At 57.8% G+C, this 461,373-nt stretch carries 428 protein-coding genes, 7 tRNA genes, 2 pseudogenes and 1 riboswitch (2 of these 438 only partly in view); of the genes and pseudogenes, 209 read left to right on the forward strand and 228 right to left on the reverse strand.

Features of this window, described 5'->3' with window-relative positions:
* The 3 genes in view from KGD89_RS17915 to KGD89_RS17925 are tightly spaced (at most 59 nt apart) and all read left to right on the forward strand, a layout consistent with a single transcriptional unit that may run on beyond the window.
* On the forward strand, window positions 1-681 hold the 3' portion of the coding sequence (locus KGD89_RS17915; protein ID WP_025261144.1) for an ABC transporter permease. 117 nt of this gene lie to the left of the window's left edge; the window shows 681 of its 798 coding nt (coding positions 118-798); the start codon falls outside the window, past its left edge; it ends in the stop codon at window positions 679-681.
* 1 nt (window position 682) lies between these two features.
* Window positions 683-1,672 (forward strand): ABC transporter ATP-binding protein, encoded by a 990-nt coding sequence (locus KGD89_RS17920; RefSeq protein WP_025261145.1) that lies wholly within the window; start codon window positions 683-685, stop codon window positions 1,670-1,672.
* Between the two features lie 59 nt (window positions 1,673-1,731).
* The gene (locus KGD89_RS17925; RefSeq protein WP_025261146.1) at window positions 1,732-2,385 is read left to right on the forward strand and encodes an HAD family hydrolase; all 654 of its coding nucleotides are present in this window, start codon (window positions 1,732-1,734) and stop codon (window positions 2,383-2,385) included.
* A gap of 117 nt (window positions 2,386-2,502) precedes the next feature.
* On the opposite strand, the gene KGD89_RS17930 is transcribed toward KGD89_RS17925, so the two are convergent.
* The gene (locus KGD89_RS17930) at window positions 2,503-3,465 is read right to left on the reverse strand and encodes an NAD(P)H-quinone oxidoreductase (protein WP_025261147.1); all 963 of its coding nucleotides are present in this window, start codon (window positions 3,463-3,465) and stop codon (window positions 2,503-2,505) included.
* A 349-nt stretch (window positions 3,466-3,814) separates the two neighbouring features.
* Here KGD89_RS17930 and KGD89_RS17935 point away from each other — a divergent pair, with 349 nt between their 5' ends.
* The 3 genes from KGD89_RS17935 (at window position 3,815) to KGD89_RS17945 (ending at window position 9,946) form a co-directional block, all read left to right on the forward strand.
* The gene (locus tag KGD89_RS17935) at window positions 3,815-5,659 is read left to right on the forward strand and encodes a hypothetical protein (protein WP_025261148.1); all 1,845 of its coding nucleotides are present in this window, start codon (window positions 3,815-3,817) and stop codon (window positions 5,657-5,659) included.
* A 315-nt stretch (window positions 5,660-5,974) separates the two neighbouring features.
* Window positions 5,975-8,056, forward strand: coding sequence for a carboxy terminal-processing peptidase (locus KGD89_RS17940; protein WP_176767537.1), 2,082 nt, complete (start codon window positions 5,975-5,977; stop codon window positions 8,054-8,056).
* A 117-nt stretch (window positions 8,057-8,173) separates the two neighbouring features.
* Window positions 8,174-9,946, forward strand: a complete 1,773-nt coding sequence (locus KGD89_RS17945; protein WP_025261150.1) for a bifunctional diguanylate cyclase/phosphodiesterase — start codon at window positions 8,174-8,176, stop codon at window positions 9,944-9,946.
* A 10-nt stretch (window positions 9,947-9,956) separates the two neighbouring features.
* Here KGD89_RS17945 and KGD89_RS17950 read toward each other — a convergent pair whose 3' ends face one another.
* The 15 genes from KGD89_RS17950 to KGD89_RS18020 all read right to left on the reverse strand — a co-directional run bounded on the left by KGD89_RS17950 (window position 9,957) and on the right by KGD89_RS18020 (window position 25,885).
* Window positions 9,957-10,322 (reverse strand): hypothetical protein, encoded by a 366-nt coding sequence (locus KGD89_RS17950; RefSeq protein WP_025261151.1) that lies wholly within the window; start codon window positions 10,320-10,322, stop codon window positions 9,957-9,959.
* Window positions 10,319-10,660 (reverse strand): helix-turn-helix domain-containing protein, encoded by a 342-nt coding sequence (locus KGD89_RS17955; protein ID WP_025261152.1) that lies wholly within the window; start codon window positions 10,658-10,660, stop codon window positions 10,319-10,321. Before KGD89_RS17955 ends, KGD89_RS17950 begins: the two co-directional genes overlap by 4 nt.
* Window positions 10,661-10,761: 101 nt before the next feature.
* Window positions 10,762-11,214 carry a YkvA family protein gene (locus KGD89_RS17960; RefSeq protein WP_025261153.1) on the reverse strand — a complete coding sequence of 151 codons (453 nt, stop codon included), beginning with the start codon at window positions 11,212-11,214 and terminating at the stop codon, window positions 10,762-10,764.
* Window positions 11,215-11,571: 357 nt separating this feature from the next.
* Window positions 11,572-12,321 carry an FKBP-type peptidyl-prolyl cis-trans isomerase gene (locus KGD89_RS17965; RefSeq protein ID WP_025261154.1) on the reverse strand — a complete coding sequence of 250 codons (750 nt, stop codon included), beginning with the start codon at window positions 12,319-12,321 and terminating at the stop codon, window positions 11,572-11,574.
* Between the two features lie 159 nt (window positions 12,322-12,480).
* Window positions 12,481-13,881, reverse strand: coding sequence for a DUF4329 domain-containing protein (locus tag KGD89_RS17970; protein WP_025261155.1), 1,401 nt, complete (start codon window positions 13,879-13,881; stop codon window positions 12,481-12,483).
* A gap of 97 nt (window positions 13,882-13,978) precedes the next feature.
* Window positions 13,979-15,217: a dipeptidase gene (locus tag KGD89_RS17975; RefSeq protein ID WP_025261156.1), complete on the reverse strand. Its 1,239-nt coding sequence runs from the start codon at window positions 15,215-15,217 to the stop codon at window positions 13,979-13,981.
* A 3-nt stretch (window positions 15,218-15,220) separates the two neighbouring features.
* The gene (locus KGD89_RS17980; protein ID WP_025261157.1) at window positions 15,221-17,557 is read right to left on the reverse strand and encodes a TonB-dependent receptor; all 2,337 of its coding nucleotides are present in this window, start codon (window positions 17,555-17,557) and stop codon (window positions 15,221-15,223) included.
* A 121-nt stretch (window positions 17,558-17,678) separates the two neighbouring features.
* Window positions 17,679-18,113, reverse strand: a complete 435-nt coding sequence (locus tag KGD89_RS17985) for a RidA family protein (protein ID WP_025261158.1) — start codon at window positions 18,111-18,113, stop codon at window positions 17,679-17,681.
* Between the two features lie 24 nt (window positions 18,114-18,137).
* The gene (locus tag KGD89_RS17990; RefSeq protein WP_025261159.1) at window positions 18,138-19,718 is read right to left on the reverse strand and encodes a flavin monoamine oxidase family protein; all 1,581 of its coding nucleotides are present in this window, start codon (window positions 19,716-19,718) and stop codon (window positions 18,138-18,140) included.
* A 22-nt stretch (window positions 19,719-19,740) separates the two neighbouring features.
* The gene (locus tag KGD89_RS17995; RefSeq protein ID WP_025261160.1) at window positions 19,741-20,688 is read right to left on the reverse strand and encodes an ABC transporter substrate-binding protein; all 948 of its coding nucleotides are present in this window, start codon (window positions 20,686-20,688) and stop codon (window positions 19,741-19,743) included.
* 30 nt (window positions 20,689-20,718) lie between these two features.
* Window positions 20,719-21,504 carry an amino acid ABC transporter ATP-binding protein gene (locus tag KGD89_RS18000; protein ID WP_025261161.1) on the reverse strand — a complete coding sequence of 262 codons (786 nt, stop codon included), beginning with the start codon at window positions 21,502-21,504 and terminating at the stop codon, window positions 20,719-20,721.
* The gene (locus KGD89_RS18005) at window positions 21,497-22,468 is read right to left on the reverse strand and encodes an amino acid ABC transporter permease (RefSeq protein WP_025261162.1); all 972 of its coding nucleotides are present in this window, start codon (window positions 22,466-22,468) and stop codon (window positions 21,497-21,499) included. The genes KGD89_RS18000 and KGD89_RS18005 overlap by 8 nt, the downstream gene beginning before the upstream one ends.
* A gap of 80 nt (window positions 22,469-22,548) precedes the next feature.
* The gene (locus KGD89_RS18010) at window positions 22,549-24,954 is read right to left on the reverse strand and encodes a TonB-dependent receptor plug domain-containing protein (protein ID WP_025261163.1); all 2,406 of its coding nucleotides are present in this window, start codon (window positions 24,952-24,954) and stop codon (window positions 22,549-22,551) included.
* Window positions 24,955-25,711: 757 nt separating this feature from the next.
* Window positions 25,712-25,788, reverse strand: a tRNA-Asp gene (locus KGD89_RS18015).
* A 21-nt stretch (window positions 25,789-25,809) separates the two neighbouring features.
* Window positions 25,810-25,885, reverse strand: a tRNA-Val gene (locus KGD89_RS18020).
* Between the two features lie 161 nt (window positions 25,886-26,046).
* Here KGD89_RS18020 and rdgC point away from each other — a divergent pair.
* The 3 genes from rdgC (at window position 26,047) to KGD89_RS18035 (ending at window position 30,239) form a co-directional block, all read left to right on the forward strand.
* Window positions 26,047-26,967, forward strand: coding sequence for a recombination-associated protein RdgC (rdgC, locus tag KGD89_RS18025; protein ID WP_025261164.1), 921 nt, complete (start codon window positions 26,047-26,049; stop codon window positions 26,965-26,967).
* An 81-nt stretch (window positions 26,968-27,048) separates the two neighbouring features.
* Window positions 27,049-28,014, forward strand: a complete 966-nt coding sequence (locus KGD89_RS18030; protein ID WP_025261165.1) for a bile acid:sodium symporter family protein — start codon at window positions 27,049-27,051, stop codon at window positions 28,012-28,014.
* Between the two features lie 263 nt (window positions 28,015-28,277).
* Window positions 28,278-30,239 (forward strand): methyl-accepting chemotaxis protein, encoded by a 1,962-nt coding sequence (locus KGD89_RS18035; protein ID WP_025261166.1) that lies wholly within the window; start codon window positions 28,278-28,280, stop codon window positions 30,237-30,239.
* Between the two features lie 39 nt (window positions 30,240-30,278).
* Here KGD89_RS18035 and KGD89_RS18040 read toward each other — a convergent pair whose 3' ends face one another.
* Window positions 30,279-32,153, reverse strand: coding sequence for an MFS transporter (locus KGD89_RS18040; RefSeq protein ID WP_025261167.1), 1,875 nt, complete (start codon window positions 32,151-32,153; stop codon window positions 30,279-30,281).
* A 125-nt stretch (window positions 32,154-32,278) separates the two neighbouring features.
* Window positions 32,279-34,135, reverse strand: coding sequence for a membrane-associated oxidoreductase (locus tag KGD89_RS18045; protein WP_236250074.1), 1,857 nt, complete (start codon window positions 34,133-34,135; stop codon window positions 32,279-32,281).
* A gap of 232 nt (window positions 34,136-34,367) precedes the next feature.
* On the opposite strand from KGD89_RS18045, the gene KGD89_RS18050 reads away from it, so the two are divergent.
* Window positions 34,368-37,841, forward strand: a complete 3,474-nt coding sequence (locus KGD89_RS18050; protein WP_025261169.1) for a hybrid sensor histidine kinase/response regulator — start codon at window positions 34,368-34,370, stop codon at window positions 37,839-37,841.
* Window positions 37,842-37,925: 84 nt separating this feature from the next.
* Here the strand turns inward: KGD89_RS18050 and aceK are convergent, their stop codons facing one another.
* Window positions 37,926-39,617, reverse strand: a complete 1,692-nt coding sequence (gene aceK, locus KGD89_RS18055) for a bifunctional isocitrate dehydrogenase kinase/phosphatase (RefSeq protein ID WP_025261170.1) — start codon at window positions 39,615-39,617, stop codon at window positions 37,926-37,928.
* 223 nt (window positions 39,618-39,840) lie between these two features.
* Here aceK and KGD89_RS18060 point away from each other — a divergent pair, with 223 nt between their 5' ends.
* Window positions 39,841-41,451 carry a methyl-accepting chemotaxis protein gene (locus KGD89_RS18060; RefSeq protein ID WP_371874225.1) on the forward strand — a complete coding sequence of 537 codons (1,611 nt, stop codon included), beginning with the start codon at window positions 39,841-39,843 and terminating at the stop codon, window positions 41,449-41,451.
* Window positions 41,452-41,554: 103 nt separating this feature from the next.
* On the opposite strand, the gene KGD89_RS18065 is transcribed toward KGD89_RS18060, so the two are convergent.
* The gene (locus KGD89_RS18065) at window positions 41,555-42,493 is read right to left on the reverse strand and encodes an aspartyl/asparaginyl beta-hydroxylase domain-containing protein (protein ID WP_025261172.1); all 939 of its coding nucleotides are present in this window, start codon (window positions 42,491-42,493) and stop codon (window positions 41,555-41,557) included.
* Between the two features lie 117 nt (window positions 42,494-42,610).
* Entirely contained in the window at window positions 42,611-43,585 is a 975-nt protein-coding gene (gene cysK / locus KGD89_RS18070; protein ID WP_025261173.1) for a cysteine synthase A, read from the reverse strand.
* 126 nt (window positions 43,586-43,711) lie between these two features.
* Between cysK and KGD89_RS18075 the strand changes: the two genes are divergently transcribed.
* From KGD89_RS18075 to KGD89_RS18090, 4 genes are all read left to right on the forward strand, one after another.
* A complete protein-coding gene (locus tag KGD89_RS18075; RefSeq protein ID WP_025261174.1) occupies window positions 43,712-44,782 on the forward strand; it encodes a DUF748 domain-containing protein in 1,071 nt (356 codons plus the stop codon).
* Between the two features lie 156 nt (window positions 44,783-44,938).
* Window positions 44,939-45,784: an AAA family ATPase gene (locus tag KGD89_RS18080; protein ID WP_025261175.1), complete on the forward strand. Its 846-nt coding sequence runs from the start codon at window positions 44,939-44,941 to the stop codon at window positions 45,782-45,784.
* Window positions 45,785-45,823: 39 nt separating this feature from the next.
* Window positions 45,824-47,002, forward strand: a complete 1,179-nt coding sequence (locus KGD89_RS18085) for a vWA domain-containing protein (RefSeq protein WP_025261176.1) — start codon at window positions 45,824-45,826, stop codon at window positions 47,000-47,002.
* 186 nt (window positions 47,003-47,188) lie between these two features.
* Complete coding sequence (locus KGD89_RS18090; protein WP_025261177.1) at window positions 47,189-47,908, forward strand: WbqC family protein; 720 nt, start codon at window positions 47,189-47,191, stop codon at window positions 47,906-47,908.
* A 631-nt stretch (window positions 47,909-48,539) separates the two neighbouring features.
* Here the strand turns inward: KGD89_RS18090 and KGD89_RS18095 are convergent.
* The 4 genes from KGD89_RS18095 to KGD89_RS18110 form a co-directional block, all read right to left on the reverse strand.
* Window positions 48,540-49,127 carry a hypothetical protein gene (locus KGD89_RS18095; protein WP_025261178.1) on the reverse strand — a complete coding sequence of 196 codons (588 nt, stop codon included), beginning with the start codon at window positions 49,125-49,127 and terminating at the stop codon, window positions 48,540-48,542.
* A gap of 328 nt (window positions 49,128-49,455) precedes the next feature.
* Entirely contained in the window at window positions 49,456-49,980 is a 525-nt protein-coding gene (locus KGD89_RS18100; RefSeq protein WP_025261179.1) for a DUF2937 family protein, read from the reverse strand.
* Window positions 49,981-50,008: 28 nt separating this feature from the next.
* Window positions 50,009-50,794, reverse strand: a complete 786-nt coding sequence (locus tag KGD89_RS18105) for a class II glutamine amidotransferase (protein WP_025261180.1) — start codon at window positions 50,792-50,794, stop codon at window positions 50,009-50,011.
* 52 nt (window positions 50,795-50,846) lie between these two features.
* A complete protein-coding gene (locus tag KGD89_RS18110) occupies window positions 50,847-51,317 on the reverse strand; it encodes a hypothetical protein (protein ID WP_025261181.1) in 471 nt (156 codons plus the stop codon).
* 141 nt (window positions 51,318-51,458) lie between these two features.
* Here KGD89_RS18110 and KGD89_RS18115 point away from each other — a divergent pair, with 141 nt between their 5' ends.
* The 7 genes from KGD89_RS18115 to KGD89_RS18145 all read left to right on the forward strand — a co-directional run bounded on the left by KGD89_RS18115 (window position 51,459) and on the right by KGD89_RS18145 (window position 58,223).
* Entirely contained in the window at window positions 51,459-53,507 is a 2,049-nt protein-coding gene (locus KGD89_RS18115) for a S9 family peptidase (RefSeq protein ID WP_025261182.1), read from the forward strand.
* A gap of 78 nt (window positions 53,508-53,585) precedes the next feature.
* Entirely contained in the window at window positions 53,586-54,062 is a 477-nt protein-coding gene (locus KGD89_RS18120) for a cyclic nucleotide-binding domain-containing protein (protein WP_025261183.1), read from the forward strand.
* A gap of 68 nt (window positions 54,063-54,130) precedes the next feature.
* On the forward strand, window positions 54,131-54,502 hold the full coding sequence (locus KGD89_RS18125) for a YajD family HNH nuclease (RefSeq protein WP_025261184.1): 372 nt from the start codon (window positions 54,131-54,133) through the stop codon (window positions 54,500-54,502).
* Window positions 54,503-54,622: 120 nt separating this feature from the next.
* Window positions 54,623-56,353, forward strand: a complete 1,731-nt coding sequence (locus KGD89_RS18130) for a copper resistance system multicopper oxidase (RefSeq protein WP_025261185.1) — start codon at window positions 54,623-54,625, stop codon at window positions 56,351-56,353.
* Between the two features lie 10 nt (window positions 56,354-56,363).
* The gene (locus KGD89_RS18135) at window positions 56,364-57,227 is read left to right on the forward strand and encodes a copper resistance protein B (RefSeq protein ID WP_025261186.1); all 864 of its coding nucleotides are present in this window, start codon (window positions 56,364-56,366) and stop codon (window positions 57,225-57,227) included.
* A 52-nt stretch (window positions 57,228-57,279) separates the two neighbouring features.
* Window positions 57,280-57,771 carry an RNA methyltransferase gene (locus KGD89_RS18140; protein ID WP_025261187.1) on the forward strand — a complete coding sequence of 164 codons (492 nt, stop codon included), beginning with the start codon at window positions 57,280-57,282 and terminating at the stop codon, window positions 57,769-57,771.
* Window positions 57,772-57,845: 74 nt separating this feature from the next.
* A complete protein-coding gene (locus KGD89_RS18145; protein WP_025261188.1) occupies window positions 57,846-58,223 on the forward strand; it encodes a YgaP family membrane protein in 378 nt (125 codons plus the stop codon).
* A 5-nt stretch (window positions 58,224-58,228) separates the two neighbouring features.
* Here the strand turns inward: KGD89_RS18145 and KGD89_RS18150 are convergent, their stop codons facing one another.
* A complete protein-coding gene (locus KGD89_RS18150) occupies window positions 58,229-58,678 on the reverse strand; it encodes a YcgN family cysteine cluster protein (RefSeq protein WP_025261189.1) in 450 nt (149 codons plus the stop codon).
* Window positions 58,679-58,893: 215 nt separating this feature from the next.
* Between KGD89_RS18150 and KGD89_RS18155 the strand changes: the two genes are divergently transcribed.
* Window positions 58,894-59,487 (forward strand): nitroreductase family protein, encoded by a 594-nt coding sequence (locus KGD89_RS18155; RefSeq protein ID WP_025261190.1) that lies wholly within the window; start codon window positions 58,894-58,896, stop codon window positions 59,485-59,487.
* 75 nt (window positions 59,488-59,562) lie between these two features.
* Here the strand turns inward: KGD89_RS18155 and KGD89_RS18160 are convergent, their stop codons facing one another.
* The 16 genes from KGD89_RS18160 to dapA all read right to left on the reverse strand — a co-directional run bounded on the left by KGD89_RS18160 (window position 59,563) and on the right by dapA (window position 77,210).
* Window positions 59,563-60,495: a D-2-hydroxyacid dehydrogenase gene (locus KGD89_RS18160; protein ID WP_025261191.1), complete on the reverse strand. Its 933-nt coding sequence runs from the start codon at window positions 60,493-60,495 to the stop codon at window positions 59,563-59,565.
* 107 nt (window positions 60,496-60,602) lie between these two features.
* Window positions 60,603-60,896, reverse strand: a complete 294-nt coding sequence (locus KGD89_RS18165; protein WP_025261192.1) for a YcgL domain-containing protein — start codon at window positions 60,894-60,896, stop codon at window positions 60,603-60,605.
* Window positions 60,893-62,026, reverse strand: a complete 1,134-nt coding sequence (rnd, locus tag KGD89_RS18170; protein WP_025261193.1) for a ribonuclease D — start codon at window positions 62,024-62,026, stop codon at window positions 60,893-60,895. Before rnd ends, KGD89_RS18165 begins: the two co-directional genes overlap by 4 nt.
* 185 nt (window positions 62,027-62,211) lie before the next feature.
* The gene (locus KGD89_RS18175) at window positions 62,212-63,861 is read right to left on the reverse strand and encodes a phosphoethanolamine transferase (protein WP_025261194.1); all 1,650 of its coding nucleotides are present in this window, start codon (window positions 63,859-63,861) and stop codon (window positions 62,212-62,214) included.
* A 238-nt stretch (window positions 63,862-64,099) separates the two neighbouring features.
* The gene (locus tag KGD89_RS18180; RefSeq protein WP_025261195.1) at window positions 64,100-65,791 is read right to left on the reverse strand and encodes an NAD-dependent malic enzyme; all 1,692 of its coding nucleotides are present in this window, start codon (window positions 65,789-65,791) and stop codon (window positions 64,100-64,102) included.
* A gap of 345 nt (window positions 65,792-66,136) precedes the next feature.
* The gene (gene gvpU, locus KGD89_RS18185; RefSeq protein WP_025261196.1) at window positions 66,137-66,604 is read right to left on the reverse strand and encodes a gas vesicle accessory protein GvpU; all 468 of its coding nucleotides are present in this window, start codon (window positions 66,602-66,604) and stop codon (window positions 66,137-66,139) included.
* 333 nt (window positions 66,605-66,937) lie between these two features.
* Entirely contained in the window at window positions 66,938-68,794 is a 1,857-nt protein-coding gene (locus KGD89_RS18190) for an AAA family ATPase (RefSeq protein ID WP_025261197.1), read from the reverse strand.
* Between the two features lie 166 nt (window positions 68,795-68,960).
* Complete coding sequence (locus tag KGD89_RS18195) at window positions 68,961-69,527, reverse strand: hypothetical protein (protein ID WP_025261198.1); 567 nt, start codon at window positions 69,525-69,527, stop codon at window positions 68,961-68,963.
* On the reverse strand, window positions 69,527-69,898 hold the full coding sequence (locus KGD89_RS18200; RefSeq protein WP_143008673.1) for a hypothetical protein: 372 nt from the start codon (window positions 69,896-69,898) through the stop codon (window positions 69,527-69,529). Before KGD89_RS18200 ends, KGD89_RS18195 begins: the two co-directional genes overlap by 1 nt.
* A gap of 44 nt (window positions 69,899-69,942) precedes the next feature.
* Window positions 69,943-70,353: a DUF7946 domain-containing protein gene (locus KGD89_RS18205; protein WP_143008672.1), complete on the reverse strand. Its 411-nt coding sequence runs from the start codon at window positions 70,351-70,353 to the stop codon at window positions 69,943-69,945.
* A gap of 87 nt (window positions 70,354-70,440) precedes the next feature.
* Window positions 70,441-72,759, reverse strand: a complete 2,319-nt coding sequence (locus KGD89_RS18210; RefSeq protein WP_025261200.1) for a P-loop ATPase, Sll1717 family — start codon at window positions 72,757-72,759, stop codon at window positions 70,441-70,443.
* Window positions 72,760-73,517: 758 nt separating this feature from the next.
* Window positions 73,518-73,607, reverse strand: a tRNA-Ser gene (locus KGD89_RS18215).
* Between the two features lie 92 nt (window positions 73,608-73,699).
* The gene (purC, locus tag KGD89_RS18220; protein ID WP_025261201.1) at window positions 73,700-74,410 is read right to left on the reverse strand and encodes a phosphoribosylaminoimidazolesuccinocarboxamide synthase; all 711 of its coding nucleotides are present in this window, start codon (window positions 74,408-74,410) and stop codon (window positions 73,700-73,702) included.
* A gap of 28 nt (window positions 74,411-74,438) precedes the next feature.
* Window positions 74,439-75,197: an MBL fold metallo-hydrolase gene (locus KGD89_RS18225; protein WP_025261202.1), complete on the reverse strand. Its 759-nt coding sequence runs from the start codon at window positions 75,195-75,197 to the stop codon at window positions 74,439-74,441.
* Window positions 75,198-76,313, reverse strand: coding sequence for an outer membrane protein assembly factor BamC (gene bamC / locus KGD89_RS18230; RefSeq protein WP_025261203.1), 1,116 nt, complete (start codon window positions 76,311-76,313; stop codon window positions 75,198-75,200). It lies immediately after the preceding gene.
* Between the two features lie 18 nt (window positions 76,314-76,331).
* The gene (dapA, locus tag KGD89_RS18235) at window positions 76,332-77,210 is read right to left on the reverse strand and encodes a 4-hydroxy-tetrahydrodipicolinate synthase (RefSeq protein WP_025261204.1); all 879 of its coding nucleotides are present in this window, start codon (window positions 77,208-77,210) and stop codon (window positions 76,332-76,334) included.
* A 326-nt stretch (window positions 77,211-77,536) separates the two neighbouring features.
* On the opposite strand from dapA, the gene KGD89_RS18240 reads away from it, so the two are divergent.
* Both KGD89_RS18240 and KGD89_RS18245 read left to right on the forward strand, forming a co-directional pair.
* Window positions 77,537-78,100: a glycine cleavage system protein R gene (locus KGD89_RS18240; RefSeq protein ID WP_025261205.1), complete on the forward strand. Its 564-nt coding sequence runs from the start codon at window positions 77,537-77,539 to the stop codon at window positions 78,098-78,100.
* Window positions 78,101-78,109: 9 nt separating this feature from the next.
* Window positions 78,110-78,583 carry a peroxiredoxin gene (locus KGD89_RS18245; protein WP_025261206.1) on the forward strand — a complete coding sequence of 158 codons (474 nt, stop codon included), beginning with the start codon at window positions 78,110-78,112 and terminating at the stop codon, window positions 78,581-78,583.
* A 45-nt stretch (window positions 78,584-78,628) separates the two neighbouring features.
* Here KGD89_RS18245 and KGD89_RS18250 read toward each other — a convergent pair whose 3' ends face one another.
* Together KGD89_RS18250 and KGD89_RS18255 are read right to left on the reverse strand one after the other, a co-directional pair.
* Window positions 78,629-79,699, reverse strand: a complete 1,071-nt coding sequence (locus KGD89_RS18250; RefSeq protein WP_025261207.1) for an AI-2E family transporter — start codon at window positions 79,697-79,699, stop codon at window positions 78,629-78,631.
* Window positions 79,700-79,732: 33 nt separating this feature from the next.
* Entirely contained in the window at window positions 79,733-79,984 is a 252-nt protein-coding gene (locus KGD89_RS18255) for a sulfurtransferase TusA family protein (RefSeq protein WP_025261208.1), read from the reverse strand.
* Window positions 79,985-80,132: 148 nt separating this feature from the next.
* On the opposite strand from KGD89_RS18255, the gene KGD89_RS18260 reads away from it, so the two are divergent.
* Window positions 80,133-81,566 carry a M48 family metalloprotease gene (locus KGD89_RS18260; RefSeq protein WP_025261209.1) on the forward strand — a complete coding sequence of 478 codons (1,434 nt, stop codon included), beginning with the start codon at window positions 80,133-80,135 and terminating at the stop codon, window positions 81,564-81,566.
* 70 nt (window positions 81,567-81,636) lie between these two features.
* Here KGD89_RS18260 and nadA read toward each other — a convergent pair whose 3' ends face one another.
* The 7 genes from nadA to KGD89_RS18295 all read right to left on the reverse strand — a co-directional run bounded on the left by nadA (window position 81,637) and on the right by KGD89_RS18295 (window position 87,762).
* On the reverse strand, window positions 81,637-82,695 hold the full coding sequence (gene nadA / locus KGD89_RS18265; RefSeq protein ID WP_025261210.1) for a quinolinate synthase NadA: 1,059 nt from the start codon (window positions 82,693-82,695) through the stop codon (window positions 81,637-81,639).
* Between the two features lie 319 nt (window positions 82,696-83,014).
* Entirely contained in the window at window positions 83,015-84,235 is a 1,221-nt protein-coding gene (rluB, locus tag KGD89_RS18270; RefSeq protein WP_025261211.1) for a 23S rRNA pseudouridine(2605) synthase RluB, read from the reverse strand.
* A gap of 185 nt (window positions 84,236-84,420) precedes the next feature.
* Window positions 84,421-84,612: a DUF1289 domain-containing protein gene (locus KGD89_RS18275; protein WP_025261212.1), complete on the reverse strand. Its 192-nt coding sequence runs from the start codon at window positions 84,610-84,612 to the stop codon at window positions 84,421-84,423.
* 48 nt (window positions 84,613-84,660) lie between these two features.
* Window positions 84,661-85,422 (reverse strand): SMC-Scp complex subunit ScpB, encoded by a 762-nt coding sequence (gene scpB / locus KGD89_RS18280; protein WP_025261213.1) that lies wholly within the window; start codon window positions 85,420-85,422, stop codon window positions 84,661-84,663.
* A 15-nt stretch (window positions 85,423-85,437) separates the two neighbouring features.
* The gene (locus KGD89_RS18285) at window positions 85,438-86,136 is read right to left on the reverse strand and encodes a segregation and condensation protein A (protein ID WP_176767540.1); all 699 of its coding nucleotides are present in this window, start codon (window positions 86,134-86,136) and stop codon (window positions 85,438-85,440) included.
* A gap of 119 nt (window positions 86,137-86,255) precedes the next feature.
* A complete protein-coding gene (locus KGD89_RS18290; protein WP_025261215.1) occupies window positions 86,256-86,885 on the reverse strand; it encodes an L-threonylcarbamoyladenylate synthase in 630 nt (209 codons plus the stop codon).
* Window positions 86,886-86,898: 13 nt separating this feature from the next.
* On the reverse strand, window positions 86,899-87,762 hold the full coding sequence (locus tag KGD89_RS18295; protein WP_025261216.1) for a PHP domain-containing protein: 864 nt from the start codon (window positions 87,760-87,762) through the stop codon (window positions 86,899-86,901).
* 67 nt (window positions 87,763-87,829) lie between these two features.
* Here KGD89_RS18295 and KGD89_RS18300 point away from each other — a divergent pair, with 67 nt between their 5' ends.
* The 6 genes from KGD89_RS18300 (at window position 87,830) to KGD89_RS18325 (ending at window position 91,988) form a co-directional block, all read left to right on the forward strand.
* Complete coding sequence (locus tag KGD89_RS18300; RefSeq protein ID WP_025261217.1) at window positions 87,830-88,429, forward strand: septation protein A; 600 nt, start codon at window positions 87,830-87,832, stop codon at window positions 88,427-88,429.
* A gap of 1 nt (window position 88,430) precedes the next feature.
* On the forward strand, window positions 88,431-88,730 hold the full coding sequence (locus tag KGD89_RS18305; RefSeq protein ID WP_025261218.1) for a YciI family protein: 300 nt from the start codon (window positions 88,431-88,433) through the stop codon (window positions 88,728-88,730).
* Window positions 88,731-88,867: 137 nt separating this feature from the next.
* On the forward strand, window positions 88,868-89,281 hold the full coding sequence (locus KGD89_RS18310; RefSeq protein ID WP_025261219.1) for a translation initiation factor 2: 414 nt from the start codon (window positions 88,868-88,870) through the stop codon (window positions 89,279-89,281).
* A 7-nt stretch (window positions 89,282-89,288) separates the two neighbouring features.
* Window positions 89,289-89,966: a response regulator transcription factor gene (locus tag KGD89_RS18315; RefSeq protein ID WP_025261220.1), complete on the forward strand. Its 678-nt coding sequence runs from the start codon at window positions 89,289-89,291 to the stop codon at window positions 89,964-89,966.
* 141 nt (window positions 89,967-90,107) lie between these two features.
* Entirely contained in the window at window positions 90,108-90,569 is a 462-nt protein-coding gene (locus KGD89_RS18320) for a Spy/CpxP family protein refolding chaperone (RefSeq protein WP_025261221.1), read from the forward strand.
* Window positions 90,570-90,647: 78 nt separating this feature from the next.
* On the forward strand, window positions 90,648-91,988 hold the full coding sequence (locus KGD89_RS18325; protein WP_025261222.1) for a sensor histidine kinase: 1,341 nt from the start codon (window positions 90,648-90,650) through the stop codon (window positions 91,986-91,988).
* A 33-nt stretch (window positions 91,989-92,021) separates the two neighbouring features.
* On the opposite strand, the gene KGD89_RS18330 is transcribed toward KGD89_RS18325, so the two are convergent.
* The gene (locus KGD89_RS18330; protein WP_025261223.1) at window positions 92,022-92,582 is read right to left on the reverse strand and encodes a nitroreductase family protein; all 561 of its coding nucleotides are present in this window, start codon (window positions 92,580-92,582) and stop codon (window positions 92,022-92,024) included.
* 162 nt (window positions 92,583-92,744) lie between these two features.
* Between KGD89_RS18330 and KGD89_RS18335 the strand changes: the two genes are divergently transcribed.
* Both KGD89_RS18335 and KGD89_RS18340 read left to right on the forward strand, forming a co-directional pair.
* Window positions 92,745-94,199 carry a TrkH family potassium uptake protein gene (locus KGD89_RS18335; RefSeq protein ID WP_025261224.1) on the forward strand — a complete coding sequence of 485 codons (1,455 nt, stop codon included), beginning with the start codon at window positions 92,745-92,747 and terminating at the stop codon, window positions 94,197-94,199.
* 58 nt (window positions 94,200-94,257) lie between these two features.
* Window positions 94,258-94,569, forward strand: coding sequence for a DUF962 domain-containing protein (locus KGD89_RS18340; RefSeq protein ID WP_025261225.1), 312 nt, complete (start codon window positions 94,258-94,260; stop codon window positions 94,567-94,569).
* Window positions 94,570-94,575: 6 nt separating this feature from the next.
* Here the strand turns inward: KGD89_RS18340 and KGD89_RS18345 are convergent, their stop codons facing one another.
* Complete coding sequence (locus tag KGD89_RS18345) at window positions 94,576-95,397, reverse strand: UDP-2,3-diacylglucosamine diphosphatase (protein ID WP_025261226.1); 822 nt, start codon at window positions 95,395-95,397, stop codon at window positions 94,576-94,578.
* A 132-nt stretch (window positions 95,398-95,529) separates the two neighbouring features.
* Here KGD89_RS18345 and KGD89_RS18350 point away from each other — a divergent pair, with 132 nt between their 5' ends.
* On the forward strand, window positions 95,530-96,417 hold the full coding sequence (locus KGD89_RS18350; RefSeq protein WP_025261227.1) for a DMT family transporter: 888 nt from the start codon (window positions 95,530-95,532) through the stop codon (window positions 96,415-96,417).
* On the opposite strand, the gene KGD89_RS18355 is transcribed toward KGD89_RS18350, so the two are convergent.
* Window positions 96,411-96,713, reverse strand: a complete 303-nt coding sequence (locus KGD89_RS18355; RefSeq protein ID WP_025261228.1) for a SelT/SelW/SelH family protein — start codon at window positions 96,711-96,713, stop codon at window positions 96,411-96,413. The two genes, KGD89_RS18350 and KGD89_RS18355, sit on opposite strands and share 7 nt — an antisense overlap.
* A 408-nt stretch (window positions 96,714-97,121) precedes the next feature.
* Between KGD89_RS18355 and KGD89_RS18360 the strand changes: the two genes are divergently transcribed.
* Window positions 97,122-98,003 (forward strand): DUF4123 domain-containing protein, encoded by an 882-nt coding sequence (locus KGD89_RS18360; RefSeq protein ID WP_025261229.1) that lies wholly within the window; start codon window positions 97,122-97,124, stop codon window positions 98,001-98,003.
* 161 nt (window positions 98,004-98,164) lie between these two features.
* Window positions 98,165-99,253 carry an LLM class flavin-dependent oxidoreductase gene (locus KGD89_RS18365; RefSeq protein WP_025261230.1) on the forward strand — a complete coding sequence of 363 codons (1,089 nt, stop codon included), beginning with the start codon at window positions 98,165-98,167 and terminating at the stop codon, window positions 99,251-99,253.
* 70 nt (window positions 99,254-99,323) lie between these two features.
* Here KGD89_RS18365 and KGD89_RS18370 read toward each other — a convergent pair whose 3' ends face one another.
* Window positions 99,324-100,229 (reverse strand): LysR family transcriptional regulator, encoded by a 906-nt coding sequence (locus KGD89_RS18370; protein WP_025261231.1) that lies wholly within the window; start codon window positions 100,227-100,229, stop codon window positions 99,324-99,326.
* A gap of 228 nt (window positions 100,230-100,457) precedes the next feature.
* Here KGD89_RS18370 and KGD89_RS18375 point away from each other — a divergent pair, with 228 nt between their 5' ends.
* The 14 genes from KGD89_RS18375 (at window position 100,458) to KGD89_RS18440 (ending at window position 115,182) form a co-directional block, all read left to right on the forward strand.
* The gene (locus KGD89_RS18375; RefSeq protein ID WP_025261232.1) at window positions 100,458-101,066 is read left to right on the forward strand and encodes a cysteine dioxygenase family protein; all 609 of its coding nucleotides are present in this window, start codon (window positions 100,458-100,460) and stop codon (window positions 101,064-101,066) included.
* A complete protein-coding gene (locus KGD89_RS18380; protein WP_025261233.1) occupies window positions 101,063-102,646 on the forward strand; it encodes a rhodanese-related sulfurtransferase in 1,584 nt (527 codons plus the stop codon). Before KGD89_RS18375 ends, KGD89_RS18380 begins: the two co-directional genes overlap by 4 nt.
* 219 nt (window positions 102,647-102,865) lie before the next feature.
* Complete coding sequence (locus KGD89_RS18385) at window positions 102,866-104,218, forward strand: LLM class flavin-dependent oxidoreductase (RefSeq protein WP_025261234.1); 1,353 nt, start codon at window positions 102,866-102,868, stop codon at window positions 104,216-104,218.
* The gene (locus KGD89_RS18390; protein ID WP_025261235.1) at window positions 104,215-105,393 is read left to right on the forward strand and encodes an acyl-CoA dehydrogenase family protein; all 1,179 of its coding nucleotides are present in this window, start codon (window positions 104,215-104,217) and stop codon (window positions 105,391-105,393) included. Before KGD89_RS18385 ends, KGD89_RS18390 begins: the two co-directional genes overlap by 4 nt.
* Window positions 105,394-105,898: 505 nt before the next feature.
* Window positions 105,899-106,990 (forward strand): methyl-accepting chemotaxis protein, encoded by a 1,092-nt coding sequence (locus KGD89_RS18395; RefSeq protein ID WP_025261236.1) that lies wholly within the window; start codon window positions 105,899-105,901, stop codon window positions 106,988-106,990.
* A gap of 33 nt (window positions 106,991-107,023) precedes the next feature.
* Window positions 107,024-107,389, forward strand: coding sequence for a response regulator (locus tag KGD89_RS18400; RefSeq protein WP_025261237.1), 366 nt, complete (start codon window positions 107,024-107,026; stop codon window positions 107,387-107,389).
* Between the two features lie 4 nt (window positions 107,390-107,393).
* Window positions 107,394-107,711 (forward strand): STAS domain-containing protein, encoded by a 318-nt coding sequence (locus KGD89_RS18405; RefSeq protein ID WP_025261238.1) that lies wholly within the window; start codon window positions 107,394-107,396, stop codon window positions 107,709-107,711.
* A gap of 3 nt (window positions 107,712-107,714) precedes the next feature.
* Window positions 107,715-109,787: a chemotaxis protein CheA gene (locus KGD89_RS18410; protein ID WP_025261239.1), complete on the forward strand. Its 2,073-nt coding sequence runs from the start codon at window positions 107,715-107,717 to the stop codon at window positions 109,785-109,787.
* Between the two features lie 27 nt (window positions 109,788-109,814).
* Window positions 109,815-111,443, forward strand: coding sequence for a methyl-accepting chemotaxis protein (locus KGD89_RS18415; protein WP_025261240.1), 1,629 nt, complete (start codon window positions 109,815-109,817; stop codon window positions 111,441-111,443).
* A 14-nt stretch (window positions 111,444-111,457) separates the two neighbouring features.
* Window positions 111,458-111,976 carry a chemotaxis protein CheW gene (locus KGD89_RS18420; protein WP_025261241.1) on the forward strand — a complete coding sequence of 173 codons (519 nt, stop codon included), beginning with the start codon at window positions 111,458-111,460 and terminating at the stop codon, window positions 111,974-111,976.
* 1 nt (window position 111,977) lies between these two features.
* Window positions 111,978-112,790: a CheR family methyltransferase gene (locus tag KGD89_RS18425; RefSeq protein WP_025261242.1), complete on the forward strand. Its 813-nt coding sequence runs from the start codon at window positions 111,978-111,980 to the stop codon at window positions 112,788-112,790.
* Window positions 112,781-113,299 carry a chemotaxis protein CheD gene (locus KGD89_RS18430; protein WP_236249387.1) on the forward strand — a complete coding sequence of 173 codons (519 nt, stop codon included), beginning with the start codon at window positions 112,781-112,783 and terminating at the stop codon, window positions 113,297-113,299. Before KGD89_RS18425 ends, KGD89_RS18430 begins: the two co-directional genes overlap by 10 nt.
* Window positions 113,296-114,351 carry a protein-glutamate methylesterase/protein-glutamine glutaminase gene (locus tag KGD89_RS18435; RefSeq protein ID WP_025261244.1) on the forward strand — a complete coding sequence of 352 codons (1,056 nt, stop codon included), beginning with the start codon at window positions 113,296-113,298 and terminating at the stop codon, window positions 114,349-114,351. The genes KGD89_RS18430 and KGD89_RS18435 overlap by 4 nt, the downstream gene beginning before the upstream one ends.
* Window positions 114,352-114,519: 168 nt before the next feature.
* On the forward strand, window positions 114,520-115,182 hold the full coding sequence (locus KGD89_RS18440; protein WP_025261245.1) for a response regulator: 663 nt from the start codon (window positions 114,520-114,522) through the stop codon (window positions 115,180-115,182).
* On the opposite strand, the gene KGD89_RS18445 is transcribed toward KGD89_RS18440, so the two are convergent.
* The 3 genes from KGD89_RS18445 to KGD89_RS18455 form a co-directional block, all read right to left on the reverse strand.
* On the reverse strand, window positions 115,179-117,455 hold the full coding sequence (locus tag KGD89_RS18445) for a molybdopterin guanine dinucleotide-containing S/N-oxide reductase (protein WP_025261246.1): 2,277 nt from the start codon (window positions 117,453-117,455) through the stop codon (window positions 115,179-115,181). The two genes, KGD89_RS18440 and KGD89_RS18445, sit on opposite strands and share 4 nt — an antisense overlap.
* Window positions 117,456-117,549: 94 nt before the next feature.
* Window positions 117,550-118,524, reverse strand: a complete 975-nt coding sequence (locus KGD89_RS18450; RefSeq protein WP_025261247.1) for an ABC transporter substrate-binding protein — start codon at window positions 118,522-118,524, stop codon at window positions 117,550-117,552.
* A gap of 178 nt (window positions 118,525-118,702) precedes the next feature.
* Window positions 118,703-119,596: a LysR family transcriptional regulator gene (locus KGD89_RS18455; RefSeq protein ID WP_025261248.1), complete on the reverse strand. Its 894-nt coding sequence runs from the start codon at window positions 119,594-119,596 to the stop codon at window positions 118,703-118,705.
* 149 nt (window positions 119,597-119,745) lie between these two features.
* On the opposite strand from KGD89_RS18455, the gene KGD89_RS18460 reads away from it, so the two are divergent.
* The 4 genes from KGD89_RS18460 to KGD89_RS18475 all read left to right on the forward strand — a co-directional run bounded on the left by KGD89_RS18460 (window position 119,746) and on the right by KGD89_RS18475 (window position 125,780).
* On the forward strand, window positions 119,746-120,768 hold the full coding sequence (locus KGD89_RS18460; protein WP_025261249.1) for an alpha/beta hydrolase: 1,023 nt from the start codon (window positions 119,746-119,748) through the stop codon (window positions 120,766-120,768).
* Window positions 120,769-120,832: 64 nt separating this feature from the next.
* Window positions 120,833-122,260 (forward strand): mechanosensitive ion channel family protein, encoded by a 1,428-nt coding sequence (locus tag KGD89_RS18465; RefSeq protein WP_025261250.1) that lies wholly within the window; start codon window positions 120,833-120,835, stop codon window positions 122,258-122,260.
* A 242-nt stretch (window positions 122,261-122,502) separates the two neighbouring features.
* Window positions 122,503-122,907, forward strand: a complete 405-nt coding sequence (locus tag KGD89_RS18470) for a helix-turn-helix domain-containing protein (protein WP_038400551.1) — start codon at window positions 122,503-122,505, stop codon at window positions 122,905-122,907.
* A 98-nt stretch (window positions 122,908-123,005) separates the two neighbouring features.
* Window positions 123,006-125,780 carry an ATP-binding protein gene (locus tag KGD89_RS18475; protein WP_025261252.1) on the forward strand — a complete coding sequence of 925 codons (2,775 nt, stop codon included), beginning with the start codon at window positions 123,006-123,008 and terminating at the stop codon, window positions 125,778-125,780.
* Here KGD89_RS18475 and KGD89_RS18480 read toward each other — a convergent pair.
* Window positions 125,760-127,229 (reverse strand): ATP-binding protein, encoded by a 1,470-nt coding sequence (locus KGD89_RS18480; RefSeq protein WP_025261253.1) that lies wholly within the window; start codon window positions 127,227-127,229, stop codon window positions 125,760-125,762. The two genes, KGD89_RS18475 and KGD89_RS18480, sit on opposite strands and share 21 nt — an antisense overlap.
* A gap of 154 nt (window positions 127,230-127,383) precedes the next feature.
* Window positions 127,384-128,334, reverse strand: coding sequence for a GlxA family transcriptional regulator (locus tag KGD89_RS18485; protein ID WP_025261254.1), 951 nt, complete (start codon window positions 128,332-128,334; stop codon window positions 127,384-127,386).
* Window positions 128,335-128,537: 203 nt separating this feature from the next.
* On the opposite strand from KGD89_RS18485, the gene KGD89_RS18490 reads away from it, so the two are divergent.
* Window positions 128,538-129,260, forward strand: a complete 723-nt coding sequence (locus KGD89_RS18490) for a pirin family protein (protein WP_025261255.1) — start codon at window positions 128,538-128,540, stop codon at window positions 129,258-129,260.
* A gap of 116 nt (window positions 129,261-129,376) precedes the next feature.
* Here KGD89_RS18490 and KGD89_RS18495 read toward each other — a convergent pair.
* The 4 genes from KGD89_RS18495 to KGD89_RS18510 form a co-directional block, all read right to left on the reverse strand.
* Window positions 129,377-129,452 (reverse strand) — tRNA-Gly (locus KGD89_RS18495).
* A 2-nt stretch (window positions 129,453-129,454) separates the two neighbouring features.
* A tRNA-Glu gene (locus KGD89_RS18500) sits at window positions 129,455-129,530 on the reverse strand.
* Window positions 129,531-129,634: 104 nt separating this feature from the next.
* Window positions 129,635-129,710, reverse strand: a tRNA-Gly gene (locus KGD89_RS18505).
* Window positions 129,711-129,714: 4 nt separating this feature from the next.
* Window positions 129,715-129,790 (reverse strand) — tRNA-Glu (locus KGD89_RS18510).
* Between the two features lie 285 nt (window positions 129,791-130,075).
* Between KGD89_RS18510 and KGD89_RS18515 the strand changes: the two genes are divergently transcribed.
* Entirely contained in the window at window positions 130,076-130,834 is a 759-nt protein-coding gene (locus tag KGD89_RS18515; protein WP_074568815.1) for a hypothetical protein, read from the forward strand.
* A gap of 51 nt (window positions 130,835-130,885) precedes the next feature.
* On the opposite strand, the gene KGD89_RS18520 is transcribed toward KGD89_RS18515, so the two are convergent.
* Together KGD89_RS18520 and KGD89_RS18525 are read right to left on the reverse strand one after the other, a co-directional pair.
* Window positions 130,886-131,368: a GAF domain-containing protein gene (locus KGD89_RS18520; protein WP_025261257.1), complete on the reverse strand. Its 483-nt coding sequence runs from the start codon at window positions 131,366-131,368 to the stop codon at window positions 130,886-130,888.
* The gene (locus tag KGD89_RS18525) at window positions 131,365-132,255 is read right to left on the reverse strand and encodes an ATP-binding protein (RefSeq protein ID WP_025261258.1); all 891 of its coding nucleotides are present in this window, start codon (window positions 132,253-132,255) and stop codon (window positions 131,365-131,367) included. The genes KGD89_RS18520 and KGD89_RS18525 overlap by 4 nt, the downstream gene beginning before the upstream one ends.
* A gap of 87 nt (window positions 132,256-132,342) precedes the next feature.
* On the opposite strand from KGD89_RS18525, the gene KGD89_RS18530 reads away from it, so the two are divergent.
* Window positions 132,343-134,703: a hybrid sensor histidine kinase/response regulator gene (locus KGD89_RS18530; RefSeq protein ID WP_025261259.1), complete on the forward strand. Its 2,361-nt coding sequence runs from the start codon at window positions 132,343-132,345 to the stop codon at window positions 134,701-134,703.
* Here KGD89_RS18530 and KGD89_RS18535 read toward each other — a convergent pair.
* Both KGD89_RS18535 and msrB read right to left on the reverse strand, forming a co-directional pair.
* A complete protein-coding gene (locus tag KGD89_RS18535; protein ID WP_025261260.1) occupies window positions 134,696-135,181 on the reverse strand; it encodes a glutathione peroxidase in 486 nt (161 codons plus the stop codon). The genes KGD89_RS18530 and KGD89_RS18535 overlap by 8 nt on opposite strands.
* Window positions 135,182-135,344: 163 nt before the next feature.
* Window positions 135,345-135,740, reverse strand: coding sequence for a peptide-methionine (R)-S-oxide reductase MsrB (msrB, locus tag KGD89_RS18540; RefSeq protein ID WP_025261261.1), 396 nt, complete (start codon window positions 135,738-135,740; stop codon window positions 135,345-135,347).
* 191 nt (window positions 135,741-135,931) lie between these two features.
* Here msrB and KGD89_RS18545 point away from each other — a divergent pair, with 191 nt between their 5' ends.
* From KGD89_RS18545 to KGD89_RS18555, 3 genes are all read left to right on the forward strand, one after another.
* On the forward strand, window positions 135,932-137,143 hold the full coding sequence (locus tag KGD89_RS18545) for a pyridoxal phosphate-dependent aminotransferase (protein ID WP_025261262.1): 1,212 nt from the start codon (window positions 135,932-135,934) through the stop codon (window positions 137,141-137,143).
* A gap of 250 nt (window positions 137,144-137,393) precedes the next feature.
* The gene (htpX, locus tag KGD89_RS18550; RefSeq protein WP_025261263.1) at window positions 137,394-138,281 is read left to right on the forward strand and encodes a protease HtpX; all 888 of its coding nucleotides are present in this window, start codon (window positions 137,394-137,396) and stop codon (window positions 138,279-138,281) included.
* A gap of 170 nt (window positions 138,282-138,451) precedes the next feature.
* The gene (locus KGD89_RS18555) at window positions 138,452-139,219 is read left to right on the forward strand and encodes a DODA-type extradiol aromatic ring-opening family dioxygenase (protein ID WP_025261264.1); all 768 of its coding nucleotides are present in this window, start codon (window positions 138,452-138,454) and stop codon (window positions 139,217-139,219) included.
* Between the two features lie 72 nt (window positions 139,220-139,291).
* Here the strand turns inward: KGD89_RS18555 and KGD89_RS18560 are convergent, their stop codons facing one another.
* Together KGD89_RS18560 and KGD89_RS18565 are read right to left on the reverse strand one after the other, a co-directional pair.
* Window positions 139,292-140,995: a DEAD/DEAH box helicase gene (locus KGD89_RS18560; RefSeq protein WP_176767536.1), complete on the reverse strand. Its 1,704-nt coding sequence runs from the start codon at window positions 140,993-140,995 to the stop codon at window positions 139,292-139,294.
* Between the two features lie 415 nt (window positions 140,996-141,410).
* Complete coding sequence (locus KGD89_RS18565) at window positions 141,411-142,172, reverse strand: spermidine synthase (protein ID WP_025261266.1); 762 nt, start codon at window positions 142,170-142,172, stop codon at window positions 141,411-141,413.
* Window positions 142,173-142,333: 161 nt separating this feature from the next.
* Here KGD89_RS18565 and KGD89_RS18570 point away from each other — a divergent pair, with 161 nt between their 5' ends.
* Window positions 142,334-143,680: a class II 3-deoxy-7-phosphoheptulonate synthase gene (locus KGD89_RS18570; protein ID WP_025261267.1), complete on the forward strand. Its 1,347-nt coding sequence runs from the start codon at window positions 142,334-142,336 to the stop codon at window positions 143,678-143,680.
* Window positions 143,681-143,884: 204 nt separating this feature from the next.
* Here the strand turns inward: KGD89_RS18570 and KGD89_RS18575 are convergent, their stop codons facing one another.
* Both KGD89_RS18575 and KGD89_RS18580 read right to left on the reverse strand, forming a co-directional pair.
* Window positions 143,885-145,051, reverse strand: coding sequence for a winged helix-turn-helix domain-containing protein (locus tag KGD89_RS18575; protein WP_038400553.1), 1,167 nt, complete (start codon window positions 145,049-145,051; stop codon window positions 143,885-143,887).
* A gap of 63 nt (window positions 145,052-145,114) precedes the next feature.
* Window positions 145,115-145,861 (reverse strand): sulfite exporter TauE/SafE family protein, encoded by a 747-nt coding sequence (locus tag KGD89_RS18580; protein ID WP_025261268.1) that lies wholly within the window; start codon window positions 145,859-145,861, stop codon window positions 145,115-145,117.
* 192 nt (window positions 145,862-146,053) lie between these two features.
* On the opposite strand from KGD89_RS18580, the gene KGD89_RS18585 reads away from it, so the two are divergent.
* The 3 genes from KGD89_RS18585 to KGD89_RS18595 all read left to right on the forward strand — a co-directional run bounded on the left by KGD89_RS18585 (window position 146,054) and on the right by KGD89_RS18595 (window position 148,233).
* Window positions 146,054-146,527: a MarR family winged helix-turn-helix transcriptional regulator gene (locus KGD89_RS18585; protein ID WP_025261269.1), complete on the forward strand. Its 474-nt coding sequence runs from the start codon at window positions 146,054-146,056 to the stop codon at window positions 146,525-146,527.
* Between the two features lie 241 nt (window positions 146,528-146,768).
* Window positions 146,769-147,188, forward strand: a complete 420-nt coding sequence (locus tag KGD89_RS18590; protein WP_025261270.1) for an organic hydroperoxide resistance protein — start codon at window positions 146,769-146,771, stop codon at window positions 147,186-147,188.
* A 25-nt stretch (window positions 147,189-147,213) separates the two neighbouring features.
* On the forward strand, window positions 147,214-148,233 hold the full coding sequence (locus tag KGD89_RS18595) for an alpha/beta hydrolase (RefSeq protein WP_025261271.1): 1,020 nt from the start codon (window positions 147,214-147,216) through the stop codon (window positions 148,231-148,233).
* 66 nt (window positions 148,234-148,299) lie between these two features.
* Here the strand turns inward: KGD89_RS18595 and KGD89_RS18600 are convergent, their stop codons facing one another.
* Together KGD89_RS18600 and earP are read right to left on the reverse strand one after the other, a co-directional pair.
* A complete protein-coding gene (locus KGD89_RS18600) occupies window positions 148,300-148,869 on the reverse strand; it encodes an elongation factor P (RefSeq protein WP_025261272.1) in 570 nt (189 codons plus the stop codon).
* A gap of 99 nt (window positions 148,870-148,968) precedes the next feature.
* Window positions 148,969-150,102 carry an elongation factor P maturation arginine rhamnosyltransferase EarP gene (earP, locus tag KGD89_RS18605; protein WP_025261273.1) on the reverse strand — a complete coding sequence of 378 codons (1,134 nt, stop codon included), beginning with the start codon at window positions 150,100-150,102 and terminating at the stop codon, window positions 148,969-148,971.
* A gap of 117 nt (window positions 150,103-150,219) precedes the next feature.
* Here earP and KGD89_RS18610 point away from each other — a divergent pair, with 117 nt between their 5' ends.
* The 4 genes from KGD89_RS18610 (at window position 150,220) to KGD89_RS18625 (ending at window position 152,205) form a co-directional block, all read left to right on the forward strand.
* A complete protein-coding gene (locus tag KGD89_RS18610) occupies window positions 150,220-150,606 on the forward strand; it encodes a hypothetical protein (RefSeq protein WP_025261274.1) in 387 nt (128 codons plus the stop codon).
* Between the two features lie 3 nt (window positions 150,607-150,609).
* Window positions 150,610-151,092, forward strand: coding sequence for a GreA/GreB family elongation factor (locus KGD89_RS18615; RefSeq protein WP_025261275.1), 483 nt, complete (start codon window positions 150,610-150,612; stop codon window positions 151,090-151,092).
* 110 nt (window positions 151,093-151,202) lie between these two features.
* The gene (locus tag KGD89_RS18620; protein ID WP_025261276.1) at window positions 151,203-151,409 is read left to right on the forward strand and encodes a hypothetical protein; all 207 of its coding nucleotides are present in this window, start codon (window positions 151,203-151,205) and stop codon (window positions 151,407-151,409) included.
* A gap of 256 nt (window positions 151,410-151,665) precedes the next feature.
* Window positions 151,666-152,205, forward strand: coding sequence for a PaaI family thioesterase (locus tag KGD89_RS18625; RefSeq protein WP_025261277.1), 540 nt, complete (start codon window positions 151,666-151,668; stop codon window positions 152,203-152,205).
* Window positions 152,206-152,285: 80 nt separating this feature from the next.
* Here KGD89_RS18625 and KGD89_RS18630 read toward each other — a convergent pair whose 3' ends face one another.
* Window positions 152,286-153,563 (reverse strand): aromatic amino acid transport family protein, encoded by a 1,278-nt coding sequence (locus tag KGD89_RS18630; protein ID WP_025261278.1) that lies wholly within the window; start codon window positions 153,561-153,563, stop codon window positions 152,286-152,288.
* Between the two features lie 205 nt (window positions 153,564-153,768).
* Window positions 153,769-155,259 (reverse strand): DASS family sodium-coupled anion symporter, encoded by a 1,491-nt coding sequence (locus KGD89_RS18635; protein ID WP_025261279.1) that lies wholly within the window; start codon window positions 155,257-155,259, stop codon window positions 153,769-153,771.
* A 256-nt stretch (window positions 155,260-155,515) separates the two neighbouring features.
* On the opposite strand from KGD89_RS18635, the gene KGD89_RS18640 reads away from it, so the two are divergent.
* On the forward strand, window positions 155,516-156,052 hold the full coding sequence (locus KGD89_RS18640) for an RNA polymerase factor sigma-70 (RefSeq protein ID WP_025261280.1): 537 nt from the start codon (window positions 155,516-155,518) through the stop codon (window positions 156,050-156,052).
* A 224-nt stretch (window positions 156,053-156,276) separates the two neighbouring features.
* Window positions 156,277-156,843, forward strand: a complete 567-nt coding sequence (locus tag KGD89_RS18645; protein ID WP_025261281.1) for a TetR/AcrR family transcriptional regulator — start codon at window positions 156,277-156,279, stop codon at window positions 156,841-156,843.
* Window positions 156,844-156,930: 87 nt separating this feature from the next.
* On the opposite strand, the gene KGD89_RS18650 is transcribed toward KGD89_RS18645, so the two are convergent.
* The 14 genes and pseudogenes from KGD89_RS18650 to mtnA all read right to left on the reverse strand — a co-directional run bounded on the left by KGD89_RS18650 (window position 156,931) and on the right by mtnA (window position 174,730).
* Window positions 156,931-157,263, reverse strand: coding sequence for a ComEA family DNA-binding protein (locus KGD89_RS18650; protein ID WP_025261282.1), 333 nt, complete (start codon window positions 157,261-157,263; stop codon window positions 156,931-156,933).
* 175 nt (window positions 157,264-157,438) lie between these two features.
* Window positions 157,439-159,442, reverse strand: coding sequence for a polysaccharide biosynthesis protein (locus KGD89_RS18655; protein WP_025261283.1), 2,004 nt, complete (start codon window positions 159,440-159,442; stop codon window positions 157,439-157,441).
* A 102-nt stretch (window positions 159,443-159,544) separates the two neighbouring features.
* Complete coding sequence (locus KGD89_RS18660) at window positions 159,545-160,561, reverse strand: MraY family glycosyltransferase (RefSeq protein WP_025261284.1); 1,017 nt, start codon at window positions 160,559-160,561, stop codon at window positions 159,545-159,547.
* A 55-nt stretch (window positions 160,562-160,616) separates the two neighbouring features.
* Window positions 160,617-160,703: pseudogene (locus KGD89_RS26065) on the reverse strand (NAD-dependent dehydratase); the annotation flags it as partial.
* A 50-nt stretch (window positions 160,704-160,753) separates the two neighbouring features.
* The gene (locus tag KGD89_RS18665) at window positions 160,754-162,184 is read right to left on the reverse strand and encodes an MBL fold metallo-hydrolase RNA specificity domain-containing protein (RefSeq protein WP_025261285.1); all 1,431 of its coding nucleotides are present in this window, start codon (window positions 162,182-162,184) and stop codon (window positions 160,754-160,756) included.
* 422 nt (window positions 162,185-162,606) lie between these two features.
* Window positions 162,607-162,849, reverse strand: a complete 243-nt coding sequence (locus tag KGD89_RS18670) for a lipopolysaccharide assembly protein LapA domain-containing protein (RefSeq protein WP_025261286.1) — start codon at window positions 162,847-162,849, stop codon at window positions 162,607-162,609.
* 24 nt (window positions 162,850-162,873) lie between these two features.
* Window positions 162,874-163,170: an integration host factor subunit beta gene (gene ihfB, locus KGD89_RS18675; RefSeq protein ID WP_003369729.1), complete on the reverse strand. Its 297-nt coding sequence runs from the start codon at window positions 163,168-163,170 to the stop codon at window positions 162,874-162,876.
* Window positions 163,171-163,491: 321 nt separating this feature from the next.
* On the reverse strand, window positions 163,492-165,177 hold the full coding sequence (rpsA, locus tag KGD89_RS18680; RefSeq protein WP_025261287.1) for a 30S ribosomal protein S1: 1,686 nt from the start codon (window positions 165,175-165,177) through the stop codon (window positions 163,492-163,494).
* 122 nt (window positions 165,178-165,299) lie between these two features.
* The gene (gene cmk / locus KGD89_RS18685; protein ID WP_025261288.1) at window positions 165,300-165,989 is read right to left on the reverse strand and encodes a (d)CMP kinase; all 690 of its coding nucleotides are present in this window, start codon (window positions 165,987-165,989) and stop codon (window positions 165,300-165,302) included.
* Window positions 165,986-168,226, reverse strand: coding sequence for a bifunctional prephenate dehydrogenase/3-phosphoshikimate 1-carboxyvinyltransferase (locus tag KGD89_RS18690; RefSeq protein ID WP_025261289.1), 2,241 nt, complete (start codon window positions 168,224-168,226; stop codon window positions 165,986-165,988). Before KGD89_RS18690 ends, cmk begins: the two co-directional genes overlap by 4 nt.
* Window positions 168,227-168,322: 96 nt before the next feature.
* On the reverse strand, window positions 168,323-169,417 hold the full coding sequence (gene pheA, locus KGD89_RS18695) for a prephenate dehydratase (protein ID WP_025261290.1): 1,095 nt from the start codon (window positions 169,415-169,417) through the stop codon (window positions 168,323-168,325).
* A complete protein-coding gene (serC, locus tag KGD89_RS18700) occupies window positions 169,417-170,502 on the reverse strand; it encodes a 3-phosphoserine/phosphohydroxythreonine transaminase (protein ID WP_025261291.1) in 1,086 nt (361 codons plus the stop codon). Before serC ends, pheA begins: the two co-directional genes overlap by 1 nt.
* 135 nt (window positions 170,503-170,637) lie before the next feature.
* The gene (gene gyrA, locus KGD89_RS18705) at window positions 170,638-173,418 is read right to left on the reverse strand and encodes a DNA gyrase subunit A (protein WP_025261292.1); all 2,781 of its coding nucleotides are present in this window, start codon (window positions 173,416-173,418) and stop codon (window positions 170,638-170,640) included.
* A 235-nt stretch (window positions 173,419-173,653) separates the two neighbouring features.
* The gene (mtnA, locus tag KGD89_RS18710; RefSeq protein WP_025261293.1) at window positions 173,654-174,730 is read right to left on the reverse strand and encodes an S-methyl-5-thioribose-1-phosphate isomerase; all 1,077 of its coding nucleotides are present in this window, start codon (window positions 174,728-174,730) and stop codon (window positions 173,654-173,656) included.
* Window positions 174,731-174,853: 123 nt separating this feature from the next.
* On the opposite strand from mtnA, the gene KGD89_RS18715 reads away from it, so the two are divergent.
* The 5 genes from KGD89_RS18715 to KGD89_RS18735 all read left to right on the forward strand — a co-directional run bounded on the left by KGD89_RS18715 (window position 174,854) and on the right by KGD89_RS18735 (window position 179,537).
* Complete coding sequence (locus KGD89_RS18715) at window positions 174,854-176,182, forward strand: TRZ/ATZ family hydrolase (RefSeq protein ID WP_025261294.1); 1,329 nt, start codon at window positions 174,854-174,856, stop codon at window positions 176,180-176,182.
* A gap of 69 nt (window positions 176,183-176,251) precedes the next feature.
* Complete coding sequence (gene ubiG / locus KGD89_RS18720) at window positions 176,252-176,950, forward strand: bifunctional 2-polyprenyl-6-hydroxyphenol methylase/3-demethylubiquinol 3-O-methyltransferase UbiG (RefSeq protein ID WP_025261295.1); 699 nt, start codon at window positions 176,252-176,254, stop codon at window positions 176,948-176,950.
* Window positions 176,951-176,953: 3 nt separating this feature from the next.
* Window positions 176,954-177,625 (forward strand): N-acetylmuramic acid 6-phosphate phosphatase MupP, encoded by a 672-nt coding sequence (gene mupP, locus KGD89_RS18725; RefSeq protein ID WP_025261296.1) that lies wholly within the window; start codon window positions 176,954-176,956, stop codon window positions 177,623-177,625.
* A gap of 29 nt (window positions 177,626-177,654) precedes the next feature.
* On the forward strand, window positions 177,655-178,395 hold the full coding sequence (locus tag KGD89_RS18730) for a YciK family oxidoreductase (RefSeq protein WP_025261297.1): 741 nt from the start codon (window positions 177,655-177,657) through the stop codon (window positions 178,393-178,395).
* Window positions 178,396-178,610: 215 nt separating this feature from the next.
* Complete coding sequence (locus tag KGD89_RS18735) at window positions 178,611-179,537, forward strand: GGDEF domain-containing protein (RefSeq protein WP_025261298.1); 927 nt, start codon at window positions 178,611-178,613, stop codon at window positions 179,535-179,537.
* A gap of 94 nt (window positions 179,538-179,631) precedes the next feature.
* On the opposite strand, the gene KGD89_RS18740 is transcribed toward KGD89_RS18735, so the two are convergent.
* From KGD89_RS18740 to KGD89_RS18770, 7 genes are all read right to left on the reverse strand, one after another.
* Window positions 179,632-180,417 carry a TenA family transcriptional regulator gene (locus KGD89_RS18740; RefSeq protein ID WP_025261299.1) on the reverse strand — a complete coding sequence of 262 codons (786 nt, stop codon included), beginning with the start codon at window positions 180,415-180,417 and terminating at the stop codon, window positions 179,632-179,634.
* On the reverse strand, window positions 180,414-182,912 hold the full coding sequence (locus KGD89_RS18745) for an EAL domain-containing protein (protein WP_025261300.1): 2,499 nt from the start codon (window positions 182,910-182,912) through the stop codon (window positions 180,414-180,416). Before KGD89_RS18745 ends, KGD89_RS18740 begins: the two co-directional genes overlap by 4 nt.
* 141 nt (window positions 182,913-183,053) lie before the next feature.
* Window positions 183,054-184,871 (reverse strand): ABC transporter ATP-binding protein, encoded by a 1,818-nt coding sequence (locus KGD89_RS18750; protein WP_025261301.1) that lies wholly within the window; start codon window positions 184,869-184,871, stop codon window positions 183,054-183,056.
* Window positions 184,864-185,496, reverse strand: coding sequence for a DsbA family protein (locus tag KGD89_RS18755; protein ID WP_025261302.1), 633 nt, complete (start codon window positions 185,494-185,496; stop codon window positions 184,864-184,866). Before KGD89_RS18755 ends, KGD89_RS18750 begins: the two co-directional genes overlap by 8 nt.
* A 3-nt stretch (window positions 185,497-185,499) precedes the next feature.
* Entirely contained in the window at window positions 185,500-186,438 is a 939-nt protein-coding gene (gene trhO / locus KGD89_RS18760; protein ID WP_038400556.1) for an oxygen-dependent tRNA uridine(34) hydroxylase TrhO, read from the reverse strand.
* Window positions 186,439-186,599: 161 nt separating this feature from the next.
* Window positions 186,600-186,893, reverse strand: coding sequence for a BolA family protein (locus tag KGD89_RS18765; protein ID WP_025261304.1), 294 nt, complete (start codon window positions 186,891-186,893; stop codon window positions 186,600-186,602).
* Window positions 186,894-186,908: 15 nt separating this feature from the next.
* On the reverse strand, window positions 186,909-187,436 hold the full coding sequence (locus KGD89_RS18770) for a DUF2059 domain-containing protein (protein WP_025261305.1): 528 nt from the start codon (window positions 187,434-187,436) through the stop codon (window positions 186,909-186,911).
* A 180-nt stretch (window positions 187,437-187,616) separates the two neighbouring features.
* On the opposite strand from KGD89_RS18770, the gene KGD89_RS18775 reads away from it, so the two are divergent.
* Window positions 187,617-189,011, forward strand: a complete 1,395-nt coding sequence (locus KGD89_RS18775) for a class II fumarate hydratase (protein ID WP_025261306.1) — start codon at window positions 187,617-187,619, stop codon at window positions 189,009-189,011.
* Complete coding sequence (locus KGD89_RS18780; RefSeq protein ID WP_025261307.1) at window positions 189,004-189,615, forward strand: NAD(P)H-dependent oxidoreductase; 612 nt, start codon at window positions 189,004-189,006, stop codon at window positions 189,613-189,615. The genes KGD89_RS18775 and KGD89_RS18780 overlap by 8 nt, the downstream gene beginning before the upstream one ends.
* A 9-nt stretch (window positions 189,616-189,624) precedes the next feature.
* Here the strand turns inward: KGD89_RS18780 and KGD89_RS18785 are convergent, their stop codons facing one another.
* Both KGD89_RS18785 and KGD89_RS18790 read right to left on the reverse strand, forming a co-directional pair.
* Window positions 189,625-190,581: a DMT family transporter gene (locus tag KGD89_RS18785; RefSeq protein WP_025261308.1), complete on the reverse strand. Its 957-nt coding sequence runs from the start codon at window positions 190,579-190,581 to the stop codon at window positions 189,625-189,627.
* A 97-nt stretch (window positions 190,582-190,678) separates the two neighbouring features.
* Window positions 190,679-191,275: a tRNA-uridine aminocarboxypropyltransferase gene (locus KGD89_RS18790; RefSeq protein ID WP_025261309.1), complete on the reverse strand. Its 597-nt coding sequence runs from the start codon at window positions 191,273-191,275 to the stop codon at window positions 190,679-190,681.
* A 180-nt stretch (window positions 191,276-191,455) separates the two neighbouring features.
* Between KGD89_RS18790 and KGD89_RS18795 the strand changes: the two genes are divergently transcribed.
* Entirely contained in the window at window positions 191,456-191,713 is a 258-nt protein-coding gene (locus KGD89_RS18795) for a hypothetical protein (protein ID WP_038399979.1), read from the forward strand.
* A 100-nt stretch (window positions 191,714-191,813) separates the two neighbouring features.
* On the opposite strand, the gene KGD89_RS26170 is transcribed toward KGD89_RS18795, so the two are convergent.
* Both KGD89_RS26170 and rmuC read right to left on the reverse strand, forming a co-directional pair.
* On the reverse strand, window positions 191,814-191,936 hold the full coding sequence (locus tag KGD89_RS26170; protein ID WP_256327101.1) for a PA1414 family protein: 123 nt from the start codon (window positions 191,934-191,936) through the stop codon (window positions 191,814-191,816).
* 184 nt (window positions 191,937-192,120) lie between these two features.
* Complete coding sequence (gene rmuC, locus KGD89_RS18800) at window positions 192,121-193,485, reverse strand: DNA recombination protein RmuC (protein ID WP_162883716.1); 1,365 nt, start codon at window positions 193,483-193,485, stop codon at window positions 192,121-192,123.
* 1,020 nt (window positions 193,486-194,505) lie between these two features.
* On the opposite strand from rmuC, the gene KGD89_RS18805 reads away from it, so the two are divergent.
* The 3 genes from KGD89_RS18805 to KGD89_RS18815 all read left to right on the forward strand — a co-directional run bounded on the left by KGD89_RS18805 (window position 194,506) and on the right by KGD89_RS18815 (window position 196,895).
* Window positions 194,506-194,730 carry a hypothetical protein gene (locus KGD89_RS18805; protein WP_025261311.1) on the forward strand — a complete coding sequence of 75 codons (225 nt, stop codon included), beginning with the start codon at window positions 194,506-194,508 and terminating at the stop codon, window positions 194,728-194,730.
* A 250-nt stretch (window positions 194,731-194,980) separates the two neighbouring features.
* The gene (locus KGD89_RS18810; protein WP_025261312.1) at window positions 194,981-195,466 is read left to right on the forward strand and encodes a hypothetical protein; all 486 of its coding nucleotides are present in this window, start codon (window positions 194,981-194,983) and stop codon (window positions 195,464-195,466) included.
* Between the two features lie 145 nt (window positions 195,467-195,611).
* The gene (locus KGD89_RS18815; RefSeq protein WP_025261313.1) at window positions 195,612-196,895 is read left to right on the forward strand and encodes an OmpP1/FadL family transporter; all 1,284 of its coding nucleotides are present in this window, start codon (window positions 195,612-195,614) and stop codon (window positions 196,893-196,895) included.
* Between the two features lie 88 nt (window positions 196,896-196,983).
* Here the strand turns inward: KGD89_RS18815 and KGD89_RS18820 are convergent, their stop codons facing one another.
* The 13 genes from KGD89_RS18820 to cobO all read right to left on the reverse strand — a co-directional run bounded on the left by KGD89_RS18820 (window position 196,984) and on the right by cobO (window position 207,856).
* Entirely contained in the window at window positions 196,984-197,535 is a 552-nt protein-coding gene (locus tag KGD89_RS18820; protein ID WP_025261314.1) for a glutathione peroxidase, read from the reverse strand.
* 57 nt (window positions 197,536-197,592) lie between these two features.
* On the reverse strand, window positions 197,593-197,715 hold the full coding sequence (locus tag KGD89_RS26175; RefSeq protein ID WP_038399981.1) for a hypothetical protein: 123 nt from the start codon (window positions 197,713-197,715) through the stop codon (window positions 197,593-197,595).
* A complete protein-coding gene (locus KGD89_RS18825; RefSeq protein ID WP_025261315.1) occupies window positions 197,712-198,920 on the reverse strand; it encodes an MFS transporter in 1,209 nt (402 codons plus the stop codon). The genes KGD89_RS26175 and KGD89_RS18825 overlap by 4 nt, the downstream gene beginning before the upstream one ends.
* A 135-nt stretch (window positions 198,921-199,055) precedes the next feature.
* Entirely contained in the window at window positions 199,056-199,793 is a 738-nt protein-coding gene (locus KGD89_RS18830) for an adenosylcobinamide-GDP ribazoletransferase (RefSeq protein ID WP_025261316.1), read from the reverse strand.
* 1 nt (window position 199,794) lies between these two features.
* The gene (gene cobC, locus KGD89_RS18835) at window positions 199,795-200,367 is read right to left on the reverse strand and encodes an alpha-ribazole phosphatase family protein (protein ID WP_025261317.1); all 573 of its coding nucleotides are present in this window, start codon (window positions 200,365-200,367) and stop codon (window positions 199,795-199,797) included.
* Window positions 200,364-201,416 (reverse strand): nicotinate-nucleotide--dimethylbenzimidazole phosphoribosyltransferase, encoded by a 1,053-nt coding sequence (cobT, locus tag KGD89_RS18840; RefSeq protein WP_025261318.1) that lies wholly within the window; start codon window positions 201,414-201,416, stop codon window positions 200,364-200,366. The genes cobC and cobT overlap by 4 nt, the downstream gene beginning before the upstream one ends.
* Complete coding sequence (gene cobU, locus KGD89_RS18845; protein ID WP_025261319.1) at window positions 201,413-201,934, reverse strand: bifunctional adenosylcobinamide kinase/adenosylcobinamide-phosphate guanylyltransferase; 522 nt, start codon at window positions 201,932-201,934, stop codon at window positions 201,413-201,415. Before cobU ends, cobT begins: the two co-directional genes overlap by 4 nt.
* Before the next feature lies 1 nt (window position 201,935).
* Window positions 201,936-203,396 (reverse strand): cobyric acid synthase, encoded by a 1,461-nt coding sequence (locus tag KGD89_RS18850; protein ID WP_025261320.1) that lies wholly within the window; start codon window positions 203,394-203,396, stop codon window positions 201,936-201,938.
* Window positions 203,393-204,394: a threonine-phosphate decarboxylase CobD gene (gene cobD / locus KGD89_RS18855; RefSeq protein ID WP_025261321.1), complete on the reverse strand. Its 1,002-nt coding sequence runs from the start codon at window positions 204,392-204,394 to the stop codon at window positions 203,393-203,395. The genes KGD89_RS18850 and cobD overlap by 4 nt, the downstream gene beginning before the upstream one ends.
* Complete coding sequence (cbiB, locus tag KGD89_RS18860) at window positions 204,387-205,295, reverse strand: adenosylcobinamide-phosphate synthase CbiB (RefSeq protein ID WP_025261322.1); 909 nt, start codon at window positions 205,293-205,295, stop codon at window positions 204,387-204,389. The genes cobD and cbiB overlap by 8 nt, the downstream gene beginning before the upstream one ends.
* Window positions 205,292-205,942 (reverse strand): 5,6-dimethylbenzimidazole synthase, encoded by a 651-nt coding sequence (bluB, locus tag KGD89_RS18865; RefSeq protein WP_025261323.1) that lies wholly within the window; start codon window positions 205,940-205,942, stop codon window positions 205,292-205,294. The genes cbiB and bluB overlap by 4 nt, the downstream gene beginning before the upstream one ends.
* On the reverse strand, window positions 205,939-207,234 hold the full coding sequence (locus tag KGD89_RS18870) for a cobyrinate a,c-diamide synthase (RefSeq protein WP_025261324.1): 1,296 nt from the start codon (window positions 207,232-207,234) through the stop codon (window positions 205,939-205,941). Before KGD89_RS18870 ends, bluB begins: the two co-directional genes overlap by 4 nt.
* 10 nt (window positions 207,235-207,244) lie before the next feature.
* Window positions 207,245-207,856 (reverse strand): cob(I)yrinic acid a,c-diamide adenosyltransferase, encoded by a 612-nt coding sequence (gene cobO, locus KGD89_RS18875; RefSeq protein ID WP_025261325.1) that lies wholly within the window; start codon window positions 207,854-207,856, stop codon window positions 207,245-207,247.
* Between the two features lie 92 nt (window positions 207,857-207,948).
* A riboswitch (cobalamin riboswitch) is annotated at window positions 207,949-208,170 on the reverse strand.
* Between the two features lie 104 nt (window positions 208,171-208,274).
* Here cobO and KGD89_RS18880 point away from each other — a divergent pair.
* Entirely contained in the window at window positions 208,275-209,594 is a 1,320-nt protein-coding gene (locus tag KGD89_RS18880; protein ID WP_025261326.1) for a PQQ-dependent sugar dehydrogenase, read from the forward strand.
* A 66-nt stretch (window positions 209,595-209,660) separates the two neighbouring features.
* Here the strand turns inward: KGD89_RS18880 and KGD89_RS18885 are convergent, their stop codons facing one another.
* The 6 genes from KGD89_RS18885 to KGD89_RS18910 form a co-directional block, all read right to left on the reverse strand.
* Entirely contained in the window at window positions 209,661-210,206 is a 546-nt protein-coding gene (locus tag KGD89_RS18885) for a C40 family peptidase (RefSeq protein WP_025261327.1), read from the reverse strand.
* 84 nt (window positions 210,207-210,290) lie between these two features.
* The gene (locus KGD89_RS18890; protein ID WP_025261328.1) at window positions 210,291-210,968 is read right to left on the reverse strand and encodes a C40 family peptidase; all 678 of its coding nucleotides are present in this window, start codon (window positions 210,966-210,968) and stop codon (window positions 210,291-210,293) included.
* A 75-nt stretch (window positions 210,969-211,043) separates the two neighbouring features.
* Complete coding sequence (locus KGD89_RS18895) at window positions 211,044-211,808, reverse strand: NAD-dependent deacylase (protein WP_025261329.1); 765 nt, start codon at window positions 211,806-211,808, stop codon at window positions 211,044-211,046.
* The gene (hda, locus tag KGD89_RS18900; RefSeq protein WP_025261330.1) at window positions 211,802-212,506 is read right to left on the reverse strand and encodes a DnaA regulatory inactivator Hda; all 705 of its coding nucleotides are present in this window, start codon (window positions 212,504-212,506) and stop codon (window positions 211,802-211,804) included. Before hda ends, KGD89_RS18895 begins: the two co-directional genes overlap by 7 nt.
* A 205-nt stretch (window positions 212,507-212,711) precedes the next feature.
* Window positions 212,712-213,785, reverse strand: a complete 1,074-nt coding sequence (locus KGD89_RS18905; protein WP_025261331.1) for an AI-2E family transporter — start codon at window positions 213,783-213,785, stop codon at window positions 212,712-212,714.
* A 49-nt stretch (window positions 213,786-213,834) separates the two neighbouring features.
* Window positions 213,835-214,911, reverse strand: a complete 1,077-nt coding sequence (locus KGD89_RS18910) for a DUF2066 domain-containing protein (RefSeq protein ID WP_025261332.1) — start codon at window positions 214,909-214,911, stop codon at window positions 213,835-213,837.
* Window positions 214,912-215,236: 325 nt separating this feature from the next.
* Here KGD89_RS18910 and purM point away from each other — a divergent pair, with 325 nt between their 5' ends.
* The 4 genes from purM to KGD89_RS18930 all read left to right on the forward strand — a co-directional run bounded on the left by purM (window position 215,237) and on the right by KGD89_RS18930 (window position 218,103).
* Entirely contained in the window at window positions 215,237-216,295 is a 1,059-nt protein-coding gene (gene purM / locus KGD89_RS18915) for a phosphoribosylformylglycinamidine cyclo-ligase (RefSeq protein WP_025261333.1), read from the forward strand.
* Entirely contained in the window at window positions 216,295-216,945 is a 651-nt protein-coding gene (gene purN, locus KGD89_RS18920; protein WP_025261334.1) for a phosphoribosylglycinamide formyltransferase, read from the forward strand. The genes purM and purN overlap by 1 nt, the downstream gene beginning before the upstream one ends.
* An 8-nt stretch (window positions 216,946-216,953) precedes the next feature.
* On the forward strand, window positions 216,954-217,667 hold the full coding sequence (locus KGD89_RS18925; RefSeq protein WP_025261335.1) for a DUF3108 domain-containing protein: 714 nt from the start codon (window positions 216,954-216,956) through the stop codon (window positions 217,665-217,667).
* 256 nt (window positions 217,668-217,923) lie between these two features.
* Window positions 217,924-218,103 carry a hypothetical protein gene (locus tag KGD89_RS18930; protein ID WP_025261336.1) on the forward strand — a complete coding sequence of 60 codons (180 nt, stop codon included), beginning with the start codon at window positions 217,924-217,926 and terminating at the stop codon, window positions 218,101-218,103.
* 58 nt (window positions 218,104-218,161) lie between these two features.
* Here the strand turns inward: KGD89_RS18930 and KGD89_RS18935 are convergent, their stop codons facing one another.
* The 5 genes from KGD89_RS18935 to cysM all read right to left on the reverse strand — a co-directional run bounded on the left by KGD89_RS18935 (window position 218,162) and on the right by cysM (window position 224,327).
* Complete coding sequence (locus KGD89_RS18935; RefSeq protein ID WP_025261337.1) at window positions 218,162-218,701, reverse strand: DUF2058 domain-containing protein; 540 nt, start codon at window positions 218,699-218,701, stop codon at window positions 218,162-218,164.
* A 30-nt stretch (window positions 218,702-218,731) separates the two neighbouring features.
* On the reverse strand, window positions 218,732-219,565 hold the full coding sequence (mazG, locus tag KGD89_RS18940) for a nucleoside triphosphate pyrophosphohydrolase (RefSeq protein WP_025261338.1): 834 nt from the start codon (window positions 219,563-219,565) through the stop codon (window positions 218,732-218,734).
* Between the two features lie 105 nt (window positions 219,566-219,670).
* Window positions 219,671-221,911, reverse strand: coding sequence for a GTP diphosphokinase (gene relA / locus KGD89_RS18945; protein ID WP_025261339.1), 2,241 nt, complete (start codon window positions 221,909-221,911; stop codon window positions 219,671-219,673).
* A gap of 158 nt (window positions 221,912-222,069) precedes the next feature.
* Entirely contained in the window at window positions 222,070-223,425 is a 1,356-nt protein-coding gene (gene rlmD, locus KGD89_RS18950; protein ID WP_025261340.1) for a 23S rRNA (uracil(1939)-C(5))-methyltransferase RlmD, read from the reverse strand.
* Window positions 223,425-224,327, reverse strand: a complete 903-nt coding sequence (gene cysM / locus KGD89_RS18955) for a cysteine synthase CysM (protein WP_025261341.1) — start codon at window positions 224,325-224,327, stop codon at window positions 223,425-223,427. The genes rlmD and cysM overlap by 1 nt, the downstream gene beginning before the upstream one ends.
* A 242-nt stretch (window positions 224,328-224,569) precedes the next feature.
* Here cysM and KGD89_RS18960 point away from each other — a divergent pair, with 242 nt between their 5' ends.
* The 4 genes from KGD89_RS18960 to KGD89_RS18975 all read left to right on the forward strand — a co-directional run bounded on the left by KGD89_RS18960 (window position 224,570) and on the right by KGD89_RS18975 (window position 229,281).
* On the forward strand, window positions 224,570-227,323 hold the full coding sequence (locus tag KGD89_RS18960) for a response regulator (RefSeq protein ID WP_025261342.1): 2,754 nt from the start codon (window positions 224,570-224,572) through the stop codon (window positions 227,321-227,323).
* A 97-nt stretch (window positions 227,324-227,420) separates the two neighbouring features.
* Window positions 227,421-228,416, forward strand: coding sequence for a 2-hydroxyacid dehydrogenase (locus tag KGD89_RS18965; protein WP_025261343.1), 996 nt, complete (start codon window positions 227,421-227,423; stop codon window positions 228,414-228,416).
* A 26-nt stretch (window positions 228,417-228,442) separates the two neighbouring features.
* Entirely contained in the window at window positions 228,443-228,880 is a 438-nt protein-coding gene (locus KGD89_RS18970) for a hypothetical protein (RefSeq protein WP_025261344.1), read from the forward strand.
* Window positions 228,877-229,281 (forward strand): META domain-containing protein, encoded by a 405-nt coding sequence (locus KGD89_RS18975; protein ID WP_025261345.1) that lies wholly within the window; start codon window positions 228,877-228,879, stop codon window positions 229,279-229,281. Before KGD89_RS18970 ends, KGD89_RS18975 begins: the two co-directional genes overlap by 4 nt.
* 48 nt (window positions 229,282-229,329) lie before the next feature.
* Here KGD89_RS18975 and KGD89_RS18980 read toward each other — a convergent pair whose 3' ends face one another.
* On the reverse strand, window positions 229,330-229,797 hold the full coding sequence (locus tag KGD89_RS18980) for a TlpA disulfide reductase family protein (protein ID WP_025261346.1): 468 nt from the start codon (window positions 229,795-229,797) through the stop codon (window positions 229,330-229,332).
* A gap of 118 nt (window positions 229,798-229,915) precedes the next feature.
* Here KGD89_RS18980 and arsC point away from each other — a divergent pair, with 118 nt between their 5' ends.
* The 4 genes from arsC (at window position 229,916) to KGD89_RS19000 (ending at window position 232,028) form a co-directional block, all read left to right on the forward strand.
* Window positions 229,916-230,269, forward strand: coding sequence for an arsenate reductase (glutaredoxin) (gene arsC, locus KGD89_RS18985; RefSeq protein ID WP_025261347.1), 354 nt, complete (start codon window positions 229,916-229,918; stop codon window positions 230,267-230,269).
* Window positions 230,266-230,871, forward strand: a complete 606-nt coding sequence (wrbA, locus tag KGD89_RS18990) for an NAD(P)H:quinone oxidoreductase (RefSeq protein WP_025261348.1) — start codon at window positions 230,266-230,268, stop codon at window positions 230,869-230,871. Before arsC ends, wrbA begins: the two co-directional genes overlap by 4 nt.
* On the forward strand, window positions 230,864-231,262 hold the full coding sequence (locus KGD89_RS18995; RefSeq protein WP_025261349.1) for a DUF2069 domain-containing protein: 399 nt from the start codon (window positions 230,864-230,866) through the stop codon (window positions 231,260-231,262). Before wrbA ends, KGD89_RS18995 begins: the two co-directional genes overlap by 8 nt.
* A gap of 94 nt (window positions 231,263-231,356) precedes the next feature.
* The gene (locus tag KGD89_RS19000) at window positions 231,357-232,028 is read left to right on the forward strand and encodes a DNA-3-methyladenine glycosylase I (RefSeq protein WP_025261350.1); all 672 of its coding nucleotides are present in this window, start codon (window positions 231,357-231,359) and stop codon (window positions 232,026-232,028) included.
* A 7-nt stretch (window positions 232,029-232,035) separates the two neighbouring features.
* Here KGD89_RS19000 and ttcA read toward each other — a convergent pair whose 3' ends face one another.
* Complete coding sequence (ttcA, locus tag KGD89_RS19005) at window positions 232,036-232,860, reverse strand: tRNA 2-thiocytidine(32) synthetase TtcA (protein ID WP_025261351.1); 825 nt, start codon at window positions 232,858-232,860, stop codon at window positions 232,036-232,038.
* Window positions 232,861-233,087: 227 nt separating this feature from the next.
* Between ttcA and KGD89_RS19010 the strand changes: the two genes are divergently transcribed.
* Window positions 233,088-233,687 carry a Yip1 family protein gene (locus KGD89_RS19010; RefSeq protein WP_025261352.1) on the forward strand — a complete coding sequence of 200 codons (600 nt, stop codon included), beginning with the start codon at window positions 233,088-233,090 and terminating at the stop codon, window positions 233,685-233,687.
* Window positions 233,688-233,809: 122 nt separating this feature from the next.
* A complete protein-coding gene (locus KGD89_RS19015) occupies window positions 233,810-234,304 on the forward strand; it encodes a SprT family zinc-dependent metalloprotease (protein ID WP_025261353.1) in 495 nt (164 codons plus the stop codon).
* 71 nt (window positions 234,305-234,375) lie between these two features.
* Here KGD89_RS19015 and KGD89_RS19020 read toward each other — a convergent pair whose 3' ends face one another.
* From KGD89_RS19020 to KGD89_RS19035, 4 genes are all read right to left on the reverse strand, one after another.
* A complete protein-coding gene (locus KGD89_RS19020; protein ID WP_025261354.1) occupies window positions 234,376-235,719 on the reverse strand; it encodes a dicarboxylate/amino acid:cation symporter in 1,344 nt (447 codons plus the stop codon).
* 413 nt (window positions 235,720-236,132) lie between these two features.
* A complete protein-coding gene (locus KGD89_RS19025) occupies window positions 236,133-237,476 on the reverse strand; it encodes an ATP-binding protein (RefSeq protein ID WP_025261355.1) in 1,344 nt (447 codons plus the stop codon).
* The gene (locus KGD89_RS19030) at window positions 237,473-238,150 is read right to left on the reverse strand and encodes a response regulator (RefSeq protein WP_025261356.1); all 678 of its coding nucleotides are present in this window, start codon (window positions 238,148-238,150) and stop codon (window positions 237,473-237,475) included. The genes KGD89_RS19025 and KGD89_RS19030 overlap by 4 nt, the downstream gene beginning before the upstream one ends.
* 10 nt (window positions 238,151-238,160) lie before the next feature.
* Window positions 238,161-238,511, reverse strand: a complete 351-nt coding sequence (locus KGD89_RS19035; RefSeq protein WP_025261357.1) for a hypothetical protein — start codon at window positions 238,509-238,511, stop codon at window positions 238,161-238,163.
* 172 nt (window positions 238,512-238,683) lie between these two features.
* On the opposite strand from KGD89_RS19035, the gene KGD89_RS19040 reads away from it, so the two are divergent.
* Window positions 238,684-239,472 (forward strand): dienelactone hydrolase family protein, encoded by a 789-nt coding sequence (locus KGD89_RS19040; protein ID WP_025261358.1) that lies wholly within the window; start codon window positions 238,684-238,686, stop codon window positions 239,470-239,472.
* An 80-nt stretch (window positions 239,473-239,552) separates the two neighbouring features.
* The gene (locus KGD89_RS19045) at window positions 239,553-240,278 is read left to right on the forward strand and encodes a 4'-phosphopantetheinyl transferase family protein (RefSeq protein WP_200986042.1); all 726 of its coding nucleotides are present in this window, start codon (window positions 239,553-239,555) and stop codon (window positions 240,276-240,278) included.
* A 1-nt stretch (window position 240,279) separates the two neighbouring features.
* Here the strand turns inward: KGD89_RS19045 and fhuF are convergent, their stop codons facing one another.
* The 3 genes from fhuF to KGD89_RS19060 are packed head-to-tail and all read right to left on the reverse strand — an operon-like array spanning window position 240,280 to window position 243,314.
* Window positions 240,280-241,005 carry a siderophore-iron reductase FhuF gene (fhuF, locus tag KGD89_RS19050; protein ID WP_038399986.1) on the reverse strand — a complete coding sequence of 242 codons (726 nt, stop codon included), beginning with the start codon at window positions 241,003-241,005 and terminating at the stop codon, window positions 240,280-240,282.
* Window positions 240,963-242,573 carry an ATP-binding protein gene (locus KGD89_RS19055; protein WP_025261361.1) on the reverse strand — a complete coding sequence of 537 codons (1,611 nt, stop codon included), beginning with the start codon at window positions 242,571-242,573 and terminating at the stop codon, window positions 240,963-240,965. The genes fhuF and KGD89_RS19055 overlap by 43 nt, the downstream gene beginning before the upstream one ends.
* Before the next feature lie 3 nt (window positions 242,574-242,576).
* Complete coding sequence (locus KGD89_RS19060) at window positions 242,577-243,314, reverse strand: response regulator (RefSeq protein WP_025261362.1); 738 nt, start codon at window positions 243,312-243,314, stop codon at window positions 242,577-242,579.
* 682 nt (window positions 243,315-243,996) lie between these two features.
* On the opposite strand from KGD89_RS19060, the gene KGD89_RS19065 reads away from it, so the two are divergent.
* Window positions 243,997-246,909 carry a ribonucleoside-diphosphate reductase subunit alpha gene (locus KGD89_RS19065; protein ID WP_025261363.1) on the forward strand — a complete coding sequence of 971 codons (2,913 nt, stop codon included), beginning with the start codon at window positions 243,997-243,999 and terminating at the stop codon, window positions 246,907-246,909.
* Between the two features lie 233 nt (window positions 246,910-247,142).
* On the opposite strand, the gene KGD89_RS19070 is transcribed toward KGD89_RS19065, so the two are convergent.
* Entirely contained in the window at window positions 247,143-248,021 is an 879-nt protein-coding gene (locus tag KGD89_RS19070) for a LysR family transcriptional regulator (protein WP_025261364.1), read from the reverse strand.
* A gap of 99 nt (window positions 248,022-248,120) precedes the next feature.
* Between KGD89_RS19070 and KGD89_RS19075 the strand changes: the two genes are divergently transcribed.
* Both KGD89_RS19075 and dctA read left to right on the forward strand, forming a co-directional pair.
* Entirely contained in the window at window positions 248,121-249,290 is a 1,170-nt protein-coding gene (locus KGD89_RS19075; protein WP_025261365.1) for a mandelate racemase/muconate lactonizing enzyme family protein, read from the forward strand.
* A 95-nt stretch (window positions 249,291-249,385) separates the two neighbouring features.
* Window positions 249,386-250,693: a C4-dicarboxylate transporter DctA gene (gene dctA, locus KGD89_RS19080; protein ID WP_025261366.1), complete on the forward strand. Its 1,308-nt coding sequence runs from the start codon at window positions 249,386-249,388 to the stop codon at window positions 250,691-250,693.
* Window positions 250,694-250,838: 145 nt separating this feature from the next.
* Here dctA and KGD89_RS19085 read toward each other — a convergent pair whose 3' ends face one another.
* Window positions 250,839-251,429 (reverse strand): TetR/AcrR family transcriptional regulator, encoded by a 591-nt coding sequence (locus KGD89_RS19085; RefSeq protein ID WP_025261367.1) that lies wholly within the window; start codon window positions 251,427-251,429, stop codon window positions 250,839-250,841.
* Window positions 251,430-251,529: 100 nt separating this feature from the next.
* On the opposite strand from KGD89_RS19085, the gene KGD89_RS19090 reads away from it, so the two are divergent.
* Complete coding sequence (locus tag KGD89_RS19090; RefSeq protein WP_025261368.1) at window positions 251,530-252,288, forward strand: SDR family oxidoreductase; 759 nt, start codon at window positions 251,530-251,532, stop codon at window positions 252,286-252,288.
* A gap of 695 nt (window positions 252,289-252,983) precedes the next feature.
* Window positions 252,984-254,231, forward strand: a complete 1,248-nt coding sequence (locus KGD89_RS19095; RefSeq protein ID WP_025261369.1) for a ribonucleotide-diphosphate reductase subunit beta — start codon at window positions 252,984-252,986, stop codon at window positions 254,229-254,231.
* Between the two features lie 162 nt (window positions 254,232-254,393).
* Here KGD89_RS19095 and KGD89_RS19100 read toward each other — a convergent pair whose 3' ends face one another.
* From KGD89_RS19100 to speB, 8 genes are all read right to left on the reverse strand, one after another.
* Window positions 254,394-255,701, reverse strand: a complete 1,308-nt coding sequence (locus tag KGD89_RS19100; RefSeq protein WP_095067505.1) for a type II toxin-antitoxin system HipA family toxin — start codon at window positions 255,699-255,701, stop codon at window positions 254,394-254,396.
* Complete coding sequence (locus KGD89_RS19105; RefSeq protein WP_025261371.1) at window positions 255,698-256,087, reverse strand: helix-turn-helix domain-containing protein; 390 nt, start codon at window positions 256,085-256,087, stop codon at window positions 255,698-255,700. The genes KGD89_RS19100 and KGD89_RS19105 overlap by 4 nt, the downstream gene beginning before the upstream one ends.
* A 403-nt stretch (window positions 256,088-256,490) precedes the next feature.
* Window positions 256,491-258,092: a 5-guanidino-2-oxopentanoate decarboxylase gene (locus KGD89_RS19110; protein ID WP_025261372.1), complete on the reverse strand. Its 1,602-nt coding sequence runs from the start codon at window positions 258,090-258,092 to the stop codon at window positions 256,491-256,493.
* Complete coding sequence (locus tag KGD89_RS19115) at window positions 258,089-259,606, reverse strand: amino acid ABC transporter permease/ATP-binding protein (RefSeq protein ID WP_025261373.1); 1,518 nt, start codon at window positions 259,604-259,606, stop codon at window positions 258,089-258,091. Before KGD89_RS19115 ends, KGD89_RS19110 begins: the two co-directional genes overlap by 4 nt.
* A gap of 169 nt (window positions 259,607-259,775) precedes the next feature.
* Window positions 259,776-260,573, reverse strand: coding sequence for a transporter substrate-binding domain-containing protein (locus tag KGD89_RS19120; protein WP_025261374.1), 798 nt, complete (start codon window positions 260,571-260,573; stop codon window positions 259,776-259,778).
* A gap of 32 nt (window positions 260,574-260,605) precedes the next feature.
* A complete protein-coding gene (locus tag KGD89_RS19125; RefSeq protein WP_025261375.1) occupies window positions 260,606-261,643 on the reverse strand; it encodes an isopenicillin N synthase family dioxygenase in 1,038 nt (345 codons plus the stop codon).
* On the reverse strand, window positions 261,640-262,500 hold the full coding sequence (locus KGD89_RS19130; RefSeq protein ID WP_025261376.1) for a sugar phosphate isomerase/epimerase family protein: 861 nt from the start codon (window positions 262,498-262,500) through the stop codon (window positions 261,640-261,642). Before KGD89_RS19130 ends, KGD89_RS19125 begins: the two co-directional genes overlap by 4 nt.
* Window positions 262,501-262,676: 176 nt before the next feature.
* Complete coding sequence (gene speB / locus KGD89_RS19135) at window positions 262,677-263,636, reverse strand: agmatinase (RefSeq protein WP_025261377.1); 960 nt, start codon at window positions 263,634-263,636, stop codon at window positions 262,677-262,679.
* 193 nt (window positions 263,637-263,829) lie between these two features.
* Here speB and KGD89_RS19140 point away from each other — a divergent pair, with 193 nt between their 5' ends.
* The 7 genes from KGD89_RS19140 to KGD89_RS19170 all read left to right on the forward strand — a co-directional run bounded on the left by KGD89_RS19140 (window position 263,830) and on the right by KGD89_RS19170 (window position 269,877).
* Window positions 263,830-264,720 (forward strand): LysR family transcriptional regulator, encoded by an 891-nt coding sequence (locus tag KGD89_RS19140; protein ID WP_025261378.1) that lies wholly within the window; start codon window positions 263,830-263,832, stop codon window positions 264,718-264,720.
* Between the two features lie 309 nt (window positions 264,721-265,029).
* Entirely contained in the window at window positions 265,030-265,545 is a 516-nt protein-coding gene (locus KGD89_RS19145) for a PAAR domain-containing protein (RefSeq protein WP_025261379.1), read from the forward strand.
* Window positions 265,542-266,243, forward strand: a complete 702-nt coding sequence (locus KGD89_RS19150) for a VRR-NUC domain-containing protein (protein ID WP_025261380.1) — start codon at window positions 265,542-265,544, stop codon at window positions 266,241-266,243. Before KGD89_RS19145 ends, KGD89_RS19150 begins: the two co-directional genes overlap by 4 nt.
* 15 nt (window positions 266,244-266,258) lie before the next feature.
* Window positions 266,259-267,347 (forward strand): DUF3396 domain-containing protein, encoded by a 1,089-nt coding sequence (locus tag KGD89_RS19155; RefSeq protein WP_025261381.1) that lies wholly within the window; start codon window positions 266,259-266,261, stop codon window positions 267,345-267,347.
* Window positions 267,348-267,443: 96 nt separating this feature from the next.
* Window positions 267,444-267,731, forward strand: coding sequence for a hypothetical protein (locus KGD89_RS19160; protein WP_025261382.1), 288 nt, complete (start codon window positions 267,444-267,446; stop codon window positions 267,729-267,731).
* Between the two features lie 291 nt (window positions 267,732-268,022).
* A complete protein-coding gene (locus KGD89_RS19165) occupies window positions 268,023-268,883 on the forward strand; it encodes a DUF5677 domain-containing protein (protein ID WP_074568810.1) in 861 nt (286 codons plus the stop codon).
* A 76-nt stretch (window positions 268,884-268,959) separates the two neighbouring features.
* A complete protein-coding gene (locus KGD89_RS19170; RefSeq protein WP_081741952.1) occupies window positions 268,960-269,877 on the forward strand; it encodes a DUF4238 domain-containing protein in 918 nt (305 codons plus the stop codon).
* Between the two features lie 96 nt (window positions 269,878-269,973).
* Here the strand turns inward: KGD89_RS19170 and KGD89_RS19175 are convergent, their stop codons facing one another.
* From KGD89_RS19175 to KGD89_RS19195, 5 genes are all read right to left on the reverse strand, one after another.
* On the reverse strand, window positions 269,974-270,699 hold the full coding sequence (locus KGD89_RS19175) for a hypothetical protein (protein WP_025261385.1): 726 nt from the start codon (window positions 270,697-270,699) through the stop codon (window positions 269,974-269,976).
* A 2-nt stretch (window positions 270,700-270,701) separates the two neighbouring features.
* Window positions 270,702-271,472, reverse strand: a complete 771-nt coding sequence (locus tag KGD89_RS19180) for an adenine nucleotide alpha hydrolase family protein (RefSeq protein WP_038399989.1) — start codon at window positions 271,470-271,472, stop codon at window positions 270,702-270,704.
* Complete coding sequence (locus tag KGD89_RS19185) at window positions 271,469-273,451, reverse strand: hypothetical protein (protein WP_143008671.1); 1,983 nt, start codon at window positions 273,449-273,451, stop codon at window positions 271,469-271,471. The genes KGD89_RS19180 and KGD89_RS19185 overlap by 4 nt, the downstream gene beginning before the upstream one ends.
* Window positions 273,452-273,487: 36 nt before the next feature.
* Window positions 273,488-273,709, reverse strand: a complete 222-nt coding sequence (locus tag KGD89_RS19190) for a hypothetical protein (RefSeq protein WP_025261387.1) — start codon at window positions 273,707-273,709, stop codon at window positions 273,488-273,490.
* Between the two features lie 504 nt (window positions 273,710-274,213).
* Window positions 274,214-274,672, reverse strand: coding sequence for a very short patch repair endonuclease (locus tag KGD89_RS19195; RefSeq protein WP_074568809.1), 459 nt, complete (start codon window positions 274,670-274,672; stop codon window positions 274,214-274,216).
* Here KGD89_RS19195 and KGD89_RS19200 point away from each other — a divergent pair.
* The 6 genes from KGD89_RS19200 (at window position 274,671) to KGD89_RS19225 (ending at window position 279,370) form a co-directional block, all read left to right on the forward strand.
* A complete protein-coding gene (locus KGD89_RS19200) occupies window positions 274,671-276,356 on the forward strand; it encodes a DNA cytosine methyltransferase (RefSeq protein ID WP_236250075.1) in 1,686 nt (561 codons plus the stop codon). The two genes, KGD89_RS19195 and KGD89_RS19200, sit on opposite strands and share 2 nt — an antisense overlap.
* Window positions 276,357-276,748: 392 nt before the next feature.
* Window positions 276,749-277,321, forward strand: a complete 573-nt coding sequence (locus KGD89_RS19205; RefSeq protein WP_025261389.1) for a BRO-N domain-containing protein — start codon at window positions 276,749-276,751, stop codon at window positions 277,319-277,321.
* Window positions 277,322-277,504: 183 nt separating this feature from the next.
* Window positions 277,505-277,987: an Hcp family type VI secretion system effector gene (locus KGD89_RS19210; protein ID WP_025261390.1), complete on the forward strand. Its 483-nt coding sequence runs from the start codon at window positions 277,505-277,507 to the stop codon at window positions 277,985-277,987.
* A 4-nt stretch (window positions 277,988-277,991) separates the two neighbouring features.
* Window positions 277,992-278,708 (forward strand): DUF4225 domain-containing protein, encoded by a 717-nt coding sequence (locus KGD89_RS19215; protein ID WP_025261391.1) that lies wholly within the window; start codon window positions 277,992-277,994, stop codon window positions 278,706-278,708.
* The gene (locus KGD89_RS19220) at window positions 278,701-279,015 is read left to right on the forward strand and encodes a hypothetical protein (protein ID WP_143008670.1); all 315 of its coding nucleotides are present in this window, start codon (window positions 278,701-278,703) and stop codon (window positions 279,013-279,015) included. The genes KGD89_RS19215 and KGD89_RS19220 overlap by 8 nt, the downstream gene beginning before the upstream one ends.
* Window positions 279,005-279,370 carry a hypothetical protein gene (locus KGD89_RS19225; RefSeq protein ID WP_025261392.1) on the forward strand — a complete coding sequence of 122 codons (366 nt, stop codon included), beginning with the start codon at window positions 279,005-279,007 and terminating at the stop codon, window positions 279,368-279,370. The genes KGD89_RS19220 and KGD89_RS19225 overlap by 11 nt, the downstream gene beginning before the upstream one ends.
* 141 nt (window positions 279,371-279,511) lie before the next feature.
* On the opposite strand, the gene KGD89_RS19230 is transcribed toward KGD89_RS19225, so the two are convergent.
* Both KGD89_RS19230 and KGD89_RS26480 read right to left on the reverse strand, forming a co-directional pair.
* Window positions 279,512-280,546: a methyl-accepting chemotaxis protein gene (locus KGD89_RS19230; RefSeq protein WP_371856563.1), complete on the reverse strand. Its 1,035-nt coding sequence runs from the start codon at window positions 280,544-280,546 to the stop codon at window positions 279,512-279,514.
* Between the two features lie 249 nt (window positions 280,547-280,795).
* Window positions 280,796-281,077 (reverse strand): annotated as a pseudogene (locus KGD89_RS26480) (PAS domain-containing protein); the annotation flags it as partial.
* A 360-nt stretch (window positions 281,078-281,437) separates the two neighbouring features.
* Between KGD89_RS26480 and KGD89_RS26485 the strand changes: the two are divergent.
* Entirely contained in the window at window positions 281,438-281,869 is a 432-nt protein-coding gene (locus KGD89_RS26485) for a topoisomerase (protein WP_371856560.1), read from the forward strand.
* Between the two features lie 78 nt (window positions 281,870-281,947).
* On the forward strand, window positions 281,948-282,535 hold the full coding sequence (locus KGD89_RS19240) for a DcrB/PsbP domain-containing protein (protein WP_025261394.1): 588 nt from the start codon (window positions 281,948-281,950) through the stop codon (window positions 282,533-282,535).
* Between the two features lie 60 nt (window positions 282,536-282,595).
* Here the strand turns inward: KGD89_RS19240 and KGD89_RS19245 are convergent, their stop codons facing one another.
* Entirely contained in the window at window positions 282,596-283,501 is a 906-nt protein-coding gene (locus KGD89_RS19245; protein ID WP_025261395.1) for a LysR family transcriptional regulator, read from the reverse strand.
* A gap of 111 nt (window positions 283,502-283,612) precedes the next feature.
* Here KGD89_RS19245 and KGD89_RS19250 point away from each other — a divergent pair, with 111 nt between their 5' ends.
* Both KGD89_RS19250 and KGD89_RS19255 read left to right on the forward strand, forming a co-directional pair.
* Window positions 283,613-284,818, forward strand: a complete 1,206-nt coding sequence (locus KGD89_RS19250) for an MFS transporter (RefSeq protein WP_025261396.1) — start codon at window positions 283,613-283,615, stop codon at window positions 284,816-284,818.
* Between the two features lie 222 nt (window positions 284,819-285,040).
* A complete protein-coding gene (locus KGD89_RS19255) occupies window positions 285,041-286,117 on the forward strand; it encodes a diguanylate cyclase (RefSeq protein WP_025261397.1) in 1,077 nt (358 codons plus the stop codon).
* Window positions 286,118-286,135: 18 nt separating this feature from the next.
* Here KGD89_RS19255 and KGD89_RS19260 read toward each other — a convergent pair whose 3' ends face one another.
* The 5 genes from KGD89_RS19260 to KGD89_RS19280 all read right to left on the reverse strand — a co-directional run bounded on the left by KGD89_RS19260 (window position 286,136) and on the right by KGD89_RS19280 (window position 292,226).
* Window positions 286,136-286,855 (reverse strand): hypothetical protein, encoded by a 720-nt coding sequence (locus tag KGD89_RS19260; RefSeq protein WP_025261398.1) that lies wholly within the window; start codon window positions 286,853-286,855, stop codon window positions 286,136-286,138.
* A 267-nt stretch (window positions 286,856-287,122) separates the two neighbouring features.
* On the reverse strand, window positions 287,123-287,371 hold the full coding sequence (locus tag KGD89_RS19265) for a helix-turn-helix domain-containing protein (RefSeq protein ID WP_038399994.1): 249 nt from the start codon (window positions 287,369-287,371) through the stop codon (window positions 287,123-287,125).
* A 496-nt stretch (window positions 287,372-287,867) separates the two neighbouring features.
* A complete protein-coding gene (locus tag KGD89_RS19270) occupies window positions 287,868-288,308 on the reverse strand; it encodes a YybH family protein (protein ID WP_025261400.1) in 441 nt (146 codons plus the stop codon).
* A gap of 289 nt (window positions 288,309-288,597) precedes the next feature.
* Window positions 288,598-289,911, reverse strand: coding sequence for an MFS transporter (locus tag KGD89_RS19275; RefSeq protein ID WP_025261401.1), 1,314 nt, complete (start codon window positions 289,909-289,911; stop codon window positions 288,598-288,600).
* A 143-nt stretch (window positions 289,912-290,054) separates the two neighbouring features.
* Window positions 290,055-292,226 carry a TonB-dependent siderophore receptor gene (locus KGD89_RS19280; RefSeq protein WP_025261402.1) on the reverse strand — a complete coding sequence of 724 codons (2,172 nt, stop codon included), beginning with the start codon at window positions 292,224-292,226 and terminating at the stop codon, window positions 290,055-290,057.
* A gap of 264 nt (window positions 292,227-292,490) precedes the next feature.
* Between KGD89_RS19280 and KGD89_RS19285 the strand changes: the two genes are divergently transcribed.
* A complete protein-coding gene (locus KGD89_RS19285; RefSeq protein ID WP_025261403.1) occupies window positions 292,491-292,796 on the forward strand; it encodes a PepSY domain-containing protein in 306 nt (101 codons plus the stop codon).
* 67 nt (window positions 292,797-292,863) lie between these two features.
* On the opposite strand, the gene KGD89_RS19290 is transcribed toward KGD89_RS19285, so the two are convergent.
* The 6 genes from KGD89_RS19290 to KGD89_RS19315 form a co-directional block, all read right to left on the reverse strand.
* Window positions 292,864-294,036, reverse strand: a complete 1,173-nt coding sequence (locus KGD89_RS19290; RefSeq protein WP_025261404.1) for a PQQ-dependent sugar dehydrogenase — start codon at window positions 294,034-294,036, stop codon at window positions 292,864-292,866.
* Between the two features lie 50 nt (window positions 294,037-294,086).
* Window positions 294,087-294,401, reverse strand: coding sequence for a hypothetical protein (locus KGD89_RS19295; RefSeq protein ID WP_025261405.1), 315 nt, complete (start codon window positions 294,399-294,401; stop codon window positions 294,087-294,089).
* Window positions 294,402-294,592: 191 nt separating this feature from the next.
* Complete coding sequence (locus tag KGD89_RS19300; RefSeq protein ID WP_025261406.1) at window positions 294,593-295,765, reverse strand: PAS domain-containing sensor histidine kinase; 1,173 nt, start codon at window positions 295,763-295,765, stop codon at window positions 294,593-294,595.
* Window positions 295,755-296,576, reverse strand: coding sequence for an alpha/beta fold hydrolase (locus tag KGD89_RS19305; RefSeq protein ID WP_025261407.1), 822 nt, complete (start codon window positions 296,574-296,576; stop codon window positions 295,755-295,757). The genes KGD89_RS19300 and KGD89_RS19305 overlap by 11 nt, the downstream gene beginning before the upstream one ends.
* A gap of 83 nt (window positions 296,577-296,659) precedes the next feature.
* Complete coding sequence (locus tag KGD89_RS19310; RefSeq protein ID WP_025261408.1) at window positions 296,660-297,097, reverse strand: nucleoside deaminase; 438 nt, start codon at window positions 297,095-297,097, stop codon at window positions 296,660-296,662.
* 35 nt (window positions 297,098-297,132) lie between these two features.
* On the reverse strand, window positions 297,133-297,594 hold the full coding sequence (locus KGD89_RS19315; protein WP_095067563.1) for a hypothetical protein: 462 nt from the start codon (window positions 297,592-297,594) through the stop codon (window positions 297,133-297,135).
* A gap of 207 nt (window positions 297,595-297,801) precedes the next feature.
* Between KGD89_RS19315 and KGD89_RS19320 the strand changes: the two genes are divergently transcribed.
* Window positions 297,802-298,215 (forward strand): GNAT family N-acetyltransferase, encoded by a 414-nt coding sequence (locus tag KGD89_RS19320; protein ID WP_025261410.1) that lies wholly within the window; start codon window positions 297,802-297,804, stop codon window positions 298,213-298,215.
* A gap of 1 nt (window position 298,216) precedes the next feature.
* On the opposite strand, the gene def is transcribed toward KGD89_RS19320, so the two are convergent.
* From def to KGD89_RS19335, 3 genes are all read right to left on the reverse strand, one after another.
* Complete coding sequence (gene def / locus KGD89_RS19325) at window positions 298,217-298,756, reverse strand: peptide deformylase (RefSeq protein WP_025261411.1); 540 nt, start codon at window positions 298,754-298,756, stop codon at window positions 298,217-298,219.
* A gap of 46 nt (window positions 298,757-298,802) precedes the next feature.
* A complete protein-coding gene (locus tag KGD89_RS19330; protein WP_025261412.1) occupies window positions 298,803-299,765 on the reverse strand; it encodes a YihY/virulence factor BrkB family protein in 963 nt (320 codons plus the stop codon).
* Window positions 299,766-299,954: 189 nt separating this feature from the next.
* Window positions 299,955-300,146, reverse strand: a complete 192-nt coding sequence (locus tag KGD89_RS19335) for a CsbD family protein (RefSeq protein ID WP_025261413.1) — start codon at window positions 300,144-300,146, stop codon at window positions 299,955-299,957.
* Between the two features lie 220 nt (window positions 300,147-300,366).
* On the opposite strand from KGD89_RS19335, the gene KGD89_RS19340 reads away from it, so the two are divergent.
* Complete coding sequence (locus tag KGD89_RS19340; RefSeq protein ID WP_025261414.1) at window positions 300,367-300,747, forward strand: hypothetical protein; 381 nt, start codon at window positions 300,367-300,369, stop codon at window positions 300,745-300,747.
* A gap of 5 nt (window positions 300,748-300,752) precedes the next feature.
* Here the strand turns inward: KGD89_RS19340 and KGD89_RS19345 are convergent, their stop codons facing one another.
* Together KGD89_RS19345 and KGD89_RS19350 are read right to left on the reverse strand one after the other, a co-directional pair.
* Window positions 300,753-301,154 (reverse strand): DUF2177 family protein, encoded by a 402-nt coding sequence (locus KGD89_RS19345; RefSeq protein WP_025261415.1) that lies wholly within the window; start codon window positions 301,152-301,154, stop codon window positions 300,753-300,755.
* A gap of 14 nt (window positions 301,155-301,168) precedes the next feature.
* Window positions 301,169-302,005 (reverse strand): CvfB family protein, encoded by an 837-nt coding sequence (locus KGD89_RS19350; protein WP_025261416.1) that lies wholly within the window; start codon window positions 302,003-302,005, stop codon window positions 301,169-301,171.
* 297 nt (window positions 302,006-302,302) lie between these two features.
* On the opposite strand from KGD89_RS19350, the gene KGD89_RS19355 reads away from it, so the two are divergent.
* The 4 genes from KGD89_RS19355 (at window position 302,303) to KGD89_RS19370 (ending at window position 305,025) form a co-directional block, all read left to right on the forward strand.
* Entirely contained in the window at window positions 302,303-302,491 is a 189-nt protein-coding gene (locus tag KGD89_RS19355) for a hypothetical protein (protein ID WP_025261417.1), read from the forward strand.
* Between the two features lie 152 nt (window positions 302,492-302,643).
* On the forward strand, window positions 302,644-303,159 hold the full coding sequence (locus tag KGD89_RS19360; RefSeq protein WP_025261418.1) for a hypothetical protein: 516 nt from the start codon (window positions 302,644-302,646) through the stop codon (window positions 303,157-303,159).
* A 145-nt stretch (window positions 303,160-303,304) separates the two neighbouring features.
* Window positions 303,305-304,033, forward strand: a complete 729-nt coding sequence (locus tag KGD89_RS19365) for a TorF family putative porin (RefSeq protein WP_025261419.1) — start codon at window positions 303,305-303,307, stop codon at window positions 304,031-304,033.
* A 107-nt stretch (window positions 304,034-304,140) separates the two neighbouring features.
* A complete protein-coding gene (locus KGD89_RS19370) occupies window positions 304,141-305,025 on the forward strand; it encodes a DUF6279 family lipoprotein (protein ID WP_025261420.1) in 885 nt (294 codons plus the stop codon).
* Here KGD89_RS19370 and KGD89_RS19375 read toward each other — a convergent pair.
* Together KGD89_RS19375 and KGD89_RS19380 are read right to left on the reverse strand one after the other, a co-directional pair.
* A complete protein-coding gene (locus KGD89_RS19375) occupies window positions 305,013-305,402 on the reverse strand; it encodes a hypothetical protein (protein WP_025261421.1) in 390 nt (129 codons plus the stop codon). The genes KGD89_RS19370 and KGD89_RS19375 overlap by 13 nt on opposite strands.
* A 172-nt stretch (window positions 305,403-305,574) precedes the next feature.
* The gene (locus KGD89_RS19380) at window positions 305,575-306,915 is read right to left on the reverse strand and encodes a DEAD/DEAH box helicase (RefSeq protein ID WP_025261422.1); all 1,341 of its coding nucleotides are present in this window, start codon (window positions 306,913-306,915) and stop codon (window positions 305,575-305,577) included.
* A 307-nt stretch (window positions 306,916-307,222) separates the two neighbouring features.
* On the opposite strand from KGD89_RS19380, the gene KGD89_RS19385 reads away from it, so the two are divergent.
* Window positions 307,223-308,620: an MATE family efflux transporter gene (locus tag KGD89_RS19385; protein WP_025261423.1), complete on the forward strand. Its 1,398-nt coding sequence runs from the start codon at window positions 307,223-307,225 to the stop codon at window positions 308,618-308,620.
* Between the two features lie 7 nt (window positions 308,621-308,627).
* On the opposite strand, the gene KGD89_RS19390 is transcribed toward KGD89_RS19385, so the two are convergent.
* Window positions 308,628-309,077, reverse strand: a complete 450-nt coding sequence (locus tag KGD89_RS19390) for a MarR family winged helix-turn-helix transcriptional regulator (protein ID WP_025261424.1) — start codon at window positions 309,075-309,077, stop codon at window positions 308,628-308,630.
* Window positions 309,078-309,204: 127 nt separating this feature from the next.
* Here KGD89_RS19390 and KGD89_RS19395 point away from each other — a divergent pair, with 127 nt between their 5' ends.
* The gene (locus KGD89_RS19395; protein ID WP_074568822.1) at window positions 309,205-309,348 is read left to right on the forward strand and encodes a DUF2256 domain-containing protein; all 144 of its coding nucleotides are present in this window, start codon (window positions 309,205-309,207) and stop codon (window positions 309,346-309,348) included.
* A gap of 62 nt (window positions 309,349-309,410) precedes the next feature.
* Here KGD89_RS19395 and KGD89_RS19400 read toward each other — a convergent pair whose 3' ends face one another.
* The 3 genes from KGD89_RS19400 to KGD89_RS19410 form a co-directional block, all read right to left on the reverse strand.
* Window positions 309,411-310,280, reverse strand: a complete 870-nt coding sequence (locus KGD89_RS19400; protein ID WP_025261425.1) for a carboxylate/amino acid/amine transporter — start codon at window positions 310,278-310,280, stop codon at window positions 309,411-309,413.
* Window positions 310,281-310,442: 162 nt separating this feature from the next.
* Window positions 310,443-311,042, reverse strand: a complete 600-nt coding sequence (locus KGD89_RS19405) for an FMN-dependent NADH-azoreductase (RefSeq protein WP_025261426.1) — start codon at window positions 311,040-311,042, stop codon at window positions 310,443-310,445.
* Window positions 311,043-311,181: 139 nt separating this feature from the next.
* Entirely contained in the window at window positions 311,182-311,496 is a 315-nt protein-coding gene (locus KGD89_RS19410) for a hypothetical protein (protein ID WP_025261427.1), read from the reverse strand.
* Between the two features lie 64 nt (window positions 311,497-311,560).
* On the opposite strand from KGD89_RS19410, the gene KGD89_RS19415 reads away from it, so the two are divergent.
* From KGD89_RS19415 to KGD89_RS19430, 4 genes are all read left to right on the forward strand, one after another.
* On the forward strand, window positions 311,561-312,484 hold the full coding sequence (locus KGD89_RS19415) for a LysR family transcriptional regulator (protein WP_025261428.1): 924 nt from the start codon (window positions 311,561-311,563) through the stop codon (window positions 312,482-312,484).
* Window positions 312,485-312,498: 14 nt separating this feature from the next.
* Window positions 312,499-313,287, forward strand: coding sequence for an alpha/beta fold hydrolase (locus KGD89_RS19420; protein ID WP_025261429.1), 789 nt, complete (start codon window positions 312,499-312,501; stop codon window positions 313,285-313,287).
* A 106-nt stretch (window positions 313,288-313,393) separates the two neighbouring features.
* A complete protein-coding gene (locus tag KGD89_RS19425) occupies window positions 313,394-313,963 on the forward strand; it encodes a peptidylprolyl isomerase (protein WP_025261430.1) in 570 nt (189 codons plus the stop codon).
* 108 nt (window positions 313,964-314,071) lie between these two features.
* Window positions 314,072-315,904: an ABC transporter ATP-binding protein gene (locus KGD89_RS19430; protein ID WP_025261431.1), complete on the forward strand. Its 1,833-nt coding sequence runs from the start codon at window positions 314,072-314,074 to the stop codon at window positions 315,902-315,904.
* 82 nt (window positions 315,905-315,986) lie between these two features.
* Here KGD89_RS19430 and KGD89_RS19435 read toward each other — a convergent pair whose 3' ends face one another.
* The gene (locus KGD89_RS19435; protein WP_025261432.1) at window positions 315,987-317,108 is read right to left on the reverse strand and encodes a GNAT family N-acetyltransferase; all 1,122 of its coding nucleotides are present in this window, start codon (window positions 317,106-317,108) and stop codon (window positions 315,987-315,989) included.
* 271 nt (window positions 317,109-317,379) lie between these two features.
* On the opposite strand from KGD89_RS19435, the gene KGD89_RS19440 reads away from it, so the two are divergent.
* Window positions 317,380-318,645, forward strand: coding sequence for a putative porin (locus tag KGD89_RS19440; RefSeq protein WP_025261433.1), 1,266 nt, complete (start codon window positions 317,380-317,382; stop codon window positions 318,643-318,645).
* Window positions 318,646-318,792: 147 nt separating this feature from the next.
* Here the strand turns inward: KGD89_RS19440 and KGD89_RS19445 are convergent, their stop codons facing one another.
* The 3 genes from KGD89_RS19445 to fadD1 form a co-directional block, all read right to left on the reverse strand.
* Window positions 318,793-319,914: a beta-ketoacyl-ACP synthase III gene (locus KGD89_RS19445; RefSeq protein ID WP_025261434.1), complete on the reverse strand. Its 1,122-nt coding sequence runs from the start codon at window positions 319,912-319,914 to the stop codon at window positions 318,793-318,795.
* A gap of 228 nt (window positions 319,915-320,142) precedes the next feature.
* Window positions 320,143-324,054 (reverse strand): ATP-dependent RNA helicase HrpA, encoded by a 3,912-nt coding sequence (gene hrpA, locus KGD89_RS19450; RefSeq protein ID WP_025261435.1) that lies wholly within the window; start codon window positions 324,052-324,054, stop codon window positions 320,143-320,145.
* 120 nt (window positions 324,055-324,174) lie between these two features.
* Entirely contained in the window at window positions 324,175-325,866 is a 1,692-nt protein-coding gene (fadD1, locus tag KGD89_RS19455; RefSeq protein WP_025261436.1) for a long-chain-fatty-acid--CoA ligase FadD1, read from the reverse strand.
* A 446-nt stretch (window positions 325,867-326,312) separates the two neighbouring features.
* Between fadD1 and KGD89_RS19460 the strand changes: the two genes are divergently transcribed.
* Window positions 326,313-327,257 (forward strand): alpha/beta hydrolase, encoded by a 945-nt coding sequence (locus KGD89_RS19460; protein WP_025261437.1) that lies wholly within the window; start codon window positions 326,313-326,315, stop codon window positions 327,255-327,257.
* Between the two features lie 38 nt (window positions 327,258-327,295).
* A complete protein-coding gene (locus tag KGD89_RS19465; protein ID WP_025261438.1) occupies window positions 327,296-327,766 on the forward strand; it encodes a MaoC family dehydratase in 471 nt (156 codons plus the stop codon).
* A gap of 161 nt (window positions 327,767-327,927) precedes the next feature.
* Here KGD89_RS19465 and ccoM read toward each other — a convergent pair whose 3' ends face one another.
* From ccoM to KGD89_RS19480, 4 genes are all read right to left on the reverse strand, one after another.
* Window positions 327,928-328,038 carry a cytochrome c oxidase subunit CcoM gene (gene ccoM, locus KGD89_RS26240; protein ID WP_025261439.1) on the reverse strand — a complete coding sequence of 37 codons (111 nt, stop codon included), beginning with the start codon at window positions 328,036-328,038 and terminating at the stop codon, window positions 327,928-327,930.
* Window positions 328,039-328,196: 158 nt separating this feature from the next.
* Window positions 328,197-328,355 carry a hypothetical protein gene (locus tag KGD89_RS19470; RefSeq protein ID WP_038399997.1) on the reverse strand — a complete coding sequence of 53 codons (159 nt, stop codon included), beginning with the start codon at window positions 328,353-328,355 and terminating at the stop codon, window positions 328,197-328,199.
* A gap of 81 nt (window positions 328,356-328,436) precedes the next feature.
* Window positions 328,437-328,775 carry a hypothetical protein gene (locus KGD89_RS19475; protein WP_025261440.1) on the reverse strand — a complete coding sequence of 113 codons (339 nt, stop codon included), beginning with the start codon at window positions 328,773-328,775 and terminating at the stop codon, window positions 328,437-328,439.
* Entirely contained in the window at window positions 328,751-328,993 is a 243-nt protein-coding gene (locus tag KGD89_RS19480; protein ID WP_143008669.1) for a hypothetical protein, read from the reverse strand. Before KGD89_RS19480 ends, KGD89_RS19475 begins: the two co-directional genes overlap by 25 nt.
* Between KGD89_RS19480 and rapA the strand changes: the two genes are divergently transcribed.
* Window positions 328,992-331,838, forward strand: coding sequence for an RNA polymerase-associated protein RapA (gene rapA / locus KGD89_RS19485; protein WP_025261441.1), 2,847 nt, complete (start codon window positions 328,992-328,994; stop codon window positions 331,836-331,838). The genes KGD89_RS19480 and rapA overlap by 2 nt on opposite strands.
* A 66-nt stretch (window positions 331,839-331,904) precedes the next feature.
* Here the strand turns inward: rapA and KGD89_RS19490 are convergent, their stop codons facing one another.
* A complete protein-coding gene (locus KGD89_RS19490) occupies window positions 331,905-333,242 on the reverse strand; it encodes a spinster family MFS transporter (protein WP_025261442.1) in 1,338 nt (445 codons plus the stop codon).
* A 320-nt stretch (window positions 333,243-333,562) separates the two neighbouring features.
* Here KGD89_RS19490 and KGD89_RS19495 point away from each other — a divergent pair, with 320 nt between their 5' ends.
* The gene (locus tag KGD89_RS19495) at window positions 333,563-335,875 is read left to right on the forward strand and encodes a putative bifunctional diguanylate cyclase/phosphodiesterase (RefSeq protein ID WP_025261443.1); all 2,313 of its coding nucleotides are present in this window, start codon (window positions 333,563-333,565) and stop codon (window positions 335,873-335,875) included.
* A 56-nt stretch (window positions 335,876-335,931) separates the two neighbouring features.
* Here the strand turns inward: KGD89_RS19495 and KGD89_RS19500 are convergent, their stop codons facing one another.
* On the reverse strand, window positions 335,932-336,237 hold the full coding sequence (locus KGD89_RS19500) for a DUF2288 domain-containing protein (protein ID WP_025261444.1): 306 nt from the start codon (window positions 336,235-336,237) through the stop codon (window positions 335,932-335,934).
* Window positions 336,238-336,569: 332 nt separating this feature from the next.
* Between KGD89_RS19500 and KGD89_RS19505 the strand changes: the two genes are divergently transcribed.
* The 7 genes from KGD89_RS19505 (at window position 336,570) to KGD89_RS19535 (ending at window position 344,145) form a co-directional block, all read left to right on the forward strand.
* Window positions 336,570-337,697 carry a branched-chain amino acid ABC transporter substrate-binding protein gene (locus KGD89_RS19505; protein ID WP_025261445.1) on the forward strand — a complete coding sequence of 376 codons (1,128 nt, stop codon included), beginning with the start codon at window positions 336,570-336,572 and terminating at the stop codon, window positions 337,695-337,697.
* A gap of 263 nt (window positions 337,698-337,960) precedes the next feature.
* A complete protein-coding gene (livH, locus tag KGD89_RS19510; RefSeq protein WP_025261446.1) occupies window positions 337,961-338,890 on the forward strand; it encodes a high-affinity branched-chain amino acid ABC transporter permease LivH in 930 nt (309 codons plus the stop codon).
* Complete coding sequence (locus KGD89_RS19515; protein WP_025261447.1) at window positions 338,887-340,143, forward strand: high-affinity branched-chain amino acid ABC transporter permease LivM; 1,257 nt, start codon at window positions 338,887-338,889, stop codon at window positions 340,141-340,143. The genes livH and KGD89_RS19515 overlap by 4 nt, the downstream gene beginning before the upstream one ends.
* Window positions 340,140-340,907 carry a high-affinity branched-chain amino acid ABC transporter ATP-binding protein LivG gene (gene livG, locus KGD89_RS19520; protein WP_025261448.1) on the forward strand — a complete coding sequence of 256 codons (768 nt, stop codon included), beginning with the start codon at window positions 340,140-340,142 and terminating at the stop codon, window positions 340,905-340,907. The genes KGD89_RS19515 and livG overlap by 4 nt, the downstream gene beginning before the upstream one ends.
* Entirely contained in the window at window positions 340,908-341,609 is a 702-nt protein-coding gene (locus tag KGD89_RS19525; RefSeq protein ID WP_025261449.1) for an ABC transporter ATP-binding protein, read from the forward strand. It begins immediately after the preceding gene.
* A gap of 127 nt (window positions 341,610-341,736) precedes the next feature.
* Complete coding sequence (locus KGD89_RS19530; protein ID WP_025261450.1) at window positions 341,737-342,429, forward strand: COG3650 family protein; 693 nt, start codon at window positions 341,737-341,739, stop codon at window positions 342,427-342,429.
* Between the two features lie 108 nt (window positions 342,430-342,537).
* The gene (locus tag KGD89_RS19535) at window positions 342,538-344,145 is read left to right on the forward strand and encodes an NAD(P)/FAD-dependent oxidoreductase (protein WP_025261451.1); all 1,608 of its coding nucleotides are present in this window, start codon (window positions 342,538-342,540) and stop codon (window positions 344,143-344,145) included.
* 45 nt (window positions 344,146-344,190) lie between these two features.
* Here KGD89_RS19535 and KGD89_RS19540 read toward each other — a convergent pair whose 3' ends face one another.
* Window positions 344,191-345,285, reverse strand: a complete 1,095-nt coding sequence (locus KGD89_RS19540; protein WP_025261452.1) for a PLP-dependent cysteine synthase family protein — start codon at window positions 345,283-345,285, stop codon at window positions 344,191-344,193.
* A 252-nt stretch (window positions 345,286-345,537) separates the two neighbouring features.
* On the opposite strand from KGD89_RS19540, the gene nhaA reads away from it, so the two are divergent.
* Window positions 345,538-346,710: a Na+/H+ antiporter NhaA gene (gene nhaA / locus KGD89_RS19545; protein ID WP_038399999.1), complete on the forward strand. Its 1,173-nt coding sequence runs from the start codon at window positions 345,538-345,540 to the stop codon at window positions 346,708-346,710.
* Window positions 346,711-346,769: 59 nt separating this feature from the next.
* On the opposite strand, the gene KGD89_RS19550 is transcribed toward nhaA, so the two are convergent.
* The 5 genes from KGD89_RS19550 to dinG all read right to left on the reverse strand — a co-directional run bounded on the left by KGD89_RS19550 (window position 346,770) and on the right by dinG (window position 352,754).
* Window positions 346,770-347,234: an outer membrane lipoprotein gene (locus tag KGD89_RS19550; RefSeq protein WP_025261454.1), complete on the reverse strand. Its 465-nt coding sequence runs from the start codon at window positions 347,232-347,234 to the stop codon at window positions 346,770-346,772.
* Between the two features lie 190 nt (window positions 347,235-347,424).
* Window positions 347,425-348,072: a pyridoxamine 5'-phosphate oxidase gene (gene pdxH, locus KGD89_RS19555; RefSeq protein WP_025261455.1), complete on the reverse strand. Its 648-nt coding sequence runs from the start codon at window positions 348,070-348,072 to the stop codon at window positions 347,425-347,427.
* Window positions 348,073-348,150: 78 nt separating this feature from the next.
* Window positions 348,151-349,212 (reverse strand): OmpA family protein, encoded by a 1,062-nt coding sequence (locus tag KGD89_RS19560; RefSeq protein WP_025261456.1) that lies wholly within the window; start codon window positions 349,210-349,212, stop codon window positions 348,151-348,153.
* 158 nt (window positions 349,213-349,370) lie between these two features.
* Window positions 349,371-350,519, reverse strand: coding sequence for an EstA family serine hydrolase (locus KGD89_RS19565; RefSeq protein WP_025261457.1), 1,149 nt, complete (start codon window positions 350,517-350,519; stop codon window positions 349,371-349,373).
* A gap of 90 nt (window positions 350,520-350,609) precedes the next feature.
* Window positions 350,610-352,754, reverse strand: a complete 2,145-nt coding sequence (gene dinG / locus KGD89_RS19570) for an ATP-dependent DNA helicase DinG (protein ID WP_025261458.1) — start codon at window positions 352,752-352,754, stop codon at window positions 350,610-350,612.
* Window positions 352,755-352,861: 107 nt separating this feature from the next.
* Here dinG and KGD89_RS19575 point away from each other — a divergent pair, with 107 nt between their 5' ends.
* Window positions 352,862-353,326 carry a CopD family protein gene (locus KGD89_RS19575; protein WP_025261459.1) on the forward strand — a complete coding sequence of 155 codons (465 nt, stop codon included), beginning with the start codon at window positions 352,862-352,864 and terminating at the stop codon, window positions 353,324-353,326.
* Window positions 353,327-353,394: 68 nt separating this feature from the next.
* Here KGD89_RS19575 and KGD89_RS19580 read toward each other — a convergent pair whose 3' ends face one another.
* The 8 genes from KGD89_RS19580 to KGD89_RS19615 form a co-directional block, all read right to left on the reverse strand.
* Complete coding sequence (locus KGD89_RS19580) at window positions 353,395-354,153, reverse strand: hypothetical protein (RefSeq protein ID WP_025261460.1); 759 nt, start codon at window positions 354,151-354,153, stop codon at window positions 353,395-353,397.
* Window positions 354,146-354,421 carry a DUF1145 domain-containing protein gene (locus KGD89_RS19585; protein ID WP_025261461.1) on the reverse strand — a complete coding sequence of 92 codons (276 nt, stop codon included), beginning with the start codon at window positions 354,419-354,421 and terminating at the stop codon, window positions 354,146-354,148. The genes KGD89_RS19580 and KGD89_RS19585 overlap by 8 nt, the downstream gene beginning before the upstream one ends.
* A gap of 124 nt (window positions 354,422-354,545) precedes the next feature.
* Window positions 354,546-355,493: a DMT family transporter gene (locus KGD89_RS19590; RefSeq protein ID WP_025261462.1), complete on the reverse strand. Its 948-nt coding sequence runs from the start codon at window positions 355,491-355,493 to the stop codon at window positions 354,546-354,548.
* Window positions 355,494-355,520: 27 nt separating this feature from the next.
* A complete protein-coding gene (locus KGD89_RS19595) occupies window positions 355,521-356,618 on the reverse strand; it encodes an arginine deiminase family protein (RefSeq protein ID WP_025261463.1) in 1,098 nt (365 codons plus the stop codon).
* A complete protein-coding gene (locus tag KGD89_RS19600; protein WP_025261464.1) occupies window positions 356,618-357,799 on the reverse strand; it encodes an ATP-grasp domain-containing protein in 1,182 nt (393 codons plus the stop codon). The genes KGD89_RS19595 and KGD89_RS19600 overlap by 1 nt, the downstream gene beginning before the upstream one ends.
* Window positions 357,796-359,007, reverse strand: coding sequence for an ATP-grasp domain-containing protein (locus KGD89_RS19605; protein ID WP_025261465.1), 1,212 nt, complete (start codon window positions 359,005-359,007; stop codon window positions 357,796-357,798). Before KGD89_RS19605 ends, KGD89_RS19600 begins: the two co-directional genes overlap by 4 nt.
* 14 nt (window positions 359,008-359,021) lie before the next feature.
* Window positions 359,022-359,909, reverse strand: a complete 888-nt coding sequence (locus KGD89_RS19610) for an FAD-binding oxidoreductase (protein WP_025261466.1) — start codon at window positions 359,907-359,909, stop codon at window positions 359,022-359,024.
* 24 nt (window positions 359,910-359,933) lie between these two features.
* Entirely contained in the window at window positions 359,934-360,611 is a 678-nt protein-coding gene (locus KGD89_RS19615; protein ID WP_025261467.1) for a hypothetical protein, read from the reverse strand.
* A 727-nt stretch (window positions 360,612-361,338) separates the two neighbouring features.
* Here KGD89_RS19615 and KGD89_RS19620 point away from each other — a divergent pair.
* Both KGD89_RS19620 and KGD89_RS19625 read left to right on the forward strand, forming a co-directional pair.
* A complete protein-coding gene (locus KGD89_RS19620; RefSeq protein WP_025261468.1) occupies window positions 361,339-361,836 on the forward strand; it encodes a DUF6231 family protein in 498 nt (165 codons plus the stop codon).
* Between the two features lie 3 nt (window positions 361,837-361,839).
* The gene (locus tag KGD89_RS19625; RefSeq protein ID WP_025261469.1) at window positions 361,840-362,313 is read left to right on the forward strand and encodes a YchJ family protein; all 474 of its coding nucleotides are present in this window, start codon (window positions 361,840-361,842) and stop codon (window positions 362,311-362,313) included.
* A gap of 74 nt (window positions 362,314-362,387) precedes the next feature.
* Here the strand turns inward: KGD89_RS19625 and KGD89_RS19630 are convergent, their stop codons facing one another.
* Complete coding sequence (locus tag KGD89_RS19630; protein ID WP_025261470.1) at window positions 362,388-362,906, reverse strand: hypothetical protein; 519 nt, start codon at window positions 362,904-362,906, stop codon at window positions 362,388-362,390.
* Between the two features lie 101 nt (window positions 362,907-363,007).
* On the opposite strand from KGD89_RS19630, the gene KGD89_RS19635 reads away from it, so the two are divergent.
* From KGD89_RS19635 to KGD89_RS19675, 9 genes are all read left to right on the forward strand, one after another.
* Entirely contained in the window at window positions 363,008-363,505 is a 498-nt protein-coding gene (locus tag KGD89_RS19635) for an LEA type 2 family protein (RefSeq protein WP_025261471.1), read from the forward strand.
* Between the two features lie 62 nt (window positions 363,506-363,567).
* The gene (locus tag KGD89_RS19640; protein WP_074568806.1) at window positions 363,568-363,768 is read left to right on the forward strand and encodes an SEC-C metal-binding domain-containing protein; all 201 of its coding nucleotides are present in this window, start codon (window positions 363,568-363,570) and stop codon (window positions 363,766-363,768) included.
* A 108-nt stretch (window positions 363,769-363,876) separates the two neighbouring features.
* Window positions 363,877-364,521, forward strand: a complete 645-nt coding sequence (locus KGD89_RS19645; protein WP_025261473.1) for a glutathione binding-like protein — start codon at window positions 363,877-363,879, stop codon at window positions 364,519-364,521.
* 158 nt (window positions 364,522-364,679) lie between these two features.
* On the forward strand, window positions 364,680-367,157 hold the full coding sequence (locus KGD89_RS19650; RefSeq protein WP_025261474.1) for a penicillin acylase family protein: 2,478 nt from the start codon (window positions 364,680-364,682) through the stop codon (window positions 367,155-367,157).
* A 298-nt stretch (window positions 367,158-367,455) separates the two neighbouring features.
* A complete protein-coding gene (locus KGD89_RS19655; protein WP_025261475.1) occupies window positions 367,456-368,238 on the forward strand; it encodes a transporter substrate-binding domain-containing protein in 783 nt (260 codons plus the stop codon).
* Between the two features lie 86 nt (window positions 368,239-368,324).
* Window positions 368,325-369,053 carry an ABC transporter permease gene (locus KGD89_RS19660; RefSeq protein WP_025261476.1) on the forward strand — a complete coding sequence of 243 codons (729 nt, stop codon included), beginning with the start codon at window positions 368,325-368,327 and terminating at the stop codon, window positions 369,051-369,053.
* Entirely contained in the window at window positions 369,050-369,760 is a 711-nt protein-coding gene (locus KGD89_RS19665; protein WP_025261477.1) for an ABC transporter permease, read from the forward strand. Before KGD89_RS19660 ends, KGD89_RS19665 begins: the two co-directional genes overlap by 4 nt.
* A 15-nt stretch (window positions 369,761-369,775) precedes the next feature.
* The gene (locus tag KGD89_RS19670) at window positions 369,776-370,894 is read left to right on the forward strand and encodes a succinylglutamate desuccinylase/aspartoacylase family protein (protein WP_025261478.1); all 1,119 of its coding nucleotides are present in this window, start codon (window positions 369,776-369,778) and stop codon (window positions 370,892-370,894) included.
* Window positions 370,895-370,903: 9 nt separating this feature from the next.
* Window positions 370,904-371,668: an ABC transporter ATP-binding protein gene (locus KGD89_RS19675; protein WP_025261479.1), complete on the forward strand. Its 765-nt coding sequence runs from the start codon at window positions 370,904-370,906 to the stop codon at window positions 371,666-371,668.
* Between the two features lie 45 nt (window positions 371,669-371,713).
* Here KGD89_RS19675 and KGD89_RS19680 read toward each other — a convergent pair whose 3' ends face one another.
* Window positions 371,714-371,929: a hypothetical protein gene (locus KGD89_RS19680; RefSeq protein WP_038400001.1), complete on the reverse strand. Its 216-nt coding sequence runs from the start codon at window positions 371,927-371,929 to the stop codon at window positions 371,714-371,716.
* Window positions 371,930-372,042: 113 nt separating this feature from the next.
* Entirely contained in the window at window positions 372,043-372,609 is a 567-nt protein-coding gene (dcd, locus tag KGD89_RS19685) for a dCTP deaminase (RefSeq protein WP_025261480.1), read from the reverse strand.
* A 316-nt stretch (window positions 372,610-372,925) separates the two neighbouring features.
* Here dcd and KGD89_RS19690 point away from each other — a divergent pair, with 316 nt between their 5' ends.
* Entirely contained in the window at window positions 372,926-373,135 is a 210-nt protein-coding gene (locus KGD89_RS19690) for a cold-shock protein (protein ID WP_002554837.1), read from the forward strand.
* Between the two features lie 123 nt (window positions 373,136-373,258).
* Here KGD89_RS19690 and apbC read toward each other — a convergent pair whose 3' ends face one another.
* The gene (gene apbC, locus KGD89_RS19695) at window positions 373,259-374,353 is read right to left on the reverse strand and encodes an iron-sulfur cluster carrier protein ApbC (protein ID WP_025261481.1); all 1,095 of its coding nucleotides are present in this window, start codon (window positions 374,351-374,353) and stop codon (window positions 373,259-373,261) included.
* Window positions 374,354-374,513: 160 nt separating this feature from the next.
* Between apbC and metG the strand changes: the two genes are divergently transcribed.
* The 8 genes from metG to KGD89_RS19735 all read left to right on the forward strand — a co-directional run bounded on the left by metG (window position 374,514) and on the right by KGD89_RS19735 (window position 381,270).
* The gene (gene metG, locus KGD89_RS19700) at window positions 374,514-376,556 is read left to right on the forward strand and encodes a methionine--tRNA ligase (RefSeq protein WP_025261482.1); all 2,043 of its coding nucleotides are present in this window, start codon (window positions 374,514-374,516) and stop codon (window positions 376,554-376,556) included.
* A 123-nt stretch (window positions 376,557-376,679) separates the two neighbouring features.
* Window positions 376,680-377,258 carry an Rnf-Nqr domain containing protein gene (locus KGD89_RS19705; RefSeq protein WP_025261483.1) on the forward strand — a complete coding sequence of 193 codons (579 nt, stop codon included), beginning with the start codon at window positions 376,680-376,682 and terminating at the stop codon, window positions 377,256-377,258.
* A complete protein-coding gene (rsxB, locus tag KGD89_RS19710) occupies window positions 377,255-378,262 on the forward strand; it encodes an electron transport complex subunit RsxB (RefSeq protein ID WP_025261484.1) in 1,008 nt (335 codons plus the stop codon). The genes KGD89_RS19705 and rsxB overlap by 4 nt, the downstream gene beginning before the upstream one ends.
* Window positions 378,249-379,229, forward strand: a complete 981-nt coding sequence (locus KGD89_RS19715; protein ID WP_025261485.1) for an RnfABCDGE type electron transport complex subunit D — start codon at window positions 378,249-378,251, stop codon at window positions 379,227-379,229. The genes rsxB and KGD89_RS19715 overlap by 14 nt, the downstream gene beginning before the upstream one ends.
* Window positions 379,226-379,780 (forward strand): RnfABCDGE type electron transport complex subunit G, encoded by a 555-nt coding sequence (locus KGD89_RS19720; RefSeq protein ID WP_038400004.1) that lies wholly within the window; start codon window positions 379,226-379,228, stop codon window positions 379,778-379,780. Before KGD89_RS19715 ends, KGD89_RS19720 begins: the two co-directional genes overlap by 4 nt.
* Window positions 379,777-380,346: an Rnf-Nqr domain containing protein gene (locus KGD89_RS19725; protein ID WP_038400006.1), complete on the forward strand. Its 570-nt coding sequence runs from the start codon at window positions 379,777-379,779 to the stop codon at window positions 380,344-380,346. Before KGD89_RS19720 ends, KGD89_RS19725 begins: the two co-directional genes overlap by 4 nt.
* Complete coding sequence (gene nth, locus KGD89_RS19730) at window positions 380,343-380,981, forward strand: endonuclease III (protein WP_025261488.1); 639 nt, start codon at window positions 380,343-380,345, stop codon at window positions 380,979-380,981. Before KGD89_RS19725 ends, nth begins: the two co-directional genes overlap by 4 nt.
* A gap of 106 nt (window positions 380,982-381,087) precedes the next feature.
* Window positions 381,088-381,270, forward strand: a complete 183-nt coding sequence (locus KGD89_RS19735) for a PA3496 family putative envelope integrity protein (RefSeq protein WP_025261489.1) — start codon at window positions 381,088-381,090, stop codon at window positions 381,268-381,270.
* A 110-nt stretch (window positions 381,271-381,380) separates the two neighbouring features.
* Here KGD89_RS19735 and KGD89_RS19740 read toward each other — a convergent pair whose 3' ends face one another.
* A complete protein-coding gene (locus KGD89_RS19740; RefSeq protein ID WP_025261490.1) occupies window positions 381,381-382,007 on the reverse strand; it encodes a response regulator transcription factor in 627 nt (208 codons plus the stop codon).
* A gap of 1,281 nt (window positions 382,008-383,288) precedes the next feature.
* Here KGD89_RS19740 and KGD89_RS19745 point away from each other — a divergent pair.
* The gene (locus KGD89_RS19745) at window positions 383,289-383,816 is read left to right on the forward strand and encodes a hypothetical protein (RefSeq protein ID WP_074568821.1); all 528 of its coding nucleotides are present in this window, start codon (window positions 383,289-383,291) and stop codon (window positions 383,814-383,816) included.
* A 288-nt stretch (window positions 383,817-384,104) separates the two neighbouring features.
* On the opposite strand, the gene KGD89_RS19750 is transcribed toward KGD89_RS19745, so the two are convergent.
* The gene (locus tag KGD89_RS19750; protein ID WP_025261492.1) at window positions 384,105-385,322 is read right to left on the reverse strand and encodes an argininosuccinate synthase; all 1,218 of its coding nucleotides are present in this window, start codon (window positions 385,320-385,322) and stop codon (window positions 384,105-384,107) included.
* Window positions 385,323-385,451: 129 nt separating this feature from the next.
* Complete coding sequence (locus KGD89_RS19755; RefSeq protein WP_025261493.1) at window positions 385,452-386,360, reverse strand: flagellar protein MotY; 909 nt, start codon at window positions 386,358-386,360, stop codon at window positions 385,452-385,454.
* Window positions 386,361-386,507: 147 nt separating this feature from the next.
* Between KGD89_RS19755 and pyrC the strand changes: the two genes are divergently transcribed.
* From pyrC to bfr, 4 genes are all read left to right on the forward strand, one after another.
* Window positions 386,508-387,554, forward strand: a complete 1,047-nt coding sequence (pyrC, locus tag KGD89_RS19760; RefSeq protein WP_025261494.1) for a dihydroorotase — start codon at window positions 386,508-386,510, stop codon at window positions 387,552-387,554.
* Window positions 387,551-388,228: a ribonuclease T gene (rnt, locus tag KGD89_RS19765; protein WP_025261495.1), complete on the forward strand. Its 678-nt coding sequence runs from the start codon at window positions 387,551-387,553 to the stop codon at window positions 388,226-388,228. The genes pyrC and rnt overlap by 4 nt, the downstream gene beginning before the upstream one ends.
* Before the next feature lie 167 nt (window positions 388,229-388,395).
* On the forward strand, window positions 388,396-388,614 hold the full coding sequence (locus tag KGD89_RS19770) for a bacterioferritin-associated ferredoxin (protein WP_025261496.1): 219 nt from the start codon (window positions 388,396-388,398) through the stop codon (window positions 388,612-388,614).
* 201 nt (window positions 388,615-388,815) lie between these two features.
* Window positions 388,816-389,286, forward strand: coding sequence for a bacterioferritin (bfr, locus tag KGD89_RS19775; protein ID WP_025261497.1), 471 nt, complete (start codon window positions 388,816-388,818; stop codon window positions 389,284-389,286).
* 112 nt (window positions 389,287-389,398) lie between these two features.
* Here the strand turns inward: bfr and grxD are convergent, their stop codons facing one another.
* The 3 genes from grxD to KGD89_RS19790 form a co-directional block, all read right to left on the reverse strand.
* Window positions 389,399-389,725 carry a Grx4 family monothiol glutaredoxin gene (gene grxD / locus KGD89_RS19780; protein WP_025261498.1) on the reverse strand — a complete coding sequence of 109 codons (327 nt, stop codon included), beginning with the start codon at window positions 389,723-389,725 and terminating at the stop codon, window positions 389,399-389,401.
* Window positions 389,726-389,812: 87 nt separating this feature from the next.
* Window positions 389,813-391,921: a molybdopterin oxidoreductase family protein gene (locus KGD89_RS19785; protein ID WP_025261499.1), complete on the reverse strand. Its 2,109-nt coding sequence runs from the start codon at window positions 391,919-391,921 to the stop codon at window positions 389,813-389,815.
* Window positions 391,922-392,053: 132 nt separating this feature from the next.
* Window positions 392,054-392,347, reverse strand: a complete 294-nt coding sequence (locus KGD89_RS19790; RefSeq protein ID WP_025261500.1) for a hypothetical protein — start codon at window positions 392,345-392,347, stop codon at window positions 392,054-392,056.
* 414 nt (window positions 392,348-392,761) lie between these two features.
* Here KGD89_RS19790 and argF point away from each other — a divergent pair, with 414 nt between their 5' ends.
* Both argF and KGD89_RS19800 read left to right on the forward strand, forming a co-directional pair.
* Window positions 392,762-393,682 carry an ornithine carbamoyltransferase gene (gene argF, locus KGD89_RS19795; RefSeq protein WP_025261501.1) on the forward strand — a complete coding sequence of 307 codons (921 nt, stop codon included), beginning with the start codon at window positions 392,762-392,764 and terminating at the stop codon, window positions 393,680-393,682.
* A complete protein-coding gene (locus KGD89_RS19800) occupies window positions 393,679-394,752 on the forward strand; it encodes an ABC transporter ATP-binding protein (protein ID WP_025261502.1) in 1,074 nt (357 codons plus the stop codon). Before argF ends, KGD89_RS19800 begins: the two co-directional genes overlap by 4 nt.
* Before the next feature lie 17 nt (window positions 394,753-394,769).
* Here KGD89_RS19800 and ybaK read toward each other — a convergent pair whose 3' ends face one another.
* The gene (gene ybaK, locus KGD89_RS19805; RefSeq protein ID WP_025261503.1) at window positions 394,770-395,240 is read right to left on the reverse strand and encodes a Cys-tRNA(Pro) deacylase; all 471 of its coding nucleotides are present in this window, start codon (window positions 395,238-395,240) and stop codon (window positions 394,770-394,772) included.
* 349 nt (window positions 395,241-395,589) lie between these two features.
* Here ybaK and KGD89_RS19810 point away from each other — a divergent pair, with 349 nt between their 5' ends.
* From KGD89_RS19810 to glpD, 4 genes are all read left to right on the forward strand, one after another.
* A complete protein-coding gene (locus KGD89_RS19810; protein WP_025261504.1) occupies window positions 395,590-396,441 on the forward strand; it encodes an MIP/aquaporin family protein in 852 nt (283 codons plus the stop codon).
* A gap of 28 nt (window positions 396,442-396,469) precedes the next feature.
* Complete coding sequence (gene glpK, locus KGD89_RS19815) at window positions 396,470-397,975, forward strand: glycerol kinase GlpK (protein WP_025261505.1); 1,506 nt, start codon at window positions 396,470-396,472, stop codon at window positions 397,973-397,975.
* A 91-nt stretch (window positions 397,976-398,066) separates the two neighbouring features.
* Entirely contained in the window at window positions 398,067-398,822 is a 756-nt protein-coding gene (locus KGD89_RS19820; RefSeq protein ID WP_025261506.1) for a DeoR/GlpR family transcriptional regulator, read from the forward strand.
* Between the two features lie 295 nt (window positions 398,823-399,117).
* Window positions 399,118-400,656, forward strand: a complete 1,539-nt coding sequence (glpD, locus tag KGD89_RS19825) for a glycerol-3-phosphate dehydrogenase (protein WP_025261507.1) — start codon at window positions 399,118-399,120, stop codon at window positions 400,654-400,656.
* A gap of 62 nt (window positions 400,657-400,718) precedes the next feature.
* Here glpD and KGD89_RS19830 read toward each other — a convergent pair whose 3' ends face one another.
* Window positions 400,719-401,543 (reverse strand): ABC transporter ATP-binding protein, encoded by an 825-nt coding sequence (locus KGD89_RS19830; protein ID WP_025261508.1) that lies wholly within the window; start codon window positions 401,541-401,543, stop codon window positions 400,719-400,721.
* Complete coding sequence (locus tag KGD89_RS19835) at window positions 401,540-403,138, reverse strand: ABC transporter permease (RefSeq protein WP_025261509.1); 1,599 nt, start codon at window positions 403,136-403,138, stop codon at window positions 401,540-401,542. The genes KGD89_RS19830 and KGD89_RS19835 overlap by 4 nt, the downstream gene beginning before the upstream one ends.
* Before the next feature lie 292 nt (window positions 403,139-403,430).
* On the opposite strand from KGD89_RS19835, the gene KGD89_RS19840 reads away from it, so the two are divergent.
* A complete protein-coding gene (locus KGD89_RS19840) occupies window positions 403,431-404,408 on the forward strand; it encodes an ABC transporter substrate-binding protein (RefSeq protein ID WP_025261510.1) in 978 nt (325 codons plus the stop codon).
* A 60-nt stretch (window positions 404,409-404,468) separates the two neighbouring features.
* On the opposite strand, the gene KGD89_RS19845 is transcribed toward KGD89_RS19840, so the two are convergent.
* Window positions 404,469-405,377, reverse strand: a complete 909-nt coding sequence (locus tag KGD89_RS19845; RefSeq protein WP_025261511.1) for a LysR family transcriptional regulator — start codon at window positions 405,375-405,377, stop codon at window positions 404,469-404,471.
* Window positions 405,378-405,524: 147 nt separating this feature from the next.
* Here KGD89_RS19845 and KGD89_RS19850 point away from each other — a divergent pair, with 147 nt between their 5' ends.
* Complete coding sequence (locus tag KGD89_RS19850) at window positions 405,525-406,430, forward strand: TauD/TfdA dioxygenase family protein (protein WP_025261512.1); 906 nt, start codon at window positions 405,525-405,527, stop codon at window positions 406,428-406,430.
* 38 nt (window positions 406,431-406,468) lie between these two features.
* On the opposite strand, the gene KGD89_RS19855 is transcribed toward KGD89_RS19850, so the two are convergent.
* From KGD89_RS19855 to KGD89_RS19865, 3 genes are all read right to left on the reverse strand, one after another.
* On the reverse strand, window positions 406,469-408,073 hold the full coding sequence (locus tag KGD89_RS19855; RefSeq protein WP_025261513.1) for an alkaline phosphatase family protein: 1,605 nt from the start codon (window positions 408,071-408,073) through the stop codon (window positions 406,469-406,471).
* An 18-nt stretch (window positions 408,074-408,091) separates the two neighbouring features.
* Complete coding sequence (locus KGD89_RS19860) at window positions 408,092-409,156, reverse strand: ABC transporter substrate-binding protein (protein WP_025261514.1); 1,065 nt, start codon at window positions 409,154-409,156, stop codon at window positions 408,092-408,094.
* Between the two features lie 113 nt (window positions 409,157-409,269).
* A complete protein-coding gene (locus tag KGD89_RS19865; protein WP_025261515.1) occupies window positions 409,270-410,220 on the reverse strand; it encodes a LysR family transcriptional regulator in 951 nt (316 codons plus the stop codon).
* A 173-nt stretch (window positions 410,221-410,393) separates the two neighbouring features.
* On the opposite strand from KGD89_RS19865, the gene KGD89_RS19870 reads away from it, so the two are divergent.
* The 8 genes from KGD89_RS19870 to KGD89_RS19905 all read left to right on the forward strand — a co-directional run bounded on the left by KGD89_RS19870 (window position 410,394) and on the right by KGD89_RS19905 (window position 420,116).
* Window positions 410,394-412,760, forward strand: coding sequence for a TonB-dependent receptor (locus KGD89_RS19870; RefSeq protein WP_025261516.1), 2,367 nt, complete (start codon window positions 410,394-410,396; stop codon window positions 412,758-412,760).
* Window positions 412,761-413,100: 340 nt separating this feature from the next.
* Window positions 413,101-414,015 (forward strand): glutamate/aspartate ABC transporter substrate-binding protein, encoded by a 915-nt coding sequence (locus KGD89_RS19875; protein WP_025261517.1) that lies wholly within the window; start codon window positions 413,101-413,103, stop codon window positions 414,013-414,015.
* A 192-nt stretch (window positions 414,016-414,207) separates the two neighbouring features.
* On the forward strand, window positions 414,208-414,954 hold the full coding sequence (locus KGD89_RS19880; protein WP_025261518.1) for an amino acid ABC transporter permease: 747 nt from the start codon (window positions 414,208-414,210) through the stop codon (window positions 414,952-414,954).
* Window positions 414,951-415,619, forward strand: coding sequence for an amino acid ABC transporter permease (locus tag KGD89_RS19885; RefSeq protein ID WP_176767539.1), 669 nt, complete (start codon window positions 414,951-414,953; stop codon window positions 415,617-415,619). Before KGD89_RS19880 ends, KGD89_RS19885 begins: the two co-directional genes overlap by 4 nt.
* Window positions 415,616-416,350, forward strand: a complete 735-nt coding sequence (locus tag KGD89_RS19890; RefSeq protein WP_025261520.1) for an amino acid ABC transporter ATP-binding protein — start codon at window positions 415,616-415,618, stop codon at window positions 416,348-416,350. Before KGD89_RS19885 ends, KGD89_RS19890 begins: the two co-directional genes overlap by 4 nt.
* A gap of 68 nt (window positions 416,351-416,418) precedes the next feature.
* Window positions 416,419-418,314 carry a two-component sensor histidine kinase AauS gene (locus KGD89_RS19895; RefSeq protein ID WP_025261521.1) on the forward strand — a complete coding sequence of 632 codons (1,896 nt, stop codon included), beginning with the start codon at window positions 416,419-416,421 and terminating at the stop codon, window positions 418,312-418,314.
* A gap of 166 nt (window positions 418,315-418,480) precedes the next feature.
* Window positions 418,481-419,758 carry a two-component response regulator AauR gene (locus KGD89_RS19900; RefSeq protein ID WP_236249406.1) on the forward strand — a complete coding sequence of 426 codons (1,278 nt, stop codon included), beginning with the start codon at window positions 418,481-418,483 and terminating at the stop codon, window positions 419,756-419,758.
* A gap of 19 nt (window positions 419,759-419,777) precedes the next feature.
* Window positions 419,778-420,116, forward strand: a complete 339-nt coding sequence (locus KGD89_RS19905; RefSeq protein WP_025261523.1) for a GlpM family protein — start codon at window positions 419,778-419,780, stop codon at window positions 420,114-420,116.
* 110 nt (window positions 420,117-420,226) lie between these two features.
* Here the strand turns inward: KGD89_RS19905 and KGD89_RS19910 are convergent, their stop codons facing one another.
* The gene (locus KGD89_RS19910) at window positions 420,227-420,892 is read right to left on the reverse strand and encodes a GntR family transcriptional regulator (protein ID WP_074568805.1); all 666 of its coding nucleotides are present in this window, start codon (window positions 420,890-420,892) and stop codon (window positions 420,227-420,229) included.
* 252 nt (window positions 420,893-421,144) lie between these two features.
* Here KGD89_RS19910 and KGD89_RS19915 point away from each other — a divergent pair, with 252 nt between their 5' ends.
* From KGD89_RS19915 to KGD89_RS19940, 6 genes are all read left to right on the forward strand, one after another.
* The gene (locus tag KGD89_RS19915) at window positions 421,145-422,377 is read left to right on the forward strand and encodes an NRAMP family divalent metal transporter (protein ID WP_025261525.1); all 1,233 of its coding nucleotides are present in this window, start codon (window positions 421,145-421,147) and stop codon (window positions 422,375-422,377) included.
* A gap of 20 nt (window positions 422,378-422,397) precedes the next feature.
* Window positions 422,398-423,156: a LamB/YcsF family protein gene (locus KGD89_RS19920; protein WP_025261526.1), complete on the forward strand. Its 759-nt coding sequence runs from the start codon at window positions 422,398-422,400 to the stop codon at window positions 423,154-423,156.
* Between the two features lie 8 nt (window positions 423,157-423,164).
* Window positions 423,165-424,769, forward strand: a complete 1,605-nt coding sequence (locus KGD89_RS19925) for a 5-oxoprolinase subunit B/C family protein (RefSeq protein ID WP_025261527.1) — start codon at window positions 423,165-423,167, stop codon at window positions 424,767-424,769.
* A complete protein-coding gene (locus KGD89_RS19930) occupies window positions 424,766-426,505 on the forward strand; it encodes an acetyl/propionyl/methylcrotonyl-CoA carboxylase subunit alpha (RefSeq protein WP_025261528.1) in 1,740 nt (579 codons plus the stop codon). The genes KGD89_RS19925 and KGD89_RS19930 overlap by 4 nt, the downstream gene beginning before the upstream one ends.
* A 151-nt stretch (window positions 426,506-426,656) precedes the next feature.
* Window positions 426,657-427,898: an OprD family porin gene (locus KGD89_RS19935; RefSeq protein ID WP_025261529.1), complete on the forward strand. Its 1,242-nt coding sequence runs from the start codon at window positions 426,657-426,659 to the stop codon at window positions 427,896-427,898.
* A 183-nt stretch (window positions 427,899-428,081) separates the two neighbouring features.
* Window positions 428,082-429,965: a methyl-accepting chemotaxis protein gene (locus tag KGD89_RS19940; RefSeq protein ID WP_025261530.1), complete on the forward strand. Its 1,884-nt coding sequence runs from the start codon at window positions 428,082-428,084 to the stop codon at window positions 429,963-429,965.
* Window positions 429,966-430,163: 198 nt separating this feature from the next.
* Here the strand turns inward: KGD89_RS19940 and KGD89_RS19945 are convergent, their stop codons facing one another.
* The 3 genes from KGD89_RS19945 to metE form a co-directional block, all read right to left on the reverse strand.
* The gene (locus KGD89_RS19945) at window positions 430,164-430,811 is read right to left on the reverse strand and encodes a DsbA family oxidoreductase (protein ID WP_025261531.1); all 648 of its coding nucleotides are present in this window, start codon (window positions 430,809-430,811) and stop codon (window positions 430,164-430,166) included.
* A 46-nt stretch (window positions 430,812-430,857) separates the two neighbouring features.
* The gene (locus KGD89_RS19950; protein ID WP_038400564.1) at window positions 430,858-431,850 is read right to left on the reverse strand and encodes an alpha/beta fold hydrolase; all 993 of its coding nucleotides are present in this window, start codon (window positions 431,848-431,850) and stop codon (window positions 430,858-430,860) included.
* A gap of 125 nt (window positions 431,851-431,975) precedes the next feature.
* Complete coding sequence (gene metE / locus KGD89_RS19955) at window positions 431,976-434,285, reverse strand: 5-methyltetrahydropteroyltriglutamate--homocysteine S-methyltransferase (protein WP_025261533.1); 2,310 nt, start codon at window positions 434,283-434,285, stop codon at window positions 431,976-431,978.
* Between the two features lie 106 nt (window positions 434,286-434,391).
* Here metE and metR point away from each other — a divergent pair, with 106 nt between their 5' ends.
* Window positions 434,392-435,309, forward strand: a complete 918-nt coding sequence (gene metR, locus KGD89_RS19960; RefSeq protein WP_025261534.1) for a transcriptional regulator MetR — start codon at window positions 434,392-434,394, stop codon at window positions 435,307-435,309.
* Between the two features lie 62 nt (window positions 435,310-435,371).
* Here the strand turns inward: metR and KGD89_RS19965 are convergent, their stop codons facing one another.
* The 3 genes from KGD89_RS19965 to KGD89_RS19975 form a co-directional block, all read right to left on the reverse strand.
* Window positions 435,372-435,779: an NUDIX hydrolase gene (locus tag KGD89_RS19965; RefSeq protein ID WP_025261535.1), complete on the reverse strand. Its 408-nt coding sequence runs from the start codon at window positions 435,777-435,779 to the stop codon at window positions 435,372-435,374.
* Complete coding sequence (gene ddlA, locus KGD89_RS19970; protein WP_025261536.1) at window positions 435,776-436,867, reverse strand: D-alanine--D-alanine ligase; 1,092 nt, start codon at window positions 436,865-436,867, stop codon at window positions 435,776-435,778. Before ddlA ends, KGD89_RS19965 begins: the two co-directional genes overlap by 4 nt.
* A gap of 155 nt (window positions 436,868-437,022) precedes the next feature.
* The gene (locus KGD89_RS19975) at window positions 437,023-437,301 is read right to left on the reverse strand and encodes a type B 50S ribosomal protein L31 (protein ID WP_025261537.1); all 279 of its coding nucleotides are present in this window, start codon (window positions 437,299-437,301) and stop codon (window positions 437,023-437,025) included.
* 322 nt (window positions 437,302-437,623) lie between these two features.
* Here KGD89_RS19975 and KGD89_RS19980 point away from each other — a divergent pair, with 322 nt between their 5' ends.
* From KGD89_RS19980 to KGD89_RS20010, 7 genes are all read left to right on the forward strand, one after another.
* On the forward strand, window positions 437,624-437,989 hold the full coding sequence (locus tag KGD89_RS19980) for a hypothetical protein (RefSeq protein WP_025261538.1): 366 nt from the start codon (window positions 437,624-437,626) through the stop codon (window positions 437,987-437,989).
* Window positions 437,990-438,455: 466 nt separating this feature from the next.
* Window positions 438,456-439,202 carry an antibiotic biosynthesis monooxygenase gene (locus tag KGD89_RS19985; protein ID WP_025261539.1) on the forward strand — a complete coding sequence of 249 codons (747 nt, stop codon included), beginning with the start codon at window positions 438,456-438,458 and terminating at the stop codon, window positions 439,200-439,202.
* A gap of 71 nt (window positions 439,203-439,273) precedes the next feature.
* Window positions 439,274-441,196 carry a hypothetical protein gene (locus KGD89_RS19990; RefSeq protein ID WP_025261540.1) on the forward strand — a complete coding sequence of 641 codons (1,923 nt, stop codon included), beginning with the start codon at window positions 439,274-439,276 and terminating at the stop codon, window positions 441,194-441,196.
* A 4-nt stretch (window positions 441,197-441,200) separates the two neighbouring features.
* On the forward strand, window positions 441,201-442,241 hold the full coding sequence (locus tag KGD89_RS19995; protein WP_025261541.1) for a ferritin-like domain-containing protein: 1,041 nt from the start codon (window positions 441,201-441,203) through the stop codon (window positions 442,239-442,241).
* Between the two features lie 180 nt (window positions 442,242-442,421).
* Window positions 442,422-444,035 (forward strand): FMN-binding glutamate synthase family protein, encoded by a 1,614-nt coding sequence (locus tag KGD89_RS20000; RefSeq protein ID WP_025261542.1) that lies wholly within the window; start codon window positions 442,422-442,424, stop codon window positions 444,033-444,035.
* A gap of 162 nt (window positions 444,036-444,197) precedes the next feature.
* A complete protein-coding gene (locus KGD89_RS20005; RefSeq protein WP_025261543.1) occupies window positions 444,198-445,334 on the forward strand; it encodes an OpgC domain-containing protein in 1,137 nt (378 codons plus the stop codon).
* Between the two features lie 259 nt (window positions 445,335-445,593).
* A complete protein-coding gene (locus tag KGD89_RS20010) occupies window positions 445,594-446,307 on the forward strand; it encodes a hypothetical protein (protein WP_074568804.1) in 714 nt (237 codons plus the stop codon).
* 50 nt (window positions 446,308-446,357) lie between these two features.
* Here the strand turns inward: KGD89_RS20010 and KGD89_RS20015 are convergent, their stop codons facing one another.
* Window positions 446,358-447,266: a hypothetical protein gene (locus KGD89_RS20015; RefSeq protein WP_236249404.1), complete on the reverse strand. Its 909-nt coding sequence runs from the start codon at window positions 447,264-447,266 to the stop codon at window positions 446,358-446,360.
* A 278-nt stretch (window positions 447,267-447,544) separates the two neighbouring features.
* Here KGD89_RS20015 and KGD89_RS20020 point away from each other — a divergent pair, with 278 nt between their 5' ends.
* Complete coding sequence (locus tag KGD89_RS20020) at window positions 447,545-448,231, forward strand: hypothetical protein (protein WP_025261546.1); 687 nt, start codon at window positions 447,545-447,547, stop codon at window positions 448,229-448,231.
* Window positions 448,232-448,282: 51 nt separating this feature from the next.
* Here the strand turns inward: KGD89_RS20020 and KGD89_RS20025 are convergent, their stop codons facing one another.
* The gene (locus KGD89_RS20025; RefSeq protein ID WP_307726245.1) at window positions 448,283-449,062 is read right to left on the reverse strand and encodes a hypothetical protein; all 780 of its coding nucleotides are present in this window, start codon (window positions 449,060-449,062) and stop codon (window positions 448,283-448,285) included.
* A 452-nt stretch (window positions 449,063-449,514) separates the two neighbouring features.
* Here KGD89_RS20025 and KGD89_RS20030 point away from each other — a divergent pair, with 452 nt between their 5' ends.
* The 3 genes from KGD89_RS20030 to KGD89_RS20040 all read left to right on the forward strand — a co-directional run bounded on the left by KGD89_RS20030 (window position 449,515) and on the right by KGD89_RS20040 (window position 454,057).
* Window positions 449,515-452,622, forward strand: a complete 3,108-nt coding sequence (locus KGD89_RS20030; protein WP_025261547.1) for a biosynthetic peptidoglycan transglycosylase — start codon at window positions 449,515-449,517, stop codon at window positions 452,620-452,622.
* Between the two features lie 71 nt (window positions 452,623-452,693).
* Window positions 452,694-453,290 carry a PadR family transcriptional regulator gene (locus tag KGD89_RS20035; protein ID WP_074568803.1) on the forward strand — a complete coding sequence of 199 codons (597 nt, stop codon included), beginning with the start codon at window positions 452,694-452,696 and terminating at the stop codon, window positions 453,288-453,290.
* On the forward strand, window positions 453,287-454,057 hold the full coding sequence (locus tag KGD89_RS20040) for a siderophore-interacting protein (protein ID WP_025261549.1): 771 nt from the start codon (window positions 453,287-453,289) through the stop codon (window positions 454,055-454,057). Before KGD89_RS20035 ends, KGD89_RS20040 begins: the two co-directional genes overlap by 4 nt.
* Window positions 454,058-454,086: 29 nt before the next feature.
* On the opposite strand, the gene KGD89_RS20045 is transcribed toward KGD89_RS20040, so the two are convergent.
* Both KGD89_RS20045 and KGD89_RS20050 read right to left on the reverse strand, forming a co-directional pair.
* Complete coding sequence (locus KGD89_RS20045; protein ID WP_025261550.1) at window positions 454,087-454,749, reverse strand: Pr6Pr family membrane protein; 663 nt, start codon at window positions 454,747-454,749, stop codon at window positions 454,087-454,089.
* A gap of 38 nt (window positions 454,750-454,787) precedes the next feature.
* Window positions 454,788-455,015, reverse strand: a complete 228-nt coding sequence (locus tag KGD89_RS20050) for a VF530 family protein (RefSeq protein ID WP_025261551.1) — start codon at window positions 455,013-455,015, stop codon at window positions 454,788-454,790.
* Window positions 455,016-455,271: 256 nt separating this feature from the next.
* Here KGD89_RS20050 and KGD89_RS20055 point away from each other — a divergent pair, with 256 nt between their 5' ends.
* Both KGD89_RS20055 and KGD89_RS20060 read left to right on the forward strand, forming a co-directional pair.
* Window positions 455,272-457,302: a TonB-dependent receptor gene (locus KGD89_RS20055; protein WP_025261552.1), complete on the forward strand. Its 2,031-nt coding sequence runs from the start codon at window positions 455,272-455,274 to the stop codon at window positions 457,300-457,302.
* Window positions 457,303-457,648: 346 nt separating this feature from the next.
* Window positions 457,649-460,066: a glucose/quinate/shikimate family membrane-bound PQQ-dependent dehydrogenase gene (locus KGD89_RS20060; RefSeq protein WP_025261553.1), complete on the forward strand. Its 2,418-nt coding sequence runs from the start codon at window positions 457,649-457,651 to the stop codon at window positions 460,064-460,066.
* Window positions 460,067-460,137: 71 nt separating this feature from the next.
* Here KGD89_RS20060 and KGD89_RS20065 read toward each other — a convergent pair whose 3' ends face one another.
* Together KGD89_RS20065 and KGD89_RS20070 are read right to left on the reverse strand one after the other, a co-directional pair.
* Window positions 460,138-460,584, reverse strand: a complete 447-nt coding sequence (locus KGD89_RS20065; RefSeq protein ID WP_236249407.1) for a cupin domain-containing protein — start codon at window positions 460,582-460,584, stop codon at window positions 460,138-460,140.
* Window positions 460,585-461,173: 589 nt separating this feature from the next.
* Window positions 461,174-461,373, reverse strand: the end of a protein-coding gene (locus KGD89_RS20070) for a group I truncated hemoglobin (protein ID WP_025261555.1). 223 nt of this gene lie beyond the right edge of the window; 200 of the gene's 423 nt are visible here — the last part of the coding sequence; the start codon falls outside the window, past its right edge — the gene reads right to left on this strand; its stop codon occupies window positions 461,174-461,176.

Consider the following 461,373-nt stretch of genomic DNA (forward strand, 5'->3'; position numbering starts at 1 on the left):
TGGTCGGCGAGCATTCTGCCCAGCGGCCTGACCTTCAAGTGGTACATCGCACTGTGGAGCGACCCGCGCTTTCTCACTGCATTCGGTCAGTCGCTGCTGGTCTGTGTGGGCGCCCTGATTCTGTCGGTGGTGCTGATCCTGCCGCTGCTGTTCGTGGTGCATTACCACTTCCCGCGCCTGGATGCGCTGATGAACATCCTGATTCTGCTGCCCTTCGCCGTGCCACCCGTGGCCTCGGCCGTGGGCTTGCTGCAACTCTATGGCTCCGGGCCGTTTGCCATGGTCGGCACGCCCTGGATTCTGATTGGCTGCTACTTCACCGTCGCACTGCCGTTCATGTATCGGGCCATCAGCAACAACTTGCAGGCGATCAACCTCACCGACCTGATGGACGCCGCCCAGTTGCTGGGCGCCAATACCTGGCAGGCGGCTTTCATGGTGGTGCTGCCCAACCTGCGCAAAGGCCTGCTGGTCGCGTTGCTGCTGTCGTTCTCCTTCCTGTTCGGCGAGTTCGTATTCGCCAACCTGCTGGTCGGCACTCGCTATGAAACCCTGCAGGTGTACCTCAACAACATGCGCAACAGCAGCGGGCACTTCAACAGTGCGCTGGTGATCTCTTATTTCCTCTTCGTGCTGGTGCTGACCTGGGCCGCCAACCGACTGAACAAGGACAAAGACTGATATGAGTTTTGTCAGTATCGAAAACCTGCAGAAAAGCTACGCAAGCACAGCGGTGTTCAGTGACATCAACTGCACGATCGAACGCGGTGAATTCGTTACCCTGCTCGGCCCGTCGGGCTGCGGCAAGTCGACCCTGCTGCGTTGCATCGCCGGGCTGACGTCAGTGAACAGCGGTAGCATCCTGCTCGATGGTCAGGACCTGGTGCCGCTTACTCCGCAAAAGCGCAACATCGGCATGGTGTTCCAGAGCTATGCGCTGTTCCCCAACATGACTGTGGAGCAAAACGTAGCGTTCGGCCTGCGCATCCAGAAGGTCAACGCCGACGACACTCACAAGCGGGTCGCCGACGTGCTGAAGCTGGTCGAGCTGACCGACTTCGCCAGCCGCTACCCGCACCAGATGTCCGGCGGCCAGTGCCAGCGCGTCGCTCTGGCCCGCTCGCTGGTCACTCGCCCTCGCCTGCTGCTGCTCGACGAGCCGCTGTCGGCGCTGGATGCGCGGATTCGCAAACACCTGCGCGAACAGATCCGCGCCATCCAGCGCGAACTGGGCCTGACCACGATTTTCGTCACCCACGACCAGGAAGAAGCGCTGACCCTGTCAGACCGCATTTTCCTGATGAACCAGGGTCGAATCGTCCAGAGCGGCGATGCCGAAACCCTCTACACCGCGCCGGCAGACGTCTTTGCCGCGGGCTTCATCGGCAACTACAACCTGCTTGAACCCGATGACGCCTCCCGCCTGATGCAGCGCCCGATCAACAGCCGCGTCGCGATCCGCCCTGAAGCCATCCAGCTCAGCCTGACCGGCGCACTGGAAGGCGAAGTTCTCAGTCACAGCCTGCTGGGTAACGTGATCCGCTATCGTGTCCAGGCACGAGACGTGGAACTGGTGGTCGACGTACTCAACCGCAGTGCAGAAGATCTACACCCCGATGGGCGACGCGTGAGCCTCAAGATAGAGCTTTCGGCGTTATGTGAGGTGGCTTGAAGGCAGCGGCAAGCTGCAAGCCCCCCACTCACCCGAACAACAAACCTAAGGAGGCGTGCATGCCTTTAGCAATTTTCGATCTGGACGAAACCCTGATCGGCGGCGACTGCGCCAGTTTGTGGAGCGAACAGATGGGCCGCCTGGGCTGGGTCGATCCCGAGTCTTTCATGCAACGCAACAATGAACTGATGGCCGCCTATAGCGCGGGCAATCTGGCCATGGAAGATTACATGGCGTTCAGCTTGGAGCCTATGGCAGGCCGTACGCCAGAGGAAGTCGATCATCTGGTCGGCCCCTGGGTGGAAGACGTCATTGAACCGATCATCTACAGCGACGCCTGCAAATGCATCGCGCAGCATCGGGCCAAAGGCGACCGCATTCTGGTGATCTCTGCGTCTGGCGTACACCTGGTCAAACCCATTGCCGAGCGTCTGGGCATCGATGAAGTGCTGGGGATCGAGCTGGATGTGCAGAACGGCGTCTACAGCGGTGCAACCGTCGGCGTGCTGACCTACCGCGAAGGCAAGATCACCCGCCTGATGGACTGGCTGGACGCCGAAGGTGAAAACCTCGAAGGTGCCAGTTTCTACTCCGACTCACGCAACGACCTGCCATTGCTGCTCAAGGTTGACTATCCCAATGTGGTCAACCCTGATGCCGTGCTGCGTGAACATGCCGAAAAGGCTGGCTGGCCGGTGCATGACTGGAAGTAATCCCGTCATGCATTAAAACGCCGTGCAGGATTCATTCACGAATATATTCGCCCCTGCACACGATGAGTGAGGGCGCCGCAGAACGCGACGTGGGTGATCTCCTGCACGGCAATGGAGCTAAACGAGGCTCTCGTCGATCACCAGCACAATCTTGCCCGACACCTGATTGGTCGCCAGCTCCGCAAAGGCAGCTTCGGCGTCCTTGATCGGGAAGGTCCTGGCCAGTTGCGGCTTGAGGCGTCCTTCAGTGAATAACGGCCAGACGTGCTGGCCCAGGTCACTGAGCAGGTCCGCCTTGAACTGCTCGCCACGGCTGCGCAAGGTCGACCCGAGAACCTGGATACGCTTGCCCAACACTTGAGCCAGGTCTACCTGTGCCTCGCGCCCGCCCATCAGGCCGATCAGCACCCAGCGACCATCGAGCCCCAGCAGCTTGACGTTCAGGGCCGCGTAATTGGCGCCGACCGGGTCGAGGATTACATCGAAGGGGGCGAAGTCATTCAGGCTTTCCAGACTGTCGCTGCGCACGACACCACCCTGGGCACCCAGTTCGACACAATACGCCAGACGCTCGGTGGAGCCGACGCTGACCCATACCGGGCTGCCAAACGCCTTGCAGAGCTGAATGCCAGCAGAACCGACGCCACTTGCTCCGGCGTGCAGCAAGACTTTTTCACCAGGCTTCAGGCCTGCCAGTTGAAACAGATTCAGCCATGCCGTGGCATAGACTTCCGGGATCGCGGCGGCTTCATGCAGCGACAGCCCCTCGGGCACGGGCAGCACATGACGCGCGTCGACCACCACCTCTTCAGCCATGGCACCGCCCGCCAACAACGCGCAGACGCGGTCTCCGACCTGCCAGGAAGTGCCCGGCCCGACTTCGTCGATCACACCCGAGCACTCAAGCCCCAGAACCGAGCTAACGCCTGGGGGTGGCGGATACAGCCCGGCACGCTGCAACAAATCGGCCCGATTCAGGCCCGCAGCGGCCACTTTGATACGAACCTGCCCCACATCAAGAGCCGGACTTGGCTCTTCGACCCATTCCACACGTCCTTCAACGCCTTGTAATACCTTCACAGTGCCTCCGTCGTGAGTCAGAACTGAGCCCAAGGCAGCCACCCCGGGCTTTTGCATTATGCGACCGTGTCCACGAACGGGCGACCTTTAATCTGCCCGACTGTCCGGCACTGTCATTTCTGACAGTGACATGCAGATTCATCGGTTAAATACTCCCACGACACTGTCGCATCGCAGGACTCCGGAAAGGATTTTGGAGGATTCAAGCCATGGCCAGCACTCATCTGAAACACACGGCGTTCGATTGCATCGCCACGGCCTGCTCCCATCTCCAGCCCGCTACTCAATCGGCGGGTATCGCTGCGGTGTACCCACCTTCAAGGAAGTCATGACATAGCAGGAGCCATTCATGAATACATCCTTTACCTCACTCAGCCAACAACCCGGGCAATTGCCCGCTCTGCAGATCCCGTCAATCGACCTCGGCGGAAACGATGGGTTGGGCTGGGTCCAACTCAAGGATCCGCAAAAAGGCGTAGCGCTGTTTGCGTTCACGCCAGTCGGTACGGCCAAAGGCGACCTCATCGAATTGTGGTGGAACGGCAAGGTCATCCAGAGCCTGCTCGCAAACCCTGATCGGGCCTCCATCGACTTTTCGGCGCTGCCTCAGGACATTCCCGATGAGCCGGAAGTTTGCGAGGTGTTCTACCGGATCACACCTGCTGCAGGCGGTACACCCGAGGATTCTCCCGTGCGCCAGGTACGGGTCAAACGCAGCGTACCTGGTGGCCTTGATACGGATAACCACACGCCCTACATCAATGACACTCTGGCACCTGTAGAAAATCTGCCCTCGAATATCGAGGTGCCAACAGACCTGCCGCTGACCATCCCCGCCTGGGACAACATGCAGGAAGGCGACGTTCTCCGTCTCTTCTGGGCGAGCAACGAATTCTTCGTCGAAAACCCGCCGCTGCCTGCGGACCAGACAGGCAAACCGCAAACCATCATCGTGAGCGCCGCGCTGCAGAAGGCTGCTGGCAACGGTAGCAATCTGGCGGTCTATTACGAGATCCGCGACGGGGTCAGCAACTGGTCGGGCTATTCGCTGGCTACGTTCACCCATGTCGATATCCTGGTGCTGCCTGCACCCAGCGTGCGCGAAGCGCCTGAAGGGGTACTGGATCCACTCCAGGCCGTGGCAGGCGCAACCGTGGTGGTAGCGTACCGCGGCATGCTCGACACCGATGATATCCGCATACGCTGGGACGGCCACGAGGATGCTACCGACCCTGTTTCGCAGCCCGGCAATCCGACCGGGAGTGTCGAGTTTACTGTCACGCCGGCTGCCATTGCCCCCACCCTGGGGAGCACACTGGAACTCATCTATGTCGTGACCCGTGATGCGGCCGAACTGGAGTCAGATGCCTTGCCTCTGACAGTAGAGACATTACCCGAATCGTCTCTGCCGACACCGAAAATCACCCAAGCCACGTACCCCAGCAAGGTACTGAAGGTCTTCGAATTAAATGATGATGCCGATCTGACCGTCGCGGCCTGGCCGCTCATCGCATCAGGTCAGCGCATATGGCTGCGTTTTGAAGGCATCGCCCGCGATGGCTCGGACTATAAATGGAATCACCCGGTCTGGCAGGACTTCGCGATCACCCATGATGCGGAGCAGAGCACTCAGGTGGCGTTGAGTGAACTGCAAAAACTCAAGAACAATAGCTACTTGCGACTGATCATGGAGGTATCGTTCGACAGCGGACTTACCAGAACACCGTTTCCGATCAATAGCCTGACAATTGTCTCTTATTACCCGGTAAGCGGTTCGGAGAACTGGGAAAGTTTTAACTTCCAGGAATTGCCTGTTGGACAAATAGTGAGGTGTTCGGATGACATGACTCTTTTGATCCGTCTAAGCCCGATCCTGATTGCAGACCTCAGTGCAGCTCATCCTGCCTTCGGTAATCGCACCCTACAGGTCACAGGATATAACCAGTGCATACTCAACTTTTCCGGGTTGATCAAAACCCTGACGCTGTCTTACGTTGGCGCAGATCCAGTCACGGATCACATCACGTTCTACGACGCCAATAACAATTTTATCGTTGATGCACCACTGCAATCCGCCTCAGGCACCGCTACCCGGACAATTCACCTTAGCCAGCCATGCCTTCATTGCACGGTATATATAGGCCAGCACACAGTACTCCTGGACAACCTGAGCTGGACGGAATGGGCCCCTTGAGCCGGCGCCCGCCTCTGAAACGTTCGGAGGCGGGCCTCCACCAGAATCCGGCGGGACGTTGATGACATACATCTGTCCCGCCTCGTGCGCTGAGCCAAAGCTGAATGCTGGCTGAATCAACCCTGCCTGATGCGCTCAGCCCCGGCACATATGCTTCGACGCCTTGCAATGCCTTCACAGTGCCTCCATAGTGAGTCCAGACTGAGCCCGTAGCTGTTTAGCCGGGCTTTTGCATTATGCGGCCGGGTCCGAAGGAACCGGCGACCTCAAAGACGGCCTAATATGCGTTCTCACTTGTCACTGCGTCGAATCAGCATGAAGCACTTACTCCCAAGCACCGCCCTCGCACTGTCTATCGGCCTGAGCCTGTTGCCGATGTCAGCCAGCACTTTTGCCGCCAACAGCTGGGATAATCTTCAGCCGGACCGCGACGAAGTGGTTGCCAGTCTCAACGTGGTCGAGCTGCTCAAGCGGCATCACTACAGCAAACCGCCGCTGGATGACAAACGCTCGGTCATCATCTATCAGAGCTACCTGAAGCTTCTGGACCCGGCCCGCAGCTATTTCACGGCCAGCGATATCACAGAATTCGACAAGTGGCAGACCCAGTTCGACGACTTCCTCAAGAGCGGCGACCTGAACCCTGGCTTCATCATCTACAAGCGTTATCTGGATCGCGTCAAGGCGCGTATGGACTTCGTTCTGGCAGAGTTGAACAAGGGTGTCGACAAGCTCGACTTCAATGCCAAGGAAACCCTGCTGGTCGACCGCAAGGACGCCGCATGGCCCAAGAACGAAGCCGAACTCGACGAGCTGTGGCGCAAACGCGTCAAGGATGAAGTCCTGCGTCTGAAGATCGCTGGCAAGGATCCGTCGAAGATCCAGGAAACCCTGACCAAGCGTTACAAGAATCAACTGGCGCGCCTGGGCCAGACCCGCGCTGAAGATATCTTCCAGGCGTACATCAACACCTTCGCCATGTCCTACGATCCGCACACCAACTACCTGTCTCCCGACAGCGCGGAAAACTTCGACATCAACATGAGCCTGTCGCTGGAAGGCATCGGCGCCGTGTTGCAGAGCGACAGCGACAACGTGAAGATCGTGCGTCTGGTACCGGCAGGCCCGGCAGCCAAGACCAAGCAGGTCGCTCCGGCCGACAAGATCGTCGGTGTCGCCCAGGGCGACAAGGAAATGGTCGATGTGATCGGCTGGCGCCTGGACGAAGTGGTCAAACTGATTCGCGGGCCAAAAGGCTCGGTGGTACGCCTGGAAGTCATTCCTGCCAGCAATGCCCCGAACGACCAGACCAGCAAAATCGTTTCCATCACCCGCGAAGCGGTCAAGCTTGAAGAGCAGGCGGCGAAGAAGTCGATCCTGCACCTGAATCAGGATGGCAAGGACTACAAGCTCGGCGTCATCGAGATTCCAGCCTTCTATCTGGACTTCAAGGCCTACCGTGCTGGCGACCCGCAGTACAAGAGCACCACCCGCGACGTCAAGAAACTGCTGACCGAGCTCAAGGCAGAGAATGTCGATGGCGTCGTGCTGGACCTGCGTAACAACGGCGGCGGCTCCCTGCAGGAAGCCACCGAGCTGACCAGCCTGTTCATCGAACAAGGCCCGACCGTTCTGGTGCGTAATGCCGACGGCAAGGTCGATGTCCTCGAAGACGAAGCCAAAGGTGCCTTCTACAAAGGCCCGATGGCGTTGCTGGTCAACCGCTTGTCAGCATCGGCTTCGGAGATTTTCGCAGGCGCCATGCAGGACTATCACCGCGCACTGGTGATCGGCGGGCAGACCTTCGGTAAAGGCACCGTTCAAACCATTCAGCCGCTCAACCATGGCGAGCTGAAACTGACACTGGCCAAGTTCTACCGGGTATCCGGTCAGAGCACCCAGCATCAGGGCGTGGTGCCGGACATCACTTACCCGTCGCTGATCGACACCAAGGAAATCGGCGAAAGTGCCCTGCCCGAGGCCATGCCATGGGACAGCATCAAGCCGGCGATCAAGCCTGCCATCGATCCGTTCAAGCCATTTCTGGCGCAGTTGCAGTCGCGACATGAAGCCCGCACGGCCAAGAACGCCGAGTTTGTCTTCATCGAAGACCGCCTGGCCCTGGCCAAGAAGCTGATGAGCGAAAAAACCGTCAGCCTCAACGAAGCGGATCGTCGTGCCGAACACACCTCGATTGAAAACAAGCAGCTGGCTCTGGAAAACACCCGCCGCAAGGCCAAAGGTGAGGAACCGCTCAAGGAGCTGAAAAAAGAGGATGAGGATGCTCTGCCGGTAGAAAACGAGAAGACCAAACCCGAGGATGATGCCTACCTGGCGGAAACCGGGCGCATTCTGATCGACTACCTGGGTCTGAGCGGTTCGGTCGCCAGGAAATGACCACTTATCGTTAATGGCCAAATAATGGCATCTGTCATTAAACGGTCATTGATCTGTAGTGTAATAAGGGGCTGAGCGTAAGCGCGTTCAGCCCCTTTTTTATATCCAGAGACAGCCATGACGATGAATGAGCAGTTGAGTGCACTGAGTTCTATTCTGGCTCGTAGTGATTTGCACAGCTTGTTCCAACCCATCGTTTCGCTCTCGGGACGCAGCATCCTGGGCTATGAAGCCCTGACGCGAGGCCCGTCCAACAGCAAGCTGCACTCCCCCATCAATCTGTTTTCCGTGGCACGCAAGGCAGGTCGTCTCAGCGAGCTGGAACTGACCTGCCGCGACGGCGCCTGTCGTCGCTTCAGCCAGCAGAAGCTGCCGGGCAAGCTGTTTCTCAATGTCTCCCCCGAATCGCTGTTGGAAGCCTCCCATCCACCGGGTCGCACCCTTGAAATGCTGCAACGCTACGGTATCGCCCCGAAAGATGTGGTGATCGAACTGACCGAGCAGATGCCCACCGATGATTTCGAGCTGCTGTACAACGCGCTGCACCATTACCGCGACATGGGGTTTTCCATCGCACTGGATGATCTGGGTGCCGGTTACTCCAGCCTGAGGCTGTGGTCGGAACTGCGCCCCGATTACGTGAAGATCGACCGCCACTTCATCGACGGCATTCATCAGGATGCGGTCAAGCGCGAGTTTGTCGGCTCGATGCTGCAAATGGCCAAGGCTTCACGAGCCACAGTGATCGCCGAAGGCATCGAACTGCAGGAAGAACTCGCGGCGCTGACCGAAATGGGCGTGGACCTGGTGCAGGGGTATCTCCTGGCCCGCCCTCAGGAACGCCCATCGCGGGACGTGAGGGTCATGCTGCCCAAGACCGAAGTGGTCACCACATCCCTGAACGAAGAAGCCTCGGATCTGAGCGCCCTGCTCAACCCGCAACCCTCGGTCAATAAGGAAACCCCGACCGCCGACGTGCTCGAAGCCTTCCGCAAACAGGCAAACCTCAATTCACTGGCCGTGCTGGACGAGAACTTCCGGCCCTGCGGCATCGTCCATCGCCACTCATTGTCCGAAGTGCTGCTCAAGCCGTTCGGCACCGAGCTGTTTGCCCGCAAACCCATCAGCCGCCTGATGAGCGATGACTTCCTGGCCGTGGAAGTGAACCAGTCCCTGCAACAGGTCAGCCGCCTGCTGACCAGCCGCGCACGTCAGCGTATCGAAGAAGATTTCATCATCACCAGCAACGGCATCTACATTGGCCTGGGCCGGGTGATCGATGTTCTGAAACTGATTACCGAGTTGAAGATCCAGCAGGCCCGCTACGCCAACCCGCTGACCCTGCTGCCGGGCAATGTGCCGATTCAGCAATGCCTGACGCGCCTGTTGCAGCAAGGACGCGAATCGATGATCTGCTATGTCGATATCGACAGCTTCAAGCCTTTCAACGATATCTACGGCTACGCCCGTGGCGACGAGGTGTTGCTGTGTCTGGCCCAATGCCTGAACGATCGTATTGACCCGAGCCGTGATTTTGTCGGGCATATTGGCGGCGATGACTTTCTGATGGTGCTGGGCTTCGAGGAGTGGGAGAAACGCCTGCAGTCCCTGCTCGATGACTTCCAGAACCAGTGCCGACGTTTCTACAGGGCCGAACACCTGCAATCCGGCTGCTTCACGGCCCTGAACCGCCAGGGTCAGCGTCAGGAGTTTCCACTGCTGTCGCTATCCATTGGCGTCGTGCACCTGCGCGAAGAAAGCTGCTCGCAAGTGGACGCCAGCCAGTTGGCCGACCTGGCCTCCCAGGCAAAACACTTCGCCAAGGATGTCGCGGGTGCCAGCGTGCATGTGATCGATTCGTTGCGGCTGGATCTGTTGTCCAACGCCTGAGAATTCGCTCCTACAGTGGTTCGGGGTAGGAGAACTCGAACACTCGCACCACTTCCGAGGCATGCCAGGCGGCAGCGGCTACGCCGTCGGAGGGGCCGGAGAATCTGCCCAGCCGTTCTACACACTCGAAGAAGCCGGGACGCGGTAAACGACTCGCGCCCTGGCTGATGACCAGCGAGCTGCGCAACGGCTGTTCGGCGCGCACGTCCAGAGCGGCAAGATGCTCAAGGGCGGCGGTGAGGGTCTGCATGGCCGGGCTGGGTAATTTCAGACGCTCCAGCAAGGCCCTGTAGGTCACCAGATGACGCTGGCGGCGCGCATCGTCCAGTTCGCTCAACAGTCCATCCCAATGCTGACGACTGATGCGCACACTCATGACTCGCTTCTCCAGCCTGGAAGTCCCAGCTCCCATGCCAGGCTGCGCTTGATCGCGGCATCGGGTTCACGGGTTCCGTTTTCGATCAGCTCCAGATAGGACGGGCTGATACCCACTGCCCGTGCCAGCTTCGCGGCTTCAAGCCCCTTGGCTTCGCGCAGGGCAGCCAACTGGTCAAAAGCCGGGTAATCGGCACTGGAAGCTTCGCTGGATGCCTGAACAGGCTCCGTACGTGTCTTTTCCGCAAAGCCTGCGGCTTTCAGGAGCGCCTGATACTGAGCCCACGGCAGAACTGCATATTCCGGCTCTCCATCACGAGAAATCACTTGAAGATCCATACACCCCCCTGTAGGACAAAAACACATTTTGTATAGGCTTGCTCCAGATGCAGGCATAGTAACAGCGGATTGATACAGCTGGTGTAACAGTTCTGAAACGGTCAGAGCTTGCCGCCTTCCCTTTCCAGCGCTGCCTGAGTTTCGGGCAGCCGTTCAACCACAATGAGCTTCTCGGGTGACTGACGCTCGCGCCAGGCACGAAAGGCGTCCAGTTCGTCGGTCAGGTGTTTCATGATCCAGGCCAGAACCGCAATGTCATCGAACATCCCCAGGCCCGGGATCCAGTCGGGAATCGCGTCCAGGGGGCTCAGGAAGTACATCAGCCCCGCCACGATGGACAGAATGGCCTTGGGACTGATGTCACGGTATTCGCCGCGCCAGTAGGCCAGGCAGAGCGCCTGCAACAGACGCAGGTCTTCCTTGATACGTCCCAGCCGGCTGCCCTCGGTCGAACCTTTGCGCGCCACGGCAAACAACAGGCCCGGCAATCTGCCAGCGGCCAGCAGGCGGCGGGCTCCGGGCAGGTAACGAATGAAGTTCCAGGGTGCTTTCATGTTCACTCCCGCTCAATGAGGTGATGTCGGTAAACAAGCTCCAGCCTGCTGTCCGTTTACAAGGTTATCCACATAAGCTGTGGATAACCTTGTGAACAGCATCCGTTTTCATGCCTGAGCGCCCCGTTCTACGGGGGTCCAGCTTAAATCGGGCATTTTTTACTCACATAAAAAAGCCCATAAAATCGTTGACTTACAGGTTTAACGCGACTAATCCCGTGCAATCGTGACGTACTGTCAGACAATCTTCATCGCGCCATGATACTGGGACTGTACGGGTAGCGAAGCGTTCGGGAAATACGCCAGATACAAAAACGCCCTGTCGAGACAGGGCGTTTGGAAAAACCGGGCCAGATATTACTTCTTGGCCTTGGCCGGAGCCGGTTCTTCTTCAGCTTCAGGTGCCGCAGCAGCCGGGTCCTTGATGCCGAGCAGTTCCAGATCGAAGACCAGAACCGAGTTGGCAGGGATTGCCGGGCTCGGGCTCTGTGCGCCGTAGGCCAGGTCGCTAGGGATGAAGAGTTTGACTTTCTCGCCAACGTGCATCAGTTGCAGGCCTTCGACCCAGCCTGGAATCACGCCGCCGACAGGCAGATCGATCGGGCTGCCGCGCTCGACGGAGCTGTCGAACACCTTGCCGTCGGTCAGTTTGCCTTCGTAATGAACAGTTACAACATCAGTCGGCTTTGGCTGAGGGCCATCGGCTTTCTTGACGATTTCATACTGCAGGCCGGAAGCAGTGGTGACGACACCCGGTTTCTTGCCGTTTTCTTCGAGGAATTTCTTGCCGGCAGCCGCCGACTCTTCGCTCAGCTTGGCCATACGCTCTTCGGCACGCTTTTGCAGCGCAGCGAAGGCTTCAACCAGCTCTTCGTCTTTCAGTTTCTGATCTTTCTTGCCGACGGCATCTTCGATACCCAGGGCCACAGCCTTGGAATCCAGATCGTCCATACCTTCCTGAGCCAGGCTTTTGCCCATGTTCAGACCAATACCATACGACGCTTTTTGTGCCGGGGTTTTCAGCTCTACAGTGCTGGCTTGCTTGTCACAACCTGCGAGTACCAGACCGACCAGGGCAATCGCCGCTGCCAACCGATGCTGTTTCATGCTAATTCCTTGTTCATGCGCCAATAGGGCAAACGAGTAAAGCCGCGAGCTTATCAGGCCGCCGCGATCAATGGCTACCGGCATGAGAGGCGCGCAAGCTCGATAAGTTCAGGTAAATAAAGGTTTTCTCAGGTTTACACGGCACCGTTCAGTCGCAGTTCAGTTTCCCGGTTGCGATACAGGCGGGACAACCACACCCGCTGTCGGCCAGTTTTGGCTGCGGTTTATCACCCGCAGCCGCCCCGCCTGCGCCACCCGGCGTACAAAGTCAGTCCATCCAAGTGTGCCGGCAGCCAGTTGCGCCTGTATCGACTCGCTTCCCGAATAAACCCGCGAAAGCTGCCTGAGCAACTGATATTCAAGGGCCGAATGACTGGGCGTATAGCCCAGCAAGGCCCCATCGGGGGACGAGAAGTAAACCTCGGACATCGTGAAGCCATAGCGCACCGGCACCCATTTCGAGCGACGGGGCGGTATATAGCGATACTCAAACATGCGGTGCAGATCATCCGGCTGAAAGAAGTTGCGCCTTTCAAGCCGCTCGCCCTCGGCAATCACGGTATCGGGCGAAAAATACATGCCACAGATACGATAACCTTCAGGCAGCGGTGGTCGGTAGTAGGCGTCGGGATGGAATGCCGAACAAGGCGCGTAGACCATGCTCCCGTCTTCCAGCCGCGGGGCCGCCGCCCGGTACACGCCCCGCTGCGGATCGATCAGCAAAAAACCGATGGCCTGTGAATGAGCCCGGGGCCCGATCCGGCCATGCACATAGCGTGCAGCTTCATCGGCACTGGGGAATTCCGGGCTCAGGAGCAACGGCTTCAGCGGCCAGACCGTCTCGCAGACAGCAGGCGCAGGCATTGGCGGATAAGGCTGCCAGTCATGGGCTACCCTGCCCGGCTTGCCCCATAGGCGACTGGTCACTACCACGTGCAAATCTCCGGCCTGGGCCAGCATCCGGACCAGATCGCTGGGCATGAGAGTTTGCGCCTGCAATCCCCTGTGTACGTCGCTGAGCACGCATTGGTGAGGCCTGTCAGCCGGACCGGACACCCTCCTGAAAAGGGCCTGCTCCGCTTCGGAATGCGACAGGGTGTATTTGATCAGCGAGCCATCCGGCCCGGACAGATAGGTCACTGAACAGACTTCATGATCATCGATCACCGCATGGATATCGGCCACGGAAAGGCTGTTCGGGTAGGTGGCCTTTTCACTTTCAGACCACTCATTGAGGCCGGCAAACAGCGAAGGGTGAGAGTGATAGATCGCATAATCGGAATACCCCGCCGGATAAAGGACATACCCCTCCTGCCCAGCGCTTGGAAAGACCTCATTGGGATTGAACTCAAAGGTATTGCCGGCCATGGGTTCGGTGGCGACGTACTTGCCATCGTTACGCACAAGAATGAAACCGCCGTATTCCCGATCACGCCTGTTACCGATGACTTCATGGACATAGCGCGCCACATCATCGGGATGATCGAAGGGCTCGCTGAGCGCAGGCATGCGTGGATGAGAAGCAATAGACCGCCTGGTGCGTCGTAGTCTGGGTTGCATATGAAAGCTCCTTGATAGCCCGGGACTGAGTGAGTCCAAAGCGTAAGGAGCTCCTAAGGAAGAGATGACATATTCGGATATGACATCGAGCGCTTGTTTACAGCCCGGCCTGCTGCGGCTGGCCCGCATCCTGCGCCGCCTGAAGAACCCGCAGCAGGTTCTCGCCCCAGATATTGGCAAGGTCCTTCTCGGTATAACCCGCTCGCAGCAGGCGCTCACTGATTTTCGGCAACAGGCTGACATCTTCCAGCCCCACCACCCCGCCACCGCCATCCCAGTCAGCACCGATGCCCACATGTTCAGGCCCCACCACATCGAGGATATGCAGCAGGTGTTTCATGAACACGTCAAAGTCGGGCTTGGCCGGCCCGTAACGCTTTTTGATCGCAGCGACTTCGCTGTGCAATTCCTTGACCTGATCGGACGACAGGGCTGCCAGGTTCCGATAACGGGCATAGAGCGGTGCCAGTGCCTTCTGCCGCTCGGGATCGACCTTCTGGGGTATCAGATAATCGCCGTAGCTGTTGACCTGCACCACACCACCCTTGGCCGCCAGTTGTCGCAGCCTCTCATCGTCAAGGTTGCGTGGGTGCGCGTTGACCGCCTTGCTGCTGGTGTGGGAAGCGATGACGGGCGCCTTCGAGGTGGCCAATACCTGATCGAACACCGCGTCCGACGCATGGGAAACATCCAGCAGAATCCCCAGACGATTGGCCGCAGCGACCAGATCACGCCCTTTGGGGCTCAGGCCGTTCCACTCGGGCAAGGCCGTGGCCGAATCGGCAATCTCATTGGTGCTGAAATGCACCAGGCCCAGCATGCGCAGGCCTTGTCGGTAATAGGTCTGGATCAGTTGCGGGTCCGTCCCCAACGGGTCGGCGTTTTCCATGCTGATAAACACCACGCGCTTGCCTTGCGCAGCAATGCGTCGGGCATCGGCGGCGGTCAGGGCCAGCTCGAACGTGTCCGGGGAGCGATTGGCCAGGTCGCGAATCCGCGCCAGCATGGCAAGGCCGTAGTGGCTGGCATAGGCCCGGCCCTCTTCGGTGCGAGGGCCGGGTGCGGTGTAGATCACCCAGAAGCCACCATCCAGGCCACCATCGATCATGCGTGGCAGATCCACCTGGCTGCCATCTTCACGGTAAGTGTGCCGGGCCAGAATGTCCCAGCCGGGCCGCGAAAGCTGCATCGGTGTATCCAGATGGCTGTCGAGCACCAGCAGGCGTTTGTGCAGTTCCAGGGTGCTGGCGCGCACTTCATCGTCAGCAAAGGCGGCTTGAGACGCGATGACCAGCGCCAGAGGGGCCAGGCAAGACAGAAAACGTTTGCAGGTCATGGCTCAGAACTCCGCACTCAGGGTGGTCTGGAAGGTGCGGGGCGAGCCGGGTCGATAGAAAGCAGGCCCGCTGGTGCTGGTCAGGATGTAGCCCAGATAATCCTTGTCGAACAGGTTGTCGATGTTGAAGCGCAGCTTGACGCTCTTGAGCGGCCCGTAACGCAGGTTGTCGCCCCCCAGGTCCAGATAGGCGTTGTAGAGCGTGTAGCCCGGCACCGACTCGGTATTGGTGAAATTGCTGTAGCGCGAACCGATATGGCGGGCCGAAAAATTCAGCACGGCCCACGGCTGCAATTCGTAGGTTACACCCGCCTGCGCCAGCCAGCGAGGGCTGTCGGGGATGTCATTGTCACGCAGGGCAAAACCGGCGGCATCGTCCTTGAAGCGGGCAATGTTGTAGGTCAGGTTGCCGTTGAGCACGACCTTGTTCGCCAGAACCGGTGGCTTCCATTGCCCGCTGAGCTCCGTGCCATAGGCCTCTGCCTTGCCGACATTCTGGAAGAACGTTTCCACCGTGCTGCTGCCCGCCACCGGCGAGGCAAAGGCTTGCAGGCGGTTATCGAACTCGGTGCGATAAAAGGCCCAGGAAGCGTTGAAGGTCGGCCGGTTGAGGCGATAACCCACTTCGTAGTTTTTCGAGGTTTCGGCTTCAGGTGCCGGAGCGTTCGGGCTGGCAGCGCGAAATACATCATCGGCACCACGGGGTAGCGCCATGTTTTCCGAATAGGACGCAAACACCTGAGAGTTGGCCGTCACGTCATAGACAAACCCCACCTGCGGCAGGAAGTGATCGTTCCATGACGTGCTCAGGCGCGGTTGCCGGTTGGCGATGTAATCACCCGCATTGCGATAGCCTTCGATGCGGTAATCCAGTTCCAGGCGTTTGAAACCGTATTGCAACCTCAGCCGGTCATCGAGCAGGGTCCAGGTGTCCTTGAGGTGGAACTGCACAGAGTCACGGGTCGAACTGAAATCCCCTTGCAAGTGCACCGGCTCGTTGCGCAACACCGTACCTGCCGGGCTGCCATCCACCAGGTTGTAACGCGCCTGCAAGCGATTGAAGACATCCTTTTCAACCCAGACGCCGGTTTCGATGGCATGGTTGCCCACATGCCAGGTCAGGCTGCTGAGTGCGCCATAACGATGGCCACTGAGGGCGGAAAGCCCGTACTGCACGCCACGCGGCGCAACCAGTCCCGCCACGCTGCCGCTCTGGGCGTTATGCAGAGCCAGCGACGTGGCATAGGCTTCAGGTGAAACCCCATAACCTTTCTTGGCCTCGTAATAGACGCTGGTGCGGCTTTCCAGATCCGGGTTGAGCTGGAAATTGCCGGTCAGGCTGTAGAGCGTATCCCGGCGCTGGTTGATCGCCTGTTTGTAATACTGGTTGTAGCCGGCGTTGCTGTAAGGCACGCCCGCGGCCGTTTCCGGTAGATCGGGAAGCTCGCCCAGATAAGCGAAGTCGCGGCCGGATCGACCGAACTCGTCATTGGCGGTGCCGTTGTACTGCGCCAGATTCACATACGGCGAGTCGTAGTCGAAAAAGTCGTTATGCACAGCACGGAACAACAATTCATGCCCGTCGCCGAACTCATAGCGAACCTTGCCTTCAAGGTGTTCGCGGTCGATGGTGCCGGGGCCGCGCCATAAATCACCGTCGATTTTCGAGCGGCTGAAATAGGCTGAAAGCCCTTGGTACTCGCCGGTTTCCAGCTTGATGAAACTGCGTCGCAGGCTGTCGCTGCCCAGCGTGTAGGACGTGCTGATCCCGCTTTCGCGAGCCGGGTTGGACGAGACGTAATCAACGTAAGGCCCAAGCGAGGTATAGCCCGGCTGCGAGACATCGCCCGCGCCGGTGGAAGCGGTCACCCGTTGGGTATTTTCGTTATCCACATAGCGATAGATCGGGCTGCCGCCAAACTGGTCGCTGCGCCCCAGCGGCACGCCGTCGATGGAGAAACCGATCTGCTGAAAGTTGAAGGCCCTTACGAACACCGAGTTACCGAACTCGTACAAACCCAGCGCATCGTTGACCTGCACGTTGAAGCCCGGCAAGGCTTCGAGCATCTTCAGGCCGGAAGTTCCCGCTGGCGCCGACAGCAAGGCCTGATGGGAAATGGACAAGGTATTGCTGATCTGGTCGGTGCCGATGGCCTCGTCCGCCTGGGTCACTCGTGCGCCCACCACTTCGACCTTTTCCAGCCGGGCATCCTGTGATGCCTGGGTACTGGCTTCCTGCGCCAGAACCGATTCGCCCGCCAGCCCGATCATCAGCAAGCCACTCAACCATGACTGCCTTTGCACACTGCCACTCTGTAACGCTGCACGCTGATGAGTCATCGTTCATCCTTGTCGGCATTTCGCAGGCACGCAAAGCCCCGCCAGGGTTTGAGCGCTACGCGCCCGAACCCCGGTATCCGATGTGTTGGGTTTGAAAAAATCCGGGAAAAAGCGTGAAGCCTTACGCTGTTCTGGCAGCGATGGCCTCGATTTCCACCAGAGCGCCCGGCAATGGCAGGGCGACGACTTGCAGCGCAGTGCGCGCCGGTTTGTTGGGCTGTTCAGCCGTGCCGAAAAACTGCGTGTAGCCCGCCTGCAAACCGGCGAAATCCAGCTTGCCGCCGGTTTCCTCAGCGCCCACCAGAAACACCCGCAATTGCACGATATCGCCCAGATCCAGGTCCTGTTGCCGGAGGATATTGCGGATCTTGTTAAACACCGAAACGGTCTGGGTTTCGGTATTGCCGAACGCTGCCGGCGTGCCCTTGGGGGCTTGCGGGTCGGCGACATCCGGCAAGGTGCCGCTGACGAATATCAGGCTGGCCGATGCCGGAACGGTCACAGTCTGCGAGATGGGAAAGTCACCGACACTGGTGCGTTTGATCTGGTCGCTCATGGTTGTTGCTCCTTCAATGGATAGTCATGCGTCGATAGCGGCTTTCTGTCGCTGCTGGATAACCCGTTCGCCCAATTGCGCCACCACATGGCGTGCCGAGTTGGCTGCCGATTCCTGCCAGATGCCAACCCCGCTTTGCACAAGCCCGTCGCCTGCGAAATACACCCGGCCATGGGCCTCTTCCAGCAAGGCGCTGGCCCGGGCCGGAAACAGTTCGCGCTGCAACCACGGGCCTTCGCTGTAGGGGATCTGCTCCCAGGACACTGCCAGTGGATTGCGCAACTGCTGCGAATAACCGGGGTGAAGTAATTCCACCGCTTCACGGGAGGTCGCAAACTGGGTGTCGAGAGGCTGGGTGCCGAAAGTATCGGCCCCCTCGCCCGTGACGTAGCCGGCCACCAGCAGACCCTCGCGGGTATTGAGGTCATTGCTGGGATACCAGAGCAGTCGCGCTGGATGCTCGACCCAGGAAATCCCGCCATAGGTGCGGTACTCGCTTTCCCAGAAGCGCGGTGACTGCCAGGCCACCTTGGTTGCGTGGCCATTGTGAGTGCTGAGCAGCGCGGCCTTGACCGGATCACTGAAATCCGTGTCGAGCCTGGCTAGCAGTGGCAGCGGCAAGGTGGATACCAGATAGTCGGCACGTACTACTTGCTCACGGCCGCTGTGCTGATCGTGATAAGTGACCGCCACACCGTCCTCAAGCTGGCGGATGCGACGCACCTGTGCGCCCAGTTGCACCTGATCGGTCAGGCGACTGTAGAACGCGTCAGTGATGCGATCCATGCCGCCCACCGGCTGAAACATAGTGGCCGAGAACTCGGGAAACTCGGAATGCAGTAACGCGCCCCACAGCTCGGGATGCAGCAGTCGATCCAGCGTTACCGGTGCCAGACTCCCCGGCAAGGCACCCGGATGGCTGGGTGAGTCCTGATGGCCGGAGCGAATGCTGCCTTCGTAGGCCAGTTCCTGAGACAGGTCGCCATAGACCTGCAAAAACGCCAGCAGACGGGTTCGTTCTTCAGCGCTCAAGACATCGTCCAGTGCATCACGCTGCACCGCCTTGGCCAGCAATCCGGACAGATGCCCGCGAGCATCGTTGAGCGCCTGCCCTACCGTGAAAGCAGGCCGCTCCAGATCAGGACGCACTTGCGCGCCATGACTGGTGTTGACCAGCACTTCCAGAGGCACCCCCAGTTCGCTGCAATAGTCGAGCAAGGTCCGGTGCTGACTCGGAATCCGCGCAGGCCCGGCATTGAAATACAGCCCCTGATCGAACTGTGCGGTTTGCGTGCGGCCATCGAGGTAATCGACCTTATCGCCGTTGCGCAGGGTCCAGGTGCGGCCACCCACGCGGTTGCGGGCCTCCAGCACTTGCACCTTGAACCCGGCGCGAGTCAGTTCCAGCGCCGTGACCAGCCCGGCGATCCCGGCACCCAGTACCAGCACGCTTGCACCCTGCCCCGTATCGGCTTTCAGCTTCAAGGGTTGTGGCCGCCGATGCGACGAAGGCCCCAGCCCCAGCGCCGCCAGCGCACCCTTGACCGCTTGCTCGCCACCTACTGCCGCAATGCTCGAAAGCGCTTCACGTCGTGTCAGTCCCATGCTCATGTCCTCCCTGAATGACTCAATCCGGCAAACCTGGCGGGTTGATTTCCGATTGATCGATGCGCTCCACATCCAGCCCCCAGCGCTTGAGCACCTGATCGTATTGCCCACCGGCAATCACGCCCTGAAGCGCAGTGTGGATCGGCTTGACCAGGCCGTTGTCCTTGCGCGTGGTCACTGCGATATCGGCGCGACGCGGCCAGCCACCGTTGACGATGCCCACCAGACGGATGCCATTGGTCAAGGCCTGGGAATAGGCCGACAGCGCATTGGGACCAAAGGTGGCATCGACGCGCCCCGATTGAACGGCCAGTTGCGCAGCCGCCACGTCGTCGTAGTACTGCAACAAGGCGGGCTTGATCCCGGCCTTCTCGTTTTCTTCGTTCCAGGCCAGCAGGACTTTCTCCTGATTGGTGCCGGAGCCGACGATGATCTTCAGCCCGGCAATGTCGCTGGCCTGCTTGATGGAAGTAATCTTGCTGTTGGCCTTCACATAGAAGCCCAGCACGTCCTGCCGATAGGTTGCGAAATCAAAGCGCTTCTTGCGGGCCTCGGTCACGGTCACGTTGCTGATCACCGCATCGTATTTGCCCGAGCTGACGCCCAGCGGCCAGTCTTCCCAACTGGCCTGTACCACATTGAGTTGCAGGCCAAGGCTGTCGGCCACCAGTTGCGCGGTGTCGGCTTCGCTGCCGATGGTGGTCTTGTCGTCGGAGGCCAGCAGCGCCAGGGGCGGCCCGGCAGTTCCGGAGACGGCAACCGTGAATTTGCCCGGCTGGGCGAACTTGAAGCCCTGTGGAATCTGCGCAATGGCTTCCTCGTTGCGTGGCGCGCGGATGCGCTGCTGGTCAGGGCTCAGATTGATCTTTTGCACGGTCGGCGGCGTAGCACGTTCAGCGGCCAACACAGGTTGAGCCAGGCCGATGGCTATCGTCAGCAGCGCCAGGCGCGTGGTATGTGCAAGCATGCGAAGTCACTCCTTTAACACTCGAAATATTCACAACACCTTGCCCAGAAAGGCGATGGTGCGAGGATGGCGGGGTTGGCGAAATATCTGTTCGGGAGGTCCTTCTTCGATCAATTGGCCCTCGCAGAGAAACACCACATGGTCGGCCACTTCTTTGGCAAAGCCGATTTCGTGGGTCACGACCACCAGGGTCACGCCCAATCGGGTCAGGCCTTTGATAACGTCCAGCACTTCACCCACCAGCTCCGGGTCCAGCGCGGAAGTCGGCTCATCGAACAGCAGCACTTTGGGATCGAGCGCCAGGGCACGGGCGATGGCTACACGCTGCTGTTGACCACCGGAAAGCTGCCGTGGATAAGCGTCGGCCTTGTCTTGCAGGCCTACCTTGCCCAGCAGCTCCAGTGCCCGGTCGCGGGCCTCGGATTTGCTCCAGCGCTTGTGGGCCAGAGGGGCTTCGGCGATGTTTTCCCAGGCAGTGAGGTGCGGGAACAGATTGAAGTTCTGGAACACGAAACCCACGTCGATGCGACGCTTGAGAATCTCGCTTTCCTTGAGTTCATAGAGCAGATCGCCCTTGCGCCGATAGCCGACATACTCACCGTCGATGGTGATGTGCCCGCTGTCGATTTTCTCCAGATGATTGATGGTCCTGAGCAAGGTCGACTTGCCGGAACCGGAAGGCCCGAGAATCACCGTGACCTTGCCCGGCTCGATGGTCAGGTCGATATTCTTGAGCACTTCCTGATTGCCGAAACGCTTGCCCACGTTCTGTATCTGGATGCGACCGGCGCGTACCGCCATTGCAGACTCAGCCATGGGTCTTCTCCTTGAACCAGTGACGCAGGCGTTGCAAGGGAGTCGGCGGCAGGACACGCGCCGTACCCCGGGCAAAATGGCGCTCGATGTAGTACTGGGCGCAGGTCAGTAACGTGGTGATGATCAGGTACCAGACCGTGGCGACAATCAGCAGCGGAATCACGGCCTGTGTGCGGTTGTAGATCACCTGCACGGTGTAGAACAGGTCCGGCAGGGCCAGTACGTAAACGATGGAAGTCCCCTTGACCAAGCCGATGATTTCGTTGAAGCCCGAAGGCAGGATCGAACGCAGGGCCTGGGGCAGGATGATGCGGAAAATCCGACGCTGCGCTGGCAAGCCCAGTGCTGCGGCCGCTTCGTGCTGACCGTTATCGACGCTGATGATCCCGCCACGGATGATTTCCGCGGTATAGGCCGCCTGCATCAGGCTCAGACCCAGCACCGCCACGGTGAACTGGCTCAACACATCGACTGTGGACCACTCCGCCAGCACGATTTCGGTGAACGGCACGCGCAGTACGATGTGATCGTAGAGGTAGGCAAAGTTGTAGAGGATGATCAGCACCAGCAAGGCTGGCATCGAACGGAAAAACCAGATGTAGCCCCAGGCCAGTGACGCCAGCAGCGGCGACTTCGACAGGCGCGCCAGTGCCAGCGCAGTCCCGAGCAGGATACTGAACACCGTGCTCAGAACCGTGAGCAGCAAGGTCTGCCCCAGGCCGCGCAACACCGACGGCGAGAAGAACCACTTGGCAAACACATCCCATTCCCAGCGCGGGTTGGTGGCCAGCGAATGGACGATGCCAAACAACACCAGTGCAGCAAAGACAGAGCCTACCCAACGCCATGGATGACGGGCCGGGACAATCTGCAATGTTCTGGCAGGCGTCGCAGCCTGAGCCTCGGGCACCTTGTAGTGAGTCTCCTCGCTTCGGAGGTCGAACGGTTTGGCGACAATGGGCATCTCAGGTTCCTCGCACGCAATGACACGTGATCGCGTCTTGTTAATATCGAACAGCTTGGGCGCATGGACTGCGCGCTCACTTAAAAGGCATACGTCAGACGGGTGTAGTAATAGCCACCGGTAAATCCGAAGGGCGAGTAAGTGCCGTAGCTACTGGTCATGGTGTTGCTGGGGATGCCCTGCTTCTTGGGGTAGACGTCGAACAGGTTCTTGGCACCCACGGCGATGTTCAGGTCTTTGGTGAGGGTGTAGCCGACGTCCAGATCGGTGATCCATTTGGCGGCGTAGATGCGATCCAGGGATCGGTCGGTGGAATCGTTGACTTCCTTGTAGGAGCCATAGCGGGTCAGGGCCACATTGATGTTGAACTTGTCGATGCTCCAGTCGCCGCCCAGGATCAGCTTGGTCTTGGGCTGAATACCGGTCACATCGTTGCGGGCTTCACGGTCCATCAAGTCATAGGAAGTACCCAGAATGGTGGTGGAAGCCTTGTAGCTGAGGATTTCGGTCTGGTTCCAGTTGAACGCCGCGGTCCACTTCACCGAACCGAACGCGCCCAGGTCCTGGCGGTAGTTACCGACCACATCCACACCTTTGGTCCGGGTGTCGGCACCGTTGATGAAGTACTGGCCGCCGGAGGTCGAATTGATGCCGTTATCCAACAGCACTTGCGTGACTTCACTGCCCAGCAGCGTGCCGGTCAGGGTGATGCGGTCGCGAATGTTGATCACATAAGCATCGGTGGTGAGGCTCAGGCGATCGGTCGGCGTCAGGGTGAAGCCCAGGCTGAAGTTGGTGGAACGTTCAGGCTTGAGGTCTTCGGCCCCCAAGGCTCTGGCCGCGTCCGAGGCGACCGGCAGCACACCGAAGTTGATGGACTGATAGACGCCATTCACAACGCCATACGTGGTCGAGCGGGCACTGAACAGGCTATTGGCCAACGAAGGTGCCCGGAAACCGTTGCTCACCGTCGCACGCACGGCAAACTCGGGGGTGAAGTCATAACGGGTTGTCAGCTTGCCACTGCGGGTCGCGCCCACGCCCTGGTTGTAGTGCTCATAACGCAACGCCGTGCCCAGATACCACTGTGGTATCGGGTTGAAACCGACGTCGACATAACTGGCGACGCTGTTGCGGGTGGCGCTGCTGGCTTCGTCGGGAGAAATACCGTTGGTGACCTGCGCGCCGGAAGAGGCGCAATTACCCGGCGCAACGCAATAGCCACCGTTGGCATAGGAAGCCCAGTCACCTTCCTGGACCTCATACCCATCGCGTCGATGCTCGAAGCCGTAAGACAGATCCAGAGGTTTTTGCAGGCCGATATCAAAACCGCGCTTGAAATCCAGATTGGTGGTCAGTTCGGTGGCAATCCAGGTGCCGGACGTAAAGTTGTTGGGCGTTGCCTCGCCCAGGGACGGGTTCTGGTTACGCTCGGTGCCCTGCTCGGCCTCGTTGCGGCCATAAGTCGAAGACAAGTCCCAGTCCCACTCGCCGACCTGGCCCTTGGCACCAAATGCCGCCTGGAAGTCTTCTTCATCGATGTACCAGATCGGCACATACCCGCCGGGGTATCCGTTGGGGCCGGTGGTGATGGTGTTGGTGATGGTCGGTAAACGAAAGTTCTGGCCCTGCTCGGCCTTGCGACGCGAATAAGTAGTGAACGAATAAAGGCTGAGGTCATCACTGACCGGCAATTCGGCGTTATAGCCCAGGGTCAGCAGGTTGATCTTCGGTGTGCCGTAGCCGCCATAAGTGGACTTGCCTGCCAGATCCAGCGCCTGGTCGTAGGTGTAGCCGTTGGCACTGGCCTTGTTGTCATCGTTCTGGCTGCGCGCATCGAGCGCCAGTTGTACGATGCCGCCATCGCCGATCTCGAAACCCTTGTTGAGGCTCTGCTGAACCGTCTGCTTCTTGCCGTCATAACCGATACCGGCGTTGGTCACGAAAGTGCCGCTGGTATCAGCCTTGAGGATGATATTGATCACCCCCGCGATGGCGTCGGAACCATATTGAGCGGCAGCCCCGTCGCGCAGCACTTCGACATGATCGATGGCGCTGATGGGAATGAAATCCAGGTCGGCAGGTGCCGCGCCGGTATTGATACCGTTGATATTCAAGGTCGCACTGGTGTGGCGGCGCTTGCCATTGACCAGCACCAACACTTCGGCGGCACTCAGGCCGCGCAAATTCGGCGCACGGGCCATGCCGCTGGCGTCCCAGCCGGTTTTTTCCGGCAGGGTCAGGGATGGAATCACCGCACTCAAGGCTTCCATCAGGCCTGGCTTGCCGGTGCTTTGCAGTTGTCTGGCGCTGACCACATCGATCGGCACCGGGCTGCTGGTGACCGTGCGCTGCTCGGCACCACGGTTACCGGTCACCACAACGGTAGACAGGGTATCGCTGCTATTGGACGCCGTTTCCTGAGCCTGAACCGCTCCGGCCAACAACATACCGCCCACGGCCAGAGCCAATGGATTAAAACCCATGGCGCGCCTTGGCCCATGAACATCCTGTAAGACTCTCTGCACACCCACTCCAAAGGGCTGTCGTTGCAGCCCACTCATCCAGATTGCGCGGTCGGGCACTCACGCCGTCATCGAGACAGCGCGCCGTGCATTTATTGGTTGATGCCTGCATCCGGTCCCGACGCCTGAAAACAGCCGGGACAAAACGAAAGCTAACGGTGCGCAGCTGGACGAGCTGGTGGCTGGAATACTGCAGAGCGCCTGTCAGCGACAGGACGAGAGAAACCCGGATAACGGGATTGAGCTGGCAACATACATCGAACTCCCTTCCAACGATCCTGCAACAGGGGTCAGTGGTGGATCACCCTGGCATGCCTTGCAAACTCAGGCTCCTGGCCTGTTTGCGCGATAGCATGCACGCAGAACCTTGATCACGATTGGTACCATCCGAGGTGAGGGGTAGGCTGTCGAAACCAAACATAACGGAATCAATGGCGCAGAAAAACTTCTATTTCGCTATAAGCTAATATGATAAATATTGATTTTTTATTACGAACTTAATCCAAAAAATGAATATAAGCAGAACAGTATCGGCGTAGGAGCGAATTCATTCGCGAGACGACATTGAAGGCGATGTATTTTCGTGGGGTGTACCGGGCGGCATTAATGCAGGATTCTTCGCGAATGAATTCGCTTCCACACCGCAGAAAGCAAAAAAGCGACCCTAAGGTCGCTTTTCTGGTTGCTTCAAGGAGTTCAAGGGCCTTGAAGCTGAATATGGCGCAGCGGACGGGACTCGAACCCGCGACCCCCGGCGTGACAGGCCGGTATTCTAACCGACTGAACTACCGCTGCGCGTAACACTAAGAGAGAGATTGGTGGGTGATGACGGGATCGAACCGCCGACCCTCTGCTTGTAAGGCAGATGCTCTCCCAGCTGAGCTAATCACCCTTCACTCTCGGTGTGGCGCGCATTCTACGGAGCGACCCATACTCTGGCAAGCACTTTTTTAAATAATTTTTATAATCCTTCCAAAGGCTTAGCGCAGGGTTGGCCCGGACGTCCGAGGAGCGAATAATGCCCTCCTTTGTATGGAAGGAGAGATTCACCTCATGTGGTTCAAAAACCTGCTTATCTATCGCCTGACCCAGGATGTACCTTTTGATGCCGAGGCGCTGGAAACTGCATTGGCGACCAAGCCGGCCCGCGCCTGTGCCAGCCAGGAGTTGACCACTTACGGTTTCGTCGCGCCGTTCGGCAAGGGCGAGGACGCGCCATTGGTACACGTCAGCCAGGACTTCCTGCTGATTGCTGCGCGCAAGGAAGAACGCATTCTGCCCGGCAGCGTGGTGCGTGACGCATTGAAGGAAAAGGTCGACGAGATCGAAGCCGAACAGATGCGCAAGGTCTACAAGAAGGAACGCGACCAGATCAAGGATGAAATCATCCAGGCCTTCCTGCCCCGCGCCTTTATCCGCCGCTCGGCTACCTTTGCCGCCATCGCGCCGAAACAGGGCCTGATCCTGGTCAACGCTTCCAGCCCGAAACGCGCCGAAGACCTGCTGTCGACCCTGCGCGAAGTCATCGGCTCGCTGCCGGTTCGTCCGCTGACCGTCAAGACCGCGCCAAGCGCAATCATGACCGACTGGGTCAAGACCCAGAAAGCCGCCGACAACTTCTTTGTTCTGGACGAGTGCGAACTGCGCGACACCCACGAAGATGGCGGGATCGTGCGTTGCAAGCGTCAGGACCTGACCAGCGATGAAATCCAGCTGCACCTGAACACTGGCAAGGTCGTGACCCAGCTTTCCCTGGCCTGGCAGGACAAGCTGTCGTTCGTGCTGGACGACAAGCTGGTGGTCAAGCGCCTGAAGTTCGAGGACCTGCTGCAGGATCAGGCAGAACAGGACGGCGGCGACGAAGCCCTGGGCCAACTGGACGCCAGCTTCACCCTGATGATGCTGACCTTCGGCGAGTTCCTGCCCGAGCTGTTCGAGGCACTGGGCGGCGAAGAAATCCCGCAAGGGATCTGATTCGTCCGGCTGGACTGCAACAGGACCGCGCCGCCTCTATAGGCGGCGCCTCTTTTATGGATACAGGAAAAGGAGCGAGCCATGCGGGCACTGGTAGCCTTGAGCCGTTTTGTAGGGAATACGTTTGCGTACTGGGTGCTGTTATTCGCCATTCTGGCGTTCCTGTTCCCTCAGGTTTTCATTGGCCTGAAAGGCTGGATTGTCCCGTTGCTGGGGCTGGTCATGTTCGGCATGGGCCTGACCCTCAAGCTTGAAGATTTCTCTGAAGTGGTACGCAATCCCTGGCGCGTGGCGCTGGGTGTGGTCGCGCATTTCGTGATCATGCCGGGCGTTGCCTGGTTGCTGTGCCAGATATTCCATCTGCCACCGGAAATTGCCGTAGGCGTGATTCTGGTCGGTTGCTGCCCGAGCGGCACTTCGTCCAATGTCATGGCCTGGCTGGCCAAGGGCGATCTGGCGCTGGCCGTGGCCATCGCAGCCGTCACCACCCTGCTCGCCCCGTTGCTGACCCCGGCCCTGATCTGGTTCCTGGCCTCGGCCTGGCTGCCGGTGTCCTTCCTGGATATGTTCTGGTCGATCCTGCAACTGGTGATGCTGCCGATCTGCCTCGGCGTCGCCGCCCAGCGTCTGCTCGGTGCCCGGGTCAGCCATGCGGTCGACGTACTGCCGCTGATTTCGGTGGTCAGCATCGTGCTGATCGTCTGTGCCGTGGTAGCCGCCAGCCAGGCGAAGATCGCCGAGTCCGGTCTGCTGATCATGGCCGTGGTGATCCTGCATAACACCTTCGGCTTCCTGCTGGGTTACTTCACCGGCAAGGTATTCAAGCTGCCGCTGCCACAGCGAAAATCCCTGGCCCTGGAAGTCGGCATGCAGAACTCGGGGCTGGGCGCAGCACTGGCCAGTGCTCACTTCTCACCGCTGGCGGCGGTCCCCAGTGCGCTGTTCAGCGTCTGGCACAATATCTCGGGCGCCCTGCTCTCTACGTACTTTCGCAAGATGCCGGAAGAAAACGTTCAACAGCCGAACGACAAACCTGTCGCCAATTAAGACCTGACGCTCACCAATGCCTGGACTGTTTACATAACAGTTCGGGCAACTAAACCGTTTATAAAAACAGACCGCTTTCTTGACACGGATCAAGATGGCCTGAGCCGCGTTTGTCGGACAACCTATCCAGAGCAAAATAAAAACATAAAAAACAACCTCCCGCCTAAATCCCCAGTAACATGCGCCGACACCTATAACACTAACTATAACGCCCCCACTTTGTCCTGCGCCAAGTTCTCACACATCAAGGGAGTTTCACGGAAATGCTCAAGAATGCACCGCTAAGGATAAAACTCTTATTGATTTTGCTGCTTCCCTTATTGGGTTTCCTGATAGTGGGCGGCGTATTTGTTTCAAATAATTACAAAACTTTGAACGACATGAACAAGACAGTAACGGCCAGTGCTACCGCACAGAAACTGAGCCGTCTTATCACGACGCTGCAACGCGAACGGGGCGCCAGCGGCGTGTTCCTGGGCAGTCGCGGTACGGCCATGGGCGACCGCCTTATCGAACTGCGCAAGGATTCAAATCTCACGATAGAGGCCGTACGCGGATTGTCCGCACCTGGAGCCTCCGAACTTGACCCTGTCATGCGCGCACTCGACAGCGTGACGCAAACCCGTACTAACGTCGACAAGCAGGCCATTACCAGTACGGAGTCTGGAGCCCGTTATACGCAGGTCATTCAAACACTTATCGGTTATACCCACTCACTGGAAGCCAGTGTCAATAATGCGACTATCGTTCATGCACTCAGCGCGCTGAATCAATTCATCGAAATGAAAGAACGGGCTGGCCGTGAACGTGTACTACTTGGCCTTGTATTCAACCAGGATCGTTTCGACGAGAAACTGTTGTCGAGTTTCAGTCGTAACCTCGGAGAGTTCGTCGCTTACTCGGATGCTTTCAGCCGCAAGGCCCCCGCGGACTCGCTGAAAGAGTTCAACGAAAAGATGCAGACTCCGGCAGCGGTGGAAGTCGGCAAGTTGCAGCGACTGGCATTCGACGTCCCCATGGGTCAGGCATTGGGTATCAAGCCCCAGGCCTGGTTTGAAACCTCGACGAAGCGTATCGACATGATGAGTGAGGTCGAAGAAGACCTGGGCCAGAGTGTCAGCAAGCTCGCCATGCATGAGCGCAATGTCGCCAGCCGCGCCCTGTGGCTGACCATCGGCGGCGCCATCGCCGCCCTGCTTGCGGTATCGGCGCTGTCATACCTGATCATTCGCAATATCAACCTGGCTGTCAGTGATGTGAACAAAGCGCTGGACGACCTTGCCGGGCGGGATCTCACCGCAAGAGCAACCTACGAAAGCAAGGACGAATTCGGCCAGATCTCGCGCAACCTCAACCGCATGGCGCAAGAGATCCGAGATATCGTTCAGGAAATCGGCAATGCCACCGCACAGGTAGCGACCGCAGCCGAGGAGTGCTCCACCGTCACCTCAGAAACCAGCCGCAGCATCGAGCAGCAACGCCAGAGCACTGAGCTGGTAGCCACGGCGATCAACGAGATGAGCACAACCGTCAGGGAAGTGGCGCTCAGCACCAGCGATGCAGCGCAAATGTCCCAACAGGTCAACACCAGCACAACGCAAGGCCGGGGTGAAATCGAGAGCACCATCGAACTGATTCGCCAGTTGTCGGGGCAGGCCGAGCAGACAGCTTCCATTATTGGCGACCTGAAACACGAGAGTGACGCGATTTCTTCAGTGCTTGATGTCATTCGCGGGATTGCCGAGCAGACCAACCTGCTGGCCTTGAACGCCGCCATCGAAGCCGCGCGCGCCGGCGACCATGGCCGTGGCTTTGCAGTAGTGGCCTCAGAGGTGCGCACCCTGGCGCAGAAGACTCAGGAATCCACCGGCAACATCCAACAGATGATCAGCAACCTGCAGAACGGCTCGGACCGGGCAACCACGTCAATGCAGGAAACCCTGAGCAAGGCTCAGTCCGGAGCCACCAAAGTCGAGCGCGCAGGCGCACTGCTGACGGAGATCGCCGAGGGGGTGACCAGCATCAGCGACCGCAACATTCAGATCGCATCGGCGGCGGAAGAGCAGAGCGCGGTGTCCGAAGACATTAACCGCAACGTCAACGAGATCAATGACCTGGTCATACAGGTCAGTGCCGGTGCCGAACAGACGGCCATTACCAGCCAGGAACTGGCGCGCCTGGCCGAACACCAGCAGCGTCTGGTCAGCCGTTTCAAGGTAGCCTGACAACAGAACCTGAAGGGGCGCGAGCCCCTTCAGCGCTGTCTAACGCCCTGCCCCTCTCAATACCTTCACCTGCTCACGCACATCCGCAGGTTTCGCTGCATCGGCCGCAATCGCAGGTCCGGCTACCAGCACCACTCTGGACCACAGGCGACGAAAGAGTTTCTTGTCTGGCGCATAACTGAAGAAACTGCCCCACAACCCCTGCAACGCCAGCGGAATCACCGGCACCGGTGTCTCTTCGATCACACGACTCATGCCGCTCTTGAAACCACTGATCTCGCCATCGCGGGTCAGTTTGCCTTCGGGGAAGATGCAGACCAGCTCACCATCGGCCAGGTATCGGGCAATCCTTTGGAACGCCTGCTCGTAGATTTCCAGGTCCTCGTTGCGACCGGCAATCGGGATGGTGCCAGCAGTGCGGAAAATGAAGTTGAGCACTGGCAAGCGGTAGATCTTGTAATACATGACAAAACGGATAGGACGACGCACGGCCCCACCAATCAGCAGCGCATCGACAAAAGAGACATGGTTGCAGACCAGCAAGGCCGGGCCTTCTTCGGGGATCAGGTCCAGGTTGCGGTGCTCGACGCGGTACATGGAATGGCTGAGCAGCCAGATCATGAAGCGCATGGTGAACTCGGGGACGATCTTGAAGATGTAGGCGTTGACCGCAATGTTCATCAGCGAGATCACCAGGAACAACTGCGGGATCGACAGTTTGGCGAAGCTGAGCATCAGGATGGAAACGATGGCCGACACCACCATGAACAACGCATTGAGAATGTTGTTGGAAGCAATGACCCGCGAGCGCTCCTTCTCCGGGGTTCGGGACTGGATCAGCGCGTACAGCGGCACGATGTAAAAGCCACCGAAAACCCCGATCCCGAGAATATCCAGCAATACCCACCAGGCCTGTCCATAGGAAAGCACGGCCAGCCAGTCGTTGGCCTGCACGTTCTGCGGGAATCCGCCCGAATGCCACCACAGCAACAAGCCAAACACCGTCAGCCCCATGGAGCCGAACGGCACCAGACCAATCTCGACCTTGTGGCCGGACATCCGCTCACAAAGCAACGAGCCCAGAGCAATACCGATGGAGAACACCGTCAGGATCAGTGTGACAACGGTTTCGTCGCCGTACATCCACTCCTTGGCGTAGGCCGGGATCTGTGTCAGGTAAATAGCCCCCACGAACCAGAACCAGGAGTTGCCGACAATCGAGCGCGACACCGCAGGTGTTTGCCCAAGCCCCATGCGCAAGGTAGCCCAGGACTGGGTGAAGATATTCCAGTTCAGCTTCATTTCCGGGGAAGCCGCTGGCGCTTTCGGAATGCCGTAGCTGGCCACGAAACCCAGGCATGCCACCAGCACAATGGCGGCAGATACCACGAAGGCGTAATGACTGGAGGACATCATGATCCCGGCGCCGATGGTGCCCGCAAGGATCGCCAGGAAGGTGCCCATTTCCACCAGCCCGTTCCCGCCGACCAACTCGTTCTCACGCAGGTGCTGCGGCAGGATCGAATACTTGACCGGCCCGAACAGTGCCGAATGAGTGCCCATGGCAAACAGCGCCAGTAACATCATCCACAGATGATCAAACAGAAACCCGGCCGCACCGACCACCATGATGCCGATCTCTGCCAGCTTGATCAGCCGGATCAGCGCATCCTTGGGATACTTCTCACCGAACTGCCCGGCCAGTGCCGAAAACAGAAAGAACGGCAGGATGAACAGCAAGGCGCACAGGTTGACGTAAATCGAACGGTCGCCGTCGATGCTCAACTTGTAGAGGATGGCAAGAATCAGCGATTGCTTGAAGATGTTGTCATTGAATGCCCCAAGGGACTGGGTGATGAAAAACGGCAGAAAGCGCCGTTTTCCGAGCAGGCTGAATTGTGACTGTTGGCTCATCGTCCGTGGTCCTGAATGGCTATGGGGCTGGCGAATCGGTCGCCAGCCCGTGCGCTATTGAAGACGGATCCCCCACCGATGTCGATAGGCGGTGCAACGGAATCGTTATCAGAGCGCGATCCCTCTCACTCCTTGCGTCGTGCCAGCCCGGACACCACGGCGACGAACAGCAGGCTGAATCCCCAGCCGGCAAGAATTTCAAACCACATGACAAACCTGACCCAGCGCTTGGGGCTGGTGAAGAAACCGAGCATTTCGGCGAATACATTCGCCTTGGGTGTCTCGATCACTGGTGCCCAGTCGTCTTCCTGATGCAGGTTGACCAGCGGCAGCAGCAGGTCCAGCGAAAACGCAACAGGACTGAAAGCGGTGTACTCCTGCGGCAAGGCATCGCACAGATACCAGTTGGCGGTGCCAGAAGGTTCATTACCCGTCGGCGACAGCGGCGGCGAACACTCCTTATAGGCGGGGTTCTGGAAAACCAGTGGATCGCTGGGAGCGAAAATCGCCTGATGACTCGCCGCCCACCAATAGAAGGCAGCGCATGACAGCCAGACGCCCAGGAACCAGGGCAGCAGCAACATCGGACGATAGCCATAGCCACTGAGCGGTCCGTACAGGGCGTGCAGAGTGGTCATCAAACGCCGGTAGCAACGGCGCCAAAATCCAGGCCAGCGCTTGGGACTTTGACCGATCAGCCCTTTCTTGCGAAGCCGCCTTTCGAACTCGATACCCACCTGCCGGGCATCTTCGGCATGGCCCATTTCTTCCAGGACTTTTTGCAGTTGTCGCCAGGGTTGGGGGTAGAACTCGGGGAGTTGGCCTTCCGTTGGCTTGGGAATATGCTGTTTATCGAGCCAGGCTAAACGCTCCTCAATCCGCATTTGCTCGTTGACGTGAATGAAGCCGTAGACGAAGCCGTTAAGGTTAACCTTCTCGCCCCAGCTTTCCTTATCGTCATTCAGGGATCCCACGCGCCCGCCGAGGAATGAAACCCTTTCTGGAGGAGTCTCCATCTTTCGCAAAATCAGCGAGCCGCCAACGGTGACCCGAGGAGCACGGATTTCGGTGATGTACTTGGCGCCATCAATAACCATATCACCTTGAAGTTGCAGGCTATGCAAAACCACACTGCTTTTAGCGGTGAATCCCTCTCTCAGAAATAATGAGCCGCCGACAACGGCCCCATCCATACGGATAGAGTCACCTCCATTACCGTCAAAGCAACCATTAGCACAATCAAATTGCCTTGAAATTCTGGCACCTAAAAAGCGAACGCCACCAATCGCAGAAAAACCGTGGCGAAGAAAAACATCTCCCTGAACGTTAATCCGGTCAGCTCTTAATGCAGGGCCTTGGTCATTCTCGATACGTGCACCGTTACATGCCAAATCGCCACCGATCTGCATGGCGATCAAGTTGATACCGCCTTTGGCCTCGATCCTATCCAAGTACAGGCTGTTCCCGCAGGTCGCTCCATCGGTAGTCAAAGCCCAATCGCCTGCACCATCCAGTTTTGAATTTAATAGAGCTATCTGCCCCTGAACATGTGCATTCTGAAAGTTGACCGCTGCCGATGAAACGATTTCTATGAGTAGTAAAGCGCCTTCCGCTCTGAGGCGAGCACCTTGAACACCTTTCAGCCTGGAGCCACGAAGAAATAGTGTATTCATCAGCCTCGCGTCTTCCAGAATCAACGCAGCTTCAAAATCACACCATCGCAAACTCAAAGGCAATGACAGGTCCAGACTCCGGAGATCAAGCATTCCGGTAATACAACCCCCACACAGTTGAACGCCCTGCTCATGCACTATCGCCTGTTCATCACCTCCCAAGGCCAGAAAACGTATAAAACTGGCACGCACCTGATTGTCTGTCGTCTTCTCTTCAGGAACGCTGGCTCCCACTTCAGCTACGGTGCCATTCCTACAACACTTCAACAGCAATTGCTCGGCAGGCAGTAACGGCAAAAAATCACTCAACGAGCGCCCTGACGGCTTCATCTCACATCCCTTTTATGGTGACAGCAGCCAGAACTCCCCGGTCTGTCGAAAAAAGAGCAGATGGTAGGCATAAGGCCTGTTGCCATCAACGACTAACCATAACGCTCTGGTAATCCCCTGCGACGCCTTGCCACGCTCGACCTTGGTCGAGAAAGACGAATGGCATACATCGTGCGAGACTGCCGACTATCTGTGCATTCTGGAAATTCATATGTCGCTGTCCAGCGGGCTGATTGCTGCTGTTGCCCTGACCTACATGGCCATTATGTTTGCCATCGCCTTCTACGGTGACCGGTACAGCGCCTCGCTGCGCCCGACCATGCGCGCCTGGGTCTACAGCCTTTCGCTGGCGGTCTATTGCACCAGCTGGACCTTCTTCGGCGCCGTGGGCCAGGCGGCCGAGCAATTATGGTCGTTCCTGCCGATCTATCTGGGGCCTATCGTATTGATGCTGCTGGCACCCTGGGTGCTGCAGAAGATGGTGCTGATCAGCAAGCAGGAAAACATCACGTCGATTGCCGACTTCATTGCCGCACGCTACGGCAAGTCGCAACCGTTGGCGGTGATGGTGGCGTTGATCTGCCTGATCGGGATGCTGCCCTACATTGCCTTGCAGTTAAAAGGCATTGTGCTGGGGGTCAACATTCTGATCGGTGCGGGAGCCGACTCAACCGGGACCAGTGCCCAGGACACCGCGCTGGTGGTGTCGCTGATTCTCGCGCTGTTTACCATCGTGTTCGGCGCACGCAATCTGGACGTCACCGAGCACCATCGCGGCATGGTGCTGGCGATAGCCTTTGAAGCGCTGGTCAAGTTGCTGGCGTTCATGGCGGTCGGGGTGTTCGTCACTTTCGGTCTGTTCGATGGCTTCGACGATCTGTTCAATCAGGCCAGACTCGCACCGCGCCTTGAAGAATACTGGCAGGAAACCATCAACTGGCCTGCGATGATTGTGCAGACAGGCGTGGCGATGATGGCGATTATCTGCCTGCCCAGGCAGTTCCACGTCACAGTAGTAGAAAACATCGAGCCACAGGACCTGAACCTGGCCAAGTGGGTGTTCCCCGCCTATCTGGTCCTGGCCGGATTGTTCGTGGTGCCCATCGCTCTCGCCGGGCAGATGCTGCTGCCGGGTTCAATGCTCCCCGACTCCTTTGTCATCAGCCTGCCGCTGGCCCATGCGCATCCCTCACTGGCGCTGCTGGCATTTATCGGTGGCGCGTCGGCTGCCACCGGGATGGTGATCGTCGCCAGTGTCGCGCTGTCGACCATGATTTCCAACGACATGCTGCTGCCCTGGCTGTTGCGGCGCAAGAATACCGAGCGGCCGTTCGAGGCATTTCGTTACTGGATGCTTTCGGTACGCCGCATCAGCATTGTGATGATCCTGTTGCTGGCGTATGTGAGCTATCGCATGCTCGGCTCCACGGCGAGCCTGGCGACTATCGGTCAGATTGCCTTCGCCGCCATCACCCAACTGGCTCCCGCCATGTTTGGCGCGCTGTACTGGAAACAGGCCAACCGCCGTGGCGTATTCGCCGGGCTCGCAGCGGGGATCTTCATCTGGTTCTACACCCTGGTACTGCCGGTGGTGGCCCATGGCATGGACTGGTCGCTGGATAACTTCCCTTTACTGAGCTGGCTGCACAGCAACCCTCTGGACTTGCCGATCACGCCGATGACCCAGAGCGTCGTGCTGTCGATGGTGGGTAACTGCACGCTGTTCGTATGGGTGTCGATGCTGTCGCGCACCCGGGTTTCGGAGCACTGGCAGGCTGGCCGCTTCATCGGACAGGAAACCCATGTTCGCCCTGGCAGTCGCCCGTTGCTGGCCGTGCAGGTCGAGGATCTGCTGAGCCTGTCCTCACGGTTTGTCGGCGAAGAGCGCGCCCGGCAGAGCTTCCTCAGCTTCTCCTATCGCCAGGGCAAGGAGTTCAATCCGAACCAGAACGCCAATGGCGAATGGATCGCCCATACCGAACGGCTGCTGGCCGGGGTACTGGGCACGTCATCGGCCAGGGCCGTGGTCAAGGCGGCCATCGAAGGCCGGGACATGCAGCTCGAAGACGTGGTACGCATCGCCGACGAAGCCTCGGAGGTGCTGCAATTCAACCGCGCCCTGCTGCAGGGCGCCATCGAGAACATCACCCAGGGCATCAGTGTCGTCGATCAGTCCCTGAGGCTGGTGGCCTGGAACCATCGCTACCTGGAACTGTTCAATTACCCGGATGGCCTGATCAGCGTCGGACGGCCGATTGCCGATATCATTCGCTACAACGCCGAGCGTGGCCTGTGCGGGCCGGGCGAGGCCGAAGTCCACGTTGCGCGGCGCCTGCACTGGATGCGTCAGGGCCGGGCGCACACTTCCGAGCGACTGTTTCCCAATGGCCGTGTGATCGAACTGATCGGCAACCCGATGCCCGGCGGCGGCTTCGTAATGAGCTTCACCGACATTTCGGCGTTCCGCGATGCCGAACATGCGCTCAAGGGTGCCAATGAAAGCCTGGAGCAGCGAGTTGCCGAACGGACTCATGAACTGTCGCAACTGAACATTGCCCTGACCGAGGCCAAGGGCAACGCCGAAGCAGCCAACGAATCCAAGACCCGCTTTCTCGCGGCCGTCAGCCACGACCTGATGCAACCGCTGAACGCCGCCCGGCTGTTTTCCGCGGCGCTGTCCCATCAGGAAGAAGGCATTTCCAGCGAAGCCCAGCGCTTGATTCAGCATCTGGACAGTTCGCTGCGCTCTGCAGAAGACCTGATCAGCGACCTGCTGGATATCTCGCGCCTGGAAAACGGCAAGGTCACGCCGGATCGCCAGCCTTTCGTACTCAATACCCTGTTCGACACACTGGGCGCAGAGTTCAAGGCGCTGGCTCAGGAGCAAGGTCTGAAGTTTCGGGTCAAGGGCAGCGATTTGCGGGTCGACAGTGACATCAAGCTGCTGCGCCGCATCCTGCAGAACTTCCTGACCAATGCCTTTCGCTATGCCAAAGGCCCTATCCTGCTGGGCGTCAGACGCCGTGGAGGCAACCTGAGCCTGGAAGTCTGGGACCGTGGACCGGGCATTCCCGAAGACAAACAGAAAGTGATTTTCGAGGAATTCAAACGCCTGGACAGCCACCAGACTCATGCAGCCAAAGGCCTCGGGCTTGGTCTGGCGATTGCCGACGGCCTGTGCCGGGTGCTCGATCATCCGTTGCAGGTCAAGTCATGGCCGGGCAAGGGCAGCATGTTCAGCGTTACGGTTGCGCTGGCTCAACCGCTGACGCTGGCACCCAACACACCGACCGAACCCAGCCGCGTGGTGCTAAACGGCATTCAAGTGCTGTGCGTGGACAATGAAGACAGCATCCTGATCGGCATGAACAGCCTGCTGTCACGCTGGGGCTGCCAGGTCTGGACGGCGCGCAATCGGCAGGAATGCGAAACCCTGCTCAACAACGGGATTCGCCCGCAAGTGGCGCTGGTGGACTATCACCTGGACGAAGGTGAAATCGGTACCGAACTGATGGCCTGGCTGCGAACCCGACTGGGGCAACCGGTGCCGGGCGTGCTGATCAGCGCCGACGGTCGACCGGAACTGATTGCCCAGGTGCATGCGGCAGGCCTGGATTACCTGCCCAAACCGGTCAAGCCTGCGGCATTGCGCGCGCTGTTGAGCAGGCATGTGCAATTGAGTTGATTGTGCGCTGTCACGCAGTAAACAGCAGGTGGCTGGATCACCGTGAGAGCGAATTCATTCGCGAATAAATTCGCTCCCACCCCGCTAACGTCGATACGGAAACACATCGATCACCTTGCCGGCCCGGATCTCGGCCTGCAGACCCTTCCAGTATTCGGCGTCGTACAGTTCCCCATGCAAGCTGTCGAACAGGCGGCGCTGTTGCAGGTCGGCAAACAGAAAAGGCGGAAACTCCTCGGGGAATACATCCATCGGGCCAATGGAATACCAGGGCTCGCTGGCCATTTCATCTTCGGGCGTGCGCGGGGTCGGGATACGACGAAAGTTGACCTCGGTCAGAAAGCAGATTTCGTCGTAGTCATAAAACACCACACGACCATGGCGGGTGACGCCAAAGTTCTTGAGCAGCATATCCCCGGGGAAAATATTGGCAGCCGCCAGCTGCTTGATGGCCAGCCCGTAATCATCCAGCACCTCACGCATCTGCTCGAGGCTGGCCTGTTCCAGATAGAGATTCAACGGCGTCATGCGCCGCTCGGTCCAGCAGTGGCGGATCAGGACTCTGTCCCCATCCTCCACTTCGACGGTGGAAGATGCCACCTGCAACAGCTCGGCCAGGCATTCGGGCTCGAACTTGCTCAAGGGAAAGCGAAAGTCGGCAAACTCCTGGGTATCGGCCATGCGCCCTACCCGATCGACGCTTTTCACCAGCCGGTACTTGTCGATCACGGTCATGCGGTCGACGTTCTTGGACGGCGAAAAACGGTCCTTGATGACCTTGAACACGGTATTGAAACCCGGCAGCGTGAATACGCTCATGACCATGCCCCGCACGCCGGGAGCCATAATGAAACGGTCATCGGTACTGGCAAGATGATGAATCAGGGCGCGGTAGAACTCGGACTTGCCCTGCTTGTAGAAACCGATGGAGGTATACAGCTCGGCGATGTGCTTGCCGGGCATGATCCCCTTGAGAAAACCCACGAACGCTGCAGGCACCGGTACATCGACCATGAAATACGAGCGGGTGAAGGAAAAGATGATCGACACCTCGGCCTCATCGGTCATCAGCGTATCGATCTGGATTCCGGCGCCTTCGCTGTGCAGCAAGGCAATGACCAGCGGCCACTGTTCCTCGCGGGTATAGACACGTCCCACCAGATAAGCCCCCTTGTTGCGATAGAAGACCGATGAAAACAGCTCGACGCACAATGTCGGATCCTTGCACACCCAGTCAGGCAAGTTGCTCTGCAATTGCATCTGGACGCGGTTCATATCGGCAGCCAGATCCGCATAGGGCACTTTGAAACGGTAATCGGCGAATACACGCCCGAACATGGCCCCCATATCGCCAGACGGCCAGTAGCTGCGAACTTGCGCCACACACTCTTGAGCCTGCGCCGCTGGCCTCGTGCTGTGGATGAACATGCGTTCGTCACTGATCAAGTCATGGCTGAACAGGCCGAAGAAGATCGAATTGAACCAGGTTTCGGACAGCTCATCGTCCAGCCGCGGGTCGATCAGCCCGATATAGGCGCCCTTGACTCCAGGCCAGTCACGGGCTTCCAGAGCCTGTACGCCAGCTCGCTGCAGGCGCTCGATCACTTCGCTGACTTTCTGCTCATAGAGATTGATCCGGTCGGCCGAAGCACGCTGGATCAATTGCCATTGCGCCCCCTCGAAACGCTCCCGGGCCCCGGCGGTTATCTGCCGGAAGTGTTCACGGTAATCATCGAAACCGTCGAGGATCAGACGGGCGATAGCGTTGGCGGACATGGCACGGCCTCACGTCGAGACACCCAAAGCCTAGTTCAGGAATGCCAGGTATCGGGAACCACTTAACCGGGACAGGCCACTGAATGCACCCTTCATTTATAACCTGTTACAGGCACATGTCGATAACATGATGGCTCGAAGATATTACTCATACCTTCTCCCACTCAAAAAAGACAATCAGGGAGTTTTACGACACAAGGAGCGGTCAATGTTCATCAGAAATATGCGTATCGGGATCAGGGCCTGTCTGGGCTTTGGGTTAGTTGCTGTCTTATTGGCATTTGTAGGCATTTTCTGCCTGGGGAAAATGGCAGTGCTGCGCTCCAGCGCAGAGATCATCGAACAGTCCTGGATGCCGGATATCGAAAACATGCACGATGCAGGAGCAGCCATCGCATCCATCCGGATGGAATCACTCAGGCTGATCGCAATGCCGGAACCTGCCAGCCAGTTGCGCAGCAAGAAAGTCATCAGCGATGCCAGAAACGAACTGTTCACTCGTCTGCAAAAGCAGAAAGACAAAACCACCGACAGCCAGGAAACCAGACTGCTGGGCGACCTTGAAAGCAGTGCGGCCCGCTACCTGACACTGGTAGACAACATCATCGCGCAGATAGACAGCCAGCATTTCGATGACGCCAAGGCAATCCTCAGCGACGAACTCACGCCTCAGGGCCGCATCCTCGATGCCAATCTGGATGCCATGATCACGTTCAGCCAGAAAGGTGCCGACAATGCCGCCAACGAGGCCGCCGAACTGTACGACAGCACGAAAACCATCGTGACCCTGATCATTTTCGCTGCCTTGCTCGGTACAGTGTTGCTGGCATGGCTGCTGACCCGCAGCATCGTCAAACCGATCAGCGAAGCATTGACGGTCGCGCAGACCATCGCCCAGGGCAACCTGCGCACCGCCATCAGCAGTGAAGGCACAGATGAACCGGCACAACTGCTCAACGCATTGTCGATCATGCAGAACAACCTGCGTTCGACCATCCAGAGTATCAGCGAATCCTCATCGCAACTGGCCTCGGCCGCTGAAGAGATGAGTTCGGTCATGGAACAGAGCACCCGTGGCCTGCAGGCCCAGAATGACGAAATCGAGCTGGCGGCCACGGCAGTCAACCAGATGAGCGCTGCGGTGGATGAAGTCGCCACCAACGCCGTATCGACCTCGCAAGCTTCCAAGGCCTCGGACGCCGACAGCCAGCATGGCCATCGTCAGGTTGCCGAAACCATCGAGTCCATCGAAGGGCTGGTCAGCGAAGTGCTGGGCGCCTCGGAGCAGGCGCAGGAGCTGGCAACCCAGGCTCAGGACATCACCAAGGTGCTGGAGGTCATCAGGGGCATCGCCGACCAGACCAACCTGCTGGCGCTCAATGCCGCCATCGAAGCCGCACGGGCCGGTGAAGCGGGTCGCGGCTTTGCGGTCGTGGCCGATGAAGTGCGCTCACTGGCCAAACGCACGCAGGATTCGACTCAGGAAATCGAGCTGATGATCAGCACCATCCAGACCGGTACTCATCAGACCGTCGGCGCCATGCAGAACAGCGCGCAGCAGGCAGGCCAGACCCTCAAGCGCGCCAGCAGCGCGGGTGAGGCTCTGGAAAAGATCACGGCAGCCATTTCCGAAATCAACCAGCGCAATCTGGTCATCGCCAGCGCCGCCGAACAGCAGTCGCTGGTGGCCCGGGAAGTGGACCGCAGTCTGGTGAGCATTCGCGACCTGTCTACCCAGACCGCTGCAGGAGCCACCCAGACCTCGGCCGCCAGCCATGAGCTGTCACGTCTGGCCATCGGCCTGAATGGATTGGTGGCACGCTTCGCGTTGTGAGTGCAGGTGGCGAATTAATGCCGATCAGTTAAAGGCGCAACAAAACTTGTGGGAGGCAGCTTGCTGGCGACTTCAGCCTCCCACAAATGATTTTCCATTCGGCTTATCCGAACAGCCACTTCCACAGCAAGACCGCCACCACCACAGCCAGCACCGGGCGCAGGACGCGGTAGGCCTTGGGATTCTGACGCTTGAACTGCTTGACCTTGCCGCTGAAGCTGTCGCTGAAACGCTTACTGAAGGCATAGGCACGGTTGATGCCGCCCACACGCTCGTCATCCAGGTTCTGCGGTGCGGTAGCGCGCCCCAGGAAGGCGCTGACGCTGCGGTTGATGCGGGTCATGAAGCCGTTAGTGAGCGGGCGCTCCACGTCGCAGAACAGGATCACGCGCGTGGTCTGTGTTTCGTTCTTGACCCAGTGCACGTAGGTTTCATCGAACATCACGTCCTGGCCGTCACGCCAGGAATACTCTTCGCCATCGACGAAAATACGGCAGGCGTCGGAGTTGGGCGTGGACAGGCCCAAGTGATAGCGCAATGAACCGGCAAACGGGTCACGGTGCGGATTGAGATGGCTGTCGCCCGGCAGCAGGGCAAACATCGCACCTTTGACATTGGGAATACTGTTGACCAGAGCCACGGTTTTCGGACACAGGGTTTCGGCAGAAGGCAGCGCCTTGTCGTACCACTTCAGGTAGAAACGCTTCCAGCCCTTCTTGAAGAACGAACCGAAGCCCGCGTCGTTGTTCTTCTCGGCCGCACGGATATAGCCCTCATCGAACAGATGCATGGCTTCATCGCGAATGGTTTCCCAGTTATCCTTGAGCACATCGAGTTCGGGAAACTTGCTGCGGTCCAGATACGGCTTGGACGGCACCCGGGAAAACAGGTACATCAAGGCGTTATAAGGAGCAAAAAGCGCCGAATGGTTCACGAACTGACGCAACAGAGGCAGCCGCGCCTTGCCACGCAAATGCACATACAGCGTGCTGCACAGAAACAGCATCAGAATCGATGCCTTGGCAGCAAATGAAAGGGTCATGAAACTCTCCTTGCAACGGACAGATAGCCGGGCTGCCGTCATGTCAGGGGTATATCAGCAGCCGGCCATCATAAACACTTGTCGACTCCGGACAAAGCCGACAAGTCAAAGATACGCTTACTGTTGCAATTCCTGTTCGGTAAACAGATCGCTGAACAGCATGCTGGACAGATAGCGCTCGCCCGAGTCCGGCAGAATCACAACGATCGTCTTGCCCTGCATTTCGGGTTTTTCCGACAGACGCACAGCCGCCGCCATGGCTGCACCACAGGAAATACCGCACAGGATGCCCTCTTCCTGCATCAGACGCCGCGCCATGGCCTTGGCTTCGTCATCGCTGACCCGCTCGACCCGGTCAATCAGCGACAGGTCCAGATTGCCAGGAATGAAACCGGCGCCAATGCCCTGGATCTTGTGCGGGCTGGGTTTGATCTCTTCGCCAGCCAATGCCTGGGTGATGATCGGCGACACATCCGGCTCCACCGCCACTGACTGGATAGGCTTGCCCTGAGTGTTCTTGATATAGCGGGAAATACCAGTGATCGTGCCGCCCGTTCCCACACCCGCCACCAGCACATCGATTGCACCTTCGGTGTCTTCCCAGATTTCAGGACCGGTGGTCTTTTCATGAATGGCCGGGTTGGCCGGGTTATCGAACTGCGCCGGCATGAAGTATTTCTCGGGATCGCTGGCCAGAAGCTCTTCGGCCTTGGCGATAGCGCCTTTCATGCCCTTGGCCGGCTCGGTCAACACCAGTTCGGCCCCCAGGGCCTTGAGCACCTTGCGTCGCTCGATGCTCATGGAAGCCGGCATGGTCAGCGTCAGTTTGTAGCCACGGGCCGCGGCCACAAAGGCAAGGCCGATCCCGGTATTACCCGATGTCGGCTCGATGATGGTCATGCCGGGCTTGAGTCTGCCGCTGCTTTCAGCATCCCAGATCATGTTGGCGCCAATCCGGCACTTCACCGAATAGCCGGGATTGCGCCCTTCGATCTTGGCCAGAATAGTGACGCCCCGAGGTGCGATGCGATTGATCTGCACCAGGGGCGTATTGCCAATTGAATGGGCGTTATCAGCATAAATACGGCTCATGATCGTGTCCTTGTACGCATGCGTTAAAAACTCAAAGCCTATGCTTACCGCCAGTGCGCGTCCAGTTACACCGAACGGATGCGAGCCTTGGGAGTCAACCATTCAACACATCCAGAGGCCCAGGTCATGAAACCTCGCTACCGCTGGCCACTATGGATACTGGCCTCTCTTGTCATATTGCTGATTGCCATCAATGTCGCGCTGCCTTATCTGGTGCGCAACTACCTCAACGACAAACTCGCGGACATGGGCGATTACCGTGGTCAGATCACCGATGTGGACATCGCCCTGTGGCGCGGTGCCTACAGAATCAACGGGCTGAATATCGTCAAGGTGGATGGCAAGGTCCCGGTTCCCTTCGTCAAGGTGCCGGTCATCGACCTTGCGGTGAGCTGGCACGCCCTCTGGTACAACCATGCAGTCGTGGCCAGGGTGGTGTTCATCGAGCCGGAGCTTAACTTTGTCGATGGCGGCAATGACAAACAGGCCTCGCAGACGGGCCAGGGCACTGACTGGCGCACTCAGTTGAACAAACTGTTGCCCATCACCCTGGATGAAGCACGCATCGAGAATGCACGCGTCACCTTCAACAACTTCACCTCCACTCCGAAGGTCAGGATCGAGGCCGACCGGATCAATGCCAGCCTCTATAACCTGACCAACGTGGTGGACGTGGAAGGCAAGCGCGACGCCCGCTTCGAAGGCAAGGGACGACTGCTGGGCGGTGCCGCCGTAGAAGCTACTGCGACCTTCGACCCGCTCAGTGACTTCCAGGATTTCGACTTTCGCCTGCGCGCCACGGGCATCCACCTGCGACGCCTCAATGATTTTGCCTCGGCCTATGGCAAGTTTGACTTCAATGCTGGTAATGGCGACCTGGTCATCGAAGCCCAGGCCAACGACGGTCAGCTCAGCGGCTATATCAAGCCGCTGTTGCGCAATGTCGATGTGTTCAACTGGAAACAGGACGTGGAAAATCAGAACAAGGGATTCTTCCGTTCCATCTGGGAAGCGTTGGTGGGCGGCAGTGAAACCGTTCTGAAAAACCAGCGACAGAACCAGTTCGCCACTCGCGTCGATCTCAGTGGCAGCGTACGTCAGCAGGACATCAGCGGCTTCCAGGCTTTCCTGCAAGTGTTGCGCAATGCCTTCATCCAGGCGTTCAACACGCGCTACGAGAGCAATGAAAACTCCTGAGCCCGACACGACCCTGTGAGCGTAATCCCTCATTCAATGACTGAATGAGGCATCTGCGTTCACAGTCGGTCACCCTGCGCGCTATAGTCGTCACATTATTTGCGCCCATTGAGCCGCGCCAGCCACAGACTGCGCGTCACGTTAGAGGATTCACCGATGAAGTTTGAAGGCACCCACGCATACGTCGCCACCGACGACCTCAAGCTTGCGGTCAATGCCGCCATCACCCTGGAGCGGCCGCTGCTGGTCAAGGGTGAGCCCGGCACGGGCAAGACCATGCTGGCCGAACAACTGGCCGAATCCTTCGGCGCCCGGCTGATTACCTGGCACATCAAATCCACCACCAAGGCTCATCAGGGCCTGTACGAATACGATGCGGTCAGCCGCCTGCGGGACTCGCAACTGGGCGTCGATAAAGTCCACGACGTGCGCAACTACCTGAAGAAAGGCAAGCTCTGGGAAGCTTTCGAGTCCGAAGAACGGGTGATCCTGCTGATCGACGAAATCGACAAGGCCGATATCGAATTCCCCAACGACCTGCTGCAAGAACTCGACAAGATGGAGTTCTACGTTTACGAGATCGACGAAACCATCAAGGCCAAAAAACGCCCGATCATCATCATTACCTCCAATAACGAAAAAGAACTGCCGGACGCCTTCCTGCGCCGCTGCTTCTTCCACTACATCGCCTTTCCGGATCGCACCACCCTGCAGAAGATCGTCGACGTGCATTACCCCGACATCAAGAAGGATCTGGTCAGCGAAGCCCTGGATGTCTTTTTCGACGTGCGCAAGGTCCCGGGCCTGAAGAAAAAGCCCTCGACCTCTGAGCTGGTGGACTGGCTGAAGCTGCTGATGGCCGACAATATCGGCGAAGCGGTACTGCGCGAGCGCGACCCGACCAAGGCGATTCCGCCGCTGGCCGGTGCGCTGGTCAAGAACGAGCAGGACGTGCAGTTGCTTGAGCGCCTGGCCTTCATGAGCCGCCGCGGCAATCGCTGACCGCCCTTATCCACCCTGCCACGAAAAAGGGCGACAGCCATGCTGCTCAACCTGTTCAACGAAATGCGTGCGGCGAAAGTGCCGGTGTCATTGCGTGAATTGCTGGACCTGATCAACGCGCTGAAACAGCGGGTCATCTTCGCCGATATCGATGAGTTCTACTTTCTGGCGCGCACCATTCTGGTCAAGGACGAACGCCACTTCGACAAGTTCGACCGGGCTTTCGGCGCCTACTTCAACGGCCTGGAAAACCTCGACGATCACCTTCAGGCGTTGATCCCGGAGGACTGGCTGCGCAAGGAGTTCGAGCGCTCCCTGAGCGAGGAAGAACGCGCCCAGATCCAGTCTCTGGGCGGCCTGGACAAGCTGATCGAAGCGTTCAAGAAGCGCCTGGAAGAACAAAAGGAACGCCACGCCGGAGGCAACAAATGGATCGGCACCGGCGGCACCAGCCCGTTTGGCTCCGGCGGCTATAACCCCGAAGGCATCCGCGTGGGCGAAGCCGGTGAACGCAAGGGCAAGGCGGTCAAGGTCTGGGATCAGCGCGAGTACAAGAACCTCGACGACCAGGTGGAACTGGGCACCCGCAATATCAAGGTCGCCTTGCGCCGCCTGCGCAAGTTCGCCCGCCAGGGCGCTGCCGATGAGCTGGATATCGACGGCACCATCGACCATACCGCCCGCGATGCAGGGCTGTTGAATATCCAGATGCGCCCCGAACGGCGCAATACCATCAAGCTGCTGCTGTTATTCGATATCGGCGGCTCGATGGATGCCCATGTGAAAGTCTGCGAAGAACTGTTTTCGGCCTGCAAGACCGAGTTCAAGCACATGGAGTATTTCTACTTTCATAACTTCATTTATGAATCGGTCTGGAAGAACAACCTGCGCAGAGGCTCGGAACGCACCTCCACCCAGGACCTGCTGCACAAGTACGGTGCCGACTACAAAGTGATCTTCATCGGCGATGCCGCCATGGCACCCTATGAAATCACCCAGCCGGGAGGCAGCGTCGAACACTGGAACGAGGAAGCGGGCTATGTCTGGATGCAGCGTTTCATGGCCAAGTTCAAGAAGATCGTCTGGATCAACCCTTACCCCAGGAATGCATGGGACTACACCTCCTCCACCCACATCATCCGCGACCTGATCGAAGACCAGATGTACCCCCTGACCTTGCGCGGCCTGGAAGAAAGCATGCGCTACCTGGCCAAGTAGGCCTTCTTCACCTTTCGTCAAAGCCAGTCATCGACTGGCTTGTCGAAAGCGACCACTAACAGCTCTCTTTCACCCCGCCAGACTAGGCTTCCCAGTGCGACACCCACAGCAGTAATCACAACCCATCAGTTGTATTCCTGACTACTCCGCCGGCTAACCACCGTCGTCGAGACCTCGTGGGGTTCCATGATCAAAACCCTGGGCATCATGCAGCCCTATTTCTTTCCCTACCTCGGTTACTTCCAGCTTATCGCCTCGGTGGAGCAGGGAATTCTCTTCGATATCGTCAAGTACAAGCGCAAAAGCTGGATGAACCGCAATCGAATGCTCAATGACAAAGGTGGCTGGCACTATATAACCGTCCCCGTGAAAAGCAGCGACGGCATGCTGATCAAGGACGCGATGGTCGTCGATCATGCAGGCTCATTGAGGCACATCCGCGGCCAGCTTGAGCACTACCGCGGTAAGGCGCCCTTCTTCAAACAGACTCTGCAACTGATCGACCTGACCTTCAATTCCACCCGCTCGGCCAGCATTGGCGACCTGAGTGCCAGCTCTCTGAAAGTCGTCTGCGACTACCTCGGTATGGCGTTCAACTGGACAACCTGCTCCGACATGCAACTGGAGCTGCCGCCCATTGAACATGCCGGCCAGTGGGCACTGGAAATCAGCAGCCTGATGGGCGCCCGCCGCTACATCAACGCCCCCGGAGGCCGCGAAATACTCATCCCACGGGAATGGCACGAACGGGATATAGAACTGCGTTTCCTGCAACCCTCGGTATTCAGATACCCGACCGGACCCTACACCTTCGTGGAAAATCTCTCCATCCTGGATGTGCTGATGTGGAATGAACCGGGAGCCATCATGGAGTACATACGGTACAACACGGAGTGTGTGGTTTAGGCTTATGTTTATTTCGTAATAGCGTATTGACAACGATTCTTACCAGTGATTACGTCCTGACGTTCAGTTGATAAACAACTGTCTGTCAGACGCCCTCCGTGCTTCTGCCTTACCTCTTTTTGATATTTACCGCTTTATAGGCTGGGGACCTCGCCTTGCCGACACAGAGGTGACCGGTGATGTCGAGCACTTCAATACACAATTTGGCAAGCACAGGGCCTATCGAGTCTTGAACTGGCAAACGCGGGTTGTCGATTACAAGGGGCATCCACTTGAGGGAGTGCGGCTCACGCTTGAGCTAAATATAAACCAAGACCCGAATTCAAAACATAAATTATCTCAAGGCATTAGTAACAAGAGCGGCTTTTTCAGAACATCACTCTCACTACCCGAATGCCAGGGTAGAGATAGAACCGAGCCTTTCTGTCTATGGCAATACGGCTTCAGGACAAAATGGCAGTTGACCTATAACACAGGCTACTGGTTCGCGTATCCCGACAGCCATGAAGATGGCGGTGCAGGCAGTAAAACAGGAAGCAAGACTCCGTTCGTACATATCTGCACCCAAAAAATAATCCGCTGAGAGTGATGGGCTTAACCGCTAACGGGTCTGTAGCCCGTTAGCCTTAACTCAGCTACCCGCTTCCTCTGGCACAAGATATCGCGCGTAAGGTGCATCCCACCCTTCCACCGTAAAATCCACTAGACTGAAAACCATCCGAACATATTCGCGGGCCATTTTTCTCAGGTCCTCACTTTCATTCAATAGCTTTGTAAAAATACTTTCTTGTTCTTCATTAGGCTTTTCAGATGCAGAAACCGGTTTGAACTCTCCCTTTTCATTGATCGAAAATTTCAAGTCCTGTTCGTTAAAAGCTGCCCCCGAAGCTTTTAGCTTTTCCTTGATCCCCTCAACAGCATTATTGATGCTGTTCGATAGCGACTCAGCCGCATAGACCCTGGCGTTAATCTTTGCTTGCTCATAGCTGTCTCTAAGGGTCCAGCACTTGAAGTAAGTCCCCCCCGTATCCGATACCCTGTTGCTGCTGACCATACTTGACTCATGGTAAATTGCAGCCGGTAGTGGACTATTGAACTCCTTCTGGCAAGCCGCCTCTGTTATTTCATCCAGCGTGCCATCCTGCTTGGCTTCATCGTAGGCAATTTTCAACGCTTCCCTGTAGCTAAGGTGCTGCTGGACGGTCAAAGTAATATTCATGGATAAGGTCTCTTCTTGCTGTTGTCATCCCTCTCTATGGCGGCTGACAACAGAAAAACCCGACCTGACTTCAAAGCATGAAAAGTCTGAGTACGTTGAGTGAAATCAACTACAAGCCCGCATAAAAACCGGCTATTCAGCTTAACCTGGGCAACACACTCAACTGACTGGTATTACACAGTAGAAGCGACCGGAGTAATGCTGATCAGTTAAGGCACACACAAACTTGTGGGAGGCAGCTTGCTGGCGAAAAGGCCTGTGAAGCCGGCAGATATTCTGCGTCAACGCTCAAGTCGCCTCCCACAAAGTGATTTATGACCTTAATTGATCAGCGCCACTCCCTGTTCATCTTTGGCTTGCGTCGCCCGCCTGTCACCACCCAACCCAACAGCAGGAAGAAGCTTTCGATCAATAGCGCCAGCAACAGTGCCGAGATGATGCCCCAGGCAATGACTTCAGGTGCAAGCAGCACTTGCCAGGTGTAGCCATTGAAGGTTTCGCGGCGGATATCGGCATCGGCTGAAGTTGCGACATACCAGGCTCTGGAATACCACGCGCCCTGAAGGCCGAGCCATTGGCGTTCAAGCACGTGAGTGCGGGTCAGCAATGTGCTGATGTTGTCGGCATCGCTGCGAAACACCGGGTCTTCGCTGTTGCGATAGTGCTGGATCAGCGCCTGGATGTCGCCCTTGAAGAATTGCTGCGCGGTCGCGTTGTAACCCTTGATGGCCTGTTGAGCCTCGATCAGATGCGCTTCGACTCGCTTGCTGTAGTCACTGATGAAACCCGGAACCTGAACCCCTACCAGCAGGCCAGTCGTGAACAAGACCAATCGCAGATAACTTCGCAGCATTTAGATCCCTCTTGTCGGTTGGGCGAGCTTAAATCGGAGTATCGGTTGACCCTTGGGCCACACATTCGCCCTTGCGCCAAAGGCTCCACTGACCCGGCTCATAACGATTCCAGGTCTCGTTCTCGGTCAGCGGTTCGGTGGCAATGACAGTCACCACGTCATGGGGCGTGGTTTCTGCCTGAAAATCGACAATCACGTCGACATCCTTCAAGCGTGCCGGACCAAAGGGCGCACGGCGGGTGATCTGTACCAGTTTGGTACTGCAGAAACAGAACAGCCAGTCGCCATCACTGAGCAGGCCGTTGAACACGCCTTTGCCCCGGTATTCGGAGCACGCCTCAATCAGGTATGGCAGCAGTTGCTCGACTTCCACCGGCTCGGGAAAGGCTTCGCGCACCCGGTTGAGCAGATCACAGAACGCCGCTTCACTGTCGGTATCGCCTACAGGACGATAAAAGGTAGCACGGGGACTGAAATCGGCCAGTTGGCCGTTATGGGCAAAACACCAGTTGCGTCCCCACAGCTCGCGCACGAAAGGGTGGGTATTGGACAGGCAGACCTTGCCGACATTGGCCTGACGAATATGGCCGATGACCACTTCACTCTTGATGGGGTAGCGCTGCACCAGTTGCGCGACTTCCGATTCGCTGCTGGCTGCCGGGTCCTGAAACAGACGCAAACCGCGCCCCTCATAGAAGGCGATCCCCCAGCCATCGCGATGCGGGCCGGTGCGCCCGCCCCTCTGCATCAGCCCTGTGAAGCTGAAAACGATATCGGTCGGGACATTGGCGCTCATGCCCAGTAGTTCACACATGCTCAGGTTCTCGCTTCAATACGTGCTGCACGCTTGCCAACGAAGCGGGTTCTTACAAACGAGGCTCGACTCGCCCACGACTCGCACTGGCGGCCGGTGCAGCCGGGCTGCGGCCGTAGCGGTCGTCCCTGGCAAAAGGTTCGTCGTCGGTGTCGTCTGGCTCGGCTACAGGCTGTGGCTGACGGGCCTTGCGGTTTTTCTCCAGTGGCCAGCGCACCAGCACGAACACCAGATAGGCAATCAGGGCAAACATGCCATAGGTGGCCAGATCGATGATCGCGCTCCAGACATTGCTGCCCACCTTGAACAGCAGATCAAGGGCGGTAACGGCCACGGCAGGCGCCAGTAATTCCTTGGTAGGATCGACGATGGTCGGCGTGAACAGCAACACCGCGCCAATCACCCGAAGGGGCTCTTTCAGGTAGCGCCACATCCAGCGGGTCATCAAAAACCACACCAGCAGGCAGCCCAATGCTGCAAATGCATAGAGGCCCCAGGCGATCAGATAGTCGTTCTCGGTCATGACGTCCGTGGTAAGGCAGGTAAATAGGCGCTTATGATAACGACTTTTCACTGGCCCGGCTCGCCCGGCTTCAGTAATAGGTGCGCCATACTTGCAGCCACCGATATTTCAATGACCCGATGCCTTTAAAGAGAGCCCCGCATGTCCTTCTCGAATGCCACCTCCAGCGCCCCGATCGCTCGCAAGGCCGACGGCCCCGATCCCTATGCATGGTTGCAGAATCGCGACAGCGATGAAGTGCTCGACTATCTCAAGGCTGAAAACAGTTATCAGGAACAGCAACTGGCCGATCAGGCGCAATTGCGTGAAGCCCTGTTCCAGGAAATAAAAGGCCGCATTCTGGAAACCGACCTGTCGCTGCCCTCCCCCTGGGGCCCGTACCTGTATTACACCCGCACCACCGAGGGTGATGAATATGCCAGACACTATCGCTGCCCGCGCCCGGCAGATGACTCGAACACCGTCGATGAGAGCCATGAAGAGCTGTTGCTGGACCCCAACGTGCTGGCCGATGGCGGATTCTTCTCTCTGGGCGCGTTCAGTATCAGCCCCGACCATCAACGCCTGGCCTACAGCCTGGATACCACGGGCGAAGAGGTCTATCAGCTTTACGTCAAGGAGCTGGGCACAGGCCAGGTGAGCAGCCTGCCGTTTGAAGATTGCGACGGCAGCATGACCTGGGCCAATGACAGCCAGACGCTGTTCTTCGGCGAACTGGACGACACTCACCGCCCGCACAAACTCTACCGTCATCGTCTGGGCAGCGACTCGGCCGACCTGGTATTCAGCGAGCCGGACGGCCGTTTCTTCCTGCACTGTTTCCGTAGCAGCTCCGAGCGCCAACTGATTCTGCTGCTCAACAGCAAGACCACCAGCGAAGCCTGGCTGCTGGATGCCGAGCATCCCGAGCAAGCCTTCGTGTGCATGGCCGAGCGAGTCGAGGGTCATGAATACTTTCCGGATCACGGCCAGCTCGATGGTGCCTGGAGCTGGTTTATCCGCAGTAATCAGAGCGGTATCAACTTCGCGCTGTATCAGGCCTCGGAACAGCATGCGGGCCGCGATGGCTGGCAAGAGCTGGTCCCGCACAGCGATACAGTGATGCTGGAAGATATGAGCCTCAATGCCAGAAGCCTGACCCTGAGCCTGCGCGAAGGTGGCCTGCCGATCATCGAAGTTCGCCCACAAGGCCTGCCGGCCTATCGCGTGCAATTGCCCGACGCGGCCTACAGCCTGTATGTACAGGACTCACTGGAATTCGACAGCGACAGCATTCGCCTGCGCTATCAGTCCCTCAATCGTCCGGCGCAGGTCCGCCAGTTGGCTCTGGCCACCGGCGAGCAAGTGGTGCTCAAGGAAACGCCGGTACTCGGTGAGTTCGATGCCGATGCCTACGTCAGTCAGCGTCTCTGGGCGACCGCCAGCGATGGCACACAAGTCCCCATCAGTCTGGTGGTCAAACGCGAGTTGCTGGGCCAGGCGACGCCACTGTATCTCTATGGTTACGGCGCGTACGGCGAAAGCCTGGACCCATGGTTTTCCCACGCCCGTCTGAGCCTGCTGGATCGTGGAGTAGCCTTTGCCATTGCCCATGTACGCGGCGGTGGTGAACTGGGTGAAGCCTGGTATCGCAACGGCAAACAGGAACACAAACAGAACACCTTCGGTGATTTCATTGCCTGCGCCGAACACCTGATCGACAAGGGCCTGACCCGCGCCAATCAACTGGTCATCAGCGGTGGCAGCGCCGGAGGATTATTGATCGGTGCCGTACTCAACCAGCGTCCGGAGCTGTTCAAGGCGGCGATTGCCGAAGTGCCGTTCGTGGACGTGCTCAACACCATGCTCGACCCTGAACTGCCGCTGACCGTCACCGAATACGACGAATGGGGCAATCCGCAGGAGCCAGAGGTTCATGCCCGTATCAAGGCCTATGCGCCTTACGAAAATGTCAGCGCCCAGGCCTACCCCGCCACCCTGGTCATTGCCGGTTACAACGACAGCCGCGTGCAATATTGGGAAGCTGCCAAATGGGTCGCGAAACTGCGCGACATAAAGACTGACGACAACCTTCTGCTGCTCAAGACCGAACTGGGCGCCGGCCATGGCGGCATGAGCGGTCGCTATCAGGGGCTGCGCGATGTCGCCCTTGAGTACGGTTTTATCTTCAAGGTTTTGCAACTGGACTGAACTTGGCGCCAATAGTCTGTCTTAGTAGCATCGGGGAGCACGGAGTTGCTCCCCCTCTTACCTGAACAAGACCGAACCATGTCAGAACAACCGTCCCACCTGAACAATGCCATACGCGACATGCTGCTGGACTGCGGCCTGTTCGACACCCTGCTGCCTGCCGATTACCTGACCGTCGCGGGTTACTTCAGCATCAGCGATATCCAGGAAGGCCAGAGCATCTTCAATGAAGGCGATGCCGGAACCTTCATGTGCATCATCGACCGCGGCACGGTTTCGGTACAGAAACTCAACCCCGAAGGCCAGCAGGTAGAAATCGCCACGTTGCGTCGGGGCCGGGCCTTCGGCGAAATGGCGGTGCTCGACGGCGAACGCCGTTCGGCCAGTTGCATCGCTGCATCGGATTGCCAGTTGCTGAACCTGGGCCGGGACTCGCTGGACAAGATGCTCGACGAAGCGCCGAAAATCGCAGCCAAGATCATTCGTGCCCTGGCTATTTCCCTGTCAAAGCGTCTGCGTATGGTCGACGGCCAACTACTCTCCCAACAGGTGTGAGTTTCGTCATCTGGCGCTAAACTTGTGCGCATTCCCGCTATCAATGCGCACACGACACAGGTGACACCATGAGCACGGCCAACCCTCCTTCCAACACGTCCAAGCTGGACCGTATCCTGGCCGACGCCCAGCGCGACCGCGAAATGGGCTATCGGGACAAAGCCCTGCGCATGTATCCCCACGTCTGCGGGCGTTGCGCACGGGAGTTCGCGGGCAAGCGCCTGAGCGAACTGACCGTCCACCATCGTGACCACAACCACGACAACAATCCTCAGGACGGCTCCAACTGGGAACTGCTGTGCCTGTATTGCCATGACAACGAGCACTCGCGTTACACCGACCAGCAGTACTTCTCCGACAGCTCCCTCAGTACACCCAAAGCCGCCAAGGCCACCCACAACCCCTTCGCTGCGCTTGCGGGGCTGATGAAAAAGGAATGACACCCCGTCAATCCATGGGCGGCGTGATCTGCAACCTTACAGAAATGTAATCACCCGCCCGGCCTCGTTATGGCATCTTCCTTTCAGACAAGCACGCAACTGACTGGATACAACCTGGGCATGCACTCCAAGACCTCAAGACGAACCTTTGTAAAAGGGCTGACAGCCGGCAGCCTGCTGGGCGGCATCGGGCTTTGGCAAAGTCCTGTGTGGGCCATCAGCGGCGCGGATGAACCCAGGGTTCTGGCGGGCACCGAGTTCGACCTCTTCATCGGCGAAACTCCGGTCAATATCACTGGCACGCCGAAAACGGCCATGACTATCAACGGCGGTATACCCGGCCCTCTGCTGCGCTGGCGTGAAGGTGATACCGTCACCTTGCGGGTTAAAAACCGGCTCAAGGAAAACACGTCCATTCACTGGCACGGCATCCTGCTGCCCGCCAACATGGACGGCGTTCCGGGCCTGAGTTTTCAAGGCATCGAGCCGGACGGCATGTATGTCTATCGCTTCAAGGTCCGACAGAATGGCACTTACTGGTATCACAGCCATTCGGGCTTTCAGGAGCAATCGGGGGTGTATGGCCCGCTGGTGATCGATGCCAGAGAGCCTGAGCCCTTCCAGTACGAACGCGACTACGTGGTGATGCTCACAGACTGGACGGATGACGATCCGGTCAAACTGATGAAGAACCTCAAGAAACAGTCGGACTACTACAACTACAACAAACGCACGGTGGGTGATTTCATCCACGATGTCAGCGAAAAAGGCTGGGGCGAGACGGTTGCCGATCGCACGATGTGGGCCGGGATGAAGATGAACCCGACCGATCTGGCCGATGTGAGCGCTGCAACCTACACCTACCTCATGAACGGTAAGGCACCGGACATGAACTGGACCGGCGTATTCAAAGCGGGCGAACGGATTCGGCTGCGCTTTATCAACGGCTCGTCCATGACCTACTTCGACGTGCGGATTCCCGGCCTGAAAATGACCGTGGTCGCTGCCGATGGTCTGCACGTCAAGCCGGTCAGTGTCGATGAGTTGCGCATCGCCGTTGCCGAAACCTTCGATGTCATCGTCGAACCGACCGAAGAGGCCTATACCCTGTTCGCCCAGTCCATGGACCGCAGCGGCTTTGCCCGAGGCACGCTCACTCGAGAATCCGGTGCAACGGCGCCTGTGCCGCCTCTCGACCCCCGCCCGCTGCTGAGCATGGACGATATGGGAATGGATCATGGCGGCATGGACCACGGAAAGATGGCCGCGATGGATCACAGCAACATGGCAGGCATGAATCACCATGACATGTCAGGCATGGGCAACATGCAGTCGCACCCGGAAACCGAAAAGAACAATCCGCTGGTGGACATGCAGGCCATGAAGACCGCTCCCAGACTGGACGATCCTGGCATCGGCCTGAGAAATAACGGTCGCCGCGTCCTGACCTACAGGGACCTGCGCAGTACCTTCGAGGACCCGGACGGACGCGAGCCCGGCCGCACCATCGAACTGCACCTGACCGGTCACATGGAGAAATTCGCCTGGTCCTTCAACGGCGTGAAGTTCTCGGATGCCGAACCGCTGAAGCTCAAGTATGGCGAGCGCATCAGGATCGTGCTGGTCAACGACACCATGATGACTCACCCCATTCACCTGCATGGCATGTGGAGCGACCTCGAAGACGAGAACGGGCAATTCATGGTCCGCAAACACACCATCGACATGCCACCGGCCTCAAGGCGCAGCTATCGCGTCACCGCCGATGCCCTCGGGCGCTGGGCCTATCACTGCCATCTGCTCTACCACATGGAAATGGGCATGTTCCGTGAAGTGCGCGTGGAAGAATGAGAACCTCAGCATGAACAGAATCCTTCATCTTTCCCGTCTGTCCGGCCTGCTTGTGGCGTTGGGGCCATCAATGACAATGCCAGCCCTGGCAGCAGACATGAGCGACATGGATCACGGCAGCCATTCCATGCACCACGACCACGCTCCGTCCAGCGCCGGCCAGAGTCGTACGCCCATCCCGGAACTGACAGATGAAGACAGGGCTGCCGTCTACACCAGCCATACAGGCCATATGGTTCATGACAGCGCCATCAATACCTTCTTCATGGCCGACAAGCTGGAATGGCAGAACGCCGACCAGGGCAGCACGCTGGCGTGGGATCTCAAAGGCTGGGTCGGAGGTGATACCGATCGCCTGTGGATACGCTCCGAAGGCGAACGCACTGATGGCAAGACCGGGGACGCCGAAATCCAGGCGCTGTGGGGACACGCTATCAGCCCGTGGTGGGATCTGGTCGCGGGCGCACGCCAGGACTTCAAGCCGGGCGATCCGCAGACCTGGGCCGCTTTTGGCATTCAGGGCATGGCCCTTTCCAACTTCGAGGCTCAGGCCACAGCCTTCATCGGCGAAGCAGGCCAGAGCGCAGCACGCCTTGAAGGCGATTACGACCTGCTGCTGACCAACCGGCTCATTCTGCAGCCCACGGCCGAGTTCAACGTCTACAGCAAGAACGATGCGCAACGCGGCATTGGCTCCGGTCTGGCCAACACCGAAATCGGCCTGCGGCTTCGCTATGAAATCCGTCGGGAGTTCGCGCCTTATATTGGTGTGAGCTGGAACCGGACTTATGGCAAGACCGCCGATTATGCTCGCGAAGAAGGCGAAGATCGCAGCGAAGCGAAGTGGGTGCTGGGTATCAGGATGTGGTTCTAGAGACTTCGCGTTCTGCCGTATACTTGCGCGTTTTACCCAGAGCATCTCTAACGTGGCAAACAAACGGTACGCCTGCATCGGCCTTTACAACCCCAAATCCCCGGAAAACGTCGGATCGGTGATGCGGGCGGCGGGCTGTTATGGCGTGGCTTCGGTCTTCTACACCGGCAAACGCTACGAGCGCGCACGGGACTTCATCACCGATACCAAGAAGATCCATCAGGATATTCCGCTGATCGGCATCGAAGACCTCAAGAGTATCCTGCCCCTGGGCTGCATTCCGGTTGCGGTGGAACTGGTGGACGGCGCCCGCGCCCTGCCCGAATACACTCACCCGGATCGCGCCCTGTATATCTTCGGCCCGGAAGACGGTTCGCTGGATCAGGAAATCCGCGACTGGTGCGAAGACGTGGTCTACATCCCCACCGAGGGCTGCATGAACCTGGCGGCGACCGTCAACGTCGTGCTCTATGACCGAATGGCCAAAGGCATCAATACCCGCTCGGGTCCGCAATTCGGCCGGGAAAAGCCCGACCGCTCATGAAAATGCACTGAACAGTTTCACGGATGGGCAGTCAGTTTCGTTGAAGCTGATTTATCACATCATGGAGAACCATCATGAGCGACACCTCGATCATCGACAGAATCGACACCCCGCGACTGCACAACCATCCGCAGCAGAACGTCCAGGGCTGGGAGCGGATAGGCTCTCTGGCAGGCGGCGTGACAATGATGGGCAAGGGGCTGCGCCGTGGCGGCGTCCTGGGCCTTGTACAACTGGCCATTGGCGGTGCCGTACTGGCGCGCGGCATCACCGGGCACTGCTCGGCAAAAAGCCTGCTCGAAAAAAGCCGCAGCAACCTGCACAGTGCGCGCTCCGATATCGAACGCGCAGGCGCTGAGTTGAGACAGCTCAAGGATAATGCCGAACTGGCCGCCAGGACCTCGGTCATCAACGGCATCGATGCCTTGAAAGACCCGAAAAACGACGTCTGAAATCCTTAACCGGCGCGGAAAATCAGATAATCCTCCCAGTCGTCCTCGGGCACGCTGTTCTCACTGAGCATGCGTCCCGACTGGGAGATGCGCTCGTGATGCACAGCCTCGCGATCACCGCACACCAGATGGTGCCAGAGCGGTAGATCCTTCCCTTCGCTGACCAGACGATAACCACACGTGGGCGGCAGCCATTTGAACTCGTCGGCCTGCCCGGCCGTGAGTTGAATGCAGTCAGGCACAAAGGCTCGACGATTGCTGTAATCGGAGCACTGACAGGTTTTCAAGTCCAGCAACTTGCAGGCGATGCGCGTGTAGTAAACGCTGTTGTCGTCCTCATCTTCCAGCTTTTGCAGGCAGCACAGACCGCAGCCATCGCACAGCGATTCCCACTCGTCCCTGTCCAGTTGTTCGAGTGTTTTGCGTATCCAGAAGGGTTCAACTTTAGCGGCCATGGTTCGGACAACGGTATCGACAATGAAAAGGCCGCCAGTCTAGTGGCACATCGGATGCGGGCCAAGCATTTGCGACTGCCGGTATCCAACACTTCACTTGTCAGCGGCGTGGCAAAACAGTAGCGTTAGAAGGCTTTTGAGGGCACAGACAATGCCTGCCGACCACGGCCCATCATGTCAAGCTCACTTCAAACCTTCGCCACGACAGGATTCGCATGAGCACTAATCCCCGTATCGCCGACCACACCATCGACCCGCAATTCACCCATCGCTGGTCACCTCGCGCCTTCACCGGTGAAAACATTTCACAGGAGACCCTGCTGAGTTTCTTCGAGGCCGCACGCTGGGCACCTTCGGCCTATAACTCGCAGCCATGGCGCTTTCTTTATGCTCGTCGCGACACCCCGAACTGGGAGCGTTACCTGGGCCTGCTCAATGAGTTCAACCGCAGCTGGGCGCAGAGCGCTTCGGCACTGGTGATCGTCATCTCCAAGACCACCTTCGCCGCACCGGGCGCGACCGAAGAAAGCCCGGCAACCACACACGAATTCGATGCCGGTTCCGCGTGGGGATACCTTGCCTTGCAGGCGAGCCTGAGCGGCTGGTACACCCACGGCATGTCAGGCTTCGACAAGGAACTGACCCGCAAGGAGCTGAACATTCCAGAAGGCTATGCCCTGCATGCAGCCGTGGCCATCGGCAAACTGGGCGACAAATCGACGTTGCCCGACTACCTGCAAGGCCGCGAAGCCCCAAGCCCACGCAAGCCAGTAGCAGAGCTGGCGGTTGAGGGTGATTTTTCGTTGTAGGCTTCAGAGTTGCACGCTGCAAGCCTCAAGCTTTTGACTTGTCGCTTGCAGCTTTTAATTTGCAGCTAACGCTGCTCAATACCCCCGCGAAAAATCCACTTCTCCGCGCAGCGGCTCACCCGCCTGAAAGGCCTTGAGGTTATCGACGAACAATTCGGTCATGGCCACAGGCGATGTCGGGGCAGAACTGTGCCCGGTCAGCAGCAGGCCATAGGCGGTCCAGAACGGATGGCGCTGAGGCAGCGGCTCCTGACGGCAGACATCGATCACAGCGCCAGCCAGGTGCCCTTCCTTCAGGGCTTCCACCAGATCCGCATCGACCACCGCTACACCACGCCCGACGTTGATGAATAGCGCCGAGGGCTTGAATGCGGCGAACAGTCTTGCGTCATATAAATCGTGGGTTGCCGGTGTGTTGGGCAGCAGATTGATCACGTAATCCATGTCGCCAACCATCTGCTCCAGATCCGCCAGGGCACCGACTTCAATGAACGGTTCCTGGGCCCGCGCTTGCGAAGCGACGCCGTAGACCTGTACACCAAAAGGCACCAGGAACTGCGCGACACGCTGGCCGATATCTCCCGCGCCCACGATCAGAGCCTTGCGGCCATACAGACTCTGGCCGGGACGGTTATCCCATTTGCGTTCGACCTGGCTCATCAGGCGCGCCAGCACTTCACGTTCGTGGCCGAGCATGTAGGTCAACAGATACTCGGCCATGACCTGACCGAAGATACCGACCGCCCGCGTCAGTCGATAATCCCTGGATACGCCCTCGGCCAGCAACGGGGTAATCCCCGCCCAGGTCGATTGCAACCACTGCGGCTTGTGCCCCTGACGCAACAGATTGGCCAGCAGGTCAGGCTGTCCCAGCCAGACCTTGCATTCACCGGCCATGCGAGACAGCTCGGCAGAATCGCCGCTGCTCATGATTTCAACTTCGGGCGCTACCTTGCGCAACAGTTGGGTGTAGATGAGGTAATCGTGTTCGGCAATCAGAACGCGCATGTTTCAAAAACCTTAAAAACGGGACAAACAGCTGCAACAGCCATGGGCCAGTCAAGCCTGCGCGCCGCGAAAGCAGGCAGACCGGCACTACAGTGCGGCACAACGGATCAGACAGGATCGTTGCGGCGCAACAACTCTTCGGGCAAGTGCTGGATGTATTCCTCTTCGGCAGGCGGCATCTGCAAGTGATAGCCCTGGGTATCGAGGTTTTCCAGCACCTTGTTGATATCTTCACGAGCCAGCGCGCGCTCAGGACTGAGCACCAGGTCGAAAGCATGCTGAGGCGTGCCGAACGCAGCCAGTAACTCTACCGGTACACGCTTGAGCACATCGCTCTTGAGCACATACAGGTACATCTCGTTCTTTTTCGGGCTGCGATAAATGGAGCAAATACGTTTCAAGGCTGTTCTCCTGCATTGGCCAGGCTGTCGAGCAGCGCCTGGCCCATTAATTCGCGACGCCAGCCACGCAGCGAATCGGGCAATGTGTAAGGGCCATCGGGGTAGCCACTCTTGAGCAAGGCTTCGAGGGTCTTCTTGCGCAGCACGACCTCGGGGGCAATATTCAGTTGTTCAGCGTATTGCTGACCAATGGCCCGCAAGCCTTTGAGGATGCCGGAAGCCTCGATCGGCAAAGGCTCGGGCAACGCCTGCGGCCATTGATCCGGCGGCAGATTGCCGGACTTCTTGATCAGGTCCAGCAGGAACTCACCATCCTGGCGTACCGTACGCGGGTGCATGTCTTCGATTCGGGCCAGGGCACTCAGGTTGTCCGGCTGGGTCTTGGCAAGCGGCCACAACGAGTGCTCACGTACGATGCGATTGCGCGGCAGGTTACGCGAACGCGCCTGTATCTCGCGCCAGGCGCACAGCTCACGCAATACCGCCAACTGGGCACGAGACAGTTTCCAGGCCAGCTTGGCGTCGCGGTAAATTTCGTAGGGATCGGTTTCCCGGCGCAGGTTGGCGACCAACTCGGCACCATCCTCGAGAACCCAGAGGTATTTCTCGTCCGACAGGCGTGGCCGCAACAGACCGAAAAGCTCGGCCAGATGCACGGCATCTTCAGCGGCATAGCTGATCTGGGTTTCCGACAACGGGCGTTGCAGCCAGTCGGAACGGGTCTCGCCCTTGGGCAGGTCGATGTTCAGCACCTCCTGCACCAGACGCGAATAGCCCATGGAAAACCCGATGTTCAGGTAAGCGGCCGCCAGTTGGGTGTCGAACAGCGGAACCGGCAGGCTGCCCGTCAGGCGCAGCAGGACTTCCAGATCTTCGCTGCAAGCATGAACCACCTTGATGACGTCGGGGTTTTCAAGCAATGCGGACAGAGGCGTCCAGTCGCTGATGAGCAGCGGATCGATCAGCCAGGCGCTGGAACCGTCACCGATCTGTAGCAGCGCGGCAATAGGGTAAAAGGTGTCGACCCGCATGAACTCGGTGTCGAGCGCGACAAATGGCAGCGACTGCCACTGCGCGCACTGTCGGGCGAGGCTGTCGTCGTCGCGAATCCAATGAATATCGATGGCCACACGGCTCTCCCTTGATCAATGGCGCGCAGTATATATCGCCATAGGAGGTTTATCGCGCATCTGGCCTGAAACTCTTGGATATCTTCATGTGAATCGCCGGGAAACAGCAGGCTGGCGATCCATGAGCTGCGAGGTACCTGGGACAAGGCCTGTCCGGTCAAGCGCCTCACCCTCAGAATCATGAATTACCTGTTGATTGCCACGCCATTGCCGATCGAACTTCTGCAACCGGAAAACATGTCCAGACTCGGGTCATAAACCTTGGTGTCAACTCTCAACAAGCCCAGCATGGAATGAAAGAGATTGTCCTGACTCAACGGCGCATTACGCTCCCTGGCCAGACACTCCGGATTGACGGCAAAAGACTTCTGATAGTTATCGGACAACCATATCATCATCGGTACATGTTTCTGTTGATCCGGCGCCAACATATAAGGAGTGCCATGCAGGAAGAGATTATATTCGCCCAGAGACTCACCATGATCCGAGAGATACAACATAGCAGTGTCGACCTTGTCCTGACGACTGCGCAACATATCGATCAATGTGGACAGCACGTGATCGGTATATAAGAGGGTATTATCATAACCGTTGACAATACTCTCACGACTGCAGTTGTTCAGCGCATTGCTTTCACAGACAGGCGTAAACTTCTCGAACGCCTTTGGGTAACGCTTGAAATACTCCGGCCCGTGGCTGCCCATCTGGTGCAGTACCAGTACGGTGTCTTTATCCAGACTGTCGATAAACGTGTCGAGCCCTTGCAGCAGGATCTCGTCCCGGCATTCATTGTTGGCGCACAGTAACGGGTCCTTGAGGTTGCTGACATCCTGGAAAGCAACGCGATCACACGTGCCTTTACAGCCAGACTGGTTATCGCGCCATATCACTTCAAGACCTGCACGTTTCAGCACATCCAGCAGCCCTTCCTGATTGCGCGCCCTGGTCGCGTTGTAATCCTTGCGTCCCATATTGGAAAACATGCAAGGCACCGACACTGCCGTCTCGGTGCCGCACGAATACACATCGGTAAATGCCACCAGACCGCTCTGTTTATTGAGCTTTGGCGTGGTATTGCGGCCATAGCCCAGAATGCCGAAATTCTCCGCCCGGGCACTTTCACCCACCACCAGGACCGTCAGGGATTTGCGAGTATGCGTCGACCAGTCCGGCGAGCGCCTGGCATCTTCGCCAATTGCCAGAAACGGACGCCGGGACGAAATGATCTGCTCGCTCAGATAGCCAACCGAGGCACCAATATAGTTGCTCGGCACGACCATCAGGCGCAGCTCATGGTGATTGCGAAACAGCGACGACAGCCCCTGATAATTCGCCAGCGCGACTCCACCAATCGACACCGAGCAGATAAAACAGACCAGCACCTTGCTGAACAGCTCACGGTGCCAGCGGCGATAGTTGATCGGGGTTTGCCACAGCAATACTGACGGCAGAAGCCCCAGCAGGACGATGTAAATCACCAGTTTCAGGGACAGCAGGCCTTGAACTTCGGTAGGATTGGTTTCCGCAAAGTTACGAAACATGCCAGCATCAATCATGACGCCGTATTCGCTCATGAAATAAGAAACAGCAGCACTGGCAAAAAACAGAAAAACCAACACCGGCTTGAGTACACGTCTGAATGAAAACAGTGTCAGAAAAACATTGAACACGCAAAAGATCATCACACCAAAAGCAATGCGCATGGCAATACCTTTACTGCTCCCTCCCGTGATTTCAAAAAGATGCTGCCAAAGATTGGCGTTATAACCGAACAACAAAAAGGCACTGGCAATCAACGTAACAACTTCTGGACGTACAGCCTTGATTTTCAGCATTGACAGTCTGCTTATATAATTTTTTATCGAGTATAGATTGAACCAGACGGCCCATCCATGCGCAGACTTTAGGCGGCATCCTATCAATTTTTTGTGAAAAGAACGCGAATAACTGGTCGAATTAAACTTATTTCATTGTAGGAAAAAACCTTCAAGAAACCCGCACCATAATCCCGGCATAAAAAATGGCCCGTCACGAGCACGCTCGCGAAGGGCCATTCAGTAGTAACGCTTACTGTCAGACCGAGCGACGACGGTAGCCGCGATACTCAGGCACCCAGAAATTACGCTCGATGGCTGCCAGCAGCACCTCATCCGACGTCTCAAGCGCCAGCCCTTCAGCCTGAGCTTCCTTGGCCACAGCCAGGGCGATCTTGCGGCTGACCTGCTGGATTTCCTTGAGCGGCGGCAGAACCGCATCGCCAAGCCCGGACACCATCGGCGAGCATTCGGCCAATGCATTGGAAGCCGCCATCAGCATCCGGTCAGTGATACGCGAAGCCTTGCAAGCCACCACACCCAGACCGATGCCCGGGAAAATATAGGAGTTGTTGCACTGCGCGATATGCACGGTACGACCATTGATCTCCACAGGCGCAAACGGGCTGCCGGTGGCAACCAGCGCATTGCCATCGGTCCAGCGCAGGATCTCTTCAGGCGTGGCTTCGACCTTGGAGGTCGGGTTCGACAGCGGCATGACCAGCGGCTTGGCACAATGCTTGTGCAACTCACGGATCACTTGCTCAGTGAACAGACCACGCTGGCCCGAAACACCGATCAGCACCGTCGCACCGGCATGCGTCACCACATCGAGCAACTGCGGGAAAGCTTCACCGCCCGTAGCCCAACCCGCAACATCACCCGCCTTGTGGGCCAGGCGCTGCTGGAAGTCCAGCAGGTTATCCATGCCCTCGGTCAGCAAGCCGAAACGGTCGACCATGAAAATACGCTGACGCGCTTCGCTTTCGCTCAGGCCTTCGATCTTCATCGCGGCAATGATGTGCTCGGCAATCCCGCAGCCAGCAGAACCGGCGCCCAGGAACACGACCTTCTGCTGGCCCAGCGTTTCGTTCTTGGCCTTGCAGGCGGCAAGCAAGGTGCCAACGGCCACTGATGCAGTGCCCTGGATGTCATCGTTGAAGCAGCACAGCTCGTCGCGATACTTCTCCAGCAGCGGCATGGCGTTGGACTGGGCGAAATCCTCGAACTGCAGCAACACATCCGGCCAGCGACGCTGAACGGCCTCGATGAAGGTGGCGATGAAGTCGTCATATTCCTTGCCGGTCACACGCTCATGACGCCAGCCCATATACATCGGGTCGTCGAGCAGTTCGCGGTTATTGGTACCGACATCCAGCACGATCGGCAAGGTATAGGCCGGGCTGATGCCACCACAAGCGGTGTACAGCGACAGCTTGCCGATCGGAATGCCCATGCCGCCGATCCCCTGGTCGCCCAGGCCCAGAATGCGTTCGCTATCGGTGACAACGATGATTTTGATGCGGTCTTTGGTAGCGCTGCGCAAGATGTCGTCGATGCGGTCGCGTTCAGGGTAGGAAATGAACAGCCCGCGGTGCGTGCGGTAGATCTTGGAGAATTCCTGACACGCCTGACCGACCGTCGGGGTGTAGATAATCGGTAACATCTCGTCCAGATGCGAGTCCAGCAGGCGGAAGAACAGAGTCTCGTTGTTGTCCTGGATCGAACGCAGATAAATATGCTTGTCCAGGTCGCTGGCGCACTGCTTGTACTGGCTGTACACCCTGGTGACTTGCTCTTCGATCGTCTCTACGTTCTGCGGCAGCAGCCCGATCAAATTGAATTCGACCCGCTCTTGCGGGGTAAAAGCACTCCCCTTGTTCAGAAGGGGCATTTCCAGCAGCGAGGGGCCGGCATAGGAAATGTACAAAGGTCGCGAAGTGTTGGTCATTTTTTCTAATCGCCTTTTTTCGTCTACTCATTAATTCTGGGTATCGACCGGGGCGGGCAGCCTGGCTCTCTGTTTCTTGTTCTTCTTCTGGTTGCCAGTTTTCTATCAGGCCATTCCGGGCATAAAAATCGAATGGCCCATATTACCTGCGATAGAGCCGGTTGCGGCATTTTGTCGCGCAAAACATGGCCAAATGATGTCTCAATGTAAAAAACAGAACTCGCTTTCTGCCCTGTAAAGGGCATGATTCACAGAGGCACAAGAAGAAATAGCCCCCATGTTGATTCAGTCAGCTCCAAACAAAAAGCCCCGGAAATACCGGGGCCACTCTGCATTTCAGGGGGGTCACTTTCGCGCAATGAGCCCGATGGTGAAGCCATCGACAGCGGCAATCCTGCCGCGCCACAGCACACCCGCATCGCAGATAGGGCTTTCATCGGTCGAGTACGTTCTGCAGTCCTTCAGATGGATGAAGTGGAACGCTGGAGTATCTTCATTGGACTCACCCGGCTTGAACGACAGGATCATCTCCTTCATCGACTCGTCAGTACCATTATTGAACTGGGAGAAAGGTGCAGAGATATCTGCTGCCAGTTGCTCAAAGTAGGCATCATGGGAAATCAGATGGCCGGAAACGAGATTCCCGCCTACCGACAGGGTAATCCCCAGTTCCACCTTGGTGTTTGCAACGAATTTGACAAGCCACTGAAGCAGCCAGTCGATCTGCTTGCCCTGCCACTTGAACTGGGCGATTACATCATCATGACTTTGGCTGGGAGACGGTTGCGATTGTGCCTGGTTTACGTCCGACATCTGATAGCTCCTTGCATCACAAAACGTGAGATTTGGCTCTACCACACCTTAGCTGAAAAAAAGTAAAGGAGCGGGCGGAGGCGGGATTTCTTGAAGATCCGTGAAGCGCACCCCAGAAAACAGAAAAGCCCCGTAGACAGAATCTACGGGGCTTTTCAATGTATGGCGGAGAGATAGGGAGCAGTGGACAAATACTCTAAAAGCCCCGTAAACACTGTATATGCAGGGGTTTCCACAGATTTTGCTACATATTTTTGCTACAGAAATTCGCCACCAAGCGGATGATCCTCCCTAGGTCCTATTCTATTGAACATATCCGCTATCAAAGGTTGCTCAAACGCTGAACGCATCTATCCAATCAGCAGAACGAAGTGCGGATGAAGGAATCAAAAAATGTCCGGAAACGTCATGCGTATCGCCACCGATGTTGGTGTGCAATGCAACTAATACGCCTTTGAAAACAGTCTTCCCATGGCAAAATTCAAAAGCCACTGGCTCTTTACCGTTTGCCGGAAGAAATTTTTTGACATTAGGCGCTTTTTCAGGAATTCCAGCCTCGGCTCTTAGTTCCTTCTTCTGTTTCATCCTTTCGGGCTCATAAAGCGAGCGGCTGATCACAGCTCGTGCCTCACGTGCCTTGCCTGTGAGATCGTCACGACGATCAGCAACCACGTCCGCAACCAAATTTATCAATTCATCCGTCCCTAGGAAATCGATGACTTCGTCCAGATGGGCTGGCTGAATAAAGGAATGTTCTAGATCATTGAGAGGAGTAAATATCTCAGAGATACGGTCTATACCCTCAAACTCCATCCTTGATCTTGCAAGCGCCATTTCGAAAGCCATTTCCTCAAGAGTTCGGAAGTCTCTATCTCTGTGAATGACAACCTTTACATCAGGTCTTAATTCGCAGATCAAAGAGGCTAATTGACGCGCGCCACTAAGGTTTCCACATCCATTGTATGACAAGCAAGCGAAGTTATTCGCGCCGTTTGCACGTGCAAATATACAGGCAAATTCAGAATCTTTATCCTCCGTTAGCAATATAAATTTATTCTTTGCCATGAAAACTTCCGCACCAACGGTTAACGCACCTAGCTCCATCAATAATGGTATCGCAGGGCGCCCCCCTACAGCCACGTTTACTTTTGCGCCTTTATCAAGCCAAGTAACTGATGCGTCCTTATCACTTAATAGCAACTGTATAAGCTGCGGCGAATGCGTGGCAAGTAAAATTTTTGTGCCTGTCTCTTCTACTACATACCTCAAGGCTTCGTGCAATCTAGTTTGGCTGTCTGCATGTAAATGAGCATCCGGTTCATCAAGTAGCAACAAAGGTGGCTCATAAAAACATGCATAGGCTAATATCTGTATAATTTGCAGCATACCAGTTGATGCCATGTCTAACGGATAGGTCTGCTCTAGATAGCGAACATAAACCTCAACATACCTATCTTTCATGTGATCATGATTTATATAAATTCGACTCCCTGGGTAACACTTATCTAGCAAAATACAAAAAGTTTTCCAAGGAGTTTCCGGCAACTTATCAATTGAAAGTTCTTCCCACCACTCATCAACGAGTTCATCTGATAGATCTTGCGTGAACAGATGATCTAGCAGCGTACGCAAATAAAGATTAGCATCGCCATGCATGGCTGCTGCATCCAAGGCACCTCGGGTGCGCCACTCTTCACGAATGGGAATGCCCGATAATCCTGGAGTGAATATTGAAAACGGGTCATCTCTATCACCCAGTGTCGCTAACAACTCTTCATCGCCGGTGAAACTTAGAGCCAAATTGGCATTTTTACCACGAAGGATAGAGATACTTAAAGCCAACGGCAACTTATTGCCTTGTTCGTCATACTGTGTACATTCGTACCCAATGCTGTAGCTTTTACTTTGACTCGCTGGCTCCCCGTGACGCAATGAAAGAAGCATATCGGTAGGACGGTAGCTAACAGCTTCATTAGAGATCGTACCTAGTCGTTCGACAACCCCATTACGCTTGGTCCGCACAAAGCTCGCTTGAGCTAGCGCTACACCAAGTTGCGCAGCTTGAAGAACGCTGCTCTTCCCGCTAGTGTTACCACCCACAAGCGCGGTAATTGAACTAAGACTGATCTCAAGGGCTTTAATTCTTTTAAAATCTTTTACTATGACTTTATTCACTTCAATATATGACATAGAACCCAACTCACCAAAAATTACATAGATTACTGCCGAAAGCCTTTAAATTCAAAAACCAATATTATTCATCTAAGCTACTCGCGGGACTCAACCTGCTACTTAAATCCCATTTTTAAACCATCCCAAAAATCATAAAACGTCAATGATTTTTTAGACTTAAAAATCAGAGGGCTATTGCAGGTGGCATTCCGACAACACTGTCGTTATATTTTTTGGCTGTGGTCGCAAATTCAAAAAAAAGCCCCCAATATTCTTGGCAGACATTTATACCCTCTTTGAAGTTTTCTCCGTACATTGCACAATAGGAGTAATACCCAAACATATAATAGGCTACTTTCGGATCAATTTGATTTGATCGAACAAGCAAAGCAATTTCTTCAAAAAAGGCCATTAGCTTTCTTTTTTTGTCCCACATATCTTCATGGGCAAGACGAATGTCGTCAGCATCAACTAGACACAACACCTCATATAAGTCTTTATCATCAAATAACCGACGATGTTGAGCTAGAAAAAATTCAGTCCTTTTTAATCTTGCAGAAACCTCCTTATCCTGTAAATCCTTTAATCTCTGCTCATCCAATCTCCGTAATTCTTGGTAAATCTTATACAATCCGACAGTACCAAACACTACCATAGCAATGACACCGATCGCCTGCCAGCAAGATGCCCACTCTGCCATGGTCAAACAGACACCAATCATCTCCATGCAATATTGCGCGGGATCAGCCATTATAAAATCTCTAAAATATCTTCAACTATATATCGCTTTATCACGCCGTTAGCGCTTACCACTTTCTTCACTCTGAGGTTTACCTTTCCAGGCAAACCATCGTTATACTCTCCCATTGACTTTAGTGAGAGTCCTTTCAACCTATGGTCGTCAGGATGGGCCAAAGCAAAAGACACTACTTTTCTTTCTTCATCAGAGAATAATCGACCAAAGTGACTCAGCACGCTTAATTTAGTAACATTACCAACAATATTCACACTCTCAGCCTGAATATCTCTTATCGTTACATAGTCTAGAGTATCGGTGTCTAGAGCTAGAGCATCCCCCACGCGTGGACGATTAAAGAAAATCTTAACCTTGTCATCACTCATAATAGCCTTATGTATGAGGTACATAGGAGACTCGAGCGCATCAGCTACCTCATGGATAAATAGTTCTTTCTTTTTACTGGCAGCGATTTTTTTACGTAAGAGGTTTTAGGTTCGAAATAGACCCCGACTGAACTGGACAATGTCCAACTTAAATAATCCCAAAAAACACCTACCAAAACACTAGCGCCAACTTTTTTTATAATTTTTTCGCCAAACCTGATATCCACCTGCTCTTCAAAACATCCTTTTCTGGATGAATGGATAAAAGCTTGCGCACCTTTTGCGCCTTGATTTTTTGTCCTTACCTCTTCGTCATTCGCAAAAGCGTGAGCCACCAAATTAACAGTTCGAGCTAATCCTGTTATCGTACTCGCAGCATCATAGACATCTAACAACCCTTCATCAGCGACTCCACCTTCGACACGCAGAATCAAACTTACTTCCTTGACTTCCATGAAAAATTTACTCCCCAATCTATAGAGTGACACTCGATAAACAGATCAATAATGAGTTCTCACACTGAAGCTCATCATCACTCCTTGTCACGACCCAGAAATCATTAATGCAGGCCAAAATGCAGGATTAATACAGAAAACCGATTTGGTGTCTTTTTTTATGATTCCAGAGACCAACATCATGCTGTAATTGAAATCATAAATGTATTTCACTTCATCACTGATTTTTAACCCTATGAAACCGTACCACAACAACAAGTCGAAAATCTTGGCTGCATATTCAGCACCTACTCCAAACTGCTCCAGAGTTTGCAATATTTCGTCCTTGCTCAAATGGGGATCAGAACCGATAAAGGCGTAGAGAACATCATTCACTCCGTTCTCGATATCAGCGATCTCATACCCTATATCAGCTAGCAAATCTGTTGAGTAAGCAGTAAGCCCCTTCTCAATATCCTCTTCCAAAATCGTTTCGTGATTGAGGTTTATTGCAAAGCTTTTACATTGACTTATCAAACTGAGCAAAAATCTTGGCCGCATCAACGATCTATCAATTAGATACTGTGAACTTTCCTCACCTTTATAATGACTTACACAGACCTTTGGCCAGATAGCTGAAAATGGCTCATTACCCTTAAAATTATTCGACGCGATCCGTAGTCGTAAAAGCTCCCGTAACAAGTCAGCGTCCGTCCAATCGAGAAGAACTTTCGCTTCCTTGCCTCTATCCGAAGTCTCCTTGACCAGCAACTCATAAACGTCGTTCCGGAGAAAAACAATTGTATGAACTGTAACATGCGCCCGTTCAAACGTACGCTCAATCTTTCTCGTCGCATCTATCAAGGCACGAATAATAAGAAGATCTTCATGCTGCAAACCAGAAGTCGGCCAACCCTTATCGAGATTATCAAATAAGAGCCAGCAAACATCTTTAAGCTTCATATATGAAATAACTTGTAGAGTTAGTTTTTTCACATCATGACAGTAAAGTATTTCTGTGATCTGTTGCACCGACAACCTAACACTATGATCATCTCCATGCTTTGATCGGTACTCGGTCGTTATTTTCTCCATAAGACTGCCCATCCGCTCGGAGAAGTCCCCTTCTGAGGCGTATCCTTCAGCATGATATAAATCCGCTAAGGATCTGTACTGGTCATACAAATTATGGTCATGCACATGAAACTCTCTGTCTTTTTCGAGAATCTTATAGCAAATTTCAAGGAGAAGGACGTATTCCCAAAAAGCCATTATTGTATGCTGAAAAGTACCTTCTTCAAGAAACGAAAGAATCATCTCTTTAAACTTAATTAGCTTATATCCATCAGGCTTTAGATCCAGAACAATGTTTCCATTTTTATTTCTTTCTCTATCCCTAACCTGGAGAAAAATGGCTGACTTTCCAGATCCTTTGCGCCCAACAACTATGTTAGCCTCACCGCGCAATGAGCGTAGAAACTGATCTGTTTTAAGATAGTAACTTTCAAGAGTTCTCATCTCGTTTTCAGCCGATGTCGCCCCCAAATCCAACGATTGTAAAAAAGACTCTTTACCCGTCTTGGGAATTTCTACGCCCTGCTGAAATGCCTCAGCCACATCGCCCGCGAATTCAGCAATAAATTCATTTACATCATCAGGATGATTACAGGTATGGACAAAGTCTCGGTAATCTATCGGGACTGGGCCTTCCCCTCGTTGAAGAATACAGATTGCCTTGTTCATACCGCCCGCCAGCCCTGCGATAAAAGCTCCACGCATGTTGTGTGTGTCGAAACCGCTATTAGCGCTTGACAGTAAGGGAACCACAACCCCGTAAGACTGCGAAACTTGGGAGATAGCGTCATTAGCTGACAATCTAGGCTGTTCGTTAGGATCAAAAGAACGAAATAAATATTTTGCCTTCTTAATTCTAGAGACAATCCGGGTAGCCCATTCGGTTTTGTGAAGGCCTTCCAACAAATATACAGGTGACTTTATATTTATTTTTCCACCTATAACTAACGGTTCTAAATTTACAGCGTCCGATATAAACCTAACTAAATCATTAGAATTCTGGTAAGTTTTATAGCCTATAGTATCAAAAATCCCCACATCAGAAATACTGGGGGTCATTTCTCTGACGCTGGTATTTTTTGTCAGTAGTACTCGCTTTCCACGACCAATGGCATAACCTATTTCATAAGTCACATTGAAATTCAACACAGATATATCCGCTATCAATATATCTGCATTATCAATACCTTCGAGCACCCTACCGGAAATAAATTGCCCAACTATATCTAAAGCGGTCCACGAGCGAACTAGGATATTGCCCCGTTCGTTAACTAGTCCAACAGCGCGCTCTATAGCCTCGCCAATTTCACGAGGGTGCGCAGCATAAGCAAAAAAAGCTGTTAAGTTACTCACTCTTTGGCCCCGCAATATGTCTATATTTTGATAGTGACTCAGCCCCTATCAGGATTACTTCGCACTTTTGCGGGCAGGAACTAATCCGTACGATTCTCCAAAAGTTCATTACTTGAAATCTAAACTTTAAGACTGCGCACCTAGAAACTGCTTTTGACTTTTGGTTAGAACATACATTTCGCACAGCCAATTTCAAAAACGACTTAGCTTGACGAATGTTGACTCTTATAATACCGAGTACTGGAGCTTCAGCTTTTTCACACTGTCGAACCAGTTTAGTTGGCTGGGCAAAATGAACTGAAACCTCATTATTATGTAAGTCGCTACGGAGAAGTCCTTTGGCAGACCTCCCCACCCTGCCCAATGCGCTACTCAGCATCGTGCATAGTTGCGCTACGGCATCGCGCAAAAGAATTGCAGCCCTGCTAAGCACCAGGCGTTCGGAACGCCGTTGCGTAGCCTGAGGCGGCTTAGACGGCGCGTCCGCTGATAGGACGATTTCGATGAATAAGCGAAAATGCATTGTCCAACATCCTTGTAATCAGCCCCGATGCTATCCAATGGCCATTGCAAGGGCAAGATAAAGCTAAAATTGACGATGCGGCAACGCAATATATCCAGAAATCGCAGGCGAAAAAAAACGGTAATCTGTAGGCTTTTTCTGTTCCACCGCCTTCAAAGGCGTTGCTACAGAATTTTGCTACATAATTACCGTTTTTCCGCCTTGTAAATCATTGATTTACAAGGACTTTTAATAATGGCGGAGAGATAGGGATTCGAACCCTAGGTACCGGTGAAGGTACAACGGATTTCGAATCCGTCCCATTCGGCCACTCTGGCATCTCTCCAACGGCGCGCATGATAACAGCATCGGCGCGTAAGGCGAAGCCCTTTACGCTAATTTTTTTCGTGCTATCAAGCGCTTGCGTAACTTTTTGCCTTAAAGCGGGACGCCCAGGCGGTTTGCGACTTCTTCGTAGGCTTCGATGACGTCACCCAGGCCCTGGCGGAAGCGGTCCTTGTCCATCTTCTTGCGGGTGTCCTTGTCCCACAGGCGGCAGCCGTCAGGGCTGAATTCGTCGCCCAGGACGATCTGGCCGTGGAATACGCCGAACTCGAGCTTGAAGTCGACCAGCAGCAGGCCTGCGTCGTCGAACAGCTTGCTGAGGACTTCGTTGACCTTGAGCGACAGCTCTTTCATGCGGACCAGTTGCTCGGCAGTACCCCAGCCGAATGCCACAACGTGGGATTCGTTGATGAACGGGTCGCCCTTGGCGTCGTCCTTGAGGAACAGCTCAAAGGTGTACGGATCGAGTTTGGTGCCTTCTTCAATGCCCAGGCGCTTGACCAGGCTGCCAGCAGCGTAGTTACGCACGACGCATTCGACCGGGATCATGTCAAGCTTCTTGACCAGGCACTCGTTATCGCCCAGCAGCTTGTCGAATTGAGTCGGAACGCCCGCCTCTTCCAGCTTCTGCATGATGAAGGCGTTGAACTTGTTGTTCACCATGCCCTTACGGTCAAGTTGTTCGATGCGCTTGCCGTCGAACGCCGAGGTGTCGTTACGGAACAGCAGGATCAAGCGGTCAGCGTCGTCGGTCTTGTAAACCGACTTGGCTTTGCCGCGGTAGAGTTCTTCACGTTTTTCCATGATGGGCTCCGCTTGCTAAGTAGTTGGGCTAGGCGATATGTCGCCAGTCGAGCCCTGAATCTTGATCGGCCAGTTCCAGCCAGTCCGGGTCGCACCCCAGAGTGTCGGCAAAACATTGCCGGGCCAGATACGGCAGGTTGTTCTTGCTGCTGAGATGGGCCAGCACCAGGTGCTGCAGATCCCTCCATCCCAGTTCGCTCACCAGGTTTGCGGCCTGATGATTGTTCAAATGTCCTGTTTCGCCTCCCACACGCTGCTTGAGGAAGACCGGATAACGGCCTCGGGCAAGCATGTCGCGGCAATGGTTGGCCTCAATCATCAAGGCATCCAGGCCATGATAGCTTTGCAGCACATTGGGGCAGTAAGACCCAAGGTCGGTCAGCAGGCCAAAACGGCGGCGCCCGTCATTGAAGACGAACTGGGTGGGCTCCAGCGCATCATGGGCGACGGACACCACATCGATGCCCAGCGCTCCCACCTGCAACCTTTGCCCGCCTTCCACCACCCCGGCGGCTTCGACCGGCTTGCGCATCCCGCGCAAGGTCCCGCGACTGAGATAGACCGGCACATTGTACTGCCGAGACAGCAAACCCACGCCATGCACATGATCGGCATGTTCGTGGGTCACCAGAATGGCACTCAATTGTCTGGCGCTGACTCCCAGTCGCGCCAGACGCCGCTCGGTTTCCCGCAGGGAGAAACCGCAATCGACCAGCACGTACGTATCGTTGCTTGCGACCAGCGTGCCGTTGCCACGGCTGCCGCTGCCCAGAACAGCGAAACGCACTTAACCCAGGTTGTCTTGAATGATGCTCAAGACCCTGCGAGCGACGTCGGCCGGCGCAACGGTGTTGATGTTTTTCTCGACAGTGACCTGCACGCTGTCACCCACCTTGCTCAGGCGAACCTGATAGCGCTCGGCACGGGCTTCGATTTCTTCCTTGCTGGACTTGCTGCCAAACAGGCGACCGAAGAAACCTGGCTCGTTCGCAGGCGTGTTGGCCTTCTCTGCCAGGTTGATGTAGTACAGACCAAGGCTGCGGTTGATGTCCTCAACGCGCCATTCGCCCTGATCCAGCGCACGACCGACACTCGACCATGCACGGTCCAGATCGGCACCGACAGTCAGAACCGGGTTGCCGCTGCCGTCTTCGCTCAGCGCTACACGGCTCGGCGTATCGTAGTCACGCGCAGCCACCAGAGACACGGAACCACCCTTCTCGGCGTTACGGCTCATGCTGGCCAGCAGGTCGTCGGTCAGTGCGGCATCGAGGCCGATGTTGGTCGTGCGCGGCGGGAAGCCGACGTCAGCAGTGCTGCCAGCCGGACGCTCGACGCTGACCACGTAGACTTCACTGGTGTTGCGCTGTACGCCCGGCTCGATACGAACCCGCACACGGGTTTCGGAATCGGCCGATACGCCGCTGGCCGTCAGGCGCTTGGCAACCGAAGCGGACAGCTCGTCCAGACGCTGCCAGGTGGTGCTGAATTCGCCGGTCTGTGGACGCTCTTCAGCGATACGGAAACCGTTGTCTTCAAAATACTGATGCGCCACCGGCCAGACTTCGGCAGGCGGACGCTGAGCCAGAACCCAGTGGGCGTCGCCGCTCTTCTGCAAGCTGAAATCGCTCGACTCGGAGGCTACCGACAGAGGCAACGGACGAGGCACCTTGTACTCGCCCTTCACGGTGCTGTCAGCCACGTTGCGAGGGATCGGCAGCAGCGGATCCAGGCGCTTGGTGTTGGAGATGTCGGCAGGCACCTGCATCGGTGCGGTCTGGGTTGCTTCCAGATAGTCACTGCCGCGATCGCGGAAGTAACCATCTTGCCCCCACAGCCAACCGCAACCACTGGTGCTGGAGATAATCAAGGCTAGTGCGGAAAGTCCGGCCAGTCGCTTCATTGCGTAATGCTTCCTCAATTAAACCAATACGCCGGACTGGCGCATGGCCTGACGCAGCGGTTCGTGACAGGCTTCGCTGAGCCAGGTGAGCGGCAGACGGATACCGTCTGGCATCAGACCCATTTCATGCAGAGCCCATTTCACAGGAATGGGGTTGGATTCGATAAACAGGGTGTTATTGACCGGCATCAGCTTTTCATGGATGGCACGTGCCGTTTCGGCATCGCCACGCATGGCAGCAGCGCACAGCTCGCTCATGGCACGCGGCGCGATGTTGGCGGTCACGGAAATGTTGCCCTTGCCGCCCAGCAGCATGAGTTCGACGGCCGTGGCGTCATCGCCGGAATAGAGCAGGAAGTCGCTGCTCACGCCTGCCAGGATGTCCTTGGCGCGCTGCAGGTTACCCGTGGCTTCCTTGATACCGATGATGTTGTGCACCCTGGACAGGCGAACGACCGTCTCGGGCAGCATGTCGCAAGCAGTACGACCTGGCACGTTGTAGAGGATCTGCGGGATGTCGACGGCCTTGGCGATGTGGCTGAAATGCTGGAACAGCCCTTCCTGCGTCGGCTTGTTGTAGTAAGGCGTCACCAGCAGGCATGCATCGGCGCCTGCGGTCTTGGCGTTGGTCGTCAGTTCGACGGCTTCGCGCGTGGAGTTGGCGCCGGTACCTGCAATGACAGGGATACGCCCTGCAACCTGGGTAACCACACGACGAATGACTTCGATGTGTTCGTTCACATCGAGTGTCGCCGACTCACCTGTAGTGCCGACGGCAACAATGGCGTTGGTGCCCTCTTGCAAGTGGAAGTCCACCAGTTTGCTCAGGCTGTCCCAGTCCAGACGACCTTGTGCATCCATGGGTGTGACCAGTGCCACCATACTGCCCGCAATCATGCAACCGCTCCTGCCGGAAAAAGAGAGCCGTAATGGTACTGGCGCCATCAGCCTTGTACAAGCGAAGTACCGCACTGTGAGCATTCCCCTGAGCGATGGTTTTCGCTACCCTTCGTCCTTTGATCGTTACTGGTCATCTGCGCACCTCGTTCAATCGATCGTTTTTTGTCGCCAACCCCCTTGTGCCAGCGCGTTGCAGCCCTACCATGGCCGTGCCATGCAGGCGTTCAACGACGGGGCCCGGGTTGGTACCTTGCGCTCACGATCGTCGAAACAGCCCGGCAGAGCCCAAAAAGTACCGACCGCTCATCGCTTAGGAATGCTGCATGTCGTCCACCCCCACAGTTCGCGAACAATTCCTTGTTATCAGTGCCCTTGGCGCAAACCCTATGGAGCTGACCAACGTCCTGTGCCGCGCCAGCCATGAAAACCGCTGCTCGGTCGTCAGCTCCCGCCTGACCCGTCACGGTGAGTGCAGCGCGCTGATCCTCCAGGTCTCTGGTAGCTGGGATGCCCTGGCCCGTCTCGAGACAGGCCTGCCGGGGCTGTCGAAAAAGCACGCCTTCACCATCAGTGTCGTGCGCAGCGCCACGCTCGAAAGCCGTCCTGAAGCCCTGCCTTACGTGGCGTACGTCAGCTCGGCCTATCGTCCGGACATCATCAACGAACTGTGCCAGTTCTTCATCGACCACAACGTCGAGCTAGAAAACCTGATCTGCGATACCTACCTGGCTCCGCAGACCGGTGGCACCATGCTCAACGCGACGTTCACGGTCACGCTGCCGGCAGGCACCCAGATCAGCTGGTTGCGCGACCAGTTCCTGGACTTCGCCGACGCACTGAACCTCGATGCGCTGATCGAACCATGGCGCCCGCAAGCCCCCATGTAAGGAGTTCTCATGGCAGTAGCAGTAGATCAACCCGTTCCCGATTTCCAGGCCCCCGCCACCAGCGGGCAGGCTGTCAGCCTTGCCGGGCTCAAGGGCCAGCAGGTCGTCATTTATTTCTACCCCAAGGACAATACGCCGGGCTGCACCACCCAGGGCCAGAACTTCCGTGACAGCATCGCGCAGTTCCAGGCGGCCAATACTGTGGTTTTCGGCGTATCGCGCGACAGCCTCAAGGCCCACGAGAACTTCAAGGCCAAGCAGGAGTTTCCCTTCGAGCTGATTTCCGACAAGGACGAAGCCCTGTGCCAGTTGTTCGACGTCATCAAGCTCAAGAAGCTTTATGGCAAGGAATATCTGGGCGTTGATCGCAGCACCTTCCTGATCGACAAGAATGGCGTACTGCGCAAGGAATGGCGTGGCGTGAAAGTCCCGGGCCACGTGGACGAAGTACTGGCAGAAGCTCAGGCCCTGAACAAGGCCTGATCATCCGGCCACCTTGCTGCGGCGCGCAATACGCCGCAGCAATCGCTACAACATCGGCGCTACGCTCGGCTCATTGCGCGGCCAGGCGTCGAGAACGGCCTTGAACAGGGTCGCCAGCGGAATCGCAAAGAATATCCCCCAGAAGCCCCACAGCCCGCCAAACAGCAGCACGGCGCAGATGATCGCCACCGGATGCAAATTGACCGCCTCCGAGAACAGCAGCGGCACCAGCACGTTACCGTCCAGCGCCTGAATGATGCCGTGCACCATCATCAGATAGATGAACTGATCGCCCCAGCCCCATTGAAACAGACCGATCAGCGCCACCGGCACCGTGACCACCACCGCGCCCACATAAGGCACGACCACCGACACACCCACCAGCATCGCCAGCAGCGCGGCGTAGTTGAGGCCAAGCGCCACAAATGCCACGTAGGTCACGCCGCCACAGATGAAGATCTCGATGACCTTGCCACGAATGTAGTTAGCGATCTGGCGATTCATTTCCTCGGCGACACGGGTCAGCAAGGCACGCTCACGAGGCAGATAGCCACGTACCCAGCGGCCGATCATCTGGCGGTCCTTGAGGAAAAAGAACACCAGGATGGGCACCAGAACCAGATAGATCATGAGGTTGACCAGCAATGGCAGGCTGGACAGGGAAAACGTCAGCGCCAGTTGGCCGATCTTGCCGATTTCGCCACGAGCCGCTTCGATGGCTTGCAGCACTTGCACGTCCGAAACCAGGTGCGGGTAACGCTCCGGCAGCAACAGCAGGAGCGACTGCCATTTGGCGAGCATGCCCGGCAACTCGTTGAACAGGGTGATCAACTGATGCCAGAGCAACGGGACCAGCACCAGCAGGAAGACCAGCAACACGCCGATGAACAGGGCGAATACCAGACCGACCGCCCCCACTTCCGGCATGCGCAGGCGTTCCAGAAAGTTGACAACGCCCTGCATCAGAAACGCCAGAACCAGCCCGGCCAGAACAGGAGCCAGCATGCCTCCCAGTGTCAGGACCAGGGTGAATGCCAGAAACAGCAGGACTGCCAGTACAACCGCTTCCTCATCGGAGAAATACAGCTGCACCCAATTGCGAAGCACCTTGAACATCAAACATCCTTTCGAGAAAAAACGGGCTGTGATTTACGCCTTGCGCAACCAATAGCTGTAGATGCCTTCATTGGCCTCTTCATGCAGCAAGACATGGCCTGCCAGCCTGGCAAAGGTTCTGAAATCACGCTGCGATCCCGCGTCGGTCGCAATGACTTTCAGAACCGCACCACTGGGCAGGCGATTGAGTTCCATCTTGGCCTTGAGCAGCGGCAACGGGCAATTGAGGCCACAGGCATCGAGTTCGGCATCGCAGACCTCGGGGCGCGTTACAGCGTCAGACATCGTTTTTCTCCAGGCGGACACATCAAGTTAAAAAGTATTCGAAAAAATGCATGCAGACATTTCAGACAGAACGAGAAGAATACCTCACTCTGGTCAGCACGCCATTGAGCCAGCTACAGTAAGTGTTCTCCAGCCTAGAGCCTCGTGCATGAATTTCCTGCGTCCTACACTGCTCACGCTCGCCTGCCTGCTCGCCACACCGAGCATGGCTGATGATTTACCATCTCTTGGCGACGCCAGCTCTTCCATCGTTTCGCCCGAACAGGAGCACCAGCTGGGCCGTGCCTGGCTGGGCATGCTGCGTGCCCAGGTGGGTCAACTGTCCGACCCGCAGCTCAAGGACTTCGTCGAAACATCGGTCTATCGCCTCGCCGAAACCAGTCAGGTCCAGGACCGGCGCCTTGAGTTCATCCTCATCAACAGCCCACAGCTGAACGCCTTTGCGGCGCCCGGTGGGATCATCGGGGTCAACGGCGGACTGTTTCTAAACGCCCAGACCGAAGGCGAATATGCCTCGGTCATGGCCCACGAACTGGCTCACCTGTCACAGCGCCACTTTGCCCGTGGTGTCGAAGCCCAGCAGCGCATGCAGGTTCCCGTAATGGCCGCCATGCTGGCCGGTATCGTCATGGCCGCAGCAGGTGCGGGTGATGCCGGCATCGCAGCCATTGCCGGTTCACAGGCCGCTGCGATCCAGGAGCAGCGCCGCTTCTCGCGCCAGAACGAACAGGAAGCGGATCGCATCGGCATCATGAATCTGGAAAAGGCCGGGTATGACCCTCGCAACATGCCGACCATGTTCGAACGCCTCATGCGCCAGTATCGATTCGATGCCAGACCACCGGAATTCCTGCTGACTCACCCGGTCAGCGAATCGCGTATCGCCGACACCCGCAACCGCGCCGAGCAGGCCAAACCGGGCGGCAAGGAAGACAGCCTTCTCTATCAACTGATGCGGGCCAGGGTCGCGCTGATCTATGAGGAAACCCCGGGGATCTCCGCCAAGCGCTTCCGCGCCCAACTGGTTGAAAACCCCAACTCCGATTCGGCACGCTACGGGCTGGCAATCGCGCAGATCAAGGCCGGGCAGCTCAATGAAGCCCGTGAAGAGCTCAAGCCGCTCTTGGCCAAGGCGCCCAACGATATCACCTACAACCTGACCCAGATCGATCTGGACATCACCAACAATCGTCTGGCAGATGCCCAGCAACGGGTTGACCGGATGCTCACGCTGTATCCGAACAACTATCCCCTGAACGATGTGCGGATCGACGTGCTGCTCAAGCAGAACCGCACCGCAGAAGCCGAAAAAGCACTGGAAGCGCTGCTCAAGACCCGCTCAGACGATCCGGACATCTGGTACGTAGTGGCCGAAACAAGGGGCCTGAATGGCAACACCATCGGCCTGCATCAGGCCCGCGCCGAATACTTCGCCCTGGTCGGCGACTTCCGGCAGGCCATTCAGCAACTGGATTTCGCCAAGCGTCGTGCCAGCAACAACTTCCAGCTGGCTTCCCGGATCGATGCCCGGCAGAAAGACCTGATCGAACAGGAACGAATGGTCAAGGACATGATGAACTGATTGTTCACCCCTCTCTCCCCCGAAAAAAATCCCGGCACGATGGCCGGGATTTTTATTTCAGGCACATCTGTCAGGCATTGCCTGCCTGTTTCAGGCGAGCCGCCTGAGTGAAATCCAGCATCCGTTGCAGAGGACGCACGGCATGGGGGATTACCGCAGGCTCGACGAATATCTCGTTGCTACCCTCACGCAGGCACTGCAAGGTGCGCTCAAGGGTGTTCATCGCCATCCAGGGGCAATGAGCGCAACTGCGGCACGCCGCGCCATTACCGGCCGTTGGCGCCTCGATGAAGATCTTGTCGGGGCACAACTGCTGCATCTTGTAGAAGATGCCTCGGTCGGTGGCCACGATAAAGGTCTTGTTGGGCATGCGCTGGGCGGCGGCAATCATCTGGCTGGTGGAGCCCACCGCATCGGCCAGGGCAATGACCTCCTCAGGCGACTCGGGATGGACCAGCACGGCAGCTTCCGGATACAGCGCCTTCATGTCTTGCAACTGCTTGGACTTGAACTCTTCGTGAACGATACAGGCACCGTCCCAGAGCAGCATGTCGGCACCGGTTTCACGCTGGATATAGCGTCCCAGGTGCTTGTCCGGCGCCCAGATGATTTTCTCGCCGTTATCCATCAGGCTTTCGACGATCTCCAGGGCACAGCCTGACGTTACAACCCAGTCGGCACGGGCTTTGACTGCGGCCGATGTGTTGGCGTAGACCACCACGGTGCGGTCAGGATGCTGATCGCAGAAAGCGGAAAACTCATCGACAGGACAGCCGACATCCAGGGAACAGGTGGCTTCAAGCGTCGGCATGAATACCCGTTTTTCCGGATTGAGGATCTTGGCGGTTTCCCCCATGAAACGCACGCCGGCCACCAGCACGGTACTGGCTGAATGGTTATTGCTGAAGCGTGCCATTTCCAGAGAGTCGGCCACGCAACCGCCGGTTTCTTCGGCCAGGGCCTGAATGACCGGATCACAGTAATAGTGGGCGACGAGCACCGCATCCCGCGCCTTGAGTTCGGCAGCGATTTCGGCGCGGTAATAGGCCTGTTCTTCAATACTCAACGCTTTGGGCTGCTTGGCATCGAGGTGAGCCTGTACCAGAAAGCGTTCGGAAATCTGCGTCATTTTTAGCTGGACCTGAATGCACTTGAGCGCGAGCGGCAAGTTTACACTGGAAAGGCAGGTAAGAAAAAAGCCGAAAGAGCTGATTTTCAGGGGTTGTCCAACTTTTCAGGTATCAGCCTAAAAAACTGCAAGCAATTGATTTTCTGTCTGTTTAGCCGCACCTGGAGTAACAAGAATCATTTACCAGATTAATCTACTCCATGACGGGTAAATAACCTGACGCAATAACGTCAAACAAGGCCTGACCTCGCCTCTTTCATTAAATGAAAGCCATAAAAAAACGCCAGTCGAAACCGGCGTTTTTTATTTACATCAAGACTTACTGCGGCTTGCGACGGCCAAAGCCAGGACGCTGACCGGAACCGGCCGGTGGACCACGACGCTTGCCCGATGGAGCATCGTCATCGACCAGCTTGATACCGGCGCGCTTTGGCGAAGGCTTGGCTGGACGCTTGCTCACATCACTTGGACGCTCGGCAACCGGCGTACCACGGCTGTTCTCGGCAGGACGCGGCGAACGCGAACCTGGCTTGCCCGAATCCTTGCGCGGTGGACGCTGCGTGGAATCGCCACGCGGACGATCACGATCGCTGCCGGTGACCTGCGGCTGACGTGGTGCGCGCTCGCCGGTGGCCGGTGCGCCATTGGCAGGACGCAGGTTCCGTACGCGCTCGCCCTTGCCCAGTGGGCGGGACGACTGACGCTGCAAACGCTCCAGCTTGTCCTTGGTCTTGGCGTTCATCTGCGGCTGAGCCACAGGCGTAAGGCCGACTTCGGCAGCCAGGACGTCGACTTCGTACTGGCTCATTTCGCGCCAGCGGCCCATCGGCAGGTCCGAGTTGAGGAATACCGGCCCGTAACGAACGCGCTTGAGGCGGCTGACCACCAGGCCCTGGGACTCCCAGAGACGACGTACTTCACGGTTACGGCCTTCCATCACCACGCAGTGATACCAGTGGTTGAAACCTTCACCGCCCGGTGCCTGTTGAATATCGGTGAAACGTGCAGGACCGTCTTCGAGGATCACGCCGTTCTTGAGACGCAGCAGCATGTCGTCATCGACTTCGCCACGCACACGTACCGCATATTCGCGGTCCATCTCGAAGGACGGGTGCATCAGGCGGTTGGCCAGCTCACCATCGGTGGTGAACATCAGCAGACCGGTGGTGTTGATGTCCAGGCGACCGATATTGATCCAGCGGCCTTCTTTGGGACGCGGCAGACGGTCGAACACCGTTGGTCGGCCTTCAGGGTCGTCACGGGTGCAGATCTCGCCATCCGGCTTGTTGTACATGATGACGCGGCGTACCGTTTCGGCAGCCTCTTCGCGCTTGATGACGCGACCGTCAACGGTAATGGCGTCATGCATGTCGACGCGCTGACCAAGGGTGGCGTCGCGGCCATTGACCTTGATGCGGCCCTGGCTGATCCAGGCCTCGACGTCACGACGCGAACCGACGCCAATACGTGCCAGAACCTTCTGCAGTTTTTCACCTGCGGGTCCGATTTCCTGGCTGTCCTGCGTGTCTTTTTCACTCATCTGGGCACCTCCCGGTGTGTCGAATCAGGGCTTGCCGAGGACCGGCAAGACCTGCTGCCCTGCGCGCTGTGGATAGCCGCAAGGCGAAATACTTTGAGCCTGGGCGAAGCGGATTCGCCAAAGGGTCGCGAATCATACGCTCATGCAGCCGGTTGCGCATCCAGGCCCGGTTGAAAATCTGCCAGTCACTTCTTCTTTTTGCGACCGGTGGTCTTCAGCTTCGCCAGACGCATGACCGACTCGGCCAGAACGAGCCGCTTGTCGTCCTTGTCGAGTTTTTTCCAGGCCTTGATCTCCCGCTTGCTGCGACCGCATCCCAGACAGATGTCGTCGTCAAACTTGCAGAGGCTGATACAGGGGTTCCTGGTGCTGCTCATAGGGCCTTTTCGCGAATGAATTCGCACACAGTTTGTAGAACTCCACCGTCAAACATCGTCTTCAGGCTCTTTATCGGGCTCATCGACCAACAGATCATCAAAGTCAGTCTTCAGACCCTGCTCCATGGAGTCGAGTTCAAGCAGCAGGCTGCGGAAGCTGGTTTCATCCCGTGGCGATTCAGGCTCATCTTCATCGACATCCAGGCTGGCATCGGCCAGAGCCTGCAAATGCGCCGGGACTGGCGCATCGTCGAACTCAAGCACCGGTTCGGACTCCATCTCACGCAAATCGGCCAGCGGTGGCAGCTCTTCGAGACTCTTGAGGTTGAAGTGATCGAGAAAGCCCTTGGTGGTCGCAAACATCGCCGGCTTGCCGGGCACATCACGATAACCGACGACCCTGATCCACTCACGCTCCAGCAGCGTCTTGACGATATGGCTGTTGACCGCAACGCCACGTACGTCCTCGATCTCGCCACGGGTAATCGGCTGACGATAGGCAATCAGCGCCAGGGTTTCCAGCATGGCTCGGGAATAACGTTGCGGGCGCTCTTCCCACAAACGCCCGACCCAGGGTGAAAAACGCTCGCGAATCTGCAAGCGATAGCCCGAGGCCACTTCCTTGAGCTCGAAAGCACGGCCTTCACAGGACTTGCTCAGCACTTGCAAAGCCTTCTTGAAGACCGGCGGCTCCGGGCGCTCGCCTTCCTCGAACAGCTCGTACAAGCGCTCCAGCGTCTGCGGCTTTCCAGAAGCCAGCAGAAATGCTTCAAGCAAGGGTGCCAGTTCGCGAGGTTCATTGAGGTTCATGATTCAGTTCTTGCTCTACTCGGCTCGCGCCCGGACATGGATCGCCGCAAAGGGCTCGTTTTGGACCAACTCGACCAGAGACTCCTTGACCAGCTCAAGCACGGCCATGAACGTCACTACAACACCAAGCCGCCCTTCTTCAGCGGTGAACAATTCGGCAAAAGGCACAAAACCGCCGCCCTTGAGCCGCTCCAGCACATCACTCATGCGCTCGCGGGTCGATAATGCCTCACGGCTGACTTGATGGCTTTCGAACATGTCGCCCCGGTGCAGCACCTCGGCCATGGACATCAGCACTTCTTCCAGGCTGACGTCCGGCAACAGCTTGCGCGCCCTCGCTTCGGGGGCATCGAGTTTGGGCACGATCACATCGCGCCCGACCCGCAGCAGGCCATCGATCCCTTCAGCCGCTGCCTTGAAACGCTCGTACTCCTGAAGACGACGGATAAGCTCGGCACGAGGGTCCTCTTCATCCTCTTCCACTTCTGCCGAACGCGGCAGCAGCATGCGCGACTTGATCTCGGCCAGCATCGCGGCCATCACCAGGTATTCCGCGGCCAGTTCCAGACGCACGGTTTTCATCAGCTCGACATACCCCATGTACTGGCGGGTGATTTCCGCTACCGGGATGTCGAGGATATCGATGTTCTGTTTGCGGATCAGGTACAGCAGCAGGTCAAGCGGCCCCTCGAAGGCTTCGAGAAAAACTTCCAGAGCATCCGGCGGAATATAGAGATCCAGCGGCATTTGCGTGACCGCCTGCCCATAGACCAGTGCGAACGGCAGCTCCTGCTGGGCATCGGCCTGGCTGTCTACCGTTTCCAGGTTCGTCATTACGCTTCTTCACCGAACGGCGTCGGATCACCGCACCCCACACGGATGATCTGCGGCTCTCCGTCAGCCAGGCTGATGACGGTGGAAGCCGAAATGCCGCCCATGCCGCCATCGATGATCAGATCCACCTGATGTTCCAGTATCTGGCGCATCTCATAAGGATCGCTCAGCGGCACGCTGTCGCCGGGCATGATCAGGCTGACACTCATCAGCGGCTCACCCAGTTGCTCCAGCAAAGCCTGGGCAATGGGATGGCTGGGTACCCGCAGACCGATGGTGCGGCGCTTTGGGTGCAGGATCAGGCGCGGCACTTCACGGGTTGCATTCAGAATGAAGGTGTATGGCCCCGGCGTGTGGGTCTTGAGGGCCCGGAAAGCGCCAGTATCGACCTTGGCGAACAGCCCCAGTTGCGACAGGTCGCAGCACATCAGGGTGAAGTTGTGCTTGTCGTCCAGCTGGCGCAGACGACGAATGCGCTCGATGGCGCTCTTGTCGCCGATCTGGCAGCCCAGCGCATAAGACGAATCGGTCGGGTACACCACCAGCCCGCCGGCTTTGATGATTTCCGCGGCTTGCTTGATCAGACGCGGTTGCGGGTTCTCCGGGTGGACCTGGAAAAATTGACTCACGGTAACTTCCTGTTCAGACGGAGGCTGGAGGCTGTTCATGTTTGAATCTGCACCACAGTGGCGGCAGATCCTCGGGCAACGGCCGGTATATACCGATCTCGGACCATGCACCAGGGCCATGGAAATCGCTGCCGGCGGTAACCAGCAGACCGAACTCACGGGCCAGTATCGCCAGGGTTCCGACCTGATCGGCAGGTTGCATGCCATTGACCACTTCGATGGCGTGGCCACCAGCCTGGATGAAATCGGCGACCAGTTTACGCCGTTTACTGCGCGTGAAGTCATAATGCGATGGATGCGCGAGGCTGACCCAGGCACCTGAAGCCCGCAAAGTGGCGACGGTTTCGTCCAGAGTCGGCCAATGCTGCTTCACATCCCCCAGCTTGCCTGCCCCCAGCCATTTGCGAAAAGCTTCGGCACGATCCTTCACAAAACCGGCACGCACCAGATAGTCGGCAAAGTGCGGTCGGGCCGGAGCATTACCGCTGTCGCCCAGTTCCTGCTGGATCGCCCGGGCACCTTCCAGCGCCCCAGGCATACCTTTGATCGCCAATTTGCGACTGATTTCCTCGGCCCGCAACCAGCGGCCTTCGTGCAAACGCTCGATTGCTTCCACCAGCGCCGGGGCCTTCATGTCGAATCCGTAGCCCAGGATATGGATGGTTGCGCCTCCCCAGGTGCAGGACAACTCGACGCCATTGACCAGTTGCATCCCCAGAGAATGCGCGGCCGCACGGGCTTCTTCGAGGCCTTCGACCGTATCATGGTCGGTCAGCGACAGAACCCGCACACCGTTTTCATAGGCACGGGCCACCACGGCCGCTGGCGCAAGAGAGCCATCCGACGCGGTGCTGTGGCAGTGCAGGTCAACATTCATATTCGGGAGCTATCGCTGTCTTTGATGTTTGTTATTATGCCGTCACATCCTGCTTCTGGCTGCCATTGTGAAACAATTCATAGACTTCATCCCGCTGATCCTGTTTTTCATCGTCTACAAGACCGAACCTCGCGCCGTCGACATCCTGGGCCACAGTTACATGCTAGGCGGGATTTTCAGTGCGACCGCGATGCTGATCGCCAGCTCCCTGGTCGTCTACGGGATTCTGTACATCAAGCAGCGCAAACTGGAAAAAAGCCAATGGCTGACCCTGGTAGCCTGCCTGGTCTTCGGCAGCCTGACCCTGGCCTTTCACAGCGAAACCTTCCTCAAGTGGAAAGCTCCGGTGGTCAACTGGCTGTTTGCCCTGGCATTTGCCGGCAGCCACTTCATCGGTGATCGCCCGCTGATCCAGCGCGTCATGGGCCACGCCCTGACCCTGCCTGCTGCAGTCTGGGTCAAACTCAACATTGCCTGGGTCCTGTTTTTCATTTTCTGCGGTGCTGCCAATCTGTATGTGGCCTTTACCTATCAGGACTTCTGGGTCGACTTCAAAGTCTTCGGCAGTCTGGCCATGACCCTGATCTTCCTGGTGGCTCAAGGTATCTACCTGAGCCGTCACCTGAGTGACGCAGCCCCTTCTTCCACTACCAAAACCGAGGACTGACATGCTCTACGCCATCATTGCTACAGATGTTGCCGACTCGCTGGAAAAACGCCTGAGCGTACGTCCTGCTCACCTGGAGCGCATCATCGCCCTCAAGGATGCAGGCCGTCTGGTGCTGGCGGGTCCACATCCAGCCGTGGACAGCAATGATCCGGGCCCTGCGGGTTTCAGCGGCAGCCTGATCGTCGCCGAGTTCGAGTCCCTGAGCGCCGCGGAAACCTGGGCCAAGGCCGATCCGTTCGTTGCAGCAGGCGTCTATGGCAATGTTGTGGTCAAGCCGTTCAAGCAAGTCCTGCCATAAATGTAACACCCCCGATCCTGTTCGCCAGGGCAGGATCGTGCAACACCCTCCTGCCTCGCGATACTCATCATTCCCGCCTCCCTGCCGACAACCTCATCGATATTTCGAATAGAAACGGCTCTATCAAGGGAGTTCAGATGCGTCCAGGTGTGTTGTGTCTGTTGATGATGGTGTTAGCGGTAAACAGTGCGGTTCAGGCCGAGGAAACCAATGATTCCGGTAACGTGCAGGCATTGCATTTGCCCAGCCCTGCCAGCCGGATTGCCGAGCTTGAACAGCGACTCAGGGAAAGCGAGCGCCTGCGCGAAGAACAGCTCAGGCTGGCGCAGAATGCCGAGGCCGAGCGTGAAAGCGCGCAACTCGCACGTTTGCGTCAAGAGAACCAGAGACTCAAGCTGCAGCTCAAGGAAGCACAATCCATTGCGTCCTCACGCTTGCTGACCGAACAGCAGCAATGGTTCATTGCAGGCGGTGGCGTTGCGGTAATAGCCCTGGTGTGCGGTATATTTGTCGGCGGTCGACGTAAGCAACGTCAGCAATGGCTAAATTGAGTGAGTCATGAGCGAGCTGTTACTAATTGATGATGATCAGGAGCTGTGTGAGCTTCTGAGCAGTTGGCTGAGCCAGGAAGGTTTTCAGGTCCGCGCCTGTCACGACGGCCACAGTGCGCGTCGGGCACTGGCGGAAACCGCTCCGTCTGCCGTGGTGCTGGACGTGATGCTGCCCGATGGCAGCGGCCTTGAACTGCTCAAGCAACTGCGCACCGACCATCCCGAGCTTCCCGTGGTCATGCTCTCGGCCCGGGGCGAGCCTCTGGACCGCATCCTCGGCCTCGAACTGGGTGCCGACGACTATCTGGCCAAACCCTGCGACCCGCGGGAACTGACGGCCAGGCTGCGCGCCGTACTGCGCCGCAGCCATCCGGTCGCCACACCCAGCCAGCTTGAACTGGGCGACCTGTGCTTCAGCCCGGTGCGCGGCGTGGTGAGCATCGATGAAAAAGAACTGACCCTGACCATTTCCGAAAGCCGCCTGCTCGAAGCGCTGCTGCGTCAACCGGGCGAACCTCTGGACAAGCAGGAGCTGGCGCAACTGGCCCTGGGGCGCAAACTGACGTTGTATGACCGCAGCCTGGACATGCACGTCAGCAACCTGCGCAAGAAGATCGGCCCGCATGCCGATGGCCGGCCCCGTATCGTGGCGCTGCGTAGCCGCGGTTATTACTACAGCCTTTAAAGCAAAAGCCCCGGCGCTTGGTAAACCCGGGTGCCGGTTCGCTTTACACAAGCTTTACCGAGGGCTGACCGCCCTTGACCTTGATCTCCCTAAACTGGGCTCCAACGGCAACGAGCCGCACCAGAGACAAGGAGATTCACCATGCGCAAGACCCTGATCGCTTTGATGTTCGCAGCAGCACTGCCTACCGTCGCCATGGCCGTACCACCACCTGGCGGCCCGGAAGCCGACGCTCCGGGCATGCATCAGGATCGCGATCATCGCGGCCCTGGCCTGGAAATGAAACGTGGCCCCGGCCCTTTTGCAGACCTGGATCTGACTCGCGAACAACGCCGTGACATCGGTAAATTGATGGGCGAGCAGATGAAAGAGCGCCGCGACGTCACCGAGCGCTACCTGGCCAAACTGTCCCCGGCAGACCAGAAAGCCATGAAAGACGAACTGGACGCCAAACGGGCCAAGACCGACAGCGAGATCCGCGCCCTGCTCAAGCCGGATCAGCAGAAGGAGTTCGACGAGATTCGCAAGAAACAGGAAGAGCGCCGCGCCGAATGGGCTGAATTCAAAGCCTGGAAAGCGGAAAAGGCAAAAAAGGCGCAATAATCGCCAGACTGCAAGTTGCTACTTAACTCAAACCCGACAGGCTCCCTGCCTGTCGGGTTTCTCCATTGAGGTCATCCTGTGCGTTCATTGTTCTGGCGAATCCTGGCCAGCTTCTGGTTAGCCATAGCCCTGGTTGCAGGCCTGTCGATTCTGCTTGGGCACATGCTCAATCAGGATGCCTGGATTCTCAGCCGTCATCCGGTCCTGAACGAGCTGCCGAAAAAGTGGGTGCAGATCTATGAAGAGCAAGGCGCAGCCACGGCACAGGACTATCTGCAGAACGTAAAGCGCCGCAACCGCATCGATGTGCAGGTGCTCAATGACAATGGCGAACCTGTGGTGCTCGGCACCTTTCCTCCGCGGGCAGCAGCCTTTGAGGCCCGTCAGCAGGACGACTCGCGCCAGTTGCCATGGCGTCGCCTGACCACCGAATACACCAGCGACAGTACCGGCATCACTTACCTGCTGATCTTTCGCATCCCGCATCCCGAGATCGAAGACTGGCACCGCCAGAGCCTGATGTGGCCACTGAGCGCACTGGGCATCGCGCTGGTGGTACTGACACTGTTCAGCCTGCTTGTAACGCTCTCCATCACCCGGCCACTGAGTCGGCTGCGCGGTGCCGTGCACGATCTGGGGCAAACCAGCTATCAGCAACACAGCCTGGCACAACTGGCCAACCGCCGGGACGAGTTCGGTGTACTGGCGACCGACTTCAACCGCATGGGCGCACGCCTGCAAAGCCTGATCGGCAGCCAGCGTCAATTGCTTCGCGATGTGTCCCATGAACTGCGCTCGCCCCTGGCTCGACTGCGCATTGCCCTGGCACTGGCCGAGCGTGCGGAACCGGCAGAACGGGAAAAACTCTGGCCACGCCTGGGCCGCGAATGCGACCGCCTGGAAGCCCTGATCAGCGAGATTCTTGCACTGGCCCGTCTGGATGCCGACTTTGGCAGCCCGGAGCCAGTGGAACTGGGCAGCATGCTGCTGCGCCTGAAAAACGACACGCAACTGGACGACGAGCCTCAGAACATCAGGGTTCAGGTCCAGGACAACCTGCAACTGCAAGGCTGGCCGGACATGCTCGAACGAGCGGTGGACAACCTGCTGCGCAACGCCCTGCGCTTCAGTCCGCCGGGGCAGCCCATCGATGTGCAGGCCGTGCGCGTGGGTAATCATGTGCAATTGAGCGTGCGCGACCGCGGCCCCGGCGTCGCGGCAGAACATCTGTCACAACTGGGAGAACCGTTTTACCGCGCTCCCGGCCAGACAGCACCCGGCCACGGCCTGGGCCTGGCCATCGCCAAACGGGCGGCGGAACGTCATGGCGGCAGCCTGACACTGGGCAATCACCCGGAAGGCGGCTTCCTTGCCACACTGGAAATACCGCTGGAACCTGTCAACCCGCAGACAAACTGATCGATTCCGGTCGCTCGCCCGAGCGACCGGTCATCAGCCCTGCCACTCGCTGACAAAACCACCCACGTCCACTTTCGGCGCTTCACGTGGCGGGTTTTGTGGCGTGCCCAGATACAGGAAGGCAATGACCTCTTCGTCATCGGCCAGTCCGAAGCCCTTGGCAACATGGGGTGAGTACGACAGATCGCCCGTACGCCATACCGCTCCGACACCCTGGGCATAAGCGGCCAGCAGCACGGCATGCGCGGCGCAGCCAGCGGTAATCAGTTGCTCCTTGCGCGGCACCTTGAAGTGATCCTGCAAGCGCGCAACCACCACGACCACCAGCGGAGCACGCAACGGCCCCAGACGCGCCTTGTCCAGAGCCTGGGGCGTGATTTCACCACCACCCTGCTGCAGAGCCTCGACCAGCAACTCGCCCATGCGCTCGCGAGCCGGACCTTCGACCGTGATGAAACGATAAGGCCGCAGTTGACCATGATCGGGTGAGCGCAAGGCTGCGCCAAACAGGATTTCCCGCTGTGCAGCATCCGGAGCGGGATCGACCAATCGTGGTACAGAAACACGATTGAGCAAAACGTCGAGTGCCTCCATGGGTGACCTCCTTGAGAATTGATCGGGCATTCTAGAATGGGTTCAGAGTCAATAACGAGCACGTCGAACAATTACTTACCACCAATGACCTTTGCCAGTCGGTTTACATGCCCTCTGGCACAGGTAAAATGATCGCCCTTCCCTATTCAGTCCGAGCAGTTCATGGCGTTGCCGACCCTTCGCATTATCGGTTTCATCATCGGCATATTCCTGATCACTCTGGCAGTCGCCATGATCGTGCCCATGGCGACACTCGTCATCTACGAGCGTTTTGAAGACCTGCGCTCGTTTCTGTGGGCCAGCGCCATTACCTTTATCGCGGGTCTGGCCCTTGTGGTGCCGGGCCGGCCGGAACATGTGCATCTGCGCCCACGGGACATGTACATGCTCACGGTTTCCAGCTGGATCATCGTGTGCATCTTTGCCGCTCTTCCCTTCCTGCTGACCCAGCACATCAGCTACACCGACTCCTTCTTCGAGAGCATGTCGGGCATCACGGCCACCGGCTCGACCGTGCTCAGCAATCTGGACAGCATGTCACCGGGGATTCTGATCTGGCGTTCCATGCTGCACTGGCTGGGCGGCATTGGCTTCATCGGCATGGCCGTAGCGATCCTGCCGCTGCTGCGCATCGGTGGCATGCGTCTGTTCCAGACCGAGTCTTCCGACCGGTCCGAGAAGGTCATGCCACGCTCGCACATGGTGGCCAAGTTCATCGTCCTGGCCTATGTCGGCTTTACCGCCTTGGGCAGCCTGGCGTTCTGGGCAGCGGGCATGAGCCTGTTCGACGCAATCAACCATGCGATGTCAGCGATTTCCACTGGCGGTTTCTCCACGTCCGACCTTTCCCTGGCAAAGTGGCCGCAACCGGCGGTGCACTGGGTCGCAATCGTGGTGATGATCCTCGGCAGCCTGCCCTTTACGCTTTACGTGGCGACCCTGCGCGGCAATCGCAAGGCGCTGATCAAGGATGAACAGGTTCAGGGCCTGATCGGCCTGCTGCTGGTGACCTGGCTCATGATGACCCTCTGGTACGGCGCCACCACCGATCTGCCCTGGAGCGACGCACTGCGCCATGTGGCCCTGAACGTGACGTCGGTGGTCACCACCACCGGCTTCGCCCTGGGCGACTACAGCCTGTGGGGCAATTTCTCACTGATGCTGTTTTTCTATCTGGGCTTCATTGGCGGCTGTTCCGGCTCGACGGCTGGCGGCGTGAAGATCTTCCGCTTCCAGGTGGCCTACATCCTGCTCAAGGCCAACCTCAATCAGTTGATCCACCCGCGGGCCGTCATCAAGCAGAAGTACAACGGACACAGGCTGGACGACGAAATCGTTCGGTCGATCCTGACCTTTTCGTTCTTCTTCACCATCACCATTTGCGTCATCGCCCTGCTGCTCTCCCTGCTGGGCCTGGACTGGATGACAGCCCTGACCGGCGCCGCGAGCACGGTATCCGGCGTGGGGCCGGGCCTGGGTGAAATCATCGGTCCAGCAGGCAATTTCTCCACACTGCCGGATGCTGCGAAATGGATTCTGTCCGCCGGCATGCTGCTGGGGCGCCTGGAGATCATCACGGTGCTGGTGCTTTGCGTACCCGCGTTCTGGCGGCATTGATGCAAGGCTTGCCCTCACTCGGCTAGACTCAGCTCAGACCGACATGAGGGTGGGCATCATGGATCACGTCAAACCGTTCTCGAGCTTCGCCGAGTTCTATCCTTTCTATCTGCAGGAACACCGCAGCAGCACCAGCCGACGCCTGCACTTCATCGGCACCAGTCTGGTGATTTTCCTGCTGGCTTTCGGTGTCGGCAGTGGTCGATGGTGGTTGTTGTGGCTGCTGCCCGTTGCCGGTTACGGCTTTGCATGGGCCGGGCATTTCTTCTTCGAGAAGAACCGGCCAGCCACTTTCAAGCATCCGTTCTATAGCCTGCTCGGTGACTTCGTCATGTACCGGGACATGCTGCTGGGCAAGGTGCCGTTCTAGACAGCATCAGACGACGGATTCAACCACAGGCTCCTGCTGCGCAGCGGCCTTTTGCTGAAGATGGGCGTCGGCCAGACGAAACAGTTCGATGGTGCCGTCCAGATGCTCGATCAGGGCGGAACAGGACTCCACCCAGTCGCCGCAGTTGAGGTATTCCACCTCCCCGACCCTGCGGATTTCAGCATGGTGAATATGCCCGCACACCACGCCATCGAGGCCGCGCTTCACGCATTCGTGGGCAATGGCTTCCTCGAAGTCGCTGATGAAACTCACGGCTGTCTTGACCTTGTGTTTCAGGTACGCCGACAGCGACCAGTAACCGTAGCCGTACTTCGCCCGCCAGTGGTTGAGCCAGCGATTGAGAGTCAGCGTGAATTCGTAGGCCGAATCCCCCAGAAAGGCCAGCCAGCGGTGATAGCGCGTGATGACGTCGAACTGATCCCCATGAATCACCAGCAATCGACGACCGTCCGCCGTCACGTGCACGGCCTCGTCCAGCAACTGGATATTGCCCAGGATCAGCTTGGAGTAACGGCGCAGAAACTCATCATGATTGCCGGTGATGTAAATCACCTCGGTGCCACGCTTGCTCATGGTCAGCAAGCGACGTATCACGTTGGTATGCGCCTGGGGCCAGTACATGCCGCTGCGCATCTTCCAGCCGTCTATGATGTCGCCCACCAGATACACTTTGTCGGCCTGGTAACGCTTCAGGAAAGCCGACAGGTGTTCAGCCTGACAATCGCGAGTGCCCAGATGCACATCTGAAATCCACAAGGTCCGCACACGTTGCTTGGAGCTGGGTTTGGCAAGCTGAGCACTGCTCATGGGAAGACCTCCGGCAGGTTTTCCACGAGAGTGCGGCATATGGGTTAACTGGATGTGACACCGATATGACCGTGTAATGACATACTCCGCCCAACCATGAACCTGCACACTTCACTGCTTCCAGGGATCAGAATGAATCAGCGCTCCGCCCTCGGCGCCTTACATATCGGCGCACTGATGTTTGGCCTTGCCGGTGTACTCGGAAAGCTGGCCGCCGCCTCGCCTTCAGTCATTGTTTTCGGACGCGCAGCCTTTGCAGCCGCGGCCTTGTGGCTCTTCATCCGCTTCGCCCGCAATACCGCCTGGACATCTCTGCGCCTGAGGCATTGGGCACAACTGCTGCTCAGCGGTGTATTGCTCAGTGCCCATTGGGTCACGTTCTTCATGGCGGTGAAAATATCGGGCGTGGCGGTTGCGACTCTGGGTTTTGCCAGCTTTCCGGCCTTTACGGTCATTCTCGAAGGCCTGTTCTTTCGCGAACGGATTCGTCTCACGGAAATTCTTCTCGTGGTGCTGGTCAGTGCCGGGCTGATACTCGTGACACCGGATTTCGACCTTGCCAGCGAGGCAACCACTGGCTTGCTCTGGGCCATCGTTTCGGGGCTGACATTCTCGCTGCTGTCACTGATCAATCGCGCCAGCTCTGCGCATGTCCCGCCGGTGCAGGCTGCGTTGTGCCAGAACCTGATCGTAGCGGTCTGTCTGTTGCCTGCTGCGGCCGGCGAACTGGGTGATGTCTCAAGGCTGGACTGGCTGTGGATCGGGCTGCTTGGCGTATTTTGCACAGGAGTGGCACACAGCCTGTTCGTCGCCAGTCTGGCGGTGATAAAGGCGCGAATTGCAGCGATAGTGTTCGCCATGGAGCCGATCTATGGCATTGCTTTCGCCTGGCTGATATTTGCCGAAAGCCCCTCGCCGAGCATGCTGTTGGGGGGCACCTTGATCATTACCGCCATCATGGTTTCAGGGCTGATGAATCGATCGGACACCACGCCCTCGGCCACCGCCAGGACTCACTGAGTATCGGGTTGGCCCGACCTGTCGTTATGACCCAGATCGCGCAGCGGATCGATCTGATCACGCACCCGCTGCTTGAGCACCTTGGCTTCCGGAAAGCCCCCGTCAGCCTTGCGCTCCCAGATCTGCACGCCCGCGCAGGTGATGCGAAACACCCCGCCCGTCCCGGGCTCCAGAGAAACCTTGCCGAGATCGTCCGAAAACGTACTCAACAATTCCTGGGCCAGCCAGGCGGCGCGCAACAACCACTGGCATTGGGTGCAATACGTAATGACGACTTCAGCTTTTTCGAGTGACATGGACGAGCTCTTCAAAACAAATCAATTGATATACCCATGATAGGGCACATGATAAACGTTCCTTGTTTTCATGACGTATGTGGAACTCCATTTTTTAACTGTCCACCTATCAATAGTAGCCACAAGCCCTGATGCGCAATGTTTTGCGCACTCCCTCTGCAAAAAAGCACTCTGCAAACCGCTACAGCCCTTGCAGATAAAGCCCGTCACCCTACTGCGCACGATATTGCGCACATGCGCATTTTTTTGCGCAGTTCATCAGGAGAATTTGCTCAAAAAACAGGCAAAAATCGCTCATATAAAATTCAAGCTATTGATTTAAATAGGGAAATAATTTCAGGCATGACTCTTGATAGAGGCAATGCCATTCAGCGAGCAGCGTCGCTCGCAAGAACAAAGGAACAAGGGATGTTCACACCTGCTTACAAGGCCAATTACATGTTGATCGATGGTGCCCTGCACCCGAATGTCATTTGCCAACTGCAACAACGGAACGAGCCTCTGGAGATCCTGCCCCTTTACCTGTCGACATGCCTGGAGCCTGTCAAAGAGCAAGGACCGATTCTGGTACATGCGCCTGTCGGCACACCCCTGATGACCGAGTGGCAACAGACTCCAGCCCAGCATCTGTATGCCAGTGTCTTCGCTAGTCAGGCACCCTTGCGCACCGTCTCCAGCCATCTGCGCCACTTTCTCCAGCCACCGGACTATCTGGGCAATAACAGCTTGCTGCGCTTTGCCGACCCCGTCGTGATGTATTTCTGGTTATCGAGCTATCGTCAGGAACATCTGGACTCCTTGCTGGGGCCTGTCACCGACTTATGGGTCAAGACACCGATTCATCGCTGGCAACCTGAGCCCGAGTCCCCTTTCACACACGTTGCCCGCCATGGCCCGCCTCAAGCCTGGGACGCACGTTTTGCGCTACAGGGCGAACCGCAACTGGCCGCATTCGAGCAGTCTTATCGCTGGCTGTTCATCGAGCAGCTTCACGAATGGCTCACCGAGCACCACGCCTCGGCGTTCGCCAACCAGACGGACGAACAGGTCCTCAACTGGATGGAACACGTCCTGGAAAAGGGCCGTGCATGGGGGCTGGAAAGTGATTACGCCTTCGTGGCGTGGGCGGATGTCTGCCACACCTGGGGCCTGGACTTCATGGATCGGACTGACGGTCCCTATCAACGCTGGCTGACGCTGTTTCCCGACAAGGCACACTTGCCTCCCGAGCTTCGCGTCGAGGCAGTCGCAGCACACGCACGCAGCATCACCAGTGCGCCCCCAGATTGACAATCACGGCCATTCAGAAATTTACTGATCATAAACCATGAAAGTGATGCATATTTTTTATAATTAACTTAGACCAAAATCGAATTTCACAGGGGATGCTGCCGCACTTTAAGGTGCTCTGGACAAGGTCGAACGGACCTCAACCATTGGCAGGAGTTGTCATGAGCATCGAATTCATCGGCTATATCGCGACCCAACCCGGTTCTGAAATCCATCCCCGCAGCGGCCCGACCATCCAGCCCGATTACGTGGAGAAGGTCGCCAAGGCTCATGAAGAGGCAGGCTTCGACCGGGCGCTGGTGGCGTATCACTCCAATAGCCCTGACAGTGCTTTCGTCGCAGCTCATGCCGCCAGCGTCACGACCAGACTCAAGTTCCTGATTGCCCATCGTCCGGGTTTCATTTCCCCGACCGTGGCTGCACGTCAGTTCGCGACGCTGGATGTCTTCAATGGAGGACGCACTGCCGTGCATATCATCACCGGCGGGGATGACAAGGAACTGCGCGCCGATGGCAGCCATATCGGCAAGGACGAACGCTACGCCCGCAGCGATGAATACCTGAGCGTGGTACGCCAGGAGTGGACCAGCGACAAGCCGTTCGATCATCAAGGCACTTATTACCACTTTGAAGGCGCTCATTCGCAGGTCAAATCGCCACAGCAGCCGCATATCCCGCTGTACTTCGGCGGCTCGTCGGACGCCGCCATTGCCGTTGCAGGCAAGCATGCCGATGTCTATGCGCTGTGGGGCGAGACTTATGAGCAGGTGCGTGATGTCGTCAAACAGGTTCGCGCCGAAGCGGCAAAGCATGGCCGTACCATTCGCTTCAGCCTGTCATTGCGCCCGATCCTGGCAGAGACCGAAGAGAAAGCCTGGGCGCGGGCCGACAGTATTCTGGAAAGGGCCACGGCCCTGGCCCAGAGCAATGGCTTCGTGCGCCGCGAACCACCGAATGAAGGCTCACGTCGCCTGCTGGCTGCGGCGGCTCAGGGTGCTCGCCTGGACAAGCGTCTTTGGACCGGCATTGCAGGCCTTCTCGGGGCCCAGGGTAATTCCACTTCGCTGGTCGGGACACCGGAGCAGGTCGCTGAGGCGCTACTGGACTATTACGACCTTGGGATCACCACGTTCCTGATCCGGGGTTTCGACCCGCTGGACGATGCGATCGATTACGGCAAGAAACTGATCCCGCTGACCCGTGAGCTGGTTGCAGAGCGCGAGCGTCAGGCTCGGGAGCGGGTTGCCTGATAAGCTTTTTCGTGAATGACTTCACTCCCACAAGAGATCCGAGAGTGGGAGCGAATTCATTCGCGAACCCTCACGCCGCAACCGGCTCCTGCTTCAACGACCTTGCCACCAGACCACCGAACGACTCCACCGGCCCTTGCAGGTTGCCAAGGAAGCGCGGGTAGACCAGCCACAGGTCCATCACCGGCTTGAAGTCCTTGAGCGGCAGAACCGCCAGTTGCTCGCGATGCGCACTGCGCTCCAGCAACGGACGTGGCACCAGGCCAAGCCCCATGCCATCGGCAACCAGACCCAGTTGCAGTTCGGTGCCGAAGGTTTCCAGGTTGATCTTCAGGTTCAGCCCCTGATCGGACAAGGTCCGCTGTAGCCCTGCACGAAAGCCACAGCCGTCCGGGTTGAGCACCCATCCCTGCTCATAACAGTCAGCCAGCTTGCCGGGCTTCTTCATCACTGCGTTTTTGGCGCAAACCACCACCAGTTCCACCTTGCCGATGGACTGGCCGATGATGTTTTCCGGGAAGATCTTGCCTGCCGGAAACAGCGCTGCAGCAGCATCCAGCTCACCATTCTCGATCTTGCCGATCAGGTTGCTGCCCCAGCCGGTCACCACCTGGGCGCGCAGGTCCGGGAATTCGCCACGCAATTGTTTGAGGGCATCGAGCAGCACCACATCGCCGATAGTCTGGGGCACGCCCAGGCGCAACAAACCGCTGGGCGGAGTATCACTGGCGACAAGCTCACGAAGTGAATCCATTTCCCGCAGTATCGCCAGACACTTCTGATAAACCTGCATGCCTATGGGTGTGGGTTTGAGCGGCTTGGTATTACGGTCGAACAACTCGACACCCAGCGCCTGCTCGAAATTCTGTACCCGCCGGGTAATTGCGGGCTGAGTCAGATCCAGCGAATCCGCCGCATGGCTGATCGACTGGCAACGGATCACTGCAACGAAAGCATCGATATCATCAATTTTCATTCGGACCGCACATAAAAATATAAAAAGAACATAGGCAAAAAGCATAGTGGGATTTCAGGATTCTGAATAGCTGCCATCCAGCAACCGGAGCGATTTCATGAAGTAATCGCTTCACTCCCAAAAAGCATTAAAGAGCTTTTCGTTATAACCTAATCATAAAAAAATAGCATATTAAGATCCCACATTATGTTTACATCCATTCAGGCATCAACTCGCCCTGGAATGGATATGACACAGACTCGACACCCGGAACGACTCAGGGCCTTTATCGGTGCACTGGCCGAGCTCATCGACGGTAACCCCCGCGAAGGCGATCTCCTGCATCGCGGCGGCAAGCTACTTTCACAACTGGTGAGCCATGACGACTGGCTGCCTGACGAATTCGCGGTTCCCGATCCGACCCGCTATCAGCAATTCCTGCTGCATGCCGATTCCCGGCAGCGCTTCTCGATTGTCAGCTTCGTCTGGGGACCGGGCCAGAGCACGCCGATTCACGACCATCGGGTCTGGGGCCTGATCGGCATGTTGCGTGGCGCCGAATACTCACAGGGTTTTGTTCGCAGCCCCGATGGACGCCTGGAGCGCGAAGGCCAAGCGATTAGGCTGGAGCCAGGCCACGTGGAAGCCTTGTCGCCTCGCAGCAATGATGTCCATCAAGTCAGCAATGCCTTCAGCGATCAGGTGTCGATCAGCATTCATGTATACGGCGCCAACATCGGCGCGGTAAAGCGTGCCGTCTATGAGCCGGACGGCAGCGAAAAACTGTTCATTTCCGGTTATTCCAACGCCTTTCTCCCGAATATCTGGGACCTGTCAAAAGAGAGCAAAGCCCAATGACCACACAATCGACCCGAACCTTTGCCGACATTCGCCAAGCACTGCTGGAACGCCGGGAAACCGCGCTGGTGGATGTGCGCGAAGAAGCCCCGTTCGCTGAAGCGCACCCGCTGTTCGCAGCCAATATCCCGCTGTCGAAGCTGGAGCTGGAAGTGTTCTCGCGCATTCCGCGCCGCGATACCGCCATCACCTTGTATGACAATGGCGAAGGCCTGGCGCAGATTGCCCAGCAACGCTTGCTCGATCTTGGTTACAGCGATGTGAAGCTGCTTGAAGGCGGCCTGCAGGGCTGGCGCGATGCCGGTGGCGAACTGTTTATCGACGTCAATGTGCCCAGCAAGGCTTTTGGCGAACTGGTGGAACATCATCGCAACACGCCTTCGCTGTCGGCCGAAGAGGTCAAGGCACTGCTCGATAGCAAGGCGGACCTTGTAGTGCTCGACGCTCGGCGCTATGACGAATACCAGACCATGAGCATCCCCAGCGGGATCAGCGTGCCGGGTGCCGAACTGGTGCTGCGCGCACGGGAGCTGGCGCCGGACCCGAACACCCGGATCATCGTCAATTGCGCCGGACGCACCCGCAGCATCATTGGGACTCAGTCGCTGGTCAACGCGGGCCTTCCCAATCGGATCAACGCACTGCGCAACGGCACCATCGGCTGGCTGCTGGCCGGACAGACACTGGATCACGGTCAGGCACGTCGCTTCGCGGCAGTCAGCGAGGAAACTCGTGAAGTGGCCAGTGCCGATGCCCGCAAGGTTGCCGACAAGGCCGGCGTACAACGCGCCAGCCGCGCCGACCTGCAACGCTGGCAGGCCGACGCCACACGCACCACGTATCTGTTCGATGTACGCACCCCGGAAGAATTCGCCAAAGGCCATCTGCCTGCGGCTCGCTCCACGCCCGGCGGACAACTGGTGCAGGAAACCGATCACTTCGCCAGCGTGCGCGGTGCGCGTCTGGTGCTGGTGGACGATGACGGCGTACGGGCCAACATGTCGGCGTCCTGGCTGGCCCAGCTGGGTTGGGAAGTGTTTGTGATCGATGATCTGCAAGCGGCAGACTTCAGCGAAACGGGTGACTGGGATGCTCCCTTCCCTGCGCCGCCTCAGGTCGAGGAAATCAGCCCTGAAACCCTGGCTCAATGGCAAACCGACGGCAATGTCGCAGTACTCGACTTCACTGCCAGCGCCAACTACGTCAAGCAGCATATCCCCGGCGCCTGGTGGACATTGCGGGCGGATCTCGCACAGGCCCTGAACAAAGTGCCACACGCAGAACGCTATGTACTGACATGCGGCAGCAGCCGTCTGGCCCGCCTGGCGGTGGCCGAGGTAGAGGCCTTGACCGGCAGGCAGGTGTTCCTGCTCAACGGCGGGACCGCCAGCTGGATCAAGGCAGGCCTGCCACTGGAACACGGCGAAAGCCGACTGGCCTCGCCGCGCATCGATCGCTATCGCCGTCCCTATGAAGGCACCGATGCACCACGCGAGGCGATGCAGGCTTATCTGGACTGGGAGTTTGGTCTGGTGGAGCAATTGGGCCGCGACGGGACCCATGGTTTCAATGTGATCTGATTTTGCGTTGCTCTTCACTGGACTCTTCGCGGACGCACAACAAAATCAATATTATTTATATTTTAAATAATAAAGATCAGTTAATTACATAATTAGCATATAACCAAAAGATACTTCACATCGGTTTCTTATAGGAATAACTTCAATCTCATTCACCCAGGCAGGGACTGCTGACCGCCAGAGCCGTCAGCCCACGACACCCATTCAGGAGCACTCGACATGAGCACACAACGTCACTTGAAACTCGGAGCCATGGTTCATGGCGTGGGCCACGGTTGGGGTGAATGGCGCCATCCGGATGCGCTGGCGGATGCCAGTGTCAATTTCGGTTTCTACAAGCAGCAGACCGCCCTGGCCGAAGCGGCCAAATTCGATTTCGTTTTCATTGCCGACAGCCTGCATATCCACGAAAAATCCAGCCCGCATTATCTGAACCGCTTTGAACCGCTGACCATCCTCTCGGCACTGGCGGCCACCACACAGCACATCGGTCTGGTGGCGACGGTCACCGTCAGCTACACAGAACCCTTTCAGGTCGCTCGGCAGTTCGCTTCGCTGGACCATATCAGCGGTGGTCGCGCAGGCTGGAACGTGGTCACGTCATGGCTCAGCGGCACTGCCGACAACTTCAGCAAGGGCGAGCACCCTCCCCATGCGGTTCGCTATCGCATTGCCAAAGAACACGTCTCGGTGGTCAAGGGCCTGTGGGACTCCTGGGAAGACGACGCCTTCGCCCGCAACAAGCAGACAGGCGAATTCTTTACCCCGAGCAAGCTGCATGCGCTCAACCATCAAGGCGAGTTCTTTCAGGTCAAAGGTCCGCTGAATATTTCCCGCTCCCGCCAGGGCCATCCGGTACTGTTCCAGGCCGGCACTTCCGAGGACGGGCGCAATTTCGCAGCGGAGTATTCCGATGCCATCTTTGTACACGCCGAAACCCTGGAAGATGCCAAAGCCTATTCCCGAGACCTGAAAAAACGTGCAGCCGGATTCGGCCGTAATCCCGACGAACTGTCGATCCTGCCGGGTATTCGCCCGATCATCGGCCGCGACGAAGCCGAAGTCGAAGGTCGTTACCAGCAGGCGGTGGAACTGGTGTCCATCGAGGATGCCATCGTGGCGCTGGGCCGTCCGTTCAATGATCACGATTTCAGCCAGTACCCGCTGGATGAGCCGTTCCCCGAGCTGGGTGACCTGGGCTCCAACAGCCAGAAAGGCGGTTCGGACCGGATCAAGCAACTGGCCAGGGACGAAGGCCTGACCCTGCGTGAAGTTGCGCTGTATTTCTCGCGTCCGCGTCGCGATTTCGTCGGCACGCCCGAGCAGGTCGCCGATGCGGTGCAGACCTGGTTCGAACAAGGTGCAGCCGATGGTTTCATCATCAACTCATTGCTGCCCGACGGCCTGCAGTACTTCACCGAGCTGGTCGTACCGCTGTTGCAGCAACGCGGCCTGTTCCGCAGCGAATACACCGGTGCCACCCTGCGCGAGCACTTTGGTCTGTCGGTTCCGGTCAATCGCCATGCACCGGACGCCCAGGCCGTCAGCGCCAGAGAGGAAGCCGTGGCATGAGCCTTTCCCAGCTTCGCCCACAGCACACTGCCGAATCAGCCGAGGCCTTCACCGCCCGGCTCGCGCAGATCACCGCCCAACTGGCCGAAACCGCAGAGCACTACGATGTCAGCGGCGAATTTCCTCACGCCAACTTTCGTCTGCTGCATGAACACGGCCTGCTGGGCCTGACGGTGCCCACAGACCTGGGCGGCGGTGGCGCCGATCTGGTTCAGGCATTGCAAGCCGTCAGCGCCGTTGCCAAGGGTGAACCGTCCACAGCGCTGATTCTGGTCATGCAGTACATCCAGCATTCCCGTTTACAGGAAAGCAAAAGCTGGCCAAAGGATTTACGTGTGCTGGTCGCAAAACAGGCCGTGCAGGATGGGGCGCTGATCAATGCCCTGCGCGTGGAACCGGATCTCGGAACCCCGGCTCGCGGCGGTCTGCCAGCCACCATCGCCCGCCGCACCCCGCAAGGCTGGCGGATCAGCGGCAGCAAGATCTACTCCACCGGGAGCCATGGCCTGACCTGGCTCAGCGTCTGGGCTCGCAGTGACGATGAAGATCCCCTGGTCGGTGCCTGGCTGGTACACAAGGACACGCCCGGCATCAGGATAGTCGAGGACTGGGACCACCTGGGGATGCGTGCCACCAGCAGCCATGAAGTGATTTTCGAGGATGTGCTGGTGCCGCTGGAGCATGCGGTCAGCGTCAGCCGCTGGAGTGCGCCACAGCCGGAACTCGATGCCTCGGGCCTGCTGTGGATGTCGGTGCTGCTGTCATCGGTCTATGACGGTATCGCCCACTCGGCAAGGGATTGGCTGGTGCAATGGCTGGAACAGCGCAAGCCGTCCAACCTGGGTGCGGCACTGTCGACCCTGCCCCGCTTTCAGGAAGCCGTCGGGCATATCGATACCTTGCTGTTCGCCAATCAGAACCTGTTGCAGTCTGCCGCCCAAGGCTTGGTCCCGACGAAAAATGCCGCGCAGATCAAATACCTGGTAACCGGCAATGCCCTCCGCGCTGTAGAGCTGGCCATTGAAGCGACTGGCAATCCCGGCCTGTCGCGCAGCAATCCGCTGCAACGGCATTACCGCAACGTGCTGTGCGGGAGGGTCCATACGCCGCAAAACGACGCTGTCCTTCAGGGTGTGGGCAAGTCCGTTTTCGCGGCGCGCAGCACGCCTTTATAGAAACATCATCAAATCGTCTTTTCCGATGATGATCACTCTAAGTGAGAGGCGTTTTCACGACCAACTTCGTGAGGACGCCAACAAAAATAAAAATGCAACATTCAATATTAAAACCCTCTCCGATCAATCCTTTAGAAACTGATACTTTACTTCTCCCTCCTTTTAAATCCTCGTTGAAACTCGCCCTCCACTAGTTGCCGCATCGTGATAGTAAATCTATCTAAAACTCATATTAGTTTGTCCCCTGAAAACACTAAAACAGCCAAACCCTTAAGCCATTCACCTAGGAAACACACCACTCACTCACACCAGAGACAGCGCAACCCCGATCAAAAATCATTGGAAAAAGGACTTTTACCTGACGACTCGGTCAACTAAAAACCCATAAACTCTCATCGTAGAGCCTACCGCTCATGGAATAAGGATTAGGGGTTATCCCGATATTGACGTCAATTTACCATCGCTACTATCCGATTATCTTTAAGACAATCGAATGGATGCGAGCATGGCTATCTACATTGGTTTTTGGCTTGGGCTCGTACTCGGTGCCACTGGAATAATACTGGGACAAAACACAGTGTCAGCCATCGGCCTGGCCATTATCGGGGCCACTACCGTGGCGCTGCACTTGCGTTCCAGGTCCCCGGCCTCACAGATTGCACCTGAAAACGCCCATTCTGATTTGTCCCAACCCCAAGGCCAACCCGACGTACCGGCTCTGTTGCACACCATCGTCCCCAGCTGGAGCGATAGCATCAACCAGAGCCGTGACCTGCTGCAAACCAATATCAGCGAACTGTTCAACAGCTTCAGCAATATTGCGACCCGCCTGGAAAGCAGCCTCAACAACTCTGAAAACATTCTGGGCAATGGCGGTGTCGGTGCGAGCCTGCTTGAAGCCAACCAGCGGCTCGAGGAAGTGACTCGCTCCTTCAACGCCAGCAGTCAGCGCCAGCAGGAATTGACGACGACGATCAGCAAGCTCGACAGCTATGCCAGCCAGCTGCAATTCATGGCCAAGCGCGTGCAGGAAATCGCCAGCCAGACCAACCTTCTGGCCCTCAATGCCGCCATCGAGGCCGCTCGTGCCGGGGAACATGGTCGCGGTTTCTCGGTGGTAGCCGATGAAGTGCGCAAGCTTTCTTCGCTATCCGCCGAGACAGGCCAGGGCATGGACACGAAGGTCGAAGAGATCAACAAGGCCATCCAGTCCACCATCACCGCCGCAGCCGAACTGGGCGAAAGCGAGCGTAGCAATCTGGACTTCCTCAACGACTCGGTCACTCAGGTCATGGCACGCCTTGGAGAGAACCTCAACGAACTCTCCGACTCGTCCCATGCACTGCAACGCGATGCCCGCGATACCCAGCGCGACATCCACTCGATCATGGTCAACCTGCAGTTCCAGGACCGTGCCGACCAGATGCTCGATCACGTCCAGGCCGACCAGCAACAACTGCTCAGTGCCCTGCACAGCCAGGACGAGAGTCTCGATGACCCGCACGCATGGCTGGATCGCCTGCGTCAGCGCTTCACCACGGAAGAAGAGCGCCACGGGCGACCACAGGCCGCCGCCAGCGAAATCACTTTTTTCTGATTCCTGCTTTTTCCCTATACGAGAGTTACGAACATGGCCAAGACCGTACTGATCGTCGATGACTCTGCATCGATGCGCCAACTGGTGAAGATGAGCCTGAGCAGCGCAGGGCATCAAGTGATCGAGGCTGTAGACGGGCGCGACGCCCTCAACAAGCTCACCGGGCAGAAGGTCAACCTGATCATCAGTGACGTGAACATGCCCAATCTCGACGGCATCGGCCTGGTCAAGGAAGTCAAGGCGCGGCCCGAGTACCGCTTCACCCCCATCATCATGCTCACCACCGAAAGCGAACAGTCCAAGAAAGCCGAAGGCCAGGCTGCGGGTGCCAAAGCCTGGATCGTCAAACCTTTTCAGCCTCAGCAGTTGCTCGCTGCGGTCGAGAAATTGCTGGGGTAAGCCCATGTTCTCGATAACCGAAGGGACGCAAGACACCCCCACGCTGATGCATGTGAAGGGCGACCTGACCATCTACGAAGTCAGGCAGGCACACGAGTTGCTCATGCCCTTGATCTCAACACAGGCCCAGGCCTGGCAACTGGACCTCAGCGGTGTCGATGAAATCGACAGTGCCGGTGTTCAGCTATTGCTGGCATTGCAGCGCGAACTGTCACTGAGCGGGGCATCAGCCACTGTCAGTGCCGCTTCGCCCAGCGTGATGGAAATGACCGGGCTGCTGGCTCTGGATGTGCTCCAACCTGTGGCTCAGGCCGAGGATTGACCGATGCTCAGTGGTGAACAGTGGAATCAGTTATTGCAGGGCTTTCTGGATGAAGGCCGGGACCTGCTCAAGGATGCCGAAGACAGCCTGCTGCGTCTTGAAACCACCCCGGACGATCATGACGCGGTCAATGGTCTTTTCCGTGCCGTTCACACCCTCAAGGGCTCGGCCGGGATCTTCTCGCTGACGCCGCTGGTCACCCTCACTCATCACCTGGAAAGCCTGTTGATGTCGGTGCGCGACGGGCAGCGGGTGCTGACCTCGGACCTTACCTCACTCATGCTCAAGTGCATGGATGAGTTGAGCACCATGCTCGAAAGCGTAGACCCCGACAACGGCGTGATGGAAGCCAACGAAAGCCGTCAGGCGCCTCTGCTCGCGGCACTGGCCAAGGCTCAGGGGCATGAGGCCGTCGATACCGAAGATGCTACGTCAGACAGCAGCGAAGCGGTCATCAGCGATGCCGAACACGACTGGCAGGTTTCCATCGCATTTGCCAGGGAGCTGTTTCAGAACGGTTTCGACCCGGCAGCCTTCGTGCGCTATCTCAAGAAGCTCGGCACCATCACGAGCATGCAGACGCAGACACCGTCTTTGCCGGAGCTGGGAAAACTCGATCCTGAAGACTGCTATCTGGAACTGAACCTGACTCTGCGCAGCAGCGCTCAGGCCAGCGAGATCGAAGACGTTTTCGAGTTCATTCAGGATTTCTGCACCCTGCAGATCGAGCGACTGGCGACCCAGCCCGAATCCGACACAACGCTCGTCGAGCATTACCCGGTCGTCGATCAGGCTCCGGTTCTGCAGGTACAGGCCCTGGCCCCGATGGCTGTGGCCACGCCTGAAAGACCTTCGGCAGCTCCCAATCCCAACCGTGACCGTCGCCCCGTGGAAAACACGATGGTCAAGGTTGCAGCCAACAAGCTCGACGAGTTGATCAATCTGGTAGGCGAGCTGGTCATCAGCACGGCGGGCGCACAGATGCAGGCCCGCCTGGGCGGTCACAATGGCAGCATCGAAAGCACCCAGGCAGTGCTTCAGCACGTGGAGCAGATTCGCGAAATCGCGCTGAAACTGCGCATGGTCGAAGTGGGCGAAACCTTCAACCGCTTCCATCGCGTGGTGCGTGACGTCAGCCAGGAACTGGACAAGAAGATTCAGTTGACCATTCGTGGCGGCGAAACCGAACTGGACAAGTCGGTGATCGACAAGGTGGCCGATCCGCTGACGCACCTGGTGCGCAACGCCATCGACCACGGCATCGAGTCCGCCGCCGATCGTCTGGCGGTCGGCAAGCCGGCCGAGGGCAACCTGAGCCTCAATGCCTATCACGACTCCGGCATGATCGTGCTGGAAATCAGCGATGACGGTCGTGGCTTGAATACCGCACGCATCCTGGAAAAGGCCATCGCCAAAGGCATGGTCGAACCCGACGCGCAACTGAGCGACAGCGATATTCACCTGCTGATATTCGAGGCCGGTTTTTCCACTGCCGAGCAGGTTTCCAACCTCTCGGGACGCGGTGTCGGAATGGATGTCGTGCGCAGCGCCATCGATCAACTGCGCGGCACGATCGAAATCGATTCGGTTGCCGGTGAAGGCTGCACCTTCCGCATTCGTCTGCCACTGACCCTGGCCATCATCGATGGTTTTCTGGTCAGTGTGGGCCAGGACAGCTTTGTCATTCCGCTGGACGTGGTCACCGAATGCATGGAGGCCACCGCGCCGCCTCTGGAAAACGGCTATGGCTATCTGAACCTGCGCGGCAGACCTCTGCCGTGCATTGCACTGGACAGTCATTTCGGTATCAAGGCCGAGCCGTCCCGGCGTCGCAACATTGTCGTGGTCAGCCAGGGACGCCAGCAGGCCGGGCTGATCGTCGATCAGTTGCATGGCGAATTGCAAACCGTCATCAAGCCTCTGGGCAAGATGTTCCAGCACCTTCGCGGTATCAGCGGCTCCACCATCCTGGGATCTGGTCAGGTTGCACTGATTCTGGATATCCCCAGCCTGTTTCGCCATTTACAAGCCCAGGTCGAAAGCGCCAGTCAAACCAGTGTCGCCAGCGCCAACTAACTTTTGCAGCCTTCAGGAGATGTAAACATGCAGTTCATCCGAAATATGAAGATAGGGGTCAGGCTGACACTCGGTTTTCTGATAGTCGTGGCCTTGACCGCGACCATTGGCTTGCTCGGCATCCGCAACCTGGACGAGGTGAACCGACTTTCGGATCGCATGTACGATATCGACGTCGAGGGCATGAGCCAGTTGCAGGAAGCCAATATCCAGTTGATCACCGCAGGTCGCGCCATGCGCCAAAGTCTGCTCTCCACCACTCAGGAAGAGCGGGAAAGCGCGGCCAACATGACTCGCAGCACACTGGAAACCACTCGCGCCCTGATCATCAAATCCCGCGAGAGCTTCATCACCAAAGAGGGCCAGGCCAGAGTCGATGGCTTGCTGGCACCACTGACCGAATACGAAAACATAGCCAAGCAACTCTTGCTCGCCCATCAACAAAGCGGCCAGCTCCAGGAAGCCAGCGAGGCGACCAATCTGTTGCCAAAGGCCATATCGACGTCCGAGGTAGTCGATCGCATGCTGGGTGAAGTGGTCGATTACAAAAAAGAACGGGCCGGGCAGTCAAATCAGGAAATCACCAATATCTCCGAAAGCTCCCGCGTGCAGATGATTGTGCTGGTGGCCGTGGCTACCCTGCTGGGCATGCTGATCGGCGTGCTGGTCACCCGCAGCATCACCAAGCCGCTCAATGGCGCAGTGGAAGCTGCCAACCGCATGGCGGCGGGTGATCTGAGCAAGGACCTTGAAGTCAACAGCAAGGACGAAACCGGTCAACTGCTGTCAGCCATGCAGAACATGGCTGTGCGTCTGCGCAGCATTCTGGGCGATGTGCGCAGTGCCGCCGATTCGCTTTCCTCGGCTTCGGAGCAGGTCAGCTCGACCTCGCAATCCCTGAGCCAGGCCGCCAACGAACAGGCCGCCAGTGTCGAACAGACCAGTGCCTCGGTGGAGCAGATGTCCGCCTCGATTTCCCAGAACACAGAAAGCGCCAAGATCACCGACGGCATCGCCGGCAAGGCTGCCAATGACGCCGTTCAAGGCGGCGGCGCGGTAGGCGACACGGTTCTGGCCATGAAGCAGATTGCCGACAAGATCAGCATCATCGACGACATCGCCTACCAGACCAACCTGCTGGCCCTGAACGCCGCCATCGAAGCAGCTCGCGCAGGTGATCATGGCAAAGGCTTCGCTGTGGTCGCAGCCGAAGTGCGCAAGCTGGCCGAACGCAGCCAGGTGGCCGCTCAGGAAATCGGTCAGGTCGCCTCCAGCAGCGTACAACTGGCCGAACAGGCCGGGCGCCTGCTCAACGAGATCGTGCCCAATATCCAGAAGACCTCTGATCTGGTGCAGGAAATCACAGCAGCCTCCCAGGAGCAGAGCGGTGCAGCCGGGCAGATCAATATCGCCATGGGCCAGATGAACCAGATCACCCAACAGAACGCCTCGGCGTCTGAAGAGCTGGCAGCCACCGCAGAAGAAATGAATGCCCAGGCCGGCCAGTTGCAGGAGTTGATCGGCTTCTTCCGCTTCGAGGCACAGTCTTCATCGAAACCTCAGTCACGCGCCAATGACAACTACAGCAGCCCGACGCAGCCGTGGTCCAGAGGCAAGTCACAGGTCGATGAAGGCCAGTTCGTCAGCTTCAACTAACGGGAGGTACGATCATGAGTCTTCCCCAAACTGTCGAACGGTTATCCGACGCCGACACGATGAGCATCCAGCACCTGTCGTTTCGGGTGCGGGACGCCGCTTATGCGCTGCCTATCGATCTGGTGCGCGAGATCATCGAGTACGACGAAGTCACGTCCGTACCGATGATGCCGGCCTTTATCCATGGTGTGATCAACCTGCGCGGCAACGTGGTGCCGGTGCTCGATCTGGCAGCGCGCTTCGGCTTCGAGCTGACCACGCCCGGCAAGCGCACCTGCATCGTGATCATCGAGCTGACGCTGGAAGACCTCTACCAGCGCATCGGCCTGGTAGTGGATGCCGTGGACGCCGTGCTGGATATCGACCCGCAGCAGGTGGTGCCCGCACCGCCGTTCGGGGCCGGTATCCGTACGGATTTCATCGCGGGCATGGCACGTCGCGACCAGACCTTCACCATCATTCTGAACATTGCACAAGTGTTGTCCCTGGATGACATTCGCCAGCTCAGTCTTGCTGTGCTCAAGGGAAGTTGAAATGTCAGAAGCCTTGAAGATGCCGACACTCGGCGACGCCGAGTTTCTCCATCTGCAAAAGCTAATGGCTGATGCTTCGGGCATCCAGCTGGCGCAGAACAAGCGCCCGCTGGTTGCCGGGCGCCTGATGAAGCGTCTTCGCTATTACCAGTTGGACAGCTACACCGAATACCTGCACATGCTTGAACAGCCCCTGTACAAGCAGGAGCGCCGTCTGGTGGTCGATCTTCTGACCACAAACGAAACCTATTTTTTCCGCGAAAACCCGCATTTCGAGTTTCTGGGCCAGTGGCTGGCACGGCGACGGGGATCGTTACGACTATGGAGTGCAGCCTGCTCATCGGGCGAGGAACCTTACACTCTGGCCATGGTTCTGAGTGAAAGTGCCACTACACAGGACTGGTCCATCATGGCTAGCGATCTTAGCCTGAGCATGCTGCAAAAGGCCCACGAGGGTATCTATGATCTGACGCAGGCCAAGTACTTTCCAGAAGGCTGGATGCAGCGTTATTGCCTCAAGGGGATTGAAGACATGAGCGGACGCTTCAGGGTCAAGGCAGCCCTGCGCGACCGTATCACGCTACAGGAAGTCAACATCGTTCAACCCTTGTCAGAGGACGTGGGCCTGTTTGATGTGATTTTTCTGCGTAATGTATTGATTTACTTCGACAATGAAGAGAAAAAACGTATCGTGCAGCGCCTTGTCTGTCAGTTACGTCCAGGCGGCCTTTTATTCATAGGTCATGCTGAAAGCATTCACGGTTTTGATCTACCTGTACGGCTGGTAAGGCCTTCGGTGTACGAATGTCTATAAACCAACCCCTTTTCCTGCGACCCGGTGATTACTTCTTCGGTCGCCACGACGGACCGGTCACGACGCTGCTGGGCAGTTGCGTATCAGTCATTCTCTGGCATCCACGCTGGCGGTTACTGGGAGTGTCGCACTACCTGCTGCCCCGTGACCCGACCGCAAACTGCAATGATCACGACACTCGCTACGGTGAAGCCGTGTTCCAGCGCATGCATGCCGACATGGTGCGTCACGGCACCACCCCGAGCGAGTACCGCAAAGGCATTTTCGGCGGGGGCTGCATGACGCGCTTCGAGGGCAACGGCCTGCGCAAGATCGGCCACACCAACAGCGATTTCGCCCGCAAGGAATTCCACCTGCGCAAATGGTCGGTGGACTTGCACGATCTCAATGGCGACCATTACCGCCGCCTGCAGATCGATGGACTGAGCGGCAGGATCGAATGCCAGCGCAATGAAGTCACGTTGCCCGTCATCACACAGAACTCAAGGACAGGTGGACATATTCTGTGATCCGCGTATTCATCGTCGACGACTCGGCCCTGGTTCGCCAGGTACTGACCAATTGCCTGGCAAGCCACCCCGGTATCGAGGTGATCGGCCAGGCCAGCGACCCGATCTACGCCATCGACAAGATGCGGCGCGACTGGCCGGATGTCATCATTCTGGACGTGGAAATGCCGCGCATGGACGGCCTGACCTTTCTGCGCCAGATCATGAGCGAGCGCCCGACCCCGACCCTGATCTGCTCGACCCTGACCGAAGCCGGTGCCAGTGTTTCCGTCGAAGCCCTGGCGGCCGGTGCGGTGGGTGTTTTCACCAAGGCCCGGCTGGGCCTGAAACAGAGCCTTGAGCAGATCTCGGGGGATCTGATCCGCAAGATCGAAGAAGCCGCCCGCACCCGCCCAGGCGCTTTCCGGCCACCTGCACGTACCCAGGCCGCGGAGGCACCGCCGCCACCGGCAAACCCGCTGCTCAGAACCACCGACCGGGTCGTGGCTCTGGGCTGTTCGACCGGCGGCACCCAGGCACTGGAATTCATTCTTCGCCAACTGCCACGTGACTGTCCGGGCATTGTGATCGTTCAACACATGCCGGAGAAATTCACGGCCGATTTTGCCAGGCGTCTCGACAGCCTGTGTCAGATCGAAGTCCGCGAAGCCAAACACCTGGACCGCGTTCACAGCGGCCTGGCCTTGATCGCCCCCGGCGGTCTGCACATGCAGCTCAAGCGCAACGGAGCCCACTATCAGGTCGAGGTTCTCGACGGCCCACCGGTCAACCGGCACAAGCCATCGGTAGATGTGCTGTTCCGCTCCATGGCCAGACATGCAGGCGCCAATACCCTGGGCGTGATCATGACCGGCATGGGTGACGATGGCGCCCGCGGCCTGCTGGCCATGCGTGAAAGCGGAGCCCATACCGTCGCTCAGGATGAGGCCAGCTGCATTGTCTTCGGCATGCCCAAGGAAGCCATTCGCATGGGCGCTGCACAAGCGATAGAACCGCTGTCCAGAGTACCGATACTGATCCAACAGTTTGGTGACAGCGCACGGCATGGCTAACGCAATGCCAGCGCCACAATCAGGGATAGGGATGTCCTTTGAGTGGCCGTATTTCGCACGGATGCAGTCCGCTATCAGCGGGCTATCATCAACTCCCACGGGAGAACAGTAATCGTAGCTTTCACTCGTTGCCAGCTATACCCTTCCCATGCGACACAGGCCGGAAATATGCCTTGCCGAATTCTGCTCGCTGATAGCTACCCATTGTTTCGGGCGGGTATCCGGGCACTACTGGAAAAACAACACGAATACGAAATCGTCGGTGAAGCTGGCGATGGAGACAGCATCATCCAGCTGGCTTGCCTGCTGTCGCCGGACATCGTCCTGCTGGACATGTCCATGGAGCGATCATGCAGCGTGCATGCACTGGAAGAACTGTCGGTGCATGCGCCCTGCTCCAAGGTGCTGATGCTGTCGACACATACCGACTCAGGCTTTGTCATGAAGTGCCTGCAACTGGGTGCCCAGGGCTATCTGCTCAAGAGCGCCAGTTTTCTGGAGCTGGAACTGGCCCTGCAAGCATTGCAGCATGGCGATCAATACCTGTCTTCGGAGGTCGTGCCGCTGGTGGTCAGCGAGGCAGTCAAGAAAAGCCTCACGCCCCACTCGCCCACAAGATCCGGAAATTTTTCACTGACCGAACGACAGCTTGAAATCCTGCGCCTGATCGCCCGTGGCGAATCGACCCGTTCCATCGCACTGGGTCTTGGCCTGAGCGTCAAGACGGTGGAAGCCCATCGCTCCCAGGTCATGCATCGTCTGGGGATTCACGACCTTGCCAGTCTGGTGCTTTTCGCCGTTCGGGAAGGGATCATTCAGGTCAACGATTAGCATGACGTCAGAAGTGGCGGCTCAAAGGCCGTCACTTCAGGCAACGCCTGATCCCACCTCACAACCTCCACCGATGCGGTTTGTGCCGAGCAGCCCTGAGACAGGCTTGAAGACCCTGCATCGAGGGTGATCACGTTCGGGTTGCCATGTTTCTCAAGGCAGCCCTTCTGGCCATGTATCAGAGGGTCGAACCAGGCTCCCGTGGCGATCTGCACGACACCAGGACGAATGTCGTCCGAGACAATCACCCCGGCCAGAAAAGCACCGCGCTCATTGAAGACCTTGACCACATCGCCGTCACCAATACCGCGTGCCTGGGCATCGCGGCGATTGAGGGTCAATGGCTCGCGTTCGCGGATCTTCGAGGCGCGGCTATAGGCGCCATGATCGTACTGACTGTGCAGGCGGGTTCGCGGCTGGTTGGACAGCAGGTGCAAGGGAAATGAGGTCGCAGGCTTGTCCAGCCAGACCGGATGCCCCGGACAGTCCGCGTAACCGAACCCGGCAATGCGCTCGGAGAAAATTTCGATACGCCCTGAAGGTGTGGGCAAAGGGTTGGCCTGCGGATCATCGCGAAAAGGCTTGAGCAGAATCATGTCGGTTTCGGGGTATTGCACCTCGAACAGGCCGTCGCGCCAGAACCGGTCATAGTCCGGCAACTGTACGCCAAAGGTTTCAGCCCGCTCGCGAGACTGCTCATAGATATGACGCAGCCAGGCCGATGCATCACGCCCTTCGGTGAAGGTATCGATAAAGCCCAGGCGCTGCGCCAGGTCGGCAAAGATCGAATAGTCGTCGCGGGCTTCGCCCACCGGCTCGATGGCTTGCTCCATGGCGATCATGAAACGGTCGGAAGCCGAGCTGCCGATGTCATTGCGCTCCAGCGCCGTGGTCGCAGGCAGGACGATATCGGCGTACCTGGCCTGGGCGGTCCAGTACTGCTCGTGAACGATGATGGTTTCAGGCCGCTGCCAGGCATCCAGCAGGCGGTTGAGGTCCTGATGGTGGTGGAAGATATTACCGCCGGCCCAGTACACCAGCCGAATGTCGGGATAGTGCCGCTGCTGGCCGTTGTAATCGAAAGGCTCGCCGGGGTTGAGCAGCATGTCGGCGACACGCGCCACCGGGATAAAATCCTTGACCGGGTTGCTGCCCTGCTCGAAGCGTGGCCCCGAGAATGCCTTGCGACCGCTGCCCGTATTGTTCATGCAGCCATAGCCCAGACCAAAACCGCCTCCCGGCAAACCGATCTGCCCCAGCAACGCGGCCAGGGTCACGGTCATCCAGAACGGTTGTTCGCCATGAATGGAGCGCTGCAAGGAATAGGCGACATTGATCATGGTCCGCTTACTGGCCATGCGCTGCGCCAGTTCGGTGATCTGGCGGGCCGGGATTCCAGTCAGTTGCTCGGCCCATTGCGTGTCCTTTGGCTGCCCGTCGACATGCCCCAGCAGATACTCGCGAAAGCGCTTATAGCCCACGGTATAGCGCTGCACAAAGGCTTCGTCATACAACCCTTGAGTAATCAAGACCCAGGACAACGCCATCATCAGCGCCGTATCGCTGCCGGGACGAACCGCCAGCCATTCATTCTTTTCAGGGCCGACCAAGTCATCGCGCAACGGGCTGACATTGACGAACTCCACACCCGCTTTCGACATCGCCTGCAAGGCATCAGCCAGCAGGTGATCACTGGCACCGCCGGGGCTGGTCTGGGCGTTCTTGGCGGGCAAGCCACCGAAGGCCACGAACAGCTCGCAATGCTCGGCCAGGTTCTTCCAGGAGGTATGCGCCGCCAGCAGCCAGTCCATATTGCCGACGATATGCGGCATCAACACCCGACCTGCGCCGAGGCTGTAACTGTCGGTGCTGAACACATAACCACCCAGGCAGTTGAGGAAGCGATGCAACTGACTCTGGGCATGATGAAAACGCCCTGCACTGCCCCAGCCATAACTGCCGCCAAAGATGGCCTGATTGCCATGCTCGCCCCTGATGCGCTTCAGCTCTCGGGCGACCAGATCCAGTGCAACGTCCCAGGACACTTCGACGAAAGGCTCCTGGCCACGCAGTTCAGGCCGACCACCGGACTCCTGAAGGAAGCTGCGACGCACGGCGGGACGCTTGATACGGGTCGGCGACGTGATGGCGCCTGCCACCGAATCACCGATGGGCGAAGGGTCCTTGTCCCACTCGGCGGGCACCAGCGCTTCAAGCTTTCCGTCCACAACCTGTGGGCGGTAGACGCCCCAGTGCAATGAAGTGAACGTCATGGTGAAGGGCTCCTGAGTGGTTGGGGCGTGGGGTTTCGCGAATGAATTCGCTCCAACAGCCGGGTGTGGAATTCATTCGCGAATAAAGCATGAATCAACGTGAAACCTGCTCCTGCAATTTAAGCGCCGAATTGAACGACTCATCGAACACACTGGCCGCAGGATAGCTTTTGGTCAGCCCGGCACTGTTGAAAAAATCGATGGTCTGCTGCGCGCCCGCAATCACTTCAGGTGTAATCGGTACCACGACGATCTGCGAGCGGGAGAACCAGCGGCGGGCGACTTCAGCGTCGGCTCGGGTCAGGCCTGACCAGGCGTTGGCGTAGGTTTCGCTGTTTTTCGGATCACGCACCGACCAGTCGCGGGCCGCTTGCAAACGCTGAAGGAAATCGTTGATCCGGGCACGCTTGTTCTTGATGGCCTTGTCGTTGGCAACAATGAAACTCTGGGCCGGAATCAGCCCCTTGGCCGTGATGATGATCCTGGCGCCCTGGCGTTCCTGCTGGGTGACGTAGGGCTCCCAGGTCGCAATGGCATCCACCGAACCGCCGTCCAGAGCATGAGAGGAATCCAGCGCACTGAGGTAACGATACTCCACGGCATCACGGGGCACACCCGCCTTGTCCAGTGCAGTGAGCATCAATTGCTGGCTGAAAGAGCCTTTCCAGATCGCCACTTTCTTGCCTGCCAGATCCGCAACGCTCTTGATGGAAGAGTCCTTGCGTACCACGATGGCCACGCCATCCAGATTCTGCCGCGACACGCCGATGACCTTGATCGGTGCGCCCAGAGCGCCCATGAACAGCGCCGGCGAATCCCCCAGCAGGCCAATATCCAGACTGCCAACGTTCAAGGCTTCGGCCACTGGCGAGCCGGCGGTGAACTGCTTCCATTCCAGTTCGTAAGGCAGGTCGTTGAGCACCCCCGCAGCTTCCATCACGGTACGGGCGCTGTAGCTCTGGTCGCCCACCACCAGATCAGCGGCCTGAGCATTCAACGAAGCCGCAAGCGTCAGGAACAGACCGGACAGAACGCTTTTTTTCCATCGGGCAAGGGTGTTGTCGGACACGTGCAATCTCCACTGGATCGAAATGGGGTCTGGATCCGCAGGTGCGGTAGCCGATTTTTTGATAACGGTTTCAATGTTTGAAACGAATTCTTAGAACCCTATCATTCTAAAAAACATTATCTAAATTCATTTTCGATCTAGCCTAATATGCAAACAGCTCAGTTATCACCCAGTCAGCTCAAAGGGTATCGCTGGTTGCCAACCGTTCGCGCAAGAACTCGATCAGGGCCTGCACCGGCCTTGAAGCCTGACGATGCTGTGGATAAACCGCCGACAATGTGAGGGGCTCGGGACGCAGGTCATCCAGCACCCTGACCAGACTTCCACTGCTCAGCGCGGCCCCGACAATGAAGGTCGGCAAGTAGGTGATGCCAAGCCCGGCAATCGCCGCATCTCGCAACAACTCGCCGTTATTGGTACGCATCCGCCCGCTGACATTGAGGCTCACGGGTTTGCCGCTGCCCTGAAAACGCCACTGCACCTGACGGTTATGGCCATAGGGCAAGCAGTCGTGGGCGTGGAGGTCTTCAGGTTTTTCCGGACGTCCCCGTTCAGCCAGATATGCAGGGCTGGCGCAGTACACCCGGTCAATTGTTGCGATACGCCGGGCAATCAGGCTGGAGTCTTCCAGCACGCCAATACGCAGCACCAGATCATAGCCCTCGCTGAGCAGGTCCACCGGCCGATCACTCAGGTCCACCTCCACTGCCACATCCCGGTAGCGCTGCAGAAACAACGGAAGCAGGCAACCCAGATGCGCCACGGCAAATGATAGCGGCGCGCTCAGGCGCAAGGTCCCGCGTGGTTCGCTGTTCTGCCCCGAAATGCCTTGCTCGACCTGCTCGACGTCGCCCAGCAGGCGCAAGGCCGATTCGTAATAGCTCTGCCCCAGCGGGGTGACATCCAGGCGGCGAGTTGAGCGATTGAGCAAGCGCACGCCCAGCCGCTCTTCGAGCTGCATCAGGCGACGACTGACGAACTGCTTGGACAGGCCCAGTTTGTCGGAGGCCGCCGTGAAGCTGCCCGACTCCATGACCTGGCAAAAAATACGCATATCTTCAAAGGGGTTCATTGTCACAACCTGGTTGACAGTTAAACGCTTTATAGCCGCTTTTTCGCCTTTCAGCACCCTATTAATCTGTGTCCATGGTGCAGACAAGGCCCGAAGCCAGGACTGCCCTTATCCGCCAACCACTTTCGTTTTTCAAAAGGACTGACCCCATGAACACCCTGCAAAAAGCCCTGACCACGACCCTGCTCGCCCTGTCCGTCAATAGTGCCTTTGCCGCTGGCAGCCCTGGCGTCGAACACAACACTCAGGCCTTTCTCGAAGCCCTGGCCGCTGGCGGTGGCAAACCGCTTGAACAACTGAGCCCCAAGGATGCCCGCGCAGTCCTGGCCGGCGCGCAGACCTCGGTCAAGGTGGATCTGTCGGGCGTGGAGGTCAGCGAGCGTTCGATTGATGCCAACGGTCAGAAGATCACCCTCAAGATCGTCCGTCCTGCCAAGATCAAGGGTGACCTGCCGGTGTTCATGTTCTTCCACGGTGGCGGCTGGGTTTTGGGTGACTTCCCGACTCACCAGCGACTGATCCGTGATCTGGTGGTCGGCTCCGGTGCGGTAGCCGTGTATGTGGATTACACGCCATCGCCTGAAGCCCGGTACCCGACAGCAATCAATCAGGCCTATGCCGCAACCCGCTGGGTGGCCGAGCACGGCAAGCAGATCGGCGTCGATGGCAGCCGTCTGGCGGTGGCGGGCAACAGTGTCGGCGGCAATATGGCAGCAGTCGTTGCACTGATGGCGAAGGAACAGAAAACACCGGCGCTGCGCTTCCAGTTGCTGCTGTGGCCGGTCACCGATGCGAACTTCGATAACGGCTCCTACCAGCAGTTTGCCGAAGGTCATTTCCTGACCAAAGGCATGATGAAGTGGTTCTGGGACAACTACACCACCGATGCCGGCCAGCGCGCCCAGATCCATGCCTCGCCTCTGCAAGCCAGCAGCGAACAATTGCGCGGCCTGCCTGCGGCGCTGGTGCAGACCGCCGAGTTCGACGTGCTGCGTGATGAAGGCGAAGCCTATGCCCGCAAGCTGGATGCGGCAGGCGTACCGGTTACGGCGGTGCGCTACAACGGGATGATCCATGACTTCGGCCTGCTCAACCCGCTGAACCAGATCCCTGAAGTCCGCGCCGCGATGCGTCAGGCGGCGAACGAGCTGAAAACCCACCTCGGCAACTGATACCCAGCCCGCCATAACCTGCCCCCAACGGGCAGGTTTCAGCCTGTCATGCCGGAGTCGCACCATGTCCTTTCTGCTGAGCCATCCCCTGCTGTGGAGTGCCCTGTTGCTGCTGGCCGATGTGTCGATCTGGCATCTGTCACCCATCCAGCTTCGAGTGATTCGGGTCGGTATTCGCCTGGGTCTGTTTCTGGCCTTCAGTACGCTTATCATCAATGCCGGTATCAGCCCGTTGCAGGCACCGGCCTGGCCGGATGACAGCGTGCTGCAACTGGGCGCCACGGCACTGGCGATTCTCTGGTGGGTGTACGCAGCCCGTGTGCTGACAGTGTTGATTGGCCTGGCCCTGATGCATCGCATCGGTCATAGCGGACGCCTGCTGCAGGACGTGATTGGCGCACTGGTGTTTCTGATCGCTGTGGTCGCGGCAGCCGGTTATGTGCTGGATCTGCCCGTCAAAGGGCTTCTGGCAACTTCGGGTGCCGTGGCAATCATTGTCGGTCTGGCGCTGCAAAGCACCTTGAGCGATGTATTTTCCGGGATCGTGCTTAACACCACCAAGCCCTATCAGGTCGATGACTGGGTCGCGATCGACGGTATCGAAGGCAAGGTGACCGATATCGACTGGCGCGCCACACATTTGCTGACCGGCGCAGGCAGCACGGCCGTCGTGCCCAATTCCGTGGCGGCCAAGGCCAAGATCGTCAACCTGAGCAGGCCGACTCACATGCACGGTGTCTCGATCAGCATTCAGGTGCCGAATCATATCCGCCCGCGCCGTGTGCTTGATGCACTGGATCGTACCTTGCAGGGCAGCAGCAGCCTGTTGCTCTCCCCAGCCCCGAAAGCAGTGCTCAAGGAAGCCGGGGAAAGCATGTCCGAATATGTGGCCAGCGGTTTTATCGCGGACCTGAGCAAGAAAGGCGAAGTGCGTAATCAACTCTTCGACCTCGCGCACCGCCATCTGGAAGCCGCAGGCATCGTCCGTCAGCTCGACGGCAGCAGCGAACCGACGTCCCGTGCCCGCACTCTGCTGGAAGAGGTGAAAGTCTTCCGCTCATTGAGCGAGCCGGAACGCGACCGACTGGCACAACACATGACCGCGCAGCAGTACTCGGCGGGGCAAGTGGTGCTGGATTTCGACGAGGTTGCCGATTACCTGTTCGTGATTGCCACAGGGGTGGTCAGTGCCTCGGTGGCCAACGGCAACGAGCAAGTCGAGGCGGGCCGCATGGGGCCGAGCGAGGTCATGGGCGAGCAAAGCATTCTCGCGGATACACCGTCCGAAGCGCGATTCACGGCAATGACCTCCAGCATCATCTATCGAATCGACAAGAACGTCGCACGTGCCTGTATGGAGCAATCCGGCCAGGTCAATAACGCGCTGCACAAGTTGCAGGCGGTTCGGCAGAAGAACAGTCATTCGGCGCTGCTGGCAAGACCTGCCCAGGTCAAGAAAGGCGGCTTTCTCAGTTGGCTGAAAACTCGCTGAGCGAGTACTGGAAAGCGCAGGCCAGAGCGCTGCGCAAAACCGATAGCGGCTGATCGTCGCCTGCGAAATTAACAACGATTAACTCGTCAGCCCTGTTCCCTCACCCAAGAATGGCGCTCTCTGCGCAGACTTTTGCCCATCGAAAGGTGCTGACAAAACAGCCAACTCATTTGCACCTTCACGCGACAATGGACATTGCCATGACTCAGGTTCCGCAATACCCCTGCTCGATATGCAAAACCATGGACGGCATCAAGCAACAGACAGCCGTAAGCGGCGGCCTGACCCTCTGGCGCGAGCGTCTGGCCAAACAGTTGATCCTCGAAAAACTGGGTGAAAACATCGAAGTCTCCGAACTGGCCCGCGCCTGTGCCTTGTCCAGAAGCTATTTCTCCAGAGCCTTCAAACGCAGCACCGGCCTTTCGCCTCAGGAATGGATTCGCTGCCAGCGCATCGCTCGCGCAAAGTGCCTGATCCAGCACACGGACATGACCTTGACCCAGATAAGTCATGAGTGCGGATTCTGTGATCAATCGCACTTCTCGCATATTTTTTCCCGTACCGAAGGCATCAATCCCTTTACTTGGCGCGGTCATGCGCTAAAGAACACAGATAACAGCAAAGTGTTTGCCGCCAGCGGATTCTGAAATAAGGGCTAGATTGAAAGTCGCATCACGAGCAAGCTCGAGAGCGTACTTGTCTGCCCGAAAAACAGAATCCCAGGCGACACAACAGGAATGAACCCTTGACCCTTCTCACCGAGCCGGCCGTGCATTTCGGCCCTTATCGGATCTACCCGCAGCAACGTCTGGTGCTGGAAGCCGACCGTCCCGTGCGGCTGGGCAGTCGCGCCCTGGATATCCTGTTGATCCTTATCGAACATGCAGGGGATACGGTCAGCAAACAACAACTCATTGCCCATGTCTGGCCCAGGACTGTGGTCGAGGACAGCAATCTGCGCGTACATATGGCTGCGCTGCGCAAAGCGCTGGGCGATGGCCAGGCGGGACAGCGTTATATTGTTACGGTTGCACAACGTGGTTACAGCTTTGTTGCTCCCATCGCCCTGCAACGGGTCGAACACAGGCCAGATGCCCCTATGAAAATCTCGACCAGCCACAATCTGCCCACTCGTCAATCGCGCATCCTGGGACGTGATGCACTGGTAAGCAGGCTGGCAAGCCAACTGCAACAACACCGTTTCATTTCCCTGACCGGCCCCGGCGGCATCGGCAAGACCACGGTCGCCCTGCGGGTTGCGGAGCAGTTGATCGGCCAGTATCGCGATGGCATTCGTCTCATGGACCTGGCGCCCCTGACCGATCCGGCAATGGTCGCGACTCACCTGGCCCTGCTGCTCGACATCGCTATACACGATGACGACCCCATGAGCCATCTTGGCGCCTACCTGCACGATCGCAGGATGCTGCTGGTGATCGACAACTGCGAGCACATGGTCGATACCATTGCCCTGCTGAGCGAAAGCATTCTGCGCAGCGCCCCCGATGTACACATTCTGATCACCAGCCGCGAAAGCCTGCAGGTCGATGGCGAATGGGTCGAGCGCCTGGAACCTCTGGACTGCCCGCCCTTCGAGGGTACGAGCAGCGCCGAAGCCATGAATTTTGCGGCCCTGCAATTGTTCGTCGAACGCGCCATGGCCAGTCAGGAACACTTTGAACTGACCGAAGCCAACCTGCCCATGGCCATTGAGATATGCCAGCGCCTGGAGGGTATTCCCCTGGCCATCGAACTGGCCGCTGCTCAGGTGGGTAACCTGGGTTTCAGCAAACTGCTTGAACACCTGCAAACCAGTTTCCGTCTACACGGCCAAAGCCATCCGGATGGATTGGCTCGCCATCAGACCTTGCGCGCCACGCTGGACTGGAGCTTCCAGATGCTGAGCGCCAGCGAGCAGACGTGCCTGCAACGCCTGAGCATCTTCAAGGACCGCTTCACCCTGGAGTCCGTCATGGCGGTGGTGGTGGATCCGCAGATCAGCCCGCAGGAGGTCCTGGCCATCCTTCCCCAACTGGTCAGCAAGTCGCTGCTCAATGTCGAGTTCGTGGACGACGAGGTCCTCTATCACTTGCTGGATACCACCCGCAGCCATGCACTGGAAAAACTGCTCCAGCACGAACAACTGCCCGAGCTTCGCGAACGCCATGCACGGCGCTGCCTCGTGCTCATGCAACAGGCCCAGCAAGACTGGGAGCACATTCCCACTCAGCAGTGGATCGACCGCTATATCTACAGCCTGGAAGACATAAGGACAGCATTGGAGTGGGGATTCAACAGCGCTCACGCGCAGAGGCTGGCCATCGAGCTGGTTGCCAACAGCACACCTCTCTGGCAGGAATTATCGTTGCTCAAAGAACACGACTTCTATGTGCGCAAGGCACTGAGGCTGCTGGAAACCGATCCCCTTGCACCCGCGAAGCTGCTGATCCCCCTGAAGCTGGCACTGGGCAGCATTTCCTTTCATACCCGTAGCGACACGCCCGAAGCGCTGGACGCTTTCATGAGCGCACGGGTACTGGCCGAGCATCACAATGATCTGGCGGGCCAGTTGCAGGCCATTTCAGGAAAGATGATCGTTGACGTGTGTCGCGGTGATTACCTGCAAGCCCTTGAACAGAATCGCCAGTTCAATCGGCTGGGCATGAACACCGATACCTTTATCTGCATGAGCACCCATCGCTTACGGGTTCTGGCGCTGCACTTTTCCGGCGATCAGACCCTGGCACGGCTGAATGCCGAGCAGGTCATTCAGCGCATGGCTCAAAGCGGACATCCTCATCAATTCACGTATGTTTTCGGCGTGCAATACGATCAGAGCGTTGCGGCCCTGACCATTCTGGCGCGCATTCTATGGCTGCAAGGACGTCCCGAGCTTGCGTGGCAGACCGCCCGGCAGGCGCTGGACATTGCCCTGCAGATCAAACATGGAACGTCCATCTGCCACACCCTCTCCCTGGCCGGTTGCGTCATCGCCCTCTACAACGGCGATACCCAGACAGCCACCGAGTTGTTGAAGCTGCTGCGCGACCAGTCGCAAAGGCATTCGGCACTGCTGTTTTATGACTGGGGGCAGCGTTACGCGCAGTTGATGACGTCCCCAGCCACCGAGAACAATTTTGCGGACAGTACCGGGTTCATCAGAGACATCATGATCACCCTGCGTCCAGGCCCGGTCGACGATGCCCTCTTCGAGCGGGCGCAAAGCGGAGCAGCAGGCTGGTGTACATCGGAAATCCTGCGCGCCAGAGCCGACACTCTCCCACCTGAAGACGCCGACACCGCCGAAGCCATACTGCTCAAGGCATTGAGCGTGGCGCAGAAACAGGGTGCCCTGGCCTGGGAACTGCGCAGCGCCACTTCACTCGCCAGGCTCAAGCAGCGTCAGGGCTACAGGCAGCAGGCATACGCTTTGCTGGAGCCTGTGCATGCACGGTTCACCGAAGGCTTCACAACGCCGGACCTGATCGCGGCCCGGCAATTACTCGATCAGTTGCGGTGACGGAGCGCGCGCTACTGCGAAGCGCTCCATACCGAGATAACGTGCAAGACGAGCCTCGTATACTCGCCCGTCACCACTGGCTTGCAGTTTCTCCAGCGCATAAAAACGAGTGGTGCGCAGCAAGTCATAACGCAAGCTGCTACCGCCCTGGCTTATCGACAGCAGCGATTTGTCCACCAATTGCTCCAGCGCCTTGCCGATGCCTTCGGCGTGCAACGAAACACAGCTGCAGACTGCAGTGGCAGCCGACTTCGTGAAGGCCGAACCAAAGACCGCAATACGCTGCAGTACGATTTGCTCGTGCTGGCTCAGTCGCTCGAAACTCCAGTCCAGGGATGCCTTGAAGGTCTGGTGACGCAGGACAGAGGTACGCCGGCCAAAGCCTGGCAAATGAACCCCCTTGTCCAATTGAGCTTGCAAACCCGTCAATCCAAAGACGTCGATTCTCGCAGCCGCCAGCTCGATAGCCAAAGGAATGCCATCGAGCCGTCGACAGATATCAGCCACTGTCGCTACATCCTGTTTACGCAAGACAAAACCTTGCCTGGAAGCCTGAGCACGACGGACAAAAAGCTGCATGGCCGAACAGGCCATGGCGTCACGTGTACCTGAGGATGCAATGGTCAGCGCCGGCAGCCCCAACACGGATTCGCCTCTGGCCTGCAGCGCCTGACGGCTGGTCACCAGAATCGACAGATGGGCACAAGCCGGCAACAGGGTTTCGGCCCAGCGCCGACTGTTTTCAAGCTGATGTTCGCAACCGTCGAAGATCAACAGCGCACGCCGTCCGGCCAGCGTCGAGGCCAGATCAGCCAGAGACGAGTCTCTGCCAAGCCCCAGCGCCGAAGCCATTTGGCCGGCCACCTGCTGCGGGTCATCCAGAACTGAAAAGTCGATAAGCCAGGCACCATCCGGATAATGCCTGAGCAGTGATTCAGCGACCCGGCAGGCCACCGTTGTCTTGCCGATACCGCCAGGTCCGACCAGAGTCATGAGGCGTACTCCCGGCAACTGACGCACGATCCTGCCCACGACTTCATCGCGACCGATCACAGATGTCAGGCGCGCAGGCAGATTGTGCTTCGGCGCATTGATCTGCGGGTTCGCCTCCACCTGTTCGACCCTGGCCACGAAGCAATAACCTCGCAAGGGAACCGTCTCGATAAAGCGCTGCCCCTTCTGCCCGTCTTTCAAGGCTCGACGCAAGGCCGCGACCTGCACACGCAAATTGATATCTTCGACGATAGAGTCGGGCCAGACCTGAGCAATGAGGCTGCTCTTGCTGACAATGCTGCCCGCCTGCCCGATCAGCACCTGAAGGATCTCAAGCGCCCTGCTCCCCACACGCAATGTTTTGTCGCCCTGCATCACCTGACGCTGACGAACATCAAACACATAGGGACCGAAACGCAGCACCGAATCGTTGTGTATATTCTTGAGGCTGTCCATATCCGTTCACACGCCGATAAACCCGGCTATCCGGACCACCGCACGACCCTTGCAAAAGATTCGTGTTTATCTTGGCAGGCAGGAAAACCGGGACAACCGGCACAGGAGGCGCGATACGGTCATTGCGGTGCGCAATACGGACAATGGAGCGTGTTTAGCTGAACTGCTCGCGATACTGGGCTGGCGTCAACCCGATCTTGCCGCTGAACAGGAAGCGCATGTGCCGCACGCTGCCGAAGCCGCTTTTATAAGCCACGGTCTTGAGTGGCAGCTCTGTGGTTTCCAGCAGGTTCCGGGCGTGATCGATGCGGGCGCTCTGCAGGAAGTCCATGGGCGTCATCCCGACTTCACGGGCAAAGGTGCGAGCAAAGTGCCGGGCACTCATATTGGCGAGACTGGCCATGCGCTCGACGCTGAAGGCCTCATCCAGATGTTCCAGCACGTAGTTCTGTACGCGGGTAACGGGGGTTTCCTGCAAGGCAATGGCAGTCATCAAGGGGCTGAACTGCGCCTGGCCGCCCTGGCGCCTCATCAATACCAGCAGCACCTTGGCCACATCCTGGGCGACCTTCTTGCCATGATCCTGGGCAACTACCGCAAGCGAAAGGTCGATACCGGCAGTGACGCCACCGGAAGTCATGAGATTGCGATCACGGATATAAATCTGATCAGTTTCCACCTGCGCCTTGGGGAAGCGCTTGATGAGCCGGTCCGTGTAATGCCAGTGAGTGGTCACGCGATGTCCGTCGAGCAGACCGGCATCCCCCAGAATGAAGGCCCCGGTACAAATGGAGCCGTAGCAGGAAGACCGGGGCGCGACCTCATTCAGCCAGTTCAACAAAGGCTGATGTCTTTCGTTGTAGGCCCCCGGCCCTCCGGGTATCAACAGAAGGTCGTAATCCTCCACGGCCTGGTCCATATGCCGGTCAGCCACGATGTTGACGCCGCTGGACGCACGAAGCGCGCCCTGCTCGGTGCCAATGGTCGATATCCGGTAATGCTTGTCGGGCGCCAGATAGCGATTGGCAATGGAAAAAACCTCGATAGGCCCCGCCATATCGAGCAAGAGAAAGTCCGGGAACAGCACCATCGCCACGGTTTTCATAAGTCGCGCATCACTTGAATGAAGACAGACTGCGCATTATGAACAAGATGGCCCGGCTCTGCTGGCTGCCCGGCACTGTCAACCAGAGCAGGACAGTCATTCGTTTTTCAGCTACTTATTGCCACCCTCGATAACCAGTAACCTCTCTCTCACTTGGTCGATACCTGAATTTGCAGCCTCGACATCTGAATGGAGAAAGAATCATGCTGACTCTTCGCAAAGCTTCCGATCGTGGCGCAGCCAACCATGGCTGGCTGAAATCCTTTCACACCTTCTCGTTTGCCAGCTACTACAACCCGCTGGAACAGGGGTTTTCCGATCTGCTGGTGATCAATGACGATCGTGTCGCAGCAGGCAAAGGGTTCGGCCAGCACCCCCATCGCGACATGGAGATTTTCTCCTATGTGCTCGAAGGTGCCCTGGAGCACAAGGACACACTGGGGACCGGCTCGGTCATCCGACCTGGCGACGTACAACTGATGAGCGCTGGCAGCGGCGTTGCACACAGCGAGTTCAATCACTCGGCAAGCGAGCCGGTGCATTTCCTGCAGATCTGGATTGTGCCGAATGTGGCCGGTGCGCAACCGAGCTATCAGCAGGAACACTTCAGCCCGGAACAGAAACGCGGACGCCTGCAGTTGATCATTTCCCCCGAAGGGAACGATGGCTCTTTGAAAGTCCGTCAGGATGCCCGGGTCTATGCCGGCCTGTTCGACGGTAATGAAACGGCCAGCCTTGAACTGGCAGCCGATCGCCATGCCTACGTACATGTCGCCCGTGGCAGTGTCGTGCTCAATGGTGAGCGTCTCGGGGAAGGTGATGGTGTGCGTCTGCGTGACGAACAGCAGATTCACTTGAGTGAAGGCGTCGATGCCGAAGTACTGGTTTTCGATTTGCGGCCGAACGAACGGCCACAGATGCCTTGAAGACTCTTTCTATATATAGAAAGAAAAAAGCGCGCCTCCTGATGAATGGGAGGCTCGCGAAGGGAAAAAACGCAAAAACAAAAACGCCGCTCAATGAGCGGCGTTCTTGAAGAATATGGAGCGGGAAACGAGACTCGAACTCGCGACCCCGACCTTGGCAAGGTCGTGCTCTACCAACTGAGCTATTCCCGCAATGGCGTCCCCTAGGGGACTCGAACCCCTGTTACCGCCGTGAAAGGGCGGTGTCCTAGGCCACTAGACGAAGGGGACACGCTACCCGGAACACATGGTGTGTGTTCCAGTGTCCAGATCCGCATCCGAAGACTTGGTTCTGGTTTCACTCAACCCTGCCCGAGAGCAGAATTGTATAAAACTGGAGCGGGAAACGAGACTCGAACTCGCGACCCCGACCTTGGCAAGGTCGTGCTCTACCAACTGAGCTATTCCCGCAATATGGCGTCCCCTAGGGGACTCGAACCCCTGTTACCGCCGTGAAAGGGCGGTGTCCTAGGCCACTAGACGAAGGGGACACACGTACAACATTCACTACTTACTGCGCTTTGCTGTGTGCTTTACGCTGTAAGTGGCGCGCATTCTATGGATGGTTTGGCAGGTCGTCAACCCCCTTCTGAAAATTTATTTAAATCAATGACTTCGCCCCTCTTTAAGGTTCACACCGTTGGCCGGAAAACTCTTGTCCCAAGAGAAAATTTAGTTGCAATGTCCGACGGAGGCATCTATGCGCAATAGTGCTTAGCCACTACACTCGCACAATAATTTATGGAAAAAATGAGGTTTGCGCAGTGACACCACTCATGATCACGTTGATGGTAGTAGCTGGTATCGCGCTGCTTATAGCGATTGGCTACCTGAACCATGTCGCTGAAAACAGCAAACTGGACAAGGCTCGTGCAAAGGTAGAACTCAACGACCGACTACGTCGTTGCAGTGAAATCAGCGAGACCTTCCCCGGCCAGCTCATGTCGCCAGCCCTCAAGCTGTTGCTGACCCGCCTGGAGCTCAATGTCGTTCAGCGCATGCTTACGCTGGAAAAAGGCAACGCACAGCTCAAGACCCGTGTGACCGAACTGGAAGAACTGGTGGCACAGGGCGACCGTATCCAGGTCACCAACGCCGTCAGCCCGATCCAGACCGAAGCCAAGGCCAAGGACATTCGCTTTCTATTGGAAGCGCTGCATGGCCAGGTCACTCGCGCCGCTCATGACGGTTTCCTGCCAACCAGCGAAGCCAAACACTGGATTCGCGAAATCCGCACCATCCTGGTGAACCTGCATATCGAGTTCTTCAATAACCTCGGCCAGCTTGCACTCTCTCAAGATCAGCCAGGTCAAGCCCGCCTGGCATTCGAGCGCGGCGTGCAGTACCTGCGCAACCAGCCGGACCCTGTGACCTATCAACAACAGTTGCAGGCCATGGAAAAACAACTGGCACGCGCCAACTCCATGGTGCTGACCAATACAGCGCCTACCGATGATGATGACAACGCCCTGACCGAAGGCCTGAAGGCCGACGAAGTCGAATCGGAATGGAAGAAGAAGGTCATCTACGATTGATGACCGCACCGCCGTTGCGCTGCACTGCGCAACGGCGGACAGGCTCCCGGCTCAGCAGTCGGTGGACGCCAGAAAGATAGCCGCCAGACGCTCGATCCCCTCCTGATCCTCCTCCTTGAATCGCCCGACTTGCGGGCTGTCCAGATCCAGCACGCCGATCAGACGCCCTTCCTTTATCAACGGAATGACCAGCTCGCTATTGGAAGCGCTGTCGCAGGCGATGTGCCCGGCAAAGGTATGGACATCTTCCACCCGCTGGGTTTGCCGGCTTTGGGCGGCAGTACCGCACACACCACGCCCAAACGGGATACGCACACAGGCGACCTGCCCCTGAAACGGCCCGAGCACCAGCTCTTCGTTGCGATTCAGATAAAAGCCCGCCCAGTTCAAATCCGTTATCTGGGTATAGAGAAACGCAGAAAACTGCGCGGCGTTGGCAATGAAGTCACGCTCATCGGCCAGCAGCGCCTGTAACTGTGCCGCCAGCAGGTCATAACCTTCCTGGCCCGCACCCACGTCTTGCAAATCGATCATGCCTGTTGCTCCAACAATTTCAGGCCTACCCAGTAACGCGCAAACTGGTAGGCACAACGACCATTACGATTACCCCGCCCGGTCGCCCAACGGACAGCCGCCTTGTCCAGCTCTTCATCGCGCTGCCAGGTCAGGCCGGCCTTCTGCGCCAGCTGGGTAATCCAGTGTTCCACGACATTCAGGAAGTGCTCCTGAGTGAACGGATAGAAAGACAGCCACAAGCCGAAGCGGTCCGACAGCGCGATCTTGTCTTCCACCGCCTCGCTGGGGTGCAGCTCGCCTTCTACATGCTTCCAGTTTTCGTTATCGCTCTCCTTCTCCGGCACCAGATGGCGACGGTTGGAGGTTGCATAGAGCAGCACATTATCCGGTGCCTGCTCGAGCGAGCCATCGAGCACGCTCTTGAGTACGCGATAGTCACCTTCCCCCGACTCGAAGGAAAGATCGTCGCAGAACAACACAAAGCGCTGGGGAAGTTTCTGCAGTTGCTCGACCACTCGCGGCAGGTCACCCAGATGGTCGCGTTCGATTTCGATCAGGCGCAGGCCTGCACCGGCATACTCAGCCAGCAAGGCCCGAATCAGCGAAGACTTGCCGGTACCACGCGAGCCCCACAGCAACGCATGGTTGGCAGGCAGGCCATCGATGAACTGGCGAGTATTGCGTCCCAACTGGTCCCGCTGCCGATCGACACCGATCAGGTCCGACAGGCGCATGTCCAGGCTGACTTCAAGGGGCAGCAGATAACCGCTGCGCCCTTCTCGCACCCAACGCGCCGCCAGAGTCGCGGACCAGTCCAGCGGCTCGCGAACGGCAGGCAACAAGGGCTCCAGACGAGTCAGCACGGCATCGGCGCGCTCCAGAAAAGCCATCAACCGAGAATCCACGAAACCTCCTTATATTTAACTGATTAACCACAAGGCCCGATCGGCTATGCTTGCCCCGCAATGGGCATCAGAAGTGACTGAACTTCCATGGATATATCGTTCACCAACAGGCTGTCGTTCAAGCAAGCCAGAATGGCCGTCCTGATCGGTTTCATTCTTGGAACCCTGCTCAGTCTGCTCCAGATTGCCCTCGATTATGCCAGCGAAGATGCTTCCATCGATCGTGAAATTGGCTCTCTGATGGAAATCAGCCATAACCCGGCATCGCGCATGGCGTACAACATCGACGCCGAACTGGCTCAGGAGCTGACCCTGGGCCTGCTGCACTCCCCCGCCGTGGTCAGCGCCAGACTGACCGACAACAACAATATGGTGCTCTCCAGCGTCGAACGTCCCATGGCCACCGGACGCTATCGGGTACTCAGCGACTGGCTGTTCGGAGAAAGCCGGCATTTCGAAGAAGTCCTGCATCTGGACCATATGCCCACCGAGGTCATCGGCACCCTGAGCCTGACCGTCGACACCTTCGCCTTTGGCAGCCACTTCCTGCAGCGTGCCGAGATCACCCTGCTCAATGGCTTCGTGCGCAGTCTGGTGCTGGCCGGGATCCTGACCATGCTGTTCTACGCGACCCTGACCAAGCCGCTGGTGAACCTGATCCGGGATTTGAGCCGTCACGATCCGCGCAGCCCGATCCAGAAAAAAATGACCTGCCCGCCCAATCATGAAAACGATGAAATCGGCGTACTGGTCAAGACGTTCAACCTGCATATCGAAACCATGAGCACCGAGTTCGCCAGACGTCGCGAGGCAGAGGACCGGCTTACCAATCACCTGAACGAACTGGAAAACATCGTTTCGGCACGCACCAACGAACTCAAGGCCAGCAACATTCGCCTCAGCCAGTCCAACGAGGAATTGCAGATCGCCCGCAGCACTGCCCTGGACATGGCCAACGCCCGCACGGCCTTCCTGGCGAACATGAGCCATGAGATCCGCACACCGCTCAATGGATTGCTGGGCATGCTGGCCCTGTCACTGGACGGTCCACTCAGTGCCGAGCAACGCCAGCAACTGATGATTGCCCATGACTCGGGCAAAGTGCTGGTGGAACTGCTCAACGATATTCTCGACATGTCCAAGTTCAACGCAGGACAACTGGAAATCGAGCGCATCCCTTTCGATCTGGGCATGCTGGTCGAAGACACTGCCAACCTGCTCTCGCAGAACGCGGCCCCCAGCGTGGAACTGACCTGTCTGATTGCTCCGGACTTTCCACCACTGGTGATCGGCGACCCCACGCGGGTCCGGCAGATCGTCAGCAACCTGCTCTCCAATGCGCTCAAGTTCACCCGTTTCGGGCGCGTGGATGTGCGCCTTTCCTGCGCGCAGGATTCTGAAACCGGGGAAAACCGGGTGCGAATCGAAGTCCGGGACACTGGAATCGGCATCCCCAAGGAAGCCCAGGAGCGGATCTTCCAGCCTTTCACCCAAGCCGAAGCAGCGATCACCCGGCAATTTGGTGGCACGGGGCTGGGCCTTTCCCTGACTCACAACCTGTGCGAAGCCATGAATGGCCGCCTGAGCATCCAGTCCCAGTCAGGCCTGGGCAGCCTGTTCTGCGCCGAACTGCCGTTGCCGGTACATCTGAAAGCGGTGACACCACCCGCGCTCAAGGGGCGTGTGACCGTGATCAGCAAGGCGGGCAGCGGTCTGGTGGAACTGCTTGGCACCCTGCTGCCCAGTTGGGGAGTCGCCTTTACTCGCCGGGGCATCGATGACCGGACCTGCGAGCAGGAACTCGACCCCGATACCGACCTGGTGATTACCGATTGCCCGGAATGCCTGTTCTCGATTCGCCCGACCACACAAGTGCCCATCCTGCTGGTCACGGCCTATGGCAACTTCATGCCCGTCGAACAGGTCAGCGCCCTGGCCCCCTTGCAGCAGCAGGCTCGACCGCTGGCCCGTAACGCGCTCTACAACACCTTGCGCCGCGCCCTGCACATGGAAGAACCCGGGATAAGCGAAACCTCTCCCGAGGAACTGGCGACCCAGCGCCCGGCACGCATCCTTCTGGTGGAAGACAACCCGGTCAATCAACTGGTCGCCAAAGGCATGCTCAGCAAGCTGGGCTGTGAAGTGATTGTCAGCGCCCATGGCGCAGAGGCCATCGAGCAACTGGAGCACAGCAACTTCGATCTGGTCCTGATGGACTGCAACATGCCGGTCATGGACGGTTACGAGGCCAGCCGCCAGATCCGCAGCAGCGGACGCTGGCCCGGCCTGCCTATCGTCGCCCTGACCGCCAATGCCATGCCCGAAGAGCGCGAACGTTGCAGGGCGGCCGGCATGAACGACTATCTGGCCAAGCCGTTCCGCCGAGCAGAACTGGTCAGCATGCTGGACCAGTGGATTGCGCTCACACCGAGCAACCGCGCTATTTGAGCAAGGCCTCGATCTCGCCGGTCAGCTCTTCAGGCTTGGTGCGTGGGGAAAAACGTTTGACCAGTTTCCCCTCCTTGTCGACCAGAAACTTGGTGAAGTTCCACTTGATGCCCTGGGACCCCAGAATGCCCGGCGCCCGTTTCTTCAACTGCACGAACAGCGGATGGGCGTTACCGCCATTGACGTCGACTTTCTTGAACAACGGGAAGCTGACGCCGTAGTTCAATTCGCAGAACTCCGAGATAGCACCTTCATTGCCGGGTTCCTGCTTGCCGAACTGGTTGCAGGGAAAGCCCAAGACCACCAGCCCGCGATCGCGGTATTGCTGCCATAGCGCTTCCAGCCCCTTGTATTGCGGGGTGAAACCACACTTGCTTGCCGTATTGACCACCAGCACCGCCTTGCCGGCGAAATCGGCCAGGGTCTTCTGCTCGCCCTTGATCGTGGTGCAAGGAATGCTCAACAGGTTCTCGCTCATGACGATGCCTCAAAAATGAATATTGACGTCGGGGTCTGCTGCCACGTTCTCATGGCAGAGCCGGTAACAAAACAGCAACAGACCCTAGCGTGCAATTGAATGGCCTGCGCATTCAATTTCCTCTGTTGATAGAGGCCAATAAGCCAGACCACGCCAATGACGGCTAAACCCGTGGCACCAGATCCAGGCACACCGAATTGATGCAGTAACGCTGGCCGGTGGGTGGCGGACCATCGGGAAATACATGCCCCAGGTGGGCGTCGCACCTGGCGCACACCACTTCGGTGCGAATCATCCCGTGGCTGATGTCCCGCACTTCGACCACCGCACTGCCTTCTATCGGCGCGTAGAAACTCGGCCAGCCACAGCCGGAATCGAACTTGGTGGTGGAATCGAACAGCGCTTCGTTACAGCACACACAATGATAGACACCTTCGGTCTTCGTGCCGTTGTACTTGCCGGTAAAGGGGCGTTCGGTCGCTTTCAGGCGACAGACGTTGTACTGCTCTGGATCGAGCATTTGCTTCCACTCTTCGAGCGTCTTGTGCAACTTGTCCACAGGTACACCTCCGAATCCGAAAAAGCCCGATCTGTGTCTTTTCCACGGATCGGGTGGCACGTATGATTGCGCCTCATCAGATGTCAGTCTGTCACCCGCGTTTGTCGCATACAAACCCATTTTCATCGGGTCATGTCCAGCGACCTTCGTTGCAAGCCAGCAACAACTCGTCCATTTTCGGGATCAATCACATGCAGTTCAGCAAATCGAACAAGCTCGCAAACGTCTGTTATGACATTCGCGGGCCAGTGCTCAAGCACGCCAAACGCCTGGAAGAGGAAGGCCATCGCATCCTCAAGCTGAATATCGGCAACCCGGCACCGTTTGGTTTCGAGGCGCCGGACGAGATCCTGCAAGACGTGATCCGCAACCTGCCGACCGCTCAGGGCTACAGCGATTCCAAGGGCCTGTTCAGCGCCCGCAAGGCCGTGATGCAGTACTACCAGCAGAAGCAGGTCGACGGCATCGGCATCGAAGACATCTACCTGGGCAACGGCGTCTCCGAACTGATCGTGATGTCGATGCAGGCGCTGCTCAACAACGGCGACGAAGTCCTGATCCCGGCCCCGGACTATCCGCTCTGGACTGCCGCTGTCAGCCTGGCAGGCGGCAACCCGGTGCATTACCTGTGCGACGAGCAGGCCAACTGGTGGCCTGATCTGCAGGATATCAAGGCCAAGATCACGCCGAACACCAAGGCCATGGTGATCATCAACCCGAACAACCCCACCGGCGCCGTGTATTCGAAGGAAGTGCTGCTGGGCATGCTGGAACTGGCCCGCCAGCACAATCTGGTGGTGTTCTCGGACGAAATCTACGACAAGATCCTCTACGACGAAGCCGTACACATCAGCACCGCCTCCCTTGCGCCAGACCTGCTGTGCCTGACCTTCAACGGGCTGTCCAAGTCCTACCGCGTTGCGGGCTTCCGCTCCGGCTGGGTCGCCATTTCCGGCCCCAAGCACAATGCCCAGAGCTACATCGAAGGCATCGACATCCTGGCCAACATGCGCCTGTGCGCCAACGTACCCAGCCAGCACGCTATCCAGACCGCATTGGGCGGCTACCAGAGCATCAACGACCTGGTTCTGCCTCAGGGACGCCTGCTGGAGCAACGCAACCGTACCTGGGAACTGCTCAACGACATTCCCGGCGTAAGCTGCGTCAAGCCCATGGGTGCGCTGTACGCCTTCCCGCGTATCGACCCGAAGGTCTGCCCGATCCACAACGACGAAAAATTCGTCCTCGACCTGCTGCTTTCGGAAAAGCTGCTCGTTGTGCAAGGCACCGCATTCAACTGGCCATGGCCTGACCACTTCCGCGTGGTGACATTGCCGCGTGTCGACGACCTGGAACAGGCCATCGGACGCATCGGCAACTTCGTCAAAGGCTACAAGCAATAAACCCACAGAGCCCCCTGCCCCGACTCCGATTCGGGGCAGTTCCTGCAATACCTCCCCGCCTTCTCGCATCCCTCTCAAGCCCCCCAGGACGCCCGCAGCCATGGCTCAGGTGCCGTTCAGGTTGGGAGGATTAACATCGAATACGACAAGAGGACACAGTTTGAAATAGTCCCTCTGTTGAATAGCAGCGGGCATCACCTTATATACCCGGCATCACGTTGCATTTATTCCCCAGGAGAACGTTTCGACCATGATGCGCATTTTGCTGTTTTTGGCCACTAACCTTGCGGTCGTGCTGATTGCCAGCATTACCTTGAGCCTTTTTGGCTTCAATGGGTTCATGGCGGCCAATGGGGTTGATCTCAACCTCAATCAGCTGCTGGTCTTCTGCGCCGTGTTCGGTTTCGCCGGCTCGCTGTTCTCGCTGCTCATCTCCAAGTGGTCGGCAAAAATGAGCACCGGCACGCAGATCATTACCCAGCCTCGCACTCGCCATGAGCAATGGTTGCTGCAGACCGTGGAGCAACTGTCCAGGGAAGCCGGTATCAAAATGCCGGAAGTCGGTATTTTCCCGGCCTACGAGGCCAACGCCTTCGCCACGGGCTGGAACAAGAACGACGCTCTGGTTGCAGTGAGCCAGGGTTTGCTGGAGCGCTTCTCGCCCGACGAAGTCAAGGCAGTACTGGCCCACGAAATCGGTCACGTCGCCAATGGCGACATGGTGACACTGGCACTGGTACAGGGCGTGGTGAACACCTTCGTCATGTTCTTTGCGAGGATCATCGGCAACTTCGTCGACAAGGTGATCTTCAAGACTGAAAACGGTCAGGGTATCGCTTACTACATCACCACGATCTTCGCTGAACTGGTCCTGGGTTTCCTGGCCAGCGCCATCGTGATGTGGTTCTCGCGCAAACGCGAATACCGGGCTGACGAAGCCGGCGCCCGACTGGCCGGCACCAGCGCAATGATTGGCGCACTGCAACGCCTGCGCTCCGAACAAGGCGTACCGGTCAACATGCCGAGCACCATGAGCGCATTCGGCATCAACGGTGGCCTCAAGCACGGTCTGGCTGGCCTGTTCATGAGCCACCCGCCACTGGAAGAGCGTATCGAGGCGCTGCGCCGTCGCGGTTGATCCAGAGCTGTAACCGGAAGGGCGACGCGAGTCGCCCTTTTTTGTGCCTGCCTGATTGACGCCCCGGCAACGCTTCAGGAATTTCGATCAGAATACCTAAGAACTTATATTGGATTCCGATCAATGCCCTGCCCCAAGATAAGCGCATCCCAGACACTCAGGACCTCATCATGTTTCCCAGCCTGTTCATCTCCCACGGCTCGCCCATGCTGGCCCTGGAACCCGGCGAAAGCGGTCCGGCGCTGGCCCGCCTGGCGAGTGAAATGCCTGCCCCCAAGGCCATCGTGATTGTTTCAGCCCATTGGGAAAGCAACGAGCTGATCGTCAATGGCAACCCGCAACCGGAAACCTGGCATGACTTCGGCGGCTTCCCGGCCGCTCTGTTCGCCGTCCAATATCCTGCAAGGGGTTTGCCGAAGCTGACCGCTGAAGTGGTCGAACTGCTGGCCGCAAACGGATTGCCCGCCCGAACAGACAGCCGACGCCCTTTTGACCACGGCGTGTGGGTACCACTGTCGTTGATGTATCCACAAGCCGATATCCCGGTGGTGCAGGTTTCCCTGCCAAGCCGCCAGGGCCCTGCCCTGCAGACTCGCGTCGGCCAGGCACTCGCCAGCCTGCGCGAACAGGGCGTGCTGATCATAGGCTCCGGCAGTATTACCCATAACCTGCGCGAACTGGACTGGAATGCCGGCCCTGAAAGTATCGAGCCCTGGGCGAAAGCATTTCGAGACTGGATGATCGAACGGCTGGAAAGCAACGACGAGTCTGCACTGCACAATTACCGGACCCTGGCACCCCATGCCGTGCGCAGCCATCCGAGCGATGAGCACCTGTTGCCCCTGTATTTCGCTCGCGGAGCTGGCGGCAAATTCAGCATTGCGTATCAGGGCTTCACCATGGGCGCACTGGGCATGGATATCTACCGCTTCGACTGAGCAAATCCCGAGCAAAAAAAATCCCCGAACCAGTCGGGGATTTTTTTATCTGACGATCAACTCAAGAGTCGATCAGTCTTCGCGATAGCGACGCAGCTTCAACTGCTTGCCAGCAACGCGGGTGTCCTTGAGCTTGGTCAGCAGACGCTCAAGACCATCTTCCGGCAGCTCGACCAGGCTGAAGCTGTCACGAACCTGGATACGGCCGATCGCTTCGCGGGCCAGGCCGCCTTCGTTGAGGATTGCACCCAGCAGGTTCTTGGCAGCGATACCATCACGCGCACCCAGCGCGGTACGGCAACGAGCACGACCTTCGGCCAGAGGCATCGGAGCACGACGCTCGCGCTCTGGACGGTCACCGCGATCGCTACGCTCGCCACGATCAGCACGCGGAGCGTTGTTCGGAACCAGTGGACGCTCACGCTCGATGGCAGACAAGGTCAGAGCCTGACCATTGGTGGCCTTGCGCAGCAGGGCCGCAGCCAGGGCACGCGGCGTGCAACCGATATCGGCAGTCAGACGATCAAGCAGATCGCCATGGCTCGCTTCTGCATCGGCAACCAGCGGCGACAGGCTGTTGGTCAGTTTCTTGATGCGGGCATCCAGAACGGCCTGGGAATCCGGCAGGCGGACTTCCACGACTTTCTGGCCAGTCACACGCTCGATCACTTGCAGCATGCGGCGCTCACGTGGAGTCACCAGCAGCAGTGCACGACCTTCGCGACCGGCACGGCCGGTACGACCGATACGGTGAACGTAGGACTCAGGATCGTAAGGCATGTCAACGTTGAACACGTGAGTGATGCGCGGAACGTCGAGACCACGGGCAGCAACGTCGGTCGCCACAACGATGTCCAGACGGCCATCCTTGAGGGAGTCGATTACGCGCTCACGCTGGTTCTGGGCGATATCGCCGTTCAATGCAGCAGCCTTGTAGCCTTTGGCTTCCAGGGCGCTTGCCAGATCCAGGGTCGCCTGCTTGGTACGGACGAACATGATCAGGGCGTCGAAATCCTCGACTTCCAGCAGGCTCAGTACGGCAGACGTCTTCTGGTCAGCGTGAACCAGCAGGTGAGCCTGCTCGATCGCGGTAACGGTCTGGGTCTTGGTCTGGATCTTGACGTGCTTCGGATCGCGCAGATGGCGTTCGGCGATTGCACGGATCGACTGCGGCAGGGTAGCCGAGAACAGAACGGTCTGACGGCTTTCCGGCATGGCCTTGAAGATGACTTCCAGGTCATCCATGAAGCCCAGCTTGAGCATTTCGTCCGCTTCGTCGAGAACCAGGTGGTTCACGGTAGCCAGGACTTTTTCGTCACGGCGCAGGTGATCGCACAGACGACCCGGCGTGGCGACAACGATCTGCGCGCCATTGCGGATGGCCTTGAGCTGTGGGCCCATGGGTGCACCACCGTAAACGGCAACGACGGTAACGCCTGGCATCTGCTTGGCGTAAGTTTCAAACGCGGTGGCAACCTGCAGTGCCAGCTCGCGGGTTGGAGCGAGAATCAGTGCTTGCGGCTCACGCTTGCTCGGATCGATACGATGCAGGATTGGCAGGGCGAACGCGGCGGTTTTACCGGTACCGGTCTGCGCCTGGCCGATCATGTCGTGGCCGGCAAGAATAATCGGGATGGATTGATGCTGAATGGCCGAAGGCTCTTCGTAGCCGGTCGCGATGACGGCTGCAACAATACTCGGATGAAGGTCGAGAGCGGCGAAGCCGCCGATTTCCTGGGTCATGGGTCTGCCTCTGGTGCATCCGCAAAGACCCATGCTTCAAAGCTGCGCGTGCCGTGTACGACCTTGAGGTCACCCTGGCTGCTTTGTCGGCGGGGATTTGCGAAAACGTATTGATGAATGGATCGTCAAGAATAGTCCGCAATGCGGACAAGTTACCGAAGCAGGCTTCGGGTAACTGCAATACCTGACGAGGGCCTCTTAAGGCCGGCGCGCACTATACCGGAATTACGTTGGAAAGTGAGGGTTTTTTTACAAAATATTGGCGGTTGAAACGGAGTTTGCAGGCATCTCGCAAGCGGCCAAACCGGCCGCAATGCCTTGAGAGCCCGGTATTACGGGGGTAATCACTTAAACGTTTCACTCTTTCATGCATATGAATAGGGTTGCGCCCTGCACGGTGCGGCGAAATGTCTCACTCCACCCTCTCGCCACACCCTCTTGTCGCCCCTCAGGTCGCTGAACGAATATCCCTGATCAAAGGCAGCAAGGAGTAACCCAGTTGCGGCGCAAGCACTTCGGCACGCGAGGTCAGCGACTCCACATTCAGGGTCTGTTCCAGATCGGCCGGGACAATGAGGATGACATTGCCCTCCTTCACCGGCAGTTCCCAGTAATGCCTGTGATAAAGCCCGCGCAGCAACGCCGCCCCCAAAGGCTTGCCGTCATCGGTGGCCCACTGGTTGATGATCAGCCAGCCGCCAGGGTTGAGGCGCTGCTGGCAGCTCTGGAGAAAACTCCACGCCAGATGCCCAGCTCCCGGCCCGACATCGGTATAGAGGTCGACGAAAATCAGATCGGCCGTTTCGGCGCTGTCGAGCAGTTCGAGGGCATCGCCGATGCGTATATAAAGACGCGGATCATCATCGAGCCCCATGTACTCGATTGCCAGACGCGGAACATCCGGGCGCAACTCGATGACTTCCACGTCCTCCAGAGGCAGAAACTTCATGCAGGCCTGAGTCAGGGTTCCGGCACCCAATCCGAGAAACAGTGCGCTCTCGGGCGCTTCATGGCACAAGGCGCCGATCAACATGGCCCGGGTGTAGTCGTACTCCAGCCAACTGGGGTCGGCCGTGAAGGTACAACTCTGTTCGATGGCATCGCCAAATTCGAGGAAGCGATAATCATCCACCTCAAGGACGCGAATCATCCCGAAGTCATCATGGACTTCGGCAAGAATCCGTTCTTCGCGCTCACGCTCTTCAGTCATCACCTTTCCCGGTTGGCCATCGCGCCGAGCGCAAAGGGCGAATTGTCAGCCAAGCGAGAGCATTTGTCACAACTATCGAGCCAGCTTGTCCCCCACTCGCTCGCAGCTCGACAATGAACTGTTACCATGCGGATTCGATTGCACATCCCCAAGAGCCAACAATGAGCCAACCCTGGAGCCCCGACAGCTGGCGGGCATTACCTATTCAGCAACAACCCCGATACCCTGACGCTGCACATCTGGCAGAAGTCGAACAACGCCTGGCCAGCTATCCGCCACTGGTGTTCGCCGGTGAAGCCCGGGACCTGCGTCGCCAGTTTGCCGAAGTCTCCCAAGGCCGTGCCTTCCTGCTGCAAGGAGGCGATTGCGCCGAAAGCTTCATGGAGTTTTCGGCGGCGAAGATCCGCGACACCTTTAAAGTGCTGTTGCAGATGGCCGTGGTGATGACCTTTGCCGCCGGCTGCCCGGTGGTCAAGGTCGGGCGCATGGCCGGACAATTCGCCAAACCGCGTTCCTCCAACGACGAAACCATCGATGGCGTGACATTGCCGGCCTATCGTGGCGACATCGTCAACGCCATCGGTTTCGACGAAAAAAGCCGTGTGCCGGACCCGGAGCGTCTTCTGCAGGCGTATCACCAGTCCACGGCCACCCTGAACCTGTTGCGAGCTTTTGCCCAGGGCGGTTTTGCCGATCTGCATCAGGTCCATCAGTGGAACCTGGACTTCATTGCCAACTCGGCACTGGCGCAGAAGTACAGCCAACTGGCTGATCGCATCGACGAAACCCTGGCATTCATGCGTGCCTGCGGCATGGACAGCTCGCCACAACTGCGGGAAACGAGCTTCTTCACCGCACACGAAGCCTTGTTGCTGAACTACGAAGAAGCCTTCGTGCGCCGCGACAGCCTGACCAACGACTACTACGACTGCTCGGCCCACATGCTGTGGATCGGCGACCGCACCCGGCAACTGGATGGCGCCCACGTTGAATTCCTGCGCGGAGTCAATAACCCGATCGGGGTCAAGGTCGGCCCGAGCATGGACACCGATGACCTTATTCGCCTGATCGACATCCTCAACCCGGACAACGACCCGGGCCGCCTGAACCTCATCGCCCGCATGGGCGCGAACAAGGTCGGCGAGCACTTGCCACAACTGATCCGGGCCGTGGAGCGGGAAGGCCGCAAGGTGCTGTGGAGTTCCGACCCCATGCATGGCAATACCATCAAGGCCAGCAGCGGCTACAAGACCCGTGACTTTGCGCAGATTCTTGGGGAAGTGAAACAGTTCTTCCAGGTGCATCAGGCCGAAGGTACTTATGCAGGCGGTATCCATATCGAAATGACCGGCCAGAACGTCACCGAATGCATCGGCGGCGCACGTCCGATTACCGAAGACGGGTTATCGGACCGTTACCACACCCATTGCGACCCACGGATGAATGCCGATCAGTCCCTGGAGCTGGCGTTTCTGATTGCCGAGACGTTAAAGCAAGTGAAACGCTGAAAAACCGTAGGAGCGAATTCATTCGCGAATGACCGATGTTCGCGACTGTAGTCGCTCCTACCATTCAATGCCGATCAGTTAAGGTACGCGGAAGCAGCTTGCTGGCGAAAAGGCCTCTGATCCAGCAGGTATCCTGCGTCTGTGCGCTGAAATCGCCAGCAAGCTGCCTCCCACAAAGTAATTCATGGCCTTAACTGATCGGCATTACTCCATTCGTATATCTGGAAGCCCCAGCCAGTCGGCCAACTGGCGCAGGTTTCGGGTCAACGCTTCCCTGCCTTCCTCGTCCAGTCCGCGCTCCTCTTCATGCACGGCATGCACCGCCAGACAACCTGACGCCCGCTCGGAACGAAGGTCGACCCGCGCGGCGATACGCTCGTTGTGAAGGAACGGCAAGACGTAATAGCCGTAGACCCGTTTGTGCTGTGGGGTGTAGATCTCCAGGCGATAGCGGAAGTCGAACAGCCGCTCGGTGCGCGCACGCTCCCAGATCAGTGAGTCGAATGGCGACAGCAAGGCGCTGGCCGACACTTTCCGAGGCGGCGGGATATCCGGCAGACAGAACGCAGGCTGCTTCCAGCCTTCAACCCTGACCCGTTGCAACGCGCCCATCTCGACCAGTTCCGCCAGAGCCAGACGACTGGGTAGCGGATCCTGACGGAAATAATCCCGCAGGTCCTTTTCCGTACCGACGCCCAAGGCTTTTACCGCGTGCAGCAACAGACCACGCTGAGCCTGAGCTTCATCGATTTGCGCATGATTGAGAGTTGCTGCGGGAAGCACTCGCTCCGGCAAATCATACAAACGCTCGAAACCACGACGTCCTGCCACCGTCACCTCTCCAGCGGCAAACAACCATTCCAGCGCCAGCTTTTCCGCACTCCAGTCCCACCAGGGACCTGCGCGTTCCTGCCGAGAGCTGAGGCTGCCAGCCCCCAACGCGCCCCGGTCGCGAACAGCCTGCAAGACCCTTTCAATAACCGGTTGCTGCTCACGACCAAAGCGCGCCAGTTGCTGATAGATACCTTCGCCCTGGGCGGCACGCTGCATTCGCCAGCGCATCAGCGGGTAAAGTTCGATGGGCAGCAGCGACGCCTCGTGCCCCCAATACTCGAACAAGGTGCGATGTCGTCCCTGGCTCCAGGCAGCCTGATCCAGCAGCGTTTGCGAATAATTGCCCAGCCGTGAATACAGCGGCAGGTAGTGAGAACGCACGAGGGCATTGACCGAATCGATCTGCAATACGCCGAGCCGCCGGATCAATTGCGTGACATGGCTGGCCTTGATGATGGCTGGCGGCTGGCGCCCCGTGAAACCCTGAGCGGCCAGTGTCAGACGACGTGCTTGCTTGAGGGACAGTTCTGCAGACATTCGATACTCCCGAGCGAGCCTGCAACGCTAGCCGATAATGCGACGCTCTGTCAGCGATTAGCGCTAGAGCTTGAACATCAGGATCACGGCACAGAGCACCAGAAACAGGCAAAACAGGTAACGCAGCAGGCGCTCTGGCATCGAATGCGCGAGCCTTACGCCCCAACTCACACTGGCCAGGCCACCAATCGCAAGAGGAATCCCCATGGACCAGTTCACATGATCATGCAGCGCATAGGTGAACAAGGTAATCGCCGTGCTCGGCACCGCCAGAGTCAGTGCCAGGCCCTGGGCAACCACCTGAGTTGCACCAAATACGCTGGTGAGGATCGGCGTGGCAACCACTCCACCGCCAACCCCGAATAACCCGCCGGTGACGCCAGAGCCTGCACCCAGCAGCCATAGCCAGTTGACGTGACGCAACTGCCCACTGGCCTGGCCCTTGCGCGAGAACATCTGGGCGAGGTTGAAAATCGTCAGCAGGATCAGGAAAACCACAAACCCGAGACGCATGTGCTGTGGATCGACCCTGACCGCCAGCAAGGACGTGAGCCATGCCAGAAAGAAGCTTGGAACAATGAGCATCAACGCATTGCGCAACAACACACGGTTACGCTGGTTATAACGCCACAAGGCCAGCAGGACATTGGGCAACACCATCAGCAGTGCAGTCCCCTGCGCCAGTTGCTGATCGAGACCGAACAAAACCCCCAGTGCCGGGATCGCGACCAGACCACCACCAATCCCGAACAGCCCACCCAGGGTACCCATCGCGGCCCCCATCAGCACAAACATCACAACTTCAATCACACCACGTCCCCAGTCAGCCCACAGGAGTGAATGCTACGCAGTCTTGTCCCGCTGGCATACGGCCAGTAGCAACATATCGTGCATGGTCACTCAACGACTCGTATCCTGTACCCGTGAACGCCCGGATTTATCTGGCGCATTAAAGATCACGACACTAAATTAGATGAACGCCACCACTCACGAGGACCGCCCATGAATGCCGAAGACCGTCTTGAACCCGAGACTTCTGCCGATTGCGACTCGTTGCTGCTGGATAACCAACTGTGTTTCGCCCTCTACTCCACCTCGCTGATGATGACCAAGGTCTACAAACCTTTGCTCCAGGCGCTGGGACTCACCTATCCGCAGTATCTGGCCATGATGGTGCTGTGGGAAAAAGACGGTTTGACCGTCGGCGATGTCAGCACACGCCTGCTGACCGATCCCGGCTCATTGACGCCACTGCTCAAACGTCTGGAAGCCGAAGGTTTCATCAGCCGTACCCGCAGCAAGGAAGACGAGCGCGTGGTCCTGCTGCACCTGACAGAACAAGGCCGTGCCCTCCAACAAAAAGCCAGAGATGTTCCTGGCTGCATCCTCTCCTCAAGTGGCCTGACGCTGGACAAGCTGCGCGTGCTGCAGAGCGCGTTGCTGGACCTTCGTACCCATCTGCAGGACAGCCTGTAGGCTGACGGCAAGCGCTCTCATGCCCTGCAGGGCTCTTCCGACGAACGGTAAATCCTTTCAAGCCATTGTTTTAAATAGATTTAAATAGCTGAAAAAATCCGCACAGTCATTTCTCAAGGGGCGGGAATTTCAGATTCCCAACAATTAACTTGCGCGCTAAATATTTGCGTTATAAATTTACAACCACTTAGTTAGCGCACAAAATTATTGCGAACAATCAACCAACCTGCGAGGTAATGCCATGAACACTCTCTACACTGCTGTTGCAACCGCTACCGGTGGCCGTGACGGTCGTGCCGTTTCCAGCGACAAGATCCTCGACGTCAAACTGGCGACCCCCAAAGAGCTCGGCGGTGCAGGCGGCGAAGCCACCAACCCCGAGCAACTGTTTGCTGCCGGTTACTCGGCCTGCTTCATCGGCGCCCTGAAATTCGTCGCCGGCCAGAGCAAACGCAGCATTCCGGCTGACGCCTCGATCACCGCCCATGTCGGCATTGGTCAGATTCCGGGCGGCTTCGGTCTGGACATTGACCTGCACATCAGCCTGCCGGGCCTGGAACAAGCCGATGCCCAGCAACTGGTCGATGCCGCTCACCAGGTCTGCCCTTACTCCAACGCTACCCGCGGCAATGTCGACGTGCGCCTGCATGTAACCGTCTAAAAACCGCCCAGCACAGGAGTCGAACATGAAAACCTTCAGCAAGGTCTTGACCGGTACTCTTCTGGCACTGTCCGTTGGCAGCGCCTTTGCAACTGGCAGCACAGACATTGAGCACAACACCCAGGCCTTTCTGGATGCCTTGAACTCAGGCACCGGAAAGCCCATAGAACAGTTGTCGCCCAAAGAGGCCCGTGCGGTATTGGTCGGAGCTCAAGCCGGGGTCAAGCTGACACTGCCCAAGGCCGAAGTCAGCGAGAAAACCATCAAGGTGGACGGCCAGTCCATCAGCCTGAACATCGTGCGTCCTGCCGGTGTGAAGGGGACCTTGCCGGTTTTCATGTTCTTCCACGGTGGCGGCTGGGTACTGGGGGATTTTCCGACCCACGAACGCCTGGTTCGTGACCTGGTAGAGGGTTCGGGAGCTGTGGCCGTGTTCGTCAACTACACGCCATCGCCGGAGGCGCATTACCCGACTGCGATCAACCAGGCGTATGCGGCGACCAAGTGGGTCGCCGAGCATGGCAAGGAAATCAATGTCGATGGCAAGCGCCTGGCCGTTGCGGGTAACAGTGTCGGCGGTAACATGGCGGCAGTGGTTGCCCTGATGGCCAAGGACAAAGGCACTCCAGCGCTCAGGTATCAGGTGCTGCTGTGGCCTGTCACGGATGCGAAATTTGATACGGGTTCCTATGACCAGTACGCCGAAGGACACTTCCTGACCCGTAACATGATGAAGTGGTTCTGGGACAACTACACCACCGATGCCGCACAACGTAACGAGATCTATGCCTCGCCACTGCGTGCCTCCATCGATCAGTTGAAAGGCCTGCCACCAGCACTGGTGCAAACGGCAAGTGCCGACGTGCTACGCGACGAGGGTGAAGCCTATGCCCGCAAGCTGGATCAGGCAGGTGTGGCGGTCACGGCAGTACGTTACAACGGCATGATTCACGACTACGGCCTGCTCAACGTGGTCAGCCAGGTTCCTGCTGTCCGTTCAGCGATGTTGCAGGCATCTCAGGAGCTGAAAACGCATCTGAAGTAAAACTGGCAGACACAAAAAACCCGCATCGCTGCGGGTTTTTTGCGTATCGGGGTTACAAGACCATGCTTATTTGGCACGGCCTTTGTAGGAACCGCCGTCACGGGTATCGATCTCGATCATGTCGCCGATTTCGATGAAGTCAGCAACGCTCAGCTCGGTACCGTTTTTCAGTTTGGCAGGCTTCATGACCTTGCCCGAAGTGTCGCCACGAGCAGAACCTTCGGTGTAGTCGATCTGACGAACGATGGTGGTCGGCAGCTCTACGGAAACCAGACGCTCTTCAAAGAACACGGCTTCGCAGACGTCGGTCATGCCTTCTTCGACGAATGGCAGAACGGCTTCGATGTCTTCAGCGTTCAGCTCGTACATGGTGTAGTCAGTGGTGTCCATGAACGTGTAGGAGTCACCGCTGATGAAAGACAGGGTGGCTTCTTTACGATCCAGGATCACGTCGTCCAGCTTGTCGTCGGCGCTGTATACGGTTTCAGTCTTGTAACCGGTCAGCAGGTTCTTCAGCTTGGTCTTCATGATTGCGCTGTTACGACCGGACTTGGTGAACTCGGCCTTCTGGACCAGCCAAGGATCGTTGTCGATACGGATCACGGTACCGGGTTTCAGCTCTTTACCAGTTTTCATTGCATATATCCGAATTTGGATTGAAATAGCCAAAGGCTCTGTACGAGAAATAGCCTGCGCAGGCACTTTTCGTACAGAGCCTGATATCAAGGCCGCGTATCATAGCGAATTTCGACAAAACTGTACCAGCGCCGCGGCAAGATCGGTTTGCGAGGCCTGTTCCAGACACCAGCGACCGGCATGTTTTTCGAGCTCTGCCCAGTGAACGCCCAGCGCCTGCCAGCTTGCAGCGAGATCACGACCGGCATCCCAGCCCTGCCACAGCTCATTCAGTGCGTGCCCGGCCTCGGGCGAAAGCCCGGCGAGATAGAGCTCCAGAAAGGCATCAAGCTTGGGCAGATGGGCATCGCCCTCCTGCTGATAGATGTGCCACAGCATCGGACGCCCGGCCCATTGGGCCCGCACGAACGAATCCTCGCCCCGCACGACATTGAAATCACAGCACCAGAGCAACCGGTCATAGTCCTGCTGCCTGACGAACGGCAAGACCTGGATGCTGAGGGCGCCACGCTTTTGCAAGGCGCCCGCCTGCAAGGCATCGGTTTCAAGCCAGCGCTGGATGTCGCCCAGCACGCGACCTTCAGGCACCAGCAAATGAGTCGGCCGCTCATCCTTGGCCAACAGTTCGAGCCAGCTGCCAATACCGGGGTTCTCATAGGCGAACACCGAGATCAGGCGAGCACCGGCACAGGGCTCGATACCCAGTTGCTGCAGGAATCCTTGCTGCGCCGATCTGTCTTGCTGAAAAGCCTGGCGCTGTTCGATCAGCGCGTGCTCACGCAGCAGGCCGCCGGTCGTCTCGCGGAAGCCGGGAAAAAAAAAGACCTTCTTCAAACCACTGGACTGCAAAGAAGGCAGGCCGTGGCAGCCGGTGACCCACTCTTCGGCGCTGAGATAGTCCAGGTTCAACCACACAGGCCGTGGCGAGCGCGGCAACATCGCTTCGGTGTAAGCAGGCGGCAGGCGGCAGGCGAAGGCCTCGATCACCACATCCGCAACATCAGTGGCCACCCAGCATTCAGGCCAGTGACAGATGCTCACGCCCTCCTGCCACTGCTGCGCCGCTTCGGTACTTGCCTGGGGATGCAGGCGAACGAACGCCGACAGGTCATCGATCCACAGACGCACATTCAGATCATGCTCGGCCACCAGTTGGCGGGCCAGGCGCCAGGTCACGCCGACGTCACCATAGTTGTCGACGACGCTACAAAAAATGTCCCAAGAGGCTTTCATCCCGGCTCCCTGAGGCTGGATTTCGAAAAACGCTGATTGTCCTCCAGAACAACAGGTTTCCACCAGCGCCAGCCATGGCACAATTGCCACTGTCGCCCACGCCTGGAGTCCAGAGCCATGCCGTCCTATCCGAATCGTCGCGAACTGTATGTTTCCCTGAAACTGATTCTCTGCATCGCGCTGGGCATCTGGCTGGGAGCGATGGCAGTGGTTCTGACAGGCTTTGTGTTCTACAAGAACCTGCCCCCGGCACAGACACAAGTACTGGAAAAGGCCGCGGCCCAGTTGCGGGCACCCGCAGCGCCCCAGGTCGAGCCGGAAAACACGATGTTCCAGAAGTACGAGCAGAGCCTGCGTGAAAGCGAAGCCCGTCAGGCCCGCGAACAGGCGCAGGAACAGCAGCAGAAAAACTTCAGTCGCTCGAAATGCGACTTCTGGATGCAGCAAGACCGCACGGCCCCCAGCGAAAAAAGCCGTGCGGGCATCAATCAATACTGCGGATAACCCATGAACAAGGCAGATGTCCTGCAACAGATTATCGACAGATTGAAAATCGATCTGGATATCGCTCTGCGTGCCGCGCAGACGGCTTATGAAACCGCAACCCACGAAGAAAACATCGCAGAAAACAAATACGACACCTTGGGCCTGGAGGCCTCATACCTGGCAGCAGGCCAGGCACGACGTGTCGAGGAGATACGCCAGTCACTGACGCTTTACCAGAGCTGGACACTCAAGCCATTCGATGAAACACGCGGCATTCAGACGGGTGATCTGGTTGCCCTTGAAGCCTTGAATGGCCAGGAGCAATACCTGTTCATCGGTCCGGATGCGGCCGGCCTGAAGGTCAATTCAGACAATCAGCCGATTACCGTGATCACGGCTCGTGCTCCTCTGGGGCAGAATCTGTTGGGCAAATTCGAAGGCGACAGTGTCGAAATCATCATCAATGGCAACCGTCAATCCTTCGAAGTCACTCAGGCTGTGTGACACGCCCATCATTTTCAGGGTTCCCGCCCAGAGCTTTTGTGGGTAATGTAAACCGTTGTTACTCAGGGACTACATCGCAGCAAGCAAGGACTCAATCAAGGAGATATTTCATGACGAACGTCGTCGCCTTTCCTGACGCCCATGAACGTGATCGCCTGAAGTCCAGCGAAGAACCGGCGTTGAGGTATTTGAACAAGAAAGAGAGGCTGTTGATCGATCAATTGCGTTCGACCAGCCATGCAGGACGCCAGTATGTGTATGACTACGCGAGTATCATGCACCTGTCCAAACCTCTGTATCCGGAGCCGGTGGACTAAACCGCCAGCCCGTCCATGACTCTGCCTGACATCAGGCAGCACTGCACTGCGCATTTGGGGCATTCATCTTTCGTGAAGCCCCGATAGCGAACCTCTGTACGCGCGCGTTACAGCCCTCTCCTGCTGCTCCGTCTCCTGATGCCCTTGCCCAGACAGGCGCCATCCTTTTGCGCACTTTACATTACGATCGCAATCAACAAATATTATGACAATAATATTTTTTGCCAATCCCAGTGCCATCCAGGAGTAAAGCGCCATGCAAAACCTATCGCGTGATGAAAAACTTGCCTTGTGGCATGAGGAAGAAAGGTACATGCGGGCGCGCCTTGGCCCGGTGGGCACCACAAGCCTTGCCGAAGTGGCCGCACTGGAACCTGTCGATTTTCTGGAGGGTATCGGCCGGGGCGAATTCCCCTCCCCTCCGATTGGCGATCTGATGGACTTCATCCCGTTGCAGTGGCTGCCCGGGCTGTTCATCTTTCAAGGGACTCCCGACAGCCGACACTACAACCCGCTCGGCACTGTACATGGCGGATATGCCGCGACCCTGCTGGACTCATGCATGGGCTGCGCAATCCATACCCGGCTCAAGAAGGGCCAGGGTTATACCACCCTCGATTTACGGGTCAGCTATGTTCGTGCCTTGAGCGACAAGGTCGGGCCAGTGCGTGCCGAAGGCAAGGTCATTCATCTGGGGCGTTCGACGGCGCTGGCCGAAGGACGTTTGTATGACGTGGATGATCGCCTGTACGCAACCGCCAGCACGACCTGCATGATTCTGGACATGAACCGGTAGGTTCGTCGCATCCCGGGGATCGGGAAGAGAGAGGCGAGCCTTCCACAGAGTCAGGGCAGACTCTGTGGAAGGTCGATTGCTTACTGCATCAACGAGTAGACCAGCGCGGTAATCGCTACGATACCGGCCATCACCACAAACACGTTGGACAGCTTGCCCGAGTACTGGCGCATGGCAGGAACCTTGCGGATCGCATACATGGGCATCAGGAACAGCAACGCCGAGATGATCGGACCGCCCAGGGTTTCGATCATACCCAGGATGCTTGGGTTGAGTGTCGCCACCAGCCAGCACACCACCAGCATGAAACCGGCGGTCATGCGGTCCAGCGTGCGAGGCGCCGGACGACGACCGGTTTTCACGATCAGACCTTTCAGGCCTTCACTGGCACCGATGTAGTGACCCAGGAAGGATTTGGCGATGGCCACGAAAGCAATCAGCGGTGCAACAAAAGCAATGGTCGGGTTGCTGAAATGGTTGGCCAGGTAGGACAGGATCGAAATGTTCTGCGCCTTGGCTTCAGCCAGTTGTGCCGGCGACAGGGTCAGCACGCAACTGAACACGAAGAACAGCACCATCACCACCATCAGACCGTGAGCGCGGGCCAGGATCTGCGAACTGCGCACTTCTGCATTCTTGCCGTGCAGACGCTTCTGATCCACGGCAAAAGCCGAGATGATCGGGGTGTGGTTGAAGGAGAACACCATTACCGGAATCGCCAGCCACAGAGCTGGCAGGAACGCCGATGGCTCAGGCAAGGTGGTCGCCGTGCTCAGGATGCCGCCGGTCCAGTGCGGAATCAGGTACACCGACAGGAACAGCAGCGCCACGATGAACGGATACACCATCAGGCTCATGGCCTTGACGATCAGTCGCTCGCCACAACGCACGACCAGCAGCAGGCCCAGAATCATCACGAAGGCAAGCAGCGCTCGCGGCGGAGCCGGTACATGCAACTGGTGTTCGAGAAAACTGGTGACCGTATTGGTCAACGCCACGCTGTAGATCAGCAGGATCGGGAAGATCGCGAAGAAATACAGCAGCGTGATCATTGCCCCGGCGCTCTTGCCGAAATGCTGCTCGACCACCTCGGTGATATCCGCCCCGTCGCGTCCGGACAAGACGAAACGAGTCAGGCCACGGTGCGCATAAAACGTCATGGGGAAAGCCAGCAATGCCAGTGCCAGCAGCGGCCAGAAACCACCGATGCCTGCGTTGATCGGCAGAAACAGAGTGCCAGCACCGATAGCGGTACCAAACAGTCCCAGCATCCAGGTTGTATCGTGACGACTCCACGCAGCTACGCTCGCGTGTTCTGTATCCAGGCGTTCTACGACGCCGTTGGCCTGATCATTCATCCGGTCTGGTCTCCGTGGCCGGTTATTCAAATCGGGAGGGGCGTGTCGCAACTTGGCAGTCAAAGGCCCCTCCCGAAACAGGGGGCGCGATTGTCAGGGATCACGGAGAGAAATCAAAGAGTTATCAGACCGAACGCTCAATAGTCACGGGCAAATCCATAAAGATTTTCGAGACCACCCCGAGCTGTCCCGGATATGTACCGCACTACATCCAGCCCAGCCACTTCCAGTAGGTCATGCCGAACACCAGCATCAGGGCATAGCCAATCAGGGTCATCGGGATGCCTACCCTGGCGAATTGCCGGGCATCGAAGGTTTCCGTCCCCAGGCAGACCATGTTCTGCGGCGCATTGATAGGCAGGATGAAACCGTAACTGACCACAAACCCCAACAGCATGGTCATGCCCAGCCGGTTGAAGTCTCCGGGCAGGGTTTGCAGCACCGCGATCAGGATCGGCAACAAGGCCGAGGTCAAGGCCGTTGCGCTGGCAAACCCCAGGTGAATCAGAATCAGGAAAGCGCCCAGAATGGCGAAAATCCCCAGGGAGCCGAGTTGGTCGAGCCCGGTTCTGCTCACGACCTGGCCACCGAGCCATTGACCGGCCTGGGTCGTCAGCAAGGCAGTCCCCAGGCTGATACCGACGCCGAATACGATCACGGTTCCCCAGGGAATGCGGGACTGCACATCCTTCCAGGTCATGACGCCCCAACGCGGCAACAGCAGAATCACCAGACCCGCATAGGTGGTGGAGGTGGTATCGAAACTGTGCAGCTTGCCCTCGGTCGACCAGAACAGCAGCAACATTACGGAAACGCTCAGCAGCCGCTTCTGGGCTCCGGTCATCGGGCCTATGTCGGCCAACGACTGTGCAACCGCTTCCTTACCTCCGGGGATGCTGTCGCTTTCAGGCGGCAGCAGCTTGAGGACCAGCAGAACCAGAACGCCCGACATGATCAATGCCCAGGGCGCACCGGCGATCAGCCAGTCGATCCAGGAAACCCGTTCACCGAGCATCTTGTCCATGAAACCTGCGGTCAGGAGATTCTGTGCCGCCGCCGTCTGTATGCCGATGTTCCAGACACTGGTGCCCTGGGCAACGATGATCATGATCGCTGCCGCGATATTCGAGCGTTTGTCGACACCAAATGCTGCAATCACGCCCATCATGATGGGCACAACACAGGCACTGCGCGCCGTTGCGCTGGGCACCACAAGACTGAGCAGGATCGTCACGGCAATGGCGCCGATCATGATCCGGCGAGTGCTGGTACCGATTCGCGACAAGGTCACCAGCGCGATACGCCGATCCAGCCCGGTATGGGTCATGGCGGCGGCAAGAAAGAGCGCACCGGTCACCAGCGCCAGTGCCGAATTGGAAAACCCGCTCAGGGCCATCGTAATGGCGGTCGATGACCCATACAGCACCGAAGGGTCTTGCAAGGTAGGCGCCGAGCCAATCAGAAACGCAATCAGTGAAGTGATCATGATGGCACTGGCTTCGTAGGAAACAGCCTCGGTGATCCATACCACGACGGCAAAAGCCAGAATCGCCAGCATCCGGTGGCCCGCAACCGGCAAGTCATCGGGCATAGGCAAAAACAGCACGCCGACCATGACCAGAACACCGATCAACAGGCCCATGGGAATTTTCACCTTGCCCGGCGGTGTTTCAGGCGTCTCTACAGACAGGTTCATGCTGATTCCTGTGTCTCATTCCATCGAAATGCACGCTCGTACAGGCAAGCGCTACGGTCACGGCCATTCTGGGCACGGACCGGCCTCATGCCCTTGATATCGGTCAAGCCGCAATCAGATGGCCAGAGAAAACAACGAATGTCAGATATCTGAAATTAGTTACCACCTACAATTGACAATGATTATCATCCACACTAATTTGTTGCGCGATATGTCGGGGCTTCCCTGCAACCTCTATTGCTGCCAGGTGATTTACATGCCGGAACGACTAACCTGTGATACCCCCCTGCTCCAGGCCTTCGTCGACAACCGTACGATCCTGGTCAAAGTTGCCACCCGCATCACCGGCTGCACCTCCCGCGCAGAAGATGTCGTGCAGGATGCATTCTTCCGTCTGCAGTCAGCCCCTGAAATCTCTTCGTCGATCAAGGCCCAGCTCAGTTACCTGTTTCAGATCGTGCGCAACCTGGCCATTGATCACTATCGCAAGCAGGCGCTGGAGCAAAAGTACTCGGGTAGCGAAGAAGAGGGGTTGAATGTGGTTGTGCACGGTGCATCCCCCGAAATCTCACACATCAATTTTGTGACCCTGGAGCACATCGCAGACGCCTTGGCGCAGTTGCCCAGCCGCACCCGCTACGCATTCGAGATGTACCGTCTGCACGGCGTACCGCAAAAAGAGATCGCCCAGGAACTGGGTGTGTCGCCAACGCTGGTCAATTTCATGATTCGCGATGCATTGATCCATTGCCGCAAGGTTTCACGCCAGGACCCGCCAACCCCGTCCCCGTGATACCGCTCTGACGGGCGGTATCATCCTTTCGTAGTATGCCGATCGGCAGGTTCTACCTTGCGCAAAAAGACGTAGCATGAGCTCGTCTGGAACTTGCATTACGGAATGTGTCTAAGACCCGGATACTGTAAATGCGATTTAAGAAATCATCGCTGCATCGATTAACCTATCCATGTGAAAATACGCAGTAACAATTTACGAGCCATAGTCGGGAGGCTCACCGCATGCGTTATGCCCTGGATCACAAAGCCCAAACCCATGAGCGCATCATCAAGGAAGCGTCTGCGCGGTTTCGCCGTGACGGTATTGGTGCCACAGGCCTGCAGCCCTTGATGAAAGCGCTGGGCCTGACTCATGGCGGCTTCTATGCCCATTTCAAATCCAAGGATGACCTCGTAGAGCAGGCGCTGCGCTGCGCCGCGCAAGAAGCGGAAGAAACAATCAGCAAGTTCTTCGCCCTGGAAGACCCGATGTCGGGCCTCATTGACCTGTACCTCTCGGCTGAACACCGCGACACCCCCGAATCAGGCTGCCCCCTGCCAAACATTTGTGCAGAACTTGGGCAGACAGGTAAACCCAGCCTGATCACCGATGAAATCATTCTTCACCTGACGTCGGCCTTTGCCCAGGCATTGCCAGGGGAAAACACCCAGGAAAGAAGCATCAGCATGATTTCAACACTGGTTGGCGCTCTGATCCTGGCACGCAGCACCCAGAGCAGCGAATTGTCGGAGCAGATTCTCAGCAGCACCAACGCCAGACTCAAACAGGAAATAAAAGAACTTCGTTGATGGCAGCCCAAAGGCTTTGAAGCTGCACGAGAATATTCCCGTGCAGAGGATGAAAGCCCGGCACCGGGCCGAACTTTCAAGGCGATATCACTCGACCGTCAACTTGTCACGATTCTTGTCCAGAATCGCCTTGCCAATACCTTTTACTTCGATCAGTTCTTCAACTGATGCGAATGCCCCGTTGGTTTCCCGATAGGCAACTATTGCCATGGCTTTATTCTTGCCAATACCCGTAAGTGCTTTCTGCAATGTTTCTGCATCGGCCTGATTGATATTGACCCTATCGCTCTTCTGCTCCTTGGCAACAGAATGAGGGGCCATGTTGTCAGTCATCATCTGGCCAGTCGGTGCAGCCGTAACGGCAACCGAAAAACTGGTAAGCAAGGCAAAGAGTAACGTGGAAAAAAGATCAGTTCGCATAGATAACGCTCCATAAGATTCAAAGGCAGCATTCCAAATACTGCCCTCGCAATCTAAACCACTCGTTATCGATGTCAATGAAGTAGAAAGTTTCTACTTGTTTCCCATTTCGACTCTAAAACAATGAAACACTTTAATAACGAAACAGGCATTATGAATAGTATAAAAAACCCGATTAGTTGAAGTCCGGCTCACGACGGCGCGCCTGATAGATCCAGTCAACAATCTCACCTTCCGGGCTGTAGCCACTGACTGTTTCCCGCAGCAATTGGCGGACACTGTTGTAATCATCTTTATCCACGGCTTCAAGCAACGCCTTCAGTCGCCCCTTGAGCACATCCCATTGCAGATGATCTTCGTTGGCGCTCATGATCATCGGGTGCTCGGTGGCAACCACGTTTTCACCGATGAGCAATTCCTCGTAAAGCTTTTCACCCGGACGCAACCCGGTGAACTCGATGGAAATATCGCCTTGAGGGTTTTTCTCCGAACGAATGCTCAGGCCTGACAGGTGAATCATTTTTTCGGCCAGTTCGACGATCCTCACGGGCTCGCCCATATCCAGGACAAAGACATCCCCCCCCTGCCCCATGGAGCCCGCCTGAATGACCAGTTGAGCCGCCTCGGGAATGGTCATGAAGTAACGGGTGATCTTCGGGTGGGTCACTGTCAGCGGCCCGCCAGACTTGATCTGCTTGTGGAACAACGGGATCACCGACCCCGAAGAACCCAGCACATTACCAAAGCGAACCATGATGAAACGGGTCTTGTTGACCTGATGAACATTGGCGACATCGCCCAGGATCACCGGTGCGGTTTCACGGCTCAGGGCCTGCAGGATCAACTCGGCCAGGCGCTTGGTGCTCCCCATGATATTGGTGGGCCTGACAGCCTTGTCGGTGGAAATCAGGACGAAGTTGGAAACCCCTGCCTGCAACGCCGCCTGTGCGGTGTTGAGCGTGCCGATGACGTTATTGGCGATGCCTTCTGCAATATTGTGCTCGACCATGGGCACATGCTTGTAGGCGGCTGCGTGATAGACCGTGTCGACCTTCCAGGTTTTCATGATATCCAGCAGCTTAGGATGATTACGCACGGAGCCTAGGATAGGCAGCAACTTGACCCGCAAAGACTCTCGCGTCACACGCTGCTCAAGCTCGCTGAGGATTGAATAGAGATTGAACTCACTGTGATCGAGCAACAGCAGCTTGACGGGCCCCAGCTCCAGTATCTGCCGGCACAGCTCTGAACCTATCGAACCACCGGCACCTGTCACCAGAACCGTCTGCCCCTTGATGCAGTGTTCGAGCAGGTTTTCCCTGGCGGGTACGGAGTCGCGTCCCAGCAGATCCGCAATGTCGACCTCTTGCAGATCATCGACCTTGACCCGCCCCGCGGCCAGATCCATGAAGCCCGGAACGCTTCGCACATGCAGAGGAAAGCCTTCCAGAAAGCCGAGGATTTCCCGGCGGCGACCGCGCGATACGGACGGAATCGCCAACAGGATTTCCTGGGCGCCGGTGACCTCGATCATGCGCTGAATATGTTTGGGTCTGTAGACCTGCAGCCCGGAAATCACTCGATTGGAGATCGATTTGTCATCGTCGATAAAAGCGACGGGGCGCATGAGCCTGCTCATTCGCAAGGCGGCTACCAGTTGATTGCCGGCAGCGCCCGCGCCATATATCGCAACCTTGGGCAGGCCATCGTCGCGATTGCTGAAAGGTATGTGCTGCCCCGCCACGAACCAGTCACCAAGAAAGTATTGGCGCATCGCCAGACGCAGGCCTCCGATCATGACCATGCTCAACCACCAGTAGTTGAACATGACCGAACGGGGAACCACGTGTTGATGGTTACTGTACAGATAGACCACGCAACCAAGAATGAGCGCGGAGAGTGTGACGGCCTTGATGATGGCGATCAGCGCATCGTTGCCGAAGTAGCGCATGACAGCGCGGTACATCCCGAAGCGGATAAACAACGGGATGGCAACGATCGGGGCACTGATGAAAAGCCAGGTGTGCTTCTCCAGAGGGTTAATCAGGTCTTCAACACCCAGGCGAACGACAAATGCCATCCACAGTGCGAACCAGACCAGCATGAGGTCGGCAACAACCTGAACTATTCGCTTTTTCCGCCGCGGCAGCGCCAGCAGGAAAGTTCGCAATCTGTTCATGCCCTTGCTACCCCTCGATCTCTACAGAACGTTACACCTGATATTCAAAGCAAATGCCGACATACAATGACTCAATCTATAGGGAAAACGCGAATACTCAAATCAATTGGACTCAAGCTGTCCTGCGTCGAACTTGAGAGCCAAGAGTACCAGCGGGACATAAGCGATCAGCAACCCGGTCAAACCGTCGCCATCGAATACACCGACCCATAGCGCCACAGGCAGCAGCCAGAAGATATTGATGAAGCCAACGGCAAGGGTCACGGGCAGGTGCTTGCCATAGCGACGCGACGCGAACTGGTAGGCGTGGCTGCGATGAGCTTCGTACACCTTGTCGCCACGCAACAGGCGACAAGTAAGCGTCACGGTGGCATCGACAATAAATACTCCCAGCAGAATCAGCCAGGCCCAGAAAAGATGAGATGAAGCCCATGCTGCCTGCAAGGAGAGCACGCCCAGCGCGATTCCCAGAAATCCGCTGCCCGCGTCGCCCATGAATATCCGCGCCGGTGGAAAGTTCCAGTAGAGAAACCCCATGACCGCGGCGGCCAGCAATACAGGCCCCCACAGCAACTGACCAAAATCGCCCAGTACGTAAATGAGGCTGATCCCGGCGCAGACGGTCACCGCCTCGATACTGGCGATACCGTCGATACCGTCCATGAAGTTGTAGAGGTTGAGCATCCAGACGAGGTAAAAAGCGGCAAGGATATGGCCGATGATCCCAAGATCCAGAGTGAAGCCAAAGAAGTCGAGCGGTGCAAGCCCGCCCAGCCATGCCAGCGCCCATGCCGCCGCACTGAAATGCCCCAGCAACCGCCAGCGGGCTGCGATGTGCCCGTGATCGTCCATGAAACCGATCACGGCAACCAGTCCGCCCGCGCCGAGAATGGCAATCAGGGCCGAAGACGGAATCCGGTCCCCGAGCCCCAGCAGTACAATGGCAAGCAAAAAGGCTACAACAATGGAAACCCCACCGCCTCGCGGTGTAGGAATCTTGTGTGAGCTACGAGCATTTGGAACATCCATCAGGCTTCTGGACAGGGCGTACCTGCGAAGAACTGCCGTCAACCCCAAAGATAAGACCGCCACAGCGACTACAGAGAACCACTCAACCATTTTTGCGTTCCAGAAAAGACCGTACTGTTTCTTTCATCCTGTCATCCATCTTTCACGATGGTGCCCAATCGAGCATCGTACAGGTTTTGGAAATAACGGCCTGCAAAGAATCGCAAAGCTTTTGCGAAAAACACTTCTTGCCTGGGACTGAAGACATGTGAATAGGATCAGATAGCCTTCAAAAGACCAGGCTCAAGGTACTACCAGCTCAAGACGTTTATTGGCCAGCGAGTACTTCCTGTTCAGAAGATTGGCCAACGTCTTCTTCGCCCCAGCCTCGCCATGTACCAGCCTGATCTGGCCCGGCCACTCGGCCATCGAAGTTACAAACCTGACCAGCCCCTCCTGATCCGCATGGGCGGAATAACCGGCGACCGTCGAGACACCGGCACGAATATCAAAGCGTTCACGGTCAAGCTCGACATATCCGCCGACCGGACCATGCTTCTGGATCGCAGCGCCTGGCGTGCCCTTGGCCTGATAACCCACGAAAACCACATTGTGCCGCCGATCACCCAGCATGGCCTTCAGGTAATTGACAATGCGCCCGCCTGCGCACATACCATTGCCTGCGATGACGATAGCGGGTCGAGCGGTGCTGGTCAGATAGTTGACCGTCTGCAAATGCCGTTCATGAGTATCGATGGTAATCAATTGAGAGAACCCCAGAGGCTGTCTGCCGCTCTTGAGACGCGCTTGCGCCTCGTCGTCCCAATAGTCTTCAAATGCCTGATAAACGCCCGTGAAGCGGCTTGCCAGGGGAGAATCGAGAATGATCGGCAATTGCGGCCAGTTCACCGGCAAGGCGCTCCCGTCAGCCCCATCGGCAGGCTCGCCCAGCAAGGCCTTGCGTCGCAGGATATCTTCCAGCTCGTATAGCAGCTCCTGAGTACGCCCCATGCTGAAGGCGGGAATCAGAACCGTGCCATGATCTTCCAGCGCCTGATCGATGACTTGCTCAAGACGCAATTGCCGCGTGCTGCGGTCCTCATGAAGACGATCGCCATAAGTACTCTCAAGCACAAGAATGTCTGCACGCTCGGGGGATTTCGGAGCGGGAAGCATCGGCGCATCACCTGCCCCCAGATCGCCCGAAAACACCACACGCTCCGTACGCCCCTCCAGCAGATACTGAAGATCGCACTCGACATAGGCAGAACCCAGGATATGGCCGGCACGTTGCAGGCGGACCCGGCAGACAAGAGCATCGGTATTGACCAAGGTAAACCAGTGATCGAAGGGCAAGGCAATGATGCGCTTTTCAATCGCTGCAAGATTTCGGTCTATCTGTTTGCGGTCATGGTGAAACTCGAGTTTCAGTTGATCCTCCATGACCAGAGGCAATAAATGCGCAGAAGGCTCACTGCATAATACAGGCCCCTGATAGCCTGAAGCCAGCAACGCTGGAATACGCCCTACATGGTCGGCATGTACGTGAGTAACAATGAACGCCTTGATATCGGCAGCAGAGAAACTGAACTTACCGGCTTCAGTGCCCGGACCGTCATGTTGAATAGCACCACAATCAATCAACAGACTATGAGCCGCATCCATACATAACTGGTGACAGGAACCGGACACACTCCGGGTTGCGCCATGATGAATGATTTCAGGGAAAGACATACAGCCACCTATTTCAGCAAGTCCGGTTTTGCAAGAACACCGGAGCCTGACATCCGACTTTAAAAGAGATGGCCTATTTTGCGCTGCAAAGGTTTATCTTCAAGTCTTGACAGGTGAGCACAAGAGCAGCAACAGAAATACTAACGCAAAGAAAATTACAGCAAACGCCCTGAAATATGGGTAAGGCTCAAAGTATGACTAATAAGCCCACAAACAGAAGTAGTTATTCCCAATAAACAACAAGAAAGGTCCTACAAAAAAAATCAGATATACAACTTTATGAGCGAACGAAGGAAATAGTCGGAAACCAGAAAACAACAAGAATGCATCAAGCACAGATGCCTGAAGCCCTGAGGGGATACAAGGGGAAGCGGGACTGAACCTTTTCGTACCACAGCAGGCAAAAGTGCCTGCTTCAGGCTCTAGACTGAACGGGCTGAGCGTACGCGCTTTTTACGCAAGCTTGCCAGCCATGCCAGGACAGGGCCAACCAGCATACCCAGCAAAAGAGCAAGAACCACAGGAACAGCCTGGGAAAGCTCGGGGGCCGACCAGCCGAAAAAGACCAGCGTAACAGGCTGCCGGTTTTCAAGCATGAACACCGCCGTTGCCAGAACGACAAGCAACGCAACGACGAGCACGATGATTCGTTTGAAGATGTGCATCCACTGATCCTCTGGTTATCGGCCTCAGAGGCCCTCTTCTTCATCCTCGTTGACTCGATCCCGTAACTCCTTGCCTGGCTTGAAGTGAGGAACGAATTTTCCGTCGAGGCTGACAGACTGGCCCGTTTTTGGATTGCGCCCTACCCGCGGTGCGCGGTAATGCAGGGAAAAGCTGCCGAACCCGCGTATTTCTATGCGGTCGCCTGTCGCCAGGCACTGGGACATTTGTTCAAGCATGGTCTTGATGGCCAACTCGACATCCTTGGATGAGAGCAGCCCTTGATGGGTGACAATTCGTTCGATCAACTCCGACTTCGTCATATTTTTCCCTTCTTTTTCAAGCAGCTAGATCAGCGCTCCGAAGGTTTTAGCATGACCGGACGAATTTGAACAGCCCATGTATTGACTTATGTGAACCCATAACAACCAGCCATGAATCCATGACCGGAGCATGACAGCGGGAAGAGAAATGGACGGCAGGGACAGTGACACCAGGCAGGGTGCGGCCTGCAAGGCACCTGGAGACGTTTAAAACGTTTAAAGCACCGGGACAGCGGCACACTGAACGCTGCGCTATAAGCCCCGAATAGCGCCCACAAAAAAGGACGACCGAAGTCGCCCTTTTTAATGGTCAAGCAGAACTTAGTTCTGTTTTTCCATCTGCGCACGCAGCAGGTCACCAATAGTGGTAGGACCAGTGCTTTCAGCAGCTTCAGGCTTGCTACGCAGGCTCTGGATAGCTTCTTTCTCGTCTTCAACGTCTTTCGACTTGATGGACAGGCTGATTACGCGGCTCTTGCGGTCAACGCTGATGATCTTGGCTTCGATCTCTTCGCCTTCTTTCAGAACGTTACGCGCGTCTTCAACGCGGTCACGGCTGATTTCGGAGGCTTTGAGGGTAGCTTCGATGTCGTCGGCCAGAGTGATGATGGCGCCTTTGGCGTCAACTTCTTTAACGGTACCGCGAACGATAGCGCCTTTGTCATTGACAGTGACGTACTCGGAGAACGGATCGCTTTCCAGCTGCTTGATACCCAGGGAGATGCGCTCACGCTCTGGATCAACAGACAGGATGACTGTGTCGAGCTCGTCGCCCTTCTTGAAGCGACGTACGGCTTCTTCGCCCACTTCGTTCCAGGAGATGTCGGACAGGTGAACCAGACCGTCGATGCCGCCGTCCAGACCAATGAAGATACCGAAATCGGTGATCGACTTGATGGTGCCGGAGATTTTATCGCCCTTGTTGAACTGGCCAGAGAAATCTTCCCATGGGTTGGATTTGCACTGTTTGATGCCGAGGGAGATACGACGACGCTCTTCGTCGATGTCCAGAACCATGACTTCCACTTCGTCGCCAACCTGAACGACTTTGGATGGGTGGATGTTCTTGTTGGTCCAGTCCATTTCGGAAACGTGTACCAGGCCTTCCACGCCTTCTTCCAGCTCTGCGAAGCAGCCGTAGTCGGTCAGGTTGGTTACACGCGCGGTTACGCGGGTGCTTTCCGGGTAACGAGCCTTGATAGCAACCCATGGGTCTTCGCCCAGTTGCTTCAGGCCCAGGGAAACACGATTGCGCTCGCGATCGTACTTCAGGACTTTTACATCGATCTCATCGCCAACATTGACGATTTCCGATGGATGCTTGATACGCTTCCAGGCCATGTCGGTGATGTGCAGCAGGCCATCGACGCCACCCAGATCGACGAATGCGCCGTAATCGGTGAGGTTCTTGACGATACCTTTGACTTGCTGGCCTTCCTGCAGGGACTCGAGCAGTGCTTCACGCTCTGCACTGTTCTCGGCTTCCAGAACGCTGCGACGGGAAACGACAACGTTGTTGCGCTTCTGGTCCAGTTTGATGACCTTGAACTCGAGCTCTTTGCCTTCCAGGTGCGTGGTGTCGCGCACTGGACGGACGTCAACCAGAGAACCTGGCAGGAACGCACGGATGCCGTTAACGTCGACAGTGAAGCCGCCTTTAACCTTACCGTTGATAACGCCCTTGACCACTTCTTCAGCTGCGAAAGCCGCTTCCAGAACAATCCAGCACTCGGCGCGCTTGGCTTTTTCGCGGGACAGCTTGGTTTCGCCAAAGCCGTCTTCTACCGCGTCCAGCGCGACGTGAACTTCGTCACCGACCTTGATGGTCAGCTCGCCAGCATCGTTGTAGAACTGCTCGAGCGGGATGACGCCTTCGGACTTCAGACCAGCGTGTACAGTTACCCAATCGCCGTCGATGTCGACAACGATACCGGTAATGATAGCGCCCGGCTGAAGGTTCAGGGTTTTTAGGCTTTCTTCAAAAAGTTCTGCAAAGCTTTCGCTCATTTTAATTCCTGTTGATCAAGGGCGAAGAATACGCCCATCTGCCACGTCCCAGAAAACGTGGGTTTCGTTCATGTAAAAGGAAGCTGTCAGGACTGAATCTGGTCGCCTGTGCAGCTCCTTGATCACCCGGCGATATCGCGTAGCGCGACCTCACTCAGAATGCGTTCCAGCACCTGCTCGATGGATAATTCAGTGGAATCCAGCTGTATGGCGTCATGCGCCGGCTTGAGCGGGGCTACCGCTCGCTGGGTGTCACGCTCGTCGCGCGCACATATCTCATCTAGCAGACTCGACAGACTAACATCATCACCCTTTGCCTTCAACTGCAAGTAACGACGGCGTGCACGCTCCTCGGCACTGGCAGTGAGAAAAACCTTCAGGGGCGCGTCGGGAAATACCACCGTTCCCATGTCACGGCCATCGGCCACCAGCCCGGGTTCTTCCTGAAACGCACGCTGGCGCTGCAGCAAGGCATCGCGAACGGCAGGCAAGGAAGCAACCTGGGAAGCGCCGCTGCCGATCTGCTCGTTGCGGATGGCATGGGTAACGTCCTCGCCTTCGAGGATGATGCGCTGGCCCTGACCACCTGAAGCCGTCTCGAACTGCACATCGAGATGCGCAGCCAGCAGCTTCAGGGCTTCTTCATTGGTCAGGTCGACACCATGATTGCGCGCCGCAAAGGCAAGCAGACGGTAAAGAGCCCCGGAATCGAGCAGACACCAGCCCAGATGCCTGGCCAGCAAGCCTGCAACAGTGCCCTTTCCAGAACCGCTAGGGCCGTCGATGGTAATAACAGGTGCTTTGATTTTCACTTTTTATCCTCTTGCGCGACACGCATACCGACTTGAGCGCACAGCGCCAGAAAATTGGGAAACGATGTGGCGACGTTCGCACAATCGTGAATACGGATCGGTGCCGATGCCCGCAGTGATGCAACGCTGAATGCCATTGCAATGCGGTGATCGCCATGAGCATCGATCTCGGCACCGCCCATGGAACCGCCCTCAATAATAATGCCATCCGGCTTGGGCTCAACCTTGATACCCAACGCCAGCAGACCATCAGCCATGGCCTGAATCCGGTCCGACTCCTTGACACGCAACTCCTGCGCACCGCGCAGGACAGTACGTCCCTGAGCGCAGGCCGCTGCGATGAACAGCACAGGAAACTCGTCGATAGCCAACGGGACCAGTGCTTCGGGAATCTCGATCCCCTTCAGGGAGGCCGAACGGACCCGCAGATCCGCAACCGGCTCGCCACCGACTTCCCGGGGGTTTTCCAGAGTGATATCACCGCCCATAAGGCGAAGGATATCGATAACACCCGCACGTGTCGGATTGACACCCACATGCTCGAGCAACAACTCGGAACCTTCGGTAATGGATGCCGCCACCATGAAAAACGCGGCCGAGGAAATATCGGCAGGCACTTCTATACGGGTCGCCAGCAGCCTGTGCCCGGACTCCAGCGAAACGGTGTTGCCCTCGGCAGACACCGGGTAGCCGAAGCCACGCAGCATGCGCTCGGTATGATCACGAGTGAGCACCGGCTCGCTGACTATAGTCTCGCCATCGGCATATAGCCCGGCCAATAACAGACAGGATTTGACCTGAGCACTGGCCATCGGCGTGTCATAAGCCTGACCCGAAAGCTTGCCGACAGCATGAATGGTCAGCGGAGGACGACCATCGGCCGCCGTTTCGATGACCGCGCCCATGGCCCGCAAAGGATCGACCACACGACTCATGGGACGCCTTGACAACGAGGCATCACCCGTCAGGGTGCTGTTGAAATCCTGAGCCGCCAGCAGACCTGCCAGCAGGCGCATGGAGGTTCCGGAATTGCCCAGGTAGATCGGACCGGGCGCAGCCTTCAGGCCACGCAAACCGACACCATGAATGATCACGCGACCATGATGCGGCCCTTCGATCACGACCCCCATGTCACGGAAGGCCTGCAAGGTCGCCAGCGCGTCCTCCCCTTCTAGAAAGCCTTCGACCTCGGTAACGCCTTCAGCCAGAGAACCCAGCATGATAGAGCGATGGGAGATGGATTTGTCTCCCGGCACGCGAATACTGCCACTGACACTACCGCCAGGGTTGGCGACAAAAACCAGATCATCTGCGCTGACAGGCTCTACATAGGCACGGCGAGCCAGAATCTTGCCGAAGTGCTCCCGGGCAACCCGCGCACGGGTGAACACACCCAGCAGTTGATGCCCGTCGCCGGTATCTACCGCTTCACGCAAGGCATCCAGATCACTGCGGAATGTATCCAGAGTGCGTAGAACGGCTTCGCGGTTGGCGAGGAAGATGTCGTGCCACATCACCGGATCACTGCCCGCGATACGGGTGAAGTCACGGAAACCGCCCGCCGCGTACCTGAAGATCTCCAGGTTTTCGTTACGCTTGGCCAGGGAGTCCACCAGACCGAATGCCAACAGATGTGGCAGATGACTGGTTGCAGCCAACACCTCATCGTGACGCTCGACCTGCATGTGTTCGACATCGGCACCCAGCACCGACCAGAGACGATCAACCAGTGCCACGGCATCGGGATCCGTCTCGGCCAGCGGTGTCAGGATCACCTTGTGACGTCGGAACAAGTCGGCGTTGGACGCCTCGACGCCACTCTGCTCGGAACCGGCAATCGGATGCCCCGGCACGAAGCGGGTTGGCATATGACCGAAGGCAAATCGTGCAGCCCGCACCACATTGCCCTTGGCGCTACCGACATCAGTCAGGATAGCATCGCCAAGGTCCAGAGGCGCCAGCAGGCCAAGGAGCTTTTCCATGGCCAGAATCGGGACAGCAAGCTGAATGACATCTGCGCCCTGACAAGCGGTCGCCAGATCCGCCTCACAGCGGTCCACAACACCCAGTTCAACGGCCAATGCGCGGGATTTCGGGTCAAGATCGACCCCCACCACTTCACGGCACAGACCGCTTTCGCGAACACCTTTTGCAAAGGAGCCGCCGATCAAGCCCAGACCGACGACCACAAGCCGACCGATGACAGGTCGAGCGGATATCTGCGCGAAATCAACCACGCGCAGAAACCTTGTGGCTGACACCCGCGCAAGGCGAACCTGTTTGCACGCCCGGCAGCGCCGGGGTGAGGAAATCGCTGCTCATGTATCGTCCCTTCAAAGAACCGCTTTCGGGTAGGAACCCAGTACCTTCAAGGCAACGGCTTCATGACTGATCTTCTCCAGCACCGCCTTGACCAGCGGATCCTGGTGATGCCCTACGAAATCGATGAAGAACACGTAAGTCCACTTACCACTACGCGACGGACGGGTTTCGATGCGAGTCAGGTCCAGGCCATTCTCATGGAACGGCACCAGCAGCTCATGCAAGGCGCCCGGTTTGTTGCTCATCGACACAATGATCGAGGTCTTGTCGTCACCGGTCGGTGGCACTTCCTGACTGCCGATGATCAGGAACCGCGTGGAGTTGTCGGGACGATCTTCGATCTTCTCGGCCAGACGGGTCAGGCCATACAGGTCTGCAGCCATATCCCCGGCAATGGCTGCGGAGTTCCACTCGCTCTTGACCCGCTTGGCCGCTTCGGCGTTGCTGGCAACCGCCACGCGCTCGACATTCGGGTAATGAGCGTCCAGCCACTTGCGACACTGGGCCAGCGACTGGGCATGGGAATAGATGCGGCTGATGCTTTTGGTCTTGGTGCTTTCACCGACCAGCAAATGGTGGTGAATGCGCAGCTCGACTTCGCCACAGATGACCATGTCATGCTCGAGGAAGCTGTCGAGGGTATGGTTGACCGCACCTTCGGTGGAGTTCTCCACCGGCACGACGCCGAAATTCACGGCACCGGCAACCACTTCACGGAACACTTCATCGATAGCCGCCATGGGCAGGCTGATGACCGCATGCCCGAAGTGTTTCATGGCCGCAGCCTGGGTAAAGGTCCCTTCAGGCCCCAGATAAGCGACCTTCAGCGGCTGCTCCAGCGCCAGGCAGGAAGACATGATTTCGCGAAACAGACGCGCCATCTCTTCGTTGCTCAACGGACCGCGATTACGATCCATGACACGCTTGAGAACCTGAGCCTCACGCTCCGGGCGATAGAACACAGGCACTTCGCCTTCCGCCAGCGAGGACATTTTCACCCGCGCCACTTCCTGCGCGCAGCGTGCACGCTCGCTGATCAGTTCCAGAACCTTTTCGTCCAGGCTGTCGATGCGGACTCGCAGCGCCTTGAGTTCTTGCTCGGACATCAGCCGTGCTCCTTCTCGAAGTCTTTCATGTAGGTCACCAGCGCATTGACTGCATTGATGTCGACAGCATTGTAGATGGAAGCCCGCATGCCACCGACCGAGCGATGGCCCTTGAGGTTGAGCAGGCCATTGGCATCGGCACCCGCCAGAAACGGCTTGTCCAGACGGTCGTCGGCCAGACGGAACGGCACGTTCATCCAGGAGCGGTCAGGCTTGTTGATCGGGTTGCTGTACAACTCGCTGGCATCGATGAAGTCATACAGGGTGCGCTTCTTGACTTCATTGAGCTTGCCGATGGCTTCGACGCCACCCTGCTCCTTGAGCCACTCGAAAACCAGGCCGGACAGATACCAGGCCAGGGTCGGCGGCGTGTTGTACATCGAACCGTTGTCGGCGGCGACCTTGTAATCGAGCATGGTCGGGCAAAGCGCACGGGCACGACCCAACAGGTCTTCGCGAATGATCACGACGACGATGCCGCTCGGGCCGATATTCTTCTGGGCACCGGCATAGATCATGCCGAAGCGCGATACATCCACCGGCCGGGAAAGAATGTCGGAGGACATGTCGGCAACCAGCGGCACATCGCCCGTTTCCGGAATCCAGTCGAACTCCAGGCCACCGATGGTTTCGTTCGGCGCGTAGTGAACATAGGCAGCGTCCTTGGACAGCTTCCATTCGTTCTGACCAGGAATGGCGAAATAGTCGTATGGCTTGGCGCTGGCGGCGACATTGACCGTACCGTAGCGCGAGGCTTCTTCAATGGCCTTCTGCGACCAGATGCCGGTGTCGATGTAGTCGGCCTTGCCGTTTTCCGGCAGCAGGTTCAGGGCAATCTGGGCAAACTGCTGGCTGGCGCCGCCTTGCAGGAACAGCACCTTGTAGTTCGAGGGGATGGTCAGCAGGTCGCGAAGATCCTGCTCGGCCTTGGTGGCAATGGAGACGAACTCATCGCTGCGATGGCTCATTTCCATCACGGACAGGCCCTTGCCATGCCAGTCCAGAAGCTCCGCCTGGGCACGCAACAGAACCGCTTCGGGAAGCGCAGCGGGACCTGCGCAAAAGTTAAAGGCTCGCTTGCTCATATCCACTCTCGTCAAATGCGTTGGGTCTTACGCGCTGCTTTTCCGGTCTACTGACCGAATGTTGCAAGGGCCGACTCGCCTGCAATGCATACGCACTCACAGACGAGCCAGCCCTTGCCGGATTTACGTTACCGCTCAGCCTTGTGTTTCGTCATCGTCCGCTGCTGCATCGGCATCGACTTGCAGATCGTCGGCATCATCTGCCTCGACAACGACGCCATCCACGATTTCACCGTCAAGTTCGTCATCTTCGACTTCCGATGGCTCCTGGACACGCTCCAGACCCACCAGAGTTTCGTCGGTGGCCAGCTTGATCAGGGTGACACCCTGGGTGTTGCGATCCAGACGGGAGACTTCGTCGACCCGGGTGCGCACCAGCGTACCCTGATCGGAAATCAGCATGATTTCCTCGCCTTCCTGAACCTGCACAGCGCCGATCAACTTACCGTTACGCCCCTTGGTGACCATTGCGATAACGCCCTGACCACCACGACCGCGACGCGGGAACTTGCTCAACAGGGTACGCTTGCCGAAACCACGCTCGGAAGCGGTGAGAATCTGCGCGCCCGACTCGGGGATCAGCATGGAAATCAGTCGACCCTTGCCGATCTTCATCCCGCGCACACCGCGAGCGCCGCGGCCCATCTGACGAACATCGCTCTCGGCGAAACGGATGACCTTGCCGGCGTCGGAGAACAGCATGACTTCCTTGGCACCGTCGGTAATCGCAACAGCAATAAGGGTGTCGCCTTCCTTGAGCTTCAGGGCAATCAGGCCGCTGGAGCGAGGACGGGAGAACTGTGCCAGAGGCGTCTTCTTGACCGTACCGAAGGCTGTAGCCATGAAGATGTAGGCGCCGGTCGGCTCTGCAACCAGTTCCGGCGTATCGCCATCTTCTTCCTCGGCTTCCTCGGCCTCGACCACTTCACCTTCGATCACCGAGTCTTCGGCATCTTCCAGCTCGTCATCGGCCCCCGAACTCTGCTGCAGTGCCTCAAGATCGATCGGCAGCATGGCGGTGATGTATTCACCTTCGTCCAGCGGCAACAGGTTGACCAGCGGACGACCACGAGCGGCACGGGACGCTTCCGGAATCTCGTAGGTCTTGAGCCAGTAGACCTTGCCCTTGCTGGAGAACATCAGCAGCGTGGTGTGGCTGTTGGCGACCAGCAGGTGAGCAATGTAGTCCTCATCCTTGATGCCGGTAGCCGATTTGCCTTTACCGCCACGACGCTGAGCCTGATAGACCGCCAATGGCTGGGTCTTGGCATAGCCGCCGTGGGAAATGGTGACAACACGCTCTTCTTCGGTGATCAGGTCGCCCAGGGTCAGGTCAAGGCGCGCATCGAGAATCTCGGTGCGGCGCACGTCGCCATATTCGGAGCGAATCAGTTCCAGTTCTTCGCGGATCACTTCCATCAGGCGCGTGGCGCTGCCCAGGATGCGGATCAGCTCGCCGATCTGGCCGAGGATTTCCTGATACTCGGTGAGCAGTTTTTCATGCTCCAGACCGGTCAGACGATGCAGACGCAACTCAAGAATCGCCTGCGCCTGTTCCGGCGACAGGAAATACTTGCCATCACGCAGGCCGTACTGCGGATCGAGGTTCTCAGGACGGCAGGAATCGGCACCGGCACGCTCGACCATTTCAACCACAGCGCTGGATTCCCAGGGCGTGCTGATCAGTGCTTCCTTGGCTTCAGCCGAAGAAGGCGAAGCCTTGATGAGGGCGATGACCGGGTCGATGTTCGACAGCGCAACGGCCTGACCTTCGAGAATGTGCCCGCGCTCACGCGCCTTGCGCAGTTCAAAGACGGTACGGCGGGTAACCACTTCGCGGCGGTGACGCACGAATGCTTCCAGCAGATCCTTGAGGTTGAGGATTCGCGGACGACCGTCTATCAACGCAACGATGTTGATGCCGAATACGCTTTGCAGCTGGGTCTGGGCGTAGAGGTTGTTGAGGATGACCTCTGGAACCTCGCCACGACGCAGCTCGATGACCACGCGCATACCGTCCTTGTCGGACTCGTCGCGCAGCTCGGTGATACCTTCGAGTTTCTTCTCTTTTACCAGCTCGGCGATCTTCTCGATCAGGCGAGCCTTGTTCAACTGGTACGGCAGCTCGGTGATGACGATCTGCTGACGACCGCCCACCTTGTCGATGTCTTCGACGATGGAACGGGCACGCATATAAATGCGGCCACGGCCGGTGCGATAGGCTTCGATGATGCCGGCACGGCCGTTGATGATCCCCGCCGTCGGGAAGTCCGGGCCGGGAATGTATTGCATCAACTCATCGACAGTCACTTCGGGATTGTCGATCAGGGCCAGACAGCCGTCGATGACTTCACCGAGGTTGTGCGGCGGAATGTTGGTCGCCATGCCCACGGCAATACCGCTGGAACCGTTGACCAGCAGATTGGGAATACGGGTGGGCATGACCGCCGGGATAAGCTCGGTGCCGTCATAGTTGGGCACCCAGTCCACGGTTTCCTTGTGCAGGTCGGCCAGCAGCTCGTGAGCCAGCTTGGTCATGCGCACTTCGGTGTATCGCATGGCCGCGGCATTGTCGCCGTCGACCGAACCGAAGTTGCCCTGACCGTCTACCAGCAGGTAGCGCAGCGAGAAGGGCTGCGCCATACGAACGATGGTGTCGTAGACAGCGGTATCGCCATGCGGGTGGTACTTACCGATTACGTCACCAACCACACGAGCGGATTTCTTGTACGGCTTGTTCCAGTCGTTACCCAGCTCGCTCATTGCGTACAGCACACGCCGGTGCACGGGCTTCAAGCCATCGCGCGCATCCGGCAGTGCACGCCCGACGATTACGCTCATTGCGTAGTCGAGGTAGGACTGCTTCAGCTCGTCTTCGATATTGACCGGGAGGATTTCTTTGGCCAGTTCGCCCATGAGAAGCCTGATTCCTTTTTCTGGTGAAACCTCGTACATCCATACGGGATAGACGAAGCTCGCCGCTGCCGGCATTTGCCAGGCAACGACTTACGACAAATCAACGAGTTATGCCATGGATCTGCGCAGTAAGGGCGACTACTGATAGCGCCGTTGGAAACCGCCGGATATTACCACAATCGCTGTCACGCTCCTATCCTTTGAAAGCGCTGAAAACAGGCCACCCGCAAAACCATCAATGAAGGTGCTTGCGACTCATGAGCAGAGCCATCTTGGCGGTATCCGGCCGTTCGACGATGCCCTTTTCGGTCACGATGGCGTCGATCAGGTCCGCAGGCGTCACATCGAATACCGGATTGAAAGCCTCGACATCAGCGCCCACCCGATGACCGCCCACTTCCAGCAGCTCGCGACCGTCACGCTCTTCAATGACGATGTCTTCACCGCTGGCCGTGTCCATGTCGATCGTGGAACTGGGCGCCACCACCATGAAGCGCACACCATGGTGCATGGCCGCGACTGCCAGTTGATACGTGCCAATCTTGTTGGCCACGTCGCCATTGGCGGTAATGCGGTCGGCACCGACAATGACCCAGGTGATGCCTTTGGTGCGCATCAGGTGCGCAGCGGCAGAATCAGCATTGAGAGTGACCGGAATACCCTCGTTGGCCAGTTCCCAGGCCGTCAGGCGCGAGCCTTGCAACCATGGCCGGGTTTCATCGGCGTAGACGTGTTCGATCATGCCTTCCAGATGCGCAGCCCGGATCACGCCCAGCGCAGTGCCAAAGCCGCCCGTGGCCAGGGCGCCGGTATTGCAATGGGTCAGGACCGCCTGAAGATTGCCCTGATGCTTGCGAATCAGATCCGCACCCAGTTGCGCCATGGTCAGGTTGGCTTCACGGTCGCTCAGGTGAATCGCAACGGCTTCGGCCTCCAGAACAGTCAGAGGGTTATCCCCTTCCTTGAGCCGTTGCAGGCGGTCGCGCATCCGGTTCAGCGCCCAGAACAGATTGACCGCCGTAGGACGCGAGTCCGCGAGCAGCGAGAAATCCGCCTCCAGCGCCGTCAGCCAGTCGCCACCCGCCGCGAAACGGGCGCGAGCCCCCAGCACAACGCCATAAGCTGCCGCGATACCGATGGCAGGCGCACCGCGCACCACCATCGTGCGAATGGCCTCGGCCACTGCCGCAGCGCTGCTGTAAGCGTGCCAGGTTTCCTCGAACGGAAGCACACGCTGATCCAGGAGATACAGAGTGTCATCTCGCCAATCGATGGCCTTTACCTTCTCTGCAGCCAATAGCCGATCGCGCATTACCACCCACTCCATCTCGAAAACCCACAGCCCGGAATCAAAAGGGGACGATTATAGCGAGCCGACCGCGAAGGTGCTCGGGTATACTTCGCCATTACTGCAATAAGCCCTGGAAGCCTTGTCATGCCGAACGCCACCGCACCGCTCGACCTTCTGCTCCTGCCCACCTGGCTGGTGCCGGTCGAGCCCGCAGGCGTCGTACTCAAGGAGCACGGGCTGGGCATCCGTGACGGCTGCATCGCCTACATTGGCCCGAGGGCCGAAGCCTTGAAGCAGAATGCCCTGCAAATACAGGAACTGCCTGGCATGCTGCTCACTCCAGGGCTGATCAATGCCCACGGCCATGCGGCAATGACCCTTTTCCGCGGCCTGGCCGACGATCTGCCGCTGATGACCTGGCTGCAGGACCATATCTGGCCGGCCGAGGGCAAATGGGTCACCGAAGACTTCGTTCGTGATGGCACGGATGTGGCCATTGCCGAGCAGATCAAGGGCGGCATCACCTGTTTCTCGGACATGTACTTCTATCCCAAGGTCGCTGCCGATCGCGTCCATAACAGCGGGATCCGCGCCCAGATCACCGTGCCGGTGCTGGACTTCCCGATTCCTGGCGCCAGAACCACCGATGAATCCCTGCATATCGGCGTCGAGCTGTTCAACGACCTGATTCATCACCCGCGCATCAAGGTTGCCTTCGGCCCTCATGCGCCCTACACCGTCAGCGACGAAAACCTGGAAAAGGTCCGGGTCATTGCCGACGAACTCGACGCCATGATCCAGATGCATGTGCATGAAACCGCCTTCGAAGTGGAGCAGGCCCTCGAACAACGCCAGGAGCGGCCATTGGCGCGCCTGAACCGTCTCGGCCTGCTGGGCCCGCGTTTCCAGGCCGTACACATGACACAAATCAGCGACGACGACCTGGCATTACTGGTAGAAAGCAACTCCAGCGTGCTGCATTGCCCGGAATCCAACCTGAAACTGGCCAGTGGCTTCTGCCCGGTGGAGCGTCTGTGGCAAGCCGGTGTCAACGTAGCCGTGGGCACCGATGGCGCGGCCAGCAACAATGACCTGGACCTGCTGGGCGAAACCCGCACCGCCGCCCTGCTGGCCAAGGCTGTCGCAGGCTCGGCTACGGCGCTGGACGCCCACCGTGCCTTGCGCATGGCAACCCTGAACGGCGCACGCGCCCTGGGTATCCAGGCAGAAACCGGCTCACTGGAAATCGGCAAGGCGGCGGACATGGTCGCGTTCGATCTTTCCAGGCTGGAGCAGCAACCGATCTATGATCCAGTGTCACAGCTTATATATGCCACCGGTCGCGATTGCGTGAGCCATGTCTGGGTGGCAGGCAAGCAATTGCTCGACAACCGCCGCCTGACCCGCATGGATGAGCAGGCGCTGCGCGAAACCGCCATTGCCTGGGGCAAGCGCATCAGCGGCGCAAATTGAATACATGAAGGCCTGGCTTGTTGATCGCCGGGCTGCCGAAACGAATTTCAAGTTCAAGAGGTAACTCCCATGAGCAACGTCGACCGCGCAGAAATCGCCAAATTCGAGGCACTGGCACATCGCTGGTGGGATCGTGAAAGCGAGTTCAAGCCGCTGCACGATATCAATCCGCTTCGGGTCAACTGGATCGACGAACGGGTCAATCTGGCCGGCAAGAAAGTCCTGGATGTCGGTTGTGGCGGCGGCATTCTCAGCGAGGCCATGGCCTTGCGCGGCGCCACCGTGACCGGTATCGACATGGGCGAAGCGCCGTTGGCCGTGGCCCAGTTGCATCAGCTCGAATCCGGCGTGAGCGTCGAATACCGGCAGATCACCGCCGAAGACCTGGCTGAAGAAATGCCCGAGCAGTTCGATGTGGTGACTTGCCTGGAAATGCTCGAACACGTGCCGGATCCTTCCTCCGTGATCCGCGCCTGCTATCGCATGGTCAAGCCCGGTGGTCAGGTGTTCTTCTCCACCATCAACCGCAACCCCAAGGCCTACCTGTTCGCGATTGTCGGTGCCGAATACATCATGGGCCTGCTGCCACGCGGCACCCATGATTTCAAGAAATTCATCCGTCCGTCGGAACTGGGTGCCTGGAGCCGTGATGCAGGCCTGCAGGTCAAGGACATCATCGGCCTGACCTACAACCCGCTGACCAAGCACTACAAGCTGGCTTCGGACGTGGACGTCAACTACATGATCCAGACACTTCGGGAGGCATGAGGCATGCGCTTGAGAGCGGTTCTATTCGACATGGACGGCACATTGCTCGATACCGCACCGGACTTCATCGCCATTTCCCAGGCAATGCTGGCCGATCGCGGTTTGCCAGCAGTGGCGGACAAGCTGATTCGCGATGAAATCTCGGGCGGCGCCAAAGCCATGGTCGCAGCGACCTTTGCCATGTCCCCGCAGGACCCGGCCTTCGAGGCCCTGCGCCTGGAGTTCCTGGAGCGCTACCAGCGCGATTGCGCGGTGCACAGCAAACTCTTCGACGGCATGGCCCAATTGCTGGCCGATATCGAAAAGTCCGGCCTGATCTGGGGCGTCGTCACCAACAAGCCGGTGCGCTTCGCCCAGCCGATCATGGAACAGCTCGGGCTGGCCGAGCGCTCGGCACTGCTGATCTGCCCCGATCATGTCACCCACAGCAAACCTCACCCCGAGCCGCTGATCCTGGCCTGCAGCCAGCTTGATCTTGACCCGGCCAGCGTGCTGTTCGTGGGCGACGACCTGCGTGATATCGAGTCAGGTCGCGATGCTGGCACCAAGACAGCCGCCGTGCGTTACGGCTATATCCACCCCAACGACAACCCCGATCACTGGGGCGCCGATGTGGTCGTGGATCACCCGCTGGACCTGCGCAAGGTGCTGGACAACGCGCTGTGCAGTTGCTGAGCCTTACTGAATAGCTACAGAGGTTTCCCATGTTCGATTACTCCGCCCGCCCCGAACTGCTCAAGGACCGGGTGATTCTGGTCACTGGCGCAGGACGCGGCATCGGTGCTGCGGCAGCAAAGACCTATGCAGCCCATGGCGCCACGGTGCTGCTGCTGGGCAAGACCGAAGCCAACCTGACTCAGGTGTATGACGAGATCGAAGCGGCTGGTCATCCTCAGCCTGTGGTCATCCCGTTCAACCTGGAAACCGCCCTGCCCCATCAATACGATGAACTGGCAGCGATGATCGAAACCGAATTCGGCCATCTCGACGGCCTGCTGCACAACGCCTCGATCATCGGCCCGCGCACGCCCGTGGAGCAGTTATCCGGCGAGAACTTCATGCGGGTCATGCACATCAACGTCAATGCGACGTTCATGCTGACCAGCACGCTGCTGCCACTGCTCAAGCTGTCCGCCGATGCATCGGTGGTATTCACCTCAAGCAGTGTCGGCCGCAAGGGGCGCGCCTACTGGGGCGCCTATGGCGTGTCGAAGTTCGCTACCGAAGGACTGATGCAGACCCTGGCCGACGAACTGGACACTGTGGCGCCGGTGCGTTCCAACAGCATCAACCCCGGCGCAACCCGTACCAGCATGCGAGCCCAGGCCTACCCTGCGGAAAACCCTCTGGACAACCCGACGCCCGAGGAAATCATGCCGGTCTATCTGTACCTGATGGGCCCCGACAGCACCGGCATCAACGGCCAGGCTTTCAACGCGCAATAAAGCCGGCTGCACAAAAGCCTGTCCTGGCGGAAATCCGTCACGGCAGGCTTATTTCATGAATATGCCGAGTCAAGGAAACGTCGAACTGTCTTGCCCGGTCTCTTGATCGTCTTTATTAGTCGTTTAAATTCAAATAGTTAGATCAAAAAACCGTACATGGCACGACTTTCGCTCTGCCTCTCACAAGCCAGCAACGATATGAGAGGAGTAAAGCCATGAGTTCTCCGACCGGTCCCAAGACAATTGATTTCGATACTGCAAGATTGCAAAGGCTCGACTCTCGCACTCGACCGGCGGCCCCTCTTCCTCCTGCTGATCTGCCCACCCTCATTCAGCAACTGAGCCAGCAGTTACAGAGCAGTCTGGAAGCCGAAAAGATTCTTGGCATGTTCTTCCGTGGCATTCAACGCCTCATGCCATTGTCCGCGCTGATCTATGAACACTCCCGTAGCGACCTGAGCCTGCAACTGGGTGAAAGCGCGGAGCACCGTGCCCATTACACCTTGCGCCACATGAACGAATGCCTGGGGAATCTGGAATTCCAGCGCGACACGGCATTCAGCGAGCAGGAACTGGGCGAGCTTGAGTCACTGATCATCTGCCTGCTCTACCCCATGAAAAATGCGCTGCTGTATCGCATCGCCATGCAAAGCGCACTGCGCGACCCGCTGACCAATACCGGCAACCGGATCGCGATGGACCAGAACCTGATGCTGGAAATCGAAGTGTCGCACCGCCAGAAACAGCCGCTTTCAGTGCTGATGCTGGATATCGATTACTTCAAGAACGTCAACGACAACTTCGGCCACAAGACCGGCGATGAGGTGCTGCGCACCATTGCCCATACGCTCAAGACTCAGTTGCGCAGCGTCGACCGGATGTTCAGGTATGGCGGGGAAGAGTTTGTGGTCGTGCTTGCCAACACTGATCGCGAGTGTGCAGCCATGATCGGTGAACGCCTGCGCCAGGCAGTGCTGGAACTGAAGTTCCACGAAAGCAATACCGTGCTCAACACCACCATCAGCCTGGGCTGTTCGACGCTGCTGCCGGCAGAATCGGCCGACAGCCTGCTACGCCGCGCCGACAAGGCCTTGTATGTCGCCAAACGCGAGGGCCGCAACCGCCTGAACATGGCGGGTTAAGTGAGAGCTTCTTCGCGACTAAAGTCGCTCCCACACACAGCCCGCAGGAGCGAATTCATTCGCGAAAGACCGGACCAATGAATCCGCTGTTTTATCAGGCCCCGACCGCTGCTACACGCTCGCGCGAAGGCTTGACCTTGTCCAGCTGCATACAGCTTTCAAGGAACAGGTACATGTAGTCATAGCTCTTGGTGGTCGCCTGACGCAATTCGGTCTGTAGCTGCACGCTGGGGTTGTTGCCCGCCAGGGTGCAAATGATCTCCAGCGCTTCCCATGGGTGCGCATCGTCATACTGAGCGTGCATCTTCAGCCATTTCATGGCGCGCTTGCGGGTTTCGCTGGGGAAACCTTCGGCGTAGACATCACTGGAACAGACAACTGCCGCCCACTCACCTGTCGCACCCTCGATGGCATAGTTGGTGGCGGCCATGGCCACGGCCAGGGAATCCGAAGAGCTGGTCTGCCAGCACCAGTGGCTCAAGGCATGCAGCTCCGGCGCCACGCGCTGGGCGTGCAGGTCATCGACACTCACCCCATGGCCGGCACACCAGTTCACCCAATAATCTGCATGATTGAGTTCGACGCGGATATTACGCATCAGCCAGCGACGCGCCATATCCTCCCCAGGATGGCGGCCGAAACGGGTCTTGGTCAGGTTCTTGGCCATGTAGACGGCAAACTGCTCAACCACCGGCCAGCCGCCAATCAAGTAATGGCGCATGACCTGCGGGCTCAGGCGCCCATCACGCATTTTCTGATACAGCTCGTGTTCGACCACACGAGCCTTGGCGGCACTGCAATCCTTGATCAACTGTTGCGCCCATGCCGGATAACTGCTGGCTTCCATGAGCGGACCGGTTCTATTGAAAGTGTCGATCACTGTGCGGCTCCCTTTTTTGTTGGTTGTACCGAGTTGGCTTGATACCCATGAGCCTCGGCCATCACGGAGGCCGGGCGTGCAGGCTGGGTGTACAGGCTTTCACACGTCAATAACTCTGGACGAGCTATCAAGTACCCCTGTGCAAAATCCACACCTATTTCCTGCAGAGCAGACTCAATCTGCGGGGTTTCAACAAACTCGGCAATGGTTTTCTTGCCCATGACGTGACCAATATGATTGATGACATCGACCATGGCACGATTGATCGGATTGTCGAGCATATCCTTTACAAAGCTACCATCGATCTTCAGAAAATCGACGGGAAGATGTTTCAGGTAAGCAAAGGAGGACATCCCGGAGCAGAAGTCATCAAGGGAGAAGAGACAACCCAGTGCCTTGAGTTCATTCATGAAGCGGATGGCGCTGCCCAGGTCGGCAATCGCACTGGTTTCGGTCACCTCGAAACAGATCATGCTCGGGGAAACACCATACGTCCTGAACTGCAGCTTCAGGTAATCCAGAAAGGCCTCATCACCAATACTGGAGCCGGACAGATTGATGGCACAGATCGCCTGGGGCATCTGGTGCCGTGGATCGTTCATGCATTGCGCAATGACCTGAAAGACATTCTGCACAACCCAGCGATCAAGGGTTGTCATCAAGCCATAACGCTCTGCTGCCGGTATGAAGCTGTCCGGTGAAACCATTCGCCCCGATTCGTCGCGCAGGCGCAAAAGGATCTCGACATGCCTCACCCCGTCATCAGGCTGGTGAAGCGGTGCAATTTCCTGGGTGTACAGGCAGAAACGGTTCTCGCCCAAGGCCATGTGCAGGCGCTGGATCCAGGCCATTTCACCGGAGCGCGTGGAGAGTTGCGAATCGTCCGGATGGTAGACCTGAACACGGTTGCGGCCTTTTTCCTTGGCCATGTAGCACGCCATGTCTGCTGCTCGAAGCGACGCCTCCAGCGTGGTCGGCGCATCGCCTATATGCACCAGACCAATACTGATCGTCGTCACAAAGGGTCGGCCTTTCCAGACGAAATGCATGCTCTGCACCATCTTGCGCAGGCTCTCGGCGATTTCCAGGGCCGTCTGTGGCGCACAATTGCACAGCAGAATACCGAACTCATCGCCCCCTAAGCGGGCAAGGGTGTCACCTTCACGAATCCCCTGAGGCAACATCCGGCACAGATGCCGGAGCAGTTCGTCGCCCGCTGAGTGACCGTTGGTGTCATTGATCAGCTTGAACTGATCCAGATCCAGAAACATCAGGCAGTGACTTTCATTCGAGGATTCGGAATCTGCGAGCAACTGCTCCAGGCGATACTCGAACTCGCTCCGGTTGACCAACCCGGTCAGTGCATCATGGGCGGCCTGCCAGGAAAGGTTGGCCAGATGCTGGCTTTCCTGGGTCATGTCGTGCAGCACCAGCACAGCGCCACTGACAACCCCGTCGCTGTAGATCGGCGACCCGACCAGATTGACCATCACCGTGCTGCCATCCAGACGCTGGATCAGCTTGCAGTGCACGCTGCCACCCTTGAACTTGCCGCTGAGGATATGCTCCATCAGCGTCAGGCTGTCCTTGTGGTCGTTTTCGTCCAGCAGATTGAACAGCGCAGCCAGCGGCAGCCCGATCGCCTGGCTGTTACGCCAGTGAGTCAGCCCTTCTGCAGCTGCGTTCATGTAAACGATCGCACCGCTGACGTCCGTGGTGATAACTCCGTCGCCGATGGACTCCAGCGTGATCTGCGCCCGGTCCTTCTCCAGTTGCAGCGCATGGGCAAAGACGTGGCGCTGTTCGAGCAGCTTGCGCGAACGTAACAGTGCCAGAAGGATCAGCACCAGGGCTGTGACCGGATTGATGATCAGCAGCAGCCATAGAATGAATCTCGACCCCTCTCCCAGCGCATCGCTGAAAGCCTTGGCAACGGGGGTTACCGCCTCATTGATTGCATTGATCCGGGCGTGCCATTGCAAGGATTCATCCGGGCTCACCGCACCTTCGGCGACCCGGTTGCGGATCGTGCGGGCCAGCTCATCGAGCCGGGCAAGATAGTCATCGCCGATGTTCCACCAGTAGATGGCCTTTTCCATGTAACTGAAGTCATGGAAGTTGCGATACAGCCAGATGATGCCGCCGACATCATCGGGGTGGTTACCGCCTTGAAGAATGGCTTTCTGCGCATCAGCCAACGAGGGATCGGGCTGATTCAGTACCTGACGCAGGGCATGGCCGCCCTGGGGAATGGCAATTGCCTGCTGGTACCTGGCAAAGTCGCGCTCATCATGACTGTCGACATAAAGCCCCAGGTAATGAATGGCGTCCTTCTGGCCCTTTGACCAGAGGCTTTCGCCCACGACATAGCTGCGTACGGCAGACAAGGTGTAAAGGCTCACGCATCCGAGCAGCGCCTGAAAAAGCGCGACGGCAACAAAAGGCCACACAATGCCCAAAAGACGAGGCTTTGAGAGAGACCGCGGCTGCTTCATGGGTTCACTTCACCACATGACTGATTGAACGTCCTGATCAGAGACTAGGCTAAATCCAACAAGAGAGACGAGTGATTTTCTCGGTTTTTATACAAGGTGCAACATTGCGCACAAAGCTGGCGTGATCAGTCGGCCCTGCAATCAGACCTGCTGCAGATATCCATACAGCTTGGCGTAGAGCCCGCCCTCGGCGATCAGTTGCTGGTGATCCCCTTCCTCGGCAATACGCCCGCCGTCGAATACCAGGACCCGGTCGGCCTGTTTTACCGCAGACAGGCGATGAGCGATGATCAGGGTTGTGCGGCTGCGCAGAAAGAGTGCCAGCGCCTGATGCAGATTGTATTCGGTGGCCGCATCCAGCGCTGAAGTCGCCTCGTCCAGAATGACGACTTTGGGGTCTGACAGCACCATGCGCGCAATGGCCAGGCGCTGACGCTGCCCGCCGGACAAACGCACCCCGGAACGCCCAACAATGCTGTCCAGGCCCTCGGGCAGCAGACGGATGGTCGACTCAAGCTGAGCAACTTCCAGCGCCGCCCAGCAGGCTTCGTCCGTGCAATCGCGACCCATGGTCAGGTTGGCGCGTATGGAATCGTTGAACAGTGCCGGGTGTTGCAGCACCACCGCCACATGTTCCCGCACCCGCTCCAGACCGATCTCCTGCAGGGTGGAACCACCAAAACGAATGGTGCCGGTCTGCGCGCTGTACAACCCCAGCAGCAGTTGCACCAGGGTACTTTTACCCCCACCGCTGGCACCGACAATCGCGACCTTTTCACCGGGCGCAATCGACAGGTTCAACTGATCCAGCACCAAGTCTTCACCATAGCCGAAACTCAGACCACGCACCTCGATGCCAACGGTTGCCCGCCCCTTGAAAGGCTCGACAACACCGGGGTATTGCGGCTCGTCTTCACGGGCAAGCAATTCATTGATACGGGTCAGCGCCCCGCCCGCCGCGTAATAGGCGTATTGCAGGTTCAGCAATTGCTCCACCGGCGCGATCATGAACCACAGGTAACTGAATACCGCGAGCATCTGGCCAATGGAAAGATCCGAGAACAGCACCGTAAGCATCGCCGCAGCCCGGAAAATATCGATGCCGAACTGAAACAGCAGGCCACTGGCCCGGCCAGAGGCATCGCTTTTCCACTGGGAGTTCACGGCGTAATCGCGCACTTCCCGGGCACGCTGGCCCAGGCGCCCCAGGAAAAAGCCCTGCCGATTGCCTGCCCGCACTTCCTGAATGGCATCCAGGGTTTCGCTCAAGGCCTGGGTAAAGCGCGAAGTACTGTCGTTCTCGAGCTTTTTAAGGTGTTTGACTCGCTTGCCCAACCGCACGGTGGCAAAGATCACCAGCGGATTGAACAGCATGATCAGCAGCGCCAGCTTCCAGTGCATCCACATCAGGATGCCAGCGGTACCTGCCAGGGTCAGGGTCGCCACCAGAAAACGGCTGAGGGTTTCGCCGACGAACTTGTCCAGCGTGTCCAGATCAGTGACCAGATGCGTGGTCACCATGCCGCTGCCCAGGCTTTCATACTCGCGCAGGGAAATACGCTGGAGGCGCTCGATCAGGCGCAGGCGGATACGGTAGACAATGTCCTTGGCCAGACGCGCGAACAACCGCGCCTGCAGGACATTGAACAGCAAGGCGCCCAGCCGCAGGACCAGGGTCAACACCAGCATCAGACCGATGTAGCCCACCGCCTTCTGCAGGCTGTCGGGCAAGGCATGGTCCATGATTTTCAGCGCAGCATCACCACGCCCCAGCAGTACTTCGTCCACCAGTAATGGCAGGAGCAATGGAATCGGCACGCTGCACAGCGTCGCCAGCACGGCCACGCCGTTGGCGATCCAGAGGGCTTTCTTGTGACGTAATGCCAGCCGCCGGATCTCGGCCCAGCTCAATCTGTCGCCGGGAGACTCCGGCTGCCGGAAAGAAGGCTCTTCATGCACTGGCTGCACGCTCCAGCCATCGCCCGAGCAGTGGCGCCAGTTCACTCAGGGGCTGATAACCATTGGTCAGCAACGCGAACTGCCCGTTGTGCTCGGCGAGCAGGGTCGGAAAACCGGCAATGCCAAGCCCCTGCACCCAGGCAAAGTCGGACGTCGTGGCCGCTCGCTGCTCAACGCTGTCAAAAGCGTCCGCGAACGGCTGACGGGCCAGCCCCGCCTGCTCGGCCAGTTCGACCAGCAGCGGTGCATGAGTGACATCGCGCCCTTGCGTGTAAAACGCCTGCTGAATCAGTTTGACCAGCGCCCACGCCCCTTGGGGATCAAGATGGCGGGCAGCGGTCACGGCCCTGCAGGCGGGTGTGGTGTCGTAGACGAAACCCTCCGGCAAGGCACCTTCCAGACGAAATGGCTGCCCGGTGGCTTTCTCTACCGCATCCCAGTGTTCAAGGATATAGCGCCGCGTGGAAGCGTCCAGCGCCGTGGTGCCGGAGCGCAAACCACCCATGACCAGATGCAGCGGCACGCCGCCCGCCTGTGCCTGTCCTACCAATGCCTCGGCCACCGGAGCGAAACCCCAGCACCACGAACACATCGGGTCCATTACATAGATCAGGCGGGAGGACATGGCTCAGGCCTCGGATTGCGAACGGTAGTTGTGACCAATCGGGTGTGGCTGATTACGGGCTTTTGCCAGCTCGATCTGCTTCTGCCGGTCAATGGCGCTGCGGCGAGTCTTTTCGCTCAGGCTGTCCCAGCAGTGCGGGCAACTGACACCCGGCGAATAATGCTCGCTGGCGCGGTCTTCGGCACTGATCGGTGTGCGGCAGGCATGACATTGATCGTAGTCGCCTTCGCTCAGGTCGTGACGCACCGTGACACGGTTATCGAACACGAAGCAGTCGCCACTCCACTTGCTCTCTTCCTGAGGGACTTCTTCCAGGTATTTGAGAATCCCGCCCTTGAGGTGATAGACCTCCTCGAAACCCTCGCCCAGCATATAGCTCGACGCCTTTTCGCAACGAATGCCGCCGGTGCAGAACATGGCGACCTTCTTGTGGACGGCCGGATCGAAGTGCTCCTTGATGTATGCCGGAAACTCGCGGAAGGACGTGGTCTTGGGGTCGATAGCGCCTTCAAAGGTGCCAATGGACACTTCGTAGTCGTTACGGGTATCGATCAGCAGCACTTCAGGATCGGTAATCAGGGCGTTCCAGTCCTTGGGCTCGACATAAGTGCCGACGCTCTTGTTGGGGTCCACACCTTCGACGCCCAGAGTCACGATCTCTTTCTTGAGCTTGACCTTGGTGCGATAGAACGGCTGCTCGTCGCAGAACGATTCCTTGTGATCGATATCGACCATGCGCGGATCGTTTTTCAACCAGGCCAGCAGGCCATCGATGCCTTCACGGCTACCGGAAACCGTACCGTTGATGCCTTCCTCAGCGATCAGCAGAGTGCCCTTGACGCCATTGGCGATCATGGCCTGCAACAGAGGCTCACGCAGGGCAACGTAATCGCTGAGGGTCACGAATTTGTATAGCGCAGCTACGACGATCGGCTGAGTCATCGGCTCTTGTGTCATGTATCTCTCCAGGTGGTGACCCTCGTAAAGGGCCTACCGGGCAAAAAAATCAGAACGAAAAACGCACCGGCCTTGCGGCGCGGTGCGGATTCTAGCAAAACAGGCGTTATCAGGATATTGCTTCGGGGCGGCCCCCGAAGCTCAGGTCAGTGACCGCCGGCGCAGGTCGGCGAAGCGGGAGCCGCGCCGATCCTTGTCCATTCCTCAGGCGTGTAGGTGTGCAACGCCAGGGCGTGGAACTCGCCCATCAGGCTACCCAACGTGGCGTAGACCTTCTGATGCCGCTTGACCGAGTTCAGGCCCGCAAACTGGTCGCTGACCAGAATGGCCTTGTAATGCGTCTGCTGTCCACGGCTGTGCATATGGCTCTCATCGAGCACTTGCAGGTGCTGCGGCTCAAGCAGCGCAAGTGCCGACTCGATTTTTTGTTGCATGCTCATGACCAGGCTCGCCTGTCAGGGTTTCTTGGGCGCAGCCGGGGCTGCGGCTTTGGCAGGCTCCAGCTCGGCGGTCATGTCGGCGAGCAGCTTGTTGACCACCGGCACGGCGCTTTCCAGCTTACTCTGGGTCAGTTGAGCCGATTGCTGAGCCAGCTCAGGCATTTTGGACATGACTTTCTTGCCCAGTGGCGACTGGTAGAACACGACCAGATCCTTCAACTCGCTCTCGGTGAAGTTGGCGGTGTAGAGCTTGACCATGTCCGGCTTGAGCTTGTTCCAGCCGATTGCCTGATCGACAGCGGTGTTGGCCTTGGCCTGATAGGTTTCCAGCAAGGCCTTTTTCGATGCAGGGGCCTTGGTTTCAGCAAAACGCTGAGCAAACATCTGCTGGACCTGCGCGTATACCGGAGCACCCAGCTTGTCAGCGTTGGCAAGCTTGAGGAAGGTTTCGGCACTGGCGTTGTGGCTGGCGGTGTCGGCGAGAACCTGACCGCTGGCGCAAACCAGGGCTACCGCAGTACAGATGGCACGAAGACGGGTCATCGAATTTCCTTAATCTGACAAACGAGGCATGACCTCAAGGCCGACCATTCTGCGCTTATGTTCGCTTTTGGCTCAACCCCCGCTTAACTCAGTGGTTGAAAACCCGCTAACACAGACCGTATGGGAACCCTGAAGAATTAAAGGCACCTAACCCTTACGCACCTTAAAGGAGTAAGACCAGTGAGCCGTACAGAAACTGACAGCATTGGCCCGATAGAAGTCCCTGAAGACGCTTACTGGGGTGCACAGACCCAAAGGTCGCTGATCAACTTTGCGATTGGTGACCAGTCCATGCCGCTTGCCGTGCTGCATGCCCTGACCCTGATCAAGAAAGCCGCCGCCCGGGTCAATGATCGCAATGGCGACCTGCCCGCCGATATCGCCCGGCTCATCGAGCAGGCCGCCAACGAAGTGCTCGACGGTCAGCATGACGCCCAGTTTCCGCTGGTGGTCTGGCAGACCGGCAGCGGCACGCAAAGCAACATGAACGTCAACGAGGTGATTGCCGGACGCGCCAACGAACTGGCTGGCCAGGGCCGTGGCGGCAAGAGCCCGGTGCATCCCAACGATCACGTCAACCGCTCACAGAGTTCCAATGACTGCTTCCCGACTGCCATGCACATCGCAGCGGCACAAGCGGTCAAGGAGCACCTGCTGCCCGCCATCGCCGAGCTGTCCAATGGCCTTGCCGAGCAGTCGGCACGGCACATCAAACTGGTGAAAACCGGCCGCACCCACATGATGGATGCCACACCGATCACCTTCGGCCAGGAGCTTTCGGGCTTCGTGGCGCAACTGGATTACGCCCAGAAAGCCATTCGCGCCACCTTGCCTGCGGTCTTTGAACTGGCTCAGGGCGGCACCGCCGTGGGCACCGGGCTGAATGCTCCCAAAGGATTCGCCGAGGCCGTGGCTGCGGAACTGGCGGCCCTGTCAGGACTGCCGTTCGTCACGGCGCCCAACAAGTTCGCCGCGCTGGCGGGCCATGAACCGCTCACTGCCTTGTCCGGGGCGCTCAAGACACTGGCCGTGGCCTTGATGAAAATCGCCAACGACCTGCGCCTGCTGGGCTCCGGCCCACGCGCCGGGCTTGCAGAAGTCCGGCTGCCAGCCAACGAACCGGGAAGCTCGATCATGCCCGGCAAGGTCAACCCGACCCAATGCGAGGCGCTGTCGATGCTGGCCTGTCAGGTCATGGGCAACGACGTGACCATCGGTTTCGCCGCCAGCCAGGGGCATCTGCAACTGAACGTGTACAAACCGGTCATCATTCATAACCTGCTCCAGTCGATCCGGCTGCTGGCCGACGGATGCCGCAACTTCAACGAGCATTGCATCGCCGGCCTGGAACCCGATGCCGCAAAAATGGCCGAACACCTGGAGCGAGGCCTGATGCTGGTCACCGCTCTCAATCCCCATATCGGTTACGACAAATCGGCGCAGATCGCCAAGAAAGCCTACAGCGAAGGGCTGACCTTGCGGGAAGCCGCCCTTGCCCTGGGCTATCTCACCGACGAGCAGTTCGACGCTTGGGTCCGACCGGAAAAAATGCTGGAGGCGGGTAGCAATGGCTGACCCAAAGAGTGGTGCAACACCTCTGGAAGGCAGTGGGAAACGTATCCTGATGATTTACGGCACACCGAAGACCGTCAGTTTCTGCCACGCCCTGGGTGATGCCTACTCGCAGGGAGCACGCAGCAAAGGTCATGTAGTGAGGATGCTCAAGCTCAGCGAGCTGGACTTCGATCCGATCCTGCATAACGGCTACGAGCAGAGTCAGAATCTGGAACACGACCTGCTCGAAGCCCAGCGCCAGATCCACTGGGCCGAGCATCTTGTATTCGTCTACCCGGTTTCCTGGGGTGGTCTGCCAGCCTTGCTGAGTGGTTTCTTCGACCGGGTGTTCATGCCCGGTTTCGCCTTCAGGACCCACGGCCGCAGACACCCGTCCAACGAGCTGCTCAAGGGCAAGACCGCGGAGCTGCTGTCAACCATGGACACCCCGCCCCGCTACTTCCGCTGGATCTACGGCGCACCGGCACATCGTCAGATGATTCGTACGATCCTGGCCTTCTGCGGAATCAGAACGAAACGCCTGACCGAATTCGCCCCGATCCGCACTTCCACCGAAGAACAGCGCCAGCAATGGCTTCGGCAGGCAGAACAACTGGGTAAATAGCCGCTGGCGCTATACCGCCAGCCGCTGCTTCCTGGCCTTCCAGCCAGCAATCATCGACGGCCCCAACGCAGTCAGGGCCGAGCCCAGCACCACCAGCACTGCACCGCCATAACCCAGCGCATTGATTTCTTCGGCCTGCACGTAGTCGGGCCACAACCATGCGGCAACAGCCACCGCTGCCAGCGTCACCAGCGGCGTGAGGGCCAGGGTTGCGCTGACACGCGAAGCTTCCCAGTGCGCCAAAGCCTCGGCAAATGCGCCATAGGCCACCAGCGTGTTCAGGCAACACGCCAGCAATAACCAACCCTGCAACGGGCTCAACTGCAAAGCCTCCATCGGATGCGCCCAGGGCGTGATCAGCAGCGCGCAGAACAGGTAGATCACCATCATGACCTGCAACGAGTTCCACACTGTCAGCAATTGCTTCTGGCTCAGGCCATAGAGACTCCAGACCACAGCAGCCAGAAAGGCAATCAGCACGCCGACGGTGTAATCACTCAACGAGGTAAACAACTCCTGAAGACGCTCATTGAAGAACAAGCCAAAACCGACCAACAGAACAAGCAGACCAATGCCCTGCCCAAGACTGAATCGTTCCTTGAACATACAGATGCTGCCGAACAACAGAAGAATGGGGCCGACTTGAATAATCAATTGCGCAGTCCCCGGGCTCAGCAGTCGCAGCCCCACCAGATACAGCACATAGTTGCCCACCAGGCCAAACACTGCCAGCGCCACCAGAATCTTGCCTTTGCCCCCAAGCACCTTGAAGCTCGGCAAGCGCTTGACCGATGCCAGCCATATAAAGAGCAGGACGCCGGATACCAGCAGACGGAACCAGGTCACCGTCACCGGATCCATCACTTGCAGCACTTGTTTGAGCTTGACGGGCAGGATGCCCCAGAGAAAAGCGGTCAACAGGGCAAGACAAAGGCCATACACCCAGCGGCCAGAAGAAATGTGCATCGGTCATCCCGGATCAGACAAAGCAGAGTTGTCAGTCTAGGCACAGATTGGCGCTGCTCACAGATACAGCTGGAGACGCATAACGCCCCCAATTGTTTTAGTGTTCGCGGTGATTGCGCTGATAAGTCTCATGGCCCATGGCCTTGATCTGCCCTTCGATCAAGGCATCGAAAGGCCGCAGCAGCTCGGCGAACGAATGCCCGGGCTCAAGGATTTGCAAGGCGTGAGTAATCGCCTCAAGCGTCGACAAGGCATCTGGCCCCGGTGCCTTGCGCAGGCGATAACGTGAAATCGGAGCAGAGCCCAATGTCACTCTGGGCAACCCGACCAATAACGGGTTGAGGTGCAGCAGTTTTCTCGCCTTGCGCCAGGTGCCATCCGGAACCACCAGCAGCATCGGCTGATCCTGATCGGCATAGGCCTTCAACGCTTGCGCATCTTCGCCCGGAAACAACAGGCGCGCCTGATAACCGGGCTGATTCAGCAGCGCTTCCAGATCCTCGAACACCTCACCCACCACAAGTTGCGCATTGACCAGCCCAAGGGCAGCCAGACGTGCAGTATTCAAGGCGTGACTGACTTCACTGGGATGTTGCAGCACCAACACGCGGGTGCGGCTATCCAGTTGTGGAATCAAGGCGCAGAGACAGTGGTTGTCAGGCCGCAGGCAGCGCTCGCAGCGAGCACGGGACATGGTTTTCTCTTCAATTGCAGACAAGGCGCGCAGTCTAGCCGATCACCCGACCGGCCTGAACCCGCTATCGGGCACCCGTCGCCCTGCACAGGCCGTCAGCAAACTTCAGCTAGCCTGAAACCGAGGGCTGGTTTATCCGAAGTTCCCGTAATCCTGACATGATTAAAATCCGGGGCTTCCATGAATCGCGAGGACATCAACCAAAGGGTGCTCGACATTCTGGGAGTCATTCTGGTGGACAAATCCGCACTGCGCGACGATGTGCCCTTCGAGGATCTCGTGCTGGATGAGCAGGACATCAACGAGCTTTTCGGGCGTCTGGAAGAAGAGTTCGACTTCGCGTTCCCGGCCTCCATAAGAGAACGCGCCATCCATAAACCCGAGCATCTGTCGCTGCCCGTGGTGGTGGATCTGATCGTACTGATGCGCCAGGTATAGCGGCAGGAAAAAGACAATTGAAAACAGATAACGGGACACGGCCTTGCGTCCCGCTCGGATGGAGCGCCAATACAGGTGACCGGCAGCGGTCAACCAAGGCTTATCGACGTGGGCGGCGACGCTCGTCCTCGGCGCGCACAGGTATAGGTTGCAGTTTGGGCCGTTCAATCAAACCCAGCGCAACACCCAGATCATGGAGCCAGTCTTGCAATTTGCTATTCATAACGCCCCCTTGAGGGAAAACCGGGCAACAGGCAATGCACCGATTGCTAATACTGATCATAGAAGCAAGTTTTAATTTAGCAGAGCATCTCGGAAAACATTTTTCCCGATGGAATCAATGTGACACCTCTGCGCGTTTCCTTCTAGTCTTTACGACAGACGGCTTTGCACTGTCGCAACCTCGACTATTCCGGCAAACGCAGCACGCCATCTTCGTCCGTCATGGCCCGCTCAAGCAAATCAGGCGGCAGGTTTTTGCTGGCCCGCGCGCCCAGCAACTTGAGCTGTTCGCTGCGGCTGACCAGATTACCGCGACCATCCGTTAATTTGTTACGGGCAGCGGAATAAGCTTTATCAAGTTGTTGCAAGCGATTGCCGACCTCATCCAGATCCTGAATGAACAACACGAACTTGTCGTACAGCCACCCTGCCCGCTCCGCGATTTCCCGGGCGTTCTGGCTCTGGCGCTCCTGCTTCCACAGGCTGTCGATGACCCGCAAGGTGGCAAGCAGCGTCGTCGGGCTGACAATCACGATATTACGGTCGAACGCTTCCTGAAACAGATTGGGCTCAGCCTGCAAAGCCGCCGAAAACGCCGCTTCTATAGGTACGAACAGCAAAACGAAATCCAGGCTGTGCAGCCCTTCAAGACGCTTGTAATCCTTGCCGGACAAGCCTTTTACGTGATTGCGCAAGGACAGCACATGCTGCTTCAAGGCCGCCTGACCGATCACCTCGTCGGCCGCCGACACATATTGCTGGTAGGCCGTCAGACTGACCTTGGCGTCCACTACAACCTGCTTGTCCCCTGGCAGCATGATCAGAACATCAGGCTGGAAGCGTTCGCCGTCCGGCCCCTTGAGACTGACCTGGGTCTGGTATTCGCGGCCTTTCTCAAGCCCGGCATGCTCCAGCACCCGCTCCAGAATCAGCTCACCCCAGTTGCCCTGGGTTTTCTGGCCCTTGAGTGCGCGAGTCAGGTTGGTCGCTTCATCGCTCAGGCGCAGGTTCAATTGCTGCAGGCGCTCCAGCTCCTTGCCCAGGGAAAACCGTTCGCGGGCTTCGTTCTGGTAGCTCTCCTCCACGCGCTTCTCGAATGACTGGATGCGCTCCTTCAGAGGATTGAGCAGTTGCCCCAACTGTTGCTGACTGGTTTCAGCGAAACGCTGCTCACGCTCATCGAAAATCTTGCCTGCCAGTTCAGCAAACTGGGCGCGCAACTCATCACGCGAACCCTGGAGATCGTTCAAGCGTTGCTGATGGCTTTCCTGTTGTTCACGCAACTCGGCATTCAAGGCTGCGCACTGGGCATCCAGACGGCGCAGCTCGTTTTCCTTGCTGGCCCGCTCAAGGTTCCAGCCATGGGCGGCATCACGGCCGTTATCGCATTCCAGACGCAGCAGCTCGACTTCGCGGCGCACCGCAGCCAGATCGGCCTGACGGGCAGCGTTGGCCTGGCTCAGGTCGCTGATCTCGTCGCGGCTGGCGTCCAGTTGGGCGTTGAGGCCATCCTGAGCCATCTGCGCCATGCTCAAGCGCTCATCGAGCAATGCCGTGTCGGCCTGCTGACGCGCCAGACGCCGCTGCAACTGCCAGACCCACGCCAGCAAAGGCAGCGCCGCCACACCAAGCCCCAGCAACAGGCTGTTCAGGTCCAAAGCCATAACGACTCCCTACATGCCGGATCATTGCCTGCGGCATTGTGAACAAAAGAAGATTCAGAAACGTCTGCGCGACAGAGGCAGCGACTCAAGGCAGGCATGATAGGCATTGCGGGGAAAATCGGGGGACATAACTCTACTCTCTTTTAGTGCAAGGTAAACCCTGCATATAACCGCCTGATGTGACGGGACAATCCACAGAAGCTGTGGATAACTCAGTGGACAACCCCCCTTTAACCTCCGCAAACCCATACAGAACGGGGGTTGCGCTCAAACTGACGATTTTTTCACCAGTAAAAAAAAGCGATGTTTTTCATTGACTTAATAATTCACCACAGTAAATCAAACTCTTAGGGCCATATGTGACAGTGATGTGGCAGCTTGTGCCGCTAATGTGAACAAGTAGATTTTACGTCCCCCGGACAAGCCACCCGACAAGGAAAAATATTTGTAAATATCCCTTTCATTTTTCCGGATATTGCATTAGTGTTGTCGCCGTTAGTACCAAGCTGAAAATCAATTCCGGTCGATAAGTCCCCCGACAAGCGCCAATCCATGTGGAAGCGGTGTCGACAACAAGGGATCGACCACCTCGATGGTTTCCAGACATGTCCTGCGCAACATGACCCACAAAGGGCAAAGCGCAATCATGGCCTGCATTGACCAGCCTGCAATTGATCAGGATCTGCACCCCGAGCGTCGAACCTTTGCTCCTGTTGTGTTGCCTGCCCTCCTAAGTACCTACCTGTCAGCCAGGGCGCCATACGATAAAGCGCGCTTCAACTGACGGCCTTGTTCCAGTCAGGTTCTTCGCCAGGCCAGCTTCGACACTCAAGCCAGCCCGCGTTTACTGGAGCTCTTATTGATGCACGGTATTGTTCCGTGTCGTTTCAGGAAACACTTTCAATGATGACTACTCATATCCAGACTCAGGATGCCATCCGCACCCTCACCCACGCTTTCGCTCCAATGGACTGCCTGATCATGGCAGCCCGCAAAGGCTCCTTCAGCTTTACCATCGTCAATGAACACGGTATTGCCCGCCACAGCGAACGCCTTTACCCCGATCAGTACTCCAGCGCCGAGCCGCTGCAGGCCGTGATCGAGCGGACCCGCCAGGCCCTGACTGCCTGAAGCCAAAAGCCGCTCCAAAGCCCCGCCCTCAAAGCGGGGCTTTTTTGTTTCTGCGCGCCCCATCTAATCGCCAACCGATCTATAGCACCGAGTGCAAATCCTAAAACGATGTAAAACATAATTTTACATTCCAATTATGAGACTACACTTCAACTCAAGCGGCCTTGGGCTGCTTCCAGTGGGCCCTGTCCGATTCACCGCTGCCACGCATCAGGGTCCGCTGGTCATTATCTAGCGAGCTGACTGTATTATGGGTATTGCAGCCATAGAATTATGCCGCCACGTAATCCGCCCCACCCTGGTTTATCTGGATCGTCAAAACCCCTGCGCCGAATCGCTGCTCCTGGGCATTGCGGCCAGCCAGTCATCACTGGGCGATGCGCTGGGCAGCAGACGCGGACATGGCCTGTACCGCATTCCCGAGTTGCGGCACCGCCAACTCTGGGACAACTACCTCGCACACGACCCGGACCTCGCCAGCCGCGTGCGCGGCCTTGCCAGCCAGCATGCCTTCCTGAGCGGACCGAATCTGGAACTGGCCGTCAACCTACGCTACTCCACCGCCATTGCCTGGATGATGATCGAAGCCCAGACCGTCACCTTACCCACCGAAGACGATGCATTGGCCATGGCCAGAATCTGGCGACAGATCTTTCAGCCCCAGGGACGATTAAGGGACTTCGTGACAACTTGGCACTCGTGTGTAGCCCCTATTTATTTATCGCAACACGCATGATTGCGAAAAAACAAAGTTCTGGAAAATTCCCGCAGTATTATCGGATTGTCCTACAAAAATAGCTCTAAATCGGGCTCTTCAGCCTATAGCGCGTTCTCAAAAATGTTGGTAATTTCCGACCCGTGATCAACAAGGAGTTCTAATAATGAAAATAACGACAAAAGCAATTCACAGGACAACACTTGGTTTAGCCATTGGCCTGGCATCATCACAACTTCTCGCATCCGGTTTCGCAATCAACGAACAAAGCATCAGTGCAATGGGTACCGGCTTTGCCGGACGCTCCTCTTCCGCCGAGGACGCCAGTACGGTGTTCGGCAACCCGGCCGGCATGTCCCGCCTCAAGCGCGAACAAGTCAGCGTTGGCGCAGCGGCAATCATCGCCAAAACCGATATCAGCAATGCCAGCAGCACTTTCGGCGGCAGCAATGACGGCGACATGGTGCCGGTCGTTGGCGTCCCCATGGGCTACTACGTCAAACCACTGGACGATCAATGGGCCGTAGGCCTGGGTGTCTATGTGCCGTTTGGCCTGGTCACCGACTATGAAAACGGTTTCGCCGGCCGCTACTGGGCTGACAAGAGCCACGTACAGGTCATCACCTTCCAGCCGACTGTCAGCTACGCCTTCAACGACCGGGTTTCCATCGGTTTCGGCCCGACCATCAACCGCATCGAAGGCGAACTGACCTCCTCGACCATCAACGCCGCCTCCTTCGGCACCAACGACGGCAAGGTCAAGATCAAGGGTGACGATGTCGCTCTGGGCTTCAACGTCGGCATCCTGGTCCAGGCCACCGACACCACCCGCCTGGGCCTGACCTACCACTCCAAGGTCGACTACAAGCTCGAAGGCAAGACCAAGGTCGAAGGTGCCAGCTTCGGCCCCTTCAACGGCCAGAAGTACGACGCCTCTCTGGATATCAGCACACCTGAGTCGGTGGACTTCTCCATCACCCAGCAACTGGACGAAAACTGGACCGTGTATGCAGGCAGCACCTGGACACGCTGGAGCCGCCTGAAAGACATCACCGTCAACAACAGCGGTGTTCCGGCTGGTTTGGGTGGTGCCAACGGTGCAATCGGACGCATTTCCGAAGAGCAGGACTGGCATGACACCTGGGCCCATGCCATCGGCGCTTCGTACAAGGTCAACAACGAGTGGACCTTGCGCACCGGCTACTCCGTTGACCAATCGCCAACCAACAACGTGAACCGCTCTCCACGCATTCCGACCGGTGATCGTCAGATCGTCAGCTTCGGCGCTGGCTGGACCCCGAGCGATGCGATCACCATCGATGTCGCCTATTCGTACCTGTGGGAAGACGAAGCCAAGATTCGCAACGCCAGTACCTCCAAAGGTGCCTACAGCGCCGACTTCAAGAACAGCGCCCACGGTATCGGTACTTCGCTGACCTATCGCTTCTGATAACACCTGACCAGGGCAGGCCGAACAGCCTGTCAGCGGCCACAAAAAAGCCCGCGACCCTCACTGGTCGCGGGCTTTTTCGTATGGGTCACGGTTTTGAAGCGATCGCTTTCTCGATGGCCGCGATCAGATCAGGATCGTCCGGCTTGGTCATGCTGGAGAAACTGGCGACCACCTTGCCCTGGCGATCCACCACATATTTATAGAAGTTCCAGCGCGGCGCACTGCTCTGCTCGGCCAGCACCTTGAACAGGTGCGTCGCATCGTCGCCTCTGACCGGCTGCGGCTCGGTCATGGTGAAGGTCACGCCGTAATTGACGTAACAGACCTTGGCGGTTTCCTCGCCGTCCCCGGACTCTTGCTTGAAGTCATTGGAGGGCACGCCAAGCACTTCCAGCCCCTGGGCCTTGTAGCGCTGGTTCAAGGCTTCGAGCCCCTTGAACTGCGGGGCAAAACCGCAAAAGCTGGCAGTATTGACCACCACCAGAGGCTTACCGGCAAAACGCTCGCAGAGGTCGATATTTTCCTTGCTGCGCAGCTTCGGCAATTCGCCCTGCAGCAATGGCGGGCAATCGGCAGCCAATGCTGCGCCACTCATGGCGAGCAATAGAACAGGGACAGAAATCCAGCGTATTTTCATCAAGGCATCCCTACATTATTGTCTGGCCACACACGCTACTCCTTGAAGCGTCTGCACTCAACAGGCACCCAGCCCCAACTGCAAGGCCGCCAGCCCGACCTGTTGCCAGGCCCACCAGAGCAACCCCAGCACCACCACCCCGGCCAGGGCCGCAGCCAGAACAGGCCAGGACAGATTCACGCCACACCACCCTGAGGCTGCAACCGGGCCACCGGCCTCTCGCGCACGGGCCAGTTCAAGGCCGCCGCCATCAGGCTGAGCAGAATGGACACCTGCCAGATCAAATCGTAACTCCCGGTATGGTCATACACGAGCCCGCCCAGCCAGCCGCCGAGGAAGGAGCCCAACTGGTGGAACAGGAACACAATACCACCGAGCATCGACAGGTTGCGCACACCGAACAGCGTCGCCACGGTGCCATTGGTCAGCGGCACCGTCGACAGCCACAGCAAGCCCATTGCTATGCCAAACAGATAGGCCGTCGTTTCACTCAGCGGGATCCACAGGAACAGCGCGATCACCACCGCACGCAGCAGATAAAGCGTCGTCAGCAAGCGTGGCTTGGACATGCGTCCACCCAGCCAGCCTGCCGTGTAGGTCCCGAAAATATTGAACAGCCCGATCAAGGCCAGCACCGTGGTCCCGACCTTGGCAGGCAAATGTTGATCAACCAGATACGCAGGCAAGTGAATGCCGATAAACACGACCTGGAAACCACAGACGAAAAAACCCAGGGCCAGCAGCCAGAACCCTGAATGCGAACAGGCTTCACGTAATGCTTCACGCAGGGTCAGCTCACTGCCGACCGAAGCTGCCGGGCTATCCTTGAGCATGCTCACCAATGGCAGGATCAGCGCAACCATCACCCCCAGCACCAGCAAGGTGCTGGACCAACCCAGCCAGCCCAGCAGCCCCAGGGTTCCGGGCAGCATGGCGAACTGGCCGAAGGAACCCGCAGCACTGGCGATCCCCATGCCCATACTGCGTTTTTCGGGAGGCAAGGCGCGGCCGACAACACCCAGGATGACCGAGAAAGAGGTTCCGGACAGACCAATGCCGATCAGGATGCCGGCACTCAGGGAAAGGCTCGCAGGCGAATCGGCCATGCTCATGCAGATCAGGCCAGAGGCATAAAGCACACCGCCGATAAACACCACTTTCGCCGCACCGAAGCGATCCGCCAGGGCTCCGGCAAACGGCTGCGCCAGGCCCCACATGAGGTTCTGCAGGGCGATGGCAAAGGCAAAGACCTCGCGGCCCCAGCCAAAATCGGCACTCATGGGTGCCAGAAACAGCCCGAAGCCATGCCGGGTACCCAGGGACAGCGCGAGAATCAACGCACTGCCCAATAGAATCCAACCACTGGTACGCCAGACCGATGTCATTGTTTTTATGCTCCCCAAGGCTCGACGGACACTATTTACGTGGATATACCCGCAAATAATTACAGCGCGAAATTACGCCTCACGGGATGGTGGTGTCAATAGATTACAGGTGTCATCTTTTGCGAATGAATTCAATCACGAAGACCCCAACACAACCGCCAGCAATACCACCACCTCCAGCAACTCCAGCACAGCGCCCGCTGTATCACCGGTCGTCCCGCCCAGCCGGCGCAGCATCAACTGGCGCAGCCAGAAGAAACCCGCAGTTGCAGCAAGCACCGCAATCAGCCCGGCCCAACCGCCCAGCAGCACACAAGCGCCCGCACTGATCAGCAAGACCCACTGCCCGGTGCGCTTTGGCAGATGATCGGCCAGCGCCTGCCCCAGACCGCCCGCCCGAACATAAGGCGTGCTGAGAAACAGCCCGAGCATGGCGTTGCGCCCGATCAGCGGAGCCAGCAACAGCGCGATGCTGTTGTGGCTTTCGATCAAAGCCAGAATGGCGGTGAACTTGAGCAACAGGACCAGCACCAACGTTACCACGGCAATAGGCCCGCTGCGTGGGTCCTTCATGATGGTCAGGGTTCGTTCACGGTCGCCAAAGCCGCCCAGCCAGGCATCGGCGCTGTCTGCCAGCCCATCCAGATGCAGACCGCCGCTCAGCAACACCCAGGCCGTCAGCAGCAGCGCCGCATGCAACATCAAGGGAGTGCCGTCGAGCACCGCATTCAGCCCCATCAACAGCACGCCGAACAGCACGCCGACCAATGGATAGAACAACAGCGAGCGCCCCAGCTCCTGAGGCTGCGGCATCCCCGACAGGCGAATCGGCAAGCTGCTGAGAAATTGCAGGGCGATCCAGAACGGCAGCATCTCAGTTCTCCGTCAACACGCCGCCAGCGGCGACCTTGATGGACAGCAGCGCACCGTGACCGACCGTCACCTGCAACAACTGTTCGCGAGGCAAGCCTCGGGCCTTAGCCAGCAACAGGCGCATCACACCGCCGTGACTGACCAACAACACTCGCTCGTTGGCATGGCGTTGCTGCAAGCCTTGCACAGCGCCCAATACTCGCTCGGAGAAGTCCGCCACCCGCTCGCCATTGGGCGGCGTGAAAGCGTAAGGATCTTCCCAGAACAACCCCAACCCTTCGGCGTCGGTTTCCATCAATTGCGCGGCGCTGTGCCCTTCCCAGTCGCCGAAGTGCAGCTCCTGCAAGCCGGGCTCGACATGCAGCGGCAGCGTCAGCTTTGCGGCCAGTTCTTCGGAGAAACGCGCGCAACGCTGCAAGGGCGAGGTGTAAATCCGGTCCCACGGCCCTGCTTGCGCCACTGCCTCGCGCATCTGCTCCCAGCCTGTTGCGGTCAGGGCATCGTCCAGACTGCCGCGCAGGCCACCGCCCAGTTCGGTTTCGCCATGACGCAACAGATCCAGATGCAATGTCATGCCGGACGATCTGCCACTGCCGCTTCGGCGAACGTCGCCATCCCGTTGTGCAGTTCACAAGCCAGCCGCACCAGCGGCACCGCCAAGGCGGCACCACTGCCCTCGCCCAGACGCAGGCCCAGGTCCAGCAAAGGCTCAGCCTGCAAGGCTTCCAGCAGATGACGATGCCCAGGCTCCGCGCCCCGATGGCCGAACAGCAGCCAGTCGCGGCAGGACGGGTTCAGACGCACAGCCACCAGCGCGGCAACACTGCAAATGAACCCATCCACCAGCACCGCGATGCCCTCCTGGGCACAGGCCAGATAAGCGCCCACCAGTGCAGCAATCTCGAAACCGCCCAGGCAGAACAGACTTTGCAACGGGTCACCCGCCTGCTCGGCATGCAAGGCCAGGGCACGCTCGATGACTTCGCTCTTGTGTCGCACACCGTCGGCGTTCAGACCGGTGCCGGGGCCGACCAGCAATTGCGCCGCGCACTCCAGCAACGAACAGGCGACCGCACTGGCTGCCGTGGTGTTGCCGATCCCCATCTCGCCGCCGATAAACAGTTCAGCGCCCGCCGCCTTGGCGCGCAGCACGCTGTCACGTCCGGCCTGCATGGCCGCCAGTCCTTGCTCGGCGGTCATGGCCGGGCGCTGAGTGAAGTCGGCGGTGCCTGCTCCGATGCGCAGATGACGCACACCGGGAAAATCCACTGGCGACACGGTGCCCAGATCGACCACATCCAGCTTCGCCGACAACTGCCGGGCCAGCACGCTGATCGCGGCGCCGCCATTGACGAAGTTATGCAGCATCTGCCCGGTCACTTCCTGCGGGTAAGCCGAGACGCCTTGGGCAACGACGCCATGATCGCCAGCAAAAATCGCGATCCACAGCTGATCGGCCTTGGGTTTGACGCGCCCCTGCAAACCTGCGAGCTGAACCGCCAGCCGCTCCAGTTGCGCCAGCGAACCGGCCGGTTTGGTCAGTTGCTGCTGACGGGCCAGAGCGGCTTCGCGCATCGGCACATCGATGGCCTGAGCGGGCTTGAGCCACCAGGAGTTACTCATAATGCGGTTCCTTTCAAAGTCAGAGGCAAGCCGGCAACGGTCAGCACCACACGCTGACAACGCTCGGCAATGGCCTGATGCAACAGACCGGCTTCGTCGACATAGCGGCGGGTCAGCTCACCCAGCGGCACGACGCCCAGCCCGGTTTCGTTACTGACAAAAATGATGTCGCCCGGCAGTTCGCACAGGCATTCCAGCAGCGCCTCGCGCTCCTGAGCCAGACGCTCAGGGTCATCAAGCATCAGCAGGTTAGTCAGCCACAGCGTCATGCAATCCACTAGCAGGCAGTGCCCGATTGCAGCGTTTTCACGCAATACACGGGCCAGCTCTAGCGGCTCTTCAACCAGCCCCCAACTGTCAGGGCGACGCTGACGGTGACTGATCACGCGCTGATTCATCTCACCGTCCAGCGGCTGGCTGGTGGCGATATAAAGGACGCTCAGCCCCGACTCCGCCGCCAGCCTTTCAGCCAGGCGACTCTTGCCGGAGCGGGCACCGCCCAGGATCAATTGCAGCATTTCACTTCACCTCCAGGCCGCACAGCTCGCGCAACAGCGGGCCATCAAGGTGTTTTTCCACCAGGTCGGCCAGACGCTCGATATCCCGCTCCCGCAGCCCGTGATAATCCACCTGCTGCACATCCTGCAAACCCGCCCAGCGCAACAGCGCGCTACACGCGGCAGGCGACTCGAACAGGCCATGCAGATACGTCCCGAAAATCTGCCCGTCAGCACTGCGCGCGCCGTCACTGCGCCCATCGTCCAGGCGTACGGCTGCATTTTCCAATGCAGCGCCGCGGGTGACACCCGCGTGGATTTCATAGCCACAGACTTCGGCATCTTCCAGTGCCAGACGCCCGCGTACATTACGCAACTGTTTCTCGGCTTCCAGCACCGTGCTCATGTCCAGCAAGCCCAAACCGGGGCTGGAACCTGCCGCGCCCTCCAGGCCAAGGGGATCATGCAACTGCTGACCCAGCATCTGCAGGCCACCGCAAATCCCCAGCAGCTTGCCGCCATAGCGCAGATGCCGGTCAATGGCAGTATCCCAGCCGTTGGCGCGCAGGTAAGTCAGGTCACTGCGCACGCTTTTCGAGCCCGGCAGGATGATCAGATCGGCAGGCGGCACCGCCTGACCGGGGCCGATGAATTGCAGATTGACCTGCGGGTGCAGGCGCAGCGGATCGAAATCGGTGTGGTTGCTGATGCGCGGCAGCACCGGCACCACGACATTGAGCACCCGCTCGACCTTATCGGTCTGACGTCGATCCAGACCGTCTTCGGCCTCCAGATGCAGATCCATCACATACGGCAGCACACCCACCACCGGCTTGCCGGTACGGGCTTCAAGCCAGTCCAGACCCGGTTGCAGCAGCGCGATGTCGCCACGAAAGCGGTTGATGACAAACCCTTTGACTCGCGCCTGCTCGCTGGGCGACAGCAACTCCAGCGTGCCGACCAGATGCGCGAACACGCCACCTCGATTGATATCGGCCACCAGCAGCACCGGGCAATCCACCGCTTCGGCAAACCCCATGTTGGCGATGTCGTTGGCGCGCAGATTGATCTCCGCAGGCGAACCGGCACCCTCGACCATGATCACGGGGTACGTCTCGCCCAGGCGCCGATGGGACTCCAGCACCGCCTGCATGGCGATTTCCTTGTAGCCGTGATACGCCACGGCATTCATGGTGGTCACAGCGCGGCCATGGATGATGACCTGAGCACCGGTATCGCTATTGGGCTTGAGCAGCACCGGATTCATGTCGGTATGGGGCTCCAGCCCGCAGGCCTGAGCCTGCACGGCCTGGGCCCGACCGATTTCGCCGCCATCCGCTGTCACCGCACTGTTGAGCGCCATGTTCTGCGGCTTGAACGGCACCACCTTGACGCCCTGGCGGGTCAGCCAGCGGCATAGCGCGGTCACCAGCGTACTTTTGCCGGCATCGGACGTCGTGCCTTGCACCATCAACGTGGTCATGGGGTTTCCTTGCGGTATTTGAACAGTACATCTTCCAGACGCGACCAGTCGGCCTCTTCGCAAGGCAAGCCAAAGCGCAGGCTGCTGACCGCCCCCTGGCCCTCGAACAGACGCAGCAAGACTCCACGTCGAGCGCAGAAGTCATGCAGGGCCGGGGCCTGCTCGGTAACCACCCACTGAAACAGCGCGCAGCCGCCTTGGGGGGGCAGGCCGTGATTGCTCAGCAATGCCACCAGACGCTCACTGGCCTGATCGCAACGCTGGCGTTGACGGGCATGGCCTTCAAGGTCTGCAAGACACGCCTGACCCAGAATCCGTGTCGGCCCGCTGACCGCCCACGGGCCGATTTCTGCCGCCAGTGCCTTGAGCAGACCCGGCTCCGCCAGCACGAAGCCCAATCGCACGCCGGCCAGACCAAAGAACTTGCCGAACGAACGCAGCACGATCAGGCCGACGCGCCCCGTCTCGGCCGCCAGACTCGTGTCCGGCGTGTTGTCCATGAAAGCCTCATCAACCACCAGCCAGCCGCCGCGCTCGGCCAGACGGGCGTGCCATTCCAGCAAGCGCTCCGTGGTCAGGTGCAGCCCCGTGGGATTGTTGGGGTTGACCACCACCAGCACGTCGAGGCTGTCCAGGAAGTAATCCACTTCCTGTTCTTGCACTTCACGCACCAGAAATCCGCTTTTGCGCCATGCATGGGCGTGCTCTGCATAGCACGGCGACAGGACGCCGACGCGACAAGCGCTGCGCACGCGAGGCAAGGCCTGGATCGCGGCTTGCGAACCGGGCACCGGCAAGAGTTGAGGTACACCGTAATAGGCGCAGGCTGCGGCCTCCAGGCCATCGTCGGTTTCCGGCAGACGCGCCCAGGCCTGTGCAGAAATCTCCGGAATCGGCCACGCCCAGGGCGCAATGCCGGTGGACAGGTCCAGCCAGTCGGCACGGTCGATGCCGTAATGCTGCGCTGCCGCCCGCAGGCGACCACCGTGCTCAAGCATAGAACTCGGCCCCCACGCACAGGATCAGCAGCCACAGCCAGACGCCTCTTTGCACCAGTTGCCAGCCACGATCGATGGCATCCGCATCGGCGGGCACGCCTTCGCCCAGTGGCGGGCGCTGATGCAGTTCGCCGTGATAGATCGCTGCGCCACCCAGCTCGACACCCAGAGCACCCGCACCGGCGGCCATGACGGGACCGGCATTGGGGCTGTCCCAGGTCGGCCCTTGAGTGCGCCAGCAACGCAGAGCCAGGCGAGTCTTGCCCAGCAGCGCGTAGGTCAGGGCCACCAGGCGCGCAGGAATGTAGTTGAGCAGGTCGTCGATTTTCGCCGCCGCCCAGCCGAAGCGCTCGAAACGCTCGTTGCGATAACCCCACATGGCATCCAGCGTATTGCTCAGTCGATACAGCACCACGCCGGGCGCACCGGCCACCGCAAACCAGAACAGCGCGGCAAACACCGCATCGCTGCCGTTTTCCAGTACCGATTCAGTGGCTGCACGGGCGACTTCTGTCTCGTCCAGTTCGGTGGTCTGGCGGCTGACCAGATAACCGACCCGCCGACGCGCCTCATCCAGATTGCCCGAACGCAGGGCCTGGGCAACCGGCTCCACATGCTCGCCCAGGCTGCGCAGCCCCAGCGCGCAATACAGCGCCAGAATCTCCACCAGCCAGCCGACATAGGGCAGCCAGCTGAGGATGGTTGCCAGCAGCGTCAAAGGCACCACAGCCAGAAACCAGGCCGTGACGCCATGACTGCGCCAGCCACGTCCGCCGGAATTGAAACGCTGTTCGATACGGTCAGCCAGACGACCGAACGCCACCAGCGGATGTGAGCGTTTCGGCTCGCCGAGCAACGCATCCAGCGCTACCCCGGCAACGCTCAACAGCGCCACACTCATGGACTCACTCCCCATTGATTCTCATACAGCAATTCATTGAGTGGCCGCGCTTGCGCCCAGCCTTCCAGCACCAGCATCGGTGCCGGGTAAAATTCTTCTACCGGCCCCAGGCACAGAATCGCCAGGGGCTTTGCGCCTTCGGGCATGCCCAGCAGGCTGGCCAGCGCCTGAGGATCGAACAGCGACACCCAGCCCATGCCCAGCCCTTCGGCACGGGAGGCCAGCCACAGGTTCTGGATCGCACAGGACAAGGACGCCATGTCCATTTCCGGCAAGGTCCGACGACCGAAAATATGCTTCTCCCGATCGTCCATCAGCGCGGCCACCAACACTTCGGCACAATCGCTGATGCCCTCGACCTTGAGCTTCATGAACTCGTCGGCACGCTCGCCCAGGGCTTCGGCAGTACGTACCCGCTCTTCTTCCACCTGGGCCTGCATTTGCGCCCTCAATGCCGGGTCGCTGATACGAATGAAACGCCAAGGCTGCATCAGGCCGACACTGGGAGCCTGATGCGCAGCTTCAAGCAAACGCGCAAGTAACTCGGGAGCCACGCTGCCGCCACTGAAGTGACGCATGTCGCGGCGCTCGGCAATTGCCCGATAGACCGCGGCCCGCTCCTGGAGACTGAACGCCTGATCGGTCATGGTGTGAACAGCGCCGCAACCGCCTGAGGATTGGAAGGGAAATAGAAGTGCACGTAGGAAGCCGTCAGACGCCCGTCGCGGTACACCGCCTCTGCGCCTCGTCCGCCATTGGGGCTGACGCCACGGGCAATGGGCTGCAACTCGGTGCTGGTCAGGGAGTGGTGATAGGTGTGTCCGCGCAGCAAGCCTTCAGGCAACTCGACCGCTTGCAGGGCCAGAGCCGCCAGACGCTTTTGCATCACCGCCTCCCCCTTCAGCAGGCCCACCAGCTCTGCCCGCTGGCCTTCGACATCGGTCAGGGCATCGAGCAGATACAGCATGCCGCCGCACTCGGCCAGGATCGGCTTGCCCGCCTGATGATGAGCACGAATCGCCGCCAGCATCGGAGCGTTTTCGGCCAGCGCCGCATGATGAAGCTCAGGGTAACCACCGGGCAGATACAGGCTGTCAGCCTCAGGCAAGTGGCTATCGCGGATCGGCGAGAAGAACGACAGCTCCGCGCCCATGGCTCGCAGCAGTTCCAGGCTTGCCCCGTAGGCAAAAGCAAAGGCCTCGTCACGGGCGATGGCGATACGCACACCGGCCAGCAAGGGTTCGGCAGGTACAGGGTCCGGCGCATTGAAGGTCACGGCAGGCGGCAAGAGCACGTCGCAGGTGCTGGCCAGCGCATCGGCGGCAGCGTCCAGGCGCAGGTCCAGATCGTTGAGTTCACTGGCCTGCACCAAGCCCAGATGACGACTCGGCAATTCGATACCGGTTTCACGGGAAAGCGCGCCATACCAACGCAGGCCCTCCGTCAGGCTGCCTTCGAGCAACTGCGCATGACGCACGGTGCCTACCCGGTTGGCCAGCACTCCGGCGAACGGCAGGTCCGACTGATAACGCGCCAACCCCAGCGCCAGCGCTCCGAAGGTCTGGGCCATGGCCGTGCCGTCGATCACGCCCAGCACCGGCACGCCGAAGTGGCGGGCCAGATCGGCACTCGATGGCGTACCGTCGAACAGCCCCATGACGCCTTCGATCAGGATCAGGTCCGCCTCGGCGGCGGCTTCCCACAGCAGGCGTCGGCTTTCGTCGGCGCCCACCATCCACAGATCCAACTGGTAAACCGGCGCGCCGCTGGCCCGCTCCAGAATCATCGGGTCCAGAAAGTCAGGCCCGCACTTGAACACCCGGACCTTGCGGCCCTGGTTACGGTGCAGGCGTGCCAGCGCAGCGGTGACCGTGGTCTTGCCCTGCCCGGAGGCGGGCGCGGCAATCAATACTGCCGGGCAATGACGCGGCGCTCTCATACAGGGTTACTCACAACTCGATGCCTTTTTGCGCACGGATTCCGGCCTGGAACGCATGCTTGACCACGCCGATCTCGGAAACGGTATCGGACAGGTCGATCAATTCGGGTTTGGCGCCACGGCCGGTCACCACCACATGCTGCATCGGTGGCCGGGCCTGCAGGTCGCTCAGTACGTGTTCCAGATCCAGATAGCCATGCTTGAGGGCGATATTCAGCTCATCGAGGATCACCAGACCGATGCTCGGGTCACGAAGCATTTCACGGGAAACGTCCCAGGCGGCTTCGGCGGCGGCGATATCACGCTGGCGGTCCTGGGTTTCCCAGGTGAACCCCTCGCCCATCACGTGGTAGCGCACCTGCTCGGGGAAACGCCGGAAGAACAACTCTTCACCGGTGCTGTTGCGGCCCTTGATGAACTGCACCACGCCACACTGCATGTCGTGACCCATGGCCCGGGCGAGCATGCCGAATGCCGAACTGCTCTTGCCCTTGCCATTACCGGTCAGCACCAGCAGCAGGCCACACTCGTTTGGAGCGCTGGCAATGCGCTCGTCCATTACCGCCTTCTTGCGCTGCATGCGCGCCAGATGACGTTCGTCACGTTCGGGGGATTCGTTCATCTCAGCTCTCCGCTAGAGGGCACGCGAAAGCAGACGGAAGGACAGCATCAGGCAGCACGGCAAAGCCCTGCGCAGAGCATCGCCCGCCGTGATGCTGTTGAGTGGATCAGGCCGGTCTCCGGGCTCATGAGCAGGCATCTGCCTGGCCTGCGCGCCTTCCCGTGTCCTGGGACACAGTGGCATCGAGCGCAGTCTTGACTCATTTACCGTTGCGGGGGCAGCGCCGGGATCGGAGTTGCAAGGCGTCCTCACCGGCTTCCCTGTTTCACTCTGCCAATCGAGGATTGCAAAGCACCTGAAACAAGCCGCGAAGGGTAGAGGGTTGGGCTGGGAGCGTCAATCGACACAAGAGGATTGAACCTCGACAGTTCAGGTCCCTCCTATCTTTATCTGGCCACTGACCGTTATGGAGATCGGCATGTTCACACTCAGACCCCGGCTTGCCTTGCTGCTTCTGGTTGCAGGAGGCCTCACAGCCTGCGGCGAGTCTTCGACGCTGCAAGTCTCGGATGGCACCGGCCCCTCGCCCAGACTGCCCGAACCGAACAAGACCCTGATCCCCACCGTCAATATCGCCCCTGCCGTGGGCTGGGAAAAGAACGCCAAACCGGTCGCCGCGCCCGGCACCCAGGTCGCCGCCTTTGCCGAAGGCCTGGATCACCCGCGCTGGCTGTACGTGCTGCCCAATGGCGACGTGCTGGTCGCGGAAACCAATTCACCACCCAAGCCTGACGACTCCAAAGGCGTACGCGGCTGGGTCATGGAAAAAGTCATGGGCCGCGCCGGAGCCGGTGTGCCCAGCGCCAACCGCATCACCCTGCTGCGCGACAAGGACCACGACGGCGTGGCCGAAACCCGCACAGTCTTCCTGCAAAACCTCAACTCGCCGTTCGGCATGACGCTGGTGGGCAACAAGCTTTACGTGGCCGATACCGACCGCCTGATCAGCTTCCCTTATGAAACCGGCCAGACCTCCATCAGCGCCCAGGCCACCAAGGTCGTCGACTTGCCTGGCGGCACGCTGAATCACCACTGGACCAAGAACGTGATTGCCAGCAAGGACGGCAGCAAGCTGTACGTGACGGTCGGCTCCAACAGCAACGTCGGCGAAAACGGCATGGACCAGGAAGAAGGCCGCGCCGCGATCTGGGAAGTGGACGCTGCCACCGGCCAGCACCGGATTTTCGCCTCGGGCCTGCGCAACCCCAATGGCATGGACTGGGAGCCCAACACCGGCAAGTTGTGGACCGCCGTCAACGAACGTGACGAGATCGGCAGCGACCTGGTACCTGACTACGTGACCTCGGTGCAGGATGGCGGCTTCTATGGCTGGCCTTACAGCTACTACGGCCAGCATGTGGATGAGCGGGTCAAACCGCAGAAACCGGAACTGGTCGCCAAGGCCATATCGCCCGATTATGCAGTCGGCCCGCACACCGCATCGCTGGGGCTGGTGTTCGCCGACGGCAAGACGCTCGCAGCTCCGTTCAACGAAGGCCTGTTCATCGGCCAGCACGGCTCATGGAACCGCAAGCCACACAGCGGCTATAAAGTGGTGTTCATCCCCTTCAGCGGCGGCAAACCCAATGGCGCACCCGTGGATGTACTGACCGGCTTCCTGAGTGCAGACGAAAAAGCCCAGGGCCGTCCGGTGGGCGTGGTCAATGACCAGCATGGCGGATTGTTGGTGGCGGATGATGTGGGCAACAAGATCTGGCGGGTGACGTCAGCGAAATAAGCGCATCACCCTGCCCCGTGGGAGCGAATTCACTCACGAAAAAGAGCTTTGCGACTGAATTTGCTCCTAAGGGGCGGTGGTATTTTGCGCCAGGTTCGAGGGCTGGATCACGCGCTTGGCGTTGAGATAGGCCTTTTGCCAATACGGCTTGTCCAGGCTGTCCAGCTTCACGGTGCCACCGGTCGCCGGGGCATGTACGAAGCGGCCTTCTCCGACATAGATGCCCGCATGGGAAACCTGCGAGCCACCGGAAGTGGCGAAGAACACCAGATCACCGGATTGCAGCTGCTCACGCCCGACATTCGGCGCGCCCATCACAATCATGTCGCGAGTCGAGCGTGGCAACGAGATACCCGCCGCGTCACGATAGACATAACCGATCAGGCCACTGCAATCGAAACCCGAATCAGGCGTGTTGCCGCCCCAGCGATAAGGCGTGCCGACCAGCCCGAGCGCACGAAACAGTACGTCTTCGGCAGCCTGAGAGAGAATTTGCGGGGGAGCAGAAAGCACCGGGCGCTGAACGACACGGGGCTGAGGAGGTGGCGAGCTGGCACATGCACCCAGCAACGCTGCGATGGAAATGACCGCCAGACGTAACGTAATCGACATAACCACAACAACCTGATCTGGATGCGGCCAACACTGCCGAGAAGCTGAAAATGCAGACAGGCTCATGCCTGTCTGCGCACTGCATCATTTATGGCGCTTGAGTGTAGTCGATGTCATGGCAGTGGTCTGTACAGGCTCGCTGGAAGGAGCCATTGCCAGAGCACGCTTGGCCTCGATGAACGTCTTGCTCCAGTAGGCGTCATCGAGACTGTCGATGCGCACACCACCACTACGGCGGCTGCTGGAATGGATGAACTGATCGTCACCCAGGTAAATGGCTGCATGGCTCACACGACCGCGACCACGGGTGCTGAAGAACAGCAGGTCACCGGGCTTGAGGTCATTGCGCGACACCAGAGGCGCATTCACGTTGATCATTTCGCGAGTGGAACGCGGCAGGCTCATGCCAGCCTCTTCACGAAACAGATAACCGATGAAGCCGCTGCAATCGAAACCCGAAGTGGTCGAAGAACCACCGAAACGGTAGCGAGTACCGATCAGGGATTTGCCACGCTCCAAGATGCTGTCGGCCAGAACCGGCAACTGGTAAGGCTTGTTGTCAGCAAAACCGGCCAGTTCTTCTTCGGTGGCGAGTTCTTCCTGCAACATGGCTGCATCTGCACGGCGAGCCGGAGATTGCGAGCTGATCGAATTCTGGTACTGCGGTTGTTGCTCTTGAGAAACCGGTAAATTGGCAGAGCAACCAAACAAAAAAGTAACGAGTGCGAGGGGCACGAGGGGTGCGAAGCGTACTACTTGCATGGGCACGACCGTGGCTGAACTGTTAAGAAGGCGAGACTATGCCCGCTATCAAGATGATTTGCAAATTCAATCGAGTCAAATGTGACTTATGAGTTTTTCCATGACATGTGCTGCACGGCACTGCAGAAAAACGTCCATCTGGGCGCTGTGATCGGTGGGGGCCGGATTGATTTCTGCCGTGAATCCCCCGCAAATACGGGTGCGCAAGACAGGTTCGTGGATGTAGGGGAAGCTGGCAGTGGTGCCGATACTCAACACCGCATCAAAGCCTTTGGCCATTTCTTCATAGAGTGTTTCAAGAGCTTTCTCAGGCAACATCTCCTGAAACAGCACGACGGACGGTCGCAAAACGCCACTACACTTCTGGCACAAAGGCGGCAGCGGCCGCAGCAAGTGCTCACTCAGATGAGAGTCTTCTTCGCCACAGGACTGGCAAAACAGTGGAGCCATTTGCCCATGGATCTCGATCAGGCGTTCCGGCGGGCTGCCAGCGGCACGATGATAGCCATCGACGTTCTGGGTCAGCACCCAGCATTCGGGCTTCATCCGCTGCAATTGAGAAATGGCGTAATGCGCGGCATTGGGCTGGCCACCCAGACACGCCTTGCCCAGTTCGGCGATGTATTTCCAGCACAGCTCTGGATCACGGCGCAGCATCGGCCCGGACAACGCCACCTCAATGGGCAGGCCGTCATCGGTCTTGCCATTATAAAGACCGCCTACACCGCGATAGGTGGGCAGACCCGAATCCGCCGAAAGCCCCGCACCGGTAATCACCAGGATCCGCTGTGCATGGCGCAATGCTGCCGCCGTCTGCAGCAGCAAGGCCTGATCTACCAACCCAGGGTTTCCTTGAGGAAGGGAATGGTCAGCTTGCGCTTTTCCTGAAGAGAGGCCTGATCCAGACGCTCAAGCAACTCGAACAAAGCGTTCATGCTGCGGGTGCCACGGGTAAGAATGAAATGCCCGACTTCATCGGTCAGGTGCAGACCGCGACGGGAAGCGCGCAGTTGCAGGGCGCGCAGCTTGTCTTCATCGGACAGCGGACGCATCTGGAACACCAGCGCCATGGTCAGACGAGACTTGAGGTCCGGCAACTTGACCGGCAGTTCGCGAGGCGACTGAGAAGCCGCGATCAACAGGCGACGCCCGCTGTCACGCAGACGATTGAACAGATGAAACAGCGCCTCTTCCCATTCCGGCTTGCCCACGACCGCTTGCAGGTCATCCAGGCAGACCAGCTCGTACTGCTCAAGGTGATCGAACAGCTCGACGCCTTCATCGATGACTTCGGCCAGTGGCAGATAAACAGAAGGTTCACCCATCTGCTCGAAACGAAGGCAAGCTGCCTGCAGCAAGTGCGTGCGCCCTACCCCATCCTTGCCCCACAGATAAATCAGGCTTTCCGTCCACCCCGCGTCAGCCTCGCACAGGCGCTCGACATAGCCGAGAGCCGCAGCATTGGCGCCGGGATAGTAATTGATGAAAGTGGCGTCATCACGCAGACGGACACTCAGGGGCAGCTGAATCGGTTTCATGCTGACGGGCACGGTTCAGGCGAACCGTTAGGGACCTCTGGGAAAGTGCGCAAAGTTTATACCCGTGGCGTCGACGGCACAATGCGCCATACCCCAAGCAAAATCAAAGACTTGCGCTTTGACAGCGCAAACCTTCGCCAACAGGGCCCGGGCGGCCCTGCTGGCGAAAACGCCTGAACACCGAATTCAGACACGTTGAAAAGCCCTATAGATCAGGGTCTTCCATGCCGCTGTAGGCTTCAGAACCTTTATAGAGGTCATGAAGATGGCGCAACAAGACCATGATCACGGCCGCCACCGGCAACGCCAGCAGAATGCCGGTAAAACCGAACAGTTCGCCACCCGCCAGGATCGCAAAGATCACCGCCACCGGGTGCAGGCCGATGCGGTCGCCCACCAGCAACGGCGTCAGCACCATGCCTTCGAGCATCTGGCCGATCATGAACACGGCGACGATGCCCAGCAGCGGATACAACTCACCGCCGAACTGGAACAGACCGGCCACCAGCGCAGCGCCAATACCGATCACGAACCCCATATAAGGCACGATGGCAGCCAGCCCGGCGATCACGCCGATCAGCAGACCAAGCTCCAGGCCCACCAGCATCAGACCGGCGGCGTAGATCACGCCCAGACCGACCATCACCAGCAACTGGCCACGAATGAACGCGCCGAGCACTTCATGACATTCGCCAGCCAGTTTCACCACCTGGTCTTCACGATGGCGCGGCAGCAGGCCACGAACCTTACCCGTCATCAAGTCCCAGTCGCGCAGCAGGTAGAAACACACCACAGGGATCAGCACCAGATTGGTCAGCCAGCCGATCAGCGCGAGGCTCGACGCCGTGGCTTGGGACAGCACCACGCTGACGATATCCCCCGCCTGCCCCATATGCTCGGAAAGCGCGGTCTTGAGCTTGTCGAATTTCCAGAACCCTTCAGACAGGCCGAACTTGGCCTGCACCCACGGCAAGGCCGTATGTTGCAGCCAGTCGAGAATCTGCGGCGCCAGCTCATAAAGGCGGAACAACTGTTTGGCCAGCATCGGCACCAGCACCAGCAGCAAGGCCATCAGCACCAGCGTGAACAAACCGAATACCGCCACCACGCCCAGGGTTCTCGACATACCGAGCCTTTCCAGGCGATCCACCAGGGGATCACCCATGTAGGCCAGCAGCAGCGCTACCAGAAAAGGCATCAGGATCGGATGCAGCATGAATATGAACAAAGCCAGCAGGACAATCCCGACAGGCAAGTACCAACGCTTCGTATCAGTCATCAATGACCCCAACCCCAAGAGAAAACGTAGTCCGGCACGCTTTGCCGGACTACCAACGGAAATACAGTTGCGGTGCAGACACCGGGACAATCATTGGCGCATCCGCAGCAGGAGCCGGTGAGGCGGCGGCATCGACTGGCGCTGCTGGCGGCGGTGTAGCGGCTGCCGCTTCGCTGGCGGGCACTTCCTGCAATTTTGCCAGGGACAATTGCGAGCGTAGCTGCTCCGGGCTGCTCGTGACTTCAAATGTCACGCGATCAGCCTCGACCGACTTGAGGCGGGCGCCGAACGGTTCGAGCAGATTGAGCAATTGCGCGTAACGCTCCAGATTCATGCCCTGCACCTGGAAGACCAGACCGGTGGATGCGCCAGGCTTGGCTGCAAAACGCGGAGCCAGCCGCTGGCTCACCGCCAGGAGAATGGAATCGGCCAGCGCTTCAGGGTTGGCACCCGTGGCGCTGCCCTGCTCGCGCTGATCACCCAGCCACAAGCGCCATTTGCCCTGCCACTGCCCGGCTTCTTCCTTGGCGTGCACAGCGAGAATCGCGTCGGCACCATAGCGCTCGGAGACCTCTTTCAACGGCGTAGCATCGTTGCTTTCAAGGTTCTGCGCGGTACCGACACCCTGTTCGCTCAGGTCAGCCAGGGGCAGGCGCAAAGGCAGGCCACGGTGTTGAGCAGCGCGGCGCAGAGGCTCGGCGGCAGCCTGCCCGTCACCTACCAGGTTGGAGCCCTCAGTGGAATCCAGCAGCCACCAGCCCAGGATCGATGGACGATTACTGCCCCAGATCGCAAGACCGGCCTGACGCAGGGAGCGGTCAGTGGTGGCCGGATCGAAATCCACCAGCAGGGTTTCCGGCGGTCCGGCTTCATAACCGTACTGGCTGATGATCTGTTGCGGATCCTTGCGCAACCCGGACAAGGCCGCGCCCTGGGCAGCCTTGGCATCGCCGGTCAGGCGCACGACCAGGGTTTCCAGAGCCGCCTGAGTGGCGCGAGTACGCTCCTCGGGCGACTGGCCGCTGACGGTTTCACGGACTTGGTACAAATTGCTCACGGTCTCGGCAAGGCCGGGCAGGCTGAACAGGGACAGGCAGCCGACGAAAAGGAATCTAGAAAAACGCATGGACAGTTCCCGAACGGAAAAACGGTATTGAAAACCGTATGAAGGTGTTCAACATGCCTCAGACAGCAGGTCGTTGCCAATCATTCACATTAAATTACAGCTTATTAAGGAAGGCCTGCGTCGCCCGTGGGGATTTTATTTTTGCCTGATACCCCCTGCCCGTCGGCCCAAGGATGGCTCACGGGCAGCAAGCCTGATAAAATCGCGCGCCTTCGCAGACTGGCGATGGTGGCGGCCCGAACGGCACTGCGCGAAAGCGCAACCCTGAACCGGCCCCGCCGCAGCGGTCGATACCCCCGAATCCCCCCTAAAGGCCTGGATTTTTATGAGCAAGCAACCCTCCCTGAGCTACAAAGACGCCGGTGTAGACATCGACGCCGGTGAAGCATTGGTCGAACGCATCAAGAGCGTCGCCAAGCGCACCAAGCGTCCGGAAGTCATGGGCGGCCTGGGAGGTTTCGGCGCCCTCTGCGAAATCCCGGCCGGCTACAAGCAACCGGTTCTGGTTTCCGGCACCGACGGCGTCGGCACCAAGCTGCGTCTGGCCCTGAACCTGAACAAGCACGACAGCATCGGCATCGATCTGGTCGCCATGTGCGTCAACGATCTGGTGGTCTGTGGCGCAGAGCCGCTGTTCTTCCTCGACTACTACGCCACCGGCAAACTCAACGTCGACACCGCAGCCCAGGTAGTAACCGGCATCGGCGCTGGCTGTGAACTGGCCGGCTGCTCGCTGGTTGGCGGCGAAACCGCAGAAATGCCTGGCATGTACGAAGGCGAAGACTACGACCTGGCCGGTTTCTGCGTCGGCGTCGTGGAAAAGGCCGACATCATCGACGGCTCGAAAGTGGCTGCCGGTGACGCCCTGCTCGCCCTGCCATCGTCCGGCCCGCACTCCAATGGTTACTCGCTGATCCGCAAGATCATCGAAGTCGCCGGTGCCGATATCGAAAACATCCAGCTGGACGGCAAGCCCCTGACCGAACTGCTGATGGCCCCAACCCGCATCTACGTCAAGCCGCTGCTCAAGCTGATCAAGGAAACCGGCGCGGTCAAGGCCATGGCCCACATCACCGGTGGCGGCCTGCTGGACAACATCCCGCGTGTACTGCCAGCAGGCGCACAAGCCGTGGTCGACGTCGCCAGCTGGCAGCGTCCGGCAGTATTCGACTGGTTGCAGCAGCAAGGCAACGTTGAAGAAAACGAAATGCACCGCGTCCTGAACTGCGGCGTCGGCATGGTGATCTGCGTTGCCCAGGAGCACGTTGAAACCGCCCTGAACGTACTGCGCGAAGCAGGCGAGCAACCTTGGGTCATCGGCCAGATCGCTACCGCGGCCGAAGGTGCAGCACAAGTCGAGCTGAAAAACCTCAAGGCGCATTGATGTCTGCCACCTGTGATGTCGTGGTGCTGTTGTCCGGCACCGGTGGCAACCTGCAAGCCATGATCGACAGTTTCAAGGACGGGGCCAGCCCCGTCCGCATCCGCGCCGTCATTTCCAACCGGGAAGACGCATTCGGACTGCAACGCGCCAGAGACGCAGGTATCGAAGCCTGCGTTCTTGATCACAAGGCATACGAAGGCCGCGAGGCCTTCGATAGCGCCCTGATGGAACTGATCGACACCTTCGAGCCACAACTCGTGGTACTGGCCGGATTCATGCGCATCCTGACGGCGGACTTCGTTCGTCACTACCAGGGTCGCCTGCTCAATATCCACCCTTCCCTGCTGCCTCGCTACAAAGGCCTGCATACTCACCAGCGTGCGCTTGAAGCCGGAGATACCGAACACGGCTGCAGCGTGCATTTCGTCACCGAGGAACTCGATGGCGGGCCACTGGTCGTACAGGCTGTGATTTCAGTAGAGTTGCAGGACTCGCCAGCCACACTTGCGCAACGGGTCCATGTGCAAGAACACCGGATCTACCCGCTGGCCATACGCTGGTTCGCCGAAGGCCGATTGCGTCTTGGCGATGAGGGTTCATTACTGGATGGCAAGTTACTTCCGCCCACCGGACACTTGATTCAAGACTAGGAGATACCATGCGTCGTGCCTTGCTCTTCGCTTTCGCTCTGCTCGCACTGCCTGCGGCACATGCAGCAGATCTTCAACCCTTCTCCGCCAGCTATACCGCCGACTGGAAGCAGCTTCCTATGAGCGGTACGGCCGAACGCAGCCTGGAAGCCGGCCCCAACGGTACCTGGACCCTCAGCTTCAAGGCCTCGATGATGATCGCCAGCCTGACGGAAGTCAGCACGCTGAAAGTCGACAAAGAGGTGATGCTGCCCCAGACCTACAACTTCGAGCGCAGCGGCCTGGGCAAGTCCAAGAAGGTTGATCTGGCCTTCGACTGGAACGCCAAGTTCGTGACCGGCACCGACCGTGGTGACGCCATCAAGCTTGCGCTCAACCGTGGCGTTCTCGACAAGTCCACTTACCAGCTGGCCCTGCAGCATGACGTGGCAGCCGGCAAGAAGAGCATGAGCTATCAGGTCGTCGACGGTGACGAAATCGATACTTATGACTTCCGCGTGCTGGGTTCGGAAAAGGTCGCCACCAAAGCCGGCCAGGTCGATGCCATCAAGGTCGAACGCGTACGTGACCCGACACAAAGCAAGCGCACCACCGTGCTGTGGTTCGCCAAGGATTGGGATTACCTGCTGGTTCGCCTGCAACAGGTCGAAACCGACGGCAAGGAATACAACATCATGCTGTTGGACGGCACCGTCAACGGCAAGGCTGTAAAAGGTAGCTGATCCTTTTTCGCGAATGAGCGGAACGCCGCCCGATTCGCTCCCACCGGAGCGAATCCATTCGCGAAAAGACTTCATGAAGAATCCTTCATTTCCCCCTCGCAAAACCTGAAAGCCCCGCCAGTCAAAGCCTCCAGCCCTGCAAAAAGTTCAATAGGCCAGTACCGGAAAAATTGCCTGTTTACTTAGCAAGCTAACCGATTCTATAAAAGAGTCCTGCGACACATCGCCGCAGTTTCTAGAGTCAGGAGCTATCAATATGACCGTTAAAGTTACTGAGCGTGACGAAGCCCACCTCTCTCATGAAGCCGTTGCGGATGGCATTCAGATCTGGGACGTTTACCAACAGGACCAGTTGGTAGGGATGTTTCACGTAGAGTCAGACGCCTATAACTACAAGGCGGAGCTGGAAGAGCAGGAAAACCAGCGCACTCACTAATAATTCGAGCGCAAAACAAAACCCGCCTTGAGCGGGTTTTGTTTTGTTCGCAAGAGACTTACCACATCAGGTCATCAGGCACCTGATAGGCCGCATACGGATCATCTGCATCCGGCGCTTCGGTCGGAGTGTTGAGCAACACGACACGGCGTGGGTCGCGCTCCTGGATCTTCAACGCCGCTTCACGGGGAATGATTTCATAACCGCCGCCGTGATGCACGATGGCCAGCGAGCCACTGCTCAGCTTGTTGCGCATCAGGGCATTGACCGAGATGCGCTTGACCTTCTTGTCATCGACGAAGTTGTAGTAATCCTCGGTCGTGAGCTTGGGCAGGCGCGAGACTTCGATCAATTGCTTGATCTGCGCGGTGCGGGCCTTGGCCTCGGCCTTCTCCTGCTGCTGACGATTGAGTTCCTGATCGCGCCTGGCCTTTTCGGCCTGGGCCTCCTGGGCTGCACGCTTTTGCGAATCATCGATCTGGATCTGGCCCTTGTGCGCCAGACGCTGTTCTTTCTGCTTTTCTTTGCCGACCTGCTTGGCCTGCTTTTGGTTGACCAGACCTGCCTTGAGCAACTGGTCGCGAAGGGAAAGGCTCATTGTCTACTCGCTTATGCAGATACCACACGCTCAGCCGCAGCCGGGCGTGCTCTTTTCCTGACGTTTGGCTTCGCCCCACAGAGCGTCCATTTCATCGAGAGTGCAATCTTCGATGGGACGCCCGGCCTGGTGCAATGCCTGTTCAATAAATCGGAAGCGCCTGTCGAACTTGCCATTGGCCGAGCGTAGCGCAGTTTCCGGGTCAACTTTAAGATGCCGGGCCAGATTGACGACCACAAACAGCAAATCGCCCACTTCCTCGGCCATACCCTGAGCATCATTCTCGGCCATGGCTTCGAGTACTTCATCCAGTTCTTCACGAACCTTATCGACCACCGGCAAGGCCGCAGGCCAGTCGAAACCGACCTGAGCTGCACGCTTTTGCAGCTTGACCGCACGGGACAGCGCCGGCAGAGCCGTGGGCACGTCGTCGAGTAATGAAAGCTGCTCGGGCGCCCCCGCCTTCTCGGCGCGCTCCTGAGCCTTGATCTCGTCCCAGCGCCGATTGACCTCTTCGTCGGTCAGGCGCGGTGTTTCCAATGGTGCATACAGCTCACCGGTGGGGAACACATGGGGATGACGACGCAGCAACTTGCGAACGATGCCGTCTACGACACCCTCGAACTCGAAACGTCCCTCTTCTTTCGCCAACTGGGCATAGAACACCACCTGAAACAGCAGATCGCCCAACTCACCGGGAAGATGATCGAAATCGCCCTGCTCGATGGCATCGGCCACTTCATAAGCTTCTTCCAGCGTATGGGGCACGATACTGGCGTAAGTCTGCTTCAGATCCCACGGGCAACCGTATTGCGGATCGCGCAGACGGGACATGAGAGTGAGCAGATCGTTGATTGAGTACATGGGGCTCCTTTCAGTCGCAGCGGCAGGCTGAAAGCTACAAGTTTCAAGCTACAAGCTCGTTTTTGCCTTATAGCTTTCAGCTTGCAGCTTAAAACTTACAGCCGCCTACGGCGTTCTGTTCCGCCGTGTCTCGATGATGTTCGGCAACTGGGCAATACGCCCCAGCAACCGACCCAATGCATCCAGCCCCGGAATCTCGATGGTCAGCGACATGAGCGCGGTGTTGTCTTCCTTGTTCGAGCGGGTGTTGACCGCCAGAACGTTGATCCGCTCGTTGAGCAGGACCTGGGTGACGTCACGCAGCAGCCCGGAACGGTCGTAGGCGCGGATGATGATGTCCACCGGATAGGTGAGCACCGGCACCGGCCCCCAGCTGACCTGAATGATCCGCTCGGGTTCGCGCCCCCCCAATTGCAGCACAGAGGCACAATCCTGACGGTGGATGCTCACGCCACGGCCCTGGGTGATATAGCCGACAATGGCATCCCCCGGCAGCGGCTGGCAGCAGCCGGCCATTTGCGTCATCAGGTTGCCGACGCCCTGGATCTGGATATCGCCGCGCTTGCCCGGTTTGTAGCCGGTGGCCTTGCGTGGAATCAGTTCAACATCGTTGATACGTTCCGGCTCGACCTGCTGCTGGGCAAGGTTGACCAGTTGTGCCAGACGCAAGTCGCCTGCGCCCAGAGCGGCGAACATGTCTTCGGCGGTCTTGTAGTTGGCCTTGTCCGCCAGCTTCTCGAAATCCACCAGCGACAGTGCCAGCCGTGCCAGTTCGCGCTCAAGCAGGGTTTTACCTGCCGCCACGTTCTGGTCACGGGCCTGCAGCTTGAACCAGTGAACGATCTTGGCCCGCGCCCGGGATGTGGTGATATAACCCAGGTTCGAGTTCAGCCAGTCGCGGCTCGGCGTACCGTGCTTGCTGGTGATGATCTCGACCTGCTCGCCGGTCTGCAGACTGTAGTTGAGCGGCACGATCCGGCCATTGATCTTCGCGCCACGGCAGTTGTGGCCGATCTCGGTGTGTACCCGATAAGCGAAGTCCAGCGGTGTCGAGCCCTTGGGCAGGTCGATGGCATGACCGTCCGGGGTGAAGACGTAGACACGGTCCGGCTCGATATCGACCCGCAACTGCTCTGCCAGACCGCCGATATCACCCAACTCTTCATGCCACTCGAGCACCTGACGCAGCCAGGAGATTTTCTCTTCGTAGTGGTTGGAGCCGGATTTGACGTCAGTGCCCTTGTAGCGCCAGTGCGCACAGACGCCCAACTCGGCTTCTTCGTGCATGGAATGCGTGCGGATCTGGACTTCCAGCACCTTGCCTTCCGGCCCGATAACGGCGGTGTGCAACGAGCGATAACCGTTTTCCTTGGGGTTGGCGATGTAATCGTCGAACTCCTTGGGAATGTGTCGCCACAAGGTATGCACGATCCCCAGCGCGGTGTAGCAGTCGCGCATTTCCGGGACCAGTACCCGAACGGCACGCACGTCATAGATCTGGCTGAAAGCCAGGCCCTTGCGCTGCATTTTGCGCCAGATGGAATAGATGTGTTTGGCACGCCCACTGATGTCGGCCTTGACGCCGGTGGCCAGCAGTTCGTTTTCCAGTTGCGACATCACATCGCTGATGAAGCGCTCACGATCCAGACGCCGCTCATGGAGCAGCTTGGCGATCTGCTTGTATTGCTCAGGCTCAAGGTAGCGGAAAGACAGGTCTTCCAGCTCCCACTTGATATGACCGATACCCAGGCGATGGGCCAGAGGTGCGTAGATATCGAAGACTTCACGGGCCACGCGATTGCGTTTTTCGTCGTCGGCATTCTTTACCGCACGAATCGCACAGGTACGCTCGGCCAGCTTGATCAGGGCCACACGCACGTCATCGACCATCGCCACCAGCATCTTGCGCAGGTTTTCCACCTGCGCCTGACTGCCCAGCACCAGAGACTGGCGAGGGCTGAGGCTGGCACTGATCGCCGCCATGCGCAGTACGCCGTCGATCAGCTTGGCGACGGTTGAACCGAAGCGCTGCTCGACATCCTGCAAGGGGATCACGCCTTCGCGCACGCCCCGATAGATGACGGCTGCGATCAGGGAGTCCTGATCGAGCTTGAGGTCAGCCAGGATTTCCGCGATTTCCAGACCGGTCTGGAAACTGGAGGTACCGTCTGCCCAGTGATTCTTTAAAGCGTTGTCCTTCTGCTCGGCTTGCCGGGCAAATTCGCAGGCCTCTTTCATGGCCTCCCGATCGAGGACCATATCGACGCTGACAATGTGATCCAGCCATGCATCGAGATTGATACTGCCGTCTGTGTTTATCGGCTGGTGCGCTCTCACCTGTACCATGCTGCTTACCTTCCCTACGGCGCGATGAATAGCGCCTTCAGTCGCCAGCCTTCTTGAGCGAATGCCACTTGCCGGGCAAGCAAGGACCGGCATTCGCGGGCCAGTCGGATTAAACGAGATTCCCTGTCAGCAGCTGACTCGATCCAATGAACCGCTGCTCACTTACTCGCTTCAAATAAAGCCATCGCCTCGACATGGGCCGTCTGTGGAAACATATCGAGTATTCCGGCACGTTTTAATCGGTAGCCCTGATTGACCAATTCGACCGTGTCGCGAGCCAAAGTTGCCGGGTTGCATGAAACATAAACCAACCGTCTGGCGCCTGATTTCCTGATCTGACGCACCACTTCAAAAGCCCCGTCGCGCGGTGGGTCCAAGAGTACCGCAGAAAATCCGTCAGCGGCCCAGCTTGCTTGTGTCAGCGGCTGGGAAAGATCCGCCTGAAAAAACCTGACGTTATGCAGATCATTACTCATTGCATTGGCAGAGGCACGCTCGACCATGGTCGCAACCCCCTCGACCGCAACCACCTCCCGGGCCATCCCGGCCAGCGGCAGCGCAAAATTGCCCAGGCCACAGAACAGATCCATCACTCGCTCGTCAACCTTGGGCGCCAGCCACTGCAACGCCTGCTCGATCATCGCGGTATTCACCGCCGCGTTGACCTGAATGAAATCCCCCGGCCTCCAGGCCAACTGCAGATTCCATGGATCAAGATGATAGCCCAATGCCTGATCCGGGTCTGCCGGTTGAGGCTCGCCTTCGCCATGCAGCCAGAGTTGCGCGTCATGCTCCTTGCAGAACCCTTGCAGCATGGCCAGATCACCCTCAGCCAGAGGCGCGGTGTGACGCAGCAACACGGCAATGGAAGAGCCGCTGAACAATTCAACGTGACCCAGCGACTGAGGTTTGCTGAAGCTTTTCAACAAGGCAGGCAGTTGCGTCATGATCGGTTGCAAGGCCTGTACCAGCACCGGGCAATGCTCGATGCTGACGATGTCCTGACTGGCTGCCGCACGAAAGCCCACATCCAGCCGCTTGGCCTTGGCATCCCAGCGCACGGCGATGCGCGCACGTCGACGGTAGGCCAGTTCGGAACCCGCCAATGGCGCAGCCCATTCATCCGGCACGACATTCGCGACCCGCTGCAACTGCTCGGCCAGCATGCGCTGTTTCAGGGCAAGCTGTTCTTCATGGGGCACATGTTGCACGCTGCAACCGCCACAGCGACCAAAATGCTCACACGCAGCCGGGCGGCGCAGGGCACTGGCCTGCAACACTCGCTCGGTACGCGCTTCGACAATCTTGCCGTGGGCATTGAGCACCCGCGCCTCGACCTCCTCACCTTCAAGGCTGCCTGCTACAAACCAGGTCTTGCCGTCGAGAAAGGCGATGCCGCGTCCGTCACTGGACAGGCGATCAATGGTCAGCCGCTGTTTCTTGCCAGCAGGGATCTGCGCAGCCTTGACGCCTCCAGCGGGTTGGAAGCGCAGCCCTCTTTGTTGTTTGGCCATCAGTTGGGCGCGTCGTAGACGCCGGTCGACAGGTAACGGTCGCCGCGGTCACAGATGATTGCGACCATGACCGCATTTTCGACTTCACGGGACAGGCGCAGCATGCCGGCTACAGAACCACCGGACGACACGCCACAGAAGATGCCTTCCTCGCGTGCCAGCCGGCGCATGGTGTCTTCGGCTTCAAGCTGGGCCATGTCGATGATGCGATCGACACGATCGGCCTGATAGATGCGCGGCAGGTATTCGTGAGGCCAGCGGCGGATGCCGGGAATCGCAGCACCTTCCATCGGTTGCAGACCGACGATCTGCACGTTGGGGTTTTGCTCCTTGAGGTAGCGCGAGGTGCCCATGATGGTCCCCGTGGTGCCCATGGAACTGACGAAATGGGTGATGGTGCCGCCAGTCTGCTGCCAGATTTCCGGGCCGGTGCTGGTGTAGTGCGCTTCGGGATTGTCACCGTTGGCGAATTGATCGAGCACCTTGCCACGGCCTTCGGCCTGCATGCGCTCAGCCAGGTCACGTGCGCCTTCCATGCCCTCTTCCTTGCTGACCAGAATCAGTTCCGCGCCATAGGCGGTCATGGCAGCCTTGCGTTCGGCACTGGAGTTGTCCGGCATGATCAGAATCATGCGGTAACCCTTGATCGCCGCGGCCATGGCCAGGGCGATGCCGGTATTGCCGGACGTGGCTTCGATCAGAGTGTCGCCCGCGTGGATCTGGCCGCGCAGTTCGGCACGGGTAATCATCGACAGCGCCGGGCGGTCTTTTACCGAGCCAGCCGGGTTGTTACCTTCGAGCTTCAACAGGAGGGTATTGCTGGTATTACCCGCGATGCGTTGCAGGCGCACGAGCGGAGTGTTGCCGACGCAATCGGCAATGGTTTGATACTGCAAGGTCATGGCGTATTCGCGATCCAGACTGCGGGGGGCACTATCATAACGGCAAACGCCCAAAGCCCATATCACGCAAAGTGCGCTTCTTATCACCAAAAGGAATAAGCGATATTTTCGGCTCCAGCCTCACAAGCCTTGACTTCCCGCAACCCCAAGAGCGTATCGGCATGTAATATGCGTTTCAGGGTAAGCGGCTAGACTGCCCTGAAACGATATCGATGGACTGATTCCGACAGGTGGAGAAAGCTGTGCTGACCAAACTGGGTATAAAAGGCCGCGTATTACTGCTGACTATTCTGCCGGCCAGTTTGATCGCGCTGATGATGGGCACTTACTTCACGGTGATGCAGCTTCACGAGTTGCAGGGCCAGTTGCTGCAACGCGGTGAAATGATTGCCCAGGAACTGGCGCCACTGTCCGCCCCCGCACTGGGACGAAGAGACAAGACACTCCTGAGTCGCATCGCCTCGCAGACCCTCGAACAGGCCGATGTACGTTCGGTGTCCTTTCTGGACCCCGAGCGCAATGCCCTGGCACACGCCGGCCCGAGCATGATAGCGCCACCCCCCATCGGCAACAGCACCCAGTTGCTCAACACGTCTGCCAACGATGCGACCCGCTACCTGCTGCCGGTGTTTGGCAATCAGCGGCACCTGACCAGCGAAATCATCCCCGCCGAAGCCGACCGGCTGCTGGGCTGGGTGGAACTGGAAATTTCCCACAACGGCACCTTGCTGCGCGGCTATCGCAGCCTGTTCGTCAGCAGCCTGCTGATCGCCTTCGGCCTGGCGCTGACTGCCATTGTCGCGGTACGCATGAGCCGCACCATCAATGAACCCCTGAGCCAGATCAAGCAGGCGGTATCGCAACTCAAGGACGGCAACCTCGAGGCACGAGTACCGCCGCTGGGCAGCGCGGAGCTGGATGTGCTCGCCTCAGGCATCAACCGCATGGCTTCGACCTTGCAGAATGCTCAGGAAGAATTGCAGCACAGCGTCGATCAGGCCACCGAAGACGTCAGGCAGAACCTGGAAACCATCGAAATCCAGAACATCGAACTGGATCTGGCGCGCAAGGAAGCATTGGAAGCCAGCCGGATCAAATCCGAATTCCTGGCCAACATGAGCCATGAAATCCGCACGCCGCTCAACGGCATTCTGGGCTTCACCCACCTGTTGCAGAAAAGCGAGCTGACCCCGCGCCAGCGCGATTACATGAACACCATCGAGAAATCGGCCGACAGCCTGCTGAGCATCATCAACGAAATTCTCGACTTCTCCAAAATCGAGGCCGGCAAACTGGTTCTGGAAAACGTGCCGTTCAACCTGCGGGACCTGTTGCAGGACACCATGACTATTCTGGCGCCTGCGGCCCATGCCAAGCAGCTTGAACTGGTCAGCCTGGTTTACCGCGACACGCCTCTGTCCCTGTCGGGCGACCCGCTGCGCCTCAAGCAGATCCTGACCAATCTGGTCAGCAATGCGATCAAGTTCACCCGCGAAGGCACCATCGTCGCCCGGGCCATGGTCGAAGACGAAACCGAGGAACACGCGCAGTTGCGCATCAGCGTTCAGGACACCGGCATCGGCCTGTCCAGCCAGGATGTACGCGCCCTGTTCCAGGCCTTCAGTCAGGCGGACAATTCGTTGTCCCGCCAACCGGGCGGTACCGGCCTAGGGCTGGTGATTTCCAAGCGCCTGATCGAGCAGATGGGCTGCGAGATTGGCGTGGACAGCACGCCGGGCATCGGCTCGGAGTTCTGGATCACGCTGACGCTGCCCAAGGCCCGGGAAGAAGTCGAAGAGCTGCTGTACAAGCCTCTGGAAGGCATTCGCGCTGCCGTGCTTGAGCACCATGAACTGGCCCGTCAGGCTCTGGAACACCAACTGGAAGACTGCGGGCTTGAAACCCTGATCTTCAATAACCTGGAAAACCTGCTCAACGGGGTGACCGCCGCCCACCAGACCTCCACAGCCATCGATCTGGCGGTGCTGGGCGTCACGGCCCATGAAATCCCGCCGGAGCGCCTGCGTCAGCACATATGGGATCTGGAGAACCTGGGCTGCAAGGTGCTGGTGTTGTGCCCGACCACCGAGCAGGCGCTGTTCCAGTTGTCGGTACCGGATGTCTATAACCAGTTGCAGGCCAAACCTGCCTGCACCCGCAAACTGCAGAAAGCCCTGTCGGAACTGATTGCGCCCAAAGTGGTGCGCACCGACGTTGTCCAGCCATTGGCCAGTCGTCCGCCAAAAGTCCTGTGCGTGGACGACAACCCCGCCAACCTGTTGCTGGTCCAGACCCTGCTCGAAGACATGGGCGCGCTGGTCGTTGCGGTCGACAGTGGCTATGCGGCGCTGCATTGCGTGCAGACCGAAACCTTCGACCTGGTACTGATGGATGTGCAGATGCCCGGCATGGATGGACGTCAGGCTACTGAAGCGATTCGAGTCTGGGAACTGGAGCGCCAGTGTACGTCCCTGCCCATCGTCGCCCTCACCGCCCATGCCATGGCCAATGAAAAGCGCTCCCTGCTGCAAAGCGGCATGGACGATTACCTGACCAAGCCCATCAGCGAGCGACAACTGGCTCAGGTGGTACTCAAGTGGACAGGCCTGGCCTTGCGCACGCCGCTGCCGGAACGTCCGTCCGATACCCAGCAGAGCCATGCCGGCCCGCTGGTGCTCGATCACGAAGAAGGTTTGCGTCTGGCTGCCGGCAAACCCGATCTGGCGACCGACATGCTGGCCATGCTGCTGGCATCGCTGGATGCAGACCGCGAAGCCATCCGTCTGGCACGAGCCGCCGAAGACATTCAGGGCCTGATCGAACGCGTCCATCGCCTGCACGGCGCCACACGCTACTGCGGCGTACCGCAACTGCGCGCAGCCTGCCAACGTGCCGAAACCCTGCTCAAACAGGATTCGCCAGAGGCTATCGAGGCGCTGGACGATCTGGATAAAGCCATTACCCGGCTGGCCGTTGAGGCACGTGTCACGGCCTGAAGCCGAGCCTGTTCGCGGATGAATCCGCTCCTACGCCACACGCGGCAGGAGTGAATTCATTCGCGAAAAGCCCAACTCCTCAAGGAAGACCACACCCATGCGCACCCTGATTTTCAGCAGCCAGACCTACGACCGGGAAAGCTTCCTGGCAGCCCAGGCAACCGATGGCCTGGAACTGCATTTCCAGCCAGCTCGCCTGACCCTGGAAACCGCCACGCTGGCCCATGACTACCCGGTGGTCTGCGCCTTTATCAATGACGACCTCAGCGCCCCGGTACTGGAGCGTCTGGCAGCCGGTGGCACCAAGCTGATTGCGCTGCGCTCGGCGGGTTACAACCATGTGGACCTGCAAGCCGCTCAGCGACTGGGCATCGCCGTAGTCCGGGTTCCGGCGTATTCACCCCATGCCGTAGCCGAGCACGCCGTGGCCTTGATCCTGGCCCTCAACCGCCATCTGAATCGCGCCTACAACCGCACCCGCGAAGGCGACTTCAGCCTGCATGGCCTGACCGGTTTCGATCTGGTGGGCAAGACCGTAGGCGTGATCGGCACCGGGCAGATCGGCGCAACCTTCGCGAAGATCATGTCGGGGTTTGGCTGCAAGCTGCTGGCTTACGATCCCTACCCGAACCCGGAAGTCCAGGCCCTGGGCGCCGAATACCTGAGCCTGCCCGCCCTGCTTGAACAGGCGCAGATCATCAGCCTGCATTGCCCGCTCACCGAGCAGACCCGCCACATGATCAACCGGCAATCACTGGCCACCCTGCAACGCGGCGCCATGCTCATCAATACCGGCCGGGGCGCCCTGGTGGAAACACCTGCATTGATCGACGCCCTCAAGACCGGGCAACTGGGGTACCTGGGGCTGGATGTCTATGAAGAGGAAGCGCAACTGTTCTTCGCCGACCGCTCGGACCTGCCCTTGCAGGACGACGTGCTGGCGCGCCTGCTGACCTTCCCCAATGTCATCATCACCGCGCATCAGGCATTTCTGACTCAGGAAGCCCTGGGCGCCATTGCCCGTACAACCCTGGATAATATTGCAGCGTGGAATGCAGGTACTCCGCAAAACCGGGTAGAAGCCCAAGCGTGATAAGATACGCGCAATTTGGAGGACCCATGGTCGAACACGATTTCCGCTACAGCATGCTCAACCCGCAACACACTCTCACCGAGTGCCGTACGCTGGGCCCCGGGCGTTATCAAGTCACCGGTAACGGCGGCTCGATCCACAACAATGACCAGTTACTGGTGACCATCAAGGGCAGCAAAAGCCTTTATATGCGTCTGTCGGTGGAGAAAGTCCGGCACCTCATCAACCCGCCCGGCCAATGGGTCGCAGTGGCCAATGGCCCGGTGTTCGACGAGTTGGCGATCCACCAGTGGAAGGTCAATTGCGACAGTTGCTCTGCCGAGCTGGACTTCGAGTTCATGGTCGAGAGCAAGCTTGGCACCAAGGCCCAGAAACCCGCCGCCGTTGCACGCATTGCCGAGCTGGGCTGGAAGACCGAAGGTGAAAAACACACATGCAGAAAGTGTCAGGAGAAAGCGGCATGAAACACCTGGCTGTACTGAGCCTGATCGGTAGTGCCCTGCTGGCAGGCTGTGCGACTGAGCCCAAACCCATCGAACAGGATCAGAGCTATGTGCTGGAGTGGATCGGCGAACGTCCGCTGATCGACAGCAGCCGCCTGACCATGACCCTGGGCGCCGATGGCCGCGCCTACGGCAACGCAGGCTGCAACCACTGGTTCGCGCCCTACACCCTCAAGGGCCAGACCATCAGCTTCGGCCCCATCGGCAACACACGCAAAATGTGCGTACCGCCCTTGATGGAACAGGAGCAGCGTTTCTTGAAAGAACTGAGCAAGGTGCAGCGCTGGGATATTTCGCCCATCGAGCAATTGCGCCTGTGGCCAGCCGAAGGCAAGCCATTGCGGTTCTGGCCTGAAGACTGATCAAGCCACACCCTGTGGCCTGTGGGGGCGAATGAATTCGCTCCCACTTCAGCCCTCGCCGCGCAATGCCTTCAACTTGTCCGTCACGCCCTGTGCGCTCTGCTCACCGAGCAACTGCGCACGCATCTTGCCTTTGTCGTCGATGATGTAGGTCACCGGAAGTGCTTCGGAAGGTGGCAGGTTGTAGCGCTCGGCAGGGTCCTGGGCCAGGACGGTGAATTTGATGCCCAAGGCATTGGAAGCATTTTTCAGGTCGTCGCCCTGCAGGTTGTCGAAATTGACACCCAGCACGCTGACCTTCTTGTCCTTGAGTTCCTCGGACAAGTGATTGAACTCGGGAATCTCGGTACGGCACGGGCCACACCACTCCGCCCAGTAGTTAATCACCAGCCAATGGTTGTCGATGCGTTCGCTGGACACCTTCTGGCCGTTCTGGTCCACGCCCAGGTCCGCGCCACAACCGCTCAACAGCAAACTGCCAACAAACATCGCTACCGCTGCCAATCGCCTCGCCATCTGTGCTTCCTTCCTCGACTTTCTCTATAAACGGTTCACCGATATGCGCCTGATCATGTCGACCCGCGCCGTCGCGCAGGTAGAATACGCGCCACTCTAGGCAAGATGCGACCTGCAAATGACTGATCTGACGCTTTATCACAACCCGCGCTGCTCGAAATCCCGCGGCGCGCTGGAACTGCTGCAGGCCCGCGGCCTGACTCCGGACATCGTTCTGTATCTTGAAACCCCACCGGACGCCGCACAATTGCACGACCTGCTGGGCAAACTGGGCATTGGCCCACGGCAATTGCTGCGCAGTGGCGAAGATGACTACAAGGCCCTGAACCTGGCAGACCCGAGCCTGAGCGACGAGCAACTGATCGCTGCCATGGCTTCGCACCCCAAACTCATTGAGCGGCCGATCCTGGTCGCAGGTGACAAGGCGGTTATCGGTCGTCCTCCAGAAAACATACTGGAGCTATTGCCATGAGCGATGCCTACATTCTGGTTCTGTTCTACAGCCGCAACGGCTCCACCAGCGAGATGGCCCGCCAGATCGCTCGCGGCATCGAAATGGGCGGCATGGAAGCACGCTTGCGCACCGTGCCCGCCGTTTCCGCCGACTGCGAAGCCACCGCGCCGCAGATCCCGGAAAACGGTGCGCTGTACGCCACGCTGGACGACCTGAAGAACTGCTCAGGCCTGGCACTGGGCAGCCCGACCCGTTTCGGCAACATGGCCGCGCCACTCAAGTACTTTCTGGACGGCACCAGCAACCTCTGGCTGACCGGTGCTCTGGTGGGCAAACCGGCCAGTGTGTTCACTTCCACCGCCAGCCTGCATGGCGGCCAGGAAACCACACTGATGTCGATGCTGCTGCCATTGCTGCACCACGGCATGCTGGTGATGGGCCTGCCTTACAGCGAAGCCGCCTTGCTGGAAACCACCGGCGGCGGCACGCCGTATGGCGCCAGCCACCATGCCGGAGCTGACGGCAAACGGCCGCTGGATCGCCATGAAACCGAACTGTGCCGCGCCCTTGGCCAGCGTCTGGCAAAAACCGCGTCGCAACTGGAGACCCCGCGTGGCTAAAAAGCCCAAAGTGCTGCCGCCCAGGGAATGGCTGGAGCCACGGGTACGCATCAGCCGGGCCGCGAGCCTGATCTGCTTTCTGGGCATGATCGCCCTGCTGTCGGTGTATTACCTGTTCATCGCCGACCTGCATGGCGCACGCCCCGGCGTGATTCTGGCCATCGAGCTGTTGCCCTTGCTGTTGCTGGCACCCGGCATGCTGCTGGGTAAAACACGAGGGCACTCCTGGACCTGTTTTGTCATCAACCTGTATTTCATCAAAGGCGCCCTGGCGGCCTTCGACCCGAACCGCTGGCTGTTCGGCGTGCTGGAAATGCTGGCCAGTGTGGCGGTATTCATCAGTGCGTTGCTGTATGTTCGCTGGCGTTCACAGCTTGATCGAACCCCGTAGGAGAGAATCGGGCGGCGCTCCGCTTATTCGCGAAGGCTGATATTCGCGAATGAATTCGCTTCTACGATATGCCCACTTATTTAATGGAGAACCGATGCACGATTACAAATGGCTGAACGAATACTGCCTGAACCGTTTCGGCTCCGCCAAGGCTCTTGAGGCGCTGCTGCCGGTGCCGCATACGCCGAAGCAACTGATGGCTTTCGGCGATGATCGCTATCTGTCGACCATGGCCTTGCGGGTATTTCGTGCCGGCTTGAAACACAGTCTGGTGGATGCCAAGTGGCCTGCGTTCGAGGAGGTGTTCTTTGGTTTCGATCCGGAAAAGGTCGTGCTGATGGGGGCCGACCATCTGGAGCGGCTGATGCAGGACACCCGCATCATTCGTCACCTGGGCAAACTCAAGAGCGTGCCGCGCAATGCGCAACTGATTCTGGATATCGCCCAGGAACACGGCAGCTTCGCCAGTTTCATCGCCCAGTGGCCGGTCGATGACATCACCGGCCTGTGGCAATACCTGGCAAAGCACGGTAATCAGATGGGTGGGCTTTCAGCGCCGCGCTTCCTGCGCATGGTGGGCAAGGACACTTTTATCCCGAGCCAGGATGTAGTGGCTGCCCTGAACGCGCAGAACATCGTCGATAGAGTACCGACCAGCAAGCGCGATCAGGCCATCGTGCAGGATGTCTTCAATCAGTGGCATGCCCAGAGCGGGCGTCCGATGTGCCAGCTCTCGGCGATGCTGGCCTTCACCGTCAACCACTGATTGCCGGTCAGATATTCACCACATTGACAAACCGCGAAGCTGCGGTTTCGTCCATGCGCAGGCTGGTGAAGTCGAACAGGTTGCGGTCGGCCAGTTGCGACGGGTGAACGTTCTGCAAGGCGCGGAAGATGCTTTCGGTCCGGCCGGGCGTTTTGCGCTCCCACTCGATGAGCATTTCCTTGACCACCTGACGCTGCAGGTTTTCCTGGGAGCCGCACAGGTTGCAAGGAATGATCGGGAATTCCTTGAAGTCCGAATACGCCTGAATATCCTTCTCATGGCAGTAAGCCAATGGGCGGATCACCACGTTGCGACCATCGTCGGAACGCAGCTTGGGCGGCATGGCCTTGAGCGAACCGTTGAAGAACATGTTGAGAAAGAAGGTTTCGACGATGTCGTCGCGGTGATGCCCCAGCGCCATTTTGGTGGCACCGATTTCATCCGCAAAGGTGTACAAGGTGCCACGACGCAGGCGCGAGCACAGCGAGCAGGTGGTCTTGCCTTCCGGAACCAGCTCCTTGACCACCGAATAGGTGTCTTTTTCAACGATGTGGTATTCGATACCCAGGGTTGCCAGATAGGCTGGCAGCACATGTTCCGGGAAACCCGGCTGCTTCTGGTCCATGTTCACGGCAACGATCTCGAACTTGATCGGCGCGACCTTCTGCAGATGCATCAGCACGTCGAGCATGGTGTAGCTGTCCTTGCCGCCGGAGAGACAGACCATCACCTTGTCGCCATCTTCAATCATGTTGAAGTCGGTAACCGCTTCGCCGGCCAGCCGACGCAGGCGTTTCTGCAGTTTGTTCTGATTGACTGAAAGGGTGCCCATGATGCTGGTGGTATCCGCTGGTGACTTCGGGGGAAAGGGCGACCATTTTACGCACAACCTGCGGATCGTTAAACCACTGGCTTATGGAACACTGCTATTAACAGGCCATGGTAAATCGCCAAACACTCTAAGCCCGTCGCTCATGGCCAGACCATGCTTTCTATACTGCGTGATGAGGTCGCATTCAGGCTTGTGGCCTTCAATCCACAAGATGAAGGAGTCATCCTATGATCCATCACGTCTGGGGACTGTTCACGCATCCCGATCGGGAATGGAGACAGATACGTGGCGAAGAAGAAAGCATTGGCCACATGTACCTCACTCACACTCTGATCCTGGCCGCGATCCCGGCGGTTTCCGCTTATATAGGTACGACCCAGATCGGCTGGGCCATCGGTGACAGCCCGCCAGTGATGCTGACCCACGCCAGCGCGATAGGTATGACGCTCATGTCATACATTTCCATGTTGCTGGGTGTCGCGGTAATGGGTGGCTTCATTCACTGGATGGCCCGCACCTACGACGCCACACCCACCTTGGCGCAATGTGTTGCGTTTGCCACCTATACGGCCACGCCTCTGTTCATCGGCGGGCTGGCGGCGCTGTATCCCCATATGTGGCTGGGAATGCTGGTGGGGACTGCGGCCATTTGCTACACGGTTTACCTGCTCTATGTCGGGCTGCCGACTTTCATGGATATTCCCGAGGAAGAAGGCTTCATGTTTTCCAGCTCCATCCTGGCCGTAGGCCTGGTGGTGCTGGTAGCGATCATGGCCTTTACCGTGGTGCTGTGGGGCGTCGGAGTCGGCCCGGAATACACCAGTTGAATAACCGTGCGGCGGGCAGCGCGCTCATGCAGCCCGCCACGGCGACCGACCATCCGGCACTCGGGGTTGCCAGCACGCCCCCGCATTACGGCATACTTGGCGCATCTGGAGAGCCACACAGCATGCCCGAGCAACTCAATTCCCGTGTAGAAACCTGTTACCAGCAAGCCGAAGCCTTTTTCAAACGCACCTTCAAACGTCCGGTCGTCAGCCTCAAGCTGCGCGGCCAGAAAGCCGGTGTCGCCCACCTGCACGAGAACATGCTGCGCTTCAACCCGCAGCTGTATCGGGAAAACGCCGAAGATTTCCTGCGCCAGACCGTGCCCCACGAAGTCGCCCACATGATTGCCCATCAATTGTTCGGGGACCGTATCCAGCCTCATGGCGAAGAGTGGCAACTGATCATGCGCGGCGTATACGAGCTGCCGCCCAACCGCTGCCATACCTATGCCATCGAACGACGCAGCGTCACCCGCTACATCTATCGCTGCCCCTGTGCCGGCAGCGACTTCCCCTTCTCGGCCCAGCGCCACAACATGGTATCCAAAGGCCGCCGCTACCTGTGCCGCCGCTGCCGTCAGACGCTGGTTTTCAGTGGTGAAACCCGCGTGGAGTAATCCCCGCCGCACAAAAATCGCCCCCATAAAAAAACCCATCCGAAGATGGGTTTTTTGTCATTCAGCGCGTGTTACACGGTCTTGCCAGTGTTCACAGGAGCCGGGCCTTCAGCGACACCCAGGTCATCTTCATGACGGGTTTCGACGATTGCCGAACCACCGGAAGCCAGCTCAGCCTGCAGCTTGTCGTTGTCCAGCTCGCCAACCCACTTGGCAACAACCAGCGTCGCGACAGCGTTACCGACCAGGTTGGTCAGAGCGCGGGCTTCGGACATGAAGCGGTCGATACCCAGGATCAGCGCCAGACCGGCAACCGGCAGGTGGCCGACGGCCGACAGGGTTGCAGCCAGAACGATGAAGCCACTACCGGTCACGCCAGCAGCACCTTTGGAGGACAGCAGCAGCACCAGCAACAGGGTGATCTGGTGAGTGATGTCCATCTCGGTGTTGGTCGCCTGAGCGATGAACACGGCAGCCATGGTCAGGTAGATCGAGGTACCGTCCAGGTTGAAGGAGTAACCGGTCGGGATAACCAGACCAACCACCGACTTCTGTGCACCCAGACGCTCCATCTTGATCAGCATGCGTGGCAGTGCCGATTCCGAAGAGGAAGTACCCAGTACGATCAGCAGCTCTTCACGGATGTAGCGAATCACCTTGGAGATGGTGAAACCGTGCGCACGGCAGATGGCGCCCAGTACCAGCATCACGAACAGGAAGCAGGTGATGTAGAAGCAGATCATCAACTGACCGAGCTGCACCAGGGAACCCACACCGTAGGCGCCGATGGTGAAGGCCATGGCACCGAACGCACCGATAGGCGCCAGCTTCATGATCATGTTGATGATGTTGAACATCACGTGAGCGAAGCGATCGATGAAGTCCAGGACCGGACGACCGTAGGCACCCAGGCGATGCAGCGCGAAGCCGAAGATCACCGAGAACATCAGCACTTGCAGGATGTCGCCGTTGGCAAACGCGCCGACGATGGTGTTCGGAATCACGTTGAGGATAAAGCCGACGATGCTCTGGTCTTTACCGGCTGTGACGTAGGCAGCGATCTTGGAGGCATCCAGGGTGCTGACGTCGATGTTCATGCCAACACCTGGCTTGACGACGTTGACCACGACCAGACCGATGACCAGGGCCAGGGTCGAGACGATCTCGAAGTACAACAGTGCGTAGCCACCGGTCTTGCCGACCGACTTCATATTCTGCATGCCCGCGATACCGCTGACGACCGTACAGAAGATGATGGGGGCGATGACCATTTTGATCAGTTTGATGAACCCGTCACCCAGCGGCTTCAATGCCTTGCCGGTGTCAGGGTAGAAGTGACCGATCAGGATACCGATAACAATCGCTACGATTACCTGAAAGTACAGAGTTTTGTAGAAGGGCTGACGAGTCGTCATTGTTGTTATCCTCAAGGGCGCCGTCGGCATCTCACCTGATGCACGCGAGCCTATAAAGCACTAACCCTCCTGCACTGGAGGGATTTGTTGTGTCGAGTTTGCACAGGGCAGTTCTCTACGACGACAAGAAGCAAGCGGCGTGCCACTCCCGGAAAAACGCTCCATGAGCCCGACTTACAAGGCGTCGCTGTGTAAACAGTAGTAGGAAAAGGCCATGATGGTGGCGGTTTTCCGCCGATAGGGAATAAAAAAACCGAAAGGGTGGCGGGTATCCGCCTCCACCCAAATCTCGCAGGAGCGAATTCATTCGCGATGCGTCATTGACGGCGATGGATTTTCTTGGGATGTACGAGCCTTCGCGAATAAATTCGCTCTCACGGAAATAGGTGGGGTGGAAGCGAACTCAAACACCATCACGCCAGAAAATGAATCCTGAACACTGCCCCACCCAGCGGCGAGTCGCCCAGAGTCAGGCGGGCGCTGTAGCTTTCGATGATGTCCTTGACCACCGCCAGCCCGATGCCCTGCCCCGGGTTCTGGCGGTCCAGTCGCTCACCGCGCTCCAGAATGCGCGCTCGCTGGCGCAGCGGGATGCCGGGGCCATCGTCTTCGACGCACAATTCGTCACCCGTTGCAGATGACTGAAAACTGACTCTGACTTCCCCCAGACAAAGCCGGTAAGCGTTTTCCAGCAAATTGCCGAGCATTTCCAGCAACGCGCCCTCTTCCATCGGCACCTGGCAGTCCTCGGGCAGGTCCAGCGTGACCTTGACCTGCTTGTCGCGGTAAACCTTTTCCAGGGTGTTGCACAGGCTTTCGACCACCGGGCGCAGCTTCACGTGATGCCGGACCAGACCGCTCTTGCGCAGGCTGGCGCGCTGCAACTGGTAACCGATCTGCTGGCTCATGCGCTCGATCTGCGATTGCAGGACCCGCGCCTGCTCCACATCTTCAGGGCGCTTGGCGATGTTCTCGCTGACACCCTGCAACACCGCCAGCGGTGTTTTCAGACTATGGGCCAGATCATCCAGAGAATCGCGATAACGAGTGCGTTGCTCGCGCTCACTGCGCAGCAGACGGTTCAGGGAGTCGGTGAGGCGCAGCAGTTCGCTGGGATGTTCTTCACTCAGGCTGTCCCGCGCACCGGCTTCCACCTGATCCAGTTCCTGGCTCAAGCCCTTGAGCGCGCGCAGCCCCCAGGTCAGCCCAAGCCACAACAGCCCCAGCAACACCAGCAAGGCGCCGCCGAAGCCCAGATAAAGTTTTTTCCGTAAATCGGCAATGGTTTCCTGATAGTCGCGCAAGGGTTGCACGGCCACGATACTGAACGCCGCATTGCGGCCGCCCAGCAGACGGATCTCGGCGTCGTAGACGAAATACTCATCGCCATTGGCTTCCTTGATCTTGGAAAACAGACTGCCCTGCCCGTCATAGTGCGGGCGGTATTTGATGTTTTCGCCTTCAGTGCCCAGCGAACGCCAGACCAGTTGCCCCTGAAGGTTATAGATGTAGCCCAGCAAGCGACTGCCCGGCAGATTGAACTGCTCGCTGGGCAGGAGCGATGGCATCAGCAGGCGACCATCTTCGACACGCGCCGCAGAAATCATGGTCGTTACGTCCGCCGCCAGACGCTGCTCGATTGCGCCACGCAATGCCAGGCTGAATGCGCCCTGCAAGGCAGGCAGCATCAGCAGCATGAAAATCACCGCCAGGGTTGCGGCGGCCAGCATCAAACGCAGGCGCAGCGAACGAATCATGTACAGCGCTCAGTGAACAGATACCCCATGCCACGCACCGTATCGATAGGTTTGAACGCCACGGCGCCTTCCAGCTTGCGACGCAGGCGGCCGACCAGCACTTCGATCACATTCGGATCGCGCTCATCGTCGTCAGGGTACAACTGCTCCATCAGGCGCTCCTTGGGTACCACCTGCTGATGATGAAGCATCAGGTATTCGAGAATCCGGTATTCATAAGCTGTCAGTGCAAGGGGCTGTTCGGACAGCGCGGCCTGCTTGCGATTGAGGTCCAGCAGCAATGGGCCTGCGGTGATGGTGGACTGGATGAAACCGCTGGAGCGTCGCAACAAGGCATTGAGTCGCGCTTCCAGTTCCTCGAACTGGAATGGCTTGACCACATAGTCGTCCGCACCGGCAGCCAGCCCTTCGACCTTGTCCTGCCAGTTGCCACGGGCGGTGAGGATCAGAATCGGAAACGCCTTGCCCTGGGCACGCAACTGCCGAATGAGGTCCAGCCCGCCAATACCCGGCAAGCCGAGATCGATCACGGCCAGATCATGATTGAACTGGCCGACCTGATACAGCGCCTCCTCGGCATTGGCCACTGCTTCCACCACATGACCGGTTTCGGTCAAGCGGGTCCACAAGTGATGGCGCAGCAGCGCTTCATCCTCGACCACCAACAACTTCATGTAGCTCCCCCTAAGACAAATAATGAAACGACATCGCCGAATCGGTACTCGACAGCCTGGCGCTCAAGGGCAAACGCTGCGTTACATCATATCCGCCCAGCAGGACTTCCCGGCTGACAGACACACCATTGTAGGTGCCCGAGAGACTGCCATAAATAGCCGGTGAATAAAGCGTCCCCGTTGTACCGGCCAGAGAATCCTGCTGCCCCATGCCGTGACTCCAGCCGTTGGCATCATCGAGCCTTTCAGTGGTCTTGCCGAACTCGATACGTGCCGGCTCCAGTCGACCGTCACCGGCCTGTGCAGCAGCACTGCCACCCAGAAAAGCCAACGCCAGGAACAACTTGTTGATGTTCAGCATAAGGACTCCTTTTGCGTTCGGGGACGCTGTCAAAGTACGATTTCACAGTAGCCCCCGCGGCCTGAACTGTTACTGAACGCGCTCTGAACCTGCGCTGAACGGAAGTTCAGGATAAAAAGGCGGAATCGTCTAAGCTGTGCCCTTTATTCCCTCCCGCTAGAAGGAACTGAACATGCGTATGTGGATTGCGTTGATCATGGTTAGCCTGACCGGACTGGCCCAGGCGGCGATCAAGACCGAACAGATCAACTACCAGAGTGCCGACGGCACCAAACTGGTGGGCTACTACGCCTACGACGATGCCATCAAAGGCCAGCGCCCCGGCGTTCTGGTGGTTCACGAATGGTGGGGGCTGAACGACTACGCCAAGCGCCGCGCCCGTGATCTGGCAGCTCTGGGTTACAGCGCCATGGCCATCGACATGTACGGCGAAGGCAAGAACACCGAACACCCCAAAGATGCAATGGCCTTCATGCAGGCGGCACTCAAGGACAGCGACGCTGCCGACAAGCGTTTCGATGCAGGCCTTGAGCAATTGAAGAAGCAACCCCAGACCAACCCGGCCAAGATCGCTGCCATCGGCTACTGCTTCGGCGGCAAGATCGTGCTTGATGCGGCACGTCGCGGCGAACCACTGGCAGGCGTGGTGAGCTTCCATGGCGCGCTGGTCACCAACACACCGGCAAAACCGGGGATCAAGGTTCCGATGCTGGTCGAGCATGGTGCCAAGGACAGCATGGTCACGCCCGAAAACGTCGCTGCCTTCAAGAAGGAAATGGACGACGCCAAGGCCGACTACAAATTCGTCAGCATCGAAGGCGCGAAACACGGCTTCACCAACCCCGACGCCGACCGCTTGAGCCACGGCGACCATGGCGGCCCGGACATCGGCTACGACAAGGCTGCCGATCAGAGTTCGTGGGCAGACATGCAGGCGTTCTTCAAGAAAATATTTGGTTGATCAACCTTTTCGCGAATGAATTCGCTCCTACAGAACTGTGTGGGAGCGAACTCATTCGCGAAGCAAGCACAATGCCGCCCATGACTCGAATCCCGACATTCCCCACCTGTTGCTCCATCCCCACCCAACACTGGCCCCTGCCCCAGGCGGTGCCGGGGGCGGTCTTGGTCAGCAGCCATTTCGATCCGCAAAAACTGGCCGAAGGTGATTTTCAGCGTTGCGCCATCGCGCCGCCTGCCAGCATCCAACGCTCGGTCGCCAAGCGCCAGGCAGAATTCCTCGCCGGCCGGCTCTGTGCCCGGGAAGCCCTGTACCGACTCGACGAGCGTCTGTACGTCCCCGCCATTGGCGAAGATCGTGCGCCGATCTGGCCCGGCGATATCAGCGGCTCCATCACCCACAGCACCGGCTGGGCAGCCGCCATCGTTGCTTCCAGGCAGCAATGGCGAGGGTTGGGGCTGGATACCGAAAACCTGTTGAGCACCGATCGCGCCTCACGGCTGGCCGGGGAAATCCTCACCGCCGATGAACTGGCTGCCATGGCCGCAGGCCCGGAAGAAGACATCGCGCTAAGGGTCACCCTGACCTTCTCGATCAAGGAAGCGCTGTTCAAGGCCCTCTACCCTATCGTGCAAAAGCGCTTCTACTTTGAAGACGCGCAACTACTGGAATGGTCAGCCGATGGCAGCGTGCGCCTGCGCCTGTTGATGGACCTGTCCAGCGAATGGCACAGCGGCAAGGAACTGGAAGGCCAGTTCAGCCTGCACGATCAACACTTGTTGAGCCTGGTGAGCATCGCCGCCTGAATCAGCCCGGCAACGGACAATGCTCGCAGCGCCCGACCCATTCCACCTGATAACTCAGGCAGCAGGTGCGGCGCTGACGACGCTGGCCGACATGAGTGACAGCCTGAAACAACGGATTGCGTCTGCCGTCCGGGCGCACTTGCACAGCCAGCAAGGCCTGCCCGGCCTCCAGCGACGCCTCGCTGCACTCACCCAGTTGCACCAGACAACGCTCCAGATAATCCCCGGCACTGCACCACAACACGCTGCTGGCAAGGCCGCCATAAATGCTCAGTGCGTCAATGAACGGTTGCAGGTTATCGTCCAGCAGACCGGCGAAACGCTCGAAGGGATCGACCGGTAACACTTGATAAGCAGCGCCCTCGCCCAACAATTTCAACCCTGTCGGTACGCCCCGCTCATCCAGAGCCAACGCTACCTGCTCCAGATGCAAGGGCCAGTGCCAGCGATAAACAAGACTGCCCACCACCTGCGGCGCAATCACCTGCATGAAGTAATACTTGGCCCATTGCGACACCAGCACCGGCAAATGATCGGCCATCAATTGCGGCCCATAAAGCCCGGTCAGCAGCGCATCCAGGGATTCTTTCTGCAGCAGATCCGGCAACGTTCTTACCGGCCCGGGATGATCCACCGCCAGCAACGTCTGCCCGAATCGCTCCAGGGGGCCGGCGAACAATTCACTCATCGCGGTTCCTGAGTGCGCGGCCACACCAGAGTGAAACAGGCGCCGCCCAGGCTGGAGCTGCGATCAATGGAGGCTCGACCTTCGTGCCAGTTGATGATCCGCCGCACGATGGACAACCCCAGCCCGTGCCCGCCGGACGCCCGGGTGCGGCTGTCGTCCAGACGCATGAACGGTGTGAAGATCTGCTCCCAGGCACTTTCCGGCACACCGGGGCCATCGTCTTCCACATCGAGACGACAACAACCCGGTTCCAATCGATAGCTGATGCTGACCTGGGATTCGGCATGGCGCATGGCGTTGCTCACAAGATTCTGCACGGCACGGTGCAAGTAGCGCGGCTCGGCATCGACCCAGGCCGATTCGCCGTCACCGATAATCACGCACTCCCCACGCCCCACCCGGACATTGGCGCGCAAGGGCGCCAGCTCGGCAATCACCTGATTGATCAGCAGATCCAGATCGATACGCTGGAAGTTCAGGGTCGGCGCACCCTGCTCCAGTCGTGCATAGGTCAGCATCTCGTCCACCAGCTTGTCGAGGTCCTGGATGTCGCTGTCCATGCCGGTCATGTATTTGTTGCGTGCTTCGGGGGTCGTGGCGTCGCGGATCATCTCCAGGCCGAAACGCAGGCGCGATACCGGGGTGCGCAGTTCATGGGACACCGCACGCACCAGTTCCCGCTGGATCATCAGCGAACGCTGCAAGTGCTCGGCCATGCTGTTGAAAGCAATCGCCAGACGCCCGATGGAATCGGAGCCCTCGGTCGGCACCCGGGTTTGCAGGCTGCCTTTGGCGATCAGGGTAGCGGCGGCTTCCAGCGCCTGAACCCGTCGTTCAAGAGGCCGCACCAACAGGTAAACCACCACGCCGATAAAGCACAGCCCCAACAGCGCAATCAGCACCAGCAGTTGCGGCGGATAAGGATTCATCTGGTACAGCGGGCCGATTTCCAGCACCCAGTTGGTGTCGACGATCCCGGACAGTACACGGATGGAATCCCCGCCCTTGCCCAGCGCCATGACCGTGTCGCCTTCATAGACACGTCGCCGCTGATCGTCATCCAGATCAGCCTGATCCAGGGCAAGGAGTTTCAGGTCGAAACCGAAGCCCTTGCTCACCTGCAAGGCTTGCAGCCGGGCCGGTTGCTCATCCACCGGCAGGCGTACCAGTTCGTCGATCAATAAATAGATGGTCGCCCGCGCCAGTTGCTCGGTGATCTGCTGCACCTCGCCGGTCAGCAAAAGATGCTCGTTGTCACTGAGCTGACGATAGACTCTGGCCGCATGGGGGCCGATCTGCTCGACCACAACCTGCCCACGCTGCAAGCGACTGCGGGCGCTACTGTCCAGGTTCGCCTGCTCGACGCTCTGCAAGCTCAGCGGAATGCCCAGCAAGCGCTCCCATACCGCCAGCGCACGACGACGCTCGATGTCGTTCAGGGGGATCAGGTTATCGGCCATCACCGTAAAAGTACCGTGGGCCAGACGCTCGCGGTATTGCCCGCTGCGCTCCTGATTGAGCAGGTGCAGCGCCAGCACACCCAGCAGGGCCACCAGCACCAGCACGCCCAGCATGCCGCCATAGATGCGCAGGAAAATGGAGTTCATGGGTCAGCCGCTGAAGACAAAACTGTTCATGTCCTGCGCCGCTTCGGGCACGAACAGATAGCCCTTGCTGCGCACCGTCTTGATCAGGCGCGGGTGAATCGGGTCGTCACCAATGCGCGGGCGGATGCGGGAGATGCGCACATCGATGGAACGGTCCTGGCCGTCATAACCGACGCCACGCAAGGCCGTGAAGATTTCTTCCCGCGACAGGGTCCGCCCGGCATTGGCCACCAGCAGCCACAGCAGATCGAACTCGGCACCGGTCAACTCGATGCTCTGGCCCCGAAGCCAGGCCTCGCGCAAAGCGTTGTCCACCACCAGCGGGCCGAACACCAGACGGCGCAATTCGGCGGCCGGCACTTGCGGTGCTTCGCTGCGGCGCAGCAAGGCGTGAATACGCGCCAGCAACACCCTGGGATGAACCGGCTTGCAGACAAAATCGTCAGCGCCGGTGTCCAGGCCCTGGATCTGGTCGGAGTCGTCGGTACGTGCGGTGAGCATCAGGATCGGCCCCTCATAACGATCACGGACCTTGCGGCAGATGCTCAGGCCGTCTTCGCCGGGAAGCATCAGGTCGAGAATCACCAGATCAGGCTGCTCGTCGATAATGCGCGCTGCCGCCAGAGCGCCATTGCCCTCGATGGTGACGCTCAGGCCGTTACTCTGCAGATAATCGCAGGTCAGTTCGGCCAGTCGCTGGTCATCTTCGACGATCAGCACCTGCCAGTTTTCTTGCTCCACAAGCGGCCTCCTGATTGTTGTTATGCAAGGCGTTTTCATCACATCGTTGCGAGCGATTGTAGCAAGCGCGGGAACAAGCACACGACATGCCAAGGCGGCCTTGCATGATATGTTTTTTGTGATAGGGTTCGCGCCCGCAAAAATCCGCTTCGAGTCGCACATCAATGTAAAAAACGATGACAAACGGTCCGGCTCAGTAGTTATGCGGCCTACACGCGATATGGGCGATTCATACACAAACTACGCACAAGCTTATCCACAGGCTGTGCGTTGCAATTGATACCGCAAACGCATTATCTTGTAGCCCGATCCGAATCGACACCCTACATGTAGGGTTTTGTGGAGAAACACCAGCACGACTCAATCGAGAAATTCAAGCATTTTTCTTGAGCCTGCAAGGTTGAACTTTAAGACGTGTTCAATAGCCCAACCGACCGCGCCAGCCTCTGGCAAGCCGGTACACGTTTTGCAACATCAAACCAGCAATCTTCATCAGATTTTCAAGGGAGCGGAGCTATTGAACCGCTCCCCTTTCGACTTCAAAGCCCGGAAGTGCTGATCAGGCACTCCCAGCTCCGTTTTGAAGTCCTTTGCAGTCGCCCTATTTGGCGGCTGAATGCCTCAAGACGGATCGGTGGGTGGCCTGGCTGCCCGAACAAACTTAAAGAACGTGGAGACACCCATGCAAACAGACACAACTCGCGAGAACTCGCCGACCAATGCGCCGCAATCGGGCCAGGGCCAACAGGACCTGTCTGCGACCGCACCGGGTCAACTGCGCGTGATCAAGCGTAACGGCACTGTTGTTGCGTACACCGATGACAAGATCACCGTCGCTATCACCAAAGCGTTTCTTGCAGTTGAGGGCGGCAACGCTGCCGCCTCGTCGCGCATCCACGACACCGTTGCACGTCTGACCGAGCAGGTCACCGCGACCTTCAAGCGTCGCATGCCGTCGGGCGGCACCATCCACATCGAAGAAATCCAGGATCAGGTCGAACTGGCCCTGATGCGTGCCGGCGAGCAGAAAGTCGCTCGCGACTACGTCATCTATCGTGACTCCCGCGCCAAGGAACGTGCTGGCCGCGCTCCAGAAAGCGAAGTCCAGGCACACCCTTCGATCCGCATCACTCGCGCCGACGGCAGCCTGACGCCTCTGGACATGGGTCGTCTGAACACCATCGTCACCGAAGCCTGCGAAGGCCTGGCTGAAGTCGACGCCGGCCTGATCCAGACCGAAACCCTGAAAAACCTGTACGACGGCGTTGCCCTCAAAGACGTCAACACCGCACTGGTCATGACTGCCCGTACCCTGGTCGAGCGCGAGCCGAACTACTCGTTCGTTACCGCCCGCCTGCTGATGGACACCCTGCGCGCCGAAGCCCTGAGCTTCCTGGAAGTCGCCGACAGCGCCACTCACCACGAAATGGCCGACCTGTACGCCAAGGCCCTGCCTGCCTACATCGCCACCGGTATCCAGTACGAACTGCTCAACCCTGTGCTGGCCGACTTCGACCTGGTAAAACTGGGCAAGGCCATCAACCACGAGCGCGATCAGCAGTTCACCTACCTGGGCCTGCAGACCCTGTACGACCGTTACTTCATCCACAAGGATGGCGTGCGTTTCGAACTGCCGCAGATCTTCTTCATGCGCGTGGCCATGGGCCTGGCGATCGAAGAGAAAGCGAAAGAAGATCGCGCCATCGAGTTCTACAACCTGCTGTCGTCCTTCGACTACATGTCGTCGACCCCGACACTGTTCAACGCCGGTACCCTGCGTCCACAACTGTCCAGCTGCTACCTGACCACCGTGCCGGATGACCTGTCGGGCATCTACCACGCGATCCACGACAACGCCATGTTGTCCAAATTCGCAGGCGGCCTGGGCAACGACTGGACGCCGGTCCGTGCGCTGGGCTCTTACATCAAGGGCACCAACGGCAAGTCCCAGGGCGTCGTGCCTTTCCTGAAAGTGGTCAACGACACCGCCGTTGCGGTCAACCAGGGCGGCAAGCGCAAAGGCGCTGTCTGTGCCTACCTGGAAACCTGGCACATGGACATTGAAGAGTTCATCGAGCTGCGCAAGAACACCGGCGATGACCGTCGTCGTACCCACGACATGAACACCGCCAACTGGATCCCTGACCTGTTCATGAAGCGCGTCTTCGACGACGGCAAGTGGACCCTGTTCTCGCCATCGGAAGTGCCGGACCTGCACGACCTGACCGGCAAGGCCTTCGAAGAGCGTTACGAGTACTACGAAGCCCTGACCGAATACCCGGGCAAGGTCAAACTGTTCAAGACCATCCAGGCCAAGGATCTGTGGCGCAAGATGCTCTCGATGCTGTTCGAGACCGGCCACCCGTGGCTGACCTTCAAGGACCCGTGCAACCTGCGCAGCCCGCAGCAGCACGTGGGCGTGGTCCACAGCTCGAACCTGTGCACCGAGATCACCCTGAACACCAACAAGGACGAGATCGCGGTCTGCAACCTGGGCTCGATCAACCTGCCGAACCACATCGTCAACGGCAAGCTGGACACCGACAAGCTCAAGCGCACTGTCGACGTCGCGGTTCGCATGCTCGACAACGTGATCGACATCAACTACTACTCGGTACCGCAGGCCAAGAACTCCAACCTGCGCCACCGTCCGGTCGGCCTGGGTATCATGGGCTTCCAGGACGCGCTGTACCTGCAGCACATCCCGTACGGTTCCGATGCGGCTGTGCAGTTTGCCGACACGTCCATGGAAGCGGTCAGCTACTACGCCATCCAGGCTTCCTGTGACCTGGCGGACGAGCGCGGTGCCTACGAGACGTTCCAGGGTTCGCTGTGGTCCAAAGGCATCCTGCCGCTGGATTCGCAACAGATCCTGATCGAAGCCCGTGGCCAGAAGTACATTGATGTCGACCTGAAGGAAACCCTGGACTGGGCACCGGTACGTGCCCGCGTTCAGAAAGGTATCCGTAACTCGAACATCATGGCCATCGCACCGACCGCGACCATCGCCAACATCACCGGCGTATCGCAGTCGATCGAACCGACCTACCAGAACCTGTACGTGAAATCGAACCTGTCGGGCGAATTCACCGTGATCAACCCGTACCTGGTTCGCGACCTCAAGGCTCGTGATCTGTGGGACTCGGTCATGATCAACGACCTGAAGTACTACGACGGTTCCGTACAACAGATCGAGCGCATTCCGCAGGAGCTCAAAGAGCTTTACGCCACCGCGTTCGAAGTGGAAACCAAGTGGATCGTCGACGCCGCAAGCCGCCGTCAGAAGTGGATCGACCAGGCTCAGTCCCTGAACCTGTACATCGCGGGCGCTTCGGGCAAGAAACTGGACGTGACCTACCGCATGGCCTGGTACCGTGGTCTGAAAACCACCTACTACCTCCGTGCCCTGGCTGCGACCAGCACCGAGAAGTCGACCATCAACACAGGCAAGCTCAACGCAGTATCGAGCGGCGGCCACGGCCCGGACGACTCCGCGATCACCGCGCCGCGTCCAGCCGAAGCAGCCCCCGCCGGCCCGGCACCCGTGCCAAAGGCCTGCGCCATCGACGAGCCGGATTGCGAAGCTTGTCAGTAACACTCAGGTAACAAAGCCCTGAAATACCATCAACCCTCTGCTCATGCAGGGGGTTTTTGGTTTATGGCCGTCTGGAAAACGCGATCAGTCAGGGTCATCAATCACGTTGTGGGAGGCAGCTTGCTGGCGACGCTTCAGTGTACAGACGCAGAGTTTCTGTCGGTTCACAGGCCCTTTCGCCAGCAAGCTGCCTCCCACACGTTTTGTTTAGACCTTAAGTGATCGGTGTTAAATCAGTTGCTGCCGATCCGCGTCCAGAACTCTTCGGCAGATTGGCTGAGTGGCGCTGCCGGTCGGGTCAGATGAATTTCCAGAGGTATATCCCAGCTTTCGTCGAGGGCTCTGACCAGACGCCCATCGAGTATTTCCTGCTCGGTGAGGCTCTTGGGCAACCACGCCACGCCTTTGCTTTCCAGGGCCATGGACATCAGCACCGCTGCAAGGTGGGTGCTGAAAAGCGGTTTGAGGTGCAGGTAGTCTTCCTTGCCACGCAGGCGGTGAGCGACGATACGCCCCAGGCCAGACTCATGGGTGTAAGCGAGGTAAGGCAACGCCGCGGGAGACGTACCGAAGTGGGCAGAAGCGCTCGCCAGCGGCACAAGAACGTCCTCACCCACCTTCTTGCCGATGAACTGATCAGGTGCCAGCAAAGGCGGTACATCGGGGTGGCGGTGACAGAGCAGAAACTGAACCTGCCCATGTATCAGCATCTGTTCACAAACAGCCATGCTGTCGGAGTGCAGTTGCACCGACTCGATGGGGGCACCGTTTTCCGAGCTGCGAAGCCACTTGGGGAAAAATGTAAACGACAGGGAGTGAGTGGCCGCGAATTGCAGGGACCTGGCGGCCATGCCCGCGACCTCTTGAGCCTCGTTGCGTATCCGGTACAAACGTCTGGCAGCCTCCTGGGCAGCGGGCAGGATTTGCCTCCCCGCATCGGTCAGGATTGCTCCCTGAGGTGTACGCACAAACAACTCAACTCCCATCCAGTTTTCCAATGAACGAACTCTGCGGCTGAAGGCCGGCTGAGTGACATGGCGTGCTTCAGCGGCACGGACAAAGCTGCCGTACTCCGCAAGCGCTGAAAAGTCTTCGAGCCAGACGAGTTCCAAGGGCAATGCCTCCTGTGCATAGGGCGCGGCATTAATAGCATTGGGCGGGGGTCATCGCAAAGCATAACGTGGGGTCATCAACAACAAGAGGAACCCGCCATGCGTATCGTGGACATTCGTGAAAAAACTGTCTCTATCGCCTCCCCTATTGCCAACGCCTACATCGACTTCTCGAAAATGACCTGCTCGGTGGTCGCCGTCATCACGGATGTGATCCGCGATGGCAAGCCTGTCATTGGTTACGGTTTCAACTCCAATGGCCGTTATGGCCAGGGCGCCCTGATGCGCGACCGGTTCCTGGCGCGTATCACGGAAGCCGACCCAGACACCCTCATCGACCATGAAAACAACAACCTGGACCCGTTCGCCATCTGGAAAACCCTGATGACCAACGAAAAGCCAGGCGGTCACGGCGAGCGCTCGGTCGCCGTGGGCACCATCGACATGGCGGTATGGGATGCCGTCGCCAAGATTGAAGGCAAACCGCTGTATCGCCTCCTGGCCGACCGCTACCGTAACGGCGTGGCCGATGACAAGGTCTGGGTCTATGCAGCGGGCGGCTACTACTATCCCGGCAAAGACCAGACCAAGCTCAAGGCAGAAATGCAGAGTTATCTGGATCGTGGCTACGACGTCGTCAAGATGAAGATTGGTGCAGTGCCACTGGACGAAGATATCCGCCGTATCGAAGCGGTGCTTGAAGTGGTGGGGGACGGTCGTCGACTGGCGGTCGATGCCAATGGCCGCTTCGATCTGCAGACCGGTATTGCGTACGCCGAAGCCATCAAGAAGTACAACCTCTTCTGGTACGAAGAGATTGGCGATCCGCTGGACTACGCACTGCAGGCCGAGCTTGCCAATCACTACGAACTGCCCATGGCGACGGGGGAAAACCTCTTCTCCCACCAGGATGCCCGCAACCTTCTGCGCCACGGCGGCATGCGCCCGGATCGCGATTACCTCCAGTTCGACTGCGCCCTGTCGTACGGGCTGGTGGAATACATGCGTACCCTGAAAGTGATGGAAGACATGGGATGGTCGTCGCGCCGCGTGGTGCCCCACGGTGGTCACCAGATGTCCCTGAACATCGCAGCGGGCCTTCACCTGGGCGGTAACGAATCGTATCCGGACGTGTTCCAGCCTTTCGGCGGCTTCGCTGACGGAATCCGCGTGGAAAACAGCTTTGTAGGCCTGCCGGATATTCCAGGTGTCGGCTTCGAGGCGAAGTCCGCCTTGTATGCCGTCATGCGCGAGCTGGGCGAAGGCTGATCCCTCTTGATCTGCGGCCCCTGTCGAAGAGGCCGCGGATCAATCTCCCGACCTCAAGCCACACGCCCATCACAACAATAAAATGAGGTGCTTCCGTGGAAATTTCCAAGTCCCGCTGGTACAGCCAGCTGTATGTGCAGGTGCTGATCGGCATCGTGATCGGTGCCGCAATCGGTTACTTCGTGCCCGATATCGGAGCCAAGCTCCAACCCTTCGCCGATGGTTTCATCAAGCTGATCAAGATGCTGTTGGCGCCCATCATTTTCGGTACGGTCGTCGTGGGTATCGCAAAGATGGGCAGCATCAAGGAAGTCGGACGCATTGGCGTGAAAGCTCTGATCTACTTCGAGATTCTTTCGACCATTGCCCTTGTTCTCGGCCTTGTTGTAGTCAACATCGTGAAACCTGGCGTCGGAATGAACATCAACGCCAACGCGCTGGATGGAAGTGCGATCAGCAAGTACAGCCAGGCGGCAAGCGAGCAAGGCGGCACCATTGAGTTCTTCCTCAACATCATCCCCCATACCTTCCTGGGCGCATTCTCCAACGGGGTCATGCTTCAGGTCATTCTGCTCTCGGTCCTGATGGGGGTAGCTTTGGTTCAAATGGGCGAAACCAGCAAGCCGCTGATCAACACCATTGATCTGTTCCTGCAAGGCCTGTTCAGGATCGTTGCAATGGTCATGCGCCTGGCTCCGCTCGGTGCCGGTGCCGGCATGGCGTTCACCATTGGCAAGTACGGGATTGGTACCCTGCTTTCACTGGGCCAGTTGCTGGTCGCGCTCTACATCACGACCCTGATTTTCATCGTGGTCATACTGGGTGCGGTTGCACGGTGGTCGGGCATGCCCCTCATGCAGTTTCTGCGTTATTTCAAGGATGAAATCCTCATCACCCTCGGAACCTGCTCCACTGAAGCCGTGCTGCCGCGAATGATGGTGAAACTTGAAAAGCTCGGCTGCAAGAAATCCGTGGTGGGGATGGTGCTGCCAACGGGGTACACCTTCAATGCCGACGGCACCTGCATCTATCTCACCATGGCCGCCATCTTCATCGCCCAGGCGACCAACACGCCCCTGACCTTCATGGATCAGATGATTCTGCTGGGGGTATTCCTGCTGACCTCAAAAGGCTCGGCCGGCGTGGCGGGTGCGGGCTTCGTGACACTGGCGGCAACGCTCACCACCATCCACTCCATTCCTCTGGTAGGCCTGGTCTTGCTCCTGGGCATTGACCGGTTCCTCAACGAAGCCCGAGCCGTGACCAACCTGATCGGCAATGGCATCGGCACCCTCGCCATTGCCAAGTGGGACAACTCGTTCGACATCGAGGCCTGCGAACGTGAAATCGCCGCCATGAAGGATGAAAAGGCAGCCAGAAAGGCATTACTGACGCAAAAGTAATCGGCAAGGCACACACAACGTGTAGGAGGCAGCTTGCTGGCGAAAAAGACTTCAAAACCGACAGATATTCTGTGTCTGTACTGAAGTCGCCAGCAAGCTGCCTCCCACACAGTGACTTATGACCTTAACTGATCGGCATTAAAGGCTACGCATCGTCCTTTTTCAGGCTTTGAGGGCTGCCGGCGCATAGACCATCCATCACCAGATTCATCAATCTGGCCAGGCGTGGGCGCCATTCGCTCTGGGAATCTATCTGCCATATGCCGGCAATGGCCAGGAAGAAGTCGTCATTGGTCACCCCGCAACGAATCGTTCCGGCCTTTTCATTCGCCTTCAAAAGCAATTCGGCTGCTGACTGGATTGGCGCGTACCCCGACTTCCCCGGAAATTCATATGCAGAGGCGGCCTGTCGTATCGCGGTCGCAAGCCCGGCCTTTGTCATTGCGTATTCAGCGAGGCAGCCCATCCATTCCCGCAGGGCCTCCTCAGGTTTTTTTGTCGCGAGCAGCTGTTCTGCCAACGCGGCCACCTGCTGCATTTCGAATTGATAGACCTCGAATACCAGGCTCTCCCTGGTCGCGAAATGACGATAGAACGTGCCCTGCCCTACCCCGGCCTTTTTCGCAATCGCGCTCAGCGCAACTGCAGGATCGAGTGTCAGCTCGACCACCGCGACCTCCAGGATCCGCTCCCGGTTTTTCCGGGCGTCAGAACGCATCACCAATTCGTCACTCATGAACAAAGTTTTTCCTTCATCGCCTTGCAAAGCGGACAGCTGTCCGATAGCTTCCACAAGTGGACAATCGTCCGAATAAACACCATCACTGGATTTTACTATGAACAGCACTGGCAATACGATTCTGGTCACCGGCAGCACCTCAGGCATAGGCCTCGGCCTGGCGCTCGGGCTTCACAAGGCGGGCAACACCGTCATCATCGCGGGACGTCGCAAAGCGCTGCTCGACAAGATCGTATCGGAACATCCGGGCATCGAATCCGTAGTGCTGGACGTCTGCGATCCGCAGTCCATTCAGCGCACCAGCGAAGCGCTTGCGATCAGTCACCCGAACCTCAACGTCCTCATAAACAACGCTGGCATCATGCACTGGGAGGATCTGACCGCCCCGCAAGACCTGAGCACTGCCGAAGACATCGTGACGACAAACCTGCTGGGCACGATCCGCATGGTGTACGCATTCATCCCTCAACTGATCAAACAGCCCAAGGCAACGATCATCAATGTCAGTTCGGCTCTGGCATTCGTCCCGCTGCCTGCCACACCGACCTACAGCGCAACCAAAGCGGCCGTTCATTCGTTCACTCAAAGCCTGCGGGTTCAACTGGAAAGCTCGTCGGTCGAAGTGATTGAGCTTGCGCCGCCGGGTGTGCGCACCACGTTACTCGGCCAGGAAAACGACGAACACGCCATGCCCCTGGACGAGTTTCTGAATGAAATATTCGACCTGCTCAAGGTCACTCCGACCCCGAGCGAACTGGTCGTCGAGCGCGCCAAGCCGTTACGGTTTGCGGAAGCAAGCGGCTCACATGCTGATGTACTGAAAATGCTTTCGGGATACAAACCACCGGCAGAATGATACTGACCCGCACCTGATGCCATCGGTGGTCGGGCGACATCGCCTTGATGTAAACCGATGGCACTCACTACTCTGACTACTGGCCATTCGTCGATTTACCGACAGCAAAACCGCCAGCATTCAAGCGCATGAAATTTTCGCACTCCTCTGAGAGCCGCTGTCTACGGGCAGGTGCAACTCTTGACCCAGGTCATGCTCTAAACAAACGCTCGGAAAAGGTGGCCAATGAGCCATTGCCGGAAAAGCCGAGGCACTATATCCTGCGTTTCCAATTGTAAAAAACACTACATAAGGGATTTACGCTTCGTTTGTCGCCCATTTTCGGTGCAGTGAAAATGAACGTGCAAACCTGAAAAAAAGCGCGAAATCACACAGCAAATTCAATGACGGATGAACAAGCTGCGGAGAAAAATCTGTATACTCCCGCGCTTGCTCCAGGGCACTCAAATGACCATTTGCAAATGCAAAGCTGGCTCACCTGAAAGCAACCCCGAAAACCCGTATTGCTCGCGTGTGAGCCGACCTCACAAGCGCACTGAACGACCGACAATTTCATAGATCGGCGATCACTAAAGACTCCGAGTAAACCTCGAACATTCACTGCCAGCGTGCACCTGTCGCAACGCTGGCGATCCACACTTGAAAATCCAACCGCGGTTGCCGCAGGCACCCTCACGCACAGGAGCTTTACCACCATGCTGAGCTGGGACGAATTCGACAAAGACGAAGGCGAAGTAGCCTCCAAACCCAACCAGGCTGCACAGGCTCACGAAGCCACGATGGATCGCCTGGACAGCGCCGGTGGCGCTGCCGCACTGGAAGCCCGCGCAATTACCGCCAGCGACTCTGCCGCCCTGATCCGCGCCAAGAAAGCACTGGATGCTCTGGACGTTGCCGAAGGTCTGGCTGAACTGGAAGGTGCTTCGGCCCGTGTCGCTGTCGATGAAAAGCGCATGATCAACTGCCGCGCCGACCTCAACCAGCTCGTGCCTTTCAAATATGACTGGGCCTGGCAGAAGTACCTGGACGGTTGCGCAAACCACTGGATGCCGCAAGAAGTCAACATGACCGCCGACATCGCCCTCTGGAAAAACCCGGAAGGCCTGACCGACGACGAGCGCCGCATCGTGATGCGCAACCTGGGCTTCTTCTCCACCGCCGACTCGCTGGTTGCCAACAACCTCGTGCTGGCCGTGTACCGCCTGATCACCAACCCCGAGTGCCGCCAGTACATCCTGCGCCAGGCCTTCGAGGAAGCGATCCACACCCACGCTTACCAGTACTGCATCGAATCGCTGGCCATGGATGAAGGCGAGATCTTCAACATGTACCACGAGATTCCATCGGTCGCCAAAAAGGCAGCCTGGGGCCTGAAATACACCCGCTCGATCTCCGATCCGAAGTTCGAGACCGGCACCGTCGAAACCGACAAGGAACTGCTGCGTAACCTGATCGCCTACTACTGCGTTCTGGAAGGCATCTTCTTCTATTGCGGCTTCACCCAGATCCTCTCCATGGGTCGCCGCAACAAGATGACCGGCGTTGCCGAGCAGTTCCAGTACATCCTGCGCGACGAATCCATGCACCTGAACTTCGGTATCGACGTGATCAACCAGATCAAGATCGAAAACCCGCACCTGTGGGATGCCGAGATGAAGGAAGAAGCCACGCAGATGATCCTGCAAGGCACCCAGCTGGAAATCGAATATGCCCGCGACACCATGCCTCGCGGCGTACTGGGCATGAACGCTGCGATGATGGAGGACTACCTCAAATTCATCGCCAACCGTCGCCTGTCGCAGATCGGCCTGAAAGAAGAATACCCGGGCACCAACAACCCGTTCCCATGGATGAGCGAAATCATGGACTTGAAGAAAGAGAAAAACTTCTTCGAGACTCGGGTTATCGAGTATCAGACTGGCGGTGCGTTGAGCTGGGATTGATTGGTTCTTCTTCTCCCCCCTCTTCGCGAATGAATTCGCTCCCACGGTGCACAGTGAATGTGTGTGGGAGCGAATTCATTCGCGAAAGCCCAGGAACATCCATCACCCGCGGATAAATCCGCACCCCTCCCTGAATTTGATGTATGCCTTACCTGGCTGATATCAGGGCAGCTCTCCTACCAGATAACTGCGATGCGTTTTACCGATGCGCTCAATAGACGCTTGAGCGACCCCGGCTTGCGCCGCATACAAAGGCCATTGCATTACGGCATCGTGTACCTGCCGGATGACCTTACTAGCATCCATACCTCGAACCAGCCTTGCGACTGACAAAAGATCGTCGAGGGTGAAGGCATCGCGCTTCCCGTTAATGGTCATTTGGTGGGTTTCAACCCATTCGCTACCTGGCAGGTAAGACCATGAAACGTCATATGCAGGCGTCAGGTACCAGGTCCCGTCCGTATCCATCATGAAAGCGATGTTTTTTGTGTGATCATCCTGATTCCGAGCAATCACGTTAAAGACCATACGACGATAGAACTCTTCAGCCTCATCTCGCGAACATCCAAGCGTACGCAGCACAGTAAATGCTTCAGCATAGGAGTACTGGCCCGGCCTTCGAAAGTCCGCATGGTCCAGAGCGCACAAGGTTGCCATATGAATCTTCTCGCCTTGAGCCGTTCGATCAAAGCGCTTGGTCATGAAGTGCGCCCGACCACCTTCCTCAAGCAAGCGGCACTCAGTCATTGTTATACCAGCGGCCCTCGCCATGAGGTGATACGCAAACTCGATTCGTCCATAACCTTGACTGTCTGCCAGGACATTCGAGTTTTTGGCGACATCAAACTTCAGCAGCCAATATTCAAATCCTGCGGGTGCAGGCACCTGACCAGAGCGGATTTCAAGCTTGTCGTTTATCGCAATGATCGCCTTGGCCCGCGCACCGCCAGCACTTGTACCGATCTGAATCAGATTCTGCAGCGCAGCATCGTCAACCGAGGGATCCTTGGCGGTCAGCCGCTCGGCCAGAGACTCACGTCCGGAAAGGACCTCGCTGGCAATACGCACCAAAGCGTCAATCTGAATACTCTCGGCTTTATTTTGCTCACCAGCCAGTGCTGGCCGGTACTCAAGGGCACCCATCCCTCGTGAACCCTGGTATAGCAATCTTTCGACAGGGGTAAACGTCATCCTGCTGCGCCCTTGTTGCGCCAGCCACGCATCGATGAGTGCATTACCAAAGTCATCCGGAAGTGAATCGGCCAGTACTGAAGGCAGCCCCTTGAAGGTGTCACGGTTCAGACTCTGGAAAATATAGGTGTAGCCAGCACGCAGAGGCATATGGATAGGGGATATCTCAAGCCCTGTGCCTACGAACTCAGGAGCGTATTCGAATTCGCCAATCTGGGCTTCAGCGTTCCAGTTCAAAGCGCCAACATAGACGTCCCAGAGGTATATTCTTGCGATCACCAGCCAAGGTCCTTCTTCACGTCCGGATTGCCGATGAGCTTCGGCTTATCAATTGTTGTTTTACGCAGGGCAGCCGTCGGCTTTTCAGCTTTGGAGTAAGCCGCCCTCATCCGCTGTTTTCCCTGCATCTTTGCCATCTGGATCGGACTCGCCCGGACCTCAGCAATCATTGACGACAGGCGATCAAGCTCACCCAGCGCCCGAAGTACGGCGATCACATTCACCAGAGTCCCCTTACCGGAAGCGATTTTCCGATAGGTTTCTCGCGAGATGCCCGCTTCGTGCGCAACCACGTCCTGATGGATATTGCGCTTGAGTCGTATGGCTTCGATACGCTCGCCAATGACAGCCGCGATTGCATCATCGGTCATGGAAATGGTTTGCATAGTGCTCTCATTCCTATGCGCAAAGCGTTAAATATATGTTTTTTGCCCAGAATTTTAGGCGTTGTGAATTGATATTAGGAGGAATCCATAAAAATGCATAGCGCCTTTATTTCTAGGCACAAATACCAAATAACGACTATAACGCCTATAAATCTATGCATTAAACACCGCAAACCCGAGACAGCAGGATTTACGATACCGACGCCCTGAAAGCTTGGGGATGAGTGACTGATTCACCTTTGAATACTCACCAGTCGTGGTGAGTGAAAGATTGCCCAACAGCTTCTCGCCGTCGAGAAAGCGGTGTGTCAGGCGAAGTGAGGCTGAAAATGTGTTGCCTGTCACTGGGTCGTCGCGGCCAAGGCCCCTCCCACAAGTGACAGTTATGACTTAACTGATCAGCTCACGGCACAAACGGTGGCGCCTCGTTGATTTCGATGATCAGCGGGCGGTCATTCGGGGCTTGACGTAGCAGGGTTTTCAGGTGGGCATGGTCGCGGGCGCGTTCGGCGGCGCAGCCGAAACCTCGGGCCAGCGTGATGAAGTCCGGGGTGTAGATGTCCACGCCCAGCGGCGTGATGTCCCGGCGTTCCATGTAGCGCTTGATCTCGCCATATCCCTGGTTGTTCCACAACAGCACGATGATCGCGATTCCCGCTTCCACGGCGCTGGCCAGTTCCGGCAGGGTGAACTGGATGCCGCCATCCCCCATCAAGCTGATGACTGTTCGTTCAGGCTCTGCCAGTTTGGCGCCCATAGCCGCAGGCAGGCCGTAGCCCAGCGTGCCGTAGCCGGTGGACGCGTTGAACCAGCGGCGCGGGCTGTCCAGTTCGACCAGATGATTGCCGCTGTAAACGGTCTGGGTCGAATCCCCGACAAAACGCGCATCGGGCAACACTTCCAGCACGCACTCGAACAGTCGCCGGTAATGCGCCCAGCCGCTGAAGTCTTCGCTCAATTGTTCGCGAACCGCTGCCGCACGTTTCGCCCCAGGGCTGTCGGCGCTTGCCGCACGAACGGGCAACTCGGCCAACAAGGCGCGCATCGCCTGACGGGCATCGCTGAGGATGGCCAGGCTCGGCGTGTGGTTGCGGGTCAGTTGTTCGGCGTCGATATCGATACGGATCAACTCGCCGCCAATCCGGAAATTACCGTCGAACACCACGTCGTAATCGGTTTCGCCCAATTCAGTGCCAATCGCCAATACCACATCAGCCTCCAGCGCCAGTTGCCGCACCGGCAACAGCGATTGGTTGCTGCCCAGCAATAACGGATGATCCCCCGGCAACAGGCCTTTGGCATTGATGGTCAGGGCCGTGGGTGCGTCGAGACGTGCAGCCAGCTCACGGGCCTCGTCCATGGCCGCAACGCAACCGCCGCCCAGCAGCAAGAGCGGGCGCTTGGCAGCGCGCAAGCGTTCTGCCGCTTCATGAATGGCCGCCAGATCCGGCGACGGACGAGCGATGACCTGACGAGGCAGCAGCGCCAAGTGGTCGGCAGGCGCGGTGATGATATCCAGCGGCAACTCGATGTGTACCGGTCTCGGGCGCTGGCTGTCGAACACTGCAAAAGCACGGAGCAGCACCGCAGGCAGTTCATCAACGCTCATCAGGGTATGACTGAAAGCACTGACCCCGGCGACCATCGCACGCTGGTTCGGCAGTTCATGCAGATAACCGTTGCCCTGCCCCAGCCGCGCCCGCTCGTTGACACTGGATATCACCAGCATCGGAATCGAGTCGGCGTAGGCCTGGCCCATGGCGGTGAGGATATTGGTTATTCCTGGCCCGGTGATGATGAAACAGACACCCGGCTTGCCGCTGACCCGCGCATAGCCGTCCGCCATGAAGCCCGCGCCCTGTTCATGACGCGGCGTGACATGGCGAATGCCGCTGCCCGGCAGGCCGCGATACAGCTCGATGGTGTGTACGCCAGGAATGCCGAACACGGTATCGACACCCCAGGCCTGCAATTGCTTTACGAGGAATTCACCACAGGTACTCATGCAGTCACCTCCTGCTCCAGACCAATGAAGCGGCGCACCCGTGGATCACCTTCACTGCGGATCGATGCAGGCGAAGCGTCGGTCACCACATGGCCGTTTTCCATGAACACGATACGGTCGGAAATCGACAGTGCAAAATCCATTTCATGGGTGACGATCAACATGGTCATGCCCTCCCCGGCCAGACCACGAATCACATTGAGTACCTCACCCACCAGTTCCGGGTCCAGCGCCGAGGTGGGTTCGTCGAACAGCATGATGTCCGGCTCCATGGCCAGAGCACGGGCAATCGCCACCCGTTGTTGCTGACCGCCAGACAACTGATGCGGGTATTTGTCGGCATGAGCCAGCAGCCCGACCCGATCCAGCAGTGCATGTCCCTTGCGGCGCAACTCGGCGGAATTGGCCAGCCCGTGATAACGCGGCGCGAGGATGACGTTGTCGAGGATCGTGCGATGCGGGAACAGGTTGAAGTTCTGGAACACCATGCCAATGCGCCGGATGCCCTGGCGGATGACCGGTGCATCGTCACGCTTGCCAGCCTTGATGAAGTCATTGCCGAACAGCACGATCTCGCCACGATCAATGCTTTCCAGGCTGTTGATGGTGCGGATCAGCGACGTCTTGCCCGAGCCGGACGGGCCGATGATGGAAATCACCTCACCGGGTTTGACCGCAAGGTCGATGCCCTTGAGGACTTCGTGATTGCCATAGCGCTTGTGAATGTCGCGCAACAACAAGGCATCGGGTTGTCCGGGCAACGGCTCGTTACGTTTCTTGCCGACACTCGCCGGTTGGCGCAGGGCCTGAGCCTGGGTGTCATCGAGGGTCCGGGCGTTCTTGCGGGACAGGTCCAGATGGCGCTCGGCCCATTGCAGCAGCCAGCCGAACAGCGTGACGATCAGCACGTAATAAATGGCCACGGCCGCCAGGGTTTCCAGCACCAGGAAGTTCTGTGCATAGAGACGCTGGCCGACCAGCAACAACTCGCTCAGGGAAATCACCGACACCAGCGAAGTGAGTTTGACGATGGTCACGTATTCGTTGGTCAGCGTCGGCAAGGAAATACGAATGGCCTGGGGAATGATCACCAGCCGCTGCGCGCCAACCCCGCGAATGCCCAGCGCCTTGGCGGCTTCACGCTGGCCCTTGAGCACCGACAGCAAGCCGCCGCGATGGATCTCGGCCATATAGGCGGTTTCGGTCAGCACCAAGGCGATAAGCCCGGAATAGAACGGCTGCGACAGCACGCTGCCGGTCACGGGAAACAGTTGCGGCAGGTTGTAGACGAACACCAGCAGCACCAGTAACGGGATGCTGCGAAACAGCCAGATATACAGACTCGCCGGCATGCGCAGCCAGGCATGAACGGACAGTTTGGCGCTGGCCAGCAGAAAGCCCAGCACCAGACCGATAAACCAGGACAGAGTGCTCAACTGAACCACGGTAAGGCAGGCTTTCCAGAAGGCGGAGACAGAAAACAGCGAGAAGAAATAGGCCCAATCGAATGCCATGATGACCTCGGTGAATCAGGTGAATACAAAGGCTCTGGAGCCATCGACGCAGAACGGGAGTGGGAGGCAGCTTGCTGGCGACTGCCGCTGAAGTCGCCAGCAAGCTGCCTCCCACAGGGCCAGTGAAGCCGACATATCGATGTCGTCTGGCCCGTTAGAAACAGGCGTGTTACGCCGGATCCAGGTTGTACTTCTTGAGCAACTGGGTGTACTCGTCGCTCTTCTTGTAGGTTTCAACCGCGCTGCGCATTTTTTCCAGCAGCTCGGTGTTGCCCTTCTTCACATAGACGCCCAAGGTCTGGGCATACAGTGACTTCTGCGAGCTGATGACGATGCGGCCACGGGCCTTGTCGATGATCATCTGCGCAGCGGCGGAGATTTCCAGATGGGCCTGGATGTTGCCGGACATCAGCGCCTGGGACGCCTCGGCCGTGGTCGGGAATTCGCTGATCAGGATCTCGCCCTTGTTCTGCTTGGCGCAGTAATCGCTGGACACCGCCTTGAGCTGGTTGATCCAGTTGGTACCCTGCTGCAGACCGACTTTCAGGCCGCACAAGTCCTCAGGCTGCTGCGGTTTGGCGGTGCTGTCGCTGCGCACCATGATCGCTGCGCCCACCTGCGCGTAAGGAATGGCTTCCGCCTGCTTGGTGCGCTCCTCGGTGATGTACATGCCCGAAATGATGGTGTCGAAGCGGTTGGCATTCAGGCCCAGAATCAGGTTCGGGAAGCGTGTGTCGACGAACTCGACCTTCAGGCCACCGATCTGCTTGGACAGGGCGGCGGACACTTCCGGGTCGAAACCCACAACCTTGTCGCCGTCGTAGGACTCGAACGGCGGATAGGAGATTTCCATACCGACCTTGAGCGTGCCCGGCGTGGCAGTCGGTGCCGCCTGGGCGCTGCCCGCGAACAACAGAGACAGGCCGAGCACAGAAGTGGCAAGGCGCGAAAGCGTGGAGTTTTGCATAGTCGTCATTCCAGGTTGAGGGAAAAGGCAGATCACAAAGTCACGCTCTGGTTTTTCAGATGCCCGAAGCTTGAAGGCTTTCTGGCGCGTTCCGGCAAGGCAATCTGCCCACTGGCCACGCGCTGGCGAAGGTATTGATACGTCTGCAAGGCCTGGGCCCACATGTGCTCGCCAATGGCGATGGGCTCGTAATTCTGTTCAGCCGCCGCGAACTGCGGCAACGGTTTGATAAGGGTGTGGTAGTCGCAGGCATAAAACAGCGGGAACGAATAGCGCTCCTGCCTGACCTTGCGCACTCGATGGGCCGTGGCGACAAAAGCACCGGCGGTCATCACTTCCAGCATGTCGCCGATGTTCACCACAAAGGCATCGCCCAACGGTGGTGCGTCGATCCACTCGCCCTGCTCGTTCATCACCTCCAGGCCCGGCTGATCAGCCTTGAGAATGGTGAAACACTCGTAATCGGTGTGCGCGCCAATGCCCGGAGCATCCTGCGCTTCGCCGTCGTAGGGGTAATGGATCAGGCGCAGCTTCGAGGGCGGGAAACAGGCCATGTCATCAAAGGCATGCTCATCCAGCCCAAGGGCCAGGGCAAAGCCGCGAAACAACTGATGCCCCAACGCGAACACGGCCTTGTAATACGCCTGCACCGACGCCTGAAAACCCGGCAGGCTCGGCCAGTCATTGGGCCCCAGCAGCGGCGTACCGGCGAGCACCAGCGGGTTGTCGGCGGGGACTTCAAAACCGATGTCGAACGCTTCCTTGTGATCCGGCTTGCCGGTGCCATACACCTCCTCGCCTTCAGGCACGAAACCCTTGTGGCTCTGGGACGTACCGATGTAATGACGCATCTTGGCGTCCAGCGGCTGGGCGAAATACTGCTCGGCGGCGCGGTGCAGGTTGTCGACCAACTCGGGGGCGATGCCATGGCCGGTGATGTATAGAAAACCCACATGCCGGGCCGCTTCGCCAAGGGCCTGAGCCACGGCCTGGCGGTCCTCCAGGCGTTCGCTGAACAGGCCGTGAATATCGACCACGGGAATCCGGGTGAAAGCAGAACGTTCACTCATGGCTGCTGGTTCTCTGGGCGGTTGGAAAAGGCATTGAAGTGGTCGCGCTCGGTGCGGCCCATCCAGGCATTGAGGCCCCACAGATCGGCCACCGGCACATCGGTGAAAGGCAGGTGATGCAGATAACCATCGGGGCCGAACTCGGGCGTCAGGGTGGTCCCGGTAAAACCGCGGGCCAGTTGCGAACGCCAGATCGCTTCCCAATGCTGCTGATGAAACGCCAGCGCCGCAGCGTATTCCGGAGCCGCCGGGTGCGGCACCTGCGGCCCCTGGTCGTAACCCACCCGCGCCTGAATGTGATGCACACGCTCGACAAAGGCACTCAAATCATCGGCCGGGTCGTCCAGCAGCCGCTCGCAGGTCACCACCCAATGGCTGATGTCGCTGGTGAAACGCAGGTCCGGCACTTGCTCGATCAGTTGCAGAGTCAGCCAAGGATTGAACAGCGAACGCGCCCGATGCGTTTCAAAACTGCACATCAAACCGCTGCGCGCCGCAATCTCCAGCGCCTCGCCAAAGAAGTCCACCTGCTGCGCCAGCGGCCAGCGGTCGTTACCGGCCAGCACATTGACAAAGCGCGGCTCAAGCTCGGCGGCCAGCTGCAACTTGTGCCTGAAATCCGCCAGATGCTCAGCCGGGGTAGCCGACTGCAACGGCAGCACCGGCGTGGAAGTGAACAGAATCGCGATATAGGGCACCCGGTTGTCACGCAAGAACGCCGCGAACGCCGCACGCTCGGCCTGCTGCTCAGGGATACGCGCCTCGAAGCCATCGAAACCGGCGACATGCGCCTCATCCAGCGCCTGCTGCCAGGTGCCGCAATAACCCCACAAGGTACGAAAGATTTCCAGCTTCATGGGCTGCTCCAGCGCCTGTCACGATTGGTCAGTAGAGTTAATGCCGATCAGCTGAGGTACACACAAACTTGTGGGAGGCAGCTTGCTGGCGAAAAGGCCTCAAAACCTGCAGATATGCTGCGTCTGTACGCTAAAGTCGCCAGCAAGCTGCCTCCCACAAAGTCATTCATGGGGCTTTATCGACGCACCACACCCGGCAACACACACAGCATTTCGTACAACAGGTTGGCCCCCAGCAACGAGGTATTGCCGGTGGTGTCATAAGGCGGCGACACCTCCACCAGATCACAGCCGATCAGATCCAGCCCCTGACAGCCGCGAATGATCTCCAGCGCCTGAATCGTGGTCAGCCCACCGACCTCCGGCGTGCCGGTGCCCGGAGCCCAGGCCGGATCGATGCCATCGATATCGAACGACAGATACACCGGCCCGCCACCGACTTTCTCGCGCACCTCGGCCATCAGCGGCGTCAGCGACTGGTGCCAGCACTCCTCAGCCTGCACCACACGAAAACCCTGCTTGCGGCTCCAGTTGAAATCCTCGGCGGTGTAACCCTGAGCGCGCAGGCCGATCTGCACCACGCGGTCGCTGTCCAGCAAGCCTTCTTCCTGAGCGCGGCGAAACGTGGTGCCGTGGGCGATCTTCTCGCCGAACATGTGATCGTTGACGTCGGCATGGGCATCGATATGCACCAGCCCGACCTTGCCATGCTTCTTGTGAATGGCCCGCAGGATCGGCAGCGTCAGGGTGTGGTCGCCGCCCAGGGTCAGCGGGACGATGCCGTGCCCCAGAATCCGGTCGTAGGCCTCTTCGATGATCCGCACCGCATCCAGCAGATTGAACGTATTGATTGCCACATCGCCAATGTCCGCCACGTTCAACGAGTCGAACGGCGCTGCGCCCGTGGCCATGTTGTAAGGACGGATCATCACCGACTCGGCCCGAATCTCTCGCGGCCCGAAACGAGTACCCGAGCGCAACGACGTCCCGATATCCAGCGGAATACCCACAAACGCGGCATCCAGACGCTCCAGCTCTTCGGGGGCCTGCACATGGGGCAAACGCATCATCGTGGCGATACCACCGAAACGGGGCATCTCATTGCCGCCCAGGGGCTGGTGGAAAGTCTTGTCCACGGGAGGCCTCACCTTGTTCTCATTGAAAGTAAGGCCATTCTGGAGAGCCGCGATAACCAGACACATCGCTGCCAGCAAATAATTAGTTCAGAGATTTCTAAACTATCGCCAGATACACTGCCACCTCGTACCAGCCCGACCAATCCCTGTGGGAGACAGCTTGCTGGCGACAGCCATATTCACAGGAGCGCCCATGTCCTCAGCCCTGCCCGACCTCAAACTGCTGCGCATCTTCGCCAGCGTGGTACGCCATCAGGGCTTTGCCGCCGCACAACAGGAACTCAACCTCTCCACCTCCGCCATCAGCACCTACATGAGCCAGCTCGAAACCCAGCTCGGCCTCGTACTCTGCCACCGAGGCCGCGGCGGCTTCAGCCTCACCAGCAAAGGCGAACTCTTCCACCAGGAAACCCTGCGCCTGCTGGCTGAACTCGAAGGCTTCGAGCGCTACAGCGCCGCCCTCAAAGGCGAACTGCGCGGCACCCTCAACCTCGGCGTGCTCGACAACACCGTCAGCGACCCGGCCCTGCCACTGGCCGACGTCATCGGCGCCTACAGCAAAGAACACCCCGCCGTACACCTGCACCTCTCGGTACTCAGCCCCGCGCAACTGCAACTGGGCTTACAGGAAAACCGCATCGACCTCGCCATCGGCGCCTTCTCCATCCGCATGAACGGCCTCATGTACCAAGGCCTGTACCGCGAACAGCACTGGCTGTATTGCAGCGACCGCCACGAACTCTTCGACCAGCGCCGCATCCCCGCCGAAGTCATCACCCAACAACGCATGGTCGGCCGCGGCTACTGGAGCCAGGCCGAACTCGCCCGCCACGGCTTCAAACACAGCGCCGCGACGGTCGAATCCATGGAAGCGCAACTGATACTCGTACTGTCCGGGGCCTACATCGGCTACTTGCCGGAACACTACGCGCAATTCTGGGTGGATCAGAAACGGCTGAAAGTGCTGCTGCCAACTACGTTCGGCTATCAGGCCCCGTTTTCACTGGCGTTGAGACGCGGGAGATCGAAGGAGCCACTGATAAAGAGCTTTCGGGATCGGTTGAAAGGATGCTTCGAGGAATAGGTGTGAACAGTAGCCTTCACGCAGCACTTGAGAACGAATGCGCACCCGTGGGAGGGGGCTTGCCCGCGACAGCGCAAAGAAGCCATCCAAATAAATTCAATATCTTACGACCAACCCGTAGGAGCGCGCTTGCCCGCGAAAACTGAAGTTCAGTCAACGAATTCCTCGCTCAAAATAATGCAGTGGCAAGTACACCGGGATTGATCTGCGCTCGATGCCAGTCAAACCGCAAGGCCCAGACCCGCTTCGTTTTCACAGAAGTTCTGATAAAGTCCCCCATTGCTAAAGTCTGCTGACATGGAGTCACATATGGCAAAGCCTGCCGCACGCATAAGCGATCCGATCAGTTGCCCAATGCCAGGGCATGGGGCCAAAGCAATATCCTCTGGATCACCTGACGTATTCTTCGATGGGCTCGCAGCAGCCCGACAAGGCGATACCTGTACGTGTGGCAGCGCCTTGGCTTCAGCTGTATCCGCTACCGTATTTATCAATGGTAAAAACGCTGCACTCGTCGGCACGACCGGCGCGCATGGGGACGTCGTGATCGGCGGGTCCGGGACAGTGATAATTGGTGATACACATACACCTGCGCCGTTTATCCCCATCACACCCTTGAACATCAACAAAGCCCCGTATTCCGGACGCTTCCTGCTTATAGACCAAGCAACCGGCAAACCCGTTGCCGGGCGCAAGGTCAAGGTATGGTCCAGTGATGGCTGGAGTGCCATCAGCATGACCGATGCACAAGGCATGACATCGTGGGTCAACCACGATACCCCTGCATCCATTCACATCGATCTGGTGCAGGAAGACGAAGCATGAGCGATCAGCCCGGCATATCTCAGGGCGGCATGAGCCCTGAAGGCAAGACCAACCCGGTCGGTATTCTGAAACCTAGCCTCGACCCACAAGACAAAAAAATCCTGTGCTCGGCGATCTGCTACTGCAGCAGCACGCCCAACATCAGTCAGGATGGCAAAAACCTTAAACAGGCCTGCGTGGCTCAGCGTTTGGGAGAGCTGGACGAGCTTCTTCATAAACGCAGCCCATATAAGCCCGAGGTCAGCTACGACATGACCAAGAACCCACCACAACCTATCCTGGACAGCCAGACCGGACACAACCCACATGGCTGGATACCCGGCTGGATCGAAAAGTATTGGAATGACGACCCGGAACACCCGCCCTTCAAACCTGGCCGCGGCATGATTCGCCGGCCCGACGTGGTGATCGTCAAGGATGCAGGCAAGCCGCCCACGCAGGACAATATAAAGCAGGTGGTGGAAATGAAGTTCCCACCAGATCCCCCAAATAGTAGGCAGACAAATGCCTACCAGAAGATCGCCGGTGATCCGAACAAGGTCGTCGAAATGAAATCTACCGACTGCGACTGTAATCAGGAAGAACAGAAGTCCGAGGTGCCAGTTGAACAATTAGGATGGGCCGCGAGCGTCGCAAGTGCAGTGGTATATATCCTGAGCCGTGGTCGCACCCCTCGACCAACAATCCCCGCCTATTGATTCGGAGAAGACTTCATGAAACCAGAATTCAACATGGCTGAGGAACTTGCAAAGCAACCGCAACTACTTGAAATGCCCGGCAACCTGCTGATGAAAGGTGGCCCTGAAAACTATGTAGGTGCCGTACTTTGCCTGCGCGGCACACTCTATTTCAAGGGAGCCCATACGCCTTTGGTACGCGAGGCGGTGTGCCAATGTTTCGATGAGTTCAAGCATATTGCCGAGCCCCATCTCACCTGGCTATGGCGCGAAGAACCGCCAGAGGGAAAACCGCTAACGCCATACAGTAAAGCCAAACCCCTGCGCGAAATGCTGGCGGCCATGGACGAGGATTATCCTCTGAGCTTTTACTACACGAGCGGCAAGCAACCTGACGATGCCAGTGCCTGGTACTTCGAGTTTTTTGGCCAGCCTGCCTGGGAAGCCAAAATGGGAGACGACCTGAGCGTTCTGGAGTTCTCCGTTCCCCTGCTGTATCAGGAGCAGAACCCGCTCAAGTTTCTGCAACTGTTTATCGACTTCTCGAAACGCCTGAATCCAATACAGGGCTACGCAGGCCATGCCTATAACCTCTCGATAACCAAACGGGATGACAACCAACCCACAGAAGCCTCCATGGCCACACGCATGCCCGGACTGGATGTAGGCACTGCGGCGCTCTTGGCTAATCGCCCGCAATTCAAAGCCAGCAAGATCAAAACGGTCAGTTGGCTGACACTGCTTGATAAAGAACGGCTGGAGTTGGCAGGCGGACTGGAAGCATTGCGCACGCAACTACCACCGAGCCACTTCGCCCTCTACCGTTGCGAGGAAGCCTTGCTGATACAAGCCGGAGCCTATCCATACCTGAGCGGTGATGCCGAAGACCCGAAACCGGCAACGTATGTACTGCTGAATCATGCACTCAAAGGCATTCGCTATGAAACTGTAGGCTCCCTGCACGGCGGCTCGCATGATGGTGAATTGCGCCTGGTTGGCTGGTCGGCTGATCAATGGCTCAAGCGTCTGGATGTGGATGAGAGTGAATTGCCTGTGTGGCGTGCCAGATTGCTTGGCAATGAGCCGGGGCTGGATGGATCGAATACTTTATCGGAGCGTTTGTAGGGCAATTGTCATGATGTACTTATCGATGGACAGTATTCATCCATGGTTTGCAGGTCATTGCCAGCTAACGCCTCCGCGAGCTCTGGCTGCGTAATGATGAAAAAACTGATTGTCGTAGCAGCCTTGGCTGTGCTGGTTGTGCTGTATGTCGGGTATTACGAAGCACTTGAGGATGGGGATATTGAAACGGTTGTTTTTATCAAGAAGCATCCAACGTTTCAGGTAAAGTTTTACAATATTCATGCGAATGATGGGGAGGTTAGGAGGGTTGAGCGGCTTAGTGATGAGGAGCGGGAGCTGATTATTGATTACTGTTGGTATCGGTTGGGGATCAATACGGGATTGAAAGAGCAGGATGATATTGAAGCGTGCAGGGCAAAATAGCCCATGTCTTAGGGTTTTACCGAACAACCTATCTTTTATGCACTGGAGTAGGATATAAGCGTGGCAATGGCGGACAACTATCTTACCCAACTAAATTGGCGTTTAGCGTCCCCGCCAAAAAAACTCAAATCAGTTGATGAGCGAGCTCATTAATGATAAAACCCCATGTGCGAATTTTAAAAACTTACGAGACACCGAAATCAAATTATTTTCCTGAAAACTATAAAAGTCACACCCAACAAAATAGCCATACACTTCAGCGCTTTCAATAAGCAAACCAAGGGCAATCACATGTACAGCGACGAACTAATTACCGAACAAAGACTCCTATCAGAAAAAGCCTTATTCTTACTAAGGGACCTATTACCCCTAATGACACCGGTAGCAAAGTATGAGCACTGGACAAAAGAAGAGCAACAAACATTAGGAATGTTATTAACAGCATCCGCACGCTCTTCGGAAAGCACACTTCTACTGGCATCTTATGGACAACTTTGGGATGCTGAACTGACCTTGAGGTCTGTATGTGAAGCCTCCATAAAGTTTTGTTATATAGTTCAAAACCATGAAAATTTTAAAAGTCGGCACACAGAATATAGCAATGAGCAATTTTGGGCAGGTCTATTGAAAGATGAGAGAAAGATCAAAGACTTATTGGAGGTTTTAGACAACCCAAACGACCAACACTGGAAGCCTCTTACTGACAGGTTATTCACCGAGACAGAAAGAGAAGAAATAAAATCAAAATTTGACTACAAAAATCAGCGCGCCTTAGATGGGCGCTGGGGTTTTACAGGAATGATACGTGAATTCCAAAAAAACAGTGACCCCATTCTTAAAAACCTAATAGGTTTAGCGCATAGCTACTCCGTAGCAAGTCATATTCAGCACGCAGACTATCAAGGAGTATCCATTCCGATGGATCGCGACGCTCGAAGCGTTGAGAGAAAAATATCTGCTCATTCAGTGCATTTAAATCGATTAATATCAGACACACTACACTTATTCATAATACGATTGATCGGTGGCTATAGATTCATCAAACACCCACCGACTGATATAATCTATGCTCAGGAAAAAATCTCGAAACTTTTCAAATCATTCGGAAACACTTATGATAATTGGATCAACATTGAATATCAAAAAAACTGAAAACCTATTAATACAATCATTTAACAACCATTAACTCAATTTTAACCAGAACCTTTTTCACAACACGACCCTACAAATGAAAAAACAACCACCAAGAAATCATCATTTTGTCCCGCAGCACTTTTTGAAAGCTTGGCAGTCTTCCGAGGGGAGAATCATTCGATACAGAGAAATTCCTTCAACCGGAGTCTTTGAAGTTAAAGAGGTGGCGATCAAACATACAGCCTCAGTTGACGACCTCTATCGCATAGATTTTCCAGACGGTGGATTCGAGATTGAGTCAACTATTGTGACCCCCCTAATTGACGAGTCTGGATATAAAATTCTCGAAAAAGCACGAGCGGAGAGAATAGCATTATGGGATAAATCTGATAGACAAAAGCTTGCTAATTACCTGACATGTCTTGAAGCTAGGCATCCAGAAATTCTAGAAACGATGAATATCAAAGATGATTTGGAGAAGCTACGCTCCCAAATGAAGGCTACTAAAGCTGGGACTCACAAAGCTATTGATGATGTGATTGACTATTTCAAGAAAACGAAATCACTAGGCGGGTATATATTCGGACTATTAGCACAAAATGAGATCCAGCCACTTTTCCAACAAGCATTCTCGGACGGCCTGCTAGCTTCTGAAATGCAAGAGCATGAATGCAATATGGGAGATTTGATTTGTACGGATTATCCGACTTCACGCTGGGGACACTATTTAAGCAAACCACTTTTCGTTATAGCCATCAGCCCTAATAAAGCCTTGGTCTATTCGAGTAGTCCCATAGGCTTCGGAGAGCTTACACAACCGATTAGAACTCAGCTCATTAATTTATACTCACTGGCCAAAGCCAAAACTGCGTATTTTTCAGACTCTTCAAAATCAGACTTCATCTCAAAACACTTAGGCTGGTCGAAAAAGTTAAAAACACTAGATGAACAAAAGCGCTACATAATCGATTTTTTAACCCCCCTCCTACAAGCAGCCGAATATAGGAAGTAAATCTTCTGAAACCGCACCAAAAACCAAATTCAAGGACATTGAACTTGGTTTTTATAAATCTAAAAAACCATACAGAAAATACAAACCACTAGACAATCAAACAAACCTCTTGAAATCATTTGGTAACATTTCAGCAAGAGCATCCCAACTCAAATCCTCAATATCGTAAGTAAGCCTTAACTGATCAAGAACCGTAGAAAGTCGCCGAGCAGCACCTTCTCCTTTACCTCCACTACCTTTTTTCAATATCCCTTTTTGCTCCTCAAAATAAAGCTTAGTCACAAGAGTCATAATACCTGGACTGAGAACAATCCACTTTCTAGACATCATCTGTTCAAACACCTCACCTGTTTTATTGACAGGAATTGAAAGTACTGCTTGGAGACACTGGGGATTCTCTCGGTGAGAGCGGTAAACCAACCACAAAGGAGCCATTTTATGCCTATATACTTTTCTCCAATTACCATACTCATAGACCCATAGAGCATCTTCACCGAAACTCCCTTTAGTCGTAACAAACCTATCAGCAAACTGGATTGCCATCCAACTCCAAAAACCTTGGTCATTCTCCAAGGCTTTTTCGTCTAAACCAGAGGTCTTGATGGCCTTATCCAGAGCCTTTGCGAGAGAGAGCTTTGTATTGAACGCACCTGGACCAAAAATCTCTGCTGGAATCAAACTACCTGCTGGCTGGGTGAAGGTAGGACTGTCCAGAAGGCCTGGTGTTACTTTCCCGTTGAACGCTTTCCTAGCTTCACCTAACCAAACTCTTGCTTGGTCAATTCCCTCGGGCTTGAAGGATCGCATCTGTAACATTTCCATGTTTAACCCTCTTGAGTAATAAAACTAGCAAGTTGATGTCGCAATTTTTTTTCTCGACAAAAACCAGTGACAGCCTTTTGTGCCCAATTATCTATATCGCGATGATCTAGGTTGTCAGGAAGTGGGCAGCCTGCCCATTTCACTCCCAAAGACAGCCATCTATCAGAACTACAATCAGAGTATCCATCATCATCCCCACCTACACCTTCTTGATCATGAACCAAAGAAACTAAAATAGTTCTAATTACCCCAGGAAGAAGAGCAGATAGAACCGGACTCGATTTTATTTCCTGTTTAGTTCCAAGATTGATATCAAGAACAAGGGTAGGATTTTCCTCCATATCCTCCAACTCCCAAATCCCGCCCTGAAGATCGCGCATTACAATAGGAAGGAGTGAGCGTTGAGGAGTCTGATCCCCCATATCATCATTGGCACTTACACTCTCCGCGCTAGCCAATAAACGACGAGTTTCTGGTTCAACGACAAGTACTCGAAATGACAGTCCCTCTTGATCACCGAGAGAAGAAATATCAAACTCCGAGAACGCGCCATCAGCTGTTAACGCCTTACCAGCCAAGCCCCAACTGTGCCTGACGCGTAATACACGGCCGCGAGCAGCCTCAATCATGACTTGGGCATCTGCAGGAATTCTATAATTTGTAAGATTGAGAAATACGCGACATGTTAGCTGACTCTCACTAGCCACCACAAAAATCTGAAGATGCTCTCTAAGGATTTTAGCCCGGCCGGTGAAATTGAAACGACGACTCATATATCTATCTCCTCATCATCTCCCGATATCTGCTCAACAGCAACAGAGCCTACCTTCATAATCAAATCACGATTCAGGTCAGCGGGACAAAAAACCATTTCAAAGCTTGGGTCAGACACATGAACAATCAGAGTCCCGTACCCACCAGACTTTATTGTGGCATGCTTATTTATAGCCACTTGAAAATTACTTTTTTCATCAACTCCATTTTTAGCTGCTTTCAAAAGATCAAAATCAAATTTTGAGTGAGCTTTAAATGGATTCCTACCATGAAGATCGTAAGCTGCCGAGAGAGTAAGTATATAGCCTTTATCAGTAACGAAACCGTCAGGATTTCCCGCAAGTCGAATCTCACCCTTAGACTGTCGAAGTGTCCAACAGCGCGGAGCCGGCGTAGGAATATTTAAAAGGCCTACGTTATCCGTTTGAGATAAAATCTCTTTTTCTTTTCTACGTAAACCGTGACCTGCCCCTTGCAAATCTTGAAGAGAACCGCCATCAAACGGAAGCGGAAGTAGAGCCGCCAAAAGGTTATAGTCAGACTTCCCCTCTTGGACAAAAAGCTTTTCTAGCAATTTTAAAGCACTATCACGGACAAAAGGAATTAATTTATTGCTCAGACTATATTTTTGCTCTTGAAATTTATCCCTAGTATATTTCCAATCAGTATGAGCAGGACACTCAGAGCGTCGCAAAGCATCAGAAACTACACTATTAGAAGCATGGATCAATACAACACAATCAGGAGTACGTTTTCGGGTAGGCTGATTTGGGATAATCAGACCATCGCGAACATATACAGGATAGTGACGGCCAGATTTTCTTTTAACTAATACATCAAAGACTCCAGTATCAGCTATTCCTAAAGCAGGTTTAATCACTATCGGCACTCGAAAGTGCAAAATCCGGCCTTGTTCAAGAGCAGATTCAATATCTTGAGGTGGTAATGCTGTTTTATAGCTACCCCAATCATAGCATACATCATTTTCATTTAACTCTTTGACGACATCAACAACTAAAGGTTCTATTTTATCTAGCCGTAAAAGATTTCCTGCAAGTTGAACAGTGTCTTGAAATTGATCATCTTCAGATGCTAGAAGCTTTAAATCAGCAAAGCTACGAGCATCAAACCTTTGGCAAGCACCGGTTTCATGATCTCTCAACTCTATGACTAACTGCCCTCCCAAGATAGGAATGAAATACTCCCTAGCAATCACAGACCTAAGCCGCTCAAACGTCAAATATTTTTCATAGATCCACGGTATTACTAAACCCAAACCTGGCTCATCCATGCGAACTAAGCAGAAGTCATCAATCAGCCGAGAAGTGGTTTCATCATCCGTATAAGGAACCTGTAAACCTTCCTGATCACGGCTGAACCAACCATCCGGTGTATATCGAACGCCATCAACCTCGTGATGCCGGAGGATTGTCTGCCCCATTAAATGCATGCCCGGTCCAGAGGCTCGACGTGTAATTGCAAAAAATGATCGCACTCTACTGGAGCGCGGAATCACTATCTTACCTACCCCCCAACTACCTCGGTCACCCTCTTTTTTGTTTGAGACACCTTCCGCCCGAAAGAAATGGTAAAAATTTCCTCCCTCTACAGGATCAAACGAGTCGATCTTCCCTTCAAGTCCCTTGGTACCGAAGTCCTCAATAGTCAAATAAGCACAGTTCTCCTTCTCCCAATTTGGCAAGCTGGAAAACCGAATTTCCTTCGCAGAGAAATGAGCCTGGACATCCTCTGGGAACCAATAACTCGTACGCTCCGCAGAAAGCTTGCCCAAAGAAAAAACCACCTTGGCAGGCGCCCCATTGGCACGAGCATCCAAAGAGTTTTGTATGGTTTCCCGAACAAGAGCGTGATCAATGCCGTCAATGGATTGGTCTTGGAAAAACTCATCCTGCATAGGATCCCGTGCCTTAGCCCCTGTGGGTAAAGGTAAAAAACTCCACTTTGGTTGTCCGGCCATACTGCCTCCTCCCCGAAAAAAATCTGTTGAATGCTTCTAAAGCTTGAAATCGCCTGAGGATGCGCCCTCTGAGTCGGTGAAGCGCGATTTGGCTTGGTCCAATTCTTTCTGCAATGCCTTGAACATTTTTTTCACATCATCATCAGCAAAGCTATAGGCATTACGATTGGAAAGGTTTCCGATCAATCGAATGTCATTTAGCGCTCTGTTCACTCTTTGCTCAGCAAGGCGGACAAATTTTTCTCTTTTATCACTCATAATTCACGATCCAAACCTACAAAATTCAACAACATTTCCTACATATTTACGAAATGTTTAAGATCAGTCAAGCTTTAGCCATCACTATGCAATCATTTTTCTGCCTGGGAAGGGGCACGCTCTATGCATGTAAAATGTGAAGTTGGCTGAACGTACAGCCCATATCGGTTGCTTGGATACTTGTATTTCAGATCAAAATTATTTACTTAAACCATTGTTTTATATGAATTTTTCATAAAAAACCTCAGCGTTTGGTTTAGAAACGTCACAATTACAGCGGAGGTAGAGGGTTCGCATAGACAGACCGAGGGTCTACGAACTGGACGAAGATTTTTTTACGATGAGGCTTCAAGCTAAAAGCACAATAAAATTGCCTGACGAATCAAGATAGAATCTGAGCTCAGACATTGTTCTCATTCAACCCTTTTTTTGAGCTCTTTTTCTCAACAGGCTCACATACCTTACGGTCTAAAGCTCAATCGGGTTTGCGAAAGGCGCCCCCCATCAAATATTGGCTACAACAGGAAAGGCGGGCCATGAGAGAAATTTTTGATTACAATCACGCACAGCTTCAAAAATCCAGTTCATATCTGCCTCTGGCCCACGGATTCCGCATTCCCAAAGCTCAAAAACACGCCACCCCTTCAGTAGCAGCTCGTTTCTGTTCCTGGTATCGCGCATCACGTTCTGGTCAAATTTCAATCGCCAGAACTCTTCGCGAGTCTTAGGGCTTGTGGCATATCTACAACCAGGATGCCTGTGCCAAAAGCAGCCATGAACAAAGATGCAAACCCGATAGCGTGAAAGGACCAGATCAGGCCTTCCAGGAAGATCTTTTCTGTGAAGGCGGTATCTGAAGCCGTGACGATGCAGCAGACGCCGGACCTTCATTTCTGGCGAAGTGTTACTGCTGCGGATGCCCGCCATCATGCGAGACCTGACTTCCTGACTGACTATGTCCATGACCCAAGACCAGATGACATTCCTACAAGAGGATAGACCTGTTGATCCTACAGGTGAACTGAACCTCCCCATACAAGTGGTGGACCTCTTCGCTGGGCCGGGAGGACTCGGAGAAGGATTCACTTCATTTGGCGATGGCCAACGATTCGAGATAGTCGTTTCAGCCGAAAAAGACGTGGAGGCTTGGAAAACCCTCCGGTTGCGTGCTTTTTATCGTCTACTGAAAAAGTACAAATCAAGCCATTTGTCTGAATATTACGACTTTTGCAACAATGACTCATCTTTAGAATCTTTTTCGCCATCTAAAGAGACAGAGGAACTTTGGAAAGAGGCGGCAAAAGAAGCTCAATGTATAACCTTGGGAAGCGAAGATGGTAATCGCACTCTTGACAACGCTATCGATCGCAAATTAGATGAAAAACGCCCTTGGGTTCTTATTGGCGGACCTCCATGTCAAGCTTATTCACTGGCTGGTCGCTCACGCAACCAAGGGAATGTGAATTACAAGGCTGAAGAGGATCATCGCCATTTTCTTTACAAAGAATACTTGCGGATCATCCGAGAGCGTCAGCCTACAATTTTTGTTATGGAGAATGTGAAAGGTATTCTTTCTTCTAAAGTTAATAATGAACGAATTTTTTCCAACATCCTGAAAGATCTTTCAAACCCTCATCAAGCCTTACATGAGGGTGGCACTGGTAAGCGCTATCATATCTACTCTCTTGTAACTGGAGCTCACTTTGCGCCAGGAGACGATGTGGATCAGATTGATCCACGATCATTTATCATAAAAGCTGAGAAGTATGGAATTCCACAAGCTAGGCATAGAGTGATTTTGCTTGGAATTTCCGAGGACTCTATTCCAACAGAAACAACACAGGTTGTACTTTCCCCCGACCAACTAAGCGTATCTGTCGGCCAAGTCATAAAAAATCTTCCTAGGCTTCGTAGCGGCCTGACAAAAATGCCTGATAGCCAAGAAAACTGGGCCAATATTGTGCGGGAGCAAGCAAGATTTTTGCGTAACAAGATTGACCTTACTAATATAGAAATGTGGAAATTATTTGGACAAATCCAAAACAGCCTTGCTGTCCCACTTGGATTTGGTGGAGTGAGAGTAAAAAGAAACAGTAATAGTGATGGCTCCACGGGTAGCGAGCTATTAGATAATTGGTATCAAGATAAAAATCTTCTCTGCTGGCTAAATCACGAAACGCGTGGACACATGCCATTGGATTTGCGTAGGTATTTATATGCAGCAATCTATGCAAAAATCCACAATGCGTCACCAAAAGGCCATAAAGACTTCAATATTGATGGGCTGGCCCCAAACCACAAAAACTGGAAAAGCGGCGATTTCAGTGATCGGTTCCGTGTACAACTAGAAAATGCACCTGCAACAACGATAACAAGTCACATTTCAAAAGATGGACATTATTTTATTCACTATGATCCAACTCAATGTCGCAGCCTCTCCGTTCGAGAGGCCGCACGAATCCAAACTTTCCCAGACAACTACTTTTTTCAAGGTAGCCGGACTGCACAATTCCACCAAGTAGGAAACGCAGTCCCCCCACTTTTGGCGTCTAAAATTGCCCAAGTCGTTTTTCGACTTCTTTTCGATAAAGTTAAATCCATCGATGACATAAATGAAAAAATGGTTCAACCTGCTGATTGCCTGTGACTGAGACCTAGCCAAAAGCCCATATCTAATCGTCTCCGATTTCTTTTTAAGCAATATTGCTGAAATTGACATCAGGAGGCGATCACCGAGCTACCTTACCGACCAGCATCTACATTTCCAGAAACGTCCTACAACATTGAGCCTTGCTGCATCTTCCATCCCCTCCTAACCTATCGCCGCGCCTAAGAAACGCTAACCACACAGCGGCTGGACCGCTCCCGAGATATGCGGTTTTTTGTACCTGCGGCCAGCGGCTGCGCGTCTGAAAAATGTGTGATGTCGGGAGTGGACTAATAGAAGACCCGAAAGGGGAATACGTCCGGCCCTCTGTGTGGGGTTTCTTAACTCCCGGCGCCTTGCCCTAAGAAAGCTGAATCACACAAGGTATGAAAATGATGAATATGCAGAGCACGCAAGAATCCCGAAGGCAACCGTTACCCGAGCCGTTCACCCCCACCACCTTCCTCCGCTACAACCGCCAACTCCGCGCCCTCCTCCTTGAAACCCAGGCCTGGTTCTCTGCCCGTGACCTGAGCAAGCTCATTGCCTGGCCGCTCAACGAGCGCACCACGAGCAAGCTTGATGCGGACCAGCGCCGTACGCTCTGGCTGGAAACTCATGGGCGTACTGAGGAGGCGTTGATGATCAGTGAGTCGGGGCTATATGCGTTGCTGGTTCATCACTATCACCCCGAGCATCGCAGTTTGCGGCACTGGATTACCAATGAGGTGGTCGCGGCGTTGCGGGATGCGCAGGAGCCACCAGTGGAGAGCATGCCGAATCTGAGCCTGCTGCAATGGCCGGGGTTATCGTTGAGCATGTTGCATTGGCAGAACGAACCGTGGATCCGGTTGCGGGATGTACCGCAGGTGTTGCCATGGCCTGGGCAGGGACTTGAGGAGCAACAAAGCCGGTCGAATGGAACCTGGTTCCAGGGAGCGGCGAGGTTTTTCCAAGGAACGTGATGAGGCAACGCAGAGGGAGTTGATTGCGGGGCTACTCTGGCCCGTTCATTTCACAGATGAGCGGACCACCGCCCTCCTCGCGGCACCTTATATCCATGGATGAACTCAATCTCGGAATAGTCCTACATACTCATTAAAGTCTCGCCCATAAACTGATCAGCCATTTATCAGGATGATTTTTATATGGCTCATCACGGTTACATGACTATCAAGGGTGATACTCAAGGCCTCATGTCAGAAGGTTGCTCCGACGAGAAATCCATTGGTAATAAATGCCAGGAGGGGCATCTGAATGAAATCATGGTGCTGTCCTTTGCTCATCAAATGAGTAATGTCGGAAACATCAAGCACGCTACCCATCGTCCGATTATTATCGTCAAGAACGTTGATAAGTCTTCGCCTTTGCTGGCTCAGGCTCTGGCCAATCGTGAGCCTGTAGATTGCATGATCGATTTCTACCGCACATCGCCCAAGGTCCCTCAAGAGAAGTTTTATAGTATTGAAATAAAAGGTGGGCTTATTTCCGAGTTAATGCTGGATATACCGCACGCCATCTTGCAGAACGGTGCAGAAGCTCAAGAGCATATATCCATCCGTTACAGCGAAATCATCTGGACTCACCACTCGGCCCGAACACGCGGACACGCTTTCTGGGGCGGGGAATGAACCATTGAGCACAAAGGAAACCTCAAAGAGTCATGAGCTTTGGAAAGTAAGCGAGGCGGCGTCCCTGTTAGCAGGACAGGCCTGTACCGTAGCAGCTCGACATATCAACGATGGAATGCTCCGGCTTCAATTCAATCGGGAAGTGGCTTATTACGCGACGAGCATTGTCAGGGATGTTGGGCGGGGGGATAAGACTATCGAGCAAGGGATGAAGGCGATAAAGGACGAGCAGGAGAGTTTGCTTAGTCAGTCATACGCGATTTTTAAAAAAAGTGTTGGAACCATTGCAGGCTCACTTCAAGTTGCAGGAGGCGTGGGCGTATGCTACGGATCAATCGGTACACTATGCGTTGTATTTGGTTTGCCGCTGATAGCGCACGGAGCTAATAACGTCTATGAAAATGGACGAAACCTCATAACCGGGCGTACCGATACAGAGGGGCCGTTACGGAAAGGGTATCAGACACTTTCAAAGCGGGTAGGTAGCAGTGAGTTTGAGGGAAATATGGTATATGGATCAGTTGATTTGCTGCTGTCTGGATATGGCGCTGGCAGATTGATTTTAAAGCCAGATGCATGGCGTCTATTTCGGTATATTCGCACAGACCACATACGAGCTTATCAAAACACATCCTTGAAAGTATTCGCCACTGAAAGAGGTGGAGACGTACTAACAATAGAAAGCATGTACGACCAATGGAAAGCCCACGAAAATGAATAGCCTATTATTTATTGCATTATCCATACTTTTTTACCTGCCTTCACTTTGGGCGCGATCTGCATTCTCTGGAAAAAATTTCTCAACGGTAAAGTTTTGGTCAGTTATGGCATACAACATATTCTTTATTTATCTTCACATGCGCTTTATAGAAAAAGAAAAGCTTCCTTTTTATGGCACCCAAGACAGCTCGACACTGGGCTGGATTTCATTTGCACTTATTTTTGCTTACGCCTCGTCCTCTGCTGTACCTTGGGAAAGAAAGCCGTGGTTCGCACAAAAAAAAGATCCCCAACACCATGAGCGTTGAAAATCACTACTTCCGTGAAGTTCTTATTTTTTTGACGGCATTAACACTTACCATCTTGATTTATCTTCCAGCCCTGTGGGCAAGACATGCATTTTCCGGTAGAAATTTCTCCAATGCAAAATACTGGATAGCCCTTATATACAACTTACTTTGCATGCGTTTTCATAAACACATGATAAGAAGTAGTACATTGCCTTTCTGGGGAGAGATAGATAACTCGGTTACGGGATGGCTTTCATTTCTCATGTATTTCATCCATGGCTTTTCCATGCCTTCGAAAAAAGAGAAAAAGTATGGGCTCTTCCGAAAAAAGGAAAATATACCATTTGATATATGGAAGGATCGGAAAAAGTAGGTCAACCGTTCTGCGACAAGAGAGTAACCATAGGTTTTGATGCGATCGGTTTTTTTCGCGAATGAATTCGCTCCTACTTCAGTGTGCGGAGATTTAAAAATCCCCATAACTCCGTAGGAGCGAATTCATTCGCGAAGACATTTATCGATTAAACCGCTCCGCAAGGCTGTGCAGGTACTCAGCCATTTCTTCCAGCTCTTTGCTGATCTGTGAGCCTTGCTGCGCCTGGCCGGCGCTTTGGTCGCAGAGTTGGGCGATGCGGGTGATTTGCTGGCTGATGTTTTCCGCCACGTGGGTCTGTTCTTCCGAGGCGGAGGCCATTTGTTGGCTCATGCCGGTAATCCGGGTGACGGCCTGGCTGATGCCGTCGAGGGCCTTTTGGACGGCTTCGACGCTGGCGACGCTTTCCTGGGAGATCTGTTCGCCTTTGCTGGCGGTCTGCACGGCTCGGTCGGCACCGTCGCGCAATGAGGTGATGATCTGCTGGATCTGTTCAGTCGAGGACTGGGTGCGTGAGGCCAGCGAGCGGACTTCATCGGCTACCACGGCAAAACCACGACCTTGTTCACCCGCACGAGCGGCTTCGATGGCGGCGTTGAGGGCCAGCAGGTTGGTTTGCTGGGCAATGGCGGTAATCACGTCGACGACGCTGCCGATGGATTGGGTGGCGCTGGCCAGTTCTCCGACGGCGGTGCCGATCTCGGTCACTGAGTTGGCCATGTGACGAATCGCCAGCAGGCTGTCATCGGCAAGGTTGCGGCCTTGCTGTGCCAGTTTGTCGGCTTCTTCGGCGGCATGGGCGGTGCTTTGGACGTTGTGAGTGACTTCCTGAATGGTCGCCGCCATCTGGTTGATCGCGGTGGCGGACTGGTCGGTTTCACTGCGCTGTTGATCGAGGGAGCGCGCTTGTTGATGCGACAGTTGCGCCGATTGCCCGGCGTGCTTTCTGACGCTTTCGCCGGTATCCACCAAGCGGGTCAAGGCGGTTTGCAGGCGCGCTTCTTCGCTGAGCAAAGCCAGGTCGAGTTGCGCCTGAGGCCCGCGGTTGTCGCTGTAGGTCAGGGCAACCAGTGGGCTGGTAAACGCCTTGGGGTGGTCGTCGAGGGTTTTCTGGATGCTGCTTCGATGGCGGGCTTCCAGGTAGCCACCCAGGGCGACCAATACCACCAGGATCATGACGAAGGATGCATTGTCGTCCAGCAGGTACACGCCCACCATCAGGGCAAGGGCGCAGAGAACCATCGGCAACTGGCGCAGCAGGTGGTATTGCGCACTGCCGAGCTTGGAAACCGCAGACTTGCCTGCACGCAACCGCGCATAGAGCGCTTCGGCACGGCGTACCTGATCGCGGGTCGGGACCGAGCGCACCGATTCATAACCGACAATGCGGCCGTTTTCGTATACGGCGGTCACGTAGGCGCTCACCCAGTAGTAGTCGCCTTGCTTGGAGCGGTTCTTGACCACGCCCATCCAGGGTTTGCCCTGTTTGATGGTTTCCCACATGTGGGCGAAGACCGAAGGTGGCATGTCCGGATGGCGGACCAGGTTGTGTGGCTGGCCGATCAGCTCTTCACGTGTAAAACCGCTGAGCGCTACGAAGGCATCGTTGCAGTACGTGATGTGGCTATTGAGGTCGGTGGTGGAAATCAAACGTTCAGAAGCGGGAAAGGTTCTCTCGTTCTGGGTGACAGGCATGTTTACACGCATCTAGAAGACCTCTCCCTGATAAAATCTTCATCAAATACCGGGTACCTTGAAAGTTTAGCACAGTCTTTCAAAGTGACAACCGGAATCGCATTGGCATATTTATCGACCCTGTTGACAGGGCCTTTAATTATTGTTGTGCTGCATTTTCAAACGATTGAAGCGCCATTTATTTTTACGGCCGTTCACGCGTAAAGAGGTAGAAGCTTTGGCGGCCAAGAGAGTCACTGATTGCCCTGCTCTGTTTATTTAAACATCTGCTGCACGAGTGTTTAACCGCACTGAAAAGCCGCTGTTGGCGCTGGCTGTCCATGCGCTTGAAAAGCCATAAATCCTTTGCTTCATCCCGTTGTTCTCTGCACCATGAGCGTCCATTTCAAAGCGACTCGCCCCGGCAACGCCATGTCACGCAAACCCCCTTCACGCCTTGAAGCCCTTGTCCATATGGCTGCGAAGCTGCCCGGCTGGCTGAGCAAGCCCCTGATTTCGTGGCTGGTCAGACGCAGACCCCGCGACGTGCCAGAATCACCTGCGACTGCAAAACCTCATGTGCAGCAACCCGTTGAGCCGGTGGAAAAAACACCTGCTGCTCCGGTTATTGCAGTACGTGAATCGGTTAAAAAACCAGCGCCTCCCAAGCCGGTCATAAAGCCTGTAGCGCCCAATTGCCCGCACTGTAAAAAGACCATGATCATGAAAGTGGCTCGTACCGGTGGTAATGCCGGTGGCGACTTCTGGGGATGTAAGGATTATCCAAAGTGCCGGGGCATGCGGGGTATATTCAGGACGTCATGAACACGCTCCACCTTTAACTTTGTGTATGTTTTTAAACAACTTTTTAAACTGTCAGCCAGTGATCAACGAGGACATCCCATGCAGTCGTTCAGTCTTAAAGCCGTGATGCTGTGCGTTGCATTGACCAGTTGCCAAGGCATTGTGAGTGCCCAGGCGGCGACAAAGCCCGCTGCCGAGAAGCAGGCTGCTGCCAGCCAGAAAGCTTCGTTGCTCGACGGCAAGTTGACGTTCACGCTGCCGGCTGGTTACGTGAAGGGCGAGATGCCTGAAATCGATGCGAAGGCCATTGCGCAAGGCGTCAGTGGCGCGCTTTACACCAATCAGGCGCAGAAGCGGGTGTTGATCGTCACGGAAACCCCGATCCCGATGGATATGCAGGCCAGCGATAACGACCGCCTGGTGCTGGATGGTCTGGTGGCCGGGACATTGACCCAGCAGCGTTCCAGTTACAAGGATTTCAAGGAGCTGGGCGAGAAGACAATCGTCAAGAAGAACGGCCTGGGTGTCCGTCAGATTGATGCCTCAGCGACCATGAGCGGCGCGAAGGTGTTGAGCACGACCGTTGTGGCGGCTTCCGGGAGCCGGTCGGCGATTCTGAATGTGATTTCCAATGCGAAGAATGCGGTGGAGCATGAGCAGATGGTGAAGACGGTTATTGGAGAGTAGGAGTTATAAGCCTCAAGCGGCAAGTCAAAAGCTTGTAACTTGCAGCTCTTTCGCTCTTTCCTACACCCGCAGGGATTGGGCAAGCAGTTCGATCAAGGCCTGCACCTTGGGCAATGCTTCGCGGCTGCGGGGCCAGGCGAGGTGAAGGGGTAGGCCGTCGGTGCTGAGGTGCGGGAGGATTTCTACCAGTTCGCCGCGCTGTAGTTGTTCTTCGATCAGCCAGGTTGCCAGTTGGGCGATGCCGCATGCGGAGGTTGCGGCGGCCACCAGTGCTTCGCCGTTGCCCACCACGATGCGGCCTTCGATGGCACGGGTTTCGGGTTGGCCCTGGGCATCGACAAACAGCCATGGGCTGGTGCTGCCATCGCCTCTGCCGAACTGGATGCAGTCATGCCCGGCCAGTTCTTCGGCGCTGTGGGGGGTGCCGTGGCGTTTGAGGTAGGCCGGCGCGGCGCAGAAGATCACTCGCTCGGTGCCCAGACAACGATGCCCCACGCCCGCTGGCCAGACGTTCGGCCCGCCAATGCGTACTGCCAGGTCGATGCCCTCTTCCAGCAAGTCAACAAAGCGATCCGTGAACGTGACGCGAGGACGCAGCCTCGGGTGCTGCCCGGCAAATTTCAGAATCAGGGGCAGCACGTTTAGTCGCCCGAATGTGGCTGGCAGGTCGATGCGTAATTGCCCGACAGGTTCGGAGCGTTGCGCCAGCAATGCGGTTTCTGCTTCTTCCAGCTCAGCAAGAATGCGCAGGCAGACGCCGTGGTAGGCAACGCCTTCCTCCGTCAACGCCAGGGTGCGGGTGGTACGCTCGAACAGGCGCATGCCCAGGCGGCTCTCCAGTCGGGCCACGCTTTTGCTGACGGCAGAATTGGTCAGGTTCAGACGCTCGGCAGCGTAGGTAAAGCTGCCTGCATTGGCAACGGCGACAAAGGTGGTGATGCCCTTGAGTCGATCAGGAGAGAACACGCTGAGCCTCCAATTGTGGAAATAATTTCAATAGTGCCTCGAAAAACCGCCAAAGATAAGAACTCTTTTCCGTAATAAAATGACACACTCCTTAAGTTCCGGTTGGGTGTCATGTCGTATTCAGAATCTGCTTCCAGTGCCGCTGCCAGCGGCGAACGTTCCACGGGCACGGGTGTGTCCATTGCCATTCTGGCGCTTGCGGGCTTTGTGATTGTCACCACCGAGTTTCTGATTATCGGCCTGTTGCCTGCGCTGGCGCGGGATCTGGGTATTTCGATCTCGGTGGCAGGCTTGCTGGTCACGCTATTTGCCTTCACGGTGATGCTCTTCGGCCCGCCGCTGACGGCGATGCTTTCCCACCTGGACCGCAAACGCACGTTCATCGTGATTCTGCTGATCTTTGCCGCTTCCAATGCCCTGGCAGCGGTGTCGAGCAATATCTGGGTGCTGGCCGTCGCTCGTTTCATCCCGGCGCTGGCGTTGCCTGTGTTCTGGGGGACGGCCAGTGAAACCGCCAGTCTGCTGGCGGGCCCCAAAAATGCGGGCAAGGCCGTGGCGCAGGTTTATCTGGGGATTTCCGCCGCCATGCTGCTGGGTATTCCGTTGGGTACGGTGTTTGCCGATGCCGTGGGCTGGCGCGGTGCGTTCTGGGCGCTGACGGTGCTTTCCGGGTTGATGGCCTTGCTGCTGGCACTGTCGATGCCGCATCTGGCGCCTACCGAGAAAGTCGGCCTGGCCCAACAGGCCAGAATCCTGCGCGACCGGCATTTCATGATGAACCTGCTGCTGTCGATCCTGCTGTTCACGGCGATGTTCGCGGCCTACACCTATCTGGCCGACACGCTTGAGCGTATCGCCCACGTTGCGCCGGCTCAGGTCGGGTGGTGGTTGATGGGCTTTGGTGCCGTGGGTTTGATCGGTAATGGCCTGGGCGGACGTTATGTAGACCGCAGCCCGCTGGGCTCGACCATGGTGTTTGCCTTGCTGCTGGCGCTGGGCATGAGTGCCAGCGTGCCGATGGCCGGTTCATTGCCGTTGCTGGCGGTGGTGCTGATGGTGTGGGGCATCGCGCATACGGCGCTGTTCCCGATCTGCCAGATCCGGGTGATGAAGGCCGCCCCTCAGGCCCAGGCGCTGGCTGGCACCTTGAATGTGTCGGCGGCCAATGCCGGGATCGGGCTGGGCTCGATTATCGGCGGCGCGACCATCGAGCATCTCGGGCTTGAATCGGTGGGCCATGTGGCAGCCGGGGTTGCGGTGCTTGCCATTGCGGTGGCCTGGTTGACGCTGCTTCAGGGGCGTCGGGCGAAGGGCTGAGCCTGCTTGTTCGCGAATGAATTCGCTCCCACAGAAATTGGCTTACGGCCAGGCAGGAGTGAATTTATTCACGAAAAGGCGACAGCAAGATATCGTTTCGTCCCTAATTTGAGGATTACGGGCAAAAGGCTCTTCCCATGGTGCCGCCATCGGGGGAAACTCTTGCCTTTCGGTCAAACACAAGGGTTGCTGGCCGGGTCTTACAACAGTCCGGTAAGCGCTATGAGCACACGACAAGGCAAAGGTCTTTCATTTGCCAAGAGAATTTATGCGCCACGCACCCTCGGCGTGGGCATAGGTTTCTTCACTGTGGTCGTGTCGCTGTACCAATTGAACGCTGCGCAGTGGTTATGGTGGCTGGCACTGGCCAATGCTCTTATCTGGCCGCACATCGCGTATCAACTCGCAAAACGCTCACCTCAGCCCTACAAGACGGAATGGCGCAACCTGCTGACCGATTCCCTTGCGGGCGGTTTCTGGGTCGGGGCGATGGGGTTCAGTCTGCTGCCCAGCGTCACGGTGCTGGCGATGATGGCCATGCACAATATTTCAGCCTGTGGCCCGCGGCTGATGCTTCAGGGGTTTGTGGCGCAGTTACTGGGGGCGATACTTGCGCTGGTGCTGGTGTCACCGGTAATCAATACCGACAGCACCACGATGCAGATCTATGCCTGCCTGCCGGTGCTGTTGATTTACCCGATTTTCATTGGCTGGATGAGCCATCAGCTTGCACTCAAGCTGTGGGAACACCGCAATCTCCTGAGCGAGCTCAGCCGCACCGACAGCCTGACAGGCCTCATCAATCACGGCTCCTGGAAAGACCTGCTCGAAGCCCAGTTCATCAGGAGCCGCAAGCAAGAGCTGCCCTGCGCCATCGCGCTGATCGACATCGACCATTTCAAGTCCATCAATGACACCTATGGCCACATCATGGGCGACACGGTGCTCAAGAACATCAGCGAAGCACTGTCTGAAAACCTGCGCGATACCGACCTGGCAGGCCGTTATGGCGGCGATGAGTTCTGCATCATCCTGCCTGCCACCGGCGCCAGACAGGCCAGCGAGATCCTTGAGCGCCTGCGCAGTGTGGTCAAGGAAAACATCGACATCTTGCTTCCCGACCTCAATATCAGCCTGAGCATCGGTATTGCGGCCTATCAGCCGCATATCACGGATGCCGCCATGTGGCTGAACGAGGCGGACAAGGCGCTCTACATGGCCAAGGCCAATGGCCGCAACCGGGTGGTCAGCATTCAGGATCAGTCACCGGACCTGATGCGCTTGACAGCACAGAGCTGACACCCCGGCGTTGGCCGCTCAATGAGAATTCCCAGCCAGTACGCACAGGTTTTCCAGCAGCCATTCGGGGGTGCGGGTTTCCAGAATCACGCTCAGTGGCTGAGTCAGGTTGAGCTTGCCGTAAATGCCCTCTTCATGATCGAGATGACGTTGCTGGACTGCCCGATAGTTGATCGGGTAGATGCTCTGTTCGACGGGCAGCAGGCCATCGAAATGTTCCAGCAGACCGTGGAAGACAATCCGCCGCTCGACCGTGTCACGGGTGGTGGCAATGAGCTTGGCGAAGTACTCGCTGTCGCGCTGGCGCAGCGCCTCGCCTGCGGCATAGCGCTCGGCCTGGGTATAAGGCGCCGCTTCGTCATAGACGACACAACACAGAAACTCCCGGGACATGCCAGTGAAAGGGTTCTGCTCAACCTGTCGCCGACGGTAGCGCCCAAGGATGAAGCGTACGGTCTTTTCAGCCAGCAACTGGTGCTGGCGGTCATTGATCTCATAGAGGTCTTCAAAGACCGTTGCCTGCCTTCCCAGCAGCGGCACTTCCCGGGAAAACCTGGCGAACAGTCCTCTGGGGCCCAGCAAGTTGGACTGCTGCTCACTGAGTTGCGCCATGGACAGGGCTGACTGCCTGGCCGCAAGGTGTTGAAAGTCCATCAGGACAGTGATGCCTGACGCATGAGGGTCCAGCCGCATCGATGGGTGGGGCTGGTCCTCATTCTGAATAAAACAGACCGTCATGGAATAACTCCTTTTTATTGTTTGCTCTTTCGTTGTGCCCAAGTGTTCAAAGCCGGTGTTGGTCGTCTTTGCGCACACGTGAAGGAGCGCCGAAGTTCAGTTGCTGGTTCCGCGCTCAAGTTTCATCCGGCAAAGTAAAGCCACGACAGTCTCCCCAACTGTCATGCCCAGACTTCAAGGCCGCCGGACACTTTATTTTTGATTGAATAAACCGAACGCAGCCCGCTGCCTGATCACACTAACCCGCCACATTCCGTATAAAACGAATTATGTGCAGTCTGCCTCGTTGCACAACCCGACAGATGTAGGGGGTTGTGCGTTTCTTCTTGTCATCAGCCGGGCCACGTAACGTGCAATAAGCTCGGTACGGGTCTTCACCTGCCCTTTTCTGAGCAGCGAGGAAACGTGATCGCGTACGGTATAGCCGCTGATACAGAGCTGCTGCGCTATTTCCTTGTTGGTGCAGCCTTGCAATAGCAGCCCCAACACCTCCTGTTCTCTGATTGTCACCCACATGTTGTTTCTCCTTGTGATTAGCCTGCCCACACAAAAACTGTAGGAAGTGTCTTACGCGCGCCGTCCGTGGCATCAGTAACAAATCGGCACACTGGCAAATTTATCTGGAACTATTTCTAACACCGCGCGCCGTACAGAAAATAAATAAAACCCAAATAAAGGAAACCGCTCAAAAACTTTAACATCAAAGAAAATTCCTACACTACTGCCAGAACACTCCCAGCTAAATCATTTAAAACCCCCATAGAAAAGACGTTCCACCCCGCATTTCACTACTGGGTAAATAGAGTTAACGGCATGAGTAACGGATTGCATACAGGAAGCGAAAGATAAACTTGCCCAATGAGAATTACAATCAGTTGTTACAATTGGATCCAGTGATGGACACATATTCAAACACACGTCACAACAATGTATGTCACACCCATTCAACCCGTCTGCCAAGGGGACAAACGGGCTGATATTCAGGGTATCGACGCCGAGCCGGCGTGCCTGATCAGGGCTTGAGGTCGAACAGCGCCTTGCCGCTCTGCATGTCGAAAGGTGCGGAAAAGTGCTCATGGACGGCTTTCCAGCCTTCGGCAGTCAGCAGGTAGCCAGCGCTGGCCCTCATCCATGAGCCTTTCATCTCGCCGCTTTCATCGGCGGCGCCGCAATGATTCAGCCAGTGGGCAAAGGCCACATCACCATCGGCATGGATGGTGAGGTCCTGCATCTCAAACAGCATGGGGCCCTGGCACATGCCCAGGCAGTGTTGCCAGTGCTCGCGATAGGCTTCGATGCCTTTGAACTGCAACTGAATGATCGCATCGTAAGCGACCACTTGCGGGTGGTAATAAGCGGTGATTGCGTCCAGATCCTTGTTGCGCACAGCCATGGCCCATCTTTGCAGCGATGCCTGAATCTGCTCCCTGGCATTGTCGTCATAGGTGCTCATGAACACGCTCCTGGCCGTTGTCGGCCCGGTTTCGTCAGATGCGGCACGTGCAGGCTGTTGCAGGTTCAAGGTCTTGGCACAACCGACACATGCTGCAGGAATATGGGTCGCCGCCTGTAGGGCTTCTGGAGGAATGCCCGGTCTCTTCAGGTAGAAACCCGCCAGTTGCTCCCGCGCCTGTCACGCTGCTCCCGCAGACGGGTTGCGCAATGCCGGGAGGCATTAGCAAGCGTAGCTTCCCGGCAGAGAAAGAAAGGATCAGGCCACAAGCAGCCGACTGAATGCAGGCTCAAACGCGACAGGTCAGCCCGTCATCCACGGCCATGCCCTTGTGCAGGCCGAAGACCGCAGCGGTGAGCAAGCCGACACAGCCCATGACCACGCCATAGGCGACGCAGACCCACGGGCTCCAGGGCATCAGGGCGATCAGCATCAGCGGCGTGGTGCTGGCCCAGAGTGCGTAGGCGATGTTGTAGGTGAAGGAGATGCCCGATACCCGGATGCCGGGCGGGAACAGCCCCACCATGACCGACGGCACGACCCCGACAATACCGCTGGCCAGACCGGCCATGGCATAGGCGACCGTCAGCGGCAGCCATTGCAGGACAAGGCTGGCGTACAACACGCCGATGCCCAGCGGCAGCAACAGGCTGTAGACGATCACGCCCCGCCAGGCACCGATGCGATCCACCAGCATGCCGGCCAGCACACAGCCGATGTTGAGAAAGACAATGCCGATAGCGCTCAAGGCAAAGGTGTCGCTGGCGCTGATGCCAAAGCTTTTCTGCATGACGGTCGGGGTAATTACTACCAGCACCACCACGGCGGAGGTCAGCACGCAGGTGAGCAAGGCCGCGGGCAGCAGCGACTGGCGATGTTCGCGCAATACCTGGCCCAACGGCAGGCCCTGCCTGTTTTCGCGCTGTGCCTGCATGGCAACGAATACCGGGGTTTCGCTGAGCCAGCGACGCAGCCAGACACCCACCACGCCAAATACACCACCCAGCAGGAACGGGATGCGCCAGGCGTAATCCAGAACTTCCGCAGGAGTGAACACCCGGGCCAGCCAGGTCGCTGTCAGCGCGCCCAGCAGATACCCGAACGTCAGCCCGGCTTGCAGAACCCCGAGGGCATAGCCGCGATGCCCCGCAGGCGCATGTTCGGCGACGAACACCCAGGCGCTCGGCACTTCCCCACCCACGGCGGCACCTTGCAGGATGCGCAGCGCCAGCAGGATCAGCGGCGCCCAGTAACCGATCTGGGCGTAGGTGGGCATGATACCGATCAGCAGGCAGGGTAACGCCATCATCAGGATGCTCAGGCTGAACATCCGTTTGCGGCCCAGACGGTCGGCAAAATGCGCCATCAGGATGCCGCCCAGCGGACGTGCCAGATAGCCGGTGACGAAGATGCCGAAGCTTTGCAGCAGGCGCAGCCATTCGGGCATGTCTGGCGGGAAGAACAGCTGGCTGAGGGTCAGAGCGAAGAATACGAAGATGATGAAGTCGTAGATTTCAAGAGCGCCGCCCAGAGCGGCAAGGCTCAAGGTCTTGTAGTCGGCCCTGGAGAATGGCTGAGGGCGTGGTTTAACAATGGCTGTCATGAAGCCCCCGTAAACATGTCTGAAAAGAACGCCTGCGCGCGCAGGACGCGAAGGATAGCAAAGCTGGTGGTTGCGGACCTTGTTCGCGAATGAATTCGCTCCTACGCGCGCTGAAGGAGCGAATTCATTCGCGAAAGACCCATTCAGAAATTGACCGAAGCCGACAAGGTCGCCGTTCTCGGGGCGCCCATGAACAGGTAGTCGTCGCCCAGATATTCACCGGCATCACGCCAGTAGCGCTTGTCGAACAGGTTGTCCACGGTCAGGCGGAACACGGTGTCGTAGTCGCCCAGCCGAGTGCTGTAGCGGCTGCCGATATTGAACAGAGCGTAGTCGTTGACCTTCACCGTGCCTTCGCGGTTGGCGTATTTGCTGGCGCTGTATTGCATGCCGCCCAGTAACGCCAGGCCCCGGATCGGCAGGCTGTAGTCCGCCTGAAGGCTGGCGCGGTATTTCGGGACATTGAGCGCCTGATGGTCTTCATAAGCCTCAGTACCGCTGCCTTCAACCCGCGCCCGGATCGCCGCTGCACTGGCCGATATTTGCAGACGCTCGGTCACCCAGCCATTGGCGCCCAGTTCCAGACCCGTGTTCTTCTGCTCGCCCTGCTGAACGTAGGTGAAGGTGCCATCGTCGTTGGGTTTGGAGTACTGATAGGCCTGACGTGCCTGAAACAGAGCCGCTGTGAAGCTCATGCGCTGCCAGTCGTACTTGATGCCCGCTTCCAGTTGTCGCGAGACGGTGGGCGCAAGAATTTCACTGGCATTGGTGGTGAACCAGGCCGCCGTACCGCCCAGCGACAGGCCTTTGCTGTAGCTGGTGTAGAGCGAAATGTTTTCCACCGGTTTGTAGATCAGTGCCGCCTGGGGCAGGAAGATCGAACGCTGGGTATGACGCTGTTCGCTGCCATCTTCGGCGTAGGCGTGCTCGTCGAGACGCACCTGACGCCCGCCCAGAACGGTCTGCCAGTGTTCGTTGAAGCTGATCCGGTCTGTCACGAACAGCCCGTACTGGCGGCTGTCCAGGCGGCGTTCGCTATCAGGCAGCGGCAAGTTCGAAGGCGATACCGCATCAGGGGTTGAATCGATGTTGCCCGAGCCGACCATCTCGTTGAAGGTGCCACGGGTATCGACGGTACGCCGAAACGCGCTGGTGCCGAAGGTCAGCTCATGTTTGAGCGAGCCGGTGTCGAAGGTGCCGGTCATGGCCGCTTCGACTTCATCGTTGCGGCGGGTGTCGTCCGGGCTGCGGAAGTCGTAGATGTCGTAGCCGCCTTCGGCACTGAAGTGATTGGGAACCGCCTCGGCAGCACAACTGGGCGAGCCGTAGCAGCCCCAGGCGAAGGCGCTGTAGTCGTCGATCACCACGCGACTGCGTGAAGCACTGAGGCTGCCCTTCCAGGCGTCGTTGAACCGGTACTCGAAGCGACCATTCATGTTCAACGAGTCGATGCCCACCGGGTTCGACCAGCTCTGATAACCCAGCAGCCTGCGCGGCGAGGCGTTATGAGGCAAAGCCGTGCCGCCGAGCAATTGATAACCCGGCACCGAGCGCTGCTCTTTAGTCTGGTATTCGACGTCCAGTTGCAGCAAGGCGCGGTCACTGATGTTCCAGTCGAACGCCAGGGAAGCGAAATCACGCTGGCCATCGGCATGGTCGACGTAGGAGCGCAGGTCTTCATGGGCAAGGTTGGCGCGTAGACCGAACTGATTTTCGCTGCCGAACCAGCCACCAACGTCGGTCGCGATATAGCGCCCGCCGTGTTCATTGGTAGACACGGTCACAGAGCGCACATTCTGGGCACGTTTGGTCTGGTAGTTGATCACGCCGCCCGGCGAGGCGGCACCGCTTTGCAGACCGGACAAGCCTTTGAGCAGTTCCACCTGCTGTTTGTTTTCAAGCGCCACGTTCTGCTCGCCCGCGATGGTGCGTCCGTTGATGCGATAGCTGTTGGCGGCATTCAGGGAAAAGCCACGCACCACAAAGTTCTCGTAATAGCCCACCGGGGCATAGCCCTCGCCCACCGAAGCGTCATTGCGCAGGATTTCACTGAGCAATCTGGCCTGACGGTCCTTGATCAGGGCGTCGGTGAATACCGAAACCGATGCAGGGTTGTCGAGCAGGGCCGTCTCGCCAAAGCTGCCGACCGACGCTTCGCGGGCCTGATAATCCGGGCTGGACGCTTCGGCAGTACCCGACACGTTCACAGCCTCCAGACTCACCGCTTCTGCAGCCAGCAGTGGTGAAGTGACAGCCATGCCAAAAGGCAACAGACACGAAACCAGACGTGCAGCAGGTCGGCGTGACGTACTCATCGATGAACTCCAGGGTAACGGGAACCAGGACAGAGGCGAGCACCATCTGGCCGGGGGCAACCTTTTACGTTCACCGCTGTTTTTTTACAACCTCTGTCTGCACGCGCTGTGCAATTACCCGCAGGCCGTTTTCAGGAAAAACAAGCTGTTTCGCATATTTAAGGATGAATTAAGTAAGGCGCATTAATCTGGCTTCAACAAAACAGTTGAACGAACCAACTGGTAAAGCATCCATTTAAGCAGTCCCATCAGAAGGAATACACCATGAAACTTATGCCTGCTCTTTTCACCGCTTTTGCCCTGACCACTGCTGCCGGTATGGCACAGGCTGATATTGGTCCTGACGAAGTGATTCGTCTGCAAAAGTCCGGCGCGGTCGGAGACTTTGAACAGTTCAACAAACAGGCTCTGGCCAAACACCCAGGCTTCCAGATCCACGACACCGAGCTTGAAAGGCACGCCGGCCGTTACGTGTATCAGATCGAGCTGAAAGACGCCAAGGGCGTGGAGTGGGACTTCGAAGTCGACGCCAAGACAGGCGAAGTACTGCGCGACGCTCAAGACCGCTAAGCGTTGTACCCAAGCTTCCCTGGCTTGAAAAAACTCCCGCATGACACGTTCATGCGGGAGTTTTTATTTATTGTTGCAAACCGACTTTAAGCAACTTCCCTTTATCGTCATCGGTCAGCAGATACACGTAACCATCCGGCCCCTGACGAACATCGCGAATACGCTGTTTCATATCGCCCAGAAAGCGTTCTTCATGAACAATGCGGTCGCCTTCAAACTGCAAACGGATCAACTCTTCGGTGGCCAGTGCTCCGATAAACACGTTGTGGTCCCAGGCCTTGAAAAGACCATTGTTGTAAAACGCCATGCCGCTGATACCCGGCGATTTTTCCCACACATGGAAAGGCACTTTGGTGCCCTCGACAAACTTGCCCTTGGCTTCCGGGATCGGTTGACCGGAATAGTTGATGCCATGGGTAGCCAGTGGCCAGCCATAGTTCTGGGCACGTTCGATGATATTCAGCTCATCGCCACCCTTTGGACCATGCTCATTGGTCCACACGGTTCCGCTCCAGGGGTTGAGGGCCGCGCCCTGCTGGTTGCGATGGCCGTAAGACCAGATTTCCGGACGCACGTTGTTCTGCCCGACAAAGGGGTTGTCTTTGGGGACATTGCCATCGGGGTAGATGCGCACGACCTTGCCCTGCAGCTTGTCCAGGTCCTGGGACGTTGCACGGTTGTTGTTTTCGCCCAGGGCGATAAACAGGTAGCCGTCGCGGTCAAAGACCATCCGCGAGCCGAAGTGGTTACCCACCGACAGTTTTGGCTGCTGGCGGAAAATCACGGTGAAATCTTCCAGTTTGGTCAGGTCAGCCGACAGACGACCACGGCCGGCAGCGGTGCCTGCGGTTTCGCCTTCGGCGGCCGTCTTGCCGCTGCCTTCGGAGTAGGTCAGGTAGACCATGCGGTCCTTGGCGAAATCAGGGGACAGCACCACGTCCAGCAAGCCGCCCTGCCCTTTGGCCCAGACTTGCGGAACACCCGAGATCGGGCCGGAGAGTTTGCCGTCCGGCGAAACGACGCGCAGATTGCCTGAACGCTCGGTCACCAGAATGCCTTTCTTGTCCGGCAGGAACGCCAGCGCCCAAGGATGATCCAGCCCGTCTGCCACTTCGCTGACACTGACAGTGCCCAGTTCGCTCTTGTATTGCTTCACGGCCTCGTCGGCCGCGCTGGCAGTCAACGGCAAGCTCGACATCGCCGTGGCACACATTGCCGCGATCAGGGTTTTTCTAAACATGGGCGATTCCTTATGCATTGAGTAGAGGTCCCGACTACTGCGGGGATGGGTTATGGGCGTTTGGGAGTCGTATTCTGATTATTCTGGATGGTCGGGCTGGGCGGTGGCTGCCGGGTTGGATAGCCATTGCGGATCCCGCCGTTTTCCAGTGTAGGTTGGCGAGGTGCGGGGACGATGTTGGGCTGCACCTGCGGCGTGCTGGGCTGGGTGCCCTGGCGACTGTTGGGGTTGGCGCGGTGGATCGGGCTGTTATAGGGATTGCTGGTTGCCCCGTTGCGGCCCGGCTGATCCTGCGCCTGGGCAACGCCGATGCCTGACAGGCCAACCAGCAGCATCATTGCGAGGTTTCGCACAAAACTGTTCATCACTTGCCCTCAAGGGAAATGGTTAGGCTTTGATAGCGATTGGGTTGTCAGGTTCGGTCTTGCATGGCAGATGAGCAAGTTTATAACGAGGGAGTTTGTAACAAGGATGGTCTGAAGCCGTGTCAGAGAGCCTTCGCGAATGAATTCCCCACGCACGCACTGTAGGAGATTCATCCGCGAAAAGGTCGACCTCAGGCTCTCTGCGGAATACTCGCGGTGAAGGTCGTGCCATGTTCGGGGCTGGAGAGGACGATCACATCGCCCAGATGCGCCCGGACAATCTCCCGGACAATGAACAACCCCAGCCCGACACTGCGACTTTCATCGGTATCACTGGCGCTGCGCACGGCTGGCTCGAACAGGCTCTCGATCTGCTCGGGCGGTATCGGCTCACCGAAGTTATGCACCGACAGGCGCATCAAGTGCGGCTCCAGAGTCGAGGTCACCACGATTTCTCCATCTACCGAACCGTAGTTGATGGCATTGGCAACCAGGTTGCCGATGACCTGCCCCAGACGGTCGGCATCTGCATGGCATGGGCCCTCGCCTTCACGGCGATGAGTGATGACATGGCCAGGGAATGACTGACGCAACTCTTCGACACTGCGCTCCGTCACTGCATGCAGATCAATGGCCTGAGGCGTGACCGAAATGCCGCGCCCGACCCTGGCATCGGTGAAGTCCAGGAGGTCGACGATCATGCGCTGGGCTCGGTCAGTCGCATGATTGATATGGCCCAGCATGCGTTCCTGTCGAGGCTTCAAAGCGCTGCGACCCAGCAGACCGGAGGCCATCTTGATCGCCGCCAGCGGGTTGCGCAGGTCGTGACTGAAAATGCTCACCATCTGCTCGGCAAAGATCGCCCGGATTTCCGCTTCGACATGGGCCAGACGCAAGCGGTTGCGGGCCGACGTCAGCTCGGTCTGGACACTCATCTGTTGCAGCAGCAACTCTTCGGCAAGTTTTTGCGCCGCCAGCAGCTCACGTTCGTATTTGTTGCGTTCTTCGGCGATAAACAGCGCCAGCTCATTGAAAAAGACGCCGTCATGTTCCCGGCGTATGCCATTGAGCATCATCGGAATGGAGCGACCGTCCGCATGAATCAGCTCAAGTTTGACTTCGGCAACCGAGCCCCGGGCATGGAGCAACGGCGCCCAGTGAGTCTGATGGAAAATCTTGCCCGCCATGTTCAGCAGGTCTTGAAACCGCCGCCCCAGCAGCGCCTCGCGCTCCACACCCAGCCAGACGCAGAAGGTCTGGTTGACCCGCTCGATGGTGCCGTTTTCCCGAGTCAGCAACAAACCACAGGGAGCGCCCTCGAACAGGTCGTCGCCGTCAGGTACGGCAGGCGCATCAGATGACATGTTCTGCATATCCAAAAGGTTGCAAAAACTCACCCATTGCTGCGACACAGGCCTTGGGAGCACTCATATGAGGGTAATGACCCACGTTTTCGATCACACGCAATGTACTGTTCTCAATGACACGGTTGAGGTATTCGCCCACCTGGACGGGAACGATCATGTCATCACTGCATTGCAGAATCAGGGTCTGGCTGGAAAAACCCTCTACGTCCTTGCGGTGGTCAGACATGAAGGTCACGCGGGCAAACTGCTTGGCGATATCGGCGTTGGTGCTACAGAAACTGTCAGCCAGTTCCTCGCCCAGCTCAGGCCGGTCGGCAGACCCCATGAGCGTCGGCGCCATGGTGCTGGACCAGCCCAGGTAGTTGCTTTCCAGGGTATGCAGCAATGAGTCGATGTCCGTGCGGCTGAAACCGCCCACGTAGCCTTCATCATCAAGGTAGCGCGGCGACGGGCCGACCATGATGTGCGCGGCAAAACGGCCGGGCTCCTGGAGTTCGGCCAGTACGGCGATCATGGCGCTGACCGAGTGCCCGACATGAATCACCGGGCCGGGATTGGCGAAATCACGGACCACTTCCAGCAGATCGCTGGCATAGCCGCGCAGGGAGGCGTATTTGTGCGGGATGTAAGCCGACAGTTCGGACTTGCCACTGCCCACCAGGTCGAACAGCACGACCTTGAAATGCTTGGCAAATACAGGCGCAATAAAGCGCCACATGTTCTGGTTGCAACCAAAACCGTGAGCAAAAATCAATGTGGCCGGTCCATCGCCCATGACGTTTACGTTATTGCGTCGCTGAACCGGCATTACGGGCTCCGTGCTTCATGAAGTAACTGAGCCGAGATTATCACCCTTCAGAGAGCCCGCGAAGGCTTGCTAGCATAAAGCCTTTATTCGCCGATATCTTCACTCCACAGTTCGGGCTTGCTGGCGATAAAACCGTGCATCATGTGCTGGCATGTCGTGTCGTGAAGCACATCGACTTGCACCCCGCGAGAGCGCAACAGCTCTTCCTCGCCCATGAATGTCTCGTTTTCTCCCACGATGACCTTGCCGATGCCGTAGAGCAGAATAGCCCCGCTGCACATCGCACAAGGCGACAAGGTGGTGTAGAGCACCGAATCCCGGTAGACACTGGCAGGCTGGCGGCCGGCGTTTTCCAGTGCGTCCATCTCGCCATGCTTGATGGCGCTGCCCTCCTGAACCCGACGATTGTGTCCACGGCCAATGATCTTGCCATCGTGAACGATGACCGAACCGATAGGAATCCCGCCCTCAGCCAATCCCTGTTGCGCCTCGTCAATGGCGGCCTGCATGAATAGGTCCATGGTGTTTTCCTCGCTTTCGCTGTTTCTTTCAGTACCTAGCGGGCGAGCGACTTCTGCGCATTGCCCAGTGCTTGGGCAACGAAGGTCTTCAGCAGTTCGGATGAACGCTCTTTCATCCGGGCGCCGACTTCGTTGTTCCTGGCCTTGAGTTTGTTCATCAAGGGCAAGGAGCCGCTGCCTTCATTAAGGGACTGCAATTCCTGCGCCGAAAAGGACTGGGCATAGGCGGACGCAAGGTTGCGGTCCCATTGCACCTGGTAAGTGGGCTGCAGGCGTTGCAGTTCTTTCTGCACCAGATCCTGAGCCTGAATCTTGCCAATCGATTCCACGATGCTGCCAAAGGTGACGGTGCGTGAAGCGACCTGATAACCCAGCCAGCCCAGACTGTCGCCCAGGTGGCGCTCCTGAACGAACAGCAGCGCCGTATCGTCCGCCTCATCGGCATGAGCGTTCTGGGCCAGCGCCCAACTCAGCAGCAGGCTGCATCCCAGGAACATCAGGCGTGTCCTGGATACAACGGGCAGACCGCGATGGTCGTTCATGGCCTCCTCCTGAGATGAATTGACTGAACGTTTGAACTTAACAGTTAATCCGCGCTTTACCAGAGTCGGGGTCGTATCCCGGCGATTCATGCCGCTATCAGGAATATCTGTCTGCCAGGTCGATGATTTATGCTTGCCCGCCTCGAAGATCAGAGCCCGATCATGCCCGACATTCAGTTCAGCACCCTGCCCGACACCTGCCGCCCTTTGCTGGACAAGTTCTACCGCGAACACAAGTCCTCCATGCGCGCAGTGCCTCGCGGAACGCTGTGGGTGGCGAAGCAAACGCAGATCGTCGGCGCCCTTTGCCTGAGCGAAGTCGCTGACGGGCATTGGCTGACGGGGCTTTTCGTGGACCCGCAACTGCGTGGCCAGGCCATTGCCCGCCGTCTGATAGGCCATGCAGTGGAGCCATTGAACGGTCCGGTCTGGCTGTTCTGCCATCCGGACCTTCAGGCGTTCTATGCAGTGAGCGGTTTCGAGACGGCCCGGAGGCTGCCGCATTCACTGGGCGAAAAGTTCATGCGCTTCAGCCGCAGCAAGGCGCTGGTTGCCTTGTGCAGGACCGGCGCTTGAGTCACTCGTCGGCGTTGGGGTCCATGTCCGGGAACATGACCTCGATAAAGCCGAACTTGCTGAAATCCGTGATGCGCGAAGGGTACAGACGGCCGATCAGGTGATCGCATTCGTGCTGGACCACGCGGGCATGAAAACCCTGGGCGGTGCGCTGGATCGGCTGGCCGTCCGGGTCAAAGCCTTCGTAGCGAATGCTCTGGTAACGATCGACCATGCCCCGCAAGCCGGGCACCGACAGGCAACCTTCCCAGCCCGCTTCAAGGGTCGGGCTCAAAGGCGTGATCAGCGGGTTGAGCAGGATGGTCTGGGGCACGGCTTCGGCCTGGGGATAGCGCTCGCTGCGCTCGAAGCCGAATATCACCAGTTGCAGATCGACGCCGATCTGCGGTGCCGCAAGGCCGACGCCGCCGACACTTTCCATGGTCTCGAACATGTCGGCAATCAGCGTCTTGAGTTCGCTGCTGCCAAACATCTCACGGGGCACAGGCGGCGCAATGAGCAACAAGCGCTCGTCGCCCATCTTCAGAATGTTGCGGATCATGATGAGTGTCGGTCTCTCGAACGAAAAGGCGATTCTGGACCCTGATTCAGGATTCGTCAGCCTTTAATGTGCCATGTACCGAATGATCGCGCCCCAGCCCGGAAACATGCTGCTTGGTGGTTGAGTGTACGCCATTGTCGCCGGCCTCTTTCTCTCCGGCATCCTTGCCCTCTTGGGACATGTGCTCGATCACGGCATTCATCTCGGCACCGAGCAGCAGTACCGCCGCCGATATGTAGAAATACAGCAACAGCACAATGATCGCGCCGATGCTGCCGTACATGGCGTTGTAGTCGGCAAAAGTCTTCACATAGAAGCCAAAGCCCAGCGACGCGATGATCCACACCACCACGGCCAGTACGGAACCGGGAGTGATGAAGCGGAACTCCTGCTTCACGTCAGGCATGACGTAATAGATCAAGGCCACGGCAATCATCAGCAGCAGGATGATCATCGGCCAGCGCAGGACGGTCCAGAGCGTGACGATGAATTCCTCCATGCCGATCTGCGAAGCGAACCAGCTCATGACCTGCGGGCCGACCACCATGAACCCTGCAGCAGCCAGCAACATGCCAGCGATGCCCACGGTGTAGAGGATCGATAACGGAAAACGCTTCCAGATAGGCCGCCCTTCAACGACGTCGTAGGCCGCGTTCATGGCGCTCATCATCAGGCGCACGCCTGCCGACGCAGTCCATAACGCAACAACGATACCGATGGACAGCAAGCCGCCCTTGGATTGTTGCAACTGATCGATTACCGGGTTGACCTGCTCCAGCGCCTGAGGTGGCAGAACCAGCTCAGACTGAAGACGCAGCCAGGAGAAGAAGTCCGGCAGGTGCAGGAAACCGATCAGGGCAATCAGAAACAACAGGAACGGAAACAGCGAAAACAGCATCTGGTAGGCCAGTGCCGATGCGTAGGTAGACATCTCGTCATCGAGAAACTCAGTGACGGTACGAACCATCACTTTGCCCAGTGGCAACTGACGCATGTGAGGAAAGATCATGGCGTCTCCTTGCGCTAAAAACCCGAATACATTACATCGCCCGACCGACAAACGCTGCGATTATGCGGCTGCCCATATGCCAGTAGCATTGCACTGGCGTCAAATGGACTGGGCGAGTTGTAAAAGGTTTCAAGGCCATGATGGATAAAGGCCACCTAGGCGATGACCTTTATCCGTTCTCCTTCAGGGCTACGCCTTGTCTACACCCTTTTTCAGTACTTCCTTGGTTTTACCTTTGGCTTGCTGGGCTTCGCCCTTGAGTTCCTGCGCCTTGCCTTCGGCCTTCAACCTGTTGTTGTCGGTCGCCTTGCCGATGCCTTGCTTGACGTTACCAGCCACTTCATTAGCTTTGCCTTTGATTTTGTCGCCAGTACTGCTCATGACGTTTCTCCCGGGTCTTGAAGACCGTTCTGAAATCAAATGTCGTAACCTCGACAAGAAAATTGACCGGAGGCCGTCGCGCAGAGTTTCAATTATTTTCTGACCAAAGCATGCCGTTCGTCCGCTGATGGGCAGGCCTTGTTTACGGTGTTTGTGCGAGAATGCGCGTCGCAGTCAGTCTGTGCCCGGCACACTGAACAAACCGATTCACAGGAACGTTATGAAACTCGATAAAAAGCTGGCCATCGCACGCAGGAACCAGGATCTGGGCGGCGCAGTGCTGGGCATCAACAACACCCATTTCGCCATTCTGGACACCAAGCGCAACATCTGGTGGTTCGACCTGCCTGTGACACGCCTGCAAGTGGGCCAGTACGAGTGGCTGCACCTGCTGCTGCACACCCCGGCGACCGATCAGTTGCTGCACCTGAAGGTGACCACCGTCTTCATGCGTGATCACATGGAAGGCCTGGAAGTGCGCAACGCTGGCAAACGCAAGCCGACCGTGAGCCTGGAACTGAGCGCCGACAAGGACTCGTTCCTCAAAGACATGCGCCCCAAGGGCAGCAACCTGAGCTTTGCGGGTTTTCTGCAGAAGTAAGACGTTCAGGCCAGGCGGCGTGTCGCCAGATACCCCGCCGTTGCGGCCAGGGCTGAAACCACAGTCCCCCAGGCCAGATCGACAAGGGCCAACTGGGCAGGCCAGCCTTGCAAGGTCGCCCAGTTGGTCAGATCGTAAGTGCCATAGGCGATCAGCCCCAACAGCCCGCCATAGAGGGTTGCATGCCCCGTGCGCTGCACCTTGAGCGCGGGCAGGACCGCAAATATCACCAGCCCCGCCCCATACAGCAGATAGAACACCACTGCAGGCCCGAGCAGTGGCGTGGCCAGCATCAGCGACCCGAGCCAGTCACGATAGGTCGAGCCCATGAGCAATCCCAGCCAGACACCGTCCAGGATCAGAAAAGCCAGAAGCGTACCGAAGTAAGCCGTGAGGATTTTTTTCATGGGCGCACCCTGTATCAGGTCAGTTCGATACGGTCAGGGTGAATCACAATCTGACCTTGTTTATACAAGGCACCAATCGCTTTCTTGAAGTTCCCTTTGCTGACACCGAACAGACCGCTGATGACCTGTGGATCACTCTTGTCGCTGACCGGCAGCACGCCGTTGTTCTCACGCAATTTGGCGAGGATCTTGGCGTTCAGGCTGTCAGCGGCTTCGGCACCCACGGGCTGCAGGCTCAGGCTGATATTGCCATCGGAGCGAACTTCCTTGATGAAGCCTTTTTCCTGTTTGCCGGGGCGCAGGAACTTGAACACTTCGTTCTTGTGGATCAGGCCCCAGTGCTTGTTGTTGATGATCGCCTTGAAGCCCATGTCGGTGGCTTCGGCAACCAGCAGGTCGACTTCCTGACCAGCGCTGTAATGGGCAGGCGTCTTGTCCAGGTAGCGATCCAGGCGTGCAGTGGCGGTGATGCGCCGCGTTTTCTTGTCCAGATAGACATGAACCACGCAATAATCTCCAGCCTGCAGGGTGCGCTTTTCTTCGGAGTACGGCAGCAGCAGGTCCTTGGGCAGCCCCCAGTCCAGGAACACGCCGATGCTGTTGACCTCGACCACCTTGAGGCTGGCGAACTCACCGACCTGAACCTTGGGTTTTTCAGTGGTGGCGAGCAGCTTGTCTTCGCTGTCCAGATAGACGAAAACGTTGAGCCAGTCTTCATCTTCGCAAGGAATATCCTTGGGGATATACCGATTGGGCAGCAGGATTTCGCCATCAGGCCCACCGTCCAGGTACAGGCCGAAGTTAGTGTGCTTGACCACTTGCAAGCTGTTGTAACGCCCGATTAAAGCCATTTGCAGATACCCTCATTACGTGGGCGGCATTCTACCCGACTTTGCGTCTGCATTCGCGCTGCACACGGCATGCGCTGCATGGCCGGGCCCCGCTCGTCAGTTGCCATGGTCAGCAGAAACTTTCGGCATCCATCGCGCCCCACCCCAACTCTTCATTAAAAACAGCCAGTTAAGCGCGCCATGACACGTTTCGATGCTTGTCGAGCCCGTCCGCTCATGCCACTCAAGCCCCAGATAAGCCAGCAGGAACCCGCCATTTCCTGTACGATGGCTGGCCGTACGAAGTTTATGAAGGTTATGGCAGTCATGCGTATCAAGGCATCCCACACCAAAGCAAAACCAGCTCCAGCCGTTGAAACGAGCGATTCGATCAATGCGCAGATCGCAGCTTTCCTCAAGTCCGGCGGCGAAATCCAGCAAATCGCCAAAGGCGTGAGCGGCCAGACCTTTACCCCGTCCAAGCACATCAACCTCGGCAAGAAGTAATTCTCCCCGACTGCTTTGCGGTTTCTATGCGCCTTGCCAAAACAGGGCGCTAGCTACACCTCCCGTCTCACTGCTAATCTCCTTCAGTATCTCCAAACCAAGAGCAGGAAACGCTCTGGTAGCAGACCCCTTTTGCTTTGCGGAATGCTTGAATGAAGAACTGGATGCTTTTCGGCGCTCTGATCTACCTCGGTGGTTGTGCCTCGCAGCACTGCGAAAACGGCCCCAATGAAAATCCCCACACTGACAGCCAGTGCCGTGCAGGCCACTTGCTGTATCAGCACGACATGCTTCAGGCCAAGCTGCTGATCAGCGAAGCGGATCGTGAAAACTATGAACTGGCCGAAGCCATGCTGCGACGCGCCGCCATCGACGATGCTTCCGGCGAAGCCGAGTTCTATCAGGCGATCCTGCTGATTCGCGAACAGGCCGATCAGAAGCAGATCATCGATCTGTTGCAGACCGCAGCCGACAAATACAAGCATCCTCTGGCCATTGCCCTGCTCTCCCAGCAACTGAGCATGAGTGATCCGAAAAAGTCCGAACGTTATCGCGCCGAGTATGCCGAGCTCGATGTTGCCAAGAGCGGCTACCCCTCGTTCGAGCAGGCTCTGGTAGTGATTCGCGGGCTGATCATCCCGCCCGGCGAGACAACAGCCAGCAACTGACGCTCCTGCGGATCGACGAACGGTCCGCATCCCCGGCATTTCATCGGTATGCTTGCGAGGCTCTAGCTCGCGGCTTGTGTCGGGCCCCTGCGCCGATTTCGATACGCCATTATGACCACACTCCTCGACGCACAAGGAGTGAGCCATGCTCAACCCTCGATTACAGATACTCGCCCTCGGCACCGTTCTGATGTGCCAGCAGGCCTTTGCCCAGGTCCTGGAGCGCAGCCTTGGCGACTTCAATCTGAAACTGGCGACTACCCCAGCGCGCAGCATGGCCCAAGGGCTGGTAACACCCAGCGGCAGCTCCGGCTCATTCCACGGAGGCCTGGACCTGACCCATGACAGCGGCTTTTACTTCGGTCAGTGGTCACCGAATATGGGATTTACCGAAGATACGTCCCTTGAAGTCGACTCGTACATGGGCTTCAAGAAACCCTTCGATAACACCCTGGGTTACGAGCTGGGGGTGATTCGCTACAGCTATCCCGATACCAGCCAGATCGACAGCCATGAGTTCTATGCCGGGTTGCGCGTGCTCAACAGCCGCGTTGGCGCGGCCTTCAGCAATGACGTCGGTACTCGCAACAGCACGGTCTTCATCGATCTGGGCGGGATCGAGCAACTGGGCCTCGGGGTTCGCATGCAATACGCCAATCACCAGTTCGATACGCCACAGGCCGGCGATGACGGTTCATTGATCACGGGCTTCAACGACTGGTCCCTGAACCTGTCGCGGCCATGGCTGGGAATCGACATGAACCTGATCTACAGCGGATCGAGCCTCAGCGGCAGTGATTGCAGCGTCTACAGCGGCCACAACCCGTATTGCGAAGGGACGTTCACCATCAAGGCCGTTCGCTCATTCTTCTAGGCCCTGTACGACACTTCCCGTAACCGGTTTTCCTGAAACGTCGCGAGTAAGTTGAACTGCCAGCCCCTACACTCCTCTACAGTCACTCAGCCTGTCCAGGAGTTGTCATGCATCGCTTCAAAGCCTTCATTACGCTGTTGATGGCCTTGCCATTGCTTGTTGCATGCAACCAGGTGGGCCTGGCGTATCGCAATCTGGACGTGATCATTCCCTGGACGCTCAGCGACTATCTGGACATGAACAGCCCCCAGAAAAGCTGGCTCGACGAACGCCTCAAACAGCATTTGAGCTGGCATTGCAGCACGCAACTGCCCGACTACCTGACGTGGTTCGATCGCCTTGAAGAAATGGTAAAGACCGATAAAGTCACCCAGGCCGAACTTGAAGCCCGCACCGAAGAAGCCAAGGAAGCCCTCGCTAAAATCTCCCGCCAGGTCACGCCTTCGGCTGTCGAGCTGCTGGCCCGCTTCGACGATAAACAGGTTCAGGAGATGCAGAACGCCTTCGCCAAGGACCAGCGCAAACAGGAAAAGAAATACCTGGACGACTCTCTGGAAAGACAGATCGCCGAACGCGCCGCACGCATGGAAAAGCGCATGACACCCTGGCTGGGCAAATTGAATCCGGCGCAGAAGGCACGGGTACAGACCTGGTCGGCGTCACTGGGCGAGCAGAGCCGGGGCTGGGTAGAAAACCGCGCCCGCTGGCAGAACCTGTTCCTGGCGACAGTACAGCAGCGTCAGGCCAAGGACTTTCCAGAACGCATCGCCGCGCTGCTGCAGAATCGCGATACCTTCTGGACCCCGGAATACCGCGAGAACTACAACAGGGCCGAGCACGCCGCGATTACGCTCATCGTGGACGTGGTCGGCCAGAGCACACCCGACCAGCGCAAATTGCTGCTGGCCAGGATCGCTGACATGCGTGAGGACTTCGCGGATCTGGATTGCCTGAAGGCCTCACAAAAGCATGACGGGGGTCAGGCCACCTGAGCCTTGGAGGCAACCTCATCGAAGGTCGCAGGGTCCAGCGCATCGGCCTGCTCGTCCAGCACCTGGCGCGGATGATCGTTGCCCGGAATGCTGCTGTCGATCATGGACAGCAGGCTTGAGCCGCGAGCTGTCAGGATAAAGTTGGTGCCGGTACCACCCTCGTCTTCAGGGCGCGGCTCGATGTAGCCGTGCTTGAGCAACAGCGCTTCCAGATCGGCCGCCTCGGTCTTGAGGTGATCCAGATTACCGACAGACTCGCCTTCGGCAGCCTTGGCAACCGCATGATCCTCGGCGTATTTGCGCGGGGCAAAGGACTCGCCAGCGCTGTTCTGTACTTCATGAAGCAGACGTTCGATAAGGTCCCAGTTATAAGCCATTTTGTAAAACCTCCGTCCAGCATGGATGAATAGCCCATGACATCCCGCCACGGGCTTGCTACTCAGAGGTTGTGACCTGTTGCGAGGGTGGCCGTTCAGCCGGGGAGATCGAAGGCTTCGCGAATAAATTCGCTCCTACTCTGCAGGAGCGAATTTATTCGTGAATGGCAGATTACTCAGCCGCAGGTGCCGGTGTGCTGCGTTTCTTCAACGGCGCCATGCCGTCCTTGCTTACCAGCGAATCCGACTTGGGACGGTTGACGGACTTGCGCTTGGTCGGTCCCTTGGCGGCAACTTTTTTCTTGTCGCCCTTGGTATCGGTCTTTTTCTTCTTGGTGCCGACAGCCTTGCCCGACGCCTTGACCTTCTTCGGTCCGCCGTAAGTGCCTTTGACTTCCTTGATGGTCCGACGCTCGAAGCTTTGCTTGAGGTAGCGTTCGATGCTGGACATCAGGTTCCAGTCACCGTGGCAGATCAGCGAAACCGCCAGACCTTCACTGCCCGCACGCCCGGTACGGCCAACGCGGTGAACATAGTCATCGCCGCTGCGTGGCATGTCGAAGTTGATGACCAGATCCAGGCCATCCACATCCAGACCACGAGCAGCCACGTCCGTGGCCACCAGGATTTTGGCGCCGCCCTGCTTCAGACGGTCGATAGCCGCTTTGCGGTCTTTCTGGTCCTTGTCGCCGTGCAGCACGAACGCCTTGTATTCCTGAGCAACCAGACGCCCGTACAGGCGGTCAGCCATGGCCTTGGTGTTGGTGAACACAATGGCTTTCTGGTAAGTCTCGTTGGCCAGCAGCCAGTTGAGAATCTGCTCTTTATGGACGTTGTGGTCAGCGGTGATGATCTGCTGACGGGTGCCGCTGGCCAGCTCGCTGACGTTATTGAGCTGCAGGTGCTGTGGGTCTTTCAGCACCTTGCGGATCATGTCCCGCAGGCCAGAACCGCCCGTGGTGGCCGAGAACAGCATGGTCTGCTGACGGTCGGCACATTCGCCCGCCAGACGCTCGACGTCTTCGGAGAAGCCCATGTCCAGCATGCGGTCGGCTTCGTCGAGGACCAGCACTTCAACCAGTTTGAGGTCCAGGTTGCCAGCGTTGAGGTGTTCAAGCAGACGGCCCGGGGTGCCGATCAGAATGTCCGGCACCTTGCGCAGCATCGCGGCCTGAACCTTGAAGTCTTCGCCACCGGTGATCAGGCCGGCCTTGATGAAGGTGAACTGCGAGAAACGCTCGACTTCCTTGAGGGTCTGCTGAGCCAGCTCGCGGGTCGGCAGCAGGATCACGGCGCGGATATCGACACGCACCCGAGCCGGACCGATCAGGCGGTTGAGGATCGGCAATACAAAAGCCGCGGTCTTGCCGCTACCGGTTTGCGCAGTCACCCGCAGGTCACGCCCTTGCAATGCCAGCGGAATAGCGGCGGCCTGCACAGGTGTAGGCTCGACAAATTTAAGCTCGGCCACAGCTTTAAGCAGGCGTTCGTGCAGGGCGAATTCGGAAAACACGGGTGCTACCTCGACGAAAAACAAAAATACAGCTGCATAGCGTAACGGTTTCGAGCGCCGGGGCCGAGTTTCTTTACCACTGTGGGTGGATTTTGTTGCTCGACCGGGCATTTAGCCGCGCTCTGCGAGGCCGGAATGCGCGAATCGGAGGGCATCGCTGGATGACCGGTATTGAGCATGCATGACAGACGATCAGTACCGGAAGATTGCCGGCAGCCTAAAAAATGGTCATATTGTGGGCATATGCCCATTAAATCAGTGGCACTTGCCTTGCTGCTGATGCCCTTGCACTGATACCGGATCTGCCATGTCAAAACTCCCCCCGGTGGTTGCTCAGCAACCCGCAGCGACAGCATCGCCCCCCACCAACTCTGCCCGCGAAAGACTCCTCACCGGGCCGATTCTTTCGACGTTACTGCTGCTCGCCTGGCCAACGGTCGCCGTACTGCTGGCACAGACCGCCGTGACCATGGCCGAGGCCTATTACGTAGGGCTTTTGGGAACGGCTGCATTGGCAGGTGTCGCCCTGGTATTTCCGTTCTACATGCTGATGGTGACGATGTCCGGCGGCGGAATCGGAAGCGGCGTGGCCTCGGCGGTAGCCCGTGCTTTTGGAGCGGGAAACGAACACGATGCCGATTCGCTGCTGATGCACTCCATCATTCTCGCGGTTTTCATCGGCCTGGCATTTACAGTGGCCGCGCTCCTGCTGGGGCCTTTTCTCTACCACGCCATGGGCGGGCGCAGCGAAGCCCTGGATGCGGCCCTGAAGTATTCCAACTATCTGTTTCTGGGCGCGGTGCCCATGTGGATCGTCAACATGATCACCGCATCGCTTCGTGGCTCGGGAAACGTAAAGATCCCCGCGCTCATCACACTCATAGGCGCAATCATTCTGATCCCGGCTTCCCCGGCGCTGATCTTCGGGTTTGGCCCGATCCCGGCAATGGGGATTGCAGGCGCTGGGACTGCCTTTGCCATCTTTTACGTGACGGCAGCGTTCTTTCTCGTGCACTACATGATGTCGGGCAAGTCAAACCTCACTATCCGCAAGGTTGCATTCGAGTGGCGCCTGATCAGGGAAATATTGAAAGTCGGCCTTCCTGCTGCGCTCAGCACCGTCATGACCAACCTGATTGTCATCCTGATCACCGGCGCAGTCGGCCTGGCGGGCACAGACGCCCTGGCCGCCTTCGGGATTGCTTCGCGCCTGGATTACGTGATGATTCCGCTGCTGTTCGGTTTATCGGCCGCAGTCTTGACGATGGTGGGCATCAACATAGGCGCAGGCAACACCGAGCGGGCCAGAAAGATTGCCTGGACCGGAATACTGGTCGGCACCGCTTTTGTCGGGGTCATTGGCTTGATCGTCGCTGTCTTCCCGATGCTGTGGTTGCAGTTTTTCAGCACCGACCCCGCCGTGCTGGAGCCCGCAAAAACCTATCTGCACATTGTGGCGCCATTTTATGCCGCACTCGGATTCGGCTTCGTCTTCGGGTTCGCCGCCCAAGGGGCTGGCCATGCAGGTGCGCCTTTCATTGCGATGACCACCCGCATGCTTCTGGCCACATCGTTGAGCTGGCTGGCCGCCTGGTATCTGGAGCCCCAACTGTCGAACATCGCCATTGCCACGGCTTTTTCGCTGGTGGCATACGCTCTGATCAGTTACTTCGCGATGCTCAAAGGGGTCATTCGAGCGTCATGAGCGGTCCTCACTCTTCGGTGAGAAGGCGTTCGTCATAGGCAATGCTGAGCAACGCCTTGCACAGCTCACCCGCCGCGTCCTCGCCGAAGGTCTTGAGAAACCGCTCCTGAGCCTGTCGCCACAAGATCCGGGCGTCGTGGAATGCCTTTTCCCCTTCGACCGTCGCCATGATCAGTCGACGTCGGCGATCGGCAAGGCTGGTTTGCTGCGCAACGAGCCCGTCGCGCTCAAGGGGTTTCAGGTTATGGCCCAATGAGGAGCGATCCAGAACCAGCGCATCGGCCAGTTCCTGCAAGGTAGGGGGTGATTTGGCCCGAGGAACCAGCTCTGCAAGAATCGCAAACTGGGTCGAGCGAAGCCCCGAAGGGGCCAGAGCATCATCATAAAGCTGAGTCAGCCGCCTTGAGGCCTTGCGCATTGCCGTCGCGTAGCAGCGCACGGGCGGTTGAACAGCCATTTTTGAAACGCTCTATTGATGTGGGACCTGCCGGAGTATAGCGAGGTCGACAGCTCCACCACCAATAGCAACTTGAACGACAATGTTCGTTTCCAGAAACCAGGCCTCACTGCGCGGAGAAGTCGATGTGAAAAAAAGTGAGCTACCAGTCAAAACCTGTGCGACTTGCGGACTGCCTTTCACCTGGCGCAAGAAATGGGCGCGCTGCTGGGATGAGGTGCGTTACTGCTCGGAGCGTTGTCGGCGACATAAACGTGTTGCCTGTAATTGAGTCGTCGCGGCCAAGGCCCCTCCCACAAGTGACAGGTATGCCTCAATTGATCTGCATTAGCCCTACTGCCCCCTCACCAGCAAAGGCCTGGCCCCGAACCGGCTGATCCAGAGCGACACCACAATCAGCACCCCTCCAATGAACAGACGGCTCAGTGACTCGTGCTGGTTCCAGATCAACAGGTTGACCAAAAGGCCCACCGGCACATGCAGGACGTTGAACACGGCCAGGGTCGAACCTGATACCAGGCACGCGCCCTTGTTCCACCAGTACATACCCAATGCTGTGGAACACAGCCCCAGGAACAGCAGAACGCTCCATTGCTGGGCGTCGGTGGGAACGTTCTGCGGATTGCCGAACATCAGGAAGGCCGGCAGGACTACCGCCAGCGCACCGAGGTAGAAATAGCCGAAACGCCGATAATGCGGCAGGTCGCTCGGGTGGCGCGCCACCAGATGTTTGTAGAGCACCTGCCCGGCGGCGTAGGTGAAGTTGGCCAGTTGCAGCAGCAGGAAGCCACCGAGGAAGTCGCCGTCCAGCCCGTCATAGCGAATCACGCCTGCGCCCAGCACCGCGACGCCAGCAGCCAGCAAGGCCCATGGATTGAAACGCCGGTTGAGGGCATCTTCGATCAGGGTCACGTGCAGGGGCGTCAGGATGGTGAACAGCAGCACTTCCGGCACCGTCAGCACACGGAAGCTCAGGTACAGGCAGACATAAGTGATGCCAAACTGCAGCGCGCCGATCAGCAGCATGCCGCGCATGAACCTTGGCTCGACCTTGCGCCAATGGGTCAGCGGAATGAACACCAGCCCCGCCAGCACCACGCGAATCAGCACGGCCAGATAACTGTCGACATGACCCGCCAGATAGACACCGATCAGGCTGAAGGAAAACGCCTGGATCAGCGTCACGATAAGTAGATAACCCATGAGCGCCCCTTTTTTGAAGGTCGCGAACATAGCGGGTTGCTGGTTTGGGTGTCTAGTCGGAGATTGATATCGAACGGTTCTGTAGAGTGCCTTTTGAATGCCGCCTCGCGACTGAAGTCGTTCCTACACAGTCTGAAGGAAAGACTTCAGTCGCGAAAAAGGTCAGGCCACTTCAGCGAGCCTGGCAATCGCCTGGTTCAAACCTTTCTCGCTGAACTCGCCGCCCATGTTCAAGCCTTCGGCATGGATGAAGCTGACATCGTGGATCCCTACAAAACCCAGCACCTGACGCAGGTAGGGTTCCTGATGATCATTGTTGCTGCCGGCATAGATGCCGCCGCGGGCGGTCAGCACGTAAGCGTGCTTGTTGGTCAGCAAGCCTTGAGGGCCGGTTTCGCCGTATTTGAAGGTCACGCCGGCACGCAGCACATGGTCGAACCAGGCCTTGAGGGTGCTGGGGATGGTGAAGTTGTACATCGGTGCCGCCAGGACCAGTACGTCGGCAGCAATCAGTTCATCGGTCAGCAGGTTGGAACGCTCCAGCGCAGCTTGCTCGAGGCCAGTACGCTGCTCGGCAGGCTTCATCCAGCCGCCCAGCAGGGTTGCGTCCAGGTGAGGGACAGGATCGATGGCCAGGTCACGCACCGTGATTTCATCGCCAGGGTGCGAATTCTTCCACTGACTGATGAATTGCTGCGTCAGTTGACGTGAAACCGAATCCTGTTGGCGGGCGCTGCTTTCGATAACCAGTACACGGGACATGACCTGTGATCTCCATCCAAGAATGTGTTGAGTTGATGGAGAGAAGGCTAAACGTGAACCTATCGATGAAAAAGCGCAAAAACCTGCTCCTATATATCTAATTATTTGTCTTATCCGTAGGAGCGCTCTACCCTCATTGCTATTCAGGCTCACAAGTGAGCGTGATCCGCAGCTTGATAATGCTGCGATTGAACTTGGAAGAGACATCGACGCTTTTCCCGGCGGCTACCTGAACACGACGAGTGCGTGGCGCTTCGGGGCCGTTGCGGAACACCACCGAACACTTGGCATCGACACTGCCGTAGTTGTTCACGGTAATGGAGCCGGTGTCGTGGTAGGTGTCGTGGCTGTTGTAGTCGATCTGTACGCCCTCGTACTTCTTTTCCACCTCGATGGGATAGGCAAAAGCACTCAAGGGCAGCATCGCCAGCAGTACGCAGCACAATCTGTTCATCCGACAGTCTCCAGAGAAAGGACTGTCAGATTAGGACAATAGGGATGGAAAGAGGAATAACAGAATGAAAGCCCCTCGCGTGACCCTCGATCAATGGCGCACTTTGCAGGCCGTTGTCGATCACGGTGGTTTTGCCCAGGCCGCCGAAGCGCTGCACCGTTCACAGTCGTCGGTCAGCTACACCGTGGCGCGGATGCAGGATCAGCTCGGCGTGCCGCTGTTGCGTATCGATGGCCGCAAGGCTGTATTGACCGAAGCCGGTGGCGTGTTGCTGCGCCGTTCCCGGCAACTGGTCAAACAGGCCAGCCAACTGGAAGACCTTGCTCATCATATGGAGCAAGGCTGGGAAGCCGAGGTGCGTCTGGTCGTCGATGCGGCTTACCCCACGGCGCGATTGGTGCGGGCCTTGACCGCGTTCATGCCGCAAAGCCGTGGCTGTCGGGTGCGGTTACGCGAAGAAGTGCTGTCCGGTGTCGAGGAAGTGCTGCTTGAAGGCGTGGCCGACCTGGCTATCAGCGGCTACAACATTCCCGGTTATCTGGGCACGGAAATGAGCACCGTGGAGTTCACGGCAGTTGCCCATCCCGAACATCCCTTGCACCTGGCCAATCGCGAATTGACGTTCCAGGACCTGGAAAGCCAGTTGCAAGTGGTGATCCGTGACTCGGGCAGACAACAGCCTCGTGACGTCGGCTGGCTCGGCGCCGAACAGCGCTGGACGGTCGGCAGCCTTGGCACGGCGACCACCTTTGTCAGCAGCGGCCTGGGCTTTGCCTGGCTGCCGCGGCACATGATCGAACGGGAACTCAAGGAGGGTGTGCTCAAGATCCTGCCGCTGGACAAAGGTGGCAGTCGCAATCCGTCGTTCTATCTTTACTCAAGTAAAGACAAGCCGTTGGGGCCGGCAACACAGATCCTGATCGACTTGATCCGAACGTTCGACACGGCCCCGCTGACAGCGGCATTCGCGGCGCCTCAACAAGCCTGACGGGGAAGGACCCAATGACTTTTTTCGAACACGATGGCTGTTCACTGCACTACGAGGAATACGGCCAGGGCGAACCGGTATTGCTGCTGCATGGCCTGGGCTCCAGTTGCCAGGACTGGGAATACCAGATTCCGGTGCTGGCCGAGCACTATCGGGTCATCGTCATGGATGCACGGGGCCATGGTCGCTCGGACAAACCCCATGAGCGCTATAGCATCAAGGGCTTCAGCGCCGATGTCGAAGCCCTGATCGAGCATCTGCATCTGGGGCCGGTGCATATCGTTGGCCTGTCCATGGGCGGCATGATCGGCTTTCAGATAGCGGTCGATCAGCCTGGCCTGCTCAAGAGCCTGTGCATCGTCAACAGTGCGCCGCAGGTGAAGGTCCAAAGCTTCAGCGACTTGATGCAACTGATCAGGCGCTGGACGCTGTCGCGGGTGGTGAGCATGAACACGCTGGGGCATGCCCTGGGCAAACTGCTGTTCCCCAAACCGGAGCAGGCCGAACTGCGCCAGAAAATGGCCGAGCGCTGGAGCAGGAATGACAAGCGCGCCTACCTGGCCAGTTTCGATGCGATTGTCGGCTGGGGCGTGGAGAAAAAACTGTCACGGATCACCTGCCCGACGCTGATCATCAGTGCCGATCGCGACTACACGCCGGTGGCCCTCAAGGAGGCCTACGTCAAACAGTTACCCAACGCCCGGCTGGTGGTCATCAAGAACTCCCGCCACGCCACGCCGCTGGACCAGCCCGAGCAATTCAATCGCACCGTTCTGGAATTCATTGCGTCAACGAAGGTCTGAAAACCGCATGCGGGGTTTCAGGCTTTGTTCACACTGGGCAAAAAAAGCCAAACGTGGTTACCTTGCCAGCCACAGTCGACATCATCACTGAAGGACTCTCTGCCCCATGCTGAAAAAAATCGCCCTCGCCGCCTGCTCCGTGTTGTTCGCAGCCAACCTGATGGCGGCCCAGCCTCCAGCCAAGCCCACTCATGTGGTGCTCGACACCAGCTTCGGCCAGATCGAACTTGAACTCGCTGACGAAAAAGCGCCGATCAGCACCCAGAACTTCCTGGGCTATGTCGACAGCGGTTTCTACAACAACACCATTTTCCATCGCGTGATCCCGGGCTTCATGGTTCAGGGTGGCGGCTTCACCCAGTATCTGGTGCAGAAGAACACCAAGGACCCGATCAAGAACGAAGCTCAGAACGGTCTGCACAACGTACGCGGCACCATCGCCATGGCCCGCACGTCGAACGTGAACTCGGCAACCAGCCAGTTCTTCATCAACACCAATGACAACGCCATGCTCGACAACGGCGTACGTGACTACGGTTACGCGGTGTTCGGCAAAGTGGTCAAGGGCATGGACGTGGTGGACCAGATCGTCAACGCCCAGACCAGCAACCAGAAAGGTATGCAGAACGTGCCTGTCGACCCGATCCTGATCAAGTCGGCCAAGCGCGTCGAGTAAAGGGAATTCGGACGCATGCAGCCCAGGCTCAAGGCCGGCTGCATGCGCTCTGTCAGGGAGAGCCTCCAATCATCAAGGAGAACCCACATCGCGTGGGGATCATAGCCAATGCTTTATCGTCGTTTTGAAAAGCTGATCGATACCTTCCGAGACGCACCTACCGCCTCCCCGCCCAATACCGTTCTAGCGTTCTACGTCTATTACCTGCGCCAGGTATGGCCCGTTTTCACCGCGCTGCTGGTGGTCGGCCTGATCGGAGCGCTGATCGAAGTCGCGCTTTTCAGTTACCTGAGCCGCATCATCGACCTGGCCCAGACCACGCCCGCCAAGGATTTCTTCACGGTCCATGGCAGCGAACTGATCTGGATGGCGATCGTGACCCTGCTGCTACGCCCGGTCTTCGTCGGCCTGCATGACCTGCTGGTGCATCAGACCATCAGCCCCGGCATGACCAACATGATTCGCTGGCAGAACCACAGTTATGTGCTCAGGCAGAGCATCAACTTCTTCCAGAACGACTTCGCCGGACGCATCGCCCAGCGCATCATGCAGACCGGCAACTCCCTGCGCGACTCGGCCGTACAAGCCGTGGATGCCCTCTGGCATGTGCTGATCTACGCCATCAGCTCGCTGGTGCTATTCGCTGAAGCGGACTGGCGACTGATGATCCCGCTGATGCTCTGGATCGCGGCTTACATCCTGTCGCTGGTCTACTTCGTGCCAAGGGTCAAGGAACGCTCGGTGGTGTCCTCCGATGCGCGCTCGAAACTCATGGGCCGGATCGTCGATGGCTACACCAACATCACCACGCTCAAGCTGTTCGCCCACACCAATTTCGAGGAGCGCTATGCCCGCGAAGCCATCAGCGAACACACCCACAAGACCCAACTGGCTGCCCGGGTAGTCACCGCCATGGATACGGTCATCACCACCATGAACGGCCTGCTGATCGTGTCGACTACCGGTCTGGCCCTGTGGCTCTGGAGCCAGTCGCTGATCTCGATGGGCGCCATCGCTCTGGCGACAGGACTGGTGATCCGGATCGTCAACATGTCCGGCTGGATCATGTGGGTGGTCAACGGCATTTTCGAGAACATCGGCACCGTGCAGGACGGGCTGGAAAGCATCTCGCAACCGGTCACGGTCAACGACAAACCTGATGCGCCGCAATTGAAGATCGCCAAGGGCGGCGTGAAGTTCGAGGGTGTGGATTTCCACTACGGGAATGGCAACGGCATCATTCACAACCTCAACCTGGATATCCGGCCCGGTGAGAAAATCGGCCTGATCGGCCCTTCCGGTGCAGGCAAGTCGACGCTGGTGAACCTGCTGCTGCGCATGTACGACGTGCAGGCGGGACGGATTCTGATTGATGGCCAGGATATTTCCGAGGTCACCCAGGAAAGCCTGCGGGCACAGATAGGCATGATCACTCAGGACACGTCGCTGTTGCATCGTTCGATCCGCGACAATCTGTTGTATGGCAATCCTGGCGCGACCGACGAGCAACTGTGGGACGCCGTGCACAAGGCCAGCGCCGAAGAGTTCATCCCGCTGCTGTCCGACTCCGAAGGCCGCACCGGTTTCGATGCTCATGTGGGGGAGCGTGGTGTGAAGCTGTCCGGTGGCCAGCGCCAACGTATCGCGATCACCCGTGTTCTGCTCAAGGACGCGCCGATCCTGATCATGGACGAAGCCACATCAGCGCTGGACTCGGAAGTCGAAGCCGCGATTCAGGAAAGCCTGGAAACCCTGATGCAAGGCAAGACCGTCATCGCCATCGCTCACCGCCTGTCCACCATTGCCCGAATGGATCGTCTGGTGGTGCTGGAAAAAGGCCAGATCGCCGAAACCGGCACCCACGCCGAACTGCTTGCCCATGGCGGGCTGTATGCACGGCTGTGGCAGCACCAGACCGGCGGATTTGTAGGGGTGGATTGAGTTTCAGAGCTGTGGGAGCGAATTTATTCGCGAATGAATTCGCTCCCACCACAGACATATTTATTCACGAACAGCCCGTCAATCAAACCTGCCGATACGGCAAAGCCCCTCGGGCATCCTCGGCATATGCCAGGATGCCGACCCGCTCCTGCTCCAGAAAATCACTTACGGCGTCCTTCAAGCCTGGATGCAGCAGGTAATGCCAGGAGTGGGTGATCTGCGGCTCGAAACCCCGAACCAGTTTGTGCTCGCCCTGGGCACCGGCATCGAAGCGCTGTAGCCCTTTTTCGATGGCGTAATCCATGCCCTGATAGAAACAGGTCTCGAAATGCAGACGGTCGAACTCGGCCAGGCATCCCCAATAGCGGCCATAGAAACTGTCGCCCCCTGTCAGGCTGAAGGCCATGGCCACCGGTCGCTGGCCCTGGCGCGCCAGCACCACGCGAATCGCTTCGGGCATGCGTTCGGCCAGCAGGCTGAAGAACGCTCGCGTCAGATACGGCGCCTGCCCACGCACTTCATAAGTATTGGAATAGCAGGCATACACGAAGTCCCACAGCACTTCGCTCATCTGGGCGCCTTCGAGCCACTCGAACTCGATCCCCTGCCCCGCCACCTGTTCACGCTCCTTGCGCATCTGCTTGCGTTTGCGCGAACTCAAGGCGTCGAGGAAATCCTGAAAGTCTCGATAACCGCGGTTGTGCCAGTGAAACTGACAACCGTAGCGCTGCAACCAGCCAGGCTGAGCGGTCAGCAAGGCATCGGCGGCAGGGTCGGTGAAATTCACATGGGCGCTCGACAAGCCTTCGCCTTGCAGATAGCCCGGCAGCCCCGCGAGCAATTGCACACCCGCCTCAGGTGTTCGTGCCAAGACACGCGCACCGCTTACCGGGCTGAACGGCACAGCAGCAAGCAGCTTGGGGTAGTAGGCGATGCCCGCACGACGGCAGGCATCGGCCCAACCGTGATCGAACACGTACTCGCCGTAGGAATGCCATTTGCGATAAGCGGGCAATGCCGCAATCAGTTCGCCGTTCTCGTAATGCAGCAAATGCTCGGCTTTCCAGCCCGAACGAGGGCCAAGGCTGCCGCTGTCTTCCAGTGCACTGAGAAAGGCGTGTCGCAGAAAGGGCTGACCATCGGGAACCAGCGTATCCCATTGGGCGGGCACGACATCACTGAGGCTGGCGGTCGGGACGAACATGGGGACGTTCCAGGCTGATCGGAGAACGCAGCAGTATCCCCCATCGAAACGCAATGTTCACGAATTGTTGCTCCGAAGGCTCTAGCCCGCATGTTTCAGACTCTGAATCGTCACCAACATGCCATCGTATTGCCACCTTCCTGAAATAACCAGCCGCAATACTGGCGCCTGTTTTTAGAACAGAGGGTACTAACCCTCACCGCGCCCTGCCTGTTGGGTGGTTTTTACAAGGATGGTTTTCCCCATCCGCTATTCAGTTATGGAGATTGACATGCGTCTTGTTTCTACACGTACTGCGGCCGCCCTTTCCGGCAGCCTGGCACTGGCCATGAGTGTTGGCGCCAATGCCGCAGTCGACGCCAAACTGCTGGACATGCTCAGGGCCAATGGCTCGATCAACCAGGCTCAATACGCTGAACTGCAGACCGAACTGGCAAAAGACCAGCAGGCTCAGAAACAGGCTCTGGCCGATGTCCAGCAGAGCAAATCCGCCTCTCAGGCCGAGTTCGAGAAAAAGATCGCCTGGGCCACCAAGACTCAGTTCAAGGGCGATGTGCGGGTACGTCAGGAAACCATCAACATCGACGGCCAGACCAACGCTCAGGACAAAGACCGCCAGCGTATCCGTGCCCGTCTGGGTGCCTACACCGAAATCAACCCGCAGGTGAGCACCGGCATTCGTATCGCCACCGGTGGCAGCAGCGATGCACGCTCCACCAACCAGGATCTGGATGGCTACTTCGTCAAGAAAGACCTGTGGCTGGACCTGGGCTACATCGACTATGCCCCGACTGCGGTCAAGGATCTGCACGTGATCGGCGGCAAGATGAACCAGCCGTGGGTCAGCATGGGCGACGTCATCTGGGATAGCGACATCAACCCGGAAGGTCTGGCTGCCACCTACAAACTACCGCTGGGCGGCAAGACCGAGCTGTTCGGCAGTGCCGGTCATTACACCCTCAAGGACAACATCGACGGCGACGGCACCCAGTTCCGTCACGACCTGACCATGTACGCCGGCCAGTTGGGTGCTCGTTTCGCACCGACCGACGACCTGAAAGTCACCCTCGGCGGCAGCCTCTACGGTTTCCGTAACGACAAGGACAGTGCTGCCCTGCGCGTCAACGGCAACACCACCGACCAGTTCCGTCTGTATGAAGGTTTCGGCCAGATAGACATAAGCGGCCTGGGCTTGCCTCTGGCGCTGTATGGCCAGTACGTCGTCAACAATGACAGCACTGACGATCAGGACACTGCCTGGCTGACCGGTGTGAAAACCAAGGTGTTCGGCTTCAACCTAGACTACAACTACCGCGATACTCAGCGTAACGCAGTGGTCGGCGCCTTCACCGATTCGGACTTCGCCAACGGCACCACAGGTTCACGTGGCCACAAGCTGAAAGTTGGTTACGAAATCGACAAGAATTTCTCTGTCGGCGCGACTTACTTCCTGACACAAGCCGACTACGCTACTTCAACCAGCCCGCGTGATTCGGATGTGAAGACACTGCAGCTGGATGTAGAAGCCAAGTTCTAAAGAAAACTGACTGCGCGTCAAGTTTTCATAAAGCTGCACGCTCTCGTTTTTACAGGCTGGCCTTGGCATATCGATCCCCATCATCCGTCGATCTGCCAATGCCGGCCTGTCTTTCTTTTCAGGCTCTGTAACCGTTCCGAGCCTTGATCAGCGCTTGCGCAAGATCACGCTGCCAATCGAATACCCCGCCCCGAAAGAACTGAGCACACCCAGTGCGCCTTTGGGCAAGTCGTCCTGATAGGAGTGAAAGGCGATTACCGAGCCGGCCGAGCTGGTGTTGGCGTAGGTATCGAGAATCACCGGTGCTTCTTCAACGCTGGCTTCGCGCCCCAGCAGCTTCTTGACGATCAGGTGGTTCATGCTCAGGTTGGCCTGATGGAGCCAGAAGCGTTGCACGTCGCTGGCATTGAGCCCGTTCTCGTTCAGGTGAGTGCCCACCAGCTCCGCCACCATCGGGCAGACATCGCGGAATACCTTGCGGCCTTCCTGGACAAACAGTTTGTCCGGCGCGCCTTCGCCCTCATCCGAGGTGCGATTGAGAAAGCCGAAGTTGTTGCGGATGTTGTTGGAGAACGTGGTCAGCAGTTTGGTGCTGACGATATCGAACTGGTACGGGGAAGTGGCCAGATCGGCGCGCTCCACCACAACAGCCGTGGCACCGTCGCCAAAGATGAAATGGCTGTCGCGGTCGCGGAAATTCAGGTGCGCGGTGCAGATTTCCGGGCTGATGACCAGCAACGCACGAGCCTGGCCCAGTTGCACGCTGTTGCAGGCAGCCTGAATGCCAAAGGTGGCCGAGGAACAGGCGACGTTCATATCGAAGCCATAGCCCTGGATGCCAAGGGCCGACTGGATTTCGATGGAAATAGCCGGGTAAGCGCGTTGCAGATTGGAACAAGCGACGATCACGCCATCGATATCGGCAGCCGTCTTGCCTGCGCGCTGCATGGCCTGTTCGGCAGCCGCCACGCCCATCTGGCAAAGAATCGACCACTCGTCATTGGAGCGCTCCGGCAGGTTCGGCTTCATGCGTTGCGGATCGAGGATGCCTTGCTTGTCCATCACAAAACGACTTTTGATACCCGAGGCCTTTTCGATGAACGCAACGCTGGACTCGCTCAGCGCCTCGACTTCACCACGCTCGATGGCCGCAGCGTTATCGCTGTTGAATTGGGCGACATAGGTATTGAAAGACTGCACCAGCTCTTCGTTCGAGATGCTGTTGGCCGGGGTGTACAGGCCTGTGCCGCTGATGACGACGTTGTGCACGGTCGTTCCTCTCTTATGAATGTTGCGGGTAGTCGTACGGTAAGTGGCGGCCAACAACTTATTGGAACCAGCGTACCAACACACATGTAAAAACCGCCTGCTGGGGCAAGACCACACCCCGCGGCACACTTCAAGGCAAGGCGCGAAGTGTGCCATAACGGCGGGGGTTTAGCGCTAGTCAGGCGACCGGCAACGGCATGCAGTCTGTGTAGGACCGCAATAGCGCTATCAGGCTTCCACCTGACTCCACTGCTTGTTCAGGCGTTTATCCGATACGGGCATTCGGGTGCCCAGTTGCTGGGCGAACAGGGACACACGATACTCCTCCAGCCACCAGCGGTAGACTGCCAGTTCCGGGTCGCGCTTGCCTTCCTGGGCATGTTTGGAGGCGCGGGCCTGGTATTGCGCCCACAGGCCGGACAATTCGATGCTCCAGACTCGGTCCTTCTGCACCTGCGCCGGCAGTTTTTCCAGGCGCATTTCGATGGCCTTCAGATAACGCGGCAGCTCCTTGAGCCATTGGGCTGGGGTTTCACGCACGAAGCCCGGATAGACCAGTTGCCCCAACTGGGACTTGATGTCGTTGAGTGCCACGGCTTGGGACAGGTCGATCTTGCCCTTGAAACGCTTTTGCAGGCCGTGCCAGAGCTTGAGAATTTCCAGCGTCAGCTTCGCCAGACGCTCGGCATGCTCGCTCCAGTTGCCGCGCTTGCGCTCGGCCAGCGACAACAGACCTGCGCCGTCACGGGGCAGCTCCGCTTCGCCTTCCAGGATGCAGGTGTCGAGGCTCGCCAGCAGAATGTCTTCCACCAGCGCATCGATACGCCCAAGCTCCCGATGCAATAAGGCCAGCTCGGTTTGCCCCGGCAGCTTGCTGCGCAGAAACTTGGCAGGCTCTGCCAGTTGCTGCAAGAGCAAACGCTGCAAGGCTCGGCGATGTTGATACTCAGCTTCGGCCTGGGTCGAGAAGCGCCCTTCCTTGACCGTGCCCGCCTCTTCCACCAGAGCCGGATACACCGTCATGGACAGGCCGGCAATGTTTTGTTGAGTCTTCTGAGCCACCGGCGCAAAGACCTTGGCTTCCACCGGCTGCTGACTTTTCGCACTTTGTGGCACGGCCAATGCAGCCTGACTGGCCTCGGCAAAACGCGCCGTCAGTTCAGCCAGGTCACGCCCTTCACCCAGGAACTTGCCGCTGCCATCGAGGATTTCCAGATTCATCTTCAAGTGGCTTTCAAGCTGCTGAGCCGCTTCGGCCCAGGCTTCGTCCGACACTCTGGCGCCAGTCATGCGCAGCAGTTCACGCCCCAATGCCTGAGGCAACGAGCCTTCGCCAAAAGTGATGCGTTGCAAGGCCGCCTTCACGAAATCGGGCACCGGCACGAAGTTCTTGCGGATAGCCTTGGGCAGGTTGCGGACCAGTGCAATGCACTTGGTTTCCAGCAAACCCGGCACCAGCCATTCCAGGCGCTCGACCGGCAACGACAGCAACAGCGGCGCAGGCACGCGCAGGGTGACACCGTCACGGGGATGGTTGGGCTCGAAGTGGTACGTCAGCGCCAGGCTCAACTCCCCCAGACGCAAGGTGTCGGGATACTGAGCAGCCGTCACTTCACTGGCTTCACGGGCCAGCACGTCTTCCTCGCGCATGATCAACAGCTGCGGGTCTTTCTGGCTGTTGACCTTGTACCAACTGTCGAAGGTGGCGGTCTGGTGAATCTCGGCGGGAATCCGCGCCTCGTAGAAACTGTAGAGCGTGTCTTCGTCGGCCAGAATATCGCGACGCCGAGCCTTGGCTTCCAGCTCGTCCAGTTGCTCCAGCAGGCGCGTGTTGGCGCTCAGGCACTTGGCGCGGGACTGAATATCGCCACGCACCAGCCCTTCGCGGATAAACAGCTCGCGGGAAACCACCGGGTCCACAGGGCCGTAATGCACCGGACGACGAGCGACCACGATCAGGCCGAACAGGGTGATCTGCTCGAAAGCCACCACCTGCCCGCGCTTCTTCTCCCAGTGCGGCTCGAAGTGGTTTTTCTTGACCAGATGCCCGGCCAGCGGCTCGATCCAGTCGGAATCGATTTTGGCCACCATCCGCGCATAGAGCTTGGTGGTTTCCACCAGTTCGGCGGTCATCAGCCATTGCGGGCGTTTCTTGCCCAGACCAGAAGAAGGATGAATCCAGAAACGCCGCTGCCGCGCGCCCAGGTAATCGCCCTCTTCCGCCTTCTGGCCGATCTGGCTCAGCAGGCCGGAGAGAATCGCCTTGTGGAATTTGGGGTAATCGGCCGGCTCCTTGTTGATCGCCAACTGCAAGTCACGGCAGATCAGGCTCAATTGCCGATGGGAATCGCGCCACTCCCGCAGCCGCAGGTAATTGAGGAAATTGCGACGACACCAGTTGCGCAGCGGGCTGGCCGTCAGCGCCTGACGCTGCTCCTCGAAACCGCGCCACAGATTGACCAGCCCGGCAAAGTCAGAGTCGGCGTCCTTCCATTGTGCATGGGCCTGATCGGCAGCCTGCTGACGCTCGGGCGGACGTTCGCGCACATCCTGCACCGACATGGCGCTGGCCACGATCAAGACTTCCTGAAGACTGCCCTGCTTCGCTGCTTCAAGCAGCATGCGACCCATGCGCGGGTCAACCGGCAGCCGAGCCAACTGGCGGCCCAATGGCGTGAGCTGGTTTTCGCGATTGACGGCGGACAGCTCCTGCAACAGGTTGAAACCGTCGCTGATGGCCTTGCCGTCCGGCGGCTCGATAAACGGGAACGCCGTGATTTCACCCAGCCGCAGGTGCAGCATCTGCAGGATGACCGCCGCCAGGTTGGTGCGCAGAATCTCCGGGTCCGTAAATTCAGGACGCCCGTTGAAATCCTCTTCGCTGTAAAGACGCACGCACAGCCCAGGCTCGACCCGGCCACAACGGCCCTTGCGCTGGTTGGCGCTGGCCTGGGAAATGGCTTCGATGGGCAAGCGCTGAACCTTGGCGCGATAGCTGTAGCGGCTGATACGCGCCGTACCAGTATCGATCACATAACGAATGCCCGGCACGGTCAGGGACGTCTCGGCCACGTTGGTCGCCAGCACCACGCGCCGCCCCGGATGCGATTGGAAGATGCGCTGCTGTTCGGCGGGTGACAGGCGCGCATACAGCGGCAGGATTTCCGTGTGCTTGAGTTGAGCCTTGCGCAGCACTTCCGCCGCATCACGGATTTCCCGCTCGCCGGGCAGGAACACCAGTACATCGCCAGGGCTCTTGCGCTCGCTGCGCTCGAAAGCCGCCAGTTCATCCAGTGTGGCCAGAATCGCCTGATCCACGGTCAGGTCGTCTTCGACGCTGTTGCCTTCTTCGTCCTGCTCGCTGGTGAGCGGGCGATACCAGGTTTCCACCGGGAAGGTGCGACCGGACACTTCGACGATAGGCGCCTTGTCGAAGTGCTCGGAAAAACGCTGCAGGTCGATGGTGGCCGAGGTGATGATTACCTTGAGGTCCGGACGGCGCGGCAGCAGGGTTTTCAGGTAGCCCAACAGGAAGTCGATGTTCAGGCTGCGTTCATGGGCCTCGTCGACGATGATCGTGTCGTAGCGCTCCAGAAAACGGTCATGCTGGGTTTCGGCCAGCAGGATGCCGTCGGTCATCAGCTTGATAAGGGTATTGCTGTCGCTTTGATCCTCGAAGCGCACCTGATAGCCGACCAGTGCGCCCAGCGGCGTGCTCAGCTCTTCCGCGACCCGGCTGGCCACGCTGCGCGCCGCGATACGACGTGGCTGGGTATGGCCGATCAGGCCATGCTGGCCGCGACCGATTTCCAGGCAGATCTTGGGCAACTGGGTGGTTTTACCCGAGCCGGTCTCTCCAGCGATGATCAGCACCTGATGCTTGAGCAGCGCTTCCTTGATTTCATCGCGCTTGGCGGCAATCGGCAGGTTTTCGTCATAGCGAATCGGCGGCACGCTGTCGCGCCGGGAAGTCACCTGGGCAAAAGACGCCTGCACCTTCTCCACCCACTGAGCCAGCTTCGCGTCGTCAGGCTTCTTGCGTAGCTCGTGCAACTGACGACGAAAACGATGGCGATCGCTGATCATCGCGTGATCGAGGTTTTTCAGCAGTTGGTCGATGGAGAGGCTTTCTTCGGTCATCAGGCGCGCAGGGTCTTTTTGAAGATGCGGGGCGCGGATTGTCGCAGATTTGCAGGGGGGATGCTTTTCGCGAATGAATTCGCTCCTGCCACAGGAGCGCATTCATTCGCGAAAGCAGGCTTACTTCTTGACGCCCAGCTTTTTCAGTTCTTCGTCACGCAGTTCGCGGCGCAGGATCTTGCCGACGTTGGTGGTCGGCAGGACATCGCGGAACTCGACACTGCGCGGCACCTTGTAACCGGTCAGGTTGGCGCGCATGTGTTCCATGACCTGCTCTTTGGTCAGGGTAACGCCCGGTTTAGGGACCACGAAGACCTTGATCGATTCACCGGATTTCTCGTCCGGTATGCCGATGGCTGCACATTGCAGTACGCCCGGCAAGCCTACCAGCACATCTTCCAGCTCGTTGGGGTAGACGTTGAAACCCGAGATCAGAATCATGTCTTTCTTGCGGTCAACGATACGCATGTAGCCATCGGGCTGGATAATCGCGATGTCGCCCGTCTTGAGCCAGCCTTCAGCATCGAGCATTTCGTCGGTGGCCTCCTGGCGCTGCCAGTAGCCCTTCATCACCTGAGGGCCCTTGACGCACAGTTCGCCCACTTCACCCAGTGGCAACTCGTTGCCCGCATCGTCGATGACTTTGCACAGGGTTGAAGGCACGGGAATACCGATGGTGCCTATCTGGATGTTGCTGATGGGGTTGACCGTCGCCACCGGGCTGGTTTCGGTCATGCCGTAACCTTCGCAGATCGAGCAATTGGTGACTTCCTTCCAGCGCTCGGCCACTGCCAGTTGCAACGCCATGCCGCCAGACAGAGTGACTTTCAGGCTGGAGAAATCCAGGTTGCGGAATTCCTGGTTGTTGCACAGCGCGACGAACAGGGTGTTGAGCCCCACGAAACCGCTGAACTTCCACTTCGACAACTCCTTGACCATCGCTGGCAGATCGCGAGGGTTGCTGATCAGGATGTTGTGGTTGCCGATGAGCATCATCGACATGCAGTGAAAGGTGAAAGCGTAGATGTGATACAGCGGCAGCGGCGTGATGAGGATCTCGCAACCTTCATGCAGGTTGGAACCCATCAGGGCCTTGCATTGCAGCATGTTGGCGATCAGGTTGCGGTGGGTGAGCATCGCGCCCTTGGCCACACCTGTGGTGCCGCCGGTGTATTGCAGCACCGCGACATCGGAGTTCGCGGGCGAGGCTTCCTTGACAGCCTGACCACGGCCCTTGCTCAGGACGTCATTGAACTTGATGGCGTTGGGCAGGTGATAAGCCGGCACCATCTTTTTCACGTATTTGATGACGCTGTTGATCAGCAGTCGCTTGAGCGGCGGCAGCAGGTCGGCCACTTCGGTAACGATGACGTGCTTGACCTGGGTCTTGGGCACGACCTTCTCGGCCAGATGCGCCATGTTCGCCAGACAGACCAGTGCCTTGGCACCGGAATCATTGAACTGGTGTTCCATTTCCCGCACGGTGTACAGCGGGTTGGTGTTGACCACGATCAGGCCGGCCCGCATGGCTCCAAATACTGCTACAGGATATTGCAGGACGTTGGGTAGCTGGACCGCGATGCGATCGCCGGGCTGCAGGTCGGTATGCTGTTGAAGCCAGGCGGCGAAAGCACCCGAGAGTTCGTACAGCTCGCCATAGGTGATGGTCTTGCCCAGGTTGCTGAAGGCCGGTTTATTGGCGAAGCGCTCACAAGACTGCTTCAATACGGCCTGGACGTTGGGGTACTCATCAGGATCGATGTCGGTAGCGATACCGGACGGGTATTTATCCTTCCAGAAGTTCTCGATCATGCAAGCCAGCTCCGTAGCGATAGCGAATTCTTCACATCGCTGTACGCGATGATTTTTTTGTGTTTTGGAATTATGCAGTTCCCGCTTTTTCCGCTGAATGACTGGCAGAAAGCGGGCCGAGATTAGCAGCTTTGCCAAAGGCCGCCTAGAGGCAAAAAAGCCCTCACCAGTCACATTCATGACTCTTGAATAGCAAAACGTCATTTTTAGAGCAATGATTCTATTTGTTACGAATGTAACTGAAAACAGGGGGCCAAACGCCCCGCCCCATATCCTGCAATTCCTTCTTCTAAACGCTGCGTCCATGCGCGGACAACCACTATTCCCCTCTCCAATACCTGCTGCAGGCCACCGTGAATCTTGCAGTCGGGCAACCTGAAGTCGTCATCGGCGATACACTGAATGAACACCTCATTCGGGCATCGATCCAGACTCGGGAAATAACCATGAACCACGAAGCCTTCTGGCTCGATGCCAGTGATAACACCCGTCTGCATGTCAATGCATGGCTTCCGGCAGATACGCCAAAAGCCGTCGTGATGCTGTCTCACGGCATGGCAGAACACGGTGGTCGTTATGAAAGGCTGGGCACGGCACTGAATGTGGCTGGCATCGCGTTGTATGCCCATGATCAGCGAGGACACGGGCTGACGGCCGCCAACGGGGAACAGGGTCATTTCGCGGACAAGGACGGCTGGAGCAAAGTGGTGGGCGACCTGGCAACCCTGAGCCAGACCATTGGCCAGAAACACCCTGGCCTGCCGCTGTTCCTGCTGGGCCACAGCATGGGCAGCTACATTGCCCAGGCGTATCTGATGCACCACGGCGCCAGCCTGCAAGGCGCGATTCTCAGTGGCTCGAATTTCCAGCCGGTTTCGCTCTATCGCAGTGCTCGCCAGATTGCGCGCCTGGAACGCTGGCGCCAGGGGCCCAAGGGGCGTAGCGCCCTGATCGAATGGCTGTCGTTCGGCTCGTTCAACAAGGCATTCAAACCAGCACGCACACGCTTCGACTGGCTCAGCCGCGACCATGAAGAAGTCGACAAGTACCTCTTCGATCCTCTTTGCGGTTTTCGCTGCACCAATCAGTTATGGTTCGATCTGCTCGGCGGGCTGCAGAAAATCAGCAAGCCGTCCAACCTGAAACAGATCGACCCGGGCCTGCCGTTGCTGATAATTGGCGGCGAATGTGATCCGGTGAGCGATGGGAAGCGTCTGAAAGATCTTGCTCATGCATTGGGAAAGGCAGGTCATCAAGTCGTGCAACTTGAGATCTACCCCGAGGCGCGACATGAACTGCTCAATGAAACCAATCGCGATGACGTTACCCGTGATTTGATCGACTGGCTGCTGCGCTCACTCGAACAACCACGTCCGCACCGGGCCGAATGACTCCTCCCGGTCTAAATATCCATTTTCAGGACAGCCACATGACCCAGGTCACCAACACACCTTACGAAGCACTTGAAGTCGGTCAGACTGCCAGCTACAGCAAAACGGTGGAAGAACGTGATATTCAGCTGTTCGCCGCGATGTCGGGCGATCACAACCCGGTCCATCTGGACGCCGAATATGCTTCAAAGACCATGTTCAAGGAGCGTATCGCTCATGGCATGTTCAGTGGTGCGTTGATCAGTGCGGCAGTGGCCTGCGAGTTGCCTGGACCGGGCACTATCTATATCGGCCAGCAGATGAGCTTCCAGAAGCCGGTGAAACTGGGCGATACCCTGACCGTACGCCTGGAAATCCTGGAAAAGCTGCCGAAATTCCGCGTGCGCATCGCGACCCGCGTATTCAACCAGAACGATGAGCTGGTGGTGGATGGCGAAGCGGAAATCCTTGCTCCTCGCAAGCAGCAGACCGTTGACCTGACCGTGCTGCCGGAAATCACCTTCGGCTGATAGTAGAAGCCAATTCATTCGCGAAGACCCATTGAATCCGATAAAGATATGTCGTGCTCGATGCTGTCTCGCGAATGAATTCGTTGGCTTTTTTCAAAAAAAATGGGCAACCGAAGTCGCCCTAAATGCCTTGCGTGCTCTTGTTATGGAAGGCCTGAGCCTTACTTGCGCTTTTGCGAGTCCTTCCAGATGAAAAGTCCGAAGCCTGCGAAGAAAACAAGCATCAGGCCGACGGTGACGACACCTGCGACAACCACATTGTCCAGAAACATAACTTCGCCTCCTGCTCTGCCCGTTCGATGGAGCTAGATTAACCACAACGGCGCGCAAAGAAATTGACCCAGATCAGTGATCCCGAAGCTCGACAGGTGAGCGTGGGGACAACTGATCCGGGTCAACGGATCTGAAACGGGGTATGGAACAGCAGGTATCAGCGCTTTTTCGGCTTCTTGCCGGGCTTTTTCTTGCCACTGAGTGGCATCGCCTGTTCAAAGGCATTGCGTACTTCATTAAGGCGTTTGTCGTTCAGATCGTGAACACGCCTGGCGCGCTCGGCGCCCAGATCGATCAGCTTTTCATCTTCGCTCATGACTGCAGCTCTCGGACACTCGGTATCAGGAGCAATAATGCTCAATCGCAGCGACGATGACCAGCGAGGATGCATCGCACCTCACACCTCGACATCGACCCACAGGCCTTGACGCGGCTCATTGTCGATCAGGGGAACGACAGGCACGGTGTTGTCGGCATTCAGGAAAGTGCCGGGAACGGCAAACTGCTCGATGTGCTCACCTTCTTCTTCATGATGCTGACGCTGTTGCTGCTGGCGCTGCTGCTCTTCACGCAGCATCAAGGCACTTCGCTCGGCATCTTCATGGCGAAGGTCGATATTGGTTTCACTGGAGCTCGGTTGCACCGGGGCGACAGGTGGTATGTCCGGCATGCGCTTGGCCGGGTCCAGTTGCGACGTCACGGGTACCACACTCAGCGGAAGCGTCGGTTGCAGCATGATTTTCGTCTCCTGTTATTTGGGCTTTCGGCTGCCATTCCGTCGACTTGAACGCCTTTCGGGAAAACTTTTCGACTATGTTTGGCGTAATAAGTGCCCGAAAGGGCGTATTTGTCATGATTGATGCCGATAACAGGTGTTTTTTCACTACCGCCTTTGGCTTCAGGGCGTGTTCCGTTAACATAGTCGGCTTTTTCAAAGCGGGAGTCAGGCAGCATGGCGCAGCAGTATCAACCGGGGCAACGCTGGATTAGCGACAGCGAAGCCGAGCTGGGTTTGGGCACCGTTCTGGCACAGGATGGCCGCTTATTGACCGTGCTCTATCCGGCCACTGGCGACACGCGTCAATACGCACTGCGTAATGCTCCATTGACCCGGGTACGTTTTTCTCCGGGCGATGTGATCACGCACTTCGAGAACTGGAAGATGACCGTACGGGAAGTCGAGGATGTCGACGGGCTGCTGGTCTACCACGGCCTCAACGCACAGAACGCAGCCGTTACCCTTCCGGAAACCCAGTTGTCGAACTTCATTCAGTTCCGCCTGGCTACCGACCGCCTGTTCGCCGGGCAGATCGACCCGCTGGCGTGGTTCTCCCTGCGTTATAACACCCTTGAGCACACCAGCCGTCAGTTGCAGTCCTCTCTGTGGGGTCTGGGCGGCGTGCGTGCCCAACCTATCGCTCACCAGTTGCACATTGCCCGTGAAGTCGCTGACCGCATCGCGCCACGGGTTCTGCTGGCAGACGAAGTAGGCCTGGGTAAAACCATCGAAGCAGGCCTGGTGATCCATCGCCAGCTGCTTTCAGGCCGCGCCAGCCGCATCCTGATCCTGGTCCCGGAAAACCTTCAGCACCAGTGGCTGGTTGAAATGCGTCGTCGCTTCAACCTGCAGGTCGCCCTGTTCGACGCCGAGCGTTTCATCGAAAGCGATGCCGGTAACCCGTTCGAGGACACTCAGTTGGCGCTGGTCGCCCTGGAGTGGCTGGTCGAGGACGAAAAAGCCCAGGATGCCCTGTTTGCCGCAGGCTGGGACCTGATGGTGGTCGACGAAGCCCACCACCTGGTCTGGCACGAAGAAAAGGTCAGCCCCGAATACTCGCTGGTCGAGCAACTGGCCGAAGTCATTCCCGGCGTCCTGCTGCTGACCGCAACCCCTGAGCAACTGGGCCAGGACAGCCACTTTGCCCGCCTGCGCCTGCTGGACCCGAACCGCTTCCACGACCTGCAGGCCTTCCGCGCCGAAAGCGAAAACTATCGTCCGGTCGCCGAAGCCGTTCAGGAACTGCTGGACAAGGGCAAGCTGTCGGACAAGGCCCACCAGACCATTCATGGCTTCCTGGGCGCCGAAGGTGAAAGCCTGCTGAGCGCCGTGAACGCTGGCGATGAAGAAGCAAAGGCGCGCCTGATCCGCGAGTTACTGGATCGCCATGGCACCGGCCGCGTGCTTTTCCGGAATACCCGTGCTGCCGTTCAGGGCTTCCCTGAGCGTCAGTTGCATCAGTATCCGCTGCCCTGCCCTGCCGAATACCTGGAACTGCCACTGGGCGAGCATGCCGACCTGTACCCGGAAGTCAGCTTCCAGTCGCAGCCGGAGATCACCGAAGAAGAACGCTGGTGGCGCTTCGACCCACGGGTTGACTGGCTGATCGACACCCTCAAGATGCTCAAGCGCGTCAAGGTACTGGTCATCTGCGCCCATGCCGAAACCGCCATGGACCTGGAAGACGCGCTGCGCGTGCGTTCCGGCATCCCGGCCACCGTGTTCCACGAAGGCATGAACATTCTGGAGCGCGACCGCGCAGCGGCCTATTTTGCCGATGAAGAATTCGGAGCACAGGTTCTGATCTGTTCGGAAATCGGCAGTGAAGGCCGCAACTTCCAGTTCTCCCATCATCTGGTGCTGTTCGATCTGCCAGCGCACCCGGACCTGCTGGAGCAGCGTATCGGCCGTCTGGACCGTATCGGCCAGAAGCACACCATCGAGCTGCATGTCCCCTTCCTGGAAACCAGCCCGCAAGCGCGTCTGTTCCAGTGGTATCACGAAGCGCTCAATGCCTTCCTCAATACCTGCCCGACCGGCAACGCCCTGCAACACCAGTTCGGCCCGCGCCTGCTGCCGCTGCTGGAAAGCGGTGACGACGATGAATGGCAGAGCCTGATCGACGAAGCCCGCACCGAGCGTGAGCGTCTGGAAAGCGAACTGCATACCGGTCGTGACCGCCTGCTGGAACTCAACTCCGGCGGCGCTGGCGAAGGTGAAGCACTGGTGGAGGCGATTCTGGAGCAGGACGACCAGTTCACCCTGCCGATCTACATGGAAACCCTGTTCGACGCCTTTGGTATCGACAGTGAAGACCATTCGGAAAACGCCCTGATCCTCAAGCCGAGCGAAAAAATGCTCGACGCCAGCTTCCCGCTGGGCGACGACGAAGGCGTGACCATCACTTACGACCGCAACCAGGCGCTGTCTCGCGAAGACATGCAGTTCATTACCTGGGAACACCCGATGGTTCAGGGCGGCATGGATCTGGTGCTGTCCGGCTCCATGGGCAACACCTCGGTGGCGCTGATCAAGAACAAGGCCCTCAAGCCGGGCACCGTGCTGCTGGAACTGATCTACGTCAGCGAAGTGGTCGCGCCGCGCTCCCTGCAACTGGGTCGCTACCTGCCGCCTGCTGCACTGCGTTGCCTGCTGGATGCAAACGGCAACGATCTGGCCAGCCGCGTTTCGTTCAGCACCCTGAACGATCAACTGGAAAGCGTGCCACGCGCCAGCGCCAACAAGTTCATCCAGGCACAACGCGACGTGCTGACGCCCAGGATCAACGCCGGTGAGGAACGAATTGCCCCGAAACACGCCGAGCGCGTGGCCGAGGCACAGCGTCGTCTGGCAGCCGATACTGAAGAGGAACTGGCACGCCTGACAGCCCTGCAAGCCGTCAACCCGACCGTTCGCGACAGCGAGCTGGTCGCCCTGCGCAACCAACGCGAACAAGGCCTGGCCATGCTTGAAAAAGCAGCGCTGCGCCTGGAAGCGATTCGGGTGCTGGTAGCTGGCTGATAGCTTGCTCGCGAATGAATTTGCTCCTTGTGCTGGAGCGAATTCATTCGCGCAAGGCCGTCACGCTTACCCAGGATTCAGCATCCTGTCGGTCATCCGCTTGGCATCTCTCGTGAAACAACGCGAGGCCAGCAGCAGAAACACCAGGGTCATGCCCAGGGTCACCGGGATCAGGTACATCGCATCGTGCAATCCGGTGGCCTTGAAGCTTTCATCCATCTGCACCGCCCCCGCCAGCGTCATCGCTTCATGGGCATAGTGATCGGATAACCAGCCAACCACCACCGGCCCAAGCCCGCCGCCCAGCAGATACAACCCGGCAAAGAACAACGCCATGGCCGTCGCTCGCAGACGCGGCTCCACCACGTCCTGAATGGCGGTGTAGACGCAGGTATAGAAGTTATAGGCGAACAGCCAGCCGACGCTGAATACCGCCACAAACACCCCGATTTCGACCCTTCCCGCGTGCAAGGCATACCCCGTCGCCAGGGTGGCGACCAGCATGCTGAACACCGCAAACAACAGTCGTCCGTTGGGCGAGCGCTGGTGCAGTTTGTCCGCGATCAGGCCGCCCAGGGTCAGGCCGATCAACCCGGTGACGCCGACAATGATCCCGGTCGCCACCGCCGCTTCCTGCAGAGACACCTGAAAGTAGCGTTGCAGCATCGGCACCATGAACGAGTTGCAGGCATAGGTCGCGAAATTGAAGGTCAGCCCCGCCAGCACCAGCCAGCAAAAGGTCGGGATCGACAGAACCCGACGAACCGGCTTTTCGATCTTCTCTTCGGACATCTGCACACTTTCGGCAGCGCCACGCTTGGGTTCACGGATAAAGAAGATGAACACCGCCAGAATCAGGCCGGGAACCGCCGCGATAAAGAACGGGGCACGCCAGCTGTCGAACGCCTTGACCATCGCACCGATGGTGAAAAACGCCAGCAGAAGTCCCAGCGGCAGGCCCAGCATGAAAATGCCGATGGCTCGCGAGCGACGATGGGCCGGGAACAGATCACCGATCAATGAGTTGGCCGCTGGCGCATAACTGGCCTCACCGATCCCGACCCCCATGCGCACCAGCAGGAATGTCCAGAAGCTGTTGGCCATGCCGTTGACCGCCGTCAGCCCGCTCCAGACGGCAAGCCCCCAGCCCATCAGTTTCTTGCGTGAGCCCGTATCGGCCATACGCCCGAGAGGCAAGCCTGCAATCGCATAGACAAGGGTAAACGCCGTGCCCAGAAGCCCGAGCTGGAAGTCGCTCAGGTGCCATTCCTTGCGAATGGGCTCGGTGATGATCGCCGGAATCGCTCGATCAAAGAAGTTGAACAGGTTGGCCAGAAACAGCAGAAACAAAACGCGCCAGGCATTGGAAGCCTGGACGGAGCTGTCGGTCGGGGGGTTGTTCATGAGGCATCCATCCCTTTTTTCTTCCTACTCTAGAGCCCTGCTGACAAATCGACTGTAAACATTCGTAAAAGACCTCAAATGCAGGAGCCCAGGTTTTTATAACCATTGGTTATTGAGGCAATTCCATTTTTTTGAGTGTTGACACTGGCAGGATTCTTTCAGCTTCTATACTCATGTCTATTCGCCAGGCTGAGACTTTGTGCGAAAAGTCGGAGAGCGATGCTCAGGCAAGGTGAAACGCAGCATGAGCGATGCGCAGCCGCTTTACGTACATAGCCTGAAGCCTTGGTGAACCCTGGCAGTGAACAATAGGGCTCGCTATGGAATGGCTCGGTTTGAATATGTTTGTCGGTTTTCCGGCTAACGGGCAATTACTGATCAACTGCAGTCATAACTTGTTTCTGGTAGCGCTGGCCTACGGGGTCGCTTGCGCAGCCTGTTTTGCAACGCTGGACATCACGGATCGGATCATTCAGGTCGAGGCGAGCAAGAGCCGCCGCGTCTGGAAGGCCCTGGCCGCGCTATGTCTGGCGGGCGGCATCTGGGCCATGCATTTCATCAGCATGCTGGCTTTTCAGGCACCACTGAAAATCAGTTATGACCTGCCCATCACCATCTCGTCCCTGCTGATCGTGCTGGCCGGCGGGCTGCTCGCCGTCAAGGCGCTGAGCATGGAAACCCTGACCATCAAGCGTTGCCTGATCACATCTGTGATCATGGGGCTGACCATCAGCATCATGCATTACGTCGGCATGGCAGCCATGCGCTCAGATGCCATCCAGTATTACGAGCCGAACATGTTTGCCCTGTCGATTCTGGTTGCCATTCTGGCCAGCGTGGCACTGCTGACCCTTTCCAGGCATTTGCGTCATCACAGCGGGATGTTTCACCAGATGTTCAAGTACGGCCTCAGCCTGCTGCTGGGCGCAGGCCTGCTGACCATGCACCTGATGGGAATGGAGGCCTTGCAACTGCTTCTGCCTCTGGAAGCGCAACTACAGATCCCCAACACCGAAAACAGCCAGCAACTGGGGCTGACCATCGCGATCATCACCCTGCTGATCATTGCCGGAAGCATCAGCGCGGCGATGGCCGACAAGAAGCTGCAAAGCAAGGAACACGACCTGCAACGAGTCAACGCCCTGCTCAGCCAACTGGATCAGGCCCGGGTGTCCCTGCAGCAGGTTGCGCACTACGACCCGCTGACCAACCTGATCAACCGACGCGGTTTCAACCAGATATTCGGAGAGAAGCTGCTGGAGCACAGCGTCAGCAACGGCATGCTGGCGGTGATGTTTCTGGATATCGACCACTTCAAGCGCATCAACGACAGCCTGGGCCACGACGCCGGGGATGAACTGCTCAAGGTGATTGCCGAACGAATCCGCAGCGCAACGCGGATTCAGGATGTGGTGGCCCGCTTCGGTGGCGACGAGTTCTGCATCCTGCTCAGCATTCCCGACTACGAAGAGGCGCGGCATCTGGCCTATCGGGTCATGCAGAAGATGAAGGAAACCATCGCCCTGGCAGGCCGGCGCATGGTGATGACCACCAGTATCGGCATCGCGGTCTTTCCCCGTGACGGTGCAACCTGCGACGAACTGCTCAAGCACGCGGATCTGGCGCTGTACCAATCCAAGGGCAACGGCCGTAATCGGGTCAATTTCTTCAGCCCGGCCCTCAAGACCAAGGCCAGCCTGGAGCTGCATCTGGAAGAAGAGCTGCGCAACGCCCTGCGCGAAGAAACGGGTCTGCAGGTCTACTACCAACCCATCGTCGACCTGCGGACCGGTCATGTCGCCAAGTTAGAGGCACTGGTGCGCTGGCATCACCCACAGCATGGCCTGCTGATACCGGATCGTTTCATCGGCATCGCCGAAGCCAACGGGCTGATCGCCGAACTGGACAACTGGGTATTACGCCGCGCCTGCAAGGACCTGGGCGCCCTGCGCCTGGACGGGTTCGACAAGATGATCATTGCGGTGAACTGCTCGGCGCTCAATCTGGCCAGGGATGAACTGGTCCATGAAGTCGAACAGGCGTTAAGCGAGGCCAATGTAGCCCCGGGGCGCCTGGAACTGGAGGTGACCGAGAACGCCCTGATGGGCAATATCAGCAACACCATCGTGATGCTCAAGCAAATTCGCAGCCTGGGTGTTTCGCTCTCCATCGACGACTTCGGGACCGGCTATTCATCACTTGCCTATCTCAAGCGCCTGCCGCTGGACACCCTGAAGATCGACCGCTCCTTCATCATCGACATTCCCAAGTCGCCACAGGACATGGAGATTGTTCAGGCGATTATCGTCATGGCTCACACCTTGCGCCTGAAGGTCGTGACAGAAGGCGTGGAAACCCCGGCGCAACTGGAGTTTCTCAGTCAGTACGGCTGCGATTATGTGCAAGGCTATCTGTTCAGCAAACCACAACCTCTGGAACGCCTGCTGCCACTGGTCAAACAGATGAACCAGCGCGAGCCGGCCAGCCTGTTGCCAAACTCCGCGATGCTTGAAGGCAAGGATCTGGACGCCGACACCCCACGTTCACTCGATCTTTTCAGTGAACTGCCGGGCATTGAAAACCAGGCCATTCGCAGTGCCAACCGCACCAAACGCTCAAGGTGGTCGGATTGAAAAACAGGAGGCCGGTAAAGACGCGCCCTCCCGGATGCGCCATCACAGTGCAAATATCAGTCCCGCGCCCTGTTCTGGATCAGGACCCAGGGCGAGACCACCACCGCCCACAGCAACGGATCGCTTTCAACAAGCTCCATCGCCTTTGACTCAGACACCTTGCCGACCTGTCCGCTGGCCAGCCAGGCGGAAACCTTGCTGGCATCATTTTCAGCCATGGCTTGGGCAACTTCGATCAGATCCAGCGGTTCCTCGACCCACAACAGGGCACCCTTGGCAAAGAATGGTTGCAATTCTTTCCAAGTAATCGAAGCGGTTTCGCCAAGCAGTTTGGCATAGAGGGTGCTAGGTTCTTGCGTCATGGGTTTCACCAAAAGAAAAATCGGCGCAATGATAACGCCGCCTTTTCCGCAGACAAACCCGAATGCGCATTAATCGATCGTCGGAAAGTTATTCAGGAGTCCATGAAATGGGGGTCGTATTCATGGGCTTAATTGGTTGAATTATGTAACTTTCTTTCGATTAAGCGACATCAATCGATTTCCCTCCCTGCGCCCAGCTTTTCAAGCCATCAACCAGCACTCTAAACTGTTCCGGTACAGTTGGCAGAGTGGGGAGGCGATCGGTTATCACGTCCGATCCTGCAGCTTTAGCCATCAGGATTATAAAAACTACAACGCAAGAGTGGAGCATCATGACTAAGGGTACCAAGAAGCTTTCGAAGCTGTTTGCCGCATTGGTTATGGCGGGAGTTGCCAGCCATTCGTTCGCAGCAGATACCATCAAGATCGGCATCGCGGGTCCAAAGACCGGCGCAGTCGCCCAGTACGGCGACATGCAGTTCAGCGGTGCGAAGATGGCCATCGAACAGATCAACGCCAAGGGCGGCGTTGATGGCAAGAAGCTCGAAGCTGTCGAATACGACGACGCCTGCGACCCGAAACAAGCCGTGGCCGTGGCCAACAAGATCGTCAACGACGGCGTGAAGTTCGTCATCGGCCACCTGTGCTCCAGCTCGGCTCAACCGGCTTCGGACGTCTACGAAGACGAAGGCATCATCATGGTGACCCCGGCAGCTACCAGCCCGGACATCACTTCCCGTGGCTACAAGCTGGTGTTCCGCACCATCGGCCTGGACAGCGCTCAAGGCCCGGCCGCAGGCGACTACATTGCCAAGCAGGTCAAGCCGAAAGTCGTTGCCGTCATCCACGACAAGCAGCAGTACGGTGAAGGCATCGCCACTGCCGTCAAGCAGACCCTGGAAAAGGACGGCGTCAAAGTTGCCCTGTTCGAAGGTATCAATGCTGGCGACAAGGACTTCTCTTCGCTGATCGCCAAGATGAAGCAAGCCAACGTCGACTTCGTCTACTACGGCGGCTACCACCCTGAACTGGGCCTGATCCTGCGTCAGTCCCAGGAAAAAGGCCTGAAAGCCGGCTTCATGGGTCCGGAAGGCGTGGGTAACGCGTCGATCTCGCAGATTGCCCAGGATGCGTCCGAAGGCCTGCTGGTCACCCTGCCAGCCTCCTTCGATCAGGATCCGGCCAACCAGGCGCTGGTTGAAGCCTTCAAGGCCAAGAAAGAGGACCCAAGCGGCCCGTTCGTGTTCCCGTCCTACTCGGCCGTGACCGTGATTGCCGACGCAATCAAGATCGCCAAGAGCGAAGACACCGACAAGGTCGCTGCTGCCCTGCGTGCCAACACCTTCAAGACTCCGACCGGCGACCTGGCATTCGATGCCAAGGGCGACCTGAAAGACTTCAAGTTCGTGGTTTACACCTGGCACAAAGACGGCACCAAGACCGAGGCGCCCGTGAAGTAATCACGCGCCCTTGATCGACACCAGAGCCCACTGCTACCTCAGTGGGCTTTGTTTTGCGAGGCGCATGGGCCCCACAGGGTCCTGACGTCCCTGAATATCTTGAAACCGTTACCCGTGATTCACGAGGGTCTGCTGTCGCTTGCGCACGGCTCGTGCTGAAACGGCAACAGACCCAGCTGCCTCAAACGAGGCCTCAGAGCACGACGAGCAGCCGGTAAAGACTCAACCAGTGAAACACAGAGCAGGTTTTTAGGAGCGCTGTAATGCCCGAGATAGACATCTATCACTTTTTCCAACAGCTGGTTAATGGCATGACCATTGGCAGCACTTATGCCTTGATTGCCATCGGTTACACCATGGTCTACGGCATCATCGGCATGATCAACTTTGCCCATGGCGAGGTATACATGATCGGTTCCTACGTGGCGTTCATCGCCATCGCGGGCCTGACGATGATGGGCCTTGGCAGCTTGCCACTGCTGATTACCGCAGCCTTCGCCGCGAGTATCGTCGTGACCAGTGCCTATGGTTATGCGATCGAACGTGTGGCCTACCGGCCATTGCGCGGCAGCAACCGACTGATCCCGCTTATTTCTGCCATCGGCATGTCTCTATTCCTGCAGAACACCGTGCTGCTTTCCCAGGATTCCAAAGATAAGTCGATCCCCAACCTGATTCCCGGCAACTTCGTGTTCGGCTCTGCCAGCACCCATGAAGTCGTGATCTCGTACATGCAGGTGCTGATCTTCATCGTGACCGTGGTCGCGATGCTCGGCCTGACCTGGTTCATCTCCCGCTCTCGCCTGGGCCGTGCGTGCCGCGCCTGTGCCGAAGACATCAAGATGGCCAACCTGCTGGGTATCAACACCAACAACATCATTGCCCTGACCTTCGTCATTGGTGCAGCCCTGGCCGCCATTGCTGCCGTGCTGCTGAGCATGCAATACGGCGTGATCAACCCCAACGCGGGCTTCCTGGTCGGTATCAAGGCGTTCACCGCTGCGGTGCTTGGCGGTATCGGCAGTATCCCCGGCGCCATGCTGGGTGGTCTGGTACTGGGTATAGCCGAGGCATTCGGTGCCGACGTATTCGGCGACCAGTACAAGGATGTCGTTGCGTTCAGTCTTCTCGTATTGGTGCTGTTGTTCCGGCCGACCGGCCTGCTTGGCCGTCCGGAGGTTGAAAAAGTATGACCAAGAATCTCAAGTCGGCGTTTTTCAGCGCCTTGCTGGTGCTGGCTGTCGCCTATCCAGTGCTGGGCCTCAAGCTGGAAATCGTCGGGGTAAACCTGACGGTCATTGGCGCCAGCAGCACCACGGTTGCAATCATCCTGAGCTGCGCCGCACTGATGTTCGTGCGCGTGCTGTTCCATGAACAGATATCCGCTGCCTGGCGCGCGTCGCCGAGCCTGCCGAGCGTACCGTCCAAGGCCAGCAACTTCCTGACCCTGCCGAGCACCCAGCGCTGGTTCATCCTGGCACTGGTCATGGTTGCTCTGGTCTGGCCGTTCTTCGGCTCCCGTGGCGCGGTGGATATCGCGACACTGATCCTGATCTACGTGATGCTGGGCCTGGGCCTGAACATCGTGGTCGGTCTGGCCGGCCTGCTGGACCTGGGTTATGTCGGTTTCTATGCCGTCGGCGCCTACAGCTACGCCATGCTCTCCCACTACTTCGGCCTGGGTTTCTGGATCTGCCTGCCGATTGCCGGGTTGATGGCTGCGCTGTTCGGTTTCCTGCTGGGGTTCCCGGTATTGCGCCTGCGCGGTGACTATCTGGCCATCGTGACCCTGGGCTTCGGTGAAATCATTCGCCTGCTGCTGCGCAACATGACCGAGTTCACCGGTGGCCCGAACGGCATCAGCAACATCGAAAAACCGACGTTTTTCGGCCTGACGTTCGAGCGTAAGGCAGCTGAAGGCATGCAGACCTTCCACGAGTTCTTCGGCCTGACCTACAACTCTATCAACAAGGTGATCTTCCTCTATCTGGTCGCCCTGCTGCTGGCTCTGGCCGCGCTGTTCGTCATCAACCGCCTGCTGCGCATGCCTATCGGGCGTGCCTGGGAAGCGCTGCGTGAAGACGAAATCGCCTGCCGGGCACTGGGCCTGAATCCGACCATCATCAAGTTGTCGGCCTTCACCCTGGGCGCTGCGTTCGCAGGTTTCGCCGGTAGCTTCTTCGCCGCCCGTCAGGGTCTGGTGACGCCGGAATCCTTCACCTTCATCGAGTCGGCAATCATCCTGGCCATCGTCGTCCTGGGCGGCATGGGCTCGCAGCTTGGTGTCATCCTCGCTGCCATCGTGATGATCCTGCTGCCCGAGTTGATGCGTGAATTCAGCGAATACCGCATGTTGATGTTCGGCGCCATGATGGTGCTGATGATGATCTGGCGTCCTCAAGGTTTCCTGCCTATGCAGCGCCCTCACATGGAGCTGCGTAAATGAGCCGTCCATTACTGCAAGCATCGGGTCTGAGCATGCGCTTTGGTGGCCTGCTGGCCGTCAACGGCGTTGGCCTGACCGTCAATGAAAAGCAAGTCGTGTCGATGATCGGCCCCAACGGCGCCGGCAAGACCACGGTATTCAACTGCCTGACCGGCTTCTACAAGCCGACGGCGGGCACCATCCTGCTTGATGGCGAGCCGATCCAGGGCCTTGCCGGCCACGAGATCGCCCGCAAAGGCGTGGTCCGGACCTTCCAGAACGTGCGTCTGTTCAAGGAAATGACCGCCGTGGAAAACCTGCTGGTCGCCCAGCATCGGCACCTGAACACCAACTTCCTGTCCGGCCTGTTCAAGACCCCGGCGTTCCGCAGAAGCGAGCGCGAGGCCATGGACTATGCCGAGCACTGGCTGGAAGCCGTGAATCTCAAGGAGTTCGCCAACCGGGCGGCCGGCACCCTGGCCTACGGTCAGCAACGCCGCCTGGAAATCGCCCGCTGCATGATGACCCGTCCGCGCATCCTGATGCTCGACGAGCCGGCAGCCGGCCTGAACCCCAAGGAAACCGAAGACCTCAAGGCACTGATCGGCGTGCTGCGCAACGATCACAACGCCACGGTCCTGCTGATCGAGCACGACATGAAACTGGTCATGAGCATTTCCGACCATATCGTGGTGATCAACCAGGGCACGCCTCTGGCCGACGGCACACCGCAAGAGATCCGCGACAATCCTGAAGTGATCAAAGCCTACCTGGGGGAAGCGTAAATGCTGCAGTTTGAAAACGTTTCCACCTTCTACGGCAAGATCCAGGCGCTGCACGACATCAACGTCGAAGTCCGCAAGGGCGAGATCGTCACCCTGATCGGTGCCAACGGCGCAGGCAAGTCCACGCTGTTGATGACGTTGTGCGGATCACCTCGCGCCCATAGCGGCAGCATTCGCTACATGGGCGAGGAACTGGTGGGCCTGGAGTCGTCGGTCATCATGCGCAAGAGCATCGCCGTCGTGCCGGAAGGCCGCCGCGTGTTCGCCCGCCTGACGGTCGAAGAGAACCTGGCCATGGGCGGCTTCTTCACTGAAAAAGGCGACTATCAGGAGCAGATGGACAAGGTCCTGCACCTGTTCCCTCGCCTCAAGGAACGCTTCACTCAGCGCGGCGGCACCATGTCCGGCGGCGAACAGCAGATGCTCGCCATCGGCCGTGCGCTGATGAGCAAGCCCAAGCTGCTGTTGCTGGACGAACCTTCGCTGGGTCTGGCACCGATCATCATTCAGCAGATTTTCGAGATCGTCGAACAACTGCGTCGTGACGGCGTGACCGTGTTCCTCGTTGAGCAGAACGCCAACCAGGCCCTGAAAATCGCCGACCGCGCCTATGTTCTGGAGAACGGTCGCGTGGTGATGCAGGGCTCCGGTGAAGAACTGCTGGTGGACCCGAAAGTACGGGATGCCTACCTGGGCGGTTGACCTTTGGGTGTGGGAGCGGATTTATCCGCGAAGCTTCGCGAATAAATTCGCTCCTACGGCCAGTGTCGCCCCTTGTGATGAGGCGGCAGGCTGAGTAACGTGGCGGCACTTATCTGGAGGCCTCCTCATGTCCGCTGTTCGCTCCACCTTTGTATTCGCTCTCTTGCCACTGTTCGCCGGGTGCCAGATGCTCGGTCTTCCACTGGGCAAATCGCAGGATGCGACCAAGGTGTCTACCGCCGGCATGATCCGCATGCAAGGCGACCTGATCGGGGAAAACGGACAACTGCTGTTCAAACCATGCCATGAGCAACGCCGTTACCTGGTCAAGGATCGCGGCAACACCGGCATCCTTCAGGAAGCCGCTTCGCTGGCCGACAGCAAGGGCCAGGTGTTTGCCGATCTGCGAGGCAACTTCGTTGCCAGCAAGGCCGTCAACAGTGACGGGCAAGTGGACCTGTATCAGTTCTATCGCGTCGAACGTCCCGACCAGTCCTGCGAAGACCTCAACTTCAAGCGCCTGACCCTGCACGCCAGCGGCAACAAGCCTGCCTGGAACGTCAATGTCGGAGGCAAGGGCATGGTTCTGGAGCGTGAAGGTCAGGAAGCGCTGGCTTTCCCTTACCTTGAAGAACAACTGCCCGACGGCAGCTTCAGCGTCAGCACCGAAGCCAACAATCAACGTATCGAACTGTGGGTCACCCCGCAGCGTTGCGTCGACAGTGTCAATGGATCGGTACAGCACCTGACCGCCGAGCTGCGCGTCAACGGCCAGACCCAGCGTGGCTGCGGCTATTACGGCGGTTCGCGCAACGATTGATGCGCCATCAGGCCAGCCGACTCGCCGTGGCAGGGGTTCAGGGCTTATAATCGCCGGTTCTTGTAGTGCTGTCGGGCTGAACCTGCGGCCCGAAAACTGGACCCCTTAATGTTACGAATCACCGAACTCAAGCTGCCGATCGATCACCCGGACGAAGACCTGCGCGCTGCCCTGTTGCAGCATCTGGGTATCGACAGCAGCGAACTGCTGGACTTCACACTGTTCAAGCGCAGCTACGATGCGCGCAAGAAGTCCTCCGAGCTGTTCTTCATCTACACCATCGACTTCCAGGTTCGCGACGAAGAAGCCCTGCTGCGCAAACTGGCCAATGACCGCCATGTCGGCCCGGCGCCGGATGTCAGCTACAAAGTCGTGGGCCATGCTCCTGCGGATCTCAAAGAGCGCCCGATCGTGGTCGGCTTCGGCCCCTGCGGGATTTTCGCCGGGCTGCTGCTGGCCCAGATGGGTTTCAAGCCGATCATTCTCGAACGCGGCAAGGAAGTTCGCCAACGCACCAAGGACACCTGGGGCCTGTGGCGCAAGAATATCCTCAACCCCGAATCCAACGTGCAGTTTGGCGAGGGCGGTGCCGGGACCTTTTCCGACGGCAAGCTCTATAGCCAGATCAAGGACCCGAAATTCCATGGTCGCAAGGTCTTGCACGAGTTCGTGAAAGCCGGTGCACCGGAAGAAATCCTCTACGTCAGCAAACCCCACATCGGCACCTTCCGTCTGACGGGCGTCGTTGAAAACATGCGCCAGCAGATCGAAGCGCTGGGCGGTGAAGTGCGCTTCCAGCAGCGTGTCACCGACTTGCTGATCGAAGATGGCCAGTTGCACGGTGTAGAACTGGACAGCGGCGAGCGCATCGAGTCCCGCCACGTGATTCTGGCCCTGGGCCACAGCGCCCGCGATACGTTCCGCATGCTGCACAGTCGTGGCGTGTACATGGAAGCCAAGCCGTTCTCGGTGGGTTTCCGTATCGAGCACCCGCAATCCCTGATCGACCGTGCCCGGCTGGGCAAATACGCCGGGCACCCGAAACTGGGCGCTGCCGATTACAAGCTGGTGCACCACGCCAGCAACGGTCGTTCGGTGTACAGCTTTTGCATGTGTCCGGGCGGTACTGTTGTGGCGGCGACTTCGGAACCAAACCGCGTGGTCACCAACGGCATGAGCCAGTACTCGCGCAACGAGCGCAACGCCAACTCGGGCATCGTGGTCGGCATTACTCCGGAAGACTATCCAGGCAGCCCGCTGGCCGGGATCGAGTTGCAGGAGCGCCTGGAGTCCCATGCCTTCCTGATGGGCGGCAGCAACTACGAAGCTCCGGCGCAACTGGTCGGCGACTTCATTGCCGGCAAGGCTTCCACCGAGCTGGGCAGCGTCGAGCCGTCCTACAAGCCGGGCGTGAAGCTGCTGGACCTGGCCGACGCCCTGCCCGCTTATGCCATCGAAGCCATTCGCGAAGCATTGCCTGCGTTCGACAAACAAATCAAAGGCTTTGCCCAGCATGACGCGATCCTGACCGGCATCGAAACCCGCACCTCCGCCCCGCTGCGCATCACACGTGGCGCGGACATGCAGAGCCTCAACGTCAAGGGCCTGTACCCGGCAGGTGAAGGTGCCGGTTATGCCGGTGGCATCCTGTCAGCAGGCGTGGACGGCATCCGGATTGCCGAAGGGCTGGCGCGCAACATGTTGGGGATTGAATAAAACCCACCCGCTGAGGAGCGAATTCATTCGCGAATGAATTCGCTCCTACAAGCCTGCGCGCTGCACACCCTCGGGCAAGGCCTTGCCTTGCTCGGCGCAGGCTGCAACGCCTTCGATCAACCCCGCCAGTTCATACCCCTGAGCTTTGAGCCAGGCCTCATCGTAATAGGTGCTGGCATAGCGCTCGCCACCATCGCACAGAATCGCCACGATCGAACCCTCCTCTCCCGCTTCGACCATCTGCCGGGCAGCCAGCAGTGCGCCGATGAGGTTGGTGCCGCTTGACCCGCCGACCTTGCGCCCCAGTCGCCGGGCCAGGTAATGCATGGCCGCCAGTGACAGCGCATCCGGCACCTTGACCATGGCGTCGATCACATTGGGCAGGAACGAAGCCTCGACACGCGGCCTGCCGATGCCTTCGATGCGTGACCCGCACTCCAGCCGCAGGCTGGCATCGCCGCTGCGGTAATAATCGAAGAACACCGAGCGCTCGGCGTCGGCGCACAACACTCGCGTGGCGTGCTGCCGATAACGAACGTAACGCCCCAGCGTCGCCGTCGTGCCGCCCGTACCGGGGCTGGAAATCAGCCAGGTCGGCTCCGGGTGCTTTTCAAAACGCAGTTGCTGAAAGATCGACTCGGCAATGTTGTTGTTCGCCCGCCAGTCAGTCGCCCGCTCGGCATAGGTGAACTGGTCCATGAAATGCCCGCCGGTTTCCCGTGCCAGCCTTTCGGACTCGGCATAGATCTGCGTCGGATCCTGAACCAGATGGCTCTTGCCCCCATAGAAAGCAATCTGCTCGATCTTCGCCCGAGAAGTGCTCGCTGGCATCACTGCCACGAACGGCAGGCCCAGCAAGCGGGCGAAGTAAGCCTCGGAAATCGCCGTGGAACCGCTGGACGCCTCTATCACCGGTGCTCCAGCCTTGAGCCAGCCATTGCACAGCGCATACAGAAACAGCGAACGTGCCAGACGATGCTTGAGGCTGCCGGTGGGATGGCTGGACTCGTCCTTGAAGTACAGTTCCACGCCAGGCAACCCTGGCAGAGGCAAGGGAATCAAGTGAGTGTCGGCGCTGCGCTGGAAGTCTGCTTCGATGATACGAATGGCTTCACGGGACCAGGGACGGTTATCGATCATGGACTGACTGCTCTTCTATTCCGAATGACCGGAAGTTACAAAAAGTTATTGAAAGCAGGATTTTAGGAAATAGCCTACAGCCAAAACAGGCACAGCTAAGACTTAATAAGTTACACAATTGTTAGACTTCAGAAACTGCAACAGCGTCGTTACCTTTAGAACCAAAACGAATATAACTTTTGTTTTAACCCCGGCAGGTAAACGTTAGGGTAACGGGCTTTTTCCTTGAAACCATGGAGCATAACCGCACCGATGCGAAATACGATCATACGTTTCTTTCAACTTGAAGCAGCAGGCGGCCTGCTGCTGATCGCTGCTGCTGCCCTTGCCCTGATTATCAATAACTCGCCGTTGTCATGGTTGTACAACGAATTCCTCAATATCCCGGTAGTGGCCCAGATTGGCGCAATCAAGATCGCCAAGCCCCTGTTGTTGTGGATCAACGATGGCTTGATGGCGCTGTTCTTTCTGGTCATCGGGCTTGAGGTGAAACGCGAACTGCTTGAAGGCCATCTGTCCAGGCCCTCGCAAGTGGTATTACCGGGCGCTGCAGCCATTGGCGGCATGGTTGTTCCGGCGCTCATCTATTATGCGCTCAACAAGGACAACCCTGCCGCCTTGGGTGGCTGGGCAATTCCCATGGCGACCGATATCGCCTTTGCCCTGGGCGTGCTCGCACTGCTCGGCAAGCGCGTACCGGTGTCGCTCAAACTGTTCCTCATGACCCTCGCCATCATCGACGACCTTGGCGCGATCATCGTCATTGCGCTGTTCTACTCGGGCGAACTGTCGAGCCTGTCGCTGATCCTCGCGGGTGTATCCATTGTGGCCCTGATCGTGATGAACCGGCTCGGCGTAGCCAAGCTGGGGCCTTACCTGCTGATAGGCCTCGTGCTGTGGGTTTGTGTACTTAAAAGTGGCATCCATGCGACGCTGGCCGGCGTGGTCCTGGCCTTCTGCATACCGCTGCGCACCAAAACCGAAAAAGCGTCACCCCTGCTGAACCTGGAGCATGGGCTGCACCCGTGGGTCGCCTATGGAATCCTGCCGCTCTTCGCCTTTGCCAATGCCGGTGTTTCACTGACGGGCATTACGCTGGACAGTTTTACCCATCCGGTACCCATGGGGATTGCGGCAGGCCTGTTGATCGGCAAGACGCTGGGAGTCTTCGGGCTGACCTGGCTAGCGATCCAGACGGGTCTGGCGAAACTGCCGAGCGAAGCCAACTGGGGACAGGTGCTGGGCGTTTCGATCCTCTGCGGGATCGGTTTCACCATGAGCCTGTTCGTGGGCTCGCTGGCCTTCGAGGCTGGCGTCAGTGACTACGCGGGAGAAGATCGCATGGGCATTCTCACCGGCTCCATTCTCGCGGCACTGATGGGCTATGCCGTCATGCTCATGTGCAGCAGAAAGAACCGGGTGTAGTTACCCCATAAAGAAAAAACCCGAGCCAAGGCTCGGGTTTTTCATGACTGACCGACAGATCAATGCGATACACGGCTCGTGCCATTGACGGTCATGATGCGCACGCGCTCGCCGACACGGAAAATCTCGTTTTCCTGAACCTGCTGCACATAGGCACGCATGCTGCCGTCGTCTTCACGCACGGTGATTTCAACACCTTGAGTACGGGTCAGGCCTTCTTCGGTCATGGAGCCCAGCAGACCACCGGCAACGGCACCGATCACCGCTGCAACGACACTGCCGCGCCCACCACCGATGGCGCTACCGCCTACACCACCGACCACGGCACCGGCACCTGCGCCGATTGGTGTCTTGGTGCCTTCGATTTTGACAGGTCGCAGAGATTCGACAGTACCCAGGCGAACGGTCTGTACAGTCCTGGCTTCGTCACGGGAGTAGGAATCACCGGTGAGATTCGAGGTACAGCCGCCCAGTGTCAGCGCCATCGCGGTGAACGAGGCGGCCAGAAAAGCAGACTTGCGCATAAAGGCATCTCCAAAGGAACCAGTGGCCATTAGACTCCGCCCTGTCGACGCTGTCACGGCCCCGTTCCTGCAATTTAAGTTCATTCAGGTGTCATACAGCGACGCCACGTGTAGCGCTATGACGACCTGGTAACAGAATAATTCCCACGCATGGTAGCTGCGCGTCACTCACTGTTCGTTTAATTAAAGCTCAGGGTGCCAGACGTTCCCGTGTCCATTGATCGTCTATCAAACGATAGTTCAAACGATCATGCAAACGACTTGGACGTCCCTGCCAGAACTCGATCCGTTCAGGCAAAAGACGATAGCCGCCCCAATGGTCCGGGCAATGAGGCTGTGTATCGAGAAAACGCTGCTCGGTCTGTTTGATCATGCCTTCAAGCTCTGCACGATCGGCTATGACGCAACTTTGCGGTGATGCCCAGGCGCCCAGGCGACTGCCCAGTGGGCGAACCTGGAAATACGCATCTGACTCTTGCGCACTGACCTTGACCACACGCCCTTCGATACGCACCTGACGCTCAAGGGTCGGCCAGAAGAACGTCATGGCAGCAAACGGACGAGCAGCCAGGTGCTGCCCCTTGGCACTGTCATAGTTGGTGAAAAAGGTGAAGCCCAGTGTATCCAGCCCCTTGAGCAGCAGCACCCGGCAATGCGGACGCCCCTCTTCATCGACCGTCGCCAGGGTCATGGCATTGGCTTCTACGGGAGCCTGTTCTGTCTTGACCGCTTCGTCGAACCATTTGTGGAACAGGGCAAAGGGTTCATCGGGTGCCTGCGCTTCGGTCAAACCATCGCGGGCATAATCACGGCGCATATCGGCCAGGGCTTGGGTCATGACGGGTTCCTTCACCGAAATAATGCGAAGTCTGACCCGAACACTCCCCTGAGGGAATGATACGGGTCAGTCAGGCGATCAGTTGCTGGCCTGATCGCCGGTTTTCTTGGCTGCATCCTTGGCAGGCGCGGCTTTGGCTGGAGCGTCCTTGGCTGCAGTGGTTTTCTTGGCTGGCGCCGTGGATTTGGCTGGGGCAGCTTTCTTGGCGGTAGTGGCCTTGGCAGGTGCAGCCTTCTTGGCCGTGGAGGCCTTGGCTGTGTCCTTCTTCGTCGCAGCCACTTTCTTGGCCGGAGCAGGCGCTGGCGGCACGACAGGCTTGACGTCCTGAGTCGCAACCATGGTCGGTGTGGCCGGTGGCAAGGCGTATTTGCTCATCAGCGCAACCATGGTGTCCTGAGGTGTCAGCAGGATTTCGACACGACGGTTGAGCGAGCGGCCCTGGGCGCTGTCGTTGGCAGCACGAGGCATCACGGCACCCATGCCGCGCAGGCTCAGGCGATTACGCTCCAGACCACTGAGGCGGAAGATCGCAGCAACGGATTGTGCACGTTCCTGGCTGATTTTCTGGTTGGCAGCCGCGACACCCGAAGTGTCGGCGTGGCCAAGCACCAGTACGGCAGCCTTGGAGTCACCTTCGACAGCCTTGGCCAGACGGGTGATCGGGCCAAGGGTCACGGGCAGCAACATGGCTGGACGGTCAGGGTTGAACGAAGTGTCGACCGGCGCGGTGATGGCCAGCAGGTCTTCACGTCGCTCCAGCTCGAACGGGCTGTCCTTGATCGCCGCACGCAGGCGCGGTTCGTACTCGTCGAGCCAGGCCTGGGTGATTTTCGGGTCGGGCATCGGAGCAGCCTTGGGCTCGTCCTTCTTGGTGTCATCACTGCTGCCGAACGGCCAATACCACGGGTTGCTCTTTTCAGTCTTGGCGAGGGAATCAGCAACCACAGGCGCCTTTTGAGGAGCCGGGGCCGACGCCGGAGCAGGAGCTTTTGCTACATCCGCTGGAGCATCCTTGCCAAAACCAAACTGCCACCAATGGCTGCCCGTATCGGCAACATCGGCAGAATCGGTTTTAGGGGTTTGGGCACAGCCGGTGACGGCAATACACAGGGCGAGAACGAGACTTTTATTAGATAACATGGATGACCCACAGCAGTATTGATAACAAGGGACGTATGAACTTGGCTACGTCCGTATAACACGCATAAAGACTCAGTTGGAAAAAGAAACCGTCGTACGGTTCCTGTTACACCTCACTAACTGACAGTCGGTATGAAACAAGCACTTATGAGCGATAGTTACTGCAAACACTCACGCAGAGTCCTGACCAGCTTCTGGGCACGCGGATCCATCAGCACGTAAGGCCCCAGCGTGTGGGTGACAAAGCCGAAAGCGACCTCGTAATCAGGGTCGGCAAAGCCCACCGAACCGCCTGCTCCCGGATGCCCGAACGCCTTTGGCCCCAGGCCGTAAGTGGCGTTGGGCACACCTGGCTGGTCGAGCATGCACCCCAGGCCAAAACGTGTGGAGGTCATCAGGGTCTTGTCCTGACCGACGCTGTGCTCGCGGGTCATTTCATTGAGCAGTTCGGCCTCAAGCAGGCTGCCATCGAGCAGGCCGTTGTAGAACCCGGCAAGGCTGCGCGCATTGCCATGACCATTGGCCGCCGGCTGCTGCATGCGCCGCCATTCAGGCTTGTTGGTGCTGGTCATGATCGAAGGCGGATTGGTGAAGGCCTTGGTGGCGATGGCCTCGGGCTCGCGCATCAGCGCCTGCAGCAGGCGCTGGGCAGCTTCGTCCCCCATATTGCCCTTGCTGCGGGCGATATGGGCCACGCGCTCGAACTCCTCATCGGCCAGCCCGACATGGAAGTCGAGCCCCAGAGGTTTTGCGACCCGCGCCACAATGGATTCACCCGGGCCACGCCCGTCGGCACGGCGCAACATCTCGCCGATCAGCCAGCCATAAGTGATCGCCGCATAGCCATGACCCTGACCTGGCGTCCACCAGGGTTGCTCGGCCGCCAGGGCCGTTGTCATGGTGTCCCATTCATAAAGGGCGGTGGCGGGCAGTTGTTCGCGCAAGGCAGGTAAACCGGCTTGGTGGCACAGCAACTGGCGCAAGGTGATCGAGCCCTTGCCTGCTGCTGCAAACTCGGGCCAGAGCCGGGCAACGGGCTCGTCCAGTTTCAGCTTGCCCTCATCCACCAGTTGCAGGGCAGCTACCGCCGCAAAGGTCTTGGTGCAGGAAAACAGGTTGGCAATGGTATCGCTGTGCCAGGCCTGCGCGCCGTCCTTGTCGGCGGTACCGGCCCAGAGGTCTATGACGGTTTCGCCACCGACCTGAATGCACAACGCCGCACCACGCTCCTGAGGGTCGTCGAAAAGCGCAGCGAACGCTTCACGCACTGCTTCAAATTTAAGCTCGAAATAGCCCTGAATCTGCACCCGCTGGCTCCCGCAAGACTGTTGCCTGAAAAGGCGTGCATTGTTTCAGCGATTGGCGGCTTTGGGAACTGCCGCCACCCTGCAGATGCTTCAGGAAATTTCGCGATGGAAGGGTGGCAGCGCATTGAGGATCGCCTTGCCATAGCGTTGCGTCACCACACGCCGGTCCAGCAAGGTAATGGTGCCGCGATCCTCTTCGGTGCGCAGCAACCGGCCACAGGCCTGAATCAGGCGCAGCGAAGCATCGGGCACAGCGATTTCCATGAACGGATTGCCGCCACGGGCTTCGATCCACTCCGCCAGCGCAGCTTCCACAGGATCATCCGGCACCGCGAATGGAATCTTGGCGATGACTACGTGCTCGCAATACGCACCGGGCAAGTCCACACCTTCGGCAAAACTGGCCAGCCCGAACAGCACGCTGGAATCGCCGCCATCAACCCGCGCCTTGTGCTTGTTGAGGGTTTCCTGCTTGGACAGGTTGCCCTGAATGAAGACCTGCTTGCGCCAGTCGCGGTCCAGGCCGTCGAAGACGTCCTGCATCTGTTTGCGGGATGAAAACAGCACCAGCGTACCGCGAGAGCCTTCCACCAGATCCGGCAATTCACGAATGATGGCTGCCGTGTGCGCGGCTGCATCGCGAGGGTCGGCCTTGAGGTCAGGCACCCGCAGCAGGCCGGCATCGGCATGGTGGAACGGGCTGGGAACAATCGCCGTTACCGCGCCTTTTGGTAACCCGGCACGCATGCGATAACGATCGAACTTGCCCAGCGCCGTCAGGGTCGCGGAAGTGACCAGGGCGCCATAGGCGATGTTCCAGAGATTGCGCCGCAACATTTCGGCGGCCAGGATCGGGCTTGCATTGACCTCGATATCGAACAACGCGCCGCTGTCCGCCAGGGTCAACCAGCGCGCCATCGGCGGGCTGTCTTCCGGGTCTTCGGCGGTAAAGGCAGTCCACAATTCCCAGTTGCCATGGGCGCGGGCCAGCAGACTGCCGAACAGTGGATACCATTCTTCGGCCTGATGGCTGGCGATGCCGATATTGACCTCGCCATCCATGCCGTCCTTGAGCAGTTCGGTGAGCCGGGTGAACAGATCGTCCAGGCGCGCAAACCCCTTCTTCAACTCGATGCCCATCTCGCGAATGTGCTCGGGAATGACGCCGCCCACGAAACGATGGCGTGGACGCTCACGGCCCTGCATGTCTTCACCGGCGCGGAAGTCGGCCAGTTGCTCGCAGGCACCGAACATGAACTGCTGATGCCCCTTGATCTCCCGTGCCAGTTCCGGCACCTGTTCGATCAGCTTGCCCAGATCGCCGGGCAGCGGGTGCTGGGCCAGGAGCTTGGCCAGGTTCTTGGCCGTCTGCTCCAGCCAGTCGGCCGTGGAGCGCAGCCGGGTATAGTGGGCAAAGTGGCCGATGGCCTTATCCGGCAGGTGGTGAGCCTCGTCGAACACATACATGGTATCGCGGGGATCGGGCAGCACCGCGCCGCCGCCCAGTGCCAGGTCTGCCAGCACCATGTCGTGGTTGGTGACAATCACATCCACCTTGCCCATGCCTTCGCGGGCCTTGTAGAACGCACACTGCTGGAAGTTCGGGCAATGACGGTTGGTACACTGGCTGTGATCGGTGGTCAGGCGCGCCCAGTCCTGATCGGCCAGTTCCTGAGGCCAGCTGTCGCGATCGCCATCCCACTTATTGCCGGCCAGCTTCTGGAGCATGCTGGTAAAGAGTTTCTGGCTGGCTTCGTCGACCTCGATCTTGAAGCCCTCTTCCTCGAACAGTTGCGCAGTGGCATTGGCGGTATCGCCTTCCTGCAACAGCATGTCGAGCTTGGACAGGCACATGTAGCGACCGCGCCCCTTGGCCAGGGCGAAACTGAAGCTCAGGCCGCTGTTGCGCATGAGATCGGGCAGATCCTTGTAGACGATCTGCTCCTGCAGGGCGACAGTGGCCGTGGCGATGACCAGCCGCTTGCCCGCCGCCTTGGCAGCCGGTATGGAGGCGATGGCGTAGGCCACGGTTTTCCCGGTACCGGTGCCCGCTTCCACCGCAACCACAGCCGGGTCACCCGAACGTCGTCCTTCTTCATCGGTATCGATATCGCCCAGCACCTTGGCGACCTCGGCGATCATCAAACGCTGGCCATAGCGAGGCTTGAGGCTCTTGGCTTCGAGAAAACGCGAGTAGGCGCCCTGTATCTGGGATTTCAATTCGGTACTGATCATTGTCTCGGGTTCGGCGGCACGACAAAAAAGGCTGGATAAATTTTCAGTGGTTCTGAGTGGGCGCTATCATACCGCGCTAAATCCATCCGCGCAGAACGGAGTACCTGATGACCGCTTTCGCCCCTGTCTACACACTGCATGTTCTGGCCGCTCTGGTCTGGGTTGGCGGGATGTTTTTCGCCTGGATGGTCCTGCGACCGGCCGTCGGTTCGGCACTGGAAGGTCCGTTGCGCCTGAAATTGTGGCTCCAGGTGTTTCCTCGGTTTTTCGTCTGGGTCTGGGCCGCCATCGTGGTATTGCCCATCACCGGCGTCGGCATGATCCAGCTGAACTTCACCAGTTTCGAGACAGCCCCACGCTACGTGCAGGTCATGATGGGATTGTATGTGGTGATGGTCGCCCTGTTTCTGCGTATCCAGTCGTTACAGCTACCGGAGTTGCAGCGCGCCGTAGAGGCAGGGCAATGGGCCGAGGGTGCTGCGGCACTGGGCAGGATCAGGCGTCTGGTGGGCATCAACCTGATTGTGGGCCTGACCGTGGTTGCGATTGCAGCGGCACGGCCGACTTTCTGAAGAGAAAAATCTGTCCGTAATATCAGCCAGGCCCGACACAAACTTGCACAGGGCCTGACGAGGTTACGTCACAGACGCTGCAGATTCAGTGTTCCGGCAGGTCCTGCGGCACCTGGCTGCCCCGTTTGACCGGGTTTGCCCGGCTTGCCGCCATCGGCTCGATAAACGATGCAGCCCTTGGATTCTCCGCCCTTGCCCGGCTTGCCACCCTCGCCGCCCGGACCTGGGGCTCCGCCTTCGACATTGACCTTGATCCGCTCGGCAGCAAAGCTTTGTGGCAACTCAAGGCGAACCTGCGCACCGGCTGCGCCGTCACGGCCACTGCCGCCATTGTCACCGTCATAACCACGGCTTGCCTGTCCCCAGACACAACCCGGCGCCTGACCATTGCCACCATCGAGTCCGGCATAGCCTCGCGCACCAGCGCCGCCACGAGCATCGACGGTCAGTTGCTCGGCGTTCAGGCTTTGCAGGCGCAGGATCAGATTGCGCCCCGGCAAGGCCGTTTTTTCAAAGGTGCCCGGCGCACCACGGGCCATGATCTCGCTGCCGGTACCCAGCTCGCCATGGTTCACCACAAGGCTGAACGTCTGCGAGCCTGGCACGATGGCGATACGCGCTTCATGCCCAAGCACCAGCTCGCCCACCTTGACCTCGGTAATATTCGAGGGAATCAGCAAGGTGCCGTAATCCGCCACTTCCAGGCGCTCGACCTGCAAGACATTGTTGTTACCCGGCAGGCGCATCAAGGAGTGCGACTCGACACTGATGGTCTGCGCCAGGGCCAGCGGGCTGAACAGGGCTGTCAGCAGAAGAAGGTTACGCATGAGAGGACTCCGCTGGACGACGACCGATGGCCTGGACATGAAAGATACCGAAAATGAGGATTTTCCCTCGATCACGCCAGGGATGCTTGCGACCGCGCAGGCGACCATTGAACAGGACCAACTCCAGCAAGTGGGCCAACAGCACCAGCGCACCTGCGATGCTGATCATGGTGCCGAACGGACTCGGGGCCTCGATGACCGAATTGGCCATCACCACCAGCCAGAACCCCAGCGTCAACAACTTGCCCAGCCCCCAAAACAGCTTCATCGTCTGCTCCCATGCTCATGATGCTTTTTAGCTGCCGCACAGTAGACGTCCTGCACACCAAATATGCCAGCGGTGTGTTGAAAAAAGACCGGGCACAACTGCATCGGGGCCAGGACGTTCAGTTTCAGGCCTGGCTGCCGGCCTTGCCCTCGATGACAGGCTGAACCACCGGTGCCGGACGCTTGTACCACCAGACGCCCAGCAGCACAGCGGCGACGCCCACCCATTGCAGCGCTGCCAGCTTCTCATCGAAAAAGAAGAAGCCGATCAGAATCGCGACCACCGGACGAGCCAGCGCCGAGACGGACGCCAGCACGACATCCACATGGCGCAGTGCATAGGCCATCAACCCGTGCCCCAGCAGTTGGCTGATCAGGGCCAGCAGCGCAATCACCAGCCAGCCATAAAGGGTGTCCGGCAGAATCTGCTGACTGGTGAGCAGGGCCACCGGCAACAGCAGCAAGGCACAGGTGAAGCTGTTCCAGATGATGATCTTGCGGGACGAGAAACAGTCGCGCAGGGATTTGATCAGGATCAGGTAGATCGCATAGAACAACGCCGAATTGAGGGCCAGCAGGTCGCCGGTGACGCCCTGGCTGGAGAACGTCAGGCTGGCGCTGCCATCAAACACCAGCAGGCAGGCTCCCGCGATACTCAGGGCCAGCGCCAGCACCTGAGAAGTGCCGATTCTTTCCTTGAGAAACAGGAAGGACAGGAGCGCCACGAAGACCGGCGACAGGTTCATCAGGATCGAGGTATTGGCCATGCTGGTCAGTTTCACGGCCCAGTGGTTGGACAGCAGATCAATGCACGACACCACGCCCGACAGCAGCAACAGCGCCAGCATGGTTCTGCGACTGCGGCCCGGTGCGAGGTTTTCCACCTCCGGGCTCTTGCCGGGCGGCAAAGCGGTAAACGCATAGGCCATGCCGCCTGCGATGAACATGCGCAGCATCAGCGTCGAAGTGGCATCCACCTCGCTGAGTTTGACGAATGCAATCGCCGACGCCACACCGATGGTGCTGACGATCAGTGCCAGAACGGGCAGAACAGATTTATTACCCACCGTCATGACGGGTCCTCGAAGTAATACAAGCAGTTATATGAGTTGGGTGGCGCAATGAATGCCGCCAAATTGCTTCTGGTGTTCGGCGAAAGAGACCCGATGGATTTCATAGCCACGCGCCGACAACCGATCCAGCAGAACCGAGGGCGCGTTGTGATCGATCCAGACATGCTCGCCCAGAGAGAACGCATTGGCGCACCAGGCCGACATCATCGGCTCGTCCAGCAATACCGGCTCAAGATCCGCAACCTCTGCGGCCTGACGCAACGTCAGGTTTTCTTGCTCAAGCTGCCATCCCGAAGACGTGCGGCGATAGACGCTGACCCGTGAGCGATCGATGGCGTCCGCCCTTCTCTCGTCGATCAGCAAGTCACCGCGCAACAGGGCTACATAGTGGTCGAGGTGGAACTGTTCGGGGTTCTGCCAGCCATCCTCGACCGCCAGCACGACATCGCTCTTGAGCAGGCCGGACTCCAGCAAGAAGTGCAGCGTCTCGACCTGTGTCCGGAAACCGGTGTTGATCACCGACACACGCTCGTTTTCCTGATAGTCACCGCCTTCGAGCACATGATCGAGTTCCACAAGGGAATAGCCATGGGCAGCCACGACCTTTTTCACCACTTCGACTTCACGGGCCCGATCCTGGCGTTTCAGGCGACCGAAAACCGGCTGGCCGCCGACATTCATGAAGTGGTCACGGGGGAACAGCAGCCCGTACAACGGATGAATCTCATAGGTTTCGTAAGTGGCGTCCGGACTGATCCTTCCCAGATCATCGTCGTAATGCAGCCGGAGTTTCGGCTGGTTGATGATGATTTGCGCCAGCTCCTGACGGCTGCTGCGTGTCAGTTGCTGTCGGGCAAGGCGCTGGCGCTCCAGTGGAACGTCGTCGGCAAAACGCAGCGCATTACCGGCCAGTTGCCGCATTTCTTCCAGCGGGACCTGCGCGCCCTCGTCATTGAACAGCGCGTCAGACAGAAAAATCGTCGAGATACCCGCCGCATTGAACGATGCAGCCAGAGCCAGCACGTCGGCATCGGCCTGATGCAGCGAGTAAGGCTGCTGCGCTTCCATGAACACCGACATGGCCACAGGCTGTGCGATGGAAGGAAGCTGCAGGAGAACGCCCATCAACCCGCTTCCTGCAGTGAGCCGGCGCGGATGGAGGTCTGAAGAACGTCCATGCAATAGAGGATGGCCTCCTCCACCTCCGCCTGGCTTTCACCTTCAAAGTGCAGCCGGGCCGGAATTTCTTCGTAGCTGAACCCGCTGGACTCGCCTTGCCGCTGGATGCTGCTGTAGGTCAGCAACGGGTGTGACAGCTGCATTTTCGGGTCGAAGGCAAAACCACCGGTAAACGGATTGGGCATCATCAGAAAACCGGTGATACGGTTTTTGACAGGCGCAACCGGATCCTTGAGCGCGGCACGGGTCCACAACTCATACAGATCGATACCCTCGCTGCGTATGGCGACAAAAGGAATCTCGCCACCGCCGACCCGGCCACCGATCTCCAGAAACACCAACTCGCCGCGACGCTCGATGAACTCCAGATGAATGGCCTGATCCTTGAGGTTCAGCCGCACACAGACTTCCCGGGTAAAAGCCTGCACCGCTTCGATGAACCGGGAATCATCCACGGCCACCGAGCCCAGCGGCTGGCCGTTGCGGAAATCCAGGCAGGTATTCAGGTATTTCGACACCTTGAAGTAAGGCGTACTGTCGCCAGCCAGAATGGCATCGACATGATAGATATCGCCTTCTATGTACTCTTCGACTTCATAGCCGGTGAAATCCAGCAGGTCAGGGATATCGGTCAGACGATCGATCTTCACGACACCGTCAGAAGCTGCGCCAACCTGGGGTTTGAGGATGACCGGATAACCGTGCTCGTGGCAGAACGCCTCGACGTCTTGGCGCGACAACACATTCCGGTACTGCGGATAGCGAACCGCCGAGCCCTTCAACGCTTCTTTCATGCTGGCCTTGTTCCGGCACAGCAGGTTGTCAGCGATTTTCGCACCACTGATATTCAGCTCGGTACGCACCAGTGCAGCGGCATCCAGATCGTATTCCGAGAAGGCGATGACAAAATCGATGGCGTGCAGACGATGAATGGCCTGCGCTTCCTGCAGAATCACGTCGGCATCCAGTGCGCCGAGTTCAACCACTTTGAAACTGACCTTCGGATCGATCAGCCCCGCACGCCCCGCCAGGGAAATATAGGAAACGTCGACCTGAGCGTGATCAATGTATTTGCGGTAATCGGAAAGCTCGTCATCGTAGCGGTTAATGATCAGAACATGCTTCATACGATTGCTACCTCGTTGTGTACCCGTCCGACCAGACTTCTGACCGCATCCTCATCCGCACCACCGAACATCACGTAGCCAACCCGAGAGGTCCAGTCCTGATGCGAGCCCAGCGCGTCGCCGGTACTGAAGTAGATCTGATGGGAGAGGTAATACGGACTGTCGATAAGCTCACCGAGGCCGTGCAGCCGGGTGAATTCGCTTTTCTCGCCGCGGGGAATGAAGGCGATGGCACTGACACCGCTCGTCTGTGGTACGACAGGTTTATCGATGCTCAGGTATTCACAGAGCGTTTCGAGGGCCAGATCGATTCCGCTGGCCCGCTTGATCAGTTCGACGATGCTGTCGCCCGGAAGACGAGCCGCCAGTTCGACCGCGACTGGCTGGCCTTCAGGGGTAACCCGCAGTTCAAGATGGAAAGGGCCGACGTTCAGGCTGATGGCATCCAGCACCGCCAGCGCATAGTCGGTCAGGGTGCTGCGAAACGCTTCATCGTAGCCCTGGCCGACAATGTGGCCGATCTCGACAAAATAAGGTTCCGAGCCGAGCAGCTTTTCGGTGATGGAGGCGATGGTGACACTTCCGTCCCTGCGCACCACACCTTCGATGCTGTATTCGTTGCCGGGAATGTACTCTTCGACAATCAGGCGTCCGCTGGCGGTAAAGCCCGTGTCATTCGGCAGCGACTCACGAAAGGCATTGACGGCCTCGACCAGCTCTTGCTGGTTATAAAGCTTGCGTACCCCGATGCTCCCGGCCATGTCCACCGGCTTGACCACTGCCGGAAAACTGAAACCTGCGGGCACTGTCACCGGATCATCGCTGCTGAGCAGAAAAAAGCCGATATCGCTGAGCCCCTTTTCGGTCAGGCAGCTGCGAAAGTTGAACTTGTTGCGCACCTGCTGCACGGCGTTCTCGCTCAGATGCGTCTTGCCTTGCGCAGCGCCCAGGCTGGCAGCCATCGCGACGGCATATTCCACCCCGGGAAGAATGGCGCTGACAGTGCCCAGTTCATTGATTGCCGCCATCTGCGCGTCGAAATCGCCCGTGTCGATCCGGATGACCTGGCGAATCTTGTCGTGCTGCTCGGGACCAAGCTCCTGCTCGCCCCCGTCGACGGAAAAGACATATACATCAACGCCCAGTTGCTGCGCTGCATTGAGATAGTTGATGCCGGATGAAACAGGATCGATGACAACTATGGACATTGTTCAGTCTCCGACTATCCAAAACTTTCGAGTTCACATAAGGGAAGGTTCTTGAGCTTGCCAATTACCAGATCCGACCCGACACCCACTGTCAGCGCATCCACTGCCAAGTATTCGCCAATATCGAAATCCGCACAGGTCCAGTCAGGAAAAGGAATGTTGACGACATTGACCTTGCATTCGACGGAACTGCGAAACCTTTCAATACAGCCTGAGTGGTAGACGGAAAGACTGGTGCGATTGACGGCATACACTTCAACTTCACCGATATTGTGTTTCAGCACCAACTCCTGCGCACGGCTCAACGCCGCTCCCATGCCGCTGCCACCGCTGACAATATTCAAGCGGCTCATGGCATCTTCATAATCAGGCAACGAAGGACTGACGATGGAGTACTCCAGTCGGTCGCCAACGGACAATGTTGCAAACAGACTTGAGAACAGTCCGCCGGGGCGCAACTTCACATGAAACGTGATGCTGTCATACGCTTTCTTGCCGAGTATGACAACGGAATAATTACGCACCGCTGAAGTACCGGGATGCTTCAACGTCACGACGGATTTGGCGTTATAAAAAACCCGTTTGACCTCCAGGACGACTTCCATGACCTGTTCGGACAAATACGTTTTACTTTTGAGCCTGGCGGCATGAAAGCTGCTGATCGCGGGGACAATATCAATATCCGTTTCTGCCCTGCTTATACAGGGCAGAAATTCGCTTTGTACTGCAACTTCCACACCGTCCTCCAGAACGCGGCCTGACACCAATCGGCATCGACACACTCTGCACACACCTTTAAGGCAACCTTTTACGAGCGTTCCGGAAGGGATTGCATCAATAAGAGGCTGCCTGCTGTCGGCGGTGTAGGTCTGCTCTCCAACGCGGACACTATAAGTTGCCATTACACCGGCCTTCAGTGATGTGTATTAAAGCGTTGAAGCACGCAGAGCCTGGAAGTATTCGCCCACCATCGGGATGAACGCCTTGATATGGACAACGGCCTTGTCCAGATCCTTTTCATCCTTGATGACCGAGGCAAGCATGTTGTTCATCATGCCGCTGTGGTCTTCCGCCTCGTCGAACGCGACGTGAGAGGCTGCGCCACTCACCGCTGGCTGGCCCATGCTGGCGCTGGCTTTCTGGGTGATGAACGAGCTGTATTTATCGCCGTAGTACTCCAGGAACCAGTCCCAGGTGATCGCTGGCAGCGGGCCGAACTTGCTGACGCACAGGTTCAGGTAGCCCATCAGCTTCCAGGTTTCCGGAAAGGCAAACTCGGCCTGGACATCGGATTTGGAATAACCGTAGGTGATGAGATCCTGACCGAACATTTCATCATGCCCAAACTCATCGTACAGATAGTAGGAGAGTTGTTTGGCAGCCGAGATATTGTCGACGGCGGCAACCTGGACAGCACGGGCATCCAGTTCGTTGTTCATGTGAATGCGGATCACGCACTCCAGGATGTGACGCTTGTAGTAATGCTCATTGAACCAGTCCCCCTGGTGGAACTCGCCCATGATGTTGTCTTTCTTGAATTCTGCATCCAGGCAGGCATCAACGGTGGACTCAAGCTTTTTCAATATCACATCAGTGGAAATCATCGGTTATACCTCTCCATTATGGTCATCAGATATCAATGACTTTATTATTTCAGCGAGATGCTGATCCCTATCACATGCCACTACAGCGTAAAAAATAACCCCTTTCACAAATGGCTGGAAAAATAGCCTGTGACGCTCTCGACAAAAGAGCAGGCAAGACTACTATTACAAAGCCATCATTTAATAAACCCGTCCAGGGGAGCGGCAGTATTAGCGCAGTCGATTTCAAATTCAAGACCTGATACCGAATTAACTTTTTACTCCCTGCTATCGAAATCCTGCAGACATACCCGATAAATATCCAGGAAATCATCCTGAACTTTCTTACTCTTCGGACAGCAGAAAACATGACGACATCGCTGAAGCAGCGGTCATATAAATGAATTCACGAATTCAGCGTCCGACGCACTGAACCTGCGCGTGTTCAGCCCAACGTTATTTGCACACTGTCAGTACACAAGAAGCGCAGACTATTGCAGGTAATGCCGCACAGAAGTGCTCGGGGGCCATGTTTTCGATTTTCTGCTTCCATGCACAACATTCCATTGGATCCAATTCTCGCCAGCATCCTAATACCCCCAATAAACGTCTGCAAGCAACTTTCTGATCTATGCAACAAACAAAGGGTTTGGTTACCGACCGGCGTATTGCTCAAAAGCCGGGGTCGTGATCGCTTTCCAGAGTCCGCCCGGCAGGCTAGTCTTGCAAGTCAACCAGAGGACTTTCGATGACCGTCGGCTATTCCACCCGCACCCCGCAGCAAGCCCTGGCCGCCCTGCTCGACCGCTACGCTCCCGAGCGCCTGCTGCTGGTCGGAGCGCAGGAGTTTCCTGCGCTGCACGCCTTCCGAGAAGCACACCCTCAGACCGAGGTGGCGCAGGCGGCTCCCGGTAACCTGCCGGCGGAACTGGCTGCACAACGTTTCGACCTGGCCCTGGTGGTCGATTGCCTGGAGCACATTCCCAAGCGCACCGGCCTTGAGTTGCTGGGCGGCATCCGCAACCTGAATGCCAGCCGCATCGCGGTACTGGCCGACCTGCAAGCCTGTGGCTGGCAGGAAACCGACTTCTTTTCACTGGCCCTGCAATCGAGCGAACGCTTCGTGCGTGACGAGCAGGTCCTGACCCTGTTCACCTACGACTTGCGCGAATACAAGCAGGTCCCCGACTGGCTGAACTCGAAATTCTGGGCCAACCCGGAAAACTTCGGCAAATACTGGTGGTGATTCATGATTAGCGCTATTTGTCCCTGCGGCAGCGGGGATCTGTTGTTGGCCTGCTGCGGTCACTTTCATGCGGGACAACCTGCACCTTGCGCCGAGAAGCTGATGCGCTCGCGCTATAGCGCTTATGTGCTGGGCCTGATCGATTATCTGGTCGACACCACGCTCCCCGCACAAAGAAGCGGACTGGATCGTCAATCCATCGCTCAATGGAGTGCGCAAAGCACCTGGCTGGGACTTGAGGTGGAAAGTTCGGAAGTGTTTGGCGGCAAGCCCGAGCACGCCTTCGTCACTTTCACGGCTCGCTGGCATGACGGCAGCGGTGAGCACAGTCACCGCGAGCGCTCTTCATTTGTGCAGAACCAGGGCCGCTGGTATTTCATCGACCCCACCGCCCCGCTCAAGGCCGGCCGCAATGACGCCTGCCCTTGCGGGAGTGAACAGAAGTTCAAGAAGTGTTGTGCGAGTTACATTGGCTGAGTCTGGAGTCGTTGTCTTCGCGAATGAAGTCGCGCCTACGCAGGCTTGTGTAGAAGCGAATTCACCGCCTCCCTTTAGGGCGCGAGCTTCAGGTGTGAAATATCGGGATTGAGCGCTTTCACGGTCGGTTTTGCCTGCCCCATATCGCTGCCGGCCGGGGCCAGGCTCAAGGCGGAAAGGTCCAGCGCCGGTGCCGACTGCTCAGGCTTGGGGTCCTGCATGTCACTGCCGACTGCGGCCATCGACAAATCAGGAGCATCGACGTCCACGAAAGCCGCCATGTACAGGTCCCGAGGCTTGACCTGCAAACGCCCGTTGCCCGACTCGGCAGGCGGCGGTGCCAGCTCCACTTCTTCGGCCGGCAGGTTCATGTCCAGCACTTCGACCAACGCACCCGCACGCTCCAGTGTCGCGCGGTATTTCTCGGCGGCCTCGGCATCAAGGTTGCTTTTCAACACCAGCCGACGCCCGGAAAACAGCAACGCCAGGCGCTGCTCATCGGCCTGAAACAGTTTGCCCAGATTAGCCTGTACCCTTTCAGGCTGGGCACCGGGAACCAACTGGCCGCAAAAGACAATTTCATAGAAGTTCATGCACTGGCACTCATACTGCTTGTGACAGGAGTATGGCGCAGCCTCGGCAGCCCCAACAAGCTAGCCAGTTGCTAAACTCAGCGTACATACGGAGCACCACCATGTTCATCCGGGCAACCATTACAAGAACGATAAGCCTTGCGCTGCTGCTACTGGGGCTGAGCGGTTGCTCGACATGGAGCAGCCTCACCTCCTTTCAGGACCCTGATGTCCATCTGCTCAGAGTCCAGGTCGTCAAGGCCAGGCTGACGCAGCAGGATTTCAACCTGCACTTTGTCGTCGACAACCCCAACGACTCACGCATCTTGGTTCGCGGCTTTCGCTACAAGGTCATGCTCAACGATGTGCTGCTGGCAGACGACAGGTCCAATGACTGGTTTTTTGTCCCCGCCAACAGCCAGAAGACATTCGTGGTGCCGGTCAGGACCAACCTCTGGCGACACGTGAAGTACATCGCCGAACTGATGAAAAACCCCGACGAGAAGGTTCGTTACCGGCTTGAAGGCAGGCTCAAGACAGGAATCATCTTGCGCCACAGCACCACAATCGAACGCAGCGAAACGGTAAACCTCCGGGAACTGCTGCTCAAGAATCGCTAAAGGTATTGCTGCACGCGCATTTGCGAGATAATGCGCGCCGATTCGATTACGGAGTACCCCCGATGAACCAGCAAGCCCATGTCCATGGCCCTGATTGCAACCACGATCATGACCATCACGATCACCAGCACGGCCATGTTCACGGCCCGAACTGCGGCCACGCTCACCAGGAGCCGGCGCGCAATGCCCTGAAGGACGTTGGCCGCAACGATCCTTGCCCATGCGGCAGCGACAAGAAATTCAAGAAGTGCCACGGCGCGTGAAGCGCTGAGCATTTTGCCAACGGCCTGCCTTGCAGGCCGTTTTCATTTGTATGGAGAGTTCAAGGGAGAGTAAAACAGTCGGTCTTGATCAATCACATGGAGCCTTCAATGATCGACCTTCATTACTGGACCACTCCCAATGGTCACAAGATCACCCTGTTCCTTGAAGAAACGGGCCTGCCTTACAAGATCTTCCCGGTGAACATTGGCAAGGACGAGCAGTTCGAGCCTGGCTTCCTGAAAATCGCGCCCAACAATCGTATTCCGGCCATTGTCGATCACGAACCAACCGATGGCGGTGAGCCTCTGAGCCTGTTCGAGTCCGGCGCAATCCTGCTGTATCTGGCGGACAAGACCGGCAAATTCATCTCTCAGGATTTCCGTGGCCGTCAGGAAACCCTGCAATGGCTGTTCTGGCAGATGGGTGGCCTTGGGCCGATGGCAGGCCAGAATCACCACTTCAACCGCTTCGCCAAGGAAAAGATTCCTTATGCGATCAAACGCTATGTGGATGAAACCGCCCGTCTGTACGGCGTACTGAACAAGCGTCTGGCCGACCGTGACTTTGTGGCTGGCAGCGAGTACAGCATTGCAGACATGGCGATCTATCCATGGATCGTGCCGCATACCTTTCAGCAGCAGAACCTGGATGACTTCCCTCACCTCAAGCGCTGGTTCGAAACCATTGCCGGGCGTGAGGCTACCCAAAGGGCGTATGCGCTGGTCGAGCAGATCAATCCACAGAAGCCTTGATGATGCTCTTCGCGAATGAATTCGCTCCTGGCCGGCTGGGGGTGGATTCATTTGCTTTGTAAAATCCTGAAATAAACTCCCCTTCCCGTCTTGCGTGGCGCCTGTCCGCTCTCTAACGTAGCGACCTTTACATACGCCACCCCCGCGGGAGTTTCGCCATGGCCTCGCCAGCCCCTTCATTTTTCCTGAGCCGATTCAGTGCAGCCGCCATTGCGGCGAGTTTCCTGAGCCTTGCGGGCTGCCAGTTGGGCGGTGGTGACAACGAGACATTGCTGCCCGCCTCCGGAGTATTCCCGGTCAAGGGGCTGGCACAGAACGTATCGGTACGCCGCAACAATCTGGGCATGCCCCTGATAGAAAGCAGCACATACCACGACGCGCTGTTCACGCTGGGCTATGTACATGCCGCTGACCGCATCACGCAAATGGTCGGCATGCGCCTGCTGGCGCAAGGGCGTCTGGCGGAAATGGCCGGGGCCGATGCTCTGGAAGTCGACCGCCTGATGCGCTCGGCCAGGCTCAAGCAACGCGCCAGCGAGCTTTACAACGCATCATCGCCGCGCCTCAAACGCTTTTTCGAGGTCTATGCACGGGGCGTCAACGCCTACCTGTTCCGCTATCGCGACAAGTTGCCAGAGGACCTGGCCAGCTCCGGCTATCGCCCGGAATACTGGCAGCCCGAAGACTCGGCGCTGATCTTCAGTCTGCTGAGCTTCAATCTGTCGGTGAACCTGCAGGAAGAACTCTCGGCGCTGGTGCTGGCACAGAAAGTCGGCAGCGACAAACTGGCCTGGCTGCTGCCGACCTATCCCGACGAAGCGCTGCCCTTCTCGGAAGCCGACAAGCTCAAGGGCCTGAGCCTCAACAATCAGGTGCCTGAGTTGAACGACCTGACCAGGGTCGCACTGCAGCTTTCCGATCTGAACATGCTGGGCGCAGCCGCCGCCAGCAACTGGGCCATCGCGCCGCAGCGCAGCCGTAATGGCAAAAGCCTGCTGGCCAGCGAAATGCAACTGCCTGCCGGGATCACCTCGGCCTGGAGTTTCGTGCAGTTGCGCGCACCGAAGTATCAGGCGTCTGGCGCCTCGATTGCCGGCCTGCCGCTGGTATTGAGCGGCTTCAACGGCAAGCTGGCCTGGAGCCTGAGCAACGTCAAGGGCGACAATCAGGACCTGTTCCTGGAAAAGCTCAAGCGCGAAAACAATCGCCTGTTCTATATGGCTGACGGCAAATGGCAGCCCGCTATCGCCTACGAAGAAACCTTCCTGGCCAAAGGTGGCCGTCCGCTGCGTGAAACCGTGTATGCCACGCGCCACGGTGTACTGCTCAACGCCAGCGCCACCCCGCTGGGCAACGGCCTGGGCCTGGCCCTGCAAACCCCGGACTTCAAGGACGACAAGAGCCTCGATGCCTTTTTCGACCTGTCCCGTGCGCCCAACGTAGAGAAAGCTTTCGACACAACCCGCGAGATTCGTGCAATCACACTGAACATGGTGTTCGCCGATGCCTCGAATATCGGCTGGCAAGTCACCGGCCGCTACCCGAACCGTCGTGAAGGTCAGGGCCTGCTGCCTTCTCCGGGCTGGGACGGCACGTTCGACTGGGACGGTTTTGCCGACTCGATGCTGCACCCTTACGATCAGGACCCGCGTCAGGGCTGGATAGCGACCGCCAATCAGCGCACAGTGCCCAAAGGCTACGGCATGCAGTTGTCCAATTCATGGGGTTACCCGGAGCGGGCCGAGCGCATTGCCGAGCTGGCCAACAGCGGCAAGCAGGACACCCGCAGCACCATCGCCATGCAATACGACCAGGCCACGACTTTTGCCGCCAAGCTCAAGAACATGTTTGAAGCGCCAGGCATGACCAAACCGCTCAAGCAGGCCATCGACGCTCTGCCCGAAGCCGAGCGGGCCAAGGCTCGGGAAGCCTACAGCCGCCTGATGGCCTTCGACGGCAAGCTCACCCCGAACTCCGCCGATGCAGCACTGTATGAGCTGTTTCTGCAGGAAAGCGCCAAGCTGACCTTCCTCGATGAGCTGGGTCCGGAAAGCAGCCTGGTCTGGCAAGCCCTGAGCGCCAACGCCAGCTCGTCCTACTCGCCACAGGCCGATCATTTGCTGGGCCGTGAAGACAGTCCTTTCTGGGACGACCTCAAAACCCCGCAAAAAGAAGATAAGCCCGCCATTCTGGCTCGCAGTCTGGCAGCCGCCATCACCGCTGGCGACAGCCTGCTGGGCACAGACCACAAGGCCTGGCAATGGGGCAAGCTGCATCGCGAGAACTGGACGGCACAAACCAGCCCTCTGGCCAAAGCCTTGGGTGGCAACCACTTCAATCGCAGCGCCAGCGCAACAGGTGGGGATCACAGCACCATCAATGTTTCGGGCTATGAGTGGGGCAAGGGCTTGGATACTCACGCGACGCCTGCCTTGCGCATGATCGTCGACTTCAGTCAGGCAGAGCCCATGATGGGCCTGATCAGCACCGGCCAGTCGGACAACCCGGCCAGCCCGCACTACGCCAACAGCATCGAGCCGTGGATCAAGGCGCAGTACCAGACGATTCCGCTGCAACAGTCCAACTATGAAAAAGGCTATGGCAAACAGCGCCTGACCCTGACGCCCGGCAAGTAACCCTCACAAGGCACCAAAATGGAGCGGCGCGCGCGTGACGCCCCATTTTGGACAGCCCTCTTGAACAACAATCATCCCTGTCGTCCAGACCATACACAGCACGTCCAATCCAGCGGCTTCTGCGTGCGCAGGCCGAAACACCGATGATGGCAAGCTAATGCAGCATTGCGACAACTGTTTATATTTAAAACGCACGTTCGTCTCTTTGGTTCGGAAATTGCTACTTCTTGCCCGTCTGGCATCCGCCGGTAGCAAGCCTGGCGTGTTCTCTACGCTCAATCTGGTTAAGGACTGAATAATGAAAAAAGCATGGCTGACCCTTTCCGCACTGGCTCTGTGCCTGGCCGCTGGTAGTTCCATGGCCAAGGAATACAAGGAGCTGCGTTTTGGCGTCGATCCTTCCTACGCTCCTTTCGAGTCGAAAGCCGCTGACGGCAGCCTGCAAGGCTTCGATATCGACCTGGGCAATGCGATCTGTAAAGAACTGAACGTGACCTGCAAATGGGTCGAAAGCGATTTCGACGGCATGATTCCAGGCCTCAAGGCCAAGAAATTCGACGGTGTCATCTCTTCGATGACCGTTACCCCGGCCCGCGAGAAAGTCATCGACTTCTCCAACGAGCTGTTCTCCGGTCCGACCTCGCTGGTGTTCAAAAAGGGTGCAGGCTTCACCGCTGACCCGGCCAGCCTGAAAGGCAAAACCGTCGGCTACGAGCAAGGCACCATCCAGGAAGCTTACGCCAAGGCCGTTCTGGACAAGGCAGGCGTCAGCACCAAGGCCTACGCCAACCAGGATCAGGTTTACGCTGACCTGACTTCCGGTCGTCTGGATGCTTCCATCCAGGACATGCTGCAAGCCGAACTGGGCTTCCTGAAATCTCCGGCAGGCGCCGGTTATGAAGTCAGCGAGCCCGTAGACAGCCCTCTGCTGCCATCCAAGACCGCCATCGGTATCGCAAAAGGTAACAAAGAGCTCAAGGCTCTCCTGGATAAAGGTATCAAAGCGTTACACGATGACGGCACCTACGCCGAAATCCAGAAGAAACACTTTGGCGACCTGAATCTGTACAGCGGTAAATAACACCCCCAACGCCCATCGATTTCGGCGATGATCCGCCGCCGCACTCGATGGGCGTTTTTGTTTATTGCCCGCTCAAGGCTTGATCCATGCTCGATGCATTAATACAAAACCTGGGACTCTCGGCATTCAGCTTGAAAGGCTTCGGCCCGCTGCTGCTTCAGGGCACCTGGATGACCATCAAATTATCGGTACTGTCGCTGTTTCTGAGCATCGTGCTCGGGCTGATCGGCGCCAGTGCCAAACTGTCCAGCTCGGCACTGCTGCGTGTGCCAGCACAGATCTACACCACCCTGATCCGCGGCGTGCCGGACCTGGTGCTGATGCTGCTGATTTTCTACAGCCTGCAAACCTGGCTCACCAGTTTCACCGACGCCATGGAATGGGAATACATCGAAATCAATCCTTTCGGCGCAGGGGTCATCACCCTGGGCTTCATCTATGGCGCCTATTTCACGGAAACCTTCCGCGGCGCCATTCTGTCGGTGCCACGTGGTCAGGTCGAAGCCGCCATCGCCTACGGCCTCAAGCGCGGCCAGCGTTTTCGTTATGTCGTGTTCCCGCAGATGATGCGCTACGCGCTGCCGGGCATCGGCAATAACTGGCAGGTGCTGCTCAAGGCCACCGCGCTGGTGTCGATCATCGGTCTGGCCGATCTGGTGAAGGCTTCCCAGGACGCCGGTAAAAGCACCTATCAACTGTTCTACTTCCTGGTGCTGGCGGCCTTGATCTATCTGGTGATCACCAGCGCCTCGAACCTTGCCTTGCGTTGGGCCGAACGGCATTACGCCGCCGGCAGCCGGGAGGCAAAACGATGATCGAATTGCTTCAGGAATACTGGAAAGCCTTCCTTTATACAGACGGCGTCAACATTACCGGCCTGGCCATGACCATGTGGCTGCTCAGCGCCTCCATTGCCATCGGCTTCTGCCTGTCCATTCCATTGTCCATCGCCCGCGTTTCGGACAAGCGCTGGGTACGCTGGCCGGTGCAGTTCTACACCTACCTGTTTCGCGGTACGCCGCTCTATATACAGTTGCTGATCTGCTACACCGGCATCTACAGCATCGCGGCGGTTCGTGAGCAACCACTGCTGGATGACTTCTTTCGCGATGCGATGAATTGCACCATCCTGGCGTTCACCCTCAATACCTGCGCCTACACCACCGAGATTTTTGCAGGTGCCATACGCAACATGGCCCACGGTGAAGTCGAAGCCGCCAAGGCCTACGGCCTGAGCGGCTGGAAGCTCTATGCCTACGTGATCATGCCCTCGGCGTTGCGTCGCTCGCTGCCTTACTACAGCAACGAAGTGATCCTGATGCTGCACTCGACCACCGTCGCTTTCACGGCCACGGTGCCGGACATTCTCAAGGTCGCACGCGATGCCAACTCGGCAACCTTCATGACCTTCCAGTCCTTCGGGATCGCGGCAATCATGTACCTGACCGTCACTTTCATTCTGGTCGGACTGTTTCGTCTTGCCGAACGTCGCTGGCTGGCCTTCCTCGGCCCGGCTCACTAGACAGGACGACAACGCATGGATCATCGGACCCACGATTTGCTGTCGCCGGTGCCTGGCACTGCGCGGCAAGTCCACAGTTTTCATTACGGCCCGCAAGACGGCACCTGCAAGATCTACATCCAGGCCTCACTGCATGCCGACGAATTGCCCGGCATGCTGGTGGCCTGGTACCTGAAGCAGCGCCTCACCGAGCTGGAAAATGCCGGGCGCTTGCGTGGGGAAATCATTGTCGTCCCGGTTGCCAACCCCATCGGCCTGGAACAGATCCTGATGGATACCCCGCTGGGTCGTTACGAGCTGGAAAGCGGGCAGAATTTCAATCGCTGGTTCACCGAACTTGGCGAACAGATCGGCGATGCAATCGAAAACCAGCTCACCGGTGACGCGCATCACAACCTGACGCTGATCCGCGACAACCTGCGCCTGGCGCTGGATGCCCAGATCGCCACGACGCAGTTGCAGTCCCTGCGACTGACGCTGCAAAAACTGGCCTGCAAGGCCGACATGGTGCTGGACCTGCATTGCGATTTCGAGTCGGTAGAGCATCTCTACACCACGCCCGAGGCATGGTCGAAAGTCGAGCCGCTGTCGCGCTATCTGGGCGCACAGGCAAGCCTGTTGGCCACTGATTCGGGCGGGCAATCGTTCGATGAATGTTTCACGCTGGTCTGGTGGCAATTGCAGCAACGCTTTGGGGAGCGCTTCCCGATCCACATGGGCAGCTTCTCGGTGACCCTGGAGCTGCGCGGCCAGGGTGATGTCAATCACGCCCTGGGCAGCCGCGACTGCCAGGCGATCATCAATTACCTGATCGATTTCGGCGCCATCGAAGGCCAGGCACCCGAGCAACCTGAATTGCTCTACCCCGCCACGCCACTGGCAGCGGTCGAACCGGTTTTCACCCCGGTGGGTGGTCTTCTGGTGTTCTGTGCCATGCCCGGCGAATACATCGAAGCCGGGCAACTGATCGCCGAAGTCATCGACCCGATCAGCGATGCCGTCACCTCCATTCACGCACAGAATGCCGGTCTGCTGTATGCCCGCTCGTTACGACGCATGGCAACGGCAGGCATGGTCATCGCTCATGTCGCTGGCACTCAGGCCTATCGCAGCGGCTATCTACTTTCTCCTTGAGGACCTGACATGTACAAACTGACCATCGATGGCCTGCATAAAAGCTATGGCGACAACGAGGTACTCAAAGGTGTTTCGCTCAAGGCTCAAAGCGGCGACGTGATCTGCCTGATCGGCGCCAGCGGTTCGGGCAAGAGCACCTTCCTGCGCTGCATCAACTTTCTGGAGCAGCCCAACGATGGCGCCATGAGCCTGGATGGCCAACAGGTCCGCATGGTCAGCGACAAGGACGGCATGCGAGTCGCCGACGCCGACGAGTTGCAACGCATCCGCACACGGCTGGCCATGGTGTTCCAGCATTTCAACCTGTGGGCCCACATGACCGTGCTGGAGAACATCACCATGGCACCGCGCCGGGTGCTGGGCGTGCCAAAAGCCGAAGCCGAACAACGCGCCCGCAAGTACCTGGAAAAGGTCGGCCTGCCCGAGCGTGTCGCCGATCAGTACCCGGCTTTTCTGTCAGGTGGCCAGCAGCAGCGCGTGGCCATTGCCCGCGCCTTGGCGATGGAGCCGGAGATCATGCTGTTCGACGAGCCCACGTCTGCACTCGACCCGGAACTGGTCGGTGAAGTGCTCAAGGTGATTCAGGGTCTTGCCGAGGAAGGCCGGACCATGATTCTGGTCACCCATGAAATGGGCTTCGCCCGCAAGGTCGCCACGCAAGTGGTGTTCCTGCACAAGGGGCAGATAGAAGAATCAGGTCATCCGGACGAAGTCCTCAACAACCCCAAGAGCGAACGCCTGCAGCAGTTCCTGAGCGGGAACCTGAAGTAAGGGGAAAGCGCCAGAGCACACTGGCGCTGTTCGACCAGAAGGCATTCAGGCGACAGGAACGGGCGGAGGCTCGTCTGGTAGCGTCGGCTCACCTGGCTCAGGTGGCTGAGGAGGAAACGGTGTGTCCGGGCCCGGATCGCCCGGGATACCGCCACCCACCATATTGAATTGCGAATCAGCCATCAGCGACCAGGCAAGCAGCCCGATCTCGTTGAGCTGAGGAGGCCTTTCCCGGCCAGAGGGTTTGAAATCTGTCGTCATAGGGCACTCCCGATCATCTTCCCCCCCACACGCTATGTATGAGGGGGTCATGTCAGGAAATAGAGTGCATAAACAGGCAGAAATTCAATTGCCCGGATGTCGCCCCCCAAAAATCAGGTGCGTGGCAGGGTCACGCCACGCTGGCCCTGATACTTGCCGCCGCGGTCCTTGTAAGAAACCTCACATTCCTCATCGGACTCCAGGAACAGCATCTGCGCCACGCCTTCGTTGGCGTAGATCTTGGCCGGCAGCGTGGTGGTGTTGGAGAATTCCAGGGTCACGTGACCTTCCCATTCCGGCTCCAGCGGCGTGACGTTGACGATGATGCCACAGCGCGCATAGGTGCTCTTGCCCAGGCAGATGGTCAGGACATTACGCGGGATGCGGAAGTATTCGACGGTGCGGGCCAGCGCAAAGGAGTTGGGCGGGATGATGCACACATCGCTCTTGATATCGACGAAGCTTTTTTCATCGAAGTTTTTCGGATCGACGGTCGCCGAGTTGATATTGGTAAAAACCTTGAATTCATCTGCACAGCGTACGTCGTAACCGTAGCTGGAGACGCCAAAGGAAATCAGACGGTCGGCGCCTTCGCCACGCATCTGGCGCTCGACGAAGGGCTCGATCATGCCTTGCTCTTGCGCCATGCGGCGAATCCACTTGTCCGATTTGATGCTCATGGCGATGTCCTGAATAGCGAGGTGAAAAAAGATGTCCGCATCTTACCGGGCCAAGGCGTCCGGTTCAAAGCCAACAGATCCAGAGTTTACGGCTCCCGTACCTGTACCGGCCGTGAATAGAAATAATCCTCATAAGACCATTGGCACGTCCCGTAAAAAGGGTTAAGGTGTGGTCACTGTGTTGCTTGTGTCACTGAGAATCTCTACACGATGTTGAATTTCGATCCAACCATGTCCGAATTTTCCAGCTCTTTGCACTCAGTCTCGGCCAGGGCTTTTCCTGAGCCGCAGTTAACTTTGTACAAGGAGATATAATATGTCCAATCGCCAAACCGGTACCGTTAAGTGGTTCAACGATGAAAAAGGCTTCGGCTTCATCACTCCACAATCCGGTGACGACCTGTTCGTACACTTCAAAGCTATCCAATCCGACGGCTTCAAAAGCCTGAAAGAAGGCCAACAGGTTTCTTTCATCGCTACCCGCGGTCAGAAAGGCATGCAAGCTGAAGAAGTTCAAGTTATCTAACTTGTACTGATTCGCTTAAAAACCCCGCCCTCAAAAGCGGGGTTTTTTAATGGCCAAAAGAAAGCTACAAGCTACAAGCTTTTGACTTGAAGCTTGCCGCTCAAAGCTTGCAGCTCTCCTCCCTCAATCATCACTGACCGAAATGGTCGGCATCGCCGGGCTTGCAGCTTCCTGCAACACGATCCGGGCGCCCACATGCCGCGCCAGTTCCTGATACACCATCGCAATCTGGCTTTCCGGTTCGGCGATCGCCGTCGGCTTGCCGCCATCGGCCTGTTCGCGGATCAGCATCGACAATGGCAACGAGGCCAGCAGTTCGACGTCATATTGCGAGGCCAGCTTTTCACCGCCGCCCTCACCGAACAGATGTTCGGCATGTCCGCAGTTCGAGCAGATATGCACCGCCATGTTTTCCACGACGCCCAATACCGGAATATTGACCTTGCGGAACATCTCGACGCCTTTCTTCGCATCCAGCAAAGCCAGGTCCTGAGGTGTGGTGACAATCACGGAGCCGGCAACCGGCACTTTCTGCGCCAGGGTCAGCTGGATGTCGCCAGTGCCGGGCGGCATGTCGATGACCAGATAGTCCAGATCATTCCAGGCCGTCTGGGTGACCAGTTGCAGCAAGGCACCGGACACCATCGGACCGCGCCAGACCATCGGTGTGTTGTCATCGGTCAGGAAAGCCATGGACATGACTTCGACACCATGCGCCTCGATGGGCACGAACCACTTCTGGTCCTTGATGCGCGGCCGCGTGCCTTCGGGAATACCGAACATCACGCCCTGGCTCGGGCCATAGATATCCGCATCCAGAATGCCGACTCGCGCCCCTTCACGTGACAGGGCCAGCGCCAGGTTGGCAGCGGTGGTGGATTTTCCGACCCCGCCCTTGCCTGAAGCCACGGCAACGATGTTCTTCACATTGGCCAGCCCCGGAATCTGCGACTGAGCCTTGTGAGGATGGATGACCGTGCTGATATCGACCTTGGCCGAGGTGACGCCATCGATGCCTTCGATTGCCGTCTGCAGCACCTGAGCCCACCCCTTGCGGAACAGTTCGGCGGCATAACCCAGCTCAAGCTGCACGCTGACTTGTGCGCCCTGGATATCGATGGATCGAACACAACCGGCGCTGACCGGATCCTGGTTCATGTAAGGGTCGGTGTATTGGCGAAGAATCGTCTCCACCGCTGCGCGATTGACTGCGCTCATGGGCTTACTCCGAAAAGAGACTGACTAAAACAGGCGGCTATCCTACCCGTTATGTGGAAGGCCGGCATGGTTTCACTGCGAGGGCCCGTTGCAAGGTGAAAAAAATCGCTCAGCCCTTTATAGTGGCCGACCTCCGTTCCAGTACAAGTAGCCGAGCCCCATGTCCGAGCCACGCAAGATTCTCGTTACCAGCGCCCTGCCCTATGCCAATGGTTCCATTCACCTTGGCCACATGCTCGAGTACATCCAGACCGACATGTGGGTGCGTTTCCAGAAGCATCGCGGCAACCAGTGCACTTACGTCTGCGCTGACGACGCCCATGGCTCGGCCATCATGCTGCGCGCAGAAAAGGAAGGCATCACCCCGGAACAACTGATCGACAACGTCAAGGCTGAACACAGCGCCGACTTTGCCGAGTTCCTGGTGGACTTCGACAACTTCCACTCGACGCACGCAGAAGAAAACCGTGAGCTGTCGAGCATGATCTACACCCGCCTGCGGGATGCCGGGCACATTGCCACGCGCTCGATCACTCAGTATTTCGACCCGGAAAAGAAAATGTTCCTGGCCGACCGTTTTATCAAGGGCACCTGTCCGAAATGCGGTACCGAGGATCAGTATGGCGACAACTGCGAAAAATGCGGCGCAACCTACGCGCCGACTGACCTGAAAGACCCGAAATCGGCGATTTCCGGCGCAACGCCTGTCCTGAAGGATTCCAAGCACTTCTTCTTCGACCTGCCAGCCTTCGAGGACATGCTCAAGAGCTGGACCCGCAGTGGCACCCTGCAGGACGCCGTCGCCAACAAGATCGCCGAATGGCTCGACAGCGGCCTGCAGCAGTGGGACATCTCCCGTGACGCGCCGTATTTCGGTTTCGAGATCCCGGACGAGCCGGGCAAATACTTCTATGTCTGGCTGGATGCGCCTATCGGCTACATCGCCAGCTTCAAGAACCTGTGCGCACGTCGCCCGGACCTGGACTTCGATGCCTACTGGGCCAAGGACTCCACCACCGAGCTGTACCACTTCATCGGCAAGGACATCGTCAACTTCCACGCCCTGTTCTGGCCAGCCATGCTCGAAGGCGCCGGCCTGCGCAAGCCGACCGGCATCAATGTCCACGGCTACCTGACCGTGAACGGGCAGAAAATGTCCAAGTCGCGTGGCACCTTCATCAAGGCGCGCACCTACCTTGAACACCTGTCGCCCGAGTATCTGCGTTACTACTACGCGGCGAAGCTGGGCCGTGGCGTCGATGACCTGGACCTGAACCTCGAAGACTTCGTGCAGAAGGTCAACTCCGACCTGATCGGCAAAGTGGTGAATATTGCCAGCCGTTGCGCAGGTTTCATTCACAAGGGCAACGGCGGCGTTCTGGTCGATACTAATGCCGCACCGGAACTGACCGACGCTTTCCTGGCGGCTGCGCCGGGCATCGCCGAAGCCTACGAGGCTCGCGACTTCGCCCGCGCCATGCGTGAAACCATGGCTCTGGCCGACCGTGCCAACGCCTACATCGCCGACAAGGCTCCGTGGTCGCTGGCCAAACAGGAAGGCAAGCAGGATGAAGTCCAGGCCGTATGCGCCCTGGGTATCAACCTGTTCCGCCAACTGGTGATTCTGCTCAAGCCGGTTCTGCCGCGGCTGGCAGCCGACGCAGAGAAATTCCTCAACGTCGCACCGCTGACCTGGGACGATCACAAGACGCTGCTGGCCAACCACCAGCTCAATCCGTTCTCGGCGCTGATGACCCGCATCGACCCGGCCAAGGTGGAAGCCATGACTGCTGCCTCCAAAGAAGACCTGGCCGCCAGCTCTACCGATGCTGCGCCAACAGGCAATGGCGAACTGACCAAGGATCCGCTGTCGGCGGAAATCGATTTCGATACCTTCGCCGCTGTCGACCTGCGGGTTGCACTGATCCTCAAGGCCGAGCACGTGGAAGGCGCCGACAAGCTGCTGCGTCTGACTCTGGATATCGGTGACGAACAGCGCAACGTGTTCTCAGGCATCAAGAGCGCCTACCCGGACCCGAGCAAACTGGAAGGTCGCCTGACCATGATGATCGCCAACCTCAAGCCACGGAAAATGCGTTTCGGCATTTCCGAAGGCATGGTGATGGCGGCAGGCCCTGGTGGCGAAGAAATCTACCTGCTGAGCCCCGACAGCGGCGCCAAGCCAGGCCAGCGCATCAAGTGATGTGAACCAAGGCCCGATAGCCACATGTGTGCGGCTATCGGGCCTTTGTATGTCCGCCACCTTCTTGCCGGATAATGTCTACTTTTAAAAGGCTCATCAGCCTGTTCGCCACCCGGCAAGATCATGACCGATTTCATTTACACACTCCTGAGCGCTGCCCTGATCAACAACTTCGTGTTGCAGCAACCGCTGGGTGCCGATTCCCTGAGGGAAGCGCACACGCTGCCACGGCATCGCCTGCATGCATTGGGTATCGCTACCTGCTGCTTGATGCTGGCGAGTAGCTTTGTCAGTTATCTGATCCTGCATTACGCATTGAAGCCCTTGAATCTGGGTTACCTGAGGCTGTTCGTGGTTCTGCCGGTGATTGTGTCCTTACTGAATCCCGGCCTGACGGTGCTCAATAGACTGTTACCCCGGCTGGACTTCGACGGCTTGCGGCCTCTGCTGCTGGCCAATACGGGCCTGGCTGGTGTGGTGCTGCTCGGTATCGAACCTGATCAGGGCTTTAGGCATCTGCTGACACTGGCTCTGGGTGCCGGCCTGGGTTTCTGGCTGGTATTGAGCCTGCTGGATGATCTTGGACAACGGCTACGCTCGGCCAATATTCCACAACCGTTTCGCGGGCTGCCGATCCAGTTGATCAGCGTCGGCCTCATGGGACTCGCCTTTATGGGCTTCAACGGGCTGGTCACGGCATGAACCTGATACAACGCATCGACGCCCTGCTGCCACAGACCCAATGCGGCAAATGTGGGCATCCCGGTTGCAAGCCTTACGCCGAAGGCATTGCCAGTGGCGAAGCCATCAACAAGTGCCCGCCCGGCGGCGAGGAAACCATTGCGCAACTCTCGCAGTTGCTGCGGATCCCCGCTTTGCCGCTGGATACCGAACGTGGCTCGGCGCCTGCCCAGGTCGCGTTCATTCGTGAGGCGGAATGCATCGGCTGCACCAAGTGCATCCAGGCCTGTCCGGTGGATGCCATTGTCGGCGCCGCGAAGCAGATGCACACGGTCATCATCGACGAATGCACGGGCTGCGACCTGTGCGTAGCGCCCTGCCCGGTGGACTGTATCGAGATGCATCCATTGCCCCTGGCAAGCGTTACGCCGATTGTCGGCGGCCTTGCGTCGAGCACCGAGCAACTTCAGGCCCGCGCACAGAAGCGCAACCATGCCCGCTATCGCTTCGAGGCGCGCAATGCAAGGTTGCGTCGCGAACAGGAGCAGCGCCTGGCAGAGCGTCAGGCTCGGGCGCAAAAGCCGTTACCGGTCAGCGCCTCGGTCATCGAGCGCAGTCGCGCCGACAAGCCCGCCGTGGAAGAAGAGGCGCTGAAAAAAGCCCGCATCACCCTGGCCATGAGCCGTGCGCAACTGAACAAATCCCTCAAGGCGTTTGGTCATCCGCCTATCGCTGAGCAGGCTGCACGACTGGTGGAGCTGCAACGGGAATTCGAGGACGCCGAACAGGCGCTGGAAAAACTGCTTGCTGCAGCAACAGGGCAACCCAGGCAGCCCGTGGCCAAGGCCGACAACAGCGGGGTAAAACGCGCCAAGATCCAGTTGGCCATGGCTCGCTCCGCCCTGAAGAAAGCCGAAGCGGCAGACGCGCCCCCAGAACAGCTCGCAGCCCTCGGCACAGAACTGCAAAACGCTGAAATGACATTGAACGCAGCCGAAGCGGCACTGGCCGATGCAAACGCCTGAGCACCTGCAAAAAGCCATGGGCACTGTCCTGCTGGCAGTAGTGCCCGGCGCGCTGACGCTGCTGTGGTTGTATGGGTGGGGAGTGCTGATCACCTGGCTGCTGGCCGCCGGCACGGCACTGCTCGTGGAGTTCGCCGGCCTTCGATTACGCGGGCAATCTGCGCGACCAGGCTTGATGGACGGCAGCGCACTGGTCAGTGCCACCCTGCTCGCCCTCGCCTTGCCACCTTACTCGCCTTGGTGGCTGACAGTCCTGGCCAGCGGCTTCGCGATGGTTTTTGGCAAGCACCTGTATGGCGGCGTCGGCAAGAACCCGTTCAATCCGGCCATGCTCGGTTATGCCTTTGTGCTGGTGTGCTTTACGTCGCAGATGAATCACTGGCCTGCCATCCATGGCCTGAACCTGATGGGCGGCCTGCAACAGATCTTCGGCTTCAGCACAGGTCCGAAACCGGATGTATGGTCCCAGGCCACGGCTCTGGATGTGCTGCGCATCAACACCCACCTGACCATCGACGAGCTGTTCGCCAGTCATCCCGCATTTGGAGGCATGGGCGGTCGCGGCATTGAATGGGTGAACCTGGCCTTTTTTGCAGGCGGTGCATTGTTGCTGCAAAAGCGGATCATTAGCTGGCATGCACCGGTGGGCATGCTCGCCAGCCTGTTCGTGATCAGCCTGCTGTGCTGGAACGGCTCAGGGTCGGACACCAATGGCTCTCCCGCCTTTCACCTGCTGACCGGTGCCACGATGCTGGGCGCCTTCTTTATCGCCACGGAGCCGGTATCAGGCCCCTCAAGCCCAAGAGCACGCCTGCTGTTCGGGGTCGGTATCGGGTTGATGACTTACGTGATACGCACCTGGGGCGGCTATCCGGATGGTGTGGCCTTCGCGGTGCTGCTGATGAATCTGGCTGTACCGGCACTGGAGCGGCTGGCCATGCGCTCATCAAGGGAAGCGGCATTATGAAACCCCTTGGTGTGGTCGTTATTGTCGCCATCGCCGGGCTGGGGCTCGGTGTCAGCATCACGCTGCAACAGGCTGCAGCACCGCATGTTCAGGCGGCAATGGAAGAAGCCCGTGACCGGGAGTGGTCGAGTGTCCTGCCGGTTGGCAGCTACGACAATCAGCCATTGCGTCATCCATTGAAGTTGCCCACTGGCGATTCCTCGGTGCGCGCTGCCTTTCTCGCCAGCCGCGAGGGCAAACCTTGCGCTGTGATCTTTCATAGCCAGGGCCAGGGTTATGCCGGCCCCGTGGAGTTGCTGGTGGGCGTATCGGTTGAAGGCAGGTTGCTGGGGACCAAAGTGCTTGAACAGCACGAGACACCGGGCATGGGGGCCCGCATCGTGACCGAACCTCAGTGGTTGCAGGGGCTCTCGGGCAAATCGCTGAACGACGGGACCTTCGACCAGATCGCCGGAGCTACCATCACGTCCAGAGCAGTTGTCGCTGCCATCCAGAACACCTTGCGCTATTTCGACGGGAACAAGGCCGTGCTTGTGGGGACGCAACCATGAAACGGCCCATGCCCTGCCTGATTCTGCTCGTACCGCTGATTGGCGCCACGGACTCGCTGATCAAGGCGCTGGCCTTCCTGCTGATCTTCACCGTGATCGCGACCTTGCACAGAGCCTTGTTGCAGGTGCTTGCGCCGTTGCTGGATGCCAGCCAGAAGTGGCTTGCCAGCACCCTGATTGCTGCCACGCTGGTCACCTGCGCAGAAACGGGCCTACAGCTTCAAACACCCGACCTGCATCAGGCCCTGGGAATCTATCTGCCCTTGATGGCCATTCATTGCATGCAGATCCAGACCGTACAGCTCGGCAGATATGCACTGAGCGGATACGCCTCACTGATGCTCGCCCTGGGGTTCGTGCGCGAACTGCTGGGCAACGGGACAATCCTGAGCAATGCCCACTGGCTGTTTGGCAATTCTGCAATCCAGTGGCACATTAGCCTGCCGGCTCCAGCCTTGCACATGGCAATTCTGGCACCCGGTAGCTTCATTCTTCTGGGCCTTCTGCTTGCCGCATACAACGCCTTGACCAGGCCGACACCTTCCAAGGAAATACCCTTTTCATGAATGCCGCAAAACGTCAGGAAATCTTCCGCAGGCTCCACGAAGACAATCCCGATCCTAAAACCGAGCTGGCTTACACCACACCGTTCGAGTTGTTGATATCGGTGATCCTGTCAGCGCAGGCGACCGATGTCAGCGTCAACAAGGCCACGGCAAAACTGTATCCGGTCGCCAATACGCCGCAAGCCATTTACGAACTGGGTGTCGAAGGGCTGTCCGAGTACATCAAGACCATCGGGCTCTATAACAGCAAGGCCAAAAACGTCATTGAAACCTGCCGGCTGCTGATGGAACGGCACAACAGCGAGGTACCAGAAACCCGTGAAGCTCTGGAAGCATTGCCGGGCGTGGGCCGCAAAACCGCCAATGTCGTGCTCAACACGGCTTTTCGTCAGGTAGCCATGGCAGTCGACACGCATATTTTCCGCGTCAGCAATCGCACAGGCATCGCGCCGGGCAAGAACGTGGTTGAAGTGGAAAAGCAGCTCATGAAGTTTGTCCCCAAAAACTACCTGCTAGATGCCCACCACTGGCTGATTCTGCATGGACGTTATGTATGCCAGGCGCGCAAGCCACGCTGCGGCAGTTGCCGGATCGAGGATCTGTGCGATTACAAGGAAAAGACCTCGGACGATTGAGCGATAGAAAGGCCAGTGCTCAATCGATTGAAAAAATCTTTTTTACCAGCATCAGGATTATCGATATAAGGTGCGCCAACGACAGCCAAAGCCTGGAGTCACTTTCATGAGTACCGGCAAAGAGCAATTGGACGTAGAAGACGATTTCATCGCTGTCGATTCGGACGAAAGCGAGCAACCACCGGTCGAGCCTGCCAAAACCAACCTGAGCAAGCGACGCACCATCGATAACATGCTGGAAGAGCGGCGCTTGCAGAAACAACTGGCCGATTACGACTTCGACCTCTAGGCGCCCCCTTGCAAGACCTGATCTCAAAGCCTCTCATCGGGAGAGGCTTTCACATCGGTTTGCCTGATCGATACTGCGCAGGCCTGCAGGATGCTTTCCCGGCATGACTGTCAGACCAACCCGTTACGCTGGGCGAGTTCGATCAGATCGACTAGTGAGTGCGCATTGAGCTTGAGCAGCAGCCGCGTCTTGTAGGTACTGACGGTTTTATTGCTCAGGAACATGCCGTCGGCAATTTCCTTGTTGGTTTTCCCTCTGGCCAGCTGTTGCAGCACCATCATCTCGCGCCCCGAGAGGCGGTCGACCATATCGGCCTCACTGGCATTCCCCATGCTCGAACGAACGGTATGCAGGGCCTGGTTGGGGAAGTAACTGTACCCCGACAACACCGCCTTGATGGCGCTCAGCAATTCGGTCAGGTCCTGTTGCTTGCAGACATAACCCGCCGCTCCCGCCTGCATGCATCGCATTGAAAAATGGCCAGGTGCCTGCGACGTCAGAATCAGCACCTTGAATGGCAAGGTCATGGCAGACAGACGGGCAATGACTTCCAGGCCATCGAGCTTGGGAATTCCTATATCCAGGATGACGATATCCGGCAGGTGTTCACGAGCCAGTTGCAACGCATCCACTCCATTGTCCGTCTCCGCAATGACCTCATAGCCATGGCGCTCCATCAGCATGCGTACAGCAAGGCGAATGACAGGATGATCATCCACGATCAGCACTTTATTCATGGGCAGTCCAATTTTCGCTATTCGAATTTTCAGAGTCAGCACAATAGCTTAGTCGTTTAGTGCTTTGCATGACGCTCACCCTCGAGGACTAACAGCCAAAGACCGTTCCCACACATACAACAGAAAATTCCTACAAATTTCGCTATTAACGAACTATTTTTTATATTTTTCATAGAGCCTCCCCTTCGGATTTCGCTGAAATTATTACCGTCTGGAGTGCTGAGATAGAGCATCGCAACTCAGGTAAAACAATTATTGCCATAACGTCAAGCATTAGTCCTTTGCCTCTGAAGTCCAAACGGACAATAGCCGATGAACATCGAATCGCCTCCATGGTTACGCCGCCTTGATAATTGTAATTATCCGGTCAGATGCCATGACCATAGCTCCTTGCCACTACTTCCATACCTGAAACGAAAATAACTAAGGATGCAAACACTGCTGGCAGATACTTTCTCGAATACGGGCTCAATGACATCAGGCTTCATGATCAGGGTATCGACTGACTGGCCCGTCCGGGTACACGTCAGAAGACAAGAGCCATAATGAGTGTTTTCAGGAGTTTTCTCTTGAAGTTATATACCAGCATAACGTTTAAAAAATACACACATAAATACATCTTTCTTATACGCAACCCGGCGAAAAGACCAAGACCACGAAAGACTCGGAATATTCCTACATAACAACACCCACAACTTCCACCCACCCGATATTCCGTGAGAACTATTCAAGATACTGACTTTACGCTATCACGACGATAAAAGTGATACATAAATACTCCCCACAGTCGAGTTTCATGCCTTTCCCTGGGGCGCCTTGCACACTTCATCTCTGCGAATGGCTCATTCGACAAGTAGCTAATACTATATTTCATTCCGCTTCCATCCCTGCCACCGTAAAGAGGAAACGTACTACACAACTAGCAGACGGTAGATAGCAGCATGTAAGACCACTTCAAACCCACTAAGTCATTTCATGTAGTGCACCGTTTTTTCACTTGCAAATTCTATTACCAGTCGTTACTTTTTTAACAACGAACTCATTACTTTCTGCCAACAATTATGCGCAGTTAGATTGGAGCGACTCAACAACCGACGTCATTTTAATGACGCCATGAATAACATTGCTTTATATGGACTCGGCTTATCAAGAGAGTCGAAAGGATTCGGGCAACATGAACATGGCCGATCAGGAACACCCTCCCTTTGACAAGCCCGAAGCGGGCCTGACAATTCTTTTGAATTGGCCATGCGTATAACCATGTTCAAAAAGGGATATACCATGAACAACAAAACTTCTCACTCATCCTCAAAAAATATAACGCCCCTTGATCTGACGGCGGCGGTCGAACAGTTTGTTGCGCAAGGAGGTGTGATTGCCGTGATACCCGATGGTGAAACAGCAGAATCCACCGTGCTCTCGGTGGCAGAAGATACAACACCACTGGATGCCGAACTTGAAAAGAGTTCAAAACTGGAGTTACTCAGAAGTCTGGTTGCCAAAGGCGCTGGAGTTTCCGCCTTGCAATACTCATTGAGAATGAACAAAAAAGAAATTCGCCAACTGGCACTGGAGAATGATGTAAAGATAAAATTCAGTCGCCCAATAAGAGAGGTCAATAAAGAACCCCACTATGATACGACGGATATTGATGATGTGGTGGCCGGTCATGCCATGCATTATTCCAGTCTCGGTTACACCGCACCGGAGATTGCACAGATACTTGATCTCAGTGTGCGACAAGTCTGGAATATCGGCAAAGCCTACCGTTTTGAATTCAAGCAGAAGAGGGACAGTGATACACCCTGAATACGCTTATTCCAACAGATAACCCGACGCGGTATCGACTGGACTTCGTGTCGATACCGCTCACCTGCCCCGCAATGCCCTTCACGACAGCGTCCCGGCAAGACCCGCAACGCTCCTCCCGATTCAGCGTCCTTTCAGATGCCCACGCGCAAACGCTCAGCACCGGCCTCAAAAGCTCGGGCGAGAAATATCGATACGCAAGGATCGGGGATCAGGAAAGCATGACAGTGCATTGCGCACTGCAAAAAAATGCAGCCCGAGGGCTGCATTTCAGACATCAGACCGGGTTCAGAAGAACTTGCGGCCCTTGTTCGCAGCGATGCGCATGCGCAAGGCATTGAGCTTGATGAAGCCGGCAGCGTCCGCCTGGTTGTACGCACCGCCATCTTCTTCAAAGGTGGCAATGTTGGCGTCGAACAGCGACTCGTCGGACTTGCGGCCAGTGACGATCACATTGCCCTTGTACAGCTTCAGGCGCACGACACCGTTCACATGAGCCTGGGATGCATCGATCATCTGTTGCAGCATCAGACGCTCAGGGCTCCACCAGTAGCCGGTGTAGATCAGGCTGGCGTACTTGGCCATCAGCTCATCCTTGAGGTGAGCGACTTCGCGATCCAGGGTGATCGACTCGATGGCGCGGTGAGCGCGCAGCATGATGGTGCCGCCAGGCGTCTCGTAGCAGCCACGGGACTTCATGCCCACATAACGGTTTTCGACGATGTCCAGACGACCGATGCCGTTCTCGCCGCCGATGCGGTTCAAGGTGGCCAGTACGGTGGCAGGCGACATTTCGACGCCATCCAGAGCAACGATATCGCCATTGCGATAGGTCAGCTCAAGGTAGGTCGGCACGTTTGGCGCGTCTTCAGGAGACTTGGTCCAGCGCCACATGTCTTCTTCGTGCTCGGTCCAGGTGTCTTCCAGCACGCCACCTTCATAGGAGATGTGCAGCAGGTTGGCATCCATGGAGTACGGGGATTTTTTCTTGCCATGGCGCTCGATCGGGATTGCATGCTTCTCGGCATAATCCATCAGCTTTTCACGCGACAGCAGATCCCACTCACGCCACGGGGCAATCACTTTGACGCCTGGCTTGAGGGCGTAGGCGCCCAGTTCGAAACGAACCTGGTCGTTACCTTTACCGGTGGCGCCGTGAGAAATGGCGTCAGCGCCGGTTTCGTTGGCGATTTCGATCAGGCGTTTGGCGATCAGCGGACGAGCGATGGAAGTACCCAGCAGGTACTCGCCTTCGTAGACGGTGTTGGCGCGGAACATCGGGAACACGAAATCACGTACGAATTCTTCACGCAGATCGTCGATGTAGATTTCTTTCACGCCCATGGCCTGAGCCTTGGCACGTGCCGGCTCGACCTCTTCACCCTGACCCAGGTCAGCGGTAAAGGTCACCACTTCGCAGTTATACGTATCTTGCAGCCACTTCAGAATGACCGAAGTATCCAGGCCACCGGAATACGCGAGAACTACCTTGTTTACGTCCGCCATGCCATCACTCCACCGGGTTGTACGGAAAACCGCTGATTCTACCGTTCAAACCAGCAAATTTACAGGGGCGCGACAGCTTGTGACGACGAGGCGACAGGTCATGTCAGCCTCGTGAGGGGATAAAGAGCGTTACGAAGTACGGGCAGCGCTGGCGGAGGAAGCGACTGGAACCGGCTTTTCTTCGGGAGCGACACGCTCCAGATGCACATTCACCCGACGGTTGCGCGCCCGGTTGGCATCATTGGTGTTGGGCGCCAGCGGATAACGTTCGCCATGAAAACGCAGGGTAATCTGTTGCTCGGGAACACCCTGGGCTTTCAGATAGTCCATCACGGCCAGCGCACGACGGCGGGACAGGTCGCGGTTGGTCAGGCGGTTGCCGCTGTTGTCCGAATGGCCGTCCAGTTCGATATGGTTGACCGTCGGGTCGGCACGAAGATACGCAATCATGTTGTCCAGACGCGCCTTCGCCTTGGCGTCCAGTTCGATGCCACCGCCGGGGAAGCCCACTTCAGCCTGCTTGATCTGATCGAAATTCATGGGCAGCAGTTTGGTCGTGCACAACTGATAGTCGCTGAACGCCTTGCTGAACCTGACCGGCAACAGGCGTATCTCCATCGGACCGCCGCCGTCACGGGTACTGTGGCGGATGAGCGGAGTACGGCCTTCCATCAAGCCGCTGATCAGGCGTCCGGCCTGTGCTTCGGAGCTGTTGAAAGGAATCTCGCCATTGCTGACCCGAACCGAGCCCAGGTTGATATCGCCACGCCCCGGCTGCCAGGGTGCAGCCGCAGCCAACAGCGTGGCCGAGCCATTGCCCAGCATGTTGTAGGACGGCTTGAGCCGGAATGTCGCCTGCTCACCGGCACGGCGCACGAACTCACCGACACCGAAGTCAGTGATCGGCTGGCTCAGGCGACACTCGAACTGATCCCCTTCGACCTTCCACTCGATACTCTCCAGACGGGTCTGGAAACTGACAGCCATCGCGGGGAGGCTGGCAAATACGCTGAGCAAGGCGAGATATAGCTGGCGCACGGGAGGCTCCACTTATAAAAATGACGCGAAACAAAAGTGCTTCTTACGTCGGGCTATCGGTAACTTCCTACAAAACTTGATAGCGAGTGCCTGAGAGAGTCTTTTCCGGTAGCATTCCCAGCGAGTTTGACCCGCCTGGAATCCCCAATGTCTGACCGCCTGACCCTTCTGCGTCCCGATGACTGGCACATCCACCTCCGTGACGGAGCTGTTTTGCCTCACACCGTTGCTGACGTTGCGCGCACTTTTGGCCGCGCAATCATCATGCCCAACCTTGTGCCACCAGTACGCAATGCGCAGCAAGCCGATGCCTATCGCCAGCGCATTCTGGCTGCTCGCCCGGCCGGCAGCCGCTTCGAGCCGCTGATGGTGCTTTATCTGACCGACCAGACCACGCCCGAGGACATTCGCACGGCCAAGGCCAGCGGCTACGTCCATGCGGCCAAGCTGTATCCGGCCGGTGCAACCACCAACTCCGATTCTGGCGTTACCAGCATCGACAAGATTTTCCATGTTCTGGAAGCCATGGCCGAAGTCGGCATGCTGCTGCTGGTCCATGGCGAAGTGACCCGCGGCGAGATCGATGTCTTCGACCGCGAGAAAATCTTCATCGACGAACACCTGCGTCGTGTGGTTGAACGCTTCCCGAACCTGAAAGTGGTGTTCGAGCACATCACCACCGGTGAAGCGGTGCAGTTCGTCAATGCGGCCTCGGCCAACGTTGCAGCGACCATCACTGCGCATCACCTGCTTTATAACCGCAACCACATGCTGGTGGGCGGAATCAGGCCGCATTTCTACTGCCTGCCGATCCTCAAGCGCAACACGCACCAGACGGCCCTGCTGGATGCCGCGACCAGCGGCAACGGCAAGTTCTTCCTGGGTACAGACTCGGCACCTCATGCCCAGCATGCCAAGGAAGCCGCCTGCGGTTGCGCCGGTTGCTACACCGCCTACGCCGCTATCGAGCTGTATGCCGAGGCTTTCGAGCAGCGTAATGCGCTGGACAAGCTGGAAGGCTTTGCCAGTCTCCACGGCCCGGCCTTCTATGGCCTGCCTGCCAACCAGGACACCATCACGCTGGTACGTGACGAGTGGACAGCCCCTGCCAGTCTGCCGTTTGGCGAGCTGAGCGTAATCCCGCTGCGCGCCGGAGAAAAACTGCGCTGGCGCCTGCTGGAGGAAAATGCGTGAGTGAAGATCATTACGACGACGAACACGACGGTCACGGCGGTGGCGGCGGCTCTCGCCACCCGATGGCGGCCCGTTTTCGCGGCTACCTGCCTGTAGTCATCGACGTGGAGACCGGTGGTTTCAATGCGGCGACCGATGCTCTGCTGGAAATTGCTGCCGTCACCATCGGCATGGATGAAAAAGGCTTCGTGTTCCCGGAGCACACCTACTTCTTCCGTGTAGAGCCGTTCGAGGGCGCCAATATCGAAGCGGCTGCACTCGAGTTCACCGGTATCAAGCTCGATCACCCGCTGCGCATGGCGGTCAGCGAAGAAACCGCGCTGACCGATATCTTCCGCGGCGTGCGCAAAGCGCTCAAGGCCAACGGCTGCAAACGCGCCGTGCTGGTCGGCCACAACGCCAGCTTCGATCTGGGCTTCCTGAACGCTGCCGTCGCTCGCCTGGACATGAAACGCAATCCGTTTCATCCGTTCTCAAGCTTCGACACCGCAACCCTCGCGGGCCTGGCCTATGGTCAGACCGTGCTTGCAAAGGCCTGTCAGGCTGCTGGCATGGACTTCGATGGACGCGAGGCCCACTCGGCTCGCTATGACACCGAAAAGACCGCTGAGCTGTTCTGTGGCATCGTCAACCGCTGGAAAGAAATGGGCGGCTGGGAAGAGTACGACGACTGAAGTACATGCTTCATGAATAAACCGGCCTTGTGCCGGTTTTTTTATACCGGTGTTTTAACGACCGCTCATCGGAGTCGGGAAAGCGTATCCAAAACAGTTTTGACAAGCATTCTCATTAAGATTAACCTCGTCCGCACAAAGCAATAACCAGCGACGGTTACCGACTTATGTATGTTTGTCTTTGCCAAGGTGTCACTGACGGCCAGATCCGGGATGCAATCCTCGAAGGCTGCTGCAGTTATCGTGAAGTGCGCGAAACGCTGGGTGTTGCCAGCAAATGCGGTAAATGCGCCTGCCTGGCAAAGGAAGTGGTGCGTGAAACCCTGACAGAACTGCAAAGCAGTCAGGCATCGCTGGCGTATCCAGCAGAATTTTCAGCCGCCTGATTCACCCTATTTCAAAGAACCGGACCTTGTGTCCGGTTTTTTTATGTCTGTAATTCAAGTGCTTAGCGTCAAGATGCGGAACTCAAACATTCTTATTCTTATTTAATTTCACTTAGTATTCAATAACTTAGGTTTGACAGGCTTCTAAGTGCAGCTCAAACTCGCGCTTTATATACACAAGCCATTGGCAGGACCTCGAACATGAAAGGCGACATTACAGTCATCCAGCATCTCAACAAGATCCTCGGAAACGAGCTGGTCGCGATCAATCAGTACTTCCTGCATGCACGCATGTACGAAGATTGGGGTCTGAAAAAGCTGGGCGCTCATGAGTATCGCGAGTCCATCGACGAGATGAAGCACGCTGACAAGCTCATCAAGCGCATCCTGTTCCTCGAAGGTCTGCCTAACCTGCAAGAGCTGGGCAAGATCCTGATCGGCGAGCACACCAAGGAAATGCTTGAGTGCGACCTGAAGATCGAAAAGAAAGGCCTGGCTGACCTCAAGGCTGCGATTGCGCACTTTGAAACCGTTGGCGACTTTGGCAGCCGCGAACTGCTGGAAGACATCCTCGAATCCGAGGAAGAGCACATCGACTGGCTGGAAACCCAACTGGGCCTGATCGAGAAAGTCGGTATCGAAAACTACCTGCAGTCGCAGATGGGCGATTAAGCCTTTTCAGCGACCGACAAAAAGCCCCGCCTCTGACGAGAGCGGGGCTTTTTGTTTATCACGGTCTTGGCAGGAGCGAATTCATTCGCGAATGAATTCGCTGCGCCTGCAATTACGACTTCGCGCTTTCAGCCGCTTGCTTGAGCAGTGGCTGCAATTCACCGTTCTGATGCATTTCGGCGATGATGTCGCTGCCGCCGACCAGCTCACCGGCAACCCACAGTTGCGGGAAGGTTGGCCAGTTGGCGTATTTAGGCAGGTTGGCGCGGATTTCCGGGTTCTGCAAAATGTCGACATAGGCGAATTTTTCGCCGCATGCCATCAAGGCCTGGGAAGCTTTGGCCGAAAAACCGCACTGCGGGGCATTCGGAGCGCCTTTCATGTAAAGCAGAATGGTGTTGTTGGCAATCTGCTCTTTGATCGTTTCGATGATATCCATGGAGCACCTCGGCTGAACTTTCCGACTCAGTTGTCGGCACGGTGGCGCATTGTAACGGAATCCCGAGCCAGACGCTCAGTCTTGAACTCAACAGGCGCTCACCTGCACAGGCACGCCATTGAGCACGGCATTGCCGGACAACGCATCGAGCTGTCGCTCGTCGGTCAGGTCATTGGCACTCACACCCGGCTGAGCCTGAGCGATTTCCATACGCACACCGGTACGGGAATGCCCCCAACCATGGGGCAGGCTGACTACGCCGGGCATCATTTCTGCGCTGCCCAGCACCTGAACCTCGATCATCCCGACCCGCGAATCGACCCTGACCTGCTGCCCGTCGCTCAGGCCTCGGCTGGCCAGGTCATCGGGATGCATCAGCAACTGATGACGAGGCTTGCCCTTCACCAGGCGATGATAGTTATGCATCCATGAGTTATTGCTGCGCACATGCCTGCGCCCGATCAGCAGCAATTCCCCGGCCTGTGGCGCTGGCGAGTCAATAAAGCGCTGCAGGTCGGCCAGGATCACGTCAGGTGCCGCCTGGATGCGCCCGCTGGCGGTTTTCAGGCGCGGTGTCAGGTTGGACTTCAATGGCCCCAGATCAAGCCCGTGAGGATGGTTGCCCAGCGCTTCGATCGACAAGGCATGTTCCGATGCCTCGCCATACAGCCCCTTGCGCAAGCCATGATCAATCATTGAGGCCGGCGCCATGGTCGGTTTCAGTTCCTTTTGAGCCTTGGCCGCAAAGGCCCTGGCCAGCCCGACGAAGATTTCCCAGTCATGCAAGGCGCCTTCGGGCTTGGCAAAGATCGCCCGATTGAACCGGGTAACGTTACGCACCGCCAGAAGGTTAAATGTCGTGTCGTAGTGATCGTTTTCCAGCGCTGAAGTCGAAGGCAGGATCAGATCGGCATAGCGGGTGGTTTCATTGATATACAGATCGATGCTGAGCATGAAGTCCAGCCCGTCCAGCGCTTTTTCCAGCTGGCGACCATTGGGCGTGGACAATACCGGGTTGCCTGCAACCGTGACCAGAGCGCGTATCTGCCCTTCCCCTTCGGTCAGCATCTCTTCTGCCAGCGCCGAAACCGGCAACTCGCCGCCATATTCGGGCAAGCCGGAAACCCGGCTCTGCCACAGGTTGAAATGCCCGCCCGAGGTCGAGCTGACCAGATCCACGGCTGGCTCGGTACACAAGGTACCGCCCACCCGATCCAGGTTGCCGGTGACCAGATTGATCAATTGCACCAGCCAGTGACACAGCGTTCCAAAGGCCTGAGTGGAGATGCCCATGCGGCCATAGCAAACAGCCTTGTCGGCAGCAGCGAAATCCCGGGCCAACTGGCGAATCTGTTCGGCGGGAATACCACAACGCGGGCTCATGGCCTCGGCGTTCAGGGTCATGATCGCTTCCCGAACCTGATCCAGGCCATCGATAGGCAGATGACTCTCCCGAGTCAGGCCTTCCTCGAACAGGGTATTGAGCAGACCGAAAAGCAATGCTGCATCGCCGCCAGGCCGGACAAACACATGTTGATCGGCAATGGCCGCTGTCTCGCTACGCCGTGGGTCGACCACCACCACTCTGCCACCACGTTTCTGAATCGCCTTAAGGCGCTTCTCGACATCCGGCACCGTCATGATGCTGCCATTGGAAGCCAGCGGGTTGCCGCCCAGGATCAGCATGAAGTCCGTGTGATCGATATCGGGAATGGGCAGCAGCAAGCCGTGGCCATACATCAGGAAACTGGTGAGGTGATGAGGCAGTTGATCCACTGAAGTGGCCGAATAGCGATTGCGGGTTTTGAGCAGGCCCAGAAAATAGTTGCTGTGGGTCGTCAGCCCATAGTTGTGCACGCTGGGGTTGCCTTGATAGACCGCGACCGCGTTCTGCCCGTATTGCTGCTGAATGGCAAACAGACGCTCGGCGACCAGCTCGAAAGCATCCTGCCATTCGATCGGCTGCCATTGATTGCCCACACGTTGCATGGGCTGGCGCAAACGGTCGGGATCGTTCTGGATATCCTGCAGGGCCACGGCCTTGGGGCAGATGTGACCGCGACTGAAACTGTCGAGAGGGTCGCCCTTGATCGAGGTAATGACCGGGGCCGTATCCGGGGATGCGGTGGTTTCGATAGTGAGGCCGCAGATGGCCTCGCACAGGTGGCAAGCGCGGTGGTGCTCGGTCCTGATCATCCCAGCCTCATATTCTTGTCATGGCAGTCAGAGTGATTGCATTGACAAGAATATGGAGCGTTAGCGGTGAGCACGCCAGAGACGTTCGTCTCGTGAATCGCGAGCCATCAGGCGGGCAGATGGCTTGGGCGATCAGTTGCCGATAGGGGTCACGACCTTGCGCTGCAACTGGATTTCCGTAACGGTTTCGATCTGTTCCTGAGCGACATGCACCCCGGTCAGTTCACCGATCAGGCGCCAGTGATCGTCGAGCCCCGAGCTGATGGTCGCCATGCGGTCGATCATGCGACGACCGGCTGCCCGCGTGACTTCGTCTTCACTGCGCAACAACTCAAAGGACATCGACGTCATCGAAGCGGTGAGGTGTGTCAGGGTACGAGCGGTCAACCCAAGCAGCTCCGTTAGTTGTCGTTCCTTTGAGTCCATTCCCAGCCCCTCGATTGAATTGAGCAGTTACTTGTAACTCTTTATAACTCACGCACGCTGTTAAGGAAACGGGCAACTTTTCAACGCCGTGAAGCGCGTCGCATAAGCACAGACGCACAAGACCGGACTTTTACAGTATCGGCATCAATTGCCAAGCACTGTTTGGTCAGTGTACAAATGCTGCCTTCTGCAATCAGCGGGTCGGCCACAGGGCTGTTTCAACCAGCGCCTTTGCGGTTACGGACTTCGTTATCTCTTAAGTAAGCATGCTATTGGTAAGACGCGACATTTTTTTATACTATCGCGCCTTCCTTATTCGTCGCCCCCGTGCGGCTTTCGCCTCAGGTCATGCCGTTTTCTCGATAAAACCCGGCTTTCGGAACCTGCGGTCTGTTGCAAAAAAGGTAGTTAATAATGAGCGCCAGGCACTTTCTCTCGATGATGGATTACACCCCAGATGAGCTTCTGGGCCTGATCCGTCGTGGCGTAGAGCTTAAAGACCTGCGAAATCGCGGCGTGCTTTTTGAACCACTGAAAAATCGAGTGCTGGGGATGATCTTCGAGAAATCCTCGACACGTACCCGTCTTTCCTTTGAAGCGGGCATGATCCAGCTGGGTGGCCAGGCCATCTTTCTGTCCCATCGCGACACCCAATTGGGCCGTGGCGAGCCGATTGCCGACAGCGCAAAGGTCATGTCGCGCATGCTCGATGCCGTGATGATCCGGACTTTTGCCCACAGCAATCTGACCGAATTCGCCGCCAATTCCCGCGTCCCTGTGATCAACGGGCTCTCCGACGACCTGCACCCATGCCAGTTGCTGGCAGACATGCAGACCTTCTTGGAGCACCGCGGCTCGATCAAGGGCAAGACCGTGGCCTGGATCGGTGACGGCAACAACATGTGCAACAGTTATATAGAAGCGGCCATACAGTTCGACTTCCAGTTGCGTGTCGCCTGCCCTTCCGGCTACGAACCCAACCCCGAGTTCCTGGCACTGGCCGGTGATCGCGTGACCGTCACCCGTGATCCGAAGGAAGCGGTTGCAGGCGCGCATCTGGTCAGCACCGATGTCTGGACCTCCATGGGCCAGGAAGAAGAAACCGCCAAGCGCATCGCGCTGTTCGCGCCCTTCCAGGTCACCCGTGCCTTGCTCGACCTGGCTGCCGAAGACGTGTTGTTCATGCATTGCCTGCCCGCGCATCGTGGTGAAGAAATCAGCGTCGACCTGCTGGACGATGAACGCTCGGTCGCCTGGGATCAGGCTGAAAACCGTCTGCATGCCCAGAAAGCCCTGCTGGAGTTTCTGGTCGCGCCGTCCTATCAGCCAAAATGAGCCATACCCTGCTGCTGAATCTGCGCAACCTTGCCTGCGGCTATCAGGATCAACGTGTGGTGCAGGACCTCAACCTGCACCTCAACGCCGGAGACATCGGCTGTCTGCTGGGCTCTTCGGGATGCGGCAAGACCACGACCCTGCGGGCCATTGCCGGGTTTGAGCCGATCCATGCCGGCGAGATCACCCTGGCCGGTGAAGTCATTTCCCGACCCGGCTGGACCCTGGCACCGGAGAAACGCCGGATCGGCATGGTGTTTCAGGATTACGCGCTGTTCCCGCATCTGAGCGTGGCGCAGAACATCGCTTTCGGTATCCGCAAACATCCTCGCCTGAATCAGGTAGTCGACGAACTGTTGGAGCTGGTCAACCTGGGCTCACTGGGCAAGCGGTATCCCCATGAGCTGTCCGGCGGACAGCAACAGCGGGTCGCCCTCGCCCGTGCGTTGGCGCCAGATCCGCAACTCTTGTTGCTGGATGAGCCGTTTTCCAACCTTGATGGCGAGTTGCGCCGACGCCTGAGCCATGAAGTGCGCGACATTCTCAAGGCTCGTGGCACCAGTGCAATCCTGGTGACACACGATCAGGAAGAGGCCTTTGCGGTCAGCGATCATGTGGGTGTATTCAAGGAAGGCCGGCTTGAGCAATGGGATACGCCCTACAACCTGTATCACGAACCGCAGACACCTTTCGTGGCCAGTTTCATCGGACAAGGCTATTTCATTCGCGGGCAGTTGATCGATCCGCAGTCGGTGCAGACCGAACTCGGCGTGCTGAGCGGCAATCGTGCCTATCCGGGTGTCAGCGGCAGTGCTGTCGATGTTCTTCTGCGTCCGGACGATATTGTCTATGCCGCAGACAGCGACCTTAAGGCACGAGTAGTTGGCAGGACATTCCAGGGCGCTTCAACCCTGTATCGCCTGCAATTGCCGACGGGCAGCCAGCTTGAAGCCATCTTCCCCGGCCATGCCGATCACATGACGGGGGAAGAGGTCGGGATTCGGGTTGCCACCGAACATCTGGTGTTGTTCCCGGCGGCGGGAAGTGTTGCAGCGAATTCGGTTTTGTAGAGGGCTGAAGAAGCAAACTACTCCCTTCCGATCGCTGCAAACTCTGCACGGGTATGTTCCGCCAGCACCGCCGCCGACAACTCCACCTCCAACCCACGCCGCCCCGCACTGACGTAGATCGTCTCGAAAGGCTGGGCGCTCTGGTCGATGAAGGTGCGCAGACGCTTCTTCTGTCCCAAGGGGCTGATCCCGCCCAACAGATAACCGGTTGCCCGCTGAGCCGCAGCCGGGTCGGCCATCTCGGTTTTCTTCGCAGCGGCCGCACTGGCCAGAGCCTTGAGGTCCAGGGTTCCGGCAACCGGTACAACGGCCACCAGCAACTCCCCCTTTTCCGTGCTCGCGAGCAGGGTCTTGAACACCCGTGCCGGTTCAAGGCCCAGTTTCTCGGCCGCCTCCAGCCCATAAGACGCAGCTTTCGGATCATGTTCGTAACTGTGAATCCGGTGTTCGGCGCGAACTGTCTTCAATAAATCCAGCGCGGGGGTCATCAGGACACTCCAGGTCACTCAGGGCGGCTTCTACTTTAGGCGAAATACGATGCAAAAGCCCTATCTCAAGGCACACCACTGAGTAATGGCCGTTTAAAATCAAAAAAATATTTCCTACACAGGATGGAGAAATTTCAAATTTAGCTGTCAGAAAATATCGTCAATGGTTCACTTTCAACCTTTGACAGGTTTGTTTCTTGTCTATATTTTTTCGTTTACGAAAATTTTTGAAATTTATTTTTCAACAAGATTCGTAAAACCGTCCGGGAATGGGGTTTTCCCGAGACGGCAGATGATGAGCATCGGTGCTTTGCATACGAAGCCGCAAAAAACAAAAAATGAGGTTCATATGACCATGTCCATGCAACAACCGACGCTACGCGGCCAGTGTCTGGCCGAATTCCTTGGCACCGCTCTGATGATTTTCTTCGGCACGGGATGCGTTGCAGCGCTCAAGGTCGCAGGTGCTACATTTGGCTTGTGGGAAATCTGCATCATCTGGGGCCTGGCCGTCAGCATGGCTATCTATGTCAGTGCCGGTGTTTCGGGTGCTCACCTCAACCCCGCTGTCAGCATCGCTCTCAGCCTCTTTGCAGGCTTTGAAAAGAGAAAACTCCCCTTCTATATAAGCGTTCAAGTGGCAGGAGCCTTTTGTGGCGCGGGTCTGGTCTATCTGCTTTACATCAGCCTGTTCTTCGAATTTGAACATGCTCACAACATGGTTCGTGGCAGCGTGCAGAGCCTCGAACTGGCGTCAGTGTTTTCCACCTACCCTAACCCGTCCATTTCCGTAGGCCAGGCGTTTCTGGTCGAGGTCGTGATCACCGCCGTCCTGATGGGTGTGATCATGGCCTTGGGCGATGACAGCAACGGTCTGCCACGTGGTGCGATGGCGCCTTTGCTGGTCGGCTTGCTGGTTGCCGTGATCGGAGCATCCATGGGGCCGCTGACCGGCTTCGCCATGAACCCGGCACGGGATTTCGGCCCTAAACTGATGACATTCCTTGCAGGCTGGGATGAGATAGCGTTCACCGGTGGGCGTGACATACCGTATTTCCTGGTTCCGATCTTTGCACCGATTCTGGGTGCCTGCCTGGGTGCTGCCGGCTATCGCGGGCTTATCGCTCGTCATCTGCCCAGCGCCGTCGCCGTTGAACAGGCTCCTGAAGCCCTTCGCGGCAAAGCACAGACTTCCGCTTGAATACCCCCAATAACGCAAGGCAATCGAAATGACAGACTCTCAGAACAAGAACTACATCATTGCCCTTGACCAGGGCACCACCAGTTCCCGTGCGATCATTTTCGACCGCAACGCCAACGTGGTGAGCACCGCCCAAAGCGAATTCGTCCAGCATTACCCTCAGGCTGGCTGGGTCGAGCATGACCCTATGGAAATCTTCGCCACCCAGACCGCCTGCATGACCAAGGCATTGGCCCAGGCTGATCTGCACCATAACCAGATCGCAGCCATCGGTATCACCAACCAGCGTGAAACCACCGTGGTCTGGGAAAAGGACACAGGTCGCCCGATCTACAACGCCATCGTCTGGCAATGCCGCCGCAGCACCGAAATCTGCCAGCAGCTCAAGCGTGACGGCCTTGAGGAATACATCAAGGACACCACCGGCCTGGTCACCGACCCCTACTTCTCCGGCACCAAGCTCAAGTGGATTCTGGATAACGTCGAAGGCAGCCGCGAGCGCGCACGCAAGGGCGAGCTGATGTTCGGCACCATCGACAGCTGGCTGATCTGGAAATTTACTGGCGGCAAGATTCACGTCACCGACTACACCAACGCGTCACGCACCATGCTGTTCAACATCCACACCCTGGAATGGGACCAGCGCATGCTTGATGTGCTGGATATCCCTCGCGAAATGCTGCCCGAGGTCAAGGCCTCTTCGGAAGTCTACGGCCACAGCAAAAGCGGGATTCCGATTGCAGGCATCGCGGGCGACCAGCAGGCTGCACTGTTCGGTCAAATGTGCGTAGAACCGGGCCAGGCGAAAAATACCTATGGCACCGGCTGCTTCCTGCTGATGAACACTGGCAAGAAAGCCGTCAAATCGGCACACGGCATGCTGACCACAATCGGTTGCGGCCCGCGGGGCGAAGTGGCTTATGCACTGGAAGGCGCGGTGTTCAACGGCGGCTCCACTGTGCAGTGGCTGCGTGACGAACTGAAAATCGTCAACGACGCGCTGGACACCGAGTACTTCGCCAACAAGGTCAAGAACAGCAACGGCGTCTATCTGGTCCCGGCCTTTACCGGTCTGGGCGCACCCTACTGGGACCCGTATGCCCGTGGCGCCCTGTTCGGCCTGACCCGTGGCGTGAAAGTCGATCACATCATCCGCGCAGCACTGGAATCCATCGCCTACCAGACCCGTGACGTCCTGGACGCCATGCAACAGGACTCCGGCGAACGCCTCAAGTCACTGCGTGTCGACGGCGGCGCGGTGGCCAACAACTTCCTCATGCAATTCCAGGCCGACATCCTCGGCACTCAGGTCGAGCGTCCGCAAATGCGCGAAACCACCGCTCTGGGCGCAGCGTTCCTGGCTGGTCTGGCGATTGGCTTCTGGAGCAGTCTGGACGAGTTGCGCAACAAGGCAGTGATCGAGCGCGAGTTCGCGCCACAGTGCGACGAGGCAGAAAAAGAGAAGCTTTACGCTGGCTGGAAGAAAGCCGTAGAGCGTACTCGTGACTGGGAACCGCACGAAAACGAAGAGTAAGCAGAACGGGGGCAGGATTATTGAAGCTGACAGCCAAGGCCCGGCTACGGCATCATGGGCGCCATTTGCAGAGGGCGCCCAAGGAAAAACAATGAACCTGCCTCCCCGCCAGCAACAGATCCTCGAACTGGTCCGCGAACGCGGTTATGTCAGCATCGAGGAAATGGCGACGCTGTTCGTCGTGACCCCACAAACCATCCGCCGTGATATCAATCAACTTGCGGAAATGAACCTGCTGCGTCGCTACCACGGTGGCGCAGCCTATGACTCGAGCATCGAGAACACCGCCTACGCCATGCGTGCGGACCAGATGCGTGACGAGAAACAACGGATCGCCGAAGCCATCGCCGCACAGATCCCGGACAACGCTTCTCTGTTCATCAATATCGGCACCACCACCGAATCCATCGCCCGCGCCCTGCTCAATCACAACAACCTGAAAATCATCACCAACAACCTGCATGTGGCTTCGATCCTGAGCGGCAAGGATGATTTCGAGGTGCTGCTGGCGGGCGGCAACGTGCGCCGCGACGGTGGCGTGGTCGGTCAGGCCAGTGTGGATTTCATCACCCAGTTCAAGGTCGATTTCGCTCTGGTCGGGATCAGCGGTATCGACGAGGACGGCAGCCTGCTGGATTTCGATTATCAGGAAGTCAGGGTTTCCCAGGCAATCATTGCCAATGCCAGACAAGTGCTGCTGGCTGCGGACTCCAGCAAGTTCGGGCGCAACGCCATGGTACGGCTCGGCCCTATCACCCTGATCGATTGCCTGGTAACCGATCAGGCACCTGTGCCGGCCCTGCAGCAATTGCTTGCCCAGCACAAGATTCGCCTCGAAGTGGTTTGATTCACCTCGTTTTTTGCGAATTGTAGGACCGGATTTATCCGGGAAGGCGGTGTGTAATCTGAAGACAGATGCAATGCCTTTTCGCGAATGAATTCGCTCCTACACACAGGCAAGCATTTGCGAAAATCGTCCTACGATGTTCGATTTTGTTCCTTTACCCTCATCCTCATCAGTATTTTCAATAAATACCGACTGGCAGCGCCGTGTTTCTTGAGCTATTATTTTCACAAACGAACATCAATGTTCAAATTCGCCTTTCGAGCGTTACTCAAGAATTGTCCAGGAGGCTCATCCAATGCCCCACTCCACTACGTCAGCACCATCGCTTTCCGAGGTCTACGACATTGCCGTTATCGGTGGTGGCATCAATGGTGTCGGTATTGCAGCGGATGCATCGGGCCGTGGTCTGTCGGTTTTCCTGTGTGAAAAGGATGACCTGGCCAGCCACACCTCGTCAGCCAGCAGCAAGCTGATCCATGGCGGGCTGCGCTACCTGGAACATTACGAATTCCGTCTGGTGCGTGAAGCACTGGCCGAACGTGAAGTGCTGCTGGCCAAGGCGCCGCACATCGTCAAGCCGATGCGCTTTGTCCTGCCCCATCGCCCGCATCTGCGCCCGGCCTGGATGATCCGTGCCGGCATGTTCCTGTATGACAACCTCGGCAAGCGTGAAAAACTCCCGGCATCGCGCAGCCTGCGTTTCGGCGCGGACAGCCCGCTCAACACGTCCATCACTCGCGGTTTTGAGTACTCCGACTGCTGGGTCGATGACGCACGCCTGGTGGTCCTCAATGCCATGGCTGCCCGTGAGAACGGCGCACATATCCACACCCGCACCCGCTGCCTGAGTGCCAGCCGCACCAAAGGCATGTGGCACCTGCAGATGGAGCGCGCCGACGGCACGGTCTTCTCGATCAACGCCAAGGCACTGGTCAACGCTGCTGGCCCATGGGTCGCCAAGTTCATTCGCGAAGATCTGAAGCTGGATTCGCCTTACGGCATCCGTCTGATCCAGGGCAGCCACCTGATCGTGCCAAGGCTGTACGAAGGCGAGCACGCTTTCATCCTGCAGAACGAAGACAAACGCATCGTGTTCACCATTCCGTACCTGGACAAGTTCACCATCGTCGGCACCACCGACCGTGAATATCAGGGCGACCCGGCCAAGGTGAAGATCACCGACGGCGAGATGGACTACATGCTGAAAGTGGCCAACGACCACTTCAAGAAGCAATTGAGCCGCAGTGACGTGCTGCACACCTATTCGGGCGTGCGCCCGCTGTGCAACGATGAATCCGATAATCCTTCGGCCATCACCCGCGACTACACCCTGTCGTTGTCGGGCGGCGAAAACGAAGCGCCGATTCTTTCGGTATTCGGCGGCAAGCTGACGACCTATCGGAAACTGGCCGAATCGGCGATGGCGCAACTGGCTCCGTTCTTCACCCGGATGAAACCAGCCTGGACCGCCAAGGCAGCCTTGCCGGGCGCTGAAGAGATGACTACACCGCAGGTACTGGCAACCGAGCTGAGCAAACGCTTCCCATGGCTACCTGTTTCCATCGCACAACGCTGGTCCATCACCTACGGCAGCCGCAGCTGGCGCCTGATGGACGGCGTGACCAGCCTGGAAGACATGGGCGAACACCTGGGCGCAGGTCTGTACACCCGCGAAGTCGACTACCTGTGCGCCAACGAGTGGGCAACCAACGCTGACGACATCCTGTGGCGTCGCACCAAGCTTGGGCTGTTCACCACGCCTGAAGAACAGGCCGGGGTGCAGGGTTATCTGGAAAAGGTTGTGCCGAATAAATCAGCTATCGCGGCAGCCTGAAGATCGATTTCGCGAATAAATTCGCTCCTACACCGCGTAGGAGCGAATTCATTCGCGAAGAACTAACAGGCAATAAACGCCGCAGGCAGATTGCGTATCTGCTCAGGTTCGCGAATGACGTAATGGTCATCGCTGGTCAGCTCATGCAGCAGTTCTTCACGCAATTGATGAAAATCAAAGCTGCTGCGCTGACGAGGATGCGGCAGTTTTATATCCACGATGCGCTTGATACGGCCAGGCCTTGGCTCCATGACCACGACCCGGTCGGCGAGGAAGATGGCTTCCTCAACATCATGCGTCACCAGTACCGTAGTGATTTTTGCCCGCTCACGAATGGCCAGCAGCTCTTCCTGCATCTGCTGGCGTGTCAGCGCATCCAGTGCGCCAAACGGTTCATCCAGCAACAGGATACGAGGGCTCGCCACCAGCCCACGGGCAATCGCAACCCGCTGGGCCATGCCGCCTGAAAGCTGGTGAGGATAGGCCTTGGTAAAGTCCTTGAGGCCAACCAGATCAATGAAGTCAGCGATCCTCTGCTGCATCTCCTTCTGCCCAAGCCCTTCGTTGACCAAGCCCAGCTCGATGTTTTCCTCGACCGTCAGCCACGGGAACAGGCGATGCTCCTGAAACACGATCCCCCGCTCACTGCCAATGCCGCTGACCGGCTTGCCGTCGACCAGGATTTCACCGCGAAACTCGGTGTCCAGCCCGATCAATAGCCGCAACAGCGTGGATTTGCCGCAACCGCTGGAGCCTACGATGGCAATGAATTCGCCTTCCTCGACTTGCAGATTGAACTCACGAATCGCTTCCACATCGCCATGACCGGTCTGGAACACCTTGCCCACATGGTTGAAGTTCACGATGGAATGGGTCTGGGCTGTCATGCATGCCTCCAGCGCGTTGCCCGCGCTTCAATGCGTTGTCCGATTTCGTGGAGTACCGCGCCGGTCAGGCCCACCAACAGCATGCCACTCATGATGACGTCCATGCGCAGCAGTTGCTGCGCACCGATCATCAGGCTGCCGATGCCGCCATTGGATGGCATGAAATATTCGGCACCGATGGTGCCCAGCCAGGCATAGATCAGGCTCAGGCGCAGACCGGCAAAAATCCCCGGTGCCGCACCCGGCAGCACCATGCGAGTCAAGCGTTGCCACAGGTTCAGGCGCAAGACCTGGGCCGCCTCCCTCAGTTGCGGTGACAGGTTGGCGACACTGCGCTGGGTCGCAATGAACAGCGGGAAAAATGCCGCAAGCCCGACGAATACCCACTTGGCCGGCTCACCCAACCCGAACCAGGCGGTGATCAGCGGCACCCAGGCGAAAATGGCGACTTGCCTGAACGCAGCCAGTGTCGGCCCGAGAAAACGCTCCAGGGGTTGCGACAAGCCAAGCAGCAAGCCCAAAGAAAACCCCAGCGTGCCGCCCAGAAACAGACCTCCCAAGGCACGGCTCAGGCTCAGGCCCATCGCTTGCGGCAACGAACCATCCAGCAGACCGGCCCACAGGGTTTCAATCACCAGCAGCGGTGAAACCAGAATATTGGCATTGACCCAGCCCCACTGACTGGCGGCTTGCCACAGCGCCAGCAAGGCAAAGGGCAGAATCCAGGGAACGATTCGATCAAGCCCTTGCGCTGGAGCGCGACCACGAAACTCGGCGGTCGCGGCATGGGGCCAGAACACCCATTTACGATCCGCCAAGCCAATCCCGCGATCCATCAGCACGCCAATCACGCCGATCACGGCAATGCAGACGAACACGATATCGAGCATGAACAATTGCCGAGCCCATACCATCAGGTAGCCAATCCCTTCGCTTGAAGCCAGCAACTCGACTGCCAGCAACGAAGACCAGCCAGACGACAGCGCCAGCCGCACACCGGCCATGAAAGACGGCAAGGCCGCAGGAAGAATGAGACGCCGGATCAGCAAATGCAGAGGCAGACGTAAAACGGCAGCGGCTTCGCGCAAGCGAGGCTGGGCATCGCGAACGCCGATCAGGGTGTGCAGGGTTACCGGAACGATAACCGCCTTGATCATCACCACCAGCTTGAGCATCTCACCAATGCCGAACACGACCATGAACAGCGGAATCCACGCCAGGGTCGGCACTTGCGCCAGCGAGGTAAATGTCGGCAAGACCAGCCTTTCGGCCCGACGGCTGAAACCCAGCCAGGCACCCAGCACGGCACCCGCCGAGATCCCCGCCAGCAACCCCCAGAACAGGCGTTGCAAACTGATCCAGAGATTACCGGGAAGGTCAGAGGTTGCCAGCTCCAGAGCGCTCTGCCAGACCAGCGAAGGTGCCGGCAGGATCTGCTCGCTCATCCAGTGATTGCGGCTGGCCACCCACCAGAGCACAGCCAGTGCGAGGGGCAGATACCACGCCAACAGATACCGTTTGAATACCGGAGCCACAGCCCGGCGCCGGGAAGACGCAACAGGCTGCGGAATAGAAAGAAGGGAGTCACGAGCCATATCAGAACTCCGCTGTCGGCTGCTGCATAAAGGCTATTTGCATATTCTTATCCGATCTATAAAAACAGACAGGAATTCCATATAGAGATAAGTATCGCCATTTAAGTGCGGATGCAAGCCAGACATCCAATGCATTTAAAGAATACTTTTATTGCATGCAATGCATGTCCCGCAGCGCGCCCCGAACATGCGGCTTATTCCATTGGGTGATTAAACGTGGAATTAATATTATTTCTGGACTGATCCAAAGCTGTGTCTATTAGGCGTTCTCCGCGAACAATCAGGACAGCCCATGAAAAAGATCTTCAAATCCCTGGCCTTCGGATGCGCCCTTGCCCTGACCTCCATCGCCAGCCATGCCGCCGATCTCAAGGAGATCCGCATCGCCGTGCCGGACCTCAGCGCCGGAGCCGGAAACAGCGGAGGCGGCATAGTCGATGTGCTGCGCAGCCAGCAGATTTACGAAAAGGCCTTTGCCGATGAAGGCATCAAGATTCAGTGGGTGTTCTTCAAGGGCGCAGGCCCGGTCATCAATGAAGCGTTCGCCAACAAACAGGTGGACCTGGCCTATCTGGGTGATCTGGCAGCCATCATCGGCAAATCCAACGGGCTCGATACCCGCCTGCTCAGCGCCGCCGCTCGCGGCATCAAGCATTATCTGGCGGTGGTGCCAGGCTCCGGCATCAAGACCCTGCAGGATCTCAAGGGCAAACGGGTTTCTGTATTTCGCGGCACGGCCAGCCAGTTGTCCTTCGATACCGCACTGGCCAGCCAGGGCCTGAGCGAGAAAGACCTGAAAGTCATCAACCTGGACTTCAATGCCGCACTGGCAGCCCTGGCCGCCAAACAGATCGACGCCACCTGGGCACTCTCGGGCCTGACCGCTCTTGAAGCCAAGGGTCTGGCAGAACTGCCTCTCAGCTCCAGGGACCTGGGCGGCGCGGGCAATATTCAGGGCGTACTGGTCGCTGACGGAGCCTTCGTCGACGCCCACCCCGAAGCCGTGGCTCGTCTGCTCAAGGCCCAGGAACAGGCCACCCGCTGGCTGACCGACGAGAGCAACAAACAGGCCTATATCGATCTGGTTTCCAACTATGCGAGCTACCCGGCAGCCATACTGGAAAAAGACCTGCGCACGGAAAAAATGGCTGACATCTTCCCCTCACAACTCGACCCGCAATTCCTCGCCGCCTTGCAATCCTCCGTGGATATCGCCGCCAGAGAACGGTTGATCCGCAAGCCTTTCAAGGTGAGTGAGTGGGTACAGTAGGAGCGAATTCATTCGCGAAGGCCGATATTCGCGAATAAATTCGCTCCCACACAGATGGGGTCACTCATTGTCTTCATCCACCTCAACAATCACCTCAATCATCGCCCGCGCCGCGGGCGACAATCTGAAACCCGCCCGGCTGACGATGCCGTAGCGGGCGCTCAGGCTGTCGAGTTCGTTGGGCAGGTTGCGCCAGTGCAGGCGGGCCAGGGTGCCGTTGGCGATGTCGCGCTCCAGCGCCTCTTGCGGGCCGATGCCGATGACGTTGGAGCTTTGCACGATTTTCATCAGGACCGGGAAGTGGGCCGTTTCGATGTGCAGGGTGAAGTCGGAGCGGCCGCTGAGGTTGGCGAGCCCTTTGCGGATGCCCGGCGGGATCAGTGTCGCGCCCAGCGGGTAATCGAACATGTCGTTGGTGGACAGGCTTTCCTTGCTCAGCAGCGGGTGCCCGGCCCGGCAAAAGAACATGCCGCGCCGCGCTTTAAGGGGCCGGGTCTGGAAGTTCGGATCTGACTCGAACTGGCGGGTGTCGGCCACGAAGAATTCGATCTCTTCGCGAGCCAGGCTGCGGGCCAGTTTTTCCCAGTTGTTCACTTCCAGATAAGCCCGCACTTTGGGGTGGGCCTCGATGAAGCGAGACATGGCCTCGGGGATCAGGCGCATGGCTGGCGCAGGTCCTGAGCCAAAGCGTATTTCGCCAGCATCGAGCTTGGTCATCTGCGCCACTTCGCTGCTCAGCAACGCCGCGCCCTGCACCAGACGCAATGCATGCTGCAACACCACATGGCCTTCCGGCGTCGGGCGTAAATCCTTGTTGGCGCGCTCCACCAGCACACACCCGAACTCTTGCTCCAGGCCTTGAATACTGCGGCTGAACGCCGGCTGGGTAATCCCCATGGCGTCTGCTGCGCGCACGAAACTGCGGTGTTCGTTCAGTGCGATGAAGTAGCGTAATTGACGCAGATCCATATGCATTCCAGGCATTTGAAAATGAGGCCAAAGGTATTGGCCTGACGAATGGGTTGAGGTTTTAAATGCAAGCTCTTATGCCGTCAATGAACAAAATAAATACCGGATAGACCTTTTGGTTCTAACCATAGATAAAGAGGATTTGCCATGAGCCAGGCAGCACGTGCCACCCAACCCAGCGCTCTGACGCTGGATATTCAACCGATTGCAGGCCGTATCGGCGCACAGATCAATGGCGTCGCCTTGAGCGCTGATCTGGATGCCGCCACCGTGGACGCCATCCAGGCCGCACTGGTGCAATACAAAGTGCTGTTCTTTCGCGGCCAGACTCACCTGGACGATCAGAGTCAGGAAGCCTTTGCCAAGCTGCTGGGTGAACCCATTGCTCACCCGACGGTTCCGGTGCGTGACGGGACCCGCTACCTGATGCAATTGAGTGGTGCCGATGGCCAGCGCGCCAACTCCTGGCATACGGATGTCACTTTTGTGGACGCTTACCCCAAGGCCTCGATCCTGCGCTCGGTCATCGCGCCGGCTTCCGGCGGCGATACCGTGTGGGCCAATACTGCTGCGGCCTATAACGACCTTTCGCCTGAAATACGTGAGCTGGCCGACAAACTCTGGGCCTTGCACAGTAACGAATATGACTACGCGGGCATCCGGCCCGGCGTGACCTCGGAAAAGCTTGATAACTACCGCAAGGTCTTTGCTTCCACCGTGTATGAAACCGAGCACCCGGTAGTGCGGGTGCATCCTGTGAGCGGTGAAAGGAGCCTGCTGCTCGGCCATTTCGTCAAACGCATCAAGGGCTATTCGGCAAGCGACTCGGCTCACCTCTTCGGCCTGTTGCAGAGCCATGTCACTCGCCTGGAAAACACCGTGCGCTGGCGCTGGACAGCGGGAGACGTTGCCATCTGGGACAACCGCTCAACCCAGCACTATGCCGTGGACGACTACGGCCAGCAGGAACGCATCGTGCGTCGCGTGACCTTGCAGGGCGAAGTCCCGGTGGGTGTCGCCGGGCAAAAGAGCGTAACCCTCAAAGGTGCCTGATCTGAAACGTTCGCGGGCGCTCTCACGCCCGCGATGTTTCACCAGACGCCGATCTGCACCATGGCGTCATCTTCCAGCTCGCCATAACGGAACCGCTGCCCGCGCTGATCGATTTCCTCGTTACTGATCGTCGTGCGTCGTTTCAGGCCACGCAACCAGTCGAACAGGTAGCTCTGGTGTTGCTCGCGCACCTGAGCGAACTCGGGATCGGCCCCCAGATCGTTGAGTTCCTGAGGATCGTTTTCCAAGTCGAACAACTGGGCGCGGAAACCGTCATAGGCCAGGTACTTGAAGCGCTCGCTGCGCACCATGTACATCCGGCAACGATCAATCGGCTGCCCCAAACGCTCACGGGCGGGTGCCTGGAATGCATAGTCGTATTCGGCAATCGCGAACTGACGCCATTGTGGTTGCTGGCCATGCAGCAGCGGAATCAGCGACCGGCCTTCAAGGCGATGCCCGGCACTGGGTAAACCCAGAGCGTCGAGAAAGGTCGGCAAGGCATCGATGGTTTCAGCCAGGCGCTCATCAACACTGCCACGGGTCACGTCGGCCGCCGGGCGCGGATCACGCACAATCAGCGGCACGCCCACGGCGGGTTCGAGCAGAAACTCTTTCTCGCCCAGATAGTGGTCGCCGAGAAAGTCACCGTGGTCGCTGGTGAAGACGATCAGCGTGTCATCCCAACGACCATTGCTCTGCATCACATCGAACAGCCGCCCGAGCTGATCGTCCACCTGCTTCACCAGCCCCATGTAGGTCGGAATGACATTCAGGCGCACTTCTTCACGGGAAAAATTGCGGCTTTCCTGATGCTTGCGGAATGCAGCGTAAACCGGGTGGTCGCTCTCCTTGCCCGCTTCGGCGCGTATCGGCGCAATCACATGCTCTTTGCCGTACAGCGCGTGATAAGGCGCCGGAGCGATGTAGGGCCAATGCGGCTTGATGTACGAAAGATGCAGGCACCAGGGTTGCTCGCCCTGCTCCGCCATGAAGTCAATGGCGCGGTCGGTGGTGTAGACGGTTTCCGAATGCTGCTCTTCGATACGGGCCGGCAGATGCGAATGGCGCATTTTCCAGCCACTGAGGATTTCGCCATTTTCGCCTTCGGCGGCGTTGGCCCAGTCATGCCAGGGATTGACCCCGTCAAAACCCAGGTTGCGCAGGTGATGGGTGTAAGGCGCACTTTCACGCTTGTCGGCAAAAACCGGATCGTCAGGGTAGATGCCGTCGTGACGGAAAAAAGCTTCAAACCCTACTTCGTTGAGGTTCTCGGCCTGCTCGCTGTCAGGTTCCAGAGCCAGGCGTTGCTGGGCGTCCAGATTGGGCGTGGCGTGGGTCTTGCCCACTAGCGCCGTGCGGATCCCGGCCGGTCGCAGGTAGTCACCGATGGTGAGTTCATCCAGAGGCAACGGCACGGAGTTCCAGGCCACCTGATGGCTGCTGACGTAACGGCCCGTATAGGCCGACATTCGCGAAGGTCCACAAATGGTGCCTTGGGTGTAAGCCCGGGCGAAGCGCACGCCAGCCTGTGCCAGGCGGTCGATATTCGGGGTGTGCAGATGCGGGTGGCCATAGCACGACAGATAATCACGGCGCAGTTGGTCGCACATGATGTACAGCACGTTCTTGATTGCAGTCATGGGTGATTACCTGTCCGGTCAGAGTGGATTGCCATCAGCATCGAATGTCGGCCAGAAATCGGTCAGTTTCTGCTGTTGCAAGGCACTGTCGACAAAACGTGGCTCGACCCACTCATCCACCACAAAAGTACGACGGATCAGGCCCAGGGTCTTGGCCTGTTCGACGCTGTTCTGCAGGGCGGTTTTCAGGAACGGATCCAGACGCGGCGAGTTGCGGAATTTCAGGTCATCGCCTTTCAACTCACGCTCGAACAAGGCGGCTGGCGTGGAGCTTCTTTCGCCCATCAGCGCGCTATAGGCCGGCAGGTTCTGCGGATCGCTGAGCCAGACAGCATTCTTGACCAGCACATTGATCAGGCGCTGGGTCAATTCCGGATGCTGCTCGATGAATGCCTGGCTGCCGACAAGTCCTGCCTGAGTGGTGGCCTGACGGGAAAGCTGCTTGGTGCTCAGCGGAAACAGGATGCCCTTGCTCTCAAGCCCCAGCACGCCCATGCCCGACCAGGTTGCGTCGATCTGCCCGCTGGCCAATGCCGCTCGGGCGGCGGCCCAGTCGAGACTGATGATTTGCAGGTCGCGCTCTTTCAGGCCCTGGCTTTCCAGTGCCTTGGCAAATGAAAGCTGGTCCGCCGTGCCGCGATAGGCCGCTACGCGCTTGCCCTTGAGATCGGTCAGTTGGGTGATGCCCGATTGCGGCGTCACCGCCAGATACATGTTCGCGCCGCGTGCGCCCAGCAGCAGACGGGTCTGCAAGCCACTGGAGCGACCGATGATTGCCGCCAGGTCGCCCAGCCAGGCGAAGTCCAGTTGCTGGTTGGCGAAGGCTTCGTTGACCGCAGGCCCGGCACCCTTGAAGAAATGCCACTGCACCTTCACGCCGGATGCCGCGAACTCCTGCTCAAGCTGTTGCTGGATATGCGCCAGCCCCACCACGCCCTGCACGAATGGCAAGCTCCCGGCACCTTGATCCGGCGAGCCGATGCGGATAGTCACGCCGTCATCGCTGGCCTGGGCATGGCCCAGCAGCCCGGCAAGAAGCACGCCCAGCAAGGGCTTGAAAAGTTGTCGTAAGGATTTGCTCATGGTTCGGTCCGTTGATGTGCAGGCTAATAGCGGTTATTTCGCGATCCGGGCGGGTATTCAGCAAGTGCATTTGTTGAATAGTTGATATGCAAGGCATGCATACCCAGGCGGCATCACACTGCCAGATTGGTCAGCAACGATTCGTGAGCAGCGTCCTCTGCCTGATCGACCTTCTTGATCTCTTCGATCATTTCCTTGGCCAGCGGCGACAGTCGATAACCGGCCCGGCTGACAATGCCATAGCGCGTGTACAACTCTTCGCACTGATCATCCAGGCCTTCGATGCGCAAACGCACCAGTTCCTGCCGGGCGTAATACAGCGCATCGCTGTAGGAGCCGCTGATACCGATTGCATCGGAGTTCATCACCACGGCCAGCAGGCTGAACGTGTTTTCGCACTCGACGTTAGGCGCGAAGTCTGGCTGTCCGCTCAGGTCGGCCATGACCTTGCGCAGGTTCGGTGGCCGCAGGGTCGCGGCCAGCGGGAAGCTCAGCAACTCGCTGGCAGTCACCGTCTCGTGCCGGGCCAGCGGATGTTCGGCGCGGCAGCAGAAGTGCCATTTGCGCGGCCGAAGCTTGTGCGTGACATAGGAAGGGTCTGCCTCGAATTGCCGGGTATCGGCCACGAAGAATTCAAACTCTTCATTGAGCAAACGCTTGCCCAGGCTCTGCCAGTCGTCCACCTGAAAATGAACCCGTGCCTTGGGCAGGCGGCTGATGAAACTGCCTATCGCACGGGGCACCAGACCTGACGCTGGCGCCGGTCCACAACCGAAGCGCAGCTCGCCCGCTTCCAGCGCATTGAACTGGCTGATCTCGCTGGTCAGTTGCCTGGCACCACTGACCAGACGCCGCGCGTGCTCAAGCACCACCTGCCCTTGCTGGGTCGGCGTCAGGTCCTTGCTGACCCGATCAATCAACTGGCAACCGACGCTGTGCTCCAGTGCCTGGATGCTGCGACTGAAAGCGGACTGCGACAGGTTCACCGCCACAGCAGCGGCGACAAAACTTCGATGCTCGGCCAGAGCAATCAGGTGACGGAGTTGGCGAAGGTCGATATGCATTTTTCACATAAAAAGTATCGGGCAAATGCATTTGCTCTGCCTCGGTAGCACTCCTTATAAAGGCAATCTCTTATTCAGTAAAACCTTATAAATACATATTGAAATAACTAAAAAGAATATTAGTAGTGCAAAAGGAATGACCGACCTTGGCATTGCATCAAAGGAGCCGCGACATGAATGATCAACAATCCGCTACCCCTATCGCTGCCGGACGACTCAAGCGTTTGCCGCTCGCCCTGTTGCTGGCGGGCTGCGCAGGCTTTTCCCTGGCTCATGCCGCTGAAACGCCGACCACGACAAGCGCTGCCAGATCCGACACCGGTGCCACGGCGGATGACACACGACTCAAGACCGTCACCGTCACCACCCGCCGCCGCGAGGAAAGCTCGCAGAACGTGCCCACTCCGATCAGCGTGCTGGACGGGGCCTCGCTGGAAAGCCAGCGGATCTATCAGATTCAGGATCTGCAACAACTGGTGCCGAGCCTGAACGTGGCTTACATGCATGCCCGACAGTCGAGCGTATCGATCCGCGGGCTGGGCAATAACCCGGCCAGCGACGGGCTGGAGGGCAGCGTCGGGTTGTACATCGACAACGTCTATCTCGGACGTCCGGGCATGGCGGTGTTCGACCTCATGGACATCGAGCAACTGGAAGTGCTGCGCGGCCCGCAAGGGACATTGTTCGGCAAGAACACCACCGCCGGGGTTCTGAACATCAACACCCGTGCGCCCAGTTTTACCCCGGAACGCAGTATCGAAACCTCTGTCGGCGAGAACGGTTACTTCCAGACCAAGGGCACGATTTCCGGCCCGCTCAACGATCAACTGGCCGGTCGTTTCTCTGCCTATCGCAGCCGCAGCGACGGCGATCTGGATAACGTCTTCGACGGTAACAAACTCGGTGGCGGCTCACGCGAAGGCTTCCGTGGACAACTGCTGTTCAAGCCCAACGAAGACTTCAGCCTGCGCTGGATTGCCGACTACAACGAGGAAAGCTCCAGCGCCGGAACCCGTGCGCTGTTCAGCACCGGACCGACCATCAACGGCGTCAACCGCTACGAAAGCCGCGCTGGCGCAGCAGGTGCCACGCTGGTGGATGGCTCGCACCGCAAGGTCAACCTCAACAGCGACCAGCGTGTGACCGTGCATCAAGGCGGCACCTCGCTGGAAGCCAACTGGAAGCTGGCCAACGATTTCACTCTGACTTCCGTGAGTTCCTATCGCTGGTGGAATTTCACGCCGCGCAACGATGACGGCCTCAATGCATCGGCCTCCTACAACGGCGGCGTGTCGGTGGAAGATAAACAGTGGTCCCAGGAATTTCGCCTGGCGTCCCCTGGCGGCGGCTTTTTCGATTACGTCGTCGGTGCCTACTACTTCGGCTCCGATCTGGATAACACGTCGTTCACCCATTATGGCCCGCAGGCCGATATCTGGAACGGCACCGCCACCGGCGCACTGGCCAACGTCAACAGCCTGGGCAAAGGCCATATCGAAACCAACAGCTTTGCCCTCTTCGCCCAGGGCACCTGGCACCTCACGCCGAAACTGGATTTCACCGCCGGTGTTCGTGGCACTTACGAAGAGAAGAATGCCTGGGTGCAACGCGATGCTCCGCAAGGCGGCGCCACCGTTACCGGCGCGGCCCTCACCGCACGCAATGCCCGCACAGGTGCCTACGAGTCGGGCGATCTGAACCAGTACACCGCCAGCCCTTCGGGCATGCTCAACCTGAGTTACCACTTCACTGACGATCTGCTGGGCTACGCCACGCTCTCCCACGGTGAGAAATCCGGCGGGGTCAACCTGGCGGTCGGTACGGCCCCCACTGCCGGTGCAGACTCGCTGCTGATCGGCACCGAGCGCGCCAACAATGCGGAACTGGGTCTGAAAAGCACGCTCTGGGATCGTCGCCTGCAACTCAATGCCAACCTGTTCTGGACCCAGGTCAACGGTTACCAGACCAACGCCTATGATAACGCCAACCGCGTGCAATACCTGACCAACGCCGGCACCGTGCGCTCTCGCGGCCTGGAACTGGAAAGCACCATTCTGCCGATTCGCGGGCTGACGCTGAACGTCAATGGCTCTTACAACGACGTGCGTTACACCTCTTATAAAGATGCGCCTTGCCCACCCGAAGTCAGCCTGCAGGCCGGCGCGCCCGCTTCGTGCGACCTGAGCGGCCATCAGGTGGTCGGCGCCTCCAAATACATCGCCAACGTCAATGGCGAGTACAAGTGGGATCTGGATAACGGTCTGCAAGAGTACGTCACGGCCAGCTATGCCTTCCGCTCCAAAGCCGTGGGCACTGTTGAAGACTCCGATTACGCGCAGATCCCGAGCTACGCCGTGGTCAACCTGAGCACCGGCTTGCGCGGCGACCTTGGCCAAGGCCAGTGGGACGTCTCGCTGTGGCTGAAGAATGCTTTCGACAAGACCTATTACACGACCTTGTGGAGCGAACCCAACGGCGGCTACGGCGGCTTGCTGGGTACGCCGCGCACGCTGGGCATGACGGCTCGTTATGACTTCTGATTGAGAAATACCGCACTGCCGTTTTCGCGGATAAATCCGCCCCTACGAAATTCAGCGCAGGAGCGAATTTATTCGCGAAACTCCACCCCCACCCCCTATTCGGTTTTCCGAACAACCCATTATCTGGAGTTCGGGAACCCGGACGGCCGCAGCTCGCCAGAGCGAAAAAAACAAATAATAAAACCAATAAAATCAGTATCTTAACTACAACAAAGATCCTTGGCACGACTCATGCTCTACACTTTTTGTCGATCGCTTCGACTGTCGCGTGTGTCTAGCCCGGACGCGGTTGAAGCATTCACTGAGAAATCTTAATAAAAACGAATTCGAGGATTCATCGATGCGTATCGTTCCCCAACTGTTGGGCGCAGCAATCGCTGCCACTCTGATCAGCACTCCAGTTTTCGCAGAAGAATTGACCGGCACACTGAAGAAGATCAAAGAATCAGGCACCATCACCCTCGGTCACCGTGACGCTTCCATCCCGTTTTCCTACATTGCCGATGCTTCCGGCATTCCGGTTGGCTACTCCCACGATATCCAGCTGAAAATCGTTGAAGCCATCAAGAAAGAACTCGACATCCCTGACCTGAAGGTCAAGTACAACCTGGTCACGTCCCAGACCCGTATCCCGCTGGTTCAGAACGGCACCGTTGACGTGGAATGCGGCTCCACCACCAACAACGTCGAGCGCCAGCAGCAAGTGGACTTCTCGGTCGGCATCTTCGAGATCGGTACCCGCCTGCTGTCCAAAGTTGATTCGTCCTACAAGGACTTCGATGACCTGAAAGGCAAGAACGTCGTGACCACCGCCGGCACCACGTCCGAGCGCATCCTCAAGGCGATGAACGCCGACAAGCAGATGGGCATGAACGTGATTTCCGCCAAGGACCACGGTGAATCCTTCCAGATGCTGGAATCGGGTCGCGCAGTCGCTTTCATGATGGACGACGCACTGCTGGCAGGCGAAATGGCCAAGGCCAAGAAGCCGACCGACTGGGCTGTGACCGGCACTGCGCAATCCTATGAAATCTACGGCTGCATGGTTCGCAAAGGCGACGCGCCGTTCAAGAAAGCGGTCGATGACGCCATCGTCGCCACTTACAAATCCGGCGAAATCAACACCATCTACAACAAGTGGTTCCAGTCGCCAATCCCGCCAAAAGGCCTGAACCTGCAGTTCCCGATGAGCGACGAGCTGAAAAAGCTGATCGCAGAGCCGAACGACAAAGCTGCTGAAGCCAAGAAAGCCTGAGTAACCGACACACCGTGAACTCACGGTTTTCCGAACGGGCCGCGACCCGTTCGGAAAACCGCTCATCACTCACTGTACCCAGACAATAAACGCCAGGACGGAGTCTGAAGGCGGGTCTGGAGTGCATAAGGGCTCGAACGGATTCATGCGAGACGGGTGCGTGCATTTCGACAACAAGAGGGGGAGACCCTGATGAATTACAACTGGGACTGGGGCGTATTCTTCAAGTCCACCGGTGTCGGCAGCGAAACCTATCTGGACTGGTTCATTTCCGGTCTGGGCTGGACCATCGCCATTGCCGTCGCCGCCTGGATCATCGCCTTGATACTGGGTTCCATACTCGGTGTCATGCGTACTGTGCCAAGCCGTCTGGTGGCTGGCATCGCCACGATCTACGTGGAAATCTTCCGTAATGTGCCACTGCTGGTGCAGCTGTTCATCTGGTACTTCCTGGTGCCCGACCTGCTGCCTGAGAACCTGCAGGAGTGGTACAAGCAAGACCTCAACCCGACGACTTCAGCATTCCTGAGCGTCGTGGTCTGCCTGGGTCTGTTCACCGCTGCACGGGTTTGCGAACAAGTGCGTACCGGTATCGAGGCACTGCCAAAAGGCCAGGAGTCCGCAGCTCGCGCCATGGGTTTCAAACTGCCGCAGATCTACTGGAACGTGCTGCTGCCACAGGCTTACCGGATCATCATTCCACCACTTACCTCCGAATTCCTGAACGTGTTCAAGAACTCGTCGGTGGCGTCGCTGATCGGTCTGATGGAACTGCTGGCACAAACCAAGCAGACCGCAGAATTCTCCGCGAACCTGTTTGAAGCGTTCACTCTGGCGACACTGATCTACTTCACCCTGAACATGAGCCTGATGTTGCTGATGCGTCTGATCGAGAAGAAAGTCGCAGTGCCGGGCCTGATTTCCCTGGGGGGTAAATAATGGACTTCAGTGGAATCGTTCCAGCCATTCCCGGCCTGTGGAACGGCATGGTCATGACCCTGCAACTGATGGCCCTGGGCATCGTCGGCGGCCTCGTCATCGGTACCATCCTGGCCTTGATGCGCCTGTCATCGAACAAGCTGCTGGCCAATGTGGCCGGTGCGTACGTGAACTACTTCCGTTCGATCCCGCTGCTGCTGGTCATCACCTGGTTCTACCTGGCGGTGCCGTTCGTGCTGCGCTGGATCACCGGTGAAGACACGCCGATCGGTGCATTCACCTCTTGCGTCGTGGCGTTCATGATGTTCGAGGCCGCGTACTTCTGCGAAATCGTGCGTGCCGGTGTGCAGTCCATCTCCAAGGGTCAGATGGGTGCCGCCAAGGCCCTGGGCATGACCTACGGGCAAATGATGCGCCTGATCATCCTCCCTCAGGCGTTTCGCAAGATGACTCCGCTGTTGCTGCAACAGAGCATCATTCTGTTTCAGGACACGTCTCTGGTTTACACGGTCGGTCTGGTGGATTTCCTCAATGCCTCGCGCGCCAGTGGCGACATTATCGGCCGCGCCAATGAGTTCCTGATCATCGCCGGTGTGGTGTATTTCACGATCAGCTTTGCCGCCTCGTTGCTGGTGAAGCGTCTGCAAAAAAGGTTTGCCATATGATTTCCATCAAGAACGTCAACAAGTGGTATGGGGACTTCCAGGTACTGACCGATTGCAGCACCGAGGTCAGCAAGGGTGAAGTGGTCGTGGTCTGCGGTCCGTCCGGTTCCGGCAAATCGACACTGATCAAATGCGTGAACGCTCTGGAGCCTTTCCAGAAAGGCGACATCGTGGTCGACGGCACTTCGATCTCCGATCCGAAGACCGACCTGCCGAAACTCCGTTCGCGGGTCGGCATGGTGTTCCAGCATTTCGAGCTGTTCCCACACCTGAGCATCGTGGAAAACCTGACTATCGCGCAGATCAAGGTGCTGGGTCGCAGCAAGGCCGAAGCCACCGAGAAAGGCCTGAAGCTGCTGGACCGCGTAGGCCTTTCTGCCCACGCCCACAAGCATCCTGGCCAGCTTTCCGGTGGTCAGCAGCAGCGTGTGGCGATTGCCCGTGCTCTGGCGATGGACCCGGTGGTCATGCTGTTCGACGAACCGACCTCCGCCCTCGATCCGGAAATGGTCAACGAAGTGCTCGACGTGATGGTGCAACTGGCTCACGAAGGCATGACCATGATGTGCGTAACCCATGAAATGGGCTTTGCCCGCAAAGTGGCCAACCGTGTGATCTTCATGGACAAGGGCCAGATCGTCGAAGACTGCGCCAAGGAAGAGTTTTTCGGTGATGTCAGCGCACGCTCCGAGCGCGCCCAGCAGTTCCTCGCCAAGATCCTCCAGCACTAGGAAATACCGTTCGCTGCCCTGCCCCGCCTCCCGGGGTACGGGTAGCTGTTCGGCTCAGGACGACTGTGATGAAATGCGACCCTCATATCTATAGCGCTGCGCCGCCATCACTCGCCGTGAAACCCCGTCTGATACGCCAACTGTTTCTGCCCCCGCTGATCCTCATGCTGATGATCGGCCTGGGCTACATCGCTTATCTGTTCAGCGAGACCCACGGCATCAAGAACCTCAGCGAAAATGGCGAACGCCAGCTGGAGTTGCATGCCCGTACGGTCGAAAGTGAAATCAACAAGTACACCTACCTGCCCAGCGTCCTGGAGCTTGAGTCCAGCGTTTCACAACTTCTGAGAAACCCGACGCCCGACCTGCAAGGCAAGGTCAACAGTTACCTTGAAGGCCTCAACCGCCGCAGTCGTAGTCGTGCCATTTACGTCATGGACACCACCGGACGAGTGCTGGCCACCAGCAACTGGCGCGATGCTGACAGTTATCAGGGCGAAGACCTGTCGTTCCGCGCCTATTTCCAGGATGCCGTACGGGGCCTGCCCGGCCGCTTCTACGGGATCGGCACCACTGTGGGCGAATCCGGTTATTACCTGGCCCACGGGCTGGAAGAAAGAGGCCGGATCATTGGTGTCGCCGTCATCAAGGTGCGGCTCGAAGCGTTGGAAGAACGCTGGCAACGGGCGCGCATGGAAGCCTTTGTCAGCGATGAGAACGGCATCATCATCCTGTCCAGCGACCCGGCCCGCCGCCTGAAGTCGGTGCGCCCGCTGAACCCGACTATCAAGGAACGCCTGGCGCGCAGCCTGCAATATTACTGGTGGCCGCTGAACGAACTGGTGCCGCTGGAACGCGAAACCCTGGCCGAAGGTGTTGAAAAGCTCACCTTCCCTGCCAATGTCAGTGTTGATAAGGAGCATACGCAAGTCAGCTATCTGGCCCAGACCCGGCAACTGAGCGATACGCCCTGGCACCTGACTCTGCTGACCCCTCTTGAAGATCTGCGCCGTGAAGCCGCTAGCCAGGGCATGCTGGTCGCCGTGGCCTGTGCGCTGGTGGCGTTTTTGCTGATTGCCTGGAACGAGCGTCGCAAGGTGATTTCCACCCGGCTTGCGGCCCGTGAAGCCTTGCAGGCTGCCAACGACGAACTGGAACGCAAGATCGCGGAACGCACCGAGCATTTGCGCGCCAGCAACGAACGCCTCAAGGCGCAGATCCGCGAACGCCGACAGGCCGAGGACACGCTGCGCAAGGCCCAGGATGAATTGGTTCAGGCCGGCAAGCTGGCCGCCATCGGCCAGATGTCCACCAGCATCGCCCACGAACTCAATCAGCCGCTGGCAGCCTTGCGCACCTTGTCCGGCAACACCGTTCGCTTCCTCGAACGTGGCGCTCTGGACACCGCCAGCACCAACCTGCGCACCATCAACGATCTGGTGGACCGCATGGGGCGCATCACCGCCAGCCTGCGGGCCTTTGCAAGGCGCGGCAACGATCAGGGCCAGGCGCAGTTGCGCAAGGCGGTGGACGCGGCCTTGCAGTTGCTGAGCGTCCGGCTTGAGAACGTTGCCCTGAATCTGCATCAGGACTTCACCGATGCCGGGTTGGGAATCGACCAGACACGACTGGAGCAGATTCTGGTCAATCTGATCGGCAATGCTCTGGACGCCATGCACGCCCAACCGCTGCCCGAATTGTGGCTTGAAGGCGAGGTGGTCGAGGATCGCTATCGCTTGCTCGTACGCGACAACGGCCATGGCATCGACGACGAAGCCCGCAAGCATCTGTTTGAACCGTTTTTCACCACCAAACCCGGTGAACAGGGTCTGGGCCTTGGGCTGACCCTTTCCGCCAGCCTCGCGGCGGCAGCAGGTGGCAGTCTGAGTGCCGAGTATCCGGCAGGCGGCACAACCTTCGTGTTGTGGCTGCCGCTGGTCAAGGATGTGGAGGCGGATTCATGAGGGCTTCCCTATGCCTTTCGACCTTCACAGCGCCTTTCGCGAATGAATTCGCTCCTACAGATGTGGGTATTCGCGAACACCTCAAAGGACCTGAGCGTTCACCATGAGTAATCCTAAAATGAACACCGACCTGACTGTACTCATCGTCGAAGACGATCCGCATGTGTTGCTCGGCTGCCAGCAGGCGCTGGCGCTGGAAGACATTACCAGCGAAGGCGTATCCAGTGCCGAAGAGGCACTGGAGCGCATCGGCGACAACTTTGCCGGAATCGTCATCAGTGACATCCGCCTGCCGGGTATCGACGGGCTGGAATTGCTGACCCGTCTCAAGGCCCGCGACAGCAGCCTGCCCGTGGTGCTGATTACCGGTCATGGCGATATCTCCATGGCGGTCAATGCCATGCGCGACGGCGCCTATGACTTCATGGAAAAACCCTTCTCGCCGGAACGGTTGGTGGATGTCGCCCGCCGCGCACTTGAACAGCGCGGGCTGGCCCGAGAAGTCTGGGCGCTGCGCAAGCAACTGGCCGAACGCAACTCGCTGGAAGGCAAGATCATCGGGCGCTCACCGGCCATGCAGAACCTGCGGGCGCTGATCGCCAACATTGCCGACACCTCGGCCAACGTACTGATCGAAGGCGAAACCGGCACCGGCAAGGAACTGGTCGCTCGTTGCCTGCATGACTTCAGTCGCCGCACCAAGAATCAGTTCGTAGCCTTGAACTGCGGCGGGCTGGCAGAGAGCCTGTTCGAGTCGGAAATCTTCGGTCATGAGGCCAATGCCTTCACGGGTGCGGGCAAGCGCCGGATCGGCAAGATCGAACATGCACACAACGGCACGCTGTTCCTCGATGAAGTGGAAAGCATGCCGATCAACCTGCAGATCAAGCTGTTGCGGGTCTTGCAGGAGCGTACTCTGGAACGGCTGGGCTCCAACCAGAACGTCGAGGTGGATTGCCGGGTCATCGCGGCGACCAAGTCCGACCTCAATGAGCTGAGCAAAGCCAACCAGTTCCGTAGCGACCTGTATTACCGCCTCAATGTCGTGACCCTTGAGCTGCCGCCCCTGCGCGAACGGCGCGAAGACATCCTGCAACTGTTCGAGCATTTCTTGCAGTTGTCCTCACTGCGCTTCGACCGCGAACCGCCACAACTGGACCGGCAAACGGCGTCTGTCTTGATGAGCCACGACTGGCCGGGTAACGTTCGCGAACTGCGTAACGTGGCCGAACGTTACGCGCTGGGATTGCCAGTGTTCAAGAAATCCGACCACGCCGAAAGCCAGAGCCTGGGGTTTGCCGAAGCGGTGGAAGCCTTCGAGCGCAGCCTGCTGCGCGAAGCCCTGCAACGCAGCGGCGGCAACCTCAGCCAGGCCAGTCAGGAACTGAGCATGGCCAAGACCACGCTGTTCGACAAGGTCAAGAAATACGGGCTGCAAGCCTGAAACCGTACGGGAAGAAATCGTGGATCTGTTACTCAAGGCCCTTCTGGGCGCAGCCGTTGTCGTGATCCTGGCTGCACTGGCCAAGACCCGCAATTATTACATTGCAGGCCTGGTGCCGCTGTTCCCGACCTTTGCGCTGATTGCCCACTACATCGTCGGCAAGGGCCGCTCGCTGGATGACCTGAAAACCACCATCCTGTTCGGCATGTGGTCGATCATTCCCTACTTCGTTTACCTGGCGGCCCTGTACCTGATGGTGGACCGCTGGCGGCTGGAAGTATCGCTGGCAATGGCCGCACTGGCCTGGCTGGTCGCCGCCAGCGTGCTGGTGACGTTATGGGTACGGTTTCACGGGTGATGCCGCCCACAAATCCGTAGGACCGAATTCATTCGGGAAGAAGCCTGCACACTAACCGCATCTTCATCGTCAGCCATACCGCTTCCCGGATGAATACGGTCCCACACAACCTACCGCTTCATGCTGCGCTCGTAAGCTGCCAGAACGGTGCGCTCCGATTGCACCAGATAGGTTTCGAGCATTGCCGTCGCGTCTTCTACACGCCCCTCCTCGACGCAGCGCAGGATCGCAGCGTTCATGTCCAGATAAGGCAAGTGCAGGAATTCGGGATCGTCGAGCAGGCCGAAGGCCAGTCGCAGTTCAGCTGATATCTGCCCGTAGAACACTACCAGGCGAGGGCTGTCGGCCAGTTCGACAATGGCCCTGTGGAAGACCATGTTGGCAGTACCGACTGCCACCCAGTCTTTGGCTTCCCTGGCGCGCATCCCGGCCTCGACCGCTTCACGCATTTTCAATGCTCCGGGGTGCAGTGGAAAACCCTGGGCGATGGCCTTGCATTCGATAAAACGGCGCACGCGATAGATGTCGATGATCGACGCCATATCGGGCTCTGCAACGGTCACCCCACGATTGGGTTCGTGCTTGAGCAATCCTTCGCGGGTCAGGACCCTGAACGCTTCTCTCAAGGTATTACGGGAAATCTGCAAGCTCTCGGCCAGTGCTGCTTCGGACAGGCGTTGACCGGGCACCAGCTCACCTTCAACCAGCATTCGGCGGATTTCCTGGGTAATGGTTTCTCCCAACGTGCGAGGAAGGGAGGGAGAAGCGTCGTTCATGAGCAATCCAGAATGAGAAAAACCGGCAGATGTTCCCTGAGAGCTTAGTGCGTGGCAAGGCATAAGCGCGCCGCGTGCTTCATTAAGTAGCGTACCTGAGTGAAAGGGTAACAATATGGTGCAAATCGCTCACTCAAGAAGATATGATTGTTCAACAATACATCCTTGATATACCTACATAGCAACGCTATTGAATGAAGCTTGGCACGCTCATTGCTCAAGCAAGGTACCACTCACTGTAGGAATCATGCCGTGACACAGACCACCAAAGAGTTTACAAAAGCGCGGCGCGCATCTTTGATCGCCGCCATTTTCATGATGGCCACGTCAGCTATCGGGCCAGGCTTCCTGACCCAGACGGCTACGTTCACCGCAACTCTGGGCGCTGCGTTTGCCTTCGGCATCCTGGCCTCGATCCTGATCGACTTTGTCGTTCAACTGAACGTCTGGCGAATCGTGACACTGACCAAAATGCGCGCAGCCGATCTGGCCAACGCTGCCATTCCGGGGAGCGGGTACCTGCTGTCGGTACTGGTGATCTGCGGTGGTCTGGTTTTCATGCTGGGTAACATTGCCGGTGCGGGCCTGGGTCTGAATGCCTTGACCGGTCTTGATCCCAAATGGGGCGGATTGTTGAGCGCCATGCTCGCCATCGCGATCTTCTCGTCCCATCGGGCGGGCGTTGCCATGGACCGCATCATGATCGTGCTGGGGCTACTGAAAGTGGGCCTGATCCTTTTCGCAGCCTTCGCAACCCATCCACCGCTGGGCGAAGCACTGCGTCAAACGGTATTGCCTGATCTGATCGACTTCGCCTCCATCACCACCATCGTCGGTGGCACTGTCGGCGGCTACATCACCTATGCCGGTGCTCACCGTCTGCTCGATCGCGGCACCGTGGGTGTGGAAAATATTGAAGCGGTATCCAAGGCTGCGCTGACGGGCATTCTGGTCACCGGTGTTGCCCGTTACATCCTGTTTCTCGCTATCCTCGGGGTAGTCGCCAGCGGCGTCGTGATCGACGTGTCGGGCAAAGGCGCAAACCCTGCTGCCCAGGCGTTCCATGCGGCTGCAGGCGATATCGGCATGATGATGTTCGGTCTGGTGCTGTGGGCCGCCGGTATCAGCAGTGTGATTGGCGCGTCTTATACGACGATGTCCTTCACCACCGTGTTCTCGAAACGCATTACTGAGCGTGTCCGTAACCTGGCCACCGTCGGTTTCATTGTCATCACGCTGTCGGTGTATATGGTGCTGGGCAAACCACCGGCAGCGCTGCTGATATTCGCGGGTGGTTTCAACGGCCTGATTCTGCCGCTGGGCCTGAGCATATTCATGTACGTGGGCTGGCGCCGTTCGGACCTGATGGACGGCTATCACTACCCTCGCTGGCTGCTGGTACTGGGCGTGCTGACCTGTCTGCTGTCGTGGTTCATGGCCTACAAGTCCGCAGGTGCCATCTTTGCCTTCATCGGCGCGGCCTGATTTCAACGGAGATAATTTAGATGCGTGCAATTGACCTCAACAGCGACCTGGGCGAAAGCTTCGGCGCATGGAGCATGGGCGACGATGCGGCGGTTCTCGAAATCGTCAGCAGCGCCAACGTCGCCTGCGGCTTTCACGCCGGTGACCCGGCCGGAATCCTGCGAACCCTGGAAGCAGCAGCGGCCCGTGGCGTTGCCATCGGTGCCCATGTGGCCTACCCGGATCTGGTGGGTTTCGGGCGACGCAACATGGACGTACCTTCCGATCAGTTGACCGCCGATGTGATTTATCAGATCGGCGCATTGCAGGGCCTGGCCCGCAGCGTCGGCACCCGGGTGAGCTATGTCAAACCCCATGGCGCGCTGTACAACACCATTGCCGGCGATCAACGTCAGGCGGCGGCGGTTATCCAGGCGTTGCTGCGCATCGATCCACAGTTGAAGCTGGTGTGCCTGGCCAATTCGCCCCTGATCGGCTGGGCCACTGAGGCCGGCCTGTCCTGTGTCGCCGAGGCCTTTGCCGACCGTGCCTATACCGCCGAGGGCACGCTGGTGTCGCGCTCGAAGCCGGGAGCCGTGCTGCACGACCCTGAATTGATCGCCCAGCGCATGTTGCGTCTGGTACGCGATGGGGTCATCGAGGCCGAGAACGGCAGCCTGATCAATCTGCAAGCGGATTCGATCTGTGTACACGGCGACAACCAGGACGCGGTCGCTATCGCCCGCAACCTGAAAAACTGCCTGCTTGAAGCAGGCATCACCATCCGCGCATTTACCTGAGGTGGATCATGCGTTTCTATCCGGTCAGCCTGGACGCGCTCCTGGTTGAGTTGGCGAATCTGGACGAGACTCTCGCCCTGTTCGACTCGCTACAGCAGGAGCCCATTGTCGGCGTGGAAGAAATCATTCCCGCCGCACGCACTGTACTCGTGAGCTTTCGTCCCGCATCCATCAACCGTGAGGTACTGGCAGCAAGGATCGCTTCACGCAATGTCCACGGCAAGGTTCGCGAAGCCGGCAAGCTGGTCGAGATTCCCGTGCATTACAACGGCGAAGATCTGGCCGATGTGGCCCGTGAACTGGACATCAGCGTCGAGGAAGTGATCAAGCGCCACACCGGCAGCGATTACGATGTGGCCTTCTGCGGCTTTGCGCCGGGTTTTGCCTACCTGAGCGGCGGTGCCGGTTTCCAGGTGCCACGCCGCAGTACGCCTCGCACCCGCATTCCGGCAGGTGCCGTGGCGCTGGCGGGGGGCTTCAGCGGAGTCTACCCACAGGCCAGCCCTGGCGGCTGGCAGATCATTGGCGTTACCGAATCGAAAATGTGGGACCTGGGACGGGATGAACCGGCCTTGTTGCAGCCGGGCTATCGCGTACGTTTTTGCGATGCAGGCCCACTGCCTGTCACCCGTGTTTCGGTGGCTGCGCCAAGCCGTCCGGCAGCGTCACCCGTTACAGGAGACGCTCTGGAAATTCTCTCGCCCGGCCTGCAGACCCTGTTTCAGGACCTGGGTCGCCATGGCCGCGCCGGCCAGGGCGTATCGGCATCCGGCACCATGGACCGGGGATCGCTGCGCGCTGCCAACCGTGCAGTGGGTAACGATCCGGCAAGCGCCTGCCTGGAAATCCTCATGGGTGGCCTGAGCTTTATCAGTCATGGCCCGTCAGTGATTGCTATCACCGGCGCCACCGCTGCGATAGAAGTGCATACCGCTGAAGGTCAATTGCTGCGCCCCGCGCTCTACACGCCGTTTGCCTTGCAGGACGGTGATCGGGTCAGCATCGACGCGCCTACTGCGGGGCTGCGCAACTATCTGGCGATTCGTGGCGGCTTTACCCATGAACCGGTGCTGGGCAGCCTGTCCACCGACACCCTGGCTCAGGTCGGCCCTGCGCCTCTGGCGACAGGTGATCGTATCGGCTTCAAACAAAGAGTCGGCGGGCCTGCGGTATCGGTAACCGAGCAACCGGTATTCGACATGCCACGCGCTGATCAGGTCATCACTCTGGATGTGGTCATGGGGCCACGTAGCGACTGGTTCACGCCAGAAGCTCAGGCGCTGCTGGCCGAACAGACATGGAAAGTGACACCACAGTCGAACCGTATCGGCATTCGACTGGCGGGCGATCAGTCACTGGTACGTGTCATCGAAGGTGAGTTGCCCAGCGAAGGCACCACCGTTGGCGCAATCCAGGTTCCGCCCAGTGGCCAGCCGGTGCTGTTCCTGGCCGATCACCCGCTGACCGGTGGCTACCCGGTTATCGGCGTGGTTGCACCTTATCACCTGGACCTGGCCGGTCAGATTCCGGTCAATTCCCGTATTCGCTTCAAGCCGCTGGGTGCCTTTGAGCCCGTGCGTCCTGCCCTTTCAGACGAGACAAAAAACCAATGAAAAAGGTTCTGATTGCCAACCGTGGCGAAATTGCCGTCCGTATCGCCCGAGCCTGCCGTGACTATGGCATTGCCTCGGTGGCGGTGTATGCCGATGCCGATATCGATGCGTTGCATGTGCGCCAGGCCGACGAAGCCTATGCGCTGAACGGCGAGCGGCCTGCCGATAGCTACCTGAACATCGAAAAGCTGCTGGCCGTCGCAGCTCGCGCCGGTGCCGACGCCGTTCACCCCGGTTATGGCTTTCTCTCGGAACGTGCCGAATTCGCCCGCGCAGTGATCGATGCAGGCCTGACCTGGATCGGCCCGGATCCGAGCACAATCGATGCCTTGGGCGACAAGGTCCAGGCCCGAAAAATTGCCCTTAAGGTCGGTGCACCACTGGTGGCCGGTACCGAAGACCCGGTGAACGACGCCAGCGAAGTGGTCGCCTTTGCCGAGCAGCATGGTTTGCCGATTGCTATCAAGGCAGCGTTCGGTGGCGGTGGTCGCGGCCTGAAAGTGGCCTGGAAGCTCGAAGAAGTCAGCGAGCTGTACGAGTCGGCAGTGCGTGAAGCTGTCACGGCATTCGGTCGTGGCGAGTGCTTTGTCGAGCGTTTCCTGGACCGCCCTCGGCATATCGAGGCGCAGATCATCGCCGACCGTCATGGCCGGGTCGTTGTGGTGGGCACTCGTGACTGCTCGCTGCAGCGCCGCAATCAGAAACTGATCGAAGAAGCACCGGCGCCTTATCTCGACGAGGCCTTGCGTCAGCGTATTCACGATTCGGCACGGGATATCTGTGCCGAAGCCGGTTATGTCGGCGCAGGCACAGTGGAATTCCTGCTCAGTGCCGATGGCACCTTGTCGTTTCTTGAGGTCAACACCCGCTTGCAGGTGGAACATCCGGTTACCGAAGAAACCAGCGGGATCGATCTGGTCATCGAGCAGTTGCGGGTTGCCGAAGGCCTGCCACTGTCGTTCGAGGGCACGCCGACGCCTCGCGGTCACAGCTTTGAGTTCCGTATCAACGCCGAAGACGCTGGCAATGGTTTCCTGCCAACGCCCGGCCTCATCGAGCGGTTCCAGGTGCCGTCCGGTCCGGGTGTGAGGCTGGACACCGGCGTGATCGAAGGCTCGCGAGTGTCACCGAACTTCGACTCGATGATCGCCAAGCTGATCGTCACAGGTGCCACTCGTGAGCAGGCCATTCGCCGTGCCCGCCGTGCCCTGGCCGAGTTCAACGTGGACGGTGTGGCGACGGTGCTGCCGTTCCATCGTGCCGTGATGGACCATGACGACTTCACCGCCGCCAATACGTTCGCCGTGCATACCCGCTGGATCGAGACTGACTTTGCCGAAAAAGTGACCATCGCTCCGCGCAGTGCCGCACCGGCCGATGCTGGCGTGCTACGCACCTTCGTCGAGATCGACGGCAAGCGTCACGAACTGGGCCTGCCAGCAGCACTTCTGCGTGGCGTCAGTCTGAACGCGGCAGCCCCCGGCACTGAAAGTGTGGCGGCTGCCGAAGCACAGGACCCGCAAGCGGTCGTTACTCCGGTCGCAGGCAATCTGCATGCCTGGGTCGTCGCTGATGGCGAGTCCGTACAGGCCGGGCAAGTTATTGCGGTGATGGAAGCAATGAAGATGGAAACGTCGATTCTGGCGCCGTGTGCCGGTCAATTGCAGATCACCCAACAACCCGGGAGTTACTTTGAAGCCAAGTCCAGAATTGGGCGTATAGAAACAACACGCTGATTCAATAGTTTTTCTGCTGGCATGTTACGCACAACCGGGTATTTCCCCGGTTGCTGCGTGCTGCCCACAGGAAATGTTCCAGGCAATGTTGCACTCCTTATAAAAACAAACCGTATCGATTAAATCTGCCATGACTCGGAGCCTAACGAAAATGTCGATCAATAAGACTTTTGCACTCGTCAGTACATGCGCGCTGTTTATTCCAATCAACGCTTCGGCAGACTTTATTGCCGACAGCAAAGCCAGTGTCGATCTGCGCAACTTCTACTTCAACCGTGACTTTCGCAACGGACCACCCACAACCCGGCGCGACTCGGCGCAGGAATGGGCTCAGGGCGCAATGCTCAGGTTCGAGTCGGGTTACACCGCCGGAACAGTGGGCTTGGGTATCGATGCCCTCGGCATGGCAGGCTTCAAACTGGACGGCGGCGATGGCTCCGGTGGCACGGGTTTGCTGCCAGCCGACCTGAGTTCAAGAAACGGCCGCGGCTCACAGAGCGAATACTCCAAACTGGAACTGACAGCCAAGGCGAAGGTGTCCGAGACCGTGCTCAAGGTCGGCTCTCTTGCCTTTCGCAGCCCGGTAGTGTCGAGCAATGACACCCGCCTGCTGCCATCGACCTTCGAGGGCGCGATGCTGACCTCAAAGGATATCGACAAGCTGGTCTTGCAAGGCGGCCAACTGGAGCAGATCAAGTTCAACAGCTCCTCCAACTATCAGGATTTCACCGGTAACCGCATCGGTGGCGTCAGTGATGAATTCAACTTCGCCGGTGGCACCTACAACTTCAGCAAGACCCTCAGCACCAGCCTGTACTACGGCAATCTGGAAAACGTCTACCGGCAGTTCTTTGGTGGCGTGGTTTACGAGATTCCGCTGGCGACTCAGCAGTCCCTGAAGTTTGACCTGCGCTATTCAAAAAGCACCGAAGACGGCAACTTCCGCAACCTCGAAAACCGTGCAGCCAACGGTATGGTGTCTTACACCCTGGGCTCCAGCATATTCAGCGCGGCCTACCAGCGCATGAGCGGTGATGATCCGTTCCCGTACATCGCCAACACCGACCCGTACCTGGTCAACTTCGTGCAAATCAACGATTTTGCGAACATAGAAGAACGTTCGTGGCAGTTGCGCTATGACTACAACTTCGCCGCACTGGGTATTCCCGGTCTGACCTTCATGAGCCGTTATGTCAGCGGTGACAATGTCCGTGTATCGGGCAATAACACGGGTAAAGAGTGGGAACGCAATACCGATATCGGTTATGTCATCCAGAGCGGCACACTGAAGAATGTCGGTATCAAACTCAGGAATGCCACCGTGCGCTCGAACTTCGGCAATGACCTGGATGAAACCCGGTTGATTCTGAGTTACACCGTCGCCCTGTGGTAAACCCGACACGCTTCAAACGCTTTCAAATATAGAACCACGTTACTTACCGGAAAACTTCACATGTAGGCCTCTACACGTGCGGCCCCGTTCGCCCGGAAGTTATCGATAGCAGGGATGCTTTAAACGTTAATTAAAAAACCGACGGACTGTTGTGCAACCGATCCAGTACGCAGAGACACAGCGATGAGACATCTCAGGTTCAACCAGAAGATATTACTGATCGCCGCATTGGTGATCATGACGGTGTTTTGCGCATTCTCCGCGCTGAATGACGTTCGCTTGCGTGACGACAACCTACAGAGAATCGAACAGAACACCCGTGCCCTCTCGGCCTCCATGGCCCATGACATTCAGAGCTGGCTGGACGGCCGGATGATTCTGATCAAGAACGTTGCCGAATCCATCGGCCAGGCGCCCTCGCCCGAAAACATACTCGGCAAATTGCAGGGCCAGGTGCTGATGGAGCAATTCATTGCCGGCTATGTCGGCACCCATGACGGCGGCTTCCACATCTATCCACCGCGCCAGATGCCTGCCGGATACGACAGCCGGGAACGCCAGTGGTACAAGGACGCCATCGATCAGGGCACCGCGATGACCGAACCCTATGTCGGTGCAGGCATCGATTACCGGATCATCACCCAGGCGGTTGCCATCCGTTCTGGCGGGCAAACCCTGGGAGTTCTGGGTGCCAGCCTGAACATCGAGACGATTTCGCGGACCATCAATAGCCAGGTGTTCGATGGCGGCGGTTACGCCTTGCTGGTGAGCAAGGCCGGCAAGATTCTGGTTCACCCGGACAAGGCGCTGATCGGCAAGACCCTGGCTGATCTGTTTCCCACAGAGACGCTGACCCTGAGCGACAGACTGGTCGAAGCCACATCGCTGGATGGCCCTAAACTCACCCTGTTCACTCCCGTCAAAGGCTTGCCTTCCCAGGACTGGTACATCGGCATCGTGCTGGATAAGCAGGCGGCCCTGGCCAGTATCTCTGCGTTCCGCAACTCAGCGATCATTGCCACGGTCGTTGCCGGTCTGATTACCTTGCTGATGCTCGGGCTGCTGATGCGTGTGCTGATGAAACCCCTGAACCTGATCAACCATGCGATGGAAGACATTGCTCAGGGCGATGGCGACCTGACCCGGCGTTTGTCGATTGTCTCCCACGATGAGTTCGGGCACCTGGCCGAGAGTTTCAATCGCTTCGGCGACCGGATTCATGCCTCCATCACCGAAGTTTCATCCACGACCAAAGCCTTGAACGAAGCCACTCGCCGGGTGCTGTCGGCATCCAATTCCTCAGTGGAGAAGTCGGAGCATCAGTCGGGTTACACCACCACGGTTGCCGCGGCCATCGAAGAGCTGGGAGCCGCCGCACAGGAAATAGCTTCAAGTGCATCGTCAGCCTCAAGAGGTGCATCCAGCGCCAGAACCCAGATCGACTGGACCAGCACGCTGGTGGAAAAAACCGTCGATACGATGAGTCAGTTACAGCAGAACATCGAAACAACCCGCACCCAGATCGAAGACCTCAACGCCAAGAGCGCCAATATCGGCAAGGTGCTGGAAGTCATTTCGACGATTTCAGGCAAGACCAATCTGCTAGCGTTGAATGCGGCTATCGAAGCGGCCAGGGCTGGAGAGGCAGGCCGTGGGTTCGCGGTGGTGGCGGACGAGGTCCGAAGCCTGGCCCATCACACTCAGAACGCGACCGAAGAAATCCGCGCAGTGATCCAGGCGTTGCAGGACGGTGCCACCCAGGCAGCCCAGACCATGCTGCTCAGCCATGAAATGGGCACCCAGAGCGTCCGGGTGGCCACCGAGGCCGGGGCAAGCCTGCTGAGCGTGGTATCACGCATCAGCGAAATCGACGACGTGTGCCTGACGGTCGCCGCCGCGACCGAAGAACAGACCACGGCCGTCGATCAACTGACCCGGGATGTGCACGCCATCAGCCAGTTGAACCATCAGGCCACCGACAACCTGAACGCAACCCTCAAGGCCTGCGGCGAACTGGACTTTGAAGCCGGACGGCTCAGGAGTGTTGTCGATACCTTCAAGTTGTAACTCGGCAACCGGCCTGTGCCGGGAAAGCTGCTCACAATCCGCAGGACCGGATTTATCCGGGAAGGCGGTATTTCTGCCGATGAAGATGCAGAGCATGTACAGGCCTCTTCCCGGCTGAAGCCGGTCCCACAGACGGATGCCAGCCCATTACGCTGGCGGCAGTTCCCAATCTGGTTCCACAAGCAGGAAAGTGCAGTTCTACACGCTTTTGCTGACGATCTGCCGGATCGCTCCAACGAACACATCCACCGGCTGGCCACCGGACACTGCGTATTCGTCATTGAAGACGATGGTGGGAACCGAGCTGACACCGCGAGAGATCCAGAGTTGTTCGGCCTCGCGAACTTCAGCGGCATATTCATCGCTGGCCAGAATGGCTTCGGCACGCAGGCGGTCCAGCCCCACTTTTTGCGCCACGTTGGCCAGGGTCTGGTGGCTGGAAGGGTCTGCGAGATCGGTGAAGTAGGCGGCAAACAGGGCTTGCTTCAACGCCGGTTGCTTGCCTTCCAGCTCAGCCCAGTGCAGCAGGCGATGGGCATCGAACGTGTTGTAGATGCGCCGCTCGCCCTGGGTAAAGACAAACCCCAGCTCCGCGCCGCGCGCCCGGATGTTCTCGTGAATGTCATTCATCTGCTCAGGCGTGGAGCCGTATTTCTCGGCGAGGTGTTCCTTGATGTCCTGGCCTTCGGCAACCATGTTCGGGTTCAGCTCGAAGGGCTGAAAGTGAATCTGTGCCTGCACTTCATCACCCAGCGCTTCAAGCGCCTGCTGCAGCGCACTCAAGCCAATGGCGCACCACGGGCAGGACACATCGGAAACGAAATCGATTTTCAGGGGAGTGGTCATGGTGACGCTCGCGGTTGGCAGAAAACAGTCACCATACACGTGCCTCTTACAACTGCGCCATATGCCGCCCGTCTTCGTGCTGAGCCTTGAGATAGGGCAACACGGCTGCCAGCAACGGCGCCTTGAACGCCTCCTGGAAGCGATGCGCCAGACCTGGAATCAGGCGCAACTGGCTGCCCTGTATGTGAGCAGCCACATGCACGCCATGCATGACCGGCAATAGCGGATCAGCCGTGCCATGCACCACCAGCACCGGAAGGCGCAGGCGATTGAGCAGTTCTACCCGACTGGGCTCGGCCAGAATCGCGGTGATCTGGCGCTTTACGCCTTCGGGGTTGAACGCCCGGTCATAAGAGACGGCGGCCTGTTGCACAAGCATGGCCCGGTCGTCCTTGATCTGCGGGCTGCCCAGAGCGGCCAGCAGATCCGCCTGTTGCTCGATGGCAATCTCGCGATTGGGCGCGCCACGGCGGGCCAGCAATTGCAGCAGCGCAGCATTGGGCATCGGCAAGCCCTGGGCGCCGGAACTGGTCATGATCAGGGTCAGGCTTTCGATGCGTTGCGGGGCCAGGTCGGCAAGGTGCTGAGCGATCATGCCGCCCATGCTTGCCCCCAGCACATGAAACTGTTCAACGTGCAGCGCATCCATCAAGCCCAGCGCATCATCGGCCATATCGGTCAGGGAATAGACCGCAGACACCGGCAGGCCCAACTTGTAGCGCAGCACTTCATATGTGAGGTTGGCGTCCGCCGGTGGCTGGACCCAGGACGACAGGCCGACATCGCGGTTGTCGTAGCGAATCACCCGATAGCCTTGCTGACACAGAGCAACCACCACTTCGTCAGGCCAGTGAATCAGTTGCCCGCCAAGCCCCATGACCAGCAGCAAGGCAGGGTCGGATTCATTGCCAATACTTTGATAGGCAATGCGAACTTCCTTGAGTTCGGCAATCTGTACAGGAGCACTGACATCGCATCGAGAGGCCGCAAAAGACGGCAAGCCGCACAAGAGCGCGGCCAGAAAGAGTAAAACCCGCATGAAAAACACCAAAAAACAGATCTCCAGTAGGCAATAAGTCTGATGATGTTTTTCAAAGCGCGCTGCCACAGTTGCGTGACAGTTTGATGAATCGGGATCAACGGCAGCGCTGGCGCTGCCTCCCCTTACAACAGTTCGGCTCTCAGCTGCCGTGCTGCCGCGACCATGTTGACCAGTGCGGCTTCGGTTTCCGGCCAGCCACGGGTCTTGAGGCCGCAGTCAGGGTTGATCCACAGGCGTTCTGCCGGGATGCGCTGTACGGCCTTGGTCATCAACTTGACCATTTCGCGGGTATCCGGGACCCGTGGCGAGTGGATGTCGTAGACGCCCGGTCCGATATCGTTCGGGTAATCGAATGCCTCGAAAGCCTCCAGCAATTCCATGTCCGAGCGCGAGGTTTCGATGGTGATCACGTCTGCATCCATGGCGGCGATGGAGTCGATCACGTCATTGAACTCGCTGTAGCACATATGGGTGTGGATCTGGGTTTCGTCACGCACGCCTGAAGCGCACAGGCGAAACGCTTCAACGGCCCAGTCCAGATATTCCTGCCATTGCGCCTTGCGCAGCGGCAGGCCTTCACGGAAAGCGGCTTCGTCGATCTGCACGATCTTGATGCCGGCCTGCTCCAGATCCACCACTTCGTCACGAATCGCCAGAGCCAACTGCTGCGCCTGGATTTTGCGGGATACGTCTTCACGCGGGAACGACCACATCAGCATGGTCACCGGGCCGGTCAGCATGCCCTTCATGACCTTGTCGGTCAGGCTCTGGGCATAGCGAATCCACTCGACCGTCATGGCCTCGGGACGGCTCAGGTCGCCAAAGATAACCGCTGGTTTCACGCAACGCGAACCGTAGCTCTGCACCCAGCCAAAACGGCTGAACACATAACCGTCGAGTTGCTCGGCGAAGTACTCGACCATGTCGTTGCGTTCGGCTTCGCCATGCACCAGCACATCAAGGCCCAGGCGCTCCTGAATCTGTACGGCGTGGCGAATTTCATGACGCATGGCGTCGGTGTAGTCATTGGCCGACAGCTTGCCCTGCTTGTACGACTGGCGCGCCAGACGGATCGAAGATGTCTGTGGGAATGAGCCAATGGTTGTCGTCGGAAAGGCAGGCAATTGCAGACGGGCACGCTGCACGTCAATGCGCTGCGCAAAAGCTGACTGACGCTGGCTGTCGGCAGCGGTGATCGCAGCCAGACGAGCCTGCACATCCGGTTTATGGATACGCGGTGACTGCTTGCGACTGGCCTGGACTGCACGGCTTTGCGTCAGGGCAGCCAGCACGTCGGGACTCTGAGGTTCATTCAGGGCCTGAGTGAGCACGGCAATTTCCCCGCACTTCTGTACGGCAAACGCCAGCCAGCTTTTCAACTCGGCATCGAGTCGGTCTTCACGGTCCAGATTGACCGGGCTGTGCAGCAGCGAAGACGAACCGGCGACCCACAGGTTGTCGCCAAACCGCGCCAGGGCGTCTTGCAGGGCCTCCAGCGCCTTGTCCAGATCGCAACGCCAGACATTACGCCCGTTGACCACGCCCAGGGACAGCACTTTATAAGTCGGCAGGCGGTCGAGCACCGCTGCAAGCTGCTCGGGGGCACGCACCAGATCGATGTGCAGGCCATCCACCGGCAGGGAAACCGCCAGACCGAGGTTGTCTTCCAGACCGCTGAAGTAGGTGGCGACCAGTTTCTTCAGCGGTGAATATTGCAGGCTGTGATAGGTACGCTCGAAGGCATTCTTCCATTCCTGAGGCAGGTCGAGGGTCAGGATCGGCTCGTCGATCTGTACCCACTCAACGCCCTGCTTCGCCAGGCGGCCGAGGATTTCGCCATACAGCGGCAGCAAACGGTCCAGCAGGTCGAGCTTGTCGAAGCTCTCCCCCTTGGCCTTGCCCAGCCACAAGTAGGTCAGCGGGCCGATCAGCACCGGCTTGACCTTGTGGCCCAGCGCATGGGCTTCATCGACCTCTTCAAACAGTTGCTCCCAACTCAACTGGAAACGTTGGTCCCGGGAGAACTCAGGGACCAGATAGTGATAGTTGGTATCGAACCACTTGGTCAGCTCCTGAGCGTATTGAGCGTTGGCCTGCGCCCCGCCGCAGCAGGCACTGGCGCCGCGCGCCATGGCGAACAGGGTATCGAGGGTCGGCAGGCCTGCCGCGTCCTTCACTTGATTGAAGCGCTCGGGAATGACACCGAAGGTCAGCGAATGAGTCAGGACCTGGTCGTACCAGGCGAAATCGCCTGCAGGCAGCAATTCGATGCCCGCGTCCTTCTGCAGTTGCCAATGCGCCGCACGCAATTCACGGCCCACAGCACGCAAGCCATCCTGGTCCAGATCGCCCTTCCAGTAGGCCTCCAGCGCTTTTTTCAATTCACGATCAGCGCCGATGCGCGGGAATCCAAGGTTGTGTGCCAAAGCCATGCTGTGTCCTCCATAAAAGATGGCGCTATTGTCGACAGCCAGGCAAACATGAGACAAACTCATTGTTTTCTCTTTGATCACAAATTTCATTCATGGAGCGCTCAAGGTGCTTGAAATACGTCACCTCAAAACCCTGCACGCCTTGCGCGAGGCCGACAGCCTTGTGGAAGCTGCCGAGCGCCTGCACCTGACCCAGTCCGCCCTCTCCCACCAGTTCAAGGAACTGGAGGAGCGCATGGGCATGCCGTTGTTCGTGCGCAAGACCAAACCGGTGCGCTTTACCAGCGCCGGGCTGCGCCTGTTGCAACTGGCCGATTCATTGCTGCCCCAATTGCGCAGCGCCGAACGCGACATTGCGCGACTGGCGGGCGGTACGGCCGGGCGCCTGCACATGGCCATCGAATGCCACAGCTGCTTTCAATGGCTGATGCCGACCATCGACCAGTTCCGTGACTCCTGGCCGGAGGTCGAACTGGATCTGTCTTCGGGATTTTCGTTCGCTCCGCTGCCGGCACTGGCTCGCGGTGATCTGGATCTGGTGGTCACTTCAGACCCGCTGGACATTCCCGGCATCACCTATGTGCCGCTGTTCACGTACGAAGCGATGCTCGCCGTGGCCAACCAGCATGCGCTGGCGGGCAAGCCTTACATCGTGCCGGAAGACCTGGTGACCGAAACGCTGATTACTTATCCGGTGGAGCGGGATCGACTGGATATCTTCACGCGCTTCCTGGAGCCTGCCGACATTGAACCGGCGCAGGTCCGTACTTCCGAACTGACGGTCATGATGATGCAACTGGTGGCCAGCGGACGCGGCGTGTGCGGCATGCCGCACTGGGCACTGCACGAGTACAGCTCGCGTGGCTACGTAAAGGCCAAGCGGCTGGGGGAAAAGGGACTGTTCGCGACGCTTTATGCAGGTATTCGCGCCGACATGCTGGATGCGCCTTACATGCGCGACTTCCTGCTGACCGCGAAAGACACGTCGTTTTCGACGCTGGACGGGGTGAGTGCAGTGCGTTGAACCCAGTAGGTGCGAATTCATTCGCGAAGAAGCCCTTCGCGAATGAATTGCTCCTACCGTGATCAGGCTTCTTCGCGCATCTCGCGATACAGCGGCAGGATCAGGTCACGGGTCAAAGGAGCCAGCACCCGTTCCGGGTACACTTCAGCCCCGACCCAAATGACTTCCTCGATCTCGGCAGCCGGTACGATCTGGGCATCGGTGCGTACGCCGAACAACTGGCAGTGCACTTCAAAGCCCGGCTCGTTGGCCGCCGGTGCGCTGAACTCGCCGAGGAAAATGGCCTGCTGGGGATCAATCACCAGACCCAACTCTTCTTCCAGCTCCCGAACCAGCGCATTCACCGCTGGCTCACCCGCTTCAATCTTGCCGCCCGGCTGCATGAAGGCCTCGGTGCCGCGCTTGCGTACCAGCAAGGTCTGGCCATCCGGTGCAACCAGCAAGGCAGCGGCAATACTGATGGTCTTCATGCAAAGATGTCCGTCTTCAGCAAACGAGCTTCATCATCACGCTCCAGTGCCAGTACGATCAAGCGATCGATCAGCCCGGCGTAAGACAGACCGCTGGCCTGCCAGAGCTTGGGATACATGCTGATGGAGGTGAAACCGGGGATCGTGTTGATCTCGTTGATGATGATCTCCCGCGCCTCGGTGACAAAGAAGTCGACACGCGCCAGACCGGCACAGCCCAGAACACGGTAGGCCTGCAAGGCAACCTCACGCACCTGCTCGCTGAGTTCTGGCGCCAGTTCGGCGGGGATGGCGATACGCGCCTGATCACCGTTGAGGTACTTGGTGTCATAGGCGTAGAACTCGTCATTGGCGATGACTTCACCACATACACTGACCTGCGGCTCACGGTTGCCCAGCACCGCACATTCCACTTCCCGGCCGACAATGCCCTGCTCGATCAGAACCTTGTGGTCGAACTCGAAGGCCAGCGCCAGGGCCGCTTCAAACCCGGCTTCGTCGGTCACTTTGCTGACGCCCACCGAAGAGCCCTGGCTCGCCGGTTTGACGAACATCGGCAGCCCCAGTTGCCCGGCCACGTCGCTGAACTGCGCAGTCTGGCCACGCATCAGCACCACGAACGGTGCCACGCTGATGTCGGCATCGCGCAGCAGGCGCTTGGTCACGTCTTTATCCATGCAGGCCGCAGAGCCCAGCACATCCGGCCCTACAAACGGAATCGCCAGCAGACGCAACAGGCCTTGCAGGGAGCCATCTTCGCCGTAGGCACCGTGAATCAGCGGGAACACGACGTCGATACGCTTGAGTTGCTCGCCCGACTCGACCTCGACGAACTGCCCACCCGCGCTGCCTGGCAGCAGGGCCAGCAGCTTGCCCGATGTGCTCAGCCGGATCCTGGCAGGGTCGCTGGCATTGAGCAGGTAATCGCCTTCCTCGAACCGCAGCCAACGGCCCAGCTTGTCGATGCCGATCAAGGTCAGTTCGTAGCTTTCGCGATCAATCGCATTGATCACGTTGCGTGCCGACTGCAACGAAACCTCATGCTCGCTGGATTGCCCACCGAAAACGATGGCGACTGATTTTTTCAACGCGGGTACTCCTGTTTTTCAGGCCGCGAAGATAAAAGCAATGCCCGGCATTAGTCCAGAGGCTCAGTGGTCGCATGTCTGAAAAGCAGGCAAAAAAATCCCCGGTCCGGGCAATCCTGCACAGATCGCCCGAAATCGGGGAACGGGGCACCGCATCAAGCGGACGGAGTGCCCGCCTTGCTGCCGGAGCCAAAACCTGCGAAACGCTTGTTGAAGCCTGCGATACGGCCTTCGGTGGTGGTCTTGCGTTGCTGGCCGGTGTACATCGGGTGCGAAGCACTGGACACGTCGAGCGCCACGTAAGGGTAGGTATTGCCGTCGGTATGCTGTTGCGTGCGATCGGTATCGACCGTGGAACCGATCAGGAAATACACGTCGGCAGCCGTGTCGTGGAACAGCACGGTGCGGTAAGCAGGATGGATGTCAGGTTTCATGAGGGCCTCCGGGCAAGTCATTTAAGCACTGTTATACCATAACACAATGCTGTCCATTAATGATAATCAGTGCCATTTGCCGGTTCGCCCCTGAACTTGATCGGGCTGGCGCTTGGAGCTATGGTTCGCCCCGCCTCTGCCAAATCAGCGGCCCGGGATGGTTCTCCCGGCTTACTGGTAGCCAGGACAGCACGCCCGCCAGCACGGCATCCAGTCAAGGGCGAGCCGTGGGCACGCCAGCGCCTACTACTCACAGCCGCACGGATCCGTCCACCGATCGGTTCTGGACTGCGGATGAAATAACACGTCAGTAGGATTTCTCATGCCTGATATCACCCACTATGACCTTCCTCATTCGGCTTACGAGCGCCTGATCGAAGCCCGCGACTCGCTGCGACTGCTCGATGGCTACGTCAACAAGACCGATGTGCTCTGCAACCCTTCGATGCTGGTGGGTTATGTCTCGATGCTGCAAAGCGCCTTGCAGGAAGTGATTGCTGCCAGCACTCCTGCAGAGCCACGCGACAGCTTCATGCGCAAGGCCGACGAGCTGGGCTTCGTTGCGCTGAACCCCAAAGAGCAGGCATTGATCAAGCATCTTCGCTGGACCAGTCTGGAAGGACGTGAAGATATCTATTCAATGGCCGAACGACTGCGACATATAAAACCGTGGGTATTGGAGAGTTGAGGCTGAACTCACAACTTGATGTTTATCAAGCCGTTGAACGGCCAACAGAAAGCTCATCATGAAGCACGATATAAAAACCGGGGTGCGGCCATAAAACCCTGTTGAAAATGAGAAACATTCTCCATTGTTTAGTCATGATGTTTATATCGAAAAGATCTGTTCGATAAATATATTTTTCATCATCAGTGTGGCATTAACCACGAAGTCATCTACTTTCAAACTGCCTTTCCAAGCCGCATGCATTGGAAATTTTCCATAGGACGCACAAGTGCTTGGCATTTTGCCTTTAGTGCAGTGAGCACTCTTTGACCTTGCAATGATCCGTGGACTACACGTCCGGGTTTCTGCCTGCCTGTGATAGGGCAGGCTCCTCGTAAAACAGTATGCAGCCGTCACGATATCGGGAGAGTGAAGTGTGCTGTATCGCCGTGTCTGCACAGCACCTATTTATATCCAAGGAGGAAGTATGCCGGTCAGTCTGACTTCACAGTGGTTCATCCAGCCGGGCCAGGAAATAGAAGCCCGCCAGGGATTGATGCAACTTGCCCTCGACGTACAAGCCAGCGAGCCCGGCACCCTCACCTATCTGGTAAACACCCCCTTCGGTGCCGATGACCGGCTGCAATCGTTACCGCCACCTGATCCATTGCTCGTGTTGTTCTTCGAGACGTATGCAAGCCCCGATGCGTTTCTCGCCCATGTGAACGGGCCGCTCTTCACCGACTTCGTGGCGCAGTATGGCCATTGCTTCGTGTCGTCGAACGGCAAGCCCTATACCACCGTGCAATTTCTCGACAAGTTGGCCGGTTTTTCCGGGCGCAACGTTCAAGAGTCAGAGGAGGTCGGTAATCGGCATCCGGTAGTAATGTTTGAAATCATCGCCAAGGACTCGACAGCCGCCAGGGCTTTCTATCAGCACGTGTTCGGCTGGCAGTATCAGACCGGGACGGGCGGTTTTTCCTACATCCACTTTCCGGCCGGTATTCCGCCGCTGCTTGGCGGCATCGGTCAGGCTGACTCTGCCATTCCCGGTTTCGAGCCCGGACACAACTTCTATCTGCTGGTCGATGCCCTGGAGCCGGTGCTTGAAGCCGCTTTGGCAGCAGGCGGATCAGCGCTCATGCCGCCAGCCGCAATCGATGGCTACCGCTTCGCGATGTTCAAGGACCCGGAAGGCAATCCGGTCGGACTCATCGAACCCTTCAACACCTGAACACGCTTTCTGGCAGGACGCAGCACGGACACACCCTTTCGCAACATGGACGCAACAAGGAGGTATTCGACGTGAGTTATCTGAACTCCCTCAGGCTTCACTTTTCCGGGAAATTCCAGGCCAATGTGTCGACGGTCAATAATGATCCCGGCCACTATGATAATGCTGCGTTTCAGTCCATCTACCAGCAATTGGGTGGTCCGGGTATGCAGCCACCAAACGGATGGTTCAACCCTCAAGGAGATGCCGCTTTCCGCCTGCTCGGCTGTACCATCAACTCGGCCTGGACCTCATCGGGTGCAGTGACGCAGCCTGACCCCGTACTTGGCTACATCATTGCCGATTCCGACGGTCGCGTGCCCGCCAAGATGGTCGACCTGGATCCTGAGCAGCAACTGGTTTCGGAGATATGGGGGCTTGAGGTACGTATTGCCGACGCCAGCGGCAATACGCTCATGAGGGGGCAGTTCCTGCCCGCAGCCTTTATCGATATCTGGAATCGTGCAACAGGGCAAGGCTCAGACCCAAGCGATCAGGGAGCATGTGCCGCGTATCAGTCCGTGCTGCAAAACCTGCAATGGGGCGATGTCTCGAACTCTGCTTTTCTGAGTCAGTTACAGCAGACCTCTCAGGCTAGTGGACAGTTGTCCATCAAGTTCAATGTTGACGGCCTGAACATGGACAATACATCGCCAGACTTCATGTGCGGTCGAATCGTCGGCACGGTAGGGCCTTATCTGGCCGGTGAGCCTCAACATCTGGTGATTGGCCGCCACTTCATGGCAGCACCCGCACCCACGGACAGTTTTTTCATACCTTCCGGAGGGATCAACTTTTTCCCGGCAGCCATCGATGTCGAGGCGAGCTGTATCTACCTTGATCTGGGCAATGCATTGTCCACTACCACTCCTGGAGGTGGTCTCAATGATCTCGGAGACCTCCAGCTCGGTGCCTATTCTCCCATTCTGACACAGCCGGATCCGGCAGGTACCGTCATTGCGCTAGGTACCCTTCCCTCATCGGGAAGCACAGGCTATGTGGGAAATCCCGACTGGTACGAGCAGACAGCGGGCGTAGTGGTGTTACCGCTTTCTGCACCTCTGTTGAAACTTGCGCAAACCCAACAGTTGGTACTTTCGGGACAGCAAGGAATCGTCATCAGCGAATGGTCAAATGCAGCGTTCGTGCGTGCCGACAAGTTTGTCTATCGCTTGAGTCCTGGCGACAACATCGACATACCGGTCTATGCCATGCAATACGGACGACCATTGGCGCAAGCCTCGATATCCTTCGCGTTTGATCCTAGCCAGTTACAGCCAACGCCCAATGAATGGCCTTATATAATGGCCTCGCCCCCTGTCGGGACACCAGAAAGCGCCCTGAATATTCCTCAGACATCCAAGACCGACGCCAATGGCAAGGCCGTGCTGTCTCTGATCACCAGCGATCCAGGAAATCCACGCCTTTTCAATGATGGCAGTTCCTCGATCGATGGGCAGGTCTATGGCATTCGTCCCGCATTCACCGATGTCAACATGACCGCAGGCCCGGTCAACGCCTCCGACTTCATCAGTGTTCTACTCTGGAGCGGCTACACCATTCCTGCATCACCAACCTGGGATGATATCCAGCCGATCTTCCAGCAATACGCCAACCTCTACCCGGTGATGCTGCGCTTCCTGAACATGGCGGATTTCGATTCGGTGGTGAAAACCGCCGGATTACTGACCCTCGCGTTCAGCCTGGATATCCAAGACGCCAACTCGATGCCGGTGACCCGGGACCTGTCTCCCGCCAAGCGTCAGGCCATTCTTACCTGGCTCAAGAATCCCTTGCCCGGAACGAAAACAGCCACCAGGGCGGCACCTCAAATCGATGCGGCCACCCAGGCTGCGGCTCCAACAGGCAGTGCGCCAGCCAGTGCAGCGCGAGGAGGCAAAGCAGCGGCAATTGCCCGTCGCCTGATCAACCAGACCCAGCCAGCAAAGGGGTAATGCCATGATTCGTCTGCAACGCTCAATGATTGCGGGCCTGCAAGGCCCCAACGTCACGGTACAACAGGTACTGGATGCGCTTCAGTCCGCTGTCGAACTGGAGCACTCGACCATCCCGCTTTATCTGTATGCGCTCTACTCGATCGATGCCAGCAAAAATGCGGAAATCTCCGCCATCATTTCCTCGGTGGTCATCGAAGAAATGCTGCACATGACACTGGCGAGCAATGTGATGAATGCCCTCGGCGGCTCGCCTGTCATCGACTCACCGGGCTTTATCCCCAACTATCCAGGCCCGCTGCCCGGCGGCGTGCAATCGGACCTGACCGTGCATCTGGCCCCCTTCTCACAGACACAGTTGCAGACTTTCCTGCAGATCGAGGAACCGGAAAAAGCGCTCGATTTCAAACTGCTTGCGGCGCAAGCCGATGTCACCATTGGCCAGTTCTATACCGCAATTTCGGACGCCATCGCGCAACTGGGTGACGGCGCCTTTCTCAACCCGTCGCCCAATCAGGTTGGCCCCGATCTGATGTGGGGGTCGGTGGTTGTCAGCAATGTCGCCACAGCACAGCAAGCCATCACAACCATCATCGATCAGGGCGAAGGCACATCGACCTCCCCCCTTGAAGTCGAAGGCGGAGGATACGCGCACTACTATCGCTTCATGCAGATCCAGAAAGGCAAACTACTGATTGCTACACCCGACGGCGGCCCTGCACCCGAGGATAAATATGCCTATGCCGGTGCAGCGATAAACTTCGATCCCACGGGCGTCTACCCCGTCGCTACCGACCCCGGCCCCTATAAGCCAAACACAGTGCAATCCTTCGCCAACGACAATTTCAACTACACCTACACGAGCCTGCTCCAGTCGTTGCATGCCCTGTTCAACGGCGATTCGAGCCAGAACCGGATGAATACAGCGATGGGCCTGATGATGTCGCTCAAGGGCCAGGCCAAGGCAATGATGTCCGGCATACCGGACCCAAAAACCTTCACAGGCCCGACCTTTCAGTACCAGCCGACCAACCCTGCCAACTGACAACATCCTCGATCAAGGGCGAAGAACGGCAACAGTGCGGTCTTCGCCCTTATTCATTTATCACCCGCCTGCTACATTTCCCTTGCAACGGCTCATGAGCCAGCAATCGATGTTTATGCAGCCCTGCGGCCCGATGCGGCAAAAAGACAGGGCGTGTCGTCATTAGCCCAAGGATGTCATATGAGCCTCTCGCTACTCAGTCGTTATGCAGTCTTCGTTGGTTGCGTGCTGTTCACCCTGTTCAGCCTGCCGTTCTGGCATCACGAGTGGCTTTGGCCATTTACCCTGCTGACTGCGGTATTGAGCGTGATCGGTATCATCGACTTGCTGCAATCCCCGCATTCGGTACGTCGCAACTACCCGATCCTGGGCAATATCCGTTATGCCGTGGAGGCCATCCGCCCGGAGATTCGCCAGTATCTGCTGGAGTCCGACAGCGACGCCCTGCCCTTCTCCCGCGCCCAGCGCTCGCTGGTGTATTCACGGGCCAAGAACGAAACCGCCGACAGGCCGTTCGGTACGCTGATCGATGTCTATGAAACCGGCTTCGAGTTCATCGGCCACTCCATGCGCCCGGCGCCGTTGAGCGACCCGAATTCGTTCCGCGTGCAGATAGGCGGCCCGCAATGCACCCAGCCGTATTCCGCCTCGATCTTCAATATTTCGGCGATGAGCTTTGGTTCGCTCAGCGCCAATGCCATTCGAGCATTGAATCAGGGTGCCAAGCTGGGCAACTTCGCCCATGACACCGGCGAAGGCAGTATCAGCCCGTATCACCGGGAACATGGCGGCGACCTGACCTGGGAGCTGGGCAGCGGTTACTTCGGCTGCCGAGGCGCAGACGGCCGCTTCGATCCAGAACGCTTCGCTGCACAAGCCCGTGACCCGCAGGTGCGCATGATTGAAATCAAGATGAGCCAGGGGGCCAAACCGGGCCATGGCGGAATCCTGCCCAAACACAAGGTCACCCAGGAAATCGCCGATACCCGCGGCATTCCCATGGGCGAAGACTGCATCTCGCCGTCCCGGCACAGTGCATTCTCGACACCTTGTGAATTGATGCAGTTCATCGCTCAACTGCGCGAGTTGTCTGGCGGCAAGCCGATAGGCTTCAAATTCTGCCTGGGCCATCCGTGGGAATTCATGGGGATCGCCAAGGCCATGCTGGAAACCGGTATCTATCCCGACTTCATCGTTATCGACGGTGCTGAAGGGGGCACCGGTGCGGCGCCGGTCGAGTTCACCGACCACATAGGCTCACCGATGCGTGAAGGCCTGCTTTTCGTACACAACACACTGGTGGGCCTGAACCTGCGGGACAAAATCAAACTGGGTGCCAGCGGCAAGATTGTCAGCGCCTTCGACATCGCCAGCGTACTGGCCATCGGCGCCGACTGGGCCAACTCGGCACGCGGCTTCATGTTCGCCATTGGTTGTATCCAGTCACAAAGCTGTCACACCAACAAATGCCCGACCGGCGTAGCGACCCAGGACACCTTGCGGCAACGCGCGCTGGTGGTGCCGGACAAGGCTCAACGGGTCTTCAACTTTCACCGCAACACACTCAAGGCTCTGGCCGAAATGCTCGCGGCGGCCGGGCTTGATCAGCCGTCACAACTGGAAGCCAGGCATCTGGTGCGCCGTATGTCGGCAACGGAAATCAAACTGTTCTCGCAGACCCATGTGTTCTTGCAACCCGGCCAGTTGCTGAACGGGATACAGGACGACAGCTTCTATTCACGCATGTGGCAAATGGCACGCTCGGACAGCTTTGAGCCCGCCGAACTGACCTGAGCCGACCGTATGGAGACATTCTGTAATAGCCCGGCTTTTGCATTTCTCGTCGATTAACGCCACCCTGCCGCGCCGCCGACCGACTACTGACTGGCGGTGCGGAACCTCAACCCACTGCGGTTGATCCTTATTCAATCGACAAACTTTCAAGAGCCCACCGTTATGACTAACGGACGCGATTATCGAATCGACTTCTTTCGAGGTTTGGCGCTGATCTTCATTTTCTGGGATCACGTGCCCGACAACCCTTTGGCGCAACTGACCTTGCGCAATTTCGGCTTCAGCGATGCCGCAGAGGTATTCGTCTTCCTGGCTGGCTACGCCGCAATCCTGGCCTACGGACGCATCGCCCAGCGCGATGGCATGCTGGTAGCGTGTGTACGCATCCTGCGCCGCACCTGGGTCCTGTATGTGGTGCATATCTTCCTGCTGACGCTGTTGATGGGCATCGTGTTCGTGGCCAACAACCATGTCGAAACCCGCGATATGGTCCAGCAGATGGGCCTCGAATACTTCGTCGGCAATCCGCAACAGGCGCTGGCCGACGAATTGCTGCTGCGTTTCAAACCCAATCTGACCGACCCGCTGCCCCTCTACATCCTGCTGTTACTGGCGCTGCCGCTGATCCTGCCGTTGATGCTGCGCAAGGTTGAAGTGGCGGTGGGCCTGTCCATTGCGCTGTACATGATGGTGCCGCTGTTTGGCTGGAACCTGCGCGCTTACGAAGGTGGCGGGGTCTGGTATTTCAATCCGGTGGCCTGGCAACTGCTGTTCGTGCTAGGCGGTGCATGCGCATTGCAAACCACGAAACCGGCCATCGCCAGTGTCGAACAACGTCCATTGCACCAACAGCCACTGTTTCTGCTGAGCGCCATGTATGTGGTGATTGCAGGCGCGCTGACCTTCAGCGAAAAATGGCCCGAACTGCATGGCGTACTGGTTTCGACCCTCGGCCTGGAAGCCTTGTACCCCATCAGCAAGACCGACCTGGAACCTGCCCGCCTCGTACACTTCCTGGCTCTGGTCTATGTAGTCGCCAAATTGCTGCCGACCCGCCACACCTGGCTCGACAACTGGCCTGCGCAACAGACCTGCCGTATGGGGCGTTACTCCCTTGAAGTCTTCTGCCTGGGCGTATTGCTTGCACCACTGGCGGATATGGCCAACGCCCTGGCAGGCGATACCTGGCCGATGCAAGTCACCACCGCGATAGTCGGACTGGGTTTGATGGTATTGATGGCCAACGGGTTGGAATTGAACAAGCGGTTGGGGAGCCCGCAAAGAGTGGTCACGGCTTGAGGCAGGTTTAAATGTAAACGGGCTGGCAAATATGGACTTTTGCTAGCTCGTTTATTTGCAAGACTCTGCTGATCAAAGATGATTTGTCTCTTCAAAAAAAGCGTCCTGCAAAACTGACTTAACGGATATAAAAAAGAGAAACCTCTTACAAGCATCCTTAATGCACTTGTCTCTGGGACTATTCCTACACACTTATCAGGACAAGTTTCCTCAAAATCCGCCGCTAAACAGTCGACTGTATAAACCATGAGACTGTGCCATGAACATCAATTCGCCTTCCCCTGCCTTGCAAAACTGGCAACCCCCAGCAATTGAGCCTGCCTCAAGAGCTGTTTCTACTGACAAAATATCAAGCACACCGCCAGCAGCCATCAAGAGGGGGCATGATGCCAATGAAGCGTTTTATCGATCAGAAGAATCGCCTTGGCTACCCAAGACATCAAAAGGTGAGATTTTAGAGCCTTATAAAAATTTGTCCGACAAAACCACTGAAGACATGAGAAAAAACTATCTTGATAAAGAGTTAAAGACCTTCAACACGTCCATACATGCCATGTTCGACAATTTTCACGACTTCAAGCAGCAACTCTCCTTTCTGAATACGGCGCTGTCAAAGAAACACTTCGGCTTCACGCTCGGCCTGGACCAGCAGATAAAAGTGACCGACCCCGATGGCGTGCTGACACCGGCCGAACTCAGCTACCTGACGGAAAGTCTCAATGACCGCAGTGGGCTCAAAAAGAATCTGTTCACCCATGCCAAAAGCGTCATGACATTGACGGATCACTACACCGAGAAGTTCGGCAACGAGCACAAGCTCAATCTGGAGGCCTACAGCAAGGTCATTGATTACGGCCAGATATTCAGCCGCAACACCATCGGCAACTTCATGAACACCATCATCTACCAGATTGAACGCTTTGCGCCCAAGCGAGAGGACAACGAAAAGCCTCTGGTCGATATCCAGGCCTGAAACAGACTGTTCGCTGCCTGAGCCATCAGGCAGCGAAACTTTCCTGTCGTTTAACTACCAGACCTGTTAACCAGCGAACGCTTGCAGATATGTCCGAAAGCGTACTCCTGCCGTTTATCGTCCAGGCTTTCAAGGAGTACATTATGTGCACTGTATTTCCCGACTTTATAACGGGTGCTCCATATATTGTTACCCGTACTCGGGTGAGCAAAATCCCCCGCAAGATCCCCGCCCTCACAGCGACCGAACTCGATAAACCTTGAAATTTTCCCGCGGCTATCAGAGGTAAGCACTTTATTGATCTCTGCATATCCTTCATGAGGCTCCAGCCTGAAATCCATGACACCTCCCGCCAATGGATAAGCCTTGCTATCGGTAAAGGTAGCCTCAAGCAATACCTTGGTATAAGCCTGAGTGGCCAGGAAGGAAGGCCTGGTCAATCCATAAGGAATTTTCAGGAAACCGCCTTCATCATGAAGGTCATACTGCATATGGGGATACGAACCCAACACCATGCGGTAGTCAGCTTTTCCAAAACTGGCGCCCTCGGCAGCCATCACTCGGACATTGACCCGCGATCCAGGCTTCAAGTCTCGGATGGCTTGCGGCTCCCTATTCGTCTTGGGTTTCCAGTCGCCATGATCGACTTGATACTCGACCTTCCACATAGCACTTGATGCATCATAGTCAGGCGTCGCCAACAGTACATCCTGACCACGCAATGATATGAACCGATAGCGATGCACCGACGCGGCACTCTGCAATGTCTGATTGATCTGGTTAAGGCGGTCACCCAAAAAGGTTGAGGCCTGTCCTGAAACTTCCTGCACTTGCGGCGCTTGCCCGGCAGGTAAACCGGGAGACTTGGCTATCTCTTTAGTGTGCGCAAAGGACTGGCATGTCATCACTAAAGCGCCAGACATCAGGAAACGATAAAAAAACCTTTTATTCTTAGGCATGATAGCTCTCTCAATATTCCATTATTCATCCAGGGCTCTCTTGCCACTGACATGCCGGACATAATCATCAGAGGTCATGAAGATCAACCCTGGACAACATGAAAAAAGAAAACTCCTACAAAATATAAAACTCAAAACCAATCACCTCCTCTGCAATAGATTTGAGAACAACGTCTCACACAAACCTCCTCTCGGAACTTTCCCACAACGTTATCAGGCCAAGTTTTACTTCCAGCGGCCGCTACTGATAGGGAGCCAATTCTATAAAGGAGCAAGACATGAATATCAGCAGCGTTGTATCAAATGCGGTGAAACCTCAACTGCCCTCTGTTCAACCCGGCCTTTCAACACCAGCAAAAACGGCTGTTTCAGAAGCGGAGCCCACCCTGAGTGCCAAAGAGGCACGAGCCAAAGAGTTTTATACGCGGGAGGAAGAGCCATGGAAGGGGAAATTTTACCTATATGGCAACAATTCTAGAAGCGCAGAAAAACGCCCCATGACCAAAGAGTTCTATCTACGGCAACTAGAAACGGATGCCTCGATAAATTTGACTATTCAGCAAAGCTACTACGATCGCTTTAGAAAAGAGCTTATCGAGCTAAGGCCAGACCTGGCCAACAAAGGTTTCAGTTATACCTTGGGAGACGATGCCCAGATAAAAGTAATCGCGCCTGAAAACAGCCTGAGCGAGGATGAAATAAAATGGCTTACCGACACACTCAACAATATTGAGGACTTCAAAGAAAACGTTCAGTCTCATGCAAGAATCATGATGAAACTTGTCGACCATGACACAGAAAAATTTGGCGGAAAATACATCCTGAACCTCATGAATTTTCAAGACACCATTGATTACGGAAAAATCGTGGCCATCAGAAAAAACGACCTGAGCGAAGAGTGGATACGGCAGATTCATGAAAATGCAGAGAAACGAGAGCCCTCATTGATTGATATCAGGGCTTGATTGATAAAGGGGTGATCTGCCGCCTTCAGGCAGATCACCTTGCTTATACTCTCAATTTCTGGACCAATTAATCAGCGTTCGCTTGCAGATATGCCCAAAATCATACTCATGGGTTTTATCCGCCATACTCCCCAGTAACACATTGACCGCACTGTATTTCCCCACTAAATACTGAGTGCTCCAGGTATTGCGACCATTATGCTTATGAACAAAATTACCGGCATATTTACCACTCTCGCAACGATCAAACTCCATAAGTTCCGAAATCCTGCCCGTTGCATCAGAGGTAAAAATTTTAGTAATTTTTTTCAGCCCGCGATGGGGCTCCAACTCAAAATTCATCACACCACCTTCCAACGGATAAGCCTTGCTATCGGTAAATGTCCCCTCAAGCAATGCCTTCGTAAAAGCCTGTGTGGCCAGAAAAGGAGGATCGGTCAAACCATAAGGTATTTTCAGCAAACCCTCTTCATCATGAAGGTCATAGCGCATATGGGGGTACGAGCCGAACACGATGCGGTAACCCGCTTTATCAAATCTGGCGCCGTCAGCGGCCATCACCCGAATATTGATCCGCGCTCCCGGTGTCAGGCTACGAAAAGCCTCAGGCCCGTTGTATTTCTTGAGCTTCCACTCTCCACCATCGACCTGATATTCAACCTTCCATACGCGATTCAATACACTGAGCCCCGGCGTTGCGAGCAATACATCCTGCCCGCGAATGGCTGTAAAACTATAACGGTCCACCGAGGTGTCGCTCTGTAATGTCTGCTCGATCTGATGAATGCGGTCGCTCAGTACAGTGAACGCTTCGCCGTCGATCTCTTGCACCTGTTGTTCCTGCCCGGCAGTCGAAACGGGAAGCTGGAATGCCCCCCTGGGCCTGCGCAAGTGCATGACCTGAAAACGCCCATAAACACCCGCATAAGAATGCCGGGTAAAACCAGTTCCAGCGCTTGTTCATGATAACTTCCTTATTATTGATTTTATGCAGGGCACCCTTGCCACTGACAAGCCGGACATAATCACTCAGGCCCATCATGTTCAATCCCGAATAAAATAAAAGGAAATGTCCTACACTTTTTAATTTCAGAAACCCCTTACGTTTTTCCGGGCAATATCTCTTGCTAACAAATACCAGCACAATGAAGTCGCCTGGTAGCCCACCAAACGCCCCTGCCTGCCTGAAATCTCCCACGCCACAAGACAATTTTTCCCGCAACTGCGGCCAGCGTCTAAGCTTGAGACAAGTGCGACTAACAGGGTGACCGGGCCAATCGATCATGGGCGTATTACGGCATTCCGATACCAGGCAAGGTGTGATTTCTGCTGAGCGTCAGGATGACCCTCCCATGTCCATGCCACCCCGCCGCAAGCGTTACGGGTGGAGGGTGTTCTGGGTCGTGGTGACGATGGGCGGCATTGCATTGGGGGCAGCCATTGCCGTCGAAAGCCGCAGTTCAAGGCTTCAGGCAAAGGAGTTCAGCCGCTTTGCCGCCAGCTTGAGCTATTCGCTCGAACCCGGCCCGAGCGATGCAGTGGTTTATCCCGGTGAGGGGCCTTTTGACAAACGCCTGGGCTATTCGTCGATGGATGAATTCCTGTCGCGTCTGCTCAAACGCGATTATCTGGTTACCCGGCAGACGCGCTTTTCTCCCGAGCTGTTGCGCTACAGCCAACACGGCTTTTTCGTTCCTTACGAGGAGAAGATACAGGCTGGCCTGTCGATTACCGACTGCCGCAGTGAACCGCTTTATGAGTTTCGCTATCCGCAGCAACTCTACGCCGACTTTGCCTCCATCCCGCCCCTGGTGGTGAACAGTCTTTTGTTTATCGAGAACCGTGATCTGCTCGATGAGCAGCAGCCACTGGCCAACCCGGCCGTGGACTGGCCGCGCTTCGCCAAGGCGGCACTGTCTCAGGTGGCCAAGATATTTGCGATCCCTGGCCAGTCAGCAGGCGGCAGTACCCTGGCGACGCAACTGGAGAAATATCGCCACTCTCCGGACGGCCTGACGCAATCGGGCTCAGAGAAACTGCGTCAGATGATTTCTGCCAGTGTCCGGGCCTATCTGCCGGGCGAGCAGACCTTGCAGGCACGTCAGCATGTGGTGCGTGATTACCTGAACAGCGTGCCATTGTCCGCGGTGCCCGGTCATGGCGAAGTTCATGGCATGGCTGAAGGCTTGCGAGTCTGGTTCGGTGCCGACTTTGCAAGGACCAATCAGGTACTCGCCTCAGACCCGAAAGACGCAAAGGGCCTGGGCGAAAAAGGTCTGGCGCTGCGCGAGGTGTTATCGCTGGTGATTGCCCAGCGTCGTCCGTCCTATTACCTGACCAAAGGCCGACTGGAACTGGCGGATCTCACTGACAGCCATATTCGCTTGCTCGCACAGGCACAGGTCATCGATCAACCGCTGGCCAACGCGGCACTGGCCAGCGCGGTCACTTACCGTGACTGGGTACAGCAACCGACAATCCAGCCCATTGAAACCAACAAGGGCATCAGTGTGGCGCGCAGCCGGCTGTCCAACCTGCTCAATCGCCCGCTCTATGATCTGGACCGGCTCGATCTGTCAGCCACCAGTACGCTGCAAGGCGAGCTGCAAAACAGTGTCAGCCAATACCTGCGCGATCTGGCGAACCCGGCCTTCGCGGAGAAAATCGGCCTGTTCGGCGAACGGCTACTGTCACCGGCCAGCACAGCTCAGGTGCGTTACAGCTTCACTCTGTTCGAGCGCGGGCCGGACGGTTCGCGGGTACGGGTGCAAACCGACAGCACCGACCAGCCGTTCGACATCAACGAGGGCAGCAAGCTGGAGCTGGGCTCCACTGCCAAGATGCGAGTGCTGACCACTTATCTGGAAATCATCGCCGAGCTGCACGCACGCTACGCCGACATGAGTGTTACAGCGTTGAGAAAAACCCCGGTCGAAGAACCTGACCGGCTGACCCGCTGGGCTCTGGATTACCTGATACAAAACAAGGACCGTGACCTGGCGAAAATGCTCTCTGCGGCCCTGGATCGACAATATTCGGCCAGCCCTGGCGAAAGCTTTTTTACCGGTGGCGGCCTGCATCGCTTCAACAATTTCCGTCGCGAAGACAATGAGCGGATTCCGACGCTGCGCGAGTCCCTGCGCGAGTCGATCAACCTGCCCTTCATTCGCCTGATGCGTGATCTGGTGCGCTACAGCACTTATCAGGCACCCAACAACAGCGCCGCGTTGCTCAAGGATGATGACAACCCCCGTCGCCAGGAATACCTGAGCCAGTTTGCCGACCGAGAAGGCACGGTTTTCCTGCTGAAGTTCTGGAAACGCTACAAGGACAAGTCCACCCAGGAACGGCTGGACACCTTTCTCGATGGCATCAATCCCACGGCTGTCCGTTTGGCGGCAGTGCATCGCTACCTGTTGCCAGGTGCCGATCAGGATACGTTCAATGCCTTCGTCCGCGCCCATCTGGTCGAAACCGGAACCCGCCCGAAACTCACCGAAAAACGCCTGACAGAGCTTTACAAAAACTACGGGCCTGGCGCCTACGACTTGCCGGATCAGGGTTATATCGCGCGTGTCCACCCTCTGGACCTGTGGTTGCTCGGTTACCTGTTGAAATACCCCGACGCCCAGTTCAAGGATGCAGTTGCAGCCAGCCGTCATGAGCGCCAGGAAGTCTATGGCTGGCTGTTCAAGAGCCGACACAAGAGTGCTCGGGACAGCCGCATCCGCACGATGATGGAAGTCGAGGCGTTTCTGGATATCGAGCAACGCTGGCAGCGTGTGGGTTATCCGTTCGATCATCTGGTGCCTTCACTGGCTACCGCCATAGGCAGCTCGGGCGACCGACCTGCGGCGCTGGCCGAGTTGATCGGCATCATCCAGAACGACGGTATTCGCCTGCCTGCCCTGCGCATCGACAGCCTGCACTTTGCTGCTGACACACCTTATGAAACCGTGCTGGCCAGTAACCCTGAACTGGGCAAGCGCGTTCTGCCTTCGGAGGTCGCGGCAGCCATGCGTGAAGCGCTGTCGCAGGTGGTGGATGGCGGTACGGCCAAGCGTGTGCAAGGCACTTTCAAATTGCAGGATGGCAGCACCCTGGCCATGGGCGGCAAGACCGGCACAGGCGACAACCGTATCGAAAGCATTGGCGCGGGTGGACGGGTGATCAGTTCGAGGGCCATCAATCGCACGGCAACCTTTGTGTTCTACATCGGTGAAAACCACTTTGGCACCCTGACCGCCTTTGTCCCCGGACGCGCCGCCGAAGGTTTCAGGTTTACTTCGGCCCTGCCGGTGCAGGTACTCAAAGGCATGGCGCCCATCCTCACGCCCTATCTGGAAAATGGTGGACAGGCCATGTGCAGCACACCCTCCACACGGCTGTAAGACCGTTTGTCTGTATCTCTTTGCGAAGTTTTTAAGATATATCTTAAGGTATATCTAAATCGTAACGAGAGATGAAGACAATGCGTGATGACCCTCACCGCCCCGACGACCGTCCCCTGCTGCGCGAATATGGCGATGGCCGCGACGGTTTTGAAAAACGCCCCGGCCGTGAACGCGGCGGACGTGGCCCCCGAGTATTCGCTCCGGGCGACTTGAAGCTGTTGCTGCTGGCCCTGATTGCCGAACAGCCTTGCCATGGTTATGACCTGATCCGCCAGATCGAAGGCATGTTCGATGGCGCCTACAGCCCAAGCCCCGGCGTGATTTATCCCACCCTGACCTTTCTTGAAGAAAGCGAACTGATCCTGGGCGATGCCCAGGGCGGTAAAAAACGCTACACCATCACTGTTGCCGGCCTGGAGTCGCTGACCGAGCAGGCCGTTGCGCTGGATGGCGTGCGCATGCGGATCGAAGTCAGCAAGCGCTCTCTGCGCGGGCATGACCGGCCACCGGAGATCCATGAAGCGGTACACAACCTGCGGCATGCGCTGCAAATGCACCATGGCCGCTGGAGCCCGGAAGAAATTCTGCGTGTTCGCGACCTGCTCAATGAAACCGCTAAATCCATCGTTGATGGCCCCCAATCCGTGTCGGAGAAGTCCGTATGAATTCGCAGCAATCGATCCATCGCGTCAACCATGAAATCCGAGTGCGCAAGCTTGAAGTCCTGCGTGTCGCCGAGCTGACCCCGCTGATGCGTCGCGTCACCCTGCACGGGCCACAACTGGCAGGCTTCATCAGCCTGGGCACCGATGACCACGTAAAGCTGCTGTTCGCCCAGACTCCCGAAGAGCAGGCGGCGCTGGACAACTTCACACCCGGCAGCAACGGCGACGGCCCACGCCCTGCCATGCGCGACTACACGCCGCGTCGTTACGACGAAGCCACAGGCGAACTGGATATCGATTTTGTCCTGCACGGTGACGGGCCGGCCGCGACATGGGCAGCGCAGGCCGAGCCGGGGCAATTCCTGCACATAGCCGGCCCGCGCGGCTCGATGGTGGTGCCCGATATCTTCGACAGCTATCTGCTGATCGGCGACGAAACCGCTATCCCGGCCATTGCCCGGCGTCTGGAGTCGCTACCAGCGAATCGCATTGCGCGGGTGGTGGTCGAGATTGCGAACAAGGATGAACAACAGGTTTTCACAAGCCAGGCGCAGATCGATGTCACCTGGATCATTCGCGGCGAACAGAATCTGGTGGACGTTGCGCGCAGTCTGGAAGTGCCTGCCGGCAAGCTCTACGCCTGGGTTGCAACCGAAGCGGCCTTGTCACGCAAGATCCGCCGTGTGCTGCTGGACGAATTCGGGCTTGATGAGGGGTTCGTCAAGGCGGCTGGTTACTGGCGTCTGGATGAGAATGACGAAGGCTGATCAGGCTGCTTCTTCGCGAATGAACGCACTCATCGAGGCGTTCTTTCGCGAAACCCTTTATCAATCCCCAGCAAAACCAGCGCAATCACCACAAACCCCAACAGCACGCCACCCGCATTGATAAAGGACTGCGCATACCCGAGCGTGCCGACATCGATGAAGGGGTACATGTAATCCCCCAATGCATCGCCGCGCAGCAGGACATAGCCGAAGTAGAGGATCGGGTACAGCGTCCACAGCAGCACATGGTTAAAACGAAGCCTGCCTCTGGGCACATACAGCCACCAATACACCACGAAGATCAGCGGCATGACGTCGTGCAACAATTCGTCCGCGATCCACTGCCAGCCTTGTGGTTGCCACAGATGGCGCAGCAGCAGGTTATAGGCGATACCTACCAGCGCAATGCTGGCAGCAATGCCGCCGCACACGACCGGATGGCGAAAGAAATCATGCCCGCGGGACTGGCGATGACTCAATGCACAGGTGAGCGCCACCGCGACCAGCGTGTTGCTCAAGACCGTAAAGAAGCTGAAGAAACGAACCAGACCGCCCAGCAGGCTGGCCTGATCGGCCCAGCGCGCCCAGAAAATCAGATACATCTGGATAGCCAGGCCAGACCAGCCCAGGCAGGCGGCAACCAGCGTGTAGCGACGCTGTCCCTGCGTCAGTTGCGGATGTTCGCTGTGCATCTTTTGATCCTTGAAGGCCAGCGTCCATGCCGAGTGTCTTACCAACCCTTGCTGCGATGCAGCTTCACGTACAGCGCTTCCACTTTCTCGCGAGCCCAGGGCGTCTTGCGCAGAAAAGTCAGGCTGGACTTGATACTCGGATCACTCTTGAAGCAGCGAATATCGATGCGCTCAGACAAACCGGACCATTGATAGTGCTCGACCAGAGCCTTGAGGATCTGTTCCAGCGTGACGCCGTGCAGAGGGTCGTTCTGGGTTGTTGTCATGACTGACCTTGAAGCTTGATGAATGCGAAGGTGCGCACCTTAGCCGAGCCATCAGAAGGTAGGAAGAGCTTAGCGTGAGATGAGTGAAGTTTCGCCAGCTCCGCCCACAAGAAGCCTTCATGGAAGACACGGAAAAGTTCCCCTTTTCACGACAAAAAGAGATGTTATAGTGTAACAATAAATTACGTACCTACCCGCTTAACTCTCGACTTGGGGCTCTGCCATGCGCCCTGCCAAGGAAACCGATATGTCACCGATGCACCGCAACCTGCTCTGGCGCCTGACGCCATTGGCAACCGCTCTGCTGCTGGCCGCGCCAGCCCATGCAGCAGAAAGCCTTGAGCTGCAACCTCAGGTCATCACAGCCAACCCGCTGGGCAGCGATCAACTGGCAACGCCGACAACGGTTCTGGAAGGCGATGCCCTGACCCTTGAGCAGAAAGGCAGCCTGGGTGAAACCCTGAACAAGCAGCCGGGAGTTTCTTCGTCCTATTTCGGCCCGGGCGCCAGCCGCCCGATCATTCGCGGCATGGACGGTGACCGGATTCGTATCCTGCGCAATGGCGTAGGCGCGCTGGATGCTTCGTCCCTGTCCTACGACCACGCCGTCCCGCTGGACCCGGTGAATGTCGACCGCGTCGAAATCGTTCGAGGCCCGGCCGCCCTGCTCTATGGCGGCAGCGCCATCGGCGGCGTGGTCAACACCTTCGATAACCGCATCCCCACCGAAGCCATCGAAGGCATTCACGGTGCAGGCGAACTTCGTTACGGCGGAGCAGATACGACCCGTAGCAGCGCGGGCAAACTGGAAGCCGGTAACGGTCAGTTCGCCTTGCACATCGATGCCAACGCCCGTGAGTTCAATGACCTGCACATCCCCGGCTACGCCCGCACCCGCGAGCTGCGCGCCCAGGGCAGCGAAGACGGTGACAAGAAAAACCGCCTGAGCAACAGCGATGGACGTCAGGACGGCGGCGCCGTCGGCGGCTCCTACACCTGGGATGACGGCTATGCGGGCGTGTCGTACAGCAACTACGACTCCAACTACGGCTCACCCGCCGAGCAGGACGTGCGTATCCGCATGCAGCAGGAGCATTACGCTTTCGCCTCCGAGATCCGCAATCTGTCCGGGCCTTTCACGTCGGTCAAACTGGACGCGGGCTACACCGACTATGAACACCGCGAGATCGAAGGCGGCGAAGTCGGCACCACCTTCAAGAACAAGGGTTACGAAGCCCGCATCGAAGCCCGTCATCAACCCATAGGGCCAGTCAATGGCGTGGTGGGCGCACAGATAACCCGCAGCGAGTTTTCTGCCTTGGGTGAAGAAGCCTTCGTGCCGCAGACCGATACCGATGCTGGCGCGCTGTTCATTCTTGAAGAACTGCAAGCCACCGAGCGCTTGAAGCTGAGCCTGGGCGGACGCATCGAACACACCACGGTCAATCCCGATGCTCAGGGCAAGGATCGTTTCGCCGCAGCCGACAACTCCAGCAAGTTCACGGCGGGCAGCCTGTCGTCGGGCGCGGTCTACACTCTGACACCCGTCTGGTCCCTGGCTGCGACGCTGGGTTATACCGAACGCGCTCCAACCTTCTATGAGCTGTATGCCAATGGCGCTCACGTGGCCACCGGCACTTACGAGCGCGGCAATGCCGACCTCTCGAAAGAAAAAGCGGTTTCCAGCGATCTGGCCCTGCGCTTCGACAATGGCACCCACAAAGGCAGTGCGGGTGTTTTCTACAGCCACTTCTCCAACTACATCGGCTTGCTGGGCAGTGGTCGTACCGTCGATGAAGACGGACAGGACGATGCCAGCGGCATCCCAGAATTCAACTACGCTGGCGTTCGTGCGCGCTTCAGCGGTTTCGAGGCCCAGGACCACTGGAAGCTGGGTGAAAACCGCTACGGCAGCCTGGCACTGGAACTGTCCGGTGACTACACCCGCGCCACAAATCTGGATACCGGCGAAGCCTTGCCCCGTATCGCACCCTTGCGTCTGAACAGTGGCCTGCTGTGGGAACTGGACAAGTGGCAGGCTCGCCTCGATATCGAGCATGCCAGCGCTCAGCGTCGAGTCCCGGATAACGAATCCACGACCGATGGTTACACCACGCTGGGGGCCAGTGCCGGTTACCGCTTCAATCTGGGCAGCAGCCAATGGCTGGCTTTCGTCAATGGCGAGAACCTGACCAACCAGACCGTGCGCTACGCCAGCTCGATCCTGCGGGATATCGCACCGGCCCAGGGCCGTAGCGTACAAGTCGGTTTACGCACCACTTTCTGATCGCCTTGAAAAGCCCCAGCGTGCAATGCGCGGGGGCTTGCGAGCAGCACTGTTGCCAATGGCGCAACAGTGCCTGTCAGGTTTGCGTCTGGTCAAAAATTAGTTAGCTCCCTATCATTCTCTACCCTGGCCTGACGTCGTACGCCATCGAGCAGTAGGTGTCATCCCATTTCAATGCACGAACGCCAGCCATGGCGGTCTACGCCTCAACGCCCGTTTTCTGACCAATGGTTGATATCGGCTGTCGGAAATTCGTTTCAAGAACTAGCGTTCAAAAACATGACGCCAATGTGCGATGCGCACAACAGCGTCAATAAAACATTCAATCGTCACGGAGATTCGCATTATGAGCACTGAAGGTGCTTTGAGTAGAAATCGCCTGTTACCCACATTGCTCGGTCTGGTGATCGCGCTGATGGGACTGGTCCTCTTGGTTGGCGGCCTCAGACTGATGCAACTGGATGGTTCGCTCTACTACCTGCTGGCAGGCATCGGTTTTACAGTCACCGGCGTGCTGCTCATCCTGGGACATCGCTCCGCCCTTGGCCTGTATGCGCTTCTGTTGTTTGCGAGCACGGTCTGGTCCTTGTGGGAAGTCGGCCTCGACTGGTGGCAACTGGTGCCACGTCTGGCGCTCTGGTTCGCACTGGGTATCGTCCTGCTGTTGCCATGGTTTCGTCGGCCTCTGCTGCGTGGCGAACCTGCCCGCCTGGGCACAGGAGCCCTGACGGTCGCGGTCGTGCTAGCAGGCCTGACCGCACTGGCCAGCCAGTTCACAAATCCCGGTCGTATCGAAGGACAACTGGACCGCGAAACCGCAGGCACCACCAACACGGCTCCTGCCATGCCCGATGGCGACTGGCAGTCCTATGGCCGTACCGGCTTCGGCGACCGCTACTCGCCACTGGCCCAGATCACGCCACAGAACGTCAACACCCTGGTGCCCGCCTGGACCTATCGCACCGGCGACATCCCAGGACCGAACGATCCGGGAGAAACCACAGCCGAAAATACACCGCTCAAAGTCAACGGCATGTTGTACGTGTGTACACCGCATAGCCAGGTGATCGCCCTGGACCCGGACAGCGGCAAGGAAATCTGGCGCTTCGATCCGAAGATCAGCACCCAGAATGCAGAAAACTTCAAAGGCTGGGCGCACATGACCTGCCGTGGCGTCTCGTATCACGATGACGCTGCCTATGCCGCGAGCAGCCCTGCTCAAAGCCCGGCCACACCGGCTGCCGAAAGCACTGCCGGCAATGCATGCCCGCGCCGTATCTTCCTGCCTACTGCCGACACCCGTCTGATCGCTCTGAACGCCGATACCGGCAAGATGTGTGAAGACTTCGGCAACAAAGGCTCGATCGATCTGAGCGCCAATATCGGTACCTTCGCGCCGGGCGGCTACTACTCCACGTCGCCACCGGCCGTGACCAGGGATCTGGTGGTGATTGGCGGCCATGTCACCGATAACGTTTCCATCGACGAGCCTTCGGGCGTCATCCGTGCCTACGACGTTCACACCGGCCGCCTGGTCTGGAACTGGGACAGCGGCAATCCGGACGATACGACGCCTATCGCCGAAGGCAAGACCTACACCCGCAACTCGCCGAACATGTGGTCCATGTTCAGCGTCGATGAAAAGCTGGGCATGCTCTACCTGCCGATGGGCAATCAGATGCCTGATCAGTGGGGCGGCAACCGCACGCCAGCCTCGGAGAAATACAGCGCAGGTCTGGTAGCGCTGGACATCGCCACCGGTAAAGTGCGCTGGAATTACCAGTTTACCCATCACGATTTGTGGGACATGGATGTGGGCGGTCAACCGACCCTCATGGACATGAAAACCGCCGATGGCGTCAAACCGGCGGTGCTGGCTTCGACCAAGCAAGGCAGCATCTATGTGCTGGACCGCAGCAACGGCCAGCCCATCGTGCCGATCAATGAAGTACCAGTACCGCAAGGCGCAGTCGAAGGGGATCACACCTCGCCGACCCAGCCCAAGTCCGACCTGAACTTCATGCCACCGCCCCTCAAGGAGCGTGACATGTGGGGCGTGACGCCATTCGATCAGATGCTGTGCCGGATCGATTTCAAATCCTTGCGCTACGAAGGTCCCTTCACGCCGCCATCGCTGCAGGGCTCGATCGTTTATCCAGGCAACTTCGGCGTGTTCGACTGGGGTGGTATCTCGGTTGACCCGGTTCGTCAGATCGCGTTCGTCAACCCGAGCTACATGGCGTTCCGCTCGAAACTGGTGCCGGCCGCCGAGGTTGAAGCCGGGCCGGGTCGCAAGAGCGAAACCGAAGGCGTGCAACCCAACAAGGGCGCACCTTATGGCGTGATCCTCGAAGCGTTGCTCTCGCCAATGGGCCTGCCTTGCCAGGCGCCAGCATGGGGTTATGTGGCAGCCGTGGACCTGACCAACCATAAGACCATCTGGATGCACAAGAACGGTACCGTGCGTGACAGCTCGCCGGTCCCGATTCCCCTGACCATGGGCGTTCCAAGCCTGGGCGGCACCTTCACCACCGCCAGCGGCGTGGCTTTCCTGAGCGGTACGCTGGACCAGTACCTGCGCGCCTACGACGTCCGTAACGGCAAGCAGTTGTGGGAAGCACGCCTGCCCGCAGGTGCCCAGACCACCCCGATGACTTATACCGGCAAGGACGGCCAGCAATATGTGCTGGTGGTAGCCGGTGGTCACGGCTCACTGGGGACCAAACAAGGCGACTACGTGATGGCGTTCAAACTGCCGAAGTGATACTTCGTGCAGCAAAAAAAGGCGGCTTCCCCTGAGGGGGAGCCGCCTTTTTACATCCGCCGTCAAACCGGTCAGCAGCCCTTGGAGCCAGCCTTGGGCACGAATGCGGTTTTCACCCCCGGCTTGAGGGTGATGTAGGCCCGACGCCATGGCTCGTCGCCGACCATCTGCCAGCGGTGCCCTTCGCCTGTGGTGTCCTGGGCAACCAGCACATCGCCCGGGTGCAGGACAAAGGTTTCGCCGCCGGTAGTGAAGAACTCGAGCGTGCCGCTCAGAGTGATCACGTATTGCTCTTCGGGAGCGGGATGCCAGTCGTAGGACGAATGAGGTGCCGTTTCCTTGAAGTGGATGATGTCCACATTGGTACGAAACTTCTGATCGACTGTACCTTCCTGGATATGAGCACGGTTGTCAGTGCCTGTGCACAACTTGAACGCCCTTATCCCCTGCTGCGCAACCTCCGTGGTCGGTATTGCCGCGTGGGCGGTACCCAGAGGCAGCATGACCACAGCCGCCATGGCGACTCCGGTGCCCAGTACGCGAATCAGCTCAAGTTGACGAGCGATAACATTTTTCAACAGCACATTTTGTTTCTGCAGCATATAACTTCCCTGGGAATGAAAAACACACTGAAAACGGCCCTGGTTATCCGGACAGATGACCAAAGCAAAAAAGGCTTGAATAGACACTGCTGTTTTTGAAGACGCGCAGTTCGTCTTACACATGTACAACTGCGTATAAAACTCGATACAAAAACGTTATGCACATACGGGTAGCTGTTTATAACGCCGTGGCCTGAGGACAGGGGATAGCCTGTCTTGAGCGTCTGAAGGAAATACCATATCCCTGAAAATTTAGAAATATGTTCTGAGGCGTATTTCTTTATTTCTATTCCATGAGGCTTTGGCGCATCGATTTTATCCGGGCAGTTGAATTGCATCAGCCGGTAAAACCACAAGTTAATATTTCTTCACAAAAGCAGAACCTCTGCTTTCACAGAAAAAATCAAAAGATAAATAGACTTCGGAAGGGGAACAGCGGTTTGACCCGTTTCACAATCAAGTCGGCAACGTGAACGACTTGATTGTGAGCAGGCCTGCAAGAAGATTACTTCTCGATCACTTCCCCACGCATCGGCGCCAGCCGGGCGATCAGGCGGTTTTGCACCGGCACCGGGATTTTCTCGGCATCCATGGACTTGATGAGGTTCTCCACCAGCGCATTGAAATCACTGCGGGTCAGGTTCTGCCCCTTGTGGGATTCAGCCATGCTGTCACCTTTGTATTCGCAGGGGCCTCCGGCCTCGA

This window comes from Pseudomonas cichorii (assembly GCF_018343775.1).
Lineage (GTDB): Bacteria > Pseudomonadota > Gammaproteobacteria > Pseudomonadales > Pseudomonadaceae > Aquipseudomonas > Aquipseudomonas cichorii.

Coding starts and splice junctions, on each gene's coding strand:
- KGD89_RS20015 (WP_236249404.1), bottom strand. CDS start 447,266: ATGCCTAAGAATAAAAGGTTTTTTTATCGTTTCCTGATGTCTGGCGCT.
- KGD89_RS18570 (WP_025261267.1), top strand. CDS start 142,334: ATGAGCCAACCCTGGAGCCCCGACAGCTGGCGGGCATTACCTATTCAG.
- KGD89_RS19000 (WP_025261350.1), top strand. CDS start 231,357: ATGCACGATTACAAATGGCTGAACGAATACTGCCTGAACCGTTTCGGC.
- KGD89_RS18390 (WP_025261235.1), top strand. CDS start 104,215: ATGAGCCTTTCCCAGCTTCGCCCACAGCACACTGCCGAATCAGCCGAG.
- KGD89_RS19460 (WP_025261437.1), top strand. CDS start 326,313: ATGAACCACGAAGCCTTCTGGCTCGATGCCAGTGATAACACCCGTCTG.
- KGD89_RS18360 (WP_025261229.1), top strand. CDS start 97,122: ATGTTCACACCTGCTTACAAGGCCAATTACATGTTGATCGATGGTGCC.
- KGD89_RS17920 (WP_025261145.1), top strand. CDS start 683: ATGAGTTTTGTCAGTATCGAAAACCTGCAGAAAAGCTACGCAAGCACA.
- KGD89_RS26485 (WP_371856560.1), top strand. CDS start 281,438: ATGAGCGTCCATTTCAAAGCGACTCGCCCCGGCAACGCCATGTCACGC.
- KGD89_RS18485 (WP_025261254.1), bottom strand. CDS start 128,334: ATGAAAACCGTGGCGATGGTGCTGTTCCCGGACTTTCTCTTGCTCGAT.
- KGD89_RS19930 (WP_025261528.1), top strand. CDS start 424,766: ATGAAAAAGGTTCTGATTGCCAACCGTGGCGAAATTGCCGTCCGTATC.
- KGD89_RS19305 (WP_025261407.1), bottom strand. CDS start 296,576: ATGCCGGTTCAGCGACGCAATAACGTAAACGTCATGGGCGATGGACCG.
- KGD89_RS19225 (WP_025261392.1), top strand. CDS start 279,005: ATGAGCGTTGAAAATCACTACTTCCGTGAAGTTCTTATTTTTTTGACG.
- KGD89_RS18830 (WP_025261316.1), bottom strand. CDS start 199,793: ATGCTGCCGTTCTGGATCGCCCTGCAATTTCTCAGCAGCTTGCCGATT.
- KGD89_RS19715 (WP_025261485.1), top strand. CDS start 378,249: ATGCAAACGCCTGAGCACCTGCAAAAAGCCATGGGCACTGTCCTGCTG.
- KGD89_RS19155 (WP_025261381.1), top strand. CDS start 266,259: ATGAAACCAGAATTCAACATGGCTGAGGAACTTGCAAAGCAACCGCAA.
- KGD89_RS19425 (WP_025261430.1), top strand. CDS start 313,394: ATGCTGAAAAAAATCGCCCTCGCCGCCTGCTCCGTGTTGTTCGCAGCC.
- earP (WP_025261273.1), bottom strand. CDS start 150,102: ATGAAAGCCTCTTGGGACATTTTTTGTAGCGTCGTCGACAACTATGGT.
- KGD89_RS20020 (WP_025261546.1), top strand. CDS start 447,545: ATGAATATCAGCAGCGTTGTATCAAATGCGGTGAAACCTCAACTGCCC.
- KGD89_RS18650 (WP_025261282.1), bottom strand. CDS start 157,263: ATGCGAACTGATCTTTTTTCCACGTTACTCTTTGCCTTGCTTACCAGT.
- KGD89_RS18315 (WP_025261220.1), top strand. CDS start 89,289: ATGAGCGAGCTGTTACTAATTGATGATGATCAGGAGCTGTGTGAGCTT.
- KGD89_RS18190 (WP_025261197.1), bottom strand. CDS start 68,794: ATGTCATATATTGAAGTGAATAAAGTCATAGTAAAAGATTTTAAAAGA.
- hda (WP_025261330.1), bottom strand. CDS start 212,506: ATGAAACCGATTCAGCTGCCCCTGAGTGTCCGTCTGCGTGATGACGCC.
- KGD89_RS19840 (WP_025261510.1), top strand. CDS start 403,431: ATGAAAAAGATCTTCAAATCCCTGGCCTTCGGATGCGCCCTTGCCCTG.
- KGD89_RS18075 (WP_025261174.1), top strand. CDS start 43,712: ATGAAACCTCGCTACCGCTGGCCACTATGGATACTGGCCTCTCTTGTC.
- KGD89_RS20040 (WP_025261549.1), top strand. CDS start 453,287: ATGAATTCGCAGCAATCGATCCATCGCGTCAACCATGAAATCCGAGTG.
- KGD89_RS17980 (WP_025261157.1), bottom strand. CDS start 17,557: ATGACTCATCAGCGTGCAGCGTTACAGAGTGGCAGTGTGCAAAGGCAG.
- KGD89_RS19030 (WP_025261356.1), bottom strand. CDS start 238,150: ATGAAGTTGTTGGTGGTCGAGGATGAAGCGCTGCTGCGCCATCACTTG.
- purM (WP_025261333.1), top strand. CDS start 215,237: ATGAGCAAGCAACCCTCCCTGAGCTACAAAGACGCCGGTGTAGACATC.
- KGD89_RS19605 (WP_025261465.1), bottom strand. CDS start 359,007: ATGTCCATAGTTGTCATCGATCCTGTTTCATCCGGCATCAACTATCTC.
- KGD89_RS19110 (WP_025261372.1), bottom strand. CDS start 258,092: ATGAGTACCTGTGGTGAATTCCTCGTAAAGCAATTGCAGGCCTGGGGT.
- mupP (WP_025261296.1), top strand. CDS start 176,954: ATGCGCTTGAGAGCGGTTCTATTCGACATGGACGGCACATTGCTCGAT.
- ccoM (WP_025261439.1), bottom strand. CDS start 328,038: ATGTTTCTGGACAATGTGGTTGTCGCAGGTGTCGTCACCGTCGGCCTG.
- KGD89_RS19130 (WP_025261376.1), bottom strand. CDS start 262,500: ATGAAGCTGGAAATCTTTCGTACCTTGTGGGGTTATTGCGGCACCTGG.
- KGD89_RS19430 (WP_025261431.1), top strand. CDS start 314,072: ATGCTTTATCGTCGTTTTGAAAAGCTGATCGATACCTTCCGAGACGCA.
- KGD89_RS19190 (WP_025261387.1), bottom strand. CDS start 273,709: ATGAGTGATAAAAGAGAAAAATTTGTCCGCCTTGCTGAGCAAAGAGTG.
- KGD89_RS19490 (WP_025261442.1), bottom strand. CDS start 333,242: ATGAACAACCCCCCGACCGACAGCTCCGTCCAGGCTTCCAATGCCTGG.
- KGD89_RS17950 (WP_025261151.1), bottom strand. CDS start 10,322: ATGAGTGTGCGCATCAGTCGTCAGCATTGGGATGGACTGTTGAGCGAA.
- relA (WP_025261339.1), bottom strand. CDS start 221,911: ATGGTACAGGTGAGAGCGCACCAGCCGATAAACACAGACGGCAGTATC.
- KGD89_RS18445 (WP_025261246.1), bottom strand. CDS start 117,455: ATGACGTTCACTTCATTGCACTGGGGCGTCTACCGCCCACAGGTTGTG.
- KGD89_RS19145 (WP_025261379.1), top strand. CDS start 265,030: ATGGCAAAGCCTGCCGCACGCATAAGCGATCCGATCAGTTGCCCAATG.
- KGD89_RS19285 (WP_025261403.1), top strand. CDS start 292,491: ATGAAACTTATGCCTGCTCTTTTCACCGCTTTTGCCCTGACCACTGCT.
- KGD89_RS19845 (WP_025261511.1), bottom strand. CDS start 405,377: ATGGATCTGCGTCAATTACGCTACTTCATCGCACTGAACGAACACCGC.
- KGD89_RS18420 (WP_025261241.1), top strand. CDS start 111,458: ATGAGTCTTCCCCAAACTGTCGAACGGTTATCCGACGCCGACACGATG.
- KGD89_RS19025 (WP_025261355.1), bottom strand. CDS start 237,476: ATGATTCGTTCGCTGCGCCTGCGTTTGATGCTGGCCGCCGCAACCCTG.
- KGD89_RS18455 (WP_025261248.1), bottom strand. CDS start 119,596: ATGAACCCCTTTGAAGATATGCGTATTTTTTGCCAGGTCATGGAGTCG.
- purN (WP_025261334.1), top strand. CDS start 216,295: ATGTCTGCCACCTGTGATGTCGTGGTGCTGTTGTCCGGCACCGGTGGC.
- KGD89_RS26170 (WP_256327101.1), bottom strand. CDS start 191,936: ATGAATAGCAAATTGCAAGACTGGCTCCATGATCTGGGTGTTGCGCTG.
- KGD89_RS19855 (WP_025261513.1), bottom strand. CDS start 408,073: ATGACTGCAATCAAGAACGTGCTGTACATCATGTGCGACCAACTGCGC.
- KGD89_RS17985 (WP_025261158.1), bottom strand. CDS start 18,113: ATGAGCGACCAGATCAAACGCACCAGTGTCGGTGACTTTCCCATCTCG.
- KGD89_RS18385 (WP_025261234.1), top strand. CDS start 102,866: ATGAGCACACAACGTCACTTGAAACTCGGAGCCATGGTTCATGGCGTG.
- KGD89_RS19165 (WP_074568810.1), top strand. CDS start 268,023: ATGTACAGCGACGAACTAATTACCGAACAAAGACTCCTATCAGAAAAA.
- KGD89_RS19615 (WP_025261467.1), bottom strand. CDS start 360,611: ATGATTTCCACTGATGTGATATTGAAAAAGCTTGAGTCCACCGTTGAT.
- KGD89_RS19770 (WP_025261496.1), top strand. CDS start 388,396: ATGTATGTTTGTCTTTGCCAAGGTGTCACTGACGGCCAGATCCGGGAT.
- mazG (WP_025261338.1), bottom strand. CDS start 219,565: ATGTACTCAATCAACGATCTGCTCACTCTCATGTCCCGTCTGCGCGAT.
- KGD89_RS19470 (WP_038399997.1), bottom strand. CDS start 328,355: ATGAGCGAAGATGAAAAGCTGATCGATCTGGGCGCCGAGCGCGCCAGG.
- KGD89_RS19860 (WP_025261514.1), bottom strand. CDS start 409,156: ATGAGCAAATCCTTACGACAACTTTTCAAGCCCTTGCTGGGCGTGCTT.
- KGD89_RS18365 (WP_025261230.1), top strand. CDS start 98,165: ATGAGCATCGAATTCATCGGCTATATCGCGACCCAACCCGGTTCTGAA.
- KGD89_RS20065 (WP_236249407.1), bottom strand. CDS start 460,584: ATGGCGGCTGTGGTCATGCTGCCTCTGGGTACCGCCCACGCGGCAATA.
- KGD89_RS19120 (WP_025261374.1), bottom strand. CDS start 260,573: ATGCAAAACTCCACGCTTTCGCGCCTTGCCACTTCTGTGCTCGGCCTG.
- KGD89_RS19640 (WP_074568806.1), top strand. CDS start 363,568: ATGAACCAGCAAGCCCATGTCCATGGCCCTGATTGCAACCACGATCAT.
- KGD89_RS19820 (WP_025261506.1), top strand. CDS start 398,067: ATGAACCTGCCTCCCCGCCAGCAACAGATCCTCGAACTGGTCCGCGAA.
- KGD89_RS17940 (WP_176767537.1), top strand. CDS start 5,975: ATGAAGCACTTACTCCCAAGCACCGCCCTCGCACTGTCTATCGGCCTG.
- ttcA (WP_025261351.1), bottom strand. CDS start 232,860: ATGGGCACCCTTTCAGTCAATCAGAACAAACTGCAGAAACGCCTGCGT.
- KGD89_RS18200 (WP_143008673.1), bottom strand. CDS start 69,898: ATGAGTGATGACAAGGTTAAGATTTTCTTTAATCGTCCACGCGTGGGG.
- KGD89_RS19085 (WP_025261367.1), bottom strand. CDS start 251,429: ATGAGTGACGAATTGGTGATGCGTTCTGACGCCCGGAAAAACCGGGAG.
- KGD89_RS19125 (WP_025261375.1), bottom strand. CDS start 261,643: ATGAGTGAACGTTCTGCTTTCACCCGGATTCCCGTGGTCGATATTCAC.
- KGD89_RS18490 (WP_025261255.1), top strand. CDS start 128,538: ATGCTGACTCTTCGCAAAGCTTCCGATCGTGGCGCAGCCAACCATGGC.
- KGD89_RS19690 (WP_002554837.1), top strand. CDS start 372,926: ATGTCCAATCGCCAAACCGGTACCGTTAAGTGGTTCAACGATGAAAAA.
- KGD89_RS19635 (WP_025261471.1), top strand. CDS start 363,008: ATGTTCATCCGGGCAACCATTACAAGAACGATAAGCCTTGCGCTGCTG.
- KGD89_RS20055 (WP_025261552.1), top strand. CDS start 455,272: ATGCACCGCAACCTGCTCTGGCGCCTGACGCCATTGGCAACCGCTCTG.
- KGD89_RS19230 (WP_371856563.1), bottom strand. CDS start 280,546: ATGATCCTGGTGGTATTGGTCGCCCTGGGTGGCTACCTGGAAGCCCGC.
- KGD89_RS19150 (WP_025261380.1), top strand. CDS start 265,542: ATGAGCGATCAGCCCGGCATATCTCAGGGCGGCATGAGCCCTGAAGGC.
- KGD89_RS19400 (WP_025261425.1), bottom strand. CDS start 310,280: ATGGGTTATCTACTTATCGTGACGCTGATCCAGGCGTTTTCCTTCAGC.
- KGD89_RS19600 (WP_025261464.1), bottom strand. CDS start 357,799: ATGAAGCATGTTCTGATCATTAACCGCTACGATGACGAGCTTTCCGAT.
- KGD89_RS18805 (WP_025261311.1), top strand. CDS start 194,506: ATGACTACTCATATCCAGACTCAGGATGCCATCCGCACCCTCACCCAC.
- KGD89_RS19220 (WP_143008670.1), top strand. CDS start 278,701: ATGAATAGCCTATTATTTATTGCATTATCCATACTTTTTTACCTGCCT.
- cobC (WP_025261317.1), bottom strand. CDS start 200,367: ATGACATTGCATCTGGATCTGTTGCGTCATGGCGAAACCGAACTGGGC.
- KGD89_RS19655 (WP_025261475.1), top strand. CDS start 367,456: ATGAAAAAAGCATGGCTGACCCTTTCCGCACTGGCTCTGTGCCTGGCC.
- KGD89_RS18100 (WP_025261179.1), bottom strand. CDS start 49,980: ATGCTGCGAAGTTATCTGCGATTGGTCTTGTTCACGACTGGCCTGCTG.
- KGD89_RS19185 (WP_143008671.1), bottom strand. CDS start 273,451: ATGGCCGGACAACCAAAGTGGAGTTTTTTACCTTTACCCACAGGGGCT.
- KGD89_RS19300 (WP_025261406.1), bottom strand. CDS start 295,765: ATGTCATCTGATGCGCCTGCCGTACCTGACGGCGACGACCTGTTCGAG.
- KGD89_RS19680 (WP_038400001.1), bottom strand. CDS start 371,929: ATGACGACAGATTTCAAACCCTCTGGCCGGGAAAGGCCTCCTCAGCTC.
- KGD89_RS20005 (WP_025261543.1), top strand. CDS start 444,198: ATGACTAACGGACGCGATTATCGAATCGACTTCTTTCGAGGTTTGGCG.
- KGD89_RS18245 (WP_025261206.1), top strand. CDS start 78,110: ATGGCAGTAGCAGTAGATCAACCCGTTCCCGATTTCCAGGCCCCCGCC.
- KGD89_RS19090 (WP_025261368.1), top strand. CDS start 251,530: ATGAACAGCACTGGCAATACGATTCTGGTCACCGGCAGCACCTCAGGC.
- KGD89_RS19740 (WP_025261490.1), bottom strand. CDS start 382,007: ATGAATAAAGTGCTGATCGTGGATGATCATCCTGTCATTCGCCTTGCT.
- KGD89_RS18930 (WP_025261336.1), top strand. CDS start 217,924: ATGACCGTTAAAGTTACTGAGCGTGACGAAGCCCACCTCTCTCATGAA.
- KGD89_RS18080 (WP_025261175.1), top strand. CDS start 44,939: ATGAAGTTTGAAGGCACCCACGCATACGTCGCCACCGACGACCTCAAG.
- KGD89_RS18135 (WP_025261186.1), top strand. CDS start 56,364: ATGAACAGAATCCTTCATCTTTCCCGTCTGTCCGGCCTGCTTGTGGCG.
- KGD89_RS18310 (WP_025261219.1), top strand. CDS start 88,868: ATGCGTCCAGGTGTGTTGTGTCTGTTGATGATGGTGTTAGCGGTAAAC.
- KGD89_RS18035 (WP_025261166.1), top strand. CDS start 28,278: ATGCTCAAGAATGCACCGCTAAGGATAAAACTCTTATTGATTTTGCTG.
- KGD89_RS19620 (WP_025261468.1), top strand. CDS start 361,339: ATGACCGTCGGCTATTCCACCCGCACCCCGCAGCAAGCCCTGGCCGCC.
- bfr (WP_025261497.1), top strand. CDS start 388,816: ATGAAAGGCGACATTACAGTCATCCAGCATCTCAACAAGATCCTCGGA.
- KGD89_RS19705 (WP_025261483.1), top strand. CDS start 376,680: ATGACCGATTTCATTTACACACTCCTGAGCGCTGCCCTGATCAACAAC.
- KGD89_RS18340 (WP_025261225.1), top strand. CDS start 94,258: ATGGATCACGTCAAACCGTTCTCGAGCTTCGCCGAGTTCTATCCTTTC.
- KGD89_RS18645 (WP_025261281.1), top strand. CDS start 156,277: ATGCGTTATGCCCTGGATCACAAAGCCCAAACCCATGAGCGCATCATC.
- scpB (WP_025261213.1), bottom strand. CDS start 85,422: ATGAACCTCAATGAACCTCGCGAACTGGCACCCTTGCTTGAAGCATTT.
- nadA (WP_025261210.1), bottom strand. CDS start 82,695: ATGACGCAGATTTCCGAACGCTTTCTGGTACAGGCTCACCTCGATGCC.
- KGD89_RS18465 (WP_025261250.1), top strand. CDS start 120,833: ATGTCCTTTCTGCTGAGCCATCCCCTGCTGTGGAGTGCCCTGTTGCTG.
- KGD89_RS19525 (WP_025261449.1), top strand. CDS start 340,908: ATGCTGCAGTTTGAAAACGTTTCCACCTTCTACGGCAAGATCCAGGCG.
- KGD89_RS19345 (WP_025261415.1), bottom strand. CDS start 301,154: ATGAAAAAAATCCTCACGGCTTACTTCGGTACGCTTCTGGCTTTTCTG.
- dcd (WP_025261480.1), bottom strand. CDS start 372,609: ATGAGCATCAAATCGGACAAGTGGATTCGCCGCATGGCGCAAGAGCAA.
- KGD89_RS17955 (WP_025261152.1), bottom strand. CDS start 10,660: ATGGATCTTCAAGTGATTTCTCGTGATGGAGAGCCGGAATATGCAGTT.
- KGD89_RS19250 (WP_025261396.1), top strand. CDS start 283,613: ATGTCGTATTCAGAATCTGCTTCCAGTGCCGCTGCCAGCGGCGAACGT.
- mtnA (WP_025261293.1), bottom strand. CDS start 174,730: ATGCGCGATCGGCTATTGGCTGCAGAGAAGGTAAAGGCCATCGATTGG.
- KGD89_RS19835 (WP_025261509.1), bottom strand. CDS start 403,138: ATGGCTCGTGACTCCCTTCTTTCTATTCCGCAGCCTGTTGCGTCTTCC.
- KGD89_RS19880 (WP_025261518.1), top strand. CDS start 414,208: ATGAATTACAACTGGGACTGGGGCGTATTCTTCAAGTCCACCGGTGTC.
- KGD89_RS19515 (WP_025261447.1), top strand. CDS start 338,887: ATGACCAAGAATCTCAAGTCGGCGTTTTTCAGCGCCTTGCTGGTGCTG.
- KGD89_RS18615 (WP_025261275.1), top strand. CDS start 150,610: ATGAACAAGGCAGATGTCCTGCAACAGATTATCGACAGATTGAAAATC.
- KGD89_RS20050 (WP_025261551.1), bottom strand. CDS start 455,015: ATGACAACAACCCAGAACGACCCTCTGCACGGCGTCACGCTGGAACAG.
- KGD89_RS18735 (WP_025261298.1), top strand. CDS start 178,611: ATGAGTTCTCCGACCGGTCCCAAGACAATTGATTTCGATACTGCAAGA.
- KGD89_RS18785 (WP_025261308.1), bottom strand. CDS start 190,581: ATGCACATTTCTTCTGGCCGCTGGGTGTATGGCCTTTGTCTTGCCCTG.
- KGD89_RS18350 (WP_025261227.1), top strand. CDS start 95,530: ATGAATCAGCGCTCCGCCCTCGGCGCCTTACATATCGGCGCACTGATG.
- KGD89_RS19410 (WP_025261427.1), bottom strand. CDS start 311,496: ATGAACAGATTGTGCTGCGTACTGCTGGCGATGCTGCCCTTGAGTGCT.
- KGD89_RS18295 (WP_025261216.1), bottom strand. CDS start 87,762: ATGAATGTTGACCTGCACTGCCACAGCACCGCGTCGGATGGCTCTCTT.
- KGD89_RS18635 (WP_025261279.1), bottom strand. CDS start 155,259: ATGAACCTGTCTGTAGAGACGCCTGAAACACCGCCGGGCAAGGTGAAA.
- KGD89_RS19945 (WP_025261531.1), bottom strand. CDS start 430,811: ATGACCACTCCCCTGAAAATCGATTTCGTTTCCGATGTGTCCTGCCCG.
- KGD89_RS18155 (WP_025261190.1), top strand. CDS start 58,894: ATGAGCACTAATCCCCGTATCGCCGACCACACCATCGACCCGCAATTC.
- KGD89_RS19045 (WP_200986042.1), top strand. CDS start 239,553: ATGACTCGAATCCCGACATTCCCCACCTGTTGCTCCATCCCCACCCAA.
- KGD89_RS18745 (WP_025261300.1), bottom strand. CDS start 182,912: ATGAAGCAGCCGCGGTCTCTCTCAAAGCCTCGTCTTTTGGGCATTGTG.
- rsxB (WP_025261484.1), top strand. CDS start 377,255: ATGAACCTGATACAACGCATCGACGCCCTGCTGCCACAGACCCAATGC.
- KGD89_RS18335 (WP_025261224.1), top strand. CDS start 92,745: ATGGCGTTGCCGACCCTTCGCATTATCGGTTTCATCATCGGCATATTC.
- KGD89_RS19530 (WP_025261450.1), top strand. CDS start 341,737: ATGTCCGCTGTTCGCTCCACCTTTGTATTCGCTCTCTTGCCACTGTTC.
- KGD89_RS19010 (WP_025261352.1), top strand. CDS start 233,088: ATGATCCATCACGTCTGGGGACTGTTCACGCATCCCGATCGGGAATGG.
- KGD89_RS19015 (WP_025261353.1), top strand. CDS start 233,810: ATGCCCGAGCAACTCAATTCCCGTGTAGAAACCTGTTACCAGCAAGCC.
- KGD89_RS18520 (WP_025261257.1), bottom strand. CDS start 131,368: ATGATCGATTTGCAAGACGTGGGTGCGGGCCAGGAAGGTTATGACCTG.
- cysK (WP_025261173.1), bottom strand. CDS start 43,585: ATGAGCCGTATTTATGCTGATAACGCCCATTCAATTGGCAATACGCCC.
- KGD89_RS18890 (WP_025261328.1), bottom strand. CDS start 210,968: ATGCAAGTAGTACGCTTCGCACCCCTCGTGCCCCTCGCACTCGTTACT.
- KGD89_RS19095 (WP_025261369.1), top strand. CDS start 252,984: ATGCTGAGCTGGGACGAATTCGACAAAGACGAAGGCGAAGTAGCCTCC.
- KGD89_RS17945 (WP_025261150.1), top strand. CDS start 8,174: ATGACGATGAATGAGCAGTTGAGTGCACTGAGTTCTATTCTGGCTCGT.
- nhaA (WP_038399999.1), top strand. CDS start 345,538: ATGCGAAATACGATCATACGTTTCTTTCAACTTGAAGCAGCAGGCGGC.
- KGD89_RS19115 (WP_025261373.1), bottom strand. CDS start 259,606: ATGGCATTCGATTGGGCCTATTTCTTCTCGCTGTTTTCTGTCTCCGCC.
- KGD89_RS19375 (WP_025261421.1), bottom strand. CDS start 305,402: ATGGCTTATAACTGGGACCTTATCGAACGTCTGCTTCATGAAGTACAG.
- pyrC (WP_025261494.1), top strand. CDS start 386,508: ATGTCTGACCGCCTGACCCTTCTGCGTCCCGATGACTGGCACATCCAC.
- KGD89_RS19465 (WP_025261438.1), top strand. CDS start 327,296: ATGACCCAGGTCACCAACACACCTTACGAAGCACTTGAAGTCGGTCAG.
- KGD89_RS20000 (WP_025261542.1), top strand. CDS start 442,422: ATGAGCCTCTCGCTACTCAGTCGTTATGCAGTCTTCGTTGGTTGCGTG.
- ihfB (WP_003369729.1), bottom strand. CDS start 163,170: ATGACGAAGTCGGAGTTGATCGAACGAATTGTCACCCATCAAGGGCTG.
- KGD89_RS19590 (WP_025261462.1), bottom strand. CDS start 355,493: ATGACGGTGGGTAATAAATCTGTTCTGCCCGTTCTGGCACTGATCGTC.
- cysM (WP_025261341.1), bottom strand. CDS start 224,327: ATGACCTTGCAGTATCAAACCATTGCCGATTGCGTCGGCAACACTCCG.
- KGD89_RS19675 (WP_025261479.1), top strand. CDS start 370,904: ATGTACAAACTGACCATCGATGGCCTGCATAAAAGCTATGGCGACAAC.
- KGD89_RS19310 (WP_025261408.1), bottom strand. CDS start 297,097: ATGGACCTATTCATGCAGGCCGCCATTGACGAGGCGCAACAGGGATTG.
- arsC (WP_025261347.1), top strand. CDS start 229,916: ATGACTGATCTGACGCTTTATCACAACCCGCGCTGCTCGAAATCCCGC.
- KGD89_RS20035 (WP_074568803.1), top strand. CDS start 452,694: ATGAAGACAATGCGTGATGACCCTCACCGCCCCGACGACCGTCCCCTG.
- KGD89_RS19240 (WP_025261394.1), top strand. CDS start 281,948: ATGCAGTCGTTCAGTCTTAAAGCCGTGATGCTGTGCGTTGCATTGACC.
- KGD89_RS17965 (WP_025261154.1), bottom strand. CDS start 12,321: ATGAAACAGCATCGGTTGGCAGCGGCGATTGCCCTGGTCGGTCTGGTA.
- KGD89_RS19295 (WP_025261405.1), bottom strand. CDS start 294,401: ATGAACAGTTTTGTGCGAAACCTCGCAATGATGCTGCTGGTTGGCCTG.
- KGD89_RS19720 (WP_038400004.1), top strand. CDS start 379,226: ATGAAACCCCTTGGTGTGGTCGTTATTGTCGCCATCGCCGGGCTGGGG.
- KGD89_RS18880 (WP_025261326.1), top strand. CDS start 208,275: ATGTTCACACTCAGACCCCGGCTTGCCTTGCTGCTTCTGGTTGCAGGA.
- KGD89_RS18530 (WP_025261259.1), top strand. CDS start 132,343: ATGGATATATCGTTCACCAACAGGCTGTCGTTCAAGCAAGCCAGAATG.
- KGD89_RS18115 (WP_025261182.1), top strand. CDS start 51,459: ATGTCCTTCTCGAATGCCACCTCCAGCGCCCCGATCGCTCGCAAGGCC.
- KGD89_RS18970 (WP_025261344.1), top strand. CDS start 228,443: ATGGTCGAACACGATTTCCGCTACAGCATGCTCAACCCGCAACACACT.
- KGD89_RS19895 (WP_025261521.1), top strand. CDS start 416,419: ATGAAATGCGACCCTCATATCTATAGCGCTGCGCCGCCATCACTCGCC.
- KGD89_RS19020 (WP_025261354.1), bottom strand. CDS start 235,719: ATGACGACTCGTCAGCCCTTCTACAAAACTCTGTACTTTCAGGTAATC.
- KGD89_RS18145 (WP_025261188.1), top strand. CDS start 57,846: ATGAGCGACACCTCGATCATCGACAGAATCGACACCCCGCGACTGCAC.
- KGD89_RS19265 (WP_038399994.1), bottom strand. CDS start 287,371: ATGTGGGTGACAATCAGAGAACAGGAGGTGTTGGGGCTGCTATTGCAA.
- KGD89_RS19210 (WP_025261390.1), top strand. CDS start 277,505: ATGGCTCATCACGGTTACATGACTATCAAGGGTGATACTCAAGGCCTC.
- KGD89_RS19420 (WP_025261429.1), top strand. CDS start 312,499: ATGACTTTTTTCGAACACGATGGCTGTTCACTGCACTACGAGGAATAC.
- KGD89_RS18330 (WP_025261223.1), bottom strand. CDS start 92,582: ATGGAGGCACTCGACGTTTTGCTCAATCGTGTTTCTGTACCACGATTG.
- KGD89_RS18405 (WP_025261238.1), top strand. CDS start 107,394: ATGTTCTCGATAACCGAAGGGACGCAAGACACCCCCACGCTGATGCAT.
- KGD89_RS18630 (WP_025261278.1), bottom strand. CDS start 153,563: ATGAATGATCAGGCCAACGGCGTCGTAGAACGCCTGGATACAGAACAC.
- KGD89_RS18625 (WP_025261277.1), top strand. CDS start 151,666: ATGCAAAACCTATCGCGTGATGAAAAACTTGCCTTGTGGCATGAGGAA.
- metE (WP_025261533.1), bottom strand. CDS start 434,285: ATGGCTTTGGCACACAACCTTGGATTCCCGCGCATCGGCGCTGATCGT.
- KGD89_RS18320 (WP_025261221.1), top strand. CDS start 90,108: ATGCGCAAGACCCTGATCGCTTTGATGTTCGCAGCAGCACTGCCTACC.
- KGD89_RS19950 (WP_038400564.1), bottom strand. CDS start 431,850: ATGCGGGTTTTACTCTTTCTGGCCGCGCTCTTGTGCGGCTTGCCGTCT.
- KGD89_RS18770 (WP_025261305.1), bottom strand. CDS start 187,436: ATGACCCGTCTTCGTGCCATCTGTACTGCGGTAGCCCTGGTTTGCGCC.
- KGD89_RS19330 (WP_025261412.1), bottom strand. CDS start 299,765: ATGATCTTTCCTCACATGCGTCAGTTGCCACTGGGCAAAGTGATGGTT.
- KGD89_RS19870 (WP_025261516.1), top strand. CDS start 410,394: ATGAATGATCAACAATCCGCTACCCCTATCGCTGCCGGACGACTCAAG.
- KGD89_RS18470 (WP_038400551.1), top strand. CDS start 122,503: ATGGACGGCATCAAGCAACAGACAGCCGTAAGCGGCGGCCTGACCCTC.
- KGD89_RS19610 (WP_025261466.1), bottom strand. CDS start 359,909: ATGGCAACTTATAGTGTCCGCGTTGGAGAGCAGACCTACACCGCCGAC.
- KGD89_RS19390 (WP_025261424.1), bottom strand. CDS start 309,077: ATGGCTGTTCAACCGCCCGTGCGCTGCTACGCGACGGCAATGCGCAAG.
- KGD89_RS19850 (WP_025261512.1), top strand. CDS start 405,525: ATGAGCCAGGCAGCACGTGCCACCCAACCCAGCGCTCTGACGCTGGAT.
- KGD89_RS18090 (WP_025261177.1), top strand. CDS start 47,189: ATGATCAAAACCCTGGGCATCATGCAGCCCTATTTCTTTCCCTACCTC.
- htpX (WP_025261263.1), top strand. CDS start 137,394: ATGATGCGCATTTTGCTGTTTTTGGCCACTAACCTTGCGGTCGTGCTG.
- KGD89_RS18370 (WP_025261231.1), bottom strand. CDS start 100,229: ATGAAAATTGATGATATCGATGCTTTCGTTGCAGTGATCCGTTGCCAG.
- KGD89_RS18240 (WP_025261205.1), top strand. CDS start 77,537: ATGTCGTCCACCCCCACAGTTCGCGAACAATTCCTTGTTATCAGTGCC.
- KGD89_RS18110 (WP_025261181.1), bottom strand. CDS start 51,317: ATGACCGAGAACGACTATCTGATCGCCTGGGGCCTCTATGCATTTGCA.
- KGD89_RS18005 (WP_025261162.1), bottom strand. CDS start 22,468: ATGCCCATTGTCGCCAAACCGTTCGACCTCCGAAGCGAGGAGACTCAC.
- cbiB (WP_025261322.1), bottom strand. CDS start 205,295: ATGAGTGTGGCGCTGTTGAGCGTTGCCGGGGTAGCGCTGGATGCGTTG.
- KGD89_RS18440 (WP_025261245.1), top strand. CDS start 114,520: ATGCCTTGCCGAATTCTGCTCGCTGATAGCTACCCATTGTTTCGGGCG.
- KGD89_RS19645 (WP_025261473.1), top strand. CDS start 363,877: ATGATCGACCTTCATTACTGGACCACTCCCAATGGTCACAAGATCACC.
- cobU (WP_025261319.1), bottom strand. CDS start 201,934: ATGCTGCAATTGATCCTGGGCGGTGCCCGCTCCGGCAAGAGTCGCCTG.
- ubiG (WP_025261295.1), top strand. CDS start 176,252: ATGAGCAACGTCGACCGCGCAGAAATCGCCAAATTCGAGGCACTGGCA.
- KGD89_RS19360 (WP_025261418.1), top strand. CDS start 302,644: ATGAAGAACTGGATGCTTTTCGGCGCTCTGATCTACCTCGGTGGTTGT.
- KGD89_RS18640 (WP_025261280.1), top strand. CDS start 155,516: ATGCCGGAACGACTAACCTGTGATACCCCCCTGCTCCAGGCCTTCGTC.
- KGD89_RS18765 (WP_025261304.1), bottom strand. CDS start 186,893: ATGAGCATGCAACAAAAAATCGAGTCGGCACTTGCGCTGCTTGAGCCG.
- nth (WP_025261488.1), top strand. CDS start 380,343: ATGAATGCCGCAAAACGTCAGGAAATCTTCCGCAGGCTCCACGAAGAC.
- KGD89_RS18565 (WP_025261266.1), bottom strand. CDS start 142,172: ATGACTGAAGAGCGTGAGCGCGAAGAACGGATTCTTGCCGAAGTCCAT.
- fadD1 (WP_025261436.1), bottom strand. CDS start 325,866: ATGATCGAGAACTTCTGGAAGGATAAATACCCGTCCGGTATCGCTACC.
- KGD89_RS19260 (WP_025261398.1), bottom strand. CDS start 286,855: ATGACGGTCTGTTTTATTCAGAATGAGGACCAGCCCCACCCATCGATG.
- KGD89_RS19475 (WP_025261440.1), bottom strand. CDS start 328,775: ATGCTGCAACCGACGCTTCCGCTGAGTGTGGTACCCGTGACGTCGCAA.
- rlmD (WP_025261340.1), bottom strand. CDS start 223,425: ATGGCCAAACAACAAAGAGGGCTGCGCTTCCAACCCGCTGGAGGCGTC.
- KGD89_RS19785 (WP_025261499.1), bottom strand. CDS start 391,921: ATGATCAGGACCGAGCACCACCGCGCTTGCCACCTGTGCGAGGCCATC.
- KGD89_RS18125 (WP_025261184.1), top strand. CDS start 54,131: ATGAGCACGGCCAACCCTCCTTCCAACACGTCCAAGCTGGACCGTATC.
- KGD89_RS19985 (WP_025261539.1), top strand. CDS start 438,456: ATGCCGGTCAGTCTGACTTCACAGTGGTTCATCCAGCCGGGCCAGGAA.
- KGD89_RS18425 (WP_025261242.1), top strand. CDS start 111,978: ATGTCAGAAGCCTTGAAGATGCCGACACTCGGCGACGCCGAGTTTCTC.
- KGD89_RS20030 (WP_025261547.1), top strand. CDS start 449,515: ATGGGCGTATTACGGCATTCCGATACCAGGCAAGGTGTGATTTCTGCT.
- KGD89_RS18575 (WP_038400553.1), bottom strand. CDS start 145,051: ATGTCTGCAGAACTGTCCCTCAAGCAAGCACGTCGTCTGACACTGGCC.
- KGD89_RS18660 (WP_025261284.1), bottom strand. CDS start 160,561: ATGGTTGAGTGGTTCTCTGTAGTCGCTGTGGCGGTCTTATCTTTGGGG.
- KGD89_RS17925 (WP_025261146.1), top strand. CDS start 1,732: ATGCCTTTAGCAATTTTCGATCTGGACGAAACCCTGATCGGCGGCGAC.
- KGD89_RS19980 (WP_025261538.1), top strand. CDS start 437,624: ATGCCTGATATCACCCACTATGACCTTCCTCATTCGGCTTACGAGCGC.
- cobT (WP_025261318.1), bottom strand. CDS start 201,416: ATGAGTAACTCCTGGTGGCTCAAGCCCGCTCAGGCCATCGATGTGCCG.
- KGD89_RS19500 (WP_025261444.1), bottom strand. CDS start 336,237: ATGACGCAAGAACCTAGCACCCTCTATGCCAAACTGCTTGGCGAAACC.
- KGD89_RS19275 (WP_025261401.1), bottom strand. CDS start 289,911: ATGACAGCCATTGTTAAACCACGCCCTCAGCCATTCTCCAGGGCCGAC.
- cobO (WP_025261325.1), bottom strand. CDS start 207,856: ATGAACGAATCCCCCGAACGTGACGAACGTCATCTGGCGCGCATGCAG.
- trhO (WP_038400556.1), bottom strand. CDS start 186,438: ATGACTCAGCCGATCGTCGTAGCTGCGCTATACAAATTCGTGACCCTC.
- dapA (WP_025261204.1), bottom strand. CDS start 77,210: ATGATTGCGGGCAGTATGGTGGCACTGGTCACACCCATGGATGCACAA.
- KGD89_RS18460 (WP_025261249.1), top strand. CDS start 119,746: ATGAACACCCTGCAAAAAGCCCTGACCACGACCCTGCTCGCCCTGTCC.
- KGD89_RS19940 (WP_025261530.1), top strand. CDS start 428,082: ATGAGACATCTCAGGTTCAACCAGAAGATATTACTGATCGCCGCATTG.
- KGD89_RS19800 (WP_025261502.1), top strand. CDS start 393,679: ATGAGCCATACCCTGCTGCTGAATCTGCGCAACCTTGCCTGCGGCTAT.
- gyrA (WP_025261292.1), bottom strand. CDS start 173,418: ATGGGCGAACTGGCCAAAGAAATCCTCCCGGTCAATATCGAAGACGAG.
- KGD89_RS18410 (WP_025261239.1), top strand. CDS start 107,715: ATGCTCAGTGGTGAACAGTGGAATCAGTTATTGCAGGGCTTTCTGGAT.
- KGD89_RS19810 (WP_025261504.1), top strand. CDS start 395,590: ATGACCATGTCCATGCAACAACCGACGCTACGCGGCCAGTGTCTGGCC.
- KGD89_RS19340 (WP_025261414.1), top strand. CDS start 300,367: ATGAAACTCGATAAAAAGCTGGCCATCGCACGCAGGAACCAGGATCTG.
- KGD89_RS18160 (WP_025261191.1), bottom strand. CDS start 60,495: ATGCGCGTTCTGATTGCCGAACACGATTACCTCATCTACACCCAACTG.
- gvpU (WP_025261196.1), bottom strand. CDS start 66,604: ATGTCGGACGTAAACCAGGCACAATCGCAACCGTCTCCCAGCCAAAGT.
- KGD89_RS18975 (WP_025261345.1), top strand. CDS start 228,877: ATGAAACACCTGGCTGTACTGAGCCTGATCGGTAGTGCCCTGCTGGCA.
- KGD89_RS18180 (WP_025261195.1), bottom strand. CDS start 65,791: ATGACCAACACTTCGCGACCTTTGTACATTTCCTATGCCGGCCCCTCG.
- KGD89_RS18665 (WP_025261285.1), bottom strand. CDS start 162,184: ATGTCTTTCCCTGAAATCATTCATCATGGCGCAACCCGGAGTGTGTCC.
- KGD89_RS18400 (WP_025261237.1), top strand. CDS start 107,024: ATGGCCAAGACCGTACTGATCGTCGATGACTCTGCATCGATGCGCCAA.
- KGD89_RS19065 (WP_025261363.1), top strand. CDS start 243,997: ATGCAAACAGACACAACTCGCGAGAACTCGCCGACCAATGCGCCGCAA.
- KGD89_RS18120 (WP_025261183.1), top strand. CDS start 53,586: ATGTCAGAACAACCGTCCCACCTGAACAATGCCATACGCGACATGCTG.
- KGD89_RS18085 (WP_025261176.1), top strand. CDS start 45,824: ATGCTGCTCAACCTGTTCAACGAAATGCGTGCGGCGAAAGTGCCGGTG.
- KGD89_RS18790 (WP_025261309.1), bottom strand. CDS start 191,275: ATGTCCCGTGCTCGCTGCGAGCGCTGCCTGCGGCCTGACAACCACTGT.
- KGD89_RS19865 (WP_025261515.1), bottom strand. CDS start 410,220: ATGCATATCGACCTTCGCCAACTCCGTCACCTGATTGCTCTGGCCGAG.
- KGD89_RS18965 (WP_025261343.1), top strand. CDS start 227,421: ATGCGCACCCTGATTTTCAGCAGCCAGACCTACGACCGGGAAAGCTTC.
- KGD89_RS19255 (WP_025261397.1), top strand. CDS start 285,041: ATGAGCACACGACAAGGCAAAGGTCTTTCATTTGCCAAGAGAATTTAT.
- KGD89_RS19630 (WP_025261470.1), bottom strand. CDS start 362,906: ATGAACTTCTATGAAATTGTCTTTTGCGGCCAGTTGGTTCCCGGTGCC.
- KGD89_RS19890 (WP_025261520.1), top strand. CDS start 415,616: ATGATTTCCATCAAGAACGTCAACAAGTGGTATGGGGACTTCCAGGTA.
- KGD89_RS18655 (WP_025261283.1), bottom strand. CDS start 159,442: ATGAACAGATTGCGAACTTTCCTGCTGGCGCTGCCGCGGCGGAAAAAG.
- KGD89_RS18850 (WP_025261320.1), bottom strand. CDS start 203,396: ATGACCACGTTGATGGTGCAAGGCACGACGTCCGATGCCGGCAAAAGT.
- grxD (WP_025261498.1), bottom strand. CDS start 389,725: ATGGATATCATCGAAACGATCAAAGAGCAGATTGCCAACAACACCATT.
- dinG (WP_025261458.1), bottom strand. CDS start 352,754: ATGATCAGTACCGAATTGAAATCCCAGATACAGGGCGCCTACTCGCGT.
- KGD89_RS19750 (WP_025261492.1), bottom strand. CDS start 385,322: ATGGCGGACGTAAACAAGGTAGTTCTCGCGTATTCCGGTGGCCTGGAT.
- purC (WP_025261201.1), bottom strand. CDS start 74,410: ATGGAAAAACGTGAAGAACTCTACCGCGGCAAAGCCAAGTCGGTTTAC.
- KGD89_RS19355 (WP_025261417.1), top strand. CDS start 302,303: ATGGCAGTCATGCGTATCAAGGCATCCCACACCAAAGCAAAACCAGCT.
- KGD89_RS18980 (WP_025261346.1), bottom strand. CDS start 229,797: ATGGCGAGGCGATTGGCAGCGGTAGCGATGTTTGTTGGCAGTTTGCTG.
- rluB (WP_025261211.1), bottom strand. CDS start 84,235: ATGAGTGAAAAAGACACGCAGGACAGCCAGGAAATCGGACCCGCAGGT.
- KGD89_RS19170 (WP_081741952.1), top strand. CDS start 268,960: ATGAAAAAACAACCACCAAGAAATCATCATTTTGTCCCGCAGCACTTT.
- KGD89_RS19055 (WP_025261361.1), bottom strand. CDS start 242,573: ATGAACTCCATTTTCCTGCGCATCTATGGCGGCATGCTGGGCGTGCTG.
- KGD89_RS19280 (WP_025261402.1), bottom strand. CDS start 292,226: ATGAGTACGTCACGCCGACCTGCTGCACGTCTGGTTTCGTGTCTGTTG.
- KGD89_RS18555 (WP_025261264.1), top strand. CDS start 138,452: ATGTTTCCCAGCCTGTTCATCTCCCACGGCTCGCCCATGCTGGCCCTG.
- pheA (WP_025261290.1), bottom strand. CDS start 169,417: ATGTCCGAGCAAGAACTCAAGGCGCTGCGAGTCCGCATCGACAGCCTG.
- KGD89_RS19105 (WP_025261371.1), bottom strand. CDS start 256,087: ATGCAAACCATTTCCATGACCGATGATGCAATCGCGGCTGTCATTGGC.
- KGD89_RS19040 (WP_025261358.1), top strand. CDS start 238,684: ATGCGTATGTGGATTGCGTTGATCATGGTTAGCCTGACCGGACTGGCC.
- KGD89_RS18395 (WP_025261236.1), top strand. CDS start 105,899: ATGGCTATCTACATTGGTTTTTGGCTTGGGCTCGTACTCGGTGCCACT.
- KGD89_RS19290 (WP_025261404.1), bottom strand. CDS start 294,036: ATGTTTAGAAAAACCCTGATCGCGGCAATGTGTGCCACGGCGATGTCG.
- KGD89_RS17990 (WP_025261159.1), bottom strand. CDS start 19,718: ATGGGACTGACACGACGTGAAGCGCTTTCGAGCATTGCGGCAGTAGGT.
- KGD89_RS18515 (WP_074568815.1), top strand. CDS start 130,076: ATGATCACGTTGATGGTAGTAGCTGGTATCGCGCTGCTTATAGCGATT.
- aceK (WP_025261170.1), bottom strand. CDS start 39,617: ATGTCCGCCAACGCTATCGCCCGTCTGATCCTCGACGGTTTCGATGAT.
- KGD89_RS18820 (WP_025261314.1), bottom strand. CDS start 197,535: ATGAAAATACGCTGGATTTCTGTCCCTGTTCTATTGCTCGCCATGAGT.
- KGD89_RS17970 (WP_025261155.1), bottom strand. CDS start 13,881: ATGCAACCCAGACTACGACGCACCAGGCGGTCTATTGCTTCTCATCCA.
- KGD89_RS19935 (WP_025261529.1), top strand. CDS start 426,657: ATGTCGATCAATAAGACTTTTGCACTCGTCAGTACATGCGCGCTGTTT.
- KGD89_RS19875 (WP_025261517.1), top strand. CDS start 413,101: ATGCGTATCGTTCCCCAACTGTTGGGCGCAGCAATCGCTGCCACTCTG.
- KGD89_RS19560 (WP_025261456.1), bottom strand. CDS start 349,212: ATGTTATCTAATAAAAGTCTCGTTCTCGCCCTGTGTATTGCCGTCACC.
- KGD89_RS19365 (WP_025261419.1), top strand. CDS start 303,305: ATGCTCAACCCTCGATTACAGATACTCGCCCTCGGCACCGTTCTGATG.
- bluB (WP_025261323.1), bottom strand. CDS start 205,942: ATGACCGATCAGGCGTTCAGTCTCCAGGAGCGGGCCGCGGTCTATCGG.
- ybaK (WP_025261503.1), bottom strand. CDS start 395,240: ATGACCCCCGCGCTGGATTTATTGAAGACAGTTCGCGCCGAACACCGG.
- KGD89_RS18825 (WP_025261315.1), bottom strand. CDS start 198,920: ATGACATCGGTCTGGCGTACCAGTGGTTGGATTCTATTGGGCAGTGCG.
- KGD89_RS18670 (WP_025261286.1), bottom strand. CDS start 162,849: ATGCACATCTTCAAACGAATCATCGTGCTCGTCGTTGCGTTGCTTGTC.
- KGD89_RS19270 (WP_025261400.1), bottom strand. CDS start 288,308: ATGAGCACCTATGACGACAATGCCAGGGAGCAGATTCAGGCATCGCTG.
- KGD89_RS19910 (WP_074568805.1), bottom strand. CDS start 420,892: ATGAACGACGCTTCTCCCTCCCTTCCTCGCACGTTGGGAGAAACCATT.
- KGD89_RS18150 (WP_025261189.1), bottom strand. CDS start 58,678: ATGGCCGCTAAAGTTGAACCCTTCTGGATACGCAAAACACTCGAACAA.
- KGD89_RS18560 (WP_176767536.1), bottom strand. CDS start 140,995: ATGGGTCTTTGCGGATGCACCAGAGGCAGACCCATGACCCAGGAAATC.
- KGD89_RS18050 (WP_025261169.1), top strand. CDS start 34,368: ATGTCGCTGTCCAGCGGGCTGATTGCTGCTGTTGCCCTGACCTACATG.
- KGD89_RS19075 (WP_025261365.1), top strand. CDS start 248,121: ATGCGTATCGTGGACATTCGTGAAAAAACTGTCTCTATCGCCTCCCCT.
- KGD89_RS19660 (WP_025261476.1), top strand. CDS start 368,325: ATGCTCGATGCATTAATACAAAACCTGGGACTCTCGGCATTCAGCTTG.
- metG (WP_025261482.1), top strand. CDS start 374,514: ATGTCCGAGCCACGCAAGATTCTCGTTACCAGCGCCCTGCCCTATGCC.
- KGD89_RS19650 (WP_025261474.1), top strand. CDS start 364,680: ATGGCCTCGCCAGCCCCTTCATTTTTCCTGAGCCGATTCAGTGCAGCC.
- KGD89_RS19585 (WP_025261461.1), bottom strand. CDS start 354,421: ATGAAGCTGTTTTGGGGGCTGGGCAAGTTGTTGACGCTGGGGTTCTGG.
- KGD89_RS19790 (WP_025261500.1), bottom strand. CDS start 392,347: ATGGACTCAAAGGAACGACAACTAACGGAGCTGCTTGGGTTGACCGCT.
- cobD (WP_025261321.1), bottom strand. CDS start 204,394: ATGCTTGAGCACGGTGGTCGCCTGCGGGCGGCAGCGCAGCATTACGGC.
- KGD89_RS18255 (WP_025261208.1), bottom strand. CDS start 79,984: ATGTCTGACGCTGTAACGCGCCCCGAGGTCTGCGATGCCGAACTCGAT.
- KGD89_RS18345 (WP_025261226.1), bottom strand. CDS start 95,397: ATGAGCAGTGCTCAGCTTGCCAAACCCAGCTCCAAGCAACGTGTGCGG.
- KGD89_RS19535 (WP_025261451.1), top strand. CDS start 342,538: ATGTTACGAATCACCGAACTCAAGCTGCCGATCGATCACCCGGACGAA.
- KGD89_RS18910 (WP_025261332.1), bottom strand. CDS start 214,911: ATGCGTTTTTCTAGATTCCTTTTCGTCGGCTGCCTGTCCCTGTTCAGC.
- KGD89_RS18585 (WP_025261269.1), top strand. CDS start 146,054: ATGAATGCCGAAGACCGTCTTGAACCCGAGACTTCTGCCGATTGCGAC.
- KGD89_RS19385 (WP_025261423.1), top strand. CDS start 307,223: ATGTCAAAACTCCCCCCGGTGGTTGCTCAGCAACCCGCAGCGACAGCA.
- KGD89_RS17995 (WP_025261160.1), bottom strand. CDS start 20,688: ATGCTTGCACATACCACGCGCCTGGCGCTGCTGACGATAGCCATCGGC.
- KGD89_RS18355 (WP_025261228.1), bottom strand. CDS start 96,713: ATGTCACTCGAAAAAGCTGAAGTCGTCATTACGTATTGCACCCAATGC.
- KGD89_RS18205 (WP_143008672.1), bottom strand. CDS start 70,353: ATGGAAGTCAAGGAAGTAAGTTTGATTCTGCGTGTCGAAGGTGGAGTC.
- KGD89_RS18305 (WP_025261218.1), top strand. CDS start 88,431: ATGCTCTACGCCATCATTGCTACAGATGTTGCCGACTCGCTGGAAAAA.
- KGD89_RS19975 (WP_025261537.1), bottom strand. CDS start 437,301: ATGAAACCTGACATCCATCCTGCTTACCGCACCGTGCTGTTCCACGAC.
- KGD89_RS19195 (WP_074568809.1), bottom strand. CDS start 274,672: ATGGACATAGTCAGTCAGGAAGTCAGGTCTCGCATGATGGCGGGCATC.
- KGD89_RS19160 (WP_025261382.1), top strand. CDS start 267,444: ATGAAAAAACTGATTGTCGTAGCAGCCTTGGCTGTGCTGGTTGTGCTG.
- KGD89_RS19575 (WP_025261459.1), top strand. CDS start 352,862: ATGACCGCTTTCGCCCCTGTCTACACACTGCATGTTCTGGCCGCTCTG.
- KGD89_RS18380 (WP_025261233.1), top strand. CDS start 101,063: ATGACCACACAATCGACCCGAACCTTTGCCGACATTCGCCAAGCACTG.
- livH (WP_025261446.1), top strand. CDS start 337,961: ATGCCCGAGATAGACATCTATCACTTTTTCCAACAGCTGGTTAATGGC.
- rdgC (WP_025261164.1), top strand. CDS start 26,047: ATGTGGTTCAAAAACCTGCTTATCTATCGCCTGACCCAGGATGTACCT.
- KGD89_RS18105 (WP_025261180.1), bottom strand. CDS start 50,794: ATGTGTGAACTACTGGGCATGAGCGCCAATGTCCCGACCGATATCGTT.
- KGD89_RS18195 (WP_025261198.1), bottom strand. CDS start 69,527: ATGGCTGATCCCGCGCAATATTGCATGGAGATGATTGGTGTCTGTTTG.
- KGD89_RS18250 (WP_025261207.1), bottom strand. CDS start 79,699: ATGTTCAAGGTGCTTCGCAATTGGGTGCAGCTGTATTTCTCCGATGAG.
- KGD89_RS18095 (WP_025261178.1), bottom strand. CDS start 49,127: ATGAATATTACTTTGACCGTCCAGCAGCACCTTAGCTACAGGGAAGCG.
- KGD89_RS19435 (WP_025261432.1), bottom strand. CDS start 317,108: ATGTTCGTCCCGACCGCCAGCCTCAGTGATGTCGTGCCCGCCCAATGG.
- KGD89_RS18590 (WP_025261270.1), top strand. CDS start 146,769: ATGAACACTCTCTACACTGCTGTTGCAACCGCTACCGGTGGCCGTGAC.
- wrbA (WP_025261348.1), top strand. CDS start 230,266: ATGAGCGATGCCTACATTCTGGTTCTGTTCTACAGCCGCAACGGCTCC.
- apbC (WP_025261481.1), bottom strand. CDS start 374,353: ATGAGCGCAGTCAATCGCGCAGCGGTGGAGACGATTCTTCGCCAATAC.
- KGD89_RS19625 (WP_025261469.1), top strand. CDS start 361,840: ATGATTAGCGCTATTTGTCCCTGCGGCAGCGGGGATCTGTTGTTGGCC.
- KGD89_RS20010 (WP_074568804.1), top strand. CDS start 445,594: ATGAACATCAATTCGCCTTCCCCTGCCTTGCAAAACTGGCAACCCCCA.
- KGD89_RS19315 (WP_095067563.1), bottom strand. CDS start 297,594: ATGTTCCTGGGATGCAGCCTGCTGCTGAGTTGGGCGCTGGCCCAGAAC.
- KGD89_RS19180 (WP_038399989.1), bottom strand. CDS start 271,472: ATGAGTCGTCGTTTCAATTTCACCGGCCGGGCTAAAATCCTTAGAGAG.
- KGD89_RS19670 (WP_025261478.1), top strand. CDS start 369,776: ATGGATCATCGGACCCACGATTTGCTGTCGCCGGTGCCTGGCACTGCG.
- KGD89_RS18600 (WP_025261272.1), bottom strand. CDS start 148,869: ATGAAAACTGGTAAAGAGCTGAAACCCGGTACCGTGATCCGTATCGAC.
- KGD89_RS18715 (WP_025261294.1), top strand. CDS start 174,854: ATGCCGAACGCCACCGCACCGCTCGACCTTCTGCTCCTGCCCACCTGG.
- KGD89_RS18375 (WP_025261232.1), top strand. CDS start 100,458: ATGACACAGACTCGACACCCGGAACGACTCAGGGCCTTTATCGGTGCA.
- KGD89_RS18260 (WP_025261209.1), top strand. CDS start 80,133: ATGAATTTCCTGCGTCCTACACTGCTCACGCTCGCCTGCCTGCTCGCC.
- KGD89_RS17935 (WP_025261148.1), top strand. CDS start 3,815: ATGAATACATCCTTTACCTCACTCAGCCAACAACCCGGGCAATTGCCC.
- KGD89_RS19480 (WP_143008669.1), bottom strand. CDS start 328,993: ATGCTGCCTGACTCCCGCTTTGAAAAAGCCGACTATGTTAACGGAACA.
- KGD89_RS18060 (WP_371874225.1), top strand. CDS start 39,841: ATGCGTATCGGGATCAGGGCCTGTCTGGGCTTTGGGTTAGTTGCTGTC.
- hrpA (WP_025261435.1), bottom strand. CDS start 324,054: ATGACCGAAGAAAGCCTCTCCATCGACCAACTGCTGAAAAACCTCGAT.
- KGD89_RS20045 (WP_025261550.1), bottom strand. CDS start 454,749: ATGCACAGCGAACATCCGCAACTGACGCAGGGACAGCGTCGCTACACG.
- KGD89_RS18905 (WP_025261331.1), bottom strand. CDS start 213,785: ATGACTGATACGAAGCGTTGGTACTTGCCTGTCGGGATTGTCCTGCTG.
- KGD89_RS19440 (WP_025261433.1), top strand. CDS start 317,380: ATGCGTCTTGTTTCTACACGTACTGCGGCCGCCCTTTCCGGCAGCCTG.
- rpsA (WP_025261287.1), bottom strand. CDS start 165,177: ATGAGCGAAAGCTTTGCAGAACTTTTTGAAGAAAGCCTAAAAACCCTG.
- KGD89_RS19550 (WP_025261454.1), bottom strand. CDS start 347,234: ATGCGCAAGTCTGCTTTTCTGGCCGCCTCGTTCACCGCGATGGCGCTG.
- KGD89_RS19200 (WP_236250075.1), top strand. CDS start 274,671: ATGACCCAAGACCAGATGACATTCCTACAAGAGGATAGACCTGTTGAT.
- KGD89_RS20060 (WP_025261553.1), top strand. CDS start 457,649: ATGAGCACTGAAGGTGCTTTGAGTAGAAATCGCCTGTTACCCACATTG.
- KGD89_RS18935 (WP_025261337.1), bottom strand. CDS start 218,701: ATGAGCCTTTCCCTTCGCGACCAGTTGCTCAAGGCAGGTCTGGTCAAC.
- KGD89_RS18795 (WP_038399979.1), top strand. CDS start 191,456: ATGAATCGCGAGGACATCAACCAAAGGGTGCTCGACATTCTGGGAGTC.
- KGD89_RS18545 (WP_025261262.1), top strand. CDS start 135,932: ATGCAGTTCAGCAAATCGAACAAGCTCGCAAACGTCTGTTATGACATT.
- KGD89_RS18130 (WP_025261185.1), top strand. CDS start 54,623: ATGCACTCCAAGACCTCAAGACGAACCTTTGTAAAAGGGCTGACAGCC.
- KGD89_RS18535 (WP_025261260.1), bottom strand. CDS start 135,181: ATGAGCGAGAACCTGTTGAGCATTCCTTGCACCACGATCAAGGGCGAG.
- KGD89_RS17975 (WP_025261156.1), bottom strand. CDS start 15,217: ATGACCTGCAAACGTTTTCTGTCTTGCCTGGCCCCTCTGGCGCTGGTC.
- KGD89_RS18730 (WP_025261297.1), top strand. CDS start 177,655: ATGTTCGATTACTCCGCCCGCCCCGAACTGCTCAAGGACCGGGTGATT.
- KGD89_RS18275 (WP_025261212.1), bottom strand. CDS start 84,612: ATGAGCAGCACCAGGAACCCCTGTATCAGCCTCTGCAAGTTTGACGAC.
- glpD (WP_025261507.1), top strand. CDS start 399,118: ATGCCCCACTCCACTACGTCAGCACCATCGCTTTCCGAGGTCTACGAC.
- KGD89_RS18000 (WP_025261161.1), bottom strand. CDS start 21,504: ATGGCTGAGTCTGCAATGGCGGTACGCGCCGGTCGCATCCAGATACAG.
- glpK (WP_025261505.1), top strand. CDS start 396,470: ATGACAGACTCTCAGAACAAGAACTACATCATTGCCCTTGACCAGGGC.
- KGD89_RS19350 (WP_025261416.1), bottom strand. CDS start 302,005: ATGGCTTTAATCGGGCGTTACAACAGCTTGCAAGTGGTCAAGCACACT.
- livG (WP_025261448.1), top strand. CDS start 340,140: ATGAGCCGTCCATTACTGCAAGCATCGGGTCTGAGCATGCGCTTTGGT.
- KGD89_RS19595 (WP_025261463.1), bottom strand. CDS start 356,618: ATGGGCGTTCTCCTGCAGCTTCCTTCCATCGCACAGCCTGTGGCCATG.
- KGD89_RS18010 (WP_025261163.1), bottom strand. CDS start 24,954: ATGGGTTTTAATCCATTGGCTCTGGCCGTGGGCGGTATGTTGTTGGCC.
- def (WP_025261411.1), bottom strand. CDS start 298,756: ATGATCCGCAACATTCTGAAGATGGGCGACGAGCGCTTGTTGCTCATT.
- KGD89_RS18030 (WP_025261165.1), top strand. CDS start 27,049: ATGCGGGCACTGGTAGCCTTGAGCCGTTTTGTAGGGAATACGTTTGCG.
- KGD89_RS18040 (WP_025261167.1), bottom strand. CDS start 32,153: ATGAGCCAACAGTCACAATTCAGCCTGCTCGGAAAACGGCGCTTTCTG.
- KGD89_RS18620 (WP_025261276.1), top strand. CDS start 151,203: ATGACGAACGTCGTCGCCTTTCCTGACGCCCATGAACGTGATCGCCTG.
- KGD89_RS19735 (WP_025261489.1), top strand. CDS start 381,088: ATGAGTACCGGCAAAGAGCAATTGGACGTAGAAGACGATTTCATCGCT.
- KGD89_RS19580 (WP_025261460.1), bottom strand. CDS start 354,153: ATGCGTAACCTTCTTCTGCTGACAGCCCTGTTCAGCCCGCTGGCCCTG.
- KGD89_RS19175 (WP_025261385.1), bottom strand. CDS start 270,699: ATGGAAATGTTACAGATGCGATCCTTCAAGCCCGAGGGAATTGACCAA.
- serC (WP_025261291.1), bottom strand. CDS start 170,502: ATGAGCAAGCGAGCCTTTAACTTTTGCGCAGGTCCCGCTGCGCTTCCC.
- KGD89_RS18415 (WP_025261240.1), top strand. CDS start 109,815: ATGCAGTTCATCCGAAATATGAAGATAGGGGTCAGGCTGACACTCGGT.
- KGD89_RS19495 (WP_025261443.1), top strand. CDS start 333,563: ATGGAATGGCTCGGTTTGAATATGTTTGTCGGTTTTCCGGCTAACGGG.
- KGD89_RS18755 (WP_025261302.1), bottom strand. CDS start 185,496: ATGTCCTCCCGCCTGATCTATGTAATGGACCCGATGTGTTCGTGGTGC.
- KGD89_RS19320 (WP_025261410.1), top strand. CDS start 297,802: ATGCCCGACATTCAGTTCAGCACCCTGCCCGACACCTGCCGCCCTTTG.
- KGD89_RS18430 (WP_236249387.1), top strand. CDS start 112,781: ATGTCTATAAACCAACCCCTTTTCCTGCGACCCGGTGATTACTTCTTC.
- KGD89_RS18595 (WP_025261271.1), top strand. CDS start 147,214: ATGAAAACCTTCAGCAAGGTCTTGACCGGTACTCTTCTGGCACTGTCC.
- KGD89_RS18610 (WP_025261274.1), top strand. CDS start 150,220: ATGCCGTCCTATCCGAATCGTCGCGAACTGTATGTTTCCCTGAAACTG.
- KGD89_RS18870 (WP_025261324.1), bottom strand. CDS start 207,234: ATGAGAGCGCCGCGTCATTGCCCGGCAGTATTGATTGCCGCGCCCGCC.
- KGD89_RS19335 (WP_025261413.1), bottom strand. CDS start 300,146: ATGAGCAGTACTGGCGACAAAATCAAAGGCAAAGCTAATGAAGTGGCT.
- KGD89_RS17960 (WP_025261153.1), bottom strand. CDS start 11,214: ATGAAAGCACCCTGGAACTTCATTCGTTACCTGCCCGGAGCCCGCCGC.
- KGD89_RS19140 (WP_025261378.1), top strand. CDS start 263,830: ATGTCCTCAGCCCTGCCCGACCTCAAACTGCTGCGCATCTTCGCCAGC.
- KGD89_RS19745 (WP_074568821.1), top strand. CDS start 383,289: ATGAACAACAAAACTTCTCACTCATCCTCAAAAAATATAACGCCCCTT.
- KGD89_RS18780 (WP_025261307.1), top strand. CDS start 189,004: ATGGCTGACCCAAAGAGTGGTGCAACACCTCTGGAAGGCAGTGGGAAA.
- bamC (WP_025261203.1), bottom strand. CDS start 76,313: ATGAAGCGACTGGCCGGACTTTCCGCACTAGCCTTGATTATCTCCAGC.
- KGD89_RS19540 (WP_025261452.1), bottom strand. CDS start 345,285: ATGATCGATAACCGTCCCTGGTCCCGTGAAGCCATTCGTATCATCGAA.
- KGD89_RS19370 (WP_025261420.1), top strand. CDS start 304,141: ATGCATCGCTTCAAAGCCTTCATTACGCTGTTGATGGCCTTGCCATTG.
- KGD89_RS18480 (WP_025261253.1), bottom strand. CDS start 127,229: ATGGACAGCCTCAAGAATATACACAACGATTCGGTGCTGCGTTTCGGT.
- pdxH (WP_025261455.1), bottom strand. CDS start 348,072: ATGACCCAAGCCCTGGCCGATATGCGCCGTGATTATGCCCGCGATGGT.
- KGD89_RS19665 (WP_025261477.1), top strand. CDS start 369,050: ATGATCGAATTGCTTCAGGAATACTGGAAAGCCTTCCTTTATACAGAC.
- KGD89_RS19830 (WP_025261508.1), bottom strand. CDS start 401,543: ATGACAGCCCAGACCCATTCCATCGTGAACTTCAACCATGTGGGCAAG.
- argF (WP_025261501.1), top strand. CDS start 392,762: ATGAGCGCCAGGCACTTTCTCTCGATGATGGATTACACCCCAGATGAG.
- KGD89_RS19505 (WP_025261445.1), top strand. CDS start 336,570: ATGACTAAGGGTACCAAGAAGCTTTCGAAGCTGTTTGCCGCATTGGTT.
- KGD89_RS19035 (WP_025261357.1), bottom strand. CDS start 238,511: ATGCTGAACATCAACAAGTTGTTCCTGGCGTTGGCTTTTCTGGGTGGC.
- KGD89_RS18065 (WP_025261172.1), bottom strand. CDS start 42,493: ATGACCCTTTCATTTGCTGCCAAGGCATCGATTCTGATGCTGTTTCTG.
- KGD89_RS19405 (WP_025261426.1), bottom strand. CDS start 311,042: ATGTCCCGTGTACTGGTTATCGAAAGCAGCGCCCGCCAACAGGATTCG.
- KGD89_RS19925 (WP_025261527.1), top strand. CDS start 423,165: ATGCGTTTCTATCCGGTCAGCCTGGACGCGCTCCTGGTTGAGTTGGCG.
- rapA (WP_025261441.1), top strand. CDS start 328,992: ATGGCGCAGCAGTATCAACCGGGGCAACGCTGGATTAGCGACAGCGAA.
- KGD89_RS18815 (WP_025261313.1), top strand. CDS start 195,612: ATGAAAATAACGACAAAAGCAATTCACAGGACAACACTTGGTTTAGCC.
- KGD89_RS19995 (WP_025261541.1), top strand. CDS start 441,201: ATGATTCGTCTGCAACGCTCAATGATTGCGGGCCTGCAAGGCCCCAAC.
- KGD89_RS18175 (WP_025261194.1), bottom strand. CDS start 63,861: ATGCTGAAAATCAAGGCTGTACGTCCAGAAGTTGTTACGTTGATTGCC.
- KGD89_RS19725 (WP_038400006.1), top strand. CDS start 379,777: ATGAAACGGCCCATGCCCTGCCTGATTCTGCTCGTACCGCTGATTGGC.
- KGD89_RS18810 (WP_025261312.1), top strand. CDS start 194,981: ATGGGTATTGCAGCCATAGAATTATGCCGCCACGTAATCCGCCCCACC.
- KGD89_RS19965 (WP_025261535.1), bottom strand. CDS start 435,779: ATGAAGACCATCAGTATTGCCGCTGCCTTGCTGGTTGCACCGGATGGC.
- KGD89_RS19205 (WP_025261389.1), top strand. CDS start 276,749: ATGATGAATATGCAGAGCACGCAAGAATCCCGAAGGCAACCGTTACCC.
- KGD89_RS18925 (WP_025261335.1), top strand. CDS start 216,954: ATGCGTCGTGCCTTGCTCTTCGCTTTCGCTCTGCTCGCACTGCCTGCG.
- KGD89_RS19415 (WP_025261428.1), top strand. CDS start 311,561: ATGAAAGCCCCTCGCGTGACCCTCGATCAATGGCGCACTTTGCAGGCC.
- KGD89_RS18885 (WP_025261327.1), bottom strand. CDS start 210,206: ATGTCGATTACGTTACGTCTGGCGGTCATTTCCATCGCAGCGTTGCTG.
- KGD89_RS19920 (WP_025261526.1), top strand. CDS start 422,398: ATGCGTGCAATTGACCTCAACAGCGACCTGGGCGAAAGCTTCGGCGCA.